Consider the following 345193-nt stretch of genomic DNA (forward strand, 5'->3'; position numbering starts at 1 on the left):
GTAATGGTGAAGCCAGTTGTGGCATCTCCTGTTACTTTAGACTCATATTCTGCGACTGAAACTTCTTCGATTGTATAGGCGATTGGAGTACCACCTTTATCTGCGTCCAGATCGGTGAAAATAGCTTGCCAGTTGTTCGCAGCATTCAATTCACGTGTTTGACCAGTTTCAACACCATCTGCTAGAAGTTTAACAGTAATAGACTCTGGACGTTTACCATCTTGGTTGTCACTATCATTCCAAACTTTCTTCACTGGAACCTGTGTTTTAGCTGGTGTGTAAACATTGGTGAAGGTTGTGCTATTAGCTGTACCATCACTGCTGTATTCAACCGTTGCATGCAATTTACCTTGACCATCATCGGTTACAGTTACTTTAGCTGTGATGGTCTTAGCATCGTAGGTGATACCATTCTCCGTTGTGCCAGCTTTTACTTCCTTAATAGTGTAAGTGTAAGTACCTGCTTCATCAAATGTCAACTCTGAGAACTTAACTTTTCCGTCAGCACCATTCTTCGCTTTTTCAACGTTACCAACTTGGTCTGTCAATGTAAATTCGAACATGTCAGCTTCAAGATTGCGATTGGTTAGTTTCTTATCTACTTCAAGAACTTCTTTGGCATTTTTAGCCTTATAGGTGTTTTCGAAGGTGCTGTCGTTATTGTCATAAGAAACAGTTGCTTCAAGAGCTCCCTTACCGTTGTCAACAACTTTAATCGTTACTTCGATAGTCTTGTTAGAATAAGTGATTCCTTTATCAGTTGTCCCAGCATTCTTTTCAACGATGGTGTAATGATAAGTGTCAGCTTTATTGAATTCTAAATCTTCAAACTTAATGTTTCCAGCTGCATCATTTGTTGTTGTTTGAATTGGAGCTGTACCATTTTTCTCAAACAAGGCAAACTCGAATTCCCCACCTTGAAGCTGAATTGGCTTATCAGTGTTCTTATTGATGAATGATTTGGTTGCCGAAACAGGAGCTTTCACATTAGCAGGCTTATAAGTATTGACGAATGTTTGAATTCCGGCATCTGTAATGGTGTTGATGGCACCAGAGATTGGTGGTACAAGATTAGAACCAGGTGCTGAAGTTGAAAATTCAGCTGCTGGAAGTGCTACTTGAGAAATTTCTAATTTCTCAACCCAGGCAACCAGTTGGCCTCTTCCATTATCATAGACGTGTACAATTACAGGAACTGTTCTATTATCATAGGTGATACCATTTTCAGTTTCACCTGCTTTTGCTTCCACAATGGTGTACTGATAATGTCCTTCTTTTGTAAATTTAATAGGCTTGAAGACTACGCGACCAGTTCCATCAGCATTAGTACCTTTATTCTTGATTCTTTGAACTTCTTTTCCATCATTATCTTTCAAGATAAATTCAAATTCTTCGTCTTGAAGCTCTGTTGGACGACCTTCCAATTTTTTCTTAGCTTCAATTACAGCCTCAGCTGGTGAAGCACTATAGGTATTGGTGATAGTAAGAGGGGCCGTTTGGCTAGGAGTATAACCGTCTATCGGATCTGCAATGAGATTGCCTTCTTCATCGACTTCCATCACACTATAAGTGTACTTCACACCGTTCTCATCAGTCGCAGGAAGGTCTGTCCATTCTACAGTTCCATCTGTTTTTGGAACTTCTTTTTGGGCAACACCAGCCACTTCTTCAATCGCTCCACCTTGTGGTGTACGATAGAGTTTGAAGTAGACAGTTGGACGAACATGTTCCTGACCGCCAACCCAGACTTTCTTAGCCGTCACGTTTGTCTTTGGAACTTCGTAAGTGTTGGTGACTTTGTTGTTTCCGTTATAAGATACAACATAGCTGTTGTCACCTACTTTGACTTTCTCTCCTTCTTTCAGAGGAAGACCCGTCTGATCTTCAAGTTCTCGAACAGAATAAACTAGCTTGCTTCCATCAACATCACGTTCAGGAAGTTGATTTTTCCATTTATAAGTGTAAACACCATTAGACTCTGTCACTTCAGGGGTGTAGTTCCCAGTAACAGGTTTTGCATCTGCAACAGTTTGTCCTTCTTTGTGCACATACAAACCGAGTTTGACTTTTTTGTAGTCAGTTGCTTTTCCGTTTACCCAAGTCTTGGTTGCTTCAAAGTCAACTGTCACACGTTTGTTAGAGATATTGAGGGGAACACCCTTTCCATCTTTCATCTCCACTTCGAACTCTTGACTATTTACCTGATAGCCTGATTTAGGAGTTTTTTCTTTAACGATATACTTACCATTATTGAGAGCCTTTGAGACAGCTATCCCATCCGCATCTGTTGTAACGGTATCAACCAAATTATTAGTGGTTTTCTCACGGATTTCAAAGACAACGCCTGCCAACTTAACAGTTGCATCCGCTTCATCGTATTTTGTGATTTTGATCTTACCAGCAATATCAGCTGTGACTGATGCACCAACAGATTTGACCGTCTTTAAATTAAAGGTTGCTTCTGTTCTGGTTCCAATACTACCACCGTATTTTTCCCAAATAAGTTGTGGTTGGTTATCAATCAAGTACTGCGCTGAGTTACTTATCGTTGAAGTATCTGCTGGTGAGGACGTATCATACGTTAAGAAAAAGCTCTTTGTTCCCATATTGGTCGGCATGAGCAACTCAAATCCTCGTTTCCCGTTGACAAAGGTCAACAAAGCTTTTTTATCTGAGTTAGCCTTGTATACCTCCGGATCGGTTGTGATTTCGTATTCATCACCTAAACGTTTAAGAGCAGATGAATTTGTATTCGTCGTTTCGAATTCCGCTTCATGCATATAGAAAGTACCTTCCACATAGTTAGCAAAGGCTCCCTTTGAAACGTCATCTGTAATCTTCACCACATGTCCAGTCATATCTTTCTTAGCGCGATTAATCTTCATCTGAAAATGTGCTATCGCCTTATTGTTATCGTTATAACCGTACTTTGTAATGGTTTCTCCTATCACGTCAGTCTGTTCATATTTATTTACTTTATACGTGATGGTCTGTTTTTTACCATCTGGTAAAACATAAGTAACCGTTTTCCCCTCTTTTTTGAGCGTTTCAGTTGCTTCTGCAACAAAGTCCCCACGAATATTTTGCTTGTCTTCCACCTTTTCGTTGAAAGTAAATACCAGCTGATGGTTAGCATTATCCACCTGGACAGTCCCCATTTTGGTATTTGATGTCGAATCAATCAAATCCAGACTACCATCCGTCAAACTCAAGTTATTTGGAGCTTTTACGATAAAGTAATCACCATTCTTGATTTCATTAACTGCCACATTGGGAAATGAGAATTTACCCGAATATTTCAATTTCATCGAAGTATCATTTGAACCATGAATTCCTTCAGTCTCGCTTCCTGTAGATGCTATAGTAATCTTCAAGTCATCTATTTTGACTTTACTCGTGATATCAGTTGCCGCATGTGCTTCACCCGCCGGGAAGAACATCAGCAATAGCAAAAGAGGGAATACTAGAAAACCTAGATATTTTTTTATCTTATCCATTATGACCAACCTTTCTATTTGTATATCGATAAAAAATTAAGTATTCAATTCTACGTACGCAACACCTCCACAATATAGTGACGTATCCATAATAACACCATGCTCTATTCTTGATAAAATTATATTCACCTACAGCACATGATATAATAGAACTTACCAAGTTTATTATAATTGATTTATTTCATTACTAAAGAATTTATTTACGAAATGTCAACTTTAAAGGATTCATTCCTTTGATATTTCTACTATCCTTCAATAAATAATGTCCCTTTATTCCTAAAACTAAATATAACCAATTTATTAATCTATATACTGTTATAAGATTTAATATAGTAGAAATATATTATAATAAAAGTTTAGAACATAACAAAAAGTGAACTAAACAGAATTCTGATTGTCCCAGAATAGTTTGGTTCACTTTTTATTTAATCTATTAGATTTTCAAAATTCATAATGAAGAGTTTTTAAAATATAAATCTATTTTGTCCCCATCTCTTCATATCATAGAAATTCTAATCCTCTTTTTTGCCTTTAGTGGCTACTAGGCCTGCGCTCAAACCAAGAAGAGCTAGGCCTGCTGCTAGGGCTGCTTGACTTTCTGCACTTCCTGTATTTGGTAACTGCTCTTTTTGAACCTGACCAGCTGTACTTGAAGCGATTTCTTTTGTATCTGCTTTTTCTGATACTTGTGGTTTTGTAGACTCTTGCGGTACTGGTTTAGTCGTTTCACCAGCCGTACCTACTTCTACGATGCGATCCTGAGCTATAACTTTATCATAGCTTTCTTTTTCAGTTCGCTTGCCATTTTCAACTTCAATCAAGTGAACACGGATACCTTTTTGTCCTTCTTGGAGAACACGGGTTTGACCTGCTGGAAGCTTATCGTTCTTTTGTTCCTGAACCTTGAAGTCAATTGTTTCTTCTTCGATTACAAGTTCTGGTCTGTTAAGGACAAGGTTCTTCACTTCATCTTCTGGAAGGGCGGTTCCTTGCTTCGTTCCTACTTCTACGATGCGATCCTGAGCTATAACTTTATCATAGCTTTCTTTTTCAGTCCGCTTACCATTTTCAACCTCGATCAAGTGAATGCGAATACCCTTTTGACCTTCTTGGAGGATACGAGTTTCACCTAGATACAACTTATCAGACTTACGTTCCTGAACCTTGAAGTCAATTGTTTCTTCTTCGATTACAAGTTCTGGTCTGTTAAGGACAAGGTTCTTCACTTCATCTTCTGGAAGGGAGGTTCCTAGTTTCGTTCCAACCAAGACGATGCGGTCTGTCGGAGCTTCTACCACTTCACGGAGTTTTTCTTCCTTACTTCCATCAGGATTAATCGCTGTAAAGATACGTTCCTTACCAACTTTTCCTTCTTGTTCTACGCGAGTTTCACCTAGATACAGCGTTGAATCCTTTTTCTCAACTGTCTTGTAGGCCAAATCTTTTTCAACAAATTCGAGTTTTGGAAGTTCCTCTTGTACAGCAGCAACAGTCTTCTCAGAAACTGGTTTTTCCTTAGTCAAGTGGATATGGTATTCCTTGACTTGTTTTCCACTTTCTGAAACAAGGCGAACAAGTACTGGAAGGCTATCGTCTCCGCTATCTACAACTGTTGAAGCTACTTGATTGCTTTCTTCGACTGAAACTTTTGGACGTTGACCTTTATAGGTGATTTGGTAGTCTTGACGATCTTCAGCGAAGTCATGAAGTTCTTTTCCATCTACAAGAATCTTCGATTGAGTGCTTTCTTGAGGCAATTCGCTTGGCGCAAGGAAGGTCATCTCAATCATCGCAACACCGCTCTTATCTGCTTTGCGCTCCATACGCCATCTCATGGCTTTGGCTTTCACAGCTTTAAAGGTAACGTTAATTTCATCACCGGCTTCAATGTCTTTGTCCGCACGATAAGGAACAGCTTCCCAATTTTCTGGATTATTGAATGGATGGTTTACGTCGTAGGCTTGGTAGTTTGAATAGTAGGTTGGCACTTCAAAATCTGGGCCAATATAGCGTTCCAAAACGAGTTTAGATGGTGCATCCGTACCACTATCTGCAAAGAAATGAAGTTTAGCTTGCGCAACAGTCCGTTCTACAATCTTACCATTTTCACGGAAAATCACACCTGCTGATACTTCTGGGTTAGAAGATGGTGTTGGAGACCAGTTTGTCCAACGACGATTTTCATTGTGGTCTCCATCATTGATATAGTCTACACGGTCATGTGAACTTGGATCAATGTCATTAGTTGCGGAAGCAAAGGCCTGGTTACTATTTTCATCATACTCTGGGTTATTTGAGAGAGCTTCGCCTAGTTTGTCTGTCACTCGTACAGAGAATTCCGCAACAAGATCACTACCAAGGACATGGCCTCGAACGGTAAATTGACCTGCTTTTGTCAGCTTTTCTGCTGGAACTTCTTCCCATTCAACTGCTAAGTCTTTTGTTTCATAACCATCTTTACCTGTGAAGTAAACCGGAACCTTAGTTGGCAATTCAAGCGGTTGTCCTACTTGTACCAAGCGAGCTTGTTTGACAGCTGCAACTGGTTTACGAGAGAGCAAATCTTTATTGCTTGTGAAGTGCAGACGGTATTCTCCTAAGATATCACCATTTTCAGCCTTAGCGATAACACGAACTGGCTCACCTTCGCGAACGCTCGGAACAACGGTAGCAAGACCATTGTTGCTAACACTTGCTGTTACTGCAGGAACTTTTCCATCTACTGACTCAAGATAGTAGTCAGTCAAATCAGGGTTAAAGTTTGCTAAGTCTTTACCGTCAACTTGGATTCTTGTTTGTCCTTGTTTAGCTGCCGCAACTTGTTTCGCAAAAATTTGTACTTCTGTGATAGACGTTCCTTTCTTGCTATCAAGTCGAACCATACGAATGCGAACCGCATAGGTCTCAACTTTATCAAAGCTGAAATGATTCATTTCTCCAGCTTTGAGTTGAGCTGGTGCTTTTAGATTGGTAACAGGTTTCCAGTTAGCTGGATCGTTAAAGACATGGTTTTCTTCACCTACAAAGCTAGGGTTTTTAGGTGCTGTTGGAACAGTCTTACCAACATAATACTCAATCACATAAGACTTCGGTACACCAACTCCGTGGTCTTCGTGGAATCCGACACTTAGATTATCAACTGAACGTTTGCTCAAGATACCTGAATCTCCGAATAGGACACCAACTGAAGCTTCTGGGTTACTACGATTCCAGTTTGTCCAACGATTGGCTGGTCGATCATTAAAGGAGATCAATTTATCGTTGACATTTGAAACAGGGTCGCTTGGATTTGAGTCTGAAGCAAAGGCAAGTGGCAATTCTGAACCTGTCCATTGGTCAGAAATATTTGCTCCTTGCTCAGTTTGAGCAGACACACGAACATGAAGTTTGGTAGTTAATTGCGTACCTTCTAGGCGACCAGTGACTGTAAAGACACCTTCCTTAGCGTATTGGTCTGATTGAATCGCATCCCATGCAACCTTGGCAGATGAAACGTGCCCATTTGAATCGTAGGTACGAACACTTTCTGGTAATTGTGGCGCTTCTGCGATTGGTGTTGTCACACTGACTTCTTCAACCGAAACGATACCTTCTACAGAGACTTTAGCACGCGCTTCAAGGTCAATCCCTTCAACTTTACCTAGAACTTCAAAAGTTTGATAGTGGTCTAGTTTTTCTTTTGGAATAGCTTGCCAAGTGACTTTGTGAGTTTTAGGGAAACCTTTGTCATACTCAACAGTTACTGTTGATGGAAGAGTAGGTTCTTGATGCAAGTCTGTCACTACATTTACTGGACGGATAGATTGCGCAACCTTCGTCTCAGTATTGGCTTGGATAGTGAGTTCAACTTGGCCTTTAGCCCCCTCATATTCCGCTTTCAGAGTGACTGCTCCTGGCTTATGTAACTCAAGCATTCCTTTACGAACTGCGACTTCCCCTTCACCACTTGTAGAGAAGGTTACTTTATCAGCTGGTAAAACTGCTTGCGTTCCATCTTGATAGTGAGCGAGTATAGACAATTTCACTGTTTGATCTTCTTTAAGACCGTCAGCTTGCTCTACTTGCAAACTCAAGTGGTCAATTTTCGGTGCTTCTTCAAGGAATTGAATTGCATAGGTTTGAAGAGGGCCACCATCTTTTGGTTGAACATAGATACTTGCACGCATGCCGTTTGCTGCACTTGCTTGGACTACAGTAACATCCGCATTTTCAGCACTTGCTACAACTTCTGGCAACTTAGCTCCATAAGCAAGAGTTCGATATTGCATTGGTTTTTGGCTAGTAAGACCAGTGACAGCTTCACCACCAACCGTTACAGTTGGTAATGCAGGTGCCGCAGCCTCACCTTCTTCTACTACAAGGGTAGCATGAATAGTCTCACCACCCAGTTGGCCAGTCATTTGAATACGTGATCCTGCAACTGACAGTTTAGCTTTATCTGTTTCCGCAATCTCCCACTTATCAACTTCGTATTCTTGTACGCTTCCATCCGTAACAGCAATAGAAACGTATTTGTCAACAGCACTCAAGTCTGTTCCTGGAGCAACACGCTTAACAGTTGGAAGCTCATTTGCAATTGCTAGAATTTCGACACGGGCCTCAACTTCGCGTCCGTCTGCCATACCTTTAACAGTCACAACTCCTGCTTGGCTCACATCAACTGAAGACCAAGTTACTGGACGTTTTTCACGACTGCCATCACTGTAGATAAAACCGACTGTCTTCGGCATTTTTGGCTCTTTCTCAATAACAGTACGTACTTTTGGTACTTCTGTCCCGAGAACGGTCTTTTCTTGGTCTTCTTTCTTACCAGTAAAGATGGTGACTTGGTCCGATTTCAAGAGATCTGAATGGGCTGTTAGTGTGAATTTACCTGCTTGTTCAGTTGATTTGACAATGGCAACACCTTTACCGTTAAAGGATCTGCGGACCCAAGAACCGTCTGGTTGCGCCTTGTAGCGTTCACGGCTGGCTTGTTCCCCATTATCGACACCGACCAGTTGACCTTGTCCATGTAATTGGAAACGAACCAGATTATTTGCAGTTGGTACAACATTTCCTTCACTGTCTACGATTTCGTAGTAGATGTAAGTCAAGTCTTTTCCATCTGCTGCGATTGCGTGTTCTTCCTTGACGAGGCGAACTCCTGCTGGTTGGCCTGCAGTAGTGATCTTATCACGTGCAATTTCTTTTCCAGCTTCATCTCGTGCTACAGCTTCCAGAGTACCTGGTTGGTACGCAACCTTCCACTCAAGATAGAGTTCCTTGGCATTGGCACCTTCTTGGTAAGTGCGTCCATCGCTGGTTTGTTTTTTGTTGAAGGTCTTAACTCCGAGAGATTGACCGTTCAAGAACAATTCAACGCTTGCAGCGTTAGAGTAAGCACGAACTGGAATCTTACCTTCTGAATCAGCAACATTTGCTTTTAGAGTAGGATCTTCCCAGTTCCAGTGAGGAAGGAGGTGAACCATTGGTTTCTTCTTAACAGAAACCCATTGACTTTGGTAGAGATAAAAGTCATGTTTTGGAATGCCGGCTGTATCTACGATACCAAAATAAGAGCTCTTAACGGGAGTTTGGTTTTGGTTGTGCCATGGTGTAGGTTCACCGATATAGTCCGTACCTGTCCAGATAAACTGTCCAGCATAGCCAGCGTTGTCACGGTCAAAAGTCCATGAAGCGGTTGCCGTTTTACCCCAGTTAACTCGGTCATTACCATAGTCAGACTGTTCGTAATGACGTTCAGGTCCGTTACTATGTTTCAATTCCTGTTCAGGGCGATAATAGCTACCGCGTGTACGGGTTGCTGAAGATGTTTCTGAACCGTAAATCAACCAGTTTGGATGTTTCGCTCGAAGTTTCTTGTAGTTATCTTCTGAGTAGTTAAAACCAACTGCATCCAGTTCTTCGGCAATCTTCTCATGTCCACCACTGCCATCACCAAAGCGGAACTTATCTGCTCCCATGGTAACGTAACGAGTTTTATCAACATCCTTGATAACTTTGACTAGACGTTTTACAGTTGCTAGAGAATGAGGTTTACCATCGGCTTCACCGATTTCGTTTCCGATAGACCACATGAAGACAGCTGGGTTATTTTTATCTCTTTCGACCATGGTACGAAGATCGTAGTCAGACCATTTTTCACCTTTTCTAGCTTCTGGGTGAGTGGCATCTTTTTCAAAGAAACGTCCGTAATCATAAGGTTTCTTGCCACCATACCAAGTATCAAAGGCCTCTTCCTGAACCAGCAAACCAAGTTCTGCTGCGATTTGCAAGGTCTGTGGACTTGCAGGGTTATGAGTTGTACGGATGGCGTTAACGCCCATCTCCTTCATTTGTTTGAGTCGACGGTATTCTGCTTTATAATTTTCTTCTGCTCCAAGTGCTCCGTGGTCATGGTGCAAGGAAACACCATGGAATTTAATGCGCTCACCATTCAAAGAGAAACCTTCATTTGGAGTCCAGTGATAGTAACGGTAACCAAACAAATCTTTCTTAGCATCAACTAATTGACCGTCACGGTAAACACGCGTAATCAATTCGTACAAGGCAGGTTTATCGTTTAAAACTGTCCAGAGTTTTGGTCTTTCAACTTCTAAAATCGCATCTAGGCTTGTTGATTCATGTGCTTTTAAGGTACGGCTCGCTGTACGAACCAAGCCTGTTACAGCCTGACCACCACGTTCAACGATTTGATACTCTGCTACAAGTTCATGGTCTTTATCGTCTGTATTGACGATTTTGCTGGTCACATGCGTTTCAACCTTGCCATGTTGCTGTTGTTCTAGTTTTGGTGTTAAGATGGTTGTTCCATTCTTCTCAACATGAACCTTATCTGTCACTTGCAAGGTCACATCACGGTAGATACCGCTACCTGAGTACCAACGGCTACTTGGTTGTTTGTTGACAGCATGGACAGCAATCACATTCTCACGACCATCTTTGTGGAGGTATTTGGTGATATCGTATGAGAACTGGTTATAACCATTTGGATAATGCCCCACTAACTGGCCATTGACATAGACTTGAGAGTCCATGTAGACACCATCAAAGGTCACACGAATATTTTTCTTGAGATCTTTTTCATCAAGTTTAAAGGTCTTGCGATACCAAGCTTCACCACCATTGAGCTGTCCACCTTCGTTTTGGGCAGGTGATTGATGGTCAAAATCGTTAAAGATACTCCAGTCGTGTGGGAGATCCAATTTTTGCCATGTTGATACATCGGCATTTGATTTCACAGCTTCTTTAGGATTCGCATTGAGTTTAAAGTGCCAATTTTGATTAAAATTCACTTTTCTATCTTCAATCATTTGATTCACTTCTTCATTTGTCGCAGCTTTCAACTCTTCCTTGACAGGCTTTTCCTGACTTGAAGCTTGAGATTCTACCTTTGGAGCAGCTTCTTCAGGTTTTAGAGATGCTTTCTCCTCTTTTGGAGCTACAGGTTCCTCTTCTTTCACCTCTGGTTTGCTTGCTTCAATTGGAGCAGCTTGACTTTGGTCGACACTTGCAGTATCCTTGTGCTCTGCTACGGCTTGATCTTCTTTTACCTCCACTGCCGGACTTTCCTCTTTTGCTTGTTCCACGGTGTGAGTAATTGGAGTTTCATCCGCGAAAACTGGTGATTCTCCAATGACACTTCCTCCAAATAGAACCGCACAGGTTCCAATCATGACAGAGCAAGCTCCTACGGCAAACTTACGAATGCTGTAGACTCTTTTACGATTCCAATGGCCTTTTTCCATAAAATCCTCCTTTAGTAACCGCTTCCATTTTCTTGTAAACGTATTACTTTTTCATAGCCTTTTACCCTTATTCTATAAAATAATATAGGAAATTTCAATACCCTAAACACAAAAAATCATATTTTTGATTGTTTTTTCTAAAATTTGTAGAAAAGTTTAAAAATCTGAATGTAGATTTAGTGAATGGTTTTACTAAAAAAGGCGGTGTGACAGAAATCGATAGACAAAGTCTCGATTTCGTAGTCCCAGCCTCGCGAGGATGATTAGGAGCTTTTTGGAGTCTAAAAGACGAACAAAAAGTTCAATCAGCTACCGCGTCAAAGTTTGATTGCTAAAAAAAGTGAGGTCGGGATCTTTTGTCCCAACCTCTTTTACGGACTATCAAACTGATATTTCCTTATAGATTATTGACTAGATTTTCCCTTTTCCAAAAGATTGACCATCTCATTTTTACGCTCTTCTAGCTCGGCAATTTGCTGGAGTAAAAGTCCTGAAAAATCACAATTAAGCTCTTCAGTTTCGCCACTATTATACCAATCCAAAGCTACTATGTGATTGTCCTTATCAAAGCAGAAAATTACATCTCCATCACCGATGATAGACAGAAATGGGATATAATCCACAAAGCCCAGAGCATGTAATTCCTTGGTTTTAAGACGAATGTCTAAGAAGTCTGGGATGCCATTTGCAATTCCCAAGACCTTAATACCTCGACAGAAGGTCCAAAATGGTGCTACATCGTAAGCCTTGGCTCTTGGCCATAGCTCTTCTCTGACTTCCATAAAGAGACCGCCCAGAGATGACATGGTGAATTCTCTGAAATCTTCTGGCAGACGAATGCCGTATTGATTTTCAAAATCCTGAACATCTTCTTCCGATGGTTCATTGCCCATGCAGGCGACAACCTGATAAGTTTCCTTATCATAGTGACGAAAATAATCATAAACTTCATTGAGTGTCATATTTTTAAAACCTTTCTACTCAGAAATAGTAACTACAAATCCATCTGGCAAGATGACTTGCTGACCATCTTCAAACTGGCAATGACTCGCTAAATCAACTGAATCTCTGTCTAAGATAACATTCTCCTTAGACTGATTAAAGATAGCCTGAACTTCTTTTCCTTCGTAGGTCCATTTCAAGGAAAGAACATCTGGTTTCACTTCTTGCAAGCTATAGGAACCATGCTGAATAATGCTTGCAACTTCTTTACGGACTTTGATTAATTTCTTCATGAAATTTAGCATATCATTGTCCTCAGACACACGGTCCCAAGGCATGACGCGACGGCAATCAGGGTCTGGTCCACCAATTAGTGCTAGCTCTGTTCCGTAATAGATACAAGGAGTCCCTTTTTGAAGGTAGAGGAAGGTTAAAGCAGCCTTGACATGTTGGAGATTTCCTTTGGCAGTTGTAAGAATACGCTCTGTATCGTGAGAATCCAGGAGATTTAACATAACCTCTGAGATTTGTTGCTTGTAGTACATTGACTGGCTATTGATTTCTGAAATGAACTGCTCTGTCTTTTTATGCTGACGCAAGAAATAATCCTTGATACTTTCAGAGAGCGGGTAGTTCATGACTGCATGGAACTCATCTCCTTTTAGCCAAGGCTGAGACGTATGCCAGATTTCACCTAAAATATACAAATCAGGCTTTTTAGCGAGAACTACCTTTCTAAAATCTTTCCAGAACTGATGGTCAATTTCATTGGCAACGTCCAAGCGCCAAGCATCGATATCAAAATTCTCAATCCAGTAAGTTGCAACACTGAGAAGATAGTCTTTGACTTCAGGATTTGCTGTATTTAACTTAGGCATATAGCTAGCAAAGGCAAAGGTATGATAAGGGAGTTCTCTTGGATTCTGAAGTTTATCCTCTGTAATTGGAAACTCTTGAATATGGAACCAATCTTTATAAGGGGAATTTTCTCCATTTTTTAGAACATCCTGCCATTGGGCAGACTGGTAGCCGATATGATTGAAAACAGCATCTAGCATAATCTTAATGCCCCGTTTATGAGCTTCCTCGACTAAATTAGCAAAGACTTCTTTGTCTCCAAAGTGACGGTCAATTTCAAAATAATCCGTCGTATCGTACTTGTGATTGGTCGTTGCTTCAAAAATCGGACATAGATAAAGTCCAGTGATTCCCAAATCTTTTAGATAGTCTAGATGGTTGATAATCCCTTGTAAATCTCCACCAAAAAAGTCATCCCTATTAGGTGCAATGGCAGCATCCCACTCTCGAGCTCCATCTGGAGTCAAATTAGGATTTCCATTAGCAAATCGTTCTGGGAAAATCTGGTACCAAACGGTATTTGAAACCCAGCTAGGAACCTGACATCCGTCGATTTCATGAATATAGGGAAGCTTAAAGCCATTTCCTTCCGCATCCAAGTTTTCTTGAGTATGTTCCACACAACCCTTATCACCGTAGAAAATACCCTGACCTTCCTCATCAAGGAGTTCAAAGAGATACTGAATCCGTGCAAAATCAACCGATACTGTAACCTGCCAATAATCAAATAAAGCATCCGAGGTTGCTTTAGTCATTTCTTTCTTGGCTTCATACTTATCCTCGATGAAGATAAAGGGATCTCCATAATGTAAAATGACCTGCTGGACATCATTTTTCTTGGTTCTGATTCGGATATGTAGCTGACCTTCTTTGTAAAGATAAGCATACTCTGATTCTTGTCTATGATAAATGGCTGTTAATTCCATATTTTGTCTCCTAAATAATCATCATCAACAAAAACGAAAACGTTTTCATAATTGCTATTTCTAGTATACTATTTTAAAATTCGATTTGCAATACTTGGTCAAATTTGACAAGAAAACAGCTCAAAATAAATACTGTAGACTAATCAAGAAATATCAGCACCTATCTATAAAAAGCTCCCAAACTCAGCCTCACGGCCTAGTCAATCCGACAAAGGGCAAGTTCTTTTAATCCTCTGTCGTACAGGAAGGTTAAACAAAAGTTGTCTGTTATATTTTGAAGCTTGTGTTTACTCATTCCTCTAGGCAAGGCTATATCGCACAATTCTCTCGTTGCCAGAGAAAATAGCTTTTGCTTGCCCTTCCAATCATCATTCTTAAATAGGGGGCTCAGGATAATATAAGGCGAATCCGTAAAAATTCCATTGACACCAGCTTTTTTACCTAAAGCCTTTAAATGTTCAGATTCTAATAACTTTTCGATAATACAACCATCACTAGAGATTTTAACAAGAGCATAATAGTCCATGCCCCATTTATTGACAGAGGTTTGACTTTCTCCAGAGCTAAAGGCATAGAGCTCTTGCTTCCAAGATTTCATACTATCGATTTTAGGACAAAAACTTGAGTTCGTGTCGTGGTGATTTAACTCTTTTTTATCAATATGCGAATAAGTGGTCCACTTCGCCTGCTTTTTCTCTCGATCAAATTCTAAAAGGGCAAAGTTTCTTGCCTGATTTGTATAAACTTGATCTTCAAAACACACGGGTATCTGGTTGCTATCTGATACGATTTGAAAATATCTCTCTTGTGCCTTTTTAGGAAGTATACTTTGCGGATCCTTTATGGCAATGATTTCTGGATGAGAAAAATCACCAGTATAATAAACTATTTCCTTGCCAGCCTTGATGATGCCAATATTTTGTCCATCTGTAAAGAGTAGAGGCTCTTCCTCCCAAACATGGTCACAATACCAAGCATCTATCTCCTTCACACCCAAAGGTGATACTTCAAGTAGACAGTAGCAATTAAAAGCTTCCTTCTCACTGGTCAAGACAAAGGCTCTACCATCATGTAACATGACAGAATTGAGAACACTATTGTAGTCCTTGTCTAGTTCCCATTTGTTCAATAGGCTTAACTTTAACTTCACCATTTTCTTCCCCTTAAACGATCACCATTCATTAATGGCATATAGAATAGCTAATCGAATATTTCTTAGCAACTGATCCGAAAGTTCATCGTATACTTGACCCAGTCCCTTATCTTGTGCCAGCCATCCAGGTTCATCATTCCAGGAGCCCATTCCTCCAAAAACATCCGCTGCACTTGCAGCTCTAAATATGCTTAGATGTTGCAGTGGAATTTGAGGTTCTGCCAGTCCTTTACCAGATTCTGGGTCTAGCAAAAAGTTTCTAGCAGATTGAAAGACTTTGGCAAAGTTGTCACATTCAATTTTAATTGCTAGATTTTCTATACGAGTCAATATGTCCTTAAATTCTTCGATATTATTTTCATAGTGGGGAATGTCTTGAGAAGACCTTTCCCATTCATACTCGGTGTAGGTAACATCCCAGCCTCTGCCTGGGGAAGCAGATTTCCAATTTGGTAGGAAATAACTTGCCTTCCCATCTTTATAAAAACAGAGAATTGAACTCTGTGTTGTATTGGAGAAACCTAAAATACCTCTGTCATTTACTGAGATAGGGCAAAATAATTTTAAGTCCTTCAAACCTTTTTCCTTAAGATTTTCAAACCAATCAGATACAGAAAGTTCTGTAGCTTCCCCATTTTTTGACGGCAAAATTTGAAAGCTCAATTTATTTGTATATTTTTCAGGCTTATAGCATATTTCTTTACCACTTTTTAAAGCCTTCCTAGCTGCTGCCACGATACAGGCTATTTGGTACATTTGTCCATTCATATGATCTCATCCATTATCCCTTCAATCAGATTTGTAAGGCTTTCAGCCGCATAGATCACCTGGTCAGGATCATGGATGTAGCAAATAACCTGACCTTCCTGAGCCTCCTGGTCTGGATCAAAATCCAGCATAAGATAACAAGAGTCACAATACTGAGCAAAAGGAAGCCATTTTTTATTAAAAAGATAGGGCTTAATTCTACTATCATGCATGTTTTCTAGGTCTTGACTAGAAAAATAGTCGGGAAATTCGGTGAGCAGAGCATCTCTATTTTGAAAGTACTTTTTACAAGTCTCAATTTCCTGTAGACTCATGAGAGAAAAAGTAAAATCTCTCTGGTCAATTACACAAGGTAAAATAGAGAGGTATTTACTCCCATTTTTATAGCTATAAAGCTCTTTGAAGTCACTAGGTAGACGAATGCCAAATATTTCCTCAAAGGCTTGAAGCTCTTCCTCAGAAGCACCAGAAATGCCCTGATAATCTTCCAGATATCCTTCCTCTACAGGATCATCCAAATCCCAGTCTTCAAAACACTCACAAATATAAGTTTCTATTTTTTTAACTTGGTCAATTAGTTGCATAAGAGCCCCCCTTTTTGATTTCTCTTAACCTTCAAGAATTTCTTGTAAGTGTCTAGACATATTGCAGATAAATTCTTTAAAGCTACAAATATCACTTATAGTTTCGTGTTCCTCATCGTAAAAAGCTACTTTACTTGTCTTTGGATGCCAAATGAGATAGATATGAGTATAATCTCCGGTTGACCGTGAAATACGGAGAAATTTTTTACGACCTTTTTTTAAGGGAATTGTTTGCATGAGAGGGAAAAACTCTATCCACTTAAAATCACAGTTAGTAAGTTCAAAATATAAGTCTTGACTCATGAGAAAATCGGTAAGTTCCCGAGGCAGTTTAAATGGTTTTAGTTCATCCAATTTATTGCATAAATTATGAAATTCTACTGGCTCTAGTTTTTTAAAGTATTCTGCCATCTCTTGATCCCCCTTTTCGATAGCGATACTATAAGGTCTCATACCATCTTTTTCAGTGAGAGTCACGTCCGCCCCGTGCTCTACAAGGTATTTACACATATCTAGGTCAACATATCTTGCAGCTACACTGAGAGGCGTTGGCTTAAAGGGATAAACCGAGTCGGAGGCATTATAGTTTATATCAACTCCATTTTTAATAAAAAAATCTAGCACCTGATAATTTCTATCTGCAACAGCTCTCCTAAATGCTTTTCCGCCATATTTTTCGACACTATGTCCTAATGCATGGATAATAGCTAGATTATCAAATTTATTGCCAAATAAGGCTTCTTGAAAGGCTTCCGACTTTACAGCATTTACACTATTAATCTTTGCTCCATGTTCCATAAGATACTTGATGAACGTACCATCACAATACCTGACAGCCAACAAAAATGAAGGGTTATTTTTTACATTTAAATGAGCCCCCTTTTCCACTAGCCATTTTAGGGAGTCAAAATTTCCTGTAATCAAGGATAAATCAATTGGGCTTAGAGAGGTATACTTGCTGATTTCTATTTCTTGGTCAATATCCCAACCACTTGCAAGATATTGGTCTAAGGCCCAGGTGTCTCCCTCTATGATGTCCTTAACAAGTTGTGGAACCGATTTAAATTCTCCAATATTTTTTAATGTAATCATTGTCAAACTCTTATTCTTTTTACCGCTTATAACTTGGTTCTTCTAAGTCAATTGGTTTAGGATTTTGCTTAATCCAAGCAAGAGCAAATTGGCAGAGGCGGTCCAGACTGGCTTCATCATTATTCTCTTTGCTATGGATTTGTGCAATGACTTGCTTGATTTCTTCCAATTCTTGATCTGAAAGAGAGTTTCCTAAAGTCAAGTATTGAGGGAGAGCCTGAAGCATTTTTCTATAGTCCCTGTCCCAGTTGGCCCCACCGTTTCGATCCAGTTCATCTCGAACTCTGCCTGGTATACGGATAACTTCCCCCTGAACAGTTTGGGCTGGACCACTCGAAGGGATTAAGAAGGACCAAAGTTCCTCATATTGCTCTTCCCAGGAGCCTTCTTTTACGAGAATTGGAGAAACTCCATCGTGGGTTATTCGTTTGGCTACTGGTTTGACATCAAAGAGAGCATAAAGTTTTTCTAGACCCTGATCTGCTCCTTCGATGTAGTCCGGATGGATACTTTCTCGATGAAATTCAAAATCCTTGCCGATTTGTTCAACTTTTTCCTTCATCTGAGACGTTTTCTTAGCACCAGCATCCAACAGCATAGAAGCAATTTCAGCTGTTTGGGCAATATAGATTCCCCGGCAGACCATCAAGACTGAAGCAAGTGGAGTTCTTCCCATATCATTCTCTACATTGACATTTGCTCCCTTGTTAATCAAAAATTTGACTGTTTTAGGATGAAAAAACTCAGCTGCCATATGTAGAGGGGTCTCGCCATATCTATTGGGCTTTTCAATGTCTGCCCCCAATTCACACAAGAGTTTTACTGTATCTCTACCCAAGATTGCTTGACGGTATAAAGGAGTCCCTCCATAATAATCAGGAATATTGATATCCAAGCCCTTTTCGACAAGCCAGATAACCAATTCATCCGGGACTCCTCCCATATGCAGAGGTGTACATAAGCTAAATCTTCCATCATGGGCGGTTAATTCACAACGATCATAGACTGCTTTAAGGGCTTCAATATTTCCTTCATCCATTAAATCCTTAAACTCTTTTGGTAATGTAACTCTTTTCTTTGCCATCTTTAGTTCCTTTCTTCTGATTCAGCATCTAGGGCAAGCCAATGAAGATTGTCAATATTTTTTAAAGTCCTGACTTTTCCATCATAATCATTTTTCAACTCAAGACCGTTTTGCTCAATAGATATATGATTGTACCAGTGGTCTAGGCTGGCGTATTCCCCCATATGAATATTGATGAGGATACTCGTTATGGGATTCCAAGTCCCTTTCTTAACTGTTTCTGCTAAGAGGTAGTAAGCATCTAAAAATATGAGATTTCTCCCATAGATCCAAAAGGGCAGATCAAGTTCTAACAAAGGCAACTTGGCAGAAAAAATCTCATCACCGTGTGGTGGTACGGTTTCATAATGAAATTCTATCTCACTGCCATAATAGGTAATCAAGGCTCCCTGACATCCGATATCTTGAGGAATCCCTTCCTCAGCTACAATAAATTCCATGACCTGCTCCTTCTATTTTCAATCATAAACTCCGACCAGACTCTGCCAGAATATCAGGCTGGACGCATTCCCTATTCTAGTCATCAAGTGGATGAAGTTACTTTCACAACCCTTCCAAACTGCAAATTGGGCCGTTCCCATGGCTCTCACAAATACTAGAAAATCTGGTGCCAGCCATATTTTTTCATCATAGGTCAGCTCTGCATCAAGAGCATAGACCGCCCCAGATTGACAATCCAGCAAAATAGTGTAGGGATCTCCATTTGCAATGATGATCAGACCTCTTTCTTGTAGAGTCGAGTAATCGTGGTATTCCAAATTGCGATTGATCAGCCAAGTAAGACTAGTGTCGTCCCCATATCCAAACTGGTAACTTAAAAAACCGACCTGCCCCCAGTTATAGGCCAGAATATACTTCCTAAAAATCGGATCCAAATCTTGTATTTGCAGTTGTTTTTTCAAACGATCCAGTTCAGACACAGGCACTTCAGTATGGCTCAGGACAATTCCTTCTCTTATCTCAGGGTCAAGCCCTTGTATTGCTTCCTCAATAATGGAAATAATTTGGTCAATTGTCAATAATTCCATTGTCAACCTCCGGCTATACATAGGGCATTATCTAGGGTAAGCTAGCTGGTTTGGGACTTCATTTATCTAATGAACTTTCTTATCTCAATTATACTCCAAAACTGTCAAATAGAGATAAACTACCAGTATTTTCAGGGATTATTTTTGATCAACAACTCCTCCCTATTAAAGCAAAAAGCCATTCCTCAAGGGAACAGCTTTCTCACTTATAATTAAAGATTCCCCCTGCCAACTTATCAGCTAGCTTAGGAAAGAGAGTATAAAACTTATGGGCTAGGTTCAATAAAACTGGGAGATTGAGTTCCCGTTTGTTTTTTCCTATGGTTTTGACAATCTTTCTAGCGACTACATCTGGTTCTAAGAGAAAACGGTCAACCGACTTGAGGTAGGTCCCATCTGGGTCTGCTTGGTCAAAAAATCCTGTGCGGATTGGGCCTGGATTGACCGTCGTTACATAGACACCGTAAGGCATGAGTTCGAGGCGCAGAGCATTTGAAAATCCAATAGCCGCAAACTTGGTTGCTGAGTAAAGACTAGACTTGCTAGTCGCTATCAAACCTGCCATACTGACGATATTGATGATATGGCCTTTTCGGCTTTCTTTCATACGAGAAGCAATCAAACGTGATAGGTTCATCAGGGCAAAGGTATTGACCTTAAACATCTGGTGAATGTCTTGATTAGAAATCTGGTCAAATTCCTCAAAAATCCCGTAGCCAGCGTTGTTAATCAAGACATCAATCTTGCCATAACGGAGATAGAGGTCAGCTACCAGAGCTTCTAGGGCTGAGTCATCGGTAATGTCGATTTCAATCAATTCCACATTAGGATGATTTCCATATAGTTGGGCTAGTTTTTCCTTGTTTCTACCTAGTAAGATGAGTTGGTCATTTGGCAAGAGTTTGACCATTTCTTGGGCTAAGCCACCGCTAGCTCCGGTAATGAGAATCGTACGCATACTTATCCTTTCTCAATCTGTTAGATTTCCACTTCTTCCAAGTCTTTAACCACATGGACATTCTCAAAAACAGTTGCTGCATCTTTCTTGAGCTTGCTGATATCTTTTGAGAGGAAACGGGCACTGATATGATTGAGCAAGAGGCGTTTGGCACCTGCTTCTACTGCTACTTGCGCTGCCTGCATATTGGTTGAGTGACCATGATTGCGGGCAATCTTCTCATCACCCTTGCCATAAGTCGATTCATGGACAAGGACATCGGCGTTGACAGCTAGACGCACACTGGCATTGGTTTTTCGGGTGTCACCCAGAATAGTAATAATCTTACCAGGTCGTGGTGCTGAGATATAGTCTGCCGCCTTGATTTTAGTGCCGTCTTCTAGGACAACATCCTGACCGTTTTTGATTTTTCCAAAAAGCGGGCCGAACGGAACACCAGCTACCTTAAGTTTTTCAGCATCCAAAGTTCCTTCTAAGTCCTTTTGCATGACACGATAGCCAACACAGAAAATAGTGTGGTCCAGCTCCTCTGCATACACCGTGAATTTATCGGTCTCAAGGATTTTCCCTAGAGAATCTTGGTCAAACTCATGAAAATGAATGCGGTAAGGCAGACGAGAACCCGACACACGAAGACTGGTTAAGACAAAAGACTTGATCCCTTGAGGTCCATAAATTTCCAAATCTGTTTGCTCTTCATTAGCCTGAAAAGCACGGCTAGAGAGAAATCCTGGCAATCCAAAGATATGGTCTCCATGCAAGTGAGTGATAAATATTTTGCTGACCTTACGTGGTCGAATCGTGGTTTCCAGAATGCGATTTTGCGTTCCTTCGCCACAGTCAAAGAGCCAAACTTCGTTAATCTCGTCCAAGAGTTTCAAGGCGAGACTTGAAACGTTGCGAGCTTTGGAGGGCTGACCAGCCCCTGTTCCTAAAAATTGAATATCCATTCGATACTTTCTAATTAATCAATATATAACATGGCTGTGCGGTTTTCCGATCTGAAATAGCGCTTGCCAGAAAAAGCAGTAGCTTCCTGTAATAAATCCTCTTGACTGTAGCCTTTGAGACGTTTGCGACCATCCGCCAAACTTTCCAAATCCGTCAAAGCTGTAAGACTCTCCACACTAATAACTTCCTCATCTCCGACAGGCTTCATGTAAATCTTTCCAGACTCCTCATAGACTAGCTGATGAGGGAAAATCTGAGCAATGTCAAAGAGCAAGTCATCCGAGATTACTTCCTTATTCTCAGAGAAAATTCGCCCAAGACCTTGACTCTCATAGCAAAAACCAAAAGACTTGCCAGATAGATTAAGGCGAATAAAGGGCTTGTTTTCTAGAGTAAAACTTGGCTCAGCATTATAGAGATTCAGTTCCTGAGAAAGTTCTGCAAAATAATCAGTCGCAGCTTGAGGGCTCTTTTTCTGGTAGAGTTCTGCGAAGTAAGCATTGACCACGCTAGGTGGAGGGGTGATGAGGGCTAACTGCTCCTGCTCAGATTTACCAGCTAACAATTGCTCCAGATAAACCTTATCAAGGCTGGTATAGCCACCATACTTGAGGGCTAAGGTTTTGATATCAGTCATAAAATTCCTCTAATCTCCATTTATTTTTCTTCGAAATATAGCCTGTGATCACTTCTCCATCATCTTGGTAGTCACGATCTTCAAGAATCGCTACACTTTCCAAATCATGAATCTTGTAGGATTTCGAAAAAGGCACGCGCAGGGTAAAGGATTCAAAAATGTCCTTGATCTTCTCTAAAAATAAAGCTTGCAGCTGCTCACGACTACCTTGAGACTTAGCTGAAATCATTGCGTACGGTGTTTGGGTAGGCGTAAAATCCTCCACCAAATCAGCTTTATTGTAAAGGGTCAAGCGAGGAATATCCTCCATGTCCAAATCTTTCATGATAGACAGAACCGTTTTTTCATGCTCCTCATGATAAGGATTGCTAGCATCAATGACATGAACTAGAAGGTCTACATGCTTGCTTTCTTCCAAGGTTGACTTGAAACTGGACACCAATTCTGTTGGCAAATCCTGGATAAAGCCAACAGTATCAGTCAAGGTTACCTGTAGATTCCCACCAAGATGGATACTCTTAGTCGTCGCATCTAGAGTCGCAAATAGCTCATCTGCTTCGTACTGGGTCTTACTGGTTAAGCTGTTCATGATAGTTGACTTCCCAGCATTGGTGTAACCAATCAAACCAATCTTAAAGGTACTCGACTCCAAACGTTTTTCTCTGACCGTAGCCCGATTTTTCTCAACGACCTTGAGCTGTCTCTCGATGTCCGTAATTTGGTTGCGAACACTACGACGGTTCAGCTCCAGCTGGCTTTCACCAGGTCCACGGGAACCAATTCCCCCAGCCTGACGACTAAGCATAATACCTTGTCCCACCAAACGAGGCAAGAGGTATTTGAGTTGGGCAAGGTGAACTTGGAGTTTGCCTTCATGGCTACGAGCCCGCATGGCAAAGATATCCAAAATCAACTGCATACGATCAATTACTTTTACTCCGAGAATTTCCTCCAAATTGACATTCTGCCGTGGTGTCAGACGGTTGTTGACAACGACAGTCGTTATTTTCTCGGCGTCTACAATTTGAGCGATTTCTTCCAACTTACCAGAACCGACGAAAGTCTTGGAGTCATACTTTTCCCGTTTTTGCCTGTAGCTATCTACAACGACTGCCCCAGCTGTCTTAGCCAGACTGGCCAACTCTTCCATGGAGAGGTCAAAATTTTCCATGCCCTGCAGTTCAACACCAATGAGCAGGACCCGTTCCTCTTTTTTCTCCGTCTCAATCATTTAAAAACTCCTCAATCTGGCATAAAATGCGATCCTTCACGCCAGACTCACCTATCTGATAAAAGGTCACCTGCATACGATTACGGAACCAGGTCAGCTGACGTTTGGCAAAGCGACGCGTCGCCTGTTTGAGACTCTCACTAGCTTCATCCAAAGTCTGCTCTCCACGGAAATAAGGAAAGAGTTCCTTATAACCAATGCCTTTGGCAGCTTGAACATCTGGATAATGGTCAAAAAGCCACTTAGCCTCATCCAAAAGCCCAGCCTCAAACATGAGGTCCACGCGATGGTTGATACGCTCATAGAGTTGACTGCGTTCATCATCCAAGCAAATAATCAACGGTTGATACAAGGTCTCTTGATTTTCCAAATCCTGAGCAAAATGCGCGATTTCTAAGGCACGCATAGCTCGACGACGGTTAAATTGGGGAATTTCAAGACCTGCTTGCTCCACAAGATGGGCTAATTCTTCATCTGAATAAGACTCTAAACTAGCTCGATAGGCTAAAATCTCCTCATGAGGTGTCTCCCCACCTAGATGGTAGCCTTCAAGCAAGCTCTGTATATAAAGTCCTGTACCTCCTGCTATAATAGCAAGCTTGCCACGGCTATGAATATCCTCAATAGCCTTCTTTGCTTCCAAAACAAAATCAAAAGCCGAGTAAGACTCGGTCACCTCTCTAACATCAACCAAATGATGAGGAACAGCAGCTTGCTCTTCCGGGCTAGCCTTGGCCGTCCCAATATCTAACCTTCTATAAACTTGCTGACTGTCACCGCTGACCACCTCTCCACCAAAGCGCTTGGCCACTTCAATAGCAAGGGCTGTCTTCCCAACAGCAGTCGGTCCAACAATCACAATTATTTTTGTTTTCATCTTTTTTCCTTGAAAAATTCCCATTTTTTCGTTACTATTATTATATCACAAAAAAGTCAGTCAGAAAAATGCTACCTCTTGAGGAGCCTGACTGTTCGGGAAGATAAAGGAGGAAGACTCATGGCTAAAGGATTCGCTAAAGGTCTTGTAACAGGTGTCGCAGGAACTGTCGCTGCCGTTGCAGGTGCAGTATACGCAATTAAAAAGAAAGTGATTGAGCCAGAAGAGCAAAAAGCAGCTTTCATCGAAGAAAACCGTAAAAAAGCAGCTCGCCGTCGCGTATCACATTAAGCAACAAAAGAAGTTGAGATTTCTCAACTTCTTTTTATGTTATTAAATAGCCAAATCAAACTTCAGCTGTGGCTTAACCGGATCATAGTCAACCAACTCAAAGTCTTCTGCTTTGATATCAAAGAAATTAGTCCCATCTGGCACATTCAAAACCAAACGAGGTTGGCAGTTTGACGGTTCACGACCAAGCAATTCCTCTGCTTGTTCAAATTGATTGTCATAGATATGAAGGTTGTTGATGAAGTAGAAGAACTTTCCAACCTTCCAACCAAAATGCTTGGCAATCATCATCTGTAGAGCCACATACTGCATAGCATTAATGTGGTGGGCAACCAGCATGTCATTCGAACGCTGGGTCAAAGTCGCATCCAGATAGATGTCCCCATCAACTCGACGGACATCAAACATAGTCTGGAAAGCACATGGAAGAAGGCCTTCTGTTGCCTCAAAAGCCTCGTAATCCCAGAGCGAGATAATATTGCGACGGTTCCAAGGGTTAGCTTCCAACTGCTTGAGAATCTTGTTAATGATGTCGTGTTTCTTAACGACCGCCCCATAGCGCTCACCGATGGTTCCCGTGTCTCCCACTTCCCAGTCATTCCAGTAGTGAACATTGTACTTGCTATTTAGCACTTCTAGGCTATTAGACTGATCTTGATAGATCCAGAGGACTTCTTTGATGGCGGATTTGATTGCAATGGGTCGCAAGGTCGTGATGGGAAACTCTCCCTTGGCCAAGTCGTACTCAGCAAAGGCACCCGTTATGTACTTGGAATTAGCAACAGTTCCATCCTTGTACTTGGGACGTGCCTGCTCAGAAAAGACACCATCCTTGAGGATTCGTTCAATATTCTCTTTAAAAATCGTGTCTGCTTTTGTCATTTACTCTCACCTCATTTATTGTCCTAACTAGTATAGCATAAAAAATAAAAGAGGAACATTACTAACTCTAGGTTAGCCTTTTTCCTCTTTTATTATTTTATTGCAATACAAGTGATGCTGCTCCGATAACTCCAGCGTCATTTCCTAGAGTTGCAAGAGCCAATTTTGTTGATGTACGTACTTGTGGGAAGGTATTTTCGTCGTAGACTTTTTGAACACCTTGTAGAAGGAATTCTCCCGCAGCTGATACACCACCACCGATGACGATTGTTGAAGGGTTGAGGATGGAGCCGATATTGGCACAAGCGATTCCCAAGTAACGTGAGAAATTGCGGTAAACAATCAGGGCAAGGTCATCTCCCTCTTTTGCAAGATCAAAAACAGTTTTAGCAGTTACTTCTTCTCCATCGTCGATTAAGCGTTTCAAAGCTGCATCGCCTTCGTATTCATCCGCATAACGACGAGTCAAATTGACAATCCCTGTTGCTGAAGCAACTGTCTCAAGACAGCCTTTCTTACCACAGGTACAAGCGATTGGTTGGTCAAAGTCAACAGTGATGTGACCAAGCTCACCTGCTGCACCAGCAACACCGTGGAGCAGTTTTCCTTCAGCGACGATACCGCCACCAACACCGGTACCAAGTGTCATAAAGACAACGTCCGGTTGGTTGTCACCAGCACCCATCCAGCGCTCACCAAGAGCAGCTACGTTGGCATCATTATCGATGAAGAATGGGATACCCAAGGCTTTTTCAATCTTTTCTTTGATTGGTTGAAGGGTTTTCCAGTTGAGGTTGTAGGCACCGATAACAGTCCCTTTTTCACGGTCAACCACACCAGGTGAACCCATTCCAATGCCTCGAAAATCCGTAGCTGACAATCTAAGCAAGTCCAAACGATGCTGAATAGACTCAATCATATCGTCTACAATGTGGCTTCCTTCATCCAAAATGTTAGTCTTAATAGACCATTTTTCTTGGATTTCTCCCTCTTGTGTTAAAATAGCGAACTTGATAGAAGTTCCACCGAGGTCAATCCCAATAATCTTTTGACTCATCGTCTTCTCCTTTTTAATTGAAAATGCTTACAGTACTAGTATAACAAAATCATCAACTTTGTGCAAAGGTTTGCGTGATTTTATTGTTAATTTCTATCATTTCATTTGCCTAAGCTACAATTTCTTAAGGTTCGAATTCCAACTCATACAAACCCCTAACTGCATTACAAGCATAAACGGTTTCTGCCTGCTCCAAATCATCTACAGTCAAGACCTTTTCTTCTACCTGCCTGCTCTCAAGCAAATGCTGACGATAAATACCTGGTAAAATACCTTGAGTACTAGGTGGTGTATAGAGCTTGCCATTCATTTTTAAGACCAGATTCCCAATAGAGGTTTCAAGCAATTCTCCTCTTGCATTATGGTAAATGATTTCCTGTTTACCTAGACTTAAGTGTGGTCTGTAAGTGGTTTTGAAGTAGGTAAATGCTTGTTGCAAATCAGCTTCCTGAAGGCAAAGTTTTGCCTTGTAGAAGTTTGGACTAAAGGGTGTTAATACTTGACGATCGACTTCTATCTCTCCAGACTTGCTGAGGCTGATTCGCAAACGGTAGTCTTGGTGGGAATCACAAGCTTGACATTCTTCCTCTATCTTTTGTTTCAAGTCTTCTGCATCAAAAGGAAAAGCAAAGTATCGACTAGCTTTTTGGAGTCTTTCCAGATGTTGATCTTCAAACAGCAAGCTCTTCTGGCTGATTTTCCCAGTAGTAATCAGTTTGAAACGAGCTTGTTTACGATAGAGAACAGCCGCCTTTTGATGAACCTCTCGGTATTCAGATTCCCAAGTACTATCCCAAGTAATGCCACCACCCACTCCATAGATGGCTTTCCCTTGATGCAGTTGAATGGTCCGAATGGCGACATTAAAAATCCGTCGCCCATTTGGAAGTAAGAGACCAATCGTTCCGCAGTAGACTCCTCTGGGTTGTGGCTCCAAGTTCTTGATGATTTCCATGGTCGCAATTTTCGGAGCTCCCGTTATGGATCCACAAGGAAAGAGTGACTGAAAAATTGCAACCAAGTCCACATCCTCTCGCAACTGACTCTTGATGGTCGAAGTCATTTGCCAAACAGTTGAATACTGCTCCACTTGGCACAGACACTCCACATATTCACTGCCCACTTCAGAAATACGGTTCATATCATTTCGCAAGAGATCGACAATCATCATATTTTCAGAGCGATTTTTAGGATCTTGCTCCAACCAAGCTGCCTCTTTCAAATCTTCATCGTCAGTCAGACCACGTTTAGTTGTTCCCTTCATTGGACGAGTCGTTAATTCTCGGTCATTTTGCTCAAAAAAGAGCTCTGGGCTCATGGAAATCACTGCCATCTCATCATGTTCAACATAGGCATTGTAACCCGCCTCCTGCTCAACCACCATGCGATTGTAAATGGCAAAAGGATTGGCACTTAAGTCTTGCTTGAGTTGGACAGTGTAATTTACCTGATAGGTGTTCCCCTGACGCAAATGATGGTGAATCTGGGCAATAGCTTTTTCATAGTCCTCTGCAGATGTTTGTTCTCGCCACTTTGAAGGCAAATCTACTTCCTCATAAGTCAGAGGAATAGGGGATGTTTCCACCTTATCGTGAACGGTAAAGTAAAGCAAATACTCGCCTAGTAGAGAAGTCTTGTGAACTACTAGTTTTTCCTCAAAAGCAGGTGCAGCCTCATAACTGACGTAGCCCACCACATAATATCCTTGCTCTTGGTAGCTTTCCACTTGCGCCAGCAAGTCTGCTACTTCTGCTAAATCTCTCGTTTTTAACTCTTTGATCGGCTGGGTAAAGGTGTATCTCTCCCCCAAAGCCCTAAAATCAATCACTGTTTTTCTATGCATATCTTAAGTATAGCACAAAAAAGCCGACCTAGAACAGTTAAATCCAGCTTTGTTTACTGTTTTCCATAACGAAAAATCTTCTCTAAGTTACTTTTTTCTACTTTTGGCAACTCTCCATCAGATAGCACCCCTTCTTCTTGTAAAAGCTGGTCTTATTTGAAGTACTTTACACAACAAATTCAACAAAAAAACAGGGAGAATCTTGGTTTCTATACCCTTACTCTCCCTGTCTTTTACTGTTCAGAAATTAAAAATTGATTTGAAGTTTTAATGATGCCTACCGTTTCTTTGACATCTAAATCATCCGTATACAGAAAATGATGTTTCTCACTATTCTTAGCTAAGAAGTCATTTCTTGCTTGGATTGATAAATCGCCTGTTCTCTCAATTTCTTTCCGAGAAGAATCCCTATCTTTCAAGGTTTCTTCTTCTGCTATTAGGACACAATATTTTAGCTTAATTTGTTTTTCTTTTAAGAAGGCTGCAATTTTCTTCAGTTGATCTTCAAATATGACATACTCTATCACGACAGTAATGCCACGATCCAAGAAATTATTGGTCAGACTGATGATATTATCCCAGAACAAATCCATATAAAATCCATCATCTTCCCAAGGAGCTACGAGACCACTTTTTATCATTAAGTAAATCATATCCCCCTCTATAACTGCACTTTTGTCAAAAGAATAAGCCAACTCTTTGCTGACAGTGCTCTTTCCAACACCTGGGGGACCCGAAATGATATAAACACAATTTTCCAAATTTAACCTCTATATACTTGAAATCTATCTCTAACTTATGATCATTCTCAGCCCACTTATGACTTTCTAATAGAATCTTCTGGATACTGCGCACGCGCACCTCCAATTAATTTTGGACGACTTGCGAGAGCCGTTACATGGGCATGCCCAATCTCTCGTAGTACAGGACGAATCGGTACCTGCACATGCTTGACATGCATGCCAATTGCAGTATCTCCGATATCCAATCCAGCATGAGCCTCGATAAATTCGACCTCAACTGGATCCTGCATAAACTTAAAGGCAGCTAACTGACCCGAACCCCCTGCATGAAGAGTTGGAAGGACACTGACGATTTCCAGACCAAACTGCTCTGCCACCTGACGTTCAACAACGAGAGCTCGATTGACATGTTCACAACCTTGAACAGCTAGATGAATTCCTTTATCCTCTAGGATATCTAGGATGGTCTTCACAATGATTTCCCCAATTTCTTGACTGGATTCCTTGCCAATCTGACCACCTATAACCTCACTAGAAGAAAGGCCCAATACAAAGATAGCTCCTTGCTTCAAATTGGCCTTTTCTAATACATCTTCTACAATCTGGCTTGTTGCCCTTTGAATGTCTTTTTCCTTCATACTTGATACCTCTTTTGTCACTATCTATCATATCTTTTTTTACTGATTTTATCAAGGCGAACTGATTATTCTAATTTTTTAAAGCAAAACTCCCAGAATTGACTGGGAGTTAACTAGTTTCTATTCCATTTATGTATATTTCAACTGTCGTACCTTTTGAGGGAATAGAATCAATCTTCATTTGGTAATCTTCTCCAAAATGAAGTTTGAGCCGTTGGTCAACATTTTGAAGACCAACTCCCCCACGTTTGAGCTGACTTTGACTACTATCGCTAGTAGCTTGGAAACCAACACCATCATCCTCAATGCGGATGATTAGTCCTGAATCCTTTTTCTGGACGGAAACTTTAATATGTCCCTGTCCATCTTTCTCCTTGATGCCGTGATAAAGGGCATTTTCTACAAGGGGTTGCAACACCAACTTGGGTAAGACTAGGTTACCAAAGTCAGGTTCTTCATCAATCTCATACTCCAGCTTATCACCATAGCGTTGTTTCTGGATAAAGAGGTACTGGCGGACATGATTGATTTCATCAGAAAGAGAAATCAAATCCTTTCCTTGATTGAGCGCCAAGCGAAAATAGGTCGCCAAGGACTTGGTCACCTGAACCACTCGCTGACTATCCTGAAATTCAGCCATCCAGATGATAGTGTCCAAGGTGTTATAGAGAAAGTGGGGGTTAATCTGGCTCGACAGTGCTTGAAGTTCATACTGCCGGGTTGCTTCTTCCTGCCTGCACACATCTGCCATCAACTGATCAATTTGATCCAACATAGCATTAAACTGGCGAGTCACTTCTCTCAGTTCATAGGCGCCAGCTTCTTTGGCTCGAAGATTTTGTGTACCAGAAGCAATTTCCAGCATGGTATCTCTCAGGTCCTTCAAAGGGGCAATCCAGCGTTTAAGACTGAACCATACCAAACAGAGACAGGCAAGAAGGGATGTGACACTAGCCCCAAGCAAGGTCCACATGAGTTGACTCCGAACCTGGGCTAACTTTTCCAGTGAAGACACTCCAAGCACCGTCCAATCAGTTCCTGCTATCTTTTCCTTACTGACGTAAGATTGGTGGTCTGGAGTATAACCCTGCCCTGTCTCAATATAGGGTTTCATGGCCTCCATTTCACTTGCTGAGCTATAGACAGTACGTTTAGGATGGTAGACAAATTCATGATTTTCATTGATGATAAAGGCAAAACCCTGCTGGCCTAACTGGAGTTGGTTGAGATAGGCTTCCAAGGTTTCGTAAGAAATGTCTAAGCGAAGCACGCCCAGATTGGCTCCCTTTGCATCAACAAGTTCTTGAGTGACAGAAATAACCCACTGACTGTCTGATTTACGAGCTGGCGTCAAAACGGGCTTAGCCCCCTGATGAATAGCCTTTTGGTACCAGTCCTCAGCCATCATATCTGAGGAAGTTTTCATCTGCACTGTATCATCTGTAGAAATGACCTGACCGGATTTGGTGACCAGCACAACCGTTTTCAAGTCCTGGTCTGCCTTTAAGATGGTCAAAAACAAATCTCGGATTCCCTCGACCTTGTCTTGACTAGGATTCTCAGCATAGGCTAAGACATCCGTCTGCTGGGTCAAACTAGTCGAGGTTGTTTCTAATTTTTTGATATAAGACTGGATAAAGTGGCTAGCTTGATTGATAGTCGTTTGGCTATTGCCTTCAATGGTAGCCTCAATGGCTGATGAACTAGATTGATAATAGAAAGTCCCAACCAGAGCTAGGAGAATGAGAAAGACTAGAAAGATGGAAATAACCATTCTGACTAGGAGAGACGAACGCTTCATCGACCTTCTCCCTTCTTAAACTGACGAGGTGTCACACCTGCAATCTGCTTAAAGCGTTGGGTAAAATAGTTCATATCTTCAAAACCAACCTTTTCGGCTATCTCATAAATCTTTAAATCTGTGGTCAGAAGCAAGAGCTTAGCTTGTTTGACACGCTCTCTCACCAAATAATCCTGAAAAGGCAGGCCCAACTCTTTCTTAATCAAGGAACTCAGATAAGTCGAACTAAAGCCCAAGTCACTGGCCAAGCTCTTTAAACTGAATTGGCTATCAGCTAGATGAGACTGGATCTTCTGGGCCATATTTCCTTCAAACTTATCGGTCAGTAAATCTTGTAACTGCTCTTCCTTTCCTTCCTTGTCTAGTTTTTGCTTGATTTTCCCCAACATTTCCTCAATATCCTGACGAGAAAAGGGCTTGAGCAGATAGTCATCGACACCTAGTTTGACAGCAGACAAGGCATAATCAAAATCATCGTAGCCAGTTAAAAAAACTAAATGCACCTGAGGATAGGTTTCTCGTACCAGACTGGCCAACTGGATGCCATTTAGCTGAGGCATATTGATATCGGTTAAAATGATATCTGGCACCTGCTTTTGAATCAAGTCCCAAGCCTGTCTTCCATTTTCAGCCTGACCGATGATTTCCATATCGTAGGCTGCTACATTGACCAGCTTGGTCAAGCCTTGTCTTACCAGATACTCATCTTCTACGATTAAGATTGTGTAGGTCATGCTCTGCTCCTTTACCGCTTACTAGTATCAGTATAGCAAAATTCTCCTCTAACTGCTTAGGAAAGCCCTCTTATACTCAATGAAAATCAAAAAGCAAACTAGGAAGCTAGCCGCAAGTTGCTCAAAGTACAGCTTTGAGGTTGCAGATAGAACTGACGAAGTCAGTAACCATACCTACGGTAAGGCGGCGCTGACGTGGTTTGAAGAGATTTTCGAAGAGTATTAATCGACATAATCTAGTAAATAAGCATAGCCTTTTTCTGCCATTTGGTCTTTGGGAATAAAACGGATAGAGAGACTATTGATACAGTAGCGCAAGCCTCCCTTATCCTGTGGTCCATCCGTAAAGACATGGCCAAGGTGAGAATCTCCAACTCGGCTTCTTACTTCCATGCGTGTCATATTGTAGGACTTATCTTCCTTGTAAGTAGCCACATCTGGGCTGATGGGCTGGGTGAAACTAGGCCAGCCACAACCCGACTCAAACTTATCCTTTGATGAAAAGAGGGGTTCACCAGTTGCCACATCCACATAGATACCGGATTCAAATTTATCCCAGTAGCGGTTTGAGAAAGCTCGTTCTGTTTGATTTTTCTGGGTGACTGCATACTCTTCAGGTGACAAGGTCTTTTTCAATTCTTCATCACTTGGTTTGGGGTATTTGCTGGCATCAATGACGGGATAGGCCGCCTGATTGACATTAATATGGCAGTAACCATTTGGATTTTTCTTGAGATAGTCTTGGTGGTAATCCTCAGCCACTACAAAATTCTTCAAGTTCTCCTTTTCAACTGCTAGAGGTTGGTCATATTTTTTAGCAACTTCATCAAAGACTTGATTGATTACTTCCAAATCCTTGTCATCTGTGTAATAAACGCCGGTACGATACTGAGTCCCCACATCATTTCCTTGTTTATTTTTGCTGGTTGGATTGATAATGCGGAAGTAATGAAGCAGGATTTCTTTGAGGGAAATTTGGTTGGCGTCATAGGTGACATGGACAGTCTCTGCATGTCCTGTTTGGTTAATCAATTCGTACTTGGTTGTTTCCCCTCTACCATTTGCATAGCCTGAAACGGCATCTGTCACTCCAGGCACGCGTGAGAAGTATTCCTCCACTCCCCAGAAACATCCCCCAGCTAGATAAATTTCGTGCAAGTCTGCGTCTTTGCTAATCTCTGTTTTTTTCACTGTTTTTCCTCCTTGGCTAACTGACGCTTTCTCAATTTGCGAGCTATCTGTCTGGCCTGCATTTCGCATCAATAGAAAATAGAAACCGCTTATGGCTAGGAGAATGACCCCTGCCAAGACAAACAATTTTACTTTATCATTCATGATCTTTCTCTACCCCATTTCTTTCAATGTCTTTAAAATCATATCCTTATCCATAAAACCTGGTTGCGTTTTGACCAGCTTGCCTCCCTTGTCTATAAAGGCTTGAGTCGGGTAAGAACGAATACCATAACTTTCCAAAAGTTTGCCTGACGGATCAATTAGAACTGGAAAATTTTTATAATCCAAGCCCTTGTACCAGTTCTTAAAGTCCGCTTCTGCTTGCTCCCCCTTGTGGCCAGGAGATACCACTGTCAAAACTACGTAGTCATCACCAGCATCCTTAGCAATTTCGTCCGTATCTGGAAGGCTGGCTAGACAGATGGAACACCAAGAAGCCCAGAATTTAAGATAGACTTTCTTGCCTTTGTAGTCAGATAAACGATAGGTCTTACCATCTACTCCTGTTAGTTCAAAATCAGCGACTGCCTGACCTTTAGTCGCAGTTTGCGCACCGACTTGTTCTGTTTTGGTTTGCTCCTTCATAGTTGATTCGTCTGACATGTTTTTAGCCGAACAAGCTGCCAAGCAACAGATTGAGCCTACTCCAAGTAGACATGTTTGCCATTTCTTCATTTCTTCTTCCTCTCTATTCAAATAATCTTGTCAAAATAGAAGCATTTCCCAAAAGCACCAAGATTCCCATCAGGATAATGAGGAAACCACCCACTTTTTTGAGGGTTCCGAGGTAAGGATGGAGTTTTCGAAAATGTTTCAAAACATAGCTGGAGGCGAGAGCTAGAACCAAAAATGGTAGCGCCAAACCTAGCGTGTAAACCAACATGAGACCAGCTCCCTGCCAAGCACCTGAGCCACCTGAAGCCGCTAAGGCCAAAACAGACCCCAGAACTGGCCCCACACATGGCGTCCAAGCAAAACTAAAGGTCAACCCCAGTAAAAATGCCTGACTATAGCCGTTAGCGTTTTGACCCTGTCTCTTTAATTGTAGCCTTTTTTCCTTGTAGAGCCCCTTCAAATGTAAGACTTCCATCTGGTGTAAGCCCAAGAGAATGATAACTGCACCTGTCACATACTGAAACCAAGAAGCATACAGCAAATTGCCTAAAAAACCAGCTCCATAGCCCAGTAAGATAAAGATAAAAGAAATCCCCGCTATAAAGGCCAGAGTTCGCACTAAACTAACAAGTGAGATTGAAATTTTTCCGCTAGAAGCCTGAGCACCATCTTTGTCATCCAACAAGATCCCTGCATAGACCGGTAACAAGGGTAAGATACAAGGAGAAAAGAAGGAAAGAATTCCAGCAAGAAAAACACTGATAAAAAAGAATACATTGTCCATTGCCTTCCTCCATTCTTTGATTTGTTAAGTCTATTATAATTCCCAACTCTAAGAAAAAACAGGGACAATGATAGGAAAAAATAGGAATTTAATCAGTTTATTCAGAAATATGGTACAAAAAAAGCCAGACAAGGTCTGACTTTGATAGAAACAGAAAAGAAAATCACCTGTCTTCCCTAATTATCTGGTAATAAATAAGGTCCGAAACGTAGTCTTTTCTCTCCACACCATTGGCAATAGTTTTTAGATAGGACATTCCAGCCTTCTCCATCACACGGCCTGAAGCTGGGTTAAGACTGGCGTAACGAGCTCTGACCTTTTGAAAGCCTGCTTGAGTAAAACAAAAGTCTAAGACAGCTTTCAAGGCCTCCGTCATCATACCTCGGCTCCAATAATTTTTTCCTAAAATATACCCAATTTCACAAGAAGAATCGTTCTTATCCATATCAACGATGCTGATATCACCTATCACTTGTTCTGGGTTTTCCTTGAGGCAAATCGCCCATTTGTAATAGTTGGGATTGGCATAAGAGGCAACCCAATTGCGAATTGAGTTTCGAGTCACATCGACATCAGGATGGGGATCCCAGGTGACATAGGTCAGATTCTCAGCAGACGAAGCCCAATTTTCAAACATAGCTTCTGCATCACTTTCCACAAATCTTCTCAAAATCAATCGTTTCGTCTGCAACGTTTGCGTACCGATTGCTTTCATGATGTTACCTCGCTTTCTAAGCTTAAGGCTCAAGCTAAAAAGGTCCCCCGGACCTTCTTCGCTTTCTCATTTCTAGGCTCAGGGTAAAAACCTCCACTAGAGGTTCCTCGTTTTCCCGTTTCTAGACTCGGGCTGAAAACCTCCACTGGAGGTTTTCACTCCCAAAAGTCATCAAATACGGTGATGGGTAGGTGGCGTTTATGTTGGCCTTTGTGCCACCAGTTTTCAATAGTCGCTTGGGCTTCTGGGCTGATTGTTTTGCCTTCTAGGTAATCATCAATTTCATTGTAAGTGACTCCAAGTGCGATTTCGTCTGCAATACCTGGTTTTTCTTCTTCCAAATCTGCTGTTGGGATTTTTTCATAAAGGGCTGGATCTGCACCAAGCTCTTTCAAGAGTTGTTTTCCTTGACGTTTATTGAGACGGAAAAGGGGTAAAATATCCGCACCACCATCACCAAACTTGGTAAAGAAACCTGTGATATTTTCAGCTGCATGATCAGTCCCAATAACAGCTCCGCTATGGGCTCCAGCAAGCGCATATTGAGCAATCATACGGCTACGAGCCTTGATATTTCCTTTATTAAAATCCGTCATTGGACTGCCTGTAGCTTCTACTGCTAAGGCCATGGCATCAACAGAGTCTTTTATATTCACAACCAAGCTGACATCTGGTTGGATGAAAGCGAGGGCTTTTTGAGCATCCGCTTCATCAGCTTGCACGCCATAGGGCAGGCGGGCAGCGATAAATTGGTAACTGTCATCTCCTGTCTCTGCTCGCATTTCTTCCATAGCTAATTGCGCCAAGCGCCCTGCTAAGGTTGAGTCTTGTCCTCCAGAAATCCCTAGTACAAAAGTTTTAAGGAAGGGGTGTTTTTTCAAGTATCTCTTTAAGAAATCAATCGAACGACGGATTTCTTCCTGAGCGTCAATCACTGGCTTGACACCCAGTTGCTGGATAATGGTCTCTTGCAAACTCATTCTTATTCTCCTTCACCAAGGGCTTCTTTGCGCATCTTGTCAATCAAGTCCATCTTATCTTGCCAAATATCATGCGCCAAATCTACTGGATAGTGCTGTGGATTGAGTACCCGTTTATACTCATCCCAAAGCTTGTCAAATTCTTTGCGAGCATAGGACTGAATCTCGGTCAAACTAGGCAAATCGTAAACCAATTTTCCTTCTTTAAAGATATCCACTAAGAGAGGAACGGCATCAAAATTACGAACGGTCTTCTTGATGTATGTATAAGTCGGATGGAACATCTTGATTTCAGTCATACCGCTCACATCCACACCATCATAGGTGATGTAGTCGCCTTCTGACTTGCCTTTTTCACGACTGGTAATGCGCCACACCTGTTTCTTACCTGGCGTTGATACTTTTTCAGCATTATTAGACAGTTTGATGGTATTGCGCATACGACCATTCTCATCTTCGATAGCTACAATCTTATAAACTGCCCCAAGAGCTGGCTGATCATAGGCTGTAATCAGCTTGGTTCCCACACCCCAGACATCAATCTTGGCCTTTTGCATCTTGAGGTTGAGAATAGTATTTTCATCCAAATCATTAGAAGCATAGATCTTAGCCTCTGTAAAGCCAGCCTCGTCCAGTTGCTGACGGACTTTCTTGGAAATGTAGGCAATGTCCCCAGAGTCGATCCGCACACCCATAAAGTTAATCTGATCACCCAGCTCACGCGCCACCTGAATGGCAGCTGGCACACCGATTCGCAACGTGTCATAAGTATCTACTAGAAAGACACAGTCACGATGGGTCGCCGCATAAGCCTTGAACGCTTCATAGTCGTTTCCATAAACTTGTACCAAGGCATGGGCATGAGTCCCCAAGACAGGAATATCAAAGAGTTTACCAGCACGCACGTTGCTGGTTCCATCGGCGCCACCAATCACGGCTGCGCGTGTTCCCCAGATAGCTGCATCCATTTCTTGCGCACGACGTGTCCCAAACTCCATCAAGGGTTCATCTTCAATAACCGAACGAATACGTGCCGCCTTAGTCGCTATCAAGGTTTGAAAGTTAACGATGTTTAAAAGAGCAGTTTCAACCAATTGACATTGGGCTAGAGGGCCTTCCACCTGCACAATTGGCTCATTAGCAAAAACCAAGTCCCCTTCCTGGGCAGAACGAACCGTCAACTCCAACTTGAGATTGCGGAGGTAGTCTAAGAATGCCCCGTGATAGCCAAGCGACTCCAAGTAGGCAATATCGCTATCTGAAAAGTGCAAGTCTTTAAGATAGTTCACAATTCTTTCCAAACCAGCAAAAACCGCATAGCCGTTCTGAAAAGGTTGCTGGCGGAAATAAACTTCAAAAACCGCCTTTTTATTGTGAATCCCTTGGTCAAAGTAAACCTGCATCATGTTGATCTGGTACAAGTCCGTGTGTAATGTCAAACTATCATCTGGATACATCTGTTTTCCTTCTTCCTTCTTTATAAAGGTATGAACGTATTCTACCACTTTCACACCATCCGATAAATTTAGTACTATTATAACACATTTTACCGAGATTGATAAAAAGCTAACAAGCTATTCTCCATTCTCCAGTTCATCCATATCTTGCTCAAACTTTTTTTGAGCCCATTCGCCATAACTTTTAAGGCCGAGATTGCCGATAAAAACCCAAGGAAGGTAAATCAGATAAGTAATGACCCAAGCAGACAAGTATTTAACGTTCAAAGGATTGTGCTGATAAATTTCTATGTTAAATTGATAATTCTCCAACATCAAGAGAGTCGTAATAGCGAGAGTTACCAGCAAACACCCTAAAATTGTAAAATGAAAACGACTATAGTAGTTCACACCCAAATCTCGAGAACGGCCGAAAAAGTAAGAAGTTCCAATAATGATAATGATGAGAATCATTCTCGGATTAAAAAGACTTGGTGCTAATACTGCAATCATATAAGATAAAATCAAGAAAGCTATAGAGATATAGAAACTTTCAGCCCCCGCTTTATTCATCAGTTGTTCTTCTCTTTCGTCTAATAATTGATAATAAAAAAATCTATTTTTCATCTTCTTCCTCCCAAACTTGCTGATTTCTGCGATTCAAGTATAGAATAACTCGGTCCATAGAATAACTCCCAACGAGATAGATGATAACTGCTAGAACCACTTTTAGGGAGTACTTCCAAGTCAATAGACTGACCAGTTCCTCGCGATTGCCTACGATATCAATCAATAAAACCACTATAGAAAATCCCAAAGCAGATAAAATTCTTTCTTTTCCAGTATTCTCAACAATATCTCGAATATCAATTCCTACATACATGCGGCGAATAATGGCATACAAACCTACTCCAATCAATAAAAGTAATTCTGGTGAATAGGATAGAAGCGTTAAATTAAAAATATAAACTTTGGCAAAAATTTCCAGTGCCAAAAATAGGCACATTCCCAAAAGAATTTCTCCTGAAATCTTTCCATCCAATTTTTCCGTACGTTCATCTTTGATCACAAGTTTTTTTCTATTTTTCATCTTCTTCCTCCCAAAATAGTTGGTCTAATGTTTTTCCTAAGCATCTGCAAATGGACTGGCAGAGGGAGAGACTAGGATTGTATTTCCCAGCTTCAATCAAGCCTATAGTCTGCCTAGTAACGCCCACAGCTTCTGCCAAATCCCCTTGTGTTAAATCACGCTCCACCCGAGCTAATTTTAATTTTAAATTTTTAGCCACTAGCGTCCTCCTTCACATTTTTAAAAGTTGCGCTTCTTTTAAAAACATTATACCATATATCTAACTTAATGCAATATATAAATGTCATTTTGTGAGATTTTATTAACAAAAAAACTCTCTACTACAAAAAATAGAGAGCGTTGCCTTTAAATATAGGATTTCAAAATATCAACGACATCACTTCTTTTCTTGACCTGATGGGCCTTGATGCCCAATTTCTGAGCTGCGTTTGTATTGTCCTCAATATCGTCTAGAAAGACACAATTTGTAGGATCTAGCTGGTATTTATCGAGAATCTCCTTAAACATTACCAAATCAGGCTTTATAGCTTTTATATCACAGGATAAGACAAAGCCATCTAAAAGTTCTTTTAAGGGAGATAGTTGCTCTTCCAGCAAGTCATAAAATACCTTTGAGGTATTGGACAAGACAAAGATGCGATGCCCCTTTTTCTTTAGTTCTGACAAGACAGGAAAAACTTCCGTATAAATGTCAATGTAGCTAGACCAGTTCCAGATAACTTCTTCGACCTTCTTTTGATAGGTCCTGCCAATCATTGACACAACTTTAAGCACCAACTCTTCTCTCGTCATGGTTCCAAGATCTAATCTTTCCCAAAGTCCCGACTGAAAAATGGCCTTATCTAAAATCAAATATTCTTCCTTCGTATCCGAAACACCTTGCAAAATCTTATCTTTGTTCCATTCTAATAAAACGTTGCCCATATCTAGTATGATATCCATTAGCCCACCTCCATAGCGATGTGAAGATTTCCTCTTTGATTTATACTTTCATATTTAGCTTACAAATCCTTTTGGTAATAGTATCTTTGTCCTGTATAGGGATAGTCTTGCAAGGTAAAGACTTCCTTGTAGCCATGCCTTTTATAAAAATCTGGCGCCTGAAACTGGTAAGTATTGACAAAAGCAAAACGACAGTTTCGATTCTTAGCTTCACTTTCTGCCTGTTGCAATAGTTTTGAACCGATTCCCTGTTCTCGCAATTCCTCTTTCACAAACAAATACTCGATTTCCAACCAATTTCCGAAAGTCTCTGCTACTAAGCCTGCCAAGAGATTACCCTTTTCGTCTTCAACATAAAGATTCAGTGGCTCGCTTTCAGCCTCTTCTCTTTTGGAACGATTATAAGAACGAATCAGATTTCCTATTTCTTGTGCTTTATGCGATTCCTTATTTTCCAATCTAAAGTGCATCCAAACCTCCTTCGAACTGTTACAGCTTGATTATAATCTTATTTCAATAGACTGTCAAACTAGAAAAAAACTCACCAAGCAGAGTTGATGAGTTCATGAGTTATTTTCTAAATTTCCACTGGCTATAAATTCCGAAACCGATAATCCAGATAGCTGAACCAATTGCTCCCATAAAAGTAGATTCTTGTAAAAAGAGGGTTACAAAGACAAAGATAAAGAAGAGCATGGTTAAAGGATTTAGAAAACGGTAATGGGGCATGAGGTAGCCATCCGCCATGAAGTCTTGTGACTTGCGGTATTTGAGATGAGCCACCATGATCAAGATATAAATCGCGATGTAAACACCTGATGAAGACGCCGTAATCAAAGCAAAGGCATCGGAAACACCTGGCAAAACATTGATAAAGGCAGCCAGAGCAATTAAGATTGCTGAAGCAATAATAGCATTTTGTGGAACATTATGGCGAGAGAGAGTATCTGCCTTAATTGCTTTGAGGAAGCGATTTGGCGAATCATGGGCAATCTGGTACAAATGACGACCTGTTGAGTAAAGGGTTGAGTTAAGAGCAGATGCTGCCGACGTCAAAACAACGAAGTTAATCAGAGCTGCCGCCCACTTGATACCTGCTAACTCAAAAACCGTTACAAATGGTGAATCTGAAGAAACAAGTTCTCGCCAAGGAATAATAGACATAATGGCTAATAGAGCACCACCATAGAAGAACACAATTCGGAGAGGAATTTCCTTAACTGCTTTTGGCAAAACCTGACGAGGATTCTTCGTTTCAGAGGTTGTCACTCCGATAAATTCAATCATCAGATAGGCAAAAAATACCATTTGAAAGGCCATGACAAAGTTCATGACTCCATTTGGGAAAAGAGAGAATTGATTGCTGATATTTGCTAGACTTGCAGCACCATATGGTGTTTCAAATCCTGTTAAGACCATAAAGACTCCTGTTGCAATCATAGCTAAAATAGCCACAATCTTAACCATAGCAAACCAAAACTCGACTTCTCCAAAGAGCTTAACCGCAATCAGATTGACCAAGGCCAAAATCGTTAAAAAAACAATCTGAATCAACCAACTAGGCCAAGAAGGAAACCAAAACTGAACATAATGCGAAATCGCAGTGATTTCTGCCATACCGATAAATACAACAGACAACCAATAAGACCAAACAGAGAAATACCCCCAGCCTTTCCCCAAATGACGGGTGATAAAGTTGATAAAAGTATGTTGTTCTGGATCCTGATATAGCATCTCCCCAACAGCCCTCATCATCAAAAACATAAAGGCTCCTGTAATCATGTAAATCAGGATGATAGAAGGTCCAGTAAGGCTGATAGAACGACCAGCACCTAGGAAAAGTCCTGTTCCGATTGTCCCCGCAATGGCCATCACCTGAACATGGCGATTGGTTAAACCACGCTCCATTTTATTTTTTTTCTTATTTGAACTCATATAGTCTCCTATTTATTCAAAAAATCAAAAAGGAGTTGAGCAAGTCAAGACCTCCACTACTCCGTTTTCATTCTATTTAGGCTGTTTTTTCAACCTTTAAAATTTTGACATCGTAACTACCAACAGGTGTCTCAATCGTAACAATATCGCCTGTTTTTTTGCCGATCAAAGCTTGTCCAATCGGACTTTCATTTGATACCTTCCCAGCGAAAGCATCCGCACCTGCAGAACCGACGATGATGTAAACTTCCTCTTCCTCTTCACCGATTTCTTGGATGGTTACTGTCTTACCGATAGCTACCTCATCTTGGGCAACTGCATCGCTATTAACAATTTCAGCATAGCGAATTTTGGTTTCTAGACTTGAAATTTGTCCTTCAACAAAAGCTTGTTCATCCTTAGCTGCTTCGTACTCGCTGTTTTCTGAAAGATCCCCGTACGAACGAGCAATTTTGATACGCTCTACTACTTCAGGACGACGAACGAGTTTCAATTCTTCTAATTCTTTTTCTAACTTTTTCTTTTCTTCAAGGGTCATTGGGTAAGTTTTTTCTGCCATTTTTTCAACTTTCTTTTCTATTACTTTTTTAAAACAAAATTATGTGGAAAACCACATAATTTTAGTTTGAACTACTTGATTGTGTTAATTTACTATTGATATGTTCTGCAACGTTTTGGTCATGCTCTTCTTTTGTCGTTGCAAAGTATACTTTACCGTCTTCAACATTAGCTACAAAGTATAAGTACTCACTCTTTGTCTGATTTACACTTGCTTCAATCGCATCGAGGCTTGGACTATCAACTGGTCCGGGCATGAGGCCAAGATGTGTATAAACATTATAAGGTGAATCAATCGTAGTATCAATTGCAGTATCATCAGCCAAGCTAATCTTTTGGCCAAGTTTTCCTTCAGCATACAAGATAGCAATGTTGCTTTGAAGTGGCATACCAAGATTCAAGCGGTTATAGAAGACTCCCGCAATCAATTTACGATCTTCGGTCTTAGCACCTTCTTTTTCGACAAGAGAAGCAATACTGAGCAATTCATTAACTGTCAGATTCTTTTCTTTTATCGTAGTGTAGTACGGTGACATGGCCTTGTCCATAGCTGCTAACATATCATCAATCAAGCTTTCAACTGTGGTGCTGTCTTTGATAGTATAGGTTGCTGGGAAAAGGTAACCTTCAAGGCGATAACGAACACCACTGTCTTTTGTTGGAAGACTTCCAAGAAGGTTTGGATACTTGGCTACTAGTTGGGAGATGAAGGTTTCATCTTGAGCTTTTGCCAGGAAAGCATCCGCTGTAAGAGGTTCTTTAAAATCACCTTGGAGTTGACCTACTGTCTGAGCAATTTGCTCTAAGGTATAACCTTCCGGAATAGTTAAGTTCGCAAGCACTGGTTCTTGAGGTTCAGGAGTTCCACCTTTTTGCAATTCTTGAATTAAGTCATCCGTACTCATGCTTTTCTTCAAATTGTAATAACCTGACTTCAAGTCTGAACCCTTATACTTAGCATAAATACTAAAGATAAGTCCATGTTTGACCAAACCAGATTTTTCCAAAGTGCTCCCAATTTGTTGCACATTTGATCCTTCTGGAATTTGAACTGTCATATACTCCTTAGAGCTCGCATCAACAGGTTTCAAAGAGTCTTGAACATAACCGTACCCAAAGTATCCACCAGCAGCCACAAGTACCAAGAGAACTAAAAAGGTTACTAGGAAACCTTTGGCTTTTGATTTTTTCTTTTTCTTGGTTGGCTTTTTACCTTTACGGCGACGGTTACGACGTGATTCCTCCGTTAATCTGTCTGAGGATCCAGTTGAAGCTAGCGCTTCAGCTTTATTCTCAGAAGAAGCAACTGATGTATTGGCCTCTTCTGTCTTATAAGTCACATCTATCTTGGTCGGAGTATCGTTAAATTCTTTTTCTTCAGGTTCAAGTTCAACTGGTTCCACCTTAGGTTGAACGGACTCCACTACAGGTTCTTCAGCTGGATGAATCGGTTCTACTAGAGGTTCTTCAGATTCTACAACTTCAATCTTGTCAATGACAGGCTGTCTAATCTCTTTCTCTTCTTTTTCATCCGTTTTATCAGCTTCAGCACTCGAAAGTGGAGGAACACTCGGCGCATTCTTTAGAATTTTATCGACAACAGATAGGGAATCAGCCATCAACTCTTCTGTTGAAGCATCCGATTCAGGATTTACAGGAGTTACTGAACTAGCTTGAGATGATGAAGCTGTCAGATTTGGAATGTCTACTTCTTTCTCTCTTCTATCTTGTTCTTTTACTCTCTCTAAATCACGTAGAATCTGATCTTTAAAGCTTAATTTTTCTTCTTCTCTTGATTTTTCAGTCAAAAGCATTACCTCCTTGTTGACAATCCATAATATTATATCTTAAAAGTCGCAGAAAAGCAACCAACTAGGCCATTCCCTAGCTAGTTTTCTTTATTTTCCGGATGCCAAACCATATCATACCAACTTTCACCCGCAAAGCTTGACTGGGATACCCCTTCATTCACAAATCCATGTTTTTCATAATAAGGGATGAGATAGTCATGGCAGGTCAAGTTGATACCTTCTCGTTCATGTTCTAAAGCGACTTCTTTCAGAGCCCTTAACAATCTTTTCCCCACGCCCAAGGCTTGTGCCTCCTTAGCTATGGAGAGACAGGTCACAGAGATATAGCCTCCAGGTCGATGGCTATAGTCTTTTATCTCTTCTGTAAAGGACTGATCTTGTAGATGACGATGTGGGACGACTGGACCTTCAATATACCCAAGTATACGTCCCTCCTTTTCAGCTACGAGAAAACTGGTCTGAATTTCACGTAAGTGCGCCTCAAAGACCAAACGAGGAATCGCTTCTTCAAGGGAGAAATTCTCCAGCTCTATCTCTAAAATTTGATCTAAATCCGAAAATCTTGCTTGTCTGATTTTCATACTTCCTCCTGATAAAAAGGATTGACCCAAATCAGATTCCATCCCGAAAATCTTGCGTACGGAGCCTCTAGCAATTCTCCCGTAGCAAAGTCATTCATCTCAAAATAAGAGAGCAAGTCATCAGGACAAGTCAAGCGAAGATACTCATACCCTCCTTCCACCGCCACTTGTTTCAAGTTAGCAAGAAGAAGGGTCCCCAAGCCTTGCCCGCGATGGTCAGGATGAATAGCTAATGATCTTATTTCTATCCATGTGGGATGGAGAGACTGAGACTCTCCTAAAACATAGCCTACGAGCTGGTTTTCATCTCTAGCTACAAGAAAGGTATCCGCAATCTTACGGATACTCTCTTCTAAAAACTCGTAGCTCACTATTTCTTCTGAGGATAAACAAGATTCTTCAATTGCTACAATTTCTTTTAGATCCGATAATGTAGCCCGTCCTATGGTGATTGGAATTTCCATTCTTTTTTCTTATTGGACGTTACTTGTCAAATTAGACAAAAGACGTTCAAATGAGTACTCATAGGTTTGGATGTCTCCTGCTCCCATAAAGACATAGACTGCATTATCATGCTCAAGGAGTGGTGATACATTTTCAACTGTGATGACTTGGCTTTTCTTCTTAATTTTATCTGCTAGGTCTTCTACCTTGACGTCACCATGGTCCACCTCACGGGCTGATCCATAGATTTTCGCCAAGTAAACAGCATCTGCCTGGCTCAAAGCTTTAGCAAAGTCGTCCAATAGGGCAATTGTTCTAGTAAAAGTGTGTGGTTGGAAGATTGCAACAATTTCCTTGCTTGGGTATTTCTGACGAGCCGCATCTAAGGTCGCAATGATTTCCGTTGGATGGTGGGCGAAATCATCAATAATAATGGTGCCATTGACAACCTTTTCAGTGAAACGACGCTTGACACCAGCAAATGTTTTTAAGTGTTCACGTACCAAGTTCAAGTCAAATCCTGCTGTATAAAGTAAACCAATAACGGCTGTCGCATTCATAATATTGTGACGACCAAAGGTTGGAATGTGGAATTGACCCAACTCTTGTCCGCGGAAATGAACTGTGAAGGTCGAACCAGTCGTAGAACGTAGAAGGTCGCTAGCTACAAAGTCATTTCCCTCAGCATCAAAGCCATAGTAATAGATTGGAGCATTGGCTGTAATCTTACGCAACTCAGCATCCTCACCGTAGACGAATAAACCTTTGGTAATTTGTTTAGCATAGTCATTAAAGGCATTGAAAACATCCTCTAGACTAGTAAAGTAGTCTGGATGGTCAAAGTCAATATTGGTGATAATAGAGTATTCTGGGTGGTAAGGCATGAAATGACGCTCATATTCGTCAGATTCAAAAACAAAATACTTCGCATTTTCAGAACCTCGACCCGTTCCATCCCCAATCAAGAAGCTAGTGTCTGTGATGTGAGACAAAACATGAGACAGCATCCCAGTCGTTGATGTCTTACCATGCGCTCCTGCAACCCCCATGCTGACAAAGTCACGCATAAAGCTGCCTAGGAATTCATGGTAACGTTTGTAGCTGATACCATTTTTGTCGGCATAGGCGATTTCAACGTTATTATCTGGACGAAAGGCATTTCCAGCAATAATTTCAAGATCCCCTTGCAGGTTCTTTTCATCAAAAGGAAGAATCGTAATCCCTGCCTGCTCTAGTCCACGTTGAGTAAAGTAGTATTTTTCAACGTCTGAACCTTGAACCTTGTGTCCCATTTGGTGCAACATCAAGGCCAAGGCACTCATCCCTGATCCCTTGATTCCAATAAAATGATATGTTTTTGACATGTTTTTCTCCCTTACTCAGTAATTCTTGTCAGATTCAACTCTTGGGCAACCTGACGTTCCTGTTCCGTTTGCTTATTCTTTTTATTATATATTTGACTCTTCTTTAGAAAATCATAGTTGTTCTTTTTAGCCTTTTCCGTTTGAGATTTCGGAGTTGGAGTCACTACCTGGCCAGCTTCCTCGGCTAGAATATAGTGGGACTGGCTCAAGTTTTTACTAAACTTGGCAAACTCACCTGGATTTTCCTTTTGAAATGGTGCTGTTGGTTGGTTTCCTTGACGAACAAGTGTTGAACCATTGTGTCGTCTGGTATGACTAACATCCTGAGTCAAATACTTGGCTGAGCGTTTCTTCTTCAAGTCCGCACGCGCCTCTTCTCTAGCCAATTCAGCATACGTTTTTTCAATTTTTTTAGATTCTGGGCCTGGTTTTGACTCCTTGCTAGCTACCGAAGGAGTTACAGCCTGTTCCTCATTGATAGGAGACCATTCCAAATAGTTTTTATCGCGGTAATCACCCTTGATATTGCTAATAAAGTCTGACTCATCGTACAAGTCCATGACTGGCATTTTGGTCAGCATGATCTCATCATCTGACACCAATGGAAATCGATCTTGTTTCATTTTGTATTTCCTTTCAACACTTCATTATAGCGTATTGTCTTGATTTTTCAAGTGCTGGCTTCAGAAATCCCTAAAATTTCTCGAATTTCTGCCAGACTAAGACTCGCACGCGATTCCGTCCCATCTAAAACTTGGGAAACTAGGTGTCTCTTCTGTTCTTGGAGTTCTTGAATCTTTTCTTCAATGGTTCCTCTAGTAATCAAACGATAAACTTCTACCTTCCGTTCCTGTCCCATTCGGTGAGCTCGTCCGATAGCCTGAGCCTCGACAGCAGGATTCCACCAGAGGTCCACTAGGATGACGGTGTCAGCTCCTGTCAGATTGAGACCGACACCACCTGCCTTAAGGGAGATGAGAAAGATATCCCTTTCCCCTTGATTAAATATTTTGGTCATCTCTTGTCGGTCTTGAGCAGGAGTTGAGCCCGTAATTTTGAAGGAAGTCAAGCCCAAATTTGGGAGCTCTTGCTCGATTTTTTCCAACATTCCTTTAAATTGAGAGAAAATCAAGACCCGATGCCCACCATCTGCCACTTGTAGCAATAAATCTCGGAGACTATCCAATTTACCACTGGCTCCTTGGTAATCGTCCATAAAGAGAGCTGGCGTATCGCAGATCTGGCGTAAACGCATGAGGCCAGATAATATTTCTACCCGACTTCTCTGGAATTCTTGATCTGTCACTTGCGCTAGGCGGTCTCGTATCTGTTGCAACTGGGCGAGATAGATAGCCTTCTGTTGGTCTTCCAGTTCATTTTTATAGACGACTTCGATCAGGTCAGGTAGTTCTGTTAGGACTTCTTCTTTCTTACGCCTCATGACGAAAGGCTTGATAAACTGCGCGACTCGGTCAGCCGGTAATTTCATAAACTCCTTTTTACTTGGTAAGAGTCCTGGAAGCACAATTTGAAAGATAGACCATAACTCTCCTAAATGATTTTCGATGGGCGTACCTGACAAAGCAAAGACTGCTGGCACCACAAACTGGCGCAAACTCTGAGCAATCTTAGTCTGAGCATTTTTCATGACCTGGGCTTCATCTAAGAAGAGAAAATCAAAAGCCATCTCTTGATAAAGCTCGCTGTCTTGACGAAAGGTTGCATAGCTAGTCACATAGATCTGGTGATTTTCAGAAAGAATTGCTTCTCGATTCGCTTTCAAACCATGAACGACAGCCAAATCCAACTGTGGGGCAAATTTCCTGAATTCATCTGCCCAATTGTATATCAAACCTGACGGCGCCAAAATCAAGACTCGACTATCTTCTGTCACCTGACTGGTCAAAAAAGCGATGGTTTGCAGTGTTTTTCCCAGTCCCATATCATCTGCCAGGATGCCACCAAAACCATAGTGATGAAGCATCTGGAGCCAACGAACACCCTTTTCCTGGTAGTCTCTCAAACTCGCCTGCACCCGTATATCTCCCAAAGGAAAGTCCTCTGGGTGGGTCAAATCATGAGCTAAATGCTGAAATTCTTCCGAGAAGGAAATCCTGTCTCGACCTTCAAACAACTGAGACAGACTGTAAGCCAGAGATTTTCGCGCTTGAAAGGAACCATCTTTTAGCTCAACTCCCAGTTCCTGCAAATTTTGACGAATCTGCTTGGTTTCCTCATCAAAAAAGTACACTTGGTCAGAAGAACTGATATAGAAATCCTGATTGCTGGTCAGGGCTTTAAGAGCTTGATCAATCTCTTCTTGGGCAATCCCTTGGAAATCAAATTGGATTTCCAACAGTCCTCCCTTGGACTCAATCTGAACCTGAGGAGCTTGGACGCTGTAGAGCTGATTCATATCATCAGACAAGAAAACCTGACCCAATTTCTCAAAAGCTGGAATCGTATGGTGAAAGAAAGAATAAACTGCCTCTGGCTTCAAAGCCTGTCTCCAAGACTGAAAATCAGCCTCAAAACCAGCCCCTAAACAGACTTGAAATAGCTGGTTTTCCAAGACAGCATCGCTTGAAAAAGGTAATTGTTCCAGCTGTTGATGACTAGTCACCTTAACATCTCCATAGTCAAACTGGATATCCAAACGGATACGGCCGTCATCCTCCCTATCAAAGTAAAAGATTGGTGAAAAGGGTCTGATTTGCAGACGCTCGGGAGCAGAAACCGTGCCCAGTTGTCCAAACAAAGGCAGACAGGCGGCTAGGCGGTCACGATCACTGTTGTCAAACTGGAGGCATTTTCTCCCTCTTTCCTCCCGAGGGAGCTCCTTGAGTTCCTTCAAAAGAGTTATCTGATTAGGGGTCAAGAAATAAACATTCCCCTTACGAAAGAGAACCGCTCCCCCATAGAATACGTTAACCCGCTCAGTCTCAGAAATCTCCATCTCAAAATAATCGGGATACTCCTGCACGGAAAAAGAGAACAGTTCCGCATCGGGATCTAAATCGTGAAATAGAAGATTTTCATAACTATCGATCTGATGTTCAAAATGAAAATCCTCCAAGTTCATCAGCAACTCCACTCCCTGCTCAAAAAATGTCAGAGGGAAAAAGAGGTGACGACCTTGATTGGGGAAAAAGAGATCTTGACTCAGTCCCTCCTCAATCAAGCCACATAAAAAAGTAAGAACTTCTTGACTAGCTGTATCAAAAGCATCCCAAGACAAGCCATTCTCGTAGTGCTTCCCAATCATATATGGTTTTCGATGGACTAAGACCTTCAAAAAGAGAGGGATGTCACGAATGACATAATATTTTTGACTATCAACTAAACCGATTCGGAGAGTCCAAAGGAGGCGATTGGTTCCAGCTTCTACCTGACCTTGAGCCGACAAAGTGTAGATTTTCTCTCGCTTCTGAGGTTGGATACGCTCCAAAAAACTACCACCAAAACTAACCTTGGTTTCGACCTCTTCTTGCTCTTCATGTCCTTTTTCTAAGGCTTGTAGAATCACCTGGCCTTCTTCGTCGTTCTTCAGATAATGCTCGAGCGCCGCTAGGTGAACACAGTAACCTCTTTTTTGGAAAAAATCACAAGCACAAAAAACAAGATCATCCTCTAAACTGTAGCGTAAGTCTTCTCCCGCCACACGAGTATAGAGGCGATTCCCTTTTTCCTTAATAATCTCAATGTTGCCTGTTTCATAGAGTGTAACCCCCTCCATGCGCAACTTTCCCGGAATCAATTTAGCCATAGTTACCCCTTTATCTTATCTTTTCATTATACCACATTTTCCCCTATGAAAATAGCCTTCTAGAAAGACTTTTCTCCTAGAAGGCTGGATTTTTAAAGTGTAGCAAAAGTGGTCACGATGCGTTGGCAAACCTCTTCTAGTACTGACTTCGGCATAGCTACATTGAGGCGGGCATGAAGAGCTCCCTCCTCCCCAAAGTCCAAACCTCGGTTCAAGATAACCTTGGCTTCATTTCTCAAAAGCTCTTGCAAGCGGTCATCCGTTAGATCATAGGCCGAAAAATCAAGCCAGATCAAGTAGGTACCTTGCGGTTTCATGACCTTAATCTTGGTTTCGTTGCCCAAAACATCCACTACATAGTTAATGTGGTCCTCGATAACTTCTTTTAGTTCTCCTAACCAGTCCTTGCCATAACGGTAGGCAGCTTCTGTCGCCAAATACCCCAATCCTGAGATTTCATGCTGGTTATTGGCCAACTGGCGTTTTTGGAAGGCAACTCGAAGCTTTGGATTTTCAATAACTGCATAGGAATTTTTCGTCCCAGCAATATTAAAAGTCTTGGTAGCACTGCTCAAAACAAGAGCAAAGTTTTTGAAGTCTGGATTTACGGTATTAAAAGACTGGTGTTTGTGACCAAAGAGGGCCAAATCTTGGTGAATCTCATCCGAAACCAACAAAACACCGTGTTTTTGGCAGAGATTTCCGATCTTTTCCAACACTTCCTTTTCCCACACACGTCCACCAGGATTGTGAGGATTGCATAGGATATAGAGTTTGACATCCTCTTCTACTAAATCCTTCTCCAATTGGTCAAAGTCAATCTCAAACAGACCATCCTTTTCCACCAAAGAATTTGTAATCAATCTACGATTATTCAACTTGACACTGCGAGCAAAAGGTGGATAGACCGGTGTATTAATCAGAATCGCTTCGCCTTCTTTTGTAAAGGCTTGAATAGCTATCGAAATTGCTGGCACAACCCCCTCAATAAAGACAAGAGCTTCTTTGTCAAAGTGGTAGCCGTGTTGGCTGGCTTCCCACTTTTGAACTTCATGAATTAACTCTTCACTGGCATAGGTATAGCCATAAACCAGTTGGTCCGCGTAAGTTTGCACGGCTTGGCGGATTTCAGGCAAAACCACAAAGTCCATATCCGCTATCCAAGCTGGAAGGACTTCACTATCCGTTTCTGTTTCTTTCCATTTATAGGTATGGTGCCCTAAACGGTTGGGCAGGCTTGTAAAATCATATTTTCCCATCTTTGTCTTATCCTTCTAATGCTTGACGTAAGTCCGCAATCAAATCTCTGGCATCCTCAATCCCAATAGACAAACGCAAAAGATCATCTGTCAATCCATAGGAATGGCGCACTTCTACTGGTATATCCGCATGGGTTTGCGTTGTTGGATAGGTGATAAGGCTTTCCACGCCACCCAAACTCTCAGCAAAAGAGAAAACCTTCAAGTTATTTAAAATCTGAGGAATTCGACTCTCATCAGCCACTTTAAAGGAAATCATGCCCCCACGACCAGTATAGAGAACTTCCTTGACTGCTGGAGAATCCTTCAAAAAGGCAACCACTTCTTGGGCATTAGCTGTTGAGCGCTCCATACGCAGAGACAAGGTTTTAAGACCACGAATCAACTGATAACTATCAAACGGTGATAAGACCGCACCTGTCGTATTGAGATTATAGAAAAGTTGTTCATATAGTTCTAAACTATTAGTCACAACCACCCCAGCTAAGACATCATTGTGCCCTGCTAAGTACTTGGTGGCTGAATGGAGAACAATATCCGCACCATCTTCAATTGGGCGTTGGTAAATCGGGCTGTAGAAGGTATTGTCCACCACTACCTTGGCACCCTTGGCATGAGCTAGTTTGGCTAGTTTTGCAATATCAAATTCCAACATCAAGGGATTGGTTGGCGTTTCGATATAGAGAACATCCACATCCTTTTCTAACTCAGCAATCAATTCTTCTTCTGTATTGGCATAGGTAAAATGGAACCGGCCTTCCTGCTCGACTTGGTTGAACCAACGGAAAGAACCTCCATACAGATCGCGCACAGCCAAGACTTTACTTCCTACTGGAAAAACACTAAAGGCCAGTACAATCGCAGCCATACCTGAACTCGTCGCTAGGGCATGGTCTGCTGACTCAATAGTCGCCAAGACCTCCTCCGCCTTACTGCGAGTTGGATTTTTAGTACGGGTATAGTCAAATCCAGTAGACTGGCCAAACTCTGGATGCTGATAAGTTGTTGAAAAATGAAGTGGCGTCACCAAGGCACCTGTTGCCTTATCTGACTTGATCCCTGCCTGGGCTAAAATTGTGTTGATGTGTAGTTCTTTGCTCATACAATGCCTCCAAATCTATAGTAACTATTGTACCACTTATTTTCACTAACTTATTTTCTTGTTTTCAAGAGCTAGTTATAGTTTCAAACTATATAAAAACGATAGTTCCTTGAGAAACTATCGTTTTTCCTGTTGAGTAGACTCGCTATTTAACGTGTTTTGCCAGTTCTTCTTGGGCTTTTTTATTTGATTCTTCTTTTTCTTTCAACCATTTTTCTTTAGCTTTTTCATACTCATCAGTCGTTACAGTCTTATCTTGCAACTTGAGGTACTTGTATGATTCGACACCCTTATTTCCAGCTTGTGAGAATGGCGCTGAGAATGGAACTGTCTTTCTCAAGCTAGGTGTTCCACCTTGGGAAACGTTTGGAATTGCAAGGGCGCTATCAACGAGCCAAGCTTGAATTTCAGCATATTTTTCATAACGTTTTGCTGGGTCTTGCTCCTTGTTCGCTTCTTCCAACATTTGAGTGTAAGTATCCAGACCAACTGCCTTAGCCTTGTCATTAACCTCACCTGGTTCTAAACCAAGGTTTTGCAACATACCACCGTTATTGACATTTAAGATATCAAGATAGCTTGATGGATCCAAGTAGTCAGCACTCCAACCGCCATTATAGATATCAAAGTCTTTTTGAGCTGCCGTTTGAGCGAGGTAGCTAGAATTATCGTAGTCATCTGTTGATAATTGTTGGATATCGATAACCACATTCTCAGCTCCGAGAACAGATTCGATGGATTGTTTCAAAGAGCTCGTTTCAAGTACACCTTTTTTAGCTGATTGGTCTACAGATACATCCAAGTGGATTGGGAATTGTACACCCTTAGCTTCCAATTCTTTCTTAGCTTCTGCAAATTTAGCTTTAGCCTTGTCAGGATTGTAGTATGGGTCTTGCGCGTCTGCAAAGTTGATTCCTTGCCATTCTTGGCCATAGTTGACCATCTTTTCTGAAACAACATCACCAAAGTCTTTTCCGTTGATACTTACAAATGTTGGAGGTACAACCAAGTTACGAATAATCTTTGTTGCTCCTTCTTCCCCTTGAGATTGTGCTCCATAGGCTGTACGGTTATAAGCATAGTTGAAGGCTTGACGGAAGTTTTTATTCAGAACTGCTTCTTGGGTTGATTTCTTTTCGATATCTGAGGATTTAGAAGTGAAGTTATAAGATTTTCTGTCCAAGTTGAAGTTCAAGTAATAAGAAGTTGCGTTTTGCATACTATAGATGATGTTATCCTTGTTCTTCTCTTTAATTCCTTCAAAGCTTGAGCTATTTGGGTAGAGACGCGCGTAGCTGTATACTCCTTCTACGAAGTTACGAGCTAGGGCATCTTGGTCACTACCATCATAGTAAGTCAATTTTACATCATCCACAAAGACATTTTTAGCATCCCAGTAATTTGGATTTTTCTTGTATTCGATAACAGATTTTGAAACAAAAGATTTCATCAAGAAAGGTCCACTGTACAAAATACTAGAAGGATCTACCTTACCAAAATCATCCCCTTTTGATTTCAGGAAGTCTGCATTGACAGGGAAGAGAATGGTTGAAGTTGTTTTAGAGTTCCAATAAGGTTCTGGACGTGTCAAAGTGTACTGAACTGTTTGGTCGTCAATCGCCTTAACACCGACAGTTGAAAAGTCAGTTGTTTTCCCGTTGATATAGTCATCCAAACCTGCTACAGAGTCTTGAACCAGGTACAAGGCTTCGGATTTTTTATCAGCAGCATATTTCAACCCAGTGACAAAATCTTGCGCCGTTACAGGGGCGTATTCTTCACCCTCATAGGTATACCATTTTGCATCCTTACGCAATTTGTAAGTATAGGTCAAACCGTCCTGAGAAACAGTCCAATCCTCTGCCAACGATGGAACATAGTTACCGTATTGGTCATTTTCCATCAATCCATCTACCAAATTAGTAACGATGTCGTTGGTTGTTGCACGGTTTTCTGCAAGATAGTTCAAACTAGATGGATCGCTCGAATAAACATAGTTATATGTTTTAGAAGAACTACTTGAGTTTCCACATGCGCTCAGTAAGATACCTGCGCTTAACACGACACTTGCAAGTGTCAGATACTTGGCCTTAGACTTTTTCATTTCCAGAACCTCCTGTTTTAAAGATTTGTCTTATTATACAGCTTTGGTTTTATTTAGTCAAGCGATTTCTGAAGAAAAACTTAAAAAACATATTTTTCTACTCTTAATTTTAGAAAAAGTTCTCCTTTTTTAAGAAAAATATACTATAAAAACCTTTCTATTATAGAAAGGTTAATTCATTGCTTTTATTTATAAATCTTCTTACGATATTTTCAATCGTGTCCGTAGTCGGTCCGCTTGGGCTTTACCTATTATCTTGTCTAAAAGTCGTGTCCGTAGGCTCATCAAACCATAGAGACCTCCTCCAAGCCCTCCGATGAGAGCTACGTAAAGGAAACTCCAGAGACGTCCACTTGGCTGGAAGACAAAACCGAGTAGCCATTGTAAGAAGCCAACTAAGATAAACATAACCAGAGTCAAGATGGTAATCAAAATTGTTCGCTTCAAGATAATCTTTCGACGAGCACCCGTTACCTGGCAGATGTCTCGGTACATCAAGACATTCGGAATAATCAAGCCGATAGTCGTTGAAATCAAAGGACCGTAGCTGTGGAAAATAGCAATGGTTGGCAATTGCAAGACAATCTTAGCAATAGAACCATAGACAAAGTAAAGCACTGCCTTTCGGTTTCGAAACATGGCCTGAAGCATAGGAGACAAGACCATATACAAGCCTAGGATAGTAGACTGCAAAACTGCAAAGACAAATAGACCCATGGCCAAACTATCTGGATTACCGTAAAAGACTGTATAAAGAGGTTCCCCTACCATGACCACTCCAACCGTTGCCGGTAGTAGAAATAAGAAGAGCATGGTGAGGCTATCTTGGACTAGGCGAGCCGCCGCCTGCAAGTCGCCTTTTACATAGTTTTCCGTCAACAGTGGCAAGCCGACACTCCCAATCGAAACTCCCACAGAGATTAAAATCATGGTAATTTTATTCGGATTGGCAGAGAAATAAGAAAACATAACAACCAAGTCTTCATCGCTATAGTTGGTAAACCACTTCATACTATTGATAAAAGTCATCTGGTCTAAAATCTGAAAGAGTTGAATGGCAGACCCTGTCAGGATAAAAGGAATGGCTTCCTTGATGGTATCGACTAAGAGTCGCTTACTATTGATCTTATCCCGTGTTTCAAAGACTCTTTTGAGCAAACCTTCTTGGGCAAGGAAGTAGATCAAAACTGCAAAACTTGCCACCATCCCCACAAAGGCCGCAAAGGTCGATTGGGTAACGGCTGATAGGTAGTCACCAGAACCCATCTTCATAATGAAGAAGGTTGCCATCAACATCCAGATAACACGGATCACCTGCTCAGCGATTTGACTCATAGCATAGGGTTTCAGGTTATTCATCCCTTGGAAGAAGCCCCGGATGACACTCATAGATGGGAAAATCAAGACCGCCCAAGCCAAACTCTGCATGATGGGAATCAGGTCTTTCCCCACACCTGACAAATCTGCTAACCAGGGAGAAAAGAGATACAAGACCAAAGCAAAGACTAAGCCCAAGCCCGTCATAAAGCTTAGGAAACTCCGAATCAAAGCAAAGCTGTGCTCTTCTTCTCGCATGGTATTGTACTTAGCCACTTGTTTGGCGACTGCAACTGGGATACCCGCTGTCGAAATCAGCAAGAACCAGGCGTAAATATTGTAGCCCATGGTAAAGAGTCCATTTGCCTTAGCAGCATAGGTCCCCATCCAGATATACCAGGGAATAATGTAGATTGCCCCAAGGAGGCGACTAATAAAGTTACTAGCTGTTAGCCAAGCAGTCCCTCGCAACATCTGGGCTTGCTGGTGATTGTTTTCGTTAGACATAGCTTCCTCATTCAATTTTAATAACTAGGAAATTTTCCTCATCTTCCATTATAAACTTTTCCTTGTTACTTGTAAAATTCAGACTTTCAGTTTACAATAGAAAGTATGATAAAGATTGAAACCGTATTAGATATATTAAAAAAAGATGGTCTCTTCCGCGAGATTATCGACCAAGGACACTACCACTACAACTACAGTGAAGTTGTTTTTGACAGCATCAGTTACGACAGTCGAAAAGTAAAAGAAGGTACTCTTTTTTTTGCCAAAGGCGCTGCCTTTAAAAAAGAATACCTCCTATCCGCTATAAGTCAAGGCTTAGCTTGGTACATCTCCGAAAAGGACTACGAAGTCGGTATCCCTGTCATCGTTGTGAACGATATCAAGAAAGCCATGAGTTTGATTGCTATGGAATTTTATGACAATCCACAAGAAAAACTCAAAATTCTCGCTTTCACAGGAACAAAAGGAAAGACAACATCTGCTTACTTTGCATACCACATTCTATCTCAACGCTACCCAACAGCTCTCTTGTCAACTATGAACACAACTCTAGATGGCAAGACCTTCTTTAAATCTTCCTTCTCAACGCCTGAAAATATCGATCTTTTCGACATGATGGCTCAGGCTGTTAAGAATGGAAGAACCCATCTTGTAATGGAAGTCTCAAGTCAAGCCTATCTAGTTCATCGAGTCTATGGTTTGACCTTTGATGTAGGTGTCTTTCTTAACATCACTCCTGACCATATCGGACCAATTGAACATCCAAGCTTTGAAGATTACTTCTACCACAAACGTCTCTTGATGAAAAATAGCCGAGCAGTTGTCATTAACAGCGACATGGACCACTTTTCTGTCTTGAAAGAACAAGTGGAAGATCAAGAACATGACTTCTATGGTAGCCAGTCAAGTAACCAAATCGAGAACTCCAAAGCCTTTAGCTTTTCAGCTACAGGTAAACTCGCTGGTGATTATGATATTCAACTCATTGGCCACTTCAATCAAGAAAATGCAGTTGCTGCAGGACTTGCCTGTCTTCGTCTAGGTGCTAGTCTTGAAGATATCAAAAAAGGAATCGCTGCAACCCGCGTTCCTGGACGTATGGAAGTCCTGACTCAGAAAAATGGAGCCAAGGTCTTCATCGACTATGCCCATAATGGTGACAGCCTGAAGAAACTCATCAATGTTGTTGAAACTCATCAAACTGGAAAAATTGCTCTGGTTCTCGGTTCTACTGGAAACAAGGGTGAAAGTCGTCGCAAAGACTTTGGACTCCTTCTCAATCAACATCCTGAGATTCAAATCTTTCTCACTGCTGATGATCCCAATTATGAAGATCCAATGGCCATTGCTGAAGAAATCAGCAGCTATATCAGTCATCCTGTTGAAAAGATTGCCGATCGTGAAGAAGCCATCAAGGCGGCGATGGCCATCACAAATCAAGAACTCGATGCTGTGATTATTGCAGGCAAGGGAGCTGATTGTTACCAAATCGTCCAAGGAAAGAAAGAAGACTATCCTGGAGACGCAGCTATCGCAGAACGTTATCTATAAAAAAATCAAGGGAAACATTCCCTTGATTTTTTTAGTCTTCTTTCTTAAATGAATTTTTAAGACCTTCAACGGCACCTTCTACAGCACCTTTAGCATCTTCAACAACTTCTTTTGCTTTCGCAACTGTTTTTTCTACAGTACCTTCTGCTTCTGTCTTGCTATCGCCAGTAACTTTACCAAATCCTTCTTTGATAGCACCAGTTGCTTGATCCAATTTATTTTCAAGTGACATAGCTCTGTCTCCTTTGCTTTTAATACGATAAACGTTATCGCTTACATTCAGTTTATGCTTATTCTTTAGCAAAGTCAAACAATCTGCTCAAAATGAAGCAATTAAGGTAAATAGAAAGTCAACTGTTCCTTGTCGAAATCAACAGCCAACTCATACTTCCCTTCTTCGTTTTGCACAACATAGCCTAGGACGACCAAACTATCCACAAAGATATCACGGCGTTTCTGTATCAGTTGATCTTTTTTGAGGAATTTTAACAAAAAAGTCGTCATATATTTGAGGACATACTCAGGGTTAACATCTCCTAGAATATCATAGAGTTTCTGCTGATATTCTGTCAGTGGATACTGGTTCTTAACTTTATAAAAATAGTTAGACAAGGTCATTTTTTGCCTTGCAAAGTCCGTATGCTCGATTAAAATAGCTGCATTGGTTTGATTGCGCAATTCCGTCTCAAAAGTCTTCTCCACCAAGTCTTGATAGACTGGACTATCCTCTCTGACAAAAATCTCTTTATCAAGGGCTAAATCATCCGTAGATTCTAAAAAAGGGAGATTGAGCGAATAGTGTTTGTTTTCCCTTAGGATCAAGCCTGCCTTTATATACTCTTCCATAAGCTTATCAACTGATACATCTGGAAATTGAGCCTTTATCTCCCGAAGGATAACATCATCATGCTGGTCCAGATAGTCAACCAAATCTATAAAAAATGGCTGTCGAGTCAAACGAGAAGGATTAAAAATCTGAATCATGAAGATTCCTTTCTTTACATTTTAAAAGAGGGGATGCTGCTAACTGACTAGGATTGGTCCCCGGCTGGTTCAGAGGTACAGGAAGTTCGAGTTTCCTGTAATAGTCCCTCCAAAAATCACTAATCTCCTGCTCCCCGTCCCCAAATTTCATGGAAATAGTTTCAAAAATCGGTAGGATTTCAGCGATGTACTGGGAACAATAAAACCCTTCCCCATCAGGGTAAAAAGAAAAATTATAAGGAGCTCCAAGATGCTGGTTAGCTCTTTTCTTTACTTTTTGAATATCTATTTTTGGATAAAGATAAAGATCATACAGACAAGCTGGCTCTAAGAAGTCTCTTAGTTTTTGACAGATAACACCAACTTCACTAGTTGCATGATAAACAAATCCGTCTAAAAGGATAGCTACATGACTATAGTTCCCGGTAGAAGCCTGGATGGCCTGCCCCATATCTGAAAGGTCCTTCACAAAAATCAAATCGCCGTTTGCTAACATCTTTCTCTCCTAGAAAAAAAGGAGCCGAAACTCCCTTCAATATATGAAAACGAACGTTTTCTATTTTGAAATAACACCCAAAATCTTAAGCATTAAAGCTCTCAGTCAACTGAGGCACCACTTGTTTCTTACGTGAAACAGCACCTAGAAGGAAAGCGTGGTTATTTTCAAGTTTAAAGTTGAAGGCAGCTTCGACCTTGTCCATGTTTGATCCAAGAGCAAGGATTTCTGAGTTTGAGTTGACGATGTCTGTAATCATCAAGACAAAGTCAGAGTAGCCGTTTGCTGCATTAGCCGCTTGCATTGCTGCTTCGATTTCAGCTTGGCGTTCCAAGACTTCAGCAATATCAACTGTGTTAACCTGAGCAACACGAACCTTATTTCCGTTGAGTTCAAAAGTCTTAGCATCGATGTCAATCAATTCTTCAGCAGATTTGCTTGCCAAGTTTGTACCAGCCTTGAGCATAGCAAGACCGTACTCTTCCAAGTTGACACCTGCTAATTCTGCCAATTCAGGAGCAATGACTTTATCAGATGGGTGAGTTGTTGGTGATTTCAAAAGAAGGGTATCTGAAATCAAACCTGAAAGCATCAATCCTGCGATTTCTTTAGGAACTGCCACACCATGCTCTTTGAACATGCGATAAACGATAGATGAAGCTGATCCAACTGGTTCCAAGCGCATGTAAAGTGGGCTTGCAGTTTCAAAATTAGCCACACGGTGGTGGTCCACAACACCGTAAACTTCTACTTCAGCGATATCTGATACAGATTGTTGGAATTCATTGTGGTCGGTCAAGATGACTTGTTCTGCACCTTCTGCTTTAGCAGATGTGATGACGCGTGGTGCTTCTACACCAAAATAGTTCAAAACAAAAGCTGTTTCTTCATTTGGAGTACCGAGAGCTACTGCTTCCGTGTCCAATCCATACGCCTCTTTTGCAAGATAAGCAAAGGCTACAGATGACCCGATGGCATCTGAGTCTGGATTTTGGTGACCAAATACTAGAATCTTAGACATGATAATACCTCTTTAAATTTATTCATCTTATTTTAGCACTTTTTTCCTCTTTTGACAAAAGTAAGAGGAGTCAAAGGACTCCTCATTAGACATCAATATCGTTAACTAGATTTTTTTCTTGATTTTCGGATAGAAATCGTTCTTTCTGTGGACGTTTCTTTCGTTTGAGAAGAGCCTCTGCTGACATGGCTTCTTCCTTGCTAGCAAAGCCCTCTACATAGATGAGTTTAACTGGCAAGCGAGCTCGGGTATACTTGGCACCCTTACCACTATTATGAACGGCAAGGCGTTTCTTCACATCTGTCGTGTAACCAGTATAGTAAGAACCATCACGGCACTCCACCACATACATATAGGCCTTATGATTCATAGTAAATCTCTTGAATTTCTGGCGTGTAGGAACCATCATCATTGTGAACAATGAGTGGTGGCAAGACCTTGAAGCCGCTCGTTGATCCATCCTTAATAGCTTCGATTAAAAGCATATTGGCTTCCTTTTCTCGTTTAGGATAGACAAATTGCAGGCGCTTCGGAGCCAAATTATGGCGCTGAAGCATATCTAAGATATCCAAGAGCCGATCTGGACGATGAACCATAGCCAAACGGCCATTAGACTTGAGAATACTCTGGGCGCTCCGACAGATTTCTTCTAGATTAGTTGTAATTTCATGTCTAGCTAAAAGGTAGTGTTCACTCTCATTCAAATTGGAATGCGGATCCACCTTAAAATAAGGCGGATTACACAAAATCATATCCACCTTACTTCCCTGAATGTGGGCAGGCATATTTTTCAAATCATCGCAGATGACCCGCATCTGCTCTTCCAAACCATTCAACTGAACCGAACGCTCTGCCATATCCGCCAAGCGCTCCTGAATCTCTACAGATATTATCTGCGCCTGAGTACGTGAACTAGCAAAAAGTCCCACTGCACCATTGCCAGCACAAAAGTCCACAATTAAACCCCGTTTAGGGAAGCGAGGAAAGCGTGATAAGAGAACACTATCCACTGAATAGCTAAACACCTCTCTATTTTGAATGATCTTAATATCTGTCGAAAAGAGCTGGTTGATGCGCTCTCCTGGTTTTAATAATTGTTTTTCTTTCATACTTTCATTACAATAAATTATGTTAATATTACAAATGATTTAGATAATTGTATTTATGGTTTCTTCTTTAAATGCTCTAGTGCCTCGCGCGTCCAAACAGGCATCATTCGTCCAAGTGGTGCAAAACCGTGCTTGATACGATCATTTGAAAAACGTCTCCGTCTTGGCAATTGATGTTTTTCTTCCTCCAAAGTACGGATAGAAAGACTAGCTTTTCCAGTGTATTCGTCAAAATCCACCACCTGTACTTGAACTTCATCACCAATTTTTAAAATATCATAGATATTCTCAATAAATCCCGTCCGGATTTCTGAGATGTGAATCAGCCCTGTCACCCCTGTCTCTAACTCGACAAAGGCACCATAGGGCTGAATTCCTGTAATACGCCCGTTTAGCTTATCACCTATTTTCATCCTAGTCCTCAATTTCAATCGTTTCAATTACTACATCTTCAACTGGTTTATCCATCGCTCCAGTCTCAACAGATGCAATGGTATCTAAGACAGCAAAAGATTCAGCATCTACCAATTGCCCAAAAACAGTATGGCGGCGGTCAAGGTGAGGAGTTCCTCCTTGCTCTGCATAAATCTCAGCGATTGGTTCGGGCCAACCACCACGTGCAATCTCTTTCTTAGAGTATGGCAAGTGTTGATTTTGGACGATAAAGAACTGGCTACCATTGGTATTTGGACCAGCATTGGCCATAGAAAGAGCACCACGGATATTGTAAAGTTCTTCTGAAAATTCATCTTCAAAAGCTTGACCATAAATGGACTCTCCGCCCATACCAGTACCAGTTGGGTCTCCACCTTGGATCATAAAGTCCTTGATAATGCGGTGGAAAATCACACCATCATAGTAACCGTCTTTTGACAGAGCAACAAAGTTGGCTACTGTTTTGGGAGCTTGCTCAGGGAAGAGCTTGATACGTAAGTCTCCGTGATTTGTCTTAATAGTCGCCAACGGACCTTCTACTGTTTCAATTTCTACTTGTGGAAAATGCAATTCTTTTTCTACCATACCAAATCCTTCTAAGGCATCAAAAATGCCATCTTCTTCTACTGTTTTTGTAATATAATCTGCTTTTTCTTTGATTTTATCATGGGAAACTCCCATGGCAATGCTAATTCCTGCATAATCAAAGAGTTCCAAGTCATTGAGACCGTCTCCAAAGACCATGACATTCTCTGGTTTCAAGCCTAAATGGTCCACCACCTTGGCTACACCTGTGGCTTTTGAAACTGAAATAGGCACGATATCAGATGAATGTTCATGCCAACGCACCATGCGAAGTTTATCTGATAAAGACTCTGGTAAGTGCAAGCCATCTCCTTTTTCCTCAAAGCTCCACATCTGATAAATGTCCGCTTTTTCATGAAAATCAGGATCCACATCCAAGTTTGGATAAATCGGATCAATTGCCTCACTGATCAGTTCTGTTCGAGTGGAGAGTTTGGCGTCATGACTGCCAACCAAGCCATATTCAATTCCCTCTCGCTTAGTCCAAGAGATATACTCCTCAACATCTGACTTGTCAATCTGATGCTGATAAATGACCTGACTTTTTTTATCTTCAATATAGGCCCCATTTAGGGTTACAAAAAAGTCCGGCTTGAGCTCACGAATCTCTGGAACAACTCCAAAAATACCACGTCCAGAAGCAATACCTGTTAAAATTCCTTTTTCACGCAACTGCTTAAAGACAGTGGGAATTGTAGCTGGAATAAAACCCGTCTTTGACGTACGCAGGGTATCATCAATATCAAAAAAAACGATTTTAATCTTCTTTGCCTTGTATTTTAATTTCGCATCCATCTCTCTACCTCTTTTCCATCACTCTTTCCATTATACCATAAAGCTGATGAAATTCCTTTTTTGAAAAAAGATGAAAATCCTATCAAAAAGAGAGCCAGTAAAACTAGCCCTCTCTTCTCATCCTAGAACATCTCTAGAGCAATCATGGTAATCATCGTTGCATCATAGTAGTTGTCCAAAGGTAAATCTTGTGTAAAAATGTATTTATTTTGCTGAAGAAGTTTCAGATAACCTTCTCCCTTGTCAGACGCATAGGTAATAGGGGCCAAAAAACTACCTGCCTGGTATTGATTGAGGGCAGTTCCATTCATGTCATAACCAGCATAAACGCGTCGCTCTTTCATAAAGAAATTCATCATCTTTTGAACGACTTTTTGACTTCTTTCATCTTGACTTTGAGACAAGTGATAAGGCAAACGACAAGCATTATAAGAATACGCTCCATCGTATTGAGACTCGATTGTGTTGGCATCAACAAGACGCGCGCCTGACTTCTCAGCCCAGATAAAGTCTGGCAAGAGACCCGTATCCGAATGAGAACTGATTTGCTCCAATTGCCCAAGCATCTTATCCTTAACATCTAGCCACTGTTTGTTTCCAGTCAGGTCGTAGAAAGACTGGAAATAGTGAGGAAGAGTATCAGACGTCCGCATCAAGTAATAATAATCGGAATCCTTGTTTGCCCAGTTTCCTACTGTTAAAACACCTGTCTCTTCATTGTAATTGTATCGAAGAATATCTTCTAAGATTTTTTTAGCTTGCTCTTGGTATTCCTGCGCCTTATCTGGCCACTGTTTGGCAGCTTCAATCAAAGAATAAGCGATGTAGAGATCTCCATCAGTTGCGTTTTGCTTCTCAACCGTCTCGCTATCATTTTTGATCACTTGCTTCCAAGACATCAACTGCGTCCCCTCGATACGATGATTTTGGTAATAACGATAAAGACCATCAAAATCTGCTTGACTCGCTTGCCCTTTTTGGGCTGCTAAAACCGTTATGAGCATGCCGTAACTTTGGGCTTCAGATAAAACTGTTGTTCCCTCCGAATCACTCGTCGTACGGACATAGGACTGATCTCTCTTAGTCACAAGAAACTGTTGGCTCCATTGGCGGTAAATACGATTGCGCATCTCGACTTTACTCCTTCCTCTTGCCAAAAACAAGGTTAAACAAAAGATAGAAAGGATGAGCACAAACCATACATATTTTAATTTACTCGTTTTCATAAATCCTCCTATCCTGCAAATCGCTTGGTTTTAACCCACTTGGTTTCTTTTCGGCGGAGTACTTTGTCCAGCACGATTGAAGAAATGGAATCAATGGAAACAACGATAAACATCTGTGCGTAAGAGAAATAGGCTGCCAAGGCTAACCAGATTTGTTTTGTTGTCGCTTGTCCAAACTGACTTGCTAATGCCGTCATAATTTGCATCAAATAGAGACCAATCATGAGAATCCAGTTGAAGAGCATGAGCTGGGCGATGTAGATATTATCCGCATCAAAAGCAAATGGAATTCTGACATCTGGGAAGAAAAGATTAAGACAGATCGCTAGCACATTCGCTAGGAAAATCAAATCCGATAGGACAATGGCAAAGTTAAACCAAAAGAAAACACAAGAATAGTTAAAGACTTCTAGTTTAACGCGCCAGTTTGCTCTGCCAAATAAATGCTTAAAATTTGAGAGAACAACTTCGTAGTTTCCTTTAGCCCAACGTTTTCGTTGCATATAGTAACTCTTTAAAGTCTCAGGTTCTTGTTGGAAAGCCTCTGAGTTATAAGCAAGGGCGATCAATTTACCACTCTGCATGATTTTAAAAGAAATATCGGTATCCTCAGTCAAGGCACCATTTTTCCAACCACCGATACTCTTTACAAAGTCGGTTTGAATGATAAAGTTGGTTCCTGGGATACGACCAATTTTAAAGAGATGCCACATCCCAACATGGTGCACCCGCTGGGTAACAACGATTTCTTGGTTGATACAACGAGTCAAAAAATTTTGATTGGCATTTCGAGTCTTGTTGCGACCGAAAGATGCCACGTGGCGTTCTGGGTCCTTTATCACTTCTTTGACAAGGAAATAAAGGGCATTTTTTTCAGGCATGGCATCTGCATCATAAACACAGATGTATTCACCTCTTGCCATCTCTAAGGCATCGTTTAGAACGCCCGCTTTTCCTCCCGTACCAGTACGGTCGATAATAGTCAGATTTCTTCCTGCATATTCAGGCATGGCTTGTACAGACAAGCATTCTGCATAGGTATTGTCCGAACAGTTATCCGCAAATAGAAGCAACTCCACACGGTCGTGAGGATAATTCATATCCAATATAGCTTTTGCCGTTTGGGCAATAACCACATCCTCATTATGAGCAGGAACAACAATGGTAACCTTAGGATAATAAGGTAGTGGCGAAGTGTCTACACGAAAATCACTGTGCTTAAACCAAAAGTGCACTGCTGAAAAGAGAATTACCAAACCCCAAGCCAGAGAAATCCAAATAGTAAGCAGGGTAAAAATCATTAACATTTGACTAATCATGATTCACCGCCTTAAAATTTTTGTTCACTCGATGGTAAAGAATACTGTATGCAATAAATAATATGACAAAACAAATGCCAAAGGTAAGACTGAGTCCCAAAGCAATGCCAAAAAATATATTGGTTAGAGTCATGTTTCCCTCCTAATATTCTACAATTACATCTGTCTCTAATTGACGTTTGAGATGACTAGCAATATCCGAGTAGTCTTGGTATTTATCTTTATTATCATAGTTAATCATCAAGTAACCTGTTTGGAATTGAATTCCTTGGTTTCCATCTTCTCCATGAAAAACTAAACTGCCTAGTTTCTCCTGCAAACCATTCAAATAGAGTTGCTTCAAAGAATCTTGACTACTATTAGATAAAACAAGAAAATTCCCATTTGAAACGTAATAGAGTTTATCGTTGTAACTCAATTCCTGAGAAATTACCTCTTGAATGCGACTGAGCATCAGATTATGTTCTTTCGGTTTAATCTGGAAGAACAAATCTTCATGCGCCCAATGAATCAATAAAGACTGTACCGTCACATCACTTTGTTCAGTTACCATAGCTTGGTAATCTGCTCGAGCTTCGTCCTCCTGTTCTTGTACCTTTGAGGACACCTTGAAGAAATAATAACGAACCTTAAGTAGAATCCCAATCAAAAGAGGAAAACTGATTAATAAGAAGACCAGTTGAATGATTGGGATATAAACCACACCCGCAACCAAAACGATAAGTCCAAGCCCAAATGTTAAGATAAGGGTCCAAGTAAGCAAAAGGTCAGATAATACCAACACTGCAAACAAGGCTAAAGCTAAAAACAAGATTTGTTCTAAAATGATTGCTCGAGCATACAAAAAACAAAGCACCAAAAGAATGGCCTCACAAGCAAGCAAAGCCATAAGCCAGTTTTTAAATTGACTCCAATTTTTCATGTTATCTTATTTCCCCCCTTTGAATTCAGATACAGAAGTCTCTGCACCAAAGTACTGTTGAATGGATTGTACGATTCGTTCAGAGGCTCTTCCATCTCCATAAGGATTTGGTGCCTGAGACATTTGTCTATAAAGAGTTTCATCTGTTAAGATTGCTGCCATCGCTTCTTTCACACGTACTGGATCTGTACCAACTAGCTTCAAAGTACCTGCTCTTACTCCTTCTGGACGTTCCGTCGTGTCACGAAGGACAAGGACAGGTTTTCCTAGAGAAGGCGCCTCTTCCTGAACACCTCCAGAGTCAGTCATGATAAAATAGCTTCTTGAAACCAAATTATGAAAATCAAGTACATCTAAAGGCTCAATCAAGTGAATACGATCGTGACCAGCTAAGATATCGTTTGCTGTTTCTTGCACAGCAGGGCTAAGGTGAACAGGATAAACAACTTCAATTTCCTGATGAAGATCGACCATCTCACGTAAAGCTGTAAAGACATTTCTCATTGGTTGACCTTGATTCTCACGACGGTGCATGGTTACCAATACAAGTTTCTTATCTGTATCCAATTGATCTAGAACTTCATGATAGTAATCCGATTGAACGGTTAGTTTCAAGGCATCAATGGCTGTATTTCCCGTAATGACAATAGCAGACTCAGGATGATTTTCCTTGAGTAGATTTTCTTTACTCTCACTAGTTGGAGCAAAATAGAGATCCGCAAGGTTATCTGTCATCTGACGATTCATTTCTTCTGGGAAGGGAGAATACTTATCAAAGGTCCTTAGACCAGCTTCAACGTGGCCGATACGTACCTGATTATAGAAAGCAACTAAACTTGCTACAAAAGTTGTCGTTGTATCTCCATGAACAAGAATCATATCTGGACGTTCTTGCTTAACAATTGGATCAAACTTTTCTAAAATTTTTCCAGTAATATCTAAGAGGGATTGATTTTGCCCCATAATATCCAGGTCATAATGCGGCTTGATGCTAAACGTTTCAAGAACTTGATCTAGCATTTGACGGTGCTGAGCTGTCACAACTGTAATCGTCTCAATACTGTCACTATGTTTTTGCAATTCCAACACTAAAGGGGCCATTTTAATAGCTTCTGGTCGTGTCCCAAAAACAACCATCACTTTCAATTTCTTCATTATGGTATCCTTCTACTATAATAAAATTTGATGCATCAGATTAATCCTTATATCGAATTATTGCGCAAATCAATTAATTCGACTACCTTAACTATTTTACCGTTAATTAATCTATATGTCAAATTTTTTCAAATTATATTATTGCATTTAATTTAATTTAAATAAACTGTAATATTTTTGCAACGATACAGTTTACAACATGAAAACCTCATATCTTAAAGTTTTCTTAAAATTTTTTTGGACAAAATATTCTTCAAGCATTCTAAAACATACCATTATCTAAATATTTATTTTTTCTTAATAATTCAGATAATTATATTTTAGCATTTCATAGAATGTATCTCTTTTTCTAATACGAAAAATCCCTCTCTAACGAAAAAGGAATTTACGACTTCTTGCTATTTTATAGTTAAACCTTAAAAACCTATCTTAAATTAAATCTTTTGACAGATATAAAACAAGGTCACCGATATCTTCACAAACCGCATTCATGGCCGGTTGATGGTTCTGATACCAAATACCCGTCCCATCTGGAATATAGCCTCGTTTGATGTACAATCTCTGGGCAGGTCCATACCCTGAATGGAGACCAACACCAAGGGTCACCTTATCCGATATGAGCTTAACTCGTTTTTCCGCTTCTTCCATCAAGAGATTTCCAATACCTTGATTTTGAAAGGGCTCAAAGACATTGAAATCTGAGAGTTCTGGATAGATTTCTGCAAAAGGCCCCTGCTTAGCGCAGGGCAAAATTGTGATATAACCCGCTAAAGCACCCCCAACCTCTGCAACTAAGACTTCTCTCTCCTTACATTCTTGTTCAAGAAAATACCTAGCCAAAATTTCTTCTCTACCCGGCCAACCTTGATTGATAAAACCTTGGGATAGTTCTTTAACATCAGATGTTTGCATTTTTCTAATCAGACACGTTGTTTCCATAAGGTACTCCTTAAAAGCCTTCTTCCACTATTATAGCACGATAATAGAGATAAAAAGAAAGACCTATCAAACTAAAAATAGAATCCTACTAGGCCCAGAAATATCTGCTTTTGATTGTTCACAGTAAGAATCTTAATTCGCTTTCTTATTTTCAAACTCATGAAAAGAGGTTCACCCGGACCCAACTCGCTCCCTCGTTTCAAAGCTCGTAAAAAAAGACCCACCCGGGTCTTAATTCGCTTTCTTGTTTTCAAGCTCATGAAAAAGAGGTCCACTGGACCTCTTTTTTAATCTTCGTTTACGAAAGGCATCAAAGCCATTACGCGAGCGCGTTTGATAGCTGTTGTTACTTTACGTTGGTTTTTAGCTGAAGTTCCTGTTACACGACGAGGAAGGATTTTCCCACGTTCTGAAACGAAACGGCTAAGAAGCTCAGTATCTTTGTAATCAACATATTCAATTTTGTTTGCTGCGATGTAATCAACTTTTTTACGGCGTTTGAATCCGCCACGACGTTGTTGAGCCATGTTTTTTCTCCTTTATAGTATTAATTGTCCATTAGAATGGTAAATCATCATCTGAAATGTCCAATGGATTTGTTGCTCCAAATGGATTTTCAGAACGTGAAAAGTCTGGTACTGGGTTTGCAGGTGCTGATTGACTAGCAGTTGGTGCAGAATAAGCTCCACCTGTATGTCCTTCACGCACTCCGCGGCTTTCCAACATTTGGAAATTATCCGCCACGACTTCTGTTACGTAAACACGTTGTCCTTGCTGGTTATCGTAACTACGAGTCTGGATACGACCTGTGATCCCGATAAGAGAGCCTTTTTTAGCCCAGTTAGCAAGATTTTCAGCCTGTTGACGCCACATAACGACATTGATAAAATCAGCCTCACGTTCGCCATTTTGACTCTTAAATGTACGGTTTACTGCAAGAGTAAAAGTCGCAACTGCTACATTTGATGGGGTATAACGCAACTCAGCGTCACGCGTCATACGCCCTACAAGTACAACATTGTTAATCATAATCTACCTTCTTACGCGCCAAGTTTGACGATCATGTGACGAAGAATGTCAGCGTTGATTTTTGAAAGACGGTCAAACTCTTTAAGAGCTACGTCATCGTTTGCTTCAACGTTAACGATGTGGTAAAGTCCTTCACGGAAATCTTGGATTTCGTATGCAAGACGACGTTTTTCCCAATCTTTTGATTCAACAACAGTTGCACCGTTGTCAGTCAAGATAGAGTCAAAACGTGCTACCAAAGCGTTTTTCGCTTCTTCTTCAATGTTTGGACGAATGATATAAAGAATTTCGTATTTAGCCATTGATATGTTCCTCCTTTTGGTCTAATGACCCCCGGTCTTTGCAAGGGGTAAGTGAGGTTCGCTCACAATAAACCATTATACTAGAAAAACTGACAGATAGCAAGTAAAAAAGATAAAAGTGAAAAAATAACTTTATTACTTAGAAATAACATCCTCTTTGAGTTCCAAAGCTCTGGCCATCTCTTTCAAAATGAAAAATAGCAAAAAGCTGGCTAGCACTAAAACGAGCCCTAAGTAAAGGAAGGCTACTACAAATCCTAGATAGTCAATCAACCATCCCGTCAGAGGAAAAATGATGATCATACTTAGGCTGAACATCATAGAGTAGACACTTAGCATGGTTGCCCGTACCTCGCTTGGGAGTCGCTTTTGTAAATCATTATCAAAAATCGGCTGAAAGAGGGCATATAAGGCGTTACTGAGCCAATAAATCAAAATGTAAATCAGTGGCGTACCAAAATAGGAAAGCAAATAAGTTCCTCCCGTCAAGAGTACAAGAATTGGAAAGAGTTTTAAGGCTGAATACCTCTTTCCAATCTTACTTGCTAGATAAACTGCCCAGATATTCAAAACACTGCCGATCAGCATGACTATCGAAATCTGCCACCCTTCTAAGTCAGGCAGTTGATTTTGATAGTAAAAATAAAACATGCACATCAGTGTCCCGATGATTTGGGAAAGAATCATCCAACTAAAAAGACTGGGGTTTCTCCGCAACTCCTCTTTGACAGTCCAGATTATTTTTTTCATTGTCAGACGCTCAGATTTTTGTGCTTTAACACTAGGCTCTTTTAGCATCCAAGTTAGGAAAAGAACGATTATCGAAGTAACAATCATGATATAGTAGGTCAAGTGCAATTGACCATGGACAAAAAATCCCGCTAAAACAGTCCCCAAAGACCGAGTTCCTTCTGCTACTCCTGACATAAAACTGGAGATAGACAAGTAGCGCTCTTTTAATCCAGCCTCCACGGCCGAATCATAAACCATAGCTGCACTCGTCCCCGAATCAAAATTATAAGACAAGGCACTCACCACCATAGCGAGTGCGTAAATCCAAAAATTACCTTGTCCTAGTAACATGAGAATAGACGACGCGATTCCAGCTATTCGACTTAAATATAGATTGGTTTTATAGGAATAGCGGTCAGCTAACATTCCAGAGGGAATTTCACAGATGACACTGGTGGCATGAAAAATACTTTCCAATAAGCCAATCTGCCAAAGCGACATCCCGTTTTGACTGAGAAATAGAATCCAAAAGCTAGTAATGCCCAGAAAGGCAAAAAATTCTACCCCAGCCATGAGACCGATATTCTTCCGATAATTTGGTTTAAACATCATTTCTCCTTTAACAAGTGTATATATCCTTGTGTCTGTCACTTGTTAATCCTGACTTTACATGTTCCTCACCTCTTCTTTCTTCTACTTTGAAAAAACGCCTATTATGGCGTTTTAGTCTTTTTTATGGTTTGATACGGTGCAACATACGTGGGAATGGAATCGCTTCACGGATGTGTTTTGTACCTGCTGCGAAAGTTACCATACGCTCGATACCGATACCAAATCCACCGTGTGGTACTGTACCGTATTTACGAAGGTCAAGGTAGAATTCATACTCTGTACGATCCATACCAAGTTCATCCATCTTAGCTACAAGGGCATCGTAGTCTTCCTCACGCATAGAACCACCGATGATTTCTCCATAGCCTTCCGGTGCAAGTAAGTCTGCACAAAGCACGCGCTCTGGATTTCCAGGAACTGGTTTCATGTAGAAGGCCTTGATAGCTGCTGGGTAGTTCATAACAAAGGTTGGGACACCAAAGTGGTTTGAAATCCAAGTTTCGTGTGGTGAACCGAAGTCATCTCCATGTTCCAAATGCTCGTAGTCTGCATCATCATCATTTTCATGCTCTTGCAAGAGGTCAATAGCTTGATCGTAAGTGATGCGTTTGAATGGCTCTGCAATGTAGCGTTTCAAAAGCTCTGTATCGCGTTCCAAAGTTTCCAAGGCTTGAGGAGCACGGTCAAGAACACCTTGAAGAAGGGCTTTAACATATGCTTCTTGCAAGTCAAGTGACTCATCATGTGTCAAGTAAGAGTACTCCGCATCCATCATCCAGAACTCAGTCAAGTGACGGCGTGTTTTTGATTTCTCCGCACGGAATACTGGACCAAAGTCAAATACGCGACCAAGAGCCATAGCACCCGCTTCAAGATAAAGCTGACCTGATTGGCTCAAGTAGGCTGGTGTCCCAAAGTAGTCTGTTTCAAAGAGTTCTGTTGAATCTTCAGCCGCATTTCCTGAAAGGATTGGGCTATCAAACTTCATGAAGCCGTTCTTGTCAAAAAACTCATAGGTTGCATAGATAATAGCGTTACGAATTTGCATGACCGCTACTTGCTTACGAGAACGGAGCCACAAGTGACGGTTGTCCATCAAGAAGTCTGTTCCGTGTTCTTTTGGTGTGATTGGATAATCTTGAGATTCACCGATGACTTCGATATCTGTGATATCGAGCTCATAACCAAACTTAGAACGTTCGTCTTCTTTGACAATTCCTGTCACATAAACAGACGTTTCTTGGCTCAAGTGTTTGATCGTTTCAAATTTTTCAAGACCTACCTCTTCACCAAATTTTTCAATAAAGTTTGGTTTGAAGGCGACTCCTTGGAAAAAGGCTGTTCCGTCACGCAATTGCAAGAAGGCAATTTTCCCTTTTCCTGATTTATTGGCAACCCAGGCTCCGATGGTCACTTCTTGACCAACGTAGTCTTTTACTTCGATGATTGTTACACGTTTTGTCATAATCTATCTTCCTTTTTTCGTTTAACTTGTCCGAAGACATCATTACCCACTATTTTACCATAAATAGACTGTGATAGCTAGGTTCTACTAGAGAAAAATCGCGAGATTTTCGTTACAAAAAATCTTCGCTAAAAAGGCGAAGATTCTAAGTTTTATTTTTCCATAAACTGATGCAAACGGCGAATGGCTTCTTTTAATGTATCCAAGTCTGTGGCATAGCTGAGACGAACATTTTCTGGTGCTCCAAATCCAGCTCCTGTAATCAAGGCAAGGCCGACTTCTTCGAGAATAGCCGTTGTAAACTCTGTCACATCGGTATAACCCTTCATCTCCATCGCTTTTTTAACATTTGGGAAGAGATAGAAGGCTCCTTGAGGCTTGACAACTTCAAATCCTGGAACTTTGCACAAGAGAGGATAAATGGTATTCAACCGTTCCTCAAATGCTTGGCGCATGGTTTCGACAGAGTCTTGTGGTCCAGTTAGGGCTTCAATGGTAGCATATTGTGATACAGCAGTCAGGTTGGAGGTTGTTTGTCCTGTTAGCTTGCTCATGGCAGCAATAATCTCAGGATTTCCTACTGCATAACCTACCCGCCAACCAGTCATGGCATAAGCCTTAGATACTCCGTTGATAACGATGGTTTGCTTGCGAATAGCTTCTGACAGACTAGAGATTGGAACAAATTCATTTCCATTATAAACTAGGCGTCCATAGATATCATCTGCTAGGATAAGGACATCATGCACAACAGCCCAATTTCCGATAGCCATCAATTCCTCACGAGTATAAATCATACCGGTCGGATTCGATGGCGAATTGAGAACCAAGACCTTGGTCTTATCTGTTCGGGCCGCTTCTAGCTGCTCGACTGTCACCTTAAAGTGATTGTCTTCCTTGGCTTGGACAAAGACTGGCACACCTTCTGCCATCTTGACTTGGTCTCCATAACTGACCCAGTATGGTGTAGGGATGATGACCTCATCACCTGGATTGACCACAGCCATAAAGAAGGTGTAGAGAGAAAACTTGGCACCTGTGGCAAAGGTAACCTCATTGGCTGCTACAGAATAGCCATAGTGGCGTTCAAAATAGGTATTAACCGCCGCTTTTAACTCTGGTAAGCCTGAAGCAACTGTATAGAAGGAAGCACGTCCATCACGAATCGCTTCTACCGCTGCATCCTGAATGTTTTCAGGAGTATGAAAATCAGGCTGTCCCAAGGTTAAGAAAAGAACATCCTTTCCCTGAGCTTTTAATGCTTTGGCTCTTGCATCACTGGCTAGAGTGACGCTTTCTTCCATTTCTAGTACACGTTTGGATAGTTTCATATGCCCTCCTTATTGGATCACTGCTCCTGTTTCAAAGTCAACCAGATAGTACTGGTTTCCTGACTTGACTTCCCAAATCGGCTTGTCCTGATAGCGACCAAAAGTGACTTTGTCAATGTCGCTAGCTCCTTTTTCCCTCGAAATCGTCGCCGCCTTGTCTTGAGAAATCCCCTTATCTAGCTGATAGACATAAATTTTGTGGTCATTCTTTTCAATCAGTACGGCAATGGCCTCTTGCTTTTTATTATGTCCTAAAACGCTGTAATAACCTTCTAGTCCATTATAAAAATCAACCTGATCTGCTTTTTCCAATTCTGCATACTGCTTGGCCAGTTTTTCTCCTTCAACCCTAGCATCTTGATAGGGTTTCATGCTGAGTGATATCAGATAAAGAAAGGAAGTCGTCATGACTAGTAATACTAAAGTAATGCCGATTCCATACTGTAAAAGTAGCTTGTTTTTTGCGTTTTTCTGTCTTAGTTTCACCCGTCTATTTTACCATCTCTCCTCTTTTATTACAAGTGAAGATAGGAACATTCCGAGATTATTTTCCCTTTGAAATTAAATACAATATTTGCCTGTCTATCAAATACTGTTTTCTCAGAACTAAGTTTTCCACCCCTAACAAGTAAACTTAGCTGAGCACATTTATTGCTAATTAGTATTATTTGTTGTAACATAGATAGTAACAAAAAAGGGTTCGCTCTTTGAATTTTAAACTAAAGGAGACACATCATGTCTAAAAAAGTACTATTTATCGTTGGTTCACTACGCCAAGGTTCTTTCAACCACCAAATGGCCCTCGAAGCTGAAAAAGCACTTGCTGGAAAAGCGGAAGTCAGCTATCTTGATTACTCAGCTGTTCCTCTCTTCAGCCAAGATTTGGAAGTTCCAACTCATCCAGCTGTAGCTGCTGCTCGTGAAGCAGTCCTTGCTGCGGATGCTATCTGGATCTTCTCTCCTGTCTACAACTTCTCTATCCCTGGAACAGTGAAAAACTTGCTTGACTGGCTCTCTCGTGCCCTTGACTTGACGGATACACGTGGTGCTTCTGCCCTCCAAGACAAGTTTGTTACTGTCTCATCAGTAGCCAATGCCGGTCACGAACAACTCTTTGCGATTTATAAAGACCTCTTGCCATTTATCCGTACACAAGTCGTTGGTGACTTTACTGCCGCACGTGTCAATGACTCTGCTTGGGCAGACGGAAAATTGGTCTTAGAAGAAACAACTGCTTCATCACTTGCCAAACAAGCTGATGACCTTCTTGCAGCCATCAACTAATCAAGCAAAAACCAGCTCGAATGAGCTGGTTTTATGCTTGTTTCACAAAGACGAGTTCTAAATCACTTGATAAATCAGGTCGGTAATCAAAACCTGCAAAACTGAGCTGGCGAGCTTGTTCGACTGTTTGAACTTGCCCTTCTATCAAGGCTGTCAAAAAAGCCCCACGCGCTTTCTTGGAAATGGTTGAGTGAATCTTCAGCTGACCAGCCTTGTCCTCCATAAATTTGAAGGTCACCATCTTTTCTCTAATTTCCTTCGAAAATACGGTTTCAAACTCTGATGACAAGAGAGAAAATATCAAGTCCTCATCCTCTAGCACCTCATCGTAGGCTGACTTCCAATGACTCTTTAAAGTCTTACCAGTGACTTTTAACTTCATCAAGAAGTCCAAACGGTGAGGAGCCATTGGAGATAGGGCTGGAACTACGCCATACAAAGCTGATGTAATTAAAACATGATCTTCAAGATAGGTTTGTTCAGCCTCGGTTAACCCATCTCGTTTAATATGGCGATACATGAGACCATCAAAAAGTTTCAAGGCTGGATAATTCTTAGCGCTCTGATCTTTTAGAGCTTGAATACGAGCGTACTCTTCTTCTGCTTTCTCGGCAGATACCTTATAAAAACTTTCTAATTCACTAGCTGAGTAGTGCGCCAGTGAGTCAAGAACTGCCTGGCTTTCTTCACTCAAGGGGAGCGCTTCGACAAGAGGAAGGTTTGTGTTCATTTCTTTGGCTGTTGGGATTAAAATTTTCATATTGTTAGTGTAGCATATTTTTCAACCACGACCAAGAATTTCATCTTAAAAACCTCGGTATGAACCGAGGTTTCTTTTACTTGACTTTAAAGGTCTTGAGATAGTTATCTTTACCGACTTGACCTTCAAAGGATTGCCCATTTTCAAGGTAAGGAAGGTCGTCTGACACTGAAGCCTTGACCTTGTAAATCTTGCCATCAACTTTGAAGAAGTAGACGGTATCACCCTTGATGACAGCTGATTTAAGGTCTGAGACGATACCCTTAATGTTTTCTACCGTTTCATTATCCAGCTCGAGGTCATTTTTATTGGCGTATTTGCTGAGGAGTTCATCTACCGTAGCTGCTACGATAACGTTTTGGTACTCCACGGCATCGACCAATGCATACTCCTTGACCAAGCCTGCATTGTCCTTCAAGCCCATGATGTAGAGCGGTTTATCATTGAGATTGACAAGGATAGGGAAGGTAGCCTTATAGGCCTTCTCTTGCACTGCTCCTTCTGCGGAAGCACGGGCAGATTCTTCGGTTGCAGATGCTAGATTATACTTGGTGATTTCACCAGTGCGCATATTTTCAAGAATAAATCCTAGATTACTTTCGTCAGCATTTGCTGAAGTCACCCCCGTGTAGAGATAGATATCATTTCCGATGGAGAGATAGTTATAGCCTTCTGTCGTTTGGGTAACATTTTTCTTAGAAATCAAGGCATTCCAGAAGCCATCTTTATATTTGCCGTTGTAGTTGATTTGCTCGATGGTTTCTTCGGCAGGATAGACACGGTCTACCCATTCTGGCACTTCATCCAAGCTGTATTCCTTGGTTTCTCCATTGGTGGCGTCTAAGATAATAACAGATGAAGGACGAGGAACTCCTAGACCAAACTGCTTTTGATAAACTGTTGCTACATAGAAAGGATTGCCTTCATCATCCACCTCAAAGGATGGGGTTTTAAAAATTTTGGTTGGGTACTTGATCCGAAGATGACGTTTGACGTCTCGGTTAAAATACTCGGAGTCTGAATACTTCATCGGTGTTTTTAAATCCACCAATTCCGCATTTCCTGTCACCATATCAACCTTGATGTACTCGCCAATTCCCTTGGACTGATTATTAAACCATTTAATCGGGTCCGCATACTCCAAAGGTGTCACCCGATAGGGTTTTCCATCAACCGTCAGCTGAGTATAGGTATCTGCTGCTACGTACTGGGATACCTTATCCGTCAGAGAGCCCAGGTAACGGTCACCAATCTTTTCTGCAGTGCTCCGATCTAGGATTGGAACCTTACTGGTATCACTCTTAGGAAAATCTTTAAAGTCTTTTTCTGTGATGGACACCACATTAGCATAATTTTTTGCTTGGAAAAAGCTAGAGGTTACTAGGCTTACCAGACCAGCAAGGGCAAAGATAAGGCCTGCAGCCAGCAACAATCCTCCACCTAGTCTATTAAAATGAATCCCTTCTAGATTGAGTTCGTTGGCAACCTTGCCATGACGTAGGTGAACTGTCTTGAGAAGATTGGTATCCTTGCGGAAGCTAAACAAAATTCCCATCACCACCAAATGTCCGCATAGGAAAAAGATAAATTCCCAACTCGTAAGATTAAGTGGCGGCAAAAAGATATACCAGGTCGTTGCGATAAAAACAAGTTCAAAGAGTATACGTTTCATCTGAGTTCCTCCTAAATGATTCGTCCTTCCAAATGATCCAGTTCATGTTGGCAGATCTGAACTGGAAAGCCTGTTAACGTAATGGTCTGTTCCTGCCACTTGCTATCGCGATAGGAAACCGTAATCGTTTCATAGCGAGTCGTTGGCCGTACCCCAGTCAAGGACAAACAACCTTCCTCTGTCTCGTAAGGCCCTTTGTAGGAAAGGAGAATAGGGTTAAACATGACTATGGGAACCAAGCCAAGATTAAAGATAATCACCCGCTTCTGCACCCCAATCATATTTGCCGCCAGACCAACACAGGTCTCGCGATTGGCTAGCAGGGTATCCTGTAAATCCCTAGCCAGATAAAGGTCTTCCTGACTTGCAGCTTTCGAAACTTGCGACAGGAATAAGACATCTCGGACAATTTTCTTTTCCACTTCTTTCGCTCCTTGCCATTTTACTTTATTATAGCATAAAAGTGGATAACTCCTAACTATTCTCCTCAAATGCAAAAAAAGCCATCCGAAGATGACTTTCTTTTTAAATCGCGTTCTTATCAAAACCAAGCTTGCGTTGAACAAACTTAACGATTTCGACAATGAGTATCATTGAGAAGCTTCCGCCCATAACGATTCCCCATTGTGATAAGTCTAGTTTGGTTACGTGGAAGATGCTTTCTAATGGGTCGATGACAATAGTTGATGCTAGTAAAATAAATGAAACCAAGATTGACCAGTTGAAAGTTTTAGATTTAAATGGACCAACAGTCAAAATAGACTGGTAAACAGATTTTACATTGTAGGCATGGAAGAGCTGGATCAAACCAAGTGTTGCAAAGGCCATAGTAAGAGCATCAGCGTGGATAGCTTGATTGTCACCCACATGAACTGGGTAAAGAAGGGCAAGACCATAAACGGACAGAACAAGGGCGCCTTGAAGGAGACCTTGATAGATAATGGAACTCATGACCCCACCTGAGAAGAAGCTTGACTTGCGTCCACGTGGTTTGTGGGTCATAACACCTGGCTCAGCTGGCTCAACACCGAGAGCAATAGCTGGGAAGGTATCCGTTACCAAGTTAATCCACAAGAGATGAACTGGCTGTAAGACATCCCAACCAAACAAGGTTGACAGGAAGATGGTTAATACTTCAGCCGTATTGGCAGAAAGAAGATACTGAATAGTCTTTTGAATGTTTGAGAAGACCTTACGTCCTTCTTCAACTGCGACGATAATGGTCGCAAAGTTGTCATCCGCAAGAATCATATCAGAAGCCCCCTTAGAAACCTCTGTACCAGTTATTCCCATACCGATACCGATATCAGCTGTTTTCAGAGCTGGCGCATCATTAACACCATCACCTGTCATGGCAACGACCTTACCTTGATTTTGCCAAGCTTTCACGATACGAACCTTGTGTTCTGGAGATACACGCGCGTAAACAGAGTATTGACCAACTACTTTTTCAAATTCTTCATCTGAAAGTTCGTTCAATTCCGCACCAGTCAAGACATGGTCTTCTGAGTCATTTCCATCGATGATTCCCAAACGTTTGGCAATGGCTTCTGCTGTGTCTTGGTGGTCACCCGTAATCATGATTGGACGGATTCCCGCTTCTTTAGCCACACGAACGGCTTCTTCTGCTTCGGCACGTTCAGGGTCAATCATCCCAATCAAACCAGTAAAGATCAAGTTGTTTTCAAGCTCTTCAGAAATGAGGTTTTCTGGAATGCTGTCTACAATCTTATAAGCACCTGCAAGGACACGCAAAGCTTGGTGAGCCATGTCAGAGTTGTTTGTATGGATTAATTCAGTGACTTTCTCATCAATCGGAGCAATATCTCCAGCCTTGTCACGAGCAACACAACGTTTCAAAAGTTGATCTGGAGCCCCTTTGACTGCTACGAGGAATTTACCATCTGGCAATGGATGAACCGTTGACATGAGTTTACGATCTGAGTCAAATGGCAACTCAGCCACACGAGGATATTGCTCTAAAAATCCTTTAACATCATAGCCCTTATCCAAGGCATACTGGATGAAGGCTGTTTCCGTTGGATCCCCGATCAGGTTTCCTTCTGCATCAATCTTAGTATCATTAGCCAAGACAACTGAACGAAGTAGTGGCATGTCCAAGCCAAGTTCAATATCATCAGCAGAGTCATGTAGGACTGCATCGTAGAAGACTTTTTCGACTGTCATCTTGTTCATAGTAAGCGTACCAGTCTTATCAGAAGCGATGATTTCTGTTGAACCAAGTGTCTCTACTGCTGGTAACTGACGAACGATGGAATTACGCTTTGCCAAAACCTGTGTACCAAGGGCAAGAACGATCGTTACGATAGCAGGAAGCCCTTCTGGAATAGCTGCAACGGCAAGAGCAACAGACGTCATCAACTCACCGAGTGGATCTTTTCCTTGGATAAAGACACCAACTACAAAAGTAACAAGAGCAATGACCAAAATAGCATAGGTCAAAACCTTAGAAAGATTATTCAAGTTTTGTTTGAGTGGTGTATCCGTCTCATCCGCATCTTGGAGCATGCCAGCGATATGACCAACTTCAGTGTACATACCTGTATTGACAACAACACCAAAACCACGTCCATAAGTTACGTTCGAGTTTTGGAAGGCCATATTGACACGGTCACCAATACCAGCATCTGCAGCGAGTTCTACGGTCAAATCTTTTTCAACTGGCACAGACTCACCTGTTAGAGCTGCTTCTTCGATTTTAAGAGAATTAGCTTCTAGCAAACGTAGGTCTGCTGGTACTACATCGCCAGCTTCAAGGGCAACGATATCTCCTGGCACCAATTCTTTGGAATCAATCTCTGCCATGTGCCCATCACGAATAACGCGAGCAGCTGGACTGGACATAGACTTGAGGGCCTCGATGGCTTCTTCTGCTTTTCCTTCTTGGTAAACACCAAAGGCAGCGTTGATGATAACCACGGCTAGGATAATGATGGCATCTGCGATATCTTCACCACCAGATGTTATGACTGATAAGATAGCTGCAGCAATTAGGATGATAATCATCAAATCCTTAAACTGTTCAATGAATTTAACCAAGAGAGATTTTTTCTCACCCTCTTCCAGTTCATTGCGTCCATATTCAGCTTGGCGTTTTTGCGCTTCGCTTGACGAAAGGCCTTGCTCAGTTGCTTCAACTGACTTCAAGACCTCTTCAGGACTTTGAGTATAAAACGCTTGGCGTTTTTGTTCTTTTGACATGCGTCTCCTCCTTGACTTTGTGTGTAAAACAAGCTCTCTTTTGGTTTTATGACAAACAAAAAGAGACTTGTTAATCATAACAAGTCTCGCTGTTTAAGATAGCGCCGGAAAGCATACTTTGCAGTATACAATTCGGAATGACGACACTATCACAGGTTTCTGCCAGCTACTCCCTTGAGTAGTACTATTATATCAAAATTTGAACAATTTTCAAGAATTAAAATCCGATGGAACAAGACTAAATTTGAATTTTCCCATGAAAACCAGTATAATGGTAGAATACTATACGACTAGAAAGGAAGCCCAATGAACCAATCCATGTCAAATCTTAAGTTAGCGGAACGTGGTGCCATTATCAGTATTTCGACCTATCTAATCTTGTCTGCGGCAAAATTAGCAACTGGCCACCTCCTTCATTCTTCCAGTTTGGTAGCGGATGGTTTCAACAACGTGTCAGATATCATTGCAAATGTGGCCCTCTTAATCGGGATTCGGATGGCACGCCAGCCTGCAGACCGTGATCACCGTTTTGGCCACTGGAAGATTGAAGATTTGGCTAGCTTGAACACTTCCATCATCATGTTCTACGTTGGTTTTGACGTGCTCCGGGATACCATTCAAAAGATTCTCAGTCGAGAACAAACACCCATCGATCCTCTGGGAGCGATTCTAGGTGTCTTCTCTGCAGCAATCATGTTTTTCGTTTATCTCTATAATACTCGCCTCAGTAAGAAATCCAAATCCAAGGCTCTCAAGGCTGCTGCCAAGGACAATCTTTCCGATGCTGTCACCTCACTTGGGACTTCCATTGCCATCCTAGCCAGCAGCTTCAACTATCCAATTGTGGATAAACTGGTTGCTATCATCATCACTTTCTTTATCTTAAAGACAGCCTATGATATCTTTATCGAGTCTTCCTTCAGTCTTTCAGATGGTTTTGATGACCGACTACTGGAAGATTATCAAAAGGCCATTATGGAGATTCCAAAGATTAGTAAGGTCAAGTCCCAAAGAGGGCGTACCTATGGTAGCAATATCTACCTTGATATCACGCTGGAGATGAATCCTGATTTATCAGTCTATGAAAGTCACGAAATTGCAGACCAGGTCGAGTCTATGCTGGAAGAGCGTTTTGGAGTCTTTGATACAGATGTTCATATCGAACCTGCTCCTATACCTGAGGACGAAATTTTAGACAATGTCTATAAAAAACTACTCATGCGTGAGCAATTGATTGACCAGGGAAATCAGCTAGAAGAACTCCTTGCTGAGGACTTTCTCTATATCCGTCAAGATGGCGAGCAGATGGATAAAGAGGCCTATAAGGCTGAAAAAGAACTTAAAGCTGCAATTAAGGACATTCATATTACCTCCATTAGTCAGAAAACCAAACTCATATGCTATGAGATGGACGGAATCATCCACACCAGTATCTGGCGTCGCCATGAGACTTGGCAAAATGTCTTTCATCAAGAAACCAAAAAAGAAGACAAACAGTGACCCTATCCAATGGATAGGGTCACTGTTTGATTATTCTACTTTAAGCAAAGACAGACTATGACGGTTTGGAAGATTTGCTTTTCAAAGCTTGTTTTGCCTCTTTTCTTGCTTGGCGATTTTGCTTGATGCGCCATTCTCGCTCAAAGTAGGACATGGTTTCAAAGACTCTTCTAGGAAAGTCAACATCCAGTAAATGAATCGGAATTATCAAGTCGACAGCAGGTTTAGCACTTGAAAATTTACTTCGCAGTCGATTCCATAGAGATTTCGTTTTTACAAGGTCTTTGTCAAAAAAACAAACTTCAATCTGGTAAAAATCCCTCGAACTTCTACCACCCTTGATTCTCATAAGAGAAAATGTTTCTACTTGCCTCCAGGAATAAAACTGCCAGTCTTTCTTTGGATGTGGCTTATAGAAAAAACCTTGAGTCGTAAATTTTAAATACTCTTTGCCTGATAGAAGAATCTGCATCCGTTCATACAAGAGCCAACCAACAATAATGAGTAGGAATCCAACAAAAGCAATTAATACTATGATTCCCATTGAATCTTCTTCGGGATAAATCAGCAAAAAAGATAGTATATAAGTAAAAAACACTAACTCGACCAAACAGAGAAGAATAGTCCAGATGACTTTCTTGCTGCTCCATTTTATGATTACTTCTTCCATTATACCAATTCACTTAAATATTCATAGCGTTCGTATTTTTCAAGAAGTTCTTCGTTTTTCTCGTCTAGCTCTTTTTGAAGAGTCGCTAGTTTACCAAAGTCAGAGCCATTTGCCTGCATCTCCTCTTCAATAGCAGCGATACGATTTTCTAAGGCTTCAATATCGCCTTCAATGCTTGCCCACTCCTGCTTTTCTTGGTAGGTCATGCGTTTCTTGTCTTCTCGAACCTTGACCACTTTCTCCTTTTCGGCCTTTTGCACTTGATTGGCCATATCAGTTTCAAAGGTTTTTTCATCAAGATAGTCGGTGTAATGACCAAAGAAAGGACGAATCTTGCCATCCTCAAAAGCGAGAATCTTGGTCGCTACCTTATCCAAGAAATAACGGTCGTGGCTAACTGTCAAGACAGGCCCAGCAAAACCTTGCAAGAAATTCTCCAAAACTGTCAAGGTCGCAATATCTAGGTCATTTGTCGGTTCGTCCAAAAGAAGAACATTGGGTTTTTCCAAGAGCAATTTGAGAAGATAAAGGCGTTTTTTCTCGCCGCCTGACAACTTCTCAATCAAGGTTCCATGCGTCGAACGTGGGAAGAGGAACTGCTCCAGCAACTCAGCGATGGAAGTCGTAGAACCACCACTGATCTTAACCTCTTCTGCCACTTCCTGCAAGTAATTGATAACTCGCTTGCTTTCATCCAAGCCCTCAATTTGTTGAGAGAAATAGGCGATGCGAACCGTCTCACCGATGATAACTTGGCCTTGAGTTGATTTCAGACTTCCTGCAATGAGATTAAGAAGAGTTGACTTCCCGACACCATTGTCCCCAACGATTCCAATGCGGTCTTTGGCCTGCACCAAGAGATTAAAATTTTGTAAAATCGGCTTATTCTCATAAGCAAAGGAAACATCTTGAAACTCGATGACTTTCTTCCCAATCCGAGTGGTCTCAAAATTCATGCTCAAGTCTGTCTCAGCAACGCCACCTGAAACTTCCTTTTTCAGGTCATGGAAACGATTGATACGAGCCTGTTGCTTGGTCGCACGCGCCTGCGGTTGTCTGCGCATCCAGGCCAATTCTTGCTTATAAAGTTGTTCCTTTTTATGGAGAAGTGTCGCTTCACGCTCATCTTGTTCTGCCTTGAGGCGAACATAGTCCTGATAATTTCCCTGATACTCGGTCAAGCCTGCTCGGTCCAACTCGAAAATCCGTGTTGACAAAGCGTCTAAGAAATAGCGATCGTGGGTGATAAAAAGGACGGTTTTCTTAGAATTTTTCAAAAAGAGAGTCAGCCACTCAATGGTCGCAATGTCCAGGTGGTTGGTCGGCTCATCCAGTAGCAAGAGATCGTGGTTTCCTAGGAGAACTTGCGCCAACTGAACCCGTCTTCTCAGACCACCTGACAATTCACCAACTGGAGTCGACAAGTCCTGAATACCCAACTTGCTGAGAACCGTCTTGACCTGACTTTCAATTTCCCAAGCTTGGAGAGAGTCCATTTCCGCCATGACACGTTCCAAACGAGCCTGCTTGTCCTCACTGTAGTTGAGCATGATCAACTCATACTCACGAATGAGCTGGATTTCCTTGAGGTCGCTGGAAAGAACCGTATCCAAGACCGTCTTGCTATCATCAAAATCTGGATTTTGAGTCAAGTAGCCAATCTGATAATCATTCTTAGCTGAAAAGGGGCTGACGTCCCCATCAAAGCCAGAAGTGCCAGAAAGGACGTCCAAAAGGGTTGTCTTACCCGTTCCATTAACACCAATCAGACCAATTCTATCCAAGTCATGGATGATAAAGGAAATATCCTTAAAAACGGTCTTGTCTCCGACGGATTTGCTTAGTTTTTCAACGATAAAATCACTCATTTTTTCTCCCTCAGGTAAGCATGGATTGCTTGACGATCATTTTCCAACTCTCCATCGACAATGGCAAACTCAATCTCTGTTAAAATCTCTCCCAAGTCTGGTCCTGGCTGGTAACCATATTCCTTAATCAGAACTCCTCCGTTAATCTGGATTTCTTTCTTATCATGAATGGTCAAACTCTGGTAAGTTTCTGTGATGGCTTGTGGGTTGACTTCTTTCCCTTGAGCCTGACGAAGACTTTCAGCTTGTAGAAGGGAATCCAAGTCAAAGCGGTAACAATCGCGCTTGCTCAGCTCTCCTTCTTCTCGCAAAGCCAAAATAGTCAGCAAATCCTGTACTTGCTTGGCAAACTGGCGTGAGGTTTTCCAAGCTTTCAAAAATGGCTGTGCATCTTTAATCTCCAAAGCCCACAAGAGGGCCGCCCAGGCTTGTTCAGAAGATTCAAAAGTGAAATCAGTCTCCAAAACAAACAGTCTGTTGAGCTTGTCCTGGCTTCCTGCCATGTCTGGAAGATAGTCATAAGCTCGACTCTCAATCATGGAAGACAGACCAACTCGCCAAAAAGGTGCCAGCAAGAGTTTATCAAACTCAACGAAGGTGCGCTCTACAGAAATTTTCTCCAAGAGTGGCGTCAAGGTCTTCATCGCCACAAAAGTTTCTGACTCAAGTTTAAAACCGAGACTGGCCTGAAAACGAAAACCACGCATAATACGCAAAGCATCTTCGTTGAAACGTTCACTAGCCACTCCAACTGCTCGCAAGACTTGGTTTTTCAAATCTTCTAAACCATTGAACAAATCAATGATTTCGCCTGTTTCATCCAGGGCAAAAGCATTGACTGTAAAATCACGACGCTTGAGGTCTTCCTCTAGCGAACGCACAAAGGAAACCGCACTGGGTCTACGATAGTCCACATAGACATCCTCTGTTCGAAAGGTTGTTACCTCATACTCCTCGTCCCCATCTAGGACCAAGACGGTTCCGTGCTCGATTCCGATGTCAGCTGTGCGAGGGAAAATCTGCTTGGTTTCTTCTGGATAAGAAGACGTCGCGATATCCACATCGTGGATGGGACGATTGAGGAGGGCATCTCGAACAGAGCCCCCAACAAAATAGGCCTCAAAGCCTGCTTCTTTAATTTTTTCTAATACTGGTAAAGCCTTCTGAAATTCAGAAGGCATTTGCGTTAATCTCATAATAAGTGTTCTAATCCATAGACAAGCTCATGACGCTTGACAACTTCTTTGATTCCCAAATTCACCCCTGTCATGAAGGAGCTGCGATCATAGGAGTCATGACGAAGGGTCAATCCTTCCCCCTGATTGCCAAAGATGACTTCCTGATGGGCTACCAAGCCTGGTAGACGGACTGAGTGGATGCGCATGCCATCAAAGTTAGCACCACGAGAACCTGCAATCAATTCTTCCTCATCAGGCGCACCTTGCTGAATAGACTCTCGAACTTCCGCCATTAACTCGGCAGTTTTAATAGCTGTTCCACTCGGAGCATCTTTTTTCTTGTCATGATGGAGCTCGATAATCTCTACATTTGGGAAATATTTGGCAGCCTGCGCCGCAAATTGCATCAGCAAGACAGCTCCCAAGGCAAAGTTAGGGGCAATCAAGCCACCCAAATCTTGTTCACGGGAAAATGCTTTGAGTTCTGCAATTTCTTCACTAGTGAATCCTGTTGTTCCTACGACTGGGGCAAAGCCATTTTCAAGAGCAAAGCGTGTATTTTCGTAGGCAACAGCTGGTGTGGTGAAATCCACCCAGACATCCGCTTCAAAACCAGCCAAGTCAGCCTTATCATTGAATACAGGAACCCCCTGCCATTCTGATTCAGACTCAAAAGGATCCAACACTGCCACCAAGTCCAAGTCAGGATCAGCCAAGACCATCTGACAAGCGGCCTGGCCCATCTTTCCCTTAAACCCAGCAATAATCACTCGAATACTCATCTCTACTCCTATTCAAGATACAAAGGACGTTAGCTGCCCATGAAAAATAGGGAATGGCGCTGACTTTCCACGAAAGGCAAGACAGGCATCTTTTTTCAAGAGGCAGATAGTCCGTGTTCAATTTCTAAGATACAAAGCCTGTAAGAACACAAAGTGAAAATAGGAGTTCTGATCAAGGAGTGTCTACTCCTTGGAAGAACTATCTTTTTCACACAGGGTTCCATGCGTGTTCAATTGCTAAGATACAAAGGACCTTAGCTGCCCATGAAAAATAGAGAATGGCACTGACTTTCCATGAAAGGCAAGACAGGCATCTTTTTTCAAGAGGCAGATAGTCCGTGTTCAATTTCTAAGATACAAAGCTTGTAAGAACAATCTAGACGACTGGCGTATAGCTTAAAGCGATACTACCTTCTCCAAGGTGGGTCCCAATGACACTACCAAAGGTTACAATTGGAATCTCAGCAGTCACACCACTCTCCATCAAAAGCTGACGTAAGTCCGCTGCCTTTTGAGGAGCATTGCCATGGATGACTGTTATACGGTAGTTCCCATCTTTTGTCAACTCCTTGATGATTTCCACCAAACGTTTAATTGCTTTCTTTTCTGTACGAACTTTTTCGTAAACTTCAATCACACCTTGGTCATTGAAGTAAAGAATAGGCTTGATACTGAGGAGATTCCCTAAGACGGCTGCCCCATTTGACAAACGTCCTCCCTTAACCAAGTGGTCGAGGTCATCTACTATGATAAAGGCTGAATTATCAGCAATTTGAATCCCCAACTTCTCCTGAATCTGGGCAAAATCATCGCCTTGTTCTGCCCATTCAAAGGCACTCTCTACCATAAATCCTAGAGGGGAACTTGTGATATGGGTATCTGGAAAGGCAATGGTCAAGCCATCATACTCATCCAACATGTATTGGATGTTCTGATAAAAACCTGAAATTCCTGACGAAAGAAAGAGTCCCAAGACATGGGTATAACCCTCGTCTTTCAAAGAACTAAGAATCTCATCCAATTTGGCAATACTTGGTTGACTAGTTTTAGGCAATTCTACAGACTGAGCCATTTTTTGATAAAATTCCTCAGCAGTCAGATTGACACCTTCAACATACTCTTCCCCATCAATATTGACAGGAATATCCAAGATAAATAGATTCTCTCTTTGCAGCGTCTTCTCCTCTAAATAGGCTGAAGAATCTGTAATGACAGCTAATTTCATGACTAAAACTCCAAATTGATCCCTGGAAGATCCAAGGCGATTTCTGTTACTTCATACGTCAAACGGTTGAGCATGTTCAAGCATGGACGTGCCAAGGTTTCAACTTCTTCTTGGTTAAATTCACTTGGTTCGTTAACAATACGACCTTCCACATGGTTAACTTGAGAAATCGTTCCACTGATAACAAATTTGTCAAAGACAATCATAAAGCTCAAGATAACAACTAGCGAGGTTACTTGGTTTTCTTGGTCGTATTGGAGCAACTGGAAATTCACATCTACCTTGGTTTCAGGAGCCCCATTTTCATTTTCCCATTCAAAGTTACGAGCATCAAAGTGATACTGGCTAACAAATTCTTGTTCTCGTTTAAGATTCATTTCTCTCTCCCATTGCTACAATTTACTATGCAATTGTACCACATTTTTATCATTTCATCTAGTTTTCTAGGCTTTAGTCAATACCGATCTCATCTTTAACAACAGTAGCAATCGTATCTACATAGTAATTGACTTCTTCTGTTGTAGGTGCCTCTGCCATAACTCGCAATAGAGGTTCGGTACCACTTGGGCGAACAAGGATACGGCCGTTTCCTGCCATTTCTCCTTCCATCTTTTCGATGATTGCCTTGATGGCTGGTACTTCCATGGCTTTTTCTTTCATGGCATTTTCCACTCGGATATTGACCAGTTTTTGTGGGTAAATCGTTACTTCTGATGCCAGTTGAGACAAGGTTTTACCGGTTTCCCGTATAACTTTTGTTAGTTGAACGGCAGTTAACTGTCCATCACCTGTCGTATTGTAATCCATCAAGATAACGTGACCAGACTGTTCACCACCAAGGTTATAGCCTGATTTTCTCATTTCTTCGACGACATAGCGGTCACCAACCGCAGTGACTGCCTTATTGATGCCTTCACGATCCAAGGCCTTATGGAACCCAAGGTTAGACATAACCGTTGTCACGATGGTGTTTTGAGCTAACTGGCCTTTTTCAGAAAGGTATTTCCCGATGATGTACATGATCTTATCACCATCAACGATGTCACCATTTTCATCAACAGCAATCAAACGGTCACTGTCTCCGTCGAAGGCTAAACCAATAGCTGACTGGCTTTCTTTGACTACTTCTTGAAGAGCTTCTGGGTGAGTTGAACCAACATTCAAGTTGATATTAAGACCATCTGGTGTCTCACCGATAACTGTCAACTGAGCACCAAGATCAGCGAAAATCTGGCGAGCACTTGTAGACGCTGCACCGTTCGCTGTGTCCAAGGACACTTTCATTCCCTCAAGAGGCGTTCCAGTTGAAACAAGGTAGCCTTCATACTTACGCAAACCTTCTGGATAGTCCACTAAGGTTCCCAAGCCTTCGGCACTTGGACGAGGAAGAGTGTCTTCGGTAGCATCTAGCAAGGCTTCAATTTCTACCTCTTTTTCATCATCAAGTTTGAAACCATCCCCACCAAAGAACTTAATCCCATTATCGAGGGCTGGGTTGTGGCTGGCAGAAATCATAACACCTGCACTGGCTCCCTCAGTTTTGACCAAGTAAGCTACTGCTGGTGTTGCAAGGACACCAAGTTTGTAGACGTGAATCCCTACAGAGAGAAGACCTGCCACCAAGGCTGATTCTAACATTTCTCCTGAGATACGTGTATCACGTCCTACAAAGACTTTAGGGGCTTCTGTTTCGTGTTGACTGAGGACATATCCACCAAAACGGCCTAGTTTAAAAGCCAATTCTGGTGTCAGTTCTACGTTTGCTTCTCCACGGACTCCATCGGTCCCAAAATATTTACCCATTTTATTTATCATCCTTTTCTATTATTTATTATTGTTTAGACGAATCTGATTTTGTTTCTGAACTCGTTGAAGACGAACTGCCTTCTGAGGAACTTGTTGACGAGTTACTTGAACTAGACGTTGCTGTTTTTGTTGTAATTTTCATAGTTGTGTCAAACGGCATAATGACGCTTGGTAAGACATTTCCATTTTTATCGACTGCTTGTAGAGGAACAGAGGACGAGTAGTTTCTAGTTATCCGTTCACTCGTCGGTAAGATGGCAATGACACGATCTACTTTGGAGAGGGTTTCCTCATCACTAATAACCGTTACTTTTTCATCTGATACAGTAACTGTATCGATTTTCACGCGAGAATCAATCTGACTAGGATCAATCTCCGGCACAACAATGACATTGTCTCGTTTTGCTTTTTTACCAACCTTCACTGTTATCTTTTGCGGTGTCGCAACAGCCGTCAAACCACTCGGTAAATTTTCAATAGTCAGAGGAACTTCGATGGTTCCTACACTAGCATCAGAAAGATCAGCCGTCACCTTAAATTTGCGGGTACTTTCCTGCATCTCACTCGCTAAAGCAACTCTGTTTGAGCCTGTTAGAAAGACCGTCACCTCAGATGTAAAACCACTGATAAAATACTGATCACTGTCATACTGAATATCAATTGGGACATTAAGAACTGTGTTTGTATAAGTCTCCGTCCGCACCTGTCTGGCACTGTTGCTATTCTGATAGTTTGTCAATGTTGCATAGATAAAGAGAATGCAGGCGAAAAAGAAGGAAGAAATGATGTATAGACTATTTTTTCTCATGTTTCAATCCTCCTAGCAAGCGCTCTTTCAGACCTTGCTTTTTCTCTGATTTTGGAAGTAAGATTCTTCTCAATTCAGATTCAAACTCTTCCAAGGTCAAATCGTGCTTAAAGACTCCATTATAGGTGATGGAGATTCCACCCGTTTCTTCCGAAACCACAAAGGTAAGAGCATCTGATACTTCCGACAAACCAATCGCCGCCCTGTGACGCGTTCCAAACTCCTTGGAAATCCCGGTATCTTCAGTCAAGGGTAGATAGGCTGAAGTTACAGCAATTCGGTCTTCCTTGATAATGACAGCACCATCATGCAAGGGAGTATTGGGAATAAAAATATTGATAAGCAATTCAGCCGAAATTTTAGCATCTAAAGGAATCCCTGTCGAGATATATTCCTGCAAGGTTCTCACTCTCTGAACCACTACAAGCGCCCCAATCTTACGAGGGCTCATGTATTCAACTGATTTCACAAATGCACGGACCATCTGCTCTTCCGCACTAATAGGGGCATTGGAGAAGAAATCAGTAGCCCGGCCCAATCGCTCCAAACCAGTCCGAATCTCTGGTGAAAAGATAACCACCGCTGCAATCACCCCGTAGGTGATGATCTGATTGATCAACCAGGAAATAGTCGTTAAACCAATCATATTGGAAAGAATCTGGGCTAGAATAAAAACTAAGACTCCACGGACCAATATCATAATCTTGGTGCCTGCAATAGCTTTAGTAAAATGATATAAAATATAAGTCACAATGAGAATATCAATCAGATTGGTGACTATACTCCAAGGACTTGAAAACAAACTCGTCCAGTATTGTAAATTGGATAATTGTTGAAAATTCATCCTTGGCCTCCTCCCTGTCAAAACACTTTACTCATCATTATACCATTTTTTGCCCATTTTTTCCCTATCCTACCTCATTTTAAATTAAGCAAAAATATGATAAAATAAACTGATTAGAAAAAACGAAGGAGAAATCATGTCTCAACTTTATGATATTACCATTGTAGGTGGCGGTCCTGTTGGGCTCTTTGCTGCCTTTTACGCCCACCTACGCCAAGCCAAAGTCCAAATCATCGACTCCCTTCCCCAGCTCGGTGGTCAACCAGCCATCCTCTACCCTGAAAAGCAAATCCTTGATGTGCCAGGTTTTCCAAACTTAACCGGGGAAGAATTGACCAATCGCTTGATTGAACAGCTAAACGGCTTTGATACCCCTATTCATCTTAATGAAACAGTTCTTGAGATTGAAAAACAAGAAGAAGGCTTTGCCATTACAACCTCTAAAGGTAGTCACCTGACTAAAACCGTTATCATTGCTATGGGTGGTGGCGCCTTCAAACCACGTCCGCTCGAATTGGAGAACGTTGAGGACTATGAAAATATCCACTACCATGTTTCCAACATCCAACAATACGCTGGCAAGAAAGTAACCATCCTTGGTGGTGGAGACTCAGCTGTGGACTGGGCTCTAGCTTTTGAAAAAATTGCGCCAACTACTCTCGTTCACCGTCGAGATAACTTTCGCGCCTTAGAACACAGTGTGCAAGCTCTACAAGAATCGTCTGTAACCATCAAGACACCGTTCGTTCCTAGCCAACTTATCGGAGATGGAAAAACACTCGATAAACTAGAAATCACCAAAGTCAAATCAGATGAAAACGAAACTATCGAAGTAGACCATCTCTTTGTCAACTATGGTTTCAAATCTTCTGTCGGTAACCTTAAAAACTGGGGTCTGGACCTCAACCGTCACAAGATTATCGTCAACAGCAAGCAAGAATCCAGCCAAGCAGGTATCTATGCTATCGGCGACTGCTGTTACTATGAAGGAAAAATTGATTTGATTGCGACAGGACTGGGGGAAGCTCCAACAGCTGTTAACAATGCCATCAACTACATCGACCCTGACCAAAAAGTGCAACCAAAACACTCAACAAGTTTATAAGAAAAGAACCACGAATTGAATAATCCGTGGTTTTATAGTTCATCTGCAATCTTGTTTATTTTTCTAAGTCTGTGATTGACGCCACTTTTGGTTAGGGGATTGCTCAGGCTATCTGCCAACTGCTGGATAGAGTAATCTGGGTGCTGGATTCGCAACTGAGCCACCTCTTGCAAATCCACAGGTAAATTTTCCAAACCCATTCTATCTTTGATTTTACTGATATTATTAATGGTCTTCATACTAGCAGAAACCGTTCGAGCGATATTGGCTGTTTCAGCGTTATTGGCTCGATTGAGATCGTTACGAGTTTCACGCAAAATCTTGACACGCTCAAAATTATCACGCGCCTGCATGGCCCCAATCACGATCAAGAAATCCATGATGTCTTCCGCACGCTGGAGATAGGTAACTGCACCTTTCTTGCGTTCAATAACCTTGGCGTCCAATAAAAACTGCTGAAGGAGAGAGGCCAATCCTTGGGCATGGTCCAGATAAACGGAACTAATCTCCAACTGATACTTACCAGACTCCGGATCTCGGATGCTACCATTTGCCAGAAAGGCCCCACATAAGTAAGCACGACCAGCTTCTTCATCTGCTAAAATATCCGGATCGATGCCTGTCTCCAAACCAAAGAAGGAATCCGCAAGTCGCAAATCAGCCAAAAGCTCCTGCACCCTCTCATCGGTATAGACCGTATAGACACGATTCTTACGAAGATTGCTTCTCTGATAGTGACGAATCTCTGACTTGATATCATAGAAATGGAGAAAGGATTCATAAAGGTGACGAGCCAACTTGGCATTTTCAGTCACGACTGACAAGGTCAAGCCTGAAGTCGAGAGACCGATACTGCCAGACATCTTGATAATTGCCGACAGCTCATGACGACTGAGATGATGTTGACCAAGAATTTCTTCTTTTACTGCAACTGTAAAACTCATTTTCTCACCTGTATGATGCGCATCAATTCATCTACAATCAAATCGCCATCATGGAAGGCTCCTCCATTTTCCAAACGAAGGAAGTTGGATGAAATCACACGAGGAACCTGTTTGCAAAGACCAGCAAAGTCATGCTCTACCTGAACCAAATACTCATCAAAACGGTTGGTATCCATGTATTCTCTAGGTACCTTTTCGATATTGACCAAGACCGTATCAATAAAAGGCCGACCTAAGTGTCGATGGAGGACTTCTACGTGGTCACTGTCTGAAAAGTGCTCTGTTTCCCCACGCTGGGTCATGATATTGCAGACATAGGCTATCTCTGCCTTGGTATCCAAGAGAGCCTGCCCAATCTCCTCAATGACAATATTGGGCAAAATCGATGTAAAGAGGGAACCAGGCCCCAAGACGATCATATCACTCTCGAGGATAGTATTGACCACTCGACGGCTGGCTTGGGGTGTTTCATCATCCAAGGTATTGGTCACATAGACATGGTCGATCATACCTGGATGATCTGCAATGTGGCTCTCACCTGCCACCTCAGAACCGTCTTTAAAGACTGCATGCAGTGTCAGAGGCTGATTGCTTGATGGGTAGATTTTTCCTGTTGTGTGGAAAAAGAGACTTAGCAGCTGCATGGCATTATAAGTGGACCCTTGCATTTCAGATAGGCCAGCAATGATAATATTTCCTAGCGGATGACCCGCAAAAGCTCCAGCCTCTTCTGAGAAGCGGTACTGAAAAACTTTCTCATAAAATTTAGGCATATCCGACATGGCTACCAGAACATTGCGAAGATCACCTGGTGGTGTCAGCTGTTGGATATTCTTTCTTAGTTCACCAGAAGATCCACCATCATCAGCTACCGTTACGATGGCTGCGATATCAACATCCTTTTCTCGCAAGCTTTTCAAAATGACGGGGATACCAGTTCCTCCACCAATTACCGTTATCTTTGGTTTTCTCATGAACGGTTTACCGTTTCCTTTCTTCTGTCTTTGTCACGATGGCTTTCATTGACAGGCCAGTTTTTAGCAAGGTCCTCAGCGATTCGCTTAGCAAAGGCAACACTACGGTGCTGTCCACCTGTACATCCTACTGCAATGGTTAAAACAGACTTGCCTTCTTTTTTGTAACTTGGCAAAATGGGCTCAATCAAGGCGAGTAAGTGTTGATAAAAACTTTCAGACTCTTCATGATTCATCACATAGTCATAAACTGCTTGATCCTCACCTGTCTGATTGCGAAGTTCAGGGAGGTAGTATGGATTTGGCAAGAAACGGACATCAAAGACCAAATCTGCATCGATCGGGATACCATACTTGAATCCAAAAGACATGACCTCTATACGGAAAGACTGGGCCTGTTCTTGGTCTGAAAATTGCTCAGCAATGGTTTTACGAAGTTCACGCGGAGTAAGTTCTGTCGTATCCACCACATTTTGGCTCATGTTTTTCAAAGGTGCCAAGAGCTCGCGCTCCAGCTTGATGCCGTCCAAAATCCGACCATCCGCTGCTAGAGGGTGACTCCGTCTGGTTTCCTTGTAACGGGCCACCAATTCCTTATCTTTTGCATCCAAAAAGAGAATTTTGAAATCCAAATCATCTTGGTTTTCCAATTCATCCAAAACTGCCTGAATCTCTGAAAAGAAGGAACGGCTCCGCATATCGACTACCAAGGCCAGTTTGTGGTCATCATCCTTGGTCTCTACCAACTGCAAAAACTTTGGCAAGAGGGCTGGTGGCATATTGTCAATAGTGAAATATCCCAAATCCTCGAAGGACTGAATGGCTACCGTTTTCCCTGCACCACTCATCCCTGTCACAATCACCAGGTGAAGTTGTTTCTTTGTCATCTATCTCTCCTTATATCAAAAAAAGTTTGGCAGAGCCAAACTTCAACTAGCTTATCCAATCTCTGCGATCACTTCAATTTCGACTTTTACATCACGAGGAAGACGTGCAACCTCTACAGCTGAACGAGCTGGAAATTCCTCTTTAAAGGCAGTCTGGTAAACCTCGTTAAAAGGAACAAAGTCATTCATATCGCTCAAGAAGCAAGTTGTTTTAACAACATGGTCAAAGTCTGTTCCTGCTTCAGCCAAAATAGCAGCAATGTTTTTCAAAACTTGTTCTGTCTGTTCTTGGATCGTTTCTCCTACAATTTCTCCAGTTTCAGGAGATAGGGGAACTTGACCGCTAGCAAACAAAAGATTGCCAACGATTTTCCCTTGAACATAGGGTCCGATAGCCTTTGGAGCTTTGTTTGTATGAATTGTTTTTGCCATTTCTTTCCCTCACAATTTTTCTAATATTGCATCCCAAGCCTGATCCATCCCTGCTTTGCTGACAGATGAAAAGAGGATGAAGTTGTCACTTGGGTCAAAGTTTAATTTCTTTTTGATTGCTGATTCGTGCTTATTCCACTTACCACGAGGAATCTTATCTGCCTTAGTCGCAACGATGATAACCGGAATCTCATAATACTTGAGAAATTCGTACATCTGCACATCATCTGCTGACGGGTCATGACGGAGATCCACCAGACTGACCACGGCACGGAGGTTTTCCCGAGTCGTCAGGTACTCCTCAATCATGCGCCCCCACTTTTCACGTTCCTTTTTGGAAACGCGGGCATACCCATAACCTGGTACATCCACAAAACGCATCTTGTCATCAATGTTAAAGAAGTTGAGCAGCTGGGTTTTCCCAGGTTTTCCTGATGTACGGGCCAGATTCTTGCGGTTCAACATGGTGTTGATAAAGCTAGACTTGCCAACATTTGAACGACCTGCAAGGGCGATCTCTGGCAAGTCATCCTGCGGATAGTGGGACTTGTTTGCCGCACTAAGCAAGATTTCAGCATTGTGTGTATTGATTTCCATAGTCACCTCTAGGCTGTTTCCAGGATTGGTTTTTCTGTTCCATCGACAGCTTCTTTCGTGATGCGGACCAATTTCACATTTTCTTGACTTGGCACTTCAAACATAACGTCTAGCATGGTTTCTTCTATGATAGATCGAAGACCACGCGCACCAGTTTTACGCTCTATAGCCTTATTGGCAATCTCTTGAAGGGCTTCATCGTCAAATTCCAACTCAACGTCATCATAAGAAAGCAAGGTTTGGTATTGTTTGACCAAGGCATTTCTTGGTTCTTTCAAGATGCGAACCAAGTCATCAACCGTCAATTGCTCAAGAGCAGCAAAGACAGGCAAGCGTCCAATCAACTCAGGGATAATACCGAATTTTTGAATGTCTTCTGCGATGATTTCTTGCATGTAGGAGCTGTTTTCGTCAATCGCCTTGTTATTTTGCCCAAAACCGATGACTTTTTCTCCCAGACGTTGTTTAACGATTTCTTCGATGCCATCAAAAGCACCACCCACGATAAAGAGGATATTTTTAGTATCCACCTGAATCATCTCTTGTTGTGGATGTTTGCGTCCTCCTTGAGGTGGCACGCTAGCGACAGTTCCCTCGATAATCTTGAGAAGGGCTTGTTGTACCCCTTCGCCCGAAACGTCACGTGTGATAGACACATTCTCGCTCTTCTTGGCAATTTTGTCAATTTCATCTACGTAGATAATCCCACGTTCTGCACGTTCGATGTTAAAGTCAGCAGCCTGCAAAAGTTTGAGGAGGATATTTTCCACGTCCTCACCCACATAACCAGCCTCAGTCAGAGCTGTCGCATCTGCAATAGCGAAAGGCACGTTCAAGCTCTTAGCCAAGGTCTGAGCCAAGAAAGTTTTCCCTGAACCAGTTGGGCCAATCATCAGGATATTTGACTTCTGCAAATCCACATCTTCTGACTCTTCACGCGTATCGTGGAAATTGATGCGTTTATAGTGATTGTATACAGCCACTGCCAAGGCACGTTTGGCACGATCCTGACCAATCACATAGTGGTTTAAGATATTGAGGAGTTCGATTGGTTTTGGTACTTCAGACAAGTCTGCCAAAACTTCCTCGGCCAACTCCTCCCGAATGATTTCCTGGGCCAACTCCACACATTCATTACAGATAAAAGCGTTGTTCCCAGCGATTATTTTCTTTACTTCTTCTTGGCTTTTGCCACAAAATGAGCAATAAACCATCATATCATTTTTCCTATTTGTAGGCATGATTTCCTTCCATTCTAATTTATCATTCTATCTAAAATAAGGTCATATAAAAAGCGTGGACACTGTTGACCAGATTGGTAAAAGCATTCAACCAGAGTAAGGCAGACAGTCCATAGCGCTTCTTACGAAAAGCCTGTGCTCCAGTCAAAATACAGATCACACACAAAAAAGCTGTAAAAAATCCAAATATACTGCGCTCCATTAGACTTCCTTTCTATCTCGGTATTCGATGGTAAAATCATAGTCGTTTTTCTCATCTCGGGTATAAGATTTGCTTGCAACCGTCTCAAAACGAGACAAGTCAAACTCCTCAGGGAAATAGGTATCTCCCTCCACCTGAGCATGAATCTGTGTCACGATGATTTCATCTAAATAAGGCTCAAAAGCCTGAAAAATCTGCTTTCCGCCAATGATATAGAGATTTTTTTCCTGACTCTGATACCACGCTAAAACAGACTCCACATCTTGAAATACGAGCGCCCCATCTATGACTTCTTCGCTATTTCGCGTTAAAATCAGGGTTTGCCGTTTTGGAAGCAGACGACGTCCCATACCATCAAAGGTCACTCGTCCCATCAGTATAGCATGATTTAAAGTTGTTTCCTTAAAATGTTGCAACTCTGCTGGCAAATGCCAAGGGAGACGATTTTCTTTCCCAATCACACCTTTTTCATCTTGGGCCCAAATGGCTATGATTTTCTTTGTCATGCTTCCGTCCTTTTTATTGATAATACTATTTTATCAAAATTCTCCCAAAAAGGCTGTTTTGAAACGCGCGCAAAAGAGAGAAAAGGAGCAGGCTTCATTTAGCCTGCTCCTCTCGTCCCTAGGACATATATTTTTTGGCTTCTGATTCGATTTTTTCGACCACTTCCTGGATACTCAGTCCAGTTGTGTCAAGGTAAACTGCATCCTCAGCCTGTTTGAGAGGTGAGGTTTCACGATGACTATCCTTGTAGTCACGTGCCGCAATTTCCTCTTTCAACGTTTCCAGGTCAGTTTCAATCCCTTTAGCAATATTTTCCTTGTAACGACGCTCTGCTCTTTCTTCAACAGAGGCCACTAGGAAAATCTTGAGTTCAGCTCGTGGTAAAACAACTGTCCCGATATCACGCCCATCCATGACGATACCACCTTGCTGAGCAATCTCTTGCTGGAGCGAAACCAGTTTCTCACGCACCTCAGGAATGGCAGCGATGCTTGAAACCTTGTTGGTCACTTCATTTTCACGAATAGGATGAGTGATATCCACATCCCCTACAAAAACAAGTTGTTCGCCTGTTTCTGAACGTCCAAAACTAATGGGGTGTTGGTTAAGAAGCTCAAGAAGTTGGTCTACATTTCCTGCATCCAACTGGTGCTTAAGCGCTATATAAGTCGCAGCACGGTACATAGCGCCCGTATCGAGATAAGTGTAACCAAAATCTTTAGCGACAATCTTTGCAACCGTACTCTTACCACTGGAAGCTGGACCATCAATAGCAATTTGAATTGTCTTCATTCCCGACTCCTATCTTGTCTTAATCACATCACCTGGGTTGGCAAACCAAGATCCAGATGACATGTGAGTAGGATTTAGGGCTTCTAATTGAGCAATGGAAATCCCTGCACGTTGAGCAAGAGCTGCCTCACCCTCTCCAGGATGCACAGTGAGTGTTCCTTCTCCTTCTGTATGTTCTTCCGAACTGCTCTCTGAAGGAGTTGTTTCAGAAGAAGATGTTTCCTCTACCTTGCTACTTGAAGATGACGATGCTTCTACTTTAGAACTTGAACTTGTAGAAGGAGACGATGTATCATAGAAGTCCTTCAAAGATGAAGTACGATTGCTTCCTCCGGTTGATAAGTAAATCAATACAACCACCATCGCTACAACGATCACAAAGAAGAGGCTAGCTAGAACTGTTAAGACACGATTCGCAACAGCGCCTTTTCCTTTTTGTTTACGGCGACGACGCTCTGATCTTGATTCTTCCTCACTATTTTCATAGATATCTTCTTGCCATGGTTCCTTTGCCATACCTTACTCCTTGTATTTTTTAAACTTTCTTATTACAATATAAATATGAAACTCACACTTATACCTGAACGGTGCATCGCCTGCGGGCTTTGCCAAACCTATTCTGAACTCTTTGATTACCATGATAATGGAATCGTTCGATTTTGCGATGATCCAGTTGAATTGCAAAGAGAAATCGCTGAGACCAGCGATGTTCTGGAGGCCATCAAAAATTGTCCTACACGTGCACTTCTAAAAGATCCATCATAGTTTAAAAGGGAGATTGATTTTGTAGATTCTCTTTATCACTTTAATCCCTTCACCTACTAGTTTAGCATATTTCTAGGTAAAATTATAGTCTTTTCCGGTTATTTTTTCCTTCAAAAATAGAAAGATCACTTTTTTCTTTGATGAGATAGAGTGGTCTTTTTTTGGTTTCCAGGTAAATCTTACTGATATACTTGCCTAGAATCCCAATAGTCAGGAGTTGAATCCCTCCAAGAAAGAGAATGACGGCCATCAGAGAGGTCCAGCCAGATGTTGGATTTCCCAAGATAAGGGTCCGAAACACTACAAAAACAGTCATCATAAAAGAAATAAAACAAGATAGGAGTCCAGCTACAAAGGCTATACTCAAGGGGAAATCTGAAAAGTTGAGAATCCCTTCAATCGAGTAGAAAAAGAGTTGCCTAAAACTCCAACTGGTCTTGCCAGCCTGTCGTTCAACGTTTGGATAATCAAGATAGTGCGTTTTAAAGCCCACCCAGGCAAAGAGTCCCTTAGAAAAACGATTGGATTCAGTCAGGGTTAAAATAGCATCTACCACAGACCTTCTCATCATCCGGAAATCACGGACGCCTGAGGGCAGAGCTACTGGGCTGATTTTTTGCATGAGGCGATAAAAAAGATCAGCACAGAAACTGCGAAATAGGGGTTCTCCCTCCCGACTGGTTCTCCGTGTCCCAACACAGTCCAAGTCAGCATTCTGGTCTAGTAAGGCTTTCATCTCAAGTAGCATGCTAGGAGGATCCTGGAGGTCTGCATCCATCACGACCACCAGGTCCCCAGTCGCATACTGTAAACCTGCGTACAGAGCTGCCTCCTTCCCAAAATTTCTCGAGAAAGAGATATAATGCACCGCAGGATTTTGCTCCCGATAAGCCTTCAAAAGAGCTAAGGTCCCATCGCTTGAGCCATCGTCTATAAAGACATACTCGACCTCTGCTCCCAGGTCAGGAAGCAAATCTTCAACAGACTGATAAAAAAGAGGAAGTACTTCCTCTTCATTTAAACAGGGGACAATGATCGAAATCATTATCTTAATCTTCAAATCCGTTTGGATGCTTACTTTGCCAACGCCATGCGTCTTCACACATTTTCGTGATATCAAATTCTGCTTCCCAGCCGAGTTCTGCTTTGGCTTTTGCAGGATCTGAATAGCAGGCAGCGATGTCTCCTGGGCGGCGTTCTACGATGCGGTAAGGAATAGGACGTCCCACTGCTTTTTCCATATTTTGAATAATTTCAAGAACAGAGTAGCCCTTGCCTGTTCCAAGGTTATAAATGTTAAGGCCAGACCCTTTTTGGATTTTTTGAAGAGCTGCAACGTGACCTTTAGCCAAGTCAACAACGTGGATATAGTCACGGACACCAGTTCCATCTTCCGTATCGTAATCGTCTCCGAAGACTTGCACTTGCTCTAATTTTCCAACAGCTACCTGAGTCACATATGGTAAGAGATTGTTTGGAATACCGTTTGGATTTTCTCCTAAATCTCCACTCTCATGTGCTCCGATTGGGTTAAAGTAACGAAGCAAGACCACATTCCATTCTGAGTCTGCTTTGTAGATATCGGTCAAGATTTCTTCTAGCATGAGTTTGGTACGACCATACGGATTGGTCACTGAAAGTGGGAAATCTTCTAAGATTGGAACTGTGTGAGGATCTCCATATACTGTCGCAGAAGAACTGAAGATGATATTCTTACAGTTTGCTTCTTCCATAACTTTTAAAAGACTAAGAGTTCCAGCGATATTGTTGTCATAGTAGGCAAGAGGGATACGGGTTGATTCGCCAACAGCCTTTAAGCCCGCAAAGTGAATCACACCAGTCGGTTCTTCCTGCTTGAAAATATCTCTGAGAGTATCTGTATCACGGATATCTGCCTCATAGAAAGGCACTTCAACCCCTGTAATTCTCTCAACAACTTCTATACTTTTACGATTGCTATTGACAAGATTATCCACTACAACAACTTGATGACCCGCTTGGATCAACTCAATAACAGTGTGGGTTCCGATAAAACCAGCACCACCCGTTACCAAAATTTTTTCTTGCATCTTTTTTCCTCGATTCTCGAATTATTTTTTCTTATTTTACCATTTTTGATAGGGAATGTCATTTGCCATCCTAGAGGGGAGACTAAAATTTCAGTAAAATGCTTATACTCTTCGAAAATCTCTTCAAACAACGTCAGCTTCACCTTGCCGTGGATTGGTATGGTTACTGACTTCGTCAGTTCTATCCACAACCTCAAAACAGTGTTTTGAGCTGACTTCGTCAGTTCTATCTACAACCTCAAAGCCGTGCTTTGAGCAGCCTGCGGCTAGCTTCCTAGTTTGCTCTTTGATTTTCATTGAGTATTATTCGCTTTTTACTCGTTTGACATAGTTTTCAATTGGATAGTTTACTGGGTCCAGAGTCAATTCCTTGTCTTGGATCAGTTGAGCTAAATGATAACCAATGATAGGGCCGGTTGTGAGGCCTGATGAACCTAGACCACTAGCCGCATAGACACCTGCTAAACCAGGTACTTGCCCAAAGAAAGGTGAGAAATCACGAGTATAGGCACGGATTCCCACACGCTCAGCTCTGGAAGTCGCTTTAGCTAAGGCTGGATAGTGAGGCAAGGCCGCATCCTCCATTTGTTGGAGCAAGGTTTCATCTACCGTCAAATCAAATCCCATGTCATTTTCATGAGTAGCGCCTAAGGACAATTTCCCACCTGCAAAAGGAATCAAATCCCACTCCCCTTCTGGCATGACAACAGGGTATGATTCTAGATCTTCGGAGAGTTGATAATCTCGGAGTTGCCCCTTTTGGGGACGAACATCTACCTCATATCCTAAAGGCTCCAAAATGTCCCCCAACCAAGCTCCTGTCGCCAAAATAACCCGTTCAAACACCTCTTCGCCAATCTGATAGCCGGATGCTAAAGGTATCAGACTCACTTTTTCTTTGACCAACTTGACCTGACTGGCTTCTAGTAAACGAGTCACTAAGAGGTGGCCATCTACTCTCGCCCCACCAGAAGCATAGAGCAAGTGGTCAAATCCCTGCAAACCAGGGAATAATTCATTTGCAGACGCTTGGTCCAGAATAGCTAACTGGCCTATCAAGGGAGATTCTTCCCTGCGCTGAAGGGCTAGCTCATAGAGTTCTTTCAACTTGGATTCGTCCTTTTTCAAGAGAAAAACTCCTGAGCGTTGGTAAAAGTCGATTTCCTGACCAGACTTTTCTAAATCAGCCAACAAATCCACATAAAAGTCAGCCCCCAAGCGTGCCATCTTGTACCAAGCTTTATTACGTCGTTTTGAAAACCAAGGACTGATAATTCCCGCTGCTGCCTTGGTAGCCTGTCCCTGCCCATGGTCAAAGACGGTTACCTCAAGGTCACTTTCTTTCGAGAGGTAGTAGGCAACTGTTGCCCCCACAATCCCTGCTCCAATAATGGCAACTTTTTTCATTGTCTTCACCTTCTAACTAGATATGGTGGAAAGGGTTTGTCGATTCCTGACTAGGCAAGATATCAATGCCCCAGTCTTTCTCTTCCTTCCATTGAGTAAAAAGTGCTACGATTCTTTCCACAAAAAGCACTTCTATATAGTGGCCTGGGTCCAATGCCAACAAGCCATCTGACAACATATCCTGAGCTGTGTGGTAATAGATATCACCAGTGATATAGACATCTGCCCCCTTTGCTAAAGCATCAGGATAGAAAGACTGCCCACTACCACCACAGATGGCTACTCTTGAAATAGGCTTCTGCAAATCACTCTCTTGATAATGCACCATGCGAAGACTATCTAGACCAAAAACATGTTTGACATGACTGGCAAATTCTTCATATGTTTGAGGTTGAATGTCACCAATACGCCCAATCCCACGTTCTGGACCTGTTTCCTGAAGATAAGTCGTCTCCTTGATACCTAGCATCTGGCAGAACCAGTCATTTAGGCCATTATCAACGATATCAATATTAGTATGGCTGACATAAACTGCGATATCATGCTTAATCAAATCAATGTAAATCTGATTTTGTGGACGGCTAGCTACCAAATCCTTGATGGGACGGAAAATCGGCGCGTGCTTGGCGATAATCAAATCCACACCCTTTTCAATGGCCTCTGCCACTGTCTCTTCACGAATATCCAGAGCAACCATGACCCTTTGGATATCCTTGTCTAGAGTTCCGATTTGCAGGCCACGACTGTCTCCCTCCATTGAAAATTCCTGAGGGCAAAAGCCTTCATACGCGTTAATCACTTCACTTGCTAGCATGGAGAACCTCCTTGATGGCTTGAATTTTATCTACAAGAACTTGACGTTCCACCAGATTTTTTTCTGGGATTTGTCCGAGGGCAAATTCTAGCTTAGTAGCTTCTTTTTGCCATTTTTTGATAAAGACTGGGCTGACTTCTTTGGACAAGAAGGGACCAAAGCGAACATCACTGGCAGATAACTTCATTTGTCCTGCTTCCACAACTAGAATTTCATAAAACTTGCCTGCTTCTTCTAGGATGCTTTCTGCCACAATCTGAAAATCGTTATCTTGCAACCAGATACGCAAGTCGTCTTCACGATTATTGGGCTGGAGGATTAAACGCTCTACATTAGCTAGCTTTTCCAAACCTTCTTGCAATATGGTAGCAATCAAACGACCACCCATACCTGCAATGGTGATGACTGACACTTGGTCAGTCTCTTCAAAGGCTGCCAAGCCATTGGCTAAACGGACTTGGATTTTCTCATTTAGGCCGTGAGCTTCAACATTTTTGACCGCAGACTGATAGGGTCCTTCCACAACCTCACCTGCAATGGCACTTTTAATTTGGCCTCTTTCGACCAAATCGATAGGTAGATAAGCATGGTCACTCCCCACATCTAGTAAAATGGCCCCCTGTGGCACAAAGGAAGCCACCAATTCTAATCTCTTTGAAATCATCTTCTCTCACTTTCCAAAACTCTATTACCTCTTATTATACCATATTTCGGCTAGCAATCTTGCACCTAAAAAAGACCGCAATCCACAGATTGCAGTCTTTCTTTATTTTCTGGCTTGGTAACGACTTGTCAAGATGAAAATCACCGTAAAGACCAACATCATAGCCCCATAAACAGGCAACGTTTGTCCTGTGAGTGTCGAAATTTCAAGCAATTTCTGGATCCTTGGGAAGAGAGCTGTAGCTAGGAAACCTCCTACTGACCAAACAATCAAGAGAACACGCCAGAGGGTAAATGGCATGCAGGCTCTAAATACGGATAAGAAACCGATAGACCCAAGGAGATAATAGAGGAGAGTTGACATTTCTAACTCAGACCAACCTTGACTCGCTCCAAATATTTTCACAAAAAGAACGCTGAAGACGACCATAAGGGCACTTGGTAGGGCACGAAGCATGGATCTTCTGAGGAAATTTGGCTCAACAGGTTTGATATTTCGCTCAAAAGTCAGAACGAATGGTGGGAAACCTTCCACGAATTGGTCGATCATGGTAATCTGGATCGGGATGAAAGGGAAAATCAAGATCCACTCAGACCGTCCCAGAAGAACACTGGCGATACAAATCACCGCTAACAGGAAGGAATAGATGGTCTTAATCAAGAAAATCGGTGCGATATGAGCGATGTTATTGACCACGCGACGGCCTTCAAAGAGAATCTCAGGAACATCATTAAAGTCTGAGTTCAAGAGAACCAGATTAGCAATCTGACGCGTCGCCGGATCTCCTTCAGCCATCACGATAGAACAATCCGCCTCACGAAGGGCCAGGATATCATTGACTCCGTCCCCTGTCATTGCTGTTGTATGCCCTACTTTTTTCAGCGTTTGGATGATGAGTTTCTTTTGATGAGGGGAAACACGTCCGAAAATAGCTGTTTCTTCAGCCATGGCAATCAATTCCTCATCCGTGATTTTTGAGCAATCTACATAGCTGTGATAGTCTGCAAAGCCAGCCTTCTGGGCAATGCTGGACACAGTGACCGGATTGTCACCAGAGATAATCTTGAGGCCCACTTCCTGAGAACGGAGATAGTCTAGCGTCTCAGCTGCTCCTTCTCGAATCGGGTCCAAGATTTCCAGCAAGGCTAGAGCCTGAATATCAGATGGTTTTTGTGGCTTGTGGTGGTCTAGTTTTTCCTGACTGAGAGCCAAGACCAAGACACGAGAACCTCGCTCCAAGGCCTCTCTAGCTTCAGGGACTTCATTTTCCAGCAACATCTCAGGTGCACCTAAGAAAACTGTCCCTAGCCCTTCCAACTCCATAGCTCCCCACTTGCGGTCGCTAGAGAAAGGAAGATTGGAAAGCATGGGATAAGCTACCTGACCTTGGAAACGCTGGCGAATAGCCTGGGCTGTTGGATTTTTATCCTCACTATGAGATATATAGCTGGTCAGAATGTTAGTAATAGCCTCTTCACCATACGTTTCCGTCAGAGGAAGAACCGCCTCCACCTGCATCTTTCCTTGGGTAATGGTCCCCGTTTTGTCCAGACAGAGCATATCCACACGCGCCAAGGTCTCAACAGAGTACATCTCCTGCACTAAAACCTTTTTCAAGCCCAGCTTGATCACCGCAGTCAAGAGCGAAGTAATGGTCAAAAGGGCGATTCCCTTGGGCAACATTCCCAAAAGGGCTGTTGACGAATTTACAACGGATGACTTGAGGGGCAAGCCTTTTAACATCAAGGCTTCTAGCAGGAGAGCTAGACCAAAGGGAATGATGATCTTCCCAGTAAAACCAGCTAGCTTGTCCAGCGATTTCATGATACGGGAGTTGATCGGTTTCACTGTCTTAGCTTCCAGCATGAGTTTTGAAGCATAGTTGTCTGCCCCGACATGGTGAACTTGAGCCAAAACTGCGCCACTGGCTAGGAAACTCCCTGATAAAAGCAAGGCATCCACTTCTTTTTGCACCAAATCACTCTCACCCGTCAACATAGCTTCATTGACTTCCGCAAAGCCTTCTAAAACCCGCGCATCACTAGGAATCTGCTCTCCAGCCGACAGACGAATAACATCACCCAGTACTAATTCTTCTGGATTGATGGCAATTTCCTGGCCATCACGGATGATTTTGACCTTTTCCTTGGTCATGAGATTAAGCTTGTCCACCATGTGTTTGGCCCGTAGCTCGGTCACAATCCCAGAAAAAGCGTTAAAGCAGATAACAGCAAAGAAGACCAAATTGCTCCAAGCCTGCACAAAAGCTAGCGCCAAGGCAATGGCAAAGTTCAACGCGTTAAAAAGTGTAAAAACATTTCGTTTGATGATTTGCCAAGTACTGGTACTGGCTGATGCGGTAAAGTCATTGACCAAACCTTGAGCCTGTCTTTCCTTGACTTCTCTTTGGGTTAATCCCATAATCTTATTTTTATCCATAAATTCTATCATATCATTTTTTTTTAAAGAATTCTAATCCCATCTAAAACTGTTGGCTGATAACTGAAAAAGTTTGCCAGCAGTCTTTTGATAAGGTATAATAATAAAAGCAATACAATTGAAGGAGATCTCATGTTTTATACTTATTTGCGTGGACTAGTCATGCTGATCTTGTGGTCCATCAACGGCAATGCCCACTATCACAATACTGATAAAATCCCTAGTCAAGATGAAAACTATATCCTCGTCGCTCCTCATCGTACCTGGTGGGATCCTGTTTACATGGCCTTTGCAACCAAGCCAAAACAGTTCATCTTTATGGCCAAAAAAGAGCTTTTTAACAACCGTATCTTTGGCTGGTGGATTCGTATGTGTGGCGCCTTCCCTATCGACCGGGAAAAACCTAGCGCTTCTGCTATCAAATACCCTATCAACGTCCTCAAAAAAAGCGACCGTTCTCTCATCATGTTCCCAAGCGGGAGCCGTCACTCAAATGATGTCAAGGGGGGCGTAGCCTTGATTGCCAAAATGGCCAAGGTCCGTATCATGCCGGTTACCTACATCGGTCCCATGACCTTGAAAGGCTTGGTTAGCCGTGAACGTGTGGATATGAACTTTGGAAATCCTATCGATATCTCAGACATCAAGAAAATGAATGATGAAGGAATCGAAATGGTTGCAGACCGTATCCAAGCAGAATTCCAACGTTTGGACGAGGAAACCAAGCAATGGCACAATGATAAAAAACCAAACCCACTCTGGTGGTTTGTCCGCATCCCTGCCCTCATTCTTGCTGTGATTGTTGGTATCCTAACGATTATCTTTACTTTCGTCGCAAACTTTATCTGGAATCCAGATAAGAAGAGAGAAGCTCTTGGTTAAAAAATACAATTATCCCTTGGCTTTTGCCAAGGGATATTTCTTTTATTCAATTTTCCATTTTTGGGCCAACCAGTTGGAAAAGGCTAGGAATCGTTCAGCTACTTGTTCATGATGCCCATAGGGATCAAAGACAAACTGACCATTCGGATAGCGTTTCTGAAGACTGGTATGGATCTGCGCAGCATAGACTGGTGCTTGAGCCAAGCGATTGGTATGATTAGCTCCTTCTGTTTGGCCATTCTGTAAATACAGTAAACAGTCCAAATTTTTCACCTTTTCTTCCCTGCAATAAGTCGTAAAATCAGGATACCAAAAGGAACCGCAGATAGAGAAGATACAGGAGACCTTATCAAAACGGAAAAGACTGTATACTGCCGCCAAACCACCTAGTGAGTAACCTCCATAGGCAAGGCGATTTTTGTCCAGGCGATAAAGCGCCTGCAACTTTTCTAAAAGACTACCAAATAAATGACCATGATAGGCGTTTGCCTGACCGCCAAAATCTTGAGCTCCATCTCTCAGAGCAGCTGCCTTCCAGGGAGTGTAGTCGTCTAGGCGATTTTTAGAGGTCAAGCCCACTAAAATCACAGATTCTGAAAGGGAGGATAGGAAATCCAAGTTTCCATCATTCAAGAGAATCGCTGGATAGGTTTGATTGGGATCATAAGTCGAAGGAAGGCTGACCTTGACTTGGATCCCTTCCCAATCAAACTCATTATTTATTGATAAAGTCATTGATTTTCTCAAGGGAATCAATCACTGCTGGACCATAGTCCATCAACTCATCGTAAGAAATGGTCATGATTTTTTGATTCTTAATTGCAGGAACGTTTTCTAAAACTTCATTTGCCTTCATCAACTCTACTGCATTGGCATCCAATTTTTTATTGCGGTCGCTGGTCACATAGATAATCAACTCAGGATCCATTGACACGAGATTTTCCAAGGTCAAGCCTGATGTTCCCGTTGCAACGTTGGTATAACCAAGTTGATTCAACAAGCTCTCTTGCAAAGCAGACTTGTAAGCACCGAAGGTTTCGTCATTATAAGCAACCATAATCAAAGCCTTTTTCTTTTCACCTTGGCTTGCTGGGTTTGCTTTCTTAACAGCGTCAATTTTAGCTTGTAATTGGGTTGCGTATTCATTAGCCTTGTCCTGAACATTGAAAATCATTCCAAGATTTTTAACATCTTCTACAATATTTCCCAAATCTTGCTGAATCGTTGAAAGAGAAGCTTTTTGCGTATAGACTGGGATTTTGTTTTCATTCCAAGTGCTAACTGTTCCCAAGGATTTTTCAGAAAACATCATGTTTCGACCCATTACTGCGTCCGGTTCATAAGAAAGGACTGTCTCTTGTGAGACTGTTTTTTTATCACCGATTTGAGGAATAGTCGCAATCGCGTCCTTGTATTTGTCCGTCACAGCATTATCAGGGTTAAGCATGCCAGCAATTTTATCCTTCAAGCCTAACTCCAATAAGATTTCAGTGGTTGACAGATTGTTGGTGATAACTTTTTCAGGTGCCTTGTCAAAGACTTGTTCGACTTCATTTCCCTTAGCATCATAGGTCTTGACCGTTAACGGATAAGTCGTCTCTGTGCTGGCTTTTTGACTTGTTTCTGTGCTAGACTGTGTGGTAGTTTTTTCTGTAGTAGTATTTCCACAAGCCGCCATGGTTAGGGTAGCTACTGTTACGAGTAAAATGCTTAGTGTTTTTTTCATCTTGTTTTCCTTTTCATTCTTATAAATAGTGAATCATAGCTTGCTGATCCTCGGTCCAAGTAACCTGACTTTGAACTCCGTATACAGTTTGCAATGACTCAGGGGTGATGGTCTCTTTTGGAGTCCCTTGGTAAAGGATTTCTCCCTCTTTCATCAGATAGAGATAATCCGAATAGCGACAAGCAAGTTGAATATCATGTAGGACAGCTAGAACATTGATATTGAGATTCTTCACAATGGCCAACAAGTCTAGCTGATACTTGATATCCAGGTGATTGGTTGGTTCGTCCAGGAGCAAGAGAGTCGGTTCTTGCGCTAAGGCGCGGGCTAATAAGACTCGTTGTTTCTCCCCCCCTGACAGAGACGAATAGAGACGAGTTTTCTTCTCAAGCATATCCACCTTGACGAGAGCATCTTGAACGAGGGCATAATCTCTTTCCTTTTCCTTCTGTAAAAAAGAGAGGTGGGGAGTTCTTCCCAGCAAGACGATTTCCTCAACTGTACAATCAAACTGCAATTGATTAAACTGGGTGACAACTGCCATTTGCTTGGCTGTTTCTTTGAGTGACCAATGCTCCAGTGGCTTTCCATCTAGTCTTATCAAGCCTTTGTCCGCCTTTTCCTGACGATAGAGGAGTTTAAGCAGACTGGTTTTTCCACTTCCATTTGGTCCTAGTATCGTGTGAAATTGATGCCCCTCAACCTTAAGAGAAACTCCTTTTAAGATTTTTTTCTCTCCTAGTCCAAAGTGAACATCCTGACAAATCAAGTCCATATCAGGCCCTCACCTCCCTTCGCCTACCTCCAACAATGTAGATAAAGAAGGGAGCACCTACTAAGGCTGTGAAAATACCAATAGGCAACTCAGCATTTGGAATGATGATACGGGAGAGTACATCTGCCCAGACCACAAAGAGGGAACCAAGTATGGTCGCAATAGGAAAAAGCCTCCTGTAATTCGTTCCCACTAACCCTCGAGCTAAGTGAGGAGTAATCAGTCCAACAAATCCAATAATCCCACAAGTAGCCACCAAGACAGCTGTCAGCACAGCCACCACGGTCACGTAAAGATACCAATAGAAGCGTAAGGGAATTCCCAAAGTTAAAGTAGCCTCATCTCCCATCATCATCGCATTAAAAACACGATACTGGGTAGCGAAAAATAGAAATGCCAATCCTACTACTATAGTTGGCAGGACTAAGTCAGACCAGTTAGTTCCGGCAAGCGAACCCATGGTCCAAAACTTAATGGTCATCACACTGTCCGCATTAGCGCCAACTGAGATAATAAAGTTGGAAAATGCCAGAAAGAGAGCATTGACCACCGTTCCTGATAAGATCAGACTAGAAGTCGTCATCCTGCCCTGCATAGAGGCAATGATAAGGACAGCAATTGTTGCCAAAATAGCTCCAAGAAAAGCTCCAAGGCTAATCACCAATTTTAAACCAAGAATGATGCTCAAGGTTGCACCCAAAGTTGCACCCGCAGAAATTCCTAAGACATAAGGCTCTGCGATGGGATTGTTCACTGTAGACTGCATCACGCTACCACACATAGAAAGTCCAGCCCCTACTATCAGACCTAACAATACTCGGGGGAATCTCATGTTCCATACAATGGCAAGAGTGGACTTGGAAACCTCTCCTATCTCAAGAGGAAATCCCAATCTACTCAAAATGATCCGATAGGTATCTCCTAAGTCAATCGCTACGGATCCCATAGAAACAGCTAGAAAAAGTGAAATCCCTAAAATACCTAGCAAAATAACCAAAAACAACACAAATTGCAAATCTTGTCGGCTTCCAGAAAATTTGGAAAGCATGAAAACCTCCTTAAACAAAATTAAAAATTTAGAAAATTCTCATAAAAAAGTATACCATATTTCTATTAGATGAACAAGGATAGGGACATATATAGAAAAAGCCCTCTGAAAATCAGAGAGCTGATTTGAGCTCGGACTAAAATCCTAGTGAAACAAAAAAATCTACACGGTCAGAAAAGTCTCTATCGTGCCATTTTCATACATGATGTATAGTCCAAGTAGAATGAATACTAAGGGCACAATGATTCGCTCGTATTTTTCAATTGTCTCGAATATTAACGGAATAGAGGATAACATCCGACTAATCTCGCAAAAGATAATTATGCCGATTACAAACACAAGCAACGCCACGAGGGTCTGTGACCAATCTAACGAAGCAAAATAAGGTATATAGATACCTAAATTATCTCCGCCAGACGCAATTGTCAGCAATGTAACTGTCCAAAACAGTTGATTTGCCTTGCTTTGTTCTAATCTTTCAATAATTTCTTCCTCTTCTTCCTCACCTTCTCCAACAATTGCAAAGCGAATCCCTAAATAGATAGGGATTAAACCAAGCAATCCAACCATCCATTCTTCAGGAACGAAATTAACGACATAAGCAGCAACTAAACTCGCCCCTACAAGTAAGCCTATTCCTAGATATTGCCCCGCATAAATATGCCATTTCTGTTTATTCTGTGATAGCTGTGCAAATAAAATAATTAAAATAATTAAATAATCGATACTGGTGGAAATATAAACACCAATAGCAGATATGATTGTCTGTCCCATAAAAACCTCCTGTATTAGTCAGTAATAAATCAGCAGATTTTAGGAGAGCACAGACACATTAATTTAGCTATCGCTAGTGGGTAATGTCGAACGTAGGAAAGCATTTTACTCCTCCTCAAAACGTAGTTACAAAGTAATTTCTAACTGGAATTCGGTGACTACTTCCATGTAAAGTATAACATACTATACTTTACTTCGTAAAGTGTGGGCTCTCCGAGGGGGCTTGCAGACAGTTACTCGGCTTGAAAAGCCGAGTAACTGCGCACCTTCATGGTGTCATTAGCTGATACTATTTGAGGTTTTTGTAGTCTCCAAAATTATGACCGATAAAACCTCAATAAAAAAGCCCTCTGAATATCAGAGAGCTTCAATCTTGTTGGATAAAACGTTTATAGACTAGACGGCAAGCCGAAGATTGTACAAAATTTTTAGTAAAACAAAAAAATCTCCCCGAAGGGAGATGATCTGGTTTATTTTACCTTACAGTGCTAGGAACCGTAACCAAAGATTATACTTGAGTATATCGAGGTAAGGTGACAAAAGTAAAAAGCTCTCTGAATATCAGAGAGCTGATTTGAGCTTGGGCTAAAATCCTAGCGAAAAAGATGAAACTCCTTGTGTTCATCGAACACTGTCTCGTTTCCCTATTTTCATACGGATTTTTGGCGCCCTTAGCATCATAATTCTTGCTGGATAAAACGTTTATAGACTAGGCAACGAGGCGAAGGCAACGAAGTATAGAAACGTTTTAGACGCAAGATTAGCGACGAAGTCCTAGAGAGTTGATTAACTCACGGTAACGGTTAACGTCGTTCTTACGCAAGTATGCAAGCAAGTTACGACGGCGACCGATTTTTTTCATCAATCCACGGTAAGTAGCGTGGTCTTTTTTGTGTTGTTTGATGTGTTCGTTAAGGTGGTTGATTTCCCAAGTAAGGACAGCAACTTGAACCTCTACTGAACCTGTATCACCTTCGTGACGTGCATATTGTGCGATGATTTCATTTTTTTTCTCTTTTGAGATTGCCATGATGTTTCTCCTTTTTATTTGGCTTCATCCGAGTGACAGGTTGGCATGCCTGCAACCAAGAAGAAGTTATTTGTCTTTACGACAGTTCTTATTCTACCAAGAAGCAGAGACTTTGTCAACTGATTTACTGTTTAGACCCTTGAATTACTCTACTGATTTCAGGGCTTCGAGCATATCTACTTTTCTCAAGTGGTGATTGACAAAGACGCCCAGTAAAGCCAAAATCACAGTCACTGCTACGATTGGAAGCGCATAAACTTCCCAGCTGACCTGAGGATAGAAGAGTATGGTGGCTGGTGAAATCATTTGAATCAAAAATTGATGTAAATAGTGGCCAGCTACCAAACCGAGAGCAATTCCCACAAGGGATAGCACCATGGTCTCGCGGTAGATATAGAGGGTCACTTCTTTATTGTGGAAACCGAGAACCTTGATAGTCGAAAGTTCACGGATACGTTCTGCAACATTGATGTTAGTGAGATTGTAGAGAATAACAATGGCTAGTAAAACGGAAACAAGGACAAGGATTGCCATGGTTTTATTGAGCGAACTAGCCACGGATTCAAAGAGATGGATGGCAGTCGCATTTTGGACCACCCCAGAAACAGCAGTTTTTTCCATGAAGGTAGCAGCTTCTTTCTCCGTATTTGATGGTGTTGGCTCTTTTAATTTTACTAGGTAGGTATTGTCTTGTGGACTGGTGCCGTAGACTTGTTCGTAAGTTGCTCGGTTGAGATAAACAAAGTGTCCAACATAGTTTTCAGAAATAGCCGCGACCCTGATTTCCTTCCCATCAAGCTCCAGCTCGTCCCCAACCTTAACATTTGCTAGTTGAGCTAGTTTTTGACTCACGACCGCTCCATCAGTAATCTCCACCTCTTGGCCATTTTCCTCTAATGCGATAAAGGGCTTGAAGTCTTCTCCACTAGTAACCATCATGGTGATGGTTTGAAGTCCTGCTTTTCCTTTAAAATCTTTTTCAATGGATTTAGAATAAATCTTTTGGTAAGCATGGATAGATTCAGCCTGCAAGGCACTTTCCAGATCTGCTTTTTCTTGCTCCGTCGCACTGCTCTTTTCCGCTACAATCATCTGGTATTGCTGGATTTGTTCAAATTGACGCTCGACAACTCCTCCTACAGAAGACTGAATGCCAAGACCTGCAAATAAGAGAGCCACCGAACCTGCAACTCCAAAAATGGTCATCAACATCCGTTGCTTATAACGGAAAATATTTCGCGCCGTAACCTTATGAGTAAAACTCAAACGACTCCAAATAAAGCTCAGGCGCTCCAGCAAAATCTTTGATCCCTTAACGGGAGGTTTTGGAAGTAAGAGTTGGGCTGCTTCATCGTGTAGTTCCCTCCGTGCCACCAAATAAGCCGGCAAAACACTGGATACCCAACTTAAGGTTAGGGCAAGGACGCTATAAGACCAGTAAAAATACTCCTGACTTTTACCAACAACCATCCCAGCTGTTATAACATCCGAAATCACGCCTGCAAGGAGATAATGTCCTAGAAGCGTTCCTAAAATGGTTCCTACAGTTCCTGCAAGAAAACCATAGAGGACAAACTTGGCAATTATATCTTGATTCCGGTAACCTAGGGCCTTGAAAATACCGGCATTGGTACGTTCTTCATCCACAAAGCGAGTCATAGTTGTAAAGGTCACCATTGCAGCGACCATATAAAGCACCACGGGGAAGATATTCCCGACAGAACGAATGCTTGCTGAAGCGTTACTGTACATGAGATAGCCTTGACCCCCTGGCATGGTTTGGCGATTGTATATGTGATATTTCGGCTCTGCCAGTTCATCAAGCTCTTTCTGACGCTGTTCAAGCTTCTCTTTTTCCTTGGCTAGATTACTCTCTGTCTGAGCCAGTTTTTCTTTTTGAGTCGCCAGTTCTTCCTTTGCTTTTATCAGCTGTCCCTCGATTTGACTCTTTTGCGGTTCTGGTAAAGCGGTCGCTTGTTCTTCTTGGGTTTTCAAGCGACTTTCAGCCTGCTCTAACTGACTATTGCCATTTTGAAAGTTGCTTTCAGCAGTTTGGAGCTGTTCTTTCCCCTCTTCCAAGCTCTTTTGCCCATTTGCTTTGATACCTGCCAATCTTTTTTGACCATTATCGGCTAGTAAATCTTGCAACTCTTCCTGATGTTGGGTTCGTTTGGTCTTATAGTCTGATGAAAAAGCATCCAGATTTTTTAAATCATCATAGCGCACACGCGCAATACTATAAACATCTGAATCAAACTGGCTGGGCAAAATCACTCCATAGCCAGCCAAGCTTCCATTTCCACTGCTAGCACTCCCTAAGTCTTTTTGAGAAAGCATCTCACCCGACTGAACAAATCCAGTAATTGTAAAAGTTTGGGATTTTAGGACGGACTTCCCTTCTTCTTTCTTAGTAAAGGTAATGGTCTGCCCAATCTGATAGCGGCCTTTCCAGAAGTCGGCTAGGGCAATTTCCTCATCAGCCTCTGGCAGTCGCCCTTCTGTCACTTGGAAGGTTGAAATCCCCTCTGGCTTGGAATAAAGTCGAACCGCTTCTTCACTATTTTCAACGGTTAGGTCTGCCATATAACCAAACTCAACACTTGCTCCTTGAAGGGCCTTTAATTCGTCTTGGTCTTCTTTGTCCAAGCCATAATCAGCTATCACTGCCAGATCTAGGGTATTGGCTTTACGGAGATAATCCCCTGCCGTACGTTCCATATTTGGACTGGCCACTTTGAGACCAATAAGGGCTAAAGAACCCAGCATCATCAAGGTCAGGATAGAAACAAAGCGTCCCTTTGAAGCCGTCACTGACTGAAATAGGTCTTTCCGATACGTTTTTTTCATGCTAATACTCCAATGTATCGATATCCTGCGGATGCTCATTGACCGTCATGCTCTTAACCGTGGCATCGCGCATATGAATCACCCGATCTGCAATAGGGGCTAGCGCGCCATTGTGGGTTACGATAATCACCGTTGCTCCTTTTTGACGAGACATGTCTTGGAGAATCTTCAAGACTTGCTTCCCCGTCTGGTAATCCAAGGCACCCGTCGGTTCATCACAAAGGAGGATTTTAGGATTTTTGGCTACAGCACGTGCAATGGAGACTCGCTGTTGCTCCCCTCCAGAAAGCTGGGCTGGAAAGTTATTCAGGCGATGAGCCAGACCTACATCTTTGAGCACTTGCTCTGGATCCAAGGCATCTGTCACGATTTCTGAAGCCAGTTCCACATTTTCCTTGGCTGTCAGATTGGAGACCAGATTGTAAAATTGAAAAACAAAGCCTACATCTTCACGACGATAGTTTGTTCGTTGGTGCGAACTATAGTTGGCAATATTGGCACCATCAATCCAAATCTCCCCCTCATCATTGGTATCCATACCTCCTAAAAGATTGAGAACGGTTGATTTTCCAGCACCTGAAGCGCCAAGTATGATAACCAGCTCCCCTTTTTCAATTTCAAAATTCACATCACGATTAGCCACAATCTCTGTATCCCCAACCTGGTAACGCTTGTAGCTGTGTTTCATCTCAATATAAGCCATCAGACACACCTTCTCTCAAACAAATTACTTCCTATTATCATTATAACGCTTTTTCAACTAGTTGGAAACCAGAAGCAAAAACAAAAAGCCTAGGAATCCTAGGCTTTCTGTTTATAGATTATTTTCCAAGATAGTATTCTTTTACGACGTTCAATTTTTCGTCGAATTCGAATACCAATGGTGGGAAGTTAGGGATTTCTACACCCATGATTTCATCATCTGACAAGTGTTTGATGTGTTTTACAAGGGCACGGATTGAGTTACCGTGAGCTCCTACGAATACGTTTTTACCATCTTTAAGTGCTGGAGCGATTTTATCTTCCCAGAATGGAAGGGCACGTTCCAAAGTCACTTTCAAGTTTTCAGCATCTGGAATGACTGAATCGTCAAGTGAAGCGTAACGACGGTCAGTATGTGCTGAGTATTCGTCATCATGAGGCATTGCAGGAGGCAATACATCGTATGAACGGCGCCAGATATGAACTTGCTCATCACCAAATTGTTCAGCAGCTTCAGCTTTGTTTTTACCAGTCAAACCACCGTAGTGACGTTCGTTCAAGCGCCATGATTTTTCAACTGGAACCCAGAGTTGGTCAGCAGCTTCAAGAGCCAAATTTGTTGTTTTAATCGCACGTTTCAATACTGAAGTGTAAGCTTGGTCAAATTCGATACCAGCTTCCTTGATCAATTTACCAGCGTCAATCGCTTGTTGTGTTCCTTTATCAGACAAATCAACATCAGCCCAACCAGTGAAAAGGTTAGCTTTGTTCCATTCAGACTCACCGTGGCGAGCAAAAACCAATTTTACCATTAGATGGATTCTCCTTTTATTTTTCGAGGTTTCCCTCGTTTATCTATTCTATTTTACACAATTTTTCACAAAAAAGCTAGTTAAAATCAACTAAAAAGAGAAGAGCTTATCAGTCTTCTCTTTATCACACTATCATAATTGTTCTCGATAGACGATGAAATAGTCCCGTCCAAATAATTGGAAAACTACTACTCTTCAATTACAAATTTTTTCAATGTTCCAAAGTAAAGTGAACCACCAATAATGGTTAGAATTCCACCTACCCATCCCAAAAATGGAATCAAGCCGACCGCACCACCTACAATGAGCAAAACAGAAGGTGCATTCGTAACACGTTCATCATCTTTATAATAAACAATAGCCACAATTCCCAATACTAAAACAGCAATTTTAACCAATGACAAAATAATTGAGAGCCCTGTCAATGTCCCAACCGTTACATCTGCGTCTTCAGTTGCCGCAGCAGCTCCAATAGCCATGATAAACATGATGACTGGCGCTAAAAGCAATACAATTCCTGAAATAAGACCAAAAATAGCGTTAACACGAGCAAGTGTATTTGTTTTCATAATAATCTCCTTAAAATTTTTATAGGTATTATTCTATCATAATTTATCTAAAAATTAAACAATCTTATAAAATTTTATAATAAATATTGATTTTCAAAAAATAATTTTAAGTTCTATAGTCTCTTTATAATTAGTAGAAATATAAAATTATGAGAAAACTGAATAGTTGATTATGTAATTATCTACACGGACAGGCCAGGAAGAACTTCATTTGAAGAAATGGACTAGTAAATTTTCCCATGATAAAACGCATAATATCAAAGCACTTAAACTCTTGATATTATGCGTTTTTTATGATTTAACGACCTTTCTCAGTCTATTCTGATTATTTCGCTTCAAATCCTTCTGCGACTGCATCTGCAAAGTCTTCTTCTACGATACTTGCACAGTGGTCACAGATAACTGCGTGGTAGCTACGTTCAGCAGTAGTTGGATCGATACGACGGCAGCGGTCACATACTTCACCTGCAGCGCGTTCAACTGTGAAGGCTACATCCTCAAAGCTAACTGCGCCTTCTGGAGCTGGTCCTTCTGCAATAGTCAATTCTGACACGATCAAAAGTTGAGCTACATTGCTATCCAATGCTCCAAGAAGAGTTTTCACCACTTCATTTGGATAAACTGTCAGGTGGGCTTCAAGTGATTTACCGATTACTTTTGCATTACGAGCTTCTTCCAAGGCTTTTTGAGCCTGTCCACGGAAGTCCATGAAGGCTACCCATGTATCCAAGATTTCTTCTTGGTTGGCAAAGGTTTGAGCTTCTGGTAATTCTGACAATTGAACGAAGTCTTCAGCTTCAAACTCAAGATAGGACCAGATTTCTTCCGCAGTGTGAGGCAGAATTGGTGTCAAGAGTTTGGTGATTTTCACAAGAATGTCATAGAAGACTGTTTGCATTTGACGGCGTTCGAGTGATTTGGCACCTTCGATGTAGACAACATCTTTCGCAAAATCAAGGTAGAAGGCTGACAAGTCAACGTTGATAAAGTTTACCAAGGCCTTGTAGATGGTCAAGAATTCAAAGTCAGCATAAGCATCACGAATGGTCTTCACAAGCTGGTTAAAGCGAATGGTCATGTACTTATCAACAGAACGAAGCTCATCGTAAGCCACTGCGTCTTGAGCTGGGTTAAAGTCAGATGTATTGGCAATCAAGAAGCGAAGTGTGTTACGGATCTTACGGTAAGTTTCAGAGACTTGACTCAAGATATCCATAGAGATACGCACGTCGTTGCTTGAGTCAACACTTGTCACCCAGAGACGCAAGATTTCCGCACCAAATTGTTTTTCAACATCACTTGGAGCAATGGTATTCCCAAGAGATTTAGACATCTTTTCACCTTTACCGTCAAGGGCAAATCCTTGTGATAAGATTTGTTTGTATGGCGCTACGCCATGGTTGGCAACAGATGTAATGAGTGAAGAGTTGAACCAACCACGATACTGGTCAGAACCTTCAAGATAAAGGTCTGCTGGGTAAGTCAACTCAGGACGGTTTACTACAACCCCATTCCATGATGAACCTGAGTCAAACCAAACGTCCATGATATCTGTTTCTTTCTTGAACTCGCCATTTGGTGAACCTGGATGGGTGAATCCTTCTGGCAAGAGGTCTTTGGCATCACGTTCCCACCAGATGATAGAACCGTGTTCCTCAAAGAGTTGAGCCACGTGCTCGATCGTTTCAGCTGTCATGATTGGTGTTCCGTCTTCAGCATAGAAGATAGGAAGTGGAACTCCCCAAGCACGTTGACGAGAGATAACCCAGTCGCCACGGTCGCGAATCATGTTGTAAAGACGAACTTTACCCCATTCTGAGTGGAATTTCACTTTTTCAATTTCATCCAAGATTTCTTGGCGGAATTTAGATACAGAGGCAAACCATTGTGGTACTGCACGCCAGATGATTGGTTTTTTCGTACGCCAGTCAAATGGATATGAGTGAGAGATTTCTTCTTGGGCAAGGAGCAAATCGCCCAGTTTTTCGATAACAGTTGGTACAACCTTGTCATAGAATTGACCTTCAAAGTCAGAGCCAGCATTGGCCATCATAATACCGCGTTCGTTAACTGTTACAGCAACTTCAAGGCCGTTAGCAACACCGACATTGTAGTCGTCCTCACCAAAACCAGGAGCTGTATGGACGATACCAGTACCAGAGTCAGTCGTAACGTGGTCACCGAGGATCACCAACTCATCTACAGCCGTATCCCATGGGTGAGCTGTCACAATTTTATTCAATTCTTGACCACGGTAGGTCGCCAAGACCTGAACATCAGCCCAGCCAAATTTCTCAGAAAGACTATTCAGTAATTCTGAAGCAACCACAAACTTACGAGATTCGCCAGCTGGTTGTACCAATACATAATCAATATCTGCTCCAACTGTCAAACCACGAGATGCTGTGATAGTAAATGGTGTAGTTGTCCATACGACGATATAAGTATCTGTATCTAGGACACCTTTGCCATCTTTGACGCGGTTAGCATAGTAAAGGGAAGTTGAAAGCAAGTCATGGTATTCAATTTCCGCTTCTGCAAGAGCTGACTCAGATGACCATGACCAGTAAACCGGCTTGGCACCACGGTAGATGTAGCCTTTCTTAGCCATTTCACCAAAGACACGGATTTGAGCCGCTTCATAGTCTGGAGTCAAGGTCACATAAGGATTTTCCCAGTCACCAGAAACACCCAAACGTTTAAAGTCTTCTCGTTGTTTATCTACTTGAGAAAGAGCATAGTCACGACAAAGTTTCAAGTACTCAACCAAGTCCATTTCTTTACGTTTCACGCCTTGTTTTGCCAAGACTTGCTCGATTGGCAAACCATGTGTATCCCAACCAGGAATATAAGGAGCGTAAAATCCTGACATAGACTTAGAACGAACAATAATATCTTTGGAAATCTTGTTCATGGCATGTCCAACGTGGATATTTCCGTTTGCATATGGAGGTCCATCATGCAAGGTGAAATGCGGTTTTCCTTGGTTCAATTCTTGACGACGTTGGTAAAGTTTTGCATCTTCCCATTCCTTTTGCCAGAGTGGCTCTTTGGTAGGAAGTCCTGCACGCATTGGGAAAGCTGTTTTCCCAAGGTTAAGGGTATCTTTGAGTTTCATGGTATCTCCTTTATAAATATTAACAAATTAAAAACCACGACTTCCAAAAAGGACGAAAATCGTGGTACCACCTTTGTTCGAAAAAAGACAGTGTCTCTTTTCCTCTTTTCCCGTAACGTGGGGAACGTCCAGTCTTACTGTTTTCAGACTGGATTCGTTGAGAGGATAATCTAACGACTAGGGATTGCAGGGCTCACACCATCTCCCGCTCGCTGAAAATATAGTTGGTTAGACTTTGTTCTCACATTTACTTTTATAGGATAAGAACAGATTCTTTGTTTGCATCTTCCTCAGTTGCTGCAGTAGTTTCTACGTCAACTGACTCTTCATGTTGTTCACTTTCATCTGTATGTTGATTTTGTTGGGCTTCAAACTCAGCCAATTCTTTATTTCCAGCCTCGATACGAGCTTGCAACTCAGCAACCTCTTCTGGTGTGAATTGACGAGTCATATCAATTGGCTCTTCCTCTGGTTGAGAAGGAATAGTTTCACCAAGAACTTCACCCACCACTTCTTTAAAGGCTTCATCGCTTGTTTGAAGATACGTTGCTGTTGGGCGAAGAATATCTTCCCAATCTGATGACTCAACAATAGCCAATTGACTTTCAATCGTAGACTTGAGGCGTTGATGGAATACACGACTCTTATTCTTCAACTCTTCTGTCTCAACAGCCACTTTCTTAGCATTATCTGTTGCCTGACGGAGAATTTCATTTGCCTTGTATTTTGCTTCTTCTAGCAAACGCTGAGCGTCTTGTTCAGCTTGTTGAATAATATTGTTCGAACGTTCTTGAGCAGCTTGTTTGACACGCTCCGCAGTATCTTGAGCAATCAAAACTGACTGACTCAAGGAATCTTTCATCTCATCAAAGTAAGACAAACGTTCTTCCAAACTCTTGATGTGTGTCTCTTTGTCGTGATTACTACGAACCAAATCTTCATAGTCACGAACAACGATATCAAGAAATTCATCTACTTCTTCTGGGTCAAAACCTCTAAATCTTGTACCAAAGGTTTTATCTTTAATTTCTAACGATGTAATTGGCATACTTTTCCTCACTTACTTAATAATAATTGAATGCTTAATTTTATCTTGTCTTTTTTTGTCTGTCCATTGTCTTTGACAACTTTTAGACGACCAAACTTTCTCACACTGATCAAATCCCCAACGGCAACTTGGTAATCAGATTTTTCAACCAGATGATAGTTTACCTGGACAGATTTTTTCTCAATCAGTTGACTGGTTTGATTTCTAGATAATTTCAAGGCACTTGATAAGAGGGCATCCAATCGAAAACTCGAAACTAAAATTTCTCGTTCTCTAAAGTCAATTTTAGATATAATCCTATCGGTAAAAGGACGTTCCTCCAGCGATACAGGAAGTCTGCCAATCTTTCTTATTCCATCCTGAAAAAGAGGAATAAAATCACGATTGACAAAAATCTGTGCTCTCTTTTCATCTACCAAGATATCACCAAATAATTTACGGTCAATTCCTAGCTGGTTGATGATTGTTCCCAATATTTTTCCATGGCTCAGCTGTTCAAACTTGCTCGGATAGCAAATTTCTAACAAGGTCATTTCAAAGTCTGATATTTCCGGTTCAAAGTAATCTGGATACAGAAGAACACGAACCGACTCCGTCGGAAGAAAATCACCACTACTTTGGCAACCCAGTCCATATGTCCCAGCTAGCACCCTCAAGATCTGTTCCTGATGGGGATTGATAAAAGGAGTAAGCACTGGTGCATATGTATCTTCTACCCGCTTGATCCACTCTAAACCCTTATCAATAAAGGGAATATCATCTTGGGAAAAATGCTGATAAATGGATCGATTTACTGTCATAGTAATAGCACTAGTCGTGTTAAGATATTTCCAAGAAACTGGATCAGAATCAACGCGGCCCAAACCGTAAAATCAAGACCAGCAAATTGTAAATTGAGCTTACGAAGTGGCTCGATAACTGGACGAGCAAGTCTGATGACTAAGCGACCTAGTTGACTTTCATAGGCATTTGGAAACCATGAAAGAAGAGCAAATGCAACGAGAATGATGGAGTAAATGCTAACTGCATTTTGAATTAAACGGATTAAGAAAATCATTATCTTGCTCTATTTCGTTTAATATCAAAGCCGAACTCGGCACCTTGTGATTCGTCTGGAAGTTTGATATCCTCAATATTCACGATAACGTTGACAGGCGTCAATAGATACATCGTACTCGCAACTTTTTTCATATTTCCAGCCAAGACGTGACGGGCTCCGTCCAAGTAATCAAGGCAACGGCGCGCTTGTACTTCTGTCATGTATTGGAAATCAATCAAGATGCTTTCATTTCCAGTTAACAAATCAACAATCTCAGTTGCATCCTCATACTTTCTTGGATAACGAACATCAATCGTCACTTTCTCATCTGAGTGATGGTTTTGCTTTGCCAACTCTTGTTGACGAGCATGGAGGCGAGTAATATTCGCATCTTTTACTGATCCCGGCTGAGCAGATGCTGGTAATCCTTTAGAAGATGAGATGGCTGGGCTAACTGTTTCCTCTTGTTGAGTCTGGTAGTTAGTCGTTTCTTCTCCATCTTCTGTAAAATAATCTATAAATTTATCGAATCTATCTTTTAAAGACATAGCTCTCTCCTATTTAAAAAATGCTGTACCGATTCGAACAAAGGTTGAGCCGAACTGAATCGCTTCTTTAAAATCACGACTCATTCCCATACTTAGCTCTGTCATCGGCATATTAGGGATTTGTTTTTCTCTAATTTCTGCTTGCAGAGCCTGCGTATCCTTGAAAATTTCTTTCAATTCATCACTGTCTGCCTCAAAAGGAGCCATGGTCATTAAACCAACATACTCAATCTGATCTAACTTAGCCAATTCTGGCAAAAGTTCTAGCAATTCTTCTTTTGAAAACCCATGCTTGCTTTCTTCCCCAGAAATATTAACCTGCAAGAAACACTTGATAACATGATCTGTTCTCTTTTGAATTTCCTGTGCTAACTTTAGGGAGTCTAAAGCATGAAAGTAATCCACATATGGGATTACTTCTTTTACTTTCCGTCTCTGTAGTGTTCCTATTAAATGCCAAGTGACTGGGTAATCTTTCAAGGCCTGATATTTTTCTAAAAATTTATCAACTCGATTTTCACCGATATGATGGATGCCAAGCGGAAGCAAGGCTTCCGCTGTTTGTACATCTACATATTTTGTCACTGCGATTACTGAAACAGCATCTAGATTACGGTTGGCTTTTTGACTAGCATCAGCAATTTGCTGAAAAACTAATTCAGTGTTTTTTTTCAAATTCATTGATTAACGATTTTTGAAGAATGGAGGTGTATCCAATTCATCCTCATCTTGTGAAACTGGTGTTTCAAAGCGTTCAACTGGTGAAACAACGGGATCTGTTTGGCGAACAATTGACTCACGGCGCAAGTCCCAATCTCCAAAAGCAGATGCTTGGTTGGTTTCAAAGCGACGTGAACTTGATTTAGGCAGTTCTGCTGTCTCTTCCAAGTCGAATTGACGGTCAAATGTATGTGCTTGTGGAGTTTTAGTTGATGGTCGACCAACTGGTTGGTTGGTAGCAGACCCGACTACTTTTTCTAGTCGTTCTTGACGAACACCTGTCGCTACAACAGTCACACGGATTTCATCCTTCATGCTTTCGTCGATAGATGTTCCAAGCCAGATGTTTACACCTTTACCAGCTGCTTGATTGACGATTTCTGAAGCTTCTTCTGCTTCAATCAAAGTTAAATCAAGACCACCAGTAACGTTGACAATCACATCTTCGGCGCCATCGATAGTTGTTTCAAGAAGTGGAGAGTAAATTGCTTTACGAGCTGCTTCAACAACGCGCTCTTCACCACTACCAATACCGATACCCATAAGGGCATTCCCTTTGTTTGCCATTACAGTCTTCACGTCAGCAAAGTCAAGGTTAATCAATCCTGGGTTCGTGATCAAGTCAGTAATCCCTTGAACACCTTGGCGAAGAACGTTATCTGCTTCACTAAGAGCTTCAAGAAGCGGTGTTTTCTTGTCAACAATTTCAAGTAAGTTATTGTTAGAGATAATCAACAAAGTATCAACATGCTCGCGAAGTTCATTAATTCCTTCTACAGCGTACTGACCACGTTTGCTTCCTTCAAATCCGAAAGGACGTGTCACAACACCAACTGTAAGAGCACCAAGATCTTTAGCGATACGTGCAATAACAGGGGCAGCACCTGTACCAGATCCACCACCCATACCAGCAGTGATGAAGACCATGTCTGCACCGCTGATTGCTTCCGTCAAAGCTTCTTCGCTTTCTTCTGCAGCTTTACGTCCAACTTCTGGACGACCTCCAGCACCCAAACCACGAGTCAATTTGGGACCAAGTTGGATAACGGTTTCTGCTTTCGTACTGCTAAGTGCTTGTACATCAGTGTTGGCTGCGATAAATTCTACACCAGCAACACCTTCGTCAACCATGCGGTTGATGGCGTTACCACCACCACCACCGACACCAATTACCTTAATAACTGCGCCTTGAGCTGCTGCTGTATCAAATGAAAATGTCATAATTTCTTATCCTCTTTTATTCATCAAACATGCTTCCGATTAAACCACGGAAACGTTCTGTTAGCTTTGGTTTACTTTGAGAACTTGCTTGGAATTCTTCCTTGGGAGCAACTGGAGCTTCCTGTACAGTTTCAACTGGAGTTGTCTGTGTTGGGCTTGGTTGCGCCACAGGATTCAAACGTTGATTTGGAATGCCAAAGTTGATTGGTTTTTGACGAAGGAATTCATCTCCTTTAACTGCTTTTTGAGCAAGAAGATTGACTTCAGTCAATTTACCAGCGAACTCAGATAAACTAATCACGTGAGCAAATGCAGGGTTGCGAATTCCAACCTGATTTGGAACATAGAGTTTTACTCGAACACCAAATACTTCTTGGGCTAATTCAACAACGCCTGGCAAAATTGCATTTCCACCGATAAGGACGATACCACCTGGCAAATCTAACAAGTGTCTTCTTTCCAACTCTTGTTTGATTTGGTCAAAGATATGTTTGATACGTGCTGAAATAATTTCTGCCAAGTAGCTTTCTGTCACTTCAACAGGTTCTACTTCGCCAATTACTTCAACTTGGAAAGTTTCATTACTTGCAAGTGGAACGTAAGCTTCACCATAGTTCAGTTTCAAACTTTCTGCAATCTTTTGAGATGTTTTCAAGACTTTAGAAATGTCTTTTGTAACGTAATCTCCACCTTCTTGGTAGATGTTGGTGAATTGCAATTCTTGGTTGCGGATAGTCGCTACAGTAGTCTGACCTCCACCCATGTCAATGACAGTCGCACCAAATTCACGTTCGCCTTCATTGAGAACGGAGTTCACAATCGCCAAAGGTGAAATAATCACATTATCAACCTGGATACCTACACGTTCGACCGTCTTGCGAAGATTGTGTAGAATCGTACGAGGACCTGTGTAAAGCAGACCACGCATTTCCAAACGGACACCCATCATACCACGAGGGTCACGGATTCCTTGGAAACCATCCACGATAAACTCTTCAGGAATGAAGGTAATCACTTCACGATCAGGAGTCATGCTCTTTGTCAAAGCTGATTTAACAACATCTTCAACATCCTGATCTGTGATTTCTTTTGTATCTGATGTTACAGGAATCATTCCTTGTGTTGGTTCGACCTGCAAAAGATTTGCTGGAAGACCAACGTTGACAGACTTGATAGAAATGCCTGCTTTCTCTTCTGCCTGTGTGATTGCAGATTTGATTGCTGAAGCAGCTGCTTCAATATCAACAATAATTCCGTCTTTTACACCTCTACTTTTGGCATTACTAACACCAATTACATTTACTTCGCCATCTCTATGCTCAGCAACTAACACCTTAATGGAGCTAGTTCCGATATCTAAGCCTGTAAAAAAACCATCTCTAGTCATTACATCGCATCCTCTCTATCTTCCAAGTTTCTCACTTCTATTTAATAACTATGTTTGGGCATAGCTATTCAAAGAATATTATAACACAAAAAAACTAATCATGCTTAGTTTTTCGTAAATTTCCTGCATGTTTTTTGAGAAAATATTAGAAAATTTTTCTTCTGGAAAAAGGTTTTGATGTTCTTGTCAACAATTCGATAATATTTATAACCGATCAAAAAAGAAGGTCTTTTTAGACCTTCTCTTGAATAAATTCTTCCGATTTTTGCTGTAAAAAAATCTCTAGCAATTTTGCCGTTACGCAAATTGCTATCACGATAGCGCTCGAAACAATAAGGTAATTCAAAAGTTGTCCGTGATTTCCAACAAGTGGCGGTCTCGTTAAGAAACCATAATCCCCACTGACAACTAAATTAACAACCCATATCAAAGCGTTCAAGGTGAAGGTAATCACCGCCACATTTTTGAAGTTGAGCAGAGAAGCTTCATAGTTTTTAAACAAGTATAAGAGTGCATTTCCCAAAAGTGCCACATGTCCGATAATGAAGGACAGGATGGTCACGTGTGGAAACGGATAAGGATCAAATAGTGGATAAGTCAGAGCCGCTGTTGCCCCAAAGGTTCCTAGAAGGGCAAAGTATTGCTTGTACTTAGAGGTTCCCGGGATCAGGAGCAAGACAAACATGGCTACACGGCAATGATAGAAGGGTAAACTTTCTGACAGGGGCAGATGGTTTCCCCAATACCAGCCATACAGAACAATCAATTGAACAGATTGAAGAATCTGAATAAATCGTTGGTAAGCCACTTTGTCGCGAAAACGATAAGAAGCGTAGAAAGTAAAGGCCAGTAAACATAACAAACCAATATACCAGTGGAGTTCAAACTGGGGCGGTTCTGATATCTGCGTGGTAAATAATTTATCCCACAAATTCATATTCTATTCCTCGTTCATCTAGCTAGAGGCAGTAAAAAATTCACTTTCTCCAGCTTTTAAATTTTTTGAAAAAACTTGATTCTATGCTATTCATAGAACACTTGCGTCTTAAATTCGCAACCTATTATATCATTTGTATTGCAGAAATGCACTTTACAGACACCCTTTTTTGATTTGTCGACTTCTCTAGCACAAACTAATCGACATATTGGTCTCTTTGTCCTTTATAAACTTGCCAAAGAATCTCCATTTGCTCCTTGGTGATGCGTTTTTCAGATAAGGCCGGCAGTTGGTCAATGGCAAAAAATTGAAGCTCAGCAATTTCTTGATTCTCTTGAAATTGTCCATCAAGAAGCTTACATTCAAAGACAAACTTTGCATACTGTTTGCTCTGTAGTTGGAAACGATTGGTATCAAAAACTGCAAGTAACCTTTCAGCTTTTGCTGTAAAACCGGTTTCTTCTTCAATTTCCTTGAGAATATTTTCTGTTGGAGAATAGCCGACTTCACCAAAGCCACCTGGCAAAGCCCAACTATCCTCTCCTTTTCCTCTAACTAAACAGACTTTTTCATCCTCAACAATCCAAGCACGGACGTCCATCAGAGGAGTTGCATAAGCGGAAGTTGGTTTCATGACTTCTGCCACTTCTTCTGCATCTATGTCTAATCCCTGATTCAACATTTCAGATAACAGGCTTCGCAAGTCCTCGTAACGCTCGCGGTCAAAAGGATCTTTTGTAAAGGTTAATCCAGTATCCGTAATGGCTAGCATTCTTTGCAGATACTTGGCAAAATCACTTGCATTCATTTTCTAAACTTTCGACTAACTTAGCTAGATTCATGGAGTTAGAGCCTTTGAGCAGGATTTGATCATTAGCTCCAAGGATTTCCTTGACCTGCTTGACTAGGTCTTCAAATTGATCTTCGCTCGCAGTTTTCTTAAAGTAGAAAACGTGACCGATTGGGAACATTTGACTAGCCAGTTGTGCCAATTCGGCAATGTCTTCTCCGTAGAAAATAACTGTATCCAACACATCTGGGGAAAGACTCAAAATCATCTGGTTATGGAGTTGAACAGACTGGCTACCGAGTTCCTTCATATCTGCTAGAACAGCAATTTTCTTGCCTCCTTCATTGGCTGGAATAGCCGAAAAAGTCTCCAAAATCAACTTCATCGCTGTTGGATTAGCATTGTACACATCTGACAGGATATCTGCTCCATTGACAGCCTTCTTCCACTCGGTACGGTTACGCGTCAATTCAAGATCTTGAAAGGCCTGACGAATCTGCTCCTCTGAGACCCCTTCTTGGAGAGCCACGTAGGCAGCTATCATAGCATTGGTAGCATTGTACTTACCAGTCACTGGCAAATAGAGGGCTTGTTCCAAAAAATTAGCCTTAAAGGTCAGACTATCCTTGCACTCAACCAAGTCTGTGATTCCTAACTCAGCTCCTTGCCCAAAACGGATCACTTTTTTATCTGTAGGCAAGTAGTCCTCTACAATCGGGTCAGCTGGTGCCAAAAGCAAAGAACCTGGTGCCATACCGTCAGCAATTTGCATTTTTCCCTTAGCAATCTCGGAACGGTCTTTGAAAAAGGCCAAATGAGCTTCTCCAACCAAGGTCACGATGGCTGTCTTAGGATGAGCCAATTCAGACAAAAGATGGATATCTCCCAAGTGATCCTGCCCCATCTCCAAGACCAACTTTTCTGTCCCTTCAGGCATGTGGAGAACTGTGTAGGGAAGTCCAATCTCGTTATTGTAATTGCCTTGAGTTTTGTAGGTCTTGTAGGTTGTTGATAGCAAGTGCGCCAACATATCCTTGGTCGTTGTTTTACCATTTGAACCCGTTACCGCAAAGACATCAACTGCTGTTTTTTCAAGATAGTAGGCAGCTAGGGTTTGAAAGGCAGACAAAACGTCATCTACTAAAATGTAGGGATGATTTGCAATCTCTTTCTCAGACAAGGTTACTGCAGCACCATTTTCAAAAGCTGTTTCGATAAAGTCATGACCATCACGCACACCTTTGAGTGGCACAAATAAGTCCCCTGCAGCAATCAAACGACTGTCAAACTCAGCTTTTTCTAACTGAGCATCCGCAAAAAGACTAACATCATTTTTAGCTCCAATAGCTTGGGCGACTTCATGGATTGTTAATTTCATTTCTACTCCTTTAAAAAGGGTTGAAGTCCGAGAACTCTAATCACCTACAGTGAAGGTTCGGGCTTCTACCCCTTCTTTCATTTTTATAGCAAATGCGCTTCGTGCTTGTTAAAGCTCTCCTTAGCAAGGTCAACCAAACGCTCGATTAGCTCTGGGTAGCTGATTCCCATATTGTCCCAAAGTAGTGGGTACATAGACCACTGGGTAAAACCTGGCATGGTATTAAGCTCATTTAGGAAAATCTCTCCCTTATCTGTATAGAAGAAATCGCAACGAGATAGACCGAGACCACCAATCGCACGGAAGGCAGTTTCAGCATTTCGACGCATGACAACAACCACATCATCACTAATTTTAGCCGGAATGTCCATGGTAATCTTGTTGTCGATATACTTAGCATCGTAGTCATAGAAGGCAACATCCTTGACCACTTCACCTGGCAAAGTGCTCTTCACATCGTAGTTGCCCAAGAGACCAACCTCAATTTCACGCGCATTCACTCCTTGTTCTACCAAGACACGGCTGTCATATTGGAAGGCGAGGTCCAAAGCTTGGCGGAGTTCCTCATGGTTTTCAGACTTAGAAATACCGACACTTGAACCCATGTTTGACGGCTTCGTGAAGACTGGATAAGTCAACTTTTCCTCAACTTCAGCAATTTTAGCAGTCACATCATCCCCTTCGACAATGGCCACATAAGGAACTTGGGCAATCCCAGCAGACTCCAAGACACGCTTGGTCGTGATTTTATCCATGGCAAGGCTGGATGACAAGATATTACAGCCGACATAAGGCATTTTCAAAACTTCTAAAAATCCTTGAACAGAGCCGTCTTCTCCCATCGGTCCATGAAGAACTGGAAAGACCACAGCGCCTTCTTCGTAGATAGCACTTGGCGCGATTTTCTTGTCCCAGTCAATGGTCTCATTAGTCATGAGACGATCCTCTTGACCTGGAGTCTGGCTAAATTCTTGCGTTTTGATAAAGTCTCCTGACTGACTGATAAAGAAAGTCTTGACTGTGAAACGGTCGTAGTTGACCGCACGCATCACACTTTCAGCTGAAAGGACAGAGACTTCACGCTCTGCACTTCGTCCACCGTATAAAAGAATAATCGTTTGTTTCATATTATTTGTTCCAATTCTAATAGAATACTCGTTCTTTAGTATATCATATTTGCTTCTTTTTTAAAACTTGAAGCTAATACTGATCTTCAAAAAACATAAAAAGAGACCGATAAAAACAAAGTCGGTCTCCTTGATTGTTTGTATAGATGAATGGAGTTAGTAAATTGGTCTACACTTACAACTCTGTCCGATTTTCAATGGCTCGTAAGAGTGTGACCTCATCCGCATACTCGATATCTGCTCCCACGGCTAGGCCTCGTGCTAGGCGAGTGACCTTGATACCAGCTGGTTTGAGCAAACGAGAGAGGTACATAGACGTCGCTTCCCCATCTGCTGTCGCATTGGTTGCCACGATTACCTCTGAAACGTCACTATCCATGAGACGGGTCATGAGGCTCTTGAGATTGATATCGTCTGGACTGATACCATTCATAGGAGAAATGAGACCGTGCAAGACATGATAGAGTCCGTGGTATTCTTGGATATTTTCCATAGCAGCCACATCGCGACTATCCTCTAGCACTAAGATGGTTGTCTGGTCTCGAGTCGGATCTGTACAGATCGAGCAAGGGTCATCATCCGTCAAGCGACCACAGATGGAACAATAGGTCAATTCCCGCTTGGCAGATAGAAGGTTTTTGGCAAATTCATTGACATCGTCATCAGACATTCCAATGGTATAGAAGGCGAGACGGGTAGCCGTTTTGATTCCGATACCTGGAAGCTTCGAATAGCTATCAATTAACTTGGCAATAGGTGTTGGATACAGCATAAGTTCCTTTCTAATTCATTGGATGTTGTTGGTTATAAAGATTGATGATATCACGCGCAATTGAAGGTCCGACACCATTTGTTAGGTTGGTGTTGTGAGGAAAGACGACTGCGACCGCGATTTGAGGATTATCGGTTGGTGCATAAGCAACTGCGTTGGTATTATTGGCCTTTTGACCGCCATTAACATAACTTTCGGCTGTCCCCGTTTTCCCGCTGATGGAAACGGCTGCGCCATTTGAAAAGGCACGACCAGTTGTCAGAGCACTCGTTCCATGCGAAACTTGATAGAAACCTTGGTGCAAGAGAGCCATATCCGCTTCTGAGATATTGATCTTGTTCAGTTCCTTGGTGGCTGTTTCTTGAACTAGATTTCCTAAGCCACCTTGGTCATTGTTTCCATAAACTCCCTCAACGATGTGAGGAGCCAATCGTACGCCATTGTTTGCAATGGTTGCGACATACTGGGCTAACTGCATAGGTGTGTAGTTGTCAAACTGACCAAAGGCGTTATTAATATAGTTGGCCAAATCAAATTCTTTTGGTGTAAATCCTGTAGATTCATCTGGGAGGTCAATCTCTGTTGAAGCTCCAAGTCCATATTCCCCAAAGGTTGATCGCAATTTGCCCATTGCAGTTTCTAACTGATCAGTTGCGACTATCATATTTGGCTGGTAGGACTGCCCCATGATCCCTAGCGCAGTCTGAACCATGTAGGTATTAGAAGAGTACTCCAAAGCTTCAACTGCTGTGATAGGGAAGGAGCCATAGGATAAGGTATACCATGAATTGATAGGAGCCGAACCTTGGAAAACAATCGGCTGGTCTGTCAAGGTTTGATTGCCTGACAAGACCCCGTTTTCCCAACCAGAGCTAAGAGTTGCTGCCTTAACGACAGATCCTGGAACAAAGACATTGGTTATCGTTCCAAGTGAATCTGAACTTAATTCACCGGATTCGACATCATGCTTGACACCCGACATCGCTAGAACTGCACCGGTTTTAGGATTGAGGGCTACAGCGTAGACTCCTTCAGAGTATTTAGCTCCACCGTTACCCAACTCTGAGTTGAAGTAGCTCTTGAGTAGGTCATCTACACCATTCTGGAAAGTTAGGTCAATCGTTAGTTTGATGTTGTTTCCTTTGCTTCCTTCTTCGACATTTTCTACACTTTCCATGTTTCCGTGTTTGTCGAGGTGGATTTCCTTGACAGAGCGTTTGCCTTGAAGAACATCTTCATATTGTTTTTCAAGATAGGAAGTTCCCACTCGGTCATTGAGAGAATACCCTTTTTTCAAATAAGCATCCACTTCCTCCGCTGGAAGACCTGATTTTTCACTTGATACACTACCTACAATTGAAGACAAAGAAGTATCTAGGACTTTTCTATCCCATGAGGTTGAAATACTGATACCTGGTAATTCCTTGGATGCTGATGCAACGAGAGCAACTTGGGTATCATTCAAGGCATCCGTAGAAATGGTGCCCGTCGCAAAATTTTCAACGGCATTGAGCTGACTAAAGAGATAGATTTCCTTTTTCTGGTCATCTGTATAATTGAGTTGACTCACGTCAATACTTTCAACTGCATTATTGTAGAGAGTCGCTTCAGATAAGCGATTCCCATCTGAATCTAGGCGTTTATCACTTGGCAAGGATTCGACTGTTTTTTTGTAAACGTCCTGGTCCGCCAGGTAATAATCTGCAATCTGACGATCTGTCAAATTAGGGGAGGTTACATTCACATATGTGAGAAGTTTCTTGGCTGTCTCCTTCAATTCTGCTGCCGTCATTTTATTGTTTCGGGTGAAAGAAACGACTTGCTTGACAGTGTTTTCTACCAAGGGTTTCCCTGCTGCATCATAGATTTGCCCACGAGCTGAACTGGTTGTTACCCTTGTCTGGCTGGCTGAAGCCAATTTTGTTTCATAGAAGTCTTTATTGAGCACCTGCATATATAACAATCGACCAATAATGGCCATAAACAACAGGATAACAATGGCAAACAGTAAATTAAGCCGAATAGGAATCGAATGGCTATTGAATTTTCTCATACAACTAAGACTCTTTTCTAGAAAAATTTCCAATTTTCACCTTTATTACATATAAAATAATAGAGCAAACAGGTGAAGCTCAGTACTTTTCATTGTACCATATTTTACGGAGAAACTCTTGGAAAAGTCGAAGCATTTTTTGACTTTTAACTGAAAATGCCTTTTTATTTAGTTATCCTATCTTCTATGATATAATGATGTTAATAAGCAGGCAATCGTCAACTTTTAAGAGTTTGACTCATGAAAAGGAGCTCCATGAAAAAGCAGGATATCGCAACCATAATCGACCTCCATTTTGAAGAATTAACTGAGCTCGAGCAAGAAATCGCTCGCTATTTTTTACAACCTGAAACGAGTCAAGATGATCTTTCTTCTCAGCAAGTTACCCAGAAATTACATATCTCCCAAGCAGCGCTGACCCGCTTTGCTAAAAAGTGTGGTTTTACAGGTTACCGAGAATTCATCTTTCAATACCAGCACCAGGCTAGTAAACAGGACACTCATTCGCACAAGCACAGTCCTTTGACCAAACGTGTTTTGCGAAGCTACAGTATTATGCGAGAACAAACGCAGGATTTGATTGACGAAGCGCAGCTTGAACGAGTCGCCCAGTTAATCGAAGATGCTGAGCGTGTCTACTTCTTTGGAACAGGCAGTTCCGGTCTTGTCGCTCGTGAAATGAAATTGCGTTTCATGCGTCTGGGTGTGGTCTGTGAAGCCTTAACCGATCAGGACGGCTTTGCATGGACGACCAGCATCATGGATGAAAATTGTTTGGTACTAGGTTTTTCCCTGTCTGGCACTACCCAATCTGTCCTAGATAGTTTGCTGGATGCCAAGGATATGGGCGCCAAGACCATTCTCTTTACCAGTTCTCCTAGCAAAGACTGTCAGGCCTACACCGAAACAGTCCTAGTCGCAAGTCATAGCCAATCTTCTTACATCCAGCGTATTTCCGCTCAGCTCCCTATGCTCTTTTTAACAGATTTGATTTATGCCTACTTTTTAGAAATCAATCGTGAGAGCAAGGAAAAAATCTTTAATAGCTATTGGGAAAATAAAAAACTCAATGGCTATCGTAGACAAAAACGCGCTAGAAAATCCTAGTTTGGTTGGACCAAACTAGGATTGTTTTGTTTTGAAATGATAATAAGCTCGTAAGTGATCTTTCCAATCTTTCTCTTTGAGCTAATGCCGTTTTTATCCTTATTTTTCAGTTCTTCCATAAATTCTCCTTTCCGTTTTTTGGATTTTTGACAACAAAAAAGGAAGTATCGGCTACTTGCTTTTACTTCCTCTTCAATGGTTTTATTTAATTGTTTCGCTTCTACAAACCGAGATTTGAATATATGAGTATAAAGATCTTATATTTTAATAATGACTCTAATTAAACCAGTGGATTAAATGTCTAATATTTCTAAAATCTCTCCATTATTATATTTTAACTCTATTTTTTCAATCAGTTCTTTCCCTAAATGTTTACTAAAGGTGCTTAGTTCTGAAGAAATCTCAAAAATAATATCATGTTCAACATTATCTGGAATAAAATCTGAATTATAACTATCTTTATTTGACCAATAATTCCAATTTACATCCGTTCTTTCATAATAAACATAATTTTGTTTTCTTGTAACATATACTCTTTTATTAGTTAATTTTCTTCCGTCTTCAGATTTGAAAAAATCAGAATATAATTTCAAGCCTTCAAATTGCTTATATTCTCTGATTTTATTATTTGAAACGTTTAATTTTATTTCTTTATATTCCATAAATTACCTCCATATATTCAAAAATTGGACAAAAGTGAAAATCAAGGAACCTAAGGAAAACAAATTCCAATTTGTTAGTTTCTCGTCCATCTCATTATATCACTTTTTTCTTCTTGATTTAAGTTTTAGTATTTAGAAACAAAGTAGAGTGCTTGCACCGTCTTCTAAGGCTATCTCCTCTCATATATTTTTCGATGGTAGGAAATCTGCTCCTATCGTTTTTTTGTAATTCTTCTTTGTCTTTCCACTACTTTTCATATACTTGACAGTTTTTCTATCATCAAAAAAAGAATTAAGCAAAACACTTTTCACTCAACTAGTGATTAAGTGTTCTGCTTAATTCTATAATTCCAAACTAGGATTGTTTTGTTTTGAAATGATAATAAGCTCCCAACATACCTGCTGTATTTTGGTGATGGGCAAATTCTAATCGTGTTTTTTCAGCTAGACTTGGTACCAAGGCTGCCTTCAAAGCTGTGCGAATCTTGGGTTTGAGGATTGCCTCTTGCCCCATGATACCACCGCCAAGAATAACAACTTCCGGATTGGCAACGTAGCAAATATTTGCTAGACCTTTCCCGAGGTAATCTACCATACGGTCAATGCCAGCCATGCAGATTTTGTTTCCTTCTGTGGCCTCCTTGAAGATGCGTCGCCCATTCCACTGGTCGACTGAGTCACCATGAGCTGTTGCTACATATTCTACCAAAGCTGTGGTAGAAGCCAAATCTTGGAAAGCTCCATCCTGCATATGCATATAACCGACTTCACAGGCTGAATTGCTAAATCCATGAAAAACTTTCCCATCCATAATCAAGCAACCACCGATACCTGTTCCAATGGTCAAACAAAGTGTCACACTCGCTCCCTTGCCTGAACCAGATACTGCCTCAGCAAGACCTGCACAGTTGACATCATTTTCAATTTCACAAGGAATATTAAAGCTAGTCTCGATTTCCTTCTTGAACTGGGTTCCTGCATAATTCGGGATTTGAGGTCCCGCATAGAAAATCTCCCCCTTGTCAGGATTCACCATTCCTGCAGAAGAAATGGCAACACCTGCGACTGGACCCTTTTCTAAATAGCTGGCTACGATATCTTTTGTCTTTTGTAAGATATGGGGTCCACCCTTATATGCCTCAGTTGGCATTTCATGCGATTCAACAAGTTGACCTTCTTGGTCAATCAAACCATATTTGATGTTGGTTCCGCCAATATCAATTGCAACGTAGTGTGTCATAAATACCTCCTTATGGATTAGAGGAAGCGCTCCTTGGTTTCACGAATCAAGGCTGCAGCTGCTTCTACAACTGGGCGATCTTCTTCAGTTACTGGTGTCAATGGTGAACGAACTGAACCAATGTTCAAACCTTCATTGATTTTCAAAACTTCTTTGATGACACAGTACATATTTCCATGTGCAGCAGTCAATTTACCGATGATTGCATTGATAGCGTATTGTAATTCACGCGCTGTTTCCAAGTCTTTCTCTGCAATCAACTCATTGAGTTTCAAGAAGAGTTCTGGCATAGCACCATAAGTACCACCGATACCAGCTTTAGCACCCATGAGGCGTCCTCCTAGGAACTGTTCATCTGGACCATTAAAGACGATATGGTCTTCCCCACCAAGGCTCACAAAGGTTTGGATATCTTGAACTGGCATAGAAGAGTTCTTAACACCGATAACACGAGGATTCTTCAACATTTCAGTGTAAAGACTTGGAGTTAAAGCAACACCTGCCAATTGAGGAATATTGTAGATGACATAGTCTGTGTTTGGTGCTGCAGCACTAATGTCATTCCAGTATTTAGCAACTGAGTACTCAGGCAAACGGAAGTAAATAGGTGGGATTGTTGCGATAGCATCTACTCCCAAGCTTTCCGCATGGCGAGCCAATTCAATACTGTCTTTAGTATTATTACAAGCTACGTGAACAATGATGGTCAATTTGCCCTTGGCAACTGACATAACTTCTTCCAAAATCAACTTGCGATCCTCCACGCTTTGGTAGATACATTCACCAGAAGAACCGTTGACATAGAGACCTTGAACTCCCTTATCAATAAAGTATTGCACCAAGGCGCGTGTACGCTCTGGACTTACTTCTCCTTGATCATCATAACATGCGTAGAAGGCTGGAATGACACCTTCGTATTTTTTCAAATCTGACATAGATTTTCTCCTAAGATTTCTTTTTTCTGCTGAGAGCAGTTCTATTTTTTACAAGTTTAGTATACACCTTGTGAAAATCGCTTTCAATATCTTGCATACACTTAGATTTTAGTTTCTACTTGTATTTTAGAAACTGTAACGATTGAAAGTAGTTTCAGAAACAAACTATCCTACTGGTATTTGCTGAAGATTTTCTCCATCAAACCTGCTTGGAGAAAGACTAGCAAACCAAAACCAAAGAGGATAAAAGCTGACCCACCCAAAAGGAGAGTGAATGCGGATAGATAAAGAACCATCACAATGAGAAAGAGAATGGCTAACATGAGGAAGAACCACGGAAAGTTAAAACTTGCCAAGATAAGCCCTTTTTGCAGCACTTCTTTCCAAGACAAATCATAGCGCGCAGCGATGGGATAGCTAGCCAACATCACCAGAGTGAGGAAGATGAGAATCCCCAAACAAATAGCTTTCACAATCTGGAAAGGTAAAGCTGTCTGGCCCCAGAAGAGATAGAGGTCTAAAAGACTTAGCAAAACAATGCCCAACTCCAGCAAACCTAACTGAAGACCCAGTTTCAGATTTTGCTTGAAAGCTCTCAGATAGGTTCTGAAAACAGGTACTCGCCTGCTTCTCTTAATCTCAAACATGGTTTGGTAGAGGCTGATTTTAGCCACTCCAATCGTCACGATGGGCAAACAAGAGACGACAAAAAGAAGATTGGCTGTCACGATATCCAAGATCTTCTCACTGAAACGCATGAGAAAGTTATCTGTATCAAATGCTGCCTTGATAAGGCTCACTCCTTTTTGTGCCATGTTTGTTCCTCCTGATTCCTTTAATCAATCAAAATTTTAAAGAGATATTTGCGAACCTTCTCTTCCATACCTGCATAGCCATTTGGCTGGTGCGGTTCCCCTGGGAAGAAAATCGCAAAATTGTGATAACCCAACAAGAGTGGGTAGTTTTCATGACAATGGACAAAACCAATGTCACTCGCTTCATCGAATGCTACCGCCTCGTCTTTGATACGTGAACCGTAGCTTGAATATTCATGTCCTTCTACCAGCAAATGCAAATCTGCATAATTCTTATGGTGCTCAAACTGATCATTTTCAGCTTGATTGAGGACATTTTCCTGAACAACTAGAAAGACCTTGTCCCCGTCAATCTCATACTTACCTAATTCGAACGAATCCTTACGGTGCTGGTAAAGATAGTCGATAGCCTTATCTAGATTGGGATGAAGCCCTTTGTAAAAAGTGATGTTTTTCAAATCGTCAAAAATCATACTGTTTCCTTCGTTTCTGATAGTTAACTAAAATCATAAATTAAGTTTATAAGTGTCTGACAAAACTTCACGAAGTAACTGCATTCTCTCCATTTTGTAGACACTTATAACTCTGTATTCTCTTATACTCAATGAAAATTGAAGAACAAACTAGGAAGCTAACCGCAGGCAATACTTAAGTATGGCAAGGTGATGCTGACCTTATTTGAATTCGATTTTCGCAGAGTACTATCCTTTAACAGCTCCCATAGTAATACCCTGTGTGAAGGATTTTTGGAAGACAAGGAAGACGGTTACGATTGGCACGGCTGCAAGAGCTGCACCCGCCATGATCAAACCATAGTTGGTCGCCATTTCGGCCTGCATGGTCGCAACCCCGAGTGAGATGGTCAAGTTTTGACGTGAAGTCAACATAACCAACTGCATGAAGTAGTCGTTCCAAGTATTGATGAAGGTAAAGATTGCAAGAGCTGCAAATCCTGGCTTCACAATAGGGAAGGCTACGCTCCAGAAAGTACGAATCTCACCACAACCGTCGATTTTAGCTGATTCAAGCAATTCTGTTGGAATATTTTCACTGAATTGTTTCATAAGGAAGACCCCGAATGGCCATCCAATTAAAGGCAAGATAACTGCCCAAAGAGTATCGTGAATTCCCATGAAGTTGACGATACGTACCAATGGTACAAGGACAACTTGTTTTGGAAGAGCCATGGCAGCGATAAAGACTGCAAAGAGGATGCGCTGACCATAGAAACGTTTTTTAGCCAAGACATAACCTGCTAGAGAAGAGGTCGCGCAGACTAGGAACATGGTTACTAGTGAGATAAATACAGAGTTCCACATCCACTGCATAGCAGGGTTTTGCACCATGAGTTGTTGGAAGTTCTCCATGGTTGGCATTTTAGGGAACCACTGTGGCGGAATCATAATGGTATCAGGCTGTGATTTGAAGGCCCCTGTCAAGATCCAGTAGAATGGAAAGATGAACAGCACGGTCAACAAGAGCAAGATAATCGTTGAAATAACAGTGAAAGCTGTTAAGGGTTTCTTTTGTGTAGGTTGCATAACTGTCTCCTTTCTTTAGTATTCTACGTCGTTTCCGAGGATCTTGAATTGAGCAAAGCTGACAATGGCAATCATCACTGCTAAGAAGACACCGATGGTATTTGCATAGCCGTATTCTGTCAATTGGAAGGCTTTTTCGTAAAGGTAGTACATCAAGGTACTTGTTGAGTAGTTTGGACCACCAGAAGTCAAGAGCTGAATCAAAGCGAAACATTGGAATGAGTTGATAGTCGTAATAATCGCGATGTAAAGAGTTGTTGGAAGAAGGCTAGGCCATTTGATCTTCCAGAACACTTGGAACTCAGTCGCACCGTCAACACGCGCTGCTTCAACTAGTGAGTTATCAATATTTCCCATGGCAGCGATATAAAGGATAATCGGTTGACCAACAGATGTTGTCAAAAGGATAATCATAATCGCTAGCAAAGCCCAGTTTTTATCACCCAGCCAAGAAATATTTTGGCTGATGATATGGCTTGACTTAAGAACAAAGTTCAAAATCCCTGATAGAGGGTCATAAATCCATTTCCATACAACCGTTACGGCAACACTACCTGTTACAACCGGTAGGAAGAAGACGAAACGATAGAAAGATCGAGCAATAGCATTTTGATGATAGGTTTGAGATGCTACAAAGAGCGAGAAGAGTACAACAATTGGTACTGAACCGATAACCAGGATAACGGTATTGATCAAAGACTTGGTAAAGACAGGATCTTTAAACATACGAATGTAGTTGTCCAAGCCTACAAACTCAAATTTCGTCATGGAGTAGTTAAAGAAACTTGTAATGAATCCCATAATCATAGGAGCCAAGACAAAGATGACAAAGAAGAATAATACTGGTGCTAAGAAAGCATAGGAAATCACTGTTTCCCGCATACGAATTTTATTGACTTTCACAGTCGGCACCTCTCTTTCAAATAAAATATTTTTTGATTTTCTTAAACTGTTTTAAAATCAAAATGAAATTTTTTAAGATTCGCTTATGTAAGAACTTCATTTTAATTTCGTGACAGTTCCTTACATTTCAAACAAAAGTCCCCCTTTTCTTACACCGTAGTGCACAGGGAAAAGGGGGAATCAATCTGACTTAGTGCTTATTGTTTTGTAGCTTTTTTGATGGTTTCGTTAGCTTTTTCAGTGAAGGCTTTCAAAGCATCTGCTGGTTTTTCGTCACCATTTGATACAGATTGCAACATTGGGAACCAAAGTGTTCTCATTTCAGCAAATCCGTTGATTGTGTTGTAGTATGGTGAGTAGTATTTAGTCCAGCTGCTGATTGTTTCCATACGTTTGTCATCATAAAGTTTGCCAAATGATGTACGAACTGGGAAGGCACCTGTACGAACAACGTCTTTAGGACCCCATTCTTTGTCATCTGCGATGAATTGAACAAATTTCTTAGCAGCTGCGACTTTCTTGTCGTCTTTGTTGTTGAATACTGCAAATCCGTTTACAAGGTATTCAAGAGATGGTTTACCAGAGTCTGATGGGAATGGTACTTCTACCACGTCTACCTTACTTGCTTCCAAGAGTTTAGCTTGGATACCGTTTTGAGCTGGTGCCCAAAGGATTGTATATGAAGTTTGACCGTTCGCAAAGTTTTGGATATCTGCTCCACCGTCAAATTGTGAACCATTGTTCAACAAACCGTCCTTGATCCAGCTAGCCGCTTTTTCAAGACCTTTGACAAATTTAGGATCGTCGGTTGTATATTTGGTTACGTCTTTGTCTGTTACAGAACCGCCATAAAGGTTTGCAATGAAGGCACGTGTTCCTTGGTCTCCCCCTTGACCAGAACTGAACAATGAACCTGGTGTATAGCCTTTATCTTTAAGCGCTTTCAAAACTTTTTCAAAGTCATCAGTTGTCCAACCTTCTTTTACAAGGTTTGCAACTCCAGCATCTTCCAACATTTTCTTGTTCATAGCCATGTAGAATGGAGCTGAACTGATTGGATACATGTAAGCTTTATCTCCAGCCTTACTTGCTTGTACGATGTTTTCGTTGTTGACATCTTTGACGAATTCGTCTGTGAAGAGGTCGTTCAACTCAGCCAATTTACCATTTTTACCGTATTGGATGATACGTCCTGGTGCGTCAAAGAGTACGTCTGGCGCTGTTCCTGCTTCGATAGCAGTTGTGATCTTTTCAGGACCTGACTTGAAGTCAATGGTTTCCAATTTTACTTTTACATCTGGATTTGCTTTTTCAAAAGCTTCGATGATTGATTTTTCATAAGTTCCAACACCGTCACCCGTTTTTTCTTGTGTGAAGACTGGGAATGCCCACCAAGTGATTTCTGTTTTTCCGCTATCGCTACCAGAATTTGCAGCATCTTTACTTCCACCAGAGTTACCACAAGCAGCAAGGCCAAGAATCGCAGCACCCGCAAGTACTGTACAAGCTAGTTTTCTAAATTTCATCTGTATTCTCCTAATTTATAAGCGTATCCATATTGGATAATGAGTAAGTTTATATTTGTATACGTTTTCATTTTGTTCGACGCATCGACCACTCTCCTCTGTTTTGAGATTGTGTTATTTAAGACCGGCAACAAAGCGTTCCGTAATCTCTTTTGGTCTAGTAATAGCTCCACCAACAACGATACCTCGCACCCCATATTCAAGGATTTGCTTAGCTTGTTCTGGTGTATGAATTTTCCCTTCAGCGATGACATCCACGCCTGCTTCACACAGTTTTTTGATCAGTTCAAAGTCTGGACCATCTACTTTGGGACTATAAGAGGTGTAGCCTGATAGGGTTGTTCCAACAAAATCAATCCCTGCTTCAACTGCTGCGATTCCCTCTTCAAACGTACTGGTATCAGCCATTAAGAGTTGATGCGGATATTTTTCTTTGACTTGTCGGATAAAGTCTTGGATTTCCAAACCATCGTAACGTTCACGTTTGGTACAATCCAGAGCAATGACCTCAATATCTAGTTCAGCCAGTTCATCAACTTCTCTCATCGTAGCTGTAATGAAGGGCTCCTGTGGCGGATAGTCACGTTTGATGATTCCGATAATTGGGAGTTTCGTAACCTCCTTGATCTCCTTGATATCGCGAACACTGTTTGCTCGGATACCGACTGCTCCACCTTGCTCAGCCGCTTTGACTAGCAAGGGAATGACTCCTCCCGCTTCTGTGTAAAGCGGTTCGTGAGGAAGTGCCTGGCAAGAGACAATGATTCCATCTTTGATTTGTTCAATCAAGGCTTCTTTGCTGATCTGTGGCATCCTCTTTCCTCCCTTTCTTGTTCTTATGGGCTTATTATATATTATTTGTTAAGCGCTTTCAATAACTTGTGGTAGAATAGATTTCAGTTTCAAAACTATTTTATAGAACAGACTATCCTGAAAGTAGTTTCAGACATCTTATGATTTCGAATCAACCTGAATGTCATCAAAAAAGATAGCAGGCTGAAAAACCTGCTATCTCTTCTGAGACTTACTCAAATAGCTTTTCTTATTATTCTTTTCTCCTCTTGCCTAATGCAAACAAGGATAAAAGCATACCTGAAAGACCAAGGGACATCAGTGAGCTTGTTTCCTTGCTTCCTGTATTTGGAAGTTCATCTTGTTTAGCTGCTGGAGCTTGATAGGTCACATCTTGTCCTAGAGATAGTTTATTGTCTGCAGCTGCCAATACTAGATTAGTTTCTCCCTTGTACTCTGACACTTCATGGACTGCTGCCTCAGCGCCATTGACTCCACCTTTATACTCTGGCAGGTCATTTGAAGCTGCCAAGACAAAGTTAGCACCTCCTCTATATTCAGGAAGCTCGTTTGAGGCTGCTTGAACTGCATTCACTCCTCCTTTAAACTCAGGAATCTCATGGACTGCTGCCTCAACTGCATTGACACCACCTGTGAATTCTGGTTTTTCTACCGTTGGAGCCGGTTCTTCACCTACCGTTGCCAATGGACCGGTGTATTCTGGTACCTCTGCTACAGCCGCTTCTTCTGCATTTACACCACCTGTGAATTCCGGTTTTTCTACTGTTGGAGCTGGTTCTTCACCTGCTGTTGCTAATGATCCTGTGTATTCTGGTGTCTCTGCCACAGCAGCTTCTTCTGCATTTACACCTCCCGTGAACTCTGGAACTTCATGGATAGCAGCTTCACTGCCATTAATACCATCGCTTAGTTTAGAGCCAGCTAAAGAAACTGGTAAATTATGCATGCTTTCAATTGCACCCTCTGCAAGACCTGTAATTCTTTGACCCATATCCTCTGGATCTATTGTGAATAGGAGAGTTTTTGTATCGTACTGGGTCATAAAGGTTGCTGTCTTGCCATTTGCCAATTGAAGGGTCGGAGCCTTGTTGACCAATACTTCCGAATCGAACTCCATGGCAATAATACCTGGCCATTTTTGGATAGCATATTTTACTTTTGCTTCTTTAGGAGAAATTCTTTCCTTAGTCAAGAAATCCCAGTTGAATTTCTTGAAGGAAAGTGTGTATGGAACACCTCCAGGAGCATGGTGTTCATATAAAAGTCCAAACTCATCTGGTCCGATTTGTTGAAGTGAGTTATAAGCATACTCACCTTCTTGAATCAAATGGTGGTGCAACCAAGTTAACTGGCCATCTTCTTCAACACGAGCCACTCGAATATAACCATTTTTACGACCTGGACCGTTCGCATTTGCCAAGAGAATATACTCTTTACCATTTTGAACCGTGTGAGTCGCAGCCATTTGAACATAAACGTCTGGCACGTCGTAACGTTCAACGTTATTGTCCCAAGTTAGACCACCATCATGACTGGTTGCAACCTGTAGATCTTCTGTCAATCCTCGCATAAAGAGTTTAAGATCTCCATTGTTTAACTGAACAACAGAAGCTTCCGTATTTTGAGCATAATAATTGCTCATGGTGCTTGAATCGACTACTGTACCATCATAAAGTGTACGATTGTCGTTGACACCACCACCCATATGCCAAGTCTTACCATGGTCGTCCGAGTAGATGATTCGAGATGATTGAGAACCATTGAGGTGGTTAGCCCGGTTGGTCGTATAGACAGGAACGACGATTCGACCTTTATGTGGTCCAGTACGAAGGGTAATTCCCACTCCAGGACCTACTCCTAGGAATTTCATCCAATCGGCTTTGACCATCGGAGTGATATCTTGAGGCGCTGACCAGGACTTCCCGTCATCATCACTGTAGGACATCCATAGATAACTATCCTTCGCAATTCTAAATGGAGAAGTTTTGTTTGTTGTGAAGTAGATATTGCCTAGTAGCTGATCACCCTTGTATAGATCACCCTTGTCGCTATAGGCTGGTTTAACAGGATCTACAACAACGCGGTAGTCTGTTGCCTTGCCATCTGGAGTGTAAACTGTACCATTTTCTCGAATAGTATAAGCTTCCTGTTCACCTTCTCGATAGAGGAGTTGATAGGTTTTACCATTGATTTCTTTGTAGGCTTCTTCTTTTTGCGAAGACATTCCAAAGATTCCTTTTCCTTCTGGGAACATGTCATAAATGGCAAAAATGCGTTTGGTTTCAGGATCTTGAGTCAGGGTCATATCGATATTCACTGGTGAACCGATTGATGGATCAGAAGCCTTTGGATTGTCACGTAGGTTGGTAATAGTTACTCGATCTCCCCATGTATTCCCATGATCTTCACTACGTCTGATGACCATGCCGATATCACCCCAGTCACTCGAATGGAGACGGCGTTCATCTGCACCAGCGATTAAAGTTCCTTTATCTGTCTTGAGAAGAGCTGGGATACGATAACTCTTGATGCCATCTTTATTTGGTTGATTGTTCCTACCACCTTCAAATACGTCTTCTTTCTCAGAGATTTTCGCACCTTCTGGAAGTTTCTGTTCCAATTCACCTCTTTCAAATAATTGACTCCGTGTTTGAACTTCATCTGGGCTTAAAGCACGATCATAAACAGTTAGGTTTCGGACTTGTAGATTTGAGGACCAAACTGTTTTCTTGCCCCGTTTGGTTGATCCAAGTTGAGCTTGATTAACATCTGGCATATCTTTGATGAAGTTCCCAGATTTTAGACTTGTTCGAGATAAGACACCGTTCACATAGAGACGAACTCGACCATGAGGTAACTCCGCTGTCGGTTGTTCGACAGTAAAGGTCACGGAATTCCATTGTCCTGGGCGAACTTTCAAAGGAGCATCTGTATACTTATCATAGAACTGTTCCCCGTTAGCGCCACGCCCTTCAATAAGAGCTGTATTATCAAGGACAGACATAGTAAAGTACTCATTTTCCTTGGTGTCACTGGATACAGAGAAGAGATTGTAAAAGCGTGGAGCTGATGCATCTGGTTTGAACTCCATGTGAACTGTAGCATTTTGAAGTTTCTTTAGTTTATCTAGTTCACTTGATAAATCAACTCTCTGACCATTTGTTGCATTGGTTTCAACATCTTCTTTTTCAAGGACAGGATTAGCATTTTTTAAATCTCTTGAGTAATAGTCACGAGGAATAGCACCCTGATCCTCTGATTCCTCTTCCTTATTTGCTTCTTCTGCAGGGGTTTCGGTAGAGGATGGGGTTTCTGACTCTGCACTCTCATTTTTTTTCAAGTGATTTTGGTCCACCTCAACGCCGTTGTCTTGTGCTGCTGCCAATTTACCAGCCAAATCCTTATCCAAATGAGCAAGATCTCCCGAGGACACTTCTTTTGGCAATTCTGATAAACCTTGACCAGGTTCGACAGTTTCTGTATTGGCCCCTGCTGCATTGGCTTGCTCTTGAGCTAAGACTGGATTTGCTCCAAATACTACTGTACCAATCACTACAGATGCCGCCCCAACTGCAAATTTTCGAATTCCGTATCGCTGTTTCCAATCTAAAGATTTGTAATTCATGTTTGTCCTTTCATTTTTCATAAAATAAAGCGCTTTCTTTTTCTTTGAAAATTTTTATTGTCTCTCAAGAGACAAGTTTTACAAGAAAGTATCCAACTTAATGAGAGCTCCCAATCCTCTCCCATTTTCTGCTGAGCCCAAGTTTTTAATCACCCAGCAGCCTTTTTCCTCCTTTCACAAGTGACTTTTCCTTTATTATACAATAAAGTCTTATATTTATATCTATGTTCCCACAGAATAGATTTTACTTTTAAGGATATTTTAATATTTTAAATTTTCTAAAAGTACTTTCAGGCTTTGGACATAAAAAAGAGAGCTTCTGGGCTCTCTCATTCATTATCTTACGTACTTAAAAGGAATCTCACTGCCACAGAGCCAGTTGTAGACTTGGTCATTGACAAAAACATTCATGGCTTCGTGAGCATACTCAGGCATGATGCGATAGGCCTTGTCGCAGGTCAGACGGTTGTAAATCGCAAACTGGGTAATAGGATAGCAAACATCGTCATCCAAGCCTGTAATCATCTTGACCTCACCTTTGATACGATGGGCAAGATTTTTCACATCGATATAGGCAAGGGTCGCCATGATTTCCTCCTCTGTTTCATGGAAGGGATCGTGAAACTTGAAGTAACGGAAAAGTTCGTCATAGGCTTCACTGGTATTGCCAATCTCAAGCACTCGTCTAAAGTCTGACAAGAAAGGATAGACGGCAACTGTTCGCTGAATTCGAGGATTGAGCGCTGCTGCGACCAGAGCTAAAGCTCCTCCTTGTGAAGCGCCATAGCTAGAAAGTCGCTTCTCATCCACCTGAGGCAGACTAGCAACAATTTCAACCAACTGGTAAATATCCAGATAGACATCCTTATAAAAGAGATGATCCCGACCTTCCACAGCACCACGGATGATATGCCCCTTAACGGTATTCCCTAGAGGAGAACGCAAGCCGTCTTGCGAGTAACCTGACTGGCCCCGCACATCCATGGAAACAACACCGTAACCAGCCACAGTATAGGCCAGCATATCAGTCCAGTCCCAGCCACGTCCCATATAACCATGAAAATGGAAGATTAGGGGAACTTTACCCTCACTCTTTGGAAGAACGACGCGTGCGTAGACCTTACCTTCATTGCTTCCTTCAAAAGTTAGCTCATAACACTTGACTTGAGGAATGTGGAAATCTCTTTCCTCCAACTGGTAGGCTGGAAGAGATGAAACTTTTTTGACCTCTTCATCCCAGAAAGCATCAAAGTCTTCTGGAATCTCATCCCGTCCTAGATAGGTCTTGATTTCTTCTAACAAAGCTGGATTTTTCATAGCATGCTCCTTTTGATTTGTAATCGCTATCATAACTCTAGCATATCTGGGAAAGCAATGCAAGAAAGAATGGTAAACAGAAAGTGATTTTAGATTCTCCTCCCTCAAACTGATCGTCTGAAAGTAGTTTTAAAATCTTAAACTTCTAATCTTCCGTTTTACATATGATCCTTCACAGCAACTGCTACCATTTTGGCTTTGGCACGGACTTTAGTAGCCACTGTCATCTCCATAGCAATAATTGCTTTTCTTTCCCCTAATTCCTCCAGAGTAGAAGTAACCACAATTTCATCTTCAATTGGACTAGGACTAAGGTAATCAATCTCCAAGCGAGCTGTAATAAAACGTCCTATCACAGTTGATTCCGTCAGTTCCAACCCTTTTTGATGATGGGCAAACCAAGCTGCTGAGGCCGTGCCATGGCAATCAAAAATAGTCGCTATCATTCCTCCAAAGACATTTGATGGAACTCCACCAGTATAAGCATTTTCAAGCTTTATCCGACTAATACAACTCTTTCCATCTATACTTGGATAGGTTTTTAAATGTAAGCCTAAATCATTCTTGGGACCACATCCCCAACAATGCTGAAATCGTTCTCCATACCTATCTTGGATAGCAATCGTTCTTGTTTCTAACATTCTTTTCACTCCTCTTTACTCAGATGGGGCAATTATATCAAGCTTCAGTCAAAGAGTAAATAGGCTTGGAGACTAATATCTTTTTATCACTCGACTAAGTTTGATTTATAGTCGACTATTTTATAAAAATAAAAAGAGCGTTTCCGCTCTTTGGTTATCAATAGGTGCTAGCTCCTTTCTCTAGTTTGAAAGTCTGATATTTCTTTTGGTAGGTTACTTTAATAGTCATGTGAGAGTCCTCGTTTCTTTTTGATGACTCTAGTATAAGACCCAAACCTAAAAGCTAGCTTATAGATTTCTTAGAAAAGGCTTAATCCAGATGTTCTCTCTTTTCTAAGTGGAGAGCAATCATGCGCCACTCCGGATCCTCTTTCCAACCTTCTATCGAACTAATGTAGCTGGCAACCTTCCTGGCTTCTTCCAAAATCGGAAAATCTTCGATAATATCCGCCACTTGAAACTCTGGAAGTCCTGACTGTCTGGTTCCAAAAATCTCTCCAGAACCACGCATTTTCAAATCTTCCTCCGCAAGGACAAATCCATTGGTCGTTTCTGTCATGATACGCATGCGATCTTTCCCAGAATCCGTCTTGGGATTAGCCACGAGAACAGCATAGGACTGCTTTTCCCCCCGACCAACACGGCCTCTGAGCTGGTGAAGCTGACTGAGACCGAACCGGTCGGCATCCATGATAATCATGACGGTCGCATTGGGAACATTAACCCCAACCTCAATAACCGTTGTCGAAACCAGAATATCCGTTTTTCGCTCTTTGAAATCCTGCATGATCTGGTCTTTTTCGTCACTCTTCATCTTACCATGTAGAAGAGCTACTTCAGCCTTGCCGGCAAAATGAGCTGTAAACTCCTCTGATAAGGCAATGGCATTTTTCAAATCCAGAGCTTCAGATTCTTCAATCAAGGGAGAGATGACGTAGGCTTGAGAACCTTTTTGAATTTCCCCCTCTAACCAAGTCAAGACCTGAGACAGTTGCTCATGTTTGATCCAGCGAGTCACAATGGGCTTCCGACCTGCTGGCATCTGGTCAATAATGGAAACATCCATATCGCCAAAGGCTGTGATAGCCAGTGTTCGTGGAATGGGCGTCGCCGTCATCATGAGAACGTCAGGATTGTCCCCTTTTTCCCGTAAAATACGCCTTTGGCCCACACCAAAACGGTGCTGCTCATCGATGATAATCAAGCCAAGGCGAGCATAATCCACCCCATCTTGTATCAGAGCATGAGTTCCGATAATAAAGTCAGCCTCACCCTTGGCAATGGTCTCTAAAACTTCTCTTTTTTCTACAGCTTTTAAGGAACCTGTCAAGAGAGCCAGTTTCAAGTCTGGAAAAAGGTTCTGTAAACTCTCAAAGTGTTGCTCTGCTAGGATTTCTGTCGGTACCATGAGAGCAGCCTGGTAGCCAGACGTCACCGCCGCAAACATGGCCAGGCCAGCAACCACTGTTTTTCCGCTCCCCACATCTCCTTGCAGGAGACGATTCATGTGATGGTCGGACTTCATATCAGTTAAAATTTCCTGCAAACTCTTTTCTTGAGCTTGGGTCAGGGCAAAAGGCAGACTTTCTTTAACGGCTGTCACTTTTTCCTGGGACCAATTCAGAACCAGACCACTTCCCTGAACTCTATTTTCAGACTTGAGTGACTGCAACTGCATTTGAAAATAAAAGAGTTCTTCAAACTTGATCCGGCGAAGGGCCTGCTTGTATTCTGCTAAATCCTTAGGAAAATGCATAGCGCGGACGGCCTGACAACGGGACATGAGTTTGTATTTATCCAGCAAAGGCTGGGGAAGATTTTCCTCTATCAAGAGGTCCAACCCCTGATCAAAGGCTGTCTTAATGACCTTAACCAGCCCTGCCTGACTGATTCCCTGAGCCAGACGATAAACAGGTTGGAGGTCTTCTTCCACCTGAGCTAGAACCTTCATACCTGTCAGACTGGCCTTAGCACGGTCCCATTTCCCAAAAACGGCAAGCGTTGCTCCCAACTCTATCTTATCAGCCAGATAAGGCTGGTTAAAGAAATTAACCGCAAAAACGACTTCTCCCTGCTTGAGACTAAAACGCAGGCGATTACGCTTAAAACCATAATACTGGACACTAGCAGGAGTTACTACCTGACCAGAAAGAACAGCCTTTTCACCATCTTCCAGCTCTAGGACCTGCTTGGTCTTGAAATCTTCATAACGGAAAGGAAAGTAGAGCAAGAGGTCTTGCAAGTTTTCAATTCCTAGTTTGGCGTATTTCTCTGCTGACTTTGGCCCCACACCAGGCAAGACATGCAAGGGTTGATGTAGGTTCATGCTCCACTCCTTTCTTTTTAATAATATTCTCTCGGAATGCGGTCACTGAGGAGACAAACCACCTCATAGTTAATGGTTCCACGGTAGGTCGCTACCTGAGTTGCTGTGATTTCCTGGTCACCATTGCTACCGATCAGGGTTACTTTTGTTCCGAGCGGATAAATCTTAGGCAGACGAATGGTGATTTGGTCCATAGATACTCGTCCGACAATTGGGCAAGCTTGTCCATCTACCAAGACAGAGAAATTCTGCATGTCTCGTGTCCAACCATCCGCATAGCCGATTGGCACGGTCGCGATGACTTGCTCGCTATCCGCCTGATAGGTGGCTCCATAGCCCATGCAAGCTCCAGCTGGAACTGTCTTGACATGAACCAGAGCAGATTCCAAGGTCAAGGCTGGAGTCAAGTCGTAAGGCAAGTTCAGAACCTCTCCACTTGGATTGAGACCATACATGGAATCTCCCATACGAACTGCATTGAAAATAGTCTCTGCATGCCAGAGGGTCGTTGCCGAGTTGCTGGCATGAACCAGCTCTGGAACTTCCTTCATACTTGCCAAAATAGCTTTAAAGCATTCTAACTGCTGATTAAAGTAGGTATCTGATTCCTCATCTGCAGTCGCAAAGTGGGTAAAAATTCCTTCAACGCGAGCACCATGTTGCTTGAGCAAGTCTTGAACCAAATCAGCTTCACTGGCATCTCTAAAACCAATTCGTCCCATTCCTGAATCAATCTTGAGATGGACAGTCAAGTCAGTTAAATCTGCTTCCTTGTCTAACAGCGCTTGAATCCACTCCAACCCTGCCACTGTCAAGGTGATGTCGTATTCTTTAGCTAGGGAAACAGCTTCTAGCTCAGAAACTCCTAAGATGAGGATTTTCTTGTTTATACCTGCTTGACGCAACTCGATAGCTTCATCGATATTGGAAACGCAAAATCCATCAACAATATCCTGGATCGCCGTTGCAACAGCTACCGCCCCATGTCCATAAGCATTAGCCTTGACTACTGCAAATTTGAGCGTACCATTAGGGATATGACTTCCCATTTGTTGTATATTTTGTCGAATAGCTCCCAAACGAATCAGAGCCTTGGTCGGTCTATGTGGACTAGCTTTCATGATTTTCCTCCAAAATGACACTGGCTGTCACAAACTGATCTGTATGGCTGATCGACAGCCAAATCTTTCCTAAAAATGGTGACTGACTAAAATAGGGAGCCCCTCTTTCATTGTTCAAAACTTCCAAATCCTGAAAGGTCAGTTTGCCAATTCCTGTCCCCATAGCCTTGGAAAAAGCTTCCTTAGCCGACCAGCGACCAGCCAAATATTCGATTTGTCTGCGCCCTTTGAGACTGGTAAATCGCTCCATTTCCTTAGTTGTCAGCACGCGCTTGGCAAAGCCCTCACGTCGTGTAACTGCACTTTCTATCGAAGCCAATTCTTCGATGTCAATTCCGTGTCCAACTATCATACTCATAAAAGGAGCTGAGATTCCCCCAACTCCATCCTTTTCACTTATTTTGTTAAGGTAGTATAAATTTCTTCTACCAAGGCTACTGTATTTTCCCATCCTAGACAAGGGTCGGTAATGGAGCAACCAAAGACCTCTGGTTGATTTTGGCGACCGTCTGCTAGGTAAGATTCGATCATAAAGCCTCGAACCGTCTTTTTAATCTTTTCATTCCAGTCACGATTCAGCAAGGCCTGACGAACAATGCGAATTTGTTCCATATACTGCTTGCCTGAATTGTCATGATTGGTATCGATGATAATGAAGGGATTTTCAAGTCCCATAGTCTCATAGCGATTGATGGCATTTAAGAGTGTTTCATAGTAGAAATTGGGTTCATTTTTACCATATTCGTTCATGGCACCACGAAGGATAACGTGGGCCAAGGGATTTCCTGAAGTTTCCACTTCTTGGCCATGGTAAAGGAAGGTTTGCTTGTTTTGAGCCGCATAGATGGCATTAAACATGACCCCAAGGTTCCCAGATGTTGGATTTTTCATCCCAACTGGAGCATCAATACCAGACGCTACAAAGCGGTGTTCTTGGTCTTCCACTGAACGAGCCCCTACAGCATGGTAGCTGACCAGGTCATCAACCAAAACGAGATTTGACGGATAAAGCATCTCATCAGCTGTTGTCAATCCCGTTTCGGTAATCACTCGATAGTGTAGCTGACGAACAGCCTGCAAACCATTGATGAGACTAGGCGCTTCGCTGGTATTTGGTTGATGAATCATGCCTTTATAGCCATCTCCATTAGTACGAGGTTTGGCCGTATAGACACGCATCACGATAAAGATTTTATCCGCAACTTTTTTCTGCAAGTCTGCTAAGCGACGAGCATATTCGAGTACTGCTTCTTCATTGTCTGAAGAACAAGGCCCCATCACCAAAAGGATTCGGTCGTCCTCACCCGAGATGATGGCTGCCAGCTCTCTATCGCGGGCTTCTTTCTTTCGCAAGGCTTCAGGTGACAACTGGGTCGCAGCCTTGATTGCTTCAATATCAATTTCTTGACCTTTTTCGATAAATGCCATCTTATTCTCCTAGCGTTTGGTAGATTTCGCGAACAAGTGCTTCAGTATTGTTCCAGCCTAGACACGGATCTGTAATGGACTTACCAAAAACTTCAGGTTCATTTTGACGTCCATCTTCTAGATAGGACTCAATCATAAAACCACGAACGTATTTCTTGATTTTCTCATTCCAGTCACGGTTAATCAAGGTCTGACGAACGATACGGATTTGATCCATGTACTGCTTGCCTGAATTGTCATGATTGGTATCAATGATGATAAAGGGATTTTCTAAGCCCATCTTTTCATACTGGGCAATGGTATCCATCAAATTGTCATAGTAGTAGTTAGGAATATTTTTCCCGTATTCATTCAAGGCACCGCGAAGAATTGCGTGGGACAATGGATTCCCTGTTGTTTCCACCTCTTTACCAAGAAAGAGGAAACTCTGTTTATTTTGCGCTGCATAAATCCCGTTAAACATCACATTAAGATTTCCAGATGTTGGATTTTTAAATCCTGTTGAAAAGTCTGCTCCACTCGCTACAAAACGGTGCTGTTGATCCTCTACAGAACGGGCTCCAACAGCCATATAAGAAATCAAATCATCCACTAGCGGAAGATTTTCAGGATAAAGCATCTCATCCGCTGTTGTCATGCCAGTCTCAGAAATAACGCGGTAATGTAAATGACGAACAGCCTTGATTCCATTGATCAAGCTAGGTGCTTCTTTAGCATTTGGTTGATGAATCAAGCCCTTATATCCGTCTCCATTGGTACGAGGTTTAGCCGTATAGACACGCATGACCATAAAAATACGATCTTTGACCTCTTCTTGCAAAGCAGATAGACGCTTGGCATACTCGAGAACCGCCTCTTCATTATCAGATGAACATGGTCCAATCACCAAGAGAATACGCTGGTCTTCCCCACGGATGATGGCTTCCAATTCCTGATCACGTTGGTTTTTTCTCGCAAGAGCCGCCCCCTCTAATTTAGACAAGGCTCGAACTTCTTCAATGTTAATTTTAGGACTTTTAGCTGTAAATACCATGATTCATCTCCTTATAAAGCAAACGGACACCAAGCAAAAAATGACTTTTACCAGGTATCCGCCTGTATCTTATCTCATATTATTGTCTCTTACCATGACAGTTCTTGAATTTCTTACCAGAGCCACATGGGCATTGATCATTTCGTCCAATTTGGCTCAAGTCCACATCTTTTGGAAGCTGAGCCTGCTGCGCTGCGATATTACGAGTCGCAGTTGTACTGATATTGTGTTCAGTTTGCGGACGTTCTTGTTCGTGGATTTGTGCTTTCATCATCAAGCGAGTTACATCGAATTCAATCGATCCAATCATGTCATTAAACATGCGGAAACCTTCTGCTTGATATTCTACAACAGGGTTGTTTTGGGCATATCCACGAAGACCAACAGCATTTCGCAACTGGTCAAGAGCATCGATATGGTCTGTCCACTTGTTGTCTACAACACGTAGAATCAAGACCTTCTGGAACTCTTTCACTGCTTCTTCATCACGAAGTTTGGCAACTTGGCTATCATAAACCTTCAATGCACGTTGATACAGTTCATCTTTGATGGCCTGATCTGACAGACCAGCTAAGTCTGCAAGAGAAATTGAATCTTCTGGAAGCAAGTTGTACTTGGCAAAATTCAAGATGGCTTCCAATTTCTCATCTTCTTTCGAACGAGCATGCGCATCTACGATTCGGCCAATGGTACGACGAATCATAGCATGGATTTCAGGTGCCAAGTCACGGTCTGCTGTAATGACATCATAACGTTGTGCATAGATGATTTCACGTTGTTCACGCATAACGTCATCGTATTGAAGGACTTGTTTACGAGTATCGTAGTTGTTTCCTTCGACACGTTTTTGAGCTGCTTCAACTTGACGCGTTAACATGCGAGATTCGATGGCTTCATCAGACATGTTGAGACGTTCAAAGACACCTTTCAAACGTTCTGAACCAAAACGTTTCATCAAATCATCTTCAAGAGACAAGTAGAATTGTGACTCACCTGGGTCTCCTTGACGCCCTGAACGTCCACGAAGCTGATTATCAATACGGCGACTTTCATGGCGTTCTGTACCAATGACACAAAGTCCACCAAGTTCACGAACCCCTTCGCCAAGCTTGATATCGGTACCACGACCGGCCATGTTGGTTGCGATAGTAACTGCGCCACGCTGACCAGCGTTCATGATGATTTGCGCTTCTCTGTAGTGGTTCTTCGCATTCAAGACTTCGTGAGGAACACCTGCCTCTACCAGTTTCTTAGAAAGAAAGTCACTCGTTTCAACTGCAACTGTACCTACCAAGACCGGCTGACCTTTTTGGTGACGAGCTTTTACATCTTCAACTACAGCCTTAAACTTCGCATCAAGACTGGCATAGAGAAGGTCTGAGTGGTCGATACGTTGTATTGGACGGTTGGTTGGGATTGGGATAACACGAATGTTGTAAATTTCGCGGAATTCTTCTTCTTCTGTTTTACCAGTACCTGTCATACCTGCCAATTTCTTATACATACGGAAGAGGTTTTGGTAGGTGATAGAAGCTGAAGTCTTAGTCTCATCTTGGATTGGCACACCTTCTTTGGCTTCAATCGCTTGGTGCAAGCCGTCAGAGTAACGACGACCTTCCATGGTACGACCTGTAAATTGGTCGACGATCAAGATTTCTTGTTCTTCGCTAACCACATAGTCGATATCAAGAATCATGATATAGTTGGCACGGAGGGCATTGTCGATAAAGTGGGTAAGAGCTACGTTTTCGACATCATAGAGATTTTCCAGTTTGAAATAGCTCTCAGCCTTGTCAATCCCAGAATCAGACAAACCAATCGTCTTAGACTGAATGTCAATAATATAGTCATCCTTGTCCAAAGACTTCACAAAATGATCCGCCATATGGTAGAGTTGGCTAGTCTCAACTGCATTGGCACCTGAAACGATCAAAGGAGTACGGGCTTCATCGATCAAAATCGAGTCAACCTCATCGACCAAGGCATAGTTAAGCGGACGCTGTACCATGTTTTCTGCACGAACGACCATATTGTCACGAAGGTAGTCGAAACCAATCTCTGAGTTGGTTGAGTAGGTAATATCACAGAGATACGCTTCTTTTTTCTCCATTGGAGATTTGGCTGCTAAGTTGATCCCTACTGACAGACCGAGCCATGAGTACAATTCACCCATCTCAGTCGCGTCACGTTCTGTCAGGTATTCGTTGACAGTAACTACGTGAACCCCTTTACCTGCAAGGGCATTGAGGTACACCGGCATGGTCGCCGTCAAGGTTTTCCCTTCACCAGTACGCATCTCTGGAACGTCACCATGGTGAAGAACAATCCCACCCATGACCTGAACTTTATAAGGGAAAAGTCCAAGGACACGTTTTGCTGCTTCACGGACTACCGCAAAAGCCTCATATAACAGCGAATCAAGTGATTCCCCCTTATTGTAGCGTTCTTTAAATTCGTCAGTTTTTGCTTTTAGTTCTTCGTCCGACATTGCGGCCATTTGGCTCTCATAGTTAAGAACCTTATCAGCCATCTTTTCTAGACGACGAAGTTCTCCTTTATCATTTTCGATAATTGTTTTTAAAATATTAGCCATGATTTTCCTTACTTTAGATTCTGAATATTTTAGAATGTTCTTTTCATTTTAGCATATTTACTATTATTTTTCAAGAAAGAATCCTTGTTTTACAAGGGGAAAAAAGGGGTAGAAACTAGTCTAGTCCATCATTATTTTATGTTTAATTTCCTAAAAACACTGGCAATATACCAAAAGAGCAAAAGAGATTAATCCAGAAGGCCAAGCAAGAGATGATGCCAAAGATGAGAAGACTGATTTTTTTAATCAGCACGGAGTATAGGATGGATAAAACACCAAAAACCACGAAGAGTTTTTTCATAACGAAATAATATACTGAAACTCCTCCTATTTGCCAATCCCAAGGAAGAAAAAACATGAGGAACCAGAGAAAGCAAATCGTAAGGATATATCTCTTGTAGTGCGCTTCAAGAAAGGCTTTTGTTTTCTCCATAGCAAACCTCCATTTTAGTCACTGTCTCTTCCCTTTTATTATACCAAAAAACCTGGGAAAGGCTTTCCAGGTCCGGGTTTGAAATCACTAGTCATACTAGAGAAATTCCTTTATTCATAGGCTGATTCACTTTATTGACTTGATGAAGATGTTCCAAAATCGACCTTAGGAACTGTCTTGGCTTCTTCTGTTTCTTTAAAGGTTTCAGCTTCTTTAAAGTTCATCATATTCGCAAAAAGCACGGTTGGAAAACTTCTCAACTTTTGATTGTACTCGGCTGCGACTTTATTATAATCCTTGCGTGCTACAAAGATTCGATTTTCACTCCCTGAAAGTTCCACCATTAGTTGCTCAACATTTTGATTGCTCTTGAGTTCTGGATAATTCTCCGTCAAGGAAATCAAGCGAGAAAGAGCAGAGCTCAATTCTCCCTGAGCTTTTTGGTTCTCTTCTGATGTCACTGAACTACTTCCAATTTTAGCTCTAGCATCCGCAATCTTGGTAAAGACTTCGGTTTCATGATTCATTTGTCCTTTAACGGACTCGACCAAGTTACCAATCAAGTCTGAACGACGTTGGAGGGCTGTAGAGACATCGGCCTGAGCCTGCTCCACTTTAGTCTGTTCACCAACCAGACCGTTATAGGTCGTCACTGCGGAACAACTTCCCAGAACTAGTAGTCCAAAGAAAATCGCCACTATTGAGAGAATTACTTTATTTTGTTTCATATCAAAACCTTAACACTTTCTTTTATCAACTTTTCTGAGAAAATACTCAGATTTTAAATCAATTTCCAAACTTTGTTTTTATTTTTAATGAAGGAGTGAACTGTTGCAAAGGAGTCAACTTACTGCATGGAGAAATTGGTTTGAGCAATATAGATCACTCACCAGTCATCAGACGAACCACCGCCATCAAAGCCACCGCCGTCCCAGCCTCCAGATGAGTCGGAGCCTGAGTCAGACCAAGAGGATCCTGAATCTGATGAGTCACCGCCCCACCAGCCACCGCCAGAATCATCTCCATGTGAACCGCCACCACGGCCTCCAGATATAAATCCAATGATCATCACGATGAAGTAAATGAGAATTCCAAATCCGATAACTCCGTCACTCGAACTACTTTTTCGATGACGTCTCGAAGAACTACTCTCACCAGCATATCTTTCAAGTTCCCTTAAGCGACTAGAGTTGGTGGTATAGTCGTAACTACTTCTAGAACTTGAAGCAGTCGTACTCGATCCACTATAAAACATGTAGTTGAGATTGTGTGCTATAGAAAGAACTCCATTGCTGTAGTCTCCCTTTTGAAAGTAAGGTCGTGCTGTTTTCAAAAATCTATTGGTCTGATAGTCTGTGATTTTACTTGCCACATTATTGCTTGTTTCAATCCGTGATTTTCTATCTTGGACTGCTACCACAATCAAGACACCGTGATTGTCTCCCGAGTAGCCAATCTTCCAAGCTCTAGCTGTTTCATTGGCTACAGTCTCGATTGTTTCTCCATTTAGGCTTTTCACAACGTAAACACCCATCTGGAATTTTTCTGATTTTTTACTATTGACATTATTCAATTCTCGAATCTGAGTTATAGTCTCATCCGTTAGATAGTGATCCGGGTCATAGATCCCGTACTCAGGTTTTTCAGGTGCTGTGAATGCTGACAAGAAGAGAAAGACCATCAGCAACCCAAGCAAGCGAACCAACAAACTATGTTTAAATAATCTGCCTTTTTTCATAATAACCTCCCTGATAAAGGAAAATTGATTTAAGGAATTATAGCATTTTGATTTTTACAAAGAAAGTGCATTTTCATTACAAATAGATTACAAAAGCTAGGAAAATAATTGAATTTTGATGACAGATTTTGTCTCCAATTTGATAAAACTTTTACTCCTTTTATAGAAAAAAGAAGACCTCATAGCCTTCTTTTAGTTTATTTTTGTGTGAAAACAAACATAGCTTACTTGCGTTTTCTTGCAATGAGATGGATTGGTGTTCCTTCAAAGACAAAGGCCTTGCGGATTTGATTTTCCAAGAAACGCAGGTAAGAGAAGTGCATGAGTTCTTCTTCGTTGACAAAGATGACAAAGGTTGGTGGCTTGGTTGCCACTTGAGTCGCGTAGAAGATTTTCAGGCGTTTTCCTTTGTCTGTCGGTGTTGGATTAATTGCGATGGCATCCATAATCACATCGTTTAAGACAGCTGATGGGATGCGTGTGTTTTGACTTTCGCTAATTTGCTTGATCATCTCAGGCAGTTTGTGAAGACGTTGCTTGGTCAGAGCAGACACAAAGACAATCGGTGCATAAGGCAGGTATTGGAACTGCTCACGGATGTCTTCTTCCCAGTTCTTCATAGTATGGTTGTCTTTCTCAAGAGTATCCCACTTGTTGACCACGATGATCATTCCTTTACCCGCTTCGTGGGCAAATCCTGCGATACGCTTGTCGTATTCACGAATCCCTTCCTCAGCATTGAGGACCATCAAGACCACGTCAGAACGGTCAATGGCACGCATGGCACGCATGACAGAGTATTTTTCTGTATTTTCGTAGACCTTACCAGACTTCCGCATACCAGCTGTATCAATCATGGTAAACTCTTGTCCATCAGCATCTGTAAAGTGGGTATCAATGGCATCGCGCGTTGTTCCAGCTACTGGACTAGCAATCACGCGGTCTTCACCCAAAATGGCGTTGATCAAACTTGATTTTCCAACGTTTGGACGACCAATTAAGCTGAATTTAATGACATCTGGATTTTCTTCTTCGACTTCATGTGGTAGATTTTCCACGATGGCATCCAGTACATCACCCGTACCAATACCGTGGACAGACGAAATTGGCAGCGGTTCACCTAAGCCTAGTGCATAGAAATCAAAGATATCATTTCGCATCTCAGGATTGTCAACCTTGTTAACGGCAAGGATAACAGGCTTATGGGTTTTATAAAGTTTGCGAGCTACGTACTCGTCCGCATCTGTAATCCCTTCTTTACCAGAAACGACAAAGACGATGACATCTGCTTCTTCCATGGCAATTTCTGCCTGGTGTTTGATTTGCTCCATGAAGGGAGCATCGACGTCGTCAATCCCTCCAGTATCAATCATACTAAAGGAACGATTGAGCCACTCACCCGTTGCATAGATACGATCACGTGTCACACCCTCAACATCTTCTACGATTGAGATCCGCTCACCAGCGATCCGATTAAATAGGGTTGATTTCCCAACATTGGGACGTCCCACAATGGCAATAGTTGGTAAGGCCATGTTTTCTCACTTTCTACAATAACTTTTTCTGTTCTAGATTCTTCCGAGTTGAACGAGGTTCGGCTTGACCGAACTGCTCTGCCAAACGCTGACTCCAAGAGGTCGTCGCACGCGCACCAGCATAGTCCGCCTGTACTTGGTCATAGTCCAAAATCGCTTCAACTGGCTGTTCTTGGTATTCTTCTTCAAATACCACTTGGTTCAAAGGCAGTCTTGGTTTGACATCATGTTGTTGATTTGGCACGCCAAAGGCAATCCCAAAAACGGGATAGGTATAGTCAGGCAAGTTAAAAAGTTCTGCCACTTCTTCCGACTTGTAACGGACCAAACCGATAATCACACCACCATATCCCAGACTCTCTGCTGCAAGCAAGGTATTTTGCCCAGCAAGCGCAGCGTCCACAGACGTGATGAGGAGACCTTCCACTCCTTGAGGTTGGAAAGTGTCTGTATGAAGACTTGCTCCCTTTTCAGCTCGGTTCAAGTCACCGACAAAGAGCAAAAAGGCAGCTGACTGGCGAATGGCTTCCTGGGGAACCAGTTCGTATAAGGCATCTTTCTTCTCTTGGCTACGTACAAGAATCACAGAATAAGATTGGAAATTTTTCCAAGAAGACGCCATTTGAGCAGCTGTCAAGATTTCATTTAAGTGCTCTTGAGGAATCTCTTGCTCCTTAAAGCGACGAACTGAAGTATGAGCTTTCATCAGTTTAATGGTTTCTGTCATCGGCGATTTTCTCCTTCTAGTCTTGTTTCCTCTGCTAAATAACGAATCCTTTCCATGACCCGTCTAGCTTCCCAAGTCTCATCATTTCCATTCTTTCCTTTGGCAAAATGTTTTTCCAAATCTTGGAAATTAAAGTTGGAAGTAAAGAAGGTCGGCAAATCTTCCTGCATGCGGTACTGAAGAATAACTTGGAGAATCTCATCACGCACCCAAGGGGTAGACTGTTCTGCACCAATATCATCCAATACCAAGACTTCTGCTAACTTGATCTCATCCACCAAGGTCTTTACAGAGCCTTCACCGATAGCATTTTTTACATCAATGACAAAACTTGGATAGTGGAGAATGGTTGTTGAAGCACCACGTTTTTCAGATAGGTCATGGGCAAGAGCCGCCATCATGAAACTCTTACCGACACCAAAATCTCCATAAAGATAGAGACCTTTTCGGATACTAGGGTAAAGGTCAACAAAGGCATAGAGTCTCTCAAAAATCGGCAAACGTCCTAAGTCATCCAGGTCAATCTGAGCCAACTTCGCTTTCTTGAGACTTGCTGGTAGATTGATCAACTTAAGACGATTCTTGATTGCCGCCTCTTTTTCAGCCGCGATTAGTTCTGGTGTTTCTTCATAAGATACATCTGCATAGCCGTGATTCATGACCAAGATAGGCTTGTAGCCACGTGCTATATAGTCCGCATCCCCACGAAGAAACTTATCCCGTTCTGTGATATATTGGTTGAACTTGGAGATGCTGCGATTTAACTCCTCTTGGCTGAGGGATTCTTTCTGGATAAAAGCCGCTACATCGGGGTCCTTCATGATCTGCTGGACCAAGTCCTGATACTGAAAACGACTTGTCTGACGTTTGATAACGTCACCAACACTTTCCATCTAGTCTCCTCCTTCTTCTAATCGGGCTAACATTTCTTGTTTTTTGCGTTCTAGTTCCAGACGAGTTTCCTCACTGGTTTGATTCTTGTATTCTGGATTGCTCCACTTGGGAACATTTGTCTTAGTTGAGCTGGCCTTGTTTTTCTGTTCTTCTTGCCCTTTTTGCTGACGCTCTCGAATCCGAAGCACGGCTTCCTCTGCTGTCCGAATCTTGCGATAGGCATAGTCGTTTGCGACCTTCATAGCATATTTTTCATTGACATTAGCCGAATCAACCTTGTTAAAAGTTAGAAGTAAGACGATATTGATGACTTCATCCAACAAGCCTAAAGATGCCATCTGGTAAAGGAGTTCTCTTTCACTTTGGGTGATGTTTCCCTTACGTGTTTGCTTGATTTCGGCTAAAAATTCTAGGGGAGTTTTATTTTTAGCTTCCCTGATAATGGTCATTTCTTTGGGACTAAAGTCAGAAGTCGCTGGTTTTTGTGCTAACTTTTCACGCATGCGTTTGACTGAAATAACCTGAGCCACCGCTGTCGCCTTGGCTAGTTGATAGGTTTCAAACCAGGTCCATTTTTTTTCATCTGCGATGGCAAATAATTCTAAAACATCCGCCTGCTCGTCTTCAAAACGCAAGCCATCTCGAGCCATCAGGTGCTGGAAATGTTCCAAATCAAAATCATTTTTTAACTTGCTTTTAGACTCGCTTGGGGTCACTTCTTCAGTCAGGGTTGGAAAGACTTGACTCAAGGAAACCGAGAGTGCTTCTCCCTCACTTGGAGCTTGCTTCATAGCAGAAACAGCTACATCCCCAATCTTTTTCTCTAATAATCTGCTGTAGACTGAATGACTTAGAAAATCCTGACTGGAGAGGGGAGACTGAAGCTGCAATTCATAGGTTTCCCCCTTTTGATAAAGGGTCAACAAATCCAAAGCAGATAAGATTTTGAGGGATTGGAGCAAGGTCGGCATGCCAAAGTTTAAGTGGTTGAGGATATGGGAAAAGAGGTGCTCCTTTTGCCCTCCATCCCAAAAGGTAATGGCATATAGATAGAGGCTCAGTGCCTCCTGACCGATAATCGGGAGGTAGCACTGCACCAGAGAAGAGATATCTTGCGACACCCGATTATTCTTTAGAAAAGAAAAACGGTCATTTGGCTTCATTTACTTTTCCTTTTTCTTTTTAGAGGACTGGGTGATCTGTTGGAGCAGACTCTCCAACTCACTCACATCCTTAAAGCTACGATAAACACTGGCAAAACGAACATAGGTAATCTCATCAAGCTCCGCCAATTCTTCCATGACTAAAGACCCAATATATTCACTTTGGATCTCATTCTCACTGCGACTACGGAGTTTTTGCTCGATGCGATTGACCACCATGCCGATTTCATCACTCGAAACAGGGCGTTTCTGGGCTGAGCGAATAATCCCATTAAAGATTTTATCTCTAGAAAACTGCTCTCGTGTACCGTCTTTTTTGACGACAACCAGCGTTCTTTCTTCTACTCGTTCATAGGTTGTAAAACGATGCTGACACTCGTCGCACTCACGTCTTCGACGGATGGTATTTCCTTCTTCGGCTTGTCGACTATCAACAACACTAGACTTGGTAGCCCCACATTTTGGACAACGCATGCATTTCCCTCCTTGTCGTTTTCTTTTCATTATACCATTTTTTGAGCAATTCCCAAAACAATTCTTATTTTTACTTGACAAGTTTTTTGTTTTATTGTATTATTTAATTAGAACAATAAAGAAAAAGAAAGGAGACTATGATGTCCTGGTCATTTGATAATACAAAACCCATTTATTTACAGATTATGGAAAAAATTAAACTACAGATTGTTTCCCATGAACTGGAACCCAACCAACAGCTACCAACCGTAAGAGAACTGGCGAGCGAGGCTGGGGTCAATCCCAATACCATTCAGCGCGCCTTGTCTGACCTTGAACGTGAAGGATTCGTTTATAGCAAGCGAACAACTGGTCGTTTTGTCACCGAGGATTTGGACCTCATCGTTCAGTCCCGCAAACAACTTTCCGAAGAGCAACTGCAACACTTCGTCTCTTGCATGCTTCAATTTGGCTACAAAAAAGAAGAACTGCCAAATGTATTAAGCGACTATATTAAAGGAGTTTAAGACTATGACACTACTAGCACTTGAAAATGTATCAAAATCATATGGAGTAACTGCGGCACTTGACAATATCTCACTAGAGATCTCAGCTGGAAAGATTGTCGGGCTCCTCGGACCAAACGGATCCGGAAAAACAACCCTGATCAAACTGATTAACGGTCTCCTTCAGCCAGACAAAGGACGTGTCCTCATTAACGGACAGGATCCAAGTCCTGCTACCAAAGCGATTGTCTCCTATCTACCAGACACAACCTATCTAAATGAACAGATGAAGGTCAAGGAAGCCCTAACCTACTTCAAGACCTTCTATCAGGATTTCAATCTTGAACGCGCCCAACATCTGCTTGCAGACCTTGGCATTGATGAAAATAGTCGTTTAAAGAAATTATCAAAAGGAAACAAGGAGAAGGTCCAACTAATCCTCGTTATGAGCCGTGAAGCCCGCCTCTACGTTCTGGACGAACCAATCGGAGGCGTGGATCCAGCTGCTCGTGATTATATCCTCAATACCATCATCAACAACTATTCCCCAACTTCTACGGTCCTGATTTCAACCCACTTGATTTCAGATATTGAGCCAATCTTGGATGAGATTATCTTCCTCAAAGACGGAAAAGTCGTTCGCCAAGGAAATGTTGATGATATTCGTTACGAGTCAGGTGAATCAATTGACCAGCTCTTCCGCCAGGAATTTAAAGCCTAAGCAAAGGAGATTATTATGTTTTGGAATCTAGTTCGTTATGAATTTAAGAATGTCAATAAATGGTATTTAGCGCTCTATGGAGCTGTGCTTGCAATTTCAGTTTTGATTGGAGCTTTCCTTGGTAGCCTTAGTCAGAGTTACAATTCTAACAATGCTGTTTATTTCATCTTCTTTTTGGTACTAGTCTTTGGAGGACTCAGCGTCACTCTTTGGATTGCAACAATCTTTTTAATCATCCGAAGATTCAAGGGGAGTGTTTATGACCGCCAAGGGTACTTGACCCTAACCTTGCCTGTCTCTGAGCACCAAATCATCATCGCAAAACTTTTAGGTGGTCTTGTCTGGTCCATCTTAAGCTATATCGTCTTTATCTTGAGTGTATTGATTATCTTCTTCTTAACACCAATAGAAAAAGACTTCACTGTCCTCTATAACTTCATTTCCCCTTACCTCAGCTACGGCTGGCTGTATGCCCTATCACTATTTGTCGGTTCGATTACATGGATTTTATCCATTTACCTCTCCATCTCAATCGGACAACTCTTTAATGAGTATCGAACAGCTATGGGGATTCTAGCCTATATCGTCATTGCCATCGTCATTGGTTATGTTTCTCTCTTTTTCCGAATTGAAAATGACTTTAACATGATGATTGGTACAGAAATCTTGCGCGATCTCTTTTTATCGGCTATCTACTATCTCGGTACCTACTATATTTTGAAAAACAAGGTTAATTTGCAATAAAAAACGCCCAGCTTACAAGAGCTGGGTTTTGCTTTAACTCAATATCAAACTGGCTACAATAGGGCTAACAAAAACATAGAGAATACCGGTGACACCGATGGCCAAGCCACCCATGGCTCCTGCTACCGAGCCGTATCGAAAGGCTGTTCCTGTTCCGACTGCATGACCTGTTCCACCAAGGGAAAGACCAACTGCCACTGGATCGTCAATTTTCAACCACTTCAAAAGGGTTGGCCCGATCACACTGGTTAAAATCCCAGTTGCCACTACGACGACCAAGGTTACAGTTGTTAATCCTTGCAATTTTTCTGTAATCCCCACTGCCATAGCGGTTGTCACTGACTTGGGAAAGAGAGAAATGGCTAGGAAAAAGTCCATACCAAATATTTTCGCTACTATGGCAGTGAAACTAGTATTGACAACTACTGCTAACAGACTACCAAAGAGGATACTCCGAGCATGGTGCTTCATCAAGTGAAAACTCTTGTAGAGCGGAATCCCTAGAGCCACGGTCGATGGGACAATCAAGTTGTTCAGATAAACGCCACCTTGGTAGTAATCTTGGTAAGAAATACCCGTCGCCTTAAGAAGGATGATAATAAAAATTGCCGACAAAAGCAAAGGTGTTGTCAAAGGATGGGGAAAACGTCTGTAAATCAACATCCCCAATAGATAAGCTAAGATAGATAATGCAATCCCAAACAGAGGATTGGATACAAATTCGCTCATTTGGCATCTCCTTTCTCATAATCTCCCTCAAACCGTCTCTTGATAAACTGAACCACTAGGGCTATGAGAATAATATTGATGACAGCCGCAAAAAAGACAATCAAAACGATGGGCAAGAGATAGGGAGCAATGACATCAAACTTTTCCATGATACCCACTGCTGGCGGCAAAAAGAGAATGGTCATATTGGCCAGTAAGAAATTTCCGACCATGTTGACGTGCCTGGTCCTTAGCCACTTGAACTGCAGGGCTAGAAAGAGAATAATCAAACCGATAATACTGCCTGGGATGGGCAGATGAAAGAAACTGGAGATTCCCTCACCGATTAGAGAAATCACAAAGAGAATCATTAATTGAACATATAATTTCATCCTAAACTCCATGAAATAAACTTCTTGCATACCAGTTTACTCTTTTTTCAGAAAATTTCAAGGAAATATTGAAATTCTTCTTTCTTGCAAGGATTAGTTAAAAGTAGTATAATAAATGCATGCGCAATCATCTTGTATTACAAAGATAATCAGTAATGACTTTGTGATTTTTACTTTGAAAAGAAAGGAGAAAGCAATGACCTATTTGGAAAAGTGGTTTGACTACAACCGCCGTCAAAAGGAAATGGAAGCCATGTTAGAAGAAACTATTGCACAGCAGAGTGAACAAAGGTTGACCTTGAAAGAGTTTTACTTGCTCTACTATCTGGATTTGGCCCAAGAAAAATCTCTACGCCAGATTGATTTACCCGATAAACTCCATCTCAGTCCCAGCGCTGTTTCTCGAATGGTGGCCCGACTAGAAGAGAAAAACTGTGGCTTGCTTAGTCGCAGATGTTGCGACCAGGATAGACGGGCTAGTTTTATCTGCCTGACTGACGAGGGACAAACAACCCTAGCTTACCTGCAAAAGGCCGTCGAAGAAAGACTGAAAACGAGCCTTGACTTCATTTCTTAATCAGATTTTTTAAAGAAGTTGCGTGCGCAATCATTTTTCTTGACATTCCTCTTTCCAAGGAGTAAAATAAAGTCAAGATCAAACAAAGGAGTTTTATATGATCGAAATTACCTACCTAGACGCCAGCAAGCAAGAGAGAACCATGACTTTCGAGTCTTATGAAGACTTTGAACGTTCTCAACAAGCCTGCCTTATCGGTGTCGCAGACTATTACCCCGTTCAAAAATTGACCTATAATGGTCATGATTTGGACTACCATGGGACTTATGGAGATGTCTTCTTCTATCTCATGAAACAAGATTTAAGCCAATATAACTAAAAAAGGAGAAATACAATGGCAAAAGCAATTACAGATGCAACATTTGAACAAGAAACAAAAGACGGTTTGGTCTTGGTAGACTTCTGGGCAACTTGGTGTGGTCCATGTCGTATGCAAGGTCCAATCTTGGATAAATTGTCTGAAGAACTTTCAGAAGATGTCTTGAAAATCGTTAAAATGGACGTAGATGAAAATCCAAACACAGCTCGTGCATTTGGTATCATGTCTATCCCAACCCTTCTCTTCAAAAAAGACGGCCAAGTTGTGAAACAGGTTGCAGGTGTTCACACTGCAGAACAAATCAAGGCCATCGTTGCTGAATTGAGCTAATCACACGAGAGACCAAGTACTTTATTTGGTCTCTTTTTTTCTTGCCCTTTGCCATTTTTCAAAAAATATGCTAGACTGTAGGTAGAATATTACGATGTTTGGGACATGCCATCGCTAAAAAAAACCTCTACTTGGTATTTTTTAGCTCCCCTAAAGGGAGCTTTTTGCGTGCTCTGAACATTTCCCATTTTAGAAGGAGTACTATGAAACGTCATTCAGCCTTGGTCGTCTTTAGCGGCGGTCAAGATTCCACAACCTGCCTTTTTTGGGCTAAAGAACACTATGAAACAGTCGAAGCTGTCACCTTTGCCTATGGCCAACGTCATCATCTCGAAATTCAAGTTGCTAAAGAAATCGCTAAGGAACAAGGCATTCGTCATCACATCTTAGATATGTCTCTACTGGGACAAATCACTGAAAATGCCTTAACCTCTGATTTGGAGATTGAGCAAAAAGAGGGAGAGGTTCCCAATACCTTTGTTGACGGTCGCAACCACCTCTTTCTTTCCTTTGCGGCAGTTCTTGCCAAACAACTTGGTATTAAAGACATCGTGACAGGTGTCTGCGAGACAGATTTTTCAGGCTACCCTGACTGCCGGGATGTCTTTGTCAAATCCCTTAATGTTACGCTCAACCTTGCCATGGATTACGACTTTGTTATCCAAACACCTCTCATGTGGCTAGACAAGGCTGAAACTTGGAAGTTAGCCGACCAACTCGGTGCCTTTGACTACGTTCGTGAAAAGACCTTGACCTGCTACAATGGGATTATCGGAAGTGGCTGTGGAGATTGCCCAGCTTGCCACCTACGTCAGCATGGCCTAGATGTTTATCTCTCACAGAAAGGAGAGGGCTAATGTTTTTTGCACCTAAAGAAATCAAACAAGAAACTGGGGAATCTCTTGTCTACAATCCTCACAGAACCTTGGTATCAAAAGAATTTACCTTCGACGCTGCCCACCACCTCTTTCACTATGAAGGAAAATGCAAATCCCTGCACGGCCACACTTATCATCTGCAGATTGCTGTCAGTGGATTTTTAGATGAACGTGGCATGACCTACGATTTCGGAGATATCAAAGCTATCTACAAGAACTACTTAGAGCCCCACTTGGATCATCGCTATCTCAATGAAACCCTGCCTTATATGAACACGACTGCTGAAAATATGGTTTACTGGATTTTTCAAACCATGAGTCAAGAGTTGCCAGACGAGCGCAGTCTCCGTTTGGAATACGTCCGCCTCTATGAGACTCCGACTGCCTTTGCGGAGTTTAGACGGGAGTGGTTAGATGACTAGGGAACGTGTCCTCAAACTACCAGTTCTGGAAATTTTCGGCCCAACCTTTCAAGGTGAAGGCCGTGCTATCGGGCAGAAAACTATGTTTGTCCGCACTGCAGGTTGCGACTACCACTGCGACTGGTGCGACTCTGCCTTTACTTGGGATGGTTCTGAAAAACCAACTCGCATGACGGCTGACGAAGTCATTGCTGAATTAGACAAGCTAGGAAGCTACGACTATGTAACTCTATCTGGGGGAAATCCTGCTATCCTAGCAGCCAACATGGCCGAATTGGTCACTAAACTCAAGGAACGTGGTGTCACTCTGGCTGTTGAAACTCAAGGCTCTCGCTGGCAAAATTGGTTGAAAGACATCGACCAGGTTACTCTGAGTCCAAAACCTCCTTCATCCAAGATGGAAGTCAACTTTGAGACCTTGGACTTTATCGTTTCCCAACTGGATCCAGATAAAGTCACCTTTAAAATCCCTGTCTTTGATGATGCCGATTTGGCCTTTGCCAAAGACATTCAAGAACGCTACCAACCAGATGTTCTCTTCTTATCAGCAGGAAACCCTGAGCCCAAGGCTACAGGCAATATCGTTCAAGACCAACTAGACCGCCTCAAAGAACTCTGGGAACGTGTCGCTGCTGATGATAGCTGGGGCAATGTCCGCGTCCTTCCTCAACTCCATACCCTCCTCTACGACAACCAACGTGGTGTTTAAGATTAGAAAGAAAAAATCATGTCACAACAAGAAGAAATGAAAAACCTCAGCCTACTGGGCAACAAAGAAACCAACTACATCTTTGACTATCAACCAGATGTCCTCGAATCTTTTGACAATCGTCATGTGGAAAATGACTATTTTATCAAATTCAACTGTCCTGAATTTACCTCGCTTTGTCCTATCACTGCTCAGCCAGACTTTGCGACCATTTATATTTCCTACATTCCTGACAAGCTCTGTGTCGAATCAAAATCCCTCAAACTCTACCTCTTTAGCTATCGAAATCATGGGGATTTTCACGAAAACTGTATCAACACTATCGGGAAAGATTTGGTCAGCTTGCTAGATCCTCGCTATTTAGAAGTCTGGGGAAAATTCACTCCGCGCGGTGGCATCTCAATCGACCCTTACTACAACTACGGTAAGCCAGGAACTAAGTATGAAGGCTTGGCAGAACAACGCCTCTTCCAACACGACCTTTATCCAGAGAAAATTGACAACCGCTAAACTCATACTAAATGAAAATCAAAGAGCAGACTAGGAAGCTAGCCGCAGGTTGCTCAAAGCACTGCATTGAGGTCGTAGATAAGACTGACGAAGTCAGCTCAAAGCACTGCATTGAGGTCGTAGATGGACGCTGATGTGGTTTGAAGAGATTTTCGAAGAGTATCATACGAAAAAGCCCTGTTCCTCAAGATGAGGAGCAAGGCTTTTTGAATTTCAATTATTCTTCTGTTCCAAGAAAGTTTTTCGCAACAAGAGCTGCAAGAACGCCACCAACGATTGGGGCAAGGATGAAAATCCATACTTGTTGAAGGGCTGAGCCACCTACAAAGACAGCTGGTGCCAAGCTACGAGCTGGGTTTACTGAAAGGCCAGTGATGTTCAAGCCCACAAGGATCAAAGCTGTCAATGACAAACCAATCACCAAACCAGCGATTGCACCATTGCCTTTGCTTTCTGAAGTGACAGTCATGATAACTAGAACAAACAAGAAGGTTGCGATGACTTCAAACAAGAATCCACCAAAGACAGTGACACCGTTTGCCAAGGCATTTTCACCAAGACTAGCAGTTGACATGCCTGAGTTAGACAAGAGGAAGAATACTGCAGCTGACGCAAGGAAAGCTCCAACTACTTGTCCAAGGATGTAGTTTACAAGCTCTGAAGATGACAAACGTTTGTTTACAAACATAGCGATCGAAACGGCTGGGTTCAAGTGAGCACCTGAAACAGTTCCGATTGAGAAAGCTGCAACTACGATGGCCAAACCAAAAGCAAGAGCAATCCCAAGGTGCCCAAGACCTTCAACACCATTCCCAAAAACAACAGCTCCTGTTCCGATGAACACAAGCATAAATGTACCGATTAATTCAGCAATAAATTTTTTCATGATAAGTCTCCTTTTTTTAAACTATGTATTAGTCTATCAAAAGAAGGAAAGGGTTTCAAGAAAATTGACTGGAAAATATGATTGAAAGATTAATTTCAATTTTTCTTAAAATGTGAACTATTCGACTTATACATTTTTAAAAAGTATTGACTATTACTCTTGTTTTAAAAATCTAGTATAATTGTTATTCTATATTTTCTTTTACAAATACCTTAAATAATATATACTAAATAAAATTGTAGAATTTTTAATTTTTTCTCTATCTAATCCACTCCCCATTATAATTCACCTTATAACCATCTGGTGTAGTTGTATTGACTGCTAAAGTTCCTGAACTATAAGCATAATACCACTTTCCTGAAACAGTGAACCATCCTGTTTTCATAGCACCTGAATCATTGAGATAATACCATGAATTATCTACTTTTGCCCAGCCAGTTTGCATTGCACCTGAATTATTAAGATAGTACCATGAACCACCTGTTTTCACCCAGCCTGTTTGCATTGCACCTGAATTATTAAGGTAGTACCAAGCGCCACTTGATTTGACCCAACCTGTTTGCATCCATCCTGAACTATCAAAATAATACCATGTACTATCAATTAGTTCCCAACCATTAGTTGTATAAGAGCCATTGTTATGTCTGTACCACCAACGACCAGAGGATTGAAGCCAACTACCTTTCAAAGCAGTTTTTTGTTTTACCAATAAATACTGTTTATATGCTTCAGATACTTTTAAATATTCTTTCTTAGCATTTTCCCTTCTAGCTTTTGCATTTCTTAATTTAGCATTTGCATTTTCAAGTGCTTTTTTAGATTTCTCGACCTTTTGTTTTGCGATAATCAAACTTTTTTTAGCTTCCTCAAGTTTTCTTGGAGCATTTTTAAGGGCAATGACATGTTGTTGCGCCTTCAGTAAATCATTTTTAGCATTAATTAATGACTGTTCCGCGTTCTTACTAGAATAAAATCTATTATTTTTGATTACTTTCAATCGTTTCAATTCAGAGTCTTGCTTCGAAAGTTCAGATTTAGCAACGTTTAACATAGTTTGTTGTTTAGTCAACTCAGTTTGAGCTAATTTTAAAACGTTTAACTTGAATTCATTTTGTTTTGTTAAATCTACAAGATGTTTTTTTGTTTTATCTAGATTTTTTTGTTCTGTATTCAAAGTGGTTTTAGCAATAGTAAGATTATTGTTCAGAGATGAAAGCTTCTCACTCATTAGAGTCTCTTTGTTTCTTTGTTTTCTATTGAAATTGTCTAGAGCCTCTTTAGCTTTTGTATAGGCTGGATTTTTAGGATGTGTGATTTCATTCCAGACATAACGGAAGGTTGTTTTTGGTAAGAATTTTACACGTTTGCCATTAAAATAGAATTCGCTATGGTCTGGATTAGAATCTTTATTTTCTGCAGTTGCTAAAAAATAACTGCTATACTCTTTCGATCCAGAAGGGAGTATTCCATAAACATCTTTCTCTTCGCTAATAAATGTTAACACTCCATAATTTCCATAGCTTGTTTTCTCGCCAGAAGATGCTCCAACAGCCATACCAGTCCCAGATGCTGCAAGCAATGGAATTCTATGTCCATAGTTAAATATATTTGCTTCTTTCGGAGTTGATGAGCCATATAACGAGGCATTACTATAATCATTAAAGTAAGATAGGACCTCTTTATAAGCAAGTTCTTTTTCACTTAACAGGCTCTTTTCTGGAACCGAACCAGCTGTTGCATTTTCAGTCGCATCCTTAAAACCAAAATCTTGATTTTTCAATTTTGTATCATGTGACAATTTATTATTTGCCACCATTTCATTTGCTCTTGCTTTTCCATATCTCAAAGCCTTGTCAGTCACAGCTGGCACTGGAATGTCAATACCATTGATTCTACGCAATTCAATTAAATATTTACGAACTTCTTCAGAAACCTTTTTATAATCAACCACATGAGGAACATTGACATAATCTTTAGATGAGACAACGATAGTTTCTGTTCTTTCTCCGCTAAAATTCACATCTTCGTTTGCAGCAACATAATATGTCTTCCCATCACTTCCTACGAAAGTTTTTTCCTCAAGTGGCGGAGTCTTGGAATCACTCTCGCTAACAGAATTTGATTGAATCTCGTGAGGGACCGTAACTGTTAAAAACTCATTCCCAGCTGATTTTAAATTCTTTTCAAGAGTAGAACGGTTCTTATTTCCTCTTTCTACAAGTGCTTTTCTTTCTTGTTGTACTTTTGAGAACCCACTAGTTAAAGAACTCACTTTAGCTTGGTCAGCTTTCACCTTCGCATCTAATTTCTCAGTTGCTTGTTGAAGCTCGCGTAGTGTATTCCAATCAAAAGCTTTCTCTGCTACCCTTACTTTGTCTTGTGCCTTTTTTACGTCTGCTGCTCTTTGATCAACCTGAGTTTTTGCCTTATTAACAACTGTTTGTTGGTTCTCGACACTTATCTGAGCTTGTTTCTCACCTTGTTTTACTCCAGCCAAATTTTCTTCGGCTTTCTTGACAGTTACTTGTTTTGCGGCAAGATCCTTTTCTGCATTTTTAATTTTCTCAGGTGTAGCTTGCTTAGCAAATTCTTGAGCTTGTTTCAAAGCGTCATCTGCTTTGTTCTTATTTGTTACAGCAGATGCATACTCTTGTTGCGTTTTATCAACAATCTTGTGAGCATTCTTTTCTTCCTCAATTGTTTGATTCAGTTTTACTTCTGCATTTTTTACATCTGATTCTGAAACTTCAACATCCTTTTTGGTCTCTGATTGACTGACAGTAGTTTTATTCGATTGTTTATTTGTAACCTCATCTGCTTGGACATGACCATTAAAAGCAGTTACTATTGCAGTTGCAACTCCCAAACCAATCAGCACTTGTTCCTTTTTCATAAAATTAACCTTTCTTTAAAAACGTTTACATTATTAATTTTAACATATTTACTTATATTTCAAAATAAAACGAGTAACTCTTCATCTGTACTCTCTACATAACTCCTTCTCAGGAGAGTATTTAGGAGTACAGACTTCAGCTATTTTTAGGGCGATCTTATTATATAGTATAAATAAAAGTACAGAGAATACCAATACTATTCCTGCTTTAATTTTTTTAATCACCACCAAAAATAAATATCATTCTAAAATCTCAACAATATAATTCTATTGTTGCACTTTTATGATTTTACTCTCCCAACTCAGCACTATAAGCAATAATCTGGTCAACTGTGTCAGACAAGAATTGGATGGTATCACGGAGTGGTTTGTCTGTTGAAATATCAGCACCGATAATCATGGCTGACTCAAGTGGTGTCTTGCTGCCACCTGATTTGAGGAGATTGAGCCAGTCTTCAGCTCCAGTTTCTGAATGTTTCAGATGGAGATAGCCAGCAGTCGAAATAACTAGTCCCGCTGAGTAGGTATAGCTATACAAGCCCATGTAGTAGTGAGCTTGGCGCATCCAAGTCAAGGCTGCATCATCGTCAATTTCAATGGCATCTCCCCAGAAGTCCGTCAAAACTTCCTTCATAATGCTGTTGAGCTTGCTTGCCCCAAAGGTCTCCCCTTCTTCAATCAATGTATAAACCTTACGTTGGAAGGCTGCTTCCAAGAGGTGGGTAATAAAGTTATGGAAGTAGGTGTCTGTCAAACGGTGGGCAAGAGCAAAGCGTTTTTGACGAGGGTCGTCAGACTGATGTTCCAAATAATCACTTAAAAGCAATTCATTGAAGGTTGACGGTGCTTCGACATAATAAGTAGACATGTGGGCATTAAAGTAACTCTGATGATTGTCAGAAAAGATAAATTGACCAGAATGCCCGATCTCATGAATCAAAGTATAGACATCGCTCAAACGGCCTGTCCAACTCATAAGGACATAAGGGTGCACGCGATATGGATCCGCCGCATAACCACCAGAATCCTTGCCATTATTGGCAGCGAAGTCCACCCAGCGCTCTTCTTGATAGCGAGCAACTTCCTGACAATATTCTTGTCCCAAAGGTTCTACTGACTTCATGACCAAATCATAGGCGTCATCAATAGTCACTTCAGGATTGAGGGCGCTGTCCAAGTCTAATTTCCAGTCTGCAAAAGTCATCTTTTCAAGACCATTCACCTTGGCAACATGCTTGAGGTATCTCTGGGCAACTGGCGCAAAGTCCTTCATGATGAGGTCAATCTGACGATCAAACATAGCACGGTCCACTTCCTGCTCAGCCAGAAGATAGTCAAAGACTGAGTCGTAACCCTTCATATCTGCCAATAGTTTTTCAGACTTAACCTGAGCTAGATAGGCTGCAGCAGCCGTATTTTGGTGCTTACGAAGTCCCCCTGAGAAGGAACGGAAGGATTTCTCACGAACCTCAACGTCCTCATGGTTTTGGTAGAAATTCTCATAAGTCACAAAGCTGTTTTTGTAGGTCTTGCCATGGGCTTCAAAGTCAGCCATTTCAAAGTCCCCAGCTCGCATCTTGGTGTAAATATCCTGTGGACTGTAGAAAACTTCGCCGAGATTGGTCAAGGCCTTCTCCACATCAGCACCTAGATAGTGGGCTTTTTTGATTTTGGCCTGACGAATGGCAGCTGTCAAATGTGGCAATTCACCCAAACGGTCCAAGACTTCCTCGTCTGCTGCTACCAAAGCGTCGTCAAAGAAAGTCAAGGCTACACTGGCGTCTGTTTCAAATTCCATCCCAGCTTGGGCGATATTAGCAAAATCCTCATTGCTATAGTCTGTCGTCTGAGGCATAAAGGAATAATTTCCGATATGACTCATCTGGATATAGATTTGTTCCAATTCTGCAAAGGCCTTTTCAAAATCCTCAAAAGTGTGAAGATTGCCCTTGTAGTCACGGCTAAATTGGTTGATGTCTTCGCGAGTCTTTTCGATTGCTCGCAAGAAATCCTCACGATCTTGGTATAGGGCGGTTAAATCCCAAAGTTCCTTCTCTGGGAATTCTGAACGGTGTTTTTGTTCCATATTTTTCCTCTTATTTTTCTAATTCTACTAAAACACTAAGGGCTGATAAGGCGTAAAGCGGTGCTGTTTCTGCTCTTAATATACGAGGTCCAAGACCTGCCAAAACAGCTCCTTTGGCTTTAAAATTTTCGATTTCTGCAGGTGATAGACCACCTTCTGGACCAAATATAAAGAGCAATTTGGCTCCTTTTTCAAGGTCACTAACTGCTTGTAAAAGAGCAGCTGATTCTCCTTCTTTAGCCGACTCTTCGTAGGCCACTACGATAGAGTCAAACTGGTCCAGCTGGGCTAGAAAATCTGCTTTTTTCTCGAAAAGCTTAATACTTGGGACGATATTACGCTTGCTTTGTTCTGCTGCTCCAAGGGCGATTTTTTCCAGTTTTTCAACCTTTTTGCCTAGTTTCTTGCCGTCCCACTTAGCAACCGACCAGTCGGCAGGGAAGGCCCAGATTTGGCTAGCGCCTAGTTCGGTTACTTTTTGAGTGATGAACTCTAGCTTGTCTCCCTTGGGAAATCCAGATGCGATGGCCACTTGGATTGGCAGTTCCACATTGTCAACTAATTCTTCAACCAACTCAAACTGACGATTTTCCACATCTACCACGCGCGCCAAGCGCTTAATGCCATCATCAAAGACCAAGGTCACCTCATCATCTTCTTTCAAGCGCATAACCTGAAACATATGCTTGCTGGTTTCCTTGTCCTCAATGGTGACAGGAGAGATTGCACTGCCCTTGACAAAATACTGTTGCATGCTAGCCTCCAATCACACCAGAGATATCCTTGGTCTTCTTAAAGACACAGGCATTCCATTCCCCTTGAATCATATGGGTTTCAAGGAAGAAGCCTGCCGACTCAGCTGACTCACGCACCATATCCCACTTGTCCTTGATAATGCCACTCATGATCAGGTAGCCTTCATCCTTGACCAAGCGATAAGCATCATCCGTCAGATGAATGAGAATATCCGCTAAGATATTAGCCACAATCACATCTGCCTCAATCTCCACACCCTTGAGCAAATCACCTGCCGCTACATGGATATTTTCCATGCCAGGGTTGAGCTCAATATTTTCCTGAGCCACACGAACTGCCACATCATCTAGGTCATAGGCGAAGATTTCCTTGGAACCAAGAAGCGAGCTAGCAATAGAAAGGACACCTGAACCAGTACCCACATCCAGCACCGTTTCACCACCACGAAGAACCTGCTCCAAAGCAAAGAGGCTCATCTTAGTGGTTGGATGCGTCCCAGTCCCAAAGGCCATGCCTGGATCCAGCTTGATAATCTTTTCTCCAGCAGTCGCCTCATAGTCTGTCCAAGACGGCACGATGGTCAAATCATGAGTGATACGAGCTGGCTCATAGTATTTCTTCCAGTTGTCTGCCCAGTCTTCCTCAGCCAAGTCAGTCGTGCCCATCTTGACCTCTCCTAGATCCATAAAATCGGTCAATTCTGCTAAATGAGCCTGCAAGTTTTCTTCAACCACTGCCACATCAACCGTATCAGGATAGTAGGCTGTCACTACGATTTCTTCTTGTTGCTCAACCTCTGGGAAAATCTCACCAAAACGGTCGACATTCCCCACATAGTCCATACTATCTTCGATCGCAACACCTTGAGCACCTAACTCAATCAAGAGATTGGAAACCAATTCCTCTCCCTCACGCTTCACTGTAACTTTTAGCTCTTGCCATGTTTCCATAATTAAGATACCAAGCCCGTAAAACACAAAGCCAAAATAGGAAATTCTCTGAAGACGCTTGGGTCTAAGAGAAGTTTATCTTTTTGGCACAGTGTTTAGGGCGGGTTCAGTTTAGAAATGTAACCGAACCATCCTTTCTATTTGTCAATCAATTTTTTCATGTAGACCATATCCATACCTTCTTTTTCAGGTTCGATATGGGTTTTGCGGTAGCCATTTTTCTCATAAAAAGCGACCATGCCCGCATCCTGTAATACCGTACACAAATCCCACTGTGTGATGGTTGGAAATTCTTTTTCCAGCAAGCTCAGTCCCTCAGATTCATACCCTTTTCCTTGGTACTGGGGCAAAATCGCTGCCGTTCCCAACCAAGCCTCCGTCAACTCTTCATTGGTCTGAATTCGTAAAAAACCGATAATTTCGTCCTTTTCTTTTACAAAGTAGTAATAACTATTAAGACGCTCGACTAGTTTCCATTTGATTCGTTCGCGGTCCTCCAGATAAGGATCATACTCATCTTGATATTTTTCATAGACAGCCTTAAAGCTAGCTCTTTGAATTGCAATTACGGTTTCTAAATCCTCTGCTCCTGCTCGGATAATCTGAATCATACTAATACCTCCAAATCCACTCTCTCAACTCGCTTCCTATGCTCTTCCACACGCTGTTTTACTGACCCTCAAATTCTTCAATCACATCCGTGTAGTGTTCTTTCATTGCGTTATGAATCTGCTGTTTAAAAATACCAAACATAAGATAATAAACAAATAGAACAATTCCTGCAAACAGTATCAAAAATAAAAAATATACTGGAAGGGGCAGTACGAGACCTCTACCACTCAGTAAGGGTATAGCAAGCATTAATACCCAAATAACAGCCATAGAAATCCCAGCTACTTTCGTACCACTTTCTCTCTGCTTCTTTAACTTTAAATATTCCAAATAGATGAATGTAGCTTCTTCTCTAGAGTATTGTCCAGCTTTTAGTTTGCGTTTAACTTCCTTATTTAGTGTCGTTGTTGCAACTGCAAAAATCATTTTACTTCCTCCAAATAATCTCTCACTCTGTCCTGCAACTGGGGGACAACCTTATCTGAGCTAAGAAACTCCTCAATACTCATCAGTCTATATCCTTGTCCCTCATCGCCAAAGACGATACTATCAAACTGTTCCTGCCTTAACTTACCAACTAGAAAGACAGATTCCTTCCCCTCAAAAAGCATACTTGGGTACACCTTACTCCAATGCAGACAATCTTTAGTCAGATGAATTCCCAGCTCTTCATAAGCTTCACGCGCCGCGCACTCAAAGGGACTTTCATCACCCTCTCGTCCGCCACCTGGCAATTCCCAGGTATTAGGGTATGGAATATTTGATTTGTCATCACGTAAGATAGTTAAGAGCTTATCACCACAAAAGAGGGCAATTTTGCAACCTGTAAAATCAGAAATTTCTATTTCCATATCAGACTCCTAATATCTCGGATAAGGGTAAAATTCTCCTTCTTCCAAGCCGACTTTTCCTTCTTCAAAGACTTCTTGGTTCCATTCCATGACGAACTCTTCTGCTTCTGGGTCTTCCAAAAAGTCCATAAGGGCATCCAGACCAACCTCGGCAGTATCTTTGAGGAAAAGGGCAAAATAAGCTAAAAATTCACGAGAAAATCCTTTTTTAGGCAGGTAAGGGATGACCGTCAAATAGTCTTCTGCATTAACCGTTGACTTGGTAGGATTGTAGAAAAGAACCGCTTCCTCAAAGAGGATATCGTCTGACGAAACTTCTCCGTCCTCATCCAGCATCTCCACACCTGCAGCATTTTGCGTTTCTAGTAAAAAACTCACTTCTACCGCGTGATTGCGCTTGTCCCAACTAATCTCAAAGTCAAAGGGAAAGTTCTTGTCCAACTCCTCCTCTAAAACATCTAAAAATCCGTATGTTGCCATTTTGTCCTCTTTCTATGCGACTCTTTAATCGCCCCGATTGCTCGGAAATATGCTAAAATAGATACTACCATCTTACCACATATACATCAGAAAATCCATGTTAGAAAGGACTGCTATGCCAGACAATCTCGCGCTTCGCATGCGCCCAAAAACCATTGACCAGGTCATCGGTCAGGAGCATCTAGTCGGACCTGGAAAAATTATCCGTCGCATGGTGGAAGCCAATCGTCTGTCCTCCATGATTCTCTACGGACCTCCAGGAATCGGCAAGACCAGTATCGCTTCAGCCATCGCTGGAACGACCAAGTATGCCTTTCGGACCTTTAACGCGACAGTGGATAGTAAAAAGCGACTCCAAGAAATCGCAGAAGAAGCTAAATTTTCTGGAGGATTGGTCCTGTTACTGGACGAGATCCATCGTCTCGATAAGACCAAGCAAGACTTTCTTCTGCCACTCTTGGAAAGTGGTCTGGTTATCATGATTGGGGCGACGACTGAAAATCCTTTCTTTTCTGTCACTCCAGCCATTCGTAGCCGTGTTCAGATTTTTGAATTAGAACCCTTGTCCAATCAAGATGTTAAAGAAGCCATTCAAATCGCTATATCTGACACTAAACGTGGTTTTGATTTCCCAGTAGAACTAGATGAGGATGCCCTTGATTTCATCGCAACATCTACTAATGGTGATCTCCGTTCTGCCTTCAACTCACTGGATTTGGCAGTTCTTTCTACCCCTGAGAATGACAAGGGCATTCGCCATATCACCCTAGACATCATGGAAAATAGCCTGCAGCGGAGCTACATTACCATGGATAAGGACGGAGATGGCCACTATGATGTTCTCTCAGCCCTGCAAAAGTCTATCCGTGGCTCAGATGTGGATGCTAGTCTTCACTATGCTGCCCGCTTGATTGAGGCTGGTGATTTGCCAAGTCTCGCTCGTCGTTTGACTGTTATCGCTTATGAAGATATCGGTTTGGCCAATCCTGAAGCTCAGATTCACACCGTGACTGCTCTGGATGCTGCTCAAAAGATTGGCTTCCCAGAAGCTCGCATTCTCATTGCCAATGTCGTGATTGACTTGGCCCTTTCTCCAAAATCCAACTCAGCCTATGTGGCCATGGACAAGGCCCTTGCTGACCTCAAAACATCAGGGCATTTGCCTATCCCTCGACACCTGCGCGATGGCCACTACAGTGGAAGCAAGGAATTGGGGAATGCGCAAAACTATCTCTATCCGCACAACTATCCTGGAAACTGGGTCAAGCAAGACTATCTGCCAGAAAAAATCAAAGACCAGCACTACTTCACTCCGGAAGATACTGGCAAGTACGAACGGGCCTTGGCGCAACGCAAGGAAACCATTGATAAATTACGGGACTTGTGAAATCCTTTTCAAATAATTGCATTTTCCTCTTGATTTTTTTTGAAAAAGTGGTATCATATAAACATAGAAACGCTGTGGTGTACGACTTCACACTTAAGTGTTGACCGACTATTTTTTGTATTATTAGGGAAACAAAAGTCTTCTAACAGCATGTAGGCCGTCTCACACGGAAACAGCTTCAGTTAGAGCGAGTTGCCCACCTGCTTAATTGCGCGGGTTCAATACAAACCGTGAAGTTTCGGCACCAATACAGCTTTTTTCTTTGCCTCCTTAGCTCAGCTGGCAGAGCAGCGGACTCTTAATCCGTGGGTCACAGGTTCGATCCCTGTAGGGGGCATCTAAATCAACAGGAAAAGTCTTGAGTTCCAAGGCTTTTTTTGTGTCCTCCCTACTTTTATTCTATAAACAGATACTCAAGATATATTTTGTGTGTAAAAAAGTTCTTTTACCCCTCTACGAAAAACAAAAAAGATTCTTACCTTTGCAAATTTGGATAAGATAGCAGAATATTTTAATGCAACTCCAACCCAACTCTTTGGAACGAGTAAAGAGATTGAGTTAGAAAAGAGTGTTCTTGAATCTAATGAATACTCTGATAAAGTAAGTGAAATCTTAAAAGCTGTCAAATACATCGAGCATTTCCTACATACTGATGGACAGTACTTAGAGGATTTACTTTACCTAACAAGAGGCAACCAACTATACATAGAAGATGGAAAAGAGTTGTATATTGATCCAACTTCTCAGAAAAGAACACTTCATACCCAATATGAACCTGGTTTTATTGAAGCAAGAGATAAATCTCCACTAGAACTCTTAATTGAAAATAAGGAATTGTTTGATAAATAGAAAAAGCGAGGATAACCTCGCTTCAGATTGAAGTTAAAATCTTTAGAAGACACTTTTATAAGGACTTTGTCTTCAATCTGTGAAAAGGAGTGAAAACTCCTTTTCTTTTTGTAAGTCAGACTGAAACTTCCAAATTGTTTATTTATTTTATTGACATTTTCTATAAAAATAAGTACAATAGTCTTATTATCAAACTATACTATACTATGTAGGGGGTATTGAAATGAAATTTTCTAATCGTTTACTGCTATTTCTTGCAGGAGTTGTTTTTGTCCTTTTAGGACTTTTCCTATTTACAAACCCAGTAGCTAATCTTGTTGCTTACAGCTGGTGGATTGCATTTGGTTTACTGGTTTCTTCTATAGCAGCTATTTTAGGCTATTTCTCTGTACCAAAAGTGCTTCGCTCACCAGCTCATCTTTTCCAAGGGATTGTTAATCTTCTCTTAGCTCTTTACCTCGTTGCCTATGGCTTTGTGACGCTGCCAGTTGTCATTCCAACTATTTTAGGAATTTGGTTAATTGTAGAAGCCATTATAGCTTTCTTTAAAGGCAATCGTCTGGGATTGATTTTCCCTATTATTGGCAACCATATCATGTGGGTAGCCTTGCTTGCATTTTTACTAGGTCTAGTGATTTTGTTCAATCCAGTAGCTACAAGTGTCTTTGTCGTTTATGTCGTTGCCTTTGCATTTTTAATTGTTGGTTTCACCTATATCCTTGATGCCTTTCGTAAATAATCTAGCTGCCATTTTGGGCATATTAAAATAGCTGGGAAGTTACATTCTCAGCTTTTTCTGTTGCCTCCTTAGCTCAGTTGGTAGAGCAGTAGACTCTTAAGCTATGGGGCGCAGGTTCGAGCCCTGCAGGGGGCATCTAAATCAACAGGAAAAGTCTTGATTTCAAGGCTTTTTTTCTTATCTGTTCTACTTTTGTTCTACCAACGGATACTCACTTAAAAGCTGTCGTATAATCTGATGTTCTTTTTCTTTCTTCTCTTTCAAAAGATGACCATACGTTTCTGTCACCTGTTTTATATTTTTATGGCCCATTACATGAGCAACTACCCAGATATCAATTCCTTTTGCAAGCAACATACTAGCATAAGTATGTCTAATACCCGTAGCAGTTAAATTATATGGAAAAATTTCTAGTTTTTTTAGTAGCGATTGTAAATTTTGATTTACTGCGTTATTACTAGGAACTCCATACACAACATCATAGAAAAGGAAATTTTCTTTTTCCTTAACACCTTGATTCTTATAGACAATCTTTTGTTCTTTCTTTAATAACTTCAAAACCTCAGATGTTTCTTCATCTATAGGCACATCTCGAACAGATGTATCCGTTTTGGGTGGTCTCCATTTATAATTATAGTAGCGCCTATAAGTGTGGATGACTTGATTTTCAAAATCAATGCAATCCCAAGTTAAACCTAAAATCTCTCCGAAGCGCATCCCTGTTTTAAAGGAAACAAACAAAAGATAAGGAATCACAGATTTACTGTAATTAAGATGACTTTTTAAATGAACTAAAATCTTATAATAGTCCTCAATATTGTCAATATATTTTTCATCTGTTGTCTTGCTTTTCTTCATCCCTGAAATAATCGCACCATCAGTAAAATCAACTATATCTAGTTGGTCACGTTGAGCAAACTGAATGACTTTTCGGATTTCTGAATTTAATCGTGCTACGGTATCTTTTGTAACCCTTTCAGCATACGAATTTAGAGCTCGTTGATATTGACTAAAACGAATAGAAGTTGCTGGTCTATCTTGAAAAAGTTCCTTTATCAAGTCCCCTCTCTTCTTATGCTTAAAGAGTGTTGATTCACTTTTTCCAAGTGGTCTTACAACAACATCAAACCACTCTTCCCATAACTCATATAAACTAGCTTGCGAATTAATTTTTGCACCTGACATCAACTTTAATTCAATAGCTAAAGCTTCTTTTTCTGCTTCCTTCTTAGTTCTGAAGCCGCCTTTAGATGCAACAAGTTTTTTGTTATTATCTACAATTCTATAATCCCATGTGCCACCTTTTGTACGTTGTCTAAAAGTTGCCATTAGTTACCTCTTTCAATAGATAACCAAGGTTTTTGCCAAGGCTATTATACCATAATTTCTCTAAAGTTTTCTTCAAACCATTGTTTTGTTTTACTCGCCAAAAAGAAATAGCGTCCACCTTGGTTCTCAGGATATTTAACGAACCCATCTGGATTTAATTCAACATCAATTTCTTTCCGAATTTTTGAGTTATTCAATACATTATCAAGTAACCACGGTCTTGAAACTGATAGAAGTTGTAGAACATCAGATAAGGTCATATATCTACCTTGAGAAGAATTATGTTGTAAATTATCATATTCTTTTCTATCGACGATAATTTTATCTTCTGGTAATTGTATCTCTACATTGATTAAATCAACAGTAATTTTATTTATCTCAGTCATAGAAAATTCTCCTTTTTTATGAGATAATAGCTAGAGGTGATGAAAATCATCCCTATACTATTTTTCAAGCAATATTACTCTTTGTTTTTAGGTCGTTTCGGAGTGATATTGTTTTTTTGATAGAATAGCTTAAAACTATCTTCAAAATACTCTTTATAATTTAATTGAGAGAGTTCTGAGCTAAATTTGTTAAGCCATAGCTCAACATCTTGGTTTGGTATGTAGTTCCACTCATACTCTTGAATTAAACGAATAATAAAATGATTACGAGCTTCTCCCCCCCATATTTCCTCAATCTTTTTTAACAATGGAAAGAAACCACTACCTTTCATAATATAAGAAATAGTAGCTAATAAATAGTTGTTTCTTGAAGAAAGAGATTCTAATTCAGGGAAATGACCTGAACCTACGAACAAATCTTTTGTAAAAGGAATAGGTAAACCATCTTCTGAATTGTAGAAACCATATTTATCAATCATCTTATTTACTATCAATTGACTAAGTTCATTTGCGTTACTAATAGTTAATAACAATACCAAAATTTGATTACTATATGTTCCTTTATAGGAAGCTTCCATACGTATCCAAGAATCACACAGGTTCACAACGTGAACATAGCGCCCACGATTGTCAAGTTGTTCCTGGTATTTATTGTAAATGCGCAATAGAGTTTGTATATTTTTTTTCTTACTTCCTATATAGATAGTCTGAGCTACACCATTAACTTCTTGTGCAGAAATATTAGAGATGTTTTTTCTACCATTATGATTTAAAATTTGAATTTGTTTATTTTTTATTCCTTGATAAAGCTCATTTACTGTCATATCGTAATTGAAATAATCTATTGCTAAGTCTATACGACTTAATCTAAGTTCCCAATACTCTTCATTTAGTAATTTAGCCATAATATTGACGTCAATAGCCTCATTATAATATTCCTTATACACTTGCTTGTAGTGAGATAAGGCAGACGCAGAAAATTTTACAATAATACCCATTGTAAAATTTCTATAATGCCAAGCTATAGAAAAGTAATACGGCATATTTTTAAAAGCAAAACCGTCTGTATAACCTGCAGGTAGTCTTTGTTCTGGAGGCGAATAATCTCCCAGAAGTAATGGCAATTTCAGCTTTTCAGCGATTATTTCAGCAATCTGTGGAGCTGTTTGATTCCATCTTTCTGGATATTCACCTATTGTATCCTCAGTTGGTTTGATTACAAAGGTAACTTCATCAATACTGGTCATAATGACATTTCGTTTTGCATTTTCGGATAAAATTTTTTTAATTTCATGACTTGTGTACATAGTTATTCTACTTTCTATTTTTATACGGAACGTGGGTGATTACACTACCCATATTAAAGATATTTATCCAGTTGTCCCCACCTTCGCCTCACGGCTACAGTGAGACAACTGGAATTTTTTATTCAAAGTAACAATTGGAGCGTTCAACTGCCTTTTTTATTAATCTCTCTATAGGTATTATCTTATAACTAGGCACTACTATAAGACGACTACTTTTCCCACCTATTTTCATATATCCTACTCCTCTAGGGTTATTTGAGATTATGCTCTCTTTCTCATCTGAAAAAAGCATGGATATAGTTTCTTTAGATAGTTTCCCTAAAGCTATAACTGTGCCTATAGAATCTCTAGACAAGCTCAGAGAGTTTTTGTGTGCATCTTGTTGGGCAACGGCTACATAAATTTTAAACGAACGACCTAACTGTATCAGACGAGTAAAATCTTTAATTGCTTGTTCACGAGCTTTTCTATCCAGACTGTTCTGCCAAGCATTAAATTCATCAAAACAAATCAAAATAAAATTACGAGAAATATCTTGACCTCTTTGTCGTTTCTCAAGAATCTCTAACCCCTTAAATAGGATTTCTGAGACAGTCTCAAACTTCTTAAAAGCTAGAGAATTTTCTAAGAATGCAAAATCTGAATCTGCCTTATAATCAGCTATTAAAAATTGACTATCTGGGTAGGAATAAGCAAAGCTGGCGAGAAAAAGCTTAGTAGCAAATGTCTTGCCAGCCCCACTCGCACCAACTATCAGAGCATGTGGGACTCTCTCTACAGGAATATCCCAATCAAATGAATATCCCTCGTCAAATAGTCTCTTGTCTTTAAAACACTTCACTTTTATACCACCTTTTAATTGTATAAGAACTCTAGTTGCAGATTGATATGATACTGATTGTTATATCGTAAAATATCTCCAAAAGTTGGATTGACTATCAGGCGGTGGTTCTTGTCTGACCATTGAGCCATGCAGTTTGTTCCCCTTATATACTTGTCAAGTTGAACTAAAAACACCTGCTGAATGTAGCCTTCTTCTTCGTTATCAGGCTTACTAGCTAGCATAATGGGAAAGCTCCAAACATGAGAATCTTGTGTTGCAGAACTTCCAATATTCCGAATATAGCGATTATTAAGCAGTAACTTCTGCCCTGATAAAGAAGCTGTCTTTTCTATAACCTGCTCTATGTCAGTTTCGATGTTACCTATATACAGATTGAGAATCTTTTCTTGTATATTCCTTTGCTGTATTTCAACGTATTTATAAAAAAGCCATAACAGACTGAGAATGATAGTGAATAAAATTGTATACATTGTTTACCTTCTTTCTGACAGAGGAAGGGAAAACTTCCTCTGTTATACTATAAATCAATGACCCCTTGCACTTCTGCATTCTTTGCTCTAATAGATAATATAGAGCGTGAACCCTGACTGTAAGCTGATACTGTGCAATCTGTCAAATCTAGTTCAATAATAGAATCAACATAAGATTCGAAATCTCGTGAATCAATGTTCTGAACTTTAATAGATTGCATTGAAAATCTACCGTTTGCAGTTCGAAAACCTAGGTCTAGAGTAGAACCAAATATCTCTTGTGTAGCATAGTCTTTCCATTCTCCGACACCTAGACATTGACCTTTAATTACCATTCTTGAAATTTCCATTTTTAAAAATCCTCAAAATTTCTATAGTTAGATGACAAAGCGAAATAATTTTTGTCAATATCTTTGCTACCTATTTCTTAGTACATGATAATCACCTACTTTCTTACTTGCTAAGAATCGAGCAAGATTTTTTGTAAGAACTAGCTTACAGTATTATAGTAAATCATATAACCCGTATCGTCACCCCTAACAAAAAAGCTTGATTTAATAGGCTTTTCAAAGCTTCCCTAATCGCTATTGACATTTCCTTTCAAAAATGCTACTGTGTGACAAATTTAATTTATTACAAGATTTTTTGTAAGAACTAGCTTACAGTATCATAGTAAATCATATACCCTGTATCGTCACCCCTAACAAAAAAACTTGATTTAATAGGCTTTTCAAAGCTTACCCTAACTGCTATTGAAGTTGTCTCTCAAAAATGTTACCATGTGTACAATCTTAAATTATTAAGGAGTTCAATATGAAGTATAAAGAAGAATTATTAATCGCATGTGTTGTCTTGAATCTGGTTGAAGAATTAGATAGCTTTAAAGAATATCAAGAATTAGAGGGAGAAACAGATACTTACCAAGCTGTCTTAAGATATGTAGAAGATGAATTGTATGGTGAAGTAGGTTTCAAAACTCTTGAAAAAATTTACTTTGGTATGCCGACATCTACTACAGCATATATCAGTCAAAAATCTTATAATGCTATCATGAAAAATGAAGAATTTTATGAATTAGCTGAAAATATCTGTCAAGCTATTCAAGAAAATGATTCTAAAACAATGGATAAAGTTACAAACATCATTGAAAAGCGTATTGAAAATAAAGAATTTCCTAAACTGCTAGAAAGCATGAAAAAAGATAGCAATCGTCATTTTGCTTTACCTATGCTATTAGCAAATAAGAGCTTACTAACCAAAGTTCTCGAATATCTACCTTTAGTCGAAAAGATATTTGAATCCGAAGAAAACATTGAAATATTTTCTCAAGTAGCTAATCGTCTTGACACATTTAAGATTGCTGATAATTACAAGGATTGGGATAATATAGAGAGCTTTATCAAGGACGTACAAAAGCGAAATAGATTTGATAACTACTTGAAATAGAATATAAAAAAGCCAAGTCATGCTATATATGACTCGGCTTATTTTTCTATCTCATCTAGAAAATCAATCAAAAGTTTTGTGACCCTCTCTTGCTTACTAGGTGCTAATTTTCCCAGTTTAAACAATAATTGATTTATCAGCGGATTACTTTCGGTCAGAGAAATGTCAAAGAAACTTTCTATATCTGTATCCAGAGCATCCATGATTTTTTCAAGGGTCTTGATTTTGATATTTGGTTCAAGATTTTCTAACTTATAAGTATATTTTAATGGTAAGTCCGCCAGCTCCTCTAGTTGCTGCTGGGTGATATTTTTTTGCAATCTCAGTAGGCGGATTCGCTTGCTGATATAGGATTGTAGGTTCGTTTTTGTCATCTCAGTACCTCTTTAAATCCTATCATACTGAAATTTGTGTCCTTTAAAAACTACTTAAAAAGAGAAAAAAACAGTTATATAGTTTTAAAATACTACAACATGTGATAAAATAGGACTATAAAACTATAAAAAGGAGTTTATACGATGGAATCAAAGACACAAGGTCACGGCACCATCAAGAAATTGCGCACTGGTGCAGTTATTTCAACGCTTGCAATCTCGGCTCTTGGGGTATCTACTACGGTATCGGCTAGTGAGACTGAAGTAGCAGTTAATGAGCCTGCAACTAAGGTTGTTGCTAAGGATGAGGTTAAACCTAAAGTTCCTAGTCAAGCTGATGTTGATAAGGCTAAAGCTGAGTCAGATAAAGCTAATCAGGACGTAGCTAAGCAAAAAGAAGTTGTTTCAACTACAGAAACTAAGATTGCCGATGCTGAAAAGTCTATCGCTGATACTACTAAGAAAGTAGAAGAAGCTAAGTCTGTAACACCTGAAAAGGTTGCTGAATCCAAGGCAGACGCTGACAAAAAAGCTAATGAACTTGCCACAGCTGAAAAGACTGTAGCTGATGCTGATAAGTCTGTATCTGCAACTACTGAAAAGGTTGAAGACCAAACTAAGGTAGTATCTAATGCTGAAAAGACCGCTACAGATGCTTCTAACAAGGTAGCTGAGGCTCAGAATAAAGTAGATTCTCTTTCATCTACTACTGATATTCATACACTCGACAAAGAAGCTTATGGTCTTACTGTAAAAGTTAGAGTTGACGAGCGAAAGGTAGATGAGGCTCAGAAAAAACTTGACGACGGTAAAAAGGCTGTTGCAGATAAAGAACAGGCTATAAAAGACACCCAAGACAAGATTTCTTCTGCAGAAAAAGTGCTTAAACAAGCTACTACAGACCTTAACGATGCTAAAGCTAACCAATCTCAAAAAGAAGAAGCAGTCAAAGCAGCCAAATCCGATCTTGACCGTGCTAAAGAAGAGTTGTCTGACCAAGGTGGTAAATATACCGTCAACGTAAGTCAGGAGTATGTAAATCTCCTTAAACAGTACATTTCTAACCCAAGCAAGGAACTTTCTGACCAACTAAAAGCGCTCGCTTTCAAAGAGTACGAAAAATTCGGTAAAATTACTTTCGATGGTGGGGAAGTTTATCGTTACGACTTGAACTACCCTCAAGCATCTAAGAAAGACCTTAACACGAAGGTAGATATCAACAATCTTGATTACGAAACTCGTAAAGAGCTTTCTTTGTTCGCAGCAGACCTTATCAACCAACTTCGTAAACAATTCGGTACAGACCCTGTTAAAGTTACAGAAGATGCAATTCGTATTGCTAACGAAGTTGCTCGTACCTCTAAAGAAGAGTATGGTCACGACTTTGATGCTCTTAGCAAGGTAGGAGAAAAAGATAACGGTTTGCTATTGGGTGAGCTTGCAGGTTTCAGTGACGATGAAACAGCTACTGTTGCAGACCTTAAACGTCGTATCTATGACGATATCTTGTCTATGTTGTTTGACGACTCTCATGCTAAATGGGGGCACGCAAACTCCCTCAGTGGGGTACTTCCATCAAACCCTAATGTTGGGTACATGCAGTACACTGGTCTTGGTTTCCGTTCTAACAAGCGCTTTACCTCTGTAATCCACTATATCAAGATTTCAGATAACTTACTTTCAAACAATTCAAAATTTGATAAGACGAAAGTAGTTACTGCCCCAAGTCACCAAGAACAACTTTCAAAATTGCAGGAAAAGGTAGACTTGGCTGAGAAGTCTTACATCGGTGCATACTCAGCCCTCAAGGAAGCAGAAAGAGGGGTATATCTTGCTAAAACTAAGTATGGTAAAGCTGACGATGACCTTTACTTTGCTCGCAGACACTTGTCCGATATCCAATTGAACAAGATTGACCTCCCAGCTCTTGAAAAGGCTCTTGAAGATGCCAAAACTCAGTTGGCTGAAGATAAGAAAGCCCTAAAAACTGCTGAAGAAGTTCTTGAACTAGCTAAAACAAACGCTATTGAAAAGGCTAACTCTCTTGCAGATGCTAAGTCAGCTCTTGCAACAGCTAAGGCTGAAAAAGAGACAGCAGACAAGGCTCTTGAAACTGCCAAAGGCGAATTGGAAGTTCTTACTAAGGCTCATGAGGTAGCAGTCTTGGCTCGTAAGTCAGCTGGTGAGGACCTTGCTCGCAAACGTGAAGCGTCTAAAGAGGCTACTGATACCTATACAGTTCTTGAACTTGCTCTTACTAAACGTAATGAAGTCCTTAAGGCTTTGGACAAAGAGCTTACTGATGCTAAATCTAAGCTAGGTGTACTCCGTGCTGAGTTGGAAACTGCTAAGGACGAGTTGGCTCGCCTTGAGGGTATCGCAGAAGCTAAGGCTCGTGGGTATGAGAACTTTAAGCAACTCAAAGCCGACCATGACGCATACCTTGCAGAACAACAACGCTTGCAAGCTTTGAAAGAAAAAGCAGATGCAATCCGTAAAGCAGGTGGTCAACCTAAAGAAGTTACTAACGCTGACGGTAAAGTTGTTGATGTTGTTGATGCGAAGGCTCAAAACAAACCTGTAGTTGCGATAGTAGGAACTAAAGACGATAGAACGTACCAAGCGCCTGCACAAGCTACAAATGCAAAAGCAGAATCTAAGAAACAACTTCCAAATACAGGAGAAAAGCGTACTAATACTGCTACTCTTGCAATTATCACAGCTTTATCTTCTATCGGTCTTGTATACCGTAAACACAAAAAATCACAATAAAAAATAAATCTCCTTACTAGCGTAGGGAGATTTTGTGATAAAGAAGAAAAATAATAATCTGTTCTACTTTTGTTCTACCTTTTATTTTTACATACGATTTAGAGAGTGGCAAAACCTTGATTTATCAATATTTTTGTTACTCATTTTTACTTATTTTAACTCTAAATCGACTGCAGGGGGCACATCTAAATCAACAGAAATAAGCCTTGAAACCAAGGCTTTTTTTAACGTCTAATAGCTTTTTGTAGAAAAGTATTTAAAAATAAAAGAGAAGAGAATCTCTCACTCTCTTCTCAGTATATCTTATTAAATTTAGTTTTTCTTAATCTACCTGATTTTCCTTTGCAACGACAAATTCTTTAACCAGTCGATAGATAACAGCAAATACGGGGGTAAAGAATATCATCCCAAGTAAGCCAAAGAGATTGCCTCCAATACTAGCAGCCGCAAGCGTGAAAATAGCTGGTAAACCAATAGACTGACCTACAACTTTTGGATAAATAAGGTTTCCTTCAATCAGCTGTATAACTTGATATAGAAGAAGAGAAAGTAAGGCTTGAGTAGGACTCACTGTGAAGATAAAAATCGCTCCCACAACACAAGCAATCATAGGCCCTACATAAGGAATGAACGATAGCACTCCTGCAAATATACCTGTCATTACTCCATAGGGTATCCCAAACAGGCTGTAACCAACCGCTATCATAACTCCTATGATAACTGCTTCAATCAGCTGACTCATCAAAAATTGGTCATAAGTCTCTAGTGCTACTTGTCCAATGTAAGTCAACTTTATCACCACCTTCTCTGGAAGAAAAACTTTTAGAAGTCGACTCGTCATCGCTGCCAAATGTTCCTTACTGGATAAAAATAAAAAGGTGAAGACTATAATCAAAAAGGCATTCATCAAACTTGAAAAAATATTGCCGATATTACTAGTCAGACCTGATAAAAAACCTATCAAAGCTTGGCTAATAGAACTAGATTGTCCCTGTATGCCTGATACGATAGTTGACAACATGTCTTTGGTTACAAATTCCGAGCTGCCTAGCAATTTCCCAAGTTGAGTAAGGACTGTTGAAAGGACTGTTCCCAGCTGACTAATAGTCTGAGCTAGGGTTGGCAGCACCAAAACCAAAAGAGCAATCACGATTAAGATAAGAGCTAGGAAAACAAGTACCATGGCAATCGGACGACGCAACTCTGCCTTTACCTTCAATTTAACTAAGTACTGTTCAATTTTTTTCATAGGAACATTAAGCACAAAAGCAATAACAGCACCATAAATCAAGGTTGATGTTACATCAAAGAGAGAGATTGCTCCTGATATAAAGCTCGATGCATTCAGAATTACAAGAGCAACCAGCCCTATAAAAAGGATTAACGGGGTATATTTTTTAACTAAGTTCATAAATTCTCCTTAATAAACATGTTTAGATACGACTATACTATTTGGTTTTTCAAACTCTCGATCAAGGTAGGCTTGGTAAGTTCCTGGAGCGATAAATCCTTTTGGTGAGAGGATATCTGTTCCAGCTTGACCGACTATGGTATCAGCCAAGAGCACACAGTTTGTGGACAAGACAAAGTAGGATTTAAACTTAGATTTGATAAATTTATAAAGTTCCCCATCCGTCTCATGTCTGATTTTATAAGCGTAGGTGTAGTCTTCCTTACCATCTTCCGTTTTAATTTTATCTGCGCTTGGCTCCCAAGGAATCGTTAGTTGTTTTAATTCAGCTAATTTTTCCTGAACCGCTTCTTCCATTTCCGGTGTCAAATCTATTCCGTAACCAAATAGCGTTTTTTGACTCTCCCGTTTACATAAGTCAATGTACTTATCACGGTCACAGAAATATAAGACACCATCTCCTACCATACCAAATAAGGTCTCAGATGACGGATCATAGTTGCCATAAGAAATAACACGGCCCTGATAGAAGATATCCACATGACCAATAGCTGAAAACAGGGAGGTCTCAGCTGTATGAACAAAAATTTCTAGCTCTGCTGTCTTACCAGACTTCACTATTCCAAGATGGATATCTTCTTCCTCATCAGCATTTTCCAGCATAAATTTGTTAACTTTTGCTAAAGTTCTTGCAGGGATGAGAGCGGCTAGGACAATAGGTAAGCTAATTCTAATACGACGTTTGAGATGGTTTTTCCCAATTTCCCCTTCAAATAAGAAACCGTCACGGATATTGGACAGACCATAAAGGAAAAAATAAGCCCCTAAAACAAAGAGTTGAAAGACAGAATTTCCCGTAGAGGACAAAAGACTAGCTCCACCAAGAAAAACTAGTAGAATACCATCTAGTAAGAGACGAAAACGAGGTCGAATATTATTTTTACGGTAGAGAACATAGGTGACAAGATTAATCGTGGCCCTAAAAATCTGATAAACTCCAATCACAAGAGCCAGAACATAAATCGGTATATCAGTCGCAAGATTAGAACCTAGCAAATATCCCAGCACTAACAATTTAACCAGTGCAACTCCCAAGGTATCCGTTGACTGGCTTTTTTTGAAAACTCTTAATAGCAAATCTACGACCGTTGCTATCCAAGCTAAAAACAGAACCAGGCGAATAACTGTTACTGGCAACCAAGTCCCCGTGACCATCAAGATGAGACCTAGCAGAACAAACAAGAACCCCTGAGCAAGTAATTTCTTACCTGTCAGACCTAAAGATAGAATTTTCGCCATATAAAAACCTTTCAACAATAAAAATTAAACACTCCGATTAAACTGACTAGTAAATAGCCAACACTACAAACAGCCTGTGCCAGCAACATATGGTGACTAGAAATGACTGTAGTAATGTCACCATCTTGTCTTATGCACTTCTAAAATTTGTTATATTGATTAGAAACCAGAGCTTATAAAAACTAGCTAAACTCGAGAGATAGACACAATTGCGACGAAAAAATGTATAACCAATTCAACTTGTTAAGGTAAGAAAGCATTATTTCCAATCTATTAATTATTCATCTATTACCTATTATGACACAATATTCCCTATAGTTCAACTTTTTACTTGTTTTTATATTACACGGACTAAAAAGTTTTCAACAGTTGATTGCATTTGTTTTAATAAGTTTTAACCTTTCTTGGTTAGATAAAAAAAGAACCATACAGTTTAGAATCTGTATGGTTTTTGCCCCACTTTTGTCCCATTTTTAAATCATGACATTGAAAATACCTAAAATCACTTATATTTCAATATTTTTAATTGCTCTCAATATGAAAGTCCTTTCCAAATCCCTGTAGGGGGCATCTAAATCAACAGGAAAAAGCCTTGGAATCAAGGCTTTTTTGTGTAGTCTTAGCACTAAAAAACGATAGAAAAAACACCCCTTCTGAACTGCACCCCAAAAGTTAGACAGAAAAAACCTAACTTTTGTGGCGCAGTTCATTCGCGTCACATGAAGTTATTTAAGCATCTCCTTTTTTTTTATTACCATTTTATGTTATAATAAATTGTACTTCTAAAATAGAAAGGTCTTAAAATGACAACTCTTATTAAACATAAACGTGTAGAATTTTCAGAACTTTTTTATGACCTAGTTTTTGTTTTTGCAATTTCAAAAGTAACTACTTTAATTGAGCATCTTCATAACGGTATTTTGACTTGGAATTCTTTCCTTGATTTTCTCATTGCTACTTTGTTTCTCATCGATTCCTGGATGATTCAAACCGATTATACCAATCGCTATGGAAAGAACTCTTTATTTAACATAGTAATCATGTTTATCAAAATGGGAATTTTACTCTTTATAGCCAATATGATTGGACCTGATTGGCAACAATATTTTCATTATCTCTGTTGGGCTATTGGTACATTAACCCTTACCTTATTTTTTCAATATTTGGTTGAGTTTTTTAAAAAATCAACCGATAATGTTCATAGGGAAAGTATCAAAGGTTTTCTATGGATAACAGGTCTACGAAGTTTAGAAATCTATCTAGCAGCTCTTCTTCCTATTTACGTTGGAGTCTCTGTCTTATTTGCTAGTATTCTGCTAACATTTATTACGCCAAGTATCTTGCTTAATAAAGATAAGCATTACCAGGTAAATCTTCCCCATTTAATCGAGCGCATCTCCCTTCTTGTCATTATTACGTTTGGAGAGATGATTACGAATCTAGCTAACTTCTTTACAATCGAGAATTTCTCGATTTATTCGGTTCTTTATTTCATTATTATGATTTCTCTGTTCTTGTTTTATTTTGGTCAATTCGACCATGCTATTGATGAAAAATCTAATCAAAAGGGACTATTTCTAATTTACAGTCACTATCCTATTTTCATTGGACTTATGATGATGATTGTATCGATGAGTTTTCTTCAGAATCCTGAAGCTAATCGTCTCTTTGCAACCAGCTTCTCTTATATCGGATTTGGCCTCTTTCAAGCTGCTGTCCTAGTAAATGGGCCCTATAACAAACACTATCTTCGCTATTCGAAAAGTTACTACTGTGTCCAAGCGACACTCTATCTGGCTGCCTTTATTCTCTCTTTAATCTTTGCTTCTAATCCTATAATAGTAGTGAGTATAACAACCATTTTAGCTCTAGCTATAGCCATTCATTCTATTTATTTTTATATGACACAGACTAAAAAACATTCCACACCTTACTGGGAGTTGTTTTAATGAGTTTATAAGATTAAAAAGCTTTGGGAACCAAGGCTTTTTTTTCATTAATTTGTTTTTCCATTTTATCCTCCAATTTGATCTCGCACTGACATTTATTTATAACAAAACTATATATCTAGAATAGCATAATCATTAGGTATTATAGGTTTTCAAACCAAATACGAGTCATTCGTTTTTGCCCCACTTTTGCCCCATTTTTAAATCCTGACATTGAAAACACCTAAAAGTATTTCCCTAAAATCAGCTATATTTCAACATTTTTGTTTATTTTCAATATGAAAAGTTCTTACAAATCCATGCAGGGGGCATCTAAATACAACAGGAAAAGCCTTGAATTCAAGGCTTTTTTGTATCCTCCCTACTTCTATTCCATCAATAGATACTCAAGATATATTTGGTGTGTAAAAAAAATTCTTTTGCCCCTCAGTGATACAATCATTTTACTCAATTACAAACAGATCGAAAGCAAAAGACTTAGCTCTATTTCATACAGAACTAAGTCTTTTATTTAAACAATCTAATGTTTCCTCTTCATCTCGATCAACTCCAGACATTTATCTAGATCTACATCTCGTTCAAAATGTGCAGGAGTCCAAGGGACTTCTATATCAGGAAGAACACCTTTGTCCGTCATCCCTTTGCCTTTATCTATAGCCAACCAGCGAGAAGTTGGGAACATCAAAAAGTAATCATCATAATCCACCTTGCAACAATTTGAGTAGTCTAAAATACCAAGCGTTGGACGGCCGATAACTGTTACTTTCTTAAAATCCTTCATCATCTTGACAAAATTATCTCCTGATGATGCACAATAAATATCTGACAAAACAAAAATCTGCTCTGGATAGTGACCACCCTTAACACCTGGAAAAAGCGCGTCCTGATCATCCTGATACCGAACATAGCCTTTCCCTCGATTTTGGAGTAAATTATTACGAAAATCTTCAAGCAGTTTCACCGTATCAGGACTGATATTTTCTTGTTGAAGCCATAATTCAAAGTCTTTTAAGCGTCGATCGACATTTCCTTCTGTATAGAGAATTTCCATTCCATCATCCTGTAAATCAAGAGTGTCATAGCCTTTCCCTTCCTCCAAGCCAAGGTGTAAGAGCGGAAAATACAAAGAATCCGTGCCCCCATTGTTGTAACGGATATCTATAATAAGAGTTTCTATCTCAGCAATCTTCTGCAAGCACTCTTGGTATAAACGGTTAATCGCTTCTTCATCCATAAAATTATCTAAGCGTAGATAGAGGATATCTGACTCCAACTCTTTCCAAAAGAGCTGAGCTTTTTGAGCTTGCTGGCTAGCACGAACTGTAATAGACATTTCCTGCCCATCTCGCAAGACGGTCACTTGCTCTGCCATCAGTAGCAAATCTGCCCATTCTCGGTATCGTCTTTCTGGAGTCAGACTAATAAAGTAATTTGGGTGTTGCAAAGCTACTTGCTCCAAGCTCATTCCATCCAGACCGAGGATTCGATCCCCCACTCGGAGGCCTGTATCTTGGTTTGCTTCCTCGACAAACATTTCCTGCTCACTTATCCTCAAAAGAAAACCTTTCGGACCTGATTTTTTATCATGAAAAGAAACATGCCCAATAATCCCAAAACTAGCAAGATAAGTCCTGACTTGATAGAGAAATTCTTGCTCAGTCATATCATCTGTAATCTTTTCTAGAAAAGGCTGAGAGTTGCACCCTTTGCGATCTTTTACTGTAGATGAATCATGTGTCATAATCCAAATAATGTCTTTAAAAATATCTGTTTTTTTCATACGAGCCATCCCTTCTACCGTTAAAATAGTATAGCCTTCTTCACAGCGAAAAAGGAGTTTTTACTACAAAGTCAATCTGCTATCTCCCCTTTTTCATGATGTATTTTCGTATAGGTGTTTCAACCATTTGAACGATTTCAAATCCTTCTTTTTGATACAGATGCTTTGCTGCTTGATTTGACTCAAAGACTGTTAGAGAAATACTGGCAATTTCTTCATTTTCAAACATTAATTGAATAAAGTCCTTAAAAGCCTGGCTACCTAAGCCTTGCCCCTGTTTCTGAGGGTTGATAAAAAATCTCCCGATATGAAGATTCCTGTCTTCTAGCCTGATTTTCTGGATAAGCCCCACAAATTCTTGTTCATCAAATATTGAAAAGATTCCTTCCAAATCTTGCAAGACTTGAATTGTTAAGGGAAAAGGAATCATTGATCCCATCCATTGTTCTTGAAAGGATTTGCCAAGGGAATTAGACCATTGGCATACGAGCTGGGCATTTTCTGGGCTCACATTTTCTTCAAAACGAATTGTCATCTTGACCTCACCACCTTATCTATGTTTCTCCATTATACTACTTCTCCTATTTTTTACGAATAAATAAGTATGATTGATCTTTATTATTTTCTTGTCGGGAGCATTCTCGCTTCCTTTCTCGGTTTGGTCATTGACCGTTTCCCTGAGCAATCCATTATCAGTCCAGCTAGCCACTGCGATTCCTGTCAGACTCGCTTGCGTCCGCTAGATTTGATTCCTATCCTTTCGCAGGTGGTTAATCGTTTTCGCTGTCGCTACTGCAAGGTTCGCTATCCATTCTGGTATGCCCTCTTTGAATTGGGCTTGGGATGCCTCTTTCTGTCTTGGTCTTGGGGCTTTCTTTCCTTGGGTCAAGTCATCCTAATCACTGCTGGTTTGACCTTGGGCATCTACGACTTTCGCCATCAGGAATATCCCTTAGTGGTCTGGCTGACTTTCCACCTAATCATCATGGCTTTCTGTGGTTGGAATCTGGTTATGGTCTTCTTCCTTGTTCTCGGAATTATGGCCCATTTTATCGACATTCGTATAGGAGCAGGTGATTTTCTCTTTCTAGCTTCTTGTGCGTTCGTCTTTAGCGTGACAGAATTACTCATCTTGATCCAGTTTGCTTCTGCGGCAGGGATTTTAGCCTTTCTTTCGCAAAAGAAAAAGGAAAGACTTCCTTTTGTGCCTTTCCTCTTACTTGCTGCTTGTTTGATTATTTTGGGTAAGCTACTGCTTGTTTGATAAAGTCCTCAATCGGCTCTCCTTGGTGGAGAGCTTTTACAATTTTCGAACCGACGATAACGCCATCTGACACCGCATTGAAACGTTCTACATCGGCCTGACTAGACACACCAAAACCTGTCAAGACTGGGATGTCAGCTACTTGATGCAATTGTGCCAAGTGCTTGTCCAAGTCTGCACGGTAATTGCCTGATTTCCCTGTCACCCCATTGATGGCAACAGCATAGACAAATCCTTCTGCCCCTTCAATCAACTCTTTCTGACGCTCAATCCCTGTTGTCAAGCTAACTAGGGGAATCAAGGCAATGTCTGTATCTGCCAAAAAGGGCTCTACAAAGTTGGCATGCTCATGAGGCAGGTCTGGGATAATCAATCCTTTAACCGCTGTATCTGCCAAATCTTTAACAAAGTTCTCAACACCGTACTGAAAGAGGGGGTTGAAATAGGTCATGATAACCAGTGGCACCTCAGTCTGAATGGTTTTCAAGGTTTCAACCAAAGCTTGGGTAGAAGTCCCGTGAGCTAGACTGCGTAAGCCTGCTTCTTCAATCACAGGTCCATCTGCAACAGGGTCTGAAAAGGGAATACCCACTTCAATAGCTGAAACACCCAAATCTTCTAAAAAGTGGATTGTTTCAGCAAGACCATCCAAACCTTTCTCATGGTCTCCAGCCATGATATAGGGAACGAAAATTCCCTTTTTTGCTGCTTTCAGAGTTGTCAATTTTTCTGTTAAAGTCTTAGGCATGAGCTTCTCCCTTCTTTGCTGCGTCTGCTTCCAAGCGGTCTTTGACTTGAACGACATCCTTGTCACCACGTCCAGATAAGCAGACAATCATAGACTTTTCTGGTCCGAGTTCTTTGGCCAATTTCACTGCGAAAGCGATAGCGTGACTGGATTCTAAGGCAGGGATAATTCCTTCCACACGAGACAAGAGTTGGAATCCTTCCAAGGCTTCCTCGTCTGTCACTGGCACATAAGTTGCACGCTTGATATCGTGGTAATGAGAATGCTCTGGACCGATACCAGGATAGTCCAAGCCTGCTGAGATAGAGAAGGCTTCTAAGATTTGACCATGAGCATCTTGGAGTACATCCATAAGCGAACCGTGGAGAACACCTGGACGACCCTTAGTCAAGGTCGCTGCGTGGTGCTCTGTATCCACACCAAGTCCTGCTGCTTCAGCCCCATACATGGCTACTGACTCATCTTCTACAAAGGGATGGAAGAGACCGATAGCATTAGAACCACCACCAACACAAGCTACTAGGGCATCTGGTAAATCTTGGCCGGTCAAGTCACGGTACTGTTGTTTAGCCTCTCGCCCGATGACACTTTGGAAGTCACGAACAATTTCTGGGAAAGGATGAGGCCCCAAGGCAGAACCAAGGATATAGTGGGTATCATCGATATTTGCCACCCATGAACGAAGGGCTGCATTGACCGCATCTTTGAGCACGCGCGAACCATCTGTCACGGCCTCAACCTTTGCTCCCAAAAGCTCCATACGGAAGACGTTAAGGGCTTGGCGTTTAACATCTTCCTCACCCATGTAGATGGTACATTCCATGTTGAAGAGAGCTGCAGCTGTTGCAGTTGCCACACCGTGCTGACCAGCACCAGTTTCTGCGATAATTTTCTTTTTGCCCATACGTTTAGCCAGAAGAACTTGCCCCAAGGCATTATTAATCTTGTGAGCCCCTGTATGGTTGAGGTCTTCCCGTTTGAAGTAAATCTTAGCTCCGCCAATATGCTGGGTCAAGTTTTTTGCATAGTAAAGAGGCGTTTCACGCCCTACGTACTGGCGCAAAAGTTGGTTTAATTCCTCTTGGAAACTTGGGTCTGCCTGACTTTCACGGTAGGCTTTTTCCAATTCCAAAACTGCTGTCATCAATGTTTCTGGGACGAAACGTCCACCGAATTTTCCGTAAAATCCATCTTTATTTGGTTCTTGATATGCCATTCTTTACCCTCTCTATAAATCTTCTAATCTTTTCATGATCTTTTTGTCCATCTGTCTCCACTCCACTTGATACATCCACTGCATAGGGAGTAAAGTGTTGAATTGCTTTTGCTACATTGTCTTCCTTTAGCCCACCTGCGATGAAGAAAGGCTGAGCTAGTCCCGTCGTATCTAGTTGACCCCAGTCAAAGGTCTGGCCACTCCCTGCCACAGGGGCATCAAAGAGTAGATAGTCTGCCCAAGAATGAGGCACATGACCCTCTCCATCCACCTGCACAGCCTGAATGCTAGCACAAGGCAAATCCTCAAACAAATCATCCGCCACCTGACTATGAACTTGAACCAAGTCCAAGCCAACTTTTTCAATCGCTTCTAGCAATTCTACCCGACTTGGTGAGACAAATACGCCAACCTTTTTTACATCTGCAGGAATGAGCTTTGTCAGCTCAGCAGCCTCTTCCAAGGTCACCTGTCTTTTACTAGGCGCAAAGACAAAACCAATGTAGTCTGCCCCTGCTGATACGGCTGTCTCTACCGCTTCTTTGGTCGATAGTCCACAAATCTTAACCTTTGTCAATCTGCAACTCCTTGATTCTCTGGTCTACACCTTCTGCCTGCATGAGCGCTGTTCCCACCAAGATTCCGTTAAAGGATGGTGCTACTCGTTCCGCATCCTGCCCTGTGAAAATAGCAGATTCAGAAATGTAATAGCGACCTTCTTCAAAGTGCTGGGCCAAGTCTACACTGGTTTGTAAGTCGACCTCAAAGGTGGTCAAGTTGCGGTTATTAACCCCAATAATCTCAGCACCAAGCCTGTGAGCCACTTCTAGTTCAGCTAAATTGTGAGTCTCCACCAAGATTTCTAGACCAAGCTCTGTCGCGTAGTCATACAGTTCCTTGAGGCGTTCTTCTGACAGGGCAGCCACGATGAGCAAGATGACTGTCGCACCTGCATTGCGAGCGCGGATGATTTGCTTTTCATCGATGATAAAGTCCTTGTTGAGCGTCGGAATTCCTACCTGACTGGAAATCTCACGCAAATAATCCAAATGTCCTTTAAAGAAAACCTCATCTGTCAAAACTGAAATCATCACTGCTCCATTTGCTTCATAAGTCTGGGCCTGTTGCACAATATCCACATCGAGATTGATATCTCCCAGACTAGGGCTAGCCTTCTTGACCTCAGCGATTACCTGCAAACGGTCTTGATGTTTTTTTAAATAGTCAGCTAAGCTATAGGTCTTGCGCAAGGGCTGGACTTCCTCCAGCTCCATTTGCTCGACTTCACGCGCCTTCTGCTCTAAGATTCGTGCTAAAAATTCCTGACTCATTTTTGGTACTCCTGTAACAGTCTGAGTTTTTCAAGGGCCTTGCCACTAGCAATCACTTGACGGGCCAAGGAAACCCCTTCCTTGATACTAGCTACCTTACCATTAGCATAGAAACCAAGACCAGCATTCAAGATTGTCGTTTCCAAGAATGGACTTGGTTCGTTTTGAAGAACGCTAAGCAAGATTTCTGCATTTTCCTGAGCATTTCCTCCTCGAATGTCTTCGATAGCGTAGCGTTCCATCCCCAAATCCTCTGGAGTGAAGCTTGACAAGGTGATTTCGCCATTTTCAAGAAGAGCAATCTTGGTTGTTCCGTTCAAGCCAGCTTCATCTAGCCCTTCTGGTCCAGCAACCACGATGGCACGTTTGCGGCCCATATTTTTCAAAACCTGAGCTGTACTTTCTAGCAGTTCTGGACGACTAATGCCAAGCAACTGTGTTTCCAAGGCCATTGGGTGAATCAGTGGACCAGTCAAGTTCATGATTGTTGGAATTCCCAATTCCAAACGTGCTGGCATGATGTATTTCATAGCTGGGTGCATATTTTTAGCAAAGAGAAAGACGATGCCAGTTTTATCAAAGACCTTACCTAGTTCAGCTGGTTTGAGGTCCAGATTGATGCCCAAGGCTTGAAGGACATCTGCAGAACCCGATTTAGAAGAAATCGAGCGGTTACCGTGCTTGGCCATATGAATGCCACCACCAGCCAAGACAAAGGCTGCAGTTGTCGAAATGTTAAAGCTGAAGGACTTGTCTCCACCAGTACCACAGTTGTCCATGGCATCATGTATCTCAGTTGGAATGTGTTGGGCATGTCCTCTCATGACTTGTGCAATGGCTGTGCGCTCTTCAGGTGTTTCCCCCTTCATCTTAAGGGCTAAAAGGAGAGAAGCAATCTGCGCTTCGGTTACACGTCCAGTCACGATACGCTCGATGACATCCGTCATTTCCACACCTGATAAATTTTCAAATTTTGCTAGTTTTTCAATAATCTCTTTCATCCTAGTTTCCTCACTTTACAACCTTCTCGATAAAATTCCGAATAGAAGACAAGCCATCTGGCGTTCCGATACTTTCTGGATGGTACTGGAAGCCATAAATCGGCAGACTTTTATGTTGAATTCCCATAATAGCTTGGTCATCAGTCGAACGAGCTGTCACTTCAAAGCCTTCTGGCATTTCTTCAATCAAAATACTGTGATAACGCATGACTGGACGACCATCCTCGATGCCTTGATAGAGAACAGAAGGCGCTTCAAAGCTGACATGGCTCTGTTTCCCATGCATGACTTTGGGAGCCAAGCCTAACTGTCCACCAAAGACCTCTGCGATGGCTTGATGCCCCAAACAAATTCCAAGAATCGGCTTCTTGCCAGCAAAGTCACGAATCATATCTTCCATCATTCCCGCATCCACTGGCCAACCTGGACCAGGAGAAAAGACCAGACCATCTGCTTTTTCAGCTTCTTCATATAGCTTGGGATCATCATTTCTCAAGACCTGCACTTCTGCAAAATTCCCAATGTATTGAGCCAAGTTATAGGTAAAGGAATCATAGTTGTCAATCAATAAAATCATGGTCTTAGTTCTCCAATTCTAGTCATAGATTTTGCTTTGTTAATGGTTTCTTGGTATTCGTTTTGGGTGATGGAATCGTAGACAATCCCTGCTCCAGCCTGCACATAGGCTATTTGATTTTTAAGAATCATAGTTCGGATGGCAATGGCAAAGTCCATATCACCTGTAGCAGACAAGTAGCCGATTGCTCCTGCGTATACGCCCCGTTTTTCTGTTTCCAGTTCATAGATGCGTCTCATAGCTCGAATCTTTGGAGCTCCTGAAACTGTTCCAGCTGGAAGTGTAGCTTTCAAGGCATCCATGGCAGTGAGTTCTGGAAGCAAACGACCCTTGACCACACTGGTCAAATGCATGACATAGCGGAAGAGCTCCACTTCCATATACTTGGTAACTTGGACACTTGCCGTTTCAGAGATGCGACCAATATCATTACGTCCCAAGTCTACCAACATCTGATGTTCTGCTGTTTCCTTCTCATCAGAAAGCAGGTCTGTCGCCAAGGCCTTGTCTTCTTCATCCGTAGCTCCTCTTGGTCGTGTACCGGCAATCGGATTGGTTGTCACGATGCCGTTTTTGACAGAAACCAAATTTTCTGGACTAGCACCAATGATTTGATAATCTCCAAAGTCATAGAAATAAAGGTAATTAGAAGGATTGGTCACGCGGAGATTTCTGTAGAAGTCAAATGGATTTCCAGTAACTTCTGCTGAGAAACGTTGACTGAGCACGCATTGGAACATATCGCCATTACGAATCAAGTCACGAGCTGTTTCGACCATTTGCTCAAACTTCTGAGGAGCGATATGGGGTTTGAAATCGAGCGGAGATAGATCCAAATCTTCAAATTCATTTGAAACAGGAATGCGTAATTCCTCCAGCACTTGCTTCAAGGCTTCTTCCAAATCTTCTTGACTGCGTTCACCATAGAGAGCATCCTCGATGACATGGATTTTTTCCTTCTTGTGGTCAAAGACCATGTAGCTCTCATAGACAAAGAAATGCATGTCTGGCGTCCCAATCGTATCTTGAGGGATTTGTCCAATTTCTTCATATAGAGAAATCATATCGTAACCCACAAAGCCAATGGCTCCCCCACCAAAAGGGAGGTCTGAATGGTGCTGGCTCTTATGAGTCACTTCATAAAGAAAATCCAAGGGATCACGATCAATCACTTGTCCATTTTGATAAAGGACTCCATTTTCAAACTGAATCTCAAAAACTGGATTATAGGCTAGGATAGAAAAACGAGCGGTTTCCTTGTCTCTCGGAATACTTTCTAGGATCACCTTGTGTTGCCCCTTTAGGCGCATATAAGCCAAGATTGGTGATAAGACATCTCCATGAATGATTCGTTCCATTGTAATTTCCCTTTCAGTTCTAATTCTAGTCCGTGGCGACTGTATGAAAAATCCCCACGCAAAATAACTTGCGTGAGGACGAAATTCGCGGTGCCACCTCAATTATAGGATTTCTCCTATCTCTCATTCCTGTCTCAGAACCTTCCTGTAACAGGCTGTGCGATAAAGGGCACTCCCTTGAGAATTATGTTTTCTTCTCTCGTTTCAGATGGACCCAACCTTACAGCTTTCTCTGCTTGTTTCCAGCAACCACAAGCTCTCTGTGAAAGAAATAACTGTAATTTTTCCATCTCTTATTTTTTAGCTTCTAGGTAGTCTGCAATCGCAGCTACGTCCTTGTCTCCACGACCAGAGACATTGATGATGATAATCTCATCTTTACTTAGTTTCGGTGCACGTTTAACTGCTTCTGCGATGGCATGCGAACTTTCAATCGCTGGGATAATCCCTTCTGTCTTGCTGAGAAGGAGCAAGGCTTGAACAGCTTCTTCATCTGTCGCTGCCACATATTCCACGCGACCTGAGTCTTTAAAGTAGGCGTGTTCTGGACCAACCCCTGGATAGTCCAAACCAGCTGAGATAGAGTAAACTGGCGCCAGCTCTCCATCTTCCTTAAAGACTGCATAAGTCTTCATACCGTCGACAATTCCGACACTACCTTTTGTCATAGTAGCTGCGTGCTTGTCTGTGTCAAGTCCGTGACCAGCGGCTTCTACCCCAATCAATTTGACTTCTTCATCAGCTACATACTGTGAAAAAGCACCGATGGCATTGGAACCACCACCTACACAGGCAATGACATAGTCTGGTAAACGGCCTTCTTTTTCTAAGATTTGACGGCGAGATTCTTCACTGATGACCTTTTGAAACTCGTGGACAATGGTAGGATAAGGGTGAGGACCTACAGCAGATCCCAAAACGTAGAAGGCTTCAAGATCATTCATCCATGCTCCAAAGGCTGCATCAACCGCGTCCTTGAGAGTTCGAGTTCCCGTTTCAACCGCGTGAACAGTTGCTCCCATCATCTCCATGCGGAAAACATTGAGGCGTTGACGTTCCACATCTTCTGCCCCCATGTAGACATCACAGGCCATACCAAACTTGGCTGCAGCAGCTGCAGTCGCAACACCGTGTTGACCAGCTCCTGTTTCCGCGATCACTCGTTTTTTGCCCATACGTTTGGCAAGAAGGATTTGCCCTAAAACGTTGTTAAGCTTGTGAGAACCCAGATGGTTCAGGTCTTCGCGCTTGAGATAAATCTTAGCCCCACCCAAGTGATCTGTCAAACTTTCCGCAAAATAAAGTGGTGTTTCGCGACCGGAATAGTCCTTCAAGTAATGGCGAAATTCTGCCAAAAATTCTGGATCATCCTTGTACTTATCAAATGTCACTTCCAACTCATCCAACAAAGCCTGAATCGGCTCCGGTACAAAACTACCACCAAATTGTCCAAAATAACCTTTAGTTGTCATAAAATTTTTCCTCTTTCAGTATTAATTTAAAGATATGAAAAAAGCCCACACACAGAAATCAATCCGTGTGAGGGCGTTGGTAACGCGGTGCCACCTCAATTGTAAAGGGACTATCCCCCTTTACATCTCTGCCTTGTCTAACAACAAGTTGCACTATAAGGTGTGCGCACCGAATTTTCATTGTTTCAAATTCATTTTTAAAATCAGCCCACTTTCACTACTTCCAACCACCTGTTCACAATCACCACAGGCTCCCTGAAGATCGAATATAGTTACTTTTCTGATTTGTTGAGAATATTATATGTTATTGTTCTATCTTTGTCAAGATTTTTTTATGATTTTTTTCCTGAACCGAGTATTTCTTCGGAAATTCTCACCAAAGTCTGAACGATATAATCAACCTCATCATCACTTAATTTTGTATGAAGAGGGAGCGTAATTTCATTTTCAAAGAAGGCATAGGCTCTTGGATAATCTGCCATATCAAAACCAAGATTCTTATAGGCTGTCAAGAGAGGAAGCGGTTTGTAGTGTACATTACTTGCAATTCCTGCTTTGGCCAATTCTTGGATAATACGATTACGCTCTTCTAGACTAGCACCTTCTACATGGGTGATGTAGAGGTGACGACAAGATTCGACAGTATCAGTCTTGTGTGCCAGTGGGTGAATACGAGTACCCGCAAAGCCACGATTATAGCGATCCACGATGTCCTTACGACGTTGTAGCAAACCAGGGTAACGATCCAATTGTACCAAACCTATCGAAGCCATGATATCCGTCATGTTGCACTTATAGGCTGGTGTTACGATATCGTACTCCCATGAACCCAATTGCATCTTAGCAAGAGCATCCTTAGTCTGACCATGAAGGGAAAGGATTTGGAATTCCTTGTACATTTCTTCGTCGTCAATCGCTGGATTGGCCTTCCAAGTCGCACTTCCTCCCTCCGCCGTTGTAAAGTTTTTAACGGCATGGAATGAGAAGGAAGTAAAGTCAGCGATAGAGCCAGCAGGGTGTCCTTTATAAGTTGATCCCAAAGCATGGGCACTATCAGAGACAAGCACAATACGGTTAAAGACCTTTTGCCACTTACTTGAAGCAGTAAAGAGATCGCGTTTCTTCTCCACAATTTGGAACAAACGGTCATAGTTGCAAACAATCCCTGCAAGGTCTACTGGGATGATGACCTTAGTTTTCTCAGTGATAGCTTGCTCAAGAAGGTCATAGTCCATCTCAAACGTATCTGCTTGGATATCCACCATGACAGGGGTTGCTCCTACGTGAGTGATGACACTACATGAAGCTGTGTAAGTCATAGCTGGAACGATGACTTCATCACCAGGTCCCACTTCCAACACACGTAAAATCAACTCAAGAGCGGCGGTTGCAGAGTTGAGGCAGACAGTCTTAGGGGTCTGTGTGTATTGAGACAAGCGACGCTCCAGTTCTTTTGTCTTAGGACCTGTTGTGATCCAACCAGAACGAAGGGTATCTGCTACTTCAGCAATTTCAGCTTCGGTAATATCAGGTGGTGAAAATGGAATATTGTAATTTGGCATTGATTTGCTCCTTTTATCTGTACTCATTTTCTCATGACTACTTTATTTTAGTACCTCAAACACGGTTTGAAACATGATTTTGATGTCTCCAAGGAAACTAAATTCTCGGAGATAGGCGAGATTATAGCGCATCTTTTCAGGGAGGACATGTTCGACATAGGCCTGGTCAACTGACAGACCTTTCTCCGTCATTTGACTGATGATGGTGTCCTCATCCTTGTAGTTGATACTAGCTGGAGAGGTGATTCCGGCTGGTAAGAGCAAGGTCGCCATCATTTCAGGGCTATACTGCTCGGTGTAACGTGGCACCTCAGGTCTTGTACCGACAAAGGACATTTCGCCTTTAAGGACATTGACCAGCTGAGGTAGTTCGTCCAAGCGCACACGGCGAATAAAATTTCCCACTTTGGTAATGCGACTATCATTAGCTGAAGTCACCAGACTTCCTTTTTTATCCGCATCCGTCACCATAGTACGGAACTTCCAAATCTTGAACGGACGGTTGTACTGGGTCACGCGCTCTTGCTTGTAAATGACAGGTCCCTTGCTATCCAACTTGATCCAAATGCTCAAGATGAGAAAGATTGGGGAAGTCAAAATCAGTAAAACCAAGGCCAGAACCCAGTCCAGACAACGCTTGAAAATCAGCGAACCTTTCCTTTTAGAGACAAGCTGGTAGTAAGACTCAACCTCGCTTGATTGCATTTCCACGGGCAAGTCTTCCCATTTCAGCATGCTGTTTCTCCTTTGTTTTTATTATACTATTTGTCAACATTTTTCATTATACCACAAAATGGAAAAGGCGGTGCAAGAAATCTGTAATTTAAAGAATTTCCTTCTTATACTCAATGAAAATCGAAACGCAAACTAGGAGGCTAGCCACAGGCTGCTCAAAGTACAGCTTTGAGGTTGCAGATAAAGCTGACGTGGTTAGAATAGATTTTCAACGAGTATTAGGACATAGCTCCTGCCTGCAAGCTATACATCTTGTGATAGGTTCCTCCCAAGGCCAAGAGTTCCTCATGGGTTCCACTCTCAATGATGCGCCCCTTGTCCAAGACATAGATGCAGTTGGCGTCTTGGATGGTCGAAAGGCGATGAGCAATAGCAATGGTCGTCCGACCCTGTCTCATCTTAGCTAGGGAATCTTGAACCAAACTTTCTGTTTCAGAGTCAATATTGGCTGTCGCTTCATCCAAAATCAAGATTTTAGGCTGACTAGCAACTGTTCTGGCAAAGGCAAGAAGCTGACGCTGTCCAGTAGAAAAGCTCGAGCCACGCTCAGAAACAGGTGCATCATAACCCTGCGGAAGGTCCTGAATAAAGGAATCTGCATCCACAAAGGCAGCCGCAGCCTGAACCTCTTCATCACTAAGATCTTGGTACATGGCGATATTGGACTTGATAGTCCCATGATAGAGGAAGGGATCCTGCAAGACCAGACCGATGTTCTTTCTCAGCTCTTCCTGACTGTAGTCCCTAATATCCACACCATCCAATAGAACTTGTCCTGACTGAAATTCATAAAAACGCATGAGGACATTGATAATGGAAGATTTCCCAGAACCTGTATGACCGACAAAGGCAATGGTTTCGCCCTTGTTAACTGTAAAGGAAATGTCATCCAGAATCTGGTGTTTACCGTCATATGAGAAACATACATGTTCAAAACGAATATTTCCCTCTTGGACTTTAGCTTGCCCATCTTCTTGAAGAGGCTCATAGGTCCTCTCATCAATCAAGGCAAAGACACGGCCTGCAGACACCATGGACGTTTGAAGGGTTGAAAAGTTTTGCGTCACCTCAATCAGAGGATCAAAGAGACGGTTGATGTACTGGATAAAGGCATACATGGTTCCGGCCGTTATCCCGATAGAAAGGCCACGGTAACCAAAGTAAGCCATCAAAACGGCGTAGCCTAGGAGTTTCAGCAAACTCATGGCAGGTCTCAAAAAGAGGGCATCCAAGGCCACAGAACGGTTGGCATAGACCAAGTGTTCTTGGTTAATCTCATCAAATTCTGCCTGCAGGCGCTTCTCTTGATTAAAGGCCTGGATAATCCTGATTCCCTCAATGTTTTCTGCCAGCTTACTATTGATATCCGACAAGAGACTTCTGGTTTTCTCGATAATCTTGACTGACTTTTTCCGATAGAGATTGACCAAAAGGAAAATCAAGGGAAGAAAGAGCAGGACTAAAGCTGTCAAACGAAAATCCAGAACCAACATGGTATAAAGGGTTGTCAGAAAGATGAAAACTGCTGAGATAAAGCTGGATAAAATCCCTGAAAACATATCACTGATGGTCTCGGTATCATTGGTCAAACGAGAGACGATGGAACCTGCTGGCGTCTTGTCAAAATAAGACATGCCCAGTTTCTCCATATTGGCAAAGGCATCGCGACGAATATCCCTTACAATACTGTAGGACACCCGCGCAAAGAGAAGATTGCCGATATACTGAACTAGAGTTTGTAGGATATAAAGACCATAGTAGACCAGCAAAACGGTCACAGCAAGTTGGTTGAGTTTGCTGAGATACTGGTCGATAAAGTGGGAAGCAACGAGGGGAATCACACTTTTAATGACCGTCGTCGCTAGGAGAAAGGTCAGGGCCAAAAAGGTCAGGAATCCATAGGGCTTGAGATAGGACATCAAGCGCTTCAATACAGTCCATTGTTCTTTCTTATTCTGCATCTTCTTCTCCTTTCATTTCCAACTGCTGAGACTGGTAGGTTTGGGCATACCAGCCATCCAGGGCTAACAAGTCTTCGTGCCTGCCCCGTTCGATAATTTGACCATTTTGCAGAACCAAGATCAGATCTGCATGGACAACCGCACTGAGGCGATGGGCCGTAATAATGGTTGTCTTGTCCTTCCGCGTCTCCTTGAGATTGTCAATAATCGCATACTCTGTCTTAGCATCCACGGCTGACAAAGAATCATCTAAAATTAAGATATCAGGGTCTAAAATCATAGCCCGACTCATGGCCAGACGTTGCTTTTGACCACCTGAGAGACTAACTCCTTTTTCACCAATAAGCGTATCAAATCCCCGAGGCATAGCTACAATGTCTTGGTAAACTTGGGCTAGCTTAGTCGCTTCCTCAACCGTTGAAAGGGGCAAATTAGGATTTCCAAAGCGGATATTGTCTAAGATAGAGGCCGCAAAGAGAAACTGATCCTGAGGAACATAGCCCATGAGACTGCGAAGGTCTGTCAGGCGATAGTTCCGAATATCGTGACCGTTTAGGTAAATAGCTCCCTTATCCACATCGTACTCACGCAAGAGGAGCTTGATTAAGGACGTTTTACCAGAACCTGTCTGCCCGACCAAGCCTAGGTTTTGCCCTTTTTCCAGACTAAAGTGAATATCCGTCAGTGTCTCCTCATTTTCAAAGGCAAAGCTGTCAATGGCGTACTCCAAACGTCCATTTTCGATACCGTCCAGAGGAAATTCAGGGTCTTTTACAGGTGATTCCTGAGACAAAAGATCCTCAATCCGCTGATAGGACACCTTCCCTCGCTGAGTAATATTAAAGAGGAAACCAATAGCCATAAGAGGCCAAACCAACATATCTAAGTAGCTGATAAAGGTAACCAGATTCCCAACGGTGATTTGCCCTTTCTGAACCATCAAAGAACCGACCAAAAGAGTTAAAACGTAGGACGAACCAACAAACAATAGAACCATAGGGTCAAAGAGACTATCGTATTTCATGGTTTGGAGATTCTTTTGGAAGGTCAATTCATTAACTGCCTGAAAGGACTTCAGCTCGTCCGCCTGATAACCGAAAGACTTGGTCACTTTGATACCTGATACAGACTCCTGCACCTTGTTATTGAGTTCAGAAAAGGCAGCTTGAGATTCTCCGAAAGCCTTATGAGTCTTTCTCCCTAGACGACTGGTCGCATAAGCCATGAAAGGCAGGGGTAAAATAGCAACCAAGGTCATTTGCCAAGAAATGCTAAAGAGCATGGTCAGCAAAGTCACCAGTGCCGTGATGGAAGCATCCACTGCTGACATGACTCCTCCACCTGCCAGACGAGTTAAAGCATTGATATCATTGGTGGCGTGTGCCATCAAGTCCCCTGTCCGATAGGTCTGATAAAAGGCTGGCGACATCTTGGTAAAGTGCTCAAACAAGCGAGAGCGCATAATCTGACCGAGTCGGTAGGAAGTCCCAAGGATATACATGCGCCAAACATAGCGCAGATAGTACATACCCAAGGCCGCAAGAAGCAGATAAAGAAGGTTCAAAAGCAGTTCCTGCTGATTTAATTGTCCCCCAGTGATGGCATCAATGACTCTCCCCATGACCATGGGAGGGATGAGATTAAGAACAGCGACTAAAATCAGCGCTAAGATTCCTAGGAGATAACGGCGCTTTTCTAACTTGAAAAACCACCAGAGTTTTTGAATAATGGACATAAAATCCCTTTCTGATTGCAAATGGAAACCTGAGGCAGAGACCTCAGGTTTTTCTTATTCATAGGTTACGACTGAGACGACACCCTTGTCATACTCAGCGATAAAGATATTGGCAACATTGTCATACCCTTGTTTGCTGAGGTTATCAAGCAGCCATTCTTCGCTCCGACCAATGGTCTCCAAAATTTCGACTTGGATCACACCGTCTGTGACAACAGGATACTTGGGATTCTCATCTCCCATTTGGACTACGATGAGTTGACCGTTCTGCTCCTGCATAGCGCGTTTGACTTGTTTCATTTGGAAAATTCCCTGGCTACGGAGCTTAAGAGCTACGTCCGCCGCTGATAAACCAACCGAACGGCAAGCTTCTGGATCAATCTTCCCATTTTTGATGAGCAGGGTTGGCTTCCCATCAATCAAACGTTTCACAAAGTGAACATTATTGTTAAGCCATTTGAGAGTCAATACCAGAATGGTCCACATAATCAGGATAACTGCATACTGAAGGATACTGATAGCGCTATTGTAAATCACCCCACCGATGATCCCCCCGAGCACATAGTTCTGAATTTGATCTATCGCTGAGTTAGGCGCTAGGTTGCCCTTTCCTGTCACATTAATCACGAAAACCAGAGAAAAGAGACCCAGGGCTAGTTTGATTAAAATTTCGATATAATTGAGTGTCATTTGTTCACCTCCACCAGTTCAATTGCATCTGTTTTATACAATTCCACTTTCTCTAGCAGGTACTTGTCTGGCTCACTTCCGTTCAGGGCACGATAATAGCGATCACCTACCTTGATAAGTGCACCATCAGTGTTTGTGGAAGTATTGACATAGATCTCTGACTTGTCAACTCCCAATTCTTTGGAAACAAGCTCGATGAAATGAAGTGAAGCTTGAAATTTATTATTAGAAACTTGATTGTTTTGATAAGTCGTGATGCTGACCAAAAGGAGAGCTAATAAGGTCAAAGCTGAAATCATGACCAACTCACGAAATTTGGTCCCCTTTTTATCATGGTAAGCCTTGAAAGCTAGAAATCCTGTCACAGTTAATAGGACAATCCCTAAACCAATCATGATGCCATTTTGCTGACTGATTTGGCTGAGTACATAGTCGTAAGAATAGAATTTCATCTATTTTCACTCCCTTTCATAAAATCATTCTTAATTATAAACGAAAGAGGGTGATTTTTCAAACCATACGTTGGGGAAATGCGCCTTTTTTTGGTATAATATAGTCTGTAATCTGAATGAAAAAGGTAACATTATGAAACTCATCTCATGGAATATCGATTCCCTCAATGCTGCCCTAACGAGTGACTCAGCTCGTGCAAAATTGTCCCAAGAAGTTCTACAAACCTTGGTAGCTGAAAATGCCGATATTATCGCTATCCAAGAAACCAAGCTTTCTGCAAAGGGCCCTACTAAGAAACACTTGGAAATTTTAGCTGAACTCTTCCCAAGCTATGAAAACACTTGGCGTTCTTCTCAAGAACCTGCCCGCAAAGGCTATGCTGGGACCATGTTCCTCTATAAAAAAGAACTCATGCCCACTATCAGTTTCCCAGAAATTGGTGCCCCGTCTACCATGGACTTGGAAGGTCGCATCATCACCTTGGAATTTGATGGATTTTTCGTAACGCAAGTTTACACTCCAAACGCTGGCGATGGTCTCAAACGCTTGGAAGAGCGCCAAGTCTGGGATGTCAAATACGCTGAGTATTTGGCTCAACTAGACAAAGAAAAACCAGTCCTTGCAACTGGAGACTACAACGTAGCTCACAAGGAAATTGACCTTGCAAATCCTGCTAGCAACCGCCGTTCACCTGGATTTACAGACGAGGAACGTGCTGGGTTTACCAACCTCTTGGAAACTGGATTTACCGATACCTTCCGCCATCTTCACGGTGATGTGCCAGAGCGCTACACTTGGTGGGCGCAGCGTAGCAAGACTTCTAAAATCAACAATACAGGCTGGAGAATCGACTACTGGCTCACTAGCAACCGCGTGGCTGACAAGGTGACCAAGTCTGACATGATTGACTCAGGTGCGCGTCAAGACCATACGCCGATTGTATTGGAAATTGAACTCTAAGGAGAAAGCTAATGGACTATCAAGCTGTCATTCCTGAATTTGTAGTATCTGACCTCGAAAAGTCACGCCACTTCTACTGCGACTTACTCGGTTTTAGAATCGAATACGAGCGTCTAGAGGAGAAATTTCTCTTCCTCTCGCTTGAAGACTGCCAACTTATGCTAGAAGAAGGCAGCACAGAAGAATTAGCCCAACTGACCTATCCTTTCGGGCGCGGTGTCAATATTTCCTTTGGCATTGAAGATGTCCCTCAGCTCCACCAAAAACTGCTGGAAGCTGACTATCCTATCCATCGTCCGCTGACCAAAAGAGAATTTCGAGTGGGAGATAGCTTTATTCACCCTCATGAATTTGCGATTTTGGATCCTGATGGTTATTTTTTAAGATTTAGTGAATAGAATAATAGAACCCTACAATACTGTATCTCGTTGTAGGGTTCTTTTTTGTTCGTTTTTTTCATTAAAACACTAACAAAACATTTGATTTCTAAAGCTATTTAGTGTAAAATAATGACATTAACGCTATTGCGTTTGATAATAGTACCATTTTACTTGTTTATGTCGTGAATTGGCACGACGTTTCTACAAGGTGCCGGAACACCTAACAATGAGTATGTCAGCTGAAGGTATGGTGTTGGCCATGCCTATTTTGGGGACTTACTTAGGGGATTAAGTAGGTCCTTTTTCTATTTCTTGCTAGAAACTCTAAACAAGCAAATGAAACATCTTTTAGACTTTAGGAGGTCTTATGAAATTATTAGAAGAGCGCATCCTTCAGGATGGGCATATCTTGGGTGACAACATCCTTAAGGTGGATTCCTTTTTAACCCACCAAGTTGATTTTAGCTTGATGCGAGAGATCGGTAAGGTATTTGCGGAAAAATTTTCTTCTGCTGGCATTACCAAGGTCGTGACTATTGAAGCGTCAGGTATTGCCCCAGCCGTTTTTACAGCTGAAGCCCTAAACATTCCCATGATTTTCGCCAAAAAAGCTAAAAACATCACCATGAACGAAGGCATCTTAACTGCTGAGGTTTACTCCTTTACCAAGCAGGTGACGAGCACGGTTTCCATCGCTGGAAAATTCCTCTCACCAGAAGACAAGGTCTTGATTATTGACGATTTCCTTGCTAATGGCCAAGCTGCCAAAGGTTTGATCCAAATCATCGAACAAGCTGGAGCAAAAGTTGAAGCGATTGGTATCGTGATTGAAAAATCTTTCCAGGATGGTCGTAATTTGCTTGAAAAAGCAGGGTATCCAGTCCTATCACTGGCTCGCTTGGATCGTTTCGAAAATGGTCAGGTCGTATTTAAGGAGGCAGATCTCTAATGCAAAAACAAGAAAAACACTCGCAAGCAGCCGTTCTTGGCTTGCAGCACTTACTAGCCATGTACTCAGGATCCATCCTGGTTCCTATCATGATTGCGACAGCTCTTGGCTATTCAGCTGAGCAGTTGACCTACCTAATCTCCACAGATATCTTCATGTGTGGGGTGGCCACCTTCCTTCAACTCCAACTCAACAAATACTTTGGGATTGGACTACCAGTCGTTCTCGGAGTTGCCTTCCAATCCGTCGCTCCTTTAATTATGATTGGGCAAAGTCACGGTAGCGGTGCTATGTTTGGTGCCCTTATCGTTTCTGGGATTTATGTAGTTCTAATTTCAGGCATCTTCTCAAAAGTAGCTAATCTTTTCCCTTCTATCGTAACAGGCTCTGTCATTACTACGATTGGTTTAACCTTGATTCCTGTCGCTATCGGAAATATGGGAAATAATGTCCCAGAGCCAACTGGTCAAAGTATCTTGCTTGCAGCCATCACTGTTCTAATTATCCTCTTGATCAACATCTTTACCAAAGGATTTATCAAGTCTATTTCCATTTTGATTGGGTTGGTTGTTGGAACTGCCATTGCTGCTACCATGGGCTTGGTTGATTTCTCCCCTGTTGCAGCAGCACCGCTTGTCCATGTTCCAACTCCCCTCTACTTTGGGGTGCCAACCTTTGAAATCTCATCTATTGTCATGATGTGTATCATCGCAACGGTTTCTATGGTTGAGTCGACTGGTGTTTACCTGGCCTTGTCTGATATCACCAATGACCCAATCGACAGCACGCGCCTGCGCAATGGTTACCGTGCAGAAGGTCTGGCCGTCCTTCTCGGAGGAATCTTTAACACCTTCCCTTACACAGGATTTTCACAAAACGTTGGTTTGGTTAAATTATCAGGTATCAAAACCCGTCTGCCAATCTATTATGCAGCTGGTTTCCTAGTCCTCCTCGGACTCCTACCTAAGTTTGGTGCCCTTGCCCAAATCATTCCGAGTCCTGTCCTTGGTGGTGCCATGCTGGTTATGTTTGGTTTTGTTTCCCTTCAAGGTATGCAAATCCTCGCGCGCGTTGATTTTGCTAACAATGAACACAACTTCCTTATCGCAGCAGTTTCAATCGCTGCAGGTGTCGGACTCAATAACAGTAATCTATTTGTCAGCATGCCGACAGCCTTCCAAATGTTCTTCTCAAATGGAATTGTCGTAGCAAGCCTACTTGCCATTGTCCTCAATGCCGTATTAAATCGGAAAAAGAAATAAGAAAAAGAGGTACGAGCCTCTTTTTTTATTTATCAAAAATTGATTACAAATTCAATCAATCCCAATTTCCATCTAATATTTCTTTTATAAACTTTTTAGGCATCCAAAAGGAGTGTTTTGTAATTCTACGTCCATCTGGAAGTTCATCCGTATCAGATAATGAACCTTTCCCAACAAATTTTCCTTTTTCAATTTCATAATAAGTATTTGTAGCGTGTAATTTCGTAAATAAGATTCTGTTTATCTTACTTTGAGGGAAATTGGTTGAAACTTTATTACCATTTTGGGTTAATTTAACTCCGTCAGAAATAATTTGTCTAGTTTCCTGCCACACTCTTTGTATTTCTTCTAATTGTCTATCCTGAAATCCCCAAAACTTGATAGAATCTAATACAAATAACTTAGGTTCAATTTCCTTAAAAACAACGAAGAGAAATCGTTTATTATAAATTTCATTATAAACATGTGATGATTCCCAACTATCTGTTGCTGCTAGTTCTTTGAAACAATACGTTTTAAACGGGGAGTCTTCCTTAGGTAAATTATTCTTATCTACTCGAATAACTCTCAAATTCATGTTCGCTTTTTGAAATTCCTTGGTCTTATCCAAATCCCCTGTTAAACCTAAAATTTTTCTAATCAGAGTACTATTCTTCCCCTTTGCTTTGGGATTCACTTCAAATCTATCGTATAACTCTTGTTCAGAAAAGCCTTTATAAGAGAGAATCTTCTCTGCAATAACCTCAGTAAATGATTTTTTTTCACCTCTAAAACTAGTTAAAACACTTTCTTGATCTGACTGATTAAATATTTTATGATTAATCAGATAAGTCATATAACTTGATTTTAATTCCCAAGCTCTTTGTTTTGCTAATTCATTACTGAAAGGTTGTTGTCTCAAATCCTTTCCTTTACCTGCTCCTTTTGTACAAGTTGACAAATAGTTTCCATCTGATTCTGATAATTCATGTGCTTTACCAGTTTTAATTTTATCAGTAATCTTCTTATAATCTTCAAGGATAACAGGCATATCCTCTTCAAACCATTCATACAAAAAGATTTTTTCAATGACATAGTCTTCCATTGTCTGATTAGGTATTAAACCGTTATAAAAAAGCAATAAAATTTTTGAACATTTTTTCCATAAATGAGTTGAGTAAAAATCTTCTAGATTTTCCTCCATATAATTTAAAATCGTCAATACTAGACGCTCTTTTGCACTAAGTGTACCATTTTTATTGACCTTGAAAGGCGTTACTTTTAACTCCACTCCTATTTTTTCAAAATCAGCTTCCGAATCATTATTAGGTTGGTAACCAAAAAAATATTTTTCAATATAATTTCCGTATTGCCCTTTTGACTTCATACTAATCTTTTTATCATTTACTTCAGAAACTAGTCCTTCACTATAGTCCTCGTATGTTTTATAGAGAGAGCGATTGTATTCTTCCATGACATCGGCAAATTTTCTATTCAATAGTTGGTGAGTATACTCAATAACACTATTGATATCTTCATCATTGTAGTTAAATAAATTTTGATTCATTTTCTTCTCCTGTCTTTACATTATATCAAATTAAACTAAAGCAAACATTAATACTTGATCAATTTTTGAAAATAGTATATAATGGATTAAACTGTAAAAAATTAAGGAGAAAAGATGAAAGTTCTCGAACTATTTGCTGGGGTCGGGGGATTCCGAATAGGATTAGAAAAAGCTGATAAAACATTCTTTGAAACAAAGTGGGCAAACCAATGGGAACCATCTCGTAAATCTCAAGATGCATTTGAAGTCTACAACTATCACTTCCCTGAAAGTAAAAATATTAACATCAGTATCTCTGATATTACAGACGAACAATTTTCAAAAATGGACGCAGATATGATTGTAGGGGGGTTTCCTTGCCAAGATTATTCTGTCGCTAGAAGCAAAAAGAATGAAAAAGGCATCGAAGGAAAAAAAGGAGTTCTATTTTGGGAAATCATTCGTGCTACTGAAAATATTAATCCTAAATATCTTATCCTTGAAAACGTTGATAGATTGCTAAAAGCCCCTTCTAAACAACGAGGAAGAGACTTCGCAATCATGTTAACCGCCTTTAATAATTTAGGATATTCAGTTGAATGGAGAGTTATAAACGCAGCTGATTACGGACGTGGCCAAAGACGTCGTCGAGTCTTCTTCTTCGTTTATCGTAATGATACCAAATTTGCTAAATCTGTTGATGAACAATATGAAAACAATGAATCTGTCGCTGAAGAAAATAAATATGATGAGTATTTGTTTAGAACAGGTTTATTCGCGACTCAATTTCCAATTAAAAACATACCAGTTAAAAATAGACATGTTTTTCATGAGCTTGGAGATGATATCGTAGAAGTTTCTGATAATTTTACAGGTACTGTCTGGAATACAGGTATCATGAGATATGGAAAATACTACTCTATTGATACAGAATCTAACTTTAATGAAAAACCAATTACATTAGGTGAAATTCTTCAAGATGAAAAGGATGTCCCTGATAAATATTTCATTACAGATTCAGCAAAATTGGAAAAATTTCAATTCCTGCGAGGTCCTAAACGAATAGAACGTACTTCTGCAGATGGACATACTTATATTTATTCCGAGGGAGGTATGGCTCCTTATGACGATTTAAATTTACCTGGTCGTACAATGTTAACTTCTGAAGGTACCGTAAATCGTTCAACCCATTTTCTTAAAGTTAATGATAAATACCGTCTTATAACTCCAGTTGAAGCAGAACGGCTTCAAGATTTTCCAGATAATTGGACAGCTAAAAAGAAATTGGCAGATGGATCTATTGTAGATGTTTCTGATAAAATGAGAATGTTCTTTATGGGAAATGCATTGGTAACAGAAATTGTTAGAAAAATTGGTGATTTTATTAAAAAAATAGACTAACCTACTCAAAGATAAAAAAAGAGGTGCGAACCTCTTTTTTCTATATCCTTACCTGTCTCTCATCCGACCGCTGACCTGTGACAAACATAGTAAAGGTTGCCTTACAGACATTTTTGCCATCTTGATTGCTGATAACTACATCCACGACACAGGTTGTACGGCCTTGATGGACACATTCTCCTTTAATGGTTAGCACATCGTCGCGTTTTCCTGCCTTGAGGTAGTTGATGGAGGATTGGAGCGTCACTACGTCTAGTCCTAGCGAGATGAGCACCAATCCACTAATCTGATCACAGAGGGTAAAGAGATAGCCACCATGGGCATTGCCATAGTAGTTGAGCGATGAGTCCACTACTTTGGTCGTCACCTCAACGTGGCCATCTTTCATCTCTTTAATTTCATAATTTTCAAAAGCTGATATAGCGTCAAAATGAAAATCTTTCATATTTTCCTCCTAAATTTCAAACACTATATCATACTACTACTTTTTACAAGACTAGGCAAGAATTATTCACTAGTCTGGTAAAATTTCGACTTGTTCTACAAAGCGCATAAAGGCTGCCTGTCCTTGCTCCGTCTGCTTGTAAACTCCTGCATCCTCTAGAACGCGCGCAAAGATAGCACCCACAGAGTCCTTGACGATTTCAAGGGCTTTTTCTTTATCCGCTAGGTCCGGATGTTGATCTTTGAGCTGGTCTGCCCATTCCTGATGATAAGAGGCAACTGCTTCATCATCGCCTACAAGATAGCTGGCGACTTGCTCCACTTCTGCTTTCAGGCGTGGTGGCAAAATAGCCAAGCCCATGACCTCAATCAAGCCGATATTTTCCTTCTTGATATGTTGGACATCCTTGTGGGGATGATAGATGCCATCCGGATGCTCTGGCGATGTCTGATTGTCCCGCAAGACTAAGTCCAACTCAAACTGTCCATCACGCTTACGCGCAATCGGTGTGATAGTGTGATGCGGTCTCCCGTCTGTCTCTGCTAAAATCTGCACTTCAGGATCTGAATATTGCCGCCATTCCTGTAAAATCTTATCAGCCAAGTTAATCAAATCCTCTTTAGAATCCGAGGTCAAACGTAGCACTGACATTGGCCACTTGACAATCCCAGCCATGACCTGCTCAAAACCAGTAAATCGGAAGGTCTTTTGCAGAGGAGCCAATTCCATAGGAAAAACATGACGCCCTCCCTGATAGTGGTCATGGGTTAAAATAGAACCACCGACGATTGGTAGGTCCGCATTAGAGCCTGCAAAATAGCCTGGAAACTGCTCTACGATAGCCAACAAACGCTCAAAGCTCTGCCGACTAATCGCCATGGGACGATGCTGCCCATCTAAGAAAATACAGTGCTCATTAAAATAAGCATAGGGCGAATACTGGAATCCCCACTCCTGACCCACCATTTCAAAACGGATAATGCGGTGATTGCTGCGAGCTGGGTGGTTGACCCGACCATGATAGCCCTCATTCTCTAGACAAAGCTGACACTGGGGATAATTGCTAGCTTGCACCAACTTGGCTGCCGCAATCTCCTTTGGATCCTTTTCAGGCTTAGAGAGGTTGATGGTAATCTCAAGCTCTCCGTAATCAGACGGTACACGATAAGCAATATTTTTAGCAATGGCCTTGAGCTTGATGTAGTCATTTTTCTGGCTAAGCTGGTAAAAATCTGCAATTGCCTGTTCGGGAGATTGGGCGTAGGTTGTCCAAAAGTCACGATTAACCTGACTTGGACAAGGGGTTACCAAGTCCATCAGTTCAGCACCAAGGATTTCACGCGCAGCCTGACTATCCTCAATCGTCTCTAATCGAACCGCCTCCTCGACCAACTGGTCCTTGAGGTCAATCAAGTCATCCAGATCAGTCTCAACTTCCAAAACACCATCTCCTACTCGTGCCAAGACACGATTGGTTAGGTAGATTCGATCCATTTCCTCAAATGAACTTTCAGCAATGACTTCCGTGATAAATGCATCTAGAACTCCTTGACTCATTGATTCTCCTTCTTACTTTCTAAATAGTCTCTGACAGCATCTAAATCCTGAAAAACTTGTTCTGTTTTATTTAAGAAAGACTGTGCTGGGCATTTTAAGTCTGGAATACAAATAACTGGTATCCCAGCTCTATACGCTGCTTCAATCCCTGCTTCACTATCCTCTAATACTAAGCAATTCTCTGGTAAAACATTCAAATCACTACAGGCCTTTAAATATATATCAGGGTAAGGTTTGCTTCGCTTTACATCTTTTGCAAAAACTAGATGGTCAAATAGGGACAGTATCCCATTACTATCCAAAATCATTCTAGCTCTAGATTCAACACTTGAAGTTGCTAGAGCGATTGGAATACCTTCTCTTTGCAAAAAAGCAAGCAAATTTTTAGCACCTTTTTTTAAATTTACACCTTTGACCAATATTCGAGCTTCCAGTTCATAAACTTTTTCCAAGGTTTGGTCAAAGTTCCAAGGTAAATCATAGGTATCTAAAAATCGTTGAACATTCTCCTCTTCCCTATGTCCACTGTATTCTCTAGAATATGTTTCTTCTGTGAAAGGAATTCCAAAATCTTTAAGCAATTCTTGATAAACTTTTAGAGAAATGATCTCAGTATCAGCTAATAAGCCATCTAAATCAAATATTACAGCGTCCATTTACTTCTCTCCTAGTCTACAACGCGAGTGCCACCTGCAACTTCAGCGATATAGAAGCTTGGAGCGTATCCAACGACTTCCTCGTAGTGCTTGCCAACAGCTTCCTTAAAGGCCTCAACAACATCTTTTTGCACTAAGGCAATGGCACATCCGCCAAATCCTGCCCCTGTCATACGAGCACCAAGAACACCTTCCTGAGCCCAAGCTGTGTGAACAAGGGTATCCAATTCCAATCCAGTCACTTCATAGTCATGCTCAAGAGAAACATGAGATGCATTCATCAAGCGACCAAATGTTTCCAAATCACCTGCTTGAAGAGCTGCTTGTGCTTTGAGGGTACGTTGGTTTTCAAGCACAGCATGGCGAGCACGTTTTAAACGATTTTCGTCTTTAATCAGATAGTTGTATTGGTCAAAGGTCCACTCATCCAATTCACCCAAGGTCTGAATATCCAAGGCAACTTGCAATTCTTCCACGGCTTTTTCACACTCAGCACGGCGTTCATTGTATTTAGAATCTGCCAATTCACGGCGTTTGTTGGTGTTCATGATGACAACAACATTGTCCTTCAAATCAAGCGGCACCAAGTCGTATTCTAACGTATTGGTATCTAGGTAAATGGCGCGTTGGTCTGCCCCCATACCGATAGCAAACTGGTCCATGATACCAGAGTTGACTCCTATAAAGTTATTTTCTGTTTGTTTTCCGATTTTAACCAAATCCAAACGGTCTAGTTTTAAACCAAAGAGATGCTCTGCCACAACCCCTGTCAAAAGTTCCAAGGATGCTGATGATGACAAGCCTGCACCATTTGGGATATTTCCATAAACATAAAAATCAAACCCTTTGTCAATCACGTGCCCAGCTTCTTGCAAGAAATGAAGGACCCCTTTTGGATAGTTGGTCCAGCTGTGCTCTTTTTCAAATTTGAGGTCAGCAAGAGGAACTTCGATAATACCCTTGTCCTCAAAGTTGGCTGAGTAGAAACGCAAGACTTGGTCGTCACGCTTGCGAGCCGCTCCATAGGTTCCCAAGGAAATAGCAGCTGGAAAAACGTGCCCACCGTTGTAGTCTGTGTGTTCACCAATCAAATTGATACGACCTGGTGAAAAGAAAGTTTGGTCTGCTTCTTGACCAAAAACGGCAAGAAAGTCTTTGCGAAGGGCTTCAGTAGTAAGATCTTGTGTCATATAAATTCTCCTTTGATTGTCCGTTAAGTCACCTTAACGTGTAATCGTTTTCTTCTATTGTATCCAAGGGATTTGCTAAGGTCAATCCTTTTTACTAAACTTTTACTAAACTATCGGTAAAAAGAAGAAAAATATGATATACTAACCTAAAAGGAGGAGGATTTATGGCTACTTTAAAAGACATTGCACAGCTAGCCTCTGTCTCTATCGCGACCGTATCTCGTGTCCTCAATCGCGACCAGAGTCTATCTGTTACAGAAGAAACCAGACACCGTATTTTAACTGTCGCTGAAGAGCTGGGCTATACTAAGCACCTCAAGACAGGCGAATCCCACAAACCCAAGCAAAAGATTGCCATTATCCAATGGGTCAGCGAACAAGGGGAGTTGGACGACCTCTACTACTACCAGATTCGTCTCGGTATTGAAAAAAGAGCCCAAGAGTTGGACTATGACATCTTGCGCTATTTTAATGACCATCCTTTTACACTGAGCGAGGAAGTGATTGGCATTCTCTGCATCGGAAAATTTAGCCGAGCTCAGATTTCTGCCTTTGAAGAATACCAAAAACCCTTGGTCTTTATAGACAGCGATACCCTCTCACTAGGTCATACCTGTATTATCACTGACTTTTACACTGCTGTGAAACAAGTTGTAGACCATTTCCTCAGCCAAGGGATGGACCGTATCGGGATTCTAACAGGTCTCGAAGAAACAACCGACCAGGAAGAAATTATCCAGGATAAGCGGCTAGAAAATTTCAAAGACATTACCCAAGCAAATGGTATCTACCATGAAGAACTGGTCTTTCAGGGGAGCTTTACTGCCCAGTCTGGCTATGACTTGATGAAGGAGGTCATTCACAAGCTAGGAGAACAACTCCCACCAGCCTTTTTCGCTGCTAGCGATAGTTTAGCCATCGGCGCCCTCCGTGCCCTTCAAGAAGCTGGAATTAGCCTACCAGACCGCGTCAGCCTCATTTCTTTTAACGACACTAGCCTGACCAAGCAGGTCTATCCTCCTCTTTCAAGCATCACTGTCTATACCGAGGAAATGGGCCGAGCAGGCATGGATATTCTTAATAAAGAAGTTCTCCACGGTCGGAAAATTCCTAGTCTGACTATGCTGGGAACTAGACTGACTCTGAGAGAAAGTACACGGAATGAATAGAAAAAGTGAATAAAGAAATATTCCTTTATCCACCTTTTTGGGATTTAATTGTTATTCGCTACGAAGCGATTCGACTGGGTCTTTCTTAGCAGCGATGCGTGAAGGGATTAGACCGGCTAACATGGTAAGGACAATCGAAATACCGATAAGGATTAGAGCTACTTCTATTGGTAATTGCGCTACATTTCCCACATTTGTCATTTTCGCAACAATCGCATTGATTGGGAATGTCGCAAGAAAGGTAATCGCGATACCGAGCACCCCAGAGATCAATCCTTCAATGGCTGTTTCAGCAGTGAAGATACGACGAATATCTTTCTTCGAAGCCCCCATTGCACGTAGGATTCCGATTTCTTTTGTACGTTCGAGAACTGAAATGTACGTGATAATCGAAATCATTATAGAAGATACAATGAGTGAGATGGCCACAAAGCCAACGAGTACTGTTGTCACTACGCCAACCAATGTCGTAATTGAAGACATGATAGTTTGGATATCATCTGAATAAGCGAGTACCTTATCGTCTTCTCCAGCTTCTTTTTTCGCTGTGTTATAGGCGTTTATGAACTCTTTTAAGTCTTGTTTTTGTTGGAACGAAGAGGTGTAGAGCTCAATGGCAGCTGGTTTGGATTTGTTGATGACGCCCATTTTTGCGAGGTTTTCCTCGTAAGTTGAAGCCGAATTGTCGTTATATTGTTGGACATACTGCGCTTGTTCTTCAGGCGTCATTTTGGCCAACTGAATTTTTTCTTCTTCGGTTAAATTCTCCGAACTGAATGGTTTAGGATCTTTGGCAAATTCTTTACCCGTAAATACATTTAGATTTTGATTGGATTCCTGTTCCTTAACGATATCACTATTTTGAATGTATTCGGAAGTGTAATCAATGAGGGTGCTTGTGTAGGCGATTCCTCCTGAAGGAGCATTCACTCCTGAACTTGTGCCATCTTTTTGGCGAAGGACACCCACAATTTTAAGTTCGATCCCATTCTCGATTTGAGTTTTCATATAAGAAGCATTATCAATCTTATTGACCCATAAGTTATTTTCTTTCACAAAACGGTTTGTATTAACAACTGCTTTGAAAGTTTTTCCTATAAAATCACTATATTGATACGTTTGAGAAGAGAGTTCGTCGAGCTTCTTCGTATCGTTCAATTCACTGGGATCTTTGATACGCAAACTATAGAGCAACAAGTCGCTAATTTGATTGTTTTCATCTACGATAAGGACGAGCTCGGACTTATCTTGTGGGAAGCGTCCTTCCAACACGTCGTACTTGCTTTCTAGCATTGAAGAATCACTAGAAAGTTCACTCCAGTAGTTGAGGTTTTGTAAGTATCCCTTCATCGTTTGATTCGCTGTTTCTACTTCATCAGCTAAGGTTGAAGGCAGAATACTTTTGGGTCCGTTGGAAGTATCACTTGCATAGATAAACGGTTGTAAATTGTATCGGTAACGAATGTCTTTTGTGAGAGATTCGACCTTCGAAGTGTGTTCCTCCAAGTATGTCTTGAAGGAAGCTAGGTCGTTCTTTCCGATTTGTTTTTTCAATAAATTCGTTAAAATCGTATTGATACCGAGCTCATGATTATCCTTGTAAGGCTTCTCGCTCAAATCTGGAGAGGTCGCCAACAAGTTACTCTGGTTCTGCTCGCTAATCGTCAGTGGAAGAGAGACGAGGGTATCTTCCTGCACCTTTTTAACGTAGTCACTCACACCATTGGAAAGGGCTAAGATAAGAGCAATCCCGATAATCCCGATAGAACCCGCAAAAGCTGTTAGTAAGGTACGACCTTTCTTCGTCAATAGGTTATTAAAGGAAAGTACAAGAGCGGTTATAAAGCTCATCTTCGTCTTCGTGAACTGGATGTCGACTTGCTTTGTCTCCTCTGTTGGTTCGCATGGATTTGAGTCGCTCAAGATGTTTCCATCTAATACTTGTACGATGCGTGTGGAGTACTTCTGTGCCAGCTCTGGGTTATGCGTCACCATGATAACCAAACGTTCCTTAGCGATGTCTTTTAATAAATCCATGATTTGAACAGAAGTCTCAGAATCGAGCGCTCCTGTCGGTTCGTCGGCTAAAACGACTTTTGGATCATTAACAAGAGCACGCGCAATCGCGATTCGTTGCATTTGTCCCCCAGACATTTGACTTGGTTTCTTATATAAATGGTCTTTTAGGCCTACGCGTTCGAGCACTTCGATAGCACGTTTCTTACGTTCTGCTTTTGAAACACCCGAAAGAGTCATTGCAATTTCTACGTTAGAGAGTGCAGTTTGGTGCCCGATGAGATTATAAGACTGAAAGATGAAACCGATGGTGTGGTTTCTGTAGCTATCCCAATCGCGGTCTTTAAATTGCTTTGTTGATTTTCCTTGGATGAGTAAATCACCAGATGTGTATTGGTCGAGTCCCCCGATGATATTTAATAGGGTGGTTTTCCCAGAACCCGATTGTCCGAGAATGGAGACAAACTCATTCTCACGGAAGCGAATCGAGATATCCTTTAGCGCATGGAACTCTTGATCGCCCGTATGATAGACTTTTGAAATGTGTTGTAGCTGTAACATCGCCTATCTCCTTTCAGTGATATATGTAGTCTATCACAATTTCATAATGGAGTAAATATGTTACATTTACAATTCATCAAAAATAATCAACAAATAGAAAATCGACTTCTTATGAATGATGATGTCCATGACTTTGACCTACTTCCAACTCCTCAATTTTTCGCTTATGAGTTTGGTGACTTGCTAGGTTTGCATCAACTTCAATGGTAACATTTTGAAAGCCATAATCTTTGAGTAAATTACGAATGGATTCTTTACAATACTCTATATGTTCAATCTCTTCTAGGCAAACATGAACAATGGCATTTTTTTCCAAACCATCCATAGTCCAGAGATTGAGCTGATTAACACTGGCCACATGGTCTAATTGCTCCAAGTCTTTCTTCACTTGTTTGATATCTACTCCTTCTGGCACAGCATCCAAGAAAATCTTGAGTGCGCTCCAAAAGCGAGGAATGGCTTTTGTTAGAATGAAGATGGAAATGACAAGCGATAAGAGCGGATCAAGAATATACCAATCTGTAAATCGGAGGATAATCGCCATTAGAATGACAGCCAACCAACCAAGAGTATCTTCCAAAAAATGCAGACTGAGAATTGACTCGTTCTTTGTCTTGCCCTTACGAACTACTAGACTAGCTAGCACATTGATAGCTACTGCAATGATTCCCAGCCAGAGGATCCCTTCCTCATTAACGGGTTGTGGGTGAACGATCTTTGTGACATTTTCCAAAATCACTAGGACAGACCCTATCATAAGAATCACAGCTGTTAGAATGGCCCCTAGAAGGCTAAAACGCTTGTAACCCAAGGTGTACTGCCCATCTTCTTCTCGGTTTGAGATTGTTTCTAAAAGGGCTGATATGCCAATGGCTATAGCATCTCCTAAGTCATGAACAGAATCAGCAAGAACTGCACTTGAACCAAAGATTCCTCCTGCGATAAACTCGACTATCGCATAGCTTAAATTTAAGAAAAAAGCTAACCAGATAGATGTTTTAGAACTCATTTCTCTCCCTCCTTTGGTATAATGGGTATATACATACTTCTTTCATTTGTATTATCTAATAAAATCCAAAGAAAGGATAGAAGCAAACTGTCAGCCATGTTCAGTTCTGAACAGTTTGTATCAAGTGTCTATATGCCAAAAAGAGACCGTCGAGTCAACAAGACTAAAAAAGCCATCTATCAAGCTTTTTTACAACTTTTAAACGACAAAGGCTATGATGCCACTACTGTTCAGGATATCATTGACCTAGCAGATGTTGGACGTTCTACTTTTTACTGTCATTACGAAAGTAAGGAACTCCTTTTAGATGAGCTCTGTCGCTACCTCTTTCATCATCTCTTTGAAAGGGAAGAACACTTGACTACAGAAGACTACCTCGCACATATCTTTTTACATTTTCAGAAAAACCAGGACCGTGTCACTAGTCTCCTTTTTTCCAAAAACGACTACTTCCTCCGCCAACTACACAAGGAACTCGAACACCACGTTTATCCCATGGTAGCTGATGATTTGCAAGAGGCCTATCCAAACATTCCTGCCTCCTACCTCCAGCATTTTGTTGTGACGAACTTTATCGAGACCCTAACTTGGTGGCTAAAAAAAGGAAAATCTTATACCGAAGACCAAGTGGTAAAATTTTACCTTGATGTAATAGAGATGACCTCCTCTACAACTCCACTTGATAACTAAGCCTGTAACTCAGAAAGGAACCAACTATGTTAACTTCGATGATTCTAGGAATACTAACAATTGTACTAGCTCTCGCCTTCTCGCTTCTTCACCTTGCTGCTGCTTTTTCAGCCATGAAACAAAAGAACTACAGTCTGGGAAACACGTGCATCTTGGTCGGCAGTTGCCTCACTTCTCTGGCTCTAGCTATCTTTTACTTCGTCCCACTGGCAACCATTCTACTATGGATTGTGGGTTCGAGTATCGTCTGCTATGGTGCCTACTGGAACGGGCGACAGCAAGAAAATCAACATATATCGCACCACATTATTCGTATAACGAGTGCTATTGTCATTACGGTATTATTCATTTTGCTCTAACACAAAAAAAAGGATCATCTGATCCTTTTTTTACTTTTTTAAGCGCTTTTTGCTGCCTTGCTCCACTGATACCACCCAACTAGACTATTGATGAGATAAATTAGGTATTTCCCTTGGATTTGCAGGCTTTCTCCCCACCAGAGATAGATTGAAAAGACATTAGTAGCAGCCCAGAATATCCACTGTTCACGGTAAACAGCTGTCATGAGGATTTGCCCTACACCATTGGTCGCATCAGTGATAGAATCACGATAGGGACGATTAGCTCCGATAGACTGATAAATGATGGAATTAATCAAACCAAATAGGTAGTTACTAGCACGACCTTCAGCTTCTCAAAGAGCAGAAAAAAGGTTAGTAAGGCTTGTGAGAGATGAATCATTTTAAAGGCAAACAATTCCAACAAGACGTCATCATTGTCGCTGTTGGTTATTACCTACGTTACAATCTGAGCTATCGTGAAGTTCAGGAATTGCTTTATGACCGTGGAATAAATGTTTGTCACACTACGATTTATCGGTGGGTTCAAGAATACAGTAAAATCCTCTATCATCTCTGGAAAAAGAAAAATAAACAGTCCTTCTATTCGTGGAAAATGGATGAAACCTATATCAAAATTAAGGGGTGTTGGCATGATCTCTATCGAGCGATTGATGCGGACGGTTTAACATTGGATATCTGGTTACGAAAGAAACGTCGAGTAGACGATAACAGCTATAAGTTAGAAGATACCGCCTATCAAGAAGATAAAGCACGCAAAGCAGAAACCGAAGATAAGCTAGCTATTGAAGCAATGAAAAGCAAGTACACCACGCTATTGCTAGAAAATATGTTGCTAAGTCCGTTTGAAATGCAAGATACAAAAATCATGGCAGGATTGCAAGTCCATGTTTACCCCCTCTATGACGAACTGAAAGAATTAAGAGGGCTAAATAGTGTCAAAGACCACTTGTCTTATGTTGCCAGCAGACGTGAAGAATATTCTAAGCATAATATCGCACGCTGCCTCAAAAAAGCCATTGAACAATATCTACCAACGGTTAAAAGGCAGGACTTAAACCATGAGTGAAGACTTAAAAACGATCAAAGAGCTGGCGGATGAGTTGAGTGTTACAAAACAAAATATTCAATATCACTACCAAAGGTTACCAAAAGAATTACAGATTAAAAGTTCCAATGGGTCTAATCTAATAAATTCTAAAGCAGAAAAAATAATTTTAGGTAAAGTAGAAAGTAGTAGCAAATCAAATACCAAAGACCAACAAATAAGTAGCAAAGACCAACAAATAGAAAAACTAACTAATTTGTTAGACCAGTAACAACGATTAGCCTTGCAAGATAAAAAGTTGCTAGAAGAATACAAGGCGGAAAATGATAACTTAAAAGCCCTCAAAGTGCCCTCACAGGAAACAGAATTCAAACACTTAGACAATCAATATAAAGATGAAGTGAACGCTCTTAAAGAGAAGTTGGAAAATTTGCAGGAATAAATCAAAAATCAAAAAAGGATAGAAGAACAAGAAAAACCAATAAAATGGTGGGGACTATGGCGAAAATAGATGATTCAGTTAAAAAGAAAGTTCCAGAATTGCGATTTAAAGAATTCACGGATGAATGGGAACAGCGTAAGTTGGGAGACGAAGTTCGAATAGTGATGGGACAGTCTCCTAATTCAGAAAATTATACTGATGATCCTAATGGGCGCTAAAAATGCGAAGACCTATGAAGACCTATTTTGTATTAGTCAAACAAAAAATCCAAAAGAAATGGTATATGATTATGACCATGAAACAAAGTAAAATCAAACCGAGTGATCTGAGGAAGCACCCGATGATCATGAAACGTTATTAAACACAAAAGTCACCCATGTGAGTTCTTGCCAGAAGCTGAAGTTAATCCTTCAACCTGGAAAACCCGCAGAGGTGACTTTTTCTATACATCTCGATTTTTCTGGCAATAATCATTAACCGATAAATATGTCTGTGAATCACCCAGCGACTCCGCTATGTCCATAATCCGCGGTGGTAGTAATCCCACTCGCTGGACAAGTTCGTGATTGCTGAACAATTCCCGTGGACTGCCGGCGAAGCCAAACTTCCCGTGTTCCATAACATACACCGACTCAAACTCGGCGGCGACCCAATCCATGTCATGGGTGATGGTCACAACTTGGTGGCCCGAATCAGCCAACTGATGGAAAATTGCGGTCAACTTGCGCCGGCTTTCCCAATCAAGCGACATCATCGGCTCATCAAATAAATAAATCGCCGGATCCACTGCCAAAACTGTGGCAACGCTCAACAGCTTGCGTTCCGACAATGACAGGTCATATGGACTTTCAGCTGTTTTATCATCCAAGCCAACTCTTTTTAGAGCCGCTAAAGCCCGCCTCGTAATCGTGTCGTGGTCATCCATGACCTGCGCGACATTCCACTCCACCTCTCGTTGAACGGTCGGGTTGAAAAGCTGATCGTCAGGATTCTGAAAAGTAATCCCAACCTTCAGTAACTTTTCGACTGGTTTAAGATCATTAAAATTTTCTCCATCGATCTTAATCACACCGGTTTGTGGTGTCAGCAAGCCCGTCAACAATTTGAAGAGCGTTGATTTGCCGGCACCATTTTGGCCGACAATCGCCACCATCGGATCGGCGAAGTGTTTGTCTTCAACATCCAAGCTAAAGGACCGTTCCGGATAAGTGAACGTCAGGTGGCTCAGTTCAATTGTGGACATAACGAATCTCCTTCAGATCAGCGTAATTCACCGGATACCGGCCATCAGCCAAGTGCCAATCCATTTTTTGAGCAAGTTGCTGGATTGTCGGGGCTGGAATCTGCCAGTCAGCTGCCAAATGATTAAACACCTCACCCGGCCTGCCCTGGGCTACCATTTGACCCTCGTGCAGCACCCACACAACGTCAGCGACTTCGCACAAATCGTCAATTTCACTGGTGACAATGAAGACAGTCGTCTCTTTGACTTGGGCCAGCCATTGGAAAAATTGCCGGCGGCCAAGGGGATCCATCTCACTGGTCGGATCATCCATAATCAAAACAGCCGGATTAGCCACAATCGCCGTGGCAATTGCCAACCGCTGGATCTGACCACCGGAAAGGCTCTCGGGACGCAAATTCAGCTGTTCAATCAGCCCCATTTGCGTGGCAACTTCTTCAACCCGTTTTTGAATCAGTCCTTCAGCCATTCCCTGATTAATCAAGTCAAAGGCGATTTCATCGGCAACCGTGTCTGCCAACCCGCTTAGTTGGCCAGCTGGATTTTGCAGTACAACTCCATTCATGGCATTATAAACGGGCCAATTGTCGGACACTCGCTGGCCAAACATGTGCCAATCGCCCTCAATCTCAGCAGACACAATTTTGGGAATGACCCCTGCCAGCACACGGCACAAAGTCGATTTGCCGGAGTGGCTATTCCCGATAATCCCAACCACCTGGCCAGTATGAACCTCCGCGTTAATCTGACGCAGTTGTGGTTGCTCAGTACCCGGATAACGGGTGGTCAAATTTTCAATTACAATCCGTTTATCTTCGTCCATATCTTCCACCCAATCAATAAAATTGCCAATCCAGTCAGACCAATGTGCAGCGTCCGCGACAGGCGATACACGCGCTGGGAGGTTCTGACAGTCCGGTTGAGATTATCAAAACCTCTCAGTTGGAGAGAAATCGACCGCGTCATCGATTGATCCAAGGTCTTAATCACCAATGGAATTAGAACCGGCAGGACTGACTTTAATTTCTGAATCAACGTTTTTTGCGGATTGGTTCCGCGAACTTTTTGTGCCTGCTGGATTTTCCGCATATTGCGCATCATTTCCGGCAAAATATAACACACCGACATCAGAACGTAGACGGTTTTATAAGACAATCCGGACAGTTCCAAATAGGCCGCGTTTTCTGAAATACTCGTGGTCACCATAAAAAAGCCACTGGTCAAAATAATCACCAATACTCGACAACCCAGAGTGGTGGCGTAAATCAGGCCTTCTTTGTAGAACGACACCCCAAGCACAGAAAACAGCACAGTTTGATTCCGACTGTAAAATAACCCTTGGATGATCAGCATGGTGCAAATCAGAAACAGGCTGAATCCCAGCGCCTTAAAGGTGGTAGAACTCAATTTGGAAAATAACAATAGCAGTGTTGCGACAAGAATTAATCCGGCCTGAAGCAATAAATTCATACTGGCAAAGCTCAACAACGTCATGTCCAAGATGAACAAGAGCTTAGTAATCGGATCGATCACCTGGTACCACTTGAGCTTGACCCGTGGCGCTCCAGAAATCAATGTTTTATCAGTCATCATTTATCATCGCTAAAGAAGTGCACCATCCGCTTCGGCAGCTGACGATAGATGAAGAATGCCAGGTAGGCCACGCAGACTTTATCCAAAATATCCAAGACAAACTCATCGGTAAATGAGGCCAGCCACACTGGTGCATGATTGGCGACCATTACCGCAAACAATGAGTCACCCCAAGCGATACCGGTCTGACCACCCCAAAAGATGACATTGAGCGGCGTTGAAATGACAGCTGAAACGATGGCAATAATAATAGCAGAAACAAATACTCGTCGCGCTGACGAGAACCACCCATTGGCGTGCAAAACTCCGACAGCAATCCCAATTCCGATGCTGGTAATCGCATACACGGTTGAAATTGGCGATAAGGTCAGCCCATAGATTACGTTGTTGATGAAACCACTAATGGCACCGGCAACCGGCCCAGCCAACATGCTGGTAAGAAAGGTTCCCAAAGACCCCAGCCAAACGGGCAACTTTAACCCCTCCGCCAAGGCTTTGGCAACATAGTTAATACCCACGGCAGCGGGAATCAAAGTCATGGTGGCAGCACTTAACTTAAATTTCCACATACTGGTACGATGAATCGGTTCTGTTTTCATAATCTTCTCCTTTTGTTTTTAAAGAGCCGTGTCTGGATAGACTTTCGGACGCAACGCTCTATTATATATCTACTGAACTGTCTATACACAAGATTTCCATCCTTAGTCGACATGAGCTGGAAATCTTTATTTGTTAAGTAGTTCACAACACATTATACACCTATTTTGTGAATAGTCAAGTGTATTTACAGTAAAATTTTAGAAAATCCTGAGAATTTCCTCTTATTTTCCATTTAAAAATGAAAATCATTACTTCTGACACCAAAAAAGCCCAGACAAGATTGCCTGAGCATTTTTCTATATGATTATTTAACAAAGTTGAGTTTAGCATTGTCAAGCTATTTCTTCAACAAGCCTTGTTCTTGTAGAAATTCTTTGGCTACTTGTTCTGCTGACTTGCCTTCAACTCCGACTTGGTAGTTGAGCTGGCTCATCTGGCTTTCAGTAATTTTACCAGCTAGTTTATTGAGAACTGTCTCCAACTCAGGATGTTTCTTGAGAAGAGCTTCTTTCATTAGTGGAGCCCCTTGATAAGGTGGGAAGAGTTGTTTGTCATCCTCCAAGACCTGCAAATCATAACGCGCCAACTCTGCATCGGTTGAATAGGCATCCGTGATTTGAATATCACCTGACTGGATTGCCTGATAGCGAAGGGCTGGCTCCATGGTCGCTACGTTGAGATTGAGACCATACATTGATTGCAAGCCCTTATTGCCATCTTCACGGTCATTAAACTCGAGAGTAAAACCGGCCTTCAACTGTCCTTCCACTTTTTTCAAGTCCGAAATGGTCTTCAAGCCATATTCTTGAGCAATCTTTTTCGGAACAGCTACAGCGTAGGTATTTTGATAAGACATAGGTTTGAGATAGGCCAGATGATCCTGTTTGGCAATGCCATCACGCGCCACCTGATAAACCTGATCTGGCTCATGACCTACCTTGGGTGATGGCTGAAGCAAACTTTCAGTCACCGTACCAGTAAATTCAGGATAGATATCAATATCCCCTTTTTTCAGAGCTTCATAGAGGAAGCTTGTTTTCCCAAAATTCGGCTTAACAGTCGCAGTCATACTGGTATTTTCTTCAATCAACAATTTATACATATTAGCCAAAATTTCGGGTTCTGGTCCCAATTTCCCAGCAATCACCAAGTTTTCTTTCTCTTTTTGAGCCAAAAGGGCTGGACTATAAGACAGACCGAGTAATATGGTCACCAAGGCAAAACCAGAGAAAATCGTCCGCAATTTTGCTTTTTCCATCACTTTTAGTAGGAAGTTAAAGGCAATGGCCAGCACTGCAGAAGAAAGGGCCCCAATCAAAATCAGACTAGTATTATTGCGGTCAATTCCCAAAAGGATAAAGGAACCCAGTCCGCCAGCCCCAATCAAGGCTGCCAAGGTCGCCGTACCGATGATCAAGACCGCTGCCGTCCGAATCCCAGACATAATGACAGGCATGGCAAGTGGAATTTCAAACTTCTTGAGACGCTCCCATCTAGTCATCCCAAAGGCAATCCCAGCCTCTTGCAGACTTGGATCAATTCCCTTCAGCCCAGTAATGGTATTTTGCAAAATCGGGAAAATCGCATAAATCACCAGAGCAGTCAAAGCAGGCAAGGTCCCAATTCCCATCAAGGGAATAAAGAGTCCTAACAAGGCTAGAGACGGGATGGTCTGGAAAATCCCTGCAATCTGCAAGACCCAGTCCGCTATCTTTTCATGATAACGAAGATAAACAGCCAAGGGAATCGCGATAAAAACAGCTAGTAACAAGGTTAAAAGTGACAACTGCAAATGTTGAGATAGAGCTGTTACCCAATCACCAAAACGATTCTGAAAAGTTGATATCAAATTAGTCATGAACACTACCTCCAAACAAATCTGCTACAAAGTCCGTTGCAGGAGCTTTTAAAATGGTCTCGGGATTCGCCACCTGACGAATCTCTCCATCCTGCAAAACAGCAATACGATCCGCCAATTTCAAAGCTTCATCCGTATCATGGGTCACAAAAATCGTTGTCATACCAAACTCTTTATGCAATTCTTTCGTCAAAACCTGCAACTGTTTTCTCGAAATAGCATCCAAGGCCGAAAAGGGCTCATCCATGAGGAGAATCTTAGGCTTACCAATCATGGCACGAACAATGCCGACCCGTTGCTGTTCTCCACCAGATAATTCACTAGGCAAACGATGCCCATACTCAGCTACCGGTAAACCAACCTTAGCTAAAAGCTCTTCTGTTTTCTTCGCAATCTCTTCCTTACTCCACCCCTTCATCTCCGGAATGAGAGCAATATTTTCCGCAACCGTTAGATTGGGAAACAGAGCAATGGCCTGTAAAACATAACCAGTAGAAAGACGAAGTTCACGCTCATCATAGTCTTTGATGCGCTTGCCATCCATATAAATATTTCCATCAGTTGGTTCCAAGAGACGGTTAATGATCTTAATCATGGTCGTCTTACCGGACCCAGAAGGCCCAACTAAAACCATGAACTCTCCATTATCGATTCGTAAATTGACATCTCTCAAAACATCTTTTTTTGTATAGCGTAGCGCTACATTCTTGTATTCAATCATTCTTAGTCCTCTATTTAAAATTTTCCTCGATTAGTCAAGTCTTCTACCTTAGGCATGACTTCCTTATTGTCCCAATGCTCCACAATCAAGCCTTTCTCCAAACGGAAAATATCGTACTGGGCATAGGCAACTCCGTCAATCTGAGTCTGGCCATAGCTAACCACATAGTTTCCTTGTCCCAAAAGCTGGAAAACAAAGTCGAAAGTGACATCATGTTCAGCCACATAGTTTTTAAAAGCCTGACTTCCTTGGCCAATCTCATGATTATGCTGAATCAAATCGTCTGCCACATAATCACTCCACTGCTCTAGTTCGCCGTTTTGAAAGATTTCTGTCAAGAAACGGCGAACCAACTTTTTATTTTCTGCTGTCTTGTCCAAATCCTTGATCTCAAAATCTCCAAAAATCTGGTCTAATTGGTCATTTTCAGGTGTTCGATAGTAGTCAATCACATCCCAATGCTCCACGATACGGCCGTTCTCATCCGCACGGAAAGTATCTGTCGTCACCCATTGAGCTTCCCCACCATTGAGATATTGATGAACATGAACAAAGACCAGATTGCCATCCTCAATAGTGCGAACAATTTTCATCTCACGCTCGGGATGGCGCTCAAAGAAATTTGCAAAGAAAGCCGCAAACCCTTCTTTCCCATCTGGCACACCTGTCGAGTGTTGGATATAAGTATCCCCTACAGACTGAGCTTGAGCCTCAGCAACTCGTCCGTCTTGAATAGCATGAATATATAGATTTTGGGCATTTTCAACTTGTTTTGACATGATTTATTCCTCATTTGCTTTCTCTTTCAGATTGTCCAAAATGCGTTCCTGATAACTTTCAAACTGGCGAATTTCTTCCTCAGTGAATCCTTTATAAAAAATAGCATCCAGTTTTTGACTGATACGATGGCCCACTTCTTTCTGGGACCAACCCCGCTCTGTCAACTTGACATATTTCTTCCTCTTATCTACCCCACATGGACTAATCGTGATCAGCTTTTGCTCCTCAAGTTTCTTAATCATAGTCGTAAGCGTATTGTTGGCGAGACCAGTCGCCAGCGCAATATCTGTCGCAGTTGCACAGCCAGTTTCACTATTCCATAAAACAGTGAGAATCTTGCCCTGCTCACTTCGATAAAGAGCCTCCGGATCCTGACTCAGTAACTTTTGAAAAATCCGCCCATTCAGCAAACGAATATGATGGGCAACTAAATGACTATCTTTCATGACCTCTCCAATTTATTTCTATATCGAATTATTTTCATTGTAACACCTCTCGTTCCATCTGTCAACTATTTCGATTTAGAAATAATTTCCACCAACAAAAAAGACCTCCTACCTAAAGTAGAAGATCTCTAATCTTGATCAACTTAATCTGTCATTTCGGAAACCAAGGTTCGATGTTCCAGTGGTAGACTGCACATAACCAGCAAGAAGATGAATCCTGACTGAATCCAGAAGAGAGCCAAGTCAAAAATTCCATGTACAGCAACAACTGTCAGGAAGGAGAGATAAAGACCGATAATTGGTCGTTTGCCAGACTCCTGACTCATATCCATCATCATGTGAACCGGGATAACCGATGAAATGGATAGGAGAATTGTTCCAATCAAACCATAACTTAAGATAGTATCAATGTAAAGACTATGCGCGTGTTCGTGGTAAGGTGCATGAATTCTCGGATAGGAATTCATATAGGTCAGTGGACCCTCACCCCAGATCGGATTTTGTTTAAACAAAGTCATACCCGCATTCCAGATTGAAACACGCTCCTCCATTGAAGAATCTAGCGTTCCCATACGGACACCCAAATCGCTTGAGAAGAGGAAACAAAGGCCAATCCCAAAAACTCCAATACTGAGCCAGAAGGCGCGCCAGTTTTTAATGGTTGTAAAAAGATAAATGATTGCACCAGCAATGATGGCAGGAAAGGCCGTTCTATTTTGCGTAAAATTCAAACCAAATAGATTCACAAAACCTGCTAGCACACAAAAGATTTTTAACCATCTTAACTTCGTCGTTGTAAAGAGATAAAAAGCTATCATGATACAGAAGCAACAGATAATCCCATAGTAGTTAGGATTAAAGAAGGTGACCTCTGCACGGTTCTGGTGCCATACTTGCATATTGGGCGAAAGAAAGGCGTAGTTAAATTTCTTTACAATTTGAAAATGCTCCAAAGTAGCAAAAGCCGCAGAGAGCACACTACCAAACAAGATTGTCTGCAGAATCAGTCGAAAGAAAGCATGCGTCAGACGTTTCTGGTAGAAGCTAAAGAAAATGAGGAAGAGAAACATCAGTAAAGATGCAACCAATCCAAGCCAGTTCTTGGCGACGATAGAGATGATACTACTATAGGCAATAAAAAAGAGAAGTACAGGATGTTTGATTAATCCTTTGATAATTCCCTTCATCTCCCCAGTAACAAGTAAACCTATCAAATATAAAGCAAAGAGCGCTAAGAACAAATAAAAAGGTAAAAAGATACTTATGATCATCAAATACAAAAAGAAATCTTTTTTCGAAAGCCCTCTTATCTTATCCAGTAATCCAATTGATTTCAAAACGGATCCTTTCTGTTCTGGATTTCTCCAGAAGATAAATGCTAAACTATCTTTATATTCTACCATTTTTTCTGTCATTTGGGAACAATGAACACGTTTTCGCCACAAAAAAACTCTTTCATTAATATAGCACTAGAACTGAATTTTTCTGCCGTTTTCCAATACTTGATAGGTCTGACTTTGCAAATCAATTTCTGCTACTGCTGTTACAGACTTATCTTTATTTTGACGTTTGATTACAATGCTGTGAGCTGTTGGTGTTTCTATCTCAATAGTCCCTTCTAGGTCAAAGGCCTCTGATTGATTACGGAAAGAAAATAGATTGAGAAGAGACTTCACCACAGGACGTTGAACTTCTTCTGCTATTTCCTCGTTGCTATAGTAATGACGATTAATATTTCGACCTTCTTTGGTTTCTTCTAACAATTTCAAGTCATTTTTTCCTGCTAATAGACCCACATAGTAAACCTGAGGAATGCCTGGAGCAAAAGCTTGAATCAGACGAGCGAGGAAGTACTTGACATCATCATCTCCAAGCGCAGAATAGTAGGTTGAATTGATTTGGTAGATATCTAGATTGTTATACTCTGCACTGGAGTACTTCCGTTTGACATTCGCTCCAACCTTATAGAGCTCATTTGAAGCATAGTCAACTTCCTCATCAGTCAGGATATCTTTGACATCCACCACTCCAATTCCATCATGAGTATCTAGTGTCGTAAATTGCTTCATCGGGCTCATCTTTAACCACTTAGCCAAGCGCTCTGTTCTGGAACTGTAAAGAGTATAAAGGGTCACCATTGGAAGGGCAAAATCGTAAACATAGTAATCATGGTCCGCTATTTTAAACTGAATCGAATAGTGTTCATGAATCTCAGGTAAGAGCTCTGTCCCATACTCAGCAGCGATATCTCGAACTTTGTCCAATAAATCCCAAATATCTGGTTCCACAAAGAAATCATTGGTATCCAATTTCTTCACTGCATAAGCAAAGGCATCTAGACGAATCAAGTCACACCCGTTACTTGCTAGATGTTGAATCGTCTTACGGATGAATCTCATCGTTACTTCTTTGGTCACATCAAGATCAATCTGCTCCTCACCAAAGGTATTCCACAAATGTTCTACTGAACCATCTGCAAATACAATCTCTTGCTTTGGTGCACGATCCTTACGCTTGTAGATTAAATCTACGTCAGACTGTGTCGGACGGTTCTCTGGCCAAAACTTATCCCAGTTTAAAAAGAGATCTTTAAATTCACTGGCTTCATGTTTTTCTTGATAGTCCCTATAATACTTAGATTGACGAGAAATATGATTAATCATAAAGTCAAACATAAGATAATATTTCTCACCTAAACGCTTAACGTCCTCCCAATCACCAAAAGCTGAATCCACTTCATCATAGTCAACTGGCGCAAATCCACGATCACCTGTTGATGGGAAAAATGGTAGAAGGTGAACTCCCCCAATAGCATCGCCAAAATGTTCTTCCAAATTCTCATATAAGTCTTTAAGGTTATTTCCAAGACTATCTGAATAAGTAATCAACATAGTTTTATTTTGAATGGTCATAGATGTTCTCCTTTTTCTGATGAAAGCCAAGTCTTATATGACCTGGCTTCGTAAATGAAAGATATTTTTAGATTTTTGTTCACATTGAACTCGTACTAATATAGACTGTGACAAACTAAGTACTACTTTATTTTTCTCTTGAATTATCAATAAGCTGAACCGTTCCTTTGTATCTTAATTGAACACGCCCTAAGCTCTGTGTGAAAAAGATGAATCTTCCAAGAAGCCAAGGCTTCTTATTCAGATTCCCTATTTTCACTGTGAGCTTTTAACGGGCTTTGTATCTTGTTACTTCACTGCCCCGTTACTCATTCCTGAAATGATATGTTTTTGGAAGATGAGGTAGACAATGGTTATCGTTACAATTCCCACAATATAAGATGCAAAGCTTGGGCCATAGTCATTGAAGTACTGACCTTGATAGTTGTATTGGAAGAGAGGCAAAGTCCACATCTTGGAATCCTTATTCAGAATCAAAAGTGGCAACATAAAGTCATTCCAGAACCAGAGGGCATTGATAATCAAAGTTGTCGCATGCATGGGCTTCAACATTGGAAAAATGATTCGACGATAAGTTGTAAAACGATCAGCCCCATCAATTTCTGCAGCTTCATCTAAACTATCTGGTATACTGATTTTAATATAACCAACATACAAGAAGAGAGTCTGTGGAATAGCATAAGTTAAGTAGAGTATTACTAGCCCCCACATATTCGCTAGACCGAGTTTACTCATCATAACTGTGATGGGAATCATAATCACCTGAAATGGAACAAATATCCCTAAGATCAAGAGCGAATACATAATTGCAAAGGCTTTTTTCTTGGACATATTTCGAGCAATGGAATAAGCTGCAGCTGGTATAAAGAAAGCCACTACAATCAATGATAACACCGTAATAACTGCTGAATTCCAGAAATAGCCTCCAATTCCATCCGAAATCAATCGTTCATAATTACTCAACGTAAAAGGATTGGGCAAACTAAAGAAATGATTCATGATATCCTTAGTTGTCTTGAAAGAACTAAATACTGTTACCAACAAAGGAACAAGTATAAGAATACCACCGACTATCAAGAGGACGTATTTCCAAAACTGATTCAATTTTTCTTCTTTTTTCATGTGTAGGACTCCTCTATTAGATTTCAAATTTCTTTGATAGCTTGATTTGGATCAGAGAAACAATTCCAATAATTAAGAATAAAATCAAGGCAATTGCATTCGCATATCCATATTGATTACTCTTGAAAGCATAGTTGTAGACTAAAAGTCCAAGAGACGTTGTAGCATTATTTGGACCACCACTCGTCAACGCAAAAATTTGGTCAAAGGCTGTCAAACCAGACTTAAGAGCCAAGATAAAAACCATTGAGATCGTTGGCAGTAAATAGGGCAATTCAATCTTCCAAAAAGTTTGTTTACTGGTTGCACCATCAATTGATGCTGCCTCTAAAATATCAGTTGGAATACTCTGAAGACCAGCAAGAAAGAGAATGATTGGCATAGCTACTCCTTGCCATAGAAGAACAAAAATAGTTGCCACTACCGCTCCGACAGGTGTCCCTAATAGACTCTCTTGTAAAAAACTAATTCCTAAAATTTTTCCAATCGTTGGAAGCCCATAGTTGAAGAATTGTTTAAAAATCAAGGAAACTGTCAAACCAGACAAAACAGCTGGGAAAAAGAACCAAGCTCTAAAGAAGGTCTGCCCCTTCATCTTAGAATTTAAGGCTCGTGCCACAACCATCCCAATTGTAATCTCACCAACAATCAATGCCAGAGTTAAAATCAAAGTAAAGGCTATGGCTGTGAAGAATTTCCCATCAATCATCAGCAATTTGTAGTTATTTAAACCAACAAATTTATAATTATAGGTCAATCCAGTCCAGTTAGTCAAACTATAGAAAGCACCTTGTACCATTGGAAAGTAAAAGAAGATAGCTTGTAAAGCAAGCGGGATGAGCAAAAACGTCCAACCCCAGTATTTATTTAAAAATTTTCGAATAGCCATATCATCTTAACTCCTATTCTAGTCCAAATCTGCCTTCATTGGATTAAAGAAAGCATTGAGATTGTTTGCCATATTTTTCAGATTTTTATCCATCAGGTAACCTGCACTTAGATTAAAAAAGTCTTCTTCAGAGTTCCAGCGTTGGCCCAACCAAACATAATGTTTGTCCGTAAAAGCCAGTTTAGAAATAGCTGCAAGCGCTGAATCTTCTTTTTCCTGTATGCCTTTTACCGCAACAGGTGATCCATCTACATCATAGTATGACTGCATAGCTTTTGGACTAGTCATATAGCTGATAAATTCTTCGGTTTCCTTAGGGTGTTTGGTAGTAGCTGAAGTTGATAATGCCATATCCCCTGCACCAACAGTGACTTCTTTTCCTACTTCTTCTCCAGGAAAGGAAAACATCCCCACCTCAAATTTTGGATCCTGTTGATTAATTGCGGCTAATGCCCATGATCCTTGTGGCATCATCAAGGCTTTTTCACTCGAAAATGCTACCACCGCATCATTATAAGAGGCTCCACGCCAACCATCTTGAGCATTATCTGCTAATAAATCGAGTCGTTCTGCATCTGCTTTTAAAATAGCATCATCTGCAGAGATTGCGTTTGGTTTTGAAAAGCGAAGATAGTTATTAGCCGCATCTCCACTACCCGTAAGAGTAATGAGAGAAAGTTGGTGGTAACCATTTAATGTCCAGCCTTCATTGCCTGCAACCGCAAACGGAGAATTTCCACTATCTTTTATCTTTTTAACAATCTCTTGAAACTCTTTAAAAGTCTTCGGTTCCTCAAGTCCTAATTCTTTAAACTTCGTTTTATTGTAATAGATTCCATAAAGGTTGGCCGTTAAAGGCACACTATAAATCTTGTTATTGATTGCATACTTTTCGGCATAGTCATTCTTGATGTTCTCAAGATAGGGTTTTCCTGTCATATCTGAAAAATAACCTGCCTTCGCCCACTCCTGGAAATCCATATTTTGAGGATAGATATTAATAATATCTGGAACATCTCCTGATAAAATCCGAGTCTTTAGAACAATTCCAGCTGAAGGTACTGTAGTCAGCTTCACATCAATATTAGGGTGTTCCTTTTCAAAATCATCCACAATCTTTTGCAAGGTATCTGCCATCTCGGTCTTCTGGTTAAAAAACTCAATCGTTACCTTGCCATCAGTTGATTGATTGTTCTGACCACAAGCCACTAGGCCTAGTAAACTTGCCCCAGCTACTAAAAGAAAACCTGCTTTCTTATACCATTTCATTGGAATGCCTCCTTGATAAATTTATACGCTTTTATTATAGTCTTTTGAATTTATACTGTCTACTCAAAAAATCTCCTGGTGATAAGGTAACAGTTAAACCTGCATACATGAGCTCTGCACCCGAGTAAACAATGTTTGTCCCTTCCAGCTCATAAAGCCCTTCCACCTCCAAATCTTTCAGTTTCAAGGTGGTTTCCATTGTTTCCACAACTGATAGGACTCGGACGTAGGTTACAATCGTTTGATTTCCATAGTTAAATTGCACAGCTGCTTCATTGGATTCAGCATCGGGATTGATTAACCTATACTGATTTCCCAACTGGACTACTGGTCGCAATTCATTATACAAGTTCACCTGATTAGCAATCTCAGCCTTCTCTTCATCTGATAAACTTGTCAAATCAAGCTCATAGCCCAGATTTCCCATCATTGCCACATGACCGCGAGTTTCCAATGGTGTCATTCGTCCCATCTGATGATTTGGTACTGCTGACACATGAGCCCCCATAGAAATGGTTGGATAGAGATAGGATGAACCGTATTGAATTGGTAAACGTGCAATAGCATCTGTATTATCACTAGCCCAGACCTGTGGGAAATAACGCATCATACCAAGATCATTTCGTCCACCACCACCAGAGCAAGACTCAAAGAGAATATGACTGTGTTTCTCTGTCAGATAAGAAACGAGTTCGTAAAGCCCCAGCATGTACTGATGAGATTGCATCTGGGTTTCCAGATAAACTGAACCATTCCCCAGATTAGTAATATTACGGTTCATATCCCATTTGATGTAGTCAATTTTATGATGAGAGAGGAGTTCATCTAAGACATTTTTCAAATATCCTACTACCTGGGGATTGGCAAGATTAAGTACTAATTGATTTCTAGAATAGGTATGCTCATAACCTGGAACCTGAATGGCCCAGTCAGGATGTTTACGATACAAGTCGCTATCAACAGAAATCATCTCCGGTTCTAACCAAAGCCCAAACTGCAAACCTCTTTCATGGATCGCTGAAATCAGACTTTCTAGACTTCCACCCAATTTTTCCTCATTCACAACCCAATCACCTAAAGCACGATTATCATCAAAGCGATTACCAAACCACCCATCATCTAATACAAAAAGTTCAATACCAACTTTCTTAGCTTCATCAGCTAGTTCTAACAATTTTTCTCTCTGAAAGTCAAAGTAGGTAGCTTCCCAGTTATTAATTAGAATTGGACGCTCTTTTTTAGAAAATTTACTTGGCATAATGTACTTAAGTACAAAATTCTGACTTTCATGACTAATACCAGTTAATCCCTTATCTGAATAGGTCACTAAAGCTACCGGTGTTTCAAAATTTTCCTCAGGATCTAACTTCCAAGAAAAATTTTCTGGATTAATACCAATAGCCACCCGAACTTCATTCAGTTGATTCTTTTGGACAAAAGCTTCGAAGTTTCCACTATACAGTAGTTGCAGAGCAAACACATTCCCAGCATCCTCTGTGGCTCCTTGATCGCATAGTAGAAGAGCTGGTGTTTGAGCATGACCAGAAGCACCACGGTTCGAACTAATCGAAAAGATTCCTTGTTCTACCTGTTGACGTCGAACAGTCTTTTCACGAGCATAAGCACCCTGCAGAGTTACTATTTCGTAAGCTGCAGCAGGAAAATCAGCCATGAAAGAAAAATCTTTATGGATGACAACTTCCTGATTACTATTATTCTCTAATTTACTGTAGCTAGCAATTGTCGCATCATTATCAAAAGCAGTATAATACAAAGTCAGACTAAGTTTAGCTTGAGGATCTTCTAAAATCAAGGCAAGAGTTTCTGTATCATCCATGCTGTGAGGAGAAGGTAAGCCCTGTGGACCATTCTGACCTTTTAAAATCTTTGCTTCTACAAATCGAAAGTCTGTTACTTCAGTTGCATCATGCTGAACCTGTAAGGTTGGTCTTCTGAAATCACCTAAACCATGTTGTCCAAAAATTTGACGTTGCGTATCCAAACTAAAGGTGCGATTAGTAGCTGTTGGATTACCTGAAAAAGCATGATCGCGTTCATAAACACTATTAGAACCTCTATAGTTCTTAATAGTCTTTCCTAAATGTTTTAATAATAAGTACCCATCCCTATTTTCAATAATCAAACTTAAACCTTTACTCTCAACGTAAAATAGATTATTCTCTATCCGAATTCCCATAAATTGTACCTCATCCATTTCTTGATAAAATTTTAGCAAATAAAAGCGCTTTCTAAAATAGAAAAATGTCTCTAAAGTATGGTAAAATGTTAGGTAGGAGGTGGCCCATGCTCGTTTTTTCAGAATACCAGACTGGAACAATTGATCTTTCTCTTAGCTTCTACGGTTATGAAGAATGCACGCCTAACTACTCTTTTGGCCCAGCTATTCGAGATACCTATGTACTACATTACATTACTAAAGGAAAAGGTCAGTTCCATTATAATGGGAAAATTGTTGATTTAAAGACAGGAGATTTCTTTTTACTAAAACCAGATGAATTAACATTCTATCAAGCAGATAGCCAGGATCCTTGGGCTTACTACTGGTTGGGGATCTCCGGAGGGAGGGCACCTGACTACTTTGCTCTATCTCAAATTTCTGACCAATCCTACCTCATCCAGTCAAATAACTGTCATACACAAACAACTGCAAAACTCATCTCAGATATTGTCCGCTTCGCTCAGATTACAAAATCAAATGAATTGGCTCAACTCCACATCATGGGACAACTCCATGAACTAATGTTTCATCTAGGAACTATTGCTCCCAAACAGAAAAAAGAGAATATTTCATCAACCCACCAACTCTATCTTGACTGCAAACAATTAATTGATAGTCACTATCCACAATCGCTCACCATTCAAGATTTAGCTAAAGAGCTATCGGTTCATAGAAGTTACTTAACTAGTGTGTTTAAAGAATTTCACCAACTCTCTCCAAAAGAATATTTACTTTTCGTTCGAATGAACCGTGCTCAACAGTTACTAGAACACACCACTGAAACGATCAAAGTCATTGCGTATTCTGTGGGTTTTTCAGATCCACTACATTTCTCAAAAGCCTACAAGCAGTTTTTCCATAAAACACCTAGTCAAACTCGAAAAGAATACTCTCACTCCCTCTTAGCTAGAAAGGAAAAACAATGAAATCACACCAACTAGTCTACCAAATATTAGCTAGAGAAAACGACTATGTTAGCGGAGAAAAAATCGGAGAAGAACTGAATTTAAGCCGTACATCTATATGGAAAGCGATCCAACGTCTTCAACAAGAAGGCCTAGAAATTGACAGTATCAAAAATAGAGGCTATAAGCTTATTCAAGGCGATCTGATATTGCCTGATTTGATTCAGGAGAACACCAACTTAACCATTCGCTACAAACCTGAGACCAAATCAACCCAAACAGATGCAAAAGAAGGGATTGAGGCTGGAAACAATGGAAATACACTCTATCTTTCAACCTGTCAAACAGCAGGTCGTGGCCGCTTTCAGCGTCCCTACTATTCTCCATCTCAGGGTGGGATCTATATGTCCCTGCATATTCAACCAAACCTTCCCTATGAAAAGCTCCCATCCTATACTCTCCTTGTAGCTGCTGCAGTCTACAAAGCCATTAAAAACCTAACTATGATAGAAGTAGATATCAAATGGGTAAATGACATCTACTTTAAAAATAAAAAGATGGCAGGTATCCTTACCGAAGCGATGACATCAGTTGAGACAGGGGTGGTTACAGATGTCATTATCGGTGTTGGAATCAACTTTGCCATCAGCGATTTTCCCAAAGAGATAAAAGAAAAAGCTGGAAGTCTCTTTACACCACCAGCTCCTATCACACGAAACGAACTAATCTCAGAAATTTGGCGTTGTTTCTACCAAACAGCACCCGAAGAACTACTCTATCTTTATAAAGAACACTCTCTTGTTCTAGGAAGAGAGGTCAGTTTTATCCAAGATCAGACTGAAAAAAAAGGAGTCGCCAAGGACATCTCCGACAAAGGACAACTCCTTATCCAGCTTGATGACCAGACAGAAATCTGGCTCAATAGTGGTGAAATCTCACTCACTAGCTGGACTTAACAAACAGCACTATATGATGTCTAGAATCTCATCTAGCAAGCATATAGTGCTGTTTGAATGTAGAAAGTAACAGATATATAAATAGCTAGCTTCCTATCAACAATTTACAGGTGGATAGCTTTTGAGGCATTCTTTTTATATGCCGTGCTATGTACCAAAGAAGCTCCATAGCAGTGATTCTCATATTCAAGCATAATCAATGGCAACGCAAAAACTTTAACAGCATATAAAAGCAGCCAAAACATAAAGACTTCAGCTTTTATATTCACCAAATTTTTACTAAACATCTCGTACAAGAAGCATGCATTTAAAGCCATATTGAAGAGACTTGCCAACGTTGCTAAGACTATATTGGTTTTCAATTTTGGATGATAATATTTAGCCACATATAAGGCCAATAATGAAATATTATAAAGGCAAATCGGCTGGTAATTTTTCCTATAAATAACCAGCGTCTTACGATTATAGAACAGGAAACCATGAGGTCCACGATGATATTCATTGATCCAGACATGGCTAAGACCTCTAATCTCATCCCAAGCTACAAATAAATCAATTTTTCTTAGATAAATCCCTTTTTTATGAATTGAACATTTCCATTTAAGCAAGAAGGATAGAAGAAAAGTAAGGAGCAAAACTACAACTGTAACAATCCTCAACTCCTCTTGCCCAACAATCAAGGATAGATTTAAAAAGCGAATTTGAGCTTCTGTTGTATCTAAGATCATCGAAATCCCAGTTAAAATCACTACAAATATAAATAGTATAAATCTATAAAAAATACTACAAAATTTTATTCCATTTTTCATATAGAATCACCTAATATCTCAAAATCTTTATTCCTAATAAAGCACTAAACCTAGCAAAGCTGTTGCTATATTAAAAATTTTTACTCACTATTATTTTAAAAGAAATACACACAAAAAAAGAGCTTACTAGCTCTCTAAGTACGGAGAATGGGGGATTCGAACCCCCGCGCCGGTTACCCGACCTAACGATTTAGCAAACCGTCCTCTTCAGCCTCTTGAGTAATTCTCCTATTAATGGGCACGAGTGGACTCGAACCACCGACCTCACGCTTATCAGGCGTGCGCTCTAACCACCTGAGCTACGCGCCCAAGTTAAAAAACTTGGTATTTGAACAAAGTTCAAAGCGGGTGACGAGAATCGAACTCGCGACAACAGCTTGGAAGGCTGTAGTTTTACCACTAAACTACACCCGCTTAATAAAACAAAATATGGCGCGAGACGGAATCGAACCGCCGACACATGGAGCTTCAATCCATTGCTCTACCAACTGAGCTACCGAGCCAAATTGCGGGAGCAGGATTTGAACCTACGACCTTCGGGTTATGAGCCCGACGAGCTACCGAGCTGCTCCATCCCGCGTTAATATAAAAGGAGGATGTGGGATTCGAACCCACGCACGCTTTTACACGCCTGACGGTTTTCAAGACCGTTCCCTTCAGCCGGACTTGGGTAATCCTCCATTATTTACAATGGACCTTGTAGGACTTGAACCTACGACCACTCGGTTATGAGCCGAGAGCTCTAACCAGCTGAGCTAAAGGTCCAACAAGATCATTATAGCGGCGAAGGGGATCGAACCCCCGACCTCCCGGGTATGAACCGGACGCTCTAGCCAGCTGAGCTACACCGCCATGAATCGGGAAGACAGGATTCGAACCTGCGACACCTTGGTCCCAAACCAAGTACTCTACCAAGCTGAGCTACTTCCCGCGTTAAATAAAAAAATGCACCCTAGAGGAGTCGAACCTCTAACCGCCTGATTCGTAGTCAGGTACTCTATCCAGTTGAGCTAAGGGTGCTCATCATTATATGCCGAGGACCGGAATCGAACCGGTACGATCGTTACCAATCGCAGGATTTTAAGTCCTGTGCGTCTGCCAGTTCCGCCACCCCGGCCTCTCTAAGCGAACGACGGGATTCGAACCCGCGACCCCCACCTTGGCAAGGTGGTGTTCTACCACTGAACTACATTCGCATCGACCTCTTATTCTATATAAAAAAATGCCGGCTACATGACTTGAACACGCGACCCTCTGATTACAAATCAGATGCTCTACCAACTGAGCTAAGCCGGCTGCTTTCTATATGCGGGTTAAGGGACTTGAACCCCCACGCCGTTAAGCGCCAGATCCTAAATCTGGTGCGTCTGCCAATTCCGCCAAACCCGCAAATATGACCCGTACTGGGCTCGAACCAGTGACCCATTGATTAAAAGTCAATTGCTCTACCAACTGAGCTAACGAGTCTAAAATAACTTCCGTTATCTTAAACGGTCCCGACGGGAATCGAACCCGCGATCTTCGCCGTGACAGGGCGACGTGATAACCGCTACACTACGGGACCTATATGGGAGTTAACGGGATCGAACCGCTGACCCTCTGCTTGTAAGGCAGATGCTCTCCCAGCTGAGCTAAACTCCCTCGAGCTAAGCGACTTCCATATCTCACAGGGGGCAACCCCCAACTACTTCCGGCGTTCTAGGGCTTAACTACTGTGTTCGGCATGGGTACAGGTGTATCTCCTAGGCTATCGTCACTTAACTCTGAGTAATACCTACTCAAAATTGAATATCTATCAAATAATTAGAAAACCTCACGCTTCGTATCCTCAGTTACTTTGGATAAGTCCTCAAGCTATTAGTATTAGTCCGCTACATGTGTCGCCACACTTCCACTTCTAACCTATCTACCTGATCATCTCTCAGGGCTCTTACTGATATATAATCATGGGAAATCTCATCTTGAGGTGGGTTTCACACTTAGATGCTTTCAGCGTTTATCCCTTCCCTACATAGCTACCCAGCGATGCCTTTGGCAAGACAACTGGTACACCAGCGGTAAGTCCACTCTGGTCCTCTCGTACTAGGAGCAGATCCTCTCAAATTTCCTACGCCCGCGACGGATAGGGACCGAACTGTCTCACGACGTTCTGAACCCAGCTCGCGTGCCGCTTTAATGGGCGAACAGCCCAACCCTTGGGACCGACTACAGCCCCAGGATGCGACGAGCCGACATCGAGGTGCCAAACCTCCCCGTCGATGTGAACTCTTGGGGGAGATAAGCCTGTTATCCCCAGGGTAGCTTTTATCCGTTGAGCGATGGCCCTTCCATACGGAACCACCGGATCACTAAGCCCGACTTTCGTCCCTGCTCGAGTTGTTGCTCTCGCAGTCAAGCTCCCTTATACCTTTACACTCTGCGAATGATTTCCAACCATTCTGAGGGAACCTTTGGGCGCCTCCGTTACCTTTTAGGAGGCGACCGCCCCAGTCAAACTGCCCGTCAGACACTGTCTCCGATAGGGATCACCTATCCGGGTTAGAGTGGCCATAACACAAGGGTAGTATCCCAACAACGTCTCCTTCGAAACTGGCGTCCCGATCTCTTAGACTCCTACCTATCCTGTACATGTGGTACAGACACTCAATATCAAACTGCAGTAAAGCTCCATGGGGTCTTTCCGTCCTGTCGCGGGTAACCTGCATCTTCACAGGTACTAAAATTTCACCGAGTCTCTCGTTGAGACAGTGCCCAAATCATTACGCCTTTCGTGCGGGTCGGAACTTACCCGACAAGGAATTTCGCTACCTTAGGACCGTTATAGTTACGGCCGCCGTTTACTGGGGCTTCAATTCATACCTTCGAGTTACCTCTAAGCACTCCTCTTAACCTTCCAGCACCGGGCAGGCGTCACCCCCTATACATCATCTTACGATTTAGCAGAGAGCTGTGTTTTTGATAAACAGTTGCTTGGGCCTATTCACTGCGGCTGACGTAAAGTCAGCACCCCTTCTCCCGAAGTTACGGGGTCATTTTGCCGAGTTCCTTAACGAGAGTTCTCTCGCTCACCTGAGGCTACTCGCCTCGACTACCTGTGTCGGTTTGCGGTACGGGTAGAGTATGTTTAACGCTAGAAGCTTTTCTTGGCAGTGTGACGTCACTAACTTCGCTACTAAACTTCGCTCCCCATCACAGCTCAATGTTATAGAATTAAGCATTTGACTCAATTCACACCTCACTGCTTAGACAGACACTTCCATTCGTCTGCTTTAGTTAGCCTACTGCGTCCCTCCATCACTACATACTCTAGTACAGGAATATCAACCTGTTGTCCATCGGATACACCTTTCGGTCTCTCCTTAGGTCCCGACTAACCCAGGGCGGACGAGCCTTCCCCTGGAAACCTTAGTCTTACGGTGGACAGGATTCTCACCTGTCTTTCGCTACTCATACCGGCATTCTCACTTCTATGCGTTCCAGCGCTCCTCACGGTACACCTTCTCCACACATAGAACGCTCTCCTACCATACCTATAAAGGTATCCACAGCTTCGGTAAATTGTTTTAGCCCCGGTACATTTTCGGCGCAGGGTCACTCGACTAGTGAGCTATTACGCACTCTTTGAATGAATAGCTGCTTCTAAGCTAACATCCTAGTTGTCTGTGCAACCCCACATCCTTTTCCACTTAACAATTATTTTGGGACCTTAGCTGGTGGTCTGGGCTGTTTCCCTTTCGACTACGGATCTTAGCACTCGCAGTCTGACTGCCGACCATAATTCTTTGGCATTCGGAGTTTATCTGAGATTGGTAATCCGGGATGGACCCCTCACCCAAACAGTGCTCTACCTCCAAGAATCTTTATGTCGACGCTAGCCCTAAAGCTATTTCGGAGAGAACCAGCTATCTCCAAGTTCGTTTGGAATTTCTCCGCTACCCACAAGTCATCCAAGCACTTTTCAACGTGCCCTGGTTCGGTCCTCCAGTGCGTCTTACCGCACCTTCAACCTGCTCATGGGTAGGTCACATGGTTTCGGGTCTACGACATGATACTAATGCGCCCTATTCAGACTCGGTTTCCCTACGGCTCCGTCTCTTCAACTTAACCTCGCATCATATCGTAACTCGCCGGTTCATTCTACAAAAGGCACGCTCTCACCCATTAACGGGCTCGAACTTGTTGTAGGCACACGGTTTCAGGTTCTATTTCACTCCCCTCCCGGGGTGCTTTTCACCTTTCCCTCACGGTACTGGTTCACTATCGGTCACTAGGGAGTATTTAGGGTTGGGAGATGGTCCTCCCAGATTCCGACGGGATTTCTCGTGTCCCGCCGTACTCAGGATACTGCTAGGTACAAAGACTATTTTAAATACGAGGCTCTTACTCTCTTTGGCTGATTTTCCCAAATCATTCTTCTATAATCTTTGAGTCCACTTTGCAGTCCTACAACCCCGAAGAGTAAACTCTTCGGTTTGCCCTCCTGCCGTTTCGCTCGCCGCTACTAAGGCAATCGCTTTTGCTTTCTCTTCCTGCAGCTACTTAGATGTTTCAGTTCACTGCGTCTTCCTCCTCATATCCTTAACAGATATGGGTAACAGGTAGTACCTGTTGGGTTCCCCCATTCGGAAATCCCTGGATCATCGCTTACTTACAGCTACCCAAGGCATATCGTCGTTTGTCACGTCCTTCTTCGGCTCCTAGTGCCAAGGCATCCACCGTGCGCCCTTATTAACTTAACCTTATTTTCTGACCTTTCAGTCATAAACTCTTTTAATACTACAGCGTTTCGGTTTATTTTCTTGTTACTATTTGATATAGATATTCAATTTTCAATGTGCATTACTTGGTGATCTCTCACCAATGGAGCCTAGCGGGATCGAACCGCTGACCTCCTGCGTGCAAAGCAGGCGCTCTCCCAGCTGAGCTAAGGCCCCACAAGACCTCTCAAGACTAAACAAGACCAATGCGCAGTTCCTTATCCTTAGAAAGGAGGTGATCCAGCCGCACCTTCCGATACGGCTACCTTGTTACGACTTCACCCCAATCATCTATCCCACCTTAGGCGGCTGGCTCCTTACGGTTACCTCACCGACTTCGGGTGTTACAAACTCTCGTGGTGTGACGGGCGGTGTGTACAAGGCCCGGGAACGTATTCACCGCGGCGTGCTGATCCGCGATTACTAGCGATTCCGACTTCATGTAGGCGAGTTGCAGCCTACAATCCGAACTGAGACTGGCTTTAAGAGATTAGCTTACCGTCACCGGCTTGCGACTCGTTGTACCAGCCATTGTAGCACGTGTGTAGCCCAGGTCATAAGGGGCATGATGATTTGACGTCATCCCCACCTTCCTCCGGTTTATTACCGGCAGTCTCGCTAGAGTGCCCAACTAAATGATGGCAACTAACAATAGGGGTTGCGCTCGTTGCGGGACTTAACCCAACATCTCACGACACGAGCTGACGACAACCATGCACCACCTGTCACCTCTGTCCCGAAGGAAAACTCTATCTCTAGAGCGGTCAGAGGGATGTCAAGACCTGGTAAGGTTCTTCGCGTTGCTTCGAATTAAACCACATGCTCCACCGCTTGTGCGGGCCCCCGTCAATTCCTTTGAGTTTCAACCTTGCGGTCGTACTCCCCAGGCGGAGTGCTTAATGCGTTAGCTGCGGCACTAAACCCCGGAAAGGGTCTAACACCTAGCACTCATCGTTTACGGCGTGGACTACCAGGGTATCTAATCCTGTTTGCTCCCCACGCTTTCGAGCCTCAGCGTCAGTTACAAGCCAGAGAGCCGCTTTCGCCACCGGTGTTCCTCCATATATCTACGCATTTCACCGCTACACATGGAATTCCACTCTCCCCTCTTGCACTCAAGTTAAACAGTTTCCAAAGCGTACTATGGTTAAGCCACAGCCTTTAACTTCAGACTTATCTAACCGCCTGCGCTCGCTTTACGCCCAATAAATCCGGACAACGCTCGGGACCTACGTATTACCGCGGCTGCTGGCACGTAGTTAGCCGTCCCTTTCTGGTAAGATACCGTCACAGTGTGAACTTTCCACTCTCACACTCGTTCTTCTCTTACAACAGAGCTTTACGATCCGAAAACCTTCTTCACTCACGCGGCGTTGCTCGGTCAGACTTCCGTCCATTGCCGAAGATTCCCTACTGCTGCCTCCCGTAGGAGTCTGGGCCGTGTCTCAGTCCCAGTGTGGCCGATCACCCTCTCAGGTCGGCTATGTATCGTCGCCTTGGTGAGCCGTTACCCCACCAACTAGCTAATACAACGCAGGTCCATCTGGTAGTGATGCATTTGCACCTTTCAATGGATTATCATGCGATAATCCATTTTATGCGGTATTAGCTATCGTTTCCAATAGTTATCCCCCGCTACCAGGCAGGTTACCTACGCGTTACTCACCCGTTCGCAACTCATCCGCTCGGTGCAAGCACCAAGCTTCAGCGTTCTACTTGCATGTATTAGGCACGCCGCCAGCGTTCGTCCTGAGCCAGGATCAAACTCTCATTAAAAGTTTGAGTTCTCACTCATTTCTGTCACTGACAGATTTATTGTTTTTTCATTGTTCAGTACTATAACCTTAGTTATAGTGCCCTGCACATTGGTTCGTCTTGTTCAGTTTTCAAAGGTCTTTGTCACTCAATCTCTCTCAAGCGACAACTATATTAGTATATCACAGCTGCTCTCGCTTGTCAACACTTTTTTGAAACTTTTTTGAACTTTTTTCATCAAGTGTTCCATCCGCAACATACCATAGTCCGTACGGGATTCGAACCCGTGTTACCGCCGTGAAAAGGCGGTGTCTTAACCCCTTGACCAACGGACCTTGAGCTTTTCAACTCTTTCTATTATACCTACTTTTTTACCTTTGTCAAGAACTTTTTTCAATGAAGTTAATTTTTTATTTTCTTCACTAACTTAACAACTGCTTCTGTCCGTGCAGTGTGGGGAAACATATCGACCGACTGGATATACTGGAGATCATAGACTTTTACTAGTTTAACCAAATCTCGTGCCAAGGTCGAAACATTGCAGGATACATAGACCATTTTTTCTGGAACATAGCTCAGAATGGTATCCAACAGCTTATCATCTAAGCCTGTACGAGGAGGATCGACTATCAAGGCATCTGCTCGGTAGCCATCTTGATACCAGCGTGGAATAATCTCTTCTGCTGTTCCCGCTTCGTAATGGGTATTGTCAAATCCCATTTTTTTAGCATTTCGCTTGGCGTCTTCAATGGCTTCTGGAATAATATCCATTCCTCTGAGACTCTTGACCTTATTTGCGAAGGCAAATCCGATCGTCCCGACACCACAATAGGCATCAATCAGATGGTCTTCTTCACTAATATCCAGGGCCTTAACTGCTTCACTATAGAGTATTTCTGTTTGCTCCGGATTGAGCTGATAGAAGGCACGGGGTGAGAGAGAAAACTCATAGTCGAGTACTCCTTCTTGAATGCTCTCTTGGCCCCAGATAATTTCTGTCTTCTCACCATAGATTTCACTTGTGTTTGCTGTATTTGTATTGACAGCAACTGTGACGACTTCTGGAAAATCATTAACTAGGTCTTTGACTAGTTGATTCAAATTAAGCTGGCGATTTGTGACGATGATAATCTGGACTTGTCCAGTTTTTCTCGCTCGACGTACCATGATGGTGCGAACACCTTGCGTTTTTCTCTCATCGGTGATGGGGATTTGATGGTAAGTGAGAAGCTCAGCTAGGCGATTCGCAATCACTTGGGTTTCCTTATCTTGCACCAAACAGTCTTTCAACTCTACGAGATAATGTGAGTTTTGCGCATACAAACCTGCCTTGACCTGATTTTTAAATTTCCGAGTCTGAAATTGCAACTTAGCACGGTAGTACTTTGGTTCCTGCATTCCGATAGTTGGACGAATTTCATAGTTTTCATATCCCGCAGGAGCAAATTTTTTCAGGGCTTGATGGAGCAGATCCGTTTTGAACTCTAACTGTTTATCATAGTGGAGGTGCATGATTTGGCAACCACCACATTCATTGTAAATGGTACAAGCTGGCACGACTCGAAATTTCGACTTCTTATTAACTTTTAGTAATTTGGCTTCAACAAAGTTACGTTTAATAGAAGTAATCTGACAATAGACATCTTCTCCTTTGAGGGCGCCTGGCACAAAAACGAGGGTTTTCTGGTAGAAACCGATTCCCTCACCATTGATGCCCATCCGCTTGATTTTTAAAGGTATTTTTTGTTTGACTTTCAGATTCATACCCCTATCTTATCACATTTTAGGGTATAATAGAACTATGAAAATCACAAAACTTGAAAAGAAAAAACGCCTCTACTTGATGGAACTAGATGGACAGCAAACCTCTTATATCACGGAAGATACCATTGTCCATTTTATGTTGTCTAAAGATAAGGTCATTAGCACGGAAGAATTAATCGAGATACAGGGCTTTGCTCAGTTTTCTTATGGTAAGAACCTCGCTCTCTACCATTTATCCTTCAAGGCTCGTACTGAAAAGGAAGTGCGAGAGTACCTGAAAAAGTATGATATTGACGAAAAAATCACTAGTCAAGTTATCGCTAACCTTAAAGAAGATAACTGGATTAATGATCGTCAGTATGCCTACTCTATCATCAATGCCAATCAATTTTCTGGAGATAAGGGACCTTATGTGCTAGCTCAAAAACTGTCTCAAAAAGGGATTGCCAAATCAACTATTGAAGAGGTTTTAAAGGATTTTGATTTTTCAGAGGTTGCTCAACGTGTTGCAGAAAAACTGCTTAAAAAATACAAAGGAAAGCTTCCTGCTCGTGCCTTGCAAGATAAGATCATTCAAAGCTTGACAAACAAAGGCTTCTCCTATTCTGACGCTAAAAATGCCTTTGACGACTTGGATAGTAAAGTCGACCAAGAAACGACTCAAGAACTCATTTTCAAAGAGTTAGACAAACAATATACTAAATACGCTCGCAAATATGAAGGTTACGAACTAAAGCAACGTTTAACTCAAGTTTTGGCTAGAAAGGGCTATGATTTTTCGGATATAGCAAGCGCCCTCAGAGAATATCTTTAACATTTTCATGTAAAATTCAAAAAAATTAGACCAATTTATGATATAATAGCAGATGATAAACTTATAAATTGTAGAAAGTTGGTTAGTTATGAAACTTCCAAAAGAAGGCGACTTTATTACAATTCAAAGTTATAAGCATGATGGGAGTCTTCACCGTACTTGGCGGGACACCATGGTACTAAAAACAACAGAGAACGCTATTATCGGCGTCAACGACCACACACTTGTTACCGAAAGTGACGGTCGTCGTTGGGTAACTCGAGAACCGGCTATTGTTTACTTTCACAAAAAATATTGGTTTAATATCATTGCTATGATTCGTGATAATGGGATTTCCTACTATTGCAATATGGCTAGCCCCTACTATCTAGATGAGGAAGCCCTGAAATACATTGATTATGATTTGGATGTCAAGGTCTTCACTGATGGTGAAAAGCGTCTCTTGGACGTTGAAGAGTATGAACGCCATAAACGCAAAATGAAGTATTCTGATGATTTAGACTATATTTTGAAAGAGCATGTGAAAATCCTTGTTGATTGGATTAACAATGGACGCGGTCCTTTCTCAGAGGCCTATGTCAACATTTGGTACAAACGCTACATAGAACTAAAGAATCGGTAAAGTTGTCAAACCGGGGTGAGAGCCCTGGTTTTTTATTTGAAAAACCCAGCCTGGAAGCTGGGTTAATTGCTATATATCTAATTTAGTGACAGTAAACTTGATATGAGAATAGTCTTTTTCAACATCCTTATCCAGCAAAAAAGCTGTGGCATTCTTCTTAACCTGAACAAGATCAATGTTCTGAGCTTGAGCCGCATAGACGCATCCACAATAACATTGACGGTAGATATCATACTCCTCGCACATCTCCACCGAGCGCTTATAGCCTTGATTTTTCTTGAAATCACTTGGAAGATAGTGGGTTGTATAAATCTTTTGCACATCAATTCCGATACTGTTGATGGTTTGAGAATTCTTATGGGGACTGATGGTCAAAGCTGAACCAAAGTAGTCAAAGCCCAAGTCCATAGCTACCTGTGCTGTTTTATCCAAACGGTAGTCAAAACAAACCTTGCAACGGTCACCACCCTCGGGTTCTTCTTCCAGTCCTCTGACTAACTTCCGGTATTCATTGGGTTCATATGGGGCTTCTAAATACTGGACCGTATTTCCTGTTCGCTCATTGAAATCACTGACAAATTTCTTGGTGACGTAAGCTCGCTTGTGGTATTCTGCCTTGGGATGGATATTGGAATTGGCAAAATAGATAGTCACATCAGCGTATTTTGTCAGGTATTCTAGGGTATAGGTACTACAAGGAGCACAGCAAACATGCATGAGAATAGTGGGACGTTGCTCATTTTTCTCCCAAACCTGAACCATTTTCTGCATAACACGGTCATAATTAATCTTCTGATTGGGATTCATCTTGCTCAGAATTTCTTCTACATCGATCATGTTCTTCTCCTTTTACTATTAGTTATTTTACCATATATCACCAACCAGCTCAAATCTATTTTTGAAACGGAGACTAAAAAAGGAGGGATACCTATCCCCTCCTTTTTTATTTTTATTGAATGGCTTGATCTGAAACCTTACATCATCCCGCCCATCATGCTTGGGTCCATTGCTGGAGCTGGGGCTGCTGGTTCTGGTTTATTGGCTACGACTGCTTCTGTTGTTAAAATCAAGCTAGCCACAGAGGCTGCATTTTGTAGGGCTGAACGACTTACTTTAACTGGGTCGATGATTCCTTCTTCAATCATATTAACCCACTCACCAGTTGCTGCATTGAAGCCTGTACCAAGCTCAGCATTCTTCAAGCGATCGATGACGATAGACCCTTCGAATCCTGCATTGTGGGCGATTTGACGAACAGGTTCTTCCAAGGCACGGAGAACAATACTACGTCCTGTTGCTTCATCGCCTGTCAATTCCAAGGCAGCAACAGCTGGAATCACGTTGGCAAGAGCTGTTCCACCACCAGCAACGATTCCTTCCTCAACGGCTGCACGAGTAGCGTTAAGGGCGTCTTCAATGCGGAGTTTCATTTCCTTCAACTCAGTTTCAGTTGCAGCACCGACCTTGATAACTGCGACACCACCTGACAATTTAGCCAAGCGTTCTTGGAGTTTTTCACGGTCGAATTCAGAAGTTGTGGTTTCGATTTGTGACTTGATAACTGCAACACGGTGGGAAATGGCTTCAGGATTGCCAGCACCTTCTACGATAACCGTGCTGTCTTTGTCCACAGTCACTCTAGCGGCTTGACCAAGCGCTTCAATCGTCGCGTCTTTCAACTCAAGACCAAGATCTTCTGTGATGACAGTTCCGCCTGTCAAGATAGCGATGTCTTCAAGCATGGCTTTACGACGGTCACCAAAGCCAGGAGCTTTGACAGCAACGACATTGAAAGTTCCTCGAATCTTGTTCAATACAAGAGTCGGAAGAGCTTCGCCATCCACATCATCCGCAATAATCAAGAGCGGACGGTTGCTTTGAAGAATGCTTTCTAGGAGTGGCAAGATTTCTTGGATATTTGAAATCTTCTTATCAGTAATCAAAATGTATGGATTTTCGAGGTCCGCCACCATTTTTTCGCTATCTGTCACCATGTACTGTGATAGGTAACCGCGGTCAAACTGCATTCCTTCCACGACTTCAAGCTCTGTTTCCATACCACGTGATTCTTCAATAGTGATGACACCATCTTTGCCAACTTTTTCCATAGCTTCAGAGATGTATTCACCAACTTTCTCAGAACGAGAAGATACAGCAGCAACCTGAGCGATGGCTTCTTTATTAGCAACTGGAATGGCATTGTTTTTCAAGGCTTCTACAGCTGCGGCAACCGCTGCTTCAATCCCACGACGAATGCCGATTGGATTAGCACCTGCAGTAACGTTTTTGATTCCTTCGCGGACGATAGCTTGGGTCAAGACAGTTGCAGTTGTGGTTCCATCACCTGCGATATCATTGGTTTTCGAAGCGACTTCTGATACCAATTTAGCACCCATATTTTCAAAATGGTCTTCTAATTCAATTTCTTTGGCAATGGTCACACCGTCATTGGTGATGAGTGGTGAACCGAATGATTTTTCCAACACAACGTTACGACCTTTTGGTCCCAAGGTTACTTTAACAGTGTCTGCAAGGATATCGACACCACGGACCATAGCTGAACGAGCATCAGATGAAAATTTAATTTCTTTTGACATACTTACTTTCTCCTTCTATTCTTCAATGATTGCCAAGATGTTAGCTTCTCCTACGATGATATACTTTTCATCGCCATCTTTGACATCAATACCAGCGTGGGCTTCAACTAAGACACGGTCTCCAGCCTTAACGCTTGGAGCAACCAAGTCACCATTCAAAGTACGAACACCTTGTCCAGTAGCTACAACACGAGCTGTTTTTGTTTTTTCTTGGGCTGAGCCTGCAAGGACAAAGCCACCAACAGTTTGTTCTTTTTCTTCGATTTTCAAGACCACACGGTCTCCTAATGGTTTCAACATTTGCTTTCCTCCATAATGAGATAGATATTGTTAGCACTCTTTATACCCGAGTGCTAATCCATAGTTCTATTGTATCACTTGGTCAGAAATAGTCAAGAAAAAAGTCTGACTTTCTCAAGATAAAAAGCCTGAGACCAACTCAGACTTTTCACTACTTAAAATGGCAATTCCTCCTCTTCCAAAACCAAATCTGCCAAATCCTGTCCGGCATTATTTTCACGCATGGCTCGTTGGGCACGACTTTCCAAAAGTTGGAATCCTGTCACAAGAACTTCAGTCACATAGTTCATCTGGCCATTTTTCTCAAAGCGACGGGTACGAAGTTCTCCATCCACAGAGATAAGACTACCTTTAGTTGCGTAGCTTGCCAAGGTTTCAGCCAATTTTCCCCAAAGAACAAGATTGACAAAATCAGCTTCGCGTTCCCCATTCTGGTCTTTGTAACGACGGTTCACAGCGATCGTTGCGCGCGCTACTGACTTGTCATTGTTGGTTTTGTGCAATTCTGGTGTAGACGTCAAACGCCCAATCATGATTAGTTAGAGTAAAATACATAAAAAATATTTTCACAGTCATGCAATTTCTCTCTCCATCTCATACATCCTTACTGAATGCAGCACGAGATCCCGATACTTCCAGGTAGTGACCAGATATTCAATCACTTTGTCATCTTCGATTTCAAAATCAAAGAGCAGCAACAACTTGACCGTGTACTCATTTTTCAAAATTGGGACAGTGTAAGTCACATCTACCCAATGCTCAAAACCTAAATCTGTTTGCTCTATGCTCGCAAGTTCAATCTTCAAAATGTTCATATTTCTTCCTCCTACTTATCTATTCGTAAAAAAAAGAAAAAAACAGTGAAAAAAATCACTGTTTTTGTTTATATCCATATTCGATTTCAGCTTCATGGCGCATTTTCGCAGCCTCTTCAAGTGATGAGGTGCTACCTAAATACTTTGGCTTCTTATCAACATTTATAAATACTTGATACCTATTTTTTCGTTTGTTGAAATAGACCCCTCGCACTCCAGTCGTACTTTTTGCAGTTGGCTTATTGGTTTTTAACGATTCAGGATCGCTGATTTCAGCCATTCGCTCTTTCGTACTACGATTATGCTTGCAACCGCAACTAAGATACCTGGCAATCTGATTGCTTTGTAATTCGACGTGATTTCCGCAATGTTTGCAGATACAATTCCAATAGACGCGCTGATTTTTCGAGCGCGCTCTATCAATGATTTTGAAATTATCTGTTTCAGTATTCGTCAAATCCTTGAAGCGCTCATGCTTCTTCTCATCATTCAAGCAACCACAAGATCTAATTCTCCCTTTTTTTAAGTGGTCTCCTTGAACGAAAGTAACTCGTCCGCATTCACAAAGACAATGCCAGAGAACTCTCCCTCTGCTAGTTCTTTTCCCAACATCACCAAGAACGGTCAGACGACCGAAACGTTGGTTTGTTAAATCATCTTTTACCATATCTTGCTCTCTATGCTGCTACTTCCATGTGCAATTTTACCGCACGCATAGCTAGTGACCACACGCTAGTTCCTGGCCAAGCTTCTTTTTCCATGCCTTCAACATTTGTTATTTTTGTGTAAGCGTCCATTTCAAACGCAACACCCAATTTCTTGCAGGCCCAGTCCCACGCTTTGACTTCTTCAGATGTTTCAGCGTCAGCATATTTTTGGTTAACACGTTCAACCACTTCTTTTTCATGTGCCCAAGCTTCTTTCAAGCAGTCAGCAAATGAAGCATATTCGAAGTATTCACGACCAGAAAAGTCTGCATATTCAAAGTCACAGATTTGGTAGTTACGGTTAAACATTTCCCAAGCTTCTTTCATGATTCCTGATTTGTCATAAGCTACTTTTTTCATCTTTGTTTTCCTCTTTTTTGTTTTATTTATCTTACAAGTATAGTATATAACATTTGTTATATATTGTCAATAGAAAATACAAAGAAATTTAAAGTTTTTTATTTTAGAAAGTACTTTCAAGAAAATAAAGAAGCCCTGAAATAGGCTTTTTAAGGTGTTTTCTGCATTTGGTTCGCAAGTTCAGTTAATTTGTGACCAGTCTCGATTGTGAGATTCTCAATGCTTCTTTTTTTATTGATTAAAGCTGAAATTGTTGGTTGAGCAACTCCGCTCATTTTTGAAATCTGATAACCACTGGCATTTTTCAAAAGCCACTCGATTTGCTTTGTATCTACTTTCATGTTATACTCTTTCTAAGGCTGGTTACTCTGCCAGCCGTTTTATCTTACAAACCCCCTCATTTTTGAGGGGGTATTTTTATTGTTATTTGCCAAATCTCGCTACGAAAAGTCTGTGATATAATTCGATATCATCTCTTGTAACATCAAGCAATTTTCCGTGTGATTTCTTCACGTCAACATATTTAGCAAGTTCTTCCACATCACGCATATTGCTGATGTCATATCCTGCACGCAATAGACCATAAAGCGCTTCGTGAATTTCTCTTAAATTATTATCTTTGAAATCATATAATCTTTTAGAGAGATTAAACATTTTTGATGAAGTACCAGTTTCGTTGCGAATCGCGTTTGTCCAGCGTTGCCCAAGAATCATGTGTCCGTTTTTCATTGTAAGTTCCTCCGTTTTTTGTTTTATTTATCTTACAAGTATAGTATATAACATTTGTTATATACTGTCAACACTTTTCTTTAACTTTTTTTAATTTTTTAAAAATATTTTTCCTAAACAAAAAAATGCGCCCGAATCGGGCGCCACCTCCTAAAGAGGTTGTGTGCGGTTGAACCTTATTCTTACTAATCAAGAACTAAAATACAACTCGAATGCATTATAACATGATTTTTAAAAAAGAGCAAACAAAAAAACCGCAAGCTATTGCCTGCGGTTACAATTCGAACAATATTTTAGAAATTTTCCTTTCTTTATTTAAAATTTATTTTGTAGTGATGAGCCCATCTGGCTCAATGTTAAAGCTTTCTTTTTCGGCCAAGCGACCATCTTCAAGCATGAGGTAGTATCCGCCATTGTAAGGTACAAATGTGTTTGATACCATGTCTCCATTTTCCGAATTGAGGTAATACCATTTTTCGTAGTATTTAACCCATCCAGTTTGCATGGCACCGTCTGCATTGAAGTAGTACCACTTGCCGTTGATTTTTTTCCAGCCTGTGTTGGCCATGTACCCGTCCTTGTCGAACCAGTACCAATAGCCGTCTGTGTGATGTAGCCATTGATTCGCATACATATAGCCGTTCTCGTCGAAATAGAACCAGTTCCAATCTACCGCCTCAAATTTAGCAGTTGGATATGAGCCATCTTTGCGACGCCACCACCAGCCAGTATCATCATGCTTCCATCCTGATTCATCCTCTTCAGGTGGCACGATATACCCCACAATAGAATCAACAGAGCGCTCGTTGTAGCGACAAGGGCCGCCGACTTCTAGATAGTCCCAGTTGCCGTCAATATTCTGCTCAATCGTCTTGATTGTAGAACCGTCTGAGTCTTCATAGACAAGACCAGTGTGACCATAATTCACTCCATCGCCCGCCACGAAGTTCTTAACGAAGAACCACCCAGCCTTTGGATGTTGTGCACCATAAACGACTTGCAAGCCTGCAGCTTCTGCAGAGCGTAGCAAGTCAATAGCGTTACCCCATAGGCGGATTCCGAAATATTTATAGATGCCGTAGCACGTCACATCGGCGCATTGGTAGCCATACATCCCATCGTAGTCTACCCCGGCCCCTGCATCCGCATGAGCGATTAGGTCGTTAATCATATCTTGTTTTTTAGACATTTGCATCGTCTCCTTTCCACGCATCATTCATCTGCTTAACTGCAGATTCGACAAATGTGTTCAAATCCTTGTCAGTCATGCTGATGTTGTACTTACTTAGCTCTGCACGAATTTTAGTTCGTGCCTGCTCCAGCTTCTCCTCGCCCTTATAGCCAGTTTCAGAAGCGACCTGCTCAACGGCATTGACAGCATTTTTGGCCAAGATTTCTACAATCTTGATAGTCTTCTCTCCGCCTTTCTTAATCAAAAAATCTTTGATAGATTTAACTGCTACTCCTGCCAAAATGGTCAAGATTCCAGTAGCTGATGCTACGATGATTTCAGTAATTTGTTGCATGTGTTATTCTCCTTTTTCGATTTCGTCCATGCGGTCGTTCATGCGGACCATTTCTTTTTGAATGTCACCGACCGTATGTGTAATTGTCGTTAATTCTGTAGTGGTTTTTTCAAGATGAGTCATCAAACGCTCTTCTCGTCTGTTAGAGTCAGCCTTTGATTGCTCGTGCAAATCCATAATCTTCTTCTCTCGCTTATCCGAAGTCTTGATAAGATATTGAATGATAATAAAGAAAAGTAAGATAAACAAAATCGCCCAAGCTACCTGACTTTGAGCGATTTTTTCAGCTTCTTCAATCGGCATACACACTCCTTTCTTACTCAATACGTGGCATGACCACAGTCAGAATGCCCTTCTGCAACATTTCGGCAAGAGCCTGTTCTTTCCAAGTGTACCCCTCAGATGGTTGCATCTGGAATTTCAAGATAGTTGGTGTTTCCTTCGGCCACTTCGGATTCGTGTCGTAAGGGTAAGGCATTGATACGATATCACCGTTCGAGTAGCGACGGTCCTTAACAAGTGGCTTGATGAACTGAGCAACCTTGCTATAAGTGTTCGTGGTCATGCCACCATTCTGGCCAATTGCTAGAGCAATGAGAACTTCAGTAATTGCTGAGACGTTATCAAGGTTCTCTATGTTAGCAGTCAAGTCTGTATTTGTTTTCGCAAGAGTCTGTACTGCTTGTTTAATCTCAGCTTGCGCCTTCACGATTGCTGAACCTGGATCTAGTTCAGCCTTGATAATATCCAGCACGGCCTGAATCAAGACGTCCTCTTGATCATTCGTTCGGTCACCTGCAAGCTCACGCATGTTCGTACTGTAACGAGTACCGTCCGACAAGCGAATTTCAACCACAGTCTTGAGATTATCCCCCAAACCACGAGTATAAGGCTTGCCTGCCAATTCATAATTGTTAATTGCCATTTGTCATTTGTCCTTTCACTTCTTCAAATTTTGCTTTGAGTTTTTCGTCAGAGTCAATGACTTGCTTCATCTGCTCGAGCTCCATAGCGGTTACTGTGTAGAGTGCTTCTAGCGTAGCTGATTGAGTGGCTTCATTACTGATTCGCTCGCTTAGTGATTTAATTGTTAAAGTGCTGATTTGTTTATCTTGTTCGTTCATGCTGTTTTCTCCAATTTTTCTATTTTGTGATTTAGTTCTTGAATGGCCTTGATCAAATAAGGCACAAGTTCAAACGTTCGATAAGAGTATGCGCCGTCTGGATTCTCGTAAAACGCTTCAGGAGCGTACTTCTGGACATCCTGCGCCATAATACCGCAAGAAATGTCCTCAATTCTTCCATCGTATTCTTTGCGATACCTGTATGTCTTCAAATTTTTGACTACATCGAGACCTGAAACTGTACTAGCTTCGATATTATGCTTGTAACGACGGTCTGAGATTTCTTTATTCATCGGGATCCAGTCGTATTTTGAACCAGCGTAATAGAGGTAAAGATAGTCATTCGAAGGCTCAAAATTTAAGTACTTAGACGAGTGAATCCAGTAGCCAGATTTTCCTGAATTTTCATTGTTGTAGTAAATATAGCCTGTAACTCGTAAATCGCCGTGAATGACTGGAGTGTTCCAAAAATGAGCTGTATTATAGCAATACATTGCGCCTGATTCTTTAACAAACCAAGCATATTTTCCTGGACTTTCCCAAGTGGTTCCCCAATTCACCCAAAGAGCCGTTTTGCCCCAGCTACCAGCACCGCTGCTCATTCCTACATAAAACTGATTTTGACCAGTTAACCAATAAGTATGTGGGTCCTTATCGTGCGTACCAATCTGGAATCCACCGATTTTCCCTTTGTAACCTTCAAGCAAGGTTGCAGATACTACGACAGACCTAAGCTTGTTGATGAAGGCTTCTTTAGCAGCAAGAGTATCCGTGAAGATATCGCTTGAAACGAACATCCGAGCCATTGCTTGGTCCATCACGAGCTTGTCTGCTGTGATGGTCTTTGAAGCAATAATCTCAGCGTTCAGCTTAGCAAACTCACCCTCACCCACAAACAAGCGCTTGAAGTAACCATCAATGGCCGTTAATTCATCAAGTAAGGTCTTACCTTTCAAACGGATTTTCTCAGCTTCAATCAAAATTTGATTGTTCGTTGCATTGATTTGAGAAACGATTGAACCTGCGCTATTGATGTTCTGAACTGCCCACGAGCCAGCGAGTTGACTCTGAACCGTGCGGATTGCTTCATCCGTGTCTTCAGGAGCTTCGGTGTAAGGTGTTGCATACGAGCCTTTTTCAAGTTTAAGTCCTGCAACATAAAGATTTGTGTTTTGGTTAAGTCGTTCTACGCGAGGGAAGATGAAGCCGTTTGCAGTAATCTTGAAGGTAAATGAGTAACGTTTCCATTCGCTTGTTATAGCGACCGATGTTTCAGATGGAACGCCCCACCCTTTATCAACAGAGCCATTTTTATTAACATAAAAATTTACTGTGTCGTTCTTCCAGTCGCTCTTCATCCACAAGCTGAATGTATAGATTCCCCCAATTTTTGCATCAATCTCTTGTCCAACACCATTCCACGAATTATTTTTAAATAAGACATCACATCCTTGATACTTGTCTGAATGTTTTTTCCAGCCAGCAGCCATATTTTTCCAATCGCCTGAAAAGTTTTTTGAGCCTTTCAACAAATTTTGACCATCGCTAGCATTCTTAGCGATTTCAACTTGAAACAACTGGTTAGTCAATGCCATACGAGCGACTTTATCAGCAATATCCGACTCGCTACGACCGATAATACGCTCATAGAGCTTGCTAGTCTCTTGCACTCGCTGAAAGTCGAGCAAGTTAGCTTTGCCAGCGATTTGAGATGTGATATTTGCGAATTGGCCGTCTACTGTCTGCTTGTATTGAGCTATCTTTGTAGCAATATCATTGTTCGTCTGAGTGGTAATCGTGCTAAATCTACGCTCTAGACCTCTCACATCCTCTTGATAAGTCGTTTTCCCAACGTAGTCCCTTGTGACCAGCTCACGGACTGCTGTCGCTTGTCGTGCGCTCTCTTCTCGAGTGTATCTTCTCAATGCTTCTTGTCGCTGACTATCTTGACCAACATAGCTCTCGACTGCTGACATTTTAGCAGATAGGCCATCAGCTGTTTTCTGAAATTCTGTTTTAGCTAGAGTGATTTCACTTTTAGCGCCAGAAATCAAATTATTCGTATCCGTTTTTAGCTTGGCAAATGTCTCTGTCAGACCAACTACATCTTGTCTAACCTCTGATTTCGTCGCAAAGCCATTCATCTGTCCAGTCATGCGACTAAGAGCCTCTGTGGTCGTTCTGCGATGTTCTGAAGCTTGATTGACCTCACTTGTGACCGTCCGTTTCAGAGCGTCCAAATCACCCGACAGAGCCGTTTGAGCGCTCGTAGCTTGTGACTTAAATTCTTCAAGTTTAGCGATAGAGTCCAGACCAATCCGCTTCGCTTCCTGAGCAAGCAGGCTGCTGGCGCCAGCGTTTCGCAATGCTTCCTCGGCTCTACGCTTGACCTCTTGTAGAGGACCACTGTTGAAACTACTGAATCGCTGGTCAATAGTGTCAGAGAGTTCTCTCTTGACCTCTTCGGCTCTGGCTTTGGCAGCGTTGAGACCATCTGTGAATTGATTGACTAACTCTTTTTTCTGCCTGTCAAAAGCGAGATCCGCATTCTTGAGTTCTCTGGCTAACTGCCTTTCAAAATCATTTTGAAGTTGTTGCGCTTCACCCTTGACGGCATCACTCACTGCGTTGCCAATTGCATTCGCAAGACCTGACTTAAACTGGCCAAAGCCGATTGAAATCAGCTTCTTTGCCATTGGCGAATAGGTGTACTTGGTGATTTTCTTGCGCACATCCAGATTGTATACCTCATGAAACAGACTCACAATGTCATACATCTGGACAGGCACGTCACTCTGGCCGACAACTTCAAGCTCAAGGCTATCTTCCATCATGTCACAGAGCGATGTCTTGAAATACTGTTCGCCATATTTTCGTAAGCTTGCTTCGTCTTTCACGTCCTCGTCATTAACCTCAATCACATCTTCGTAGATTTGACTGTACTTATTAATGAGTGGGCTATCCACGACCACGGAAAACTTGCGATCAGGCGCTTTCTCTCCCTCACCTTTGACAGTAGTCTTGAAGGTGATTCGAGTCTTTAAAGACTTGGTAGAGGTCTTGTGCTGATAACTAGATAGGTTTTTCTTGTACATAAAAAGCGATTCATTCTCTGAACCGCCATTTTTGAGTAATCGAACCTGATAACCATGACGAACAAGGTCGCCACCCCATTGGCCAAGGATGGAATGCTTGTCTTTCGCGAATGCTTCCATGGCATTCTTAGATCCAACATTGAAGGTATGTCTATCTTCAATATCAGAGAAGAATGAGAATGGATTATCACGAGTGATCGCACCAGCAAAACGACTGAGAGCAGTCGAACCAGTCGCTCTATCAAGAGCAAGCGAACTGACCACATAGTTATTTAAGAGAGTGAATACTTGGTTAGCATAGACCTGAATATAGCCATGCTTCTTCTCAACCTCGAAAATGACAAAATCCTGTTCACCGTGAAGGTCATCAGCCGTTAGGAACGTTTCCTCCTTCAACTTCTCCCACAATGAATCCGAAGTCGGAAATCGGAAGGTCAATTGGTAGGTGCTATTATCCTCTTGAACAATTTCATCCGCATAAGCAGCATTCAGAGGCATATTCCCATTTGTTAAATAAATCAAATCTTATACCTCCAATTCGGTCGAATAGTAATCTTACGAACATTTCCAGTAAACGAAACACCTGCCTTACCAGTCGGAATTTCCAAGAACCCTCCACGCTTACGAAGGGTGTTCTGGACTGCTCCGGTTGCGTTGCAGATGTTCTGCTTGCCTTGCCTACAGTCAATCGTAGCCTTGGTCTTAATCGCAAGATACATGGTCTTACGGCCAATCGTAAGGGAGATATCACCATCTCCCTCGATTTCGATGATTGGCTCAGAATAAATCGTCCCAGGATTGTTGATTGTGCCGGATGCAGTAAGGACAACAGGATCTACGTTCTTCTGATAGCGGAATGGTTGCATGTCTAGCTTAATCGCTAATTCCCATCCATACATCCCTTTGGGAATGATTTCAGTATCTAAGAAATCGGCATAGAAAAACGAATCTGGTTGATAGCTAAATTCCAAACGATTTCCAACTGGTTGGAACTTTTCGACCAAAGTTGCTAAATTTGAAAATCGTTCGAAAAACACCCGAATGGTTCTCTCGTAATTATCAAAAGCGCCATCTTCCTGATTATAACTTCCATTCATCCCATAAAGCTTCAATTGCTCTGAGAAACGAGGACTGGCAGAATGAATTGTGCCAAAATCAGTCACTACGCAGTTTTTGAAACTGGATGTTGAAAAATCATTTATTTTTAAGTAATTCGCCATTAAATCCCCTCCCTTCTCATAATATTGCCATGGTAACGATAAGAATTCTCGGCCATTACTTGACCGTCTAGATAAGTATTGAAATCCTTGTCTAATAATTTGCCAAGCAAATTCTCCACGCTTGCTTTTAAGCTAACCAATTCAGTCACGATTGCTTGACTGCTATTGCTGTCTGAATGATTATCAAAACTACTAGTGGAGGATAAAGATTTCGAATAATTATAGATTCTGTTTCTAGTATTGATTTCTTGAAAACGCCGGGTTAGATGAGAAATTTTAGTATCTTCAAATCCAATACCTTTCTCATAATTTGGAATACCCAAACGGTTCATCAAACTACGCGTTTTACCAGCTCTCATGACCTTGGTTCCAGGCGGCAATGGCAAGACCACGTTTCGCCCTTCAGGAATAAACGATGTGCCATCAGGCAATGTAATCAATTCCTTGTAAAGCGTACCACGTTGGTCATTGACTGTAGCAAGACCACCAGGGTGATTGTCCGTACCCTTGGCATGTTGTTCGGTAAAGTGCCGTGTGATGATATCAATAAACTTAAACGCTGGTAAAGAGCTTAAAGATGCCCACACGCTACTGATTACTCCACCTGTTTGGTTTTGTGCATTGATCCCAATCGGGCTATTTTGTTTAACAGCATTGACTGCGTTACTTGCAGCATTAGCCTCGCCCTGCGTTTTATTCGTAGCATTGATATCAATTGGAAAGTTTTGCTTAATCGCATTGATTCCAGCACTTGCAGATGCTGATTCTGGACTTGTTAAATCTGTTGCGTTAATGCCAATTGGTGTTTCTTGTTTTGGAGAGTTAACATTTAACATTGCACTACCAACGGCAGCGCTCGTATTATCTACCGCATCCAAAGATTTCGTCTCAGCAGATGCAAAATTCCAAGCCGTAATCTTATCGATAGATAACTGGCCATTGTTCAAAACATTCGTAGGATCAGCTTTCAAATCTTTTGTAAACGGTGTGGTCGCATTCCAGGTCGTCAGAGTATCAGTTGACCGAGCGACTACCTTTCGGACACTTTCATCATTGGCCAGCAACTCCTTCTGTTTTGGTTTTAGAGCTTCATAGTTAGACAGAGCCTTTGAGGCTTCCTCCGCCTTGTTCATGATGTCTGTATTCTTCATGAGAAGTTCTTTGACTTCCGCTGGCATGCTGTTCCATGTTTTAAGATGAGTTTCACTATCAAAGATAGCTTGTAGCCCAGCTTGGTTCTTGACAATCACTTGTTTCTCTTCGAGAGTCATGTCTTTCCATTTACCAGATTCGACAAGAGCCTCAGCAATAGTCACACGAGCATTTGAGTTGATATCCGCAGTTTTAGCTATAAACTGCAATTGTTCCCAACCTTCAGCAGATTTAGTAGCCTCTCCAATCACTTCCTTAACATTAGACTTGACTTGGAAATTTCCGTTCTTATCAATGTTACCGACGAGCAACGACCAGGCATCGTTAGCCTCTTTCACTTCCTTGCTCATATCACTTGTATATTTAGCAAGGATACTATGGGAATCACCCATTTTTTGAGAAGCTTCTGCTGCTTTCTGGCCAATCACCTCATAAGATAGCCCGTATTCTTCTAGAACTTTCTTGGCTTCTTCCCAGTAGTTCCAGCTTTGCCCAGTTCGTGCTTTTACTTTTGCGTCAAGATTCTGCATAACTTGATAATACTTAACGCCCAAAGCTTCCATCGTTTGAGTATGATTAGCTTCTAGAGTTTGCATTTTCTTGTTATAAGTTTCCTGATCAATAGCCTTTCCAGCCAACAACTCTTTTAACTCACTCTTTGAGTTTTCATAGAGTTTCTTTTCCTCGTCGAGGGCCTTTTTTAGAACATCTTTTGTATGATTTAACTGAGTTTCATTCAGATTTCTGACATCGCCATTCAAAGCTTGTAAAGCTGCCTTCTGTTGCTCAGCTGACAAGTCCATCATCGAGAGTTTTGCCTTAATCATCTCATTCTGATTGTTCAGGATGATTTCTTTCTCCTCTTGAGAGAACTTGCTTGCATCTCCGTTATGACGTTGATAAATCTCATTAATTTGATTCATCATGGACTCAGTATTAGATACGACCTGGGCATTTTTTTCTTTTGCTTTCGCAATGTCTTCTTCACTGAGACCCCACTTAGCGCCCAACTCTTCCATTCGTTTGTTGGTCTTATCTGCAGCAGCAGCAACTTCTTCATAAAGCTTTTTAAAGGCTCCAGATACCTTTTCAGCGTCTCCAGCACGAGTTCCAAAGTTTGCGACAGCCGTACTGGTTTCATCAACAGTCTTTTGAAAACTTCGCAATTCTCCACGAGCAGTATCGCTCAACTGAGAACCAAACTCCTCAGTCTTGATACGAGCCTTGTCTTTCTCGTTTCCAAAATAAACAAGTCCTGCAGTTGCTAGAGCAATACTACCAACTATCAATCCTAAAGGATTTGCAAGAGCGCCAAATGCACCAGATAAAGAACCAGCGCTAGTTGATGCACCTGCCATTGCAGTTTCTGCTGCTCCCGCTGATCCAGCTAAAGCATTCAACCCAACTGGTAAATTTGCAAGATATTTAGCTGAACCGCTTAAAAATCCAATGCCTTTTGACAAACCACCGATAACCTTCACCAAACCACCGATGACTGAGATGCCACCACCTAACAACTTCAAAGCAGGGCCTAAAGCGGCTGCCATTAATCCCCATTTGATGATATTTTGTTGTTGTTCTGTTGATAGTGAGCTGAACTTTTTAGCTAAATCAGCGAGATTGTTTAACCATGGTTTGACTGCGTCAAGACCACTCCTAAGAGCCTTGATTAGTGGTTCACCAAATTCAATAGCTAAGTCAGTCACTTGGTTTCTGAACATCTTTAATTGAGACTCAGTGGTCTCATAACGCTTATTCGCTTCATTAGTTAGAGCAGTATTATCTTTCCATGCTTGGTTAGACCGTTCGACTGCTGCGCTCATTTTATCCGATGATAAGGCCAGAGATTTAAGCATATTTCCTTGTCTAACACCAGTCATGCCTAATTTCATCAAGATTGCGTCCATATTCGCGCCTTGCTCACGGGCCGTATTAAGACCTTTAATAAAGGCTTGCAAAGCTTCAGCGGGTTTCTCTTTCCACGCTTTTTGGAATTCCTCTGATGTTGTTCCTGCTACTTTAGCAATCAATGCCAAATCATCTGCTGAGTCTTTAGTGGTTAGTGAGACCGCATTACCAATAGCAGTGAGTGTCTGAGTCATGGCTGTTCCACCAGCCTCAGCTTCAATCCCTACACTACTCATAGCAGTTGCAAGACCTAAGATTTCAGGAGCAGTTAGTCCAGCAAGTTTGCCGCCTGCCGCTAACCGGTTCGTCATCTCAACAATATCTTTTTCAGTTGTTGCGAAGTTGTTACCCAAGTCAACAACAGATGCCCCAAACCGTCCATATTCGTCCGATGTTAGACCAAGAATGTTTGCGATCTTTGCGATTGCAGTTGCAGCTTCTTCGGCGCTCAAGTTAGTTGATTCTCCCATATCAATCATGGTTCGCGAGAATGTAAGGATATCCTCTGCCTTGATACCAAGTTGTCCTGCTACTTCTGCTACATTTGCAATTTGAACTGCACTAGCCGGCAATTCTTTAGCCATTTGACGAATACCGTCTGATAGCTTTTGATAAGATACAGATGCGGTCTCATCTACCGTTTTCTTAACTCCCGCAAATGCAGATTCATAATCAATTGCCGCTTTCACTACAAGACCAGCTCCTGCTACAATCGGAGCGGTTACTCCACGGGTTAAAGCAGAACCAAAACCAGAAATGTTTTGACCCATTTGACTGATTTTATTTCCAACTTCCTGTGCGCCCTTACCGAATTTAGTGAAGGCACTATCGTCGATATAAGCTCGTCTCATAGAACTAGCCAATTGCTCGTAGCGATTTTGCAATTCTGCAACTTTAGCAGCAGTCGCAGTCATACTGGCACTTGCTTCAACTAGCTTTTGCTTTTGTTCAGCAGTGGCAGTAGACACATCTCCAATACTAGCTTTTAATTGATTATATCGTTCGCTCTGTGAACTCAATACTTTTTGATATGAGCTAAGAGCTGAACCAGTTTGCGATAAAAGGCCTTTTAAGTTACTGACATTTTTACCAGCTCCCTTAAAGTTGTTCTCCATGGCTTTTAGGGAATTATCGACACCTTTTAGATAAGTTTTCAACCTCCCGACGTTTGACTGAAAAGGAGCGACATCTAAGGTTGCTGTGGCGACTAATTCACCAATATTACTTGCCATTCATTCTCCTTTCTATCCAAAAAGGAATGGAAAGGCCTTATCAAGGGTCGTCTCTTCTTCCTCTTTGCTTTCTTTGATTTCTAAAGCCTGCACCATCAAATCAAAATCTGAAAGTCGCATGCTTTTAATGTCATGGATTGTATATCCTTGACTCATTAGCGATTGAACCCAAACTAATAAATTATTTTGAGCTTCTTTAGGGCTTAGCCCTTTTTCTTCTTTTTTTCCTTAGTGGTCTCTTTTTCTGCTTGTTTTCCACCGAGTGCTGCAAGATAAAGATCATTCAAGGTTTCGAGTGTTTCAACACTTGCTCCTTTCAAATCGTCCGCATCGAACTGCTCACCGTACATTTTTACGAACATATCAAGATACGCTTCATTCAACTCACGATGTTTAGCAGGATTTAGCAAATCTTCCTTGTTTTCATACAATGAAGTTTGTCGAACCTGGTGTTCTAAAGCCAACAGGTTGTCTTCTACGTTCACGTAGTCTTTTGAAAATTCCTTCAACACACCTGCTTTTTTAAATTTAATTTCAAACATTATTTACTCCTTAAAATAAAGGCTTGGAATAACCAAGCCCTTTTCTTATGCATTTTGTCCTACTGCGCCTGATTCAGCGGTTACTGTTCGTTCAGAACTAGCACCGCTTACGACTTTGGGAAAACCAGCTTACGGAATTCAGCTTCTTGGAATTGTGGGTTATCTTCACGACCCACCACAATTACAAGACCTTCATCTTCGTCACCGCGAGCCACAAAGCTACCAGATACCGTATCGTTTTTAGGATCTGGTGAACCGTCTTTAGTTTCCAAATCCATCCCTGGAAGCGAGAACTTACCTTTGAGAAGACCTACCCAAATACCTTTACCATCATCACCAGTTGTACGGAACAAGCAAGCGATATCGTTTGGCGTCATCTTCTTGCTGTATTTTTCCATTCCGTTTTCTACTGCGATGCCATAAAAATCCTTGCGAGCATCGCTGCCCAAGTCCAACCATGATACTTCAAGAGTTGTTCCAGTGATACCAGACGACAATACCACGTATGGTCCATCATCTGCAGCGATTGTGTTCAATTCATTAGTGATGTCGATTTTAGCCGTCCTAATTCCTGGAATTTTTTTAGTTTCCCCTACGACGAGATTTTGAGCGTTCAATACCCCGTATTCAAAACCACGTAAGCCAAATTTAACTTTAGTCATTTATTTATTTTCCTTTCATTTCTTCGAGATCCCCCCAATCAAAAAAGCGATATTTTCGGACGTTCATTAACAATCCAATATCGTCATCCATGTATCGAGGCTTCTCATTCGCTGTGTAGCGTTCAAACCCGCTACCTTCTAGTACCGCATCCATTCTTTTAGCGATTTGGCCCGCTTGTTTAGCATTCTTACACCAAAAGTTGATTGTGATGCGTTGCTCCATTGAGATGATTTTATCATCTGCATATTTGTGAGGTGCTTCATAAGTTAAATAAATTCTTGCAAACGGAGCAAGTTCTTTTTGCTTTAAGTTTGTAGGCTTTTCAGGAATATCATAAGTAAAGATACCTTGTTTATAACCTGGAAACTCTTTGCCTCTAAACTGATTGAAGAGTTGATTTAACTGTTCATCTGCTACCAAAAGTTTATATGCTTCGGTTTCAGCAATCATTTATTTTAACACCTCCCTTATTTTTTGTTTGTATATTTCTTTAGCGCGAGGAGTGACTGCATTGATAGTCTTTTCCTCGAAGTCCTGTGCTTTTTGATAAATCGTTCCGCTATCCGGGAACTTAGCACGCCAACCAGTCGACCGACCAAAACCAATATCTTTTGAAGGAGCGTCTCCCCCTCCTTTGAAATTACTGATTCTTATATCTTCGCTCAATCGAGTTAAAGTAGGCTCATCAGATACAGGAGTATTTACTTCAAGCTCTTTCTTGAACTCTTGAGCAACTTCAGTCACAGCCTCACGAGCAACACGAGGCGCTTTTGCTTCAAGTATCGTAAGATTTTTAAGACAAAGATCCAATCCTTTCGTCATGACACCATCACTCCCTTGATTAAATCAATTTCCTTGTTAGCATAGTCACGTTCAATAGCAATGATTTGATATTCATTACCATCAAATTCTACATAACATGAATTGTCAAAAGGCAGTTTTGGTTGATGACGAATTAAGAATGTTTTGGTGTCTTTGTGCTCTGACAACCCACTAGCTTTCGTGACCGTTGCATTTTCGCGAAAATCTTTGATAGAGGTTTTAGATACTTCTGCCCAGCAAGTATACAAGTCCTTTCTTTCGAAATCTAGCACCTCTCCATCTTCATTTTGTCCACCTACTCTTTGAAAAAAAGTAATGCGGACATTCATGTTACGTGTCCGCATTAACTTTCCTTCCTGGTTCTAAGTTGATGAATAATGTTCAGAACGCCATTTGCTAATGGATAACGCATGGTGTCCGCTGACATCCCTCGATGTTCGTACTCTTCCTTGACTTGCTTTTTGACAGCTAGTCGGAATTTCGCATAGGACTCTAAGTCTTCAGGTTGCAGTTTGTTATCGATAGCGAAACAAATCTGCTCTCTAGCTGACTCGATAAGTTCAAGTAGTAACTCATCTTCAAAGTCATAGTCGATTTTACAATACAACTTAACTTCTTCGAGAAAACCATTCTTTTTAGGTTCCATGGCTCTAACCTCCGATCAAGGCTAATAGTTGCTCTTTAGTTTGAGTTGCTGTGTAAGAAATTCCTTTGCTATCTAAATAATCCATAATTTCTTGCTTGGTGCTACTTGCGGTTGGTACTGCTAATGCTGTTTCTGACCGTGAGACACCCCCACTAACTGGGGGAGCCTTAGGGCATAGTTACAAAGTAACCAGCTTTAGCATCTGCTTTCTTCACATCAAAGCGAACAACTGCTTGCAAGTATTGACCATAGATCTCATTGTCAGTCCAGCGAAGACCCAATTCTTGACGGTCAGCAAAGAGTACAGCACGTTGTACATCACCGATAAAGGCTTTAGCTTCACCAGCTACACCAAGCATTGTATCAGCAACTACGAATACTGGATGTCCAAGGAAGGCTTTACCTGATGCAGAAACAATAGAGTCCTGGAGCAAGTAGCGGCCGTTCTTGTCTTTCAAAGTGTCCAATTTTTGGTAGAAACTTTGTGAGACTACAAATGAAACGTTGTAAGCTGGGTCAAGGTCAACATTCAAAATAGCCTTGATTGCATCCAAGTCTGTTGCTTGTTTTTCTTCAAAGGTTTTCAAAATAGTACCGATTACATCGTTAGTAGTGTTAACCTTGATTTGGTTAGCTGCTTCAGCAACAATAGCAAGCAAGTCAACATCTGCATCGTCAATCGCTTCTTGTGAAAGTGGGATAGCTCCACGGTAAGTCTTAACTTTCCAAGCAACATCTGTAAAATCAGGCTTAGCAAGAGCTGGGTTCTTCTCCAGTTCTTCTACGCTTGCCATCTTAGATGTTGCGTGTTTAAGAATTGGATATGAACCTTCACCTTTAGAAGCTTTGTGAACTGTCACAAATTGTTTAAGGTCGATAACAGTCTTAACTTCACGGATTGGAGTAGTAACAATTTCTTTGCTAGTTACTTTTCCAGTATCTGTTTTCTTCAATCCATCCTGAATTGGATTTACTGCTTCATTCATAGGAATGAGAAGGTCTTTCCCTTCAAGTTTCAAGTTAGCATCTGCAACTGCACCTTTAGTACGTACCCATTCGTTTACAGAATCACGGTAAGTTTTACCTTCTGCTTTTACTTCGTGAGTTGCACCAGATGCATGCGCTCCAGTGCCTGCTTCTGCGATTTCATAAGCCTTCAAGTTGTTTTCCACTTCTTCTTTTTGTGATTTCAAAGCATCGATTTCAGCACGCACTTCACGAGCTTTTTCAAGATCGTCAGAATTCAAAACAGATTTCAATTCATCTGTCTTAGCTGTAATTTCAGCACCGATATTAGTAATCTGCGCTTTAAGTTCTTTCATTTTTTCTTTAAACATAGGTTGCTTTCTCCTTTTGGGTATAAAAAAGAGAGCTTAGAGCCCTCTGAGTAATTCTTCTTTTTCGATTTCTCGTAGCATGTTTTGGATTTCTGACTTGCGCTTGCTACGGTTAGCGTAAAAGTCATCAATAACTGCTTGTGGTAACAGTCCGTTCTCTAGACTCGCTACCGCACCGACATCATCAAAGGTCATCACTTCATCCGCAAAGCCTTTTTCAACTGCTTCACTGGCTGACATGAAAGTCTCGTTTCTCATCATATCGATGATAACCGATTCTTCTAATCCAGTTTTTGCCACGTAGGCATTCACAATAGCCTGGTCGCTAGATTTCAGTGCATTAGAAGCTTTGTCTAAATCATCACTGTTGCCAGATACATAGCCATACAACGCTTTATGAATCATAATCTGCGCCGTTGGACTAATAAGTACCTTGTCAGCTCCCATAATTGCAACACTAGCAGCGCTTGCTGCCATTCCCGTTACTTCCACGGTCACATTCCCTGGATAGCTTTTTAAAGCTGTGTAGATTTCACTTCCTACAGTCACTAACCCACCGTTTGAATTAACTTCCAGAACGATATCGCTTTTGTCTTCTGGGAAAGAATCTGTAATAGATTTAGCGCTGACTGCTTCCAAACCGAAGTAGTCATAAGCTTCTTGGCTATTATTCGGAATCAGTGGACCTTTCATCTTGATTCTCTTTGGCATCCCTTGTCTCACCTCCTTTCATTGATTGATATTCTTCTTTCTTATCCAAGAAGACATAGTTCAAACTTGACTGGTAACGATCCATGTTTGGATCAGAAGAACGTTCCTTACCAAGTTCGATTAAAGCTTGATTTGGTGTCAAAATTTGATTGTTTACAAGTTTTACAATCTCGTCTACATTTCTACCAGTCACGCTACGAGTATCAAAATCAACACGATACTTCCTGCGCTCTTCATCACTAAATACTTTCAAAGCAAGTTCGCTCGTGATTGCATCAAAATAGAACGGAAGGTCATTGGTTACATAGTCTTCAGTCAACTGTGCAACAGATTGGTTAGGACTGTTCACTCCCAATTTAAAACTAGGAACTCGCAAAGCCTTGGCAATCTGAGCAGTGGAAAAGTTATTCGATGTGATCAATTGCAAGACATTCGTATCAATTTCAAGTGGTGTATATTCCTGGGTATCATCAAATACCAGAGGGCTGCCACCAGTTGAGCCTTCACGCATCTTCTCGAAGTCCATACGAGCCTTTTGCCTTGCTTCACCATTCAACTGAGCGCCTTTTAACTTGATAATTCCACTCGAGAAACCATCCCTAAAGAATTTAATCAAGGTATTCAGACCACCGTTTTGCAAGCTGATTTCATCGCCTAACGATAGCAATGGAGAACGCCCTAAGATAGTGTCATGGCTAAAGAACTTCCAGTGAATAACCTCGCCTGCTCCACAACGAATTTCCCGGCCATTTAATCGATCTCTGAACGTGTAAATCAATTCGTGGTCATCAGTCTCCTCGACAGTCGTTTCAGACGGTCTAAAGAATTGAAATTCTAATGGTTTACCACTGATTGGATCACGCAGAATACGAGAGAATGAATTACCAGTCAAAATTGTATTGACGGTCATCGCAAACTTCCATTGTCTTGCTGATGTATTGCTTGTGGATTTAACATTCAGTAGATAATTCATATCTTCATCTTGTTCGATATTCCCCATTAAATCCTTTTTCAATAATGGAAACCGAGCAACATCACCAGCTATAATAGATACTGCAGTCAAGACATCGCTATTCTTTAAAGCAGATATACCAGTATATTCAGGACTTGAATTACCAGAGATGACCGAAGATACATAATCGTCATAAGATAGTTTTGACGAACCTAAAGATTGAAAAAAAGTCATTTATTTTCTCACCTCCTTTCTGTTTTTGAGCATAAAAAAAGCACCAACAGGTGCTAACGTAATTATTTCCAGAGGTATTTTCCTATTTGCATAGAGAAATCTGAAGAATTATTTTTTGGTAGGTTGTAATTCAAAAAGAATACAGCATTCGACTTTGGTGACACTTCTTTAACTTCACCTTGGCCTGTTAATCCTGAAACCTCTTGCAATCCAATATAATTCAACGCTTCATCTCCAGCCTTTGCTACAAATTCTTTCGGGTTGAAACTGGATTTTCTGTCAGTATTGTTTTCTAAAATAATTGCGACAGTTACTTTCCCGTCAGCTATATCCATCCCTCTTACTTCGATACTTCCTTCTTCAAATGTTATTTTCTCACCAATTTTTTTAGTCAAAATAATATCGTTACTTGAAGATGACTCAGTATTTTCTTGAGAGTTAGAGATATTATAGATATCTTTATCTTTCGAACTATAATACAAATTATGCTTTGCCAATGCATTTGTCAATTCAACATAATGTGAATCGACTACAAAAACCATAATCATAAGAAAAAAAGAAATAAATCCAAACAATATGGTAGTCCAGAATAAAGGCTTTTTATAAACTGGACGTTCTGGTTGTTTAACTTGTTCTTTTGTCATGATAAAACCTCCTAAAATTAGTTCATTATATCAAATTTTGTAAGGCTTTTCAAGGTTGTTTTGTTTTATCAATGTACGCTCCGAGAAAACAGAGAATCAAGCCTGTAGCTATATATCCTATTACGTCCCCAATCAAGAACAAACCGTAAATCAAAAACATTAAACCGATTAACAATAAAATTGTGTGAATATGTTTCAATAACTTCAAAATAGCGAACCTCCTTCCAAGATTTTTTCGTTCGTCCAGTAACCTGTCCCGTCGAACGGTTCCAGATAACAAGCAGCATACGCATCTAATAATGCATCCAAAGGGTCGATTTTATTACTGTTTTTATTTTTATCAATCCTCATACCGTTATTATCAACTCTGGTATATGCATTATTGATTGCCATTGTTAGCAACTGATTGCCACTATGCTTGATTTTACCTTGACGGACATCATCGCGGAATTGCTTTGTGGGCATATTCAAAACCATAGTGGTTTGTGGTATCTGGACTAGTGGCCATTCTGGGTGTCGTTTCTCTATCATAGTTAATAGCGAACCGAATTGATAAGGGTCAAAGTAAACACCTTGTAACTCCCAATCGTTCCCGTATACCATTTCTTCAATCTTCTCAAGAACACGCTCATCATCGATAACCCCGCTCTCAAGCGTTGTTATCTCACACTCACCCATTCTTTCTAAGTTTGTATAAGACACACCGTCTCGCTTTTCTTTTGCTATCAAGCCATATTTAGTAGCCACGAAAGAAAAACTATCTGCATACCAATAGTCATCCATCATGACCATAGGAGAAATAGAGAATAAGTCGCTGGATCTACCAACATCGACTCCTAACCAAACTCTACGCTTTCTGGTGTCGGGCGCTTCAATCTTAGCTTTTGCCCAGCTTTCTTTATCCATGTAAGACTCTTCAGATGATTGACGCCACATATTGTAGTTTTTAACCAAGACCTCATTCACAGCCCCTGTCTCTAGAGATACCTTTCTACGATTTCGCAAGTAATTCATGATTTTATCGTAAAGTGCTGGCACCTCAAGGATTGGATTTGATTTTATCCAGTTCTTTTCGTCTGCAATCTCCTCCTCGTTATCTTGCTCTGCGATAAAAGCGAAGTATCCATCATTTTCTACTTCCTCATTCAAGATTTTCTCAATATAAGGATATTCAATCGTGTGCATCGGGACATTGAGATCGAGTCCCGCCGTGGAAATAATCAGAATTAGCGGATTGTCCAACTGGCCTTGACCAGATTCCAAAAGTTCAATCATTTCATTTGTTTTAGATGCTGCGAACTCGTCCAACACTCCGACATATGGTTCAAAGCCATCTACAGCCCCTGTATCGCGACTTAACGGACGGATATAGGATTCGTCCACCAAGTTTCTCAATTCTTCTCTGACCCGCTTTGTGGCCTTCCTGACATCCTCATCTTGTGCCCTCAACGCGTCCAGTTGCTTCCGAGCCATCTCAAAAGCGATTTTAGCTTGAGTTTTATCATTTGCGGTACAAAAAAGCTGTCTAGACATTGCTGGATTGTGGCCAAACAAAAACTCATAAAGTAAAATACCTGCCACAAGAATTGTCTTACCATTCTTTCTGGCCAGACTGATTAATGCTTTTTTAAATCGCCTTATCGATGTATCAGACTTTTTTCTCCAACCGTACAGACTTGATAAAATGAATTTTTGAAAGTCAGCCAGTGGATATGGTTTGCCAGTTTTGACATCTGGTAGTATTTCAATAAAATCTATTGGATTTTGTGCCATATTCGGGAAGTAGTCGTAATCGCTATTGGGAATTTTTACTAAATCTCGCAAGTGTCGTAAGCATGCTTTATAAACTTTCTTACTGACAATACGTTTCCCATCGATTACATCTTTTGCATATTCGTATGCTACATCATGATATTTTTCATGGATACAAGAGTAATCGTATGCCATACTTTACCTCCTTTCTAGCACGTAACAGACCGTGTAGGAATCGAACCCACGACTACAAGGTTGGAACTTATCATGTTGCCACTACACCAACGGCCTAAAATAAAAAAGAGGGAATTTCCCTCTAATATAAAAATCACTTCATTTTACCAACCATATTTATTGTCAATCTAGTAAGCTCCCCAGAATTCCAATCAATACTGTAGCTAGTTACTCCATCTAACAACTTTCCGTTTAATACGATTCGTCCACAATCAGTTGAAAATTCATTCAACTTGTAATGACTTTTTTTCTTCAGATATCGTGGTCTATACCTCATTATCTATCCTCCAAATTTATCAAAAATACTCTCTTTCTTTTCTTCAACTTGTGGCACATACAACTTCATGCGACTGTCCACCGTCAATCCTAACTGAGATGCTGCTTTCATCAAGTTAGTTGTGGCACGCTCTAACGTATACAACATTTTGTTTGGAACTACCGAGCCTTTTTCATTCTCGTAGACATAACCTTTTTTCTGCAATCCGCGAGATACCTCTTTGTAGACTGCATACCAGGTGCAATACGTTTCTAAAACAGCCCGATCTAGATTTCTTAGGGGTAGCTTTCGCAAATCATTGATCACTCGTTTATATTCTGCTTTCGCAATCGGATCAAAGTGCTTTGGCGGTGTTAGTTGTAATGCATCCAAACCATCCGAAGCCTTCTCCTGTATACTTTTGCGAGCGATTTTCTCTTCTTTGGTCATGTGCTTTTTGTTGCTTTCGACAACCTTCATTTTCCGTCCCATTTCTGCCTCCTTTACACCCAATTTTATAACTTCCAATATTTCAAAAAGGGAATTTTTCGTACAGAAGAGGGCAGCGTTCTTATATCCGAACAATACCTACCCCCGTTTTAAATAAAAGGGGGTATTTCCGTATGAATTACAGTGCATCCCTGACCGATTCGCCCTTTTGTATTCTATTTTCGTTCGCTTCTTGATATCTATTCTTATCATTTATTGCACAATCAATAAGAATACTTCTCTTTGATTGCTTTCTTATCATTGCATTTCTTACAACTTGCTTGAAGATTACTTCGATCTAATCTTCTTGACCAATCTTGTTTAATACTAATGATATGGTCAGTCATAGTAGCTTCGTCGCCACACATCGCGCAGATATAGTCAGCTTCAAGCAAGACTTGTTGACTTGTTCGCTTCCAAATTGTTGAGTTATAGAACTGCTTAACCTCTCTATCATACTTCCAACGAGTACGATTGTACTCAGTATACTCATTGTTTCGTTGATCATAGTCCACTGAGGTTCTTCTGCCTCCGAATATTGTAAGTTTTTGCGGTTTCATCATTCCCTCTCTTTCAGAGATAAAAAAAGCCACACAATATGTGACTTGATGCAAGACCTCTCATAAGAACAACAGGGCTCGAACCTGCAACCAATAGATTAAAAGTCTATCGCTCTACCACTTGAGCTATGTTCTTACTGCAAGCTGACTACGGACTTGCTTGTTAATCAGAAATCTATTTTGAAATACTTTCTTTTTTAATTTTTTGTAGTCATTACAACCTCTGAGGGAATCAAACCCTCTAGCTTATAACTTATCCGGAGTATAATTAGCTACGCAATCATGCAAGGTCCAGTCGCTACTGCCGACCATCTTAATAAGTTTTGGGTATCATCTGCTACAGCATTTGATACTACCATTTTAACAGATTTTAGACTTCATGCGCACTCACTTTAGCTCACTTTGTCTATGATAGTCTCCTCTAGTTCAGACTCAGCCTGTTTGCGTAATCTGTAATAAGTTGCCTTACTTATTCTCAAATTGTCGCAAATATCCTCAATGTAGGTCTTGGTAATGTAAGTCATTCTAAGGACAGACCTGCTTTTTGGATTTTTAAGCCTATTGATCATTCTACCTAATTCAAGCTTTCTGTTAATAACTTCCTTGGTATCCTGTTCTATAGCCTGTTTCATCACTACAAGCTGAGTATAGACGTCATCAACTTTTCTAGCTTGACCACCTTGGACTTTAACGTCTGTCCACTTGGGGCTTGAGAGCAAACCCGCCTCAAGCTCATTGATTTCATCTATACGGCTTTGAATGTCCATGTCCAGATCCTGCAACTCTTTCAAGAGCTCTTTAGCCTTGTTCACTCTCTATCTCCTTTGTGGTATAATAATATTGTGTTAATTATAGCTGAGGCAGAGAATGTCTTGGCTTTTTTATTTTACAAAAGGCCCACCACAATACACATCAAAGCCCAAAGGACAAGATACCAGTAAATAACTTTTCCCAGGACCTCCAACCAAGATTTTTCTGTATCACCTTTCAGATTTCCAGTAATCGCAGTAATGAGCAAATCAATTCCGACAGCCTGCCAGAATGTTATTCTCTGGATTTCAAATGTTGCTGCAATGATGTTGTTCCAACCGTACTGAATGACTACTCCTGCTAACCACAGACTGATAAATAAGGTTAGTATCATACCTAAGCAACCGCCTAGCCTAACACTTGTGGTAAGGAGTCTTTATTTTCGTTTTTCATTTATTACCTCCAAAATATCTTTATTTTCAAAGATATTGCCGATGATTTCAAACTCAAAGTCTTTACTCTTTATCAATTCAGCGAAAGTAAGATGTTCATCTTCCATTCGTATGAATAGAGATGATTCGGGATATTTAGTTTTCCCGAACTCAAAACAAGCTTCACCTCTCACCACTTCAACGAAATTGATACCTTCTACTGAGCCATCTACATAACCCTCGTAACAATATTCAGCCCACTCATCATTAAATTTTAGGACATCCCCCTCAAAGATTTCCTGACTATTCTTGTCAAGGATTCCTGTTGATAGCATGATGCATTCATAATCATCAAAATATAACCAATCTTTTTTCTCTTCGATCCAAATGATAGGACAAGTCCAGTTTTCGTCATCTGTGTCACAATTGCCTACCATGATTTTATAATTCATTTCGTTTCGCGCTTTATCCCACGCTCTAAATTTTGGTATCATCCCAAACCCTCCTCATCTTCTATTCTTATCAAAGCTCTTTCATTCGGAAAATGTGTTTTGTGATATTTTTTTGAGTAAATTTTTAAGGAGTCTAAGCTAATGCCAGTGTATTCACTTATCTCGTACAATGTTCCTATTGTTACAAACCTATCTCCTGCGTACAAAGCCCAATCGTGATTCCATTTATCGTCAACTACCATTCAATCCCCCTTTCTACTCTTTTGACTAAGCATTTACTACAAATGCCATTTTGAAATATACAATCATAATCTAACTTTTCTTCCAAAAGAAAAACTTGCTTACAATCTTCACAATCTAACTTATTGTTGTTCATTTTTCTCCTTCCAAAGCTGTTCCGATTTTTTCATTGTAGTAACTCAAAACCTTACCTTCTAGCATTTTAATTTGTGTGATATTGTCTATAAAAAATTCCAAATCTGCACTCATTTCGTCCAACAACTTAACAACCTTTAACTGATATCTCATATCAGGGACGTCAATCTTTATTTTTGACAATCTAGCTACTGATAAACCTGGTTGATTATCTCCGTCTGCGCATCGCTCTATTTCTTCACGCTTCATCAACAGCCAGTGGAATAAATATCGCTTATCTATCATTTCTTTTGGCTCAACTTTAAAGCCACCTTCATCTATCCAAAATGGATCTCGATGGAAATAAACTGCGCCAACTGTGCCCTTACGAGTCAAGCGGATTGTGTCGCTCTCACAATTGAATTTATCTGTAGTTCCCTTTGCTTTCATACCAGCGCCATAGATAAAATACGGCCCATCCGTTACTTTCGTTCTAGTACCTGAAATAAACTCGCAAACTTCTAGCAATCCGCACGTTGTTATCTTATCTGGTTTCATTCTACTCCTACTGCAAAATTGTACATCAATAAGTAATCGTCTAAAACCTTATGACATTTTGTTATGAAAGATTTTAAATCAACATCTGCATTGAAAAGCTGAATCAAAATCAATTGACTAGCTAGATGTTTTTCAAGATGATTGATTGCCATTTGATCTAATTCAGCATTTACTTGATCAATGTCTATTTCTTCTTTCTCTACAGGCTTGCTGGGTGCTACCCATCTAAAATCTGAATCTAGCGTATCAGATTCTTCATATTCAACATTTTTGGTTTTACAGTCATATATCTCTTTTGAAATTTCAGGACTATTTTTTTCTTTATCAATGACTAAGAAAATCACGTTGATAGATGTATCTTCAAATCCATTTTGAATCACGTTTAATTCAACAAGGTTATTTCCTACCAACTCTCTCATTTTCTTTTCAGATTGACGGTAAGCAATTCCGGGGAACATGATATAGAATCCGTATCGTTTCGTGTAAGTCAGTGACTTCAACAGAAAAATATCATCAACAACACCTGATTTTTTCCACGGATACAATTCTTTAATAGCCTGTTGGTCTTCTTCTGGTAAATCTTTCAATTTCAGAGAATAAGGTGGATTCATTGCAATCGCATCTACTTGTATATCTGATTGATAAGTGAAGAAACTCTGATTATGTACGACTGCATGAGGAAAATTTGTTTTCAACGCTTCACAACTTTCCTGCTGAATTTCTACCGCATGAAAATCAGTCATACTGATAAACTGCTCCAACTGGCCAGAACCTGCAGCACCATCAAAGACAGATGCATTCTCACCGCAATATTGTTTTACTTTGTTTGCTAAGTATTCACGTAGCGGTTTCCCAGTCACGTACTCAGCGAATTTATTGGCTTTCTGACGGTTATTATGTTCAACGAACGTCATATTCTCACCTCATCTCCAATTTTCACCTTATCATAGACTTCTTTCGTAATTACGAAAATGCCGTAGTTCTGTACTGTGATTGTGTACAGGTCGCCAATCTTCTCCCTGTGGATGACTCTGCCTTTAATTTCTGCGCCTTGATTATCAGCTTTATAGACGATAATTGGGCGCTTTTGTTCTAGTTCTGCAATCCTGCCCATCTGCCAGATGTTCAATCCAGCAGAGACAAGAATCCAGATCGCGATAAATCGTTTCAATCTGTGACCTCCTCAATCTCAATCCCTAGGCAATCAAATACCCAGCCGAACCCAGCTTCTTCAAGTTCTTTGCGGGTGTGGTGTTGTCTAAAAAAATTGTATTCTTGTTCTCTACCCAAAAACCAAGTCTTATCATATGGATGATATTTCAAAATAATATAACTAGGGTTAAACCCTTTAAACTTCACCAAATACCGCTTCTCTTTTTCGACCTCGTAGCCGAAAATCCAAGCAAGACAGAATTTTTCGATATTGCCTTCGTAGAACCAACCAGGGACTTTCTTGTCATAATGATCTTCAATTGTTCTCATTGCGCCGTAAACATGAAAGTTGTTTTTCTTTTTAAATTCTATAAATTCCGCCACAAACTGCGGAATTTGGACTTTCTCGGGTTCGTCTAGTTGTTCTAAGTCTTGTAGAAAAATTTGACGGGCTAATTCTGCACCTTCAGCATCCCATACACCCTCAAGTTTTTTATACTTCTCAATCAATCGCTGTACATTCATCTTCTAACTCCTCAACTTATCTTGTGGTTTTCCAATTCTCCAAATTCACGGCCATAGTTGACAAAGTACGAACCAATCAGGATTGCATCAGCCTCGTCATCTTTGACGTTCAGGTTGAACGTTTCGGACACCTTAGCAACGGCCTGCAGCTTCATAGACTTCTTGCTACGGTCTTTGTAGCTGAACTTCCAGTGCTTGCGCCACGTCGAAACGTTGACAAAATACACGTTGTCAGCAATCAGTCTACCAAGGATAATTCCAGTCACAATTCCAATACTGATCATTGATTGTTGATTTGGCCCCATGACCGAGTTCTTCTCGACCACGATCGATTCAAAATGACAGTCGTACTTCTGGAGCGCCCTTGATTGAATGGCTCGCAATTCTCCAGCCATGAAACGTCCACGTTCAAAGAATGACTTGCTTTTATGTTTTAAGACACCACTCTCGACAAGGATAGAACCTTCAAATAAGGCCCAGCCTGTCGCAGTAGTTGAAATGTCTAACGATAATGTCAGATTTTTCATTGTAGTTCTCCCTTAATACCACAAATGTCAAAGAGATTGCGCTTATTATCTTCAACGAATTCAAAGAACTTCTGAAGCTCGGCCAAGTGGCGCTTTTCTCTTTTGATCCCAAGGCTCGTATGATACTCTGTCGGAACTTTCGGTGTTGCCTTAATATCTAGCCAATAGAGAGGCTCAAACACGTCGCCACTTGCATCAAGAGAGGTATCTGCGTCCGCATTTCTAAAATGCATCTGCATATCATATTCAATTTTGTTTGTAATCGTGATGGTCTTGTCCACGATTTCGAGTGTGATAGTTGTTCCTGGTATATCAATTTTATTAAGCATTTGTTTTTCTCCTTTAAAATAATTTTATTTGTGACTTATAATTTTCAAGTCTCTGTTGAGCAAGGTTGAAAATGTCTTTGTCAAGCTCACAACCAACATATTCAAAACCTAACTCCTGACAAGCAATCAAGCTACTTGCTGAACCGACATGAGTATCAAGAATCTTGTCTCCGTCTTTTGCGTAGTTTTGCAGCAACCAGAAATAAAGATTGATGGGTTTTTGGGTTGGATGAATTCTAACCTCATTCAAAGCCTTGTTTCCTTGCTGGATATGACCTTCGGATATTGACTTCCCTTGCATCATGCCATTCCACATATAGCGAAATAGGCGCGTGCTATCATGCAAACTGGAGTACGCCAACTCACAATCTGAAAAACTTGAATGAGTATTAACCTTGTCCCACACAATACGGCCAGAACCGAAAGAGTAGTTGAAGTAGTTCACGCCCCAAATAATTTGATTTTTTGAAACTCTAAAAAGTTCGTCAAAATAATCTTTTCCCGGAATTTCCCATTTAGTTGTTTTGCCGTACAATCTATGAACTCCTATAGGACTGATTTTGTTCCCATAAAATTCTCTTTGTTCTGGACCAGAAAAATATGGTGGATCTACAATAGCTAAATCAAAATAGTTATCAGGATATCTTTTCATGACATCCATACAATCTTCGTTGAGAAATAATTTCAAGTTATCACCTCATTTCAATTCCTTTGCGATAGCAGCAATAACACTCACAGTCACGCTATTTCCTGCTTGTTTGTATAGCTGAGAATTGCTATTAACTTCTTGCGCCTTGTCGAAAGCCCAATCTGGAAAACCTTGTAACCTCCAGCATTCACGAGGTGTCAGCTTTCTAATTCTAAATCCATCTGATAAATAATTATTTTCCTGATAGCTATTCCTAGTTAAAGTAGGAGCGATGTCATGTTCTCCGCCTTGATTATAACCGTGTGCTCTTTGAATAATTTTTACCCCCTCCCCTTTATTCGTTGTGAGTGTAGGAGCTAGGCCGTCAGCTTGATAGACTTCCCCATTCATGCCATTTCCAGAGGGGTTCACATTGCCAATTTTCACGACTGATTGGCTACTAGTTGACTGACTTTCTCCACTGAGAGGAAATAAGAATCTGGAACGGTATCTTCTAGAATGTCCGATAATGAACACTCGTTCTCTGTTTTGGGGGACTCCAAAATTTTTGCTGTTAAGCACTTGCCATTCCACATCATACCCGAGTTCATCCAACGCTGAGAGGATTGTCTCAAAGGTATTGCCTTTGTCATGGTTGAGGAGTCCTTTAACGTTTTCAAGGAATAAATACTTAGGTTTGAGAATAGAAGCGAACCTTGCAATCTCAAAAAATAGAGTTCCCCTAGTATCTTCGAATCCTCGTCTAGCTCCCGCAATGCTGAAAGCCTGGCACGGAAATCCTCCACAAATAATGTCCACACGTCCGATTCCTCGAACAAACTCGTCTGATACTGCTGTGATGTCATGTAGCTCTATTTCTCCTTTCGTGTTGTGGATTGCTCTATAGCTCGCTCTTGCGAATTTGTCGATCTCACAAAATCCTATACATTCATGACCAGCGGACTCCATGCCAAGACGAAAACCACCGATACCAGCAAATAAATCTAAAAATTTCATTCTTTTATTTTCAAAAAAATACGACTGCCTTTGTGAGAATTGGCTAAATACGGGCAGTCGCTCGTCCAAGGTCACATAACCTTTACTGACGCTTTCTAGTTCGCAGTTTTACAAGAATGCCCGGCTTGTTTAATTTATTTACATTTCAATCAGGTCGTTCAGGGTGACGACTGCATCTAGTTTCTTTTGACTTCTGCAATAATCACAATGTCCGCACTTCTTAGGTTTCTGTTTGCTCTGGATCACATTCCAAACTTCGACAATTTCAGACTTGATTTTTTCTAAGCCTTCATCCAACCATTCATCATCGATTTTTAAGATTTCACGGTCTGGCACGTTCTCCTTGCTGACGGCTACGATGTAAGGTCTAAAATCATTTCCTGTCATTTGTTTTAAGAGTTCACGATATAGACCAAGTTGACCATGATACCCAAAATTCAAAATGTTATTGACTGCAGCAGGCACTCGTTTTTTAAGTTCTGCGCTCCACTCTTCCGAGTAGATAGATTTCATGGTTTTTAAATCCACGAAGTACCCACGGCTCAGATTGACACTATCCAGCTTGCCTTTAACTGGCACGCCTTCGATTTCGCCATAGACAATCAATTCTTTTTGAACTTCATCCGATGAGTATCCATGGTACAAGAGATTGAAGCCTTCATCATCTTTCAGGCTTTCAATCATCTTGTCGCCAATCACAAAGTCAGATTTGAGGTTTCCTTTATTCTTGCCAGTCTTGGCCAGGAGCATATCCCCGTTTTCGTCCATGAACTGCTGATGCGCTTCTTCACTTTCAAAGTAGCTATGGACGTAGTTACCGAGTAGGAGAGGGGTCTCATCCCTCTCTTCTACCCATTGTCCACTATCAATAGCAAATGCCTTCGCTTGGCATTGCTGATACCGTTTAAATCGTGAGTTGGTCAAGTAGCTTGTGTCCTGGTAGTAGTTCTCTTGTGTTAGTTCCTCCATAGCCTACTCCTTCACGTTGATAGTGTTCCCTTCAAATAAACTAATTTCTTCCAAAACTTCGCCCGTTTCTTCGTCAAAATCTGGAATTTCATCTGCCGGGTATTCGGTAGAGGCTAACTCGTCAGAATTCGCCGTTTTTTTAGCCGTTTTTGGGGGTGTTTTAGTTTCTTCGGTAATTTCTCCGTCCACCACGTTATCGGGCTCTGTGGGCGTGCTAGGGGCTTTTAAGATGTCGTCTAATGTTTCAACTTCATCCCTCACTGGTTCAGCTTCTTTCATTTGACGATCATTTTCATACTCATTTTCTGTAGTGCGGTTCACAGCATCAATAAATAAATCATTATCATCACTGGTATTAAAGAATTGTTTAGCGGCACGATTGATAACTGTACGCTTAGCCATTTCTTGAGGAAAATTATTCTGAACATTCTTAGTTTTAGCTTGCGCCCAAGACTTGTCAATTTCCTTCTTGGTCATGATCGTGAGGATTTTCTCTCCATCGGTTTTTTCAATCACACAATAAGCGCCTTCGATTGGGTTATCCTGGTTCTTCCAGCTCGACTTGTGGCTGACAAATTTCCAGCGCCCGTCAACATTTTCAGCTTCAAACTCATCTCCTTTAAAAATAATCTGAGCATAAATATCTTTCACTTCTGGCAATTGCTTAACAACTTTCATAGTGCCAAAATATGACCTAGTCAGCTTAACAGTATTTCCGTAAGGGATAAAATAGCATTGTGTCTTAGCTGGACTAAGTCCTTGAGTCACCATGTCAAGAAGCGCATTGTAGATACTATCTTGAGTGCATTGCTGGAGCAAATTCCCACTACTGGAGTTTTTTAGAGCATAATACGCTGAACTGAGTGCATTACTAACGCTATAATTCTGTGCAATCATTAGCCCCTCGTTTTGCATTTCTCCAATGCGTGCTGCAACTGGTGATGTGATTTGTTTCTGTGTTAGTTCGTTTGTCATTTCTTTCTTCCTTTCGTTCTCTTTAAATTCCAATTTTCACGCTTCAAGCGTCTGTTTTCGTTTTGCAACTTCAAAATAACGTCCTGTTGTTCATTGATAATCTGCCCCATATCTCGGCCAATATGAATATAATCAGCTCGCCAGTTGTCGATTTCTGCAACTAATTCTTCAATCATATTTCATCACCTACATATCGATACCGACCGCATCCAATATACACATACTCACTTAGATCCAGTTCTTCTCGTGGCTCAGGCGGTTGCATCATATCTCTGTCATAATCAAACATGAGCATACACCTTTCCGAGCTCAAGAACTCGCTTCACATATCTAGCCTTGGATGTCAAACCGAGATCCAGCAATTCGTTTTTTTCTTCATGATTGGCCAAAAGCCACACACGGTTTTCAAGTTCAATTCTGGTCATCTTCCTGCTCCACCTCTTCAATTTTCACATCGCTATTTAGACGCTTCATCGCTTCATCTACCGACTTGCCGTCCAGAACGTCCTTGAGCACGTGGCTCACATCGTGCATTGTTTGAGCCTTCGCCTTGCTTCTTTCAGTCTCTGGCATCAAGCCCATATCTTGTAGAGCTAGAAACGCAAGGCTGAAAGCGTGCATTTCTTTCTGAAGTTGTTTGATTTTTTTGATTGCTTTTAGTGCTTTAAACATATTGTTCTCCTTGTTCTTTTTCTTTATAAACTGCCAACTGTTGTTTCAAGTCATAATTTTCTTGCTCGCACATAAAGCGACGTTTGCGCTCTTCGAGAAGGTCCTCGTTAAGCTCGACTGCGACTACTCTCCAGTCAAGGCTCACTTCCTTGATGATCCCCTCGAGACTGAGTTTTAATTTAGTAAGTAATTTCATTAAGCTACCTCTTCCTCTTTATCAAGCATTTCGTTTGCAATTCCGTTCCAAACGTCATAGAAACGATGATTTTCTGGGATGATAATTGGTTCATCTGGTTCTAACTTACGACCGTAAGCATATACTGTGACTTCCATTTTGACGCCTTTCGTGATATAATTTCCTTGAATAATTTTGTTGAGCGCCTGATTGCCGTCAGGTGCTTTTTATTTTATGTTGTATAGACACTTCCATTTGTCGCATAATACGTCAGCTCGTTCATCTTATTCGTGAACCGTTCGTCTGTCGTAATCAGCAACCTTTCTTTAAGCAGAGTTGATAGTTTGTAAAATTGGCTTTCAAACTGCTCAATAGCCTGCTTGCGTTCCTCAGTAGTCACTTGCTGACAAGGAGCGTCTCGAAGCTGTGTCTTTACTGAACTTAAAGGCATTTGTTTTCATGTTTCCTTTCGTTATTCTGTCAACGAGGCTCTGCTCGTAAAGTTCTTTGAGGTGCTTGCCCTCAAAATTAGTTGTGATAATTGTATTCGTCCTGTTTTCAAGAATTTGATACAGGATTTTTTGCATCCAGTTATTGCCTTGTCTGATTTCATTCCCAACGCTTGACTCTTTGCCAAGGTCATCCAAAATCAAGAAATCGACACTTTGTAGAAACTTGACAACTGAGCGTTGTTCCCATTTCGAGTCCTTGTATTGAAAAGCCTCTTGCATTTGAGAGAACAGCTCCATGGACGGCATATACACGACCGATTTGCGAGCTTGGATCATTTGAAAGCTCTCGTTTAAGGTTTTAGCTATCCCGACGGCCAGATGGCTCTTGCCAACTCCGGGCGGTCCAGAGATAATCGTATTCCCTTCGTATCGCTCTTTCACATAGTCAGCCGTGACACGCTTAGCGAAATTGACTGCTTCAGCATCTTGCTCTGTATGGATTTCAAAATTCCCGACAGTCGCATTTTTCAAATCGTTTGGGATGATACTCTCTTTCATAAATAGAGAGTAGGATCTCGTATCTCTGATTTGTGCTTCAGCGATAGCTAACTGTTCGCTTGCATTCTGGTTGATGGTCTCTTGAACACATTCAGGGCAATAGGTCAGCGTATTGCGAGTGCAAGGATTGACTGATCGCCACATATAGACCCCTTCATGTTTAGGACATTGCTGTTTCAATGTCTCAATCTGCAAGGCTCTTTCTTGCAACTCTTTGCTTGATACTACTTGCATGCGCACCTCCTAAAATCCAAGCCGTGGATCAAATCCATCATCTGACAATTTCAAGCGACCGTTTGACTTAGCACTTGACCGAGCAGGCTTCTGCCTGTTCTCGACTAACTCAGCCGTGACCAGCCCTTTCTGCTTCCAGTCTCTCAAGATACTCTCAAGATACTTGAAATAAGGCTTACCATTGCCCACGCATTCCTTGATTGCTAACTTGATGACTTCTTTGCTATGGTCTTGCAAGAATGCCTTCAAGTCCTCGATTTCAAATGGTGTCGGATATCGACCAAACTCTGAAAATATCCAATCGTGAACAATTCCCAAATCATTTTCTGCGGGTGCGTCCTCTATACTATATAGAGTATTAGCACCAGCACCCTCTGCTTCACTCAGTCTTGATATATTAGTCTTGATATTATCAGTCTTGATTGTGTGTACTTTTGACACTTCTTGACGTGTACTTTCTACACTTCCTTCGTGTACTTTTGACACTTCTTGACGTGTACTTTCTACACTTCCAAAAATATATAGACGATTAGGTTTGTTCACACCTTGCCGAACCTCTCTCAGTAGTCCAATATCATGCAATTCTTTCTTTGCTTGAATAATAGGCTTGTTACTGCAATTAAGCTTCTCCATAAGTTGCTCGTTCGTAAAGTAAACGAACACATCTCCTTTTTCATCAAACCATTTGTTTTGAATTGATAAAGTGCGCCTATCAAAAAGAAACATATATATCTGCTTAGCTTTGTCACTCAGCGCATTGTAAGGTGGTTCATAAAGCCACTGTGGCATCTGATAAAAAGCATTGTTTTTGACTTCGCTTATTTTCAATCATTCTTTCTCCTTTCTAAAATCATCCAAGCTGACTTCCAGTGCATCAGCGATTTTGCACATGTTCGTCCATGACATTTCTTTCAATCTTCCAGCCTTGAGGTTTGAAAAATTGGATGGATGGACACCCGATTCTTTAGCTAGACGATACATTGACCAGTCTTTTGATTTTAATTGTTGTTCAATTTTGTCCCACATTTTAAATACCATATGTTGTGCATTTCAAACACATTCATCCTTTCTTATACTATATATTGACAAATAAAAATGTTTGTATTATAATATATCTTGACTAGGACCTCTCACCGTTTTAGTCAAAATTTCAACAGAAAGGAGGAAAACTATATGGCGAAATTAACTAAAGAAGACGCTTCTGAAGTTTCTAAAGAAATTATCAACGATGCTATTCCAGTTATCGAAGATATGTTAGATGAAGTATTTAAAAAGTATCCAATCGACATGGAGGTTAGAAAGGCTATTCTCCATAGTGTTCTGGTTGCTCATAAACTTAGTACAGAAACTACGGTCTCTTTACTCGTTCAGCTAGTAAACTCTCAAAATAACTAGTGTTTCTTAAAAGTTTTTCAACTAATTCATTGTCTGCCTTTACAAAGGCGGACTCTTTTTTTCCACTATACGGGTATCGTTTTGGTCTCATTTCATTCCTCCTACTCAATCCCATAATCTTCAATCACTTGAAGAATGAAACTGTTCGCTCGTGGACCTTTTGTTGTTCCACTTAGAATATTTGTCACTTCCTGTCGCTTAAAGCCGTAAGCAACCGCTAGAGTTGCTTTTTTAATTCCTTTCTCTTTCAAGAAAGCATTAACTCTTTCACGACCATTTGCGATATCTGGCATATGTGTTCCTCCCTCTTTACTTATTTGTAAATAAGAAACAACTAAAAATTTAACCATTTTTTTATCTTTTCGCTTGACTTTTTTTAGATGTTCGTCTAAAATGAAAGCATAATAAAAACAATAATAAATCTATAAATACCGTTCGCCAAAACATTTTTATAATTTATTTCTTGGTTGTTTTTTTAGTTGTTAATTACTTACAAATACTATTTTAGTCGTTCGTCTAATTTTTGTCAAGTGTTTTAGACGAAAAAATAAAATATTTTTTTGTAATGCTTCAGAAAGGTTGATGTATCAATGTTTGAGACATTCGAAAAAATTAAAATTTTAGCTAAAAAACAAGGAATTTCTCTAAATACTTTAGAAGAAAGAGTCGGTTTAGGGAAAAATTACATTTATAGTCTTAAGAATAAAAAGACTCCTTCAGCTGAACATATCGCAAAAATCGCCGACTACTTCAACGTGTCAACAGACTACCTGCTCGGACGGACAGATAACCCTGCTATCGCCAACTCAAAAGAGCAATTCTTTTTTGAGGGCAAGGAGGTAGATGTTGAAGAACTCGCCTCAACTGCTATGCGTTTCAATGGTAAACCACTAACTGAAGAAGATAAAAAAGCAATTCAAAACATAATAGAGATTTATCTCAGAAAGCAATAATAAACAAAGGTTGGATTGTTTATGACTGAAAAAGAATTTTCTCAAAACCTAGGTATAGGTATAGAGATTTTTGAAGATGGTCTATTTCCAGAGGAAGCCTTTTACATCCCAGCCCTCAAAACTATGTTTTTGAGTGATGCTATATCTGATGAAAAAAGAGTACAAGTCGCTTTACATGAGATAGGCCATAGAAACCACGCGCCAGATACTTATCGGCTTTTTAGAGAGAAGTGTGAGCTTGAAGCTAACAGAAATATGATTCATCATCTTATGAAAGCTGAGTTGGATATAGCTGAAGATGCCAATGCATTTAATTACCTGGTTTTTATGGAAAAATACAACCTAAAAACCATTGCTGATGAAACAATGGTCAAAGAAGAATATTTAGCATTGGTGAATTAGAAAAGGATAAATTGTTATGAAAGTTGGAATGAGAACACCTAATCTCAAAAAGAGAGTTTCTTCAAGAACAACTGGCGCTATAAATCGAAAAGTTAAAAGAGCCACATCTCCATATTATGGACAAAAAGGTATTGGTTGGGTTAAAGACCCAAAACGTGCAGCTTACAATAACCTTTATAACAAAATCACTTTTGGTTTTGGACCAGATGAAGGTTGTTTATTCGGCTGTGGTTGTGTTTCAATCATCGTATTCATAGCCATGATGGTGTTCATATATAACATTATTTCAACAATATTATCTATTAACTAACCCCAACTCTCCGATGGCAAACTTTGAGTGGGGAAATCCACTTGTCGGAAGATGACGACTTCCAAATTATCGGAGAAGCCGTGGATATTTATAAGGTTTAAAAAGATGTGCAATCACTGAATCACATTAGAGAGGTTTTTAATATGGGAATATTTAATTTTTTATTTGGAAGTAAAAAACAAAAAGAGTCGCGACAAATTTCTGTTACCATTCCCCAATCTAAGGAGTTTGACTACTATCGGCCCGAATATTTCAGGATACTAAACTCAAGACCTAATATGCATGAAATTTATGGGAGGGGATTTGATTTCCCAAAATACAACGATAGATTTATAACTCAAGAGGGATACCCTCTTAGAGAGTTATTGCTCTTGGTTTGGTGGGGTAAAACAAAAAGTGGAAGAAAATCGACTATCTCAATCCCTCAATATTTTTTCTATGATTACAATTTAAACGCTGAAAAAATAACAAGAAAATTCAAAGATGAATCCTTACTTTATGATGATGACGGTAAAACGCTTTTGACCGAGGAAGGAAAGGTTATTGCTGACAGATATTCGTCACTATGGGAGATACATTCAGCTAAAGAATACCCAACAAATCTTGATATTGACTTCCCAACATGGGACAAAAATAAATTTGATTTAATGATGTGCCAAATGCAAATAAGGTATCACAGCGAATATGCTAATTTTTGCAAAGAATTAGTTAATTATTTCAACTCCCTAAATGCACCAACAAGTGCTTTAGAAATTCACAATGAAATCAATCGCTACATAAATGAAATGAATAGTAATTTAGCAAGAGTGAATGACCTGAAAGAAAAATTGATCATCTTACAAGACAGAGTAGATGATATATAACAAGCAAAAAAGCCCCACGCTCTCAAACTTTGGCGAGTCTGAGCGTGAGGCTGGTAATTACAAGAAAAACTTTTCAAAAGAGATTCCCTTTTGAGACGTTTTCTTGTACCTATTTTATCAAAAAAGGGGTACAAATTCAATGAAAACAACGAATAAAGTGGCTATATATGTCAGGGTTTCAACTTCTTATCAGGCCGAAGAAGGTTACTCTATCGACGAGCAGAAAGACAAACTGGAAGCCTACTGCAAAATCAAAGATTGGAAAATCTACGATATTTACGTTGACGGTGGATTTTCTGGTTCAAACACAAAAAGACCTGAACTAGAGCGCTTGATTGACGATACAAAAAGAAAAAGATTTGATATTGTCCTTGTTTACAAGTTAGACCGTTTAAGCCGAAGCCAGAAAGATACACTTTTTTTAATCGAAGATGTATTTTTGAAAAATGACGTTGCTTTTATCAGCTTGCAAGAAAACTTTGACACTTCCACTCCTTTTGGCAAAGCTTCGATTGGTATGCTTTCAGTATTCGCCCAGCTTGAGCGTGAGCAGATAAAAGAACGTATGATTTTAGGCAAAGAAGGACGTGCGAAAAAAGGGAAAGCAATGTCATGGACTACGATACCTTTCGGCTACGACTACTCAAAAGAAACTGGCATCTTATCGGTCAATCCAACTCAAGCGCTCATTGTCAATCGGATCTTCAATGAGTATCTAAACGGGAAATCAGTAGTCAAGATTATCAGAGACCTAAACTCTGAAGGTCACGTTGGAAGAAAACGACCTTGGGGCGAAACGATAACAAAATATCTACTCAAAAATGAAACATATCTCGGTATCGTGAAATATAGAGGGCAAAAATACGAGGGGCAGCATGAACCAATTATCTCTCAAGAATTATTTGAGCTTGTGCAATTAGAGCTTCAAAAAAGGCAGATAGACGCTTTGAAAAGAAATAACAACCCAAGACCATTCCAAGCGAAATATATGCTTTCAGGGTTGCTAAAATGCGGATATTGTGGCGGTTCGCTAGGCCTATACGTTACTTCAAAAAATCGAAAAGGGAAAGCGTATCAACGCTATCAATGTAGGCATAGGTTTGATAAAGACAAGTCCAAAAGATGTAACTCAAAATGGTATGATAAGCAAGAGTTAGAAGAGAAGGTCATTGAAAGGCTATCAAAAATCAAACTCGAACCGAAATATCGTAAAGAAATGCTTGCAAAGAATGATGAAACTATGAAAGTCGAAGAAATAAAAGAGCAACTTAAGAAGTTAAATAATAGACTTGATAAGTTGACTGAATTATATTTGGACGAGATCATAACACGAAAAGAACTCAATGCAAAAAACGAAAAACTAAAAATCGAAAAAGCGTTTTTAGAAGAACAATTAGAAAGCAAAAAGAAGAACACTATCAACATAAGACAACGAAAACTTGCTAGACTTTTAAAGGATTTTAACCCCGAAAAACTAAGCTATGAAGATGCTTCAAAAATTGTAAAATCTGTCATAAATGAAATTATTGTAACAAAAGAAGAAATGACGATAACGCTAGACTTTTAAGGGTTTAGCGCTATTTTTGTATTTTAGTCAAATTGATAATGATAACTTTATTATACATTTTTCATCCTCCTACTTATCTATTCGTAGGAAATCAAAAAAGTTACAGAAATTTGTAACTTTTCGAGGAAATTTTTTACTTTTTATGAACCATAAAACCAGTCGCCTGTTGATTGGCCATAATGGTCATATCTGTAATCTGCACACGACGAGGCTGACTGGTCACATAGACAACAGTGTCTGCGATGTCTTGTGCCTGCAAGGCTTCGATCCCCTGATAGACCGTCGCAGCTCGCTCTTTATCACCGTGGAAACGTACTCTAGAAAAATCTGTTTCGACAATTCCAGGCTGAATGGTGGTCACCTTGATATCCGTTGCGATGGTATCAATTCGCAGACCATCTGAAAAAGTCTTAACTGCTGCCTTGGTGGCTGAGTAAACAGCTGCCCCAGCATAGGCATAGATTCCTGCGGTCGATCCCATATTGATAATATGCCCCCGATTGGCTTTTACCATTTCTGGCAAGAAACAGCGAGTGACTGCCATCAAACCTTTGACATTGGTATCCAACATGGTCAGCATATCCAACTCTTCATAGTCTTGATAGGGAGCCAAGCCAAGAGCTAGTCCAGCATTATTGACCAAGATATCAATCTGCCCTATCGTTTCTAGAATATCGGAGCAGACTGTCTTTACCATAGCCATATCCGTCACATCCAGTGGAAAGGTCCAAACTGTTTGATTTGGATAGGTTGCTGCAAACTCTGACTTGAGTACCTCTAGTCTGTCTGTCCGTCGCCCTATTAGAACGACATTCTCCCCCTGCTCCAGATAAGCACGCGCAATCGCTTCACCGATTCCTGAGGTCGCCCCTGTAATCACTACATTTTTTGCCATCTTATTTCCTTTTATCTGGTCTATCAAACACTGACAATTTCCTAGGCAGTCCAGTGTTTGGCTGGGTCAAATGGAGTTCCAATAACTTGGTCTTCTGATAATTCAATAATACCACGTTTTTGCGGAGCATTTGGCAAATGCAACTCACGAGGACTGCACATCATGCCAAAACTCTTTTCACCACGAAGTTCACCTGGGAAAATGAGATTGCCTTTTGGCATCATCGCTCCAGGAAGAGCGACAATGGTTTTCAAACCGACACGCGCATTAGGAGCACCTGCAACGATTTGCACTGTCTTATCACTCGCGACGGCAACTTGGCAGATGTTGAGGTGGTCACTATCTGGGTGAGCCACCATCTCGACAATTTCACCGACAACAAACTTAGGTTCTTTGTCATTGATAATCTCTTCTGCAAAGCCTTCCGCCTGCAATTCTTGGTTTAAACGTGCTACTTGCTCATCTGTCAAAAAGACTTGACCGCGCTCTGCAATTTCAAACAAACTTGAAACTTCGAAAATATTCCACGCCACTGTTTCTCTATTTTCTTTGAGGAAAACTCGGGCAACTTTGCCTTTGCGCTCCACGTCCAACTTGGCATCTCCGCTATTTTTCACGATGACCATAAGGACATCGCCGACATGCTCTTTGTTATATGTAAAAATCATTGTTTTCTTTTTCTCCTATTTCAGTCCTGCTAAAAAGTTGTTGATTTGCTCCTTGCTTTTACGGTCACGATTGACAAAACGGCCGATTTCCTTGTCCTTTTCTAGCACAACAAGGCTAGGAATCCCGTAAACATCCCAGAGTTTAGCCAGATCCAGATACTGATCTCGGTCCACTCGAATAAAGGTGAATTCTGGATTGGTCTCCTCGATCTCTGGCAAGGCAGGATAGATATAACGACAATCGCCACACCAGTCCGCCACAAAAAGGAAAACCTTCTTGCCATCTTGCTCGACAAAACCTGCAAGCTCTTCTATACTATTGGGAGTTATCATAAGACTTCCTCCTCATAGACTAGGTCTTCATTTTCATAGACAAAGGTATAATGACGGCCATCCTCGAAAATGACTCCTCCGACAAGTCGCTCTAGGCTACTTTCGTAGACTTGAACATAGAGAGTCGCAATCTCACCCATATCTGAGAAAAGTTCGCGCACGATAGCGGTCAACTCTTCTTGCGTCTTCATCAGTTTGTAGTTATCTGCTGCTTTTTTAGCCCCTAAAGCGAGGGCACTTAGACCAGCCACAGTCAAGCCAGTCATCCATAATTTCTTAGCTTTCATACCATTCATTGTAACACAAAAAGGGCTCTAGGACAAATAGGGAAGCCGTATATGAGCAAGGAAAAATCCCCTTCCTTTAAGGAAAAGGACTTCTTATACTTATTGCCAAGCGCCTGAACTGCCCACATAATAGCCATCAGGTGTGTAGGTATTGCGAAGCATTTTACCAGATGAGTCTAAGTAGTACCACTTGCCTTGGACTTGAATCCATTCGTTACTTGCCATAACTCCTGAGCCTTTAAGATAGTACCAAGTATCACCATAGTAGAACCAGTCATCTCTCAAGAGGGCGCCTGAATCGGTTAGGTAATACCAGTCACCTCGGTAGAAGAACCATGTGCTCTTTTTCATGACACCTGATGATTCAAAATAATACCATTTACCTTGGATATACACCCATTCTTGGCTTGCCATAGCTCCTGACGATTTTACAAAATACCAGTTGCCTTGGTCATAAATCCATTCGTTACTCGCCATGGCTCCTGAAGATTTGAGATAGTACCAACGATTATTGTAAAATTTCCACTCATTACTCATCATAATGCCAGAATCTTTGAAATAGTACCAAATATCTTCACTGCAGATCCAACCACCATGAATCATGCCACCAGCCCCATCCATGAAATACCAATATCCTTGGTATTTTAACCAGTCATTTTTAACTAGCTCGCCTTGTTTTTGATAGTACCAGTTTTGGTTTGATTTTAGCCATCCTTCTGCTTTTACAATCGGATAAAGTTCTTTGAAAGATCCTCCATTATCATATTTATGACTGATAGTTCTTAGTTTTTCAAGCTTCAACTCACCATTATCATAGTCTGCCCAAGCAAAGAGTTTTTGACCATTGACAGTCTCTGGTAAGGTGGCAGTGTAAGTCTTGGTTTGATAGTCCCATTTAGCATCAAGGTAAGTGTATTGATCTTTTGATTCGTTAATACGGTAGTAGCCTCTCTTTCCACCTTCATGATGTACATCGTCAACCACTTTCGTTGACCAGGTCTTTACTTCATTTCCGCTCTTGGCTTCTACCTTGATATCTCCTCTATAGCCATATGGAACATAGAAATTCAGGTAACGCCCCTCTACACCAATCATAGACTTGTCCTTTTCTTTACCTAGGAAATTGACAGTCTGATCTTGACCATTGAGACTAACCGTCCACTCGATTTTCTCGGTTTTTGGCAAATCCAAGACTTTGATATCCACTTCATGACCATTGTTAAAACGAAGAATCTTGCCATCTTGATACTGCACTCCACACTTAATAACCCATTCTTCTTTAAGCTCAAATGCCTGCCCTGAATGAGGAAAAGTCAGTAAAGCTAGACCTGCTAGAGACAAACAAAATAGTGTGATTTTTTTCATTGTATATCCTCCTTAGGAATTATTATGTTAATTATATCACTATCTATTTTTTTTGCAAATCTTATCCTAAATATGCTAGCAAAAAACCTCTGAGATTCTTCTCAAAGGTTCTGATTGTGCTAATTACTGTTCTCAACTGCTGCAGTGACAAAGGCAGTGTAGAGTTCCTCTGGACGGTTTGGACGGCTGGAAAGTTCAGGGTGATACTGACACGCCACAAAGAATTTATTTTCAGGAATTTCCACAATTTCGACCAAACGATTGTCTGGAGAAACACCTGAGAAGACAAAACCTGCTGCCTCAAACTGTTCACGAAAGGCGTTGTTAAACTCATAACGGTGACGATGACGGCGTTGCACCACTTCTTGATTATGATAAGCAGCCGCTGCTTTAGAGCCACGTTTCAACTTAGATGGATAAAGTCCCAAACGAAGGGTTCCACCCATATCCTCAACATCAACCTGGTCACGCATGATATCAATGATAGGGTATTTTGTATCTGGTGCAAGTTCTGCAGAATTTGCACCTTCAAGACCCAAAACGTGACGAGCAAACTCGATACAAGTCAACTGCATTCCCAAGCAGACACCCAACATTGGAACATCATTTTCACGCGCATAACGGATGGCTTGAATTTTTCCTTCCGTACCACGTTGACCAAAACCGCCTGGCACGATGATTCCGTCCGTATCCGACAAGAGCTCTGCTACATTCTCTGCTGTCACATCATTGGCATTGATCCAATTTATCTTCACTTCTGCGTCGTTGGCATAACCAGAGTGTTTCAAGGCTTCAACCACAGAGATGTAGGCATCTTGCAACTCCACATACTTACCAACGAGGGAAATCTTAACTTGTTTTTTCAGGTTCATGACCTTGTCCACCATGGCTGACCATTCTGTCATATCCGCTGCTGGCGCGTCTAGCTTCAAATGGTCACAAACAATTTGGTCCATGCCTTGTGCCTGCAAGTTCAATGGAATTTGGTAAAGGTGCTCAACATCCAAAGACTCGATAACGGCTTCTGGTGCCACGTCACAGAACTGTGCTAGTTTGTTTTTAATTCCTTGACCAGCTGGTTTCTCCGTACGAATGACCAACATATTTGGCTGGATTCCCAAACCACGCAATTCTTTTACAGAATGCTGAGTTGGCTTGGTCTTCATTTCACCAGCAGCCTTGAGGTAAGGAAGCAAGGTTGTATGGATATACATGACATTATCTGCACCCACATCTGCCTTCATCTGACGAAGGGCCTCTAGGAATGGCAAGGATTCGATATCCCCAACGGTTCCACCAACCTCTGTGATAATGACATCAGAGTCTGTCGTTACAGCGGCACGCTTGATTTTTTCTTTCAAAGCATCTGTGATATGAGGAATGACTTGAACAGTTGCCCCAAGGTACTCGCCACGGCGTTCTTTACGAAGAACTTCACTGTAGATTTTACCAGTTGTCACGTTGGAATATTTGTTGAGATTGATATCAATGAAGCGTTCATAGTGACCCAAGTCCAAATCTGTCTCAGCTCCATCATCTGTCACAAAGACTTCCCCGTGCTGGTAAGGACTCATGGTTCCCGGATCGATATTGATATAAGGGTCAAATTTTTGAATGGTTACTTTGAGACCACGATTTTTCAAGAGACGGCCCAGACTTGCTGCGACAATCCCTTTCCCAATAGACGACACCACACCACCAGTTACAAAAATATATTTCGTAGACATAGATTCCTCTTTCTAAAATGCTCAAGGCCTTGTTAACTACGAGGGGAATAGAAAACAAGACCCTTATGGATAACGACTTTTCAAGAAAAACTTCCTGAAAAACAAAAATAGCTCCCTAGTAACTAGGGAGCCCCGACCTCTAAAAGAGGTGCCCGAACAATATAATACCTCAAAGCAGATCATTTGTCAACCCGAATCGGTAAAACATGAAAAAAGAAGATTGTTTTCAGAAAACAAATTAAAGATCCGCATCCCAACGGATGACCTGCTCAAGGAACAAAAAAGGAGATCAGGCGATCTCCTCTGTGAAGTCTTTTACTCTTCTTCACTCGTTTCAGCGTCATCGTCAGAAAACTCGTCGTCTTCTTCGTTGAGATCCACGTCTTCACCCAAGTCATCAGGAGCGATTTCGTTGATTTCTGCATCGTAAGCTTCCACTTCATTTTTCTCATCATCTGGATTTTCATCATCGTATGAAAGAGCTGGGTCTGCTTCGTATGCATCTTCGTCTTCTGGATCATCAGCATTGTAGTCAATAGCATCAGAATCTCCATCCATGAAGGCATTGACACGTTTTTTCTTAGCTTTTGGTGCTACTTCATCGTCGTCACTTTCTTCAAGAGCGATGATTTCTTCGTCAATTTCGTCCACACCATACCATGAACGAAGACCCCATTTGTTGTCCCCAAGTGAGATGAAGCTACCGTCAAAGTTCAACTCTGTGTAGAACAAAGGTAAAGCTTCGCGGATATCGCTGTTTGATGTTCCAAGGTAGTTTTGAATTTCGTTTACAAGATCACTAAAATGCATCTCATAATCGCGACCACGAAGTTCCAAGATAGCACGCGCTACCTCAATCATAGATAGTTCACTTTTTTCTTGCCCAGCAAATACTTCTAATTCCAAAGCGTTTCTCCTCATTTTTACTACTATCGCCAGAGCAAATAGACTCTGACCTCATTTTATCATGTACTCTTTATTGTACGATAATTTTGCGGAATAGTCAAAGGTTAAATGGGGGAAAGTGACAGGACTTTTTATTTCTTTGCTACCCAGCCAATGGCATCGTGAGGTGGATTTTCGGTATCAATCCAGATGAATTCAATGCTGAAAATTAAGCTGTGATGCTGTACTTCTCAAGGCGGTTCGAACTTACAGAATTTGTCATGTAGTAACCTGCTCTCTAAAATGTTATTTCAATTTATTCAAACTTGGAAAACTATTTCTAAGTTCTAATAATCTCTTATAAATTCTATCTATTTTATTATTTTTAGAAAAGTAAAGATTCAACAATAGATAATCTAATTTCCTATATGCGTAGTCAAATTTCATTTTACTATAGAATGTTTTAACATCCTCATTATTTAAATATTCTTGAGAGATAACTATTTTATAATATTTATCTCGTTCAAAGACTTTCTTTATATTTTCCCCATCAGGGTGCACGATACCAATAATCTTTTTTGTATCAAATTCTTTTTTTGCTTGATTACAATTTCGACAAGCAAATATAATATTTTCGATATGATCTACAGATTTTCCGTTTGGAGATATTTTTTGTAATTCATTAATAAAATGATCTAACTCATATTGAGGTGCTGAATTAATAGAAACTGAGACACCACAGTAGCCACATTTTTGATGATAAATTTCTTGAAAAGTCTCATAATAATCAGAACATTTATTTTTGATTTTATCATAATGTTTCCCCTGATTGTCATCTTTTATCGTTCGTTTATCGATTTTATATGCTAATAGATTTTTTTCTTGAATAATTTTTGCAACGTCAGCTTCTTCTTCGCCCACAAATCTATAATCACTCATCTCTATTCTCCAATACTTCTTGCTTTATAATATCTATAAGCTCATTGATTTTTTCGTCTGTCAATTCTCTATACGATGTTATTTTATTAAGTAAATTTTGTGTATTTTCAACAATCAACGACCCTTCATAAGCACCTTTGTTTAATTCTAACTCCTTCCCAATTCTTCTCATCTCTAATATTTCTTTTATTGCTTCTTCTATTGTAGGTTGTAAGTATCTATTATAAAAATCATTAGCATTATCTTGAGAAGCATTACCTTTAGAAGTAGCAAATTTGTTTAAAACTCCATAATCTACTAAATCCCTATTTTGAGTTATTACAATTACTTTTATAAAAGGATTTAAAATTCTTAAAACTAATTTAAATTCTTGACCAGTAAATTTTGAACCAGATTCTGCATATTCATTTTCAAACAACTTAGAATCAATAACAATAATATCAGATTCTAAAACTCTACTATCAGTTAATAATGATTCATAATCTCTACTACTACTATCAAATTTTATTTCATCATAAACGATTATTATACCATCTTTTCTAAAATCATATAGATAATCAACTAATAATGGGTCTAGCTTATCATCCACATATATTATTTTAATCTGCTGTGTCATATCATATCCTCACTAATAATTTTTATATGTTCATTTCTGCTTTTAAATTAAATCCTTTTGTTTCGGCATCAATACTAATATTACCATTAAGTTTATAGACTGTGTTATTCACCATCCACATCCCTAAACCATGCCCATCTTCTCTAGTGCCTTCATGAACATTTAATATTTTCAATGGATTATTTTTATATTTTTTATCAAGCCCTTTGCCATTATCAGAATATTCAAGTAGTAATTTTCCTTCATTGTAATCGAAATCAACCGATATTTCTAGTTCTTTTCTATATTCATTCACCTGCACACTATTAAGAATTAAGTTATCGAGTATAATCATTAAATAATCGTAAGATATCATTATGATGTCTTCGCCTGTACAATTAGTTTTAAAGTTAACCCAATTATATTGAGTTTTCCATTTTTCAACTATCTCCTCCACAAGAACCTCTAAACTATATTCTCGTGGTTCAAATCTTTCTTTTTTATTTTCATCAATAATGGTATCAGAGAGATCTAAAACTTTTTCTAAATCTTTTTCAAGATTTTTTAATAATAATGGAATATTCCGACTACTTGGCTTTTCAGACTTAAGTTCCTCCCAATCATATTTTCTTTTTAAAGCTTCTTCAATTTTTTCAGGATTTGCAGCAATTGTATTCCTATTATTGTGTAATTCATGGCTCAACGAACTTATTTTTAATTGTAAAGTAGCGAGAACATTTAACAACTGTGCTTCATATCGATAATTTTCTTCCACTTCATTTTTTTCAGATGTGATATCGTTAACTTTATTTTTATACTCTGAAAGTTTATTTTTAACTTCAACTAAATCTTGAATAGTTAATTCTTCTATGGATTTACTTTGTTCAATAATACTGTCAATTTTATCTTCAATATTAACTTCTTTTATAACTGATGTTCCATTTTCTTTATCTTTTATTTTTCTAATATCTCTAATTATAGATTGTCTATAACTTTCAAATTCCTTTAAGGCACTATCAATGATTTTCTTTAAAATAATAAAATGAATATTTTGAACAATACCCTGCCTATTTGAAATATCTTCAATATGAGAATTTTCTTCTTTATCAATTAAAATGTAACCTGATAATTGATTTCGACGAACTCTCCAAGAACCTGTTGGATGTGAAGCAGCTGCTGGCGAAGAAGTAGAACGCTTGCCAAGCTCTAACCAGTCTGTTCGACCTTCAAAAGAATCTATACTAAAAGCATTTCTATATAAAATGACCCCTATGTTAAATCTATTTGATAACGATGTATATTTATATTCATATTTTTCTTTATCTACCTGACTAACACTATTTAAACTAAAATATAATTGACCTTCAAAAGAACCTACTTCCTCTAATAAATCAGCAATCATTTGTTCTGTTATATCTTGTTTTTCAATATCTTCCTCTTCAATTATTAATTCGGAGATTTCTTTATTTAACTCGTCAATCATATTTTGTTCAAATAAATACTCTTTTATATTCTTGCTTGTCATTTTCAAAACAGACTCATTGAATTCGTCAGAGAGTACTTGACCAGAAAGTATCTTATTCTTAGAATTATAATTGATTGCAATAGATTCAAGATAATTTTCCCCAATTTTGGGATTTGTCCAAATTAACTCAGTCTCCTCCTCTAAACTTTCTCCATTTTCTACTAAAAACATTATAGAAATTTTCATTTTACTATCTCTATAAGTCTTACTTATATAGTTTTTTAACGGTTTAATACTTTTTGCTGACCATTTATCTCTTAATTCATTGATTTGAATTCTAGTTCCTTGGCTAGCTATATTATAATCAATATCAATCTCTGAACTATTCCAATTGGTCTGCCAGTGATAGCCAATCTCAGATTCTTTTTTAGTAAACAGATCAATTGATTCACCTAATCTTGCTAAAGCAAATCTTCCAATTCCTTTTGATCCAGCAAAAATCCGTCCCGTATCAGAATCTTTATAATCTCTGGTGCTCTTACCAACGTGCATCCAAGCTTGCCTAATATCATTTTCATTCATTCCAGAACCATCATCTATTATTTCAAGCATTAAGCGCCCAGTATTCTCAGATTTTTTGAAAATTAAGTTTAGCTTACTAGCCCCAGCATCATAAGCATTTTTTATTAATTCTAAAATAGCAGATTCTTTAGTTGAGAAATTATTTCTACCCAAAACCTCTGCAATAATATTATCTTCAACGATATAGTTAAGTTTATCACCCATTTTTTACTCCTCATCCAATAACTTAATTGGAATTCTAATTTTTTTAAGATCGTTAGTGCTTATATTTTTATATCCTGACGAATAATTCTTAGATATTCTTTTTAAATAATCAACTACAAGTTTTGAATTTAAATATTTTAGAATTTTATTATAAGATGACTGACTCATATCCCTTAAAAATACAATTGAAATACCAGCTAATACGAAGCCAAAATCAATTTGTTTAAATGGAACATTTTCTAAATTAGCAACCTTCGGTATTATAATTTTTTGAGAATAGTAATTCAACATTCCCTGAGTCCGACCAAAATAAATGCCATACTTTTTTTGGAAAGAATCATTTAATTCATTTCTTAAATAGTCATAAGTGCATGGATAACGTTCATTAATTGTAATTATTTTCTGATTTATATCATCATAGGGAAAGATTATATAATATTTTTTATTAATATTAGACACTCGCACTCCCTTTTTTAAAATAGCTTTCTCAATAAGATAATGTCTAGATTTTTTTTCTATAACATACTGATTTCCCAAACTATCAATAATCTCTTCTTCAGAAATAATAAATACACTATCTTGTAAGGTGGCTAAGCCATTTTTTATATCTGCTATTTCTCCCAGTAAGACGGAGTCTCCTCCTTTATACATAAATTTTTCATCATATAGATAATAAATTTCTTTGTTATGCAGTTCATCATATGAAAAACTCTTTAATTTGGTATTATTTGAACTTACAATCTCTAAATTAGCATTTTCATTAGAAATAACCGTAATTGCTGTATATGTTGTTGCATCTTCAAAATTCAATAAATCACCATAATCAATTATTTTTTCAATGTATTTATTAGAGATTAATGTTTGAAGTAGTGTTTCAGCACCTCTAGCTCTCAAATAATTGTTTGGAGTAATGTAACTTATTTTTCCTTTTTTATTCCAAAGAGATAGTCCTAACTCAAAGAAATAATAATAGATATCAAAGTTAAATCGATTACAGAATTCACTATGTTTTTTTAGTTTATCAACCATATATTTGCCCATATTTTTTCTTGAAATATATGGAGGATTACTAATAACATAATCGTATTTCTTTTGTTTATCAAATTTTTGATAGTAATCTAATGCATCAAAAATATAAACATTCCAATTTACTGATAGATCATTGTAATATTTACTAACCAATTTATCAAGTCTCGAAATACATAGTTTAATAGCGTCTTCTCTAATATCAAATGCAGAAAAGTTATTTTCCAATTTCTTTTTTATTTTTTCTTGACATTTATTTTGATTCTTTTTTAGAAACTCTTCAACAATTAAATAAAAAATATGTCCCTCTCCAACAGCAGGTTCAATTATTGTGAACTCTTTTGTATAATCAATATTTAAACAATCAATCATAGTTTTCGCTAATGATTTACTAGTGTAGTAAATACCATTTTTCTTTAAAAAGTTTTGTTGCCCCATCACTTTATATTCTCTGTTCATAATTATTATGTCTATTATACCAAAAAACACGGTTTATCACCGTGTTTCTATGTTTATTTCACCAACTTCTTCATCTCATCAATACGTGCTACGGTCGCGTCGTACTTGGCTTGGTAGTCGGCTTGTTTGTCGCGTTCTTTTTGGACGACTTCTGGTTTGGCATTGGTTACGAAGCGTTCATTAGATAGCTTCTTGCCGACCATGTCCAGTTCTTTTTGCCATTTAGCCAGTTCTTTGTCGAGACGAGCCAGTTCTTCTTCGACATTGAGGAGGTCTGCGAGTGGCAAGTAGATTTCTGCTCCTGTAATGACGCTTGACATAGCGAGTTCAGGTGCAGGAATGGTTGATGCGATTTCCAAGTGTTCTGGATTTGTGAAGCGTTTGATGTAGTTGACATTGCTGTTAAAGAAGGTTTCCAAGTCGCTATCGCTTGTCTTAACAAGAATCGTGATAGGTTTGCTTGGTGCTACGTTTACTTCCGCACGCGCATTACGTACTGCACGGATCAAGTCTTTAAGACTTTCCACACCAGTGTGGGCAGCAAGGTCTTCAAAGGCTGGGTTAACAGTTGGGTATTCTGCTGTGACGATAGAGCCTTCTGAGATTTGTCCAAAGATTTCCTCTGTCACGAATGGCATGATTGGGTGAAGGAGACGAAGGATCTTATCCAAAGTGTAAAGGAGAACAGAACGTGTGATGACTTTCTCTTCTTCATTATCGCTATAAAGGACTTCCTTGGTCAACTCAACGTACCAGTCCGCAAACTCATCCCAGATGAAGTTGTAGAGGATGTGTCCAGCGACACCAAACTCAAACTTATCAAAGTTTTCAGTAACTTTGCCGATCGTTTCATTGAGGTTGTGGAGAATCCAGCGGTCTGTGACGTTTCCAGCTTCTTTGTTGACAACTTTTTCCACATTGGCACTTGCTTGCTCAAGGGTCAAGCCTTCATTGTTCATGAGGATGTAGCGAGAGATGTTCCAGATCTTGTTAATGAAGTTCCATGAGGCATCCATTTTCTCGTAAGAGAAGCGGACGTCTTGACCTGGTGCAGAACCGTTTGAAAGGAACCAACGAAGGGCATCGGCACCATATTTCTCGATGACATCCATCGGGTCAATCCCGTTACCGAGAGATTTAGACATCTTGCTTCCTTGCTCGTCACGGATAAGACCGTGGATCAGAACGTTTTGGAATGGCTGACGACCAGTGAATTCCAAGGATTGGAAGATCATGCGAGACACCCAGAAGAAGATGATGTCGTAACCTGTTACCAAGGTTGAAGTTGGGAAATAACGTTTGAAATCTGCTGAGTCGATATCAGGCCAGCCCATAGTTGAGAATGGCCAAAGGGCAGAGCTAAACCAAGTATCCAAAACGTCTTCGTCCTGAGTCCATCCCTCACCTTCTGGAGCTTCTTCACCGACGTACATTTCACCCTCAGCATTGTACCAAGCAGGGATTTGGTGGCCCCACCAGAGCTGACGAGAGATTACCCAGTCGTGGACATTTTCCATCCATTGGAGGAAGGTATCGTTGAAACGAGGTGGGTAGAATTCTACCTTGTCCTCTGTGTCTTGGTTGGCAATGGCGTTTTTCGCCAATTGGTCCATCTTGACGAACCATTGCGTAGACAAGCGTGGTTCCACCACGACACCTGTACGCTCTGAGTGACCAACACTGTGGACACGTTTTTCGATTTTAACAAGGGCATCGATTTCTTCCAGTTTCTTGACAACCGCTTTGCGGGCTTCAAAACGATCCATGCCAGCGAATTCGAAGGCAAGCTCGTTCATGGTTCCGTCGTCGTTCATGACGTTGACTTGTGGTAAGTTATGGCGTTGACCAACCAAGAAGTCATTTGGATCGTGAGCAGGTGTGATTTTCACGACACCAGTACCAAACTCAGGGTCTGCATGCTCATCTCCAACGATTGGGATTAGTTTATTAGCGATTGGAAGGATGACGTTTTTACCAATCAAGTCCTTGTAGCGTGGGTCTTCTGGATTGACCGCAACAGCAACGTCCCCAAACATAGTCTCAGGACGAGTTGTCGCAACTTCAAGGGCGCGCGAGCCGTCTTCTAGCATGTAGTTCATGTGGTAGAAGGCACCTTCGACATCCTTATGGATAACCTCGATATCAGACAGTGCTGTGCGAGCTGCTGGGTCCCAGTTGATGATAAACTCACCACGGTAGATCCAGCCTTTCTTGTAAAGTTCGACAAAAACCTTGCGGACGGCTTTTGACAAGCCTTCGTCAAGAGTGAACCGTTCGCGAGAGTAGTCTACAGAGAGTCCCATCTTGCCCCATTGTTCCTTGATGGTAGTGGCATATTCGTCTTTCCATTCCCAGACTTTATCTAGGAATTTTTCACGACCAAGGTCATAGCGGGAAATGCCTTCACCACGCAAGCGCTCCTCAACCTTAGCCTGGGTCGCAATCCCAGCATGGTCCATCCCTGGAAGCCAAAGGGTGTCAAAACCTTGCATTCGTTTTTGACGGATGATGATATCCTGAAGAGTCGTATCCCAAGCGTGACCAAGGTGAAGCTTCCCAGTAACGTTTGGTGGTGGAATGACGATAGAATAAGGCTTAGCCTTTTGATCGCCTGAAGGCTTGAAAACATCTTCGTCAAGCCATTTTTGGTAACGACCAGCCTCAACCTCGGCTGGATTGTATTTAGGTGAAAGTTCTTTAGACATGTGTGTTCTCCTTTTACTCAGTTAAATAATAATATTTACCGTCTTTTGATATTATTTTAGTTTCTTTTTCTAGTAAATTCTCAGTTGTATTTTTTATATCAAGCGAATTGTCTAATTGATTATTAATTTGTGAAATTATATGTTCAGGTACCTCATTATATCTCAAATCATTGAAAACCATTGCAGGGAGCCCGAATGCAAATGCCTCAAATCCTTGCTTAGCATATCGTTTGTTATCTAAATCAATTTCAAATAATTTAATTGTTTCATTATGCCATTGATTTAGTAGATTTCTAGCATCAGTAGATTGTTCAATATAAATATTATATAAAGAATAGCAATACTCAGAAGAAATAGCCCCCTTGTTTAATAAATAAATTAACCTTCCAATTTCTTCTAAAATCGAGAGCAAGTATTGTTGAAAGCTAATTAATTTATCAACTTCTTCAATACTATCTTTGTACTTATCAAATTCATTGTTATGACCTTTAGAAACAATATTTTCTATCGTTAAATTGACTTGCTGTAATAATTCAACTGCATCATCTCTATATCGACTTAAGTCATCCAGAGAACGATTTCTCAATTCATCATTTTCAATGATTTCAATATTAAATTTAGAGATTGTGCCAACTTTTCCTATCAAAGCTCTGATTCTAGCCTTAAATTCAGTCTGTTGAAAATCATAAATTTTATCTATCCCATCCTGCATTTCGGCCATTTTAGAATCAATTTGAGCCATATAATATTGACCTACAACCATAGAGGAAATATTCATTACATCAGCTACTGTATTTGATATAGCGTTAGCATCTACTGGGATAAGATTAGCTTGGCCAGCAAGTCTATTATTTACTTTGTAACCGCCGCGAAAAGCTCCCTGTAATTCTTTAGAATCGTAAAGTTCTGCTCCATTTGGGATAATTACTTGATAAATATTACCTTCTTTAACTAGATTTGATAAGTCTTCGATAGCTTTATTTTTGAGAGGATTATTGAAATTTTGAACGATTTGAGGTACAAGAGCATCTAATTTCGCTACAACGTTTTGATCTAAAATCTCATGCATAGGTTTTTCATCAAGATTGATATCTGTAGGTAATGACTCTATTTTAGGCATTAGAGCTAAAAATTCCTCGTTTATTGTTGATACTTCATAATCAGTATGTGTAATAATTTCGTTAGAATAACTAATGTCCGACTTTTTCTTTTCCTTTTTTTCTTTTTTATAAAAGTAAAAAAGAAAAAGTGCAAGCAATAAGATAATAATCCATTTCATTTCTTCACCTCCCACTCACTCCTCAGTAAGCCATATATCAGACTGTCACAACGGTTTCCTTGAACATCCTTTCGGTCTCTTATGCGAGCTTCTAAGGTAAAGCCAAGTTTCTCTGCGACTCGTTGACTTTGGACATTGTAGCCAAAACAAGTCAGCTCAATCTTGTGAAGACCAAGTACTTTAAAAGCTAAATCAATCAAGGTACTCGCAGCTTCTGGAACATAGCCTAAACCCCAATAGTCTGGATGTAAGATATAGCCAATCTCCAAGACATCATCTTCGTGACGGTGATTGAAGTCAACAGACCCAATGACCTTATCGGTTCCTTTGACGACAATTCCGTAGCCAACTGGGATATTCTCCTTTTTATTACGCTCAGGAAGGATATGTTTCAGGTAATAAATCTCATCTTCCAAGGTTTTTACAGGGTGAAATGCTGCTGGATAGGCGACCTCTGGCAAATTAGCGTAGGCATGAATATCCTCGGCATCCGCCACTGTACGGACGCGCAAGACGAGCCGATCGGTTTCTAATCGTTCTGGTAATTGTGCTTGCTCCATCTTCCTCCCTCGATTTCTACAAAAAATCGCCCCTGCCATCTACATGACAGGGACGAATATATTTATCCGCGGTACCACCCAATTTCGGGCAAAGCCCGCAACTCTCATCTTTATAATAAAAAGACAATATTATTTTATTTTTCATCCATCAGCAACCAGTTTTGACACATTTGTGGACTTCTCAGCACCGCCACTTTCTGTAAAATGTGGGATCCAAAACACCTCTAATGGCTTTATTTTAACAAGTTTTTGACGGAAATGCAAGGGGCAAGAAAAATTACTTGAACTTGATGCCGTGTTCTTTTAATTTCTTGATAGTAGCTGGACCGATTCCCTTCAAGGCAAGGAGTTCTTTTTCAGTCCAGTTTTTGAAGTCAGCAGCTGACTTGATACCTTCATCATAGAAAGTCTTAGCACGATCTACTGAGAGGCCACCCAAAGTCGCTGCAAAATCTTCTACTGAATTCGCCACTTTTTGAGCTTGTTCCTTGGTCGCTTCTACTGCTTGTTCCACTTTTTTAGAGACGACTTTTCCTGCTTGGCTGGCAGATTTTTCTGCGTGTTTCACGACTTTTTTGGTCTCTTCTACAACTTTGGTTACTGTAGTTGAAAATGCACCTGAACGACGAAGGCTATTTCGCAATTGTTTTTTACGTTGGAGTTTCTTTGACATGATAAAATCCTTTCAATAAAAAATCCCTGTTTTGACAAGGATTTAATAAAGATATTCTATCAAGATTTTGGAAAAAAATCAAGAAAGGAAACGAGATTGTTCTTAAAAATCTAGCCGTTTTTTCTTTCAATCTAATTCGACAATGATTCAACTTCTTGATAAAATATGCAGTAATGTGCAATATTAATTCACATAAAAAGCTGATGAGGAGAACAATATGAATAATGAAAGTTACTTTGATGGTGGTCTTTTGAGCTAGGTTAGATATGCTATCCTAGCCATGATCATCATAGGCTTTACTATTGGAATCGCTACGCCTTGGGCAGTTTGTATGATGCAAAACTGGAAAGTTAAGCGCACTGTCATCGATGGACGTCGCCTCTATTTTGACGAAACAGGTTCTCAATTATTCGGGAACTGGATCAAGTGGTTCTTGCTCACCATCATCACTTTGGGCATCTATTCATTCTGATTGCATATCAAAATGGAACAATGGATTACCAAACACACACATCACGTATAAACAGAAAAAGTGCGTTCATACGCACTTTTTGATTTGTAACGATTAATAATTTCGCTCACCAAATAATCCCTCTGGTAAGTCATGGAAACCCTTGCCCGCCTTGAAATTTTCAAACTTACCAAGCAAGAACTGATAAGCATCCAAGCGACTTTCGTAGCGAATCATGGCATCTTTGGCACGCTCGTCTTGGTCTTCTTCGTAAACCTTTTGACTTTCCTTGTGCGCCATGTCGTTGATCATGATCTGGGTATTGACCCATGCTTCAAATTCCTTCATAAATTCCTGTTCGTAACTCATTGATTCTCCTTATTCTAATCCACGGAAATAGTCCGTATCAATCTCTCGGTAGGGTTGGATATCCTGAACATACTCCAACACTCCTTGGAATTCCCCGTCTTCATCGTGTACTGCGGCATAGGTGACGTGGACAAACTTGCCTCGCGACTCCGACTTGAACCACATTTCATACTTGCCCTTGACCCCTTCACGAAGACCTTTCATAACGGCCTTCACCTTGTCTAAGTACTTGGGCGGATGACAGAGTTCAACATTGCGCCCGACTTGGGATGGCGTCCGTTTGAAAATCATCTCATCAGCTGGCGCATTGTCATTGTAATACTGGAAAATATCGTCTTTATTGACAAAGGTGATCTCCATGGGGAGGTGATTGAGGATGAGGTTGGCCTGCTCTACTGAGAGATAGCCATTGCCAAAAGCCTGTTGACTATGACGGTCCAGCACCGCTTCCTTTTCCTTAGGGGTAAAGGTAATGGTAAACTGACCTTCAGGCGTATCAATAACTTGCTGAACTTGACCTTCTGCCGTGTCTAGTTGTACTGGCTCCTCTGCACTCTTTTCCTCAACAAAGCTCTGTCGTTCTGGCACCCATTTCTCTGACGGACGGATGATGGCATAGCCGTAGGCATCGCTCTCCTCCGCAATCTGAATCCAGTCATCCTGGGTGAAAGACTCAAGGAGAATCATGAGAAGGATGGACTCTTCCTTGAAAATCATACTCTCAAACTCTATCGCAAAAGCTTCGAAAGTTTCCTTTACAGTGGAAATCGGCACTTCTGGTAGTGACTTAGCTGTCGCTAGAGCTGTCTGAAAGAGTTCTCTAATCTGATCATCCACTCCCCACATGACCTTAGGGGGTGAATCGTGACCATAGCGCTCCATGATAGGAAAGAAGAGCTCTTCCTTGCGCTGGTAATGGACATCAAATTGCCCCAAAAGTTCCATTTGACGAACCAAACCCTTGCGCATCTCCGCAAGCATTTCCTCGTCTTCCATAGACTCATAGGTATCTAACAATCTCCGAATGCGAATCAATGCTGCACGGAGAGCCAGATTTTCATCCTTGAAGACGCGAACTGGGTGACCAGGATGCTCGGTATCCTCCACTTCGACGCCCTTAACAGCGTTTTTAAAAAGATTGGCATGGACATCACAGAGCTCCATAACATCTTCAAAGGTGACACCTGAGTCTGAGTTCATCAGCTCGTGCTCCATGAGGGAAATCTCAATGGCCGATACACCTGTAAAGGTCGCATCAAAACGCTCCTGAACTGACTCAGGAGAGGCACCATTATGCAATTCTAACAAAATATCCCGTAAGATATGAATCCGTTCATCTGCCATTAGTCTAATCCAATCACTTCATAACCATTCGCTTCCAGTGTGCGGACAATCTTGTCCATAGGAGTTCCTTCGAGCTTAGAACCCTGCTTAAGCGATACTTTGCGACCGACTGTGTTGCGCATCAAGGGATTAGCAAGTGGTTTAAAACCAAGCTCCACTAGGATTTCCAAGACTTCTGGATGCTTGTCCACTACTTCTGCAACGGGAATTGACACATCGATGATATTGTCCATGACGACCTCCATGTATGTTCTAATACTCTTCAAAAATCTCTTCAAACCACGTCAGCGTCGCCTTACCGTACTCAAGTACAGCCTGCGGCTAGCTTCCTAGTTTGCTCTTTGATTTTCATTGAGTATAAAATGATTTTACTGCTTATATTATACCATATGGGAAGGGATTAAAAAACTAGTAGTGAAGTTCCTACTAGTTTCTTTCATTTCAAGTTATTCCTTATCGTCTGGTTTTGCGAGCCACTGGGCTACATCCATCAGCATGTCAGCAAGCAGTACTTTCCCGAAACCTACTAGAGCATTGTCGTCTTTTTTCATGTTTTTCAGAACTTTGACGCTTTGCATCGTAAAAAAGTAATTCCCGTAAGTCTTGGCTAGAATTTTAATGAACCCCATATTACCTTCCCTCGTTTAACTACATTTTCAAAATATTAACGATACCAGCCTTGCTGGCTATTGCTGAAAAATCGTTTTATCTCACTCTTCCGTTTCCTATAATATCATACAAACTAAATTTTATAAAGCTTTTTAATAATGTTTAACTCTAAGGAGATTCCCCCAGCATGCTGTATAGTCATTTCCCCCACCAAAAAAGAGGGTTACCCCCCCTTCTTAGTTCTTATCCAGATTGCGTAGCATCTCGTCAATCTTGTTTCCATATTCGATGGATTCGTCTTTGACGAAGGTCAAATCTGGGATTTTGTACAATTTTAAATTGCGACCAAGTTCACGTTTGATGGTCCCAGTTGCTTTCTCAAGTCCGATTTGAGCTTTTTGGTTATCCGAAGCAAGGTTACTCAAAATAGTGTAGTAAACCTTGGCAACGGACAAGTCACCCAGCATCTGAACATCTGTAATGGTCACACCTCGGACACGCGGATCACGGACTTTCTTTTGCAAAATCTCATTGACTTCACGCTTGATTTCCATGCCCACACGATCCGTACGGAAATGATTTGCCATGATATTCCTTTCTCTACTTTGAACCAAAAGCTAGGCCAGCAGACCTAGCTATTTCTGTTAGATAGAGGAACTAGAGCCATTTGAATCTAGGAAACAAGCCTTAGATAGAACTAAGGGTTCATCAAGGCGCTGTTGACGACGAGTCAAACTGGCTATCGTTTCTCTATTATCTCTTGATTTCTTCCATGACGTATGCCTCAATCACATCATCCATCTTGATATCATTGTAGCCATCAATCATGAGACCACCTTCACGACCGTTTGTAACTTCTTTGACGTCATCTTTGTAGTGTTTCAAGCTTGCAAGTTCACCGTCATAGATAACGACACCGTCACGGATAACACGAACTTTAGAGTCACGGGTAACTTTACCACTCGTAACCATGAATCCACCGATAGTTCCGACTTTAGATACCTTGAAGGTTTCACGGATAACTGCCTCACCGATAACTTTTTCTTCAAATTCTGGATCAAGCATCCCTTTCATGGCTTCTTCCATCTCTTCGATAACCTTGTAGATAATGCTGTGGAGACGGATTTCTACATCATCTTCTTCTGCTTGTTGACGAGCTTGTGGTGTAGGGCGCACGTTGAAACCGATGATAAAGGCATTTGAAGCTTCTGCAAGGGTCACATCAGATTCGTTGATGGCACCGACCGCTGAGTGAACGATGGTGACTTTTACTCCCTCCACATCAATTTTTTGAAGTGAAGCAGAAAGGGCTTCAACTGAACCTTGTACGTCGGCCTTGATGATGACATTAACAGACTTGAGCTCACCTGCTTTAAGCGTATCAAAAAGGTTTTCAAGGCTGACACGTTGGGTAGCTTGACGTTGTTTCATAAGGGCACGTTTGGCACGCTCTTCACCAGCTGCACGCGCAGATTTTTCATCTTCGTAAACAGCAAAGTGGTCACCCGCCATTGGCGCTTCATTCAAACCTGTGATAGAAACTGGTGTTGATGGGCCTGCAACCTTAACACGACGGCCGAGGTCATTGGTCATGGCACGGACACGACCGAAGGTATTTCCGACAACGATTGGGTCTTGGACATTCAAGGTACCTTGTTGAACAAGAAGGGTTGCGACCGCACCTTTTCCTTTATCCAAGCGAGCTTCGATAACGGTACCGATCGCACGCACTGTTGGGTCTGCCTTGAGTTCTTGGATTTCAGCCACAAGTAGGACCGTTTCCAAGAGTTCATCGATATTTTGGTTAAATTTAGCTGAGATTTCGACAAACTCAGAATCTCCACCCCAGGCAGTTGACATAATACCGTGTTCAGCCAATTCACCGATAACGCGTTCTGGGTTGGCACCTGGTTTATCAATTTTGTTGATGGCAACGATGATTGGAACGTTGGCCGCTTTTGAGTGGTTGATGGCTTCGATAGTCTGAGGCATAACACCGTCATCTGCCGCTACGACCAAGATAGTAATATCGGTAACAGAAGCACCACGCGCACGCATTGATGTAAAGGCCGCGTGTCCTGGTGTATCAAGGAAGGTAATCTTCTTGCCATTTTCCACGATTTGGTAGGCACCGATATGCTGAGTGATACCACCCGCTTCACCTGTCGCAACACGAGAATTACGAAGGGTATCCAAAAGTGTTGTCTTACCATGGTCAACGTGTCCCATGATGGTGACAACTGGTGGACGCTCAACCAATTCATCTTCATTGAGATAACCATCTTCGACGAAGAAACGTTCAATGTCCGCATTGTCCACTTCAACCTTTTGTTTGGCTTCGATACCGTAATCCACCATGAGGAGTTCGATGGTTTCTCCATCCAAAGATTGGTTTTGTGTGGCCATAATCCCCATCATAAAGAGTTTCTTAACGATTTCAGCTGGTTCACGTTTGATACGTTTTGCGATTTCCGCAACAGTCATACCATCTGTATATTCAAATTCGCTTGGCAATTCATGGAACTTACGTTCTGTAACAGGTTTTGGTGCCTGATTGCGGTTATTTTGCTTGTTGCCTTTTTTATTCTTTTTGTTGTTATTCCAGTTACTATTTCTTTGATTTCTCACTTGATTCTGACTACTTCGATTCTTTTGTTGTTTTCTAGGACCATCTTCTTCGTGATCATAATCGTCACGTTCTTTGTCTGGTCGGGCTTGTTTTTTACGACGTGTATCCACTAGCGCTTCTTTAGCTACAGGAGCTACTGCTACGGCTGGCTGAGTTTGTTCAGCTAGCTTAGCAGCTTCTTCAAAGATTTCCTCTGGCTCCTTGCGTTTATTAGCTTGAGCCAAGGCTTCTTTGGCAGCTTGCGATTGTTTGAAGCGCTCCTCGCTTGAGCGTGCGTACTCTGCATTTTGCTCTGCTTTTAGGGCTGCTGCACGGGCTTTAAAGTCAACACGTGGTCCAGCTTGTTTTGGCTGGAAGTCTTGTTGCTGACGGCGATCATTGCCACGCTTCCCTTGACCTTGTGGTTTTTTCCCTTGGTCATTAAATCGGCGATTGTCACGGTTTCCTTGACCAGGTTTGCCACCATTACGGCCGTCATTTTTCGGACGGTTACCGTTTTGTTGTTGGTCACGGTTATTGCCCTTGTTTTGTTTGCGTCGCTCTGCCTGCTCTTTGGCACGTGCCTCACGCTCCGCCTTGAAGTTTCGGCTCTGCGGTTTAGCTGCTACTTTTTCTGTTTTAGGAGCAACTGGCTCAGCTGGTTTTACCTCTTCTTTGGCTACAGCTGGTTTAGCCGAAACAGGCTTTTCTGCTTTCTTTTCTACACTTACTTTTGGTGTTGCAGGTTTTGCTTCTGCCTTAGGAGCAGGTGCAGGCTTAAAGCTCGCTGCGATTTGCTCGGCAGCAGCAGCTTCCACACTCGATGAGTGGCTTTTTACATCCAAGCCCAACTCTTTTGCACGCGCTACAACTTCTTTACTTTCTTTTCCAAGTTCTTTTGCGATTTCGTACAATCTTTTCTTAGACAAATCATGTCCTCCTCTTCTATTCCATAAGAGACCTCATTTTCTTTGTAAATCCAGCATCGGTCACAGCCAAAACCTTTCTTGATTTTCCGACTGCTATGCTTAATTCCAGTGTTGAAAACACGGTTATAACTTCTACTTGATAATAGTCACTTTTATCTTGAATCTTCTTGGTTAGATTAGGGCCAGCATCATGTGCTAGAAAGACTAACTTGGCCTTACCATCTTGAATGGCCTTGACTACCAATTCCTCACCCGATATGATCCTGCCTGCTCGTTGAGCCAATCCCAAGAGATTGCTTATCTTTTGCTTATTCAAGTCCTAACTCTCTTCTTTTTACTTTGTGATCAACATAGGCGATCAACTCGTCATAAAAGCTTTCTTCAACTTCCATGTTAAAGCTGCGGTTAAAGACTTTCTTTTTTTTAGCCTCTAGGGCTTCTGTATTGTCTAGCTTGATATAAGCGCCACGGCCATTGGCCTTGCCTGTCGGATCGATAAAGACTTGTCCTTCTTTGTTCTTGACAATGCGAAGTAAATCACGCTTGTCAATCACTTCGTTGGATACAACAGACTTGCGCAAAGGGATTTTTCTTGTTTTCATCTTTCCCTCCTCTAGCAGCTTTTATTCTTCAATCGATTCATCTACATCTGCGTAATCAACTTGACCTGCTTCTTCCATAGCTTCAAACTCACTAGCAGACTTGATATCGATACGGTAACCTGTCAAGTGAGCTGCCAAGCGAACGTTTTGTCCACGACGACCGATGGCAAGAGAAAGTTTGTTATCAGGTACAACGACCAAGGCACGTTTGCTGTCGTTTTCATCAAAGATAACTTGGTCAACCTCTGCAGGTGCGATGGCATTGTAGATAAACTCAGCTGGATCCGCTACCCACTCGATAACGTCAATGTTCTCTTCTACAGGAACCATACGGTCGCTCTTAGCGTCATAACGAGCTGGGTGGAATTTGCTGGTGATCTTCTTGATATTGGCACCACCACGCCCAACGATTGTCCCGATAGCGTCCACGTTTGGATTGTGGCTACGAACGGCAACCTTGGTTCGGTCACCTGCTTCACGAGCCACGCTCATGATTTCAACAGTTCCATCGTAAACTTCTGGAATTTCTTGCTCCATCAAGCGTTTAATCATTTCTGGATGGCTACGACTGACAAAGACGTTGACACCACGAGGATTGTCTTCAACCTTGTAAACATAAACTTCGATACGATCATGAGAAGCAAAGACTTCTCCAGGGATTTGGTCTTGTTTTGATAATTGGGCTTCGATGCTGCCAAGATTGACATAGATGAAACGGTTGTCAAAGCGTTCTACTGTACCAGACATGATTTCTTGTTCATGTTCTTTGTATGTATTATAAGTGATGGCACGTGTTTGCTTGCGCATTTTTTCCATGATGGTTTGTTTAGCAGACTGGGCTGCTACACGACCAAACTCAGCTGGTGCTTCTTCAAACTTAATCTTGTCTCCAAGCTCATAGGCTGAATTAATGGCAAGGGCATCTTTCAAGCTGATTTCCAAACGGCTATCAAATACTTCGTCAACAACTTCACGAACAGTATAGACAGTAAAGTCCCCAGTCTTTTCATTGAAGTCAATGGCTACGCTGTCTGATTGACCATAGCGTCTACGATAAGCGGAACGAAGCGACTCTACTACTGCGTCGATGATGTCTTCTTTTTTGATTCCCTTGTCTTCTTCCAAAATGCGGAAGGCCTCTAGCATTTCTTTACTCATGTTCTCTTCACTTTTGAATCCTCAAAAGCTATCCTTTCTTTTTCTATAATTTAACTGCTAAACGTGCTTTTGATACTAAACTGTATGGAATTTGGACAGTTTTCTTGCGCGTCTTGTCCATATATTCCATGGTCAACTCATCCTCTTCAAAGGATAGCAAGGTTCCTTCAAAGACTTTTTGCTTATCGATAGCTTGGTAGAGCCCGACATGGATGTATTTCCCAACCGCTCCAGCGACGGCATCCTTGGTTTTCAAGGGACGCTCCAAGCCTGGACTGGTAATCTCTAGGAAATATTGCTCCGGGAAGGGATCGGGCTTGATGGTGTCTAGGACAGGACTGATAATTTCTGTCAGGTCTGCCGTGTCGTTCAAGGTAATTCCTTCGGGTTTATCTACAAAAATACTGAGAATCATGTCACTGCCGATCTTTCCATACTCGATATCCACGAGTTCAAAAGGTGCTTGGATGACAGGTTCTACAACTTCTCTGACTAATTCTACGATTGTTGCGATTGCGTCCACCTCCTCATAAGCAAGAGGCGAAGATATTTCCCCGCCTCTCTTTCTTATATTCTTACTATCAGTATAGCACGTTTGTCAATTTATGTAAAGCATAAGCACTCAAACGACTGATTTTCAAGCTATTTTTTAAAATTCCGCCTCAACACGGTAGATCACTTGACCCTTGTTGGAGAATTTTTGCTCATATTCCGTCATGACATTGCCTTCAAAATCACTGGCATGTAAGTCCAACCAAACCCCATTGAGCTTCATCCCATACTGAGAAAAACTCACCAAGCTGTACTCAAACAAGCCACGATTGTCTGTCTTGAAATGGATTTCCCCATTCTCAGGTAAGATGCGCTTGAAGGTATCCAAGAAACTCTTGTAGGTCAGACGGCGTTTTTCATGGCGTTTTTTAGGCCAGGGATCTGAAAAGTTTAGGTAGAGACGATCAATCTCACCGTCTTCAAAGTAGTCTGTCAAATCCGAACCATCTACCCACAACAACTTGATATTGGGCACTCCAACTTCAAGAACCTTGTCCAAGGCATAACTCAATACCGACTTTTGAATGTCAATCCCGATATAGTTGATGTCAGGGTTTTGTTTGGCCATTCCTGATACAAAGGCCCCTTTGCCACTCCCAACTTCAACATGAATAGGATGATCATTTCCAAACAAGTCTCGCCATTTCCCTTTAGCTTCCAAGGGATTGAGGACCACATACTGGGGATTAGCCTCTAGTAACTCTGTCGCCCCTTTACGATTTCTTACTCTCATCTCTTCTTTCCATACTTATCACGGAAGACACGCAAGGCATAAATCTCCCGGTTTACATTGTCTAAATCTTGATTTTCACAGTATTTGGCAATCTGATTCAAGTAAGAATACTGACCATACCAATACAATTTATCTAACACTGTTTGATTGTACTTATAGCCATAGTCTCTCAACCATTGGCGCCACTGATAATCTGGAATGTAGTGGCATAGCAAATGCGCCACATCAAACATACGATCCGTCAGGCGAACCGAATCCCAATCCACTAGATAAACGAGTCCACTCTCTGTCTCAATCCAATTACTATGGCGAAGATCCCCATGCACAATCGTTGCATGGTCTTCTCTAAAACCTGGAACCGTCTTATCTAGCTCCGCAATCACACTGTTCAAATAGTGATTCTGCTTCAAGATTTCTGGTACTTCTTGTTGCCAAGAACGCAATAAATCAACTGGTGTTTCCATGGTATATCCCAAACGGCTCAACTGCTTCATCAAGGGACGCGAGCGGTGAAGACGGTTCAAGATATTGATAATCTGCTTGCGATTCATATCGTAAGGGGTCAAGATTTTGCCCGTCAGCCATTCCTGAGCACACATATCACTGCCATCTGGCAAACGACGAGTCCATAGTAATTGAGGAGCGATTTGTTCTCTGGCTAGGCCAGGTAGGATTGGAGAGGTGTTCATTTTTACAAAAATGCGCTTCCCATCAGGGTAGCTTCCCATATAAGCCTTGCCGCTCTTCCCAGGGATAGGGGTCAGCGTTAGCTCATTATCACCCAAGTCCATTTCTTTCCTCCGTATAAAGTTTCCTTACTATTCTACTAGTTTTTGGTCTATTCGTCAACCAATCTTTTTAGTTGGTAAGGTAAATAAAACAATTGTAGGAAGAGACTAGCCCCTACAAGAGCCAACAAGGCTATTTTCTCTTGAAAAACCACTGCTCCGACCAGCAATTCTAACAAAAGAACTACAATGCCCACACCGACTACAATCTGTTTCAATCCCTTTTCTTTCTCCCCTTTTTCTAGTGGAAAGAGTTGGGTCAAATACTGGTAGTCAAAGGCGTGATAGAGGGCAAGCAACTGGAAGAGTAAGAGGTAGTTAAAGAGAACCACCACTGCTGTCGCAATCCAAGCTTGCTCGATAAAGATCACAGCTAACAAGGATAGGAGCAAGAGGCGGAGACTGAGGGAAAAGAGGTCTCCATTCCGCAGATAAGAACGAAGATAGAGGTTTTGCCAGATCTTCCCTGGCACCTTTTGAACAGTCTTTAGGAGGAAATCCAGATAAGCGCGACGCTTGACGCTGTTTGAAACGCCCTTGACCTGAGTAAAGAGGGCAAAGAAACGAAGCAAGACTTGCTTGCGCTTGCTTTCTTGGGCGATAACGTAGTCCCAGTCCAGTCCAGTTTCAGTGAAAAATTTGCTGGCTTTTTGGCGAAAGAGGAGGTACTTCGCTGCTCCCAGTAAAAGCACGTAGACGAGAAAGACTGGTAAGCCATAGCCCATGGCTAAAAACAAGGGTGCAAACAGGAGTAAAAAGAGGGTTTGAACAAATGTCCAGAAAACCAGTGAACGCACCGTCTGCCCTTGGATGTATGACTTGACCTCCTCTTCAGCTACTAAGAGAAAGAGCTTGTCAGGTGCTTCCATGTAGGTCGCGATTCCTCCCCAAGCCAAAAGCAAGGCAGATACAATTCCCAAAAACAAGAGGATGAGCCAATGATTTTCAGGAAAATCTTGCAAGAGTTGACTGTACTGGTAGGCTAGAAAACCGATGAGAACCAGCAGGAACAAGACAAAGTGGTCATTGAGAACATAACGCAGATAACCGACACACTCCTTACGAAAAGCCTGCTTTCTCTTTAAAAACAAGTCTTTCATCGCTCCTCCTCTTTGGTCAGAGCCAAGTAAATATCATTCAAACTAGCCTCAGGCATATCAAAGGCTTCGCGGAGTTGCTGGAGGTTCCCCTGAGCCCGCACCTCTCCCTTGTGGAGGATAACAAAGGCGTCACACATCTTTTCCGCAGAGTCCAGCACGTGGGTACTCATGAGGATGGACTTGCCTTTTTGCTTTTCCACTTCCAAAAGCTGAATCAAGTCGGCAATCGCCAGCGGATCGAGACCAAGAAAAGGCTCATCCACGATAAAGAGGCTAGGATCTACCACAAAAGCACAGATAATCATGACCTTTTGCTTCATCCCTTTGGAGAAATGGACAGGAAACCAGTCTAATTTTTGATCCAGACGAAACATTTTTAACAAAGGTTCTACACGCTCAAAAGCCACTTTCTGATCGATACCATAAGCCATAGCAACCGTTTCGATATGCTCTCTGAGGGTCAATTCCTCATACAAGCTAGGCGTTTCTGGGATGTAGCCAATCTGCTTGCGGTAATTGGTCGCATCTTCTCGCAGGGTTAGACCATTAATCTTGATTTCCCCACTATAAGGTGTCAAAAGACCGATAATCTCATTGATCGTCGTTGATTTCCCAGCACCGTTGAGACCAATCAAACCGACCAACTGCCCACTTTCAACTGTAAAGGACACATCTTTCAAGACAGGGACGTGAACATAGCCTCCTGTCAGGTTTTTAATTTCTAACATATTTTCTCCGAATCTGGTATAATGTAGCTATATTATATCAAAATTCAATACAGTAGAGGTGGATTTTATGTCAGATTGCATTTTTTGTAAGATTATCGCAGGGGAGATTCCTGCTTCAAAAGTATACGAGGATGAGCAGGTTCTTGCCTTTCTTGATATCTCTCAAGTAACGCCTGGACACACCCTCATTGTACCAAAAGAGCATTATCGCAATCTTTTGGAGATGGATGCTACCAGCGCTAGTCAACTCTTTGCCCAAGTGCCAACAGTGGCTCAAAAAGTCATGAAGGCTACCAAGGCTGCTGGTATGAATATCATCGCCAACTGTGAGGAGGTTGCTGGTCAAACAGTCTTTCATACTCACGTGCATCTCGTACCTCGCTACGGTGCAGAAGATGACCTCAAGATTGACTTTATCGCCCACGAACCTGACTTTGACAAACTTGCCCAAGTCGCTGAAACCATTAAAAATGCTTAAGGAGTTGCCATGAAACTATCAAATCTACTGCTATTTGCAGGGGCTGCAGCTGGAAGTTATTTTGTCGTAAAAAATCGCCAAGCTATTGAGGATGAAGTGCTAGATACAACTGACCGCGTCGAAGCTATCAAGGATGATTTGGATATCATCCAAAACAGCCTACAAATCATCGACCAACAAAAATCCCTTATCAAGGAATACCAAAAAGATTTAACCTATAAATTCAAAGTCTTGGAAAAGGATTTCCAAACTAGAATGGCGGTCCTCCAAGAAGAAAAACAAGAATAAGAGAGCCTCCAAGTTTCCTTAAATCCTTTTTGGGTTACTAGATTCGAACAGAAAAGGGAGGGAATGAAAGTGAAACAGTTTTTAAAAGTTCTAGCGAAGGTCATCGCGATCCCTTGTGGCTGTCTCTGCCTTCTGACGGCTCTAGCATTTCTACTACTGATGAATCTTTTCAAGGCCTCACCGAGTGACATCCAAAAAGGAAATGAATCCTTAAAACAAATATTTATCTCTCTTGACATGCCTCCTGAGAAAGTAGAATCAAATGGAAGGTATCAATTCGAGGGTGGAGGCTTAAATTTCTATGTTACTTTCTCAGATGAGGTTATCAATAGTCACCCCGTCCTAAAAGAAAGTCCAAAACTCACCAAAAACCGACTGGAAGTCTATGTCCTACAGGCAGGGGATATTTCATACTATAAGGTAGGAGACAACTTGTTCAATCATGGTTTAATACAATTTTTAGAAAAGGAAAGTGAGAAGTATTTCCAAGAAAAAGGAAAGAAATCAAATTCTTCTTACACAATTCTAAATTGGAAAGATCAGGAAAATCTTAAAAAGGGAATTGCATTCTATGAAAAAGCTTTGACCTTAGTGGATATTCAAGATAACTCGGCAATCAAACACATTGATACTATTACCATTAAGCCTGGCAAGGAAGCGGAAATCAAGCAACTCATTCAGGAGATGGATGCAGCTGGCTTGCTCACTCAAAAGTATAAATAGTAGACTAACTGGAGAATGATTTCTCGATACTAAATTTCCCAAGATTATACAAAAAAAGAGCCCGCTGGCTCTTTTTACTTTATTCTCCTTCAAAGGCATCTTTTATGTGGTCAAAGAAGCCTTTTTTCTTTGGATTGACTTTCAAGTCACCTGCAGCTGCGAATTCTTTAAGCGCAGCTTTTTGGCGGTCGTTCAAACCTGTCGGAGTCACGACATTAACTGTAACATATTGGTCACCAACGGCACCGCCACGAAGGCTTGGCGCTCCCTTGCCACGTAGACGGAATTTCTTGCCGGTCTGAGTTCCTTCTGGGATAACCAATTCAACATCTCCATGCACGGTTGGAATTTCCACAGTATCACCAAGAGCTGCTTGGACAAAGTTGAGGTTCAGATTGTAGAAAATAGTCGTTCCTTCACGTTCAAACTTATCACTAGCTTCCACAGAAACCACTACATACAAGTCTCCGTAAGGTCCACCGTTAAAGCCAGCTTCACCTTGACCAGCTAGGCGGATTTGTTGGCCTGTTTCCACACCAGCAGGGATTTTCACATGTACACTATGAGCTTGTTTTTCATGACCTGTACCGTGACAAGTTGTACATGGGTCTTTGATTTCTTTTCCACGACCATGACAGACATCACAGGTTACTTGGCGACGCATCATACCAAGAGGAGTCTGCGTATCAACGTTAATGACACCAGCGCCATGACAGCGTCCACAAGTGACTGGACTTGTTCCTGGCTTAGCTCCAGATCCGTTACATGTACGACAGCTTGCTTCACGGTTGTATTTAACTTCTTTTTCCGTTCCGAAGACGGCTTCTTCAAAAGTCAAATTCACACGGTACTGGAGGTCGTCACCTTGACGAGGAGCGTTTGGATTGCGCGAAGCTCCGCCTCCTCCGAAAAAACTTGAGAAGATATCTTCAAAACCACCGAAGCCACCTGCTCCGTCAAAGCCACCGAAACCACCAGCACCACCAAAGCCACCGTTGGCACCTGCAGCACCATATTGGTCATAGGCTGCACGTTTTTGGTCGTCACTCAAGGTCTCATAGGCTTCTTGAACTTCCTTGTATTTTTCCTCAGCGCCAGGCTCCTTGTTGATATCTGGGTGATATTTTTTTGAAAGCTTACGATAAGCCTTTTTGATCTCGTCTGCCGAAGCGTTTTTTGACACCCCCAGACGATCATAAAATTCAGTATTGTTCATACAAGATACTAAGAGCGAACAGAAAGCGACTGAAATTTAGGAAACCGACAAGAAATCCTGATTTCTTAGAAGGTTTATCTAATTTCCAAGCTTTCCGCTCGAGTTCAATTACGAACACCCTTGTTCCTTTCTATTGATATTGTGAATCAAACCACGATTTAAGTCGGGTTCAGTTCCTTTCTTTTATATTGAGTCAGAAATTTTGGAACCCGTGTTCAGTTACGAACACCCTTGTTCCTTTCTATAATTTATAAATAAATCATTAGAGGGTATTTTCTATACTCTGCTTCACTTCATCAAACTCTTTGTCCGATAGAGTAAAAATCAAGTCCTCTTCTGAATATTCGTTCTGTTCTTTAAAATAGTTGTCAGTATTTTCTGCCAAACCTAGACCAAGAATCACTTTTCTTGCAAACTCTTGATGTGCAAAGCCAATAGCAGTAATGATATTTTTATCTTGCAGGACAGCTTTTGCTTTGAAATTTTCCCGAGGAAGAAATTCAAAATAGTCAAAGAAGTTTTGCCAAATCCCACCAGTAAATTTCGTGTCATTCAACAAGCCAGCTTTCGCTAACAAAATGGGCGCAGAAGAAATTGCTGTAATTAAGATATCCTGCTCACCGAGTTCTCTCAAAAAAGAATCTAATTTTTCATCCTGTAGAGCAGGCCCTATGTTTACCATTCCTGGTAAAATGATACAAGAATACTCTTCTATACGTACTTGATCCAATGTTTTTGTAGGCCGACAAGGCAAGCCATCCTCAGATATAACTATCGAATAATCTGAAGCGACATAATCAATCGTGATGTCAAAAGACAGAGCTAAAGTACTTGTTAAAGCGGTTATCTCATAAAGAGAAAAATTAGGATAAATGATACAAAGTACTTTTTTCATACGCAACATCCTCTATTTTACCGAAAAACAGAGGCTGGGTTGCAACCTCTGGATTTCTTCTTATCATTACGACGTTCTAGTTTTAAAAATCAAACTAGTAATGCTAAATCGAGCACGCCCTAACCTCTTGGTGAAAAAGACAAATCTTCCTAGAAACTAAAGTTTCTGCGTTAGATTTCCTATTTTCACTGTGAGGTTTTAACGGGCTTTGCATCTTATTTTTCAGTAAACTCTCCGTCTACGACGTCATCGCCTGCGTTCCCTGTTGCTTGTGCGCCTTCTGCTCCTGCTTGAGCTTGTTGAGCAGCTGCGGCTTGTTCGTAGAGTTTAACAGCAAGGCCTTGAGCTTTTTCGTTCAACGCTTCGAGTTTTGCTTTCATTTCGTCCAAGTTGTTGTCTTCTTGAGCTTTTTTAAGGTCATCAAGGGCAGCTTGGGCAGCATCACGTTCTGCATCGAATCCTTTGCCTTCAGTTTCCTTGATTGTCTTTTCAGTCGCAAAGATAGCTTGGTCTACTTCGTTACGAAGGTCAACTTCTTCTTTACGTTTCTTATCGGCTTCAGCGTTTGCTTCTGCATCTTTCATCATGCGGTCGATTTCTTCGTCTGTCAAACCTGAGTTTGATTGGATAACAATTGTTTGTTCTTTTTGAGTTCCAAGATCTTTGGCTTTAACAGACACGATACCGTTCTTATCGATATCAAATGTTACTTCGATTTGTGGGATACCACGAGGTGCAGCTGGGATATCAGTCAATTGGAAACGTCCAAGAGTCTTGTTATCTGCTGCCATTGGGCGTTCACCTTGAAGAACGTGGATATCAACGGCTGGTTGGTTGTCTGCTGCTGTTGAGAAGACTTGTGACTTAGATGTTGGAATAGTAGTGTTGCGATCGATAAGTTTTGTAAATACTCCACCCATTGTTTCGATACCGAGTGATAATGGCGTTACGTCAAGAAGGACAACGTCTTTAACATCACCAGTGATCACACCACCTTGGATGGCAGCACCCATGGCAACAACTTCGTCAGGGTTTACTGATTTGTTTGGTTCTTTACCAGTTTCAGCCTTAACAGCTTCTACAACGGCTGGGATACGAGTTGAACCACCAACAAGGATGACTTCATCGATTTCTGACAAGCTCAAACCTGCATCTGAAAGGGCTTGACGAACTGGAACTTTTGTACGTTCAACAAGATCACGAGTCAAATCGTCAAATTTCGCACGAGTCAAGGTCATTTCTAAGTGAAGAGGTCCAGATTCACCAGCAGTGATGAATGGCAAGCTGATTTGAGTTGAAGTTACACCAGAAAGATCTTTCTTAGCTTTTTCAGCCGCATCTTTCAAACGTTGAAGAGCCATCTTGTCAGTAGACAAGTCAATACCATTTTCTTTCTTGAATTCTGCAATCATGTGATTGATGATTTTTTGGTCAAAGTCGTCACCACCGAGTTTGTTATCCCCTGCAGTCGCCAATACATCGAAGACACCGTCACCCAATTCAAGGATAGATACGTCGAATGTCCCACCACCAAGGTCAAATACCAAGATTTTTTCTTCTTTGTCAGTCTTGTCCAAACCATAAGCAAGAGCTGCTGCAGTTGGTTCGTTGACAATACGTTCTACTTCAAGACCAGCGATTTTACCAGCGTCTTTTGTAGCTTGACGTTGTGCATCGTTGAAGTAAGCAGGTACTGTGATAACAGCTTTAGTTACTTTTTCACCAAGGTAATCTTCAGCGTAACCTTTCAAGTATTGAAGGATCATAGCTGAGATTTCTTGTGGAGTGTATTCTTTTCCATTTGCAGAAACTTTTTCAGAAGTTCCCATCTTAGATTTGATAGAGATCACTGTATCTGGGTTTGTTACTGCTTGACGTTTTGCAGCGTCACCAACAATGATTTCACCATTTTTGAATGAAACTACAGATGGAGTTGTGCGGTTTCCTTCTGGGTTTGCGATGATTTTACTTTCAGTTCCTTCAAGAACTGCAACTGCTGAGTTTGTTGTACCTAAGTCAATACCTATAATTTTAGACATGTGTTTTTCTCCTTAAAATTTATATTCTTTCTTTTTGATACTCTTCTTAGGTGGCGGCGCCGTCAGAGCTTGACTCGTCAATCTCTTTGACTAAACTTTGAGCCTAAGGTCTCAAAGTTTGCGCAAATAGCGCCACGGCGAAGAGTATCGTCTTTTGTTCGCTTCGCTCACTATTGCAAAGCTGAGCTACTTTTTTATCTTTCTTTCATAGTTTATTGTCATTTCGGACAAAATTTTTAAGCTCTATTGCCTAGTTATAGACTACCACCATGGCTGGGCGTAGAATGCGGTCATGGAGTTTGTATCCTTTTTGAAAGACTTGGGCGATGGTATCTGCTGGATGTTCATTGTCTGCTGGGAGAGTTTGGATGGCCATATGATAGTTATGATCAAATTCGCCGTCAGCTGCGATTTCTTCGATTCCTTCTTCTTTCAAAGCGTGAATCAAGCTCTCTTGCACCATCTCCAATCCTTTCTTCACATCATCTGTCAAACCTTCAACTGCTAGTGCACGTTCTAAGTTGTCGAGCGATGGTAAGATTGCTTTTGCTAGGTCCTGGCTACGGTAACGTTGCAAGTTTTGACGTTCTTCATTGGCACGGCGCTGGATATTTTGCATTTCCGCATGAGCACGAAGGTATTTGTTTTCGAACTCATCCGCACGTTCATTTGCCAAGTCCAACTCAGACTTCTCAGGAGTTGTTTCTTCAGTTGTTTCCACAACTTCCTCTTCTTTTATTTCTTCGTTTTTTTTATCTTGGGCCATTTTCGCCTCCTTTAATGATTTCAAAATTAATTTACTTCGTAATGATTACTGCTGAGGTAGCGATAAAAATCTGTCAACTTCATGGTCAAAACACGATTGACCACATTGACTTGGTTGACCAATCGCTGGTAATCCAGATTGACCGGACCGATAATCGCTAGAATTCCAAAACCTCGATAAGGAATGAGGAACTTACTACTAATAACCGCTAGGTCTGCTAGACAGGACTCTTGACTGTCCGCAACACGGACATTTTGCATCTGATCTTCATGCAGACCCTCACGAATCTCCAAGGCTACCTTTTGTGGCTGATCAAAGAACTGATAGGCTACCAGATTGGCAAAATTCAAGAGATTGACCTTGCCCGACACTACAATGTTTTCGTTGAACATTTCTTTAAAAATATGTTCAAAGAGATCCATGACATTGTCTGTTGTTGTAAAGTAACGCTGGATAATCTGTGGGATCTCCGTCCGAATCTTGTAGTGAATATCTAGAACGGTATGACCGAGGAAACGTTCCTGAATGATTGCCTTCAGTTTCAGCAAATCTTCCTGCAAGAAGTTCCTTGGAATCAGAAATTGACTGGTAACCGTTCGGGACTCGTCTAGGGTAAATACTGCCAAGGCTGTATGTTGCCCCAAGACAACAATATCAAAGGCTGTCAACCGTTGTCTACTGGGCTCAACATCTAGCGCTACAACTGTGCAGCCACTCAAGTCTGTCAAGACATTAGCAGCCTCTTGTAGAATATCCTCCAGTTTGAAGAACTCCTGATCAAAGGCTTTGACAATCTCATAGACCTCATTTTCAGCCAGTCGGTCAAAATCCAGTGAGTGTTTCACATAGTACTGAAACCCAGCGATACTTGGCATCCGACCGCTTGAAGTATGCGCCTTCTCAAGCAAACCCTGCTTCTCTAGAGCCGCCATGTCATTACGAATGGTAGCACTACTAGAATTGATAGACTCTTGTAGTGCCTTGGATCCGACAGGTTCGTGCGTTTTGGTAAAGATGTCAATAATCAGATTTAAAATATCCTGCTGACGCTCTGTAACCATCTCATCACTCCTCTCTGTCCGATCGATTAGCACTCTATGTATCCAAGTGCTAACTCATGATTCTATTATACACCCTTAGAAGAGAATGTCAAGACAAAAACTCAAAAAATTAGCACTCTTTTGTAAAGAGTGCTAAAAATCAGTCCGAAGACCTAGAATCTCACTTCTCATCTACTTGGTATTTCCTTTTAAGTCTGAAAAAGCCGTAGATTAGATAAGAAATTAAACAAGTGTATAAAACGAAAATAATAAAGAAAGACTGAGACAAGTTTTCTCGATACAAACTCATGCAAACAACAAGACCACCTGAAAAAGTGGCTATACAGGAACGAAGTCTAGACCGCATAACTTCCCATCTGAGACCCTTACTCATATAGACTTTCTCCTCTGAAAGTATATCAGAAGTTGGTTTACGAAGAATTGAACAAAAACCTGTTTCTATCAATTCCCAACCGCTATTTCTAAAATCTTGCAGTTCATGCTTATACTTTTTAAGAAATCTAGAATCATAGATACGGTAGATGACATCGTCAGGTTGGCATTGGCAAAAATAGAAAAAACCAAAACGACTCGTTCTATATCTCCAGCCTTTCAGATGCATCTCATGTAAATATTCTTCCTCCTTGTCCAAATCAACTATTGTAATAATCCGAAATTGTACTTCACTATTCATTGTCTTACCTCCAGATTAGAAAACAGGTATTGCTTCATTTATCAGATAATTCTTTCCACTTTTGAAACAATCTCCAAAAAATATAAGAAATCTGAACCACAAGAGCAAACAATAAAACACAATCTATGATAGTAAGCAAAAACACTAGCCCGCTAAAAACGTCTCTTTCACTGAGCAACTTTAAGAACAACGGAATCAACATTGACAAGAAAAACAAAACAGGAAGCAACCGCAGTCTTAAAATCCGATGAACTATATCCAACTTCCCAGTAGCATCATTATAAATTTCAAACTCTGCATCCGACTCAATTCCAGCAAGAAACTTTCTAAAGTAGGAAAAACCATTAAAATCTGTAATATGCTCCCATCCACAATCTTTAAACAGTTGTAAATAGGAAGCTCTCTCTGACTTTTTCATAGGATAAAAATCCAACTGATAAGAGACTTGCTCCGGTTGACATTTTTCAAAACTATACTTAACTGCAACTAATAAGTAAGAATAACTCACTTTACTAAGCTTCCAACCCTCCGCATGCATTCTCCCTAGGAAAATCGCCTCCCTCTCATAATCCGCAATGGTAAAAATTCGGTAAACACTTTTCTTTTCCATCATCCTTCCTCCCGACTATTTCTGTAAAGTCGTTCAATACGTTTCAATTCTATCTCCAAAACTTTTCGTCCTAAATCTGTTATCTGATAAATTTTCCGTTTTTCCTCTTCTCGGACAAAGAAAATCAAGCCATCCTTTTCCATCTTTGACAAGGTCCCATACATGGTCCCTGGACTAATCGAAACTTGCGAATCTGTCATCTCCTTGACATTTTGTGTAATACCATATCCATGGTTCTCCTTCTGTAGACAAAACAAGATATAAAAGCCAGTTTCCGTCATCGGAAGATAAACTCGACGAACCTTATCCATTAATTCCATTTATAGGCACCTCCTATTCAGTTCGATATATCGCACTTCGTTATATAGAATATATCACAGCTCGATATAAAACACAAGAAAAAAGATCTGGGACAAAAGTCTCTTTGCCACAAAAAAGCAACGGCACAAAACCGTTGCTTTTTGCATGATTGCGACAGTCTTGCTAAAATAGAATTGCTCAATAAACCATTTAGAAAGGCTATCCCACGCATATTCACTATAACACAAATCAAACGACTTTACCACTAGAAATCCATTCTTTCTTGCCACAAGATCATCTTGTCTTTACCATTGAAAAAGTGGTGAATGCCTTGGAGGATCGTCACTTCCAGGCTTTCTATCATACCTTCGGTCGCCCGTCTTATCACCCTAAAATGCTTGTAGCTACTCTACTATTTGCCTATTCACAAGGGATTTTCTCTGGACGAAAAATTGAAAAAATGATGATTGAAAATCTCGCTATGCAATACCTAACAGGACAGTTGCTTGTCAGCTACCGCACCATCAATCGATTTCGAGTCGCTAAAGGGATGGAAGAACTCATTCGTGATCTTTTCATCGACCTCAATCTTCGTTTAAAAATGGAAGAGTTAGTGACCTTAGATTGTCTGTTTATTGACGGGACTAAGATTGAAGCCAACGCCAACAAGTATAGTTTTGTTTGGAAGAAAGCGACAGACAAGTTTTCCGCCAAAACTTCAAGAACAGATACAGGTCTATTTCCAAGAAGAAATCACTCCCCTTATCCATCAAGCTATTAGGATGGATGAAGAAGAGCCGATTTCTTCAGAGCAGTTGATTGCATTCGCTCAAGTCCTTGAAGAAGAATTGGAAAAACTGAACCAAGACATTGAGGAGACACCCCTTAAAGGAGAGGACGAACGTAAAACCCAACGTCGTAAACTCAAGAAAGTCCTGCGTAAAGTCAAGGATGATTTTTCAGTACGTGCTGAAAAGCATGAGAGCTATCAAGAGATATTTGACGGGCGTAACAGCTTTTCTAAAACAGATACAGATGCCACTTTTATGCGGATGAAGGAGGATCACATGAGAAATGGACAACTCAAACCTGGCTACAATCTTCAAATCGCTACTGAAAACCAATTTGTGCTTCACTATGATGTCTTCTCAAATCCGACAGACACAAAGACTCTCCTGCCCTTACTTGAAACTTATCCACATGACCTAAAGACAGTTGTCGCAGATGCTGGATATGGAAGTGAAGAGAACCTTCTTCGTTTAGATGAAAAGGAGGTGAAGCATCTGATTAAATATGCCATGTTTGATCAGGAACAGAAGAAAGGGTATAAACAGTCGGCTAGAAACTTAGCGAATTGGCACTATGATAACAAGGAGGATAGCTATATACATCCTGATGGCTGGTGCTATCGTTTTCACCATATCAAACATCAGAAAACACAGACGGACTTTCAACAGGAAATCAAGGTTTATTCCGCTGATGAACCTGAAATAGCCCCTCCAAAGGGACTATATATCAACGAACGTTATCAACACTTGAAAGCTAAAGAATGTCAGGCGCTTTTATCTCCTGAAGGTAGACAGATTTTCGCTCAACGCAAGATTGATGTGGAACCTGTCTTTGGGCAGATAAAGGCTTGTTTGGGTTACAAGAGATGTAATCTAAGAGGCAAACGTCAAGTAAGAATTGACATGGGATTGGTACTTATGGCCAATAACCTCCTAAAAAACCCAACTAATCGCTTGATTAGTTGGGTTTTCATTTATGAAATTGAATTCCTTTGTTTAATCTTTAATGATTAAAACATTAGTCTTCTTTTTTCTTGCGTGCCACAAGACCAAATCCGCTCAATACTCCAAGAAGTCCAAGAGCTGCTAGGCTAGAGTGATCTTCTGTACCAGTATTAGGTAATTCTTTGGTTGCTTTAGTCGGTTTTTGTTGAGGGGCAGTAACAACTTTTTCGTAGACATGTTCAGTGTCGCCGTTTGGAAGTTTCTTAGTCTCTACGAAGCGGTA

General features: G+C 41.2%; 346 protein-coding genes, 23 tRNA genes, 3 rRNA genes, 5 pseudogenes, 1 riboswitch and 2 other annotated features. Of the genes and pseudogenes, 55 read left to right on the forward strand and 322 right to left on the reverse strand.

The window, feature by feature from the left end:
* The 16 genes from HMPREF9188_RS06740 to miaA form a co-directional block, all read right to left on the reverse strand.
* The coding region (locus HMPREF9188_RS06740) for a Spy0128 family protein (protein WP_009730352.1) at window positions 1–3497 on the reverse strand (3497 nt) is incomplete at its 3' end.
* A 512-nt stretch (window positions 3498–4009) separates the two neighbouring features.
* Window positions 4010–11248: an LPXTG-anchored adhesin/beta-galactosidase BgaA gene (gene bgaA, locus HMPREF9188_RS06745; protein ID WP_009730353.1), complete on the reverse strand. Its 7239-nt coding sequence runs from the start codon at window positions 11246–11248 to the stop codon at window positions 4010–4012.
* 404 nt (window positions 11249–11652) lie between these two features.
* A complete protein-coding gene (locus HMPREF9188_RS06750; RefSeq protein ID WP_009730354.1) occupies window positions 11653–12210 on the reverse strand; it encodes an SMI1/KNR4 family protein in 558 nt (185 codons plus the stop codon).
* 15 nt (window positions 12211–12225) lie between these two features.
* Complete coding sequence (locus HMPREF9188_RS06755; protein WP_009730355.1) at window positions 12226–13974, reverse strand: glycoside hydrolase family 13 protein; 1749 nt, start codon at window positions 13972–13974, stop codon at window positions 12226–12228.
* Window positions 13975–14170: 196 nt separating this feature from the next.
* Window positions 14171–15127, reverse strand: coding sequence for a hypothetical protein (locus HMPREF9188_RS06760; protein WP_009730356.1), 957 nt, complete (start codon window positions 15125–15127; stop codon window positions 14171–14173).
* An 18-nt stretch (window positions 15128–15145) separates the two neighbouring features.
* Window positions 15146–15895 carry a hypothetical protein gene (locus HMPREF9188_RS06765; protein WP_009730357.1) on the reverse strand — a complete coding sequence of 250 codons (750 nt, stop codon included), beginning with the start codon at window positions 15893–15895 and terminating at the stop codon, window positions 15146–15148.
* Window positions 15892–16479: an SMI1/KNR4 family protein gene (locus tag HMPREF9188_RS06770; RefSeq protein ID WP_001175979.1), complete on the reverse strand. Its 588-nt coding sequence runs from the start codon at window positions 16477–16479 to the stop codon at window positions 15892–15894. The genes HMPREF9188_RS06765 and HMPREF9188_RS06770 overlap by 4 nt, the downstream gene beginning before the upstream one ends.
* A gap of 24 nt (window positions 16480–16503) precedes the next feature.
* Window positions 16504–17571, reverse strand: coding sequence for an ankyrin repeat domain-containing protein (locus HMPREF9188_RS06775; RefSeq protein WP_000631363.1), 1068 nt, complete (start codon window positions 17569–17571; stop codon window positions 16504–16506).
* Between the two features lie 19 nt (window positions 17572–17590).
* Entirely contained in the window at window positions 17591–18655 is a 1065-nt protein-coding gene (locus HMPREF9188_RS06780; protein ID WP_009730358.1) for an ankyrin repeat domain-containing protein, read from the reverse strand.
* 2 nt (window positions 18656–18657) lie between these two features.
* Window positions 18658–19095 carry a hypothetical protein gene (locus tag HMPREF9188_RS06785; protein WP_000394423.1) on the reverse strand — a complete coding sequence of 146 codons (438 nt, stop codon included), beginning with the start codon at window positions 19093–19095 and terminating at the stop codon, window positions 18658–18660.
* An 18-nt stretch (window positions 19096–19113) separates the two neighbouring features.
* Window positions 19114–19683 carry a hypothetical protein gene (locus tag HMPREF9188_RS06790; RefSeq protein WP_000422115.1) on the reverse strand — a complete coding sequence of 190 codons (570 nt, stop codon included), beginning with the start codon at window positions 19681–19683 and terminating at the stop codon, window positions 19114–19116.
* A gap of 202 nt (window positions 19684–19885) precedes the next feature.
* Window positions 19886–20641, reverse strand: a complete 756-nt coding sequence (locus tag HMPREF9188_RS06795; RefSeq protein WP_009730359.1) for an SDR family NAD(P)-dependent oxidoreductase — start codon at window positions 20639–20641, stop codon at window positions 19886–19888.
* A gap of 20 nt (window positions 20642–20661) precedes the next feature.
* Window positions 20662–21591: a ribonuclease Z gene (gene rnz / locus HMPREF9188_RS06800; protein WP_009730360.1), complete on the reverse strand. Its 930-nt coding sequence runs from the start codon at window positions 21589–21591 to the stop codon at window positions 20662–20664.
* Window positions 21592–21605: 14 nt separating this feature from the next.
* A complete protein-coding gene (locus HMPREF9188_RS06805) occupies window positions 21606–22229 on the reverse strand; it encodes a hypothetical protein (protein ID WP_009730361.1) in 624 nt (207 codons plus the stop codon).
* Complete coding sequence (hflX, locus tag HMPREF9188_RS06810) at window positions 22222–23460, reverse strand: GTPase HflX (RefSeq protein ID WP_009730362.1); 1239 nt, start codon at window positions 23458–23460, stop codon at window positions 22222–22224. The genes HMPREF9188_RS06805 and hflX overlap by 8 nt, the downstream gene beginning before the upstream one ends.
* Window positions 23453–24337 (reverse strand): tRNA (adenosine(37)-N6)-dimethylallyltransferase MiaA, encoded by an 885-nt coding sequence (gene miaA, locus HMPREF9188_RS06815; protein WP_009730363.1) that lies wholly within the window; start codon window positions 24335–24337, stop codon window positions 23453–23455. The genes hflX and miaA overlap by 8 nt, the downstream gene beginning before the upstream one ends.
* A gap of 120 nt (window positions 24338–24457) precedes the next feature.
* Between miaA and HMPREF9188_RS06820 the strand changes: the two genes are divergently transcribed.
* Window positions 24458–24628, forward strand: coding sequence for a DUF3042 family protein (locus tag HMPREF9188_RS06820; protein WP_001051782.1), 171 nt, complete (start codon window positions 24458–24460; stop codon window positions 24626–24628).
* Window positions 24629–24670: 42 nt separating this feature from the next.
* Here the strand turns inward: HMPREF9188_RS06820 and HMPREF9188_RS06825 are convergent, their stop codons facing one another.
* The 30 genes from HMPREF9188_RS06825 to HMPREF9188_RS06975 all read right to left on the reverse strand — a co-directional run bounded on the left by HMPREF9188_RS06825 (window position 24671) and on the right by HMPREF9188_RS06975 (window position 56869).
* Entirely contained in the window at window positions 24671–25510 is an 840-nt protein-coding gene (locus tag HMPREF9188_RS06825) for a thymidylate synthase (protein ID WP_009730364.1), read from the reverse strand.
* Window positions 25511–25607: 97 nt separating this feature from the next.
* Window positions 25608–26567: an ROK family glucokinase gene (locus tag HMPREF9188_RS06830; protein ID WP_009730365.1), complete on the reverse strand. Its 960-nt coding sequence runs from the start codon at window positions 26565–26567 to the stop codon at window positions 25608–25610.
* A 124-nt stretch (window positions 26568–26691) separates the two neighbouring features.
* A complete protein-coding gene (gene pabB / locus HMPREF9188_RS06835) occupies window positions 26692–28410 on the reverse strand; it encodes an aminodeoxychorismate synthase component I (RefSeq protein WP_009730366.1) in 1719 nt (572 codons plus the stop codon).
* Window positions 28411–28643: 233 nt separating this feature from the next.
* Window positions 28644–29171 (reverse strand): AAA family ATPase, encoded by a 528-nt coding sequence (locus HMPREF9188_RS06840; RefSeq protein ID WP_009730367.1) that lies wholly within the window; start codon window positions 29169–29171, stop codon window positions 28644–28646.
* 56 nt (window positions 29172–29227) lie between these two features.
* On the reverse strand, window positions 29228–29791 hold the full coding sequence (locus HMPREF9188_RS06845; protein WP_009730368.1) for a TIGR01440 family protein: 564 nt from the start codon (window positions 29789–29791) through the stop codon (window positions 29228–29230).
* Between the two features lie 109 nt (window positions 29792–29900).
* On the reverse strand, window positions 29901–31592 hold the full coding sequence (locus tag HMPREF9188_RS06850; protein ID WP_009730369.1) for a cache domain-containing sensor histidine kinase: 1692 nt from the start codon (window positions 31590–31592) through the stop codon (window positions 29901–29903).
* Entirely contained in the window at window positions 31589–32326 is a 738-nt protein-coding gene (locus HMPREF9188_RS06855) for a response regulator transcription factor (protein ID WP_009730370.1), read from the reverse strand. The genes HMPREF9188_RS06850 and HMPREF9188_RS06855 overlap by 4 nt, the downstream gene beginning before the upstream one ends.
* Before the next feature lie 222 nt (window positions 32327–32548).
* Window positions 32549–33661, reverse strand: coding sequence for a peptide-methionine (R)-S-oxide reductase MsrB (gene msrB, locus HMPREF9188_RS06865; protein WP_009730371.1), 1113 nt, complete (start codon window positions 33659–33661; stop codon window positions 32549–32551).
* Window positions 33662–33670: 9 nt separating this feature from the next.
* Entirely contained in the window at window positions 33671–34234 is a 564-nt protein-coding gene (locus HMPREF9188_RS06870) for a redoxin family protein (RefSeq protein WP_000759258.1), read from the reverse strand.
* A gap of 13 nt (window positions 34235–34247) precedes the next feature.
* On the reverse strand, window positions 34248–34958 hold the full coding sequence (ccdA2, locus tag HMPREF9188_RS06875; protein WP_009730372.1) for a thiol-disulfide oxidoreductase-associated membrane protein CcdA2: 711 nt from the start codon (window positions 34956–34958) through the stop codon (window positions 34248–34250).
* Between the two features lie 163 nt (window positions 34959–35121).
* Window positions 35122–35673: a GNAT family N-acetyltransferase gene (locus HMPREF9188_RS06880; protein ID WP_009730373.1), complete on the reverse strand. Its 552-nt coding sequence runs from the start codon at window positions 35671–35673 to the stop codon at window positions 35122–35124.
* 155 nt (window positions 35674–35828) lie between these two features.
* Window positions 35829–36653 carry an ammonia-dependent NAD(+) synthetase gene (gene nadE, locus HMPREF9188_RS06885; protein ID WP_009730374.1) on the reverse strand — a complete coding sequence of 275 codons (825 nt, stop codon included), beginning with the start codon at window positions 36651–36653 and terminating at the stop codon, window positions 35829–35831.
* A gap of 2 nt (window positions 36654–36655) precedes the next feature.
* Window positions 36656–38110, reverse strand: a complete 1455-nt coding sequence (locus tag HMPREF9188_RS06890; protein WP_009730375.1) for a nicotinate phosphoribosyltransferase — start codon at window positions 38108–38110, stop codon at window positions 36656–36658.
* 117 nt (window positions 38111–38227) lie between these two features.
* Window positions 38228–38716: a DUF6773 family protein gene (locus HMPREF9188_RS06895; RefSeq protein ID WP_000797154.1), complete on the reverse strand. Its 489-nt coding sequence runs from the start codon at window positions 38714–38716 to the stop codon at window positions 38228–38230.
* Window positions 38706–39179, reverse strand: coding sequence for a DUF6773 family protein (locus HMPREF9188_RS06900; RefSeq protein WP_000797306.1), 474 nt, complete (start codon window positions 39177–39179; stop codon window positions 38706–38708). Before HMPREF9188_RS06900 ends, HMPREF9188_RS06895 begins: the two co-directional genes overlap by 11 nt.
* Window positions 39169–39378: a helix-turn-helix transcriptional regulator gene (locus HMPREF9188_RS06905; protein ID WP_001107502.1), complete on the reverse strand. Its 210-nt coding sequence runs from the start codon at window positions 39376–39378 to the stop codon at window positions 39169–39171. Before HMPREF9188_RS06905 ends, HMPREF9188_RS06900 begins: the two co-directional genes overlap by 11 nt.
* Before the next feature lie 146 nt (window positions 39379–39524).
* Entirely contained in the window at window positions 39525–40121 is a 597-nt protein-coding gene (locus HMPREF9188_RS06910; RefSeq protein WP_000351391.1) for an HAD family hydrolase, read from the reverse strand.
* Between the two features lie 59 nt (window positions 40122–40180).
* Window positions 40181–40591: a GNAT family N-acetyltransferase gene (locus HMPREF9188_RS06915; protein ID WP_009730376.1), complete on the reverse strand. Its 411-nt coding sequence runs from the start codon at window positions 40589–40591 to the stop codon at window positions 40181–40183.
* A gap of 100 nt (window positions 40592–40691) precedes the next feature.
* Window positions 40692–42056 (reverse strand): amino acid permease, encoded by a 1365-nt coding sequence (locus HMPREF9188_RS06920; protein WP_009730377.1) that lies wholly within the window; start codon window positions 42054–42056, stop codon window positions 40692–40694.
* A gap of 76 nt (window positions 42057–42132) precedes the next feature.
* On the reverse strand, window positions 42133–42615 hold the full coding sequence (greA, locus tag HMPREF9188_RS06925) for a transcription elongation factor GreA (protein ID WP_000818770.1): 483 nt from the start codon (window positions 42613–42615) through the stop codon (window positions 42133–42135).
* A gap of 61 nt (window positions 42616–42676) precedes the next feature.
* A complete protein-coding gene (mltG, locus tag HMPREF9188_RS06930) occupies window positions 42677–44428 on the reverse strand; it encodes an endolytic transglycosylase MltG (protein ID WP_009730378.1) in 1752 nt (583 codons plus the stop codon).
* A 74-nt stretch (window positions 44429–44502) separates the two neighbouring features.
* Window positions 44503–45006 carry a GNAT family N-acetyltransferase gene (locus tag HMPREF9188_RS06935; protein WP_000702411.1) on the reverse strand — a complete coding sequence of 168 codons (504 nt, stop codon included), beginning with the start codon at window positions 45004–45006 and terminating at the stop codon, window positions 44503–44505.
* Entirely contained in the window at window positions 45003–45470 is a 468-nt protein-coding gene (locus HMPREF9188_RS06940; RefSeq protein WP_000405305.1) for a GNAT family N-acetyltransferase, read from the reverse strand. The genes HMPREF9188_RS06935 and HMPREF9188_RS06940 overlap by 4 nt, the downstream gene beginning before the upstream one ends.
* Before the next feature lie 9 nt (window positions 45471–45479).
* Complete coding sequence (gene murC / locus HMPREF9188_RS06945; RefSeq protein ID WP_000048097.1) at window positions 45480–46814, reverse strand: UDP-N-acetylmuramate--L-alanine ligase; 1335 nt, start codon at window positions 46812–46814, stop codon at window positions 45480–45482.
* 11 nt (window positions 46815–46825) lie between these two features.
* Window positions 46826–47437: a hypothetical protein gene (locus HMPREF9188_RS06950; protein WP_009730379.1), complete on the reverse strand. Its 612-nt coding sequence runs from the start codon at window positions 47435–47437 to the stop codon at window positions 46826–46828.
* Window positions 47438–47484: 47 nt separating this feature from the next.
* Entirely contained in the window at window positions 47485–50580 is a 3096-nt protein-coding gene (locus HMPREF9188_RS06955; protein ID WP_009730380.1) for a DEAD/DEAH box helicase, read from the reverse strand.
* A gap of 92 nt (window positions 50581–50672) precedes the next feature.
* A complete protein-coding gene (locus HMPREF9188_RS06960) occupies window positions 50673–51839 on the reverse strand; it encodes a MalY/PatB family protein (RefSeq protein ID WP_009730381.1) in 1167 nt (388 codons plus the stop codon).
* Between the two features lie 7 nt (window positions 51840–51846).
* Complete coding sequence (locus tag HMPREF9188_RS06965) at window positions 51847–52941, reverse strand: cystathionine gamma-synthase (protein WP_009730382.1); 1095 nt, start codon at window positions 52939–52941, stop codon at window positions 51847–51849.
* A 145-nt stretch (window positions 52942–53086) separates the two neighbouring features.
* The gene (locus HMPREF9188_RS06970; protein WP_000748547.1) at window positions 53087–55045 is read right to left on the reverse strand and encodes a peptide ABC transporter substrate-binding protein; all 1959 of its coding nucleotides are present in this window, start codon (window positions 55043–55045) and stop codon (window positions 53087–53089) included.
* Between the two features lie 201 nt (window positions 55046–55246).
* On the reverse strand, window positions 55247–56869 hold the full coding sequence (locus HMPREF9188_RS06975; RefSeq protein WP_009730383.1) for a putative polysaccharide biosynthesis protein: 1623 nt from the start codon (window positions 56867–56869) through the stop codon (window positions 55247–55249).
* A gap of 105 nt (window positions 56870–56974) precedes the next feature.
* Between HMPREF9188_RS06975 and HMPREF9188_RS06980 the strand changes: the two genes are divergently transcribed.
* A complete protein-coding gene (locus HMPREF9188_RS06980) occupies window positions 56975–58420 on the forward strand; it encodes a UDP-N-acetylmuramoyl-L-alanyl-D-glutamate--L-lysine ligase (RefSeq protein WP_009730384.1) in 1446 nt (481 codons plus the stop codon).
* A gap of 31 nt (window positions 58421–58451) precedes the next feature.
* Here HMPREF9188_RS06980 and HMPREF9188_RS06985 read toward each other — a convergent pair whose 3' ends face one another.
* The 20 genes from HMPREF9188_RS06985 to HMPREF9188_RS07085 all read right to left on the reverse strand — a co-directional run bounded on the left by HMPREF9188_RS06985 (window position 58452) and on the right by HMPREF9188_RS07085 (window position 75363).
* Window positions 58452–58652, reverse strand: coding sequence for a CsbD family protein (locus HMPREF9188_RS06985; protein WP_000051179.1), 201 nt, complete (start codon window positions 58650–58652; stop codon window positions 58452–58454).
* A gap of 101 nt (window positions 58653–58753) precedes the next feature.
* Window positions 58754–59404: a DUF1803 domain-containing protein gene (locus HMPREF9188_RS06990; protein WP_009730385.1), complete on the reverse strand. Its 651-nt coding sequence runs from the start codon at window positions 59402–59404 to the stop codon at window positions 58754–58756.
* Window positions 59388–59900, reverse strand: a complete 513-nt coding sequence (locus HMPREF9188_RS06995; protein WP_000880661.1) for a YiiX/YebB-like N1pC/P60 family cysteine hydrolase — start codon at window positions 59898–59900, stop codon at window positions 59388–59390. The genes HMPREF9188_RS06990 and HMPREF9188_RS06995 overlap by 17 nt, the downstream gene beginning before the upstream one ends.
* A gap of 85 nt (window positions 59901–59985) precedes the next feature.
* A complete protein-coding gene (locus HMPREF9188_RS07000) occupies window positions 59986–60921 on the reverse strand; it encodes a manganese-dependent inorganic pyrophosphatase (RefSeq protein WP_009730386.1) in 936 nt (311 codons plus the stop codon).
* An 85-nt stretch (window positions 60922–61006) separates the two neighbouring features.
* Window positions 61007–61291, reverse strand: a complete 285-nt coding sequence (locus HMPREF9188_RS07005) for a GIY-YIG nuclease family protein (RefSeq protein ID WP_009730387.1) — start codon at window positions 61289–61291, stop codon at window positions 61007–61009.
* Window positions 61281–62030: a tRNA1(Val) (adenine(37)-N6)-methyltransferase gene (locus tag HMPREF9188_RS07010; protein ID WP_009730388.1), complete on the reverse strand. Its 750-nt coding sequence runs from the start codon at window positions 62028–62030 to the stop codon at window positions 61281–61283. The genes HMPREF9188_RS07005 and HMPREF9188_RS07010 overlap by 11 nt, the downstream gene beginning before the upstream one ends.
* 53 nt (window positions 62031–62083) lie before the next feature.
* Complete coding sequence (locus tag HMPREF9188_RS07015; protein ID WP_000689615.1) at window positions 62084–62443, reverse strand: S1 RNA-binding domain-containing protein; 360 nt, start codon at window positions 62441–62443, stop codon at window positions 62084–62086.
* 1 nt (window position 62444) lies between these two features.
* On the reverse strand, window positions 62445–63845 hold the full coding sequence (locus HMPREF9188_RS07020; RefSeq protein ID WP_009730389.1) for a bifunctional Cof-type HAD-IIB family hydrolase/peptidylprolyl isomerase: 1401 nt from the start codon (window positions 63843–63845) through the stop codon (window positions 62445–62447).
* Between the two features lie 122 nt (window positions 63846–63967).
* Complete coding sequence (locus tag HMPREF9188_RS07025) at window positions 63968–65071, reverse strand: glycosyl hydrolase family 8 (RefSeq protein WP_009730390.1); 1104 nt, start codon at window positions 65069–65071, stop codon at window positions 63968–63970.
* 8 nt (window positions 65072–65079) lie between these two features.
* Window positions 65080–66390 (reverse strand): glycosyltransferase family 2 protein, encoded by a 1311-nt coding sequence (locus HMPREF9188_RS07030; protein ID WP_009730391.1) that lies wholly within the window; start codon window positions 66388–66390, stop codon window positions 65080–65082.
* A 142-nt stretch (window positions 66391–66532) separates the two neighbouring features.
* Window positions 66533–67312: a hypothetical protein gene (locus tag HMPREF9188_RS07035; RefSeq protein WP_009730392.1), complete on the reverse strand. Its 780-nt coding sequence runs from the start codon at window positions 67310–67312 to the stop codon at window positions 66533–66535.
* Window positions 67313–67318: 6 nt separating this feature from the next.
* A complete protein-coding gene (wecB, locus tag HMPREF9188_RS07040; protein ID WP_009730393.1) occupies window positions 67319–68467 on the reverse strand; it encodes a non-hydrolyzing UDP-N-acetylglucosamine 2-epimerase in 1149 nt (382 codons plus the stop codon).
* Between the two features lie 429 nt (window positions 68468–68896).
* Window positions 68897–69406 carry a GNAT family N-acetyltransferase gene (locus HMPREF9188_RS07045; protein ID WP_009730394.1) on the reverse strand — a complete coding sequence of 170 codons (510 nt, stop codon included), beginning with the start codon at window positions 69404–69406 and terminating at the stop codon, window positions 68897–68899.
* A gap of 287 nt (window positions 69407–69693) precedes the next feature.
* Entirely contained in the window at window positions 69694–69933 is a 240-nt protein-coding gene (rpsR, locus tag HMPREF9188_RS07055; protein WP_000068664.1) for a 30S ribosomal protein S18, read from the reverse strand.
* A gap of 31 nt (window positions 69934–69964) precedes the next feature.
* Complete coding sequence (ssbA, locus tag HMPREF9188_RS07060) at window positions 69965–70435, reverse strand: single-stranded DNA-binding protein SsbA (RefSeq protein ID WP_000609593.1); 471 nt, start codon at window positions 70433–70435, stop codon at window positions 69965–69967.
* A gap of 11 nt (window positions 70436–70446) precedes the next feature.
* Complete coding sequence (gene rpsF / locus HMPREF9188_RS07065; RefSeq protein WP_001151776.1) at window positions 70447–70737, reverse strand: 30S ribosomal protein S6; 291 nt, start codon at window positions 70735–70737, stop codon at window positions 70447–70449.
* A 135-nt stretch (window positions 70738–70872) separates the two neighbouring features.
* The gene (locus HMPREF9188_RS07070; RefSeq protein WP_009730395.1) at window positions 70873–72078 is read right to left on the reverse strand and encodes an MFS transporter; all 1206 of its coding nucleotides are present in this window, start codon (window positions 72076–72078) and stop codon (window positions 70873–70875) included.
* A 124-nt stretch (window positions 72079–72202) separates the two neighbouring features.
* The gene (asnS, locus tag HMPREF9188_RS07075) at window positions 72203–73546 is read right to left on the reverse strand and encodes an asparagine--tRNA ligase (protein ID WP_009730396.1); all 1344 of its coding nucleotides are present in this window, start codon (window positions 73544–73546) and stop codon (window positions 72203–72205) included.
* Window positions 73547–73698: 152 nt separating this feature from the next.
* A complete protein-coding gene (locus HMPREF9188_RS07080; protein ID WP_009730397.1) occupies window positions 73699–74877 on the reverse strand; it encodes a pyridoxal phosphate-dependent aminotransferase in 1179 nt (392 codons plus the stop codon).
* A 9-nt stretch (window positions 74878–74886) separates the two neighbouring features.
* Window positions 74887–75363 carry a cell wall elongation regulator TseB-like domain-containing protein gene (locus HMPREF9188_RS07085; protein WP_033588927.1) on the reverse strand — a complete coding sequence of 159 codons (477 nt, stop codon included), beginning with the start codon at window positions 75361–75363 and terminating at the stop codon, window positions 74887–74889.
* A gap of 249 nt (window positions 75364–75612) precedes the next feature.
* Here HMPREF9188_RS07085 and HMPREF9188_RS07090 point away from each other — a divergent pair, with 249 nt between their 5' ends.
* Window positions 75613–76161, forward strand: coding sequence for an NADPH-dependent FMN reductase (locus tag HMPREF9188_RS07090; RefSeq protein WP_000039637.1), 549 nt, complete (start codon window positions 75613–75615; stop codon window positions 76159–76161).
* 31 nt (window positions 76162–76192) lie between these two features.
* Here HMPREF9188_RS07090 and yaaA read toward each other — a convergent pair whose 3' ends face one another.
* The 4 genes from yaaA to HMPREF9188_RS07110 all read right to left on the reverse strand — a co-directional run bounded on the left by yaaA (window position 76193) and on the right by HMPREF9188_RS07110 (window position 81815).
* Window positions 76193–76921, reverse strand: coding sequence for a peroxide stress protein YaaA (gene yaaA, locus HMPREF9188_RS07095; RefSeq protein ID WP_009730399.1), 729 nt, complete (start codon window positions 76919–76921; stop codon window positions 76193–76195).
* 76 nt (window positions 76922–76997) lie between these two features.
* On the reverse strand, window positions 76998–78593 hold the full coding sequence (locus HMPREF9188_RS07100; protein WP_009730400.1) for a hypothetical protein: 1596 nt from the start codon (window positions 78591–78593) through the stop codon (window positions 76998–77000).
* Window positions 78594–78604: 11 nt separating this feature from the next.
* A complete protein-coding gene (locus HMPREF9188_RS07105) occupies window positions 78605–79015 on the reverse strand; it encodes a peptide deformylase (RefSeq protein ID WP_009730401.1) in 411 nt (136 codons plus the stop codon).
* Window positions 79016–79118: 103 nt separating this feature from the next.
* Window positions 79119–81815 (reverse strand): cation-translocating P-type ATPase, encoded by a 2697-nt coding sequence (locus HMPREF9188_RS07110; protein WP_009730402.1) that lies wholly within the window; start codon window positions 81813–81815, stop codon window positions 79119–79121.
* Between the two features lie 306 nt (window positions 81816–82121).
* Between HMPREF9188_RS07110 and HMPREF9188_RS07115 the strand changes: the two genes are divergently transcribed.
* The gene (locus HMPREF9188_RS07115; protein WP_009730403.1) at window positions 82122–83315 is read left to right on the forward strand and encodes a cation diffusion facilitator family transporter; all 1194 of its coding nucleotides are present in this window, start codon (window positions 82122–82124) and stop codon (window positions 83313–83315) included.
* A gap of 55 nt (window positions 83316–83370) precedes the next feature.
* Here HMPREF9188_RS07115 and HMPREF9188_RS07120 read toward each other — a convergent pair whose 3' ends face one another.
* From HMPREF9188_RS07120 to cdaA, 9 genes are all read right to left on the reverse strand, one after another.
* Window positions 83371–83985 carry a hypothetical protein gene (locus HMPREF9188_RS07120; protein WP_009730404.1) on the reverse strand — a complete coding sequence of 205 codons (615 nt, stop codon included), beginning with the start codon at window positions 83983–83985 and terminating at the stop codon, window positions 83371–83373.
* On the reverse strand, window positions 83985–85853 hold the full coding sequence (locus tag HMPREF9188_RS07125; protein WP_009730405.1) for an ABC-F family ATP-binding cassette domain-containing protein: 1869 nt from the start codon (window positions 85851–85853) through the stop codon (window positions 83985–83987). The genes HMPREF9188_RS07120 and HMPREF9188_RS07125 overlap by 1 nt, the downstream gene beginning before the upstream one ends.
* Window positions 85850–87049 (reverse strand): CCA tRNA nucleotidyltransferase, encoded by a 1200-nt coding sequence (locus HMPREF9188_RS07130; RefSeq protein ID WP_083888897.1) that lies wholly within the window; start codon window positions 87047–87049, stop codon window positions 85850–85852. The genes HMPREF9188_RS07125 and HMPREF9188_RS07130 overlap by 4 nt, the downstream gene beginning before the upstream one ends.
* The gene (gene dapB / locus HMPREF9188_RS07135; RefSeq protein WP_009730407.1) at window positions 87046–87813 is read right to left on the reverse strand and encodes a 4-hydroxy-tetrahydrodipicolinate reductase; all 768 of its coding nucleotides are present in this window, start codon (window positions 87811–87813) and stop codon (window positions 87046–87048) included. The genes HMPREF9188_RS07130 and dapB overlap by 4 nt, the downstream gene beginning before the upstream one ends.
* Window positions 87814–88189: 376 nt before the next feature.
* Complete coding sequence (locus HMPREF9188_RS07140) at window positions 88190–89038, reverse strand: DegV family protein (protein ID WP_009730408.1); 849 nt, start codon at window positions 89036–89038, stop codon at window positions 88190–88192.
* Between the two features lie 2 nt (window positions 89039–89040).
* A complete protein-coding gene (locus HMPREF9188_RS07145; protein WP_001050095.1) occupies window positions 89041–89415 on the reverse strand; it encodes a DUF1149 family protein in 375 nt (124 codons plus the stop codon).
* Window positions 89416–89488: 73 nt separating this feature from the next.
* Entirely contained in the window at window positions 89489–90841 is a 1353-nt protein-coding gene (glmM, locus tag HMPREF9188_RS07150) for a phosphoglucosamine mutase (protein ID WP_009730409.1), read from the reverse strand.
* Window positions 90842–90869: 28 nt separating this feature from the next.
* Window positions 90870–91652 (reverse strand): CdaR family protein, encoded by a 783-nt coding sequence (locus HMPREF9188_RS07155; protein ID WP_001230923.1) that lies wholly within the window; start codon window positions 91650–91652, stop codon window positions 90870–90872.
* Window positions 91639–92496 carry a diadenylate cyclase CdaA gene (gene cdaA, locus HMPREF9188_RS07160; RefSeq protein WP_001011078.1) on the reverse strand — a complete coding sequence of 286 codons (858 nt, stop codon included), beginning with the start codon at window positions 92494–92496 and terminating at the stop codon, window positions 91639–91641. The genes HMPREF9188_RS07155 and cdaA overlap by 14 nt, the downstream gene beginning before the upstream one ends.
* Before the next feature lie 136 nt (window positions 92497–92632).
* Between cdaA and HMPREF9188_RS07170 the strand changes: the two genes are divergently transcribed.
* Window positions 92633–93601, forward strand: coding sequence for an NAD(P)/FAD-dependent oxidoreductase (locus tag HMPREF9188_RS07170; RefSeq protein ID WP_009730410.1), 969 nt, complete (start codon window positions 92633–92635; stop codon window positions 93599–93601).
* A 32-nt stretch (window positions 93602–93633) separates the two neighbouring features.
* On the opposite strand, the gene whiA is transcribed toward HMPREF9188_RS07170, so the two are convergent.
* From whiA to HMPREF9188_RS07220, 9 genes are all read right to left on the reverse strand, one after another.
* Complete coding sequence (whiA, locus tag HMPREF9188_RS07175) at window positions 93634–94545, reverse strand: DNA-binding protein WhiA (RefSeq protein WP_009730411.1); 912 nt, start codon at window positions 94543–94545, stop codon at window positions 93634–93636.
* Entirely contained in the window at window positions 94542–95519 is a 978-nt protein-coding gene (locus HMPREF9188_RS07180) for a YvcK family protein (RefSeq protein ID WP_009730412.1), read from the reverse strand. Before HMPREF9188_RS07180 ends, whiA begins: the two co-directional genes overlap by 4 nt.
* Window positions 95516–96406 carry an RNase adapter RapZ gene (gene rapZ, locus HMPREF9188_RS07185; protein WP_000163046.1) on the reverse strand — a complete coding sequence of 297 codons (891 nt, stop codon included), beginning with the start codon at window positions 96404–96406 and terminating at the stop codon, window positions 95516–95518. The genes HMPREF9188_RS07180 and rapZ overlap by 4 nt, the downstream gene beginning before the upstream one ends.
* 51 nt (window positions 96407–96457) lie before the next feature.
* Entirely contained in the window at window positions 96458–96838 is a 381-nt protein-coding gene (locus HMPREF9188_RS07190) for a RidA family protein (protein WP_009730413.1), read from the reverse strand.
* A gap of 9 nt (window positions 96839–96847) precedes the next feature.
* Entirely contained in the window at window positions 96848–97435 is a 588-nt protein-coding gene (yihA, locus tag HMPREF9188_RS07195; RefSeq protein WP_009730414.1) for a ribosome biogenesis GTP-binding protein YihA/YsxC, read from the reverse strand.
* An 8-nt stretch (window positions 97436–97443) separates the two neighbouring features.
* A complete protein-coding gene (clpX, locus tag HMPREF9188_RS07200) occupies window positions 97444–98676 on the reverse strand; it encodes an ATP-dependent Clp protease ATP-binding subunit ClpX (protein WP_002874765.1) in 1233 nt (410 codons plus the stop codon).
* Between the two features lie 201 nt (window positions 98677–98877).
* Window positions 98878–99384: a dihydrofolate reductase gene (locus HMPREF9188_RS07210; RefSeq protein WP_000162312.1), complete on the reverse strand. Its 507-nt coding sequence runs from the start codon at window positions 99382–99384 to the stop codon at window positions 98878–98880.
* A 118-nt stretch (window positions 99385–99502) separates the two neighbouring features.
* On the reverse strand, window positions 99503–100177 hold the full coding sequence (cmk, locus tag HMPREF9188_RS07215) for a (d)CMP kinase (protein WP_009730415.1): 675 nt from the start codon (window positions 100175–100177) through the stop codon (window positions 99503–99505).
* A gap of 9 nt (window positions 100178–100186) precedes the next feature.
* On the reverse strand, window positions 100187–100693 hold the full coding sequence (locus HMPREF9188_RS07220) for an SAG1386/EF1546 family surface-associated protein (protein WP_009730416.1): 507 nt from the start codon (window positions 100691–100693) through the stop codon (window positions 100187–100189).
* 45 nt (window positions 100694–100738) lie between these two features.
* Here HMPREF9188_RS07220 and HMPREF9188_RS10255 point away from each other — a divergent pair, with 45 nt between their 5' ends.
* Window positions 100739–100942, forward strand: coding sequence for a ferredoxin (locus tag HMPREF9188_RS10255; RefSeq protein ID WP_162279337.1), 204 nt, complete (start codon window positions 100739–100741; stop codon window positions 100940–100942).
* 82 nt (window positions 100943–101024) lie between these two features.
* On the opposite strand, the gene HMPREF9188_RS07225 is transcribed toward HMPREF9188_RS10255, so the two are convergent.
* From HMPREF9188_RS07225 to HMPREF9188_RS07255, 6 genes are all read right to left on the reverse strand, one after another.
* Window positions 101025–101987, reverse strand: a complete 963-nt coding sequence (locus HMPREF9188_RS07225) for a glycosyltransferase family 2 protein (RefSeq protein WP_009730417.1) — start codon at window positions 101985–101987, stop codon at window positions 101025–101027.
* A gap of 4 nt (window positions 101988–101991) precedes the next feature.
* Window positions 101992–103011: a UDP-glucose 4-epimerase GalE gene (galE, locus tag HMPREF9188_RS07230; RefSeq protein WP_001156516.1), complete on the reverse strand. Its 1020-nt coding sequence runs from the start codon at window positions 103009–103011 to the stop codon at window positions 101992–101994.
* Window positions 103012–103314: 303 nt separating this feature from the next.
* The gene (locus HMPREF9188_RS07240; protein WP_000754682.1) at window positions 103315–104418 is read right to left on the reverse strand and encodes an NAD(P)/FAD-dependent oxidoreductase; all 1104 of its coding nucleotides are present in this window, start codon (window positions 104416–104418) and stop codon (window positions 103315–103317) included.
* A 16-nt stretch (window positions 104419–104434) separates the two neighbouring features.
* A complete protein-coding gene (locus tag HMPREF9188_RS07245; RefSeq protein ID WP_009730418.1) occupies window positions 104435–105232 on the reverse strand; it encodes a Nif3-like dinuclear metal center hexameric protein in 798 nt (265 codons plus the stop codon).
* Window positions 105219–105896: a tRNA (adenine(22)-N(1))-methyltransferase gene (locus HMPREF9188_RS07250; RefSeq protein WP_009730419.1), complete on the reverse strand. Its 678-nt coding sequence runs from the start codon at window positions 105894–105896 to the stop codon at window positions 105219–105221. Before HMPREF9188_RS07250 ends, HMPREF9188_RS07245 begins: the two co-directional genes overlap by 14 nt.
* A 102-nt stretch (window positions 105897–105998) precedes the next feature.
* Entirely contained in the window at window positions 105999–108335 is a 2337-nt protein-coding gene (locus HMPREF9188_RS07255) for a cation-translocating P-type ATPase (RefSeq protein ID WP_009730420.1), read from the reverse strand.
* A 132-nt stretch (window positions 108336–108467) separates the two neighbouring features.
* Here HMPREF9188_RS07255 and HMPREF9188_RS07260 point away from each other — a divergent pair, with 132 nt between their 5' ends.
* Complete coding sequence (locus tag HMPREF9188_RS07260) at window positions 108468–109217, forward strand: lysophospholipid acyltransferase family protein (RefSeq protein WP_009730421.1); 750 nt, start codon at window positions 108468–108470, stop codon at window positions 109215–109217.
* A 42-nt stretch (window positions 109218–109259) separates the two neighbouring features.
* Here the strand turns inward: HMPREF9188_RS07260 and HMPREF9188_RS07265 are convergent, their stop codons facing one another.
* The 24 genes from HMPREF9188_RS07265 to pbp2b all read right to left on the reverse strand — a co-directional run bounded on the left by HMPREF9188_RS07265 (window position 109260) and on the right by pbp2b (window position 135638).
* Window positions 109260–109952, reverse strand: coding sequence for an alpha/beta hydrolase-fold protein (locus HMPREF9188_RS07265; protein WP_009730422.1), 693 nt, complete (start codon window positions 109950–109952; stop codon window positions 109260–109262).
* Entirely contained in the window at window positions 109933–110943 is a 1011-nt protein-coding gene (locus HMPREF9188_RS07270) for an ABC transporter substrate-binding protein (RefSeq protein ID WP_009730423.1), read from the reverse strand. Before HMPREF9188_RS07270 ends, HMPREF9188_RS07265 begins: the two co-directional genes overlap by 20 nt.
* Before the next feature lie 19 nt (window positions 110944–110962).
* Complete coding sequence (locus tag HMPREF9188_RS07275; protein WP_000364118.1) at window positions 110963–111718, reverse strand: ABC transporter ATP-binding protein; 756 nt, start codon at window positions 111716–111718, stop codon at window positions 110963–110965.
* A gap of 1 nt (window position 111719) precedes the next feature.
* A complete protein-coding gene (locus HMPREF9188_RS07280) occupies window positions 111720–112766 on the reverse strand; it encodes a FecCD family ABC transporter permease (RefSeq protein WP_009730424.1) in 1047 nt (348 codons plus the stop codon).
* A gap of 162 nt (window positions 112767–112928) precedes the next feature.
* A complete protein-coding gene (locus HMPREF9188_RS07285) occupies window positions 112929–113540 on the reverse strand; it encodes a CadD family cadmium resistance transporter (protein WP_009730425.1) in 612 nt (203 codons plus the stop codon).
* Between the two features lie 760 nt (window positions 113541–114300).
* Window positions 114301–114570 (reverse strand): 30S ribosomal protein S15, encoded by a 270-nt coding sequence (gene rpsO / locus HMPREF9188_RS07290; protein ID WP_001018251.1) that lies wholly within the window; start codon window positions 114568–114570, stop codon window positions 114301–114303.
* A 144-nt stretch (window positions 114571–114714) separates the two neighbouring features.
* Window positions 114715–117423, reverse strand: coding sequence for an ABC transporter permease (locus HMPREF9188_RS07295; RefSeq protein ID WP_198006252.1), 2709 nt, complete (start codon window positions 117421–117423; stop codon window positions 114715–114717).
* Window positions 117419–118120, reverse strand: coding sequence for an ABC transporter ATP-binding protein (locus tag HMPREF9188_RS07300; protein WP_000323386.1), 702 nt, complete (start codon window positions 118118–118120; stop codon window positions 117419–117421). The genes HMPREF9188_RS07295 and HMPREF9188_RS07300 overlap by 5 nt, the downstream gene beginning before the upstream one ends.
* A 118-nt stretch (window positions 118121–118238) precedes the next feature.
* Window positions 118239–118931: a phosphoglycerate mutase gene (locus HMPREF9188_RS07305; RefSeq protein WP_000240120.1), complete on the reverse strand. Its 693-nt coding sequence runs from the start codon at window positions 118929–118931 to the stop codon at window positions 118239–118241.
* Between the two features lie 188 nt (window positions 118932–119119).
* Window positions 119120–119500, reverse strand: coding sequence for a hypothetical protein (locus tag HMPREF9188_RS07310; RefSeq protein WP_009730427.1), 381 nt, complete (start codon window positions 119498–119500; stop codon window positions 119120–119122).
* A 325-nt stretch (window positions 119501–119825) separates the two neighbouring features.
* The gene (ileS, locus tag HMPREF9188_RS07315) at window positions 119826–122618 is read right to left on the reverse strand and encodes an isoleucine--tRNA ligase (RefSeq protein WP_009730428.1); all 2793 of its coding nucleotides are present in this window, start codon (window positions 122616–122618) and stop codon (window positions 119826–119828) included.
* Between the two features lie 253 nt (window positions 122619–122871).
* Window positions 122872–123666 (reverse strand): DivIVA domain-containing protein, encoded by a 795-nt coding sequence (locus HMPREF9188_RS07320; protein WP_001123186.1) that lies wholly within the window; start codon window positions 123664–123666, stop codon window positions 122872–122874.
* Window positions 123667–123674: 8 nt separating this feature from the next.
* Window positions 123675–124466 (reverse strand): YlmH family RNA-binding protein, encoded by a 792-nt coding sequence (locus tag HMPREF9188_RS07325; RefSeq protein ID WP_009730429.1) that lies wholly within the window; start codon window positions 124464–124466, stop codon window positions 123675–123677.
* A complete protein-coding gene (locus tag HMPREF9188_RS07330; RefSeq protein ID WP_000576499.1) occupies window positions 124463–124723 on the reverse strand; it encodes a YggT family protein in 261 nt (86 codons plus the stop codon). Before HMPREF9188_RS07330 ends, HMPREF9188_RS07325 begins: the two co-directional genes overlap by 4 nt.
* Complete coding sequence (locus HMPREF9188_RS07335; RefSeq protein WP_009730430.1) at window positions 124723–125253, reverse strand: cell division protein SepF; 531 nt, start codon at window positions 125251–125253, stop codon at window positions 124723–124725. The genes HMPREF9188_RS07330 and HMPREF9188_RS07335 overlap by 1 nt, the downstream gene beginning before the upstream one ends.
* A gap of 9 nt (window positions 125254–125262) precedes the next feature.
* Window positions 125263–125934, reverse strand: coding sequence for a YggS family pyridoxal phosphate-dependent enzyme (locus tag HMPREF9188_RS07340; RefSeq protein WP_001049621.1), 672 nt, complete (start codon window positions 125932–125934; stop codon window positions 125263–125265).
* Between the two features lie 3 nt (window positions 125935–125937).
* Entirely contained in the window at window positions 125938–127194 is a 1257-nt protein-coding gene (ftsZ, locus tag HMPREF9188_RS07345; protein ID WP_000144259.1) for a cell division protein FtsZ, read from the reverse strand.
* A gap of 16 nt (window positions 127195–127210) precedes the next feature.
* Window positions 127211–128581: a cell division protein FtsA gene (gene ftsA / locus HMPREF9188_RS07350; protein WP_009730431.1), complete on the reverse strand. Its 1371-nt coding sequence runs from the start codon at window positions 128579–128581 to the stop codon at window positions 127211–127213.
* Between the two features lie 232 nt (window positions 128582–128813).
* Complete coding sequence (locus HMPREF9188_RS07355; RefSeq protein ID WP_009730432.1) at window positions 128814–129518, reverse strand: YwaF family protein; 705 nt, start codon at window positions 129516–129518, stop codon at window positions 128814–128816.
* 196 nt (window positions 129519–129714) lie between these two features.
* Window positions 129715–130326, reverse strand: coding sequence for an NUDIX hydrolase N-terminal domain-containing protein (locus HMPREF9188_RS07360; RefSeq protein WP_009730433.1), 612 nt, complete (start codon window positions 130324–130326; stop codon window positions 129715–129717).
* On the reverse strand, window positions 130313–131686 hold the full coding sequence (locus HMPREF9188_RS07365; protein ID WP_009730434.1) for a UDP-N-acetylmuramoyl-tripeptide--D-alanyl-D-alanine ligase: 1374 nt from the start codon (window positions 131684–131686) through the stop codon (window positions 130313–130315). Before HMPREF9188_RS07365 ends, HMPREF9188_RS07360 begins: the two co-directional genes overlap by 14 nt.
* A gap of 83 nt (window positions 131687–131769) precedes the next feature.
* Window positions 131770–132813 carry a D-alanine--D-alanine ligase gene (locus tag HMPREF9188_RS07370; RefSeq protein WP_009730435.1) on the reverse strand — a complete coding sequence of 348 codons (1044 nt, stop codon included), beginning with the start codon at window positions 132811–132813 and terminating at the stop codon, window positions 131770–131772.
* Window positions 132814–132988: 175 nt separating this feature from the next.
* Complete coding sequence (gene recR, locus HMPREF9188_RS07375) at window positions 132989–133585, reverse strand: recombination mediator RecR (RefSeq protein WP_009730436.1); 597 nt, start codon at window positions 133583–133585, stop codon at window positions 132989–132991.
* Between the two features lie 10 nt (window positions 133586–133595).
* On the reverse strand, window positions 133596–135638 hold the full coding sequence (pbp2b, locus tag HMPREF9188_RS07380) for a penicillin-binding protein PBP2B (RefSeq protein WP_009730437.1): 2043 nt from the start codon (window positions 135636–135638) through the stop codon (window positions 133596–133598).
* A gap of 255 nt (window positions 135639–135893) precedes the next feature.
* On the opposite strand from pbp2b, the gene HMPREF9188_RS07385 reads away from it, so the two are divergent.
* On the forward strand, window positions 135894–136745 hold the full coding sequence (locus HMPREF9188_RS07385) for a MurR/RpiR family transcriptional regulator (protein WP_009730438.1): 852 nt from the start codon (window positions 135894–135896) through the stop codon (window positions 136743–136745).
* Here the strand turns inward: HMPREF9188_RS07385 and HMPREF9188_RS10665 are convergent.
* The 27 genes from HMPREF9188_RS10665 to nrdR form a co-directional block, all read right to left on the reverse strand.
* Window positions 136742–136864, reverse strand: coding sequence for a hypothetical protein (locus HMPREF9188_RS10665; RefSeq protein WP_009730439.1), 123 nt, complete (start codon window positions 136862–136864; stop codon window positions 136742–136744). The two genes, HMPREF9188_RS07385 and HMPREF9188_RS10665, sit on opposite strands and share 4 nt — an antisense overlap.
* A 174-nt stretch (window positions 136865–137038) precedes the next feature.
* Window positions 137039–137407, reverse strand: coding sequence for an EXLDI protein (locus HMPREF9188_RS07390; protein ID WP_009730440.1), 369 nt, complete (start codon window positions 137405–137407; stop codon window positions 137039–137041).
* 355 nt (window positions 137408–137762) lie between these two features.
* Window positions 137763–138647, reverse strand: a complete 885-nt coding sequence (locus HMPREF9188_RS07395; RefSeq protein ID WP_009730441.1) for an ROK family protein — start codon at window positions 138645–138647, stop codon at window positions 137763–137765.
* A gap of 17 nt (window positions 138648–138664) precedes the next feature.
* Window positions 138665–139582, reverse strand: a complete 918-nt coding sequence (locus HMPREF9188_RS07400; RefSeq protein ID WP_009730442.1) for a dihydrodipicolinate synthase family protein — start codon at window positions 139580–139582, stop codon at window positions 138665–138667.
* A 170-nt stretch (window positions 139583–139752) separates the two neighbouring features.
* Window positions 139753–140397 carry a YesL family protein gene (locus HMPREF9188_RS07405; RefSeq protein ID WP_009730443.1) on the reverse strand — a complete coding sequence of 215 codons (645 nt, stop codon included), beginning with the start codon at window positions 140395–140397 and terminating at the stop codon, window positions 139753–139755.
* A 20-nt stretch (window positions 140398–140417) separates the two neighbouring features.
* Window positions 140418–140870, reverse strand: coding sequence for a YhcH/YjgK/YiaL family protein (locus HMPREF9188_RS07410; RefSeq protein WP_009730444.1), 453 nt, complete (start codon window positions 140868–140870; stop codon window positions 140418–140420).
* 228 nt (window positions 140871–141098) lie between these two features.
* Window positions 141099–141938 carry a carbohydrate ABC transporter permease gene (locus HMPREF9188_RS07415; protein ID WP_001183243.1) on the reverse strand — a complete coding sequence of 280 codons (840 nt, stop codon included), beginning with the start codon at window positions 141936–141938 and terminating at the stop codon, window positions 141099–141101.
* Window positions 141939–141953: 15 nt separating this feature from the next.
* Window positions 141954–142820, reverse strand: coding sequence for a carbohydrate ABC transporter permease (locus HMPREF9188_RS07420; RefSeq protein WP_162279145.1), 867 nt, complete (start codon window positions 142818–142820; stop codon window positions 141954–141956).
* Window positions 142821–143038: 218 nt separating this feature from the next.
* Window positions 143039–144367, reverse strand: a complete 1329-nt coding sequence (locus HMPREF9188_RS07425) for an ABC transporter substrate-binding protein (protein WP_009730446.1) — start codon at window positions 144365–144367, stop codon at window positions 143039–143041.
* Window positions 144368–144481: 114 nt separating this feature from the next.
* Window positions 144482–145180, reverse strand: coding sequence for an N-acetylmannosamine-6-phosphate 2-epimerase (locus HMPREF9188_RS07430; RefSeq protein ID WP_001135658.1), 699 nt, complete (start codon window positions 145178–145180; stop codon window positions 144482–144484).
* Between the two features lie 232 nt (window positions 145181–145412).
* A complete protein-coding gene (locus tag HMPREF9188_RS07435) occupies window positions 145413–148805 on the reverse strand; it encodes an SIALI-17 repeat-containing surface protein (protein WP_009730447.1) in 3393 nt (1130 codons plus the stop codon).
* A 336-nt stretch (window positions 148806–149141) separates the two neighbouring features.
* Window positions 149142–150122 carry an acetylxylan esterase gene (locus HMPREF9188_RS07440; protein ID WP_009730448.1) on the reverse strand — a complete coding sequence of 327 codons (981 nt, stop codon included), beginning with the start codon at window positions 150120–150122 and terminating at the stop codon, window positions 149142–149144.
* A gap of 158 nt (window positions 150123–150280) precedes the next feature.
* Window positions 150281–150763 carry an acyl-CoA thioesterase gene (locus tag HMPREF9188_RS07445; protein WP_000894824.1) on the reverse strand — a complete coding sequence of 161 codons (483 nt, stop codon included), beginning with the start codon at window positions 150761–150763 and terminating at the stop codon, window positions 150281–150283.
* A gap of 310 nt (window positions 150764–151073) precedes the next feature.
* Window positions 151074–153089: an ATP-dependent DNA helicase RecG gene (gene recG, locus HMPREF9188_RS07450; RefSeq protein ID WP_009730449.1), complete on the reverse strand. Its 2016-nt coding sequence runs from the start codon at window positions 153087–153089 to the stop codon at window positions 151074–151076.
* A 17-nt stretch (window positions 153090–153106) separates the two neighbouring features.
* Window positions 153107–154210 (reverse strand): alanine racemase, encoded by a 1104-nt coding sequence (gene alr, locus HMPREF9188_RS07455; protein ID WP_000648097.1) that lies wholly within the window; start codon window positions 154208–154210, stop codon window positions 153107–153109.
* Window positions 154200–154562, reverse strand: coding sequence for a holo-ACP synthase (gene acpS, locus HMPREF9188_RS07460; RefSeq protein ID WP_025168498.1), 363 nt, complete (start codon window positions 154560–154562; stop codon window positions 154200–154202). The genes alr and acpS overlap by 11 nt, the downstream gene beginning before the upstream one ends.
* A 44-nt stretch (window positions 154563–154606) precedes the next feature.
* Entirely contained in the window at window positions 154607–155638 is a 1032-nt protein-coding gene (locus HMPREF9188_RS07465) for a 3-deoxy-7-phosphoheptulonate synthase (RefSeq protein WP_000864028.1), read from the reverse strand.
* 1 nt (window position 155639) lies between these two features.
* Window positions 155640–156671 (reverse strand): 3-deoxy-7-phosphoheptulonate synthase, encoded by a 1032-nt coding sequence (locus HMPREF9188_RS07470; protein WP_009730451.1) that lies wholly within the window; start codon window positions 156669–156671, stop codon window positions 155640–155642.
* 79 nt (window positions 156672–156750) lie between these two features.
* Window positions 156751–159264 carry a preprotein translocase subunit SecA gene (secA, locus tag HMPREF9188_RS07475; protein WP_009730452.1) on the reverse strand — a complete coding sequence of 838 codons (2514 nt, stop codon included), beginning with the start codon at window positions 159262–159264 and terminating at the stop codon, window positions 156751–156753.
* A 142-nt stretch (window positions 159265–159406) separates the two neighbouring features.
* Window positions 159407–159697: a hypothetical protein gene (locus tag HMPREF9188_RS10695; RefSeq protein ID WP_009730453.1), complete on the reverse strand. Its 291-nt coding sequence runs from the start codon at window positions 159695–159697 to the stop codon at window positions 159407–159409.
* A 131-nt stretch (window positions 159698–159828) separates the two neighbouring features.
* Complete coding sequence (locus tag HMPREF9188_RS07485) at window positions 159829–160425, reverse strand: LemA family protein (protein WP_000812473.1); 597 nt, start codon at window positions 160423–160425, stop codon at window positions 159829–159831.
* Window positions 160426–160583: 158 nt separating this feature from the next.
* On the reverse strand, window positions 160584–161435 hold the full coding sequence (locus HMPREF9188_RS07490) for a TPM domain-containing protein (protein ID WP_009730454.1): 852 nt from the start codon (window positions 161433–161435) through the stop codon (window positions 160584–160586).
* 224 nt (window positions 161436–161659) lie between these two features.
* Window positions 161660–162970: a ribosome biogenesis GTPase Der gene (gene der / locus HMPREF9188_RS07495; RefSeq protein ID WP_009730455.1), complete on the reverse strand. Its 1311-nt coding sequence runs from the start codon at window positions 162968–162970 to the stop codon at window positions 161660–161662.
* A 13-nt stretch (window positions 162971–162983) separates the two neighbouring features.
* Complete coding sequence (locus HMPREF9188_RS07500) at window positions 162984–163697, reverse strand: NADPH-dependent oxidoreductase (RefSeq protein WP_009730456.1); 714 nt, start codon at window positions 163695–163697, stop codon at window positions 162984–162986.
* Window positions 163694–164590 (reverse strand): primosomal protein DnaI, encoded by an 897-nt coding sequence (dnaI, locus tag HMPREF9188_RS07505; protein WP_000446492.1) that lies wholly within the window; start codon window positions 164588–164590, stop codon window positions 163694–163696. Before dnaI ends, HMPREF9188_RS07500 begins: the two co-directional genes overlap by 4 nt.
* On the reverse strand, window positions 164591–165754 hold the full coding sequence (locus tag HMPREF9188_RS07510) for a DnaD domain protein (protein ID WP_009730457.1): 1164 nt from the start codon (window positions 165752–165754) through the stop codon (window positions 164591–164593).
* Complete coding sequence (gene nrdR, locus HMPREF9188_RS07515; RefSeq protein ID WP_001203676.1) at window positions 165755–166228, reverse strand: transcriptional regulator NrdR; 474 nt, start codon at window positions 166226–166228, stop codon at window positions 165755–165757. It abuts the gene before it with no gap.
* Window positions 166229–166368: 140 nt separating this feature from the next.
* Between nrdR and HMPREF9188_RS07520 the strand changes: the two genes are divergently transcribed.
* The 3 genes from HMPREF9188_RS07520 to HMPREF9188_RS07530 are packed head-to-tail and all read left to right on the forward strand — an operon-like array spanning window position 166369 to window position 168178.
* Window positions 166369–166734, forward strand: a complete 366-nt coding sequence (locus tag HMPREF9188_RS07520) for a GntR family transcriptional regulator (RefSeq protein WP_000119122.1) — start codon at window positions 166369–166371, stop codon at window positions 166732–166734.
* A gap of 4 nt (window positions 166735–166738) precedes the next feature.
* The gene (locus HMPREF9188_RS07525; RefSeq protein WP_009730458.1) at window positions 166739–167434 is read left to right on the forward strand and encodes an ABC transporter ATP-binding protein; all 696 of its coding nucleotides are present in this window, start codon (window positions 166739–166741) and stop codon (window positions 167432–167434) included.
* Between the two features lie 15 nt (window positions 167435–167449).
* Window positions 167450–168178, forward strand: a complete 729-nt coding sequence (locus tag HMPREF9188_RS07530) for an ABC transporter permease (RefSeq protein ID WP_000498776.1) — start codon at window positions 167450–167452, stop codon at window positions 168176–168178.
* A 33-nt stretch (window positions 168179–168211) separates the two neighbouring features.
* On the opposite strand, the gene HMPREF9188_RS07535 is transcribed toward HMPREF9188_RS07530, so the two are convergent.
* Window positions 168212–168907: an LrgB family protein gene (locus HMPREF9188_RS07535; RefSeq protein ID WP_009730459.1), complete on the reverse strand. Its 696-nt coding sequence runs from the start codon at window positions 168905–168907 to the stop codon at window positions 168212–168214.
* Entirely contained in the window at window positions 168904–169278 is a 375-nt protein-coding gene (locus HMPREF9188_RS07540; RefSeq protein ID WP_000781325.1) for a CidA/LrgA family protein, read from the reverse strand. The genes HMPREF9188_RS07535 and HMPREF9188_RS07540 overlap by 4 nt, the downstream gene beginning before the upstream one ends.
* Window positions 169279–169474: 196 nt before the next feature.
* On the opposite strand from HMPREF9188_RS07540, the gene HMPREF9188_RS07545 reads away from it, so the two are divergent.
* The 7 genes from HMPREF9188_RS07545 (at window position 169475) to queF (ending at window position 173023) form a co-directional block, all read left to right on the forward strand.
* Window positions 169475–169855 carry a MarR family winged helix-turn-helix transcriptional regulator gene (locus tag HMPREF9188_RS07545; RefSeq protein ID WP_009730460.1) on the forward strand — a complete coding sequence of 127 codons (381 nt, stop codon included), beginning with the start codon at window positions 169475–169477 and terminating at the stop codon, window positions 169853–169855.
* 97 nt (window positions 169856–169952) lie between these two features.
* Complete coding sequence (locus HMPREF9188_RS07550) at window positions 169953–170174, forward strand: DUF4649 family protein (RefSeq protein WP_009730461.1); 222 nt, start codon at window positions 169953–169955, stop codon at window positions 170172–170174.
* Between the two features lie 15 nt (window positions 170175–170189).
* Window positions 170190–170504: a thioredoxin gene (gene trxA / locus HMPREF9188_RS07555; protein WP_001029581.1), complete on the forward strand. Its 315-nt coding sequence runs from the start codon at window positions 170190–170192 to the stop codon at window positions 170502–170504.
* 203 nt (window positions 170505–170707) lie between these two features.
* Window positions 170708–171361: a 7-cyano-7-deazaguanine synthase QueC gene (gene queC, locus HMPREF9188_RS07560; RefSeq protein ID WP_009730462.1), complete on the forward strand. Its 654-nt coding sequence runs from the start codon at window positions 170708–170710 to the stop codon at window positions 171359–171361.
* Entirely contained in the window at window positions 171361–171804 is a 444-nt protein-coding gene (gene queD / locus HMPREF9188_RS07565) for a 6-carboxytetrahydropterin synthase QueD (protein WP_000464577.1), read from the forward strand. Before queC ends, queD begins: the two co-directional genes overlap by 1 nt.
* On the forward strand, window positions 171797–172513 hold the full coding sequence (gene queE / locus HMPREF9188_RS07570) for a 7-carboxy-7-deazaguanine synthase QueE (RefSeq protein WP_000196474.1): 717 nt from the start codon (window positions 171797–171799) through the stop codon (window positions 172511–172513). The genes queD and queE overlap by 8 nt, the downstream gene beginning before the upstream one ends.
* Window positions 172514–172531: 18 nt before the next feature.
* Window positions 172532–173023, forward strand: coding sequence for a preQ(1) synthase (queF, locus tag HMPREF9188_RS07575; protein ID WP_009730463.1), 492 nt, complete (start codon window positions 172532–172534; stop codon window positions 173021–173023).
* Window positions 173024–173240: 217 nt separating this feature from the next.
* Here queF and HMPREF9188_RS07585 read toward each other — a convergent pair whose 3' ends face one another.
* The 9 genes from HMPREF9188_RS07585 to HMPREF9188_RS07625 form a co-directional block, all read right to left on the reverse strand.
* Complete coding sequence (locus tag HMPREF9188_RS07585) at window positions 173241–173909, reverse strand: MIP/aquaporin family protein (protein WP_009730464.1); 669 nt, start codon at window positions 173907–173909, stop codon at window positions 173241–173243.
* A 259-nt stretch (window positions 173910–174168) separates the two neighbouring features.
* Entirely contained in the window at window positions 174169–176802 is a 2634-nt protein-coding gene (locus HMPREF9188_RS10670) for a hypothetical protein (protein WP_009730465.1), read from the reverse strand.
* A 289-nt stretch (window positions 176803–177091) separates the two neighbouring features.
* Window positions 177092–178888, reverse strand: coding sequence for an oligoendopeptidase F (gene pepF / locus HMPREF9188_RS07595; protein ID WP_009730466.1), 1797 nt, complete (start codon window positions 178886–178888; stop codon window positions 177092–177094).
* Window positions 178889–178898: 10 nt separating this feature from the next.
* Complete coding sequence (locus tag HMPREF9188_RS07600; protein ID WP_009730467.1) at window positions 178899–179642, reverse strand: 16S rRNA (uracil(1498)-N(3))-methyltransferase; 744 nt, start codon at window positions 179640–179642, stop codon at window positions 178899–178901.
* A 1-nt stretch (window position 179643) separates the two neighbouring features.
* Window positions 179644–180594 carry a 50S ribosomal protein L11 methyltransferase gene (gene prmA, locus HMPREF9188_RS07605; protein ID WP_009730468.1) on the reverse strand — a complete coding sequence of 317 codons (951 nt, stop codon included), beginning with the start codon at window positions 180592–180594 and terminating at the stop codon, window positions 179644–179646.
* A gap of 137 nt (window positions 180595–180731) precedes the next feature.
* Window positions 180732–181205 (reverse strand): GNAT family N-acetyltransferase, encoded by a 474-nt coding sequence (locus HMPREF9188_RS07610; RefSeq protein ID WP_009730469.1) that lies wholly within the window; start codon window positions 181203–181205, stop codon window positions 180732–180734.
* Between the two features lie 58 nt (window positions 181206–181263).
* Window positions 181264–181632, reverse strand: a complete 369-nt coding sequence (locus HMPREF9188_RS07615) for a hypothetical protein (protein WP_000575391.1) — start codon at window positions 181630–181632, stop codon at window positions 181264–181266.
* Window positions 181629–182057, reverse strand: a complete 429-nt coding sequence (locus HMPREF9188_RS07620) for an NUDIX hydrolase (protein WP_000401997.1) — start codon at window positions 182055–182057, stop codon at window positions 181629–181631. Before HMPREF9188_RS07620 ends, HMPREF9188_RS07615 begins: the two co-directional genes overlap by 4 nt.
* A gap of 9 nt (window positions 182058–182066) precedes the next feature.
* Window positions 182067–182537 (reverse strand): DUF3013 family protein, encoded by a 471-nt coding sequence (locus HMPREF9188_RS07625; protein WP_009730470.1) that lies wholly within the window; start codon window positions 182535–182537, stop codon window positions 182067–182069.
* 115 nt (window positions 182538–182652) lie between these two features.
* On the opposite strand from HMPREF9188_RS07625, the gene HMPREF9188_RS07630 reads away from it, so the two are divergent.
* From HMPREF9188_RS07630 to HMPREF9188_RS07650, 5 genes are all read left to right on the forward strand, one after another.
* The gene (locus HMPREF9188_RS07630; RefSeq protein WP_009730471.1) at window positions 182653–183924 is read left to right on the forward strand and encodes a replication-associated recombination protein A; all 1272 of its coding nucleotides are present in this window, start codon (window positions 182653–182655) and stop codon (window positions 183922–183924) included.
* Window positions 183925–184188: 264 nt separating this feature from the next.
* Window positions 184189–184261 (forward strand) — tRNA-Lys (locus HMPREF9188_RS07635).
* A 152-nt stretch (window positions 184262–184413) separates the two neighbouring features.
* Window positions 184414–184773 carry a hypothetical protein gene (locus HMPREF9188_RS07640; protein WP_009730472.1) on the forward strand — a complete coding sequence of 120 codons (360 nt, stop codon included), beginning with the start codon at window positions 184414–184416 and terminating at the stop codon, window positions 184771–184773.
* 223 nt (window positions 184774–184996) lie between these two features.
* Window positions 184997–185512 carry a DUF308 domain-containing protein gene (locus HMPREF9188_RS07645; protein ID WP_009730473.1) on the forward strand — a complete coding sequence of 172 codons (516 nt, stop codon included), beginning with the start codon at window positions 184997–184999 and terminating at the stop codon, window positions 185510–185512.
* Window positions 185513–185574: 62 nt separating this feature from the next.
* Window positions 185575–185647 (forward strand) — tRNA-Lys (locus HMPREF9188_RS07650).
* Between the two features lie 51 nt (window positions 185648–185698).
* Here HMPREF9188_RS07650 and HMPREF9188_RS07655 read toward each other — a convergent pair.
* The 6 genes from HMPREF9188_RS07655 to HMPREF9188_RS07680 all read right to left on the reverse strand — a co-directional run bounded on the left by HMPREF9188_RS07655 (window position 185699) and on the right by HMPREF9188_RS07680 (window position 190198).
* A complete protein-coding gene (locus tag HMPREF9188_RS07655) occupies window positions 185699–186841 on the reverse strand; it encodes a tyrosine-type recombinase/integrase (RefSeq protein ID WP_009730474.1) in 1143 nt (380 codons plus the stop codon).
* A gap of 44 nt (window positions 186842–186885) precedes the next feature.
* A complete protein-coding gene (locus tag HMPREF9188_RS07660) occupies window positions 186886–187227 on the reverse strand; it encodes a DUF771 domain-containing protein (protein WP_009730475.1) in 342 nt (113 codons plus the stop codon).
* Window positions 187228–187301: 74 nt separating this feature from the next.
* Complete coding sequence (locus HMPREF9188_RS07665) at window positions 187302–188534, reverse strand: replication initiation factor domain-containing protein (RefSeq protein ID WP_009730476.1); 1233 nt, start codon at window positions 188532–188534, stop codon at window positions 187302–187304.
* A gap of 118 nt (window positions 188535–188652) precedes the next feature.
* Window positions 188653–189375, reverse strand: a complete 723-nt coding sequence (locus HMPREF9188_RS07670; protein ID WP_009730477.1) for a hypothetical protein — start codon at window positions 189373–189375, stop codon at window positions 188653–188655.
* 14 nt (window positions 189376–189389) lie between these two features.
* A complete protein-coding gene (locus HMPREF9188_RS07675; protein WP_009730478.1) occupies window positions 189390–189848 on the reverse strand; it encodes a hypothetical protein in 459 nt (152 codons plus the stop codon).
* Between the two features lie 47 nt (window positions 189849–189895).
* Complete coding sequence (locus HMPREF9188_RS07680; RefSeq protein ID WP_009730479.1) at window positions 189896–190198, reverse strand: hypothetical protein; 303 nt, start codon at window positions 190196–190198, stop codon at window positions 189896–189898.
* Between the two features lie 463 nt (window positions 190199–190661).
* On the opposite strand from HMPREF9188_RS07680, the gene HMPREF9188_RS07685 reads away from it, so the two are divergent.
* A complete protein-coding gene (locus HMPREF9188_RS07685) occupies window positions 190662–191294 on the forward strand; it encodes a hypothetical protein (protein WP_009730480.1) in 633 nt (210 codons plus the stop codon).
* A gap of 38 nt (window positions 191295–191332) precedes the next feature.
* Here the strand turns inward: HMPREF9188_RS07685 and HMPREF9188_RS07690 are convergent, their stop codons facing one another.
* Window positions 191333–191668 carry a helix-turn-helix domain-containing protein gene (locus tag HMPREF9188_RS07690; protein ID WP_009730481.1) on the reverse strand — a complete coding sequence of 112 codons (336 nt, stop codon included), beginning with the start codon at window positions 191666–191668 and terminating at the stop codon, window positions 191333–191335.
* A gap of 144 nt (window positions 191669–191812) precedes the next feature.
* Here HMPREF9188_RS07690 and HMPREF9188_RS07695 point away from each other — a divergent pair, with 144 nt between their 5' ends.
* Window positions 191813–194440, forward strand: coding sequence for an SEC10/PgrA surface exclusion domain-containing protein (locus HMPREF9188_RS07695; RefSeq protein WP_009730482.1), 2628 nt, complete (start codon window positions 191813–191815; stop codon window positions 194438–194440).
* Between the two features lie 322 nt (window positions 194441–194762).
* Here the strand turns inward: HMPREF9188_RS07695 and HMPREF9188_RS07700 are convergent, their stop codons facing one another.
* Both HMPREF9188_RS07700 and HMPREF9188_RS07705 read right to left on the reverse strand, forming a co-directional pair.
* Window positions 194763–195851 carry an AI-2E family transporter gene (locus HMPREF9188_RS07700; protein ID WP_006150832.1) on the reverse strand — a complete coding sequence of 363 codons (1089 nt, stop codon included), beginning with the start codon at window positions 195849–195851 and terminating at the stop codon, window positions 194763–194765.
* Window positions 195852–195860: 9 nt separating this feature from the next.
* Window positions 195861–197150 (reverse strand): hypothetical protein, encoded by a 1290-nt coding sequence (locus HMPREF9188_RS07705; protein WP_009730483.1) that lies wholly within the window; start codon window positions 197148–197150, stop codon window positions 195861–195863.
* Window positions 197151–197953: 803 nt separating this feature from the next.
* On the opposite strand from HMPREF9188_RS07705, the gene HMPREF9188_RS07715 reads away from it, so the two are divergent.
* Window positions 197954–199099, forward strand: a complete 1146-nt coding sequence (locus HMPREF9188_RS07715; RefSeq protein ID WP_009730484.1) for a low temperature requirement protein A — start codon at window positions 197954–197956, stop codon at window positions 199097–199099.
* 520 nt (window positions 199100–199619) lie between these two features.
* Here the strand turns inward: HMPREF9188_RS07715 and HMPREF9188_RS07720 are convergent.
* Together HMPREF9188_RS07720 and HMPREF9188_RS07725 are read right to left on the reverse strand one after the other, a co-directional pair.
* Window positions 199620–200879: a S41 family peptidase gene (locus HMPREF9188_RS07720; RefSeq protein ID WP_009730485.1), complete on the reverse strand. Its 1260-nt coding sequence runs from the start codon at window positions 200877–200879 to the stop codon at window positions 199620–199622.
* A 79-nt stretch (window positions 200880–200958) separates the two neighbouring features.
* A complete protein-coding gene (locus HMPREF9188_RS07725) occupies window positions 200959–201414 on the reverse strand; it encodes a GNAT family N-acetyltransferase (protein ID WP_009730486.1) in 456 nt (151 codons plus the stop codon).
* A 69-nt stretch (window positions 201415–201483) separates the two neighbouring features.
* On the opposite strand from HMPREF9188_RS07725, the gene HMPREF9188_RS07730 reads away from it, so the two are divergent.
* Entirely contained in the window at window positions 201484–202143 is a 660-nt protein-coding gene (locus tag HMPREF9188_RS07730) for a prepilin peptidase (protein WP_009730487.1), read from the forward strand.
* Here HMPREF9188_RS07730 and trpA read toward each other — a convergent pair.
* The 14 genes from trpA to HMPREF9188_RS07805 all read right to left on the reverse strand — a co-directional run bounded on the left by trpA (window position 202115) and on the right by HMPREF9188_RS07805 (window position 216981).
* Window positions 202115–202891, reverse strand: coding sequence for a tryptophan synthase subunit alpha (gene trpA, locus HMPREF9188_RS07735; protein ID WP_009730488.1), 777 nt, complete (start codon window positions 202889–202891; stop codon window positions 202115–202117). The genes HMPREF9188_RS07730 and trpA overlap by 29 nt on opposite strands.
* On the reverse strand, window positions 202884–204107 hold the full coding sequence (gene trpB, locus HMPREF9188_RS07740; RefSeq protein ID WP_009730489.1) for a tryptophan synthase subunit beta: 1224 nt from the start codon (window positions 204105–204107) through the stop codon (window positions 202884–202886). Before trpB (HMPREF9188_RS07740) ends, trpA begins: the two co-directional genes overlap by 8 nt.
* Entirely contained in the window at window positions 204085–204684 is a 600-nt protein-coding gene (locus tag HMPREF9188_RS07745; RefSeq protein ID WP_009730490.1) for a phosphoribosylanthranilate isomerase, read from the reverse strand. The genes trpB (HMPREF9188_RS07740) and HMPREF9188_RS07745 overlap by 23 nt, the downstream gene beginning before the upstream one ends.
* On the reverse strand, window positions 204671–205438 hold the full coding sequence (gene trpC / locus HMPREF9188_RS07750; protein WP_009730491.1) for an indole-3-glycerol phosphate synthase TrpC: 768 nt from the start codon (window positions 205436–205438) through the stop codon (window positions 204671–204673). The genes HMPREF9188_RS07745 and trpC overlap by 14 nt, the downstream gene beginning before the upstream one ends.
* The gene (trpD, locus tag HMPREF9188_RS07755; RefSeq protein WP_009730492.1) at window positions 205435–206439 is read right to left on the reverse strand and encodes an anthranilate phosphoribosyltransferase; all 1005 of its coding nucleotides are present in this window, start codon (window positions 206437–206439) and stop codon (window positions 205435–205437) included. The genes trpC and trpD overlap by 4 nt, the downstream gene beginning before the upstream one ends.
* Before the next feature lie 10 nt (window positions 206440–206449).
* The gene (locus tag HMPREF9188_RS07760) at window positions 206450–207016 is read right to left on the reverse strand and encodes an aminodeoxychorismate/anthranilate synthase component II (RefSeq protein WP_009730493.1); all 567 of its coding nucleotides are present in this window, start codon (window positions 207014–207016) and stop codon (window positions 206450–206452) included.
* Window positions 207013–208374 (reverse strand): anthranilate synthase component I, encoded by a 1362-nt coding sequence (trpE, locus tag HMPREF9188_RS07765; protein ID WP_009730494.1) that lies wholly within the window; start codon window positions 208372–208374, stop codon window positions 207013–207015. The genes HMPREF9188_RS07760 and trpE overlap by 4 nt, the downstream gene beginning before the upstream one ends.
* Before the next feature lie 71 nt (window positions 208375–208445).
* Window positions 208446–208671: a binding site (T-box leader), on the reverse strand.
* Window positions 208668–209846: a tryptophan synthase subunit beta gene (gene trpB, locus HMPREF9188_RS07775; protein WP_009730495.1), complete on the reverse strand. Its 1179-nt coding sequence runs from the start codon at window positions 209844–209846 to the stop codon at window positions 208668–208670. (Overlaps the previous feature by 4 nt.)
* Before the next feature lie 66 nt (window positions 209847–209912).
* Window positions 209913–210138: a binding site (T-box leader), on the reverse strand.
* A 40-nt stretch (window positions 210139–210178) separates the two neighbouring features.
* On the reverse strand, window positions 210179–211408 hold the full coding sequence (locus tag HMPREF9188_RS07780) for a DegT/DnrJ/EryC1/StrS family aminotransferase (RefSeq protein WP_009730496.1): 1230 nt from the start codon (window positions 211406–211408) through the stop codon (window positions 210179–210181).
* A 42-nt stretch (window positions 211409–211450) separates the two neighbouring features.
* The gene (locus tag HMPREF9188_RS07785; protein ID WP_000922227.1) at window positions 211451–212143 is read right to left on the reverse strand and encodes a sugar transferase; all 693 of its coding nucleotides are present in this window, start codon (window positions 212141–212143) and stop codon (window positions 211451–211453) included.
* A 218-nt stretch (window positions 212144–212361) separates the two neighbouring features.
* Window positions 212362–214104 carry an ABC transporter ATP-binding protein gene (locus HMPREF9188_RS07790; protein ID WP_009730497.1) on the reverse strand — a complete coding sequence of 581 codons (1743 nt, stop codon included), beginning with the start codon at window positions 214102–214104 and terminating at the stop codon, window positions 212362–212364.
* The gene (locus HMPREF9188_RS07795) at window positions 214094–215839 is read right to left on the reverse strand and encodes an ABC transporter ATP-binding protein (protein ID WP_009730498.1); all 1746 of its coding nucleotides are present in this window, start codon (window positions 215837–215839) and stop codon (window positions 214094–214096) included. The genes HMPREF9188_RS07790 and HMPREF9188_RS07795 overlap by 11 nt, the downstream gene beginning before the upstream one ends.
* Before the next feature lie 54 nt (window positions 215840–215893).
* Entirely contained in the window at window positions 215894–216529 is a 636-nt protein-coding gene (locus tag HMPREF9188_RS07800; RefSeq protein ID WP_000174434.1) for a DUF421 domain-containing protein, read from the reverse strand.
* A complete protein-coding gene (locus HMPREF9188_RS07805) occupies window positions 216526–216981 on the reverse strand; it encodes a DUF3290 family protein (RefSeq protein ID WP_009730499.1) in 456 nt (151 codons plus the stop codon). Before HMPREF9188_RS07805 ends, HMPREF9188_RS07800 begins: the two co-directional genes overlap by 4 nt.
* Before the next feature lie 133 nt (window positions 216982–217114).
* Here HMPREF9188_RS07805 and HMPREF9188_RS07810 point away from each other — a divergent pair, with 133 nt between their 5' ends.
* From HMPREF9188_RS07810 to HMPREF9188_RS07825, 4 genes are all read left to right on the forward strand, one after another.
* On the forward strand, window positions 217115–217942 hold the full coding sequence (locus tag HMPREF9188_RS07810) for an exodeoxyribonuclease III (protein WP_009730500.1): 828 nt from the start codon (window positions 217115–217117) through the stop codon (window positions 217940–217942).
* A gap of 11 nt (window positions 217943–217953) precedes the next feature.
* The gene (locus HMPREF9188_RS07815) at window positions 217954–218340 is read left to right on the forward strand and encodes a bleomycin resistance protein (protein WP_009730501.1); all 387 of its coding nucleotides are present in this window, start codon (window positions 217954–217956) and stop codon (window positions 218338–218340) included.
* Window positions 218341–218473: 133 nt separating this feature from the next.
* Window positions 218474–218569: riboswitch (purine riboswitch) on the forward strand.
* Window positions 218570–218689: 120 nt separating this feature from the next.
* Window positions 218690–219271, forward strand: a complete 582-nt coding sequence (locus tag HMPREF9188_RS07820; RefSeq protein WP_009730502.1) for a xanthine phosphoribosyltransferase — start codon at window positions 218690–218692, stop codon at window positions 219269–219271.
* Window positions 219271–220533 carry a nucleobase:cation symporter-2 family protein gene (locus HMPREF9188_RS07825; protein WP_009730503.1) on the forward strand — a complete coding sequence of 421 codons (1263 nt, stop codon included), beginning with the start codon at window positions 219271–219273 and terminating at the stop codon, window positions 220531–220533. The genes HMPREF9188_RS07820 and HMPREF9188_RS07825 overlap by 1 nt, the downstream gene beginning before the upstream one ends.
* Window positions 220534–220588: 55 nt before the next feature.
* On the opposite strand, the gene HMPREF9188_RS07830 is transcribed toward HMPREF9188_RS07825, so the two are convergent.
* Window positions 220589–222079: a Sau3AI family type II restriction endonuclease gene (locus HMPREF9188_RS07830; RefSeq protein WP_009730504.1), complete on the reverse strand. Its 1491-nt coding sequence runs from the start codon at window positions 222077–222079 to the stop codon at window positions 220589–220591.
* A 114-nt stretch (window positions 222080–222193) separates the two neighbouring features.
* Between HMPREF9188_RS07830 and HMPREF9188_RS07835 the strand changes: the two genes are divergently transcribed.
* Window positions 222194–223459, forward strand: coding sequence for a DNA cytosine methyltransferase (locus HMPREF9188_RS07835; protein ID WP_009730505.1), 1266 nt, complete (start codon window positions 222194–222196; stop codon window positions 223457–223459).
* A gap of 40 nt (window positions 223460–223499) precedes the next feature.
* Here the strand turns inward: HMPREF9188_RS07835 and HMPREF9188_RS07840 are convergent, their stop codons facing one another.
* The 4 genes from HMPREF9188_RS07840 to HMPREF9188_RS07855 all read right to left on the reverse strand — a co-directional run bounded on the left by HMPREF9188_RS07840 (window position 223500) and on the right by HMPREF9188_RS07855 (window position 227307).
* The gene (locus HMPREF9188_RS07840) at window positions 223500–223904 is read right to left on the reverse strand and encodes a PaaI family thioesterase (RefSeq protein ID WP_009730506.1); all 405 of its coding nucleotides are present in this window, start codon (window positions 223902–223904) and stop codon (window positions 223500–223502) included.
* Window positions 223905–223973: 69 nt separating this feature from the next.
* Window positions 223974–225461, reverse strand: coding sequence for a UDP-glucose--hexose-1-phosphate uridylyltransferase (locus HMPREF9188_RS07845; protein WP_009730507.1), 1488 nt, complete (start codon window positions 225459–225461; stop codon window positions 223974–223976).
* Window positions 225458–226117 (reverse strand): HAD family hydrolase, encoded by a 660-nt coding sequence (locus tag HMPREF9188_RS07850; RefSeq protein ID WP_009730508.1) that lies wholly within the window; start codon window positions 226115–226117, stop codon window positions 225458–225460. The genes HMPREF9188_RS07845 and HMPREF9188_RS07850 overlap by 4 nt, the downstream gene beginning before the upstream one ends.
* Window positions 226118–226128: 11 nt before the next feature.
* Window positions 226129–227307, reverse strand: coding sequence for a galactokinase (locus HMPREF9188_RS07855; protein ID WP_009730509.1), 1179 nt, complete (start codon window positions 227305–227307; stop codon window positions 226129–226131).
* Window positions 227308–227471: 164 nt separating this feature from the next.
* Between HMPREF9188_RS07855 and galR the strand changes: the two genes are divergently transcribed.
* Window positions 227472–228476, forward strand: coding sequence for a DNA-binding transcriptional regulator GalR (galR, locus tag HMPREF9188_RS07860; protein ID WP_009730510.1), 1005 nt, complete (start codon window positions 227472–227474; stop codon window positions 228474–228476).
* A 51-nt stretch (window positions 228477–228527) separates the two neighbouring features.
* Here galR and HMPREF9188_RS07865 read toward each other — a convergent pair whose 3' ends face one another.
* Window positions 228528–231053, reverse strand: coding sequence for an ABC transporter ATP-binding protein/permease (locus HMPREF9188_RS07865; protein WP_009730511.1), 2526 nt, complete (start codon window positions 231051–231053; stop codon window positions 228528–228530).
* 109 nt (window positions 231054–231162) lie between these two features.
* Window positions 231163–232062, reverse strand: coding sequence for a cation diffusion facilitator family transporter (locus HMPREF9188_RS07870; RefSeq protein WP_009730512.1), 900 nt, complete (start codon window positions 232060–232062; stop codon window positions 231163–231165).
* Window positions 232063–232194: 132 nt separating this feature from the next.
* On the opposite strand from HMPREF9188_RS07870, the gene HMPREF9188_RS07875 reads away from it, so the two are divergent.
* A complete protein-coding gene (locus HMPREF9188_RS07875; RefSeq protein ID WP_033588980.1) occupies window positions 232195–232752 on the forward strand; it encodes a TetR/AcrR family transcriptional regulator in 558 nt (185 codons plus the stop codon).
* Between the two features lie 26 nt (window positions 232753–232778).
* A complete protein-coding gene (locus HMPREF9188_RS07880; RefSeq protein ID WP_009730514.1) occupies window positions 232779–233111 on the forward strand; it encodes a hypothetical protein in 333 nt (110 codons plus the stop codon).
* Between the two features lie 38 nt (window positions 233112–233149).
* On the opposite strand, the pseudogene pnuC reads toward HMPREF9188_RS07880, so the two are convergent.
* Window positions 233150–233401, reverse strand: a pseudogene (pnuC, locus tag HMPREF9188_RS07885) (nicotinamide riboside transporter PnuC); the annotation flags it as partial.
* Window positions 233402–233484: 83 nt separating this feature from the next.
* Here pnuC and HMPREF9188_RS10715 point away from each other — a divergent pair.
* The 5 genes and pseudogenes from HMPREF9188_RS10715 to HMPREF9188_RS10505 all read left to right on the forward strand — a co-directional run.
* Window positions 233485–233832, forward strand: a pseudogene (locus tag HMPREF9188_RS10715) (IS6 family transposase); the annotation flags it as partial.
* Between the two features lie 27 nt (window positions 233833–233859).
* Window positions 233860–234180 (forward strand): annotated as a pseudogene (locus HMPREF9188_RS10720) (DNA replication protein); the annotation flags it as partial.
* Window positions 234173–234430 (forward strand): hypothetical protein, encoded by a 258-nt coding sequence (locus tag HMPREF9188_RS07895; protein ID WP_009730516.1) that lies wholly within the window; start codon window positions 234173–234175, stop codon window positions 234428–234430. The pseudogene HMPREF9188_RS10720 and the gene HMPREF9188_RS07895, both read left to right, overlap by 8 nt.
* A 12-nt stretch (window positions 234431–234442) precedes the next feature.
* Window positions 234443–234670: pseudogene (locus HMPREF9188_RS07900) on the forward strand (DNA-binding protein).
* Window positions 234658–234819 carry a hypothetical protein gene (locus tag HMPREF9188_RS10505; RefSeq protein WP_009730517.1) on the forward strand — a complete coding sequence of 54 codons (162 nt, stop codon included), beginning with the start codon at window positions 234658–234660 and terminating at the stop codon, window positions 234817–234819. The pseudogene HMPREF9188_RS07900 and the gene HMPREF9188_RS10505 overlap by 13 nt, the downstream one beginning before the upstream one ends.
* Before the next feature lie 224 nt (window positions 234820–235043).
* Here HMPREF9188_RS10505 and HMPREF9188_RS07910 read toward each other — a convergent pair whose 3' ends face one another.
* The 14 genes from HMPREF9188_RS07910 to HMPREF9188_RS07975 form a co-directional block, all read right to left on the reverse strand.
* Window positions 235044–235844: an energy-coupling factor ABC transporter ATP-binding protein gene (locus tag HMPREF9188_RS07910; protein ID WP_000103848.1), complete on the reverse strand. Its 801-nt coding sequence runs from the start codon at window positions 235842–235844 to the stop codon at window positions 235044–235046.
* Complete coding sequence (locus tag HMPREF9188_RS07915; RefSeq protein WP_009730518.1) at window positions 235831–236667, reverse strand: ABC transporter ATP-binding protein; 837 nt, start codon at window positions 236665–236667, stop codon at window positions 235831–235833. The genes HMPREF9188_RS07910 and HMPREF9188_RS07915 overlap by 14 nt, the downstream gene beginning before the upstream one ends.
* On the reverse strand, window positions 236643–237434 hold the full coding sequence (locus HMPREF9188_RS07920) for an energy-coupling factor transporter transmembrane component T (protein ID WP_000130448.1): 792 nt from the start codon (window positions 237432–237434) through the stop codon (window positions 236643–236645). Before HMPREF9188_RS07920 ends, HMPREF9188_RS07915 begins: the two co-directional genes overlap by 25 nt.
* On the reverse strand, window positions 237434–238036 hold the full coding sequence (locus tag HMPREF9188_RS07925; protein WP_000846130.1) for a hypothetical protein: 603 nt from the start codon (window positions 238034–238036) through the stop codon (window positions 237434–237436). Before HMPREF9188_RS07925 ends, HMPREF9188_RS07920 begins: the two co-directional genes overlap by 1 nt.
* A 338-nt stretch (window positions 238037–238374) precedes the next feature.
* On the reverse strand, window positions 238375–239895 hold the full coding sequence (locus HMPREF9188_RS07930; RefSeq protein WP_009730519.1) for an ABC transporter permease/substrate-binding protein: 1521 nt from the start codon (window positions 239893–239895) through the stop codon (window positions 238375–238377).
* Window positions 239888–240616: an ATP-binding cassette domain-containing protein gene (locus tag HMPREF9188_RS07935; RefSeq protein WP_009730520.1), complete on the reverse strand. Its 729-nt coding sequence runs from the start codon at window positions 240614–240616 to the stop codon at window positions 239888–239890. Before HMPREF9188_RS07935 ends, HMPREF9188_RS07930 begins: the two co-directional genes overlap by 8 nt.
* A gap of 14 nt (window positions 240617–240630) precedes the next feature.
* Entirely contained in the window at window positions 240631–241395 is a 765-nt protein-coding gene (locus HMPREF9188_RS07940; protein ID WP_009730521.1) for a nuclear transport factor 2 family protein, read from the reverse strand.
* A gap of 3 nt (window positions 241396–241398) precedes the next feature.
* Window positions 241399–241842 (reverse strand): MarR family winged helix-turn-helix transcriptional regulator, encoded by a 444-nt coding sequence (locus tag HMPREF9188_RS07945; RefSeq protein WP_009730522.1) that lies wholly within the window; start codon window positions 241840–241842, stop codon window positions 241399–241401.
* Window positions 241843–241985: 143 nt separating this feature from the next.
* Window positions 241986–243179: an O-antigen ligase family protein gene (locus HMPREF9188_RS07950; protein WP_033588981.1), complete on the reverse strand. Its 1194-nt coding sequence runs from the start codon at window positions 243177–243179 to the stop codon at window positions 241986–241988.
* A 132-nt stretch (window positions 243180–243311) separates the two neighbouring features.
* The gene (gtfA, locus tag HMPREF9188_RS07955; RefSeq protein WP_009730524.1) at window positions 243312–244754 is read right to left on the reverse strand and encodes a sucrose phosphorylase; all 1443 of its coding nucleotides are present in this window, start codon (window positions 244752–244754) and stop codon (window positions 243312–243314) included.
* Window positions 244755–245042: 288 nt separating this feature from the next.
* Entirely contained in the window at window positions 245043–245876 is an 834-nt protein-coding gene (locus HMPREF9188_RS07960; protein ID WP_000711267.1) for a carbohydrate ABC transporter permease, read from the reverse strand.
* 16 nt (window positions 245877–245892) lie between these two features.
* Window positions 245893–246765 carry a carbohydrate ABC transporter permease gene (locus HMPREF9188_RS07965; RefSeq protein WP_009730525.1) on the reverse strand — a complete coding sequence of 291 codons (873 nt, stop codon included), beginning with the start codon at window positions 246763–246765 and terminating at the stop codon, window positions 245893–245895.
* Window positions 246766–246783: 18 nt separating this feature from the next.
* Window positions 246784–248034 carry an extracellular solute-binding protein gene (locus HMPREF9188_RS07970; RefSeq protein WP_009730526.1) on the reverse strand — a complete coding sequence of 417 codons (1251 nt, stop codon included), beginning with the start codon at window positions 248032–248034 and terminating at the stop codon, window positions 246784–246786.
* A gap of 34 nt (window positions 248035–248068) precedes the next feature.
* Window positions 248069–250231: an alpha-galactosidase gene (locus HMPREF9188_RS07975; RefSeq protein ID WP_009730527.1), complete on the reverse strand. Its 2163-nt coding sequence runs from the start codon at window positions 250229–250231 to the stop codon at window positions 248069–248071.
* A gap of 107 nt (window positions 250232–250338) precedes the next feature.
* On the opposite strand from HMPREF9188_RS07975, the gene HMPREF9188_RS07980 reads away from it, so the two are divergent.
* Together HMPREF9188_RS07980 and birA are read left to right on the forward strand one after the other, a co-directional pair.
* Window positions 250339–251199 (forward strand): AraC family transcriptional regulator, encoded by an 861-nt coding sequence (locus HMPREF9188_RS07980; RefSeq protein ID WP_009730528.1) that lies wholly within the window; start codon window positions 250339–250341, stop codon window positions 251197–251199.
* A complete protein-coding gene (gene birA, locus HMPREF9188_RS07985; protein ID WP_009730529.1) occupies window positions 251196–252134 on the forward strand; it encodes a bifunctional biotin--[acetyl-CoA-carboxylase] ligase/biotin operon repressor BirA in 939 nt (312 codons plus the stop codon). Before HMPREF9188_RS07980 ends, birA begins: the two co-directional genes overlap by 4 nt.
* A gap of 104 nt (window positions 252135–252238) precedes the next feature.
* On the opposite strand, the gene HMPREF9188_RS07990 is transcribed toward birA, so the two are convergent.
* From HMPREF9188_RS07990 to rlmD, 24 genes are all read right to left on the reverse strand, one after another.
* Complete coding sequence (locus tag HMPREF9188_RS07990; RefSeq protein WP_009730530.1) at window positions 252239–252943, reverse strand: hypothetical protein; 705 nt, start codon at window positions 252941–252943, stop codon at window positions 252239–252241.
* 141 nt (window positions 252944–253084) lie between these two features.
* Window positions 253085–253172, reverse strand: a tRNA-Ser gene (locus HMPREF9188_RS07995).
* 6 nt (window positions 253173–253178) lie between these two features.
* Window positions 253179–253252, reverse strand: a tRNA-Ile gene (locus HMPREF9188_RS08000).
* A 34-nt stretch (window positions 253253–253286) separates the two neighbouring features.
* Window positions 253287–253357 (reverse strand) — tRNA-Gly (locus tag HMPREF9188_RS08005).
* A gap of 16 nt (window positions 253358–253373) precedes the next feature.
* Window positions 253374–253446 (reverse strand) — tRNA-Phe (locus HMPREF9188_RS08010).
* 3 nt (window positions 253447–253449) lie between these two features.
* Window positions 253450–253523 (reverse strand) — tRNA-Met (locus HMPREF9188_RS08015).
* A 10-nt stretch (window positions 253524–253533) separates the two neighbouring features.
* A tRNA-Ser gene (locus HMPREF9188_RS08020) sits at window positions 253534–253623 on the reverse strand.
* An 11-nt stretch (window positions 253624–253634) separates the two neighbouring features.
* Window positions 253635–253708: transfer RNA gene (locus HMPREF9188_RS08025), tRNA-Ile, on the reverse strand.
* Window positions 253709–253721: 13 nt separating this feature from the next.
* Window positions 253722–253795 (reverse strand) — tRNA-Met (locus HMPREF9188_RS08030).
* 5 nt (window positions 253796–253800) lie between these two features.
* Window positions 253801–253874: transfer RNA gene (locus tag HMPREF9188_RS08035), tRNA-Pro, on the reverse strand.
* A gap of 15 nt (window positions 253875–253889) precedes the next feature.
* Window positions 253890–253963 (reverse strand) — tRNA-Arg (locus tag HMPREF9188_RS08040).
* An 11-nt stretch (window positions 253964–253974) separates the two neighbouring features.
* A tRNA-Leu gene (locus HMPREF9188_RS08045) sits at window positions 253975–254060 on the reverse strand.
* Between the two features lie 7 nt (window positions 254061–254067).
* Window positions 254068–254139: transfer RNA gene (locus tag HMPREF9188_RS08050), tRNA-Gly, on the reverse strand.
* 27 nt (window positions 254140–254166) lie between these two features.
* Window positions 254167–254239 (reverse strand) — tRNA-Thr (locus HMPREF9188_RS08055).
* Between the two features lie 11 nt (window positions 254240–254250).
* Window positions 254251–254332 (reverse strand) — tRNA-Leu (locus tag HMPREF9188_RS08060).
* A gap of 5 nt (window positions 254333–254337) precedes the next feature.
* Window positions 254338–254410: transfer RNA gene (locus HMPREF9188_RS08065), tRNA-Lys, on the reverse strand.
* A gap of 24 nt (window positions 254411–254434) precedes the next feature.
* Window positions 254435–254507: transfer RNA gene (locus HMPREF9188_RS08070), tRNA-Asp, on the reverse strand.
* Between the two features lie 4 nt (window positions 254508–254511).
* Window positions 254512–254584, reverse strand: a tRNA-Val gene (locus HMPREF9188_RS08075).
* 4 nt (window positions 254585–254588) lie between these two features.
* Window positions 254589–254704 (reverse strand): 5S ribosomal RNA (gene rrf / locus HMPREF9188_RS08080).
* Between the two features lie 76 nt (window positions 254705–254780).
* Window positions 254781–257682: ribosomal RNA gene (locus HMPREF9188_RS08085) — 23S ribosomal RNA — on the reverse strand.
* Window positions 257683–257804: 122 nt separating this feature from the next.
* Window positions 257805–257877 (reverse strand) — tRNA-Ala (locus HMPREF9188_RS08090).
* 51 nt (window positions 257878–257928) lie between these two features.
* A 16S ribosomal RNA gene (locus tag HMPREF9188_RS08095) occupies window positions 257929–259476 on the reverse strand.
* The 16S, 23S and 5S rRNA genes sit together here with 19 tRNA genes alongside, the layout of an rRNA operon.
* A 242-nt stretch (window positions 259477–259718) precedes the next feature.
* Window positions 259719–259790 (reverse strand) — tRNA-Glu (locus tag HMPREF9188_RS08100).
* Window positions 259791–259857: 67 nt separating this feature from the next.
* Window positions 259858–261219, reverse strand: a complete 1362-nt coding sequence (gene rlmD / locus HMPREF9188_RS08105) for a 23S rRNA (uracil(1939)-C(5))-methyltransferase RlmD (RefSeq protein ID WP_009730531.1) — start codon at window positions 261217–261219, stop codon at window positions 259858–259860.
* Between the two features lie 37 nt (window positions 261220–261256).
* On the opposite strand from rlmD, the gene recX reads away from it, so the two are divergent.
* Entirely contained in the window at window positions 261257–262033 is a 777-nt protein-coding gene (gene recX / locus HMPREF9188_RS08110) for a recombination regulator RecX (RefSeq protein ID WP_009730532.1), read from the forward strand.
* Between the two features lie 88 nt (window positions 262034–262121).
* Window positions 262122–262655, forward strand: coding sequence for a nucleoside tri-diphosphate phosphatase (ntdP, locus tag HMPREF9188_RS08115; protein ID WP_000775318.1), 534 nt, complete (start codon window positions 262122–262124; stop codon window positions 262653–262655).
* A gap of 69 nt (window positions 262656–262724) precedes the next feature.
* On the opposite strand, the gene HMPREF9188_RS08120 is transcribed toward ntdP, so the two are convergent.
* The 55 genes from HMPREF9188_RS08120 to HMPREF9188_RS08390 form a co-directional block, all read right to left on the reverse strand.
* Complete coding sequence (locus HMPREF9188_RS08120; RefSeq protein ID WP_009730533.1) at window positions 262725–263492, reverse strand: epoxyqueuosine reductase QueH; 768 nt, start codon at window positions 263490–263492, stop codon at window positions 262725–262727.
* Between the two features lie 137 nt (window positions 263493–263629).
* On the reverse strand, window positions 263630–265252 hold the full coding sequence (gene groL, locus HMPREF9188_RS08125; RefSeq protein ID WP_009730534.1) for a chaperonin GroEL: 1623 nt from the start codon (window positions 265250–265252) through the stop codon (window positions 263630–263632).
* A 15-nt stretch (window positions 265253–265267) separates the two neighbouring features.
* Window positions 265268–265552 carry a co-chaperone GroES gene (gene groES / locus HMPREF9188_RS08130; RefSeq protein ID WP_009730535.1) on the reverse strand — a complete coding sequence of 95 codons (285 nt, stop codon included), beginning with the start codon at window positions 265550–265552 and terminating at the stop codon, window positions 265268–265270.
* 155 nt (window positions 265553–265707) lie between these two features.
* Window positions 265708–266085 carry a single-stranded DNA-binding protein gene (locus tag HMPREF9188_RS08135; RefSeq protein WP_009730536.1) on the reverse strand — a complete coding sequence of 126 codons (378 nt, stop codon included), beginning with the start codon at window positions 266083–266085 and terminating at the stop codon, window positions 265708–265710.
* Between the two features lie 39 nt (window positions 266086–266124).
* Window positions 266125–266367, reverse strand: coding sequence for a DUF7720 family protein (locus HMPREF9188_RS08140; RefSeq protein ID WP_009730537.1), 243 nt, complete (start codon window positions 266365–266367; stop codon window positions 266125–266127).
* 55 nt (window positions 266368–266422) lie between these two features.
* Complete coding sequence (locus HMPREF9188_RS08145) at window positions 266423–267034, reverse strand: AP2 domain-containing protein (RefSeq protein WP_009730538.1); 612 nt, start codon at window positions 267032–267034, stop codon at window positions 266423–266425.
* Between the two features lie 10 nt (window positions 267035–267044).
* A complete protein-coding gene (gene acrIIA3 / locus HMPREF9188_RS08150; protein WP_009730539.1) occupies window positions 267045–267434 on the reverse strand; it encodes an anti-CRISPR protein AcrIIA3 in 390 nt (129 codons plus the stop codon).
* A 149-nt stretch (window positions 267435–267583) separates the two neighbouring features.
* The gene (locus HMPREF9188_RS08155; protein WP_009730540.1) at window positions 267584–267775 is read right to left on the reverse strand and encodes a hypothetical protein; all 192 of its coding nucleotides are present in this window, start codon (window positions 267773–267775) and stop codon (window positions 267584–267586) included.
* An 82-nt stretch (window positions 267776–267857) separates the two neighbouring features.
* Window positions 267858–268163 (reverse strand): hypothetical protein, encoded by a 306-nt coding sequence (locus HMPREF9188_RS08160; protein WP_009730541.1) that lies wholly within the window; start codon window positions 268161–268163, stop codon window positions 267858–267860.
* A gap of 322 nt (window positions 268164–268485) precedes the next feature.
* Window positions 268486–269352, reverse strand: coding sequence for a CHAP domain-containing protein (locus tag HMPREF9188_RS10510; protein WP_009730542.1), 867 nt, complete (start codon window positions 269350–269352; stop codon window positions 268486–268488).
* Window positions 269345–269689, reverse strand: a complete 345-nt coding sequence (locus HMPREF9188_RS08170; protein WP_009730543.1) for a phage holin — start codon at window positions 269687–269689, stop codon at window positions 269345–269347. The genes HMPREF9188_RS10510 and HMPREF9188_RS08170 overlap by 8 nt, the downstream gene beginning before the upstream one ends.
* Window positions 269690–269692: 3 nt before the next feature.
* Entirely contained in the window at window positions 269693–269992 is a 300-nt protein-coding gene (locus tag HMPREF9188_RS08175) for a hypothetical protein (RefSeq protein WP_009730544.1), read from the reverse strand.
* A gap of 13 nt (window positions 269993–270005) precedes the next feature.
* The gene (locus HMPREF9188_RS08180; protein ID WP_009730545.1) at window positions 270006–270614 is read right to left on the reverse strand and encodes a hypothetical protein; all 609 of its coding nucleotides are present in this window, start codon (window positions 270612–270614) and stop codon (window positions 270006–270008) included.
* A complete protein-coding gene (locus HMPREF9188_RS08185) occupies window positions 270604–270813 on the reverse strand; it encodes a hypothetical protein (protein WP_009730546.1) in 210 nt (69 codons plus the stop codon). Before HMPREF9188_RS08185 ends, HMPREF9188_RS08180 begins: the two co-directional genes overlap by 11 nt.
* Window positions 270810–274430, reverse strand: a complete 3621-nt coding sequence (locus HMPREF9188_RS08190) for a phage tail spike protein (RefSeq protein WP_009730547.1) — start codon at window positions 274428–274430, stop codon at window positions 270810–270812. The genes HMPREF9188_RS08185 and HMPREF9188_RS08190 overlap by 4 nt, the downstream gene beginning before the upstream one ends.
* The gene (locus HMPREF9188_RS08195) at window positions 274427–275128 is read right to left on the reverse strand and encodes a hypothetical protein (protein ID WP_009730548.1); all 702 of its coding nucleotides are present in this window, start codon (window positions 275126–275128) and stop codon (window positions 274427–274429) included. The genes HMPREF9188_RS08190 and HMPREF9188_RS08195 overlap by 4 nt, the downstream gene beginning before the upstream one ends.
* On the reverse strand, window positions 275128–279420 hold the full coding sequence (locus HMPREF9188_RS08200) for a phage tail tape measure protein (protein WP_009730549.1): 4293 nt from the start codon (window positions 279418–279420) through the stop codon (window positions 275128–275130). Before HMPREF9188_RS08200 ends, HMPREF9188_RS08195 begins: the two co-directional genes overlap by 1 nt.
* A 12-nt stretch (window positions 279421–279432) precedes the next feature.
* Window positions 279433–279576, reverse strand: a complete 144-nt coding sequence (locus tag HMPREF9188_RS10515) for a hypothetical protein (protein ID WP_033588935.1) — start codon at window positions 279574–279576, stop codon at window positions 279433–279435.
* A 47-nt stretch (window positions 279577–279623) separates the two neighbouring features.
* Window positions 279624–279962, reverse strand: coding sequence for a hypothetical protein (locus HMPREF9188_RS08210; RefSeq protein ID WP_009730550.1), 339 nt, complete (start codon window positions 279960–279962; stop codon window positions 279624–279626).
* A gap of 107 nt (window positions 279963–280069) precedes the next feature.
* Entirely contained in the window at window positions 280070–280624 is a 555-nt protein-coding gene (locus tag HMPREF9188_RS08215) for a major tail protein (RefSeq protein ID WP_009730551.1), read from the reverse strand.
* 4 nt (window positions 280625–280628) lie between these two features.
* On the reverse strand, window positions 280629–281075 hold the full coding sequence (locus tag HMPREF9188_RS08220) for a hypothetical protein (RefSeq protein WP_009730552.1): 447 nt from the start codon (window positions 281073–281075) through the stop codon (window positions 280629–280631).
* Window positions 281076–281447: an HK97-gp10 family putative phage morphogenesis protein gene (locus HMPREF9188_RS08225; protein WP_009730553.1), complete on the reverse strand. Its 372-nt coding sequence runs from the start codon at window positions 281445–281447 to the stop codon at window positions 281076–281078. It abuts the gene before it with no gap.
* The gene (locus HMPREF9188_RS08230) at window positions 281444–281791 is read right to left on the reverse strand and encodes a head-tail adaptor protein (RefSeq protein ID WP_009730554.1); all 348 of its coding nucleotides are present in this window, start codon (window positions 281789–281791) and stop codon (window positions 281444–281446) included. The genes HMPREF9188_RS08225 and HMPREF9188_RS08230 overlap by 4 nt, the downstream gene beginning before the upstream one ends.
* The gene (locus tag HMPREF9188_RS08235) at window positions 281791–282093 is read right to left on the reverse strand and encodes a head-tail connector protein (RefSeq protein WP_009730555.1); all 303 of its coding nucleotides are present in this window, start codon (window positions 282091–282093) and stop codon (window positions 281791–281793) included. Before HMPREF9188_RS08235 ends, HMPREF9188_RS08230 begins: the two co-directional genes overlap by 1 nt.
* A 167-nt stretch (window positions 282094–282260) precedes the next feature.
* Window positions 282261–283430, reverse strand: coding sequence for a phage major capsid protein (locus HMPREF9188_RS08240; protein WP_009730556.1), 1170 nt, complete (start codon window positions 283428–283430; stop codon window positions 282261–282263).
* A 36-nt stretch (window positions 283431–283466) separates the two neighbouring features.
* Window positions 283467–284141 carry a head maturation protease, ClpP-related gene (locus HMPREF9188_RS08245; RefSeq protein WP_009730557.1) on the reverse strand — a complete coding sequence of 225 codons (675 nt, stop codon included), beginning with the start codon at window positions 284139–284141 and terminating at the stop codon, window positions 283467–283469.
* Window positions 284098–285327 (reverse strand): phage portal protein, encoded by a 1230-nt coding sequence (locus tag HMPREF9188_RS08250; RefSeq protein ID WP_009730558.1) that lies wholly within the window; start codon window positions 285325–285327, stop codon window positions 284098–284100. Before HMPREF9188_RS08250 ends, HMPREF9188_RS08245 begins: the two co-directional genes overlap by 44 nt.
* A 62-nt stretch (window positions 285328–285389) precedes the next feature.
* A complete protein-coding gene (locus HMPREF9188_RS08255; RefSeq protein ID WP_009730559.1) occupies window positions 285390–285971 on the reverse strand; it encodes a hypothetical protein in 582 nt (193 codons plus the stop codon).
* 204 nt (window positions 285972–286175) lie between these two features.
* Complete coding sequence (locus HMPREF9188_RS08265) at window positions 286176–287918, reverse strand: terminase large subunit (RefSeq protein ID WP_009730560.1); 1743 nt, start codon at window positions 287916–287918, stop codon at window positions 286176–286178.
* Between the two features lie 25 nt (window positions 287919–287943).
* A tRNA-Trp gene (locus HMPREF9188_RS08270) sits at window positions 287944–288014 on the reverse strand.
* Between the two features lie 223 nt (window positions 288015–288237).
* Entirely contained in the window at window positions 288238–288705 is a 468-nt protein-coding gene (locus HMPREF9188_RS08280; RefSeq protein WP_009730562.1) for a phage terminase small subunit P27 family, read from the reverse strand.
* 221 nt (window positions 288706–288926) lie between these two features.
* Window positions 288927–289262, reverse strand: a complete 336-nt coding sequence (locus HMPREF9188_RS08285) for an HNH endonuclease (protein ID WP_009730563.1) — start codon at window positions 289260–289262, stop codon at window positions 288927–288929.
* A 63-nt stretch (window positions 289263–289325) separates the two neighbouring features.
* Window positions 289326–289398 (reverse strand) — tRNA-Lys (locus HMPREF9188_RS08290).
* A 256-nt stretch (window positions 289399–289654) separates the two neighbouring features.
* Window positions 289655–290074, reverse strand: coding sequence for a DUF1492 domain-containing protein (locus HMPREF9188_RS08295; RefSeq protein WP_009730564.1), 420 nt, complete (start codon window positions 290072–290074; stop codon window positions 289655–289657).
* Window positions 290075–290148: 74 nt separating this feature from the next.
* Complete coding sequence (locus HMPREF9188_RS08300; protein WP_009730565.1) at window positions 290149–290406, reverse strand: hypothetical protein; 258 nt, start codon at window positions 290404–290406, stop codon at window positions 290149–290151.
* 42 nt (window positions 290407–290448) lie between these two features.
* Window positions 290449–290937, reverse strand: coding sequence for a YopX family protein (locus HMPREF9188_RS08305; RefSeq protein WP_009730566.1), 489 nt, complete (start codon window positions 290935–290937; stop codon window positions 290449–290451).
* Window positions 290934–291137: a hypothetical protein gene (locus HMPREF9188_RS08310; protein WP_009730567.1), complete on the reverse strand. Its 204-nt coding sequence runs from the start codon at window positions 291135–291137 to the stop codon at window positions 290934–290936. The genes HMPREF9188_RS08305 and HMPREF9188_RS08310 overlap by 4 nt, the downstream gene beginning before the upstream one ends.
* Window positions 291138–291267: 130 nt before the next feature.
* Window positions 291268–291807: a restriction endonuclease subunit S gene (locus HMPREF9188_RS08315; RefSeq protein WP_009730568.1), complete on the reverse strand. Its 540-nt coding sequence runs from the start codon at window positions 291805–291807 to the stop codon at window positions 291268–291270.
* Window positions 291804–292721, reverse strand: a complete 918-nt coding sequence (locus HMPREF9188_RS08320; RefSeq protein WP_009730569.1) for an N-6 DNA methylase — start codon at window positions 292719–292721, stop codon at window positions 291804–291806. The genes HMPREF9188_RS08315 and HMPREF9188_RS08320 overlap by 4 nt, the downstream gene beginning before the upstream one ends.
* Window positions 292718–292978, reverse strand: coding sequence for a DUF1372 family protein (locus tag HMPREF9188_RS08325; RefSeq protein ID WP_009730570.1), 261 nt, complete (start codon window positions 292976–292978; stop codon window positions 292718–292720). Before HMPREF9188_RS08325 ends, HMPREF9188_RS08320 begins: the two co-directional genes overlap by 4 nt.
* On the reverse strand, window positions 292975–293484 hold the full coding sequence (locus tag HMPREF9188_RS08330; RefSeq protein ID WP_009730571.1) for a DUF1642 domain-containing protein: 510 nt from the start codon (window positions 293482–293484) through the stop codon (window positions 292975–292977). The genes HMPREF9188_RS08325 and HMPREF9188_RS08330 overlap by 4 nt, the downstream gene beginning before the upstream one ends.
* An 11-nt stretch (window positions 293485–293495) precedes the next feature.
* Complete coding sequence (locus tag HMPREF9188_RS08335; RefSeq protein ID WP_009730572.1) at window positions 293496–294011, reverse strand: hypothetical protein; 516 nt, start codon at window positions 294009–294011, stop codon at window positions 293496–293498.
* Window positions 294008–294340 (reverse strand): hypothetical protein, encoded by a 333-nt coding sequence (locus HMPREF9188_RS08340; protein WP_009730573.1) that lies wholly within the window; start codon window positions 294338–294340, stop codon window positions 294008–294010. Before HMPREF9188_RS08340 ends, HMPREF9188_RS08335 begins: the two co-directional genes overlap by 4 nt.
* Before the next feature lie 13 nt (window positions 294341–294353).
* Window positions 294354–295028 (reverse strand): DNA methyltransferase, encoded by a 675-nt coding sequence (locus HMPREF9188_RS08345; protein ID WP_009730574.1) that lies wholly within the window; start codon window positions 295026–295028, stop codon window positions 294354–294356.
* Window positions 295029–295037: 9 nt separating this feature from the next.
* Window positions 295038–295985: a DNA cytosine methyltransferase gene (locus tag HMPREF9188_RS08350; RefSeq protein WP_009730575.1), complete on the reverse strand. Its 948-nt coding sequence runs from the start codon at window positions 295983–295985 to the stop codon at window positions 295038–295040.
* 138 nt (window positions 295986–296123) lie between these two features.
* On the reverse strand, window positions 296124–296954 hold the full coding sequence (locus HMPREF9188_RS08355) for a PD-(D/E)XK nuclease-like domain-containing protein (RefSeq protein ID WP_009730576.1): 831 nt from the start codon (window positions 296952–296954) through the stop codon (window positions 296124–296126).
* 3 nt (window positions 296955–296957) lie between these two features.
* Complete coding sequence (locus HMPREF9188_RS08360) at window positions 296958–297929, reverse strand: recombinase RecT (protein ID WP_009730577.1); 972 nt, start codon at window positions 297927–297929, stop codon at window positions 296958–296960.
* On the reverse strand, window positions 297926–298105 hold the full coding sequence (locus tag HMPREF9188_RS08365) for a hypothetical protein (RefSeq protein ID WP_009730578.1): 180 nt from the start codon (window positions 298103–298105) through the stop codon (window positions 297926–297928). The genes HMPREF9188_RS08360 and HMPREF9188_RS08365 overlap by 4 nt, the downstream gene beginning before the upstream one ends.
* Window positions 298106–298210: 105 nt before the next feature.
* Entirely contained in the window at window positions 298211–298354 is a 144-nt protein-coding gene (locus HMPREF9188_RS10520; RefSeq protein ID WP_000196747.1) for a hypothetical protein, read from the reverse strand.
* The gene (locus HMPREF9188_RS08370; RefSeq protein ID WP_009730580.1) at window positions 298341–298601 is read right to left on the reverse strand and encodes a hypothetical protein; all 261 of its coding nucleotides are present in this window, start codon (window positions 298599–298601) and stop codon (window positions 298341–298343) included. The genes HMPREF9188_RS10520 and HMPREF9188_RS08370 overlap by 14 nt, the downstream gene beginning before the upstream one ends.
* Complete coding sequence (locus tag HMPREF9188_RS08375) at window positions 298594–298797, reverse strand: hypothetical protein (RefSeq protein ID WP_009730581.1); 204 nt, start codon at window positions 298795–298797, stop codon at window positions 298594–298596. Before HMPREF9188_RS08375 ends, HMPREF9188_RS08370 begins: the two co-directional genes overlap by 8 nt.
* Window positions 298797–298934, reverse strand: coding sequence for a hypothetical protein (locus HMPREF9188_RS10525; RefSeq protein WP_009730582.1), 138 nt, complete (start codon window positions 298932–298934; stop codon window positions 298797–298799). The genes HMPREF9188_RS08375 and HMPREF9188_RS10525 overlap by 1 nt, the downstream gene beginning before the upstream one ends.
* A 231-nt stretch (window positions 298935–299165) precedes the next feature.
* Entirely contained in the window at window positions 299166–300020 is an 855-nt protein-coding gene (locus HMPREF9188_RS08380) for an ATP-binding protein (RefSeq protein WP_009730583.1), read from the reverse strand.
* 9 nt (window positions 300021–300029) lie between these two features.
* The gene (locus HMPREF9188_RS08385; protein WP_009730584.1) at window positions 300030–300848 is read right to left on the reverse strand and encodes a DnaD domain protein; all 819 of its coding nucleotides are present in this window, start codon (window positions 300846–300848) and stop codon (window positions 300030–300032) included.
* Entirely contained in the window at window positions 300849–301046 is a 198-nt protein-coding gene (locus HMPREF9188_RS08390; protein ID WP_033588982.1) for a helix-turn-helix domain-containing protein, read from the reverse strand. It abuts the gene before it with no gap.
* Window positions 301047–301193: 147 nt separating this feature from the next.
* On the opposite strand from HMPREF9188_RS08390, the gene HMPREF9188_RS08395 reads away from it, so the two are divergent.
* Window positions 301194–301415, forward strand: coding sequence for a hypothetical protein (locus HMPREF9188_RS08395; RefSeq protein WP_009730585.1), 222 nt, complete (start codon window positions 301194–301196; stop codon window positions 301413–301415).
* Between the two features lie 101 nt (window positions 301416–301516).
* Here HMPREF9188_RS08395 and HMPREF9188_RS08400 read toward each other — a convergent pair whose 3' ends face one another.
* Window positions 301517–301708 carry a DNA-binding protein gene (locus HMPREF9188_RS08400; protein ID WP_001112860.1) on the reverse strand — a complete coding sequence of 64 codons (192 nt, stop codon included), beginning with the start codon at window positions 301706–301708 and terminating at the stop codon, window positions 301517–301519.
* 297 nt (window positions 301709–302005) lie between these two features.
* On the opposite strand from HMPREF9188_RS08400, the gene HMPREF9188_RS08405 reads away from it, so the two are divergent.
* The 5 genes from HMPREF9188_RS08405 to HMPREF9188_RS08425 all read left to right on the forward strand — a co-directional run bounded on the left by HMPREF9188_RS08405 (window position 302006) and on the right by HMPREF9188_RS08425 (window position 305510).
* Window positions 302006–302368 carry a helix-turn-helix domain-containing protein gene (locus HMPREF9188_RS08405; protein WP_009730587.1) on the forward strand — a complete coding sequence of 121 codons (363 nt, stop codon included), beginning with the start codon at window positions 302006–302008 and terminating at the stop codon, window positions 302366–302368.
* A gap of 21 nt (window positions 302369–302389) precedes the next feature.
* Window positions 302390–302770 carry an ImmA/IrrE family metallo-endopeptidase gene (locus HMPREF9188_RS08410; protein ID WP_009730588.1) on the forward strand — a complete coding sequence of 127 codons (381 nt, stop codon included), beginning with the start codon at window positions 302390–302392 and terminating at the stop codon, window positions 302768–302770.
* A 16-nt stretch (window positions 302771–302786) separates the two neighbouring features.
* Window positions 302787–303080, forward strand: coding sequence for a hypothetical protein (locus tag HMPREF9188_RS10725; RefSeq protein ID WP_009730589.1), 294 nt, complete (start codon window positions 302787–302789; stop codon window positions 303078–303080).
* Between the two features lie 143 nt (window positions 303081–303223).
* A complete protein-coding gene (locus HMPREF9188_RS08420; protein WP_009730590.1) occupies window positions 303224–303943 on the forward strand; it encodes a hypothetical protein in 720 nt (239 codons plus the stop codon).
* A 139-nt stretch (window positions 303944–304082) separates the two neighbouring features.
* Window positions 304083–305510 (forward strand): recombinase family protein, encoded by a 1428-nt coding sequence (locus tag HMPREF9188_RS08425; protein WP_009730591.1) that lies wholly within the window; start codon window positions 304083–304085, stop codon window positions 305508–305510.
* A 133-nt stretch (window positions 305511–305643) separates the two neighbouring features.
* On the opposite strand, the gene HMPREF9188_RS08430 is transcribed toward HMPREF9188_RS08425, so the two are convergent.
* From HMPREF9188_RS08430 to HMPREF9188_RS08500, 15 genes are all read right to left on the reverse strand, one after another.
* Window positions 305644–306405, reverse strand: a complete 762-nt coding sequence (locus HMPREF9188_RS08430; protein ID WP_001107774.1) for an SDR family NAD(P)-dependent oxidoreductase — start codon at window positions 306403–306405, stop codon at window positions 305644–305646.
* A 41-nt stretch (window positions 306406–306446) separates the two neighbouring features.
* Window positions 306447–307073, reverse strand: a complete 627-nt coding sequence (gene ytpR, locus HMPREF9188_RS08435; RefSeq protein ID WP_007522749.1) for a YtpR family tRNA-binding protein — start codon at window positions 307071–307073, stop codon at window positions 306447–306449.
* A 15-nt stretch (window positions 307074–307088) separates the two neighbouring features.
* A complete protein-coding gene (locus HMPREF9188_RS08440; RefSeq protein WP_009730592.1) occupies window positions 307089–307406 on the reverse strand; it encodes a thioredoxin family protein in 318 nt (105 codons plus the stop codon).
* On the reverse strand, window positions 307403–307702 hold the full coding sequence (locus HMPREF9188_RS08445) for a DUF4651 domain-containing protein (protein ID WP_009730593.1): 300 nt from the start codon (window positions 307700–307702) through the stop codon (window positions 307403–307405). Before HMPREF9188_RS08445 ends, HMPREF9188_RS08440 begins: the two co-directional genes overlap by 4 nt.
* Window positions 307703–307792: 90 nt before the next feature.
* Window positions 307793–309058, reverse strand: a complete 1266-nt coding sequence (locus tag HMPREF9188_RS08450; RefSeq protein ID WP_009730594.1) for an N-acetylmuramoyl-L-alanine amidase family protein — start codon at window positions 309056–309058, stop codon at window positions 307793–307795.
* Between the two features lie 119 nt (window positions 309059–309177).
* Window positions 309178–310785, reverse strand: a complete 1608-nt coding sequence (locus HMPREF9188_RS08455; RefSeq protein ID WP_009730595.1) for a CTP synthase — start codon at window positions 310783–310785, stop codon at window positions 309178–309180.
* Window positions 310786–311100: 315 nt separating this feature from the next.
* Window positions 311101–311691: a DNA-directed RNA polymerase subunit delta gene (gene rpoE, locus HMPREF9188_RS08460; RefSeq protein ID WP_033588937.1), complete on the reverse strand. Its 591-nt coding sequence runs from the start codon at window positions 311689–311691 to the stop codon at window positions 311101–311103.
* A 285-nt stretch (window positions 311692–311976) separates the two neighbouring features.
* Entirely contained in the window at window positions 311977–312609 is a 633-nt protein-coding gene (locus HMPREF9188_RS08465) for an HNH endonuclease (protein ID WP_009730597.1), read from the reverse strand.
* Entirely contained in the window at window positions 312602–313225 is a 624-nt protein-coding gene (locus HMPREF9188_RS08470; RefSeq protein ID WP_009730598.1) for a hypothetical protein, read from the reverse strand. Before HMPREF9188_RS08470 ends, HMPREF9188_RS08465 begins: the two co-directional genes overlap by 8 nt.
* Before the next feature lie 22 nt (window positions 313226–313247).
* Complete coding sequence (locus HMPREF9188_RS08475; RefSeq protein WP_009730599.1) at window positions 313248–315455, reverse strand: ATP-binding protein; 2208 nt, start codon at window positions 315453–315455, stop codon at window positions 313248–313250.
* A 3-nt stretch (window positions 315456–315458) separates the two neighbouring features.
* Window positions 315459–316919 (reverse strand): HsdM family class I SAM-dependent methyltransferase, encoded by a 1461-nt coding sequence (locus tag HMPREF9188_RS08480; protein ID WP_009730600.1) that lies wholly within the window; start codon window positions 316917–316919, stop codon window positions 315459–315461.
* Between the two features lie 74 nt (window positions 316920–316993).
* On the reverse strand, window positions 316994–319645 hold the full coding sequence (locus HMPREF9188_RS08485; protein ID WP_009730601.1) for a valine--tRNA ligase: 2652 nt from the start codon (window positions 319643–319645) through the stop codon (window positions 316994–316996).
* A gap of 13 nt (window positions 319646–319658) precedes the next feature.
* The gene (locus tag HMPREF9188_RS08490; protein ID WP_009730602.1) at window positions 319659–320924 is read right to left on the reverse strand and encodes a hypothetical protein; all 1266 of its coding nucleotides are present in this window, start codon (window positions 320922–320924) and stop codon (window positions 319659–319661) included.
* The gene (locus HMPREF9188_RS08495; RefSeq protein ID WP_009730603.1) at window positions 320921–321484 is read right to left on the reverse strand and encodes a GNAT family N-acetyltransferase; all 564 of its coding nucleotides are present in this window, start codon (window positions 321482–321484) and stop codon (window positions 320921–320923) included. Before HMPREF9188_RS08495 ends, HMPREF9188_RS08490 begins: the two co-directional genes overlap by 4 nt.
* Before the next feature lie 277 nt (window positions 321485–321761).
* The gene (locus HMPREF9188_RS08500; protein ID WP_009730604.1) at window positions 321762–322157 is read right to left on the reverse strand and encodes a helix-hairpin-helix domain-containing protein; all 396 of its coding nucleotides are present in this window, start codon (window positions 322155–322157) and stop codon (window positions 321762–321764) included.
* 280 nt (window positions 322158–322437) lie between these two features.
* On the opposite strand from HMPREF9188_RS08500, the gene HMPREF9188_RS08505 reads away from it, so the two are divergent.
* Window positions 322438–322629, forward strand: a complete 192-nt coding sequence (locus HMPREF9188_RS08505; protein ID WP_232194158.1) for a DUF898 domain-containing protein — start codon at window positions 322438–322440, stop codon at window positions 322627–322629.
* Between the two features lie 93 nt (window positions 322630–322722).
* Here HMPREF9188_RS08505 and HMPREF9188_RS08510 read toward each other — a convergent pair whose 3' ends face one another.
* From HMPREF9188_RS08510 to HMPREF9188_RS08575, 14 genes are all read right to left on the reverse strand, one after another.
* Window positions 322723–322977, reverse strand: coding sequence for a DUF1912 family protein (locus HMPREF9188_RS08510; RefSeq protein WP_000119707.1), 255 nt, complete (start codon window positions 322975–322977; stop codon window positions 322723–322725).
* 9 nt (window positions 322978–322986) lie between these two features.
* Window positions 322987–324321, reverse strand: a complete 1335-nt coding sequence (locus HMPREF9188_RS08515; protein WP_009730605.1) for a DUF438 domain-containing protein — start codon at window positions 324319–324321, stop codon at window positions 322987–322989.
* Window positions 324321–324554, reverse strand: a complete 234-nt coding sequence (locus HMPREF9188_RS08520; protein WP_000368739.1) for a DUF1858 domain-containing protein — start codon at window positions 324552–324554, stop codon at window positions 324321–324323. The genes HMPREF9188_RS08515 and HMPREF9188_RS08520 overlap by 1 nt, the downstream gene beginning before the upstream one ends.
* Before the next feature lie 213 nt (window positions 324555–324767).
* Complete coding sequence (locus HMPREF9188_RS08525; protein ID WP_009730606.1) at window positions 324768–324950, reverse strand: hypothetical protein; 183 nt, start codon at window positions 324948–324950, stop codon at window positions 324768–324770.
* Between the two features lie 216 nt (window positions 324951–325166).
* Window positions 325167–325517 (reverse strand): 30S ribosome-binding factor RbfA, encoded by a 351-nt coding sequence (rbfA, locus tag HMPREF9188_RS08530; protein WP_009730607.1) that lies wholly within the window; start codon window positions 325515–325517, stop codon window positions 325167–325169.
* A gap of 166 nt (window positions 325518–325683) precedes the next feature.
* Window positions 325684–328467, reverse strand: a complete 2784-nt coding sequence (infB, locus tag HMPREF9188_RS08535; protein ID WP_009730608.1) for a translation initiation factor IF-2 — start codon at window positions 328465–328467, stop codon at window positions 325684–325686.
* A 16-nt stretch (window positions 328468–328483) separates the two neighbouring features.
* The gene (locus HMPREF9188_RS08540; protein ID WP_009730609.1) at window positions 328484–328783 is read right to left on the reverse strand and encodes a YlxQ-related RNA-binding protein; all 300 of its coding nucleotides are present in this window, start codon (window positions 328781–328783) and stop codon (window positions 328484–328486) included.
* Window positions 328776–329069: an RNase P modulator RnpM gene (gene rnpM, locus HMPREF9188_RS08545; protein ID WP_000857568.1), complete on the reverse strand. Its 294-nt coding sequence runs from the start codon at window positions 329067–329069 to the stop codon at window positions 328776–328778. The genes HMPREF9188_RS08540 and rnpM overlap by 8 nt, the downstream gene beginning before the upstream one ends.
* A gap of 21 nt (window positions 329070–329090) precedes the next feature.
* Window positions 329091–330227: a transcription termination factor NusA gene (gene nusA / locus HMPREF9188_RS08550; protein WP_033588939.1), complete on the reverse strand. Its 1137-nt coding sequence runs from the start codon at window positions 330225–330227 to the stop codon at window positions 329091–329093.
* A gap of 43 nt (window positions 330228–330270) precedes the next feature.
* Window positions 330271–330750 carry a ribosome maturation factor RimP gene (gene rimP / locus HMPREF9188_RS08555; RefSeq protein ID WP_000338692.1) on the reverse strand — a complete coding sequence of 160 codons (480 nt, stop codon included), beginning with the start codon at window positions 330748–330750 and terminating at the stop codon, window positions 330271–330273.
* Window positions 330751–330876: 126 nt separating this feature from the next.
* Complete coding sequence (gene trmB, locus HMPREF9188_RS08560) at window positions 330877–331512, reverse strand: tRNA (guanosine(46)-N7)-methyltransferase TrmB (RefSeq protein ID WP_001266087.1); 636 nt, start codon at window positions 331510–331512, stop codon at window positions 330877–330879.
* Entirely contained in the window at window positions 331509–332303 is a 795-nt protein-coding gene (gene ccrZ / locus HMPREF9188_RS08565) for a cell cycle regulator CcrZ (RefSeq protein ID WP_009730611.1), read from the reverse strand. Before ccrZ ends, trmB begins: the two co-directional genes overlap by 4 nt.
* A 47-nt stretch (window positions 332304–332350) precedes the next feature.
* Window positions 332351–333400, reverse strand: a complete 1050-nt coding sequence (locus HMPREF9188_RS08570) for an ABC transporter permease (protein WP_009730612.1) — start codon at window positions 333398–333400, stop codon at window positions 332351–332353.
* Window positions 333397–334128 carry an ABC transporter ATP-binding protein gene (locus HMPREF9188_RS08575; protein ID WP_009730613.1) on the reverse strand — a complete coding sequence of 244 codons (732 nt, stop codon included), beginning with the start codon at window positions 334126–334128 and terminating at the stop codon, window positions 333397–333399. The genes HMPREF9188_RS08570 and HMPREF9188_RS08575 overlap by 4 nt, the downstream gene beginning before the upstream one ends.
* 67 nt (window positions 334129–334195) lie before the next feature.
* On the opposite strand from HMPREF9188_RS08575, the gene HMPREF9188_RS08580 reads away from it, so the two are divergent.
* The 3 genes from HMPREF9188_RS08580 to HMPREF9188_RS08590 all read left to right on the forward strand — a co-directional run bounded on the left by HMPREF9188_RS08580 (window position 334196) and on the right by HMPREF9188_RS08590 (window position 335617).
* The gene (locus HMPREF9188_RS08580) at window positions 334196–334606 is read left to right on the forward strand and encodes an HIT family protein (RefSeq protein ID WP_009730614.1); all 411 of its coding nucleotides are present in this window, start codon (window positions 334196–334198) and stop codon (window positions 334604–334606) included.
* A gap of 9 nt (window positions 334607–334615) precedes the next feature.
* Entirely contained in the window at window positions 334616–334894 is a 279-nt protein-coding gene (locus HMPREF9188_RS08585; protein ID WP_009730615.1) for a hypothetical protein, read from the forward strand.
* A gap of 63 nt (window positions 334895–334957) precedes the next feature.
* On the forward strand, window positions 334958–335617 hold the full coding sequence (locus HMPREF9188_RS08590; RefSeq protein WP_000865426.1) for a hypothetical protein: 660 nt from the start codon (window positions 334958–334960) through the stop codon (window positions 335615–335617).
* 79 nt (window positions 335618–335696) lie between these two features.
* On the opposite strand, the gene dnaJ is transcribed toward HMPREF9188_RS08590, so the two are convergent.
* The 9 genes from dnaJ to HMPREF9188_RS10640 form a co-directional block, all read right to left on the reverse strand.
* Complete coding sequence (gene dnaJ / locus HMPREF9188_RS08595) at window positions 335697–336833, reverse strand: molecular chaperone DnaJ (RefSeq protein ID WP_009730617.1); 1137 nt, start codon at window positions 336831–336833, stop codon at window positions 335697–335699.
* Window positions 336834–337095: 262 nt separating this feature from the next.
* The gene (locus HMPREF9188_RS08600; RefSeq protein ID WP_009730618.1) at window positions 337096–337728 is read right to left on the reverse strand and encodes a DJ-1/PfpI family protein; all 633 of its coding nucleotides are present in this window, start codon (window positions 337726–337728) and stop codon (window positions 337096–337098) included.
* Between the two features lie 215 nt (window positions 337729–337943).
* Window positions 337944–339767: a molecular chaperone DnaK gene (gene dnaK / locus HMPREF9188_RS08605; RefSeq protein ID WP_009730619.1), complete on the reverse strand. Its 1824-nt coding sequence runs from the start codon at window positions 339765–339767 to the stop codon at window positions 337944–337946.
* A gap of 250 nt (window positions 339768–340017) precedes the next feature.
* Window positions 340018–340533 (reverse strand): nucleotide exchange factor GrpE, encoded by a 516-nt coding sequence (grpE, locus tag HMPREF9188_RS08610; protein ID WP_009730620.1) that lies wholly within the window; start codon window positions 340531–340533, stop codon window positions 340018–340020.
* A 26-nt stretch (window positions 340534–340559) separates the two neighbouring features.
* Entirely contained in the window at window positions 340560–341594 is a 1035-nt protein-coding gene (hrcA, locus tag HMPREF9188_RS08615; RefSeq protein ID WP_009730621.1) for a heat-inducible transcriptional repressor HrcA, read from the reverse strand.
* 160 nt (window positions 341595–341754) lie between these two features.
* Window positions 341755–342267, reverse strand: a complete 513-nt coding sequence (locus HMPREF9188_RS08620; protein ID WP_009730622.1) for a DUF2812 domain-containing protein — start codon at window positions 342265–342267, stop codon at window positions 341755–341757.
* A gap of 34 nt (window positions 342268–342301) precedes the next feature.
* The gene (locus HMPREF9188_RS08625; protein ID WP_009730623.1) at window positions 342302–342877 is read right to left on the reverse strand and encodes a DUF2812 domain-containing protein; all 576 of its coding nucleotides are present in this window, start codon (window positions 342875–342877) and stop codon (window positions 342302–342304) included.
* The gene (locus tag HMPREF9188_RS08630) at window positions 342877–343197 is read right to left on the reverse strand and encodes a PadR family transcriptional regulator (protein WP_009730624.1); all 321 of its coding nucleotides are present in this window, start codon (window positions 343195–343197) and stop codon (window positions 342877–342879) included. The genes HMPREF9188_RS08625 and HMPREF9188_RS08630 overlap by 1 nt, the downstream gene beginning before the upstream one ends.
* 54 nt (window positions 343198–343251) lie before the next feature.
* On the reverse strand, window positions 343252–343443 hold the full coding sequence (locus tag HMPREF9188_RS10640; protein ID WP_083888914.1) for a hypothetical protein: 192 nt from the start codon (window positions 343441–343443) through the stop codon (window positions 343252–343254).
* On the opposite strand from HMPREF9188_RS10640, the pseudogene HMPREF9188_RS10300 reads away from it, so the two are divergent.
* Window positions 343410–344979 (forward strand): annotated as a pseudogene (locus HMPREF9188_RS10300) (IS1182 family transposase). The gene HMPREF9188_RS10640 and the pseudogene HMPREF9188_RS10300 overlap by 34 nt on opposite strands.
* 4 nt (window positions 344980–344983) lie before the next feature.
* Here HMPREF9188_RS10300 and HMPREF9188_RS08650 read toward each other — a convergent pair.
* Window positions 344984–345193: LPXTG cell wall anchor domain-containing protein (locus HMPREF9188_RS08650; RefSeq protein WP_009730625.1), on the reverse strand; the 210-nt coding region annotated here is incomplete at its 5' end.

This window comes from Streptococcus sp. F0441, assembly GCF_000314775.2.
Taxonomy (GTDB): Bacteria; Bacillota; Bacilli; order Lactobacillales; family Streptococcaceae; genus Streptococcus.

Coding starts and splice junctions, on each gene's coding strand:
- bgaA (WP_009730353.1), bottom strand. CDS start 11,248: ATGGAAAAAGGCCATTGGAATCGTAAAAGAGTCTACAGCATTCGTAAG.
- HMPREF9188_RS06750 (WP_009730354.1), bottom strand. CDS start 12,210: ATGACACTCAATGAAGTTTATGATTATTTTCGTCACTATGATAAGGAA.
- HMPREF9188_RS06755 (WP_009730355.1), bottom strand. CDS start 13,974: ATGGAATTAACAGCCATTTATCATAGACAAGAATCAGAGTATGCTTAT.
- HMPREF9188_RS06760 (WP_009730356.1), bottom strand. CDS start 15,127: ATGGTGAAGTTAAAGTTAAGCCTATTGAACAAATGGGAACTAGACAAG.
- HMPREF9188_RS06765 (WP_009730357.1), bottom strand. CDS start 15,895: ATGAATGGACAAATGTACCAAATAGCCTGTATCGTGGCAGCAGCTAGG.
- HMPREF9188_RS06770 (WP_001175979.1), bottom strand. CDS start 16,479: ATGCAACTAATTGACCAAGTTAAAAAAATAGAAACTTATATTTGTGAG.
- HMPREF9188_RS06775 (WP_000631363.1), bottom strand. CDS start 17,571: ATGATTACATTAAAAAATATTGGAGAATTTAAATCGGTTCCACAACTT.
- HMPREF9188_RS06780 (WP_009730358.1), bottom strand. CDS start 18,655: ATGGCAAAGAAAAGAGTTACATTACCAAAAGAGTTTAAGGATTTAATG.
- HMPREF9188_RS06785 (WP_000394423.1), bottom strand. CDS start 19,095: ATGGAATTTATTGTAGCTGAGGAAGGGATTCCTCAAGATATCGGATGT.
- HMPREF9188_RS06790 (WP_000422115.1), bottom strand. CDS start 19,683: ATGGAATTATTGACAATTGACCAAATTATTTCCATTATTGAGGAAGCA.
- HMPREF9188_RS06795 (WP_009730359.1), bottom strand. CDS start 20,641: ATGCGTACGATTCTCATTACCGGAGCTAGCGGTGGCTTAGCCCAAGAA.
- rnz (WP_009730360.1), bottom strand. CDS start 21,591: ATGGATATTCAATTTTTAGGAACAGGGGCTGGTCAGCCCTCCAAAGCT.
- HMPREF9188_RS06805 (WP_009730361.1), bottom strand. CDS start 22,229: ATGACTGATATCAAAACCTTAGCCCTCAAGTATGGTGGCTATACCAGC.
- hflX (WP_009730362.1), bottom strand. CDS start 23,460: ATGATTGAGACGGAGAAAAAAGAGGAACGGGTCCTGCTCATTGGTGTT.
- miaA (WP_009730363.1), bottom strand. CDS start 24,337: ATGAAAACAAAAATAATTGTGATTGTTGGACCGACTGCTGTTGGGAAG.
- HMPREF9188_RS06820 (WP_001051782.1), top strand. CDS start 24,458: ATGGCTAAAGGATTCGCTAAAGGTCTTGTAACAGGTGTCGCAGGAACT.
- HMPREF9188_RS06825 (WP_009730364.1), bottom strand. CDS start 25,510: ATGACAAAAGCAGACACGATTTTTAAAGAGAATATTGAACGAATCCTC.
- HMPREF9188_RS06830 (WP_009730365.1), bottom strand. CDS start 26,567: ATGAGTCAAAAGATTATTGGGATTGACCTCGGTGGAACTTCTATCAAG.
- pabB (WP_009730366.1), bottom strand. CDS start 28,410: ATGCATAGAAAAACAGTGATTGATTTTAGGGCTTTGGGGGAGAGATAC.
- HMPREF9188_RS06845 (WP_009730368.1), bottom strand. CDS start 29,791: ATGAAGGAAAAAGACATTCAAAGGGCAACAAGCCAGATTGTAGAAGAT.
- HMPREF9188_RS06850 (WP_009730369.1), bottom strand. CDS start 31,592: ATGAAGCGTTCGTCTCTCCTAGTCAGAATGGTTATTTCCATCTTTCTA.
- HMPREF9188_RS06855 (WP_009730370.1), bottom strand. CDS start 32,326: ATGACCTACACAATCTTAATCGTAGAAGATGAGTATCTGGTAAGACAA.
- msrB (WP_009730371.1), bottom strand. CDS start 33,661: ATGAATGATAAAGTAAAATTGTTTGTCTTGGCAGGGGTCATTCTCCTA.
- HMPREF9188_RS06870 (WP_000759258.1), bottom strand. CDS start 34,234: ATGAAGAAATGGCAAACATGTCTACTTGGAGTAGGCTCAATCTGTTGC.
- ccdA2 (WP_009730372.1), bottom strand. CDS start 34,958: ATGGACAATGTATTCTTTTTTATCAGTGTTTTTCTTGCTGGAATTCTT.
- HMPREF9188_RS06880 (WP_009730373.1), bottom strand. CDS start 35,673: ATGAAAGCAATCGGTACGCAAACGTTGCAGACGAAACGATTGATTTTG.
- nadE (WP_009730374.1), bottom strand. CDS start 36,653: ATGAGTTTGCAAGAGACCATTATCCAGCAACTGGGTGTCAAGCCAGTG.
- HMPREF9188_RS06890 (WP_009730375.1), bottom strand. CDS start 38,110: ATGTATCCAGATGATAGTTTGACATTACACACGGACTTGTACCAGATC.
- HMPREF9188_RS06895 (WP_000797154.1), bottom strand. CDS start 38,716: ATGAAAAATAGATTTTTTTATTATCAATTATTAGACGAAAGAGAAGAA.
- HMPREF9188_RS06900 (WP_000797306.1), bottom strand. CDS start 39,179: ATGAAAAATAGAAAAAAACTTGTGATCAAAGATGAACGTACGGAAAAA.
- HMPREF9188_RS06910 (WP_000351391.1), bottom strand. CDS start 40,121: ATGGATATCATACTAGATATGGGCAACGTTTTATTAGAATGGAACAAA.
- HMPREF9188_RS06915 (WP_009730376.1), bottom strand. CDS start 40,591: ATGCACTTTAGATTGGAAAATAAGGAATCGCATAAAGCACAAGAAATA.
- HMPREF9188_RS06920 (WP_009730377.1), bottom strand. CDS start 42,056: ATGAGTTCAAATAAGAAAAAAAATAAAATGGAGCGTGGTTTAACCAAT.
- greA (WP_000818770.1), bottom strand. CDS start 42,615: ATGGCAGAAAAAACTTACCCAATGACCCTTGAAGAAAAGAAAAAGTTA.
- mltG (WP_009730378.1), bottom strand. CDS start 44,428: ATGCTTTTGACTGAAAAATCAAGAGAAGAAGAAAAATTAAGCTTTAAA.
- HMPREF9188_RS06935 (WP_000702411.1), bottom strand. CDS start 45,006: ATGAAAATCAGACAAGCAAGATTTTCGGATTTAGATCAAATTTTAGAG.
- HMPREF9188_RS06940 (WP_000405305.1), bottom strand. CDS start 45,470: ATGGAAATTCCAATCACCATAGGACGGGCTACATTATCGGATCTAAAA.
- murC (WP_000048097.1), bottom strand. CDS start 46,814: ATGTCAAAAACATATCATTTTATTGGAATCAAGGGATCAGGGATGAGT.
- HMPREF9188_RS06950 (WP_009730379.1), bottom strand. CDS start 47,437: ATGAAACAAGATCGATTTCCATTGGTGTCAGATGATGAGATCATGCTG.
- HMPREF9188_RS06955 (WP_009730380.1), bottom strand. CDS start 50,580: ATGGCTAAATTGATTCCGGGAAAGTTGCGCATGGAGGGGGTTACACTC.
- HMPREF9188_RS06960 (WP_009730381.1), bottom strand. CDS start 51,839: ATGGGAAAATATGATTTTACAAGCCTGCCCAACCGTTTAGGGCACCAT.
- HMPREF9188_RS06965 (WP_009730382.1), bottom strand. CDS start 52,941: ATGAGCAAAGAACTACACATCAACACAATTTTAGCCCAGGCAGGGATC.
- HMPREF9188_RS06970 (WP_000748547.1), bottom strand. CDS start 55,045: ATGAAAAAGTCTAAGGCCAAGTATCTGACACTTGCAAGTGTCGTGTTA.
- HMPREF9188_RS06975 (WP_009730383.1), bottom strand. CDS start 56,869: ATGTCTAACGAAAACAATCACCAGCAAGCCCAGATGTTGCGAGGGACT.
- HMPREF9188_RS06980 (WP_009730384.1), top strand. CDS start 56,975: ATGATAAAGATTGAAACCGTATTAGATATATTAAAAAAAGATGGTCTC.
- HMPREF9188_RS06985 (WP_000051179.1), bottom strand. CDS start 58,652: ATGTCACTTGAAAATAAATTGGATCAAGCAACTGGTGCTATCAAAGAA.
- HMPREF9188_RS06990 (WP_009730385.1), bottom strand. CDS start 59,404: ATGATTCAGATTTTTAATCCTTCTCGTTTGACTCGACAGCCATTTTTT.
- HMPREF9188_RS06995 (WP_000880661.1), bottom strand. CDS start 59,900: ATGTTAGCAAACGGCGATTTGATTTTTGTGAAGGACCTTTCAGATATG.
- HMPREF9188_RS07000 (WP_009730386.1), bottom strand. CDS start 60,921: ATGTCTAAGATTCTAGTATTTGGTCACCAAAATCCAGACTCAGATGCC.
- HMPREF9188_RS07005 (WP_009730387.1), bottom strand. CDS start 61,291: ATGAATCATAAGGCCTATATGTATGTGGTGGAGTGCCGTGATGGTTCT.
- HMPREF9188_RS07010 (WP_009730388.1), bottom strand. CDS start 62,030: ATGAAAGAAAAACAATTATTAAAACCAGGAGAGCGCATCAACCAGCTC.
- HMPREF9188_RS07015 (WP_000689615.1), bottom strand. CDS start 62,443: ATGAAAATAGGTGATAAGCTAAACGGGCGTATTACAGGAATTCAGCCC.
- HMPREF9188_RS07020 (WP_009730389.1), bottom strand. CDS start 63,845: ATGGATGCGAAATTAAAATACAAGGCAAAGAAGATTAAAATCGTTTTT.
- HMPREF9188_RS07025 (WP_009730390.1), bottom strand. CDS start 65,071: ATGAAAACGAGTAAATTAAAATATGTATGGTTTGTGCTCATCCTTTCT.
- HMPREF9188_RS07030 (WP_009730391.1), bottom strand. CDS start 66,390: ATGATTAGTCAAATGTTAATGATTTTTACCCTGCTTACTATTTGGATT.
- HMPREF9188_RS07035 (WP_009730392.1), bottom strand. CDS start 67,312: ATGAAAAATTGGAGTCAATTTAAAAACTGGCTTATGGCTTTGCTTGCT.
- wecB (WP_009730393.1), bottom strand. CDS start 68,467: ATGAAGAAATTGAAAGTGATGGTTGTTTTTGGGACACGACCAGAAGCT.
- HMPREF9188_RS07045 (WP_009730394.1), bottom strand. CDS start 69,406: ATGGAAACAACGTGTCTGATTAGAAAAATGCAAACATCTGATGTTAAA.
- rpsR (WP_000068664.1), bottom strand. CDS start 69,933: ATGGCTCAACAACGTCGTGGCGGATTCAAACGCCGTAAAAAAGTTGAT.
- ssbA (WP_000609593.1), bottom strand. CDS start 70,435: ATGATTAACAATGTTGTACTTGTAGGGCGTATGACGCGTGACGCTGAG.
- rpsF (WP_001151776.1), bottom strand. CDS start 70,737: ATGGCTAAATACGAAATTCTTTATATCATTCGTCCAAACATTGAAGAA.
- HMPREF9188_RS07070 (WP_009730395.1), bottom strand. CDS start 72,078: ATGTTTAAACCAAATTATCGGAAGAATATCGGTCTCATGGCTGGGGTA.
- asnS (WP_009730396.1), bottom strand. CDS start 73,546: ATGACAAAACGTGTAACAATCATCGAAGTAAAAGACTACGTTGGTCAA.
- HMPREF9188_RS07080 (WP_009730397.1), bottom strand. CDS start 74,877: ATGAAACTATCCAAACGTGTACTAGAAATGGAAGAAAGCGTCACTCTA.
- HMPREF9188_RS07090 (WP_000039637.1), top strand. CDS start 75,613: ATGTCTAAAAAAGTACTATTTATCGTTGGTTCACTACGCCAAGGTTCT.
- yaaA (WP_009730399.1), bottom strand. CDS start 76,921: ATGAAAATTTTAATCCCAACAGCCAAAGAAATGAACACAAACCTTCCT.
- HMPREF9188_RS07100 (WP_009730400.1), bottom strand. CDS start 78,593: ATGAAACGTATACTCTTTGAACTTGTTTTTATCGCAACGACCTGGTAT.
- HMPREF9188_RS07110 (WP_009730402.1), bottom strand. CDS start 81,815: ATGTCAAAAGAACAAAAACGCCAAGCGTTTTATACTCAAAGTCCTGAA.
- HMPREF9188_RS07115 (WP_009730403.1), top strand. CDS start 82,122: ATGAACCAATCCATGTCAAATCTTAAGTTAGCGGAACGTGGTGCCATT.
- HMPREF9188_RS07120 (WP_009730404.1), bottom strand. CDS start 83,985: ATGGAAGAAGTAATCATAAAATGGAGCAGCAAGAAAGTCATCTGGACT.
- HMPREF9188_RS07125 (WP_009730405.1), bottom strand. CDS start 85,853: ATGAGTGATTTTATCGTTGAAAAACTAAGCAAATCCGTCGGAGACAAG.
- HMPREF9188_RS07130 (WP_083888897.1), bottom strand. CDS start 87,049: ATGAGATTAACGCAAATGCCTTCTGAATTTCAGAAGGCTTTACCAGTA.
- dapB (WP_009730407.1), bottom strand. CDS start 87,813: ATGAGTATTCGAGTGATTATTGCTGGGTTTAAGGGAAAGATGGGCCAG.
- HMPREF9188_RS07140 (WP_009730408.1), bottom strand. CDS start 89,038: ATGAAATTAGCTGTCATTACAGATTCTTCAGCCTATTTAGAGGAGAAG.
- HMPREF9188_RS07145 (WP_001050095.1), bottom strand. CDS start 89,415: ATGAATCTTAAACGAGAACAAGAATTTGTTAGCCAGTATCACTTTGAT.
- glmM (WP_009730409.1), bottom strand. CDS start 90,841: ATGGGTAAATATTTTGGGACCGATGGAGTCCGTGGAGAAGCAAACGTA.
- HMPREF9188_RS07155 (WP_001230923.1), bottom strand. CDS start 91,652: ATGAGAAAAAATAGTCTATACATCATTTCTTCCTTCTTTTTCGCCTGC.
- cdaA (WP_001011078.1), bottom strand. CDS start 92,496: ATGAATTTTCAACAATTATCCAATTTACAATACTGGACGAGTTTGTTT.
- HMPREF9188_RS07170 (WP_009730410.1), top strand. CDS start 92,633: ATGTCTCAACTTTATGATATTACCATTGTAGGTGGCGGTCCTGTTGGG.
- whiA (WP_009730411.1), bottom strand. CDS start 94,545: ATGAGTTTTACAGTTGCAGTAAAAGAAGAAATTCTTGGTCAACATCAT.
- HMPREF9188_RS07180 (WP_009730412.1), bottom strand. CDS start 95,519: ATGAGAAAACCAAAGATAACGGTAATTGGTGGAGGAACTGGTATCCCC.
- rapZ (WP_000163046.1), bottom strand. CDS start 96,406: ATGACAAAGAAACAACTTCACCTGGTGATTGTGACAGGGATGAGTGGT.
- HMPREF9188_RS07190 (WP_009730413.1), bottom strand. CDS start 96,838: ATGGCAAAAACAATTCATACAAACAAAGCTCCAAAGGCTATCGGACCC.
- yihA (WP_009730414.1), bottom strand. CDS start 97,435: ATGGAAATCAATACACACAATGCTGAAATCTTGCTTAGTGCGGCAAAC.
- clpX (WP_002874765.1), bottom strand. CDS start 98,676: ATGCCTACAAATAGGAAAAATGATATGATGGTTTATTGCTCATTTTGT.
- HMPREF9188_RS07210 (WP_000162312.1), bottom strand. CDS start 99,384: ATGACAAAGAAAATCATAGCCATTTGGGCCCAAGATGAAAAAGGTGTG.
- cmk (WP_009730415.1), bottom strand. CDS start 100,177: ATGAAGACAATTCAAATTGCTATTGATGGTCCAGCTTCCAGTGGTAAG.
- HMPREF9188_RS07220 (WP_009730416.1), bottom strand. CDS start 100,693: ATGGCAAAGGAACCATGGCAAGAAGATATCTATGAAAATAGTGAGGAA.
- HMPREF9188_RS10255 (WP_162279337.1), top strand. CDS start 100,739: ATGAAACTCACACTTATACCTGAACGGTGCATCGCCTGCGGGCTTTGC.
- HMPREF9188_RS07225 (WP_009730417.1), bottom strand. CDS start 101,987: ATGATTTCGATCATTGTCCCCTGTTTAAATGAAGAGGAAGTACTTCCT.
- galE (WP_001156516.1), bottom strand. CDS start 103,011: ATGCAAGAAAAAATTTTGGTAACGGGTGGTGCTGGTTTTATCGGAACC.
- HMPREF9188_RS07240 (WP_000754682.1), bottom strand. CDS start 104,418: ATGAAAAAAGTTGCCATTATTGGAGCAGGGATTGTGGGGGCAACAGTT.
- HMPREF9188_RS07245 (WP_009730418.1), bottom strand. CDS start 105,232: ATGCTAGCAAGTGAAGTGATTAACGCGTATGAAGGCTTTTGCCCTCAG.
- HMPREF9188_RS07250 (WP_009730419.1), bottom strand. CDS start 105,896: ATGATTTCAAAGAGATTAGAATTGGTGGCTTCCTTTGTGCCACAGGGG.
- HMPREF9188_RS07255 (WP_009730420.1), bottom strand. CDS start 108,335: ATGGATAAAAATAAGATTATGGGATTAACCCAAAGAGAAGTCAAGGAA.
- HMPREF9188_RS07260 (WP_009730421.1), top strand. CDS start 108,468: ATGTTTTATACTTATTTGCGTGGACTAGTCATGCTGATCTTGTGGTCC.
- HMPREF9188_RS07265 (WP_009730422.1), bottom strand. CDS start 109,952: ATGACTTTATCAATAAATAATGAGTTTGATTGGGAAGGGATCCAAGTC.
- HMPREF9188_RS07270 (WP_009730423.1), bottom strand. CDS start 110,943: ATGAAAAAAACACTAAGCATTTTACTCGTAACAGTAGCTACCCTAACC.
- HMPREF9188_RS07275 (WP_000364118.1), bottom strand. CDS start 111,718: ATGGACTTGATTTGTCAGGATGTTCACTTTGGACTAGGAGAGAAAAAA.
- HMPREF9188_RS07280 (WP_009730424.1), bottom strand. CDS start 112,766: ATGCTTTCCAAATTTTCTGGAAGCCGACAAGATTTGCAATTTGTGTTG.
- HMPREF9188_RS07285 (WP_009730425.1), bottom strand. CDS start 113,540: ATGGGACAGACAATCATATCTGCTATTGGTGTTTATATTTCCACCAGT.
- rpsO (WP_001018251.1), bottom strand. CDS start 114,570: ATGGCAATCTCAAAAGAGAAAAAAAATGAAATCATCGCACAATATGCA.
- HMPREF9188_RS07300 (WP_000323386.1), bottom strand. CDS start 118,120: ATGGCTTATATTGAGATGAAACACAGCTACAAGCGTTACCAGGTTGGG.
- HMPREF9188_RS07305 (WP_000240120.1), bottom strand. CDS start 118,931: ATGGTAAAATTGGTTTTTGCTCGCCACGGTGAGTCTGAATGGAACAAA.
- HMPREF9188_RS07310 (WP_009730427.1), bottom strand. CDS start 119,500: ATGAAAACAAATACACTTGCTCGTGTTAACGCTATTTTTGGTCTTATT.
- ileS (WP_009730428.1), bottom strand. CDS start 122,618: ATGAAACTCAAAGATACCCTTAACCTTGGGAAAACAGCTTTCCCAATG.
- HMPREF9188_RS07320 (WP_001123186.1), bottom strand. CDS start 123,666: ATGCCAATTACATCGTTAGAAATTAAAGATAAAACCTTTGGTACAAGA.
- HMPREF9188_RS07325 (WP_009730429.1), bottom strand. CDS start 124,466: ATGACAGTAAATCGATCCATTTATCAGCATTTTTCCCAAGATGATATT.
- HMPREF9188_RS07330 (WP_000576499.1), bottom strand. CDS start 124,723: ATGATTTTCTTAATCCGTTTAATTCAAAATGCAGTTAGCATTTACTCC.
- HMPREF9188_RS07335 (WP_009730430.1), bottom strand. CDS start 125,253: ATGTCTTTAAAAGATAGATTCGATAAATTTATAGATTATTTTACAGAA.
- HMPREF9188_RS07340 (WP_001049621.1), bottom strand. CDS start 125,934: ATGAATTTGAAAAAAAACACTGAATTAGTTTTTCAGCAAATTGCTGAT.
- ftsZ (WP_000144259.1), bottom strand. CDS start 127,194: ATGACATTTTCATTTGATACAGCAGCAGCTCAAGGCGCAGTTATTAAG.
- ftsA (WP_009730431.1), bottom strand. CDS start 128,581: ATGACTAGAGATGGTTTTTTTACAGGCTTAGATATCGGAACTAGCTCC.
- HMPREF9188_RS07355 (WP_009730432.1), bottom strand. CDS start 129,518: ATGAATTTGTGGGATAAATTATTTACCACGCAGATATCAGAACCGCCC.
- HMPREF9188_RS07360 (WP_009730433.1), bottom strand. CDS start 130,326: ATGAATGCAAGTGATTTTGCCAAGTATCTGCAAAGAATGCTAGCCATT.
- HMPREF9188_RS07365 (WP_009730434.1), bottom strand. CDS start 131,686: ATGAAATTAACAATCCATGAAGTCGCCCAAGCTATTGGAGCTAAAAAT.
- HMPREF9188_RS07370 (WP_009730435.1), bottom strand. CDS start 132,813: ATGAAACAAACGATTATTCTTTTATACGGTGGACGAAGTGCAGAGCGT.
- recR (WP_009730436.1), bottom strand. CDS start 133,585: ATGCTGTATCCAACACCTATTGCCAAGTTAATTGATAGCTATTCGAAG.
- pbp2b (WP_009730437.1), bottom strand. CDS start 135,638: ATGAGAAAATTCAATAGCCATTCGATTCCTATTCGGCTTAATTTACTG.
- HMPREF9188_RS07385 (WP_009730438.1), top strand. CDS start 135,894: ATGAAAAAGCAGGATATCGCAACCATAATCGACCTCCATTTTGAAGAA.
- HMPREF9188_RS10665 (WP_009730439.1), bottom strand. CDS start 136,864: ATGGAAGAACTGAAAAATAAGGATAAAAACGGCATTAGCTCAAAGAGA.
- HMPREF9188_RS07390 (WP_009730440.1), bottom strand. CDS start 137,407: ATGGAATATAAAGAAATAAAATTAAACGTTTCAAATAATAAAATCAGA.
- HMPREF9188_RS07395 (WP_009730441.1), bottom strand. CDS start 138,647: ATGACACACTACGTTGCAATTGATATTGGCGGAACCAACATCAAATAT.
- HMPREF9188_RS07400 (WP_009730442.1), bottom strand. CDS start 139,582: ATGTCAGATTTGAAAAAATACGAAGGTGTCATTCCAGCCTTCTACGCA.
- HMPREF9188_RS07405 (WP_009730443.1), bottom strand. CDS start 140,397: ATGGCACAAAAAGGAGTGAGCCTTATCAAGGCAGCATTTGATACAGAT.
- HMPREF9188_RS07410 (WP_009730444.1), bottom strand. CDS start 140,870: ATGATTTTTGACGATTTGAAAAACATCACTTTTTACAAAGGGCTTCAT.
- HMPREF9188_RS07415 (WP_001183243.1), bottom strand. CDS start 141,938: ATGCAACCTACACAAAAGAAACCCTTAACAGCTTTCACTGTTATTTCA.
- HMPREF9188_RS07420 (WP_162279145.1), bottom strand. CDS start 142,820: ATGCGGGAAACAGTGATTTCCTATGCTTTCTTAGCACCAGTATTATTC.
- HMPREF9188_RS07425 (WP_009730446.1), bottom strand. CDS start 144,367: ATGAAATTTAGAAAACTAGCTTGTACAGTACTTGCGGGTGCTGCGATT.
- HMPREF9188_RS07430 (WP_001135658.1), bottom strand. CDS start 145,180: ATGCCACAGATCAGCAAAGAAGCCTTGATTGAACAAATCAAAGATGGA.
- HMPREF9188_RS07435 (WP_009730447.1), bottom strand. CDS start 148,805: ATGAATTACAAATCTTTAGATTGGAAACAGCGATACGGAATTCGAAAA.
- HMPREF9188_RS07440 (WP_009730448.1), bottom strand. CDS start 150,122: ATGAAAAATCCAGCTTTGTTAGAAGAAATCAAGACCTATCTAGGACGG.
- HMPREF9188_RS07445 (WP_000894824.1), bottom strand. CDS start 150,763: ATGTTAGAAACAAGAACGATTGCTATCCAAGATAGGTATGGAGAACGA.
- recG (WP_009730449.1), bottom strand. CDS start 153,089: ATGAACCTACATCAACCCTTGCATGTCTTGCCTGGTGTGGGGCCAAAG.
- alr (WP_000648097.1), bottom strand. CDS start 154,210: ATGAAAGCTAGTCCACATAGACCGACCAAGGCTCTGATTCGTTTGGGA.
- acpS (WP_025168498.1), bottom strand. CDS start 154,562: ATGATAGTTGGACACGGAATTGACATCGAAGAATTGGCTTCGATAGAA.
- HMPREF9188_RS07465 (WP_000864028.1), bottom strand. CDS start 155,638: ATGGCATTTATCGAAAAAGGTCAAGAAATTGATATTGAAGCAATCAAG.
- HMPREF9188_RS07470 (WP_009730451.1), bottom strand. CDS start 156,671: ATGGTATTTACAGCTAAAAGTCCTAAAATTAACATTGAAGAAGTTCGA.
- secA (WP_009730452.1), bottom strand. CDS start 159,264: ATGGCTAATATTTTAAAAACAATTATCGAAAATGATAAAGGAGAACTT.
- HMPREF9188_RS10695 (WP_009730453.1), bottom strand. CDS start 159,697: ATGGAGAAAACAAAAGCCTTTCTTGAAGCGCACTACAAGAGATATATC.
- HMPREF9188_RS07485 (WP_000812473.1), bottom strand. CDS start 160,425: ATGAAACAAAATAAAGTAATTCTCTCAATAGTGGCGATTTTCTTTGGA.
- HMPREF9188_RS07490 (WP_009730454.1), bottom strand. CDS start 161,435: ATGAAAAAAGGCAGATTATTTAAACATAGTTTGTTGGTTCGCTTGCTT.
- der (WP_009730455.1), bottom strand. CDS start 162,970: ATGGCCTTACCAACTATTGCCATTGTGGGACGTCCCAATGTTGGGAAA.
- HMPREF9188_RS07500 (WP_009730456.1), bottom strand. CDS start 163,697: ATGACAGAAACCATTAAACTGATGAAAGCTCATACTTCAGTTCGTCGC.
- dnaI (WP_000446492.1), bottom strand. CDS start 164,590: ATGGAAAGTGTTGGTGACGTTATCAAACGTCAGACAAGTCGTTTTCAG.
- HMPREF9188_RS07510 (WP_009730457.1), bottom strand. CDS start 165,754: ATGAAGCCAAATGACCGTTTTTCTTTTCTAAAGAATAATCGGGTGTCG.
- nrdR (WP_001203676.1), bottom strand. CDS start 166,228: ATGCGTTGTCCAAAATGTGGGGCTACCAAGTCTAGTGTTGTTGATAGT.
- HMPREF9188_RS07520 (WP_000119122.1), top strand. CDS start 166,369: ATGTCCTGGTCATTTGATAATACAAAACCCATTTATTTACAGATTATG.
- HMPREF9188_RS07525 (WP_009730458.1), top strand. CDS start 166,739: ATGACACTACTAGCACTTGAAAATGTATCAAAATCATATGGAGTAACT.
- HMPREF9188_RS07530 (WP_000498776.1), top strand. CDS start 167,450: ATGTTTTGGAATCTAGTTCGTTATGAATTTAAGAATGTCAATAAATGG.
- HMPREF9188_RS07535 (WP_009730459.1), bottom strand. CDS start 168,907: ATGAGCGAATTTGTATCCAATCCTCTGTTTGGGATTGCATTATCTATC.
- HMPREF9188_RS07540 (WP_000781325.1), bottom strand. CDS start 169,278: ATGAAATTATATGTTCAATTAATGATTCTCTTTGTGATTTCTCTAATC.
- HMPREF9188_RS07545 (WP_009730460.1), top strand. CDS start 169,475: ATGACCTATTTGGAAAAGTGGTTTGACTACAACCGCCGTCAAAAGGAA.
- HMPREF9188_RS07550 (WP_009730461.1), top strand. CDS start 169,953: ATGATCGAAATTACCTACCTAGACGCCAGCAAGCAAGAGAGAACCATG.
- trxA (WP_001029581.1), top strand. CDS start 170,190: ATGGCAAAAGCAATTACAGATGCAACATTTGAACAAGAAACAAAAGAC.
- queC (WP_009730462.1), top strand. CDS start 170,708: ATGAAACGTCATTCAGCCTTGGTCGTCTTTAGCGGCGGTCAAGATTCC.
- queD (WP_000464577.1), top strand. CDS start 171,361: ATGTTTTTTGCACCTAAAGAAATCAAACAAGAAACTGGGGAATCTCTT.
- queE (WP_000196474.1), top strand. CDS start 171,797: ATGACTAGGGAACGTGTCCTCAAACTACCAGTTCTGGAAATTTTCGGC.
- queF (WP_009730463.1), top strand. CDS start 172,532: ATGTCACAACAAGAAGAAATGAAAAACCTCAGCCTACTGGGCAACAAA.
- HMPREF9188_RS07585 (WP_009730464.1), bottom strand. CDS start 173,909: ATGAAAAAATTTATTGCTGAATTAATCGGTACATTTATGCTTGTGTTC.
- HMPREF9188_RS10670 (WP_009730465.1), bottom strand. CDS start 176,802: ATGAAAAAGGAACAAGTGCTGATTGGTTTGGGAGTTGCAACTGCAATA.
- pepF (WP_009730466.1), bottom strand. CDS start 178,888: ATGGAACAAAAACACCGTTCAGAATTCCCAGAGAAGGAACTTTGGGAT.
- HMPREF9188_RS07600 (WP_009730467.1), bottom strand. CDS start 179,642: ATGCAACAGTATTTTGTCAAGGGCAGTGCAATCTCTCCTGTCACCATT.
- prmA (WP_009730468.1), bottom strand. CDS start 180,594: ATGGAAACATGGCAAGAGCTAAAAGTTACAGTGAAGCGTGAGGGAGAG.
- HMPREF9188_RS07610 (WP_009730469.1), bottom strand. CDS start 181,205: ATGATTCAGATTATCCGAGCAGGAGCAGAGGATTTAGAAACCGTAATT.
- HMPREF9188_RS07615 (WP_000575391.1), bottom strand. CDS start 181,632: ATGATTTTTGCAGTTGCAACAACGACACTAAATAAGGAAGTTAAACGC.
- HMPREF9188_RS07620 (WP_000401997.1), bottom strand. CDS start 182,057: ATGGAAATAGAAATTTCTGATTTTACAGGTTGCAAAATTGCCCTCTTT.
- HMPREF9188_RS07625 (WP_009730470.1), bottom strand. CDS start 182,537: ATGGCAACATACGGATTTTTAGATGTTTTAGAGGAGGAGTTGGACAAG.
- HMPREF9188_RS07630 (WP_009730471.1), top strand. CDS start 182,653: ATGCCAGACAATCTCGCGCTTCGCATGCGCCCAAAAACCATTGACCAG.
- HMPREF9188_RS07645 (WP_009730473.1), top strand. CDS start 184,997: ATGAAATTTTCTAATCGTTTACTGCTATTTCTTGCAGGAGTTGTTTTT.
- HMPREF9188_RS07655 (WP_009730474.1), bottom strand. CDS start 186,841: ATGGCAACTTTTAGACAACGTACAAAAGGTGGCACATGGGATTATAGA.
- HMPREF9188_RS07660 (WP_009730475.1), bottom strand. CDS start 187,227: ATGACTGAGATAAATAAAATTACTGTTGATTTAATCAATGTAGAGATA.
- HMPREF9188_RS07665 (WP_009730476.1), bottom strand. CDS start 188,534: ATGTACACAAGTCATGAAATTAAAAAAATTTTATCCGAAAATGCAAAA.
- HMPREF9188_RS07675 (WP_009730478.1), bottom strand. CDS start 189,848: ATGTATACAATTTTATTCACTATCATTCTCAGTCTGTTATGGCTTTTT.
- HMPREF9188_RS07680 (WP_009730479.1), bottom strand. CDS start 190,198: ATGGAAATTTCAAGAATGGTAATTAAAGGTCAATGTCTAGGTGTCGGA.
- HMPREF9188_RS07685 (WP_009730480.1), top strand. CDS start 190,662: ATGAAGTATAAAGAAGAATTATTAATCGCATGTGTTGTCTTGAATCTG.
- HMPREF9188_RS07690 (WP_009730481.1), bottom strand. CDS start 191,668: ATGACAAAAACGAACCTACAATCCTATATCAGCAAGCGAATCCGCCTA.
- HMPREF9188_RS07695 (WP_009730482.1), top strand. CDS start 191,813: ATGGAATCAAAGACACAAGGTCACGGCACCATCAAGAAATTGCGCACT.
- HMPREF9188_RS07700 (WP_006150832.1), bottom strand. CDS start 195,851: ATGAACTTAGTTAAAAAATATACCCCGTTAATCCTTTTTATAGGGCTG.
- HMPREF9188_RS07705 (WP_009730483.1), bottom strand. CDS start 197,150: ATGGCGAAAATTCTATCTTTAGGTCTGACAGGTAAGAAATTACTTGCT.
- HMPREF9188_RS07715 (WP_009730484.1), top strand. CDS start 197,954: ATGACAACTCTTATTAAACATAAACGTGTAGAATTTTCAGAACTTTTT.
- HMPREF9188_RS07720 (WP_009730485.1), bottom strand. CDS start 200,879: ATGAAAAAAACAGATATTTTTAAAGACATTATTTGGATTATGACACAT.
- HMPREF9188_RS07725 (WP_009730486.1), bottom strand. CDS start 201,414: ATGACAATTCGTTTTGAAGAAAATGTGAGCCCAGAAAATGCCCAGCTC.
- HMPREF9188_RS07730 (WP_009730487.1), top strand. CDS start 201,484: ATGATTGATCTTTATTATTTTCTTGTCGGGAGCATTCTCGCTTCCTTT.
- trpA (WP_009730488.1), bottom strand. CDS start 202,891: ATGCCTAAGACTTTAACAGAAAAATTGACAACTCTGAAAGCAGCAAAA.
- trpB (WP_009730489.1), bottom strand. CDS start 204,107: ATGGCATATCAAGAACCAAATAAAGATGGATTTTACGGAAAATTCGGT.
- trpC (WP_009730491.1), bottom strand. CDS start 205,438: ATGAGTCAGGAATTTTTAGCACGAATCTTAGAGCAGAAGGCGCGTGAA.
- trpD (WP_009730492.1), bottom strand. CDS start 206,439: ATGAAAGAGATTATTGAAAAACTAGCAAAATTTGAAAATTTATCAGGT.
- HMPREF9188_RS07760 (WP_009730493.1), bottom strand. CDS start 207,016: ATGATTTTATTGATTGACAACTATGATTCCTTTACCTATAACTTGGCT.
- trpE (WP_009730494.1), bottom strand. CDS start 208,374: ATGGAACGAATCATTCATGGAGATGTCTTATCACCAATCTTGGCTTAT.
- trpB (WP_009730495.1), bottom strand. CDS start 209,846: ATGACAACTAAAGGTTATTTTGGACAATTTGGTGGTAGTTTTGTACCG.
- HMPREF9188_RS07780 (WP_009730496.1), bottom strand. CDS start 211,408: ATGCCAAATTACAATATTCCATTTTCACCACCTGATATTACCGAAGCT.
- HMPREF9188_RS07785 (WP_000922227.1), bottom strand. CDS start 212,143: ATGCTGAAATGGGAAGACTTGCCCGTGGAAATGCAATCAAGCGAGGTT.
- HMPREF9188_RS07790 (WP_009730497.1), bottom strand. CDS start 214,104: ATGCAGAATAAGAAAGAACAATGGACTGTATTGAAGCGCTTGATGTCC.
- HMPREF9188_RS07795 (WP_009730498.1), bottom strand. CDS start 215,839: ATGTCCATTATTCAAAAACTCTGGTGGTTTTTCAAGTTAGAAAAGCGC.
- HMPREF9188_RS07800 (WP_000174434.1), bottom strand. CDS start 216,529: ATGACACTCAATTATATCGAAATTTTAATCAAACTAGCCCTGGGTCTC.
- HMPREF9188_RS07805 (WP_009730499.1), bottom strand. CDS start 216,981: ATGAAATTCTATTCTTACGACTATGTACTCAGCCAAATCAGTCAGCAA.
- HMPREF9188_RS07810 (WP_009730500.1), top strand. CDS start 217,115: ATGAAACTCATCTCATGGAATATCGATTCCCTCAATGCTGCCCTAACG.
- HMPREF9188_RS07815 (WP_009730501.1), top strand. CDS start 217,954: ATGGACTATCAAGCTGTCATTCCTGAATTTGTAGTATCTGACCTCGAA.
- HMPREF9188_RS07820 (WP_009730502.1), top strand. CDS start 218,690: ATGAAATTATTAGAAGAGCGCATCCTTCAGGATGGGCATATCTTGGGT.
- HMPREF9188_RS07825 (WP_009730503.1), top strand. CDS start 219,271: ATGCAAAAACAAGAAAAACACTCGCAAGCAGCCGTTCTTGGCTTGCAG.
- HMPREF9188_RS07830 (WP_009730504.1), bottom strand. CDS start 222,079: ATGAATCAAAATTTATTTAACTACAATGATGAAGATATCAATAGTGTT.
- HMPREF9188_RS07835 (WP_009730505.1), top strand. CDS start 222,194: ATGAAAGTTCTCGAACTATTTGCTGGGGTCGGGGGATTCCGAATAGGA.
- HMPREF9188_RS07840 (WP_009730506.1), bottom strand. CDS start 223,904: ATGAAAGATTTTCATTTTGACGCTATATCAGCTTTTGAAAATTATGAA.
- HMPREF9188_RS07845 (WP_009730507.1), bottom strand. CDS start 225,461: ATGAGTCAAGGAGTTCTAGATGCATTTATCACGGAAGTCATTGCTGAA.
- HMPREF9188_RS07850 (WP_009730508.1), bottom strand. CDS start 226,117: ATGGACGCTGTAATATTTGATTTAGATGGCTTATTAGCTGATACTGAG.
- HMPREF9188_RS07855 (WP_009730509.1), bottom strand. CDS start 227,307: ATGACACAAGATCTTACTACTGAAGCCCTTCGCAAAGACTTTCTTGCC.
- galR (WP_009730510.1), top strand. CDS start 227,472: ATGGCTACTTTAAAAGACATTGCACAGCTAGCCTCTGTCTCTATCGCG.
- HMPREF9188_RS07865 (WP_009730511.1), bottom strand. CDS start 231,053: ATGTTACAGCTACAACACATTTCAAAAGTCTATCATACGGGCGATCAA.
- HMPREF9188_RS07870 (WP_009730512.1), bottom strand. CDS start 232,062: ATGAGTTCTAAAACATCTATCTGGTTAGCTTTTTTCTTAAATTTAAGC.
- HMPREF9188_RS07875 (WP_033588980.1), top strand. CDS start 232,195: ATGCCAAAAAGAGACCGTCGAGTCAACAAGACTAAAAAAGCCATCTAT.
- HMPREF9188_RS07880 (WP_009730514.1), top strand. CDS start 232,779: ATGTTAACTTCGATGATTCTAGGAATACTAACAATTGTACTAGCTCTC.
- HMPREF9188_RS07895 (WP_009730516.1), top strand. CDS start 234,173: ATGAGTGAAGACTTAAAAACGATCAAAGAGCTGGCGGATGAGTTGAGT.
- HMPREF9188_RS10505 (WP_009730517.1), top strand. CDS start 234,658: ATGGCGAAAATAGATGATTCAGTTAAAAAGAAAGTTCCAGAATTGCGA.
- HMPREF9188_RS07910 (WP_000103848.1), bottom strand. CDS start 235,844: ATGTCCACAATTGAACTGAGCCACCTGACGTTCACTTATCCGGAACGG.
- HMPREF9188_RS07915 (WP_009730518.1), bottom strand. CDS start 236,667: ATGGACGAAGATAAACGGATTGTAATTGAAAATTTGACCACCCGTTAT.
- HMPREF9188_RS07920 (WP_000130448.1), bottom strand. CDS start 237,434: ATGACTGATAAAACATTGATTTCTGGAGCGCCACGGGTCAAGCTCAAG.
- HMPREF9188_RS07925 (WP_000846130.1), bottom strand. CDS start 238,036: ATGAAAACAGAACCGATTCATCGTACCAGTATGTGGAAATTTAAGTTA.
- HMPREF9188_RS07930 (WP_009730519.1), bottom strand. CDS start 239,895: ATGACTAATTTGATATCAACTTTTCAGAATCGTTTTGGTGATTGGGTA.
- HMPREF9188_RS07935 (WP_009730520.1), bottom strand. CDS start 240,616: ATGATTGAATACAAGAATGTAGCGCTACGCTATACAAAAAAAGATGTT.
- HMPREF9188_RS07940 (WP_009730521.1), bottom strand. CDS start 241,395: ATGTCAAAACAAGTTGAAAATGCCCAAAATCTATATATTCATGCTATT.
- HMPREF9188_RS07945 (WP_009730522.1), bottom strand. CDS start 241,842: ATGAAAGATAGTCATTTAGTTGCCCATCATATTCGTTTGCTGAATGGG.
- gtfA (WP_009730524.1), bottom strand. CDS start 244,754: ATGACCATTCAAAATAAAACTATGTTGATTACTTATTCAGATAGTCTT.
- HMPREF9188_RS07960 (WP_000711267.1), bottom strand. CDS start 245,876: ATGAAAAAAGAAGAAAAATTGAATCAGTTTTGGAAATACGTCCTCTTG.
- HMPREF9188_RS07965 (WP_009730525.1), bottom strand. CDS start 246,765: ATGGCTATTCGAAAATTTTTAAATAAATACTGGGGTTGGACGTTTTTG.
- HMPREF9188_RS07970 (WP_009730526.1), bottom strand. CDS start 248,034: ATGAAATGGTATAAGAAAGCAGGTTTTCTTTTAGTAGCTGGGGCAAGT.
- HMPREF9188_RS07975 (WP_009730527.1), bottom strand. CDS start 250,231: ATGGGAATTCGGATAGAGAATAATCTATTTTACGTTGAGAGTAAAGGT.
- HMPREF9188_RS07980 (WP_009730528.1), top strand. CDS start 250,339: ATGCTCGTTTTTTCAGAATACCAGACTGGAACAATTGATCTTTCTCTT.
- birA (WP_009730529.1), top strand. CDS start 251,196: ATGAAATCACACCAACTAGTCTACCAAATATTAGCTAGAGAAAACGAC.
- HMPREF9188_RS07990 (WP_009730530.1), bottom strand. CDS start 252,943: ATGAAAAATGGAATAAAATTTTGTAGTATTTTTTATAGATTTATACTA.
- rlmD (WP_009730531.1), bottom strand. CDS start 261,219: ATGAATCTGAAAGTCAAACAAAAAATACCTTTAAAAATCAAGCGGATG.
- recX (WP_009730532.1), top strand. CDS start 261,257: ATGAAAATCACAAAACTTGAAAAGAAAAAACGCCTCTACTTGATGGAA.
- ntdP (WP_000775318.1), top strand. CDS start 262,122: ATGAAACTTCCAAAAGAAGGCGACTTTATTACAATTCAAAGTTATAAG.
- HMPREF9188_RS08120 (WP_009730533.1), bottom strand. CDS start 263,492: ATGATCGATGTAGAAGAAATTCTGAGCAAGATGAATCCCAATCAGAAG.
- groL (WP_009730534.1), bottom strand. CDS start 265,252: ATGTCAAAAGAAATTAAATTTTCATCTGATGCTCGTTCAGCTATGGTC.
- groES (WP_009730535.1), bottom strand. CDS start 265,552: ATGTTGAAACCATTAGGAGACCGTGTGGTCTTGAAAATCGAAGAAAAA.
- HMPREF9188_RS08135 (WP_009730536.1), bottom strand. CDS start 266,085: ATGATTGGGCGTTTGACGTCTACACCAGAATTGCACAAAACCAACAAT.
- HMPREF9188_RS08140 (WP_009730537.1), bottom strand. CDS start 266,367: ATGAACATTTTGAAGATTGAACTTGCGAGCATAGAGCAAACAGATTTA.
- HMPREF9188_RS08145 (WP_009730538.1), bottom strand. CDS start 267,034: ATGGTAAAAGATGATTTAACAAACCAACGTTTCGGTCGTCTGACCGTT.
- acrIIA3 (WP_009730539.1), bottom strand. CDS start 267,434: ATGAAAAAAGTAGCTTATGACAAATCAGGAATCATGAAAGAAGCTTGG.
- HMPREF9188_RS08155 (WP_009730540.1), bottom strand. CDS start 267,775: ATGAAAGTAGATACAAAGCAAATCGAGTGGCTTTTGAAAAATGCCAGT.
- HMPREF9188_RS08160 (WP_009730541.1), bottom strand. CDS start 268,163: ATGAAAAACGGACACATGATTCTTGGGCAACGCTGGACAAACGCGATT.
- HMPREF9188_RS10510 (WP_009730542.1), bottom strand. CDS start 269,352: ATGTCTAAAAAACAAGATATGATTAACGACCTAATCGCTCATGCGGAT.
- HMPREF9188_RS08170 (WP_009730543.1), bottom strand. CDS start 269,689: ATGCAACAAATTACTGAAATCATCGTAGCATCAGCTACTGGAATCTTG.
- HMPREF9188_RS08175 (WP_009730544.1), bottom strand. CDS start 269,992: ATGCCGATTGAAGAAGCTGAAAAAATCGCTCAAAGTCAGGTAGCTTGG.
- HMPREF9188_RS08180 (WP_009730545.1), bottom strand. CDS start 270,614: ATGGCAATTAACAATTATGAATTGGCAGGCAAGCCTTATACTCGTGGT.
- HMPREF9188_RS08185 (WP_009730546.1), bottom strand. CDS start 270,813: ATGAACGAACAAGATAAACAAATCAGCACTTTAACAATTAAATCACTA.
- HMPREF9188_RS08195 (WP_009730548.1), bottom strand. CDS start 275,128: ATGGCGAATTACTTAAAAATAAATGATTTTTCAACATCCAGTTTCAAA.
- HMPREF9188_RS08200 (WP_009730549.1), bottom strand. CDS start 279,420: ATGGCAAGTAATATTGGTGAATTAGTCGCCACAGCAACCTTAGATGTC.
- HMPREF9188_RS10515 (WP_033588935.1), bottom strand. CDS start 279,576: ATGAGTCAAGGATATACAATCCATGACATTAAAAGCATGCGACTTTCA.
- HMPREF9188_RS08210 (WP_009730550.1), bottom strand. CDS start 279,962: ATGTTTGAAATTAAATTTAAAAAAGCAGGTGTGTTGAAGGAATTTTCA.
- HMPREF9188_RS08215 (WP_009730551.1), bottom strand. CDS start 280,624: ATGACTAAAGTTAAATTTGGCTTACGTGGTTTTGAATACGGGGTATTG.
- HMPREF9188_RS08220 (WP_009730552.1), bottom strand. CDS start 281,075: ATGATTGCTGAAACCGAAGCATATAAACTTTTGGTAGCAGATGAACAG.
- HMPREF9188_RS08225 (WP_009730553.1), bottom strand. CDS start 281,447: ATGACGAAAGGATTGGATCTTTGTCTTAAAAATCTTACGATACTTGAA.
- HMPREF9188_RS08230 (WP_009730554.1), bottom strand. CDS start 281,791: ATGCGGACACGTAACATGAATGTCCGCATTACTTTTTTTCAAAGAGTA.
- HMPREF9188_RS08235 (WP_009730555.1), bottom strand. CDS start 282,093: ATGGAACCTAAAAAGAATGGTTTTCTCGAAGAAGTTAAGTTGTATTGT.
- HMPREF9188_RS08240 (WP_009730556.1), bottom strand. CDS start 283,430: ATGTTTAAAGAAAAAATGAAAGAACTTAAAGCGCAGATTACTAATATC.
- HMPREF9188_RS08245 (WP_009730557.1), bottom strand. CDS start 284,141: ATGCCAAAGAGAATCAAGATGAAAGGTCCACTGATTCCGAATAATAGC.
- HMPREF9188_RS08250 (WP_009730558.1), bottom strand. CDS start 285,327: ATGACTTTTTTTCAATCTTTAGGTTCGTCAAAACTATCTTATGACGAT.
- HMPREF9188_RS08255 (WP_009730559.1), bottom strand. CDS start 285,971: ATGACAAAAGAACAAGTTAAACAACCAGAACGTCCAGTTTATAAAAAG.
- HMPREF9188_RS08265 (WP_009730560.1), bottom strand. CDS start 287,918: ATGGCATACGATTACTCTTGTATCCATGAAAAATATCATGATGTAGCA.
- HMPREF9188_RS08280 (WP_009730562.1), bottom strand. CDS start 288,705: ATGGGACGGAAAATGAAGGTTGTCGAAAGCAACAAAAAGCACATGACC.
- HMPREF9188_RS08285 (WP_009730563.1), bottom strand. CDS start 289,262: ATGAAACCGCAAAAACTTACAATATTCGGAGGCAGAAGAACCTCAGTG.
- HMPREF9188_RS08300 (WP_009730565.1), bottom strand. CDS start 290,406: ATGATACTAACCTTATTTATCAGTCTGTGGTTAGCAGGAGTAGTCATT.
- HMPREF9188_RS08305 (WP_009730566.1), bottom strand. CDS start 290,937: ATGATACCAAAATTTAGAGCGTGGGATAAAGCGCGAAACGAAATGAAT.
- HMPREF9188_RS08310 (WP_009730567.1), bottom strand. CDS start 291,137: ATGGTAGTTGACGATAAATGGAATCACGATTGGGCTTTGTACGCAGGA.
- HMPREF9188_RS08315 (WP_009730568.1), bottom strand. CDS start 291,807: ATGAAACCAGATAAGATAACAACGTGCGGATTGCTAGAAGTTTGCGAG.
- HMPREF9188_RS08320 (WP_009730569.1), bottom strand. CDS start 292,721: ATGACGTTCGTTGAACATAATAACCGTCAGAAAGCCAATAAATTCGCT.
- HMPREF9188_RS08330 (WP_009730571.1), bottom strand. CDS start 293,484: ATGAATGTACAGCGATTGATTGAGAAGTATAAAAAACTTGAGGGTGTA.
- HMPREF9188_RS08335 (WP_009730572.1), bottom strand. CDS start 294,011: ATGAAAAATCTGACATTATCGTTAGACATTTCAACTACTGCGACAGGC.
- HMPREF9188_RS08340 (WP_009730573.1), bottom strand. CDS start 294,340: ATGCTTAATAAAATTGATATACCAGGAACAACTATCACACTCGAAATC.
- HMPREF9188_RS08350 (WP_009730575.1), bottom strand. CDS start 295,985: ATGAAATTTTTAGATTTATTTGCTGGTATCGGTGGTTTTCGTCTTGGC.
- HMPREF9188_RS08355 (WP_009730576.1), bottom strand. CDS start 296,954: ATGGAGGAACTAACACAAGAGAACTACTACCAGGACACAAGCTACTTG.
- HMPREF9188_RS08360 (WP_009730577.1), bottom strand. CDS start 297,929: ATGACAAACGAACTAACACAGAAACAAATCACATCACCAGTTGCAGCA.
- HMPREF9188_RS08365 (WP_009730578.1), bottom strand. CDS start 298,105: ATGATTGAAGAATTAGTTGCAGAAATCGACAACTGGCGAGCTGATTAT.
- HMPREF9188_RS10520 (WP_000196747.1), bottom strand. CDS start 298,354: ATGACCAGAATTGAACTTGAAAACCGTGTGTGGCTTTTGGCCAATCAT.
- HMPREF9188_RS08370 (WP_009730580.1), bottom strand. CDS start 298,601: ATGTTTAAAGCACTAAAAGCAATCAAAAAAATCAAACAACTTCAGAAA.
- HMPREF9188_RS08375 (WP_009730581.1), bottom strand. CDS start 298,797: ATGAAATTACTTACTAAATTAAAACTCAGTCTCGAGGGGATCATCAAG.
- HMPREF9188_RS10525 (WP_009730582.1), bottom strand. CDS start 298,934: ATGGAAGTCACAGTATATGCTTACGGTCGTAAGTTAGAACCAGATGAA.
- HMPREF9188_RS08380 (WP_009730583.1), bottom strand. CDS start 300,020: ATGCAAGTAGTATCAAGCAAAGAGTTGCAAGAAAGAGCCTTGCAGATT.
- HMPREF9188_RS08390 (WP_033588982.1), bottom strand. CDS start 301,046: ATGTGGGACAAAATTGAACAACAATTAAAATCAAAAGACTGGTCAATG.
- HMPREF9188_RS08395 (WP_009730585.1), top strand. CDS start 301,194: ATGGCGAAATTAACTAAAGAAGACGCTTCTGAAGTTTCTAAAGAAATT.
- HMPREF9188_RS08400 (WP_001112860.1), bottom strand. CDS start 301,708: ATGCCAGATATCGCAAATGGTCGTGAAAGAGTTAATGCTTTCTTGAAA.
- HMPREF9188_RS08405 (WP_009730587.1), top strand. CDS start 302,006: ATGTTTGAGACATTCGAAAAAATTAAAATTTTAGCTAAAAAACAAGGA.
- HMPREF9188_RS08410 (WP_009730588.1), top strand. CDS start 302,390: ATGACTGAAAAAGAATTTTCTCAAAACCTAGGTATAGGTATAGAGATT.
- HMPREF9188_RS10725 (WP_009730589.1), top strand. CDS start 302,787: ATGAAAGTTGGAATGAGAACACCTAATCTCAAAAAGAGAGTTTCTTCA.
- HMPREF9188_RS08420 (WP_009730590.1), top strand. CDS start 303,224: ATGGGAATATTTAATTTTTTATTTGGAAGTAAAAAACAAAAAGAGTCG.
- HMPREF9188_RS08425 (WP_009730591.1), top strand. CDS start 304,083: ATGAAAACAACGAATAAAGTGGCTATATATGTCAGGGTTTCAACTTCT.
- HMPREF9188_RS08430 (WP_001107774.1), bottom strand. CDS start 306,405: ATGGCAAAAAATGTAGTGATTACAGGGGCGACCTCAGGAATCGGTGAA.
- ytpR (WP_007522749.1), bottom strand. CDS start 307,073: ATGATTTTTACATATAACAAAGAGCATGTCGGCGATGTCCTTATGGTC.
- HMPREF9188_RS08440 (WP_009730592.1), bottom strand. CDS start 307,406: ATGATAACTCCCAATAGTATAGAAGAGCTTGCAGGTTTTGTCGAGCAA.
- HMPREF9188_RS08445 (WP_009730593.1), bottom strand. CDS start 307,702: ATGAATGGTATGAAAGCTAAGAAATTATGGATGACTGGCTTGACTGTG.
- HMPREF9188_RS08450 (WP_009730594.1), bottom strand. CDS start 309,058: ATGAAAAAAATCACACTATTTTGTTTGTCTCTAGCAGGTCTAGCTTTA.
- HMPREF9188_RS08455 (WP_009730595.1), bottom strand. CDS start 310,785: ATGTCTACGAAATATATTTTTGTAACTGGTGGTGTGGTGTCGTCTATT.
- HMPREF9188_RS08465 (WP_009730597.1), bottom strand. CDS start 312,609: ATGAGTGATTATAGATTTGTGGGCGAAGAAGAAGCTGACGTTGCAAAA.
- HMPREF9188_RS08470 (WP_009730598.1), bottom strand. CDS start 313,225: ATGACACAGCAGATTAAAATAATATATGTGGATGATAAGCTAGACCCA.
- HMPREF9188_RS08475 (WP_009730599.1), bottom strand. CDS start 315,455: ATGGGTGATAAACTTAACTATATCGTTGAAGATAATATTATTGCAGAG.
- HMPREF9188_RS08480 (WP_009730600.1), bottom strand. CDS start 316,919: ATGGGGCAACAAAACTTTTTAAAGAAAAATGGTATTTACTACACTAGT.
- HMPREF9188_RS08485 (WP_009730601.1), bottom strand. CDS start 319,645: ATGTCTAAAGAACTTTCACCTAAATACAATCCAGCCGAGGTTGAGGCT.
- HMPREF9188_RS08490 (WP_009730602.1), bottom strand. CDS start 320,924: ATGAAATGGATTATTATCTTATTGCTTGCACTTTTTCTTTTTTACTTT.
- HMPREF9188_RS08495 (WP_009730603.1), bottom strand. CDS start 321,484: ATGGAGCAAGCACAATTACCAGAACGATTAGAAACCGATCGGCTCGTC.
- HMPREF9188_RS08500 (WP_009730604.1), bottom strand. CDS start 322,157: ATGTCAAAGAAACTCCAACGTAAAAAACAATTGCGAAATAGCCTTCGT.
- HMPREF9188_RS08505 (WP_232194158.1), top strand. CDS start 322,438: ATGATCATCATAGGCTTTACTATTGGAATCGCTACGCCTTGGGCAGTT.
- HMPREF9188_RS08510 (WP_000119707.1), bottom strand. CDS start 322,977: ATGAGTTACGAACAGGAATTTATGAAGGAATTTGAAGCATGGGTCAAT.
- HMPREF9188_RS08515 (WP_009730605.1), bottom strand. CDS start 324,321: ATGGCAGATGAACGGATTCATATCTTACGGGATATTTTGTTAGAATTG.
- HMPREF9188_RS08520 (WP_000368739.1), bottom strand. CDS start 324,554: ATGGACAATATCATCGATGTGTCAATTCCCGTTGCAGAAGTAGTGGAC.
- HMPREF9188_RS08525 (WP_009730606.1), bottom strand. CDS start 324,950: ATGGGGTTCATTAAAATTCTAGCCAAGACTTACGGGAATTACTTTTTT.
- rbfA (WP_009730607.1), bottom strand. CDS start 325,517: ATGGCAAATCATTTCCGTACGGATCGTGTGGGCATGGAAATCAAGCGT.
- rnpM (WP_000857568.1), bottom strand. CDS start 329,069: ATGAAAACAAGAAAAATCCCTTTGCGCAAGTCTGTTGTATCCAACGAA.
- nusA (WP_033588939.1), bottom strand. CDS start 330,227: ATGAGTAAAGAAATGCTAGAGGCCTTCCGCATTTTGGAAGAAGACAAG.
- trmB (WP_001266087.1), bottom strand. CDS start 331,512: ATGAGAGTAAGAAATCGTAAAGGGGCGACAGAGTTACTAGAGGCTAAT.
- ccrZ (WP_009730611.1), bottom strand. CDS start 332,303: ATGGACTTGGGTGATAATGAGCTAACGCTGACCCCTATCCCTGGGAAG.
- HMPREF9188_RS08570 (WP_009730612.1), bottom strand. CDS start 333,400: ATGAAAGACTTGTTTTTAAAGAGAAAGCAGGCTTTTCGTAAGGAGTGT.
- HMPREF9188_RS08575 (WP_009730613.1), bottom strand. CDS start 334,128: ATGTTAGAAATTAAAAACCTGACAGGAGGCTATGTTCACGTCCCTGTC.
- HMPREF9188_RS08580 (WP_009730614.1), top strand. CDS start 334,196: ATGTCAGATTGCATTTTTTGTAAGATTATCGCAGGGGAGATTCCTGCT.
- HMPREF9188_RS08585 (WP_009730615.1), top strand. CDS start 334,616: ATGAAACTATCAAATCTACTGCTATTTGCAGGGGCTGCAGCTGGAAGT.
- HMPREF9188_RS08590 (WP_000865426.1), top strand. CDS start 334,958: ATGAAAGTGAAACAGTTTTTAAAAGTTCTAGCGAAGGTCATCGCGATC.
- dnaJ (WP_009730617.1), bottom strand. CDS start 336,833: ATGAACAATACTGAATTTTATGATCGTCTGGGGGTGTCAAAAAACGCT.
- HMPREF9188_RS08600 (WP_009730618.1), bottom strand. CDS start 337,728: ATGAAAAAAGTACTTTGTATCATTTATCCTAATTTTTCTCTTTATGAG.
- dnaK (WP_009730619.1), bottom strand. CDS start 339,767: ATGTCTAAAATTATAGGTATTGACTTAGGTACAACAAACTCAGCAGTT.
- grpE (WP_009730620.1), bottom strand. CDS start 340,533: ATGGCCCAAGATAAAAAAAACGAAGAAATAAAAGAAGAGGAAGTTGTG.
- hrcA (WP_009730621.1), bottom strand. CDS start 341,594: ATGGTTACAGAGCGTCAGCAGGATATTTTAAATCTGATTATTGACATC.
- HMPREF9188_RS08620 (WP_009730622.1), bottom strand. CDS start 342,267: ATGAATAGTGAAGTACAATTTCGGATTATTACAATAGTTGATTTGGAC.
- HMPREF9188_RS08625 (WP_009730623.1), bottom strand. CDS start 342,877: ATGGAAAAGAAAAGTGTTTACCGAATTTTTACCATTGCGGATTATGAG.
- HMPREF9188_RS08630 (WP_009730624.1), bottom strand. CDS start 343,197: ATGGAATTAATGGATAAGGTTCGTCGAGTTTATCTTCCGATGACGGAA.